326 protein-coding genes, 4 tRNA genes, 2 pseudogenes and 1 riboswitch (2 of these 333 only partly in view) are annotated in these 461373 nt (G+C 52.1%); of the genes and pseudogenes, 148 read left to right on the top strand and 184 right to left on the bottom strand.

Translation table 11 applies throughout. From position 1 onward, the window contains the following. Both K7P01_RS20810 and K7P01_RS20805 read right to left on the bottom strand, forming a co-directional pair. Nucleotides 1–115, bottom strand: partial view of a hypothetical protein gene (locus K7P01_RS20810; protein WP_267296508.1) — the 5' portion only. The gene continues 344 nt to the left of window position 1, outside the view; only the first 115 of its 459 coding nucleotides appear in the window; it begins with the start codon at nucleotides 113–115; its stop codon lies beyond the left edge, outside the window. Between the two features lie 210 nt (nucleotides 116–325). Beyond that, nucleotides 326–640: an energy transducer TonB gene (locus tag K7P01_RS20805; RefSeq protein ID WP_267296507.1), complete on the bottom strand. Its 315-nt coding sequence runs from the start codon at nucleotides 638–640 to the stop codon at nucleotides 326–328. 586 nt (nucleotides 641–1226) lie between these two features. Here K7P01_RS20805 and K7P01_RS20800 point away from each other — a divergent pair. The 3 genes from K7P01_RS20800 (at nucleotide 1227) to K7P01_RS20790 (ending at nucleotide 4086) form a co-directional block, all read left to right on the top strand. Beyond that, entirely contained in the window at nucleotides 1227–2162 is a 936-nt protein-coding gene (locus tag K7P01_RS20800) for a helix-turn-helix domain-containing protein (RefSeq protein WP_267296506.1), read from the top strand. Nucleotides 2163–2323: 161 nt separating this feature from the next. After that, nucleotides 2324–3244: an NADPH-dependent F420 reductase gene (locus K7P01_RS20795; protein WP_317987628.1), complete on the top strand. Its 921-nt coding sequence runs from the start codon at nucleotides 2324–2326 to the stop codon at nucleotides 3242–3244. An 80-nt stretch (nucleotides 3245–3324) separates the two neighbouring features. Beyond that, nucleotides 3325–4086 (top strand): SDR family NAD(P)-dependent oxidoreductase, encoded by a 762-nt coding sequence (locus tag K7P01_RS20790; protein WP_267296504.1) that lies wholly within the window; start codon nucleotides 3325–3327, stop codon nucleotides 4084–4086. Nucleotides 4087–4667: 581 nt separating this feature from the next. Here the strand turns inward: K7P01_RS20790 and K7P01_RS20785 are convergent. Next, nucleotides 4668–4991 carry a DUF7677 family protein gene (locus K7P01_RS20785; RefSeq protein WP_267296503.1) on the bottom strand — a complete coding sequence of 108 codons (324 nt, stop codon included), beginning with the start codon at nucleotides 4989–4991 and terminating at the stop codon, nucleotides 4668–4670. 447 nt (nucleotides 4992–5438) lie between these two features. On the opposite strand from K7P01_RS20785, the gene K7P01_RS20780 reads away from it, so the two are divergent. Continuing rightward, nucleotides 5439–6908 carry a hypothetical protein gene (locus tag K7P01_RS20780; RefSeq protein WP_267296502.1) on the top strand — a complete coding sequence of 490 codons (1470 nt, stop codon included), beginning with the start codon at nucleotides 5439–5441 and terminating at the stop codon, nucleotides 6906–6908. 168 nt (nucleotides 6909–7076) lie between these two features. On the opposite strand, the gene K7P01_RS20775 is transcribed toward K7P01_RS20780, so the two are convergent. From K7P01_RS20775 to K7P01_RS20765, 3 genes are all read right to left on the bottom strand, one after another. Beyond that, nucleotides 7077–7148 (bottom strand) — tRNA-Glu (locus tag K7P01_RS20775). A 99-nt stretch (nucleotides 7149–7247) separates the two neighbouring features. Beyond that, nucleotides 7248–7321: transfer RNA gene (locus tag K7P01_RS20770), tRNA-Met, on the bottom strand. A gap of 240 nt (nucleotides 7322–7561) precedes the next feature. Then, entirely contained in the window at nucleotides 7562–7993 is a 432-nt protein-coding gene (locus tag K7P01_RS20765) for a methylglyoxal synthase (protein WP_267296501.1), read from the bottom strand. Between the two features lie 82 nt (nucleotides 7994–8075). Here K7P01_RS20765 and K7P01_RS20760 point away from each other — a divergent pair, with 82 nt between their 5' ends. The 4 genes from K7P01_RS20760 (at nucleotide 8076) to K7P01_RS20745 (ending at nucleotide 14421) form a co-directional block, all read left to right on the top strand. Further along, nucleotides 8076–10397, top strand: coding sequence for a Tex family protein (locus K7P01_RS20760; protein ID WP_267296500.1), 2322 nt, complete (start codon nucleotides 8076–8078; stop codon nucleotides 10395–10397). A gap of 281 nt (nucleotides 10398–10678) precedes the next feature. Next, nucleotides 10679–12331: a glucose-6-phosphate isomerase gene (pgi, locus tag K7P01_RS20755; RefSeq protein WP_267296499.1), complete on the top strand. Its 1653-nt coding sequence runs from the start codon at nucleotides 10679–10681 to the stop codon at nucleotides 12329–12331. 59 nt (nucleotides 12332–12390) lie between these two features. Then, nucleotides 12391–13374 carry a 6-phosphofructokinase gene (gene pfkA, locus K7P01_RS20750; protein ID WP_267296498.1) on the top strand — a complete coding sequence of 328 codons (984 nt, stop codon included), beginning with the start codon at nucleotides 12391–12393 and terminating at the stop codon, nucleotides 13372–13374. Nucleotides 13375–13431: 57 nt separating this feature from the next. Then, nucleotides 13432–14421 carry an ROK family protein gene (locus tag K7P01_RS20745; RefSeq protein WP_267296497.1) on the top strand — a complete coding sequence of 330 codons (990 nt, stop codon included), beginning with the start codon at nucleotides 13432–13434 and terminating at the stop codon, nucleotides 14419–14421. 87 nt (nucleotides 14422–14508) lie between these two features. On the opposite strand, the gene K7P01_RS20740 is transcribed toward K7P01_RS20745, so the two are convergent. From K7P01_RS20740 to K7P01_RS20685, 12 genes are all read right to left on the bottom strand, one after another. Beyond that, on the bottom strand, nucleotides 14509–16938 hold the full coding sequence (locus K7P01_RS20740; RefSeq protein ID WP_267296496.1) for a DUF3536 domain-containing protein: 2430 nt from the start codon (nucleotides 16936–16938) through the stop codon (nucleotides 14509–14511). 21 nt (nucleotides 16939–16959) lie between these two features. Beyond that, nucleotides 16960–18921 (bottom strand): 1,4-alpha-glucan branching protein GlgB, encoded by a 1962-nt coding sequence (gene glgB / locus K7P01_RS20735; RefSeq protein ID WP_267296495.1) that lies wholly within the window; start codon nucleotides 18919–18921, stop codon nucleotides 16960–16962. Between the two features lie 59 nt (nucleotides 18922–18980). After that, complete coding sequence (treS, locus tag K7P01_RS20730; RefSeq protein ID WP_267296494.1) at nucleotides 18981–22316, bottom strand: maltose alpha-D-glucosyltransferase; 3336 nt, start codon at nucleotides 22314–22316, stop codon at nucleotides 18981–18983. Further along, nucleotides 22313–24310 (bottom strand): alpha-1,4-glucan--maltose-1-phosphate maltosyltransferase, encoded by a 1998-nt coding sequence (locus K7P01_RS20725; protein WP_267296493.1) that lies wholly within the window; start codon nucleotides 24308–24310, stop codon nucleotides 22313–22315. The genes treS and K7P01_RS20725 overlap by 4 nt, the downstream gene beginning before the upstream one ends. Nucleotides 24311–24312: 2 nt before the next feature. Continuing rightward, complete coding sequence (locus K7P01_RS20720; protein WP_267296492.1) at nucleotides 24313–26121, bottom strand: alpha-amylase family glycosyl hydrolase; 1809 nt, start codon at nucleotides 26119–26121, stop codon at nucleotides 24313–24315. A 41-nt stretch (nucleotides 26122–26162) separates the two neighbouring features. After that, nucleotides 26163–26531 carry a transmembrane 220 family protein gene (locus K7P01_RS20715; protein ID WP_267296491.1) on the bottom strand — a complete coding sequence of 123 codons (369 nt, stop codon included), beginning with the start codon at nucleotides 26529–26531 and terminating at the stop codon, nucleotides 26163–26165. 85 nt (nucleotides 26532–26616) lie between these two features. Continuing rightward, nucleotides 26617–27468, bottom strand: a complete 852-nt coding sequence (locus tag K7P01_RS20710; protein ID WP_267296490.1) for a sugar phosphate isomerase/epimerase family protein — start codon at nucleotides 27466–27468, stop codon at nucleotides 26617–26619. A gap of 36 nt (nucleotides 27469–27504) precedes the next feature. Beyond that, nucleotides 27505–30819 carry a ThuA domain-containing protein gene (locus K7P01_RS20705; protein ID WP_267296489.1) on the bottom strand — a complete coding sequence of 1105 codons (3315 nt, stop codon included), beginning with the start codon at nucleotides 30817–30819 and terminating at the stop codon, nucleotides 27505–27507. Between the two features lie 57 nt (nucleotides 30820–30876). Continuing rightward, on the bottom strand, nucleotides 30877–31584 hold the full coding sequence (locus K7P01_RS20700; protein ID WP_267296488.1) for a 3-keto-disaccharide hydrolase: 708 nt from the start codon (nucleotides 31582–31584) through the stop codon (nucleotides 30877–30879). Between the two features lie 34 nt (nucleotides 31585–31618). Beyond that, nucleotides 31619–32050, bottom strand: a complete 432-nt coding sequence (locus K7P01_RS20695) for a c-type cytochrome (protein WP_267296487.1) — start codon at nucleotides 32048–32050, stop codon at nucleotides 31619–31621. Between the two features lie 48 nt (nucleotides 32051–32098). Further along, nucleotides 32099–33151, bottom strand: a complete 1053-nt coding sequence (locus K7P01_RS20690; protein ID WP_267296486.1) for a sugar phosphate isomerase/epimerase family protein — start codon at nucleotides 33149–33151, stop codon at nucleotides 32099–32101. A 21-nt stretch (nucleotides 33152–33172) separates the two neighbouring features. Further along, a complete protein-coding gene (locus tag K7P01_RS20685) occupies nucleotides 33173–34333 on the bottom strand; it encodes a Gfo/Idh/MocA family protein (RefSeq protein ID WP_267296485.1) in 1161 nt (386 codons plus the stop codon). Between the two features lie 594 nt (nucleotides 34334–34927). Here K7P01_RS20685 and K7P01_RS20680 point away from each other — a divergent pair. Then, entirely contained in the window at nucleotides 34928–35968 is a 1041-nt protein-coding gene (locus K7P01_RS20680) for an aromatic ring-hydroxylating oxygenase subunit alpha (RefSeq protein ID WP_267296484.1), read from the top strand. Between the two features lie 178 nt (nucleotides 35969–36146). Here K7P01_RS20680 and K7P01_RS20675 read toward each other — a convergent pair whose 3' ends face one another. The 3 genes from K7P01_RS20675 to K7P01_RS20665 form a co-directional block, all read right to left on the bottom strand. Further along, on the bottom strand, nucleotides 36147–36707 hold the full coding sequence (locus K7P01_RS20675) for a hypothetical protein (RefSeq protein WP_267296483.1): 561 nt from the start codon (nucleotides 36705–36707) through the stop codon (nucleotides 36147–36149). 114 nt (nucleotides 36708–36821) lie between these two features. After that, complete coding sequence (gene xylA / locus K7P01_RS20670) at nucleotides 36822–38150, bottom strand: xylose isomerase (protein ID WP_267296482.1); 1329 nt, start codon at nucleotides 38148–38150, stop codon at nucleotides 36822–36824. Nucleotides 38151–38159: 9 nt separating this feature from the next. Then, on the bottom strand, nucleotides 38160–39659 hold the full coding sequence (locus K7P01_RS20665) for a xylulokinase (protein WP_267296481.1): 1500 nt from the start codon (nucleotides 39657–39659) through the stop codon (nucleotides 38160–38162). A 113-nt stretch (nucleotides 39660–39772) separates the two neighbouring features. Here K7P01_RS20665 and K7P01_RS20660 point away from each other — a divergent pair, with 113 nt between their 5' ends. From K7P01_RS20660 to K7P01_RS20600, 13 genes are all read left to right on the top strand, one after another. After that, complete coding sequence (locus K7P01_RS20660) at nucleotides 39773–40465, top strand: NUDIX hydrolase (protein ID WP_267296480.1); 693 nt, start codon at nucleotides 39773–39775, stop codon at nucleotides 40463–40465. A 145-nt stretch (nucleotides 40466–40610) separates the two neighbouring features. After that, a complete protein-coding gene (locus K7P01_RS20655; protein WP_267296479.1) occupies nucleotides 40611–41852 on the top strand; it encodes an MFS transporter in 1242 nt (413 codons plus the stop codon). A gap of 89 nt (nucleotides 41853–41941) precedes the next feature. Continuing rightward, on the top strand, nucleotides 41942–42910 hold the full coding sequence (locus K7P01_RS20650) for a GDSL-type esterase/lipase family protein (RefSeq protein ID WP_267296478.1): 969 nt from the start codon (nucleotides 41942–41944) through the stop codon (nucleotides 42908–42910). A 148-nt stretch (nucleotides 42911–43058) separates the two neighbouring features. Then, a complete protein-coding gene (locus K7P01_RS20645; protein WP_267296477.1) occupies nucleotides 43059–44504 on the top strand; it encodes an arginine deiminase family protein in 1446 nt (481 codons plus the stop codon). A gap of 12 nt (nucleotides 44505–44516) precedes the next feature. Then, nucleotides 44517–45434 (top strand): citrulline utilization hydrolase CtlX, encoded by a 918-nt coding sequence (gene ctlX / locus K7P01_RS20640; protein ID WP_267296476.1) that lies wholly within the window; start codon nucleotides 44517–44519, stop codon nucleotides 45432–45434. 26 nt (nucleotides 45435–45460) lie between these two features. Beyond that, nucleotides 45461–45856: an S-adenosylmethionine decarboxylase family protein gene (locus K7P01_RS20635; protein WP_267296475.1), complete on the top strand. Its 396-nt coding sequence runs from the start codon at nucleotides 45461–45463 to the stop codon at nucleotides 45854–45856. A 3-nt stretch (nucleotides 45857–45859) separates the two neighbouring features. Further along, a complete protein-coding gene (locus K7P01_RS20630; RefSeq protein ID WP_267296474.1) occupies nucleotides 45860–46510 on the top strand; it encodes a hypothetical protein in 651 nt (216 codons plus the stop codon). Then, nucleotides 46497–47762 (top strand): DUF4178 domain-containing protein, encoded by a 1266-nt coding sequence (locus K7P01_RS20625; protein ID WP_267296473.1) that lies wholly within the window; start codon nucleotides 46497–46499, stop codon nucleotides 47760–47762. The genes K7P01_RS20630 and K7P01_RS20625 overlap by 14 nt, the downstream gene beginning before the upstream one ends. 12 nt (nucleotides 47763–47774) lie before the next feature. Beyond that, nucleotides 47775–47954 carry a hypothetical protein gene (locus tag K7P01_RS20620; protein WP_267296472.1) on the top strand — a complete coding sequence of 60 codons (180 nt, stop codon included), beginning with the start codon at nucleotides 47775–47777 and terminating at the stop codon, nucleotides 47952–47954. Between the two features lie 33 nt (nucleotides 47955–47987). Beyond that, nucleotides 47988–48194 carry a DUF350 domain-containing protein gene (locus tag K7P01_RS20615; RefSeq protein ID WP_267296471.1) on the top strand — a complete coding sequence of 69 codons (207 nt, stop codon included), beginning with the start codon at nucleotides 47988–47990 and terminating at the stop codon, nucleotides 48192–48194. 3 nt (nucleotides 48195–48197) lie between these two features. Then, complete coding sequence (locus tag K7P01_RS20610) at nucleotides 48198–49724, top strand: polyamine aminopropyltransferase (RefSeq protein ID WP_267296470.1); 1527 nt, start codon at nucleotides 48198–48200, stop codon at nucleotides 49722–49724. Further along, complete coding sequence (locus K7P01_RS20605; protein ID WP_267296469.1) at nucleotides 49721–51325, top strand: FAD-dependent oxidoreductase; 1605 nt, start codon at nucleotides 49721–49723, stop codon at nucleotides 51323–51325. The genes K7P01_RS20610 and K7P01_RS20605 overlap by 4 nt, the downstream gene beginning before the upstream one ends. Beyond that, nucleotides 51310–52371: a hypothetical protein gene (locus tag K7P01_RS20600; protein ID WP_267296468.1), complete on the top strand. Its 1062-nt coding sequence runs from the start codon at nucleotides 51310–51312 to the stop codon at nucleotides 52369–52371. Before K7P01_RS20605 ends, K7P01_RS20600 begins: the two co-directional genes overlap by 16 nt. 34 nt (nucleotides 52372–52405) lie before the next feature. Here K7P01_RS20600 and K7P01_RS20595 read toward each other — a convergent pair whose 3' ends face one another. The 20 genes from K7P01_RS20595 to K7P01_RS20500 all read right to left on the bottom strand — a co-directional run bounded on the left by K7P01_RS20595 (nucleotide 52406) and on the right by K7P01_RS20500 (nucleotide 86206). Beyond that, nucleotides 52406–53074 carry a DUF2306 domain-containing protein gene (locus K7P01_RS20595; RefSeq protein ID WP_267296467.1) on the bottom strand — a complete coding sequence of 223 codons (669 nt, stop codon included), beginning with the start codon at nucleotides 53072–53074 and terminating at the stop codon, nucleotides 52406–52408. A 130-nt stretch (nucleotides 53075–53204) separates the two neighbouring features. Continuing rightward, nucleotides 53205–54749, bottom strand: coding sequence for a M48 family metallopeptidase (locus tag K7P01_RS20590; protein ID WP_267296466.1), 1545 nt, complete (start codon nucleotides 54747–54749; stop codon nucleotides 53205–53207). Between the two features lie 30 nt (nucleotides 54750–54779). After that, a complete protein-coding gene (locus K7P01_RS20585) occupies nucleotides 54780–57065 on the bottom strand; it encodes a glycoside hydrolase family 65 protein (protein WP_267296465.1) in 2286 nt (761 codons plus the stop codon). Between the two features lie 33 nt (nucleotides 57066–57098). Next, nucleotides 57099–57770 (bottom strand): beta-phosphoglucomutase, encoded by a 672-nt coding sequence (gene pgmB, locus K7P01_RS20580; protein ID WP_267296464.1) that lies wholly within the window; start codon nucleotides 57768–57770, stop codon nucleotides 57099–57101. Between the two features lie 14 nt (nucleotides 57771–57784). Further along, entirely contained in the window at nucleotides 57785–58771 is a 987-nt protein-coding gene (locus K7P01_RS20575) for a carbohydrate kinase family protein (protein WP_267296463.1), read from the bottom strand. A gap of 26 nt (nucleotides 58772–58797) precedes the next feature. Continuing rightward, the gene (locus tag K7P01_RS20570; RefSeq protein WP_267296462.1) at nucleotides 58798–59748 is read right to left on the bottom strand and encodes an ROK family protein; all 951 of its coding nucleotides are present in this window, start codon (nucleotides 59746–59748) and stop codon (nucleotides 58798–58800) included. A 93-nt stretch (nucleotides 59749–59841) separates the two neighbouring features. Continuing rightward, the gene (locus K7P01_RS20565; protein ID WP_267296461.1) at nucleotides 59842–60459 is read right to left on the bottom strand and encodes an RNA polymerase sigma-70 factor; all 618 of its coding nucleotides are present in this window, start codon (nucleotides 60457–60459) and stop codon (nucleotides 59842–59844) included. A gap of 193 nt (nucleotides 60460–60652) precedes the next feature. Then, the gene (locus K7P01_RS20560; RefSeq protein WP_267296460.1) at nucleotides 60653–61714 is read right to left on the bottom strand and encodes a hypothetical protein; all 1062 of its coding nucleotides are present in this window, start codon (nucleotides 61712–61714) and stop codon (nucleotides 60653–60655) included. Between the two features lie 45 nt (nucleotides 61715–61759). Beyond that, nucleotides 61760–64303, bottom strand: coding sequence for an MBG domain-containing protein (locus K7P01_RS20555; protein WP_267296459.1), 2544 nt, complete (start codon nucleotides 64301–64303; stop codon nucleotides 61760–61762). Between the two features lie 30 nt (nucleotides 64304–64333). Then, nucleotides 64334–64819, bottom strand: coding sequence for a hypothetical protein (locus tag K7P01_RS20550; RefSeq protein WP_267296458.1), 486 nt, complete (start codon nucleotides 64817–64819; stop codon nucleotides 64334–64336). Between the two features lie 41 nt (nucleotides 64820–64860). Further along, a complete protein-coding gene (locus tag K7P01_RS20545; protein WP_267296457.1) occupies nucleotides 64861–66213 on the bottom strand; it encodes a DUF4302 domain-containing protein in 1353 nt (450 codons plus the stop codon). A 21-nt stretch (nucleotides 66214–66234) separates the two neighbouring features. Continuing rightward, a complete protein-coding gene (locus K7P01_RS20540; protein ID WP_267296456.1) occupies nucleotides 66235–67548 on the bottom strand; it encodes a DUF4302 domain-containing protein in 1314 nt (437 codons plus the stop codon). A gap of 29 nt (nucleotides 67549–67577) precedes the next feature. Continuing rightward, nucleotides 67578–68462, bottom strand: a complete 885-nt coding sequence (locus K7P01_RS20535) for a zinc-binding metallopeptidase (RefSeq protein ID WP_267296455.1) — start codon at nucleotides 68460–68462, stop codon at nucleotides 67578–67580. Between the two features lie 5 nt (nucleotides 68463–68467). Then, nucleotides 68468–69943 (bottom strand): RagB/SusD family nutrient uptake outer membrane protein, encoded by a 1476-nt coding sequence (locus K7P01_RS20530; protein WP_267296454.1) that lies wholly within the window; start codon nucleotides 69941–69943, stop codon nucleotides 68468–68470. Nucleotides 69944–69955: 12 nt separating this feature from the next. Then, nucleotides 69956–73540: a SusC/RagA family TonB-linked outer membrane protein gene (locus tag K7P01_RS20525; RefSeq protein ID WP_267296453.1), complete on the bottom strand. Its 3585-nt coding sequence runs from the start codon at nucleotides 73538–73540 to the stop codon at nucleotides 69956–69958. Nucleotides 73541–73591: 51 nt separating this feature from the next. Then, the gene (locus tag K7P01_RS20520; RefSeq protein WP_267296452.1) at nucleotides 73592–74572 is read right to left on the bottom strand and encodes a FecR family protein; all 981 of its coding nucleotides are present in this window, start codon (nucleotides 74570–74572) and stop codon (nucleotides 73592–73594) included. A gap of 167 nt (nucleotides 74573–74739) precedes the next feature. Continuing rightward, on the bottom strand, nucleotides 74740–78090 hold the full coding sequence (locus K7P01_RS20515; protein ID WP_267296451.1) for a VCBS repeat-containing protein: 3351 nt from the start codon (nucleotides 78088–78090) through the stop codon (nucleotides 74740–74742). Nucleotides 78091–78096: 6 nt separating this feature from the next. Then, nucleotides 78097–81411: a VCBS repeat-containing protein gene (locus tag K7P01_RS20510; protein ID WP_267296450.1), complete on the bottom strand. Its 3315-nt coding sequence runs from the start codon at nucleotides 81409–81411 to the stop codon at nucleotides 78097–78099. Nucleotides 81412–81507: 96 nt separating this feature from the next. Further along, nucleotides 81508–83046, bottom strand: coding sequence for a RagB/SusD family nutrient uptake outer membrane protein (locus K7P01_RS20505; protein WP_267296449.1), 1539 nt, complete (start codon nucleotides 83044–83046; stop codon nucleotides 81508–81510). A 13-nt stretch (nucleotides 83047–83059) separates the two neighbouring features. Further along, complete coding sequence (locus K7P01_RS20500) at nucleotides 83060–86206, bottom strand: SusC/RagA family TonB-linked outer membrane protein (protein ID WP_267296448.1); 3147 nt, start codon at nucleotides 86204–86206, stop codon at nucleotides 83060–83062. A gap of 258 nt (nucleotides 86207–86464) precedes the next feature. Between K7P01_RS20500 and K7P01_RS20495 the strand changes: the two genes are divergently transcribed. Beyond that, complete coding sequence (locus tag K7P01_RS20495; protein ID WP_267296447.1) at nucleotides 86465–88315, top strand: glycoside hydrolase family 13 protein; 1851 nt, start codon at nucleotides 86465–86467, stop codon at nucleotides 88313–88315. Here K7P01_RS20495 and K7P01_RS20490 read toward each other — a convergent pair. Beyond that, nucleotides 88304–91564: a DUF7948 domain-containing protein gene (locus tag K7P01_RS20490; RefSeq protein ID WP_267296446.1), complete on the bottom strand. Its 3261-nt coding sequence runs from the start codon at nucleotides 91562–91564 to the stop codon at nucleotides 88304–88306. The genes K7P01_RS20495 and K7P01_RS20490 overlap by 12 nt on opposite strands. 320 nt (nucleotides 91565–91884) lie before the next feature. Here K7P01_RS20490 and K7P01_RS20485 point away from each other — a divergent pair, with 320 nt between their 5' ends. Both K7P01_RS20485 and K7P01_RS20480 read left to right on the top strand, forming a co-directional pair. Further along, nucleotides 91885–92667: a DUF1223 domain-containing protein gene (locus K7P01_RS20485; protein WP_267296445.1), complete on the top strand. Its 783-nt coding sequence runs from the start codon at nucleotides 91885–91887 to the stop codon at nucleotides 92665–92667. 21 nt (nucleotides 92668–92688) lie between these two features. Beyond that, nucleotides 92689–93549 (top strand): DUF2911 domain-containing protein, encoded by an 861-nt coding sequence (locus K7P01_RS20480; protein WP_267296444.1) that lies wholly within the window; start codon nucleotides 92689–92691, stop codon nucleotides 93547–93549. 173 nt (nucleotides 93550–93722) lie between these two features. Here K7P01_RS20480 and K7P01_RS20475 read toward each other — a convergent pair whose 3' ends face one another. Next, entirely contained in the window at nucleotides 93723–96290 is a 2568-nt protein-coding gene (locus K7P01_RS20475) for an ABC transporter permease (RefSeq protein WP_267296443.1), read from the bottom strand. Beyond that, nucleotides 96287–96958, bottom strand: coding sequence for an ABC transporter ATP-binding protein (locus tag K7P01_RS20470; protein WP_267296442.1), 672 nt, complete (start codon nucleotides 96956–96958; stop codon nucleotides 96287–96289). Before K7P01_RS20470 ends, K7P01_RS20475 begins: the two co-directional genes overlap by 4 nt. Nucleotides 96959–97041: 83 nt before the next feature. On the opposite strand from K7P01_RS20470, the gene K7P01_RS20465 reads away from it, so the two are divergent. Beyond that, nucleotides 97042–97656 (top strand): arylesterase, encoded by a 615-nt coding sequence (locus tag K7P01_RS20465; RefSeq protein ID WP_267296441.1) that lies wholly within the window; start codon nucleotides 97042–97044, stop codon nucleotides 97654–97656. A gap of 88 nt (nucleotides 97657–97744) precedes the next feature. Here the strand turns inward: K7P01_RS20465 and K7P01_RS20460 are convergent, their stop codons facing one another. The 3 genes from K7P01_RS20460 to K7P01_RS20450 form a co-directional block, all read right to left on the bottom strand. Beyond that, nucleotides 97745–98224: a hypothetical protein gene (locus tag K7P01_RS20460; protein ID WP_267296440.1), complete on the bottom strand. Its 480-nt coding sequence runs from the start codon at nucleotides 98222–98224 to the stop codon at nucleotides 97745–97747. Between the two features lie 169 nt (nucleotides 98225–98393). Further along, nucleotides 98394–98969, bottom strand: coding sequence for a hypothetical protein (locus K7P01_RS20455; RefSeq protein WP_267296439.1), 576 nt, complete (start codon nucleotides 98967–98969; stop codon nucleotides 98394–98396). A gap of 119 nt (nucleotides 98970–99088) precedes the next feature. Continuing rightward, nucleotides 99089–101599, bottom strand: a complete 2511-nt coding sequence (locus K7P01_RS20450; protein WP_267296438.1) for a DUF3857 domain-containing protein — start codon at nucleotides 101597–101599, stop codon at nucleotides 99089–99091. Nucleotides 101600–101733: 134 nt separating this feature from the next. On the opposite strand from K7P01_RS20450, the gene K7P01_RS20445 reads away from it, so the two are divergent. Both K7P01_RS20445 and K7P01_RS20440 read left to right on the top strand, forming a co-directional pair. Then, the gene (locus K7P01_RS20445; RefSeq protein WP_267296437.1) at nucleotides 101734–102339 is read left to right on the top strand and encodes a Crp/Fnr family transcriptional regulator; all 606 of its coding nucleotides are present in this window, start codon (nucleotides 101734–101736) and stop codon (nucleotides 102337–102339) included. A gap of 38 nt (nucleotides 102340–102377) precedes the next feature. After that, nucleotides 102378–103355, top strand: coding sequence for an NAD-dependent epimerase/dehydratase family protein (locus K7P01_RS20440; RefSeq protein WP_267296436.1), 978 nt, complete (start codon nucleotides 102378–102380; stop codon nucleotides 103353–103355). 62 nt (nucleotides 103356–103417) lie between these two features. On the opposite strand, the gene K7P01_RS20435 is transcribed toward K7P01_RS20440, so the two are convergent. The 12 genes from K7P01_RS20435 to K7P01_RS20380 all read right to left on the bottom strand — a co-directional run bounded on the left by K7P01_RS20435 (nucleotide 103418) and on the right by K7P01_RS20380 (nucleotide 124703). Next, nucleotides 103418–103711: a hypothetical protein gene (locus K7P01_RS20435; RefSeq protein ID WP_267296435.1), complete on the bottom strand. Its 294-nt coding sequence runs from the start codon at nucleotides 103709–103711 to the stop codon at nucleotides 103418–103420. A gap of 42 nt (nucleotides 103712–103753) precedes the next feature. Next, complete coding sequence (locus tag K7P01_RS20430; RefSeq protein WP_267296434.1) at nucleotides 103754–104266, bottom strand: hypothetical protein; 513 nt, start codon at nucleotides 104264–104266, stop codon at nucleotides 103754–103756. 170 nt (nucleotides 104267–104436) lie between these two features. Beyond that, nucleotides 104437–104838 (bottom strand): SMI1/KNR4 family protein, encoded by a 402-nt coding sequence (locus K7P01_RS20425; RefSeq protein WP_267296433.1) that lies wholly within the window; start codon nucleotides 104836–104838, stop codon nucleotides 104437–104439. Nucleotides 104839–104881: 43 nt separating this feature from the next. Next, entirely contained in the window at nucleotides 104882–105307 is a 426-nt protein-coding gene (locus K7P01_RS20420) for an imm11 family protein (protein WP_267296432.1), read from the bottom strand. 193 nt (nucleotides 105308–105500) lie between these two features. Further along, nucleotides 105501–105965 carry an SMI1/KNR4 family protein gene (locus tag K7P01_RS20415; RefSeq protein WP_267296431.1) on the bottom strand — a complete coding sequence of 155 codons (465 nt, stop codon included), beginning with the start codon at nucleotides 105963–105965 and terminating at the stop codon, nucleotides 105501–105503. Nucleotides 105966–105991: 26 nt separating this feature from the next. After that, a complete protein-coding gene (locus K7P01_RS20410; protein WP_267296430.1) occupies nucleotides 105992–110455 on the bottom strand; it encodes a LamG-like jellyroll fold domain-containing protein in 4464 nt (1487 codons plus the stop codon). Nucleotides 110456–110532: 77 nt separating this feature from the next. Beyond that, a complete protein-coding gene (locus K7P01_RS20405; protein ID WP_267296429.1) occupies nucleotides 110533–110934 on the bottom strand; it encodes a hypothetical protein in 402 nt (133 codons plus the stop codon). A 6-nt stretch (nucleotides 110935–110940) separates the two neighbouring features. Beyond that, a complete protein-coding gene (locus K7P01_RS20400) occupies nucleotides 110941–113118 on the bottom strand; it encodes an RHS repeat domain-containing protein (protein ID WP_267296428.1) in 2178 nt (725 codons plus the stop codon). A gap of 593 nt (nucleotides 113119–113711) precedes the next feature. Beyond that, the gene (locus K7P01_RS20395) at nucleotides 113712–119213 is read right to left on the bottom strand and encodes a hypothetical protein (RefSeq protein WP_267296427.1); all 5502 of its coding nucleotides are present in this window, start codon (nucleotides 119211–119213) and stop codon (nucleotides 113712–113714) included. Nucleotides 119214–119814: 601 nt separating this feature from the next. Next, nucleotides 119815–120627, bottom strand: a complete 813-nt coding sequence (lgt, locus tag K7P01_RS20390) for a prolipoprotein diacylglyceryl transferase (protein WP_267296426.1) — start codon at nucleotides 120625–120627, stop codon at nucleotides 119815–119817. A gap of 1468 nt (nucleotides 120628–122095) precedes the next feature. Further along, nucleotides 122096–123619, bottom strand: a complete 1524-nt coding sequence (locus K7P01_RS20385; protein ID WP_267296425.1) for a DUF2569 domain-containing protein — start codon at nucleotides 123617–123619, stop codon at nucleotides 122096–122098. Next, a complete protein-coding gene (locus K7P01_RS20380; protein WP_267296424.1) occupies nucleotides 123519–124703 on the bottom strand; it encodes a DUF3857 domain-containing transglutaminase family protein in 1185 nt (394 codons plus the stop codon). The genes K7P01_RS20385 and K7P01_RS20380 overlap by 101 nt, the downstream gene beginning before the upstream one ends. Before the next feature lie 601 nt (nucleotides 124704–125304). Between K7P01_RS20380 and K7P01_RS20375 the strand changes: the two genes are divergently transcribed. The 5 genes from K7P01_RS20375 (at nucleotide 125305) to K7P01_RS20355 (ending at nucleotide 132768) form a co-directional block, all read left to right on the top strand. Beyond that, nucleotides 125305–128271, top strand: a complete 2967-nt coding sequence (locus tag K7P01_RS20375) for a SusC/RagA family TonB-linked outer membrane protein (protein ID WP_267296423.1) — start codon at nucleotides 125305–125307, stop codon at nucleotides 128269–128271. Between the two features lie 5 nt (nucleotides 128272–128276). After that, nucleotides 128277–129599: a RagB/SusD family nutrient uptake outer membrane protein gene (locus K7P01_RS20370; protein WP_267296422.1), complete on the top strand. Its 1323-nt coding sequence runs from the start codon at nucleotides 128277–128279 to the stop codon at nucleotides 129597–129599. A 23-nt stretch (nucleotides 129600–129622) separates the two neighbouring features. Next, on the top strand, nucleotides 129623–130720 hold the full coding sequence (locus tag K7P01_RS20365) for a DUF5050 domain-containing protein (RefSeq protein WP_267296421.1): 1098 nt from the start codon (nucleotides 129623–129625) through the stop codon (nucleotides 130718–130720). Nucleotides 130721–130730: 10 nt separating this feature from the next. Beyond that, on the top strand, nucleotides 130731–131867 hold the full coding sequence (locus tag K7P01_RS20360) for a PKD domain-containing protein (RefSeq protein ID WP_267296420.1): 1137 nt from the start codon (nucleotides 130731–130733) through the stop codon (nucleotides 131865–131867). A 61-nt stretch (nucleotides 131868–131928) separates the two neighbouring features. Beyond that, entirely contained in the window at nucleotides 131929–132768 is an 840-nt protein-coding gene (locus K7P01_RS20355; protein ID WP_267296419.1) for a cyanophycinase, read from the top strand. 106 nt (nucleotides 132769–132874) lie between these two features. Here K7P01_RS20355 and K7P01_RS20350 read toward each other — a convergent pair whose 3' ends face one another. From K7P01_RS20350 to K7P01_RS20315, 8 genes are all read right to left on the bottom strand, one after another. Continuing rightward, nucleotides 132875–135262: a coiled-coil domain-containing protein gene (locus K7P01_RS20350; RefSeq protein WP_267296418.1), complete on the bottom strand. Its 2388-nt coding sequence runs from the start codon at nucleotides 135260–135262 to the stop codon at nucleotides 132875–132877. 129 nt (nucleotides 135263–135391) lie between these two features. Then, complete coding sequence (locus tag K7P01_RS20345; RefSeq protein ID WP_267296417.1) at nucleotides 135392–136690, bottom strand: M20/M25/M40 family metallo-hydrolase; 1299 nt, start codon at nucleotides 136688–136690, stop codon at nucleotides 135392–135394. A gap of 277 nt (nucleotides 136691–136967) precedes the next feature. After that, complete coding sequence (locus K7P01_RS20340) at nucleotides 136968–140063, bottom strand: efflux RND transporter permease subunit (protein ID WP_267296416.1); 3096 nt, start codon at nucleotides 140061–140063, stop codon at nucleotides 136968–136970. 9 nt (nucleotides 140064–140072) lie between these two features. Continuing rightward, complete coding sequence (locus K7P01_RS20335; RefSeq protein WP_267296415.1) at nucleotides 140073–141221, bottom strand: efflux RND transporter periplasmic adaptor subunit; 1149 nt, start codon at nucleotides 141219–141221, stop codon at nucleotides 140073–140075. Further along, nucleotides 141178–142431, bottom strand: a complete 1254-nt coding sequence (locus tag K7P01_RS20330) for a TolC family protein (RefSeq protein ID WP_267296414.1) — start codon at nucleotides 142429–142431, stop codon at nucleotides 141178–141180. The genes K7P01_RS20335 and K7P01_RS20330 overlap by 44 nt, the downstream gene beginning before the upstream one ends. Nucleotides 142432–142558: 127 nt before the next feature. Beyond that, complete coding sequence (locus tag K7P01_RS20325; RefSeq protein WP_267296413.1) at nucleotides 142559–144007, bottom strand: TolC family protein; 1449 nt, start codon at nucleotides 144005–144007, stop codon at nucleotides 142559–142561. A 10-nt stretch (nucleotides 144008–144017) separates the two neighbouring features. After that, nucleotides 144018–145313 carry an HlyD family secretion protein gene (locus K7P01_RS20320; protein ID WP_267296412.1) on the bottom strand — a complete coding sequence of 432 codons (1296 nt, stop codon included), beginning with the start codon at nucleotides 145311–145313 and terminating at the stop codon, nucleotides 144018–144020. Between the two features lie 7 nt (nucleotides 145314–145320). Next, nucleotides 145321–147501 carry a peptidase domain-containing ABC transporter gene (locus tag K7P01_RS20315; protein WP_267296411.1) on the bottom strand — a complete coding sequence of 727 codons (2181 nt, stop codon included), beginning with the start codon at nucleotides 147499–147501 and terminating at the stop codon, nucleotides 145321–145323. Here K7P01_RS20315 and K7P01_RS20310 point away from each other — a divergent pair. Beyond that, on the top strand, nucleotides 147479–147838 hold the full coding sequence (locus K7P01_RS20310) for a hypothetical protein (protein ID WP_267296410.1): 360 nt from the start codon (nucleotides 147479–147481) through the stop codon (nucleotides 147836–147838). The genes K7P01_RS20315 and K7P01_RS20310 overlap by 23 nt on opposite strands. A gap of 22 nt (nucleotides 147839–147860) precedes the next feature. Here K7P01_RS20310 and K7P01_RS20305 read toward each other — a convergent pair whose 3' ends face one another. Genes K7P01_RS20305 through K7P01_RS20295 form a run of 3 tightly spaced genes read right to left on the bottom strand, consistent with a single transcriptional unit; the run spans nucleotide 147861 to nucleotide 151527 of the window. After that, complete coding sequence (locus tag K7P01_RS20305) at nucleotides 147861–149072, bottom strand: DUF4374 domain-containing protein (protein ID WP_267296409.1); 1212 nt, start codon at nucleotides 149070–149072, stop codon at nucleotides 147861–147863. A 35-nt stretch (nucleotides 149073–149107) separates the two neighbouring features. Further along, complete coding sequence (locus K7P01_RS20300; protein WP_267296408.1) at nucleotides 149108–150859, bottom strand: hypothetical protein; 1752 nt, start codon at nucleotides 150857–150859, stop codon at nucleotides 149108–149110. Then, the gene (locus tag K7P01_RS20295; RefSeq protein WP_267296407.1) at nucleotides 150805–151527 is read right to left on the bottom strand and encodes a carboxypeptidase-like regulatory domain-containing protein; all 723 of its coding nucleotides are present in this window, start codon (nucleotides 151525–151527) and stop codon (nucleotides 150805–150807) included. Before K7P01_RS20295 ends, K7P01_RS20300 begins: the two co-directional genes overlap by 55 nt. 239 nt (nucleotides 151528–151766) lie before the next feature. Between K7P01_RS20295 and K7P01_RS20290 the strand changes: the two genes are divergently transcribed. Continuing rightward, complete coding sequence (locus tag K7P01_RS20290) at nucleotides 151767–152336, top strand: hypothetical protein (protein ID WP_267296406.1); 570 nt, start codon at nucleotides 151767–151769, stop codon at nucleotides 152334–152336. 148 nt (nucleotides 152337–152484) lie between these two features. Here the strand turns inward: K7P01_RS20290 and K7P01_RS20285 are convergent, their stop codons facing one another. Continuing rightward, nucleotides 152485–153843, bottom strand: a complete 1359-nt coding sequence (locus K7P01_RS20285; protein ID WP_267296405.1) for a HAMP domain-containing sensor histidine kinase — start codon at nucleotides 153841–153843, stop codon at nucleotides 152485–152487. Next, complete coding sequence (locus tag K7P01_RS20280) at nucleotides 153833–154525, bottom strand: response regulator transcription factor (RefSeq protein WP_267296404.1); 693 nt, start codon at nucleotides 154523–154525, stop codon at nucleotides 153833–153835. Before K7P01_RS20280 ends, K7P01_RS20285 begins: the two co-directional genes overlap by 11 nt. An 89-nt stretch (nucleotides 154526–154614) precedes the next feature. Between K7P01_RS20280 and K7P01_RS20275 the strand changes: the two genes are divergently transcribed. Both K7P01_RS20275 and K7P01_RS20270 read left to right on the top strand, forming a co-directional pair. Then, nucleotides 154615–155556: a hypothetical protein gene (locus tag K7P01_RS20275; protein WP_267296403.1), complete on the top strand. Its 942-nt coding sequence runs from the start codon at nucleotides 154615–154617 to the stop codon at nucleotides 155554–155556. Nucleotides 155557–155559: 3 nt separating this feature from the next. Next, the gene (locus tag K7P01_RS20270) at nucleotides 155560–158256 is read left to right on the top strand and encodes a CHAT domain-containing tetratricopeptide repeat protein (protein WP_267296402.1); all 2697 of its coding nucleotides are present in this window, start codon (nucleotides 155560–155562) and stop codon (nucleotides 158254–158256) included. Between the two features lie 69 nt (nucleotides 158257–158325). On the opposite strand, the gene mscL is transcribed toward K7P01_RS20270, so the two are convergent. Beyond that, complete coding sequence (gene mscL / locus K7P01_RS20265) at nucleotides 158326–158706, bottom strand: large-conductance mechanosensitive channel protein MscL (protein WP_267296401.1); 381 nt, start codon at nucleotides 158704–158706, stop codon at nucleotides 158326–158328. Between the two features lie 204 nt (nucleotides 158707–158910). Here mscL and K7P01_RS20260 point away from each other — a divergent pair, with 204 nt between their 5' ends. Both K7P01_RS20260 and K7P01_RS20255 read left to right on the top strand, forming a co-directional pair. Further along, nucleotides 158911–161949 (top strand): PAS domain S-box protein, encoded by a 3039-nt coding sequence (locus K7P01_RS20260; RefSeq protein WP_267296400.1) that lies wholly within the window; start codon nucleotides 158911–158913, stop codon nucleotides 161947–161949. Continuing rightward, on the top strand, nucleotides 161939–162343 hold the full coding sequence (locus tag K7P01_RS20255) for a response regulator (protein ID WP_267296399.1): 405 nt from the start codon (nucleotides 161939–161941) through the stop codon (nucleotides 162341–162343). Before K7P01_RS20260 ends, K7P01_RS20255 begins: the two co-directional genes overlap by 11 nt. A 29-nt stretch (nucleotides 162344–162372) precedes the next feature. Here K7P01_RS20255 and K7P01_RS20250 read toward each other — a convergent pair whose 3' ends face one another. Then, nucleotides 162373–163842, bottom strand: a complete 1470-nt coding sequence (locus K7P01_RS20250; protein WP_267296398.1) for a CCA tRNA nucleotidyltransferase — start codon at nucleotides 163840–163842, stop codon at nucleotides 162373–162375. Between the two features lie 119 nt (nucleotides 163843–163961). Here K7P01_RS20250 and K7P01_RS20245 point away from each other — a divergent pair, with 119 nt between their 5' ends. Then, on the top strand, nucleotides 163962–164105 hold the full coding sequence (locus tag K7P01_RS20245; protein ID WP_267296397.1) for a hypothetical protein: 144 nt from the start codon (nucleotides 163962–163964) through the stop codon (nucleotides 164103–164105). Nucleotides 164106–164108: 3 nt separating this feature from the next. Here K7P01_RS20245 and K7P01_RS20240 read toward each other — a convergent pair whose 3' ends face one another. Further along, entirely contained in the window at nucleotides 164109–164876 is a 768-nt protein-coding gene (locus tag K7P01_RS20240; RefSeq protein WP_267296396.1) for a DeoR/GlpR family DNA-binding transcription regulator, read from the bottom strand. 96 nt (nucleotides 164877–164972) lie between these two features. Here K7P01_RS20240 and K7P01_RS20235 point away from each other — a divergent pair, with 96 nt between their 5' ends. Beyond that, nucleotides 164973–166214: an MFS transporter gene (locus tag K7P01_RS20235; protein WP_267296395.1), complete on the top strand. Its 1242-nt coding sequence runs from the start codon at nucleotides 164973–164975 to the stop codon at nucleotides 166212–166214. A gap of 27 nt (nucleotides 166215–166241) precedes the next feature. After that, nucleotides 166242–166694 (top strand): DUF1569 domain-containing protein, encoded by a 453-nt coding sequence (locus K7P01_RS20230; RefSeq protein ID WP_267296394.1) that lies wholly within the window; start codon nucleotides 166242–166244, stop codon nucleotides 166692–166694. 63 nt (nucleotides 166695–166757) lie between these two features. Here K7P01_RS20230 and K7P01_RS20225 read toward each other — a convergent pair whose 3' ends face one another. Further along, nucleotides 166758–167771, bottom strand: a complete 1014-nt coding sequence (locus K7P01_RS20225; RefSeq protein ID WP_267296393.1) for a PorP/SprF family type IX secretion system membrane protein — start codon at nucleotides 167769–167771, stop codon at nucleotides 166758–166760. A 35-nt stretch (nucleotides 167772–167806) separates the two neighbouring features. Further along, nucleotides 167807–171457: a PKD domain-containing protein gene (locus tag K7P01_RS20220; RefSeq protein ID WP_267296392.1), complete on the bottom strand. Its 3651-nt coding sequence runs from the start codon at nucleotides 171455–171457 to the stop codon at nucleotides 167807–167809. A gap of 722 nt (nucleotides 171458–172179) precedes the next feature. Here K7P01_RS20220 and K7P01_RS20215 point away from each other — a divergent pair. The 5 genes from K7P01_RS20215 (at nucleotide 172180) to K7P01_RS20195 (ending at nucleotide 180690) form a co-directional block, all read left to right on the top strand. Continuing rightward, complete coding sequence (locus K7P01_RS20215; protein WP_267296391.1) at nucleotides 172180–175500, top strand: SusC/RagA family TonB-linked outer membrane protein; 3321 nt, start codon at nucleotides 172180–172182, stop codon at nucleotides 175498–175500. Nucleotides 175501–175518: 18 nt separating this feature from the next. Beyond that, a complete protein-coding gene (locus K7P01_RS20210) occupies nucleotides 175519–176979 on the top strand; it encodes a RagB/SusD family nutrient uptake outer membrane protein (protein WP_267296390.1) in 1461 nt (486 codons plus the stop codon). A 22-nt stretch (nucleotides 176980–177001) separates the two neighbouring features. Further along, nucleotides 177002–177880, top strand: a complete 879-nt coding sequence (locus K7P01_RS20205) for a substrate import-associated zinc metallohydrolase lipoprotein (protein ID WP_267296389.1) — start codon at nucleotides 177002–177004, stop codon at nucleotides 177878–177880. A 67-nt stretch (nucleotides 177881–177947) separates the two neighbouring features. Next, nucleotides 177948–179273, top strand: a complete 1326-nt coding sequence (locus K7P01_RS20200) for a DUF4302 domain-containing protein (RefSeq protein ID WP_267296388.1) — start codon at nucleotides 177948–177950, stop codon at nucleotides 179271–179273. A 55-nt stretch (nucleotides 179274–179328) separates the two neighbouring features. Beyond that, complete coding sequence (locus K7P01_RS20195; protein WP_267296387.1) at nucleotides 179329–180690, top strand: Calx-beta domain-containing protein; 1362 nt, start codon at nucleotides 179329–179331, stop codon at nucleotides 180688–180690. A gap of 55 nt (nucleotides 180691–180745) precedes the next feature. Here the strand turns inward: K7P01_RS20195 and K7P01_RS20190 are convergent, their stop codons facing one another. The 9 genes from K7P01_RS20190 to K7P01_RS20150 form a co-directional block, all read right to left on the bottom strand. Beyond that, on the bottom strand, nucleotides 180746–183379 hold the full coding sequence (locus K7P01_RS20190) for an ABC transporter permease (protein WP_267296386.1): 2634 nt from the start codon (nucleotides 183377–183379) through the stop codon (nucleotides 180746–180748). A 2-nt stretch (nucleotides 183380–183381) separates the two neighbouring features. Further along, complete coding sequence (locus K7P01_RS20185; RefSeq protein ID WP_267296385.1) at nucleotides 183382–183714, bottom strand: PadR family transcriptional regulator; 333 nt, start codon at nucleotides 183712–183714, stop codon at nucleotides 183382–183384. Nucleotides 183715–183972: 258 nt separating this feature from the next. Next, nucleotides 183973–185799, bottom strand: a complete 1827-nt coding sequence (locus tag K7P01_RS20180) for an ATP-dependent DNA helicase (protein ID WP_267296384.1) — start codon at nucleotides 185797–185799, stop codon at nucleotides 183973–183975. Between the two features lie 33 nt (nucleotides 185800–185832). Then, nucleotides 185833–188181: a penicillin-binding protein 1A gene (locus K7P01_RS20175; RefSeq protein ID WP_267296383.1), complete on the bottom strand. Its 2349-nt coding sequence runs from the start codon at nucleotides 188179–188181 to the stop codon at nucleotides 185833–185835. A 79-nt stretch (nucleotides 188182–188260) separates the two neighbouring features. Then, nucleotides 188261–188797, bottom strand: coding sequence for a Dps family protein (locus tag K7P01_RS20170; protein WP_267296382.1), 537 nt, complete (start codon nucleotides 188795–188797; stop codon nucleotides 188261–188263). A gap of 97 nt (nucleotides 188798–188894) precedes the next feature. Then, on the bottom strand, nucleotides 188895–189548 hold the full coding sequence (locus K7P01_RS20165) for an SGNH/GDSL hydrolase family protein (protein WP_267296381.1): 654 nt from the start codon (nucleotides 189546–189548) through the stop codon (nucleotides 188895–188897). A gap of 37 nt (nucleotides 189549–189585) precedes the next feature. Next, complete coding sequence (cysM, locus tag K7P01_RS20160; protein ID WP_267296380.1) at nucleotides 189586–190464, bottom strand: cysteine synthase CysM; 879 nt, start codon at nucleotides 190462–190464, stop codon at nucleotides 189586–189588. Nucleotides 190465–190481: 17 nt separating this feature from the next. Continuing rightward, nucleotides 190482–191309: a serine O-acetyltransferase EpsC gene (gene epsC, locus K7P01_RS20155; protein WP_267296379.1), complete on the bottom strand. Its 828-nt coding sequence runs from the start codon at nucleotides 191307–191309 to the stop codon at nucleotides 190482–190484. Between the two features lie 268 nt (nucleotides 191310–191577). Next, nucleotides 191578–192030, bottom strand: a complete 453-nt coding sequence (locus tag K7P01_RS20150; RefSeq protein WP_267296378.1) for a GreA/GreB family elongation factor — start codon at nucleotides 192028–192030, stop codon at nucleotides 191578–191580. Between the two features lie 70 nt (nucleotides 192031–192100). On the opposite strand from K7P01_RS20150, the gene K7P01_RS20145 reads away from it, so the two are divergent. Continuing rightward, complete coding sequence (locus tag K7P01_RS20145; RefSeq protein ID WP_267296377.1) at nucleotides 192101–193195, top strand: family 20 glycosylhydrolase; 1095 nt, start codon at nucleotides 192101–192103, stop codon at nucleotides 193193–193195. A 50-nt stretch (nucleotides 193196–193245) separates the two neighbouring features. Beyond that, complete coding sequence (locus tag K7P01_RS20140; RefSeq protein WP_267296376.1) at nucleotides 193246–193656, top strand: response regulator; 411 nt, start codon at nucleotides 193246–193248, stop codon at nucleotides 193654–193656. A gap of 2 nt (nucleotides 193657–193658) precedes the next feature. Here K7P01_RS20140 and K7P01_RS20135 read toward each other — a convergent pair whose 3' ends face one another. Continuing rightward, nucleotides 193659–194003, bottom strand: a complete 345-nt coding sequence (locus tag K7P01_RS20135; protein WP_267296375.1) for an HAD family hydrolase — start codon at nucleotides 194001–194003, stop codon at nucleotides 193659–193661. 4 nt (nucleotides 194004–194007) lie between these two features. Between K7P01_RS20135 and K7P01_RS20130 the strand changes: the two genes are divergently transcribed. The 3 genes from K7P01_RS20130 to K7P01_RS20120 are packed head-to-tail and all read left to right on the top strand — an operon-like array spanning nucleotide 194008 to nucleotide 196269. After that, nucleotides 194008–194886 carry an FAD-dependent oxidoreductase gene (locus tag K7P01_RS20130; RefSeq protein WP_267296374.1) on the top strand — a complete coding sequence of 293 codons (879 nt, stop codon included), beginning with the start codon at nucleotides 194008–194010 and terminating at the stop codon, nucleotides 194884–194886. A gap of 16 nt (nucleotides 194887–194902) precedes the next feature. Continuing rightward, nucleotides 194903–195637: a DNA-formamidopyrimidine glycosylase family protein gene (locus K7P01_RS20125; protein WP_267296373.1), complete on the top strand. Its 735-nt coding sequence runs from the start codon at nucleotides 194903–194905 to the stop codon at nucleotides 195635–195637. Between the two features lie 50 nt (nucleotides 195638–195687). Continuing rightward, nucleotides 195688–196269, top strand: coding sequence for a DUF4142 domain-containing protein (locus tag K7P01_RS20120; protein WP_267296372.1), 582 nt, complete (start codon nucleotides 195688–195690; stop codon nucleotides 196267–196269). A gap of 11 nt (nucleotides 196270–196280) precedes the next feature. On the opposite strand, the gene treY is transcribed toward K7P01_RS20120, so the two are convergent. From treY to metH, 9 genes and pseudogenes are all read right to left on the bottom strand, one after another. Further along, the gene (treY, locus tag K7P01_RS20115; RefSeq protein WP_267296371.1) at nucleotides 196281–200462 is read right to left on the bottom strand and encodes a malto-oligosyltrehalose synthase; all 4182 of its coding nucleotides are present in this window, start codon (nucleotides 200460–200462) and stop codon (nucleotides 196281–196283) included. Between the two features lie 5 nt (nucleotides 200463–200467). Beyond that, on the bottom strand, nucleotides 200468–202297 hold the full coding sequence (gene treZ / locus K7P01_RS20110) for a malto-oligosyltrehalose trehalohydrolase (RefSeq protein WP_267296370.1): 1830 nt from the start codon (nucleotides 202295–202297) through the stop codon (nucleotides 200468–200470). Beyond that, nucleotides 202272–204452, bottom strand: a complete 2181-nt coding sequence (gene glgX / locus K7P01_RS20105; RefSeq protein WP_267296369.1) for a glycogen debranching protein GlgX — start codon at nucleotides 204450–204452, stop codon at nucleotides 202272–202274. Before glgX ends, treZ begins: the two co-directional genes overlap by 26 nt. Beyond that, on the bottom strand, nucleotides 204442–205740 hold the full coding sequence (locus K7P01_RS20100) for a glycoside hydrolase family 57 protein (protein ID WP_267296368.1): 1299 nt from the start codon (nucleotides 205738–205740) through the stop codon (nucleotides 204442–204444). Before K7P01_RS20100 ends, glgX begins: the two co-directional genes overlap by 11 nt. A 385-nt stretch (nucleotides 205741–206125) precedes the next feature. Further along, nucleotides 206126–206494 (bottom strand): nuclear transport factor 2 family protein, encoded by a 369-nt coding sequence (locus tag K7P01_RS20095; RefSeq protein ID WP_267296367.1) that lies wholly within the window; start codon nucleotides 206492–206494, stop codon nucleotides 206126–206128. Nucleotides 206495–206607: 113 nt separating this feature from the next. Beyond that, on the bottom strand, nucleotides 206608–209010 hold the full coding sequence (locus tag K7P01_RS20090; RefSeq protein WP_267296366.1) for an ABC transporter permease: 2403 nt from the start codon (nucleotides 209008–209010) through the stop codon (nucleotides 206608–206610). Nucleotides 209011–209175: 165 nt separating this feature from the next. After that, complete coding sequence (locus K7P01_RS20085; RefSeq protein ID WP_267296365.1) at nucleotides 209176–210621, bottom strand: tetratricopeptide repeat protein; 1446 nt, start codon at nucleotides 210619–210621, stop codon at nucleotides 209176–209178. A 41-nt stretch (nucleotides 210622–210662) separates the two neighbouring features. After that, entirely contained in the window at nucleotides 210663–211619 is a 957-nt protein-coding gene (gene metF, locus K7P01_RS20080; RefSeq protein WP_254083126.1) for a methylenetetrahydrofolate reductase [NAD(P)H], read from the bottom strand. 47 nt (nucleotides 211620–211666) lie between these two features. Then, nucleotides 211667–215417: pseudogene (metH, locus tag K7P01_RS20075) on the bottom strand (methionine synthase). A gap of 57 nt (nucleotides 215418–215474) precedes the next feature. Further along, nucleotides 215475–215605, bottom strand: a riboswitch (SAM riboswitch). A 59-nt stretch (nucleotides 215606–215664) separates the two neighbouring features. On the opposite strand from metH, the gene K7P01_RS20070 reads away from it, so the two are divergent. Continuing rightward, nucleotides 215665–216555: a Ppx/GppA phosphatase family protein gene (locus K7P01_RS20070; protein ID WP_267296364.1), complete on the top strand. Its 891-nt coding sequence runs from the start codon at nucleotides 215665–215667 to the stop codon at nucleotides 216553–216555. Here K7P01_RS20070 and K7P01_RS20065 read toward each other — a convergent pair whose 3' ends face one another. Further along, nucleotides 216556–217362 (bottom strand): PorT family protein, encoded by an 807-nt coding sequence (locus tag K7P01_RS20065; RefSeq protein WP_267296363.1) that lies wholly within the window; start codon nucleotides 217360–217362, stop codon nucleotides 216556–216558. It abuts the gene before it with no gap. Between the two features lie 235 nt (nucleotides 217363–217597). Here K7P01_RS20065 and K7P01_RS20060 point away from each other — a divergent pair, with 235 nt between their 5' ends. The 4 genes from K7P01_RS20060 (at nucleotide 217598) to K7P01_RS20045 (ending at nucleotide 230068) form a co-directional block, all read left to right on the top strand. Further along, nucleotides 217598–218911, top strand: coding sequence for a PorP/SprF family type IX secretion system membrane protein (locus K7P01_RS20060; RefSeq protein ID WP_267296362.1), 1314 nt, complete (start codon nucleotides 217598–217600; stop codon nucleotides 218909–218911). Nucleotides 218912–218931: 20 nt separating this feature from the next. Then, nucleotides 218932–222243: an FG-GAP-like repeat-containing protein gene (locus K7P01_RS20055; protein WP_267296361.1), complete on the top strand. Its 3312-nt coding sequence runs from the start codon at nucleotides 218932–218934 to the stop codon at nucleotides 222241–222243. A 275-nt stretch (nucleotides 222244–222518) separates the two neighbouring features. Further along, entirely contained in the window at nucleotides 222519–229115 is a 6597-nt protein-coding gene (locus tag K7P01_RS20050) for a T9SS type B sorting domain-containing protein (protein ID WP_267296360.1), read from the top strand. Between the two features lie 11 nt (nucleotides 229116–229126). Then, entirely contained in the window at nucleotides 229127–230068 is a 942-nt protein-coding gene (locus K7P01_RS20045; protein WP_267296359.1) for a PorP/SprF family type IX secretion system membrane protein, read from the top strand. Nucleotides 230069–230138: 70 nt separating this feature from the next. Here K7P01_RS20045 and ppk1 read toward each other — a convergent pair whose 3' ends face one another. The 3 genes from ppk1 to K7P01_RS20030 form a co-directional block, all read right to left on the bottom strand. Then, nucleotides 230139–232274, bottom strand: coding sequence for a polyphosphate kinase 1 (gene ppk1 / locus K7P01_RS20040; RefSeq protein ID WP_267296358.1), 2136 nt, complete (start codon nucleotides 232272–232274; stop codon nucleotides 230139–230141). A gap of 88 nt (nucleotides 232275–232362) precedes the next feature. Continuing rightward, entirely contained in the window at nucleotides 232363–234321 is a 1959-nt protein-coding gene (gene gyrB / locus K7P01_RS20035; RefSeq protein WP_267296357.1) for a DNA topoisomerase (ATP-hydrolyzing) subunit B, read from the bottom strand. Nucleotides 234322–234494: 173 nt separating this feature from the next. Continuing rightward, complete coding sequence (locus K7P01_RS20030; protein ID WP_254083115.1) at nucleotides 234495–234884, bottom strand: CoA-binding protein; 390 nt, start codon at nucleotides 234882–234884, stop codon at nucleotides 234495–234497. A gap of 65 nt (nucleotides 234885–234949) precedes the next feature. Between K7P01_RS20030 and K7P01_RS20025 the strand changes: the two genes are divergently transcribed. Beyond that, entirely contained in the window at nucleotides 234950–236866 is a 1917-nt protein-coding gene (locus K7P01_RS20025; RefSeq protein ID WP_267296356.1) for a M61 family metallopeptidase, read from the top strand. Between the two features lie 104 nt (nucleotides 236867–236970). Here K7P01_RS20025 and K7P01_RS20020 read toward each other — a convergent pair whose 3' ends face one another. From K7P01_RS20020 to K7P01_RS20000, 5 genes are all read right to left on the bottom strand, one after another. Continuing rightward, on the bottom strand, nucleotides 236971–238539 hold the full coding sequence (locus K7P01_RS20020; protein ID WP_267296355.1) for an NAD(P)/FAD-dependent oxidoreductase: 1569 nt from the start codon (nucleotides 238537–238539) through the stop codon (nucleotides 236971–236973). Between the two features lie 239 nt (nucleotides 238540–238778). Continuing rightward, nucleotides 238779–240566 carry a toxin-antitoxin system YwqK family antitoxin gene (locus K7P01_RS20015; RefSeq protein WP_267296354.1) on the bottom strand — a complete coding sequence of 596 codons (1788 nt, stop codon included), beginning with the start codon at nucleotides 240564–240566 and terminating at the stop codon, nucleotides 238779–238781. Between the two features lie 268 nt (nucleotides 240567–240834). Beyond that, nucleotides 240835–242130 carry an STM3941 family protein gene (locus tag K7P01_RS20010; RefSeq protein ID WP_267296353.1) on the bottom strand — a complete coding sequence of 432 codons (1296 nt, stop codon included), beginning with the start codon at nucleotides 242128–242130 and terminating at the stop codon, nucleotides 240835–240837. Beyond that, nucleotides 242130–242627, bottom strand: coding sequence for a PsbP-related protein (locus tag K7P01_RS20005; RefSeq protein WP_267296352.1), 498 nt, complete (start codon nucleotides 242625–242627; stop codon nucleotides 242130–242132). The genes K7P01_RS20010 and K7P01_RS20005 overlap by 1 nt, the downstream gene beginning before the upstream one ends. A gap of 207 nt (nucleotides 242628–242834) precedes the next feature. Continuing rightward, nucleotides 242835–243797 carry a tryptophan 2,3-dioxygenase family protein gene (locus K7P01_RS20000; RefSeq protein WP_267296351.1) on the bottom strand — a complete coding sequence of 321 codons (963 nt, stop codon included), beginning with the start codon at nucleotides 243795–243797 and terminating at the stop codon, nucleotides 242835–242837. Nucleotides 243798–243871: 74 nt separating this feature from the next. Between K7P01_RS20000 and K7P01_RS19995 the strand changes: the two genes are divergently transcribed. The 4 genes from K7P01_RS19995 to K7P01_RS19980 are packed head-to-tail and all read left to right on the top strand — an operon-like array spanning nucleotide 243872 to nucleotide 247017. Then, nucleotides 243872–245092 (top strand): acyl-CoA dehydrogenase family protein, encoded by a 1221-nt coding sequence (locus K7P01_RS19995; RefSeq protein WP_267296350.1) that lies wholly within the window; start codon nucleotides 243872–243874, stop codon nucleotides 245090–245092. A gap of 53 nt (nucleotides 245093–245145) precedes the next feature. After that, entirely contained in the window at nucleotides 245146–246063 is a 918-nt protein-coding gene (locus tag K7P01_RS19990; protein ID WP_267296349.1) for a hypothetical protein, read from the top strand. 56 nt (nucleotides 246064–246119) lie between these two features. After that, complete coding sequence (locus K7P01_RS19985; RefSeq protein ID WP_267296348.1) at nucleotides 246120–246485, top strand: tellurite resistance TerB family protein; 366 nt, start codon at nucleotides 246120–246122, stop codon at nucleotides 246483–246485. A gap of 7 nt (nucleotides 246486–246492) precedes the next feature. Further along, complete coding sequence (locus tag K7P01_RS19980; protein ID WP_267296347.1) at nucleotides 246493–247017, top strand: hypothetical protein; 525 nt, start codon at nucleotides 246493–246495, stop codon at nucleotides 247015–247017. A gap of 7 nt (nucleotides 247018–247024) precedes the next feature. Here the strand turns inward: K7P01_RS19980 and K7P01_RS19975 are convergent, their stop codons facing one another. Beyond that, nucleotides 247025–247462: a CBS domain-containing protein gene (locus K7P01_RS19975; protein ID WP_267296345.1), complete on the bottom strand. Its 438-nt coding sequence runs from the start codon at nucleotides 247460–247462 to the stop codon at nucleotides 247025–247027. Between the two features lie 87 nt (nucleotides 247463–247549). Here K7P01_RS19975 and K7P01_RS19970 point away from each other — a divergent pair, with 87 nt between their 5' ends. From K7P01_RS19970 to K7P01_RS19890, 18 genes are all read left to right on the top strand, one after another. Continuing rightward, nucleotides 247550–248965 carry a vWA domain-containing protein gene (locus tag K7P01_RS19970; protein WP_267296343.1) on the top strand — a complete coding sequence of 472 codons (1416 nt, stop codon included), beginning with the start codon at nucleotides 247550–247552 and terminating at the stop codon, nucleotides 248963–248965. Between the two features lie 139 nt (nucleotides 248966–249104). Next, complete coding sequence (locus K7P01_RS19965) at nucleotides 249105–250061, top strand: transketolase family protein (protein ID WP_267296341.1); 957 nt, start codon at nucleotides 249105–249107, stop codon at nucleotides 250059–250061. Between the two features lie 377 nt (nucleotides 250062–250438). After that, entirely contained in the window at nucleotides 250439–250798 is a 360-nt protein-coding gene (locus tag K7P01_RS19960; RefSeq protein WP_267296339.1) for an ArsR/SmtB family transcription factor, read from the top strand. 17 nt (nucleotides 250799–250815) lie between these two features. Next, nucleotides 250816–251253, top strand: coding sequence for an arsenic resistance N-acetyltransferase ArsN2 (arsN2, locus tag K7P01_RS19955; RefSeq protein WP_267296337.1), 438 nt, complete (start codon nucleotides 250816–250818; stop codon nucleotides 251251–251253). Between the two features lie 99 nt (nucleotides 251254–251352). Next, nucleotides 251353–253245 (top strand): phosphoglycerate dehydrogenase, encoded by a 1893-nt coding sequence (serA, locus tag K7P01_RS19950; RefSeq protein ID WP_267296335.1) that lies wholly within the window; start codon nucleotides 251353–251355, stop codon nucleotides 253243–253245. 83 nt (nucleotides 253246–253328) lie between these two features. After that, a complete protein-coding gene (locus K7P01_RS19945; RefSeq protein WP_267296333.1) occupies nucleotides 253329–253553 on the top strand; it encodes a DUF433 domain-containing protein in 225 nt (74 codons plus the stop codon). Between the two features lie 123 nt (nucleotides 253554–253676). After that, entirely contained in the window at nucleotides 253677–253922 is a 246-nt protein-coding gene (locus tag K7P01_RS32170; RefSeq protein WP_397311128.1) for a DUF5615 family PIN-like protein, read from the top strand. A gap of 402 nt (nucleotides 253923–254324) precedes the next feature. Next, on the top strand, nucleotides 254325–255401 hold the full coding sequence (locus K7P01_RS19940) for an aminotransferase class V-fold PLP-dependent enzyme (protein ID WP_267296331.1): 1077 nt from the start codon (nucleotides 254325–254327) through the stop codon (nucleotides 255399–255401). A 200-nt stretch (nucleotides 255402–255601) separates the two neighbouring features. Further along, nucleotides 255602–257467 carry a M1 family metallopeptidase gene (locus tag K7P01_RS19935; RefSeq protein WP_267296329.1) on the top strand — a complete coding sequence of 622 codons (1866 nt, stop codon included), beginning with the start codon at nucleotides 255602–255604 and terminating at the stop codon, nucleotides 257465–257467. Between the two features lie 156 nt (nucleotides 257468–257623). Further along, a complete protein-coding gene (locus K7P01_RS19930) occupies nucleotides 257624–260002 on the top strand; it encodes a TonB-dependent receptor domain-containing protein (protein ID WP_267296327.1) in 2379 nt (792 codons plus the stop codon). Nucleotides 260003–260079: 77 nt separating this feature from the next. Next, the gene (gene ligA, locus K7P01_RS19925) at nucleotides 260080–262101 is read left to right on the top strand and encodes an NAD-dependent DNA ligase LigA (RefSeq protein ID WP_267296325.1); all 2022 of its coding nucleotides are present in this window, start codon (nucleotides 260080–260082) and stop codon (nucleotides 262099–262101) included. A gap of 8 nt (nucleotides 262102–262109) precedes the next feature. Next, nucleotides 262110–262616 carry a DUF6913 domain-containing protein gene (locus tag K7P01_RS19920; RefSeq protein ID WP_267296323.1) on the top strand — a complete coding sequence of 169 codons (507 nt, stop codon included), beginning with the start codon at nucleotides 262110–262112 and terminating at the stop codon, nucleotides 262614–262616. A 30-nt stretch (nucleotides 262617–262646) separates the two neighbouring features. After that, the gene (gene dapA, locus K7P01_RS19915; RefSeq protein ID WP_267296321.1) at nucleotides 262647–263522 is read left to right on the top strand and encodes a 4-hydroxy-tetrahydrodipicolinate synthase; all 876 of its coding nucleotides are present in this window, start codon (nucleotides 262647–262649) and stop codon (nucleotides 263520–263522) included. A gap of 12 nt (nucleotides 263523–263534) precedes the next feature. Next, nucleotides 263535–264035, top strand: coding sequence for a GNAT family N-acetyltransferase (locus K7P01_RS19910; RefSeq protein ID WP_267296319.1), 501 nt, complete (start codon nucleotides 263535–263537; stop codon nucleotides 264033–264035). A 79-nt stretch (nucleotides 264036–264114) separates the two neighbouring features. Continuing rightward, nucleotides 264115–265086 carry a vWA domain-containing protein gene (locus K7P01_RS19905; RefSeq protein ID WP_267296317.1) on the top strand — a complete coding sequence of 324 codons (972 nt, stop codon included), beginning with the start codon at nucleotides 264115–264117 and terminating at the stop codon, nucleotides 265084–265086. After that, entirely contained in the window at nucleotides 265083–265739 is a 657-nt protein-coding gene (locus tag K7P01_RS19900; protein WP_267296315.1) for a tetratricopeptide repeat protein, read from the top strand. Before K7P01_RS19905 ends, K7P01_RS19900 begins: the two co-directional genes overlap by 4 nt. 3 nt (nucleotides 265740–265742) lie before the next feature. Continuing rightward, nucleotides 265743–266378 carry a hypothetical protein gene (locus K7P01_RS19895; protein WP_267296313.1) on the top strand — a complete coding sequence of 212 codons (636 nt, stop codon included), beginning with the start codon at nucleotides 265743–265745 and terminating at the stop codon, nucleotides 266376–266378. 37 nt (nucleotides 266379–266415) lie between these two features. After that, the gene (locus tag K7P01_RS19890; RefSeq protein WP_267296311.1) at nucleotides 266416–267591 is read left to right on the top strand and encodes an acetyl-CoA C-acyltransferase; all 1176 of its coding nucleotides are present in this window, start codon (nucleotides 266416–266418) and stop codon (nucleotides 267589–267591) included. Between the two features lie 75 nt (nucleotides 267592–267666). On the opposite strand, the gene K7P01_RS19885 is transcribed toward K7P01_RS19890, so the two are convergent. Beyond that, complete coding sequence (locus K7P01_RS19885; protein ID WP_267296309.1) at nucleotides 267667–268182, bottom strand: hypothetical protein; 516 nt, start codon at nucleotides 268180–268182, stop codon at nucleotides 267667–267669. Nucleotides 268183–268482: 300 nt separating this feature from the next. Here K7P01_RS19885 and K7P01_RS19880 point away from each other — a divergent pair, with 300 nt between their 5' ends. From K7P01_RS19880 to K7P01_RS19860, 5 genes are all read left to right on the top strand, one after another. Next, nucleotides 268483–269193, top strand: coding sequence for a hypothetical protein (locus tag K7P01_RS19880; protein WP_267296307.1), 711 nt, complete (start codon nucleotides 268483–268485; stop codon nucleotides 269191–269193). A 220-nt stretch (nucleotides 269194–269413) separates the two neighbouring features. After that, on the top strand, nucleotides 269414–269692 hold the full coding sequence (locus K7P01_RS19875) for a co-chaperone GroES (protein ID WP_254083083.1): 279 nt from the start codon (nucleotides 269414–269416) through the stop codon (nucleotides 269690–269692). 23 nt (nucleotides 269693–269715) lie between these two features. Next, complete coding sequence (gene groL / locus K7P01_RS19870; RefSeq protein WP_267296304.1) at nucleotides 269716–271356, top strand: chaperonin GroEL; 1641 nt, start codon at nucleotides 269716–269718, stop codon at nucleotides 271354–271356. A gap of 98 nt (nucleotides 271357–271454) precedes the next feature. Then, nucleotides 271455–273281, top strand: a complete 1827-nt coding sequence (locus K7P01_RS19865) for an LTA synthase family protein (RefSeq protein WP_267296302.1) — start codon at nucleotides 271455–271457, stop codon at nucleotides 273279–273281. 4 nt (nucleotides 273282–273285) lie between these two features. Then, nucleotides 273286–274017 (top strand): hypothetical protein, encoded by a 732-nt coding sequence (locus K7P01_RS19860; protein ID WP_267296300.1) that lies wholly within the window; start codon nucleotides 273286–273288, stop codon nucleotides 274015–274017. Nucleotides 274018–274020: 3 nt separating this feature from the next. Here K7P01_RS19860 and K7P01_RS19855 read toward each other — a convergent pair whose 3' ends face one another. Both K7P01_RS19855 and pdeM read right to left on the bottom strand, forming a co-directional pair. Further along, a complete protein-coding gene (locus K7P01_RS19855; RefSeq protein ID WP_267296298.1) occupies nucleotides 274021–275181 on the bottom strand; it encodes a CapA family protein in 1161 nt (386 codons plus the stop codon). A 15-nt stretch (nucleotides 275182–275196) separates the two neighbouring features. Beyond that, nucleotides 275197–275832 (bottom strand): ligase-associated DNA damage response endonuclease PdeM, encoded by a 636-nt coding sequence (gene pdeM / locus K7P01_RS19850; protein ID WP_267296296.1) that lies wholly within the window; start codon nucleotides 275830–275832, stop codon nucleotides 275197–275199. A 231-nt stretch (nucleotides 275833–276063) separates the two neighbouring features. On the opposite strand from pdeM, the gene K7P01_RS19845 reads away from it, so the two are divergent. Further along, a complete protein-coding gene (locus tag K7P01_RS19845) occupies nucleotides 276064–277476 on the top strand; it encodes an inorganic phosphate transporter (RefSeq protein WP_267296294.1) in 1413 nt (470 codons plus the stop codon). A 107-nt stretch (nucleotides 277477–277583) separates the two neighbouring features. Here the strand turns inward: K7P01_RS19845 and K7P01_RS19840 are convergent, their stop codons facing one another. From K7P01_RS19840 to K7P01_RS19805, 8 genes are all read right to left on the bottom strand, one after another. Beyond that, entirely contained in the window at nucleotides 277584–278441 is an 858-nt protein-coding gene (locus K7P01_RS19840) for a CheR family methyltransferase (RefSeq protein ID WP_267296292.1), read from the bottom strand. 8 nt (nucleotides 278442–278449) lie between these two features. Beyond that, nucleotides 278450–279673, bottom strand: a complete 1224-nt coding sequence (locus tag K7P01_RS19835; RefSeq protein ID WP_267296290.1) for a TolC family protein — start codon at nucleotides 279671–279673, stop codon at nucleotides 278450–278452. Nucleotides 279674–280103: 430 nt separating this feature from the next. Continuing rightward, nucleotides 280104–280916: an Hpt domain-containing protein gene (locus tag K7P01_RS19830; RefSeq protein WP_267296288.1), complete on the bottom strand. Its 813-nt coding sequence runs from the start codon at nucleotides 280914–280916 to the stop codon at nucleotides 280104–280106. After that, nucleotides 280906–281283 (bottom strand): response regulator, encoded by a 378-nt coding sequence (locus tag K7P01_RS19825; protein WP_267296286.1) that lies wholly within the window; start codon nucleotides 281281–281283, stop codon nucleotides 280906–280908. The genes K7P01_RS19830 and K7P01_RS19825 overlap by 11 nt, the downstream gene beginning before the upstream one ends. Nucleotides 281284–281670: 387 nt before the next feature. After that, on the bottom strand, nucleotides 281671–284268 hold the full coding sequence (locus K7P01_RS19820; protein ID WP_267296284.1) for a PAS domain-containing protein: 2598 nt from the start codon (nucleotides 284266–284268) through the stop codon (nucleotides 281671–281673). Nucleotides 284269–284409: 141 nt separating this feature from the next. Then, the gene (locus K7P01_RS19815; RefSeq protein WP_267296282.1) at nucleotides 284410–285159 is read right to left on the bottom strand and encodes a LytR/AlgR family response regulator transcription factor; all 750 of its coding nucleotides are present in this window, start codon (nucleotides 285157–285159) and stop codon (nucleotides 284410–284412) included. A 55-nt stretch (nucleotides 285160–285214) separates the two neighbouring features. Further along, on the bottom strand, nucleotides 285215–288319 hold the full coding sequence (locus tag K7P01_RS19810; protein WP_267296279.1) for a PAS domain S-box protein: 3105 nt from the start codon (nucleotides 288317–288319) through the stop codon (nucleotides 285215–285217). 71 nt (nucleotides 288320–288390) lie between these two features. Continuing rightward, complete coding sequence (locus K7P01_RS19805; protein ID WP_267296277.1) at nucleotides 288391–289143, bottom strand: sensor histidine kinase; 753 nt, start codon at nucleotides 289141–289143, stop codon at nucleotides 288391–288393. A 372-nt stretch (nucleotides 289144–289515) separates the two neighbouring features. Between K7P01_RS19805 and K7P01_RS19800 the strand changes: the two genes are divergently transcribed. After that, on the top strand, nucleotides 289516–290880 hold the full coding sequence (locus tag K7P01_RS19800) for an alanine/glycine:cation symporter family protein (protein ID WP_267296275.1): 1365 nt from the start codon (nucleotides 289516–289518) through the stop codon (nucleotides 290878–290880). Here the strand turns inward: K7P01_RS19800 and K7P01_RS19795 are convergent. Then, the gene (locus K7P01_RS19795) at nucleotides 290877–292322 is read right to left on the bottom strand and encodes a TonB-dependent receptor (protein ID WP_267296273.1); all 1446 of its coding nucleotides are present in this window, start codon (nucleotides 292320–292322) and stop codon (nucleotides 290877–290879) included. The genes K7P01_RS19800 and K7P01_RS19795 overlap by 4 nt on opposite strands. A gap of 170 nt (nucleotides 292323–292492) precedes the next feature. On the opposite strand from K7P01_RS19795, the gene K7P01_RS19790 reads away from it, so the two are divergent. Then, nucleotides 292493–292885: a hypothetical protein gene (locus tag K7P01_RS19790; RefSeq protein WP_267296271.1), complete on the top strand. Its 393-nt coding sequence runs from the start codon at nucleotides 292493–292495 to the stop codon at nucleotides 292883–292885. Here the strand turns inward: K7P01_RS19790 and K7P01_RS19785 are convergent, their stop codons facing one another. Then, entirely contained in the window at nucleotides 292886–293326 is a 441-nt protein-coding gene (locus K7P01_RS19785; RefSeq protein WP_267296269.1) for a tellurite resistance TerB family protein, read from the bottom strand. 38 nt (nucleotides 293327–293364) lie between these two features. Beyond that, nucleotides 293365–295050 (bottom strand): AMP-binding protein, encoded by a 1686-nt coding sequence (locus tag K7P01_RS19780; RefSeq protein ID WP_267296267.1) that lies wholly within the window; start codon nucleotides 295048–295050, stop codon nucleotides 293365–293367. A 661-nt stretch (nucleotides 295051–295711) separates the two neighbouring features. Between K7P01_RS19780 and K7P01_RS19775 the strand changes: the two genes are divergently transcribed. The 10 genes from K7P01_RS19775 to lepB all read left to right on the top strand — a co-directional run bounded on the left by K7P01_RS19775 (nucleotide 295712) and on the right by lepB (nucleotide 304710). Beyond that, entirely contained in the window at nucleotides 295712–296197 is a 486-nt protein-coding gene (locus K7P01_RS19775; RefSeq protein ID WP_254089596.1) for an Lrp/AsnC ligand binding domain-containing protein, read from the top strand. A gap of 84 nt (nucleotides 296198–296281) precedes the next feature. Beyond that, nucleotides 296282–297727, top strand: a complete 1446-nt coding sequence (gene sufB / locus K7P01_RS19770; RefSeq protein ID WP_254083059.1) for a Fe-S cluster assembly protein SufB — start codon at nucleotides 296282–296284, stop codon at nucleotides 297725–297727. Nucleotides 297728–297787: 60 nt separating this feature from the next. Continuing rightward, on the top strand, nucleotides 297788–298543 hold the full coding sequence (gene sufC, locus K7P01_RS19765; protein ID WP_267296262.1) for a Fe-S cluster assembly ATPase SufC: 756 nt from the start codon (nucleotides 297788–297790) through the stop codon (nucleotides 298541–298543). A gap of 16 nt (nucleotides 298544–298559) precedes the next feature. Continuing rightward, a complete protein-coding gene (sufD, locus tag K7P01_RS19760; protein ID WP_267296260.1) occupies nucleotides 298560–299873 on the top strand; it encodes a Fe-S cluster assembly protein SufD in 1314 nt (437 codons plus the stop codon). A gap of 2 nt (nucleotides 299874–299875) precedes the next feature. Next, on the top strand, nucleotides 299876–301120 hold the full coding sequence (locus tag K7P01_RS19755; protein ID WP_317987625.1) for an aminotransferase class V-fold PLP-dependent enzyme: 1245 nt from the start codon (nucleotides 299876–299878) through the stop codon (nucleotides 301118–301120). Continuing rightward, complete coding sequence (locus K7P01_RS19750) at nucleotides 301117–301551, top strand: SufE family protein (RefSeq protein WP_267296258.1); 435 nt, start codon at nucleotides 301117–301119, stop codon at nucleotides 301549–301551. Before K7P01_RS19755 ends, K7P01_RS19750 begins: the two co-directional genes overlap by 4 nt. Beyond that, nucleotides 301548–301901 (top strand): SUF system Fe-S cluster assembly protein, encoded by a 354-nt coding sequence (locus K7P01_RS19745; RefSeq protein WP_254083055.1) that lies wholly within the window; start codon nucleotides 301548–301550, stop codon nucleotides 301899–301901. Before K7P01_RS19750 ends, K7P01_RS19745 begins: the two co-directional genes overlap by 4 nt. Nucleotides 301902–301948: 47 nt before the next feature. Then, complete coding sequence (locus K7P01_RS19740; RefSeq protein ID WP_254083054.1) at nucleotides 301949–302365, top strand: BrxA/BrxB family bacilliredoxin; 417 nt, start codon at nucleotides 301949–301951, stop codon at nucleotides 302363–302365. Between the two features lie 90 nt (nucleotides 302366–302455). Continuing rightward, entirely contained in the window at nucleotides 302456–303163 is a 708-nt protein-coding gene (gene dapB / locus K7P01_RS19735) for a 4-hydroxy-tetrahydrodipicolinate reductase (protein WP_267296253.1), read from the top strand. A 71-nt stretch (nucleotides 303164–303234) separates the two neighbouring features. Continuing rightward, on the top strand, nucleotides 303235–304710 hold the full coding sequence (gene lepB / locus K7P01_RS19725) for a signal peptidase I (protein ID WP_317987624.1): 1476 nt from the start codon (nucleotides 303235–303237) through the stop codon (nucleotides 304708–304710). Between the two features lie 77 nt (nucleotides 304711–304787). Here the strand turns inward: lepB and ung are convergent, their stop codons facing one another. Next, nucleotides 304788–305450, bottom strand: coding sequence for a uracil-DNA glycosylase (ung, locus tag K7P01_RS19720; RefSeq protein WP_267296251.1), 663 nt, complete (start codon nucleotides 305448–305450; stop codon nucleotides 304788–304790). Between the two features lie 150 nt (nucleotides 305451–305600). On the opposite strand from ung, the gene apaG reads away from it, so the two are divergent. The 9 genes from apaG to K7P01_RS19675 all read left to right on the top strand — a co-directional run bounded on the left by apaG (nucleotide 305601) and on the right by K7P01_RS19675 (nucleotide 312582). After that, complete coding sequence (apaG, locus tag K7P01_RS19715; RefSeq protein ID WP_254083051.1) at nucleotides 305601–305987, top strand: Co2+/Mg2+ efflux protein ApaG; 387 nt, start codon at nucleotides 305601–305603, stop codon at nucleotides 305985–305987. 39 nt (nucleotides 305988–306026) lie between these two features. Beyond that, nucleotides 306027–306806: an O-methyltransferase gene (locus tag K7P01_RS19710; protein WP_267296248.1), complete on the top strand. Its 780-nt coding sequence runs from the start codon at nucleotides 306027–306029 to the stop codon at nucleotides 306804–306806. Nucleotides 306807–306860: 54 nt separating this feature from the next. Next, nucleotides 306861–307790, top strand: coding sequence for a coiled-coil domain-containing protein (locus tag K7P01_RS19705; protein WP_267296246.1), 930 nt, complete (start codon nucleotides 306861–306863; stop codon nucleotides 307788–307790). 136 nt (nucleotides 307791–307926) lie between these two features. Continuing rightward, nucleotides 307927–308304 carry a 30S ribosomal protein S6 gene (gene rpsF, locus K7P01_RS19700; protein WP_267296244.1) on the top strand — a complete coding sequence of 126 codons (378 nt, stop codon included), beginning with the start codon at nucleotides 307927–307929 and terminating at the stop codon, nucleotides 308302–308304. Continuing rightward, the gene (gene rpsR, locus K7P01_RS19695; RefSeq protein ID WP_254083047.1) at nucleotides 308301–308552 is read left to right on the top strand and encodes a 30S ribosomal protein S18; all 252 of its coding nucleotides are present in this window, start codon (nucleotides 308301–308303) and stop codon (nucleotides 308550–308552) included. The genes rpsF and rpsR overlap by 4 nt, the downstream gene beginning before the upstream one ends. Before the next feature lie 30 nt (nucleotides 308553–308582). Continuing rightward, complete coding sequence (gene rplI, locus K7P01_RS19690) at nucleotides 308583–309026, top strand: 50S ribosomal protein L9 (protein WP_267296240.1); 444 nt, start codon at nucleotides 308583–308585, stop codon at nucleotides 309024–309026. Between the two features lie 158 nt (nucleotides 309027–309184). Continuing rightward, nucleotides 309185–310639 carry a circularly permuted type 2 ATP-grasp protein gene (locus K7P01_RS19685; RefSeq protein WP_267296238.1) on the top strand — a complete coding sequence of 485 codons (1455 nt, stop codon included), beginning with the start codon at nucleotides 309185–309187 and terminating at the stop codon, nucleotides 310637–310639. A 33-nt stretch (nucleotides 310640–310672) separates the two neighbouring features. After that, a complete protein-coding gene (locus K7P01_RS19680; RefSeq protein WP_267296236.1) occupies nucleotides 310673–311608 on the top strand; it encodes an alpha-E domain-containing protein in 936 nt (311 codons plus the stop codon). A gap of 11 nt (nucleotides 311609–311619) precedes the next feature. Continuing rightward, complete coding sequence (locus tag K7P01_RS19675) at nucleotides 311620–312582, top strand: transglutaminase family protein (protein ID WP_267296234.1); 963 nt, start codon at nucleotides 311620–311622, stop codon at nucleotides 312580–312582. Between the two features lie 58 nt (nucleotides 312583–312640). On the opposite strand, the gene nagB is transcribed toward K7P01_RS19675, so the two are convergent. Next, nucleotides 312641–314545, bottom strand: a complete 1905-nt coding sequence (gene nagB / locus K7P01_RS19670) for a glucosamine-6-phosphate deaminase (RefSeq protein ID WP_267296232.1) — start codon at nucleotides 314543–314545, stop codon at nucleotides 312641–312643. A 136-nt stretch (nucleotides 314546–314681) separates the two neighbouring features. Between nagB and K7P01_RS19665 the strand changes: the two genes are divergently transcribed. From K7P01_RS19665 to priA, 5 genes are all read left to right on the top strand, one after another. After that, complete coding sequence (locus tag K7P01_RS19665; RefSeq protein ID WP_267296230.1) at nucleotides 314682–315662, top strand: GSCFA domain-containing protein; 981 nt, start codon at nucleotides 314682–314684, stop codon at nucleotides 315660–315662. Beyond that, nucleotides 315659–317728: a thioredoxin domain-containing protein gene (locus K7P01_RS19660; protein WP_267296228.1), complete on the top strand. Its 2070-nt coding sequence runs from the start codon at nucleotides 315659–315661 to the stop codon at nucleotides 317726–317728. Before K7P01_RS19665 ends, K7P01_RS19660 begins: the two co-directional genes overlap by 4 nt. Nucleotides 317729–317752: 24 nt before the next feature. Beyond that, nucleotides 317753–318595, top strand: coding sequence for a hypothetical protein (locus K7P01_RS19655; protein WP_267296226.1), 843 nt, complete (start codon nucleotides 317753–317755; stop codon nucleotides 318593–318595). A gap of 159 nt (nucleotides 318596–318754) precedes the next feature. After that, nucleotides 318755–319270, top strand: coding sequence for a hypothetical protein (locus K7P01_RS19650; protein ID WP_267296224.1), 516 nt, complete (start codon nucleotides 318755–318757; stop codon nucleotides 319268–319270). A gap of 48 nt (nucleotides 319271–319318) precedes the next feature. Beyond that, nucleotides 319319–321826, top strand: coding sequence for a replication restart helicase PriA (gene priA / locus K7P01_RS19645; RefSeq protein ID WP_267296222.1), 2508 nt, complete (start codon nucleotides 319319–319321; stop codon nucleotides 321824–321826). 3 nt (nucleotides 321827–321829) lie between these two features. Here the strand turns inward: priA and K7P01_RS19640 are convergent, their stop codons facing one another. Continuing rightward, a complete protein-coding gene (locus K7P01_RS19640; RefSeq protein ID WP_267296220.1) occupies nucleotides 321830–322513 on the bottom strand; it encodes a head GIN domain-containing protein in 684 nt (227 codons plus the stop codon). Nucleotides 322514–322671: 158 nt separating this feature from the next. On the opposite strand from K7P01_RS19640, the gene K7P01_RS19635 reads away from it, so the two are divergent. After that, nucleotides 322672–323076: a TerB family tellurite resistance protein gene (locus tag K7P01_RS19635; protein ID WP_267296218.1), complete on the top strand. Its 405-nt coding sequence runs from the start codon at nucleotides 322672–322674 to the stop codon at nucleotides 323074–323076. A 90-nt stretch (nucleotides 323077–323166) separates the two neighbouring features. Here K7P01_RS19635 and K7P01_RS19630 read toward each other — a convergent pair whose 3' ends face one another. Beyond that, entirely contained in the window at nucleotides 323167–324237 is a 1071-nt protein-coding gene (locus tag K7P01_RS19630; protein ID WP_267296216.1) for a DUF1573 domain-containing protein, read from the bottom strand. A 73-nt stretch (nucleotides 324238–324310) separates the two neighbouring features. Here K7P01_RS19630 and trpS point away from each other — a divergent pair, with 73 nt between their 5' ends. Further along, nucleotides 324311–325282, top strand: a complete 972-nt coding sequence (trpS, locus tag K7P01_RS19625) for a tryptophan--tRNA ligase (RefSeq protein WP_267296214.1) — start codon at nucleotides 324311–324313, stop codon at nucleotides 325280–325282. Between the two features lie 42 nt (nucleotides 325283–325324). On the opposite strand, the gene K7P01_RS19620 is transcribed toward trpS, so the two are convergent. Next, on the bottom strand, nucleotides 325325–325684 hold the full coding sequence (locus K7P01_RS19620; protein ID WP_267296212.1) for a hypothetical protein: 360 nt from the start codon (nucleotides 325682–325684) through the stop codon (nucleotides 325325–325327). A 238-nt stretch (nucleotides 325685–325922) separates the two neighbouring features. Between K7P01_RS19620 and hppD the strand changes: the two genes are divergently transcribed. Then, nucleotides 325923–327017 carry a 4-hydroxyphenylpyruvate dioxygenase gene (gene hppD / locus K7P01_RS19615; protein WP_267296210.1) on the top strand — a complete coding sequence of 365 codons (1095 nt, stop codon included), beginning with the start codon at nucleotides 325923–325925 and terminating at the stop codon, nucleotides 327015–327017. 99 nt (nucleotides 327018–327116) lie between these two features. Here hppD and K7P01_RS19610 read toward each other — a convergent pair whose 3' ends face one another. From K7P01_RS19610 to K7P01_RS19595, 4 genes are all read right to left on the bottom strand, one after another. Continuing rightward, nucleotides 327117–334187, bottom strand: a complete 7071-nt coding sequence (locus K7P01_RS19610) for a PA14 domain-containing protein (RefSeq protein ID WP_267296208.1) — start codon at nucleotides 334185–334187, stop codon at nucleotides 327117–327119. 185 nt (nucleotides 334188–334372) lie between these two features. Further along, a complete protein-coding gene (locus tag K7P01_RS19605; protein ID WP_267296206.1) occupies nucleotides 334373–335857 on the bottom strand; it encodes a PorP/SprF family type IX secretion system membrane protein in 1485 nt (494 codons plus the stop codon). Nucleotides 335858–335868: 11 nt separating this feature from the next. Further along, nucleotides 335869–342174 (bottom strand): alpha/beta fold hydrolase, encoded by a 6306-nt coding sequence (locus K7P01_RS19600; protein WP_267296204.1) that lies wholly within the window; start codon nucleotides 342172–342174, stop codon nucleotides 335869–335871. A 282-nt stretch (nucleotides 342175–342456) separates the two neighbouring features. Beyond that, complete coding sequence (locus K7P01_RS19595) at nucleotides 342457–343467, bottom strand: acyltransferase family protein (RefSeq protein ID WP_267296202.1); 1011 nt, start codon at nucleotides 343465–343467, stop codon at nucleotides 342457–342459. A 92-nt stretch (nucleotides 343468–343559) separates the two neighbouring features. On the opposite strand from K7P01_RS19595, the gene K7P01_RS19590 reads away from it, so the two are divergent. Further along, nucleotides 343560–344606 (top strand): acyltransferase family protein, encoded by a 1047-nt coding sequence (locus tag K7P01_RS19590; RefSeq protein ID WP_267296200.1) that lies wholly within the window; start codon nucleotides 343560–343562, stop codon nucleotides 344604–344606. A gap of 8 nt (nucleotides 344607–344614) precedes the next feature. On the opposite strand, the gene K7P01_RS19585 is transcribed toward K7P01_RS19590, so the two are convergent. From K7P01_RS19585 to K7P01_RS19575, 3 genes are read right to left on the bottom strand one after another with little or no spacing between them, the layout of a single operon-like run. Next, nucleotides 344615–345226: an HAD-IB family hydrolase gene (locus K7P01_RS19585; RefSeq protein WP_267296197.1), complete on the bottom strand. Its 612-nt coding sequence runs from the start codon at nucleotides 345224–345226 to the stop codon at nucleotides 344615–344617. Nucleotides 345227–345230: 4 nt separating this feature from the next. Next, nucleotides 345231–345965 carry an SDR family oxidoreductase gene (locus K7P01_RS19580; RefSeq protein WP_267296195.1) on the bottom strand — a complete coding sequence of 245 codons (735 nt, stop codon included), beginning with the start codon at nucleotides 345963–345965 and terminating at the stop codon, nucleotides 345231–345233. Nucleotides 345966–345982: 17 nt separating this feature from the next. Next, nucleotides 345983–346879, bottom strand: a complete 897-nt coding sequence (locus tag K7P01_RS19575; RefSeq protein WP_267296193.1) for a UbiA prenyltransferase family protein — start codon at nucleotides 346877–346879, stop codon at nucleotides 345983–345985. 128 nt (nucleotides 346880–347007) lie between these two features. Here K7P01_RS19575 and K7P01_RS19570 point away from each other — a divergent pair, with 128 nt between their 5' ends. Further along, a complete protein-coding gene (locus K7P01_RS19570) occupies nucleotides 347008–348696 on the top strand; it encodes a hypothetical protein (RefSeq protein ID WP_267296191.1) in 1689 nt (562 codons plus the stop codon). An 80-nt stretch (nucleotides 348697–348776) separates the two neighbouring features. Here K7P01_RS19570 and K7P01_RS19565 read toward each other — a convergent pair whose 3' ends face one another. After that, nucleotides 348777–349886: an endonuclease/exonuclease/phosphatase family protein gene (locus K7P01_RS19565; RefSeq protein WP_267296189.1), complete on the bottom strand. Its 1110-nt coding sequence runs from the start codon at nucleotides 349884–349886 to the stop codon at nucleotides 348777–348779. 3 nt (nucleotides 349887–349889) lie between these two features. Continuing rightward, nucleotides 349890–351059 (bottom strand): acyltransferase family protein, encoded by a 1170-nt coding sequence (locus K7P01_RS19560; protein WP_267296187.1) that lies wholly within the window; start codon nucleotides 351057–351059, stop codon nucleotides 349890–349892. A gap of 111 nt (nucleotides 351060–351170) precedes the next feature. Between K7P01_RS19560 and K7P01_RS19555 the strand changes: the two genes are divergently transcribed. After that, nucleotides 351171–352709 carry an ArnT family glycosyltransferase gene (locus K7P01_RS19555; protein WP_267296185.1) on the top strand — a complete coding sequence of 513 codons (1539 nt, stop codon included), beginning with the start codon at nucleotides 351171–351173 and terminating at the stop codon, nucleotides 352707–352709. On the opposite strand, the gene K7P01_RS19550 is transcribed toward K7P01_RS19555, so the two are convergent. The 10 genes from K7P01_RS19550 to K7P01_RS19505 are packed head-to-tail and all read right to left on the bottom strand — an operon-like array spanning nucleotide 352706 to nucleotide 368123. Further along, entirely contained in the window at nucleotides 352706–353386 is a 681-nt protein-coding gene (locus tag K7P01_RS19550; protein WP_267296183.1) for a TolC family protein, read from the bottom strand. The two genes, K7P01_RS19555 and K7P01_RS19550, sit on opposite strands and share 4 nt — an antisense overlap. A 48-nt stretch (nucleotides 353387–353434) precedes the next feature. After that, nucleotides 353435–354913 (bottom strand): O-antigen ligase family protein, encoded by a 1479-nt coding sequence (locus K7P01_RS19545; RefSeq protein WP_267296181.1) that lies wholly within the window; start codon nucleotides 354911–354913, stop codon nucleotides 353435–353437. 4 nt (nucleotides 354914–354917) lie between these two features. Beyond that, the gene (locus K7P01_RS19540) at nucleotides 354918–355055 is read right to left on the bottom strand and encodes a hypothetical protein (protein WP_267296179.1); all 138 of its coding nucleotides are present in this window, start codon (nucleotides 355053–355055) and stop codon (nucleotides 354918–354920) included. Further along, the gene (locus K7P01_RS19535) at nucleotides 355045–356256 is read right to left on the bottom strand and encodes a glycosyltransferase (protein WP_267296177.1); all 1212 of its coding nucleotides are present in this window, start codon (nucleotides 356254–356256) and stop codon (nucleotides 355045–355047) included. The genes K7P01_RS19540 and K7P01_RS19535 overlap by 11 nt, the downstream gene beginning before the upstream one ends. Then, nucleotides 356257–357612, bottom strand: coding sequence for a flippase (locus tag K7P01_RS19530; protein ID WP_397311127.1), 1356 nt, complete (start codon nucleotides 357610–357612; stop codon nucleotides 356257–356259). A 21-nt stretch (nucleotides 357613–357633) separates the two neighbouring features. Further along, a complete protein-coding gene (locus tag K7P01_RS19525) occupies nucleotides 357634–358401 on the bottom strand; it encodes an FkbM family methyltransferase (protein ID WP_267296173.1) in 768 nt (255 codons plus the stop codon). A 14-nt stretch (nucleotides 358402–358415) separates the two neighbouring features. Further along, nucleotides 358416–360638, bottom strand: a complete 2223-nt coding sequence (locus K7P01_RS19520; protein WP_267296171.1) for a GumC family protein — start codon at nucleotides 360636–360638, stop codon at nucleotides 358416–358418. A 38-nt stretch (nucleotides 360639–360676) separates the two neighbouring features. Next, the gene (locus K7P01_RS19515) at nucleotides 360677–361987 is read right to left on the bottom strand and encodes an OmpA family protein (protein ID WP_267296169.1); all 1311 of its coding nucleotides are present in this window, start codon (nucleotides 361985–361987) and stop codon (nucleotides 360677–360679) included. After that, entirely contained in the window at nucleotides 361981–362988 is a 1008-nt protein-coding gene (locus K7P01_RS19510; RefSeq protein WP_267296167.1) for a PorP/SprF family type IX secretion system membrane protein, read from the bottom strand. Before K7P01_RS19510 ends, K7P01_RS19515 begins: the two co-directional genes overlap by 7 nt. An 8-nt stretch (nucleotides 362989–362996) precedes the next feature. After that, complete coding sequence (locus K7P01_RS19505; protein ID WP_267296165.1) at nucleotides 362997–368123, bottom strand: tandem-95 repeat protein; 5127 nt, start codon at nucleotides 368121–368123, stop codon at nucleotides 362997–362999. 112 nt (nucleotides 368124–368235) lie between these two features. Between K7P01_RS19505 and K7P01_RS19500 the strand changes: the two genes are divergently transcribed. Beyond that, nucleotides 368236–369414: a glycosyltransferase family 2 protein gene (locus K7P01_RS19500; RefSeq protein ID WP_267296163.1), complete on the top strand. Its 1179-nt coding sequence runs from the start codon at nucleotides 368236–368238 to the stop codon at nucleotides 369412–369414. 68 nt (nucleotides 369415–369482) lie between these two features. Continuing rightward, nucleotides 369483–370190, top strand: coding sequence for a YebC/PmpR family DNA-binding transcriptional regulator (locus tag K7P01_RS19495; RefSeq protein WP_267296161.1), 708 nt, complete (start codon nucleotides 369483–369485; stop codon nucleotides 370188–370190). A gap of 54 nt (nucleotides 370191–370244) precedes the next feature. On the opposite strand, the gene K7P01_RS19490 is transcribed toward K7P01_RS19495, so the two are convergent. Both K7P01_RS19490 and K7P01_RS19485 read right to left on the bottom strand, forming a co-directional pair. Next, a complete protein-coding gene (locus tag K7P01_RS19490) occupies nucleotides 370245–372212 on the bottom strand; it encodes an LTA synthase family protein (protein WP_267296159.1) in 1968 nt (655 codons plus the stop codon). Nucleotides 372213–372314: 102 nt separating this feature from the next. After that, complete coding sequence (locus tag K7P01_RS19485) at nucleotides 372315–374246, bottom strand: LTA synthase family protein (protein ID WP_267296157.1); 1932 nt, start codon at nucleotides 374244–374246, stop codon at nucleotides 372315–372317. Nucleotides 374247–374884: 638 nt separating this feature from the next. On the opposite strand from K7P01_RS19485, the gene K7P01_RS19480 reads away from it, so the two are divergent. Further along, nucleotides 374885–375802 carry a hypothetical protein gene (locus K7P01_RS19480; RefSeq protein WP_267296155.1) on the top strand — a complete coding sequence of 306 codons (918 nt, stop codon included), beginning with the start codon at nucleotides 374885–374887 and terminating at the stop codon, nucleotides 375800–375802. 227 nt (nucleotides 375803–376029) lie between these two features. On the opposite strand, the gene K7P01_RS19475 is transcribed toward K7P01_RS19480, so the two are convergent. Continuing rightward, on the bottom strand, nucleotides 376030–376638 hold the full coding sequence (locus K7P01_RS19475) for a hypothetical protein (RefSeq protein WP_267296153.1): 609 nt from the start codon (nucleotides 376636–376638) through the stop codon (nucleotides 376030–376032). Nucleotides 376639–377485: 847 nt separating this feature from the next. On the opposite strand from K7P01_RS19475, the gene K7P01_RS19470 reads away from it, so the two are divergent. Then, entirely contained in the window at nucleotides 377486–378190 is a 705-nt protein-coding gene (locus tag K7P01_RS19470; protein ID WP_267296151.1) for a hypothetical protein, read from the top strand. Between the two features lie 197 nt (nucleotides 378191–378387). Further along, the gene (locus K7P01_RS19465) at nucleotides 378388–379089 is read left to right on the top strand and encodes a hypothetical protein (RefSeq protein WP_267296149.1); all 702 of its coding nucleotides are present in this window, start codon (nucleotides 378388–378390) and stop codon (nucleotides 379087–379089) included. Nucleotides 379090–379246: 157 nt separating this feature from the next. Here K7P01_RS19465 and K7P01_RS19460 read toward each other — a convergent pair whose 3' ends face one another. After that, nucleotides 379247–380014, bottom strand: a complete 768-nt coding sequence (locus tag K7P01_RS19460; protein WP_267296147.1) for an SDR family oxidoreductase — start codon at nucleotides 380012–380014, stop codon at nucleotides 379247–379249. Nucleotides 380015–380123: 109 nt separating this feature from the next. Here K7P01_RS19460 and K7P01_RS19455 point away from each other — a divergent pair, with 109 nt between their 5' ends. The 8 genes from K7P01_RS19455 (at nucleotide 380124) to K7P01_RS19420 (ending at nucleotide 388396) form a co-directional block, all read left to right on the top strand. Beyond that, nucleotides 380124–380450, top strand: a complete 327-nt coding sequence (locus K7P01_RS19455) for a winged helix-turn-helix transcriptional regulator (RefSeq protein ID WP_267296145.1) — start codon at nucleotides 380124–380126, stop codon at nucleotides 380448–380450. A 769-nt stretch (nucleotides 380451–381219) separates the two neighbouring features. Continuing rightward, nucleotides 381220–382107, top strand: a complete 888-nt coding sequence (locus K7P01_RS19450; protein WP_267296143.1) for a PorT family protein — start codon at nucleotides 381220–381222, stop codon at nucleotides 382105–382107. 38 nt (nucleotides 382108–382145) lie between these two features. Next, nucleotides 382146–383153, top strand: a complete 1008-nt coding sequence (locus tag K7P01_RS19445) for an amidohydrolase family protein (protein WP_267296141.1) — start codon at nucleotides 382146–382148, stop codon at nucleotides 383151–383153. Next, on the top strand, nucleotides 383154–383807 hold the full coding sequence (locus K7P01_RS19440; protein ID WP_267296139.1) for a thioredoxin domain-containing protein: 654 nt from the start codon (nucleotides 383154–383156) through the stop codon (nucleotides 383805–383807). Between the two features lie 76 nt (nucleotides 383808–383883). Further along, nucleotides 383884–384900: an oxygen-dependent tRNA uridine(34) hydroxylase TrhO gene (gene trhO, locus K7P01_RS19435; RefSeq protein ID WP_267296137.1), complete on the top strand. Its 1017-nt coding sequence runs from the start codon at nucleotides 383884–383886 to the stop codon at nucleotides 384898–384900. 209 nt (nucleotides 384901–385109) lie between these two features. Further along, nucleotides 385110–385640, top strand: coding sequence for a molybdopterin adenylyltransferase (gene mog, locus K7P01_RS19430; protein ID WP_267296135.1), 531 nt, complete (start codon nucleotides 385110–385112; stop codon nucleotides 385638–385640). Between the two features lie 24 nt (nucleotides 385641–385664). Then, nucleotides 385665–386645 carry a M23 family metallopeptidase gene (locus K7P01_RS19425; protein ID WP_267296133.1) on the top strand — a complete coding sequence of 327 codons (981 nt, stop codon included), beginning with the start codon at nucleotides 385665–385667 and terminating at the stop codon, nucleotides 386643–386645. Between the two features lie 491 nt (nucleotides 386646–387136). Beyond that, nucleotides 387137–388396 carry a hypothetical protein gene (locus K7P01_RS19420; protein ID WP_267296131.1) on the top strand — a complete coding sequence of 420 codons (1260 nt, stop codon included), beginning with the start codon at nucleotides 387137–387139 and terminating at the stop codon, nucleotides 388394–388396. A gap of 11 nt (nucleotides 388397–388407) precedes the next feature. Here the strand turns inward: K7P01_RS19420 and K7P01_RS19415 are convergent, their stop codons facing one another. The 8 genes from K7P01_RS19415 to K7P01_RS19380 all read right to left on the bottom strand — a co-directional run bounded on the left by K7P01_RS19415 (nucleotide 388408) and on the right by K7P01_RS19380 (nucleotide 397771). Then, nucleotides 388408–389568, bottom strand: a complete 1161-nt coding sequence (locus K7P01_RS19415; protein WP_267296129.1) for a hypothetical protein — start codon at nucleotides 389566–389568, stop codon at nucleotides 388408–388410. 18 nt (nucleotides 389569–389586) lie between these two features. Further along, nucleotides 389587–392148 carry a TonB-dependent receptor gene (locus K7P01_RS19410; RefSeq protein ID WP_267296127.1) on the bottom strand — a complete coding sequence of 854 codons (2562 nt, stop codon included), beginning with the start codon at nucleotides 392146–392148 and terminating at the stop codon, nucleotides 389587–389589. Between the two features lie 403 nt (nucleotides 392149–392551). Next, nucleotides 392552–393313 (bottom strand): 3'(2'),5'-bisphosphate nucleotidase CysQ, encoded by a 762-nt coding sequence (cysQ, locus tag K7P01_RS19405; protein ID WP_267296125.1) that lies wholly within the window; start codon nucleotides 393311–393313, stop codon nucleotides 392552–392554. Continuing rightward, nucleotides 393313–394569 carry a sulfate adenylyltransferase subunit CysN gene (cysN, locus tag K7P01_RS19400; protein WP_267296123.1) on the bottom strand — a complete coding sequence of 419 codons (1257 nt, stop codon included), beginning with the start codon at nucleotides 394567–394569 and terminating at the stop codon, nucleotides 393313–393315. The genes cysQ and cysN overlap by 1 nt, the downstream gene beginning before the upstream one ends. A gap of 18 nt (nucleotides 394570–394587) precedes the next feature. Next, nucleotides 394588–395496: a sulfate adenylyltransferase subunit CysD gene (cysD, locus tag K7P01_RS19395; RefSeq protein ID WP_267296121.1), complete on the bottom strand. Its 909-nt coding sequence runs from the start codon at nucleotides 395494–395496 to the stop codon at nucleotides 394588–394590. Between the two features lie 34 nt (nucleotides 395497–395530). Further along, complete coding sequence (cysC, locus tag K7P01_RS19390; RefSeq protein WP_267296119.1) at nucleotides 395531–396133, bottom strand: adenylyl-sulfate kinase; 603 nt, start codon at nucleotides 396131–396133, stop codon at nucleotides 395531–395533. 244 nt (nucleotides 396134–396377) lie between these two features. Continuing rightward, on the bottom strand, nucleotides 396378–397211 hold the full coding sequence (gene kdsA, locus K7P01_RS19385; protein ID WP_267296117.1) for a 3-deoxy-8-phosphooctulonate synthase: 834 nt from the start codon (nucleotides 397209–397211) through the stop codon (nucleotides 396378–396380). A gap of 20 nt (nucleotides 397212–397231) precedes the next feature. After that, nucleotides 397232–397771, bottom strand: a complete 540-nt coding sequence (locus tag K7P01_RS19380; protein ID WP_267296115.1) for a KdsC family phosphatase — start codon at nucleotides 397769–397771, stop codon at nucleotides 397232–397234. Between the two features lie 134 nt (nucleotides 397772–397905). Between K7P01_RS19380 and K7P01_RS19375 the strand changes: the two genes are divergently transcribed. From K7P01_RS19375 to K7P01_RS19355, 5 genes are all read left to right on the top strand, one after another. Further along, nucleotides 397906–400350, top strand: a complete 2445-nt coding sequence (locus tag K7P01_RS19375) for a penicillin acylase family protein (RefSeq protein WP_267296113.1) — start codon at nucleotides 397906–397908, stop codon at nucleotides 400348–400350. Continuing rightward, nucleotides 400347–400703 carry a hypothetical protein gene (locus K7P01_RS19370; RefSeq protein ID WP_267296111.1) on the top strand — a complete coding sequence of 119 codons (357 nt, stop codon included), beginning with the start codon at nucleotides 400347–400349 and terminating at the stop codon, nucleotides 400701–400703. The genes K7P01_RS19375 and K7P01_RS19370 overlap by 4 nt, the downstream gene beginning before the upstream one ends. 138 nt (nucleotides 400704–400841) lie before the next feature. Further along, nucleotides 400842–400930 (top strand) — tRNA-Ser (locus tag K7P01_RS19365). Between the two features lie 35 nt (nucleotides 400931–400965). Next, on the top strand, nucleotides 400966–401316 hold the full coding sequence (locus tag K7P01_RS19360) for a four helix bundle protein (protein WP_267296109.1): 351 nt from the start codon (nucleotides 400966–400968) through the stop codon (nucleotides 401314–401316). Between the two features lie 18 nt (nucleotides 401317–401334). Then, nucleotides 401335–401408 (top strand) — tRNA-Arg (locus K7P01_RS19355). A gap of 336 nt (nucleotides 401409–401744) precedes the next feature. Here the strand turns inward: K7P01_RS19355 and K7P01_RS19350 are convergent. Together K7P01_RS19350 and K7P01_RS19345 are read right to left on the bottom strand one after the other, a co-directional pair. After that, on the bottom strand, nucleotides 401745–403043 hold the full coding sequence (locus K7P01_RS19350; protein ID WP_267296107.1) for a hypothetical protein: 1299 nt from the start codon (nucleotides 403041–403043) through the stop codon (nucleotides 401745–401747). Between the two features lie 60 nt (nucleotides 403044–403103). Next, nucleotides 403104–404267, bottom strand: a complete 1164-nt coding sequence (locus tag K7P01_RS19345; protein ID WP_267296104.1) for a hypothetical protein — start codon at nucleotides 404265–404267, stop codon at nucleotides 403104–403106. A gap of 776 nt (nucleotides 404268–405043) precedes the next feature. Between K7P01_RS19345 and K7P01_RS19340 the strand changes: the two genes are divergently transcribed. Both K7P01_RS19340 and K7P01_RS19335 read left to right on the top strand, forming a co-directional pair. Then, the gene (locus tag K7P01_RS19340) at nucleotides 405044–405712 is read left to right on the top strand and encodes a hydrolase (protein ID WP_267296102.1); all 669 of its coding nucleotides are present in this window, start codon (nucleotides 405044–405046) and stop codon (nucleotides 405710–405712) included. A gap of 260 nt (nucleotides 405713–405972) precedes the next feature. Further along, nucleotides 405973–408234, top strand: coding sequence for a tetratricopeptide repeat-containing sensor histidine kinase (locus K7P01_RS19335; protein ID WP_267296100.1), 2262 nt, complete (start codon nucleotides 405973–405975; stop codon nucleotides 408232–408234). On the opposite strand, the gene K7P01_RS19330 is transcribed toward K7P01_RS19335, so the two are convergent. From K7P01_RS19330 to K7P01_RS19300, 7 genes are all read right to left on the bottom strand, one after another. Then, entirely contained in the window at nucleotides 408231–409121 is an 891-nt protein-coding gene (locus K7P01_RS19330; RefSeq protein WP_267296098.1) for a helix-turn-helix domain-containing protein, read from the bottom strand. The two genes, K7P01_RS19335 and K7P01_RS19330, sit on opposite strands and share 4 nt — an antisense overlap. Before the next feature lie 177 nt (nucleotides 409122–409298). Further along, nucleotides 409299–411245, bottom strand: coding sequence for a sigma 54-interacting response regulator (locus K7P01_RS19325; RefSeq protein ID WP_267296096.1), 1947 nt, complete (start codon nucleotides 411243–411245; stop codon nucleotides 409299–409301). Between the two features lie 15 nt (nucleotides 411246–411260). Further along, complete coding sequence (locus tag K7P01_RS19320) at nucleotides 411261–413543, bottom strand: tetratricopeptide repeat-containing sensor histidine kinase (protein ID WP_267296094.1); 2283 nt, start codon at nucleotides 413541–413543, stop codon at nucleotides 411261–411263. Between the two features lie 156 nt (nucleotides 413544–413699). Then, a complete protein-coding gene (locus tag K7P01_RS19315; RefSeq protein ID WP_267296092.1) occupies nucleotides 413700–414566 on the bottom strand; it encodes a pirin family protein in 867 nt (288 codons plus the stop codon). A gap of 108 nt (nucleotides 414567–414674) precedes the next feature. Further along, nucleotides 414675–415445: an SDR family NAD(P)-dependent oxidoreductase gene (locus tag K7P01_RS19310; RefSeq protein WP_267296090.1), complete on the bottom strand. Its 771-nt coding sequence runs from the start codon at nucleotides 415443–415445 to the stop codon at nucleotides 414675–414677. A 48-nt stretch (nucleotides 415446–415493) separates the two neighbouring features. Continuing rightward, nucleotides 415494–416402 (bottom strand): helix-turn-helix domain-containing protein, encoded by a 909-nt coding sequence (locus K7P01_RS19305; RefSeq protein WP_267296088.1) that lies wholly within the window; start codon nucleotides 416400–416402, stop codon nucleotides 415494–415496. A 162-nt stretch (nucleotides 416403–416564) separates the two neighbouring features. After that, nucleotides 416565–417950, bottom strand: a complete 1386-nt coding sequence (locus K7P01_RS19300; protein WP_267296086.1) for a sigma-54-dependent transcriptional regulator — start codon at nucleotides 417948–417950, stop codon at nucleotides 416565–416567. Nucleotides 417951–418278: 328 nt separating this feature from the next. Between K7P01_RS19300 and K7P01_RS19295 the strand changes: the two genes are divergently transcribed. After that, nucleotides 418279–418872, top strand: coding sequence for an NADPH-dependent F420 reductase (locus K7P01_RS19295; RefSeq protein WP_267296084.1), 594 nt, complete (start codon nucleotides 418279–418281; stop codon nucleotides 418870–418872). A gap of 137 nt (nucleotides 418873–419009) precedes the next feature. Further along, nucleotides 419010–419978: a helix-turn-helix domain-containing protein gene (locus K7P01_RS19290; protein WP_267296082.1), complete on the top strand. Its 969-nt coding sequence runs from the start codon at nucleotides 419010–419012 to the stop codon at nucleotides 419976–419978. A gap of 78 nt (nucleotides 419979–420056) precedes the next feature. Here K7P01_RS19290 and K7P01_RS19285 read toward each other — a convergent pair whose 3' ends face one another. Continuing rightward, entirely contained in the window at nucleotides 420057–420575 is a 519-nt protein-coding gene (locus K7P01_RS19285) for a nuclear transport factor 2 family protein (protein ID WP_267296080.1), read from the bottom strand. Between the two features lie 392 nt (nucleotides 420576–420967). Between K7P01_RS19285 and K7P01_RS19280 the strand changes: the two genes are divergently transcribed. Further along, complete coding sequence (locus K7P01_RS19280; protein ID WP_267296078.1) at nucleotides 420968–421714, top strand: SDR family oxidoreductase; 747 nt, start codon at nucleotides 420968–420970, stop codon at nucleotides 421712–421714. 105 nt (nucleotides 421715–421819) lie between these two features. On the opposite strand, the gene K7P01_RS19275 is transcribed toward K7P01_RS19280, so the two are convergent. The 4 genes from K7P01_RS19275 to K7P01_RS19260 form a co-directional block, all read right to left on the bottom strand. Beyond that, nucleotides 421820–422029 carry a hypothetical protein gene (locus K7P01_RS19275; RefSeq protein WP_267296076.1) on the bottom strand — a complete coding sequence of 70 codons (210 nt, stop codon included), beginning with the start codon at nucleotides 422027–422029 and terminating at the stop codon, nucleotides 421820–421822. Nucleotides 422030–422087: 58 nt separating this feature from the next. Further along, nucleotides 422088–422354, bottom strand: a complete 267-nt coding sequence (locus K7P01_RS19270; protein ID WP_267296074.1) for a hypothetical protein — start codon at nucleotides 422352–422354, stop codon at nucleotides 422088–422090. 30 nt (nucleotides 422355–422384) lie between these two features. Beyond that, on the bottom strand, nucleotides 422385–422765 hold the full coding sequence (locus K7P01_RS19265; protein ID WP_267296072.1) for a response regulator: 381 nt from the start codon (nucleotides 422763–422765) through the stop codon (nucleotides 422385–422387). A 122-nt stretch (nucleotides 422766–422887) separates the two neighbouring features. Continuing rightward, nucleotides 422888–426289 (bottom strand): TM0106 family RecB-like putative nuclease, encoded by a 3402-nt coding sequence (locus K7P01_RS19260; RefSeq protein WP_267296070.1) that lies wholly within the window; start codon nucleotides 426287–426289, stop codon nucleotides 422888–422890. A 338-nt stretch (nucleotides 426290–426627) separates the two neighbouring features. Here K7P01_RS19260 and K7P01_RS19255 point away from each other — a divergent pair, with 338 nt between their 5' ends. After that, nucleotides 426628–428409, top strand: a complete 1782-nt coding sequence (locus K7P01_RS19255) for a c-type cytochrome (protein ID WP_267296068.1) — start codon at nucleotides 426628–426630, stop codon at nucleotides 428407–428409. A gap of 38 nt (nucleotides 428410–428447) precedes the next feature. Here K7P01_RS19255 and K7P01_RS19250 read toward each other — a convergent pair whose 3' ends face one another. Then, entirely contained in the window at nucleotides 428448–428879 is a 432-nt protein-coding gene (locus tag K7P01_RS19250) for a hypothetical protein (protein WP_267296066.1), read from the bottom strand. A gap of 187 nt (nucleotides 428880–429066) precedes the next feature. Here K7P01_RS19250 and K7P01_RS19245 point away from each other — a divergent pair, with 187 nt between their 5' ends. After that, nucleotides 429067–429837 (top strand): energy transducer TonB family protein, encoded by a 771-nt coding sequence (locus K7P01_RS19245; protein WP_267296064.1) that lies wholly within the window; start codon nucleotides 429067–429069, stop codon nucleotides 429835–429837. 107 nt (nucleotides 429838–429944) lie between these two features. Here the strand turns inward: K7P01_RS19245 and K7P01_RS19240 are convergent. The 3 genes and pseudogenes from K7P01_RS19240 to K7P01_RS19230 all read right to left on the bottom strand — a co-directional run bounded on the left by K7P01_RS19240 (nucleotide 429945) and on the right by K7P01_RS19230 (nucleotide 431471). Continuing rightward, a pseudogene (locus tag K7P01_RS19240) lies at nucleotides 429945–430807 on the bottom strand (sigma-70 family RNA polymerase sigma factor). 57 nt (nucleotides 430808–430864) lie between these two features. Continuing rightward, nucleotides 430865–431113, bottom strand: coding sequence for a hypothetical protein (locus K7P01_RS19235; protein ID WP_267296062.1), 249 nt, complete (start codon nucleotides 431111–431113; stop codon nucleotides 430865–430867). A 94-nt stretch (nucleotides 431114–431207) separates the two neighbouring features. Further along, nucleotides 431208–431471: a hypothetical protein gene (locus K7P01_RS19230; protein ID WP_267296060.1), complete on the bottom strand. Its 264-nt coding sequence runs from the start codon at nucleotides 431469–431471 to the stop codon at nucleotides 431208–431210. A gap of 153 nt (nucleotides 431472–431624) precedes the next feature. On the opposite strand from K7P01_RS19230, the gene K7P01_RS19225 reads away from it, so the two are divergent. Then, nucleotides 431625–432347, top strand: a complete 723-nt coding sequence (locus K7P01_RS19225) for a Crp/Fnr family transcriptional regulator (RefSeq protein WP_267296058.1) — start codon at nucleotides 431625–431627, stop codon at nucleotides 432345–432347. 122 nt (nucleotides 432348–432469) lie between these two features. Here the strand turns inward: K7P01_RS19225 and K7P01_RS19220 are convergent, their stop codons facing one another. After that, complete coding sequence (locus K7P01_RS19220) at nucleotides 432470–433642, bottom strand: vWA domain-containing protein (RefSeq protein WP_267296056.1); 1173 nt, start codon at nucleotides 433640–433642, stop codon at nucleotides 432470–432472. 178 nt (nucleotides 433643–433820) lie between these two features. Between K7P01_RS19220 and K7P01_RS19215 the strand changes: the two genes are divergently transcribed. Next, nucleotides 433821–435839 (top strand): tetratricopeptide repeat-containing sensor histidine kinase, encoded by a 2019-nt coding sequence (locus K7P01_RS19215; RefSeq protein WP_267296054.1) that lies wholly within the window; start codon nucleotides 433821–433823, stop codon nucleotides 435837–435839. Next, nucleotides 435836–436570, top strand: a complete 735-nt coding sequence (locus tag K7P01_RS19210) for a LytR/AlgR family response regulator transcription factor (RefSeq protein ID WP_267296052.1) — start codon at nucleotides 435836–435838, stop codon at nucleotides 436568–436570. Before K7P01_RS19215 ends, K7P01_RS19210 begins: the two co-directional genes overlap by 4 nt. Nucleotides 436571–436609: 39 nt before the next feature. Here the strand turns inward: K7P01_RS19210 and K7P01_RS19205 are convergent, their stop codons facing one another. The 3 genes from K7P01_RS19205 to K7P01_RS19195 form a co-directional block, all read right to left on the bottom strand. Beyond that, nucleotides 436610–437539 (bottom strand): PorP/SprF family type IX secretion system membrane protein, encoded by a 930-nt coding sequence (locus K7P01_RS19205; protein WP_267296050.1) that lies wholly within the window; start codon nucleotides 437537–437539, stop codon nucleotides 436610–436612. Next, on the bottom strand, nucleotides 437539–449079 hold the full coding sequence (locus tag K7P01_RS19200) for a gliding motility-associated C-terminal domain-containing protein (protein ID WP_267296048.1): 11541 nt from the start codon (nucleotides 449077–449079) through the stop codon (nucleotides 437539–437541). The genes K7P01_RS19205 and K7P01_RS19200 overlap by 1 nt, the downstream gene beginning before the upstream one ends. Nucleotides 449080–449501: 422 nt before the next feature. Then, entirely contained in the window at nucleotides 449502–452471 is a 2970-nt protein-coding gene (locus tag K7P01_RS19195; protein ID WP_267296046.1) for an FG-GAP-like repeat-containing protein, read from the bottom strand. 458 nt (nucleotides 452472–452929) lie between these two features. Here K7P01_RS19195 and K7P01_RS19190 point away from each other — a divergent pair, with 458 nt between their 5' ends. Both K7P01_RS19190 and K7P01_RS19185 read left to right on the top strand, forming a co-directional pair. Then, nucleotides 452930–453700: a PorT family protein gene (locus K7P01_RS19190; RefSeq protein WP_267296044.1), complete on the top strand. Its 771-nt coding sequence runs from the start codon at nucleotides 452930–452932 to the stop codon at nucleotides 453698–453700. 35 nt (nucleotides 453701–453735) lie between these two features. Then, on the top strand, nucleotides 453736–454179 hold the full coding sequence (locus K7P01_RS19185; RefSeq protein ID WP_267296042.1) for a DinB family protein: 444 nt from the start codon (nucleotides 453736–453738) through the stop codon (nucleotides 454177–454179). A 97-nt stretch (nucleotides 454180–454276) separates the two neighbouring features. On the opposite strand, the gene K7P01_RS19180 is transcribed toward K7P01_RS19185, so the two are convergent. The 6 genes in view from K7P01_RS19180 to K7P01_RS19155 are tightly spaced (at most 27 nt apart) and all read right to left on the bottom strand, a layout consistent with a single transcriptional unit that may run on beyond the window. Beyond that, nucleotides 454277–455458, bottom strand: coding sequence for a glycoside hydrolase family 172 protein (locus K7P01_RS19180; protein ID WP_267296040.1), 1182 nt, complete (start codon nucleotides 455456–455458; stop codon nucleotides 454277–454279). Between the two features lie 27 nt (nucleotides 455459–455485). Continuing rightward, entirely contained in the window at nucleotides 455486–457501 is a 2016-nt protein-coding gene (locus K7P01_RS19175; protein WP_267296038.1) for a sialate O-acetylesterase, read from the bottom strand. Nucleotides 457502–457507: 6 nt separating this feature from the next. Continuing rightward, complete coding sequence (locus K7P01_RS19170) at nucleotides 457508–458692, bottom strand: DUF4185 domain-containing protein (RefSeq protein WP_267296036.1); 1185 nt, start codon at nucleotides 458690–458692, stop codon at nucleotides 457508–457510. Between the two features lie 16 nt (nucleotides 458693–458708). Next, a complete protein-coding gene (locus K7P01_RS19165; RefSeq protein ID WP_267296034.1) occupies nucleotides 458709–459548 on the bottom strand; it encodes a hypothetical protein in 840 nt (279 codons plus the stop codon). A gap of 27 nt (nucleotides 459549–459575) precedes the next feature. Beyond that, entirely contained in the window at nucleotides 459576–461048 is a 1473-nt protein-coding gene (locus tag K7P01_RS19160) for a RagB/SusD family nutrient uptake outer membrane protein (protein WP_267296032.1), read from the bottom strand. Nucleotides 461049–461068: 20 nt separating this feature from the next. Then, a protein-coding gene (locus K7P01_RS19155) for a SusC/RagA family TonB-linked outer membrane protein (RefSeq protein ID WP_267296030.1) crosses the window boundary here: on the bottom strand, nucleotides 461069–461373 show its end. It continues 2830 nt past the right edge of the window; only the last 305 of its 3135 coding nucleotides appear in the window; the start codon falls outside the window, past its right edge — the gene reads right to left on this strand; the stop codon is at nucleotides 461069–461071.

Raw genomic sequence — 461373 nt, 5'->3', positions numbered from 1 at the left:
TTGGGATTAAAGCAATGTCAGATGTCAGCTGGATAACTTTAGAAGTTCGAAATCTTGTTTCAATAATTTTCAGTTCATCTGGTCGACCCAGAAACGCATTTAAATTGTATCCCATTGTATCTTAATAAGGTCACTGTTAGCGAGCTAATATAAGACATCCGCATTATTCAAACCAAGGTGTTTGCCTCACAGCCGTAAGCGAGACCCTATGCTTTTTTTTGTAGCCTAGGGTTCTGCATGCGTGCTAACTACGATTTTCAATAATTTTATGGCAGACGAAAACCCGGTGCGTTGACTGACCGGAATCAAAGACAAGCATATATCTTTATGGGGCGATGTCCACAATCATCGGTATGATCTGGATCGTTGGCACTACCTTCCCCCCACACGTTGCCGGATGCCAGGTCATGTCATCGATGATGTCCAATAGTTGTTTTCCCAAATCGGTTCCTTCGATATCTTTAAGAATCCTCTTTCCTTTCATGTGTCCGTCTTTATCTATAACAAAGGCAATGATCACTTTTGAGTCTATTGGATAATGGGGTAAATGCGGATATTTAATCCTTTTCGATACCTCCTTCCCCAACGCTTCCATTCCGCCCGCCACGGTGGGCATTTTGTCGGTCGTGAATACTTCCATTTGGGTTAGTGTGTCGACTATTGCAAGACACGACTCAATACTTCTGCTTTGCGCAAAAACACACTTGGAACCCTGCAACAACATCATGGCAAGTAGGAGAATAAACCTAAAGTGCTGATAGAAAAAATGAAACATAGGCATTGTGGAGTATAGCGAAAGATAAAAAAGAAGACGCTGCGGCCAAAGTAGCGGAATCAGATTTCTTACATCTGCATTAAAACAGTCGAGGTAAGCGGCAGAATGTCTACTAACAACATGAATTCGTCTCGACCGTCCAGCGAATAGAATTGAAAAATTCGAAAGGATCAAAAATATGAAAGCAAACTCCGAAAAGCTTGCTTCTAAATCGAAAATAAAATCCAAGCGGCATGCTGTTGAGTAATGCACCCGCGAACACGTCCGGGTAATAACACTTGATCCAGGACGAAACATAAACAAGCAATGCGAAGCTGGCAGCATGGCTTTCCACTACCCGGCAACGACAAGGAATTTGAAACAATGGTATGCGATATCTACAATAGAGAATTCACCCGACTTTTTAATATCAACGATTCTGCCGATACTTTGATTTGAATACCTTTGCAAAATGCAAGAAATAACTGGCTTAAAGGATTTAGTGGCTACCAACACCGCCTGCTTAGCAGAATATCGACTATTGGCGGAAGTGAACCATTTCAACGTTTTTAATCAGTCCGAAATCTGTGAACGGACGAGACCCATGCACAGGAGCGATTTTTACAAGATTTCACTGATCAGGGGCACCGGCATCCTGCAGATAAAGGATGAATATATTAAGATAGACGGAAATGTCTTGATCTTCTTTAACCCCACTATTCCTTATTACTGGCAGTCATTGTCCGAAGAAAGACCGTCTTATTATTGCTACTTCGACAGCTACTTTCAATCAAAACTACTGAACAAGGACTACTTCCAACAATCAGCTTTGTTCACCCCTGGATCTATCCCTGTTTTTTCACTCACGGACGAACTTACCGAGGAGATACGTGGGATTTTTGAAGACATGCACGAGGAGATCCAAGGGGACTATCACCATAAGTACGATATACTTGCGACTTACCTTCAATTGCTTCTCCAGAAAGCATTCAAGTTTCAGAACAGTTCTCGAAGGACGTCCGCTAATAAGTCCGCATCTATACGCATCCTGTCCAACTTTTTCAACCTACTTGAAAAGCAATTCCCCATTGACTCAGTGGAGCATCCCATCCGGCTGAAAACGCCGAATGATTTTGCACAAGAGTTGGCGATCCATGTTAATTATCTAAACGCCGCAGTAAAGGAGCTGACGGGAAAAAAGACCTCTGAAATTATTGCCTCAAGAGTGGTAACAGAAGCAAAAGCCCTTCTAAAACACAGTAACGCCGACGTTGCTGAGATCGCTTATATGCTTGGCTTTGACTACCCCAATAACTTCATTACATTTTTTAAACGGCATGCGAAAGAAACACCCAAGTCATTTCGAAACAACGAAAGCATCCCCGTCTTTAAACCTCAAAATAGTTGAATCGAATACTTTTTCATTTGATCTAAAAACCTCTCTTTGATAGGTAGGGCATAGCTTTGCCCTACGATGTTTTCAAAGACGACGGATAAATTTCATCTATTTCCCGCTCCAAATCAGGACGGGGGATATTCTGATCATCCTCTAAATATGGGAGAATATTGGTGCGCGAAATATTCGCAAAGGAAAATCCATGCCTTTCGGTTAAGCTCACCACATCGTTCTCAAGCCGACTTCAGCCTTTAAAGCGGGAGTACAACGTGATAACAACGCTAACGCAACGAAGTGATAAAAACAACTATATGAAAATAGGAATAATTGGCACCGGTGCTCTAGGAGGAACCATTGCAAAGAAGTCGGCTGCCGCTGGCCATAAAGTTAAAGTAGCAAACGCTATGCCGATGAATGAATTGAGGGGTACTGCTGCACAATTAGGAGTCGCTCCCGCAAGCATCAACGACGTGGTTCGAGATGTAGAAATCATCGTCATATCAATTCCAACAAACGCAATACCACACCTACCTGAAAAATTATTCGCAGGTGTCCCCGATCATGTGATCGTCATTGACACGACCAACTACTATCCGTATCGCGACGGCAATATGGAAAATGGTTTTGCAGAAAAGCTAGAAAGCGTTTGGGTTTCGCAGCAATTAGGAAGACCAGTCGTTAAGGCTTTCAATAACCTGTTATCCTATACGCTAGAGAATCGCGCGAAACAAAAGGGCGAATCTGGTCGGATCGCGATGGCGATTTCAGGGGATGATGAAAAGGCAAAAGCAATTATCTCCAGGTTAGTCAACAAAATTGGTTTTGATACTCTCGATGCAGGCAGCCTGTCGGAATCATGGAGACATCAACCCGGTATGCCCTCATACTGTACTGAGCTAAACGCCACCGAGCTGAAGCGAGCACTGGCGGATAACGAAAACATCAGGGAAAGAGCAGGTAAACTCAGAGATCTGACTACAGACAACCTCATGACTAGAACTACGCCACCCTCGCATCAGGAGATGCTGGATACTATCCGTTCACTCTTTCCGACAAATCCCAAGCATAAACCGAGCGCAACACACGCGCATTAACAATGTGTTGTAGCCTAAAAAGGCTAGACACTAATATCAGATGATCAACAATTGGTAAATAAATAAAAACAAAAAAAACTATGAGTAAAAAATTGGCTAACAAAGTGGCAATTGTAACGGGAGCGTCTAAAGGAATAGGTGCAGGTATTGCCAAACAACTCGGAGCTGCAGGTGCCAAAGTTGTCGTAAACTATGCATCAAGTAAAACTGACGCTGATAAGGTGGTTAAAGAAATTACAGGTAATGGAGGAACTGCGATAGCTGTCCAAGGTGATGTCTCTAAATCAAAGGATGTAACACGACTTTTCGAAGAAACAAAAAAAACATTCGGAGGCTTGGATATTTTGGTGAATAATGCTGGAGTTTACTGGACAACGCCTCTCGGCGATTTTACAAAGGACGCATATCGTAAGATGTTCGATGTCAATGTCCTGGGTACGTTATTAACCTCGCAAGCAGCACTTAATTTTTTTGATGAAAAAGGCGGCAGCATTATCAATATCAGTTCGGTTGCCGCTACCAAACCAGAAACTACACTATCTGTTTATGGTGCGACCAAAGCAGCGATGAGTTTATTGACCTGGTCACTCTCGCAGGAATTAGGGCCTAAAAAAATTCGTGTAAACTCTTTGATTCCTAGCATGATTTTGACCGAAGGCCTCGCAAGCCTGGGATTGCTTCCGAATACGGATAACCCGTACGTGAACGCAATGATAACCCGTACTGCTTTAGGTCAGCTAGCGACGGCAGAAGATATCGGTAGTGTAGCGGTATTCCTCTCAAGTGATGAAGCTCGTTTGGTAACAGGACAAGAAATCGACGTAACTGGTGGATTCAAATAATCAGATCGGGCAACGCGTCAATCTAATTCCCACATGCTTGTTAGTAAGTTTAAATAACCGGCCGGCAATTGCATATAAGGCTTATGTCTCTGCAAAGGCACACGGGGATACGTAACTGCCGAGATGGTTGAGTATGTTTTCGCTATCGCTCCTCACACTCACGCTGTTTTTTGTAGACCGGACGGCGCTGCATTTATGCTCGCTGAACCTCGATCAGCAAATACTTACCGGCGTTTCGATTCTCGTTCAGTCGGACACAAAAAAGCCTTCTAATTTCCACAATTAGAAGGCTTTTCAGTAGTAGACCGAAGGGTGCTGCATTCGTGCTTGCTGAATCCTCATCTTCAAATGCTTCAAAGACTGACTGATAAAAGCAGGGGAATCGGCCATTTTGACCGAAATCCACGGACCGGCTAAACTGGAACTCATACGATGATAATTGCTACATTCGAATGGAGGCACTAAGCGGAAGCATACGCGACTTTCCTGAGAGCGACGATCTAACGATCGACAGTCCGTGATTATCCGACCAACTATTTACTCCCAGAACTGCTTTATTTTATCACCTAATAGTGATGTTATCAGTACAAGTAGGTTTCCCAGTCGTCAAACGGCGGGACGACTTCATATTCTTCACCATGCTCTCTACAAACAAAGCGTATCCACTGCGCGGCTCTTTTCATTGCATAGCCGTTGTTAATCACTTTACCTGTATCGTCCATTTCAATGTTGTTACTATAAATTGCATAGGCCTGCTCAACCAAGGATGCTTCATCTTTTAAGAGCTCGCGGTAGTCGATGTCCTTTAGAATGCTATTGTCACCAATAACAAATGGCAACGTGCCGTTAGTGTAGTAGAATGCAAAATGTCTCAAACAGTGTCTGAAATCCCCAGAGAGTTTCATGATATAAACTTGGCGGTCCAAGTAAAGCTACTAAAAAACTAAATGCCGCTGGGGCTCATCGGCAACCTACTTTACGCATTAACACTAATACGCGCTTTACACGAATCGTGTGAGTAATCAGGCGGAACTGCTGCACAATATTCCCTGATGAAACGAATAAGCAGCGCCCTGACACTTTGTCTATTAATGTTAACTACGATGAGAGGGTGCGTAGGTACCGCCCGCGGGCTTCGATTCCTCTCCAGTCAGACATAAAAAAGCCTTTCAATTTTCGATATTAGAAGGCTTTGTAGTAGTAGACTGTGAGGTACGGTTATCGAACCAAATTCTTGAAAATTTCGCAAAATTTCAAGAATTGCCGGTTCGATGAAATTACTCCACTCGTTACTGGTGGATGAAAGGTTATGTTTGTGACTTATTCCGCCTTGTTCAATTATGAGGGTGCCTATGAAGAATTTTCCGCTGCTCGCTACCCTTGCCTTTCTCATTTGTTGTAACCCCGCCGTAGATTCCGTTAATCGAGAACGGTTCGGTGATTTTAAGCTCTGCGACAATGGCCTGGTCTATGACAGCGCGACGATGGTGAAATTGAAGAAGGTCATCGATTCCCTGCACCTGCGCTGTGAAACGTCCCCACCGAAGCAATTCCGATCGTTGGACCAAGGCTATGGCGACTATATAGATACATTTGCTGACTCCGCTGAAGCACACGAGGTCATGGCGCATCCCATGACGATTGAGAAGTTACAGAAGATGTTCCCTTCGGCGAAGGTGTTACGAAATGTCTGGATCGCCAAGGAGCGCATGAATCTCTTCGGCGAAAAGACCATACGCTACGCTTCCAATATAGCACCGGCCTGGCTCAGGGTTCCGGATGTGGCTATCCATGATAAGTCAACCGGCTGGGTATTCAGCTATCATTATCCCTTTCTGAGAGGGATATATCTTAAAAAGCTAACATCGATGCAAATTCCTGCTGAATACGCGACACTCATCCGGTACGTCGATTGCATAATCGACACCACTACCACCATTTTTTCGCCAGCAGACACTCCTAGGCTTGATGCAATCCCCGACAGTCTGTCTAAAATCAAGGAATACGTAGACTTGGTTTCGGATTTCGAACCTGCCCCCGAAGAAACGAAGGAATCTGCCGATGAGGAAGAGCGACGCCGGCGGTGGGACGAGTATGCCGCGGCTGTGGAAGGCTGGTACAACCGTCGTCTGGCAGCGCTCGACCGAAAAATGCAAAACCCAGTTAATATGAAATTACTGGACGATGCTGTAGCAGAAGCCATCACCCATCGTCACGATTTTTCTCTTGACGAGTATGCCGTGCGGTATCTTTCCCCTGAGCGGGCATTGTCCCTGGAGCGGAGTTCTCGCCCTCTCCGCACTTGTGGCGCGGACATGTGGCCCACGCGCTACACGCGAGAGATTTGCAAGCTTGCCGTACGAGCAAACCAGTGGGAGATTTTTTTACGTGCTCACCTGGATGTTATGAATGACCACTTCTATCAATACGAGCCTTCCGACACGTCAACGAGAAGAAAAACCTATGTCCGGGAGCTAGATCAAATGGGAGTGAACAGCATGAAATTGTCGATCGGCGCTTGCCTCTCCTCCCGCGACGTAAACATAGTTCACTACCAGGGGTCAACCGCCGTCATGGCACGGGGCTTGACGGAATCGGCAAACCAAACCAGCGCAGTAACCCTGCTGCTGGCAATGATTGAAGACAAGCGACTCGATCTCTATAACCGCACCGCCATGGCACAGCTTCTTATCTTCTATAACCGAGAATCAATGAAGACGCCTGCCTACCAGCGTAACCTCGAAGGTATTAATCGGGCCATTGCTACATTGCCGGAGATGGTGCAAAAATCGCTCACAGCGAAAATGACCGAACAACTGTGAATCCGCGACACCTGGTTAGCTCGTAAGCTTTCTCTGAGTAGCTACGTTCCAATATGATGTTGGATATGTACTAACCCCGACGCAGGGGTGTAAACGAAAACCGCAAAAAAAGAGAAGGATCCAAAATAAAAAAGCAAACTCCGAAAAGTTTGCTCTTAATCGAAAATGTAGTCCGTACGGGAATCGAACCCGTGTTACCAGAATGAAAATCTGGTGTCCTAACCCCTAGACGAACGGACCGTGTTCGTTTGACATTCTCTCAAGCTCCACGTGAGAGTGAGGGTGAAGAAAAACAGAGTGAGTATGCTCGCAGTCGCTCTCACACTCACTCTGTTTTTGTAGCGCGGGGGAGAGTTGAACCCCCGACCTTTGGGTTATGAATCCAACGCTCTAACCACCTGAGCTACCGCGCCATTTTTTCCCTTCTGATGGCTCAGGAGTGCCCTGTTCCATTTTTTGGGAGCGCAAACATACAAAGTAGTCTCCAAATTCCAATTATTTGAATGATTTTGTTTCAAGAAACCCAGCATCACCCCGTCGGAACGACAGCACTCCGATAGGAGTTAAGTAGGGCTTTAGTACGGCTTTAGTAGGGCTTTACCATGAAGCATTCCCGGATCGATTATCCTGGCCGGAACAGATCGCAACCAACCCTACAGCGGCCGGTTGTTGTACTCCGTGAAGTCCGGAACGCCCCGGGTGTAACCGTCCAAAAATATGGGTGATGAGAACAGCAGGTCGGCGGTGGCGCGGTTGCAAGCCATGGGGATGTTCCACACGACGGCCAGGCGTAGCAGCGCTTTGATGTCGGGGTCGTGGGGTAACGGGGCCAGAGGGTCCCAGAAGAAGATCAGGGCGTCGATGCGTCCTTCGGCGATTAAAGCACCGATCTGCTGGTCGCCACCGAGGGGGCCGCTCTGCAAACGGTGCACGGGCATACCGAGGGCTTCTGATACCAGGCGGCCGGTGGTGCCGGTGGCGTAGAGCTCGCAGGCCAGCATACTTTCGCGATGCGACTTCGACCATTCAATTAATTCTTTCTTCTTATTGTCGTGAGCCACAAGGGCTATGTGTTTTTTGCTCATGGAGAAAGTCAAATCCGTCTAAAAATACACATTGCAGGTTACAATCCTTCTTCTATTTTTGCCAGCCTGTTTTTGAAACGCTATGATGGAACAAGAGAATCTCAACCGCTGGGTAGATCTGATTGCAAAGGAGCTCGCGCAGCCCCTTAAATATGTTAAAGCCGTAGGCGAATTGTTGGCGGAGGGCGCGACGATTCCATTCATTGCACGCTACCGAAAGGAATTGACCGGCAGCATGGACGAAGTGGCAATCACCACCGTGCGCGACCGCATTGAACAACTGCGCGAGCTCGACAAGCGACGTGAAGCCGTGATCAGCTCCATCGAGAAGCAAGGCAAGCTTACGCCCGAGCTGATGTCTTCGATCGTAACCGCCGAGACCCTGGCCGAGCTGGAAGACATTTACCTGCCGTATAAACCCAAACGTAAGACCCGCGCCAGCGTGGCCAAAGAGAAAGGCCTCGAGCCCCTCGCCCAGCGTCTCTTCAACCAGGAGAAATTTAACCTCGATGAATTTGCCGCCACGTTTGTTGACAGTGAAAAAGGCGTAGCCGATCTGACCGAAGCGCTCGATGGCGCCCGCGATATCATCGCGGAGTGGGTCAGTGAAAACCCGGACACGCGTAAGAACGTCCGCGAGATCTTCTGGACCGAAGGCCAGGTGGAGTCGCACGTGCTGAAAGGCAAAGAAAACGACGGTCAGAAATACAAGGACTATTTTGAATGGAGCGAGCCCATTTCCAGGACGCCCTCACACCGCCTGCTGGCGATGCGCCGCGCAGAGAAAGAAGGTGTTCTCGCCCTTGATATCTACCCCCCTGAAGAGCTGGCGATCAGCTCGATGGAGCGTCAACACGTGAAAGAAGAAAACGCTGCTGCCGATCAAGTGCGGTTAGCGATCAAGGATAGCTACAAACGACTGCTGCGCCCCTCCCTGGAAACGGAAGTGCGCATGGAGTCCAAGATGAAGGCCGATGAAGAAGCCATCAAGGTGTTTGCGTCTAACCTCAAGGAGCTGTTGCTGCAGGCGCCGCTTGGCCAGCGCAACGTGTTGGCACTCGATCCAGGCTTCCGTACGGGCTGTAAAGTGACCTGTCTTGACCGCCAGGGCAAGCTGCTCTACGACGACGTAATCTACCCGCATGAGCCTCAGCGTCAGACTGCAAAGGCCGCAGCCCTCATCAAGGCATTGTGCGAGCAATACGAGATCGAAGCCGTCGCCATCGGCAATGGTACGGCCGGCCGTGAAACAGAAGCCTTTGTAAAAGCCATCGGCCTGCCGCATAAGATTTTGGTCGTGATGGTGAATGAGAGCGGTGCCTCGGTGTATTCAGCCTCGGAAGTTGCCCGCGAGGAATTTCCGGACAAAGATATTACCGTGCGTGGAGCCGTTTCCATCGGCCGTCGCCTGATGGACCCGCTGGCGGAACTGGTAAAGATCGACCCTAAATCGATCGGGGTAGGCCAATACCAGCACGATGTCGAGCAAACAAAGCTCAAGCAAGGACTGGATGACGTCGTGATGAGCTGCGTAAACCAGGTGGGTGTGGAAGTAAACACCGCCAGCAAGGAGCTCCTCTCCTATGTATCCGGTTTGACGCCTGCGCTTGCCCGCAACATTGTCGAGTATCGCAACCAGAACGGCCCGTTTAAAGACCGCGAGTCGCTCATGAAGGTATCGCGGCTGGGGGAAAAGGTTTTCGAACAGGCGGCGGGCTTCCTGCGCATCCATGCTGCCGAGAACCCACTGGATTCCAGCGCGGTGCACCCAGAGAGCTACTCTATCGTCAAACAGATGGCAGCCGACCTGGGTTGCTCGGTGCGCGAGCTGATGAGCAGCGCGGAGCTACGCCGTCAGTTGGATCTTAAGAAATATGTAACCGATAAGGTCGGTCTGCCGACACTCACCGATATCATGGCCGAGCTCGAGAAGCCGGGCCGCGACCCGCGCTCGACGTTTGAGATCTTTAGCTTTACAGAAGGCGTTAATACCATCGGCGATTTGAAGATCGGCATGGCCATGCCGGGAATCGTTACTAACGTGACGAACTTCGGTGCTTTCGTCGACATCGGCGTGCACCAGGATGGCCTCGTGCACATCAGCCACCTGGCCGATAAGTTTGTGAAGGACCCGAAAGAGGTTGTTACCGTCGCTCAGAAGGTAAAGGTAACGGTGGTGGAAGTGGACGCGCCTCGCAAGCGTATTGGTTTGTCGATGAAGAGCGATCCATTTGCTGATCAGGGTGTGCCGGCGCAAGACGGCAGTAACAAGGGCAAACGCGACGATAAAGGGCAAGGGCCACGCCGCGATAATAATCGTGGCGATTCCAAACCCAAGGAGAAAGAGAAAGAAGTGTCCATGGAAGAGAAGCTGGCAATGCTGGTGAGCAAGTTTAAGAAATAGTTGTCCCCTTTCGGGGAACGTTCAAGCGCAAGCTGGTAGGTTGACCTTCTGGCTTGCGCTTTTTTATTACGTTTTTAATCTCTTTCACGTACACTTTTAATCTTTCTCTAATCTTTTAGTTTCACTTCACTTAATTATCATAATTAAAAGATTATCAATATATTAATATCAATTTACTCAAGTCTTAATAAGCCTTGACTTTTGTCACCTACTCATTCCTAAAAGAGTAGCCGTTGCCAAATCCGCAAACCTTTTATATTCGCATCCTCAACCGTAAATCTATGCTGCCAAACCACAATCCGACCGAGACCGCTGCATGGCAAAAGCTTGAAACGCTTTTCCTCACCATGCAGGCCACGCACATGCGCGAGCTCTTTGAAGAGGACCCGGAACGCTTTACCAAGTTCCACCTGCAATTCGAAGACATCCTGGTCGACTACTCCAAGAACATCCTGAACAAGGAAGTCCTCCAAGAGCTTTTCAACCTGGCCAACGAGGTGGAGCTGAAGGATGCCATCGACGCCATGTTCCGTGGCGAGGCCATCAACCAAACCGAAGACCGCGCCGTACTGCACGTGGCATTGCGTAATCGCTCGGGCAGCCCCATGATGTCGGATGGCGAAGACGTCATGCCCAAGGTGAACCAGGTGCTGGCCCAGGTAAAGAAGTTCTCCGACAGCCTGCTCAGCGGTGCATGGAAAGGATACTCCGGCAAGCCGGTAACGGCCATTGTCAACATTGGCATTGGCGGTTCGGACCTCGGTCCTTATATGGTCACAGAGGCCCTTCGGCCCTACTGGACGACCGTCACGCCGCACTTCGTGTCCAATGTAGACGGTACCCACATTACGGAAGTGCTCAAGCGCGTAGATCCCGAAACAACGATCTTTATCATTGCCTCTAAAACCTTCACCACACAAGAGACAATGACCAACGCGACCACGGCCCGGGATTGGTTCCTTGAAAAGACCGGCGGCAAAGGCGATGTAGCCAAACACTTCGTCGCGGTCTCGACCAACGAGAAGGCTGTCACTGCCTTTGGCATTGCCCCGGAGAACATGTTTGTGTTTTGGGATTGGGTCGGTGGTCGTTATTCGTTATGGTCGTCCATCGGCCTGTCGATTGCTGCCACGATTGGCTACAACAACTTCGAGAAACTGCTTTCGGGCGCGCATGCGATCGATAACCACTTCCGCAGTGAGCCCTTTGAGAAGAACATTCCGGTAGTGCTGGCACTCATCGGCGTTTGGTATAACAACTTCTTTGGCGCTGCCTCGGAGGCGATCCTGCCGTACGACCAGTATATGCACCGCTTTGCTGCGTACTTCCAGCAGGGCAATATGGAAAGCAACGGCAAGCAGGTGGACCGCGATGGTCAACCGGTGATGTACCAGACCGGACCGGTCATCTGGGGCGAGCCCGGCACCAACGGTCAGCACGCATTCTACCAGCTCATCCACCAGGGCACCAAACTTATTCCCTGCGACTTTATCGCACCGGCTGTAAGCCACAACCCGGTAGGCGATCATCACGTGAAGCTTCTCTCTAATTACTTCGCGCAGACCGAAGCGCTCATGCAGGGCAGGACCCTGGACGAAGTAAAAGCCGAGCTGAAGCAAGCGGGTATGGATGCCGAAGGCATTGCCCACCATGCGCCCTTCCGCGTGTTCGAAGGCAACCGTCCAAGCAATAGTATACTTTTTCACAAGCTTACCCCGGAGACATTGGGTTCCCTGCTCGCGATCTACGAACACAAGATCTTTGTGCAGGGTGTGATCTGGAACATCTTCAGCTTCGATCAATGGGGTGTTGAATTGGGCAAGGTGTTAGCCAAAAAAATACTCCCCGAACTGACGTCGACGGAAGAAATCACCTCGCACGATGCTTCGACGAATGGGTTAATCAACTATTTCAAACGTTTGAAATCTCTTTGATTAAATAACTGATTGTAAAACTAAACTCGTCCATTATTTTTGATGGATTTTTTCGACAAATGAGCAATAAAATTCTGAAGGTTGGAGTGTTCACATCGGGCGGCGATGCCCCCGGTATGAATGCAGCCATCCGTGCCGTGGCGCGTTCGTGTGCATATTACAAACTGGAGTGCGTGGGGATTATGCGGGGTTATGAAGGTATGATCGAAGGTGATATTGCACCACTCGATGCACGCGCCGTGGGTAACATTTTACAACGGGGTGGTACTGTTCTGAAGTCTGCCCGCAGCAAAGAATTCCGTACGCCCGAGGGACGCAAGAAAGCATACGATCACTTACAGAAACACAACATCGATGCCCTTGTGGCCATTGGTGGCGACGGTACCTTTACCGGCCTGCACAAATTCTACGAAGAGTATAAGGTGCCCTCCATCCTTATCCCCGGCACGATCGACAACGATCTCACGGGCACAGATTATACCATTGGCTACGACACGGCTACCAATACGGCGGTGGAAGCCATTGACAAAATCCGTGACACAGCCATGTCGCACAACCGGCTTTTCTTTATCGAGGTGATGGGCCGCCATTCAGGCTACATTGCCATCCATGCGGGCATTGCCGGCGGTGCCGCCTCGGTGGTCATTCCGGAAGAAACCATGTCGTTCGAAGATCTGTATAAGATCCTGGGCGAAGGCGAAGACACCAGCAAGAAGTCAAATCTTGTTGTTGTAGCAGAAGGCTCGAAGATCGGCGATGCGCACGCGCTCGCCAGAAAGGTAGCCGAGCGTTCTTCTTACTTCGATATAAAAGTGACTGTACTGGGGCACCTGCAGCGCGGGGGCTCTCCTACTTACTTCGATCGCGTGCTCGCGAGTCGCATGGGCGTGGCTGCTATAGAAGGCCTGCTGAAAGGCGAGAACGGCGTGATGGTCGGGGTCAAGGATAACAACATGGTGTACAGCTCTTTTGAGACTGTTATCGGGAAACACCATGAGATCGACGCCGAGTCGATGCGTATCGCGAAGATCCTTTCTATCTGATAAAACCAACCACTCTACCAAACCAATCCAAACCAATCCGTAACCCAAATTTTATCTATGAAAGAATTAACCATTGGTATTGACATCGGGGGCACGAACACAAAGTATGGCATTGTCGACCGCGATGGTAATGTTGTTTTCCAGGGCAGCATTTCTACAGCTGAGTACGAAGAGTTTCGCGACTACTTCAACGGGCTGGCCATAGCCTTGCGCAAGGCAACCGAAAGCATACCGTTTGCGCACAAGATCATCGGTGTTGGTGTAGGCGCCGCGAACGGCAACTATTACAAAGGCACCATCGAGCGAGCGACCAACCTCAAGTGGAAAGGCATTATTCCCCTGGCCGACATGTTCCGGGAAGAATTCGGCATTCCGGCGATCATTACCAACGACGCCAACGCTGCGGCTGTGGGCGAAATGGTTTACGGGGCTGCAAAGGGCATGAAGGACTTTGTCGTGATTACCCTGGGCACAGGTTTGGGCAGCGGCTTTGTCTGCAACGGCATTCTCCTGAATGGCAAGCATGGTATCGCCGGTGAAGTAGGCCATACGTCGGTAAACCCGGCCGGCCGTTTCTGTAATTGCGGTAAACGCGGCTGCCTGGAGACATATGTGTCGGCCACCGGCATTAAACGCACCGTTTACAAGCTCCTGGCAGACCACCTTGAGCCCAGCGAATTGCGCGGCATCAGCTTCGACAATCTTACGACCAAGATGATCACCGAGTCGGCCGTACGCGGCGATGTAGTGGCCCTGGCGGCGTTCGAATATACCGGGCGCATCCTGGGTATGAAACTCGCGGAAACCGTGGTGCATACCGACCCGGAAGCGATCTTCCTGTTTGGCGGTTTGTCACTGGCCGGCGACCTGATCTTCAAGCCGACGATCAAACACATGGAGGCTAACCTCATGCCGCTGTTCCGTGGCAAAGTGAAGGTTCTCCCCTCCGGTCTCCAAAACCAGGCCGCGCCGATCATCGGCGCCAGCAGCCTGGTCTGGAACTACCTCGATAATAATAAGACACAGCTCCAGGAAGAAGTGTACTAACCAGACACACCTTACGCCAAGTGAACGACTTAAGCCTCATGATCATCATGAGGCTTTTTTATTACCGGCTCGCCATCACGCGGCAAACTACTCTACCTTCACGCCGAGGTTATCACCCAGCACATTAAACTGGCCAATCCAGCTGTCTGAACGTTGTTCGTTTGCCTGCTGCTGGGTGATCTCGAAATACAGGTTCTGGGTCTTATATAGGTTGGGGTTGATGCGGAAGTTTCGCAGCAGCGGGAACAACCGGTTCAAACGCTCGATGCGCCGCGCGCTACGCTCGCCTTCGCCACTGATCCGTTTCAACTCTTTGAAGATACTCTCCCCTGCCAGGCGCTCCACTTTCTCGCGGTCGTCGATGTTCAGCTTCCACTTCACCAGCTCGCTCAGAATGCGCTCCACTTCGCGGATATTAATCTTGTCCGTCAGGAAACAACGCACCAGGTCGGCATTGAGAATGTATTCGAAGGTGGTGCGATACGCGTTCGGAATGGGCGTGTCGTTCTGCGCCAGCGCGTTCACCAGTGGATAGTCACGGTTGTATATGCGCCGCAGGGATGCCTCCAGGTCGTTCATGCTCTGCTCGGTTATGAGGTTGAACACTTTGCGTTTCTCATCCTGGAAGAGCTGCCAGATGGTGTACTTCTCCGAGCCAAAGTACATCTGCATAAACCCGATAATATCGCCCAGGCGTCCTTCTTCAAACGCGTTTACAATCCGCCCCTGCAGGGCGGCAAACTTGTCTTCCTCCATGTCGAGCGAGATGTTGCCGATAATGTTGTGCTGCCCCATGTAAAGCACAGCAAAGGCAAATTTCTTTTCCGACCGTGTTACATTCGACCGTACTTGTGTGACCCCCAATACTAACCGATGATCGCCGGCTTCTTTGCGAATGAAGATCTCGTTGCGTGTGGTATAATTAAAGACCGGGAACGACTCAGGGTCTTCTTCAAAGATCGAGGCTACAGCATAATGTACACCCACCCGTTGCAGGTTGGTCTTGGCGGGAAGCACGTATTTGCGGTAGATAATGGCTCCGTTGTCCAGCACCGGCACATTGCTCGGCGCCAGCTCGAGGCGTTTCATAAACTCTTCTTCGAGCTTCACCTCACTGATCTGCGTGACCAGCTGCATGGCGCGGCAGGCGTACTGCATAATCTGCGTGGTTTCGATACCCGAGATCTCGTCAAAGAACCACCCGCAACTGGTATACATCAGCTGCGCATTCCGCTGAATCTCCATCAGCCGTAGCACAAGGTTCATCTCCACCGGCCGCGTGCAGTGTGTGGCCATGAACTTGCGAATGGTATCGTCCGTGCGATCGAGGATCACATTGATATATTCGTCGCGCGCCTTCCAGGGATCTTTCAGGATGGCCGATGCCTCGCGCTCATAGATCACGACCAATTCATCGCGCAGCCAGTCCAGCGCTTCGCGTAGCGGTTTGCGCCAACGCTGATGCCAGCCGGAGTTACCGCCGGAGTGGCAGCCACAGTTGTTGCGCCAGCGCTCTATACCATGCACACAGCTCCACGAGCTGTTCTCGTGAATCTCGGCTTCGTATACCGGCGGAAACTTTGCCAGGTATTCCGCGTAATTGGTGAGCTTACACGTCGAGTCCCGATCAATATTATCCAGACAGAATGCCAACGCCATATCACCATGTTTATGGTGGTGGCCATAGGTTTCGCCATCTGTAGCTATGTGTACCAGTTGCGGCTCGTCACTTGTGGCCTCAAACGATGCCTGCAGGTGCGTGCAGAACTTGGCACCGTCGTTCAACAATCCGCTGAAGGCTACGCCCTGTGCAATACGCCCGTCATAGAAAAACAATGTAATCGTCCGCCCCGACGGCAATCTACATAGATAGGGCCGGCGTGTGTCAATGCTCTCCGTCGTCACACCGGTCCACAACAGCTCGCCGATCTTGCGAATCGACTTGGCCTGACGCGGTGCCAGAATGGTGAAGGCAATGCCGTGGCTGGCCAGCAGCTCCAGCGATTCTGTATCCACAGCGGTCTCCGCCAGCCACATGCCCTCGGGCATGCGGTTGAAGCGGTGCACGAAATCACGGATGCCCCACACGATCTGCGTTTGTTTGTCGCGGCGATTGGCCAGTGGCAGGATGATGTGGTTATATACCTGGGCGATGGCAGAACCATGCCCGCTGAAATTCTTTACGCTCTCGCGGTCGGCTTCGAGAATGGCCGCATAGGTTATGCGGTCGTACACCTCCATCCAGGACAACAGCGTCGGGCCGAAGTTGAAACTGATGCGCGAATAGTTGTTGATGATATTTTTGATCACCCCTTTTTCATTCAGAATGCGCGAGGCTGTATTGGGCCCATAACATTCTGCCGAGATGCGCTCGTTCCAGTCGTGGTAGGGATGCGCCGAGTCTTGTACTTCAATCACTTCCAGCCATGCATTCTCGCGCGGCGGTTGATAGAAATGTCCGTGAATACAGATATAGCGCTCGGCAGGTGCCTTTACTTCTTCTACTTCTTCCTCCATGGTCTTTTCCTCCGATGATCATTAACTGCCCAGCCCGAACCCTTGTTCTTGTTTCACGAGCTTCCAGATCGTGATACCGAGCGGAGGTAAAGTTAACGAAATCGAATTATCATAGCCATGGTATTTTACCGGCGAAGTCGACGCAATACCTTCATTTCGTACACCGCTGCCGGCGTATTCGGTTGCATCCGACGTGAAGATTTCTTGCCACTGTCCGCGATAGGGCACGCCTAACCGATACTGATAGCGTACTTCGGGCGTAAAGTTGCAAGCCACCAGTAATAGCTCTTCCTTGTTATCACCTATGCGTAAGTACGCCATGACGCTATTGTCGCGGTCGCCGTAATCCAGCCAGCGAAATCCCTTGGCTTCGAATGCGTGACGGTATAACGCCGGCTCTGACTTGTAGAGCTTGTTGAGGTCGCGCACAAGTTGCTGTACGCCCGCGTGTAGCGGGTATTGCAGCAAGTGCCAGTCCAGGCTGCGCTCATGATTCCACTCTGCCGACTGTGCTATTTCAGCACCCATAAAGAGCAACTTGGTGCCCGGATGCGTAAACATGTAGCTATACAGCAGGCGCAGGTTTGCGAACTTCCTCCATTCATCGCCTGGCATCTTTCCCAGCAAAGATCCTTTGCCGTGTACCACCTCGTCGTGCGATAGCGGTAGCATAAAGTTCTCGGTAAAGGCGTACATGATGCTAAAGGTGATGGCGTTCTGATGATGCTTACGGTGCACGGGATCCAGTTGAAAGTAATTCAACGAGTCGTGCATCCAGCCCATCATCCACTTCTGCCCAAAGCCAAGGCCACCAATGAACGTGGGCCGCGACACACCCGTCCACGATGTCGACTCTTCCGCAATCGTGATCGTGTCCGGAAAGCTGCTGTAAACGACCTCATTCATTTCTTTGAGGAATGTGATCGCCTCCAGATTCTCATTGCTCCCATACTGGTTGGGAATCCACTCTCCCGCCTTGCGCGAGTAGTCCAGGTATAACATCGACGCAACGGCGTCGACGCGCAGGCCGTCAATGTGAAATTCATCGAGCCAGAAAAGTGCGTTACTGATTAGAAACGAACGCACTTCGTTACGGCCGTAGTTATAGATATAGCTCTGCCAGTCCGGATGAAATCCCTTCCGGGGATCGGCATGCTCATACAGGTGCGTACCATCGAATTCATACAGACCATGCGCGTCGCCGGGGAAGTGGGACGGCACCCAGTCGAGGATGACGCCAATACCCGCCTGGTGAAAACGATCGATCATGTATTTGAAGTCTTCGGGCGTGCCGTAGCGGCTTGTCGGAGCAAAATAGCCCGTCAGTTGGTAGCCCCACGAACCGTAAAAGGGGTGCTCCATCAACGGCAGAAATTCGACGTGTGTAAACCCCATATCCGTGACATACGCCACGAGCTGGTCGGCCGCTTCGACGTATGACAGCGACCGGTTCTCTTCTACCGTTCGGCGCCACGAGCCGAGGTGGACTTCGTAAACGGAATAAGGCTGCGGTTTGCCCTCCAGCTTTTTGCGGGCTTGCAACCACTCTGCGTCCTTCCATTCGTAAGATTCACTCCACACTACTGACGCCGTGCGAGGCGGCGTTTCAAAAAACCTCCCGAAGGGATCCGCCTTTTCCAGGCACTGGCCTGTAACGGATTGAATGGCATATTTGTACGCTTCGCCATGTTGAATTCCTGCGTGGAAGCCTTCCCAGATGCCCGAGCCATCCCATCGCGGCGACAACGGGTGTGATTTACCTTTCCAGTGATTAAAGTTGCCGATCACGGACACTTCTACGGCGTTGGGGGCCCATACCGCAAAGTAGGTGCCTTTCTGACCATCAAAGGCGGCAGGGTGCGCGCCCAGTTTTTCATACAGCTTGAAGTGTTTACCCGTGTTAAACAGGTGAATATCGAAATCTGTCAACAGGGTGAAAAACTCTTCCGTGCCCTGATTCTTCTGAATTGCTTGTTTGGCCATTGTGGGGTTCCTTAAAGGGTGCAATGACAGCCCGAAAAGAGCGTGCCAACACCCGGTAATCAACTTTTCTTGCGTTCGTCCTTTTCTTCCTGGAAACGCTTCATGATGTAATAGATACCGCGCAGGGGGATAATTGTCCAGTCGGGCCGTCCATTCAGCTCATATCCCAGCTCGTAAATAGCCTTCTCTAACAGGAAGGTGCGTAATAAAACGTCGTACTCGGGGGTCAGGACATTGCCCATTCCCATACGCTCCATGTACGCGCCCAGGTAGTAGCGCGCCACATAGTGCTGCCACTGCTCTGCCCACGACTCCAGGAAATCAAGGTCGCGATCGCGGTAGTTCTCATTCAACAGGATTTTACCAAACGCCGCGTAGTGGATCGAGCGCATCATACCGGCCACATCTTTCAACGGACTGCGCTTCAACCGTCGCTCACTAAACGCCAGTCCTGGCTCTCCTTCAAAGTCGATGATCACAAAATCTTTACCGGTAAAGAGCACTTGCCCCAGGTGATAGTCGCCGTGAATACGGGTACGCACCGCGCTGATCTTCACCTGGTATATTTCACTAAAGCACTCCAGCACCTGATCTTCCAGCGCCAACACCTTGCGGGCAATGTCTTGCGCTTCGGCCGGCAGCTTGGTCAGCGTACTTTCCAGCAGGCTAAACTGGTCACGCACCATTTTGCGCATAGACGAATAGATAGAGCGTTGGTAGTTGCTGGTGAAGCTCTCCGGCGTAAAGGCCGGGTTCGAGACATCGGATGCCAGGGCCAGGTGCATTTCCGCCGTACGCTGTCCCAGGCGCACCATACGCTCGTAGAAACCACGCCCGATAAACTCCTGGATGATCTCCGGCGACTCCTCAAATTTGATGGCCGACTTGCTCAACAGCTTCGGCAATTTCATACCCTTACCCTTCGCCATGACGCGCTCAAAAAAGCGCCCGACGGAGTCCATCGACATGGTCCAGGCCTCGCCCTGGTTCTCTACCTTTTCTTGTAAAAGGCCGAATACGATGGTCTTGCCCTCTGCATCGTGGTATTCAATGCTGCCCGCATATTTGGGACTGTTCTGAAACGACGTGTGCTCCGACAGAAAGCGAACAACCTCCAAATCGGGGTTGATCTCCTTCTCGAGCTTGCGGTAGAATTTAAAGAAGTACTTATCATTATAAATGATCGCCGTATTGCTTTGATCCGCCTTCAGGATCTTGGAGTCAACCTGGCGATTTTTATCCAACCGGGCAAATACACTGGAACAGAATTCCAGCTCACCACCACTGTCGTCGCGCAGATGCAGTTCTTTCTCCATGCCCGTAAACAAGAAGTCGCGGAATACTTTATCATAGCTGCTATCCATGATAAAGCCCGCTTTACCTTGTATCTCCGCGCGGCACACGACACTCTGCACGGTGTACTCTACGCGTTCCAGGATATTGTCCGACGGCACAAACGTCAGGGGGAGGAAGTATAGTTCCGGCAATCGCTGCACATAGTGCACTTCCAGAATGGTGAGGTAGTGTGTGTCGCCCTCTACTTTTAAGGGGATCGTTTTATGAATACCGATCTTATTCAACACCTTGGCCTTACCACCAAACCACCGGCACTTCTTCATGAACGGTGGCAGTATCTTGCGCTCCAGGTTGCGCACTTCGTTGTAGTTGTCAAAGAGGCGTTCCCACGATATGTCCGTACGCACCAGCGGCAGCTCACCGCTTGCGTCGGCTTTTTCTTTTTTCTCCGCCGCATCGACCTGGAACCAGAAATAACCGTACGGGCCGATTGTAATGGGGTAGTCACCCTCGCCTACGTTCATAAAACGGTTCTGGCTAAAAGCCTCGGTCATATCACAATCGCGGTACGCTGACAGGTTCAGCGTCGTGGCCTGCGAGAACTGCGACAGGTTGGCTACTACAATGACCCGCTGCTTATCATACGTCCGTGCAAAGGCCAATACTTTTGCATTGCTGCTATCAATAAACTTCATTTCACCCCGCCCGAAAATATTCAGGCGCTTGCGCATCGCCATGACGTGTTTTAGCCACCATAGCAACGACGACGGGCTTTCCTCTTGCGTCGAGACATTGACCGATTCATATCGATAGATCGGGTCGGTAATAATGGGCAAAAACAGCCGTTGCGGGTTCGCCGTTGAAAATCCCGCATTGAGGTTCATATTCCACTGCATGGGTGTACGCACCCCATAGCGGTCGCCCAGGTAAATATTGTCACCCATGCCGATCTCGTCACCATAATAGATCACGGGGGTACCGGGCAGGGAAAACATGATGGTATACAGCAGCTCAATCTTGCGGCGATCGTTGTTCAGCATCGGCGCCAGCCGGCGGCGGATGCCCGTATTGACCTTCGAGCTGACATCGCTCGCGTAGGCCTTTAATAAATAGTCTTTCTCCTCCTCTGTCACCATCTCCAACCCCAGCTCGTCGTGGTTGCGCAAGAAAATCACCCACTGACAGTTTGCCGGAGTATCGGGCGTCTGGTCAATAATGTCGACAATGGGATAGCTGTCTTCCGTACGCAACGCCAGGAACATACGTGGCATCAGCGGGAAGTTGAAGTTCATGTGACATTCGTCGCCATCGCCGAAATACGTGGCGGCATCTTCCGGCCAGAGGTTGGCTTCGGAAATGAGGACTTTGTCTTTATAGTTCTTGTCGATGTGCGCACGCAGCTTTTTCAAAAAGACGTGTGTCTGCGGCAGGTTCTCGCTGTTGGTTCCCTCCTCTTCATACAAGAAGGCGACCGAGCCCAACCTGAAGCCATCTACACCCAGTTTCATCCAGAAGTCGACGACCTTGATCATCTCCATCTGCACTTCGGCATTTTCGTAATTCAGCTCGGGTTGATGACGGTAGAAACGATGCCAATAGTAGCCACGTGCTTCCGTGTCCCAGGTCCAGTTTGAAACTTCGGCATCGGTAAAGATCACCCGTGCCTCCTTGTATTTATCCGGACTGTCGCTCCAGACATACAGGTCGCGATAGCGGGAGCCACTGCGCGCCTTGCGTGAGCGTTTGAACCAGGGATGCTGATCGGAAGTATGATTCAGAATGAGCTCAATGATTACCCGGATGCCGCGACGGTGTGCTTCCTTCAGGAAAAGCTTGAAGTCAGACAATGTGCCATAGTCGGGGTGCACATCGGTGTGGTCGGTCACATCAAAGCCGTCGTCCTTGAGCGGCGACGGGTAGAACGGCAGCAGCCACAACGTGTTAATACCCAGATCCTCCAGGTAGTCCAGGCGTTGGATCAGTCCTGGAAAGTCGCCAATACCGTCGCCATTGCTGTCGTAGAAGGCGCGTACAGAAACTTCGTAGAAGATGGCGTCTTTAAACCACAGCGGTTCTCCGGCTTTTACAGGCGTACTCATTGATAGGATTCGTGGATGGCTAGGTGAAATAAATGGAAGGGAATTTTATGCGGGTCTATGCCTACATAATTCCACTCCTGTGTCCAGGTATAATGCTCGCCCGTCATCAGGTCGTGCAGCTTGACGTTGATCTGCTCGCCAAGCCCCAGCAACGCCTTGGGCAATTGTACATATCCGGTCTGCGTGGCATGCGGGTCGAGGTTAACCACTACCAGCACGATGTCGCGCAGGTCTTCGGTGGCTTTGACGTACGCCAGCAGGTGTTGGTTCTCAACGGTGCAAAAATGCAGATTCCAGGTTGTCTGTAGTGCCGGATGCTCTTTGCGGGCTCTATTCAATACGGTAATGATATCGGTCATACGATTGATCTTGTTCCAGTCGTATTGTTTGATCTCGTATTTCTCCGAATTGTAATATTCTTCTTTGCCTTCCACCGGCTTGTTCTCGTAGAACTCGTATACCGGGCCGTATATACCGTAGTTAGACGACAGCGTCGCGGCCAGCGCTACCCGCAGGATAAAGATATTCTCGCCCTGATGTTGCAGGTGCCATGGCAGGATGTCGGGGGTGTTGGGCCAGAAGTTGGGGCGGAAATATTGCCGTGACGGTCCGTGCACCAGCTCATGCATGTAGTCGATGATCTCTTGCTTACCCACCCGCCAGGTGAAATAGGTATACGACTGCGTAAATCCGATCTTGGCCAGCGACGCCATCACTTTCGGTCTTGTAAACGCCTCCGACAAGAACGTAATGCCGGGATATTGTTTATTAACCTCACCAATCGCCCATTGCCAGAAGCGAATAGGCTTGGTGTGCGGGTTATCCACGCGAAAGATCTGCACACCCTGATCGATCCAGTAGGTGATGACTGATTTTAATTCTTCCCACAAGGCCATCCAGTCTTCTGTCTCGAAGTTGAAGGGGTATATATCCTGGTATTTCTTCGGCGGGTTCTCTGCATACTGGATCGACCCATCCGGACGCTGCTTAAACCATTGGGGGTTTTCTTTTACATACGGGTGATCCGGCGCGCATTGAAAAGCCAGGTCGAGCGCGATGTCGATACCAAGTTTATGCGCCTCTTTGATCAGCGTACGATAGTCTTCCAGCGTGCCCAGCGGCGAGTGTATGGCCTTGTGTCCGCCTTCATCGCTACCGATGGCCCACGGGGAACCCGGCTCGCCGGGCTGGGCGGTTGTCGCGTTGTTCTTTCCTTTTCGATTGACCTTGCCGATCGGGTGTATCGGCGGCAGATACAGTACGTCAAAGCCCATCGCCGCCACGCGCGGCAGCAAACGCACTACATCGTGGAATGTGCCATGGTGGATGCCATCACCCGCGGAACGCGGGAACAGCTCATACCAGGTGCTATAGCTTGCTTTCGGATGCTCCACCACCACCGGCAGCACCTGCTGGTAGAGTGTTTCAAAGGCCACCAGCGGATAGTGGTGTATGATCCGCGCAAAGGCATCGCCCATGGCGTATTCAATTGCTTGCTCATAGGGAAGCGCCAGCTGCGCGGCAGCCTGTTTCACTTCATACGGATTCTCGACGATCAGCGAGCCGAGCATCTGCGCGCCCTCCCGCAGCTCGAGCGTAACGTCTACACGCGCAGCCACTTTCTTGCGGAAACCATCGTACCAGGTCTCGAGGTGATCTACCCACGCCACCACGGTAAACAAGTGCAGACCTTGTTGACGCACCGTAAAAGCGGCATGCCAGCTGTCGTTGCCGGTGTGGACCATTTCGACAGTCTGCCAGGATTCTTCGGCGTCCATGCGGTGCCATACCTGTGCGCGGATGTGATCATGACCGTCGCCAAAGATGTCGGCGGTAACGTCTACACGCTCGCCGGGCGTGCGTTTGGCCGGGTAACGGCCACCGTCTACCTGGGGCTGAACATTTTCAATCATAACACGCGCCTGCCCGTTTTGCGCTGTTTCGGGCAAGCGTTGGGTTGTCGGAATATTGGCAGGGACTTTCTTGGTACGCATCGCTACTTGATTTTAAAAATATAGGCACTAAACGGCTTTAACGTGAGCGCAAATTTGCCGGTCTCGTCAATGCCCACTTCCGTCTCGTGCCACAGCATATCACGGGCTATATAGCCCTTCGCGGGGTCAAGCCCCATCTTCGTAAAGGCCTCGGCTGGTATCTGTATCGTGACGGGCATGGGCGCGGCCGCATTAAAGCTGGTAATGATCAATAAACGTTCCTCGCCGGCAAACCGCAGAAAGGCGTGTGCGTTGGTGCCAAAATTCCCCGCCGTGACATTGGCGCCCGTGATGTCGAGATATTCCCCCGCATACAACGCCGGGCTGTGTCCCGCCAGGTTTAGCAGTTCGGTATATACCTGGCGCAATTGCTTCTGCTCGGGCGAAAGCAGGCCACCATCAAACAGACCACCGTTCATCCATTTTTGATGCTCGGGCACGCCCCAATAATCAAAGATCGTCGTGCGACCATCCTCCCCCTGAAATCCTTCTGTCCCCAAGGCAGGCTCGCCACTCTCCTGGCCGAAGTAGATCATAACCGGTCCTTTGTCAATCGTTGCACTCACCACCATGGCGGGAATGGCGCGCCAGGGGTCGCCGGCAAAAAACCGGGAGGCCGCGCGTTGCTCGTCGTGGTTCTCGATAAAGTGCAGCATGTTGTGGTTGATGCCGTTCAGCCGCGCTTGCACGTTGGCAATCTCGGCGGTGCTGCGGTCAGATGCGGTTGTCAACGCTCGCAATGTATCGTATAACAATACCTTGTCGTAGAGGAAGTCGAACTTACCTGTCTCGATATAACTGTGGTATTGATCGGGATTGTAGATCTCGGCAATGAACATGATCCCGGGCCGTAGCGCTTTTACCTGCGGTATGACCCAGGCCCAGAACTCGACAGGCACCATCTCCGCCATGTCACAGCGGAAGCCGTCTACATTCTTGCCCGCCCAGTACACCAGGATGTCGCGCATTTTATTCCACGTATCGGGTACCGGCTCGAAGTGTTTGCTTCTGCCCTGCTGAATGTCTACGCCGTAGTTGAGCTTTACCGTTTCAAACCATTCGTTCACACCGGGGTGTGCCGTGAACTGATCGTTTCCCGTGGCCTTAGCCGGCGTCTCTTCGAATTTACCGTCGAGGGTCGGGAACGTATTTTTGCCCAATGGCGCATAGCCGTCGGGTACCTGGAACGACTGCCCCGGCAGATAATAAAAGTTATTGCTGGGGCTAAAAACCACGGTCTTGTCGTCGTCCGCTCCGAGGTCTTTTATTCCGGCAGGCTTCACGTCTGAATGATAGGCACGCGCGACGTGGTTGGGCACAAAGTCAATCACCACCTGCAGCCCATGCCGGTGCGTACGCGCCACAAGCTCTTCAAACTCCTGCATGCGTTTCGTCACGTCGGTTGCCAGGTCGGGGTTAACGTCGTAATAATCTTTGATGGCATAGGGTGAGCCGGCGCGGCCCTTTACGACGTCGGCGTCGTCGAGGGGAATGCCGAAGCGGGTATAGTCCGTGAGTACCGCGTGTTCAATGATACCGGTATACCACACGTGCGTAATGCCCAGTTGCTGAAAGGCTGTCAGCGCCGCGTCATTGATATCGGCAAACTTGCCGGTACCATTTTCTTCCATCGTGCCAAACGGGGTGTTGGCGGTTTGTTTGTTGCCAAACAGGCGGGGCAGTAACTGGTATAAAATAACCTTTCCGGAAGCTTCTTCCATGGGCATGACGGGTGGGATTTTCTCTTTCGGCGTTGTACAGCACACCAGCGCCAAACAAGCCGTTACAAGGTACAGTAAAACCATTCTCATACGACTGGAAGATAGAAAGAAAAATCGTATGAAAACTAATCTTACCCCGTCCTGCGGCGCGACACCATCAGGTGGAGGACAACTACGATCACGCAGATCATCAGTCCGAGGAACTCGCGCGCCTCCTCGATGTACAAGTGCTCCATCTTGGCGACATTGTCAAAGAGCGCCGAGCGGTCTGATATTCCCCACCACTCGCGCACGCCGGGAACATAGACGATGCTATACGCCAGCAAAGCCACCAATGCCCCCCAAAGCACCTTGCGCGGGTAGAAAGAAAACATGGCCATGACGCAAAACACCGCCATCACCCCGTAGATCAGGATCCAGAGAACCGGGTCAGGATCATTGACTTGCAGAAAAGCAAATATCAGAAACATCACCGCCAGCACGAAGTTGAGAATACGCATACGAAGAATACAGTTTACACCACATAAATAAACAAAAGATGCCGGACATAACATGCCCGGCATCTTGCTGTCAACAAAAACAAACTTATAAGATCGTCTTCAGGTATTTAGCACTCGCGGCAGCACTGTCGATCGGCGCACCGGGGTACGACTCCTGCTCCACGTAGTAGTATTGCAGACCCGACACTTTTGCCTTGGCAAAGATCGACTTCCAATCAATGGAACCGGTACCTACATCAGCATTTTTGTTACGGTCTGTCTTGTCCATGTCCTTCACGTGCCACTGCTCGAACCGGCCCGGGTACTTTTCGAAGTATTGAATCGGATCATAGCCGGCGTTCACTACCCAGAAGATGTCCATTTCCATGCTCACCTTCTTAGGGTCGAGCTCTTTCAACATCAGGTCGTAGGGCACCTGGCCGTCGATCTTGTCGAACTCAAACGCGTGGTTGTGGTAGCCAAAGCGTATACCGGACTGGTTGCAAACTTCGCCGGCGGCGTTGAGGTCGGCAATGATGCGTTTATAGTCGTCCAGCGTCTTGCGTTGCTCCGCAACGATATAGGGCACAACCATGTACTTCTGGCCGTTCTTTTTGGCATCCTCTACGGCTTTCTTCCACGTATCGCCTTTGATCAGGTCAAGGCCGTAGTGACCGCTGGTCACCTGCATGCCCAATCCTTTTACAAAGGTGTTGAATTCGGCATAGGCCATGCCAAAAATCTGGCCGTCTTTGTAGCTATAGGCTTCCAGCTCTTTGTAGCCAAAGCTGGCCACGCGGGTCAGTACACCTTTGGGATCTTTGCCAATCGTGTCGCGCAAGGTGTAGAGTTGTAGTCCCACGCCTTTCTGGCGTTTACCAGCTGCGGCAATCGCCGGCAGCGCCAGCAAGCTGGCAGCGGCGAACGTCGCAGTCTGTACAAATTCTCGTCTTTTCATGGTCGTTTAGGGTTGTTATGGTATATGCCGCCCGTCTTAGTTCACGAGTTGCACACTTCTAAAATAAAACAAAGATTGATCACCTGCACCTGAATTTTTAAATACCAGATACAAATCGTGATAACCGGTGGTTGCGGTCGCCGTAATGCCGATTGTCTGTGCCCCTTTGCCGGTAGTCCGGCCTTTTCCAAACAAGGCACCGTCGGGCTTGTCGAGATGCAATTCTACTTCGCCCCCCGCCTGATCGGCCGGTATGATCAACGTCACCTTGGCCTGGCGGACTCCGGTCAGGTCCAAATGCTTGAATGCCGCCCGTGCATTGTTCTTTACATCAGCCAGCACCGACTGATCGTTCTCTTTCCGGCGTTGCGCCCCATCTATCTCCGTGGCCTCGCGTGCGGTGAGCACAGCGCTGCGCAACACTACCACCTGGTTTGCCGACAGGGCCGGTACGTTGCCCGCGCCACCCTTATCCTGGTAGGACGCCGTCAGCATATAAACACCGTCGGTCTCTTTGCCGGGCGTAACCTTGCCTTGTAGTGGCAACTTCGCGGGCACCTTCGCATCGGCCAGTGACAAAATGTATTCCACCATCTTCTTGGCATCGTCCACGCTCAGCTGCGGGTGCGCCGCCATTTCGGTACCACCCCAAATGCCCGCGCCGCCTTTAATGACCTTCGCGGCCAGTTGTCCCGGAGCATCACCGTTGCCTTTGTAGCGCTCGGCCACCTGCTGGTAGCTGGGGCCGGCCGAGCGTTGGTCGATCGTGTGACACGACTTGCAATCGCTCTTCGCCAGCAGCGCCTTGCCGGGTAGCTCTGCCGTCGGCATCTGGTGCCCCTGGGCAACCTGCGCCATGTCAAAGCCTTTCACATAGTCGAATGTCACGGTTACTGCCGTCGGCTCGATCTTACCATCAACCGTGCTGCCGTCTTCCGCGTCTGTAGCCTCCACGACGTACGCCACGGGCGTGCCGGGGAAGAAGAAAGTTTTATTGCCACTTGCCAGTGATGCCTTCACCACGGGCGGTGCGTTGCCCGCGGCCACTTGCACGGTGGCGGTGGATTCCAGGCCTTTGTCGTCTACTACCTTGAGCTGCACCGGGTAGACGCCGGGCTTGTCGAACGTCACGGTAAAGACGCTGTCCTTTGCCTCATAGTCCTTCCCCGCTGCCTTTAGCGTGAGTGTAAGCTTGTCGCCTTTGTCGTGGTCGAACGTACCGGCCGCCGAGAACTGTACTTGCAGGGGTACGCCGCCGTTGATCTGGCTGGCCTTCAGCCTGGCCACCGGTGCGCGGTTGCCGGGGTTGTAGTCGATGCGTACCAGCCGCGCATCGAGGTTCTGCGCAAACCACTTGGTGCCATATTCCAGCATGTATAACCGTCCATCGGGACCAAAGGCCATGTCGATAATGTTATTGAAGTTGATGTTGGGCATGAAGGGCTCCATGTCCATGATCTTATCCTGGCCGTCCAGGCTTACGAGGAAAATCCAGTTGCGCATCCAGTCGTACGCAATAAGCTTATCGTCGAAGTAGTCCGGGAAAGCTGTCGACACGCCTTTATACAGGTCGCTATGATACACAGGCCCCGCCATGGCGTTTCGTCCACCCTCTTTCAGCATCGGAAACTCGTCTGAATGTGCATACGGGTAGTAGATCAGCGCCGGTGTCGCCGGCGGCAGGTCATGCTTACCCGTGTTATTGATCGACTCGTTTACCGGCAGCGCAGGGTCCCACCAGCCTTTGATCTCGCCGGTAGCATAGTCATAACGGGAGTATGCTTCGTTCTTGCCGACAAAGTACGGCCAGCCATAGTTGCCGGGGCGGCGCGCCAGGTTGATCTCATCGTACGAGCGTGGCCCGCGCAGCGAGTCACCTTCGCCGGCGTCGGGTCCTACTTCACCCCAATACAGCGCCCCCGTCTTGGCGTCGACCGAAATACGATAGGGGTTGCGACAGCCCATGACGTAGATTTCGGGACGCGTGTTTGGTTCCTGTTCGTCAAAGAGGTTGCCGGCGGGAATGGTATACGTACCATCCGGTTGGGGCTTGATGCGCAGCACCTTGCCGCGTAAGTCATTGGTGTTGGAGGACGACTTCTGGGCATCATACGGACCGCGGTCCGGCCGTTCATCCGACGGACTAAAGCCGCGCGACTCCCAGGGATTGGTGTTGTCACCCGTTGACAGGAACAAGTTGCCATCGGGGCCAAAGGCCAGCGAGCCCGCGGTGTGGCAGCAGCTCTCCCGTTGCGTAGGCACTTCCAACATGACCTTTTCCGAGGTACTGTCGATTTGGTCGTTCACAAAGGTAAAACGCGACAGGATGTTGGCCGACTTTTCGGCGTGTGAGTAGAAGATATACAGCCAGTGATTTTTATCAAAGCCCGGGTCGGCGGCAATACCGAGCATACCGTCTTCAAACTTGGTGCCGATGTGGAAAGTATTCACAACACGTACTTTGCCGCTCTTGGGATCGTACAGCTTTACATCGCCTTTACGTTCGAGGAAAATGATGCGGCTGTCGGGCAGGATCACCATTTCGGTGGGCTCGTTCAGGTTGAAGTCTAATACTGTTTTGGTGAAGCGGCTTTCATCCGGGGCAATCTTGGCCGTAGCCTTCGTGAAGTCCGGCTTGTCGCCTTCGCCCAGGGCATAGCGGATACCCTGCCACAAATGATTCCGGAAGAAGGGATCCGCATAGCTTTCGTCGGTGTGGCCCATGCCGGTATAAAATGCCCGACCGCCGTCAAACTCATGATACCAGGCGATGGGGTGGTCTTTGCCATTGATGCCGCCCTGATAGGACGCTTCGTCGAGGTTGTACAGCACCTCGAGGTCGCTGCCGATGCTGCGGTAATTATACCATTCGTCAGTACGCAACACCGACTGTTGCAGCGAGTCCCCTTCGAACGTCGGTTTCAGTGCCACGATGCGGGCCTCCTGGATCTTCGGGTGACTTTTAAAATACGCACCAGTCAGGCGGCCGAACCACGGCCATTCATACTCGGTATCGGAGGCAGCGTGCACACCTACAAAGCCGCCGCCCGCCTGGATATAGCGGCGGAAGGCGCCCTGCTGCTCCAGGTCGAGTACGTTACCCGTAGTGCTCAGGAATATCACCGTGTTGTAGCGGCGCAGGTTGTCTTCGTTGAACACCGATGCGTCTTCGGTTGTGTCGACATCAAAGCCGTGTTCCTGGCCAAGTTCCAGCAGCGCTTTTTTGCCCGCGCCGATGGAGGCATGCCGGTAACCGGCGGTTTTAGAGAATACCAGGATGCGTGGCCGCTCCTGGCACGAAAAGAGTAGGCACAGCAATAACACTGGCACTATAAAGCTCAGATTTTTCATAGGAGGTTAGGATGAGCATAAAAAAACCTGGAAGCCACAGCTCCCAGGTTTTTCATGTTATTTCAATTCCTTGATTTTGATGTTGCGGAACCAGACCTGGTCACCGTGATCTTGTAGCGCAAAGTGTCCTTTCTTGGCCTTGCCGAAATCAGGCATGCTCTTGAACTTGCTGGCCGCCACCATTTCGTCCCAGGCAGCATCGTGCATGGTGAAGGTCACGACCTTCTTGCCGTTCAGCCAGAACTCATACTTGCCTTTGTTCGAAATGATCCGGGCTTCGTTCCATTCGCCGGCGGGCTTTACGGTTTCTTCCGAGCAGGCGATCAGATCATACAGGTCGCCGGCGCGGTGCTTGTGAATTTTCGCATCGGGGTGACCGTTGTTGTCGAGCACTTGCATTTCCGGACCGGTAACATATACTGCGCTGTACTTGGGGTCTTCTACTACGTTGAACAGCAGACCGCTGTTGCCATTCGCGGCGATCTTCCAGTCATAGGAAAACTCGTAGTTTTCATATTCACCGGCGGTGATCAGATCACCACGACCTTCTTTGGTAGAGGCATCGAGGTACAGGGCACCGTCGGCTACTTTCCAGGCCGTGCCGTCAGACTTGCCGTTAAATATTTTCCAGCCTTTGGTGCTGGTTCCGTCGAAAAGCAGTTTCCAACCGGCCTTCGTCTCGGCGGCGGTCAGCTTATTTTGGGCTTGTGTCGGAGCGCTCATAACCAGGGCAATGGCCGTCAGCAATACAATGACTTTTTTCATGTTCAGGATTGTTTAGCGATGATGGATAAAACGATCAATCTTTCAGTTTCTCGCCGTCGAGCGACAGCACATACATGGCCATCTTCTCGGCATCGGCTTGCGACAGATCAGGATGTGCCGTCATCGGTATCTCACCCCAGTTGCCTGCACCACCCGCAATGATCTTGCCGGCCAGCATGCTTACGTTTGCTTTTGTGAACTCGTATTTCTTAGCCACTTCTGCGTGTGCAGGGCCAATGATCTTGTTCGTGGGATGGTGACAGGTTTTGCAATCGCTGTTGTCGACAAGCGCCTGACCTTCTTTGATCAGGTCGTCGGCCGATGCCGCTTTAGGCTCGGCCGTCTCGTAGTCGCTATACGCATCACCTTCCTCTTTCTTCTCTTCTTCCTTTTTCGATCCTCCGCACGATGTAAGCGCAAAACTGGCTACCCCTGCAAGGGCCACGATGACGAATAATTTTTTCATGTCTGTTAGTCGATTTTAATAGTTGTAGTGTCTGTGTAATGTGTAAAATTAGATACCCAGGATTCGCTTGTTGAGCTTCTGGTCTTTGCCGGCCGACGCAAAGTCGTCAAAGGCACGTTCCGTCACGCGAATGATGTGGTCCTGGATAAAGGGTGCTCCTTCCGCCGCGCCCTGCTCGGGGTGTTTAATGCAGCACTCCCACTCCAGCACGGCCCAACCGCTGTAATCGTATTGAGTCAGCTTGCTGAAGATCGCGCTGAAATCCACCTGCCCGTCGCCCAGGGAGCGGAAACGACCGGGACGGTTCACCCAGTCCTGATAGCCGCCATACACGCCCGATTTACCGGTGGGGTTAAATTCAGCGTCCTTGACGTGGAACATCTTAATGAAGGTGTGATAGAAGTCGATATACTGCAGGTAGTCCAGCTGTTGCAACAGCAAGTGGCTGGGATCATACAGCATGTTGCAGCGCGTATGCTGACCGGTAGCCTCCCAGAAACGCTCGAAGGTAATACCGTCGTGCAGGTCCTCCCCCGGGTGAATTTCATAGCACAGGTCGACACCTGCTTTATCAAAGGCATTCAGAATGGGCAGCCAGCGTTTCGCCAGGGCGGCAAAGGCGTCTTCCACCAGGCCTGCCGGGCGCTGTGGCCACGGGTACATGGTGTGCCACATCAGCGCGCCCGAAAAGGTAGCGTGCGCATTCAGGCCCAGGTTGCGGCTCGCTTTGGCAGCGAACTTCAACTGCTCCGTGGCCCATGCCTGGCGCTCTTTGGGATTGCCCCGCACAGCCTTCGGCGCAAAGCCGTCGAACAGCTCATCGTAGGCGGGATTTACCGCCACGAGCTGCCCTTGCAGGTGTGTCGAAAGCTCGGTGACCTGCAGGCCCGCCGACTCGACAATGCCCTTCCACTCGTCGCAGTAGTCTTTGCTTTCCGCTGCTTTTTGCAGGTCGATGCAGCGGCTGTCCCACGTGGGAATCTGCACGCCTTTATACCCCAATGAAGCGGCCCATTTGCAGAGCGTCTTCAGGTTATCGAACGGAGCCTGGTCGCCGAGAAACTGCGCCAGGAATATAGCCGGTCCTTGTATCTGTTTCATGTCTGTCGTGTTACGGAAGGGCTAGATGTCTTTCAGCGGCACCCACTTCTTGTTAGACGTTGCCGACTTCACGACGGTCTGTACGAAGTTCATGCCACGTACGCCATCCTCCACATCGGGAAAGTCATACTTCTCGTAGTTGACCTTCTTGCCCGGCTTGTAGTCGCGCAAGGCGCGGCTAAAGGCGCGATAGATGTTGGCAAACGCTTCCAGGTAGCCTTCCGGGTGACCGGCCGGTGTACGGGTAAACGACTTGGTGTGGTCGGACAGGTAGCCCTGACCGGCACGGATTATTTCCTGAGGCTTATTGAGCCATTTTATCTTGAGGGTGTTGGGCTCCATCTGGCGCCATTCCAGGCCGCCATGCTCGCCGTAGATACGAATGTTGAGGTCGTTCTCTTCACCGGCCGCTACTTGTGTGGCCATCAAAATACCCGAGGCGCCGTTATCGAAGCGCAGCAGCATAGAAGAATCGTCGTCGAGGTTACGCCCCTTTACGACCGTGTTCAGCATCGCGCAAACTTCCGTGATCTTGTTGCCGGTGATATACTCGGCCAGGTTGGCAGCATGTGTGCCGATGTCGCCGATCGCACCACCCATGCCTGATTGTTTGGGATCTGTACGCCAGGAGGCCTGCGCATTGCCACTCTTCTCAGCAGCGGTCGACAACCAGCCCTGGGGATATTCAACAAATACCTTGCGGATTTTGCCGAGCTTACCAGCGCGCACCATCTGGCGTGCTTCTTTCACCAGCGGATAGCCTGTATAGGTGTGCGTAAGGCCGAGAATAAGGCCAGTCTTGTCGACCAGCTTACGAAGTACTTTGGCTTCGTCTACAGAAAAGGCGATGGGCTTCTCCACGATCACGTGGAAGCCATACTCGAGGGCCATTTTGGCAGGGCCGAAGTGTACGTGGTTGGGAGTGACGACCGAAACAAAGTCCATCCGCTGGTCGGCGGGCAGCTGTGATTCCTTCTCGAACATCTCCTGGTAGGTTTCATACACCCGTTTCGGATCGAGGTATAACGCTTGCCCGGTCGCTTTGGACTCGCCGGGTACAACACTGAAAGCACCGCATACTAATTCAATCTCGCCATCAATTCCCACAGCTTTGCGGTGTACAGGGCCGATAAAAGAGGTGAGTCCCCCTCCTACCATCCCCATGCGTAATTTTCTTTTCATGAGTGTTAATGATTGGTTTTTAAGGTTTAAGAAGATCCTATCCCACCACCGGCCAGACGCCTACCCTGTCTTTACCGGTCGGATATTTCATACGTTTGTATTTTGTTGCAATAAAGTATTCTCAGCCTGAAAAGTAAACAAATAAAATTACCGGAAACGATTGCAAAGCCTTCCGCGACCGCAAATTTTTACACTAATTGCGGGAATCTTGCCTCAACGACGGGCGATTTCTTAGCTCCGCCCCGGCGCGGAGACGCGTGCCCATGCTGCGTCACCCCCGTAATCAACCACCGGGGATAAAGTATACATAAAGTATACTTAGAGTATACTTACAGCATACATAAAGTACCCTGGCCGTCTTCCAATTTGGCACAACTCCACCCCAGGTCTGCCGGCGACGGTGTTCGCTGTCGGTGGCAAGGCGGGCACCCCGATAAGATCGGGACTATCGCGAGTCGCCCTCCCTTCGGTCGGAAGAATCGCGCCAGGAACTCCATGCAGCGTTTTGTGAATTCTCGCCGATCTGATTTCTGTCACCAAAATCTTCGGGAAATTCCCGTTACCTTTGGCCATCGTAGTACGTAACCGATACTCATGACCGAATCGCTCTTTCTTCGAAATCTTTGGTATTTCGCCATGCACGGCGAGTTTTTGAAACCGGGTAAACTTATTTCCAAAGAGATTTTAGGCGAACGGATCGTCTTCGGACGCAACGAACAGGGTGAGCCTTTCGCGTTGAAAGACAACTGCCCCCACCGCGGCGTGCCCCTGTCCATGGGGTGGTACGACGGCAAGGAAATCCAGTGTTGCTACCATGGATGGAAGTTCAACCATGCCGGTACCTGTACAGAGATTCCGGCGCTGGCCGACGACAAGTTCGACCGCTCCAAGATCAAGGTCTTCAAATACCCGTGCCGCGAGCTGAACGGCACCATCTGGATTTACATTCCGCGCAACAAGACCCAACTCGAAGGCGCCGAAAGCCGGTTGCCCGACCTCCTCATAAAACCTGAGCTGACGTTCAGATTTGTAGAAAAGGTAACGATGCCTGCCGATGTCGATCATGCCGTAATCGGCCTCATTGATCCGGCCCATGTGACGTTTGTACACCAATCGTGGTACTGGCGGTCGGCTAAGAAACTGAAGCAAAAAGAGAAACACTTCGAGCCTGACGGTCTGGGCTTTAAGATGGTGCGGCATAAGCCATCGTCAAACTCCAAGGGCTATTCAATTTTGAAGGGCGAGACTTCCACGGAGATCAACTTCCAGTTGCCGGGCAATCGCTTTGAGCACATTCGTGTAGGGAAGCATGAAATTGTTTCGATTACATGCCTCACGCCGATCAACGAAAATGAGACTGAGCTGAATCATATCTTCTATGCTTCCTTCGGTTTTGTGAAATACCTGTGGTGGCCGCTGCGCTATCTGGGTAAGCAATTTATTCATCAGGACCTCGGCGTATTCCGCAAGTTGCGGAAGGGATTGGAAACGAAGCCTACGCTGATGCTGCTGGGTGAACCCGATGCGCAGGCCCGCTGGTATCATGAATTGAAACGCCAGTGGGATTTGTCGCAGCAGGAAGGGAAGCCGTTTGAAAATCCCATTCCGAAGAAAACCTTGCATTGGGTAACTTAAACGGGACAACACCTGAAGGTCAGCGGGAATAAACCGGGACTTATCCTGGTCCTTTCTATACTAGCTTATCTCTAGCTTAAGTCCAGGACAACACTAGCTTAAGTCTAGCTTATCCTGGCTTTATCCACCCAAAGCGCTGTATTTTCTTCACTCTCGCTCCCACACTCACACTGGTTCCTTACCAGTCGTCGCTATCTTTTTTCTTCTGAAGCTCGGTATATTGAAGCTTATCGGTGAAAGCTTTATCCAATAATCCTAATGTATTCGGCTTGCACCAATCCGGTGAGAGGATCGTCGCGCTGTTCTTTGTAGCGTAGTTCGTGAGGCGATCTTTTTCACTGATATTCTTGTAGCCAATGTTGCCTGTTACCATCAACGTGCGGAACGTGAGGCGGTACTTTCCATCCTTTACGGCGGCGGTTACTTTGCCGCTATACTTGCCGGTTTGGATGATGGGGGGCGTGGCTACCTGCGCGAATTGGAATTTCTTGTAGTCGACTGTGATGTCATTTACATCGAATGACACTTCGTCGCCACTGACGGTGACGTTGGCAACGTAGGGCAATGCTTTATAGAATGCCGCCATCTTTTCGGCGGTGACGGAATCTTGTACAAAGACCTTTTGATAAATAATCTCCTGATCGACGACTTTGAAGTTGCCGTAGGCCGTGGTAGGTGGTTGGGCTTGCGCAAAAAAAGAAACAGAAGCCAGGATCAAAAAGCAAAAAATACCTCTCATGGGGATGTTAAGTTTCCCCAAAGGTAACAAACAGGTGGCAATCACCTATTCGGCCGGACCAAAACAAAGGCCGTTCGACCGGGTAGGGTGTCGAACGACCTTCGCATGTAAGGGCTAGATGAACTTGCTAAGCAGGTTCTCGTAGTATTCTTGCTTGCCACTGATCTGTTGCGGCTCGCCCGTCTTGTGGGCCAGCGTACGCAGCTCTTCCAGGGTCACTTTGCCTTGTTCGAACTGTCTGCCTTTGCCACTATCGAACGAAGCATACCGGTCTTTACGCAGCTTCAGGTACGTGCCGTCGTCGAGGACGGCCTGGGCCGTCAGCAGGGCGCGGGCAAACGTGTCCATACCGCCAATGTGTGCGTGGAAGATGTCGACCAGGTCGGTTGAGTTGCGGCGCGTTTTGGCGTCGAAGTTTACACCGCCGTTCTTAAAGCCGCCGGATTGTAAGATTACCAGCATGGCTTCCGTCAGCTCAAACAGGTTGTTCGGGAACTGGTCTGTGTCCCAGCCGTTCTGGTAGTCACCGCGGTTGGCGTCGATGCTGCCGAGCACGCCGGCGCTGGCCGCTACTTGCAGCTCGTGGTCGAAGGTATGTTGGGCCAGGGTGGCGTGGTTTACTTCGATGTTTAGCTTGAAATCGTCCATCAGGTCGAACTCCCGCAGGAAGGCGATACAAGTTGCCGCATCAAAGTCGTACTGGTGTTTAGACGGCTCCATGGGCTTGGGCTCGAGCAGGAAGGTGCCTTTAAAGCCTTGCGCACGGGCGTAGTCTTTTGCTACATGCAGGAAGCGCGCCATGTGTTCTTGCTCACGCTTCATGTCGGTGTTCAGCAGCGACATATAACCTTCGCGGCCACCCCAGAATACGTAGTTTGTACCGCCCAGCTCGATGGTCGCGTCCAGGGCGTTCTTTACTTGTGCGCCGGCATAAGCCACGACGTTAAAGTCGGGGTTCGTCGCCGCACCGTTCATATAGCGCGGGTGCGAGAACAGGTTGGCTGTACCCCACAGCAGCTTTACGCCGGAGGCCTTTTGTTTTTTCTTGGCATACTCCACCACCTTCGCCAGGCGTGCTTCGGACTCTTTCAAGGTAGACCCTTCGTCTACCAGGTCGTAGTCGTGAAAGCAGTAGAAAGGGGAACCGATCTTGGTAATGAATTCAAAGGCTGCATCCATCTTGTCGAAGGCGCGCTCAACGGCATCTTCGCGTTGATTCCAGGGAAAGTTCTTGGTGCCCGGGCCGAACGGATCACCGCCGGTACCGCAGAAGGTATGCCAATAGGCAATGGCGAAGCGGAAGTGTTCTTCCATGGTCTTCTTACCGATCTTGCGTTTGGCGTCATAGAATTTAAACGCGAGCGGGTTGTCGGAATCCTTGCCTTCGTACTTGATCTGGCCTACGCCTTTGAAGTACTCTTTGTCTCCAAGTGAAAGTTTCATAGTATAGCCTTAATTGATTTGTTTCTGTAATTGTTTAAGCCAGCGGTCATACGCCGCGGCATACGCATCGGCCTTGCCGGCCACCGGATCTTCCGAGCGAATAAGCTTCAGCCCGCGGAAGGCATCCTCAAACGCGCCATAGATCCCCGCGCCTACACCCGCGCCCAACGCAGCACCTTTCGAGCCGTCAGTATCATACAGCTCCAGCCGGGCGCCAATCGTGTTCACAAACGCCTCGCGGAACAGCGGGCTCAGGAACATGTTGGCATTGCCGGCACGGATCACCTGTGTCTTGAGCCCCATTTCTTGTAATACATCAAAGCCATACTTCAGCGCAAACACAATACCCTCCTGCGCCGCGCGGAAGAGATGCGCCTGACTATGTTGATTAAAGTCCAGGCCAAAGAATGAGCTATTGATGTTTTTGTCTTCCAGCACGCGCTCAGCGCCATTGCCAAAAGGCAGCACCGTCAGGCCTTCCGCACCAATGGGTGCGCCCGCCGCGATACTGTTGATGCGGTCATAGCCGTACAAATCGCCCTCGCCCCGCGCCATCTTGCGCAGCCAGCTGTTGAGAATTCCCGTACCGTTGATGCAGAGTAGCACACCGTTCCGTTTCGCCGGGTGCTTATCATTGACGTGAATGAACGTATTGACCCGCGAGCGGGTGTCGTATGCATTCTTGTCGGTCACGCTATAGATCACACCCGAGGTGCCCGCCGTGGCAGCGGTCTCGCCGGGGTTGAGTACATTGAGGGAAAACGCATTGTTGGGTTGATCGCCCGCGCGATAGCTTACTGGAATGCCCGCTGTCAGGCCCAATTGCGCGGCTATCGCGGGACGTACTTTTCCCTGAATAGAGAAGGTGGGCTCCTGCCGGGCCAGCATGCTGGCAGGGACGCCGTACTGCTCCAGCAAGCGTTTAGAAGGTGCCTCGTCCTGGTAGTCCCAGAACATACCTTCAGAAAGGCCCGACGCAGTGGTCACGACTTCGCCGGTAAGCTTCATCGCCAGGTAATCGCCGGGCAACATGACCTTGTCTATCCGGTCAAAGACCGCGGGCTCGTTCAACTTCACCCAGCGCAGCTTGGAGGCTGTAAAGTTACCGGGAGAGTTCAGCAAGTGTTGCAGGGCATAGCCTTCGCCGAGCGCCTTCGACGCGTCCTTGCCGATCTCCACGGCGCGGCTGTCGCACCAGATGATCGACGGCCGCAGCACATCCTGGTTCTTATCGACACAGACCAGACCGTGCATTTGATAGGAAATACCAATGGCGGCAATGGCCCCCGGATCGACGCCAGATTGTTTCAGCGCGCCTTGCAGCGCTTTGACAGCGTGCTCCCACCACAGCGCGGGATCTTGCTCGGCCCAGCCCGGCTGCACGGCCAGCATACCCATTTCTTCGGCAGGCGAATGCGCTGCGCCAACGGTCAGACCCGTGTCGGCATCGACCAGCGAGGCTTTCACGGAAGAGCTTCCAACATCGTACCCCAGGAGGTATTTCTTCATATTCACAATGGTTCAATCGGTTGATGATGTCGGTAAAGATATAACTTATAGTACATTTGACTACAAGGTGTCCGGAATTATTTTCTATCTTGGGCTCCACAGCACCTATGCCTATGCCCCACGAAACGCCCGACGCGATTATTGACGCCCTGTCGATCGACTGTCTGATCTTTGGCTTCCAAAAGAACGAGCTCGACATCTTGCTCGTACAGCACGGCGAAGGCATCAGCAAGGGCAAGTGGGCGCTACCTGGCGGCTGGATCAAATACAACGAAAGTGCCGACGCCGCCGCAGCCCGCATTCTGCAAGACCTTACCGGCGTATCGAAGATCTACCTGGAGCAACTCCGGGCCTTTGGCGATGTGCACCGTTACCCTACCAAGCGTGTAATCACCATTGCGTACTACGCGCTGGTCAAGCCCGAAGCCTATACGCTGGGCGCGGGCTTTACAGCGTCGGACGTGAAGTGGTTTAAGCTGGGTGACGTGCCCTCCCTGCCCTACGATCACAGCGCCATTCTCCACGCCGGCCTGCGGCACCTCAAGCACAAGGTACGCCACGAGCCGATTGGTTTCAACCTGCTGCCTAAGAAGTTTACACTGCTGCAGCTACAAGAGCTGTATGAAGCGTTGTTGGGTCAAAAGCTCGACAAGCCCAACTTCCGGCGTAAGCTGATGAAAATGAACCTGCTCATCCCCTGTAAAGAAAAACAGACCGATGTGTCGCACCGCGCTGCCAGCCTGTATCGCTTTGACAAAAAGACCTATGATAAACTGACCGAGAAGGGCTTTACATTCGAGCTCTAACGGCGTGTGGCTATGCCGGTGATCTATTATAATAGTCTAAACGACCATAACCCCACTGGAATAATTGTAGCTTGCAATCGTTGGAAAGCAGCAAAAATACATCCATATTCCGGCCGCTAAACCTAAATCGAACATCTATTATCCTATGGAACAAACCATTGACCGCTCACGCCTGTTTTGGGCCAGCTGCCTGGCGCTGCTGGTTACATCCCTGTCATTCGGCATCCGCGCCGGTATCCTCAACGAGCTGGGTACTACTTTTCAACTTTCAGCCACCGAGCTGGGTGTCATCACCGCGACAGCCTTCTGGGGCTTTCCGCTGGCGGTAATCATCGGCGGCATGGTGGTCGATATCATCGGCATGAAGCGTCTGCTGCTGGCCGCCTTCCTGTTCCACCTGGTGGGCATCATCTTTACGATCTTTGCTTCCGGCTATTGGTCGCTCTTCCTGTCCACGTTGCTGATCGGCATTGCCAACGGTACAGTCGAAGCGGCGTGTAACCCGCTGGTGGCAACCATTTACCCCGACAACAAAACCACCAAGCTCAACCACTTTCACTTGTGGTTCCCCGGTGGCATTTTTATCGGCACGCTCATCGTATTCTTCTTTAGCAAACTCGGCCTCGGCTGGCAGGTGCAGGTAGCCACCATGCTGATCCCTACGCTGCTGTATGGCTACTTCTTCTCACGCCTCACTTTCCCGGTAACAGAACGTGTCGCCAAGGGTGTTTCTACCGGTGATATGTACAAGGCATTGCTTAGCCCGCTTTTCATTTTTATGATTATCTGCATGTTTGGCACCGCAATCACCGAGCTGTTTACCGGCCAATGGATCGACGTGCTGTTGCGCAGCGTAACCGATAATGCCCTGCTCGTGCTGACGCTGACCACCGGCATCATGGTGATAGGCCGTGGCCTGGCAGAGCCCGTCGTACACCGGTTTTCGCCGCAAGGTGTGCTGTTGATGTCGGCCGTGCTTTCGGTATTGGGTCTCTACCTGCTGGGGCATACCAGCGGCAACATGATCTTTATCGGCGCGCTTGCGTTCGGCATGGGTGTATGCTACTTCTGGCCCACCATGATCGGCTTTGTAGCTGAAAACCTTCCCCGCACGGGCGCTGTCGGCCTGAACTTCATGGGCGGCGCCGGCATGTTTGCCGTGTCGCTGTACCTCATCTTTATGGGCGGCTACTACGATAACCTGGTGAAAAGCAAGATCCCCGCAGGCGTCTCGGAAGCTGAAACCGTTAACCTGCTGGCCGAGGCGCGCAAAGCCGCCGGTCCTGAAATTATCAACGTGACACTTGTCATCCCGATCATTTTAACCGTCGCATTTACGGGCCTGGTGCTATACATGCGCAGCCGCAAAAATGCGGCCGTCGCCTAAGGCATACCGGCATACTGCACGAAAAGGATGGTCCAAAACCATCCTTTTTCTTTTTCTCGTATATCGGGTAAATACACCTTCTCTTGAGTATGAAGAAACTTATCCTGATATTACTGGTAGCATCCGTGAATGACAGTATGGCACAGAAACTGAACGTCGTCGATCCGGTTAAATTCCTCGCCCTGGGCGACTCGTATACCATTGGTGAAAGCGTCGCTCCCGCCGAGCGGTGGCCGGTGCAGCTGGCCGAGGCGTTCCGCCAGAAGGGCCTCGCGTGCCCCGACCCGACGATTATTGCCACCACCGGCTGGCGCACAGACAACCTGAAAGACGCCATCCAGCAGGCCCATCTCAAGCCGGAGTATACGCTGGTGTCACTCCTGATCGGCGTCAACAATTATTACCAGGGCAAGTCGGTGGAAGCCTATGGTCCCGAGTTTGAAGGATTGCTCAGCACAGCCATTGCCCTGGCGGGCGGCCAGCGTGCGCATGTATTTGTTGTCTCCATCCCCGACTACGGCTACACACCCTTTGGCAAAGACAAACAAACCACCATCACGCTGGGCATCGACCGGTTTAACGCGGCCAACAAAGCCATCGCCATTCGCATGGGCGTGCCATACATCGACATTACAGAAATCTCACGCCGCGGACTTGCTGACGCGGATTTAGTAGCCGGCGACGGCCTGCATCCCTCCGGCAAAATGTATACCGCGTGGACTGCGCTTATCCTGGAACATCTGAAAATCGCCAGGCCGGCAGACGAAGGCAACAACACATCCACAACACCTGAAAACGGCATTCGCGATGCACGCTATAGTTTGAAAGTATACCCCAATCCATTCCACGACATCCTCCAGGTCCAAAGCCACGCGGCACCGTCACCCAACCGGCGGTTAAGCTTGTTGACCAGCACCGGCGAGACCGTTAAAAATATTAAGCTTGACACACAGGGCACGATCCTGATTCCCACTGCCGACCTCGCCGTCGGCACATACTTTCTGTTATTGCGCGACCAGGACACCGAAGTGCTGCGCGAGCCGATTGTGAAGCAATAAGCATTGCCAGAAACCGTGGCCGCACACAGAAACAGCGTGCGTGTGAGCGTGAGAGCGAAGCAGCACCAGCGCGAGTCTGTTCGCTCCCGCGCTCACACGCACTCTTGCTTTTCCGGCGGGCTATTCGTTTCTTGACGGAAAGTAGTTTATGAACTCCGCAACCTTACGCGTCACCTCTGAGATCGGCACCTTGCGCAGACTTTTGGTGCACAGCCCCGACAGTAGCCTGGGCAAAGTCGTGCCGTCCAAAGCGCAGGACTGGCTCTTCGAAGACATTGTCCACCTCGACACTATACGCCGCAAAGAGTACGATTTTTATACCCGTATCCTGCTGTATTTCCTGGATCCTGCACGCATTCAGGGAAAGCTGGTCACCATCAACGATCCCAGCAACGACCGGGCCTTCTTTAAGCCTTGCCACGACAACTTTCACCGTTCCGAAAATGTCATCGAGCTGCAGTGGCTGCTGGCCGATATCCTGGCCGACACCAGCATACGCCTGCGACTGGTGGCCTCGGTCTGCGCCATCGAGTTCTGTTCGTATGAAACGCAGAACAACCTCTTCGCCCTGGAACCGCGCGAGCTTTCGAAAGTACTCATCAGCGGCATCCTGAACGATGGGCGCATGCTCTTTCCGCCCATTCCTAACTTTATCTTCACACGCGACATCGGCGTAGTCATTAACGACCATATACTCTTAAACCGGCCGGCAAAAAAAGCGCGTACGCGCGAAGCCCTGCTGACCAAGTATATATTCTTTAATCATCCCCTGTTCACAACGTTTCACGACAAGATCCTGGAAATCGAAGATACCTCCTATCACTTCCTCATGCCCAAGGACACCGATGAAAAGAAAGTGACGTTGGAGGGTGGCGATGTGATGATGATCACCCCGAAACATCTGTTACTGGGCATCAGCGAACGCACCACGGTGGAAGCCGCCCACCAGGTGATCAACTTGCTCTTTGCCCGACAGATCGTCGATACCATCACCGTCATTCGCATTCCGAAGAAACGGGACTACATGCACATCGACACAGTCTTCACGCAAGTGAAACGCAACGTGTGGGTCATGCTGGGCAACTTCTCGCGCACCAACATCCGCAAAGAAAACGCCGACCCGATCGAACGCATTCTCGAAAGCAAAAAGAAGGACGATCCTGTCAGGATCACACAGTTTCACCGGCACGACCCGGAGAGTCCCGTGTCGTTCGACAGCCTGGAAGACCTGCTCATCAACATCAGCGAGAGCGAATTGAAGAGTCCCGAAAAAACGGTATTTATATACTCGGGCAACAACGAGTTTCCATACGACGTGCGCGAGCAGTGGACAGATTCCTGTAACGTGCTCGCCCTGCGCGAAGGCGTGGTGCTGGGCTATGACCGCAACGACAAGACTACCGAAGCCTTTCGCGCGGCAGGTTTTTCCGTCATCACAGCGGAAGAGCTATTAGCGGGCCTCGAGGCCGGCATACTGCAAACGGAGACACTCCGCGACACGCTGATTGTCATGCCTTCCGCCGAGCTGTCGCGCGCCCGCGGCGGCTTTCACTGCATGAGCCTGCCCTTGTGGCGGGACGACATCACCCTCTGAAACTGAACCTCCATGGCTTTGCACTATCAGACAACTTCGCACATACTCATGATCCGCCCGGTACGCTTCGGCTACAATGCGCAGACGGCGGTGAACAATGCATTCCAGTCCACCGAAGACCAGGACGCCCAGGAAAAGGCCTTGCACGAGTTTGATACCTTCGTTGCGTTGCTACGCCAACACGGCATCGACGTAACCGTGGTGGAAGATACGCCGTCGCCGCATACCCCTGACGCGATCTTTCCCAACAACTGGGTTTCCTTCCATGATGACGGCAGCTGGGTATTATATCCTATGTATGCCACTAACCGCAGGCTGGAACGCAGGCCTGAGGTGGTGGAAGCGCTGCGCCCCCATTTCGAGCTTACTACCCCCATAGACCTTTCGTATTACGAACGCCAGGACAAATTTCTCGAGGGCACTGGCAGTATGGTACTGGACCGAACGAACAGAAAGGCATATGCCTGCATTTCTCCACGTACCGATCTGGAGGTACTCAGCGAATTTTGCCTTGCCATGAACTATGCGGAGTCCGTCTTCACGGCCACCGACGCCAATGGCTACCCGATCTATCACACCAATGTGATGATGTGCATAGCCGATACGTACGTTGTGATCTGTCTTGACGCAATCGCTCCCGCGGAGCGGCCGAGTATAGAAACGGAATTGACCAGCACAGGACGGGAAATTATTCCGATTACCCTTGAGCAGATGAATCACTTTGCCGGCAACATGCTCCAGGTCAACAACCCCGCTGGCGAATATTTCCTGGTGATGTCGTCACAGGCCTACCGCTCCCTCACTCCGGCACAAATTTCCCAAATTGAACAACACAACCCAATCCTGCACTCCCCGTTAGATACCATAGAACGCAACGGCGGCGGTAGCGCCCGGTGTATGATCGCTGAGATATTCCTGCCGGAAAATTAGTAGTTTTAGCACTCAATGCTTGTCATTTGAATCCTTTAAGGACCTCTACCACAACCTCCGAACAGCCCGTCCAACCTATCTCCGGCCTGCACATCGTCGCCAACTTCGCTGTACGGGACCTGGATAAGCTGGTTGAATTTCAACGCTTTCGTACTTTTATTGAAGCGCAGATAAACGCCCTTGGCCTATGTCGCGTGGGCGATGTCTACCACAATTTCCCCGGCGGTGGCTTTACGGGTGTCGTTTGCCTGACAGAGTCGCACCTGTCGGTGCACACGTGGCCCGAGCAGCGTTACTTAACCTTCGACGTGTTTTTATCCAACTACTTGAAAGACAACCGGGCCGTGACGCACCGCCTATACGACGCCGTGCGGATATTCTTCGATGCCACGGTGCTGTGGGAACAAAGCCTTGACCGTTAAGTTATGAGTCTACATACCCGTATCACCTGTCCGGGCTGTCAGGCCCAGCATACACTTCGCCTGCGCCTTACCGGCCGCTTTATATGCCCTTATTGCCGGGCGCAAGCCGTCGTAGACGGCATCGCGCAAGACGCCTCCAGGCCGCTGATTACGGCAGCGCCCATGCCCGATGACCTGAGTTTTGTACAGATCGGCACCACCGGGGTACTGGACGGTGCACCGTTCGAGGTGATCGGCCGCATACGCCTGCAGTTGCGAAACGACTATAAAAACTTCTGGTGCGCCGTGCGCAAGGAAGGCAGTGGTTTCTGGATGGTCGAGTCATTCGGGAGCTTTGCCGTCTACAACGGCGCCTGGCAACCTTATACCGACCTCGCTTCCAAATTACGGTCGAACCAAACCATCCCCCTCCCGGACGGCCCTGTCACGGGCCAGTATGTGGAGCGTTGTGAAGGCCTTGCCTTGTTGGGCGAGCTGTTGCCCTGGAGCATTGTCGAGCCGGGGTGGTTTGTCGTACAGGGGAGCAAGGGCGCGCGCACCGCTTTTTTTATGACCAAACCCAACGTCGGCGGTATACACTACCTGCTGGGCAAAAAGGTCCCGGTAGAAAATCTGAAATTGGCCAATACCCTTCCGTGGAATGAGTGGAACTAACAATATCATCAGCTGCCCGGCCTGCAACACTTCCCTCACGCTACGCGGCAAGGCCCTGACACGGGCCCTGACCTGTAAAAACTGTGGTGTTTATTTCCGTACCGGCAGTTGGAACAAGGAGCAGGAGAAATTCCAGATTCCCTATACCTTCGAGCCGGCGCTTCCCATCGGCGCCAAAGGCGAGATCGGGGGTTTTATTTATGAGGTGATGGGGGTCGTCATCAAGAAGGAGCGAAAGTATAAATATTCCTGGCGCGAGTACCTGATCTTTAACCGCCACCGTGGCTACGCATTTCTGTCGGAGTACGATGGCCACTGGAATATGGTTTGGCCGGTCGACAGCGATCCGCGGGCTTCGCTCTTCCCGGGCGGCTTCTATGAAGACGGACAACGCTTCCAGCTTTATCAGAAATACAGCGCCGACGTGGCCTATGCCCGTGGCGAATTCTTCTTTGATGTTGTTGACATGACGGCTTCGACACGCAATGAAGAGTATATCAATCCACCGCATTTCTTTGCATTGGAATCGAGCGACGACAGCATGCTGTGGTGCAAAGGCGAATATATTCAGCGCAACGCGATCGCCGACATCTTTTCCGTACCGCTCGAGAAGCTGCCCCGTTCCGTCGGATTGGGTTACACTCAACCCGCCTCAGGCTCCTTTAGTATCTCTTCGTTGGTCATTAGTTTGATCGTGCTGATCCTGGCGACATTTGTGATCCAGTACATAATCAGCGCCCGCTCCGCCGACGAAAACATTTTTCATCGGGATTTTACCTCCGCCGATTTTAAAGATCAAAAATTTGTGGCGACGACGCCGTTCCACTTAAACGGTGGGCCGCAGAGTATACAGATCAACATTCACGTGCCCGTCGACAACGATTGGTTCTTTTCTGAATTCGCGCTGGTGAACGAAACCACGGGCGAAGAGTATAACTTTACAAAAGAGGTCGAATACTACCATGGCTACGACTATGAAGACGGGGGCTCCTACTACTGGTCGGAAGGCGGCACCACCGCCGAGGCCTACATCTCGCGCCTGCCCGACGGCACCTACCACGTCAATATATACCCGGCGTTCGGCACCACGGTAACAGGCTTCGACATAGCCATCTGGCGCGACGTTCCTTCCCGGCTGAACGTCCTTTGGACGATCATCGGACTCGCCATTTTCCCCGTCATTTACATCATCTGGGCGAAGTCCCGGGAAAAAGGACGCTGGGCGGATAGCGACTATTCACCTTACGAATAAATACACAGCACTATGAACCTGAACGATCTCAAAGGATTAAAATATTACCTGATCTATGCGCTGGCTTTGCTGGCGTTCTTTACCTATTCGGGTATGGTCGGCTGGAAGTGGTTTAACCCCACCAAGACCGAACGCGAGCGCAGCGAACGAGCGAACGGCACCCACGGACGAAGCTATATTTATCACAAATAATCAATACCACGCATCACATTAACACATCATACTATGGAATTAAAATACGTTTGGGCATCGATTGTATTCTCCCTCATCGGCATCATCATCCTGGGACTCGCTTTCTGGGTGGTGGAAAGAATCACGCCGGAAAATCTATGGAAGGAAATCCTGGAAAAGAACAACATTGCACTCGCCATTATGGCCGGGGCCTTTATGATCGCCATGGGCATCATCATCGGTTCGGCTATCCACAGTTAACAAATGATTCGGGACGAACGTAATGCCGCCGGTTTCCAGTGGCTGCTGCTGTTTTCGGTCTTTGTCGTTGCCACGTGCGGGCTGATCTACGAGCTTGTGGCCGGCACGCTGGCCAGCTACCTGCTGGGCGATTCCGTTACGCAGTTTTCTACCATCATCGGCACATACCTCTTTGCCATGGGCATCGGGTCGTACCTGTCGCGGTTTCTGAAAGACAACCTGCTGGGCTGGTTTATCAGCATCGAGCTGATGGTCGGCATGGTCGGCGGCTTCAGCGCCGGCGTGCTGTTTATACTCTTCGAGCAGGTCGTTTACTTTCGCATCATCCTCTACGCGTTGGTCGTACTGACCGGGACGCTCGTGGGCCTTGAGCTGCCCCTGCTGATGCGTATCCTAAAAGACCGCGTTGAATTCAGCGACCTGGTGTCGCGCATTTTTACGTTCGACTATATCGGCGCCCTGTTCGCCTCGCTCCTCTTCCCCCTGATCTTTATACCGTATCTGGGACTACTCCGTACGTCGTTCTTCTTTGGGTTCCTCAACGTGGGCGTGGCCTGGATCGTCGCCTATCGTTTCCGACACGACCTGCGGGGCTATCGATCGCTGCGGTGGTCGGCCATCGTCTGCCTCGTGCTACTGGCCGCCGGCTTTGCCTTGTCGGAGCACCTGACGCGCCTATCCGAGTCACTTACGTATCCCGACAAGATTGTATACGCCAAGTCAAGCCCCTATCAACGTATTGTATTAACACGCGGCGGCAACGACTGGCGGTTGTTCCTCAACGGCAACCTGCAGTTCAGCTCCCTGGACGAATACCGCTACCACGAAGCCCTCATTCACCCGGGACTCTCCCGTGTGCACCATCCACAAAATATCCTCGTATTGGGTGGCGGCGACGGCATGGCTGTACGCGAAATACTCAAATACCCTTCCGTCAGAAAAATCACACTGGTAGACCTCGACAACAGCATCACCACGCTATTTAAGTCTAACGAGGCGCTGATGAAGCTCAACCAGCGCTCGCTCATGTCACCCGCCGTGACCGTCGTCAATCAGGATGCTTTTGTCTGGATCCGCGAGCAGAAAAACACCTACGACTTTATTACCATCGACTTTCCCGATCCCTCGAATTATTCACTGGGGAAACTTTATACCACTACCTTTTATCGCGAGCTACGACGCCTGCTGGCACCCGGTGGCTGTTTGGTCATTCAATCCACGTCACCGTTCGTCGCCCGCAAATCGTTCTGGATAGTAGACGAAACCCTGCGAAAGACCGGCTTTGCCACACTGCCGTATCATTGCTACGTGCCGTCGTTCGGCGAATGGGGCTTTGTGATGGGCTTTCAGGGCGAACTGCCGGAAGACTATACATTGCCGGCAGGCCTGCGGTTTATCAGCGCAGCAACCTTGCCGCCGCTCTATTCCTTTCCGCCCGATATGGACCGCGTGGCGAGCGAAGCCAACACCTTGAACAACCAGGTGCTGGTCAATACCTTTGAAAAAGAATGGGCTGACTATACACGATGATCTCACGCCGGAAATTTGTGACGCGCCTGGTACAGGGCGCCGGAGCCTCCCTCCTGCTACCGGCGCTGCAACATTGCCGTCCGGCAGAAACGATGCACGCGCAGCTGGGCGGCCCGGATGCCGCGCTGGGCCATCGCCTGCGTACCATGGATTTTGGTCCACCAGTCTCTGACACCACGACCGGCATCGTCATTATCGGCGGTGGCGTAGCCGGCCTCTCCGCCGCACGCTACTTAAAACGCTATACATCGGACTTTACCTTGCTTGAGCTGGCCGCCGAGCCGGGTGGCAACGCTATTGGAGGCCAGAACGCCGTATCACAATATCCCTGGGGCGCGCACTACCTGCCCCTGCCCAACGACCAGGACCCCGAGCTTGTGGCGTTCTTACAAGAGACCCGCGTCATTACCGGCTATACCGACGGCCTGCCGGTATACAACGAATACCACCTCTGCTTCGACCCACAGGAACGACTATACATCAACGGCTACTGGCAAGCCGGGGTGATACCTCGCGCAGGGATACCGGCCAGCGACCGTGACGAGATTGAGCGCTTCCTGGCACTGATGCACGAATACAAAGAGATGCGTGGCAGCGACGGCCGCGAAGCCTTTGCTATTCCCGTGGCCAACAGCTCGCAAGACCTCGTGCTGCGGCAACTGGATAGTATCTCTATGGAAACGTTCCTCACCCAGCACAACTTTACATCGCCCTTCCTGCGATGGTATGTACAGTACTGCTGTGCCGACGACTTCGGTTCTGCGCCGGCCGATACGTCCGCCTGGGCGGGCATTCACTACTTTGCATCCCGTAAAGGCAAGGCGGCCAATGCGCCATCGGATACCGTACTGACCTGGCCGGAAGGAAACGGCTGGCTGACCAACCAATTGCAGACACCGCTGCGGGAACACATTCACACACGCAGCATGGTCCACAACATTCAGTGGAGCCACGGGCAGGTAGCCGTTACATATTTCGATGCCACCGCCGGCGTCTCGCGCCGCATCCGGGCACGCGCCGCCATTGTCGCCACACCGCAGTTTATCGCGCGGCGGCTCCTACCCGACGCCCCGCGTGCATTCCGGCCCGAAGCTTTTCAATACGCCCCCTGGATGGTGGCCAACGTCACCACTACTGCCGGCCTGACCGAAAAACGTGGCGAGCCTGTTTGCTGGGATAATGTACTTTACGGTAGCGAGTCCCTGGGCTATGTCAACGCCGTACACCAAAAGGCCGGCCTGACGGGTGCGGAACGCGTCTTAACGTACTATCTGCCGTTGCTCGGTACGGATGCCCTCGCCCGCCGCCAGCTGGCACAACGTACCACGGCCGATGCCTGGACCGACATCATCCTGGCCGACCTGCGACGCCCGCACCCTACCATAGAACAATACATTTCATCCGTTGACCTTTGGATCTGGGGCCACGGCATGATCCGCCCCGAACCCGGCTTTATCTGGGGTACCGACCGACTGCAAGCTGCCAGGCCACTCCAGGACACCGTATACTTTGCGCATTCAGACCTCAGCGGTTTGTCCATCTTTGAAGAAGCATTTTACCAGGGCCACACCGCCGCCCGGCAAGCATGGCAGAAACTTTAAAACAATATCGTCAACCCTGGCTCGCAGACCCGCTGCGCGAAAGCCTGCTCATCCTCGCGCCGGCCTTCCTGCCCGTGGCGGTCATTGTTTTGTTTCACGATTATTTCCAGGCAAACCACGAGGTCTCTACTGTATGGTGGGTTGTGCTGGTGCTCGGCATCGACGTGAGCCACGTCTATAGCACCTTGTTCCGGCTGTATTGGGACCGGCCTACATTTCAGCAGTATAAACGTTTGCTGATTATCATTCCGGTGGCGGCATTCGTCGTCGGTTTTCTGTTGCACTTCTATAGTGCAGGACTATTCTGGCGTATCCTGGCATACATCGCCGTCTATCACTTCATCCGGCAGCAATATGGTTTTATGCGGCTCTACTCCCGCCAGGAACAATCTTCCCGCACCGGGCGCCTGATCGAAACGATCGCGATTTACAACGCCACCCTCTACCCGCTGGTATACTGGCACATTCACCTAACCGAATCGCTCAGCTGGTTTGTCGCCGGCGACTTTATACCACTGCCGCCGCTGGTCGCGGCAGGCCCCTATCTGTGGTACTTGTTCGTAGCGATCTTGCTGGCCTATACCGTGCGGGAGATCACCGTCTCCATCCGACACCGGTTCTTTAACATCCCCAAGAACCTGATCGTCTATGGCACCTATTGTTCGTGGTACGCAGGCATTGTATGGTTTGAAGGCGACCTGATCTTTACGCTGCTCAATGTTGTGGCGCATGGCATTCCATACATGGGACTGATCTGGATCCACGGCGAGAAGAAGGCCGCCGGCTCGTTCTCGTTCTCCTGGAAAGGCGTCGCTGTCTTCGCCGGTGTACTGTTGTTATTGGCCTACCTGGAGGAGACCGTCTGGGACGTGCTCGTTTGGAAAGACCACGCCGCCATCTTCCCGTTCCTGGTGGACGCTGCACCGTTAGAAGACCCGCTTATACTCTCGCTCCTCGTCCCCCTGCTAGTGCTGCCCCAGGTAACGCACTATGTGCTCGATGGTTTTATCTGGCGCTTCTCCAGGGATCGTCACGCGCGGGTGTAAAAGAAGAGTGAGGGTGAGTGTGGGCGCGAAGCGCTTACGCAGCCTTACTGTTAAACTTCGCCTGGTAGAACCGTACGGTACGGGTGATCAGCACGGTACCGACGATCGACGGCACGATCCACAACACCCACTGAAACTCCGCCAGCCGGATGTTCACCACAATAAAGGCTGTCACGGCCGATATATAGCTGCCACCCATGCTGCTGATGTGGCCGTACCACCAGTGCATCTTCTCTTGCGGGCGACGAAAGAACTGTACAATGTCTTTGCGTACAAAAGTTGCGCCGATACCACCAAACACCAGGGCAACAATCCCCATGCGCTCACCCACCGTCAGCAGCGTTACACCCCACCCCACCAGCGTCAGAATAAAGAGGCTCGCCACGCCGGTGATCAGCCAGTCCACCGTGGTAGGCTTTTGACCTGCCGGCAGGTTTTTCAGGTAGAGGATGCGATAACCGCGCACGGTCAGGTAGTAACTGAAGAAGCCGACCAGCAATAAGAAGATGTTATTCCCGGCAATGGAAAGGATCACCGCACTGACAAAGACAGCCGACATTCCGGCAAAATACACAATACCCGCACGACGGTGTGCCCGTCCGCCTTTCTGGGTAAGCATCGCTACCAGGCCGCTTACCAGGGCTGCCGTACCGCCTGCAATGTGAACGATCAGTGTCGCCCGGAGAAACAATTCGAAGTTCATAGTCGATGTTTGATGAATACATCCGAAAAGTAGCCGTTGACCCCTCCGGATTGTAATTTATGTGACTGAACTGTAAGCCCGGGTGGATAGACTGTCAAAGCGTTTAACCGGAGCGCCGGAGCGCAACGAATCAGTGCTGCGGCCGAGGTTTGCCCGAGGGAAGAAAAAGCGAAGGTTCGAGCGCAGCGATCTTCGCAGCCCCGCTTTTCATCTCGGCGTACCGCAAGTCGCGGCCAAACCGTTTCTCGTAGTTTTCCTTTACTTTGGCCGCCACCGGGTAGCGACACGTCTGGTCGCAGATGTGCCACAAAAGGATGTAGTGGTCACGGCATGCCGGATTGAAGTTTTCTTTGTTGTTGAGAAATTGAAACCCGAGCTCCCCGAGCTCTTGCAACGTCAGGTTATTGAGAAATGTATTGACCGACTTTAGCTCTTCCCCATAGAAGGCAACATAAAGTGGCACATGGGCGCGGAAGAGCTGTTCGCTATAGTCCTTCCAACGGTACAGTTTGATGAGTATCCGCGCGATCGAGCTCGTGACAAATACATTTCGGGGGTACCGGTGTTTTAGTTCCAGGGCGCGCAGCAACGCCTGGTCCATCCGTTTAAAATCATAGCCCGCTTCCAGCGATGCAAACGCTGCCAGGGCGATCGTATGTTTCACTTCCGGACTCGGGTATTCGTCCTGCGGCGCATTGGAAGGCAGGTATTCCAGTAATGTTTTTTGGCGGAGCAGCATGTCAGGGTGCGATTGCAGGGAGTCGACCGAAAAAAAGTAGGTATCTTGCGGCCGGCGGGTATACATGGTCAGCGGCGGACTGAGCCAATACTCCTGAAATGGATACGTGGCAAACTCGAACGGTTTAAACAGTCGCCGGCCCAATCGCTCCTTCGTATAATCGCCCGAGTCGATCGCCGACAGTGCGCCGAAGCTCGCCCACGTGTCATACCCTGCGCGGTGCATCAGGATCAATCCCAAGGAGTCCGCCTGCATCTCATGCTCGCGTGAATAGCGCTGCGCGGCATATGCGAGGCTTCGGAGCGTATCCATCGCCTCGGTGGTAACTTCGCCCAGCGCTGCCTGCCGGATCACCTTATTCGATTTTTGCTGACGGCGCTGCTCGACCTTATAAAAGAGGCGTTGGCTGGCATGCTCCAATTCTTCGTGCGCCATCTCGTGTGCAAGTGTAAACGCAAGCTCGCTGTCTGTACGCATGTTGGCGAGCAATGCCGTCGTGACGACGATGGTGCCCTCCCCTACCGAATACGCGTTGCACGTCGTACTCTTCATGACCAGCACCGTCTGTGGCTTGCGCTTTAACGCATTCGCGGCCACGATCGTGTTTACAATATCGTCCACCCACCGGTGCAGCGTGTCGTCAAGGATGACCATATGGTGCTCCACCAGCGAGACCAACATCCGGGTACCTTTTGACATTTCGGCCTTCGCGTCTTTGATGATCGCCGGCGGCTTGCCGCTTCCTTCCAATACCGTGTATTGCCGTCGCGCTTGATTGTTGATCCGAGTGATCAAATCCGTGGCAGTCCTGTCATACGTGCCTCGCGGCGCGTAATTATCGGCCAATTGCCCATAAGCAACGGGCATGACCGATCCCAGCAAAAGCACCAAAAAAATCCAACGCATCCACCGTACGGACGCAACACCAACTCGCATAAGTATATTCAGAAACTATTTCTCTAACCGTTATTTCAGCGACACCGCTGCATCGTTCACCAGTATCTCCAGCGGCGCACCACTTTCCAGCTTCGTCTCAACACCGTCCTTGCTGACCTTCACTTTTATCACGCGTCCGCGGAACTCAACCCGGAACGAATACGACGTCCACTGGTCGGGAATAAACGGCGTGAAGTATAGCGTATCGTTCTTCGCGCGCATGCCGCCAAAGCCTTTTACAACGCTCATCCACGTGCCGGCCATGGACGTGATGTGACAGCCGTCTTCGGTATCGTTGTTGTAATCATCCAGGTCGAGGCGGGCCGTACGCAGGTAGAGATCATAGGCCATGGATTTATAGCCCAGCTTCGACGCCAGGATCACGTGTACGCAAGGCGACAACGAAGACTCGTGCACCGTCATCGGCTCGTAGAAGTCAAAGTTGCGGCGGATGGCCTCTATTTCGAAGTCATCTTCAAACAAGAAAATGCCCTGCAGCACGTCAGCCTGCTTGATAAAACACGAACGCAGAATACGGTCCCATGACCACTTCTGATTCAACGGCCGGTCCTCCGGACGCAAATCGCTTACGCGCTTCAGCTCCTTGTCGAGGAAGCCGTCTTGTTGTAAAAATATACCGCGCCGGCTGTCTTCCGGATAATACATCTTCTCCACGATCTCGCGCCACTTCGTGGTTTCTTCGGTTTCCTTAAAGTGAATGTGGCTGGCGATCTCGCCGAACCGGATGGCGAACGCACTCTTGACGTAGTCGATGGCGTCCAGTGTAAACCGCAGGGTCCAGGCGCCAAGGTAGTTGGTATACCAGTTGTTGTTAACGTTGTTCTCGTATTCGTTCGGGCCGGTCACGCCCAGGATCACATACTTGTTCTTGTCCGACGACCAGTTCACCCGTTGTGCCCAGAATCGCGCGATGCCGATCAGCACCTCCAGGCCGTATTCCGCCAGGTAAGCCTTGTCTCCCGTATACGCAATATAATCCCGCATGGCATAGGCCATGGCACTGGTGCGGTGAATCTCCTCAAACGTGATCTCCCACTCGTTGTGACACTCCTCGCCGTTCATGGTCACAAACGGATAGAACGCTGCACCCTGGACAAAGCCGAGCTTGTGTGCATTCTCGATCGCCTTCGGCAAATGTTTATAGCGATACACCAGCAGGTTGCGCGCCACCTTGGGCTCGGCCGTGCTCAGGAAGAACGGCAAACAGTACGCTTCGGTATCCCAATAGGTCACGCCGCCATATTTTTCACCGGTAAATCCTTTCGGACCGATGTTGAGGCGCTCATCCTTGCCGGTATAGGTCTGCATCAGTTGAAAGATATTGAACCGTATGCCCTGCTGCGCGGCGATGTCGCCTTCAATCGTGATATCGCAGACGTCCCAGGTATGCTTCCATACCTTCTGGTGCTCTTCCAATAACGCATCATACCCTGTCCGCACGGCGTTATCCAATACTTCCTTGCCCGCCGTCACCAACGCGTTCTTCGCATGATTCTCCGACGAAAGCACGGCCGCATATTTATAGATAACAACTTCCTTTTCCTGTTCGACATTAAACACCACCGCGTTGCCGGCAAACTTCTCCCGCTCCACAATGTCGGTTCGGTCGATCTTCACAGGCTGCCCTCCCGACGTGATCACGTACCGCATACCGGTCGTGACATGAAAGAGCGTCTTTTTCGTTTGTGCCGTCACGATGGCCGATCCCGCCGCTGCTTCTTTGTATACTTCTTCCCAAAATTTCTCGTCGTAGTTAGAGTCTTTGTTGACCACATCGGCATCCACAAAAAGCGACACTGTCACCTGGTCGGAAAAGTTCAGTGGCGTGATTGCATATCGGATCGCTCCCACCTCGCCCCGGGCCATGCTGCAAAAACGCTGCGCCGATACGCGCAGTTTCTTGCCATCGGCCAACGTTGCTACAAAGCTGCGCGACAAGGTACCCGCCTGCATGTCGAGCACGCGGCGAAAGTCTTCCACCTTGCATGCCGCCAGGTCCAGCACATGCTTGCCCACGCGCAGGTCAAGCCCGATCCAGTTGGGGGCGTTCAGCACCTTGGCAAAATACTCGGGATAGCCATTCTTCCACCAGCCTACCCGTGTTTTGTCCGGATAATATACGCCGGCCACGTAGCTGCCGCGGAGCGTCTCGCCGGTATAGGTCTCCTCGAAATTGGCCCGTTGGCCCATTTGGCCATTGCCGATGCTAAAGACACTTTCGGAGATCGTATGATAATGCGGATCAAAACCTTCTTCGATGATCTGCCAGGGATGATGCTTCAAAAACTCTTTCATAAATACAGCTGAGGTTGTTTGGAAAGTATAGGATTAAGGGGTTGGACGCGGTTGCCGCACGTCCAGTGTCGCCAGGGTCGCCGGGTCGAACTCACCCGTGGTAGGTAACACCAGGTCCGCACGATGCAGTTGTTCCTCCGAGCCAATACCGACACACGCCATGCCTGCCGCCAGCGCTGCGTCAACGCCGGCTTCGGCATCTTCAAACACCACGCATTGGTGCGGCGCAACGTTCAGCTTACGCGCAGCGAGCAGAAAGATCTCGGGGTCGGGCTTCGTGTGTACAATCATGGTACCGTCTACCATCGCGTCAAACGCATCGGCCAGGCCCAGCAGCGCAAGCACGCGCGGTGCGTTCTTGCTGCTGGAAGCGAGGCCAACACGCTGACCCCGCTGACGCAGGTCTTTCAACAGCGCGGGCACGCCCGGGAAGATTTCGGCCGGTGTCATACGTTCGACATATTCCACAAACCAGCCATTCTTTTTGTTGGCCAGTCGCTCCTGCTCATCGCGGGCCATGGTAATATGCCCCAGCTCCAGCAAGATCTCCATGGAACGCAGACGGCTTACGCCTTTGAGGCGCTCGTTGTCAGCCTCGGTAAAGGGAATTCCCAGCTCGGCGGCAAGCCGCTTCCAGGCTAAAAAATGATAGCGTGCCGTGTCGACAATCACGCCGTCCAGGTCAAAAATACAAGCCTTGATCAACTATGTGTACTCGTTTAAATGGATGAAGCATAGGTACTCCGGATGAGCGCGTCAGTCTCTTCCAGGGACTTAAACACTGTAAAGGTTTTGCCTTGCGTACGCAACGCCCCCAGGGCATTGCCATACTGTGCGGCGCCGATGTAGTCGCGTGGTTTTTGCAGCAGGCCGAAGCCCACCCCGCCGGCAAACGAATCGCCGCAGCCCGTGGTGTCCACCACATTATTTACCGGCACGGCGGGCACCATTTCCTCGCGCACCTCGCCGCGTACCTTGTAGTATACCAGGCACCCGCGCGAATCGACCGTAATGTAAACACACTTCACGCCCTTGCTGATGCAATGGGTCGCAAACTCCCGTAACGCAACGCGGTCTACTTCTTCTTCCGGCGGGCAGGAGAAATCCTGCGTTTCGTATTCTTTCTTAAAGCACGACGCATGTGCTTCCTCCAAATTCATTTTTAAGACATCAATATAGGGCAACCATTGGTCGCGATCGATCCAGAACTTACGCTGGCGCTCGCCGTTGGTCAGGCAGGCCGTTGTGGGGCCATGCGCGTCGAAGATGACAATGCCCTTACTTTTCTTGTGCAGAAACTTCAGCGTGTCCAGCGAAATCTCGTAGTCGCTGATGGGAATAAAAACAAACACGTCGCAGTCCACCAGCTTCTTGACATCGTCAGGAACAATAGGATCCATAAATCCCGTCTGGCGTTCCAGGCGATTGTTCATGTCGAGAAATCGCAGGCTGATGATATCGCCCTGGTCGTTGCGTGTGCCGATGTGTTTCAGATTTATACCTTTATAGCCGTTGAAGACTTCGCGTACATTGTCGAGGTCAACCTGGCGCAGGTGGCTTACCGGCACAATCTCTATCTGATCACCGGCCATGATCGAAAGTGCAATGACCGGGTGGGTGACACAGCCCCACTTTTGAATAAGGTGTCCCTGATGCGTGACAATGTGGTCGCGGGGTATCGGACCGAGGATCGCTATTTTTTTCATACCGGTTGTATAGTCTGGGCACCTTGCTATACGGCATCATCCACCAGAAACGCCGCTCCGAAAACACCCGCGCTGTCGCCCAGCATAGGGCGTACGATCGGCGTATCGAGCCGGTCGTTGAACACGTTTTGTTTTACGGCATCCCGGCCCCGGTCGTACAGCAGGGCGATGTTTCCCACACCGCCGCCAATGACGATCACATCGGGGTCGAGAATGTTAATGATCACGCTCATGGCCTTTCCAAAGAAATGCACGAGCCTGATCATGGTTTTCTGGGCCGTCGGATCCACCTTGGATTCCGCCAGCGCTACGATGTCCTTTAAGGGCTTGTTGTTTCCTGTCTCCTTAAAATAATACTGCTGCAACATAGGACCTGAGATAACCCGTTCCACACAGCCTGACTTTCCGCAGTAGCAAGGGCCGCCTGACTCATCTAAAAAATTATGCCCCCACTCACCGCCTATACCTTGCAGGCCGGCAATCGAACGACCGTCAATGACGACGCCGCCACCAACGCCCGTGCCGATGATCACGCCAAACACAATCCGCGCATCGGGATACTCTTGCTTGACGATACCCCAGCGTGTCTCTGCCAGCGCAAAGCAGTTCGCGTCGTTGGCCAGTCGCACCGGCACACCGAGCACGCGTGCGATGTCGGCCTGCATGGGCTTACCGTTCATGACCACCGTGTTGCAGTTCTTCATCGTACCACGCCGCGGATCCACTGTACCCGGCGTGGCAAATCCTATCATGGTCGGCACCGTCCCCAGTGCCGCTTTCATCATTTCTACCAGCTTGTGTATTTGCTCCAGGATGTGCTCGTATCCCTGGTCCGCTTCTGTCGGAACGCGGTCGCGGAATAAAACTTCCGGATCTTGCGCCGATCGCAAAACAACGCCTTCGATCTTGGTCCCTCCCAGGTCTATTCCCCACAGATTTCCCGCGCCCGGATCCGGATGCTGCTTCTTTTTCGCCATACTCTATCGATACGACAATTTAGTCGAAATCCGGGCATCTGCAACGGTTGTTTGTCACCGATGGCAAAAAATAATAAAGGGAATGGAGGTGCGCTACACCAGTAAAGCAAATAGCCACAGCCGCGCTCCGGTTGGGCCATCAGTATAATCCGTGGCTTTGTGCAGCAAATTGGTACGCAGCAGCTTGAGGGCATACACGATGTGGTTCTCCACCGTTTTCTCCGCGACGCCGAGCTGCTCGGCAATCTCGCGGTATTTCAGATTCTCAAAACGGCTCATCTTAAAGACCTTCCGGCATTGCTCGGGCAGGCGCTCAATCTCCTGATACAATAGTTCTTTTAAGGCGTGGTCTTCCACGAGCGTTTCTATGTACGTTTCACTAATCTCCTCGGCCATCCGCAGATGGTGCTGAGCAATATTCTTTTGCCGGTTTATGTGGTTGATGGATTGATTGATCACGGCCCGGTACAGGTAGGCCTTCAGGGCCCGGGCCTCGGCAATGGCTGCCGGCGACTCCCAGAGCTTCAGGAAAACATCTTGCACAACTTCTTCCGCCACGGCCGCGTCTTTCACATACTTCAGGGACGCCAGCAGCAACCCTTGAAAATAATGCGAATAAAGCGTGGTGAAGACGTCGTGATCAGCGTTCTTGATGCCAGCCAGGAGCTGTTCCGCCGTATATTGATCGATCGACCTCTCCCGCCCCTTCATCCTGTTTGCTTCGGAAACATCCACTAATGTAAAGATTCATGCGGGCTTATGCAAACAGCGTGAGTGTGAGCGCGGGTGTCCCCAAAAGAAGAAAAGGTGTCGGTGGACACCTTTCCCTTGCATATTTAATCGGGCAACTGGTATTATTCTCGCGAGAGCGAAGACACCATTTTCCCCGCGCTCGCGCTCACACTCACTCTGCTTTCCGTCCTACCGCCTCCTGGTATACCGGTGTACCGGAATTGAACTTGCCTGTAATGGTCAGGTCGTGGCCTGTCGTGTTCCGGCCGTGTATCAGTACCGGGCCCATCGGGCTGCGGGCGCCCATAAAACCGCGGTATTTGCTGATCTGCAACGAATAGTCGAAGGTAACGATGCCGTTGGCGTCGCTGAAATTGGTAATTGTAAACGCATCGGCCGGCACCTCATCCACGTATTCGTATAGCGGTGTTCCATCGGCTTTCTCAAACACCATCATCTCAAACTCATCGTTGTATACAAACTTGATGTCATGATATTTAGTAAAGATAGCGCCGTCTGTAAAAACCTCTCCTTCAATATCCACGTATTGCAGCTCCCCGGTTTCAGCATCGTATACAAATGTGTGATACACATTAGACAGTTGCGTTTGAAAAGCATAGCTCACCAGGTTTTTACCGCTCTCATCGTAGTATTCCTGATACCCTACCCGGCCCAGGTTATTATGTTCAAAATTGTAAATACCGTTGTATTCGGGTGAGATCTCGATCACACGATCATAGAATGCATCCTCCAGGTAGGGCTTTGCGTCCAGCGTAAACACTTGAGTAGCGTTCAGCCCTTTCGTGAAATATACCTGAAAATCACCCGGTACCAAACCGCCCTCTTCGTTGTACAACCAGAGTTTCATAAAACCCTTGTCAAGCGGCACATCTGCGCCATTCGCTAACGCATCGATAATCGAGCCGGCCGCTGTTTCAAAACGCTGCACAAATAACTGAAACGGATCATATTTCTGCTCACCGTATACATATGCAAAGTTGAACGGCTCTTCAAACGCCGTACCATCGCGGCGTGCGCCTTTGATCGTGCCTTGTAAGTAACCGGTCTTCGCCGCCGCGTCTTCGCCGTCTTCACCAGCGGCGCCGTCCGCACCGGCATCACCTTTATCGCCTTTAGCACCGGCAGCGCCCGGATCGCCGTCTTCACCGGAGCAGGCCGTTAGAAAGGATGCCGCCAGAAAGGCGAACACAAAGAGTCTGAAAATTTTTACCATAGTAGAAAAGTATTTAGTAGGATTTAGGATGAATGATTCAAAGGATTACCGGATCACCTGGGCGCGTTTCACAATGCGTTTAGCCGTATCCGTGGTGATCTGGATCAGCACCATGCCCGGCGCATACCGCGTTGCGTCAAAACTGTGCTTCTCCACGGGTTTCGTAAACTCGCGCCGGTCGACTACACGTCCCATGGCATCGAGCAGCACGATCGTGCGCATGCGCCCCTGCATGCTCTCCACGGTCAGGGTATTGCGCGCCGGCACAGGATGTACCGACACCAGCTTATTGTGTGGATCTTCCACGCCAAGCACGGCATCGCGGATGATCATGTCGCCGGCAGCTTGTCCGTGGTAGGACGGGTGCTCGATCGTGGCGATCACGTAATATTCACCGATCTCTACCGGCACGTCCGATGTATTGTTGTAGGTAAAGACTACCGGCAGGCCCGCAGGCTCCGTGGTGGCCGTTACCGGCTGTTGTTCCCCCGTGTAGCTGTGTGTACCCAAGCCATTCAACGTAATCGTAGCAGGCGCCTTGCCGATCTTGATCCTGCCTGTTGCCGTACCCGCAAACACGCCGTCGTTCACCCGCGCCGTCACCAGGTACGTTCCGCCTGCCACCGGCACATCGGCCACACCGTTGTACAATATCTCCACGTCCAATCCCGCCGGTGTTGTTTGGGCCGTCGCCTTGCGCGCCTGACCACTATACTCGAACGAACCGGTGCCTGACAATGTAATAACGGCTTGCTGCGCGTACACATGTTTATATAAGCCTACGTTGGTAGCTACATATACCACATTGTCGGCTACCTGCAGTCCGTAATACTCATATCCTTCGATGCCACTCAGCTGCTCTTCCCATACAGCATCTTTATTTTCGGCATAGAACACCGCGCCGCGCGTGGCCGCATACAAATGCCCTTGCGCGTCAATCGCGACGTCGTTAAATGACGTAACCTTGCCATGGGGCACGTCGACCAGCAAAGGTTCGCTTTCCGGGCCGGCCAGGTAATAGATCCCTTCTTCTGTTGCCAGGTATGCTGTTCCTTCTACTGTAGTCGTCACGCTGTTGATCACGACATTATTTAGCAGGTGTATGCCGGCAGTCTTGCCGCCGTCCTGCGAAATGTAAAGACCATCGTCTGAGCCCATGTACAGATTGCCCTTGCCATCCTCGGCCAGCACACGTAATGCGAAGCTGGGACCGATCTTCAACCAGCGGCTGCTCTCATACGTCTTAGAATCAATCCGATACAAACCCTGGTCCGTCGCCACAAAGATCGAGTCGTTCGCCGTCACCAGGATATCCGATATACGTTTTACCGACTCGTCAAACCCAATCGACCACCAGCCCCAACCGTTGGTAAAGTCGATATACCGGTACGCCTGCACCCAGGGTGAGCCTGTCACACCACCAAACATGCCCACCAGCCGGTCGCCATTGTCTTTGGTCTCATAGCTGGTAATGATACCTTCACTGTTGCCAATCACCGGCGTCCACGAAGTACCCTGGTCGGGTGATGTAAACACGGTATTCGTCTCAGCAATCACCGACACAGTCGAATGACGCGCGGTAATGAACCCAATGCTCTGCGGAATACCGGTCTGCGTAAAACTGTATGGCTTTGTGTCTGACGACGTCCAGAGGCCGTTAAAGGAAGACACGACATACTCATGTTCGATCGGATCGTATTGCGTGCCGCCGTGACTGCTGCCCGACACAAGCTTTTCCCAGTCGGTATTATTTTCGGAGTAATACACACCGTCGCCGCTGATGCTCACAAAAACCTGGTTGCTGTTTAATATCGACACCTTGCGGGCCTGGGTGCCGCCCATAATCTCCTCTGCCAGCGGCTTCCAGGTATCGGGCTGCCCGTCGTCTGCATAGTTAATGTAAAGGCCATCATCCGAGGTACCCGCGTATACATCGCCATTCGCAGACGTTGCAATACTAAAAATGGAATTGGCTTCCTCTGCCAACGCCGAGACCTGCCAGGTCTCACCACCGTCGTCTGAGCGGTAGATGCCGCGGCCCGTGCCGGCGTACATCGTACCGAGCTTATCGGTGCACAGGGTAAAGATAAACGAACCGTACTGTGATGAATATGGTTTCTTTTGCCAGGAAAACACACCGGGCTTTGCCCCGGGTATCATCTTATAAATGCCGCTGCTGGTCGCCGCGAAGAGTTCGCCTTTGCTATTCTCTGCAAAGTCCCGTACCTGCGGTGCCTCCTCCAGACCGTTGTTCATAACCTCCCAGGTATCACCGTTATCGGTCGAGGACACAAGAATACCATCGGCATTGCCGACAAACATCACGTCGTCCTTCTCATAAATAGACAGAATGGTGCCATACTCCGACCAGACAATTTCCCACCGCGTGCTGTGCGGCAGCTTACGGTAAAGCTTCCCGTCAGAAGCACCGCCATAATACGTACCGTCTTCGGTAATGAAGAAGTTCCACAAGGAGATCCCGTAGGGACCATCACTTTGCGTCCAGAACGACTGCGCACCTGCGCCCAGGCAAAGCACCGTGAGCAACACCGCTGTCAGGAAACTCTTTAAGGGTAAATTTCTTTTCATACTACTGATTTATTACTTAGGTCGATAAACTCAATTACGTTCAAGGGTCACCGTATACTCACCCGCCAGGGATGACACGCGACCACCTTCCAGGTCGTCGGCTGCCAGCGTAAAGCGGAGTACCAGGGCTTCACTGTCGAGTGTTGTCACGAACACGGCAAAGTCACCATCCAGTGTCAACGCTGTCGTGCTGGTAGTTGCCCAGGCCCATGTGCCCGCGTTGTTCCACAGGGGTTCGCTGTTGGTACCGGTGTAGGTACTGTTAGCAGCAAAGGCGATCTGCAACCCGGCATAATCGTCCGTTACGTCACTGCCATCTTTTACTACCGAGCCGTTCGCACCCAGCGTCCAGGTACCGGGTAGCGTCTCGCGGGGGTCTATTGCTTTTTTGTCGTCATCGTCACTGCACCCCGACAACACCGATACAATGACCAGCAGCGAGAGGGTGATGATAATGAGCCCGATCCGGTAGGCATTCCGTTCGACGGTCTGTGTAATCCAATCCAGCTTCTTCATAAGACAATAAGGATATAGGTTATAGGTTTGTATATGGGTTTTTATCGTGTAAACCAGAGCCCTGTGAAATACAGCTCCGGATCGTCTACGCTGATAAACTGCGGAATCGCGCCGCCCAGTTCTACATATGCCGTCGCGTCAAAAAACTCGATGCGAAAGCGATTGTTCTCCAACACGCCCAGGATTGTCGGGATGTACGGCTGGATCGCACGCGCGGCATCACCATCCTCGTCATCGCGTATGCCTGTAAATGTGAAGTCGAATACGCCGTCAGTCGTTTTAGTATAGGCATATTGCATCTTACCATAGAGGTAGCCGCCCTCCGGGTTTACATAGTACACATACAATTCCATGGTGTTGTTTTCGATGTGAATGTCCGGCACGACATAGATCAAACTGTAATCATGTTCTAAAGCACCACTATCGTCCTTCATCCACAAAGCACGGAACTTAGACGACCAGCCCGGCAGCGATCGCACCTCCGGCGAGGGAAAGGCAGCACCGGGAGGATATTCCGTGCCCAACAGGTAATGCAACGGAATCACCGGAATATTGGCTTTTTGCAAGTTCTGTTCCACACCATTGTACACTACCGACAATTGCTTGGTGTCCACATGCCACGTAATTTCTTGCAGGGTGTTACCCGCCACGTGCAACGGACTCTTCAAGCGCATCCCTTCGGGCGCATACGCATAGTCGCTCCCAAAGAACTTCACGCCGTCGTTCAGATACGTGATATATAGGCCACGCGTCGCCGGATTCACGGCGAACTGAATCAGCAGGTCAGGCGAAGGCTGCAGGTACAAGTAATGCACCGTAGCCAAATACCCCGACACCGCCTTCATGGCATTACGCAGCGCCCGTCCTTCATACGCGGCACGCGTCTCGGTGCTGGCTTTCACCAGGCGCAGCTCATCACCATATTGATTGCCGCGCAGGTAGAGCGTATCCCCTCTCATAAATGTATAGCTGTAGGCCTTGTCTACCCCGGGGTTTGTTCCACCGCCGGGCACACGGGCCAGGTTTGAGCCGTCGGCAAATACCAACGTGGGATTTACGGTCTGCGTAAGCTCCACCACGTAGGGCGTACGGCTCGGCGTTTGCGCAGCCGTCGTATCCGTGTCAGCATACAGCGTCACTTCACCCCCGCGAAGGGTCATAAACAGCGTATATACTTTACCAGTCTGTGGTCGCAACGTGGCCTCCCAGCCCTGAGGTGCAGCCTCCAGCTGTTGTTTGAACGCCGTCAGGCTTTCATTCGGGTCGCTATACGACGGTGTCACCGGAATCGTCAGTTCCTCATCGTTGTGACACGACGCCAGTGAGGCGGCCACCAACAATCCAACAGCCAGGCGGCGCGCCGGCGTCCGGAGAATGGAGAAAATAAAATTCATATCCGTGTACATAGAGGTTCGTTAATTAAAGGCGCTTCCAAAGTTTCCAGAGAAATACATCGAAGGGTTCTCCAGGCATTTCAGCTGCCCTACGTAACCCTTTTCGGTCTTGAGATACTCCATGCGGAAGCGATAGTTCTCAAAATAAAACAGCAACGGTGTTGTCACGGGCCGGAGATATTCGGCATTGCCGTTGGCCTCGTCATACGGCGTGAACTTAAATACACCATCTGCGGACTTGGTGTAAGCATAGGGATATTGCGCCACGTAGTAGTCTCCCGTGGACATGTCCCTGAAGTATACATTAAAGGCCATAGTGTGATTCTCGGCATTAAAGGCAAGCTCCATATAGCTCAGTCCCAGCCCCGCATTCAACAACGCGTTGGCCATGGCATCGCCAATCGTTTTAAACGCCTGCGACCAGCCGTCGATCTGTTTCGGCGGTACCGAGATCACCGAGAAGTCCACTCCCAGGAAAAGATGCAGCGGCAACACGGGATCAGCCGATGCGCGCAGGTCCGTGCGCGTGCCGTTGACAAGGATGTAGTAACTACGCTGTACAGCGTCAAAAAACACTTCCTGAAAGACAATATTCCGGTACTGCAGCGGTCGCTGTAAATACAGGCCTCTGGGCGTATACCCAAACGGCGCCGTGCTGATGTTGAGCGTGTCACCTTGCTTAAACGACAGGGAGAACTTCTTCGCCTCGAGGTTAAAGCTCGTATTGATCCGTTTGCCATCGTTGGATTGGATATACACAAAGGGGTTGGCTTCGCTGTACTGGTTCACAGCGCTGGCCGTCGTCTCCAGCGCTCCGTTGTGAAACTCTTCCGACTCTGCTTGCGTGGCTTTGATCATTACCAGGGGCGTGCCATGCTGATTGCCTTTCAGGTAGAGCGTATCGCCGTGCGTCGATTCAAATGCAAACTCAAAATCCGACAGCAGCCCCTGCCCTAACACACCGCCCAACGTATCGGGATTCGGATCGGACAGGATGTGCAAATACGAATAGGTATCAAAAAACAGTGAAGGCCGTTGCACGGCTTCCAGGCGGAACGAGCTCTCGTATGGCTCCGTAGCGCAGTCGCGGTTAATGTCGGCCAGCATGGTCACCCGTCCTTCGTTCGTGAACTCGAACAGGAAGCTAAAGCCGCCGCCCATCCCTGGGAAAACATACCCCTTCCAGCCATACGGGCTGGCCAGTAACTGGGCACGGTACGCCGCCAGCATTTCCCGCGTCCGGTCCTCCGGGCGCCCCAGCAACGCGGTGTCGTCTTCGTCGCGGCAACCGGCCGTCAGCGACAAAACCAATAAGAAGTAAAATATCTTTTTCATATATAGTCTTATATCGTCTCTCCGTTTGATCATTTTGTCGCCTCGGCAATGGCCTGCTGCGTAGCCGTCTGCAGCGCATAGAAATCGATATTCCACGACTCCTTGAAATAGGCCACCACAAAGGCTTCCTTCCGACGCAGCAACGCTTGTGCACCCGGCGAGGCCTTGCCTACAATCGCCTCATACCCTTCTTTACCTTCCACCAGCATCGTCGAGATCATCTCCACAAAGTCCTCATCGGTGCTCGCCCGCGCATACGGCGTAATAAAGCCCAGCGACCAGGCCGTTGCATCCGGCGTGTTGTACCACGTAGCCGTATAGCCCGACGGTGTCACCTGCTTAAACTCGCGCGGGTACAAAATGGTCTGGTGCAGAATGTGAGCAAACTCATGGTGGATCGTATGCAGCATTTGTTTCACAGCCGGCACGTTGGTCTTCTGAAAATCGTTGATCACAAAGAGTGTCACCTTGCGGCCCGACTCGGCCTCTCCCAGCACCATCGTACCGTCGTTGTTGTATTCGGCGCTTCCCACCAGCACAAACTGCTTGGGGGCATGCGTCTTCATAAACACTTCCCCGGCCTTGACCACATACGGCTCGATCCACGTCTTGCGGATCACGTCCATCACCGGGATCACCTTGTCCTCCTTCACCGGCACCAGCACCTTGTTGTTCGGCAACTCAAACGGCGTCCATTTATAATCCACCGCAATGTTGTACGGTGTCGTATAATTATCTTGTAGCCACAGGTCTATCGCCGTGCGCTCGGTCTGCGCCGGATCCAGAAAAGAAACATCCAGGTCTTCATCTTCTTCCTGGCAACCCACTACCGTAAACACCAGCGCCAGGCATAGCACCCGGGCACCGCGTGTGAATGCGCATTGTATAGCAGTATAATTCATGATCGTATTCATAGGATTTAGCGGGGGTTTAATTCAAGACCGGCCATCTGCGCTTCCTGCGGGATCTGGATCACGCGACGCGGATCGTTCGGCCCCAGGGTGACAATATTCTCGCGGTTGTAGGGTGTATGCACCACCGGCAGCCTGTGCCGCAGAATATCAAACCAGCGCAATCCCTCGCAGAGGAATTCCACCCGTTTAAAATCAAGGATGGTATGGATCAGGGCCGCCTCCAAATCTTGTGTCGCGTAAAAGCTCATCACACGCGGCCGCGTAATGACGTGCCGCGCGGGATCGTAATACGGCGCATCATAATCGTTCACGATAATGCGGGTACTGGCAAAGTCGTTCAGGTCTTGCAGCACCGCATCGTATTGCCCCAGGCGTGCATTGGCTTCCGCCCGGTTGAAAAGTACTTCTTCCGCTGTCAACAGGGGCACCATGTTGTACGGGCTACCGAAGTCGGCATTCGGATCTTCCTTGACAAAGTGCTCGCGGAACTTCGGGGTAAACAGGGTCTCTTCGGTCCCATAAAACATATAGCCCCACAGACCCCCCGTGACGTTTCCATCCCAGACAAAAGTGCGCAGCATGTGTGAGCTAAACCCATACCGGTAGCCGCGCAGGCTTCGCCCCCAAAGCGATGGTGTCTCCACCAGCAACAGGTTTGCCGGTACATCCGCCTTGGTATACTCGGCCAGCTTCACCGCAGGCTCCAACGCACGGTACGCAGCCGAATTAATCGGACGCAGACTCGGCACGATCGCCCCGCCGGGGAACGCGAGGTTCGCATGCTCCACCACCTTCGCATAGTCCTGCTTAAACAGGTAGAACCGTGTGGCAAAAGCGTGTGCCGCCGACGTGGTGAAGTGATACTTGCCCGCACCTTCCTTGTAGGACATATTGTCCAGCAGCGGTATCCCGGCCAGCAGGTCTTGCTCGATCTGTTCATACACCGATGCCACGGTGCCACGCACATAAGGTTTGTTTACTTCCTTCTCCGGCGTTGTTACGTACGGTATGCCCGGGTCGGTAGTCGCCGTGGCCGGAGCATACGCACGCGAGAAGAATGTCACCAGCATAAAGTGTGTATAGGCCCGCGCCACCAGGGCCTCGCCTTTGGAGGCCTGATAATCTTCCGGATTCGAAGCTTGCGCAATCGCTTCCAGCGCGTGGTTCGCCGCGGCAATCGCCGTATAGGCTGCAAACCAATAGAAGTCGGGTGTATCCTCGTTCCGGTCGGGCACATCGTTAAAGAACCAGGGCTCGCGGTTAATAAGCTCGCCCCCGCTCAACGCTTTGTCTTCGGCATTGTCGGACATCGCTTCCAGGAAAGTAATATAATTGGCCCTTGGATAGGCCGTCGCTACCAGCTCCGCCACCTTCTCCGGTGTATTGAGCTCCGTGCGCTGGTCGGGCAAGTGTTCGAGGTAATCGCTGCAACCCGCCATCAGGGCGAGCACCGGCAGAATAAAAAAGAGCTTCGTCTTCATGATATCGTTGTGTTAAAAACCGGCTTTCAGAGATAAAGTATATTGTTGCGGGATCGGCAGCGCCACACCCCCCGAGGAAAAGAACTCGGGGTCCTGCCCTTTCAGGCGCTTATCGGAATACAGCAGCAAGGGATTGTTCGCGACCAGGCTGACCGACACGTTGGTCGCGCGCATCGCCGAGACCCACGGCGCCGGCACGGTATAGCTCAGCGACACCTGCTTGAGCCGCACAAAGCCACCATCGGCAATGCGTACATCCGAATAGTTATACACCGCGTACGGATTAAAGCCACCCAACGTACCCGCCGTACGGCTATCCAGGATGGACGGGATCTGCGTATACTGCTCATCACCGCTCGTCATCCACCGGTTCAGGAATTCCTTGGGAGTAGCATCCAGGTCGGTATAGCTGCTATTGAAGGCTGGATTAAGCCGGATCTTGTTCCCGGCGCTAAAGGTCACCAGCGCCGACAAAGTGAAGTTGCCATAGCGGAAGGCGTTGTAAAAACCACCGGTCGTCGTCGGATCAACGGGTCCCGCGTACACCAGGTGCCCGGTCTTATCACTTTGCAGAAACACCTGCCCACCCTGTTCGCCTGTTTCATTGATGAAGTACGGGCTACCGGTCTCTGCATCCAGCCCCCGGAAGTCCACCGAGAATAAGCCGCGGTATGGATAACCTTCCTTCGGACCACCGTCCGAAGACACCAGCTCCCAAATGCTCGGATTGCTCTTCAGGTTGGTCACGCGATTGGTATTGTGTGCATAGGTCACCTGCGTCTTCCAGCCCCAGCGATCATGATTCACGAGCGTAGCGCCTACGGTAAGCTCGATCCCGCGCGAACGCATGTCCGCATAGTTGGCCAGCTTGATAAACTCGCCGCCAATCCCCGCCGTGCGCATCGGGCTGATCAGGTCGAAGCCGTCGCGGTTATACCAGTCGACCGTAACAGTAAGCCGCTCGTTCAACAACCCGGCGTCGACGCCGATGTTCGTCTCGTATTGTTTCTCCCACGTCAGGTCTTTGTTTTCGAGGTATTGAATGTTCGTAACGGATTCCAGCTCCGGCAAATACGGCCGCGTGGCTTTATTGGTCAGCAACACGAGGCTCGAGTTTGTCGCCGCGCCCATACTGGCCGTCAGGCCATACGTCGCGCGCACCGTGAGCCGGTCGATCAGCCGCTGTTGCTGCATAAAGTTTTCCGTGTCGACGTTCCACGACCCGCTGATGTTCCAGGTAGGCAGCCAACGCGCATTGCGGGCCTTACCCAAACGGTTGGAACCGTCATAGCGCAATGTCGCGTTAGCATTATACTTACCCCGGTACGAATAGGCACCGTTGATCATGCCCGCCAGGAAGCGGTCGTAGTTCATGCTCATGCCGTAGAAGTCAAAATTCCCTTCCACCACCTGCTTGATGATATTCGGATCGACATACGGCACACCACCCTTGTCGAACTGGTAGCCGTACCCATAAAAGAACTTGTTCTGCCGGTCCGCATACCGCAATTCCTGTGAGGCAAACAAACGCACGATGTGTGTATCGTGAAGGGTCTTATTCCACTCGAGTGTGTTGCGCAGATTATAGCTCACCAGGAAGTCATCGACGGTATTGTAAAAACCACCGTAGGGCAACACCACAACCGGCTCCGCCTCCGGATCATCCGGGTTCGTATACAAGAAGCGATTGCTTGCACGGATCGTCGCATCGCCATCGGCCCGATAGGCTTCTGCCATGTTGGAATGCTCGTATACCTTGTGCTCCTGGTTCGTCTTTGCATACCGCAACGCTCCAAGGAAAGTATATTTCAGAGAAGGTGTGATCTTATACGCCACATCGCCTTGCAGCTTCAAATCGATCATCGATAAGTCGAGCGTATTGTTAGCCAGCTCGTGAATGATGTTGAAGGGCGCAAAATTGCGTTTAAAGAACTCCAGGTTGCCATTCTCATCCACCGGGGTCAGCGTACGGCTGGTATTCAGCGCATAGCTGAAGGGGTTGATATCAAAGTCGCGGTCGTATTTACCTTCTACGGGGTTGCTGCGACGCGTCACGGTACCGGGTGCCCGTTGGTCGCGGATGGAGCCCTGCGTGATCAGCCCGATGCTCAGGCGATCGGTAATATTAAAATTCGCACGCGCGTTTCCCGTAAAACGTTTTACGTTATCGCCAATCGTCCATCCTTCATCTTTCAGAAAGGATGACGAGAAGTACAGCTGCGACTTCTCCGTACCCGACGAGATACTCAGCGAATGCTCCTGCATAAACGAGTTGCGGAACAGCACATCAAACCAGTCGGTGTTCTCACGACCGTAACGTTTCAGAAACGCAGCTTTCGCCTCCGGTGTATTGGCCAGGCCAAACGCGCCCGCTTCGGCATTATACGAGTCGATCAGGTCATACATCTTCACGTATACCCCGCCGCTCGCCATGCGTTTGCTGTTACCAAACAGCTCCCAGCCTTTATCCTCCAGCTCGGCATACATCGCCATCTGGTCGGCCGAGTTCATAATGTTAAAGGTGTTATACGACGGCTTGAGGTAGGTCGAGAAGTTACCGGTATACGATACCAGCGGCTTGCCGATGCGACCTTTCTTGGTGGTGATCACGATCACACCGTTCATCGCCCGTGCGCCGTACATGGCCGTGGCCGAGGCGTCTTTGAGGATCTGAAAGCTTTCAATATCGTCCGGGTTCAACCCCGCCACCGAGGAGCCGATCAGCGTCTTGGTATCACCGGTCGAGAGCTGTTCGTTCGAGATGTTCACAACATCCTCCAGGATCACACCGTCCACCACCCACAGCGGCTTATTGTCGCCTGTAATGGACGTGGCGCCGCGGATCCGAATTTTGGGCGCCGTACCAAAAGTACCCGATACGTTCTGCACCGATACACCCGCCGCACGCCCCGCCAGCATCCGGCTCACGTCATTGATACCGTCCTGCTTCACATCAGCGCCCTTCAGGTTTACCGTGGAGCCCGTAAAGAGCTTCTTGTCGACATCCTGGTAGCCGGTCACCACTACTTCGCCCAGCACGTTCACATCCTCTTGCAGCGTGACATCCACCGTGGTGCGGCCCGCAACGGGTATCTCCTGCGTGGTATAACCAATCATGGAGATCACGAGCACGGCATCGTCTTTCACCAGCAGTTGAAACGCCCCGTTCACGTCTGTGATCGTACCGTTTGTAGTACCTTTTTCCACAACCGACACGCCCACCATTACCGAGCGTTTGCCGCCCATCACCTCGGTGATCGTGCCGCGCACGGACTGATCTTCCACCGCCTTCGAGCGTTGCAGAATTACCTGGTCGCCCACGATCTTATAGATAATGCCTTTGCTATACAGCGCACGCAACGATGTCTCCAACGACCCCGCGGGGTCGCTTTCAATTTGCAGCCCGCGATTGATCTCGCTGGCGTCGTATACAAAACTGACGTGGTGTTGCGCTTCCAGGCGTTTGAGAAACGCCTCCAGCGTTTCCACCCGGGGCTGGCCCAGGCTGGCCTGCAACGGAGCCGGCAGCCAAAGGACTGTCAGCAGCAGGAGTAAGTAGAATGGGTGTGACTTTCTCCGGTAGAGATTTTCATACATAGTGAAAGAGATTAAAGATTTGGATGGGCTCTGTAAAGTCGTAGGGCAGCATCAGGGAAGATTCCGAATGACGACGCGCGCCTCGGTATATTCGACGGCAATCGGGTAGGTTGCCTCCAACACATCGAGCACTTCGTCCAGCCGGTTGTTCCGGAAGCTCGCATTGAACTTGCGGAAATTGGCAATGGAATCTTTCAGGCTGATCTGCACGTGATAGTAGTCTTCGAGTGAGGTGAGCACCTCTTGCAGCGAGGCATCGACAAAGCGAAGCTCGTGGGTAATCCACGCGTCGGCATTGCGGTTGGTGGCATCCACGGCTTGCAGCGTTCGCGTCCCCCGGTGGTAGATCGCACCGTCGCCTGCTTGCAAAATAGACGCCGCGTTGCCGGCGGTAAATCGTACGGTACCGGTGCGCACGCTGACATATACCTGCTCGGCCGTCGCTTCAATGTTAAAGCTCGTGCCCAGAACAGTCACACTGGAGCCGTCCAGTTGCACCGTGAACGGCCGCTCGGGGTCATGTGACACGGAAAAGAAAGCATTGCCCCGGTCGAGGTATACCGTGCGGGCATCGCCTGTAATGCGGTCGGGATACCGCACCGTCGTATTCGCATCGAGAAAGATCCGCGAGGCGTCCGCCAGGCGTACCGAGTCTGTCATACCCACCGTTGTCACACGTGTGATGTACGACACGCGCGTAGACGCGTACCACCACCAGGCGCCAACACCGACCGCCAGCACCGCCGCAGCCCGCAGGGCCCAGCCCCACATCGACACTTGCCGCGCAGACGGCGTGTAACGCGGGTGCGCCTTCAACCGTGCCGATAGACGCGCCGTAGCCTCACGCACCGGCAACACGTCCAGTGCGCGCACCTCCGTTGACGAGGTCCATAAAAAGTATATTTCCTGATAAAAGGCTTCGTGCCCGGGCGATTGCCCACGCATAGACTCCATTGCTTCCCTGGCCACAACGTTCTCGGGATCGTTCAGATACTGCACGATCGCGCGGAGATACTCCTCGTCAACACGCATGGTTAGATATTTGCCCCCTAAGACAAATAAACCAACCCCACCCCACTAAAGAATTCTGAAGTTTTTTAAAATAAAATTCCAGCAACCCAATGATCACTGGAATTAAAATCAGGTTATTCAGCCCAAAACAGGAGATTCAATCGTTTCCTGAGACTCAACTCCCACGATCAGGGGTGGCCCTTTACGGTAAACGCTTCCGCTGTATCGTTGTTCCGCACCGCCAGATAATACACCGTGCGCCCTACCTGCAACGCCCGCAACTGCCGGGTCTCCCCTTTTACACAAAAGCCCGACTGGCACGAAGGCATGGCCGTAAAGTTGCCCTTACCATCGCCCTTCAGCAGCAAACCATAGCTCGCGTCGTACCGCCCCATCTGAATGTTGATGGGATAAAAATTACCCGCCAGCAAAATATCCAGCTTGCCATCCCCCGTATAGTCGCCCGGCAAGATCGCCTCAACAGGCGAGAGCTGTGCCGCCGTCGGCAAGGCCCGTACACGGAACTTACCTTGCCCGATGTTTTCAATATAGGAGCTGGTAAAGGTATAGGCGGTATAATGCTCCGCTTTGTCCAGCGCCTCCCGGCCAAACATCTCTTCGATCGAAGCGTCTGCGAAACGATGGTACGAGAGATACCGCTTCTTCAGATAAGGCATCTGCTTGGTCATCTCGTCGCGCGTGTGGAATGAATATTCTTTACCATGTATATAGTGCGTCAACACCTGGTCCGTGCTGTCGTTCTTGTCAAAGTCCGCCACGTATAGCTGAACCGGCTCCTGCACGGAAGCATGCAGCCGGGAGTTTAATCCCAAATTGCCGCCGACCAGGTCAAGATCGCCGTCGCCGTCAAAGTCCGCCGGTTGTAAAATATTCCACCATCCCGCGGTATGCTCTAACCCGGAGCCTTCCAGCGCCAACGGGGCCAGCTTTCCACCCCGGTTCAGGAGAATCGTCACCGGCGCCCACTCGGCGGCTACGACGAGGTCTTGTGTACCATCGCCATTCATATCCGCCCACGCGGCCTGCTTCACAAATCCGAACGCCTTCAACGACGGCGCGACGGCGTCTGTAACATCCGTAAAGTTACCTTTACCATCGTTGCGCAGCAGATAGCTGTCGGGGCGAATACCGTAGTGCCACACCGTTGTGCGGGCCCCGATAAAGAGATCCTGATCACCATCGCCGTCTATATCCGACGCACGCGCACACGCGCCGGTAAGAAACAGCGCGGGCAAACCTTTCGACCGCACCAGATTCCCTTTCCCATCGTTCAGATACAAGCGGGGGCACCGGTGAGGCGAGTTGTTGGCAAATTCATTACCACCGCTCACGACCAACAGGTCACGATCGCCATCGCCATCGGCATCAAACATAATCGCATCGACATCCTCACTCGTACTATCTACGGCCAGCGCGGGTTGCGCCAGCTCCCGGAATGTGCCGTTGGGCGTTTGTAGAAACGTCTGCCCGGCGACCCACTTGGCGCCACCCAGAAAAATGTCTTCGCGGCCGTCACCATCCAGATCACCTACCGCTACGGCCGGCCCCTCGGCCGACTGCATGTGCGGAATCAATGCTTCGCGGTTAAACTCGACAAACTTATTCTCCTTATGTCGGTACGACAGCGCCAGCGTATCCGTCGAACGCTGAAATACGGGCGCGGGACGATGGAAGGGTCCATAATCAAATGTGCCCGTTGCCTGCTGCTCCTCCACGATGATGCGTTGGTTGGCATGTACCTGCCGCAGCGTCTGAAAAGCGCCGCTGTTCCAAACCACCGTAACCGAGTCCACCCGTGCAGCGTCGCCCAACCCGAACGTAATCCGCGGATCTACAGCGCTCTGATAACCACGCGTAGGCATACACTCCTGCACTTGCAGCCCCCCGGGACGATACACAAATACCCGGGCGCCTACCCCGTGCGTGTTGCCCCCACGCCCCTTCAGTATAAATTGTAAATACCCCGGCAGCTTCACCGCGTTGTCCGAGGGCTTTGCGCTCAACGTCCGGTTCTCATACACCGAAGCTTCGTCTTCCAGATTATTCACGACGATGTCCAGGTCGCCATCGTTGTCCAGGTCGACATACGCGGCACCGTTGCCATAGGATGGCACTTCCAATCCCCACTCTGGCGCACGGTTGGTAAAGGTCGAGTCACCGTTGTTCTGAAAGAGGTAGTTCGCCAGCTTGATCTTGGGCATCTTGTCGATGTATACCATCTCTTTTTCGGTCATCGTCTCCGTCCCAATCTTCCGCTGCACCGTATCCGCCGAGATAAAATTGATATAGTCCAGGTCGTTGGAGCGTCGGTAAATGCCATTGGAGATAAAGATGTCCTTACGCCCGTCCAGGTCGAAGTCCGCAAACAGCGACGACCAGCTCCAATCCGTCGCTGCCACGCCGGCCAGCAACGCCATCTCGCTAAACGTGCCATCCTGGTTATTCAGCTGCAACGTGTTCCGCGAAAACTGATGATTATACCCAAAGTTGATCTTGAAATTATACACGTCATAGGTATCTTCCGCCTGCGAAGATTTTAATATCTTCGGATCTTCCGCTAACATATCCATGGCAATCAGATCCGGAAAGCCGTCGTCATTAAAGTCTGCAAAGTCAACGCCCATGGTATACCGGCTGGTATGCGCCATCGAAGCTTCCAATGTCTCCCGGAAGGTGCCGTCCCCCTGGTTAATATACAGGTAATCGTTCTCGTGAAAGTCATTGCCCACATAGATATCCGGCCAGCCGTCGAGGTTAACGTCACTCACCACCACCCCTAATCCATAGCCTAACACCGAACTATAGATGCCACTCGCTTGCGTTACGTCCACAAAATGTCCTTGCTCATTGCGCAGCAGCTTGTCGCCTGCCAGCGGATGGGGCACCTGTCGCAAGGCAGACTTACCAAACGTACCATTCTGGTGCAGCGAGTGGTTGAGCATAAACATATCCAGATCGCCGTCGCGATCATAATCAAAAAAGGATGCCTGTGTGGAAAAGCCCACCAGGTCAAGACCATACTCCATCGCGCGATCCTGAAAGACCGGCACGCCGTTTTCGTCGTTGCCTTCGTTGATAAACAGCTGGTTCTTGCCTTTGTAGATCAGGTAATCGCCCAGGTTGCTGACATAGATATCCAGCCGGCCGTCGCCGTTTACATCGGCCATGGTCACGCCCGTTGTCCATCCCTGGAAACCCGCCACACCGGCCACGTCGGTAATATCGTCAAACTTCAAATTACCTTTGTTGAGGTACAGCTTATTAGACTCCTGGTTCGACGTAAAGTATATATCCGGCAGCGAGTCTCCGTTCAGATCGCCCGTGGCCACCCCGCCGCCATTGTAAAAGTACATGTAGTTAAAGATGTTGAACTCCACGCTTTCGGTCAGCGTGTTCCGGAAGGTAATGCCCGATTCGCCCGACGGCACCTGGCGAAAGCGTTTGTTACCGTCCGACGAGCATCCCGCCAAAAGGCAGAGGCCAAACAAAAACAAATAAGGGATATAGAATCGTTTCATCGGAAATTAACGTAGCGTATAAAATTGAAGGGTATCGTTGTTGCGGGCAAAGACCAGAAGCTTTTTACCACGCGCGTTCAGCACACGCACATGCCGCACTTCGCCCGGCATGTTTAATCCCGACGCAACGGATGATAGTGCTGTAAAGCCGCCCTTGCCATCCCCCGTCAACACCAACCCGTGCAACGCATCGTATCGACCCGCCTCAGGCTTTACGGCAAACAGGTTCCCGCCCAGCACGATATCCCGTGTACCGTCACCGTTCACATCAGTCACCGCGATACCGTATACCGGCGACACCTGTGCCGCTACCGGCAGTGCCTGTAACCGGAAGCCTTTCGCTCCGTCGTTCAGCAACACGCTGGTGCGCGGTTCATAAAACTTCAGCACCGTGGACCGCTCCAGCAATTTGGCATCAAAGATGTCGGACACAGACTTGCCGGCATAGTCCTGGTAGTATAGGAATTTCTTTTTGAGCGAGCTCATTTGTTTGATCAGATCCTGGCGCATCGCCATCGGGAAGTCTTCGCCTTCACGCCGGAACGCAAACACAGGCTCCACCGAACCGTTCTGATCAAAGTCGTTTACGTAAAGGGTAATGGGCGACGTTGCCGTCGGTTTAAATTTGGAGTTCAGGCCCAGGTTGCCCAACACAAAATCGGTATCACCGTCGCCATCCAGGTCGGCGGCTTCCACCCGGTTCCACCATCCTTGTGTGTTGGCAAGGCCAGGCGCGTTCGTCACCCGCGTCAGTTGTTTGCCGTTATTCCGGAAGAGGGTGACCGGCATCCACTCGCCTGTTACGAGCAAGTCCGGAAAACCATCTTTGTCATCGTCAAACCATACCGCGTCCGTGACCATGCCCAGGTGCTTCAGTGCCGGCGCGTAGGCTGCCGTGGCATCGGTAAAGGTACCCTTGCCGTCGTTCATCAACAGGAACTGATCACAGGGCATGCCATAATACGTCGGCATCACCCGGGTGCCAACAAAGAGGTCAAGATCACCATCACCATCTACATCGGCCGGACGCACACAGCTGCCGCTCTGGTATGCCATCGGGATCCGGCCTGTCGTCCTTTCAAATACGGGCATACCGCCGCGTACGCCCTTGTTCTCATAAAGACGATCCGTACTTTCAGCCGATTGTGTAGTATGCTCTGCGCCGCCCGTCACCATGTACAGGTCCAGGTCGCGATCGCCGTCCGCATCGAAGAACACGGCGTCGACACACTCGGCCAGCGAATCCGCATCGAACAATCTCCCAGGCACCGATGTGAACGTCTGCCCCGGCCGTTGGATGTAGAGCGCCGAAGGGCTCCCCACCGAACCGCCTACAAAGATATCATCCAGTCCGTCGCCGGTAAGATCTGCCGCGGCAAAGGCCGGCCCTTGCGTGGAAAGCATGTGATACAGTAAACGGTCGCGATCAAAGTCGTTGTAGTCATTTTCCTGATGCGCGATCATCGTGCGCGTAACCGGCTGCAGCAGCGGCCTGAGCGGTGCAGCCGGTCTTACGGCCAAAGGCTTAGCCTGCGCATGATCGAATACCAGGTGTTGATCCACGGGGACATCCGTACGGATCTCCACCAACCCATCCGGCCACATCACCACCAGGCTATCCACCTGCTTCGCCTCTCCGACTCCCAACACCAGGCGATAATCCATACTCGACTGAAAGCCCCGAATGGGCATATGGTCCAATAATAGCACTTCGCCACCCTGAAAAGCTTTCACACACGCACCCAGCCCAAACGTATTCTTTTCCGTACCCTTAAAGGAGAGCGACAAAGAATGCGTCTTACCACGTTCATGGGTTTGGTTGCGATACACAAACACCGGCGCGTTGACGTTGTTGACGACCAGGTCCAGGTCACCGTCGTTGTCGAGGTCGCCATACGCCGCCCCGTTGGAAAACCCGGGGTCGTCCAGCCCCCACGCATGCGACACATTCTTGTATTGCCACGCCGTGTCGGTCAATGTAAACATATAGTTGGGCTGCGGCACCGAGGGCATTCGTTCGATAAAAGCATTGAAGTCCACCTTCTTGCCTTCGATCGCCGCCTGCATCTGTTCGCTGCTGCCCAGGAAGTCGATAAAGTCCAGGTTGGTCAGATCACGGTAAATCCCGTTGCTGACGTAAATCTCCTTGTGCCGGTCGTTGTCGAAGTCTACGATCAGCGCGCCCCAGCTCCAGTCGGTTGCCGCGACGCCGGCCAACTGGCCGATCTCGCTAAAAGTGCCATCCTGGTTGTTGAGATGCAACATGTTGCGCATATACTGGTGGTAGTAGCCGTTCTTCAGGCGCAGCTTGTATACGTCGTAGGTCTCGAACGACGAAATAGTCTTCACCCGGGCATCGTCTTCCGGTAGCATGTCCGTGGAAAAGATCTCGGGATAACCGTCGTTGTTCAGGTCGGCAAAGTCCGCGCCCATCGAAAACATACTGATGTGTCCCATGTACGATTCCAGCGACTCGGTAAACGTACCGTCGTGGTTGTTGATGTACAGGTAGTCCCGTTCGTAAAAGTCGTTGGAGATATACAGGTCGGGCCAGTTATCCTGATTGACGTCTCCTACCGTCACACCCAGCCCGAAGCCAATCACACTGCCGTAAATACCCGCGGCTTCACTCACGTCGGTATAGTGGCCATCGTCGTTCCGGTAGAGCTTGTGCCCACCAAACTCGTCGCGCTCGTGCCGCAGGTTGCGATAGCCTAGCGTCGATACAGGGCGATAAGAATTGTTCAACACATAACAGTCGAGATCTCCATCTTTGTCGTAGTCAAAAAACGCAGCGTGCGTGGAAAACCCGCGGTCCGCCAGGCCGTAGGCCGCCGCCCGCTCGGTAAAGGTCAGGTCGCCGTTGTTGATAAAAAGCTCGTTGTCGCGGTTGCCTCCTTTCACGTCGCCCGCATTGCAGACATAAATATCCAGCAGCCCATCGTTGTTGATGTCGACCATGCTGACGCCTGTGGACCACACCTTCATCCCCTTCACGCCGGCCTTTTCCGTAATGTCTTCAAACTTCCAGCTGCCTTTGTTGAGGAAGAGCTTGTTGTCGCCCATATTGGAGGTGAGGTATACATCGGGCAGCCCGTCGTTGTTGATGTCGCCAATGCCTACACCCCCACCGTTATAAAAATTGCGATAGCGAAAAACGTCGAAGTCGGGATCGATCTTCAGGTCATTCGTAAAATCGATACCCGTCTGTTCCGCGGTCAACCGGGTAAACAACGTATTCCGGTTGACGGCCGGAGCCGACACATCGTCTTTCTTACAGGCGCTGACAACAAATAAACACAGCAGGAAATATCTCCACATGAACATTATACGCATACGATCCTAAAAATAAAAAAAGAAGGCACGCTGTAAACTACGACGTGCCTTCTTTAATTTATCCGGTGTGACGACCGGTTATTAGTAGCCTTCGGTCGGTTTCAGATTCGGATTGGTCGTCAACGCATTGGCTGGGATCGGGTATACATTGCGGAACGCATCCGAATTATTCATATACGGGAACGGCGAGGTGAACGTACCAAAACGCACCTGGTCATTACGGCGCCAGCCCTCAATGTACAATTCGCGACCACGCTCTTTCAGTACATCGTTGAGTGTAACACTCGTCGCTTCAGAAGCCTCCCGAACGGAACGCAACTGGTTGTATAACGTCAGCGCAGCATCACCGGAGGTGCCCCCGCGCAGAATCGCTTCAACCTTCATCAGGTAAGCATCGGCATAACGCGCCAATACATAATAGCGGTTGTAGCTACCATGGCTCGGGTGATATTTGATGATACGAATGCCGTTTCGCTCGTTGTTACCTGTCAACGTTGTCTTGCTGGCAAACTCGGGCAAAAAGATCAGCGGGTTGCCCGGACGGTCTTTCAACGGAGCACCGAGTGAATCGTATTGCTGGCCTACCAGGAAGCCATAACCAATACCCTGGATAACAGGATTGCGTTCTTTCGGCACATAGCCGCGACGTTCTTCCTGCCCCAGCCCTTTCTCATTGCTGTCATCCGGACCTTCAAACAGTGCATAGAATTCCGCGGTAGTCGAGAAACCGTTCCAGCCACCACCTGTGTTTGTTTTAATACCCTGGTTGTAGTGCAGGCCGTTCCAAATACGGTTGCCCCACTCGGCATCCGTCCACAAAATTGTTTCCGGGTTGTTGGCGTCGGCGAAGGTATCAAAGTAATCTTCGTTCAGCGAAAAGCCGTCTTCCGTAATCGCATCAACATGCTGGATCACCTGATTCATATCGGCCGCAGCCGGTTCTGTATTCAGATAGATGTGTTTATTCAGATAAAGTTTAGCCAGCAGGAAGTGTGCAGCAGCCTTTGAAGCTTTGATCGTATTACCTCCCGGGCCGGTTGTCGGCAGGTTAGGCAATGCTTCGGTCAGATCCTTGATAATAAAGTCCATTGCTTCCTGTATCGAAAACACTTTCGGATCAGACGTTACAGCGTCATGCACGTCACGGAACGGCACCTGACGATATAAGTCAAGCACGTACCACATGTTAAACGCACGCAGGAATTTACCCTCTGCTGTTTGTTGCGCATCCGCTTCCGATTCGCTGGCCAGGAGCTGGTTCAGCTTGTATACGTTACGGTTCAGGTTGTTCCAGGTATTAAGAATGTACTGATGCGAATCATCCCACTCGTGCTGGCGCAAGCTCCGCCAGATACCGTTATCTCCCCAGTCGACACCGCGGGTAGGCACCAGCAATTCGTCCGAGGCTACTTCCGACAGCGCATACAGGTTCTCCTGGTTGCCCCAATCGCGCAGGTCGAGGTAGGCAGAGTTCAGCGTAGCATCCGGCGGAACACCGGCAAATACACCTTCTGCCTCGATCAGGTAAGAATCCTTCTCTTTTACTTCCAGATCAGTACATCCTGCAATCAAGATCGCTGCCAGGATGCCTGAGGTTATTTTTACTTTATGTACGTTCATACTCATGGGTCAATTAAAAAGTTGCGTTCAGGCCAAAAGTCAATGTTCTCGCACGCGGATACGACGTATAGTCGATACCCAACGAAGGAACGCCGTCACGTGCCTTATTCGTATTCACTTCCGGGTCCAGACCCGAGTAGCCGGTGATCAGGAACAGGTTCTGACCGCTGGCATACAACCGCAGTTTTTTAATCAGCGAGGTCTGCTCGAAGTTGAAGTTATATCCCAGGTTCAAATTCTGCATACGCAGGAAGTCGCCCTTCTCCAGGTAGCGGGTAGACGCGTCAGGTGCGTTGGCCGCCGCCTCGCCAGTATACAGCGAGCTGGAAATGATGTTCTTGCCTGTGGCGAGCGAGCCCAGTGAGAAGTAAGCATTAGCCGTGTTGTTGTACACCCAGTGACCGTACTGGCCCGTCAGGAAGGTAGATATGTCCCACTTCTTGTAACGGAAGTTTACGGAAAAGCCCAGGTTGTATTTCGGAATGGGGTTCTTATCCAGGTAACGCTGGAAGTCACCGTTGTAGATCGCGATGCCATCCTGGTCAAAGCCCTGGAACTCGCGGATATAGTAGGTAAATAGTGGCTGGTCGTTAGCAATCCGCTGTGCGAACGCGCCCGACAGGCCCTGACCGTTGATCTCACCCGTGTTCAACGGTGCGCCATCATAGTTAGTCACTTTGTTCTTGTTGAACGAAATGTTAAACCCAAAGGTCAACCCTACGTTTTCGCTTTCTACTGCAATGGCGTTCAGCGTTAATTCAACACCCTGGTTGATCACGTCGGCATCCAGGTTGCGCCAGGTAAAAGGCTGTGGCGCCGGCTGAGCCGACGTTACCTGGATCAGCAAGTCTGTGGTATTCTTGCGGTATACATCAACGCTACCGGTTATCTTATTTTGTACGAACCCGAAGTCGAGACCGATGTTAATCTGTGAGGTTTGCTCCCACTTGAGGTCGGGGTTCTCAAACGCTACGTTTGAAGTGCCCGGAGGCGGAGCCTGACCGTCGTTACCAATGGTCGGCGCTCCAAAGCGGTTGGACGTACCGTTGTTGTACTTGATACGCGCCTGGTGCAGGTTGTGCGGAATCTCCTGGTTACCCGTGACACCGTAGCCTACGCGGAACTTCAAATCACTAAAGGCTTCCGGAATAAATTCCTCTTCCGACAAGCGCCACGCCAGGGAACCCGACGGGAAGTAACCGTACTTGTTATTGCCGCCGAAACGGGTGGAACCGTCGGCACGAAATGTTACCGTGGCCAGGTATTTGTCAGACAACGAGTAGTTCACCCGACCGAAGAATGACTGTAACTCGTCGGTGGAATTGAAGATGTCACCCGTTACCGTACGCACTGGCATATTGGTTGGGAGATTATCCAAATCGACGGTAGTCGGCTCCGGCGACAGCGTGTTGATATACATACGCTCGTAGTTGCCGTCATTGCTGATTACGGTGTAATACCCAAACTGCTGATAAGGTTGGTCGATCATGCCTTGCACAACACCCACACCGGCATGCAGGTCGTTTACCATGCGATCCATGTCCTCGCCGGCAAAGCCCCAGCCCAGTGCCGTAAGGCCCTTGCGGTTAAACTCCTGATACGAATACCCTAACACGGCATTCAGGGTTCCTTTGCCGATTGTTTTGTTATAGTTAAAGTATGCTTCCAGCAGGTCACTGCTGGTCTCGATTTCAGCAAAACCACCGCGGCCATTGCCTTCCACACCGTTGCTCAAACGTAGTTTCGGTGAGAACACTTTGTCCCGCGTTGACTCTGAACGGTCAAAACCCGCACTCACTTTAAAGCTCAGCGAGGGAAGGATGTCGTAAGAACCCGATACGTTGATCAGGTGACGGTCCGTCTGTGTTTTATCCTGGTGGTACTTCAGGTACGCCAGCGGGTTGATGTTGGTATTGGAAAATTGCGAGTCGGCAAATCGTGGCCAGGTAGGGTTCGCCATAATGACGGAGCCGATCAGATCGCCTTCAAAGCCCGAATTTTCGGTAATCGCAGCCGCCTGGTCATCCACGCGTGAGAAGATCATTTGCGTGCCGAGTTTCAGCTTATCATTCAGGAACGACTTGTTCAGGTTCAAACGACCGGTGTAGCGCTTCAGCCCCGTACGCTCAACAATACCTTCCTGGTTGTCATAGCTGAAGGAGGCTCGGTAGTTCAATGTCTTGTAGTTGTCAGAAAACGACAGGTCGTGACGGTTCGAAATGGCTGTGCGAAACACCGCATCCTGCCAATCCGTATCGCCGCCGTAGTCAAGCTCCTCCAGGTTTGACCCCAGCCGCGCTGCGCCATTCAGAAACTGGTCCCGATTCAGAAGGTCATATTTACGTGCAATACGCGCAAAACTCAATGTTGCACCATATTCCAGCTGACGGCGTTTGCCTTTACCGCTCTTGGTTGTAATCAACACCACGCCGTTTGCACCGCGTGAACCATAGATAGCGGTTGCAGACGCATCCTTAAGGATATCGATGCTTTCGATGTCATTTGGGTTCAGGAAGTTCAGCGGATTTTTGGCAGAAGCATTGCCCCGACCAATGTCGAGACCACCACCCGAAATATCGTCCCCCGCAAGCGGCACACCGTCCACTACGTACAGCGGGTTGTTACCCCCGCGCACAGATGACGTACCGCGAATACGGATATTAGCGCCCGCCCCCGGCTCGCCACTCGCCGACGTGATCTGCACACCGGCTGACTTACCTTGAATGAGCTGCTCGGGCGATGCGATCACCCCCGTGTTAAAATCTTCGGATTTTACCGATGCTACGGCTCCGGTAGCATCGCGTTTCCTAATTTCACCATACCCGATCACGACCACCTCGTTCAGCGCGGTCACGTCGGCCTGAAGCACCACTTCGATGTTCGATTGTGTGCCCACCGCTATTTCTTGCGATTGGTAGCCCACAAAGCTAAATACCAGCGTTGCTCCCTCTTGTACGGTGATGGTGTACACCCCGTCGGTACCGGTAATGGTACCATTGCTTGTTCCTTTTTCCAGGATGTTGGCGCCCGGAATAATGCCGCCATCGTCAGATGAACTTACCTTTCCGGTAACGGTCCGCCCCTGCGACCAGGCCATCGTGGTGCCGAACAATAGCCCCACCATGAGATACCTGCTTAGATACAGATAAAACTTCGTCATACGTTGTTGAGTTTGGGTTAATTCTACGCACCTCAAACGCGGCGGCTCAGTGCACACGTTTGAAGTCTACTCTGAAAGTAGGTAATTCCCGTGATTAATAGTGTAAGAAATTCCAAAAAAATTAACAGGAATCGAATGCACAAACGTTTCCGAAAACGTAAACTGCAAAACCGGGGCGGCAAAATGGAGGTTTTTACTATTCTTGCAGCTCCACGGGAACATCCGAACTTAGACGTCAAGACCCTTAAATTCTATCGTATGCACCGACACCGCGCAGGCCTCACCGCCCTGTTTTTCCTGACCTTTCTGCTGTCCCTTCACGCCCAAAACATCACCGTGTATCCCCCGCATTGGTGGACCGGCATGAAGTCTCCAACCCTCCAGCTGTTGGTACGGTCCGACGACCCCGCCTTTAACAAACGTACTGTCACCGTCAACTACCCGGGCGTAACCCTCCGGCAGGTGCACCCGCTGGAGCATGGCAAATATGTCGCACTCGACCTTATCATCGCTCCTGACGCCAGGCCGGGCACGGTACCGCTGGTGTTCACCACCGGCAAAAAAAACACGCGCGTGGATTGGCCCCTGAAAGCCCGCACAACGGACGGGCCGTTTGCGCAGGGTGTCACCAATAAAGATCTGATCTACCTGGCCATGGCCGACCGCTTCAGCAACGGTGACCCTACCAACGATCGCATCAAAGGCCTGCGGGACCAGTCCCTCCACCGCGACTCGATCTTTCTCCGCCACGGCGGCGACCTGCAAGGCATCATCAACCACCTCGACTACTTACAGGACCTGGGCGTCACTGCCCTCTGGCTGATGCCTGTCCTGAAGAACGACATGCCCCATCGAACCGAGCATGGCTATGCCATTACCGACCACTATACGGTCGACCCGCGCCTGGGCAACAACGCCTTGTACACGCGCCTCAGCGACGAGCTGCACCGTCGTAACATGAAGCTCATCCAGGACGCCGTCTACAACCACGTCGGCCTGTACCACTTCTTCGTTCAGGAAAAACCAACACGCGACTGGCTGCACGAATGGCCTGCCTATACCAACACCACGTATAAAGACCAGCCCCTGCTCGACCCCCACGCTACCCGCAGCGACCGCGAGCGTATGAGCAACGGCTGGTTCACGCCCCAAATGCCGGACCTCAACCAGCAAAACCCCTACGTGGCCAACTTCCTGATCCAGCACGCCCTCTGGTCTGTAGAGGAATTTCGTCTCGACGGCTGGCGCATCGATACCTATATCTACAATGACCTGGACTTCATGAACCGCTGCAACCAGGCCCTGCTCGACCAGTATCCCCGCCTCTCCCTCTTTGGCGAGACCTGGGTACACGGCGTACCCAACCAGGCATACTTCGCCCGCAACAAATTTGATATACCCTTCAAGAGCAACCTGCCCGGCGTCACCGACTTCCAGGCCTACCTCTACGGTATTGTCTCCGCACTCAATGAGACCTTTGGCTGGACCAATGGCGTCAACCGATTGTACTACACGCTGGCCAACGACTTTGTCTACGAAGACCCAACGCGCAACGTCATCTTCCTCGACAACCACGACATGAGCCGCTTTTACTCCGTCGTGGGCGAAGACATCCGAAAACACAAAGCCGGCATTGCCTGGCTGCTGACCAGCCGCGGTGTACCGCAGCTATACTATGGTACCGAGATTCTGATGAAAGGATTTGCCAATCCCGACGGGTGGGTACGCCTCGACTTCCCGGGTGGCTGGCCCGGTGACACGGCAAACAAATTCACGACGGCCGGCCGCACGGAGAAAGAAAATGAAGTATTTGAATGGACCCGTAAGCTTGCCACCTTCCGCAAGAATTCCCCGGCGCTGACCACCGGTAAGCTCACCCAGTACGTGCCGGAAGACGGCATCTATGTATACTTCCGCCAGGAAGGACAACAAACGGTCATGTGCATCTTTAATACCAACGACAAGCCTGCGACCGTAAACACACAACGCTTTGCCGAAAGCATCGGACAGCATACCGGCGGCACAGAGATCACCACAGGCAAAAAATACACCCTGGACAATGTATCCCTGCCGGAATATTACTTACTGGTACTGGAATTAACGGAGTAGTTGCACCCACCCTTTGCAGGTGGCGTGACGTTGCACGGTCACTTCAAAGAAATAAGTACCGGAAGCCAGGCCACCGCCACTCCAATCGTTCTTATAGTCGGTCGATTCGTAGAGGAGATTACCCCATCGATTAAAAATCTTTACGGCCACCGGGTAGCCCAGATCATTCGGCGCTTGCCCCGGCGTATCGCCGTACTGGATTACAAACGTGTCGTTCTGCCCCGGCGTGGCATCGGGCGTGATGACGTTGGGCACCTTCAAGGTAAAAATATCCACCGGTGTGGACTGTTCGCTGACGCACGTTGTGCTGCCTGCTTGCCGGCTCGCCACGAGCTTCACGATGTACGTACCATCCTTTTTATACTGATGGACGATCTCGGATTCGTCGTACCGGGTGGTGTTATCCTCCCCTAAGTAGAAGAACATTTCGTCTGTCGCTACCAGGCTATCTGTCAGGTTGACGACGTGTAGCGTAGGGCGTGAAAAACAATCCGCGATCCGCTCCAGCGTAAATTCAGTACGAATTAACGGCACTACGTTTAACTGCACCGTGTCTTTGCCCATGCATCCGCTTACTTCAGTATACGTCAGGTAATATACCGTGGTATCGGCCGGCGTTACGACCGGCGACGGAAGTCCCGATGTAAAAGCACCGTCGGCACTGCGCCAGGAATAGATCGCTGCGCCACTGGCCTGAAGAGTATACTCGCTCCCGGCGCAAAGCGCGTCATCGTCCTGGATTTGGGCCAGTGCATCGAACACATCCACATAGACCGACATCGAGTCAACTCCTTTACAAGTCTCTGGCGCAATGGCCTTTAACCAAACTGTATAGCGTCGGTTGGACTCTTTATACTCATGGACGATCGGGTCGGTATTGGTCGTCGTTAAGGTTGTACCATCACCAAAGTCCCATTCATAGACCTTGCCACCATAGCTGAAGTTCTCGAACACGATCTTATCCGGCAGGCAAATCTTGTTCACGCCCGGATAGTCAAAGTCTGGCGTGTTGGTCCGCACGGCAGCCCGCAGCTGCGACAAATCAAATTTAAAGACGGCGTTGTTACAATTCTCGCTTTGATTGAACCGGTTCGCCTGGGGCACGTTCTCCGCCGGGAAGTCCGACCGACCGCCACAGCCCGCACACACCGCGTGGTATACCACCCCCTGTTTATCAAATCGGCTGGTGCCACCATCCACGTGCGTCTCCGACACGCTGGCACCCAGGAAGGTCGCGTATAACAATGTGCGTACATCGCCGCTCAATACCATCAGGTAGAAATCATGACCATTCCCAACGGGATCATACGCGTCCGGTGTTGTATGCAATCCCCGCGTAGTACTCCCGCTACGGTTGATCTCTCCCCCCCAACCACTGAGGTAGATAAAACCACAGTCGCTGACGAGAAAAGCCGTCGGCGAAATATCGGGTGTAAAGCTACCTTTCCCGATCACCGTAGACAGCAGCGTGTCGCGCAGGTTGTTGGAAAACTTCTGCACAAATTGCCCGCCGTCGGCGTTGTGATAGACTTGCTGTCGTTTGCTGACCGGGAAACGCCCCGCCGTCTGGCCAAAGAGGTATACATGACCGTCTTCATCCAGGTCTACGAAGTAACACTGGTCGGTAGCCGATGTGCCCACATACGTGCCGTTGGCCGCCGCTCCGGACGGCGTAAAGGACATCACCCAGCCATCAATGCCGCCCCACGGAGTCTTGCGAAAACCAGTCAATCCAGGTAAACTTCCGTTTGTACCGCCCGCCACGAAGACGTTACCCGCAAGATCCAGCTCGAGCGAATACGCCACGTCGGTGCCGGTACTCCCAATGAAGCGGCTCCAGGCAATGGCAGACAGGTCGGGCTGCAGCTTTACCAACACAGCATCCTGTATTCCACCACGATGCGTCGTCCCCGTATTCACTATCGGAAAATCGGTTGAATAGGTACTGGAAGCCAGATAGACAAAATCCTGGGCGTCCACAATAATGTCTCCCCGCAACGCATCACCGTAATTTTGGTTCAGCACGTTGTCGTTGATACCGTCGAGGTTCGTGCCGCCAATATAGGTCCCGCCCAACAGTCTGCGACCATCACTGCTTAGCTTGGCGACAAACAAATCAGCGCCGTCCGTAAACTCAATGCCGTTGATCGGCATTACTCCTGCTCCGGGATGGAAGGTCGACCCATTGGTAACCGGGAAATGGGGCGAGCTCGTCACACCGAGCACCAGCAGCTCTCCTGCATGGTTGACCACCAGGCTCTGGGGCGTCTCCGTACCGTCTCCCCCCAGGTAGGTAGCATACAACATTGTCGTGCCTGCCGAGTCAAACTTCATGATACCAACATCCCAGAGGCCGCCCTGGTGCGCCAGGGTATACGCACCCGGTGTTACCGGATAACGCAAGCCCGGAACGCCTTCCACAATGCCACCAGAATATGCATTACTCTGCGCATCGTACGTTGCTGTAAAACCCCAGTTGTCAGCTGTCGAGCCCGAATAGCCCGAGAAGACGAGCACCGGGTCGATCACCAGCGTGTAGGCCGGGTCGTACCCTTCTGGAAAATCATATCCCACCGTCTGGTCACGCAAAGTATACCGGCACGACACGGGTATACGCCGGCCGTTTATTTCCTGATATGCATAAGGCTTGAGCTCCCATACTTCATTGACGGAGGTGCGAATGTACAAGCTGTCGTGGACGATCGAGACTTCGTCGGCCCCGGTGTACCGCAACGCAATCGCGGAGGGGTCTTGCATGGGAGAAACAATCCATTCGTATTTCATACGCCCTTCCTGCGAACCATATACCAGGTCAATACCACAATACAAATCGTGATACCGCACACGGCTATACGCAGCAGCGCCGGAAGCCCATTGCGACGGATCGTTACCCAGGAAGAAATTATACTGCGTTGCCACCGGCGCTTCCCCCGCGATGTATACCAACGGGTTGGCTCCTACAAAGGCCACGTCGACGACATGTCCATCCGTGGAAGGTTGCAGGTGGTGCCCGTCGTCTGCGACAGCGACTGTCGGCACGCCCTGTTTGGCGGCGGTCCCCTTCACCGGCCGTGGGCGATGTCCCTGAAAAAGAAATTGTAGCTTATCGCGCTGAAAGGTGACATACCCCTGCTTCACGGGCGTACCAAAGAGAATGTCTGCTTGCCATTGGTGTTTGTTCTCGATAAAGTGTACGCTGGTGCCAGCCTTCGGATGCGGATCTGTAGCCCAGGCAGCTGCATGCGTCATTACGAATAACAAGACCACTATCCCCCACCGTTGTACCCTTCGGCACACACACATAATCGCCAACCCACGGAAAAATCTTCTCATACGCACGATTGACCTGCATACCCGGCCATTGGCCAAGGTAACAAATATCAGTCATATCCCCTGCCTACTGGCAGGCAGGCCTGCCGCCTGATAGACGTGTGACGGCAATCGGTCGACTACCTGCCGGCAGGCAGGAATGTCTAACTCACGCACGGTTTTGTCCACCTGACCCGTTTCCGCCAAACCCGCCATCGGCAAGCCCGTATTTTTGGATCAGAAAGCAATAAATAACGTATATGAAATCCACGAGCGTAATCACAATAGGTGTCGGAATTGCCCTCATCGCCTTCCTCGCCGCATTCACCGCACCACCGATCACCACCATAAAACATACCCTACCGGCGACCGGCGCCAGGGGGTTCGCCTTGCTGGAGCTTTTTACCTCCGAAGGATGCTCCAGCTGCCCCCGTGCGGATGACTTGCTGGCCAAAGTTCAAACCGACGCAAAAGACCAACCGATCTATGTGCTCGCCTATCACGTCGACTATTGGGATCGCCTGGGATGGAAAGATAAATACAGCAACGCCCTATTCTCGGAACGCCAGCGCACATATGCCGGCCACCTGCAGAGCGGCTCCATCTATACACCCCAGATCGTTATCAACGGCAATAAGGAATGCCTGAACTGGAATGCCTCGACGTTACAAGAAGACATTACACACGCACTGACAAACGCCACCGAGGCAACACTCGATCTTGACGTGACGCAAACCAATCGCTCGCTCACTGTAAAATACCAGGCAACGGGAAAGACAGACGCCGATCAGCTACTGATCGCATTGGTGCAAAAACATGCCATCCATAAAATAAGCCGGGGCGAGAACGAAGGAAGAACATTAACCCACGCCCAGATCGTACGGAAACTGGTCACCGTCAGCCTGAAAGCCGGCCAACAAGGTACCAACGTTATCGAGGCACCATCGGATTTCACCGGCAACGGGTGGGAGATTGTAGGCTTCTTACAAAATACAAACAACGGTGCCGTTACCGCGGCAACAAGGATCCTCTTGAATAACTAAACATACTCAAAAACAAGCTATATGAAAACGAACCACTTCATGGTCCTGACCATCCTCCTGCTCGCTGTCGCCAGCCACCACACACATGCCCAGGTGCCGGGACTACCCAACCCCAGCCCTACACAAACGATCGACCAGGAAATCGGCCTCGGCCATGTCCTTGTCACCTATTCCCGGCCGAACGTAAAAGACCGGAAGATCTTCGGCGGCCTTGTGCCCTTTGGCACCGTGTGGCGCACCGGCGCAAACACCGCCACCGAAATCACATTTTCAGAAGACGTAAAACTGGAAGGCCACACCGTACCGGCCGGAACATATTCCCTGTTCACCATACCCGACAAAAATCAGTGGACAATCATTTTGAACAAAGCCGTGAAAGAATGGGGCGCCTATAGTTACAAGCCCGAAAACGATCTGCTCCGGTTCACCGTAAAGCCGGCACATATCAACGACAAGCATGAAACCCTCGCCATCCAGTTTGCAAACTCGACCACCAGCTCAGCAGACCTGCAAATCGTGTGGGACTATACTGCCGTCTCCATCCGGGTAACCGTCGATGACGATGCAAAGATCACCGCCACCATCGAAGAACTGATGAAAGCCGACCACAACAGCAACCTGGTATATTTCAATGCAATCCAGTATTACTATAACAACAACAAAGACGCCGACAAAGCCCTGGCCTGGATAAAAAAAGCCAAAGCCGATGTCCCTACTAACCCGGCATATCACCTCTTTGAGTCGCGCTTCCTGCTGCGCAAAGGCGATAAGACCAGCGCTGTAGCAGCCGCCGAAGCAGGCATCCAGGTAGCGAAAGAGCGTAAGTTCGAGGAGTATATCAAGCTACTGTCCGAAGCGCTCGTTCAAGCCAGCGGAAAATAGCATGGCAATGCTGGCACAGGACGGGACCCACAACGCAGTCACCACTGGTATCACCGCAAGGCGCAGACTAAGGACTGCCTGCAATCAGGTCTCGACGCCACAATAAAATAAGTGTGTGAGCGAGAGCGAACACTCTTTCACTTCGCTCTCACACTCACACTCACGCTGATTCTCTATCCTTCTCCACGCAAAATCTGCAGCGGCGGCGCACTGATCACATCACGCGAGTTCCACCAACCAATCACCATAGTCAGCAGCACTACACCCCCACCGATCAACAACAGCTCCACCCAATCAAAAGCAAAGGTGATCTCAAAGAAAAACCGTGTCAGCAACCAGCCCCCACCCAACGACAGGATCATGCCCGTCAATGCCGAGAACAAGCCGAGCCACGCATACTCGATCAACGTGATCATCGTGATCTGACGTGTCCGCGCCCCGATCGTGCGCAGCAGCACGTTCTCTTTCTTCCGCACAAACTTGCTGTTGATCACAGCACCGGCCAATACAATCAACCCCGTCAGGATACTGAACAAGGCCAGGAACCGGATCACCAGTCCGAGATCGCTAAAGAGCTTATTGATGGTTCCCAGGATCAGTTGCAGGTCAATCAGCGACACGTTCGGATACTGCTGCACCAGCTGCTGCTGGAAACGACCGGCCTGTTGCCTGTCGGTGATGCGCGTCGACGTGACGTAAATCTGCGGCGCATTTTCCAGCACGCCCGTTGGAAACACAAAGATGAAGTTGGGCGGATCCTTGGGCCAGTCGATCTTACGTACACCTGCGAGGTATACCGTCATAGGAACGCCTTGCATGTCAAATACCAATGAATCGCCCATGGTGATGTCCAGCCGCTCGGCAACGTCTTCCGACACCGTTACCCATACAGAGTCCTTGCCGGCCTTCTTGTGCTGTACCTCTCCTTTCAATAATTCCTCGGACCGTGTCAGCGTGTCGCGATAGGTGATACGGTACTCGCGCGTCAGCGCCCAGTTCGACCGTTCTTTCGTGGTGTCGGCCGTCAGGCTTTCGATCGTCTTGCCCTTCACCTCCCGCAAGCGACAGGTTATGATCGGGACCACCTGGTTCACCTTCAACTGGTGATCTTCCATCAGCTTGATCACGCCGTCCCGCTGCTCGCGTTGAATATCAAAAAGAATGGTATTCGATTGATTCTCCTGGCCGGTAAACTCCACCTGCGACAGCATACTCTCCTGGATCACGTTCAACGTCGAGATAATAAAGGCGCCCAGCCCGATCGTGACCAGCAGCACACGCGTCTGGTTGTTCGGCCGAAACAAGCTCGACAGCGAATGCCGCAGCACAAAGCCCGCGTTGGTCGGGAAGAACCGACGCACCGCCCAAAGCAACCCCATCGCAACACCCGTCAGGGCGAGCAGCGCACCCAATAGCCCCAGGAAAAAGAACGTGCCTGTGAGCCAGCTGCGGGTCTGCCAGGCCGCGAACGCCAACGGAAAGAATCCGATCAGCGCCAGGGCCACGAGCTGCGTCTTGGAGCGCCGTTGCGCCGTACCTGACTGCGCGCGAAGCACTGTCAACGGCGGAACAAAGCGCACCGCCACCAGTGGCAACAATGAGAATAAGAACGACACGAGCGTTCCCAGTAAAAGTCCCAGGATCAACGGACTCCACGAAAAAGTAAAGCCCACCTCAAAAGGAATGAGATCTTTCAACAGCAGCGGCAGCACCTGGGTAATCCCAATCCCCAGCAACGAGCCGATCACGCTGCTAATCACTCCCAGCACAAAGATCTGAATGAAGTATATATTGAACGCCTGCCATCCCGACGAACCGATACACCGCAGCACCGCCACTTCCTCGCGCTTCTCGCCTGCATAGATATGTACCGAGCTGGCGACACCAATACAGCCGAGCACTAACGCCAAAAAGCCCAGCAACGAAAAGAACCGGTAGATAGACATAAAGCCCTCGCCCAATCCTTCCTTCCGCGATTGCACGGTATCGAATGAGTACCCCCGCTGCTTCACGACCGGCCCCAGCGACTCCTCCAACACCTTCGTGCCCGCATCGTCCGCCGTTTTAAAATAGCGTTTATAGGTCACCCGGCTACCATACTGTACCAGGCCTGTCGAGTCCAGCTCACGCAACGGAATGTATACCGACGGCGTAAACGTACTCATCACCCCGCCCCCGCCGGGAATCTTCTCCACGACACCGGCGACGGCAAATACACTATTTCCGAGGCGAATCGAATCCCCCGAGCTCACTTCAAATTGCGTGGCCAGCGAAGCATCCAACATCGCATAACGTCCTCCCTGCAGCTTGGCAGCCGCATCCACGGGTAGCGTCTCTATCTTTCCGTAAAACGGAAACCCCTCGGTCACCGCCACCAGGCGGATCAACCGCGATTCATTGGACCGCTTAAACAATACCATCGACGCCATGTCGGCCTCCGACGCCTGCGGCAGTTTCGTCGAGTCAAACAACGCCTGCAGCTCGCTCCCAAATTTCTTATCACCACTCACCGCAAAGTCGGCTCCCAACAACTCCTTCGCGTTGCGATCGATGTCGCCCTGCAACGTCTGGTTTAGCGAATCCAGCGCTACCACGGCCGTGATACCGGCAATAAGCGAAGCCGCGAACAGGAACAGACGCGAGAAATTATGCCGCGCATCGCGCCAGGCCATGGACCATACCCACCGGTCGCGGAACACCGGCCGCACCGTGCGTTTTAACTTGATATAGTATTCCATCATACCACCATGCGCCCTCCCCGCATCTTGATCACCCGTTGCGTCATAGCGGCGAGCTCCAGGTTATGCGTCACCAGCACCAGCGTGGTATTTTGTTCCTGGTTCATGCCGAAGATCAGCGATGTGACATGCTTCGCATTCTCCTCGTCCAGGTTGCCCGTGGGCTCGTCGGCAAAGAGGATCTTGGGGTCGGTCATAAACGCCCGCGCAATCGCGACCCGCTGCTGCTCCCCACCCGACAACTGCGACGGGTAGTGGTTGAGGCGCTTGGACAGGCCCACGCGGTCCAGTAAGGCTTTTGCCTTTGGGGCCACGTTGCGTTCGCCGCGCAGCTCCAGCGGCACCATGACATTTTCCAGCGCCGTCAGCGTCGACAGCAGCTGAAAGTTCTGGAACACAAAACCCACATACTGGTTACGCAGGTAGGCGCGGTCGTCTTCGCTCATGGCCTGTAACTTAAAGTCCATCAGCGAGATCGTACCCGATGTGGCGACGTCCAGACCGGCGCACAGCCCCAGCAACGTGGTCTTGCCGCTACCCGACGGCCCGATGATGGCCAGGGAATCGCCCTGCTCCACGGTAAAGGATACGTCGTCTAGTACGGTGAGGGAAGTTGAGGCGGTGCGGTAAGTCTTTGTAAGATTTTCGGCCCGGAGCACTACGTTCGGCATAGTTTTGAATATCGATTAGTAGCAATTAAGCGTTAAACGTTTAAAATTGTTTCAGAATCCTTAAAAACGTCAAGATTTACCATATGGTCGGAAGAATTGCCCTGTTTATTTCATGCCTCCTGTTATTTCAGGCCACCACGGCCCCGGTAACGATCCTTTTCTACGGCGACAGTCTCACCGCCGGCCACGGCCTTGACTCCCCCGACCAGGCCTTCCCCACCCTGGTGGAGAAAAAGCTCATCGCCCAGGGAAAGCAGGTCAAAGTCATCAACTCCGGTCTCAGCGGCGAAACATCCGCCGGTGGCCTCTCCCGCCTGGACTGGGTTCTCCGTCAACCCGTTGACATCTTTATATTAGAATTGGGTGCCAACGACGGCCTCCGGGGCCTTCCGCTCGACCAGACCCGCAAGAACCTGCAGGCTATCATTGACAAAGTAAAAATCAAGAACCCGAATGTAAAGCTGGTCATCGCCGGCATGATGGTACCGCCGAATCTTGGAGCAGACTATACCTCCAGCTTCCAGAAGATCTACCCGGAGCTGGCGAAGAAAAATAATGCGTCTCTGATACCTTTCTTGCTACAGGGTGTAGCGGGTGATGAGAAATTGAATATCCCGGATGGCATTCACCCGAATCCGGCGGGACATAAGATTGTCGCGGAGAATGTATTGAAGGTTGTGGGGCCGCTAGTGAAATAAAAGGTCACCTAAACGCAGCTGCCTCATATTGCACACCGACTAACCACAACCTAGATTTTTTCCGAATCATAGTCACCCGGAAGAAACATCAATTTCTCCACTGCTTTATCACAGTCTTTTGGATACGATCCGAAATGGGCCACATCCAGACATGATAAGAATCATCACCATCGAGTTTATCGCTACTGATGGTACCCAAGCTTTTGTAGCAAATATAGACGCCATACAAGCCCGACGGAAGATCGATATTCAGCGTCTCTCCTTCTAAATCAAAATCTCCTGACACAACTATTCCAGACCTGATCGCGATTGAACACGCATTGATATGATCCCAGTCCCTCATATCGATTTCAGGTTCATCGCTTTGGATTTTAACACAAATCTTCGCCTCATAGCTCCTCGCCGTACCAATGACAAAAAGACCTTCCGCGACACACAACATTGACGCTAGCTCTTCTTCATTCCACAATACTTCGGGATAGTAAAATCCGAATGCGCGATCTCCCACATAAATCTGCGAATATGCAACCGTTAGATTGCTCTCAAAGTATCCCTTTAATATTTCCATTGTTTCTTACGTTTATCGGAATTACTATAAATAGTTCTTCCGTCTTTCACTCCAATTATCGTAGGCAAGCAAGGTGCGACTCACAGCCTGTGCGATCGGCCAGGCGTTCGCTTCCAGATATTGAAATTTCTGTCACGGATAGCCATACTTTTGACCTTTGCTGTATTTTCTAGCCGGGTATAGGAGCTCCCTCCCACGTTGTCGCTACCACACGATGCTTTTGATGCCAACGCTTTACAAAATAATCAATATCCGCCAGATCACTCCCGATGATCTCCCGCAACCGTTCGCCATTCCTCGCCAGTCCACGTTTCGTGTAATATGACCCTATCTTGTGATTCCTAAACATGTAATGGTAATCCAGTATCGGAGGCCCGACAACGTCGTCCGATCTTAAACGCATGCTCGAAATGCTGTTGGGCGGAAGATGGAATTTAAGCCCATCCAAATTTGCGAGCTGCTCCAGCGACGCTATGTGCGGCTGTAACTTAAAAATATTCAAGTGAACCTGTATCCAACAGTCGCCCCTAATAATATCGACTGAAACACTCTCCAGTACACTCCCTTCGGTTAACCTGCATAGCTGATAGCTATAACCTGTATTTGGATACCAGCCAAACCAATCTGTCGAAAAGGGAGACCGAACAAAGCCCTGTTTCTCGAGCGCAGGCAAGCCAGCCTCTAAAAAAATCTTCTTCCGAATGTCGGTCATCTCCTTGGGAGAGGCCGTATAAAATAAGCCCATAGTACTATCGATTATGCTTCCACGCAGGCTGCCCGTTCAGGTCATTTATTTCACATACAAATGGCGGCTTTGTAAAATCCAAAGTGGTTCCATATTCCTAACATGAGCGTATTCTCATATCATTCCTCTCGTAAGCAATTCACAAACGTGCGCTTCACCTGTGTCGATTGGCGAAAGTACCCAATCCAGATGCCCGCTAAAAGCAACATAAAGATGAGCGATCCAGGAGACCAACCACCGCCATTGGGATCCTGATCAAAACTTATGACAGCAGTAAGCAACGGCATGCCCGCCAGTGCCGCATAAAAAACCGACGTTACGCGGGGTGTCGAGGACCGGTTTCGCTGAAACAATATCATCGACATTCCGGCAACGGGTATCAATATTGCGCCATATACCTGGTATAGCGCATACAGCGCGGCTTCACCATATTGTCCATCCTCTAACGCCGGCAACCAAAGGAGCCCCGAGAACAAATACGGATGCGTAAAGACCTGTACGACCAGCAAGATACACGTGACGAATAACGCATACCGTGCATACACCAAATTACCGTCAATCGGTCGCGTCCAGGCTGACGAATAGGCAGGTACCGGGTCGTACCGACGGTATATCCATACTGACAGCAATAGCGAAATCGCCACCGCCATCGCCAGCCAGGCCACCCCGGCTGCTGTAGGTGACGATACAGATTGACCTGTATAATTCGTATCGTATGTCAGGCTATACCACAGATTATCTCGAATTTCTTTATGGTCGTCTATATATTGCTGATATTGATCCGCCGGAACAGACGCTGCTTTTGTCTCATAGTGCGTCGTGATAACAACCTTCCGGTCCGCGTACCGACGTGAATATTGGTAAGCATACTGGTCGCGATCAATGCGCTCGCCTTTGTGTTCAATGGACCAATCCTCCGGCACATTGATTACGATCGTATGCGTATAGTTCAGCGGATAGGTCAACCGATACGGCGACGTCCGCTGGGCAAACTTCGACACACTGATCCGACTATCGATGGACTGTGCCGAGACATCACACTGCAGTACTGTTGGATTGTTTTCATCAGGCTTCCAAAACTTCGGAATCTTATAATACTCCTCGATTACCACAATATTGCTATCACGTTGGTCGGTGAATCCCAGCGCCTGACGTACCTCGATATCCGGATACGTATCGCCATAGAATTTCAGATATCGCTTCTGTATTTCATCCCGGCTGCTGCTGTAAAACTGTGACCGGGCGTCATCGGCCTCACCACCGGTATAGACCGTACGGATGGTAAAATTCGCAGATCCACCAATGCTGTCCAGGTCAATGGTCTGTGTTTCAGCGATGGCGTAAGGCTGCGGCTTATCCAGTGGCACAAAGTCACGGCTTTGGCCATCAATCACCAGGCCTTTGCCGTACTTCGGAAAGTAGTGTTGCCCAAAAGTACCCCCCTGACCGCGGATGGTCGCGTCGATGTAAAACGTGGAGTCCTTCAGCTTGATTTGCGCCACACAGTGGTCGAAGGCATACATGGAAGGTGCTGACGCCGACACTTGCCCCAGTTCGGATGTATGGACTAGCATGGGATAAGCCTCGATTCCGCGTGCGTTTAACAAGGTCGTTAGCAGCAGCGCCTTATCCTTACAATCACCAAAACGCTGGTTGTACACCTCTAGCGGCGAGTGCGGCATATGCGAGTTCAATCCTGTTTCGAAACCGAGGTAGCGTACCTCGTCCTGTACAAACCGGATCACTTCTTCTGCATAAGCCTCGGGAGTTGTTGCGCGGAATTGCGCTGACGCTATGGCGGCCAGCTTCTTTCGGTCGGCATCTTTTACCGTATATAAAGGTTTGGCCCAGTCCACAACCTCACCCCAGTTGGCAAAAGTTGTCATGGTTACCGACGAGAAAGCGGTGTACCATGTCGGAGTCCGATCTTCCGTCACCACCCCCGGCACCTTCGCAGCAGACCAGGTATAAGTTCGCTGGTCCGGTTGTGTGGTGATCGTCGGTTTTTGATCTGTGTTCGCATAGTGCAGGAATACCGGAAGCTTTTCCGGAATAACAATGCGCTGAAAAATGGACTCTGTGGGATCGCTGTAGGTTAGCGACACGTACCATACACCATGTCCGTGGTTGACGGGATTGTCGCCCTTTCGGGTGTATGCATATTCGATGACATCCCCCACCCGTACGTCGTTTAGGTTCACAACGGTTGTAAGCGTACCGTCGTATATAAACCGATCCATGCTCTGCTCGCGCTGTATGGTACGGAAGGTGTTCGGCATCTGCTCCAGCACCTGACCGTTGCGGTGAATGCGAAGCGTGTGTATCGTCAGTTGTTCGTACGTTGGATCAAACGAAAAGCTGACATCCGACATATCTTGTAACCCTTGGCTCGTGAGTATTTTGTAGGCATAGTGACGGTACCCTTCCTCCAAGTGAGCATGATCCTGTTGGTCTACCAACAGGTAATAATATCCGGCTCCCTGTCCCTCCGGCGGAACGGCAGCAGCATCGAAAGATTGTGGCTCCACCCAGCTACTGGGTGGCCGGACCATCACGTTGGAAGATTGCGCCAGCGAACTGGCCACGGGAATAAAAATCAGGCAAAACAGGCCAAAAAAGGACGTTTTCATGTCAGGCAGGTCGCAACGCAGGTTAGGAAATTGCGAATAACAAAGATAAACGCCGGGCATTTATCGCGCCTGGAAAAATGCGACTATTATTACATCGTCGTAAAAGTTACCAGGTATTCTTAAATTACACCTAAATGAAAGAGCAGAAACTACTTTCCTACATCGACCAGTTCTGCCACCTGGGCGCGCCATCTGTTTCGTTGCTTCGGGACTCACTTCAGTTCCAAACGTATGAAAGAGGGAGTACACTTTGGGATGAAGGCGGAAAACCTGAAGAGAAGTACTTTCTCCTGGACGGTCTTATCCGTTTATACTCCAGTAATGATCAAGGCGACGAGATCACCGTGCACTTCTCAGACACAGGAAACTTCCTGGCCGACGTTGACAGCTATAACAGTGGAATCCCGTCATTGGTCACCGCCGTGGCCGAGCGTGACACCGAAGTCATTGTTTTTTCCAGATCTATCCTGGAAAGATTTGAGAAAGAGATCGCGGAGTGGAGCGACCTTTTTAGAAGAATCACGGAAAAAGCGCTATTCGAAAAAGTAAAGATTCGATCTGACTTATTCCAACGCGAAGCAAAGGACCGCTATCTGGCGTTTCTCGAATACTTCCCTAACATTGCCAATCACGTCAAGGCTGCTGACATCGCCTCCTTTTTAGGAATATCCCAATACACCCTCAGCCACATCAAAAAGCAGCTTATGCAGGCCGACTTTTTGCGAAATAGCAAAAATTAGTTTCCGCCGACCTTGCTCCTTTGTAGAAACCAAAGGAAATGAAAAGCGTATTTGTAACAGGCGGATCGGGCTTTGTCGGGCGGAATCTCATCAAAAAACTAACGTCAGAAAACATCGAAGTATTCGGCCTGAGTCGCTCGCCTGAATCCGACCAACGGATCATCGAAGCCGGTGCCACACCCATACGGGGCGACATTCACAACGCCGACGTGCTGCGCACAGCCCTGGCGGGTATCGACACCGTATTCCACCTGGCCGCCGCCGTTGATTTCTGGAAGTCGCGCAAACAACTGTGGCACGACCACGTTGGCGGAACAAAGGTTTTGCTGGAAGCCGCCACGAAAAACAACGTACCCAATTTCGTTTACCTCGGTGCTGCCTCCGTGATCATGAACGGAAAGCCTATTCTGAACGGCGATGAACGAACGCAGTCCGATAATCTGATTGACGGCTATTCACGAACAAAGCTCGAAGCCGAGCAGATGATCCTAAAAGCAAACAGTCCCACACTCCGAACGATCGCCGTTCGCCCGCCACTCATCTGGGGCAAAGGCGACACCTCTGCCCTTCCGCAGATCAAGGCCGCCTCTGAAAAAGGAAACCTTTCCTTTATCAATGGAGGCACACATCTGATTGTTACCTGCCACGTACAAAATGTATGTCACGCGCTGACGCTGGCAGCAAAGTCAAAAATCGGAGGAGAAGCCTTCTTTGTAACCGACGGCGAGAAGCTCCAATTCCGTCAGTTCATCACCGATATCCTGAAAACCCAAAACATGGAGGCACCCAACAAAACGGTATCCCTGGGCATGGCACGGACTATGGCGAACATCTTCGCATTCATCTGGACTACCTTCGGGTTTAAAAGCACCCCGCCCCTCTATCCCGGTATGGTCAATACGCTGGGGCTACCCTTTATTGTTTCCGATGATAAAGCGAAAAAGCTATTGGGGTATCACCCGATCATTTCAGTGAAGGAAGGGCTTGTCGAGATGTTGCACAACGAACTCGTTTAGTCTCGAGAAAAGACACCGCCAATTCAAGCTTTCGTTTATCTCCCGAGTCTACAATTAAATAGTTAATCCACCGCAGTCAACATCTTTTCCAACGTTTTAAACAGATCGTCTTTTTCCGTTTCCTGCTGCGGCTCTAACATAACATTAAGAACGACATCCCTAACTTCATTACTCCAAACGAAGACGTCTAACCATCCCGAACTCCAAAAGTCAACATTACCCTCTAATACGTTAGAAATGAACTCAACTCTTGATAAGAATCCGAAATCTCCTTTTTCTTCAAAGGATTTATAAATCAATTCATACCCCTTCAGACCAGGCGATATGTTTTTCTTAAACCACTCCAGGTCTTTCATTTTTTTATAGCATCAATATCGCAGCTCCAATTTTCCTTTCTGCTATGCCTCAACTCTCAACGAATATGTACCACCACCATCAAACTCGAAACCCGATCGCAAACCCGGGGAAAAAATTAAACCAACATCACCTTCTTTAAGATGGCTGTTAATCTTCATCCAATATTCCGCATTAAAATTCTCAGTAAGTGTATACAATAACTGGTCGTAGTCAAAACTCTTAGTAAATTCAACAAAAGCAGTCATAGCTACCACAACCAGTAGGCCAGTATCGGACGAAAAATAACATACGCCCTTTGTTTTACCCATATTACTGTATGTCTCTTTTTTAATATTCTTAATCATAATTATCCGTCTGCGATCTTCACCTGTGTTCACAACTCCAAATGGAAAATCATTATAAGGAAAGACTTTTTGCTGAATATCCTGTAAACTATGTATATCCACCTCATTTAGTGATTTTCTGATATCATTTAAATACAAAGCATCTATGACAAGATACTCAGTATTTAGGCTCAAAAATAAATCCTCTCCTTTTAAAGAAACATTATTCATATCACAGCTTTCTAACCGATCCCATACATGGGAGTCAAGCTCAAGTTGACATCATCCATTTAAGTATTTAATGTAGTTAGTCAGCAGCCCTTTAATTTGCTCAGCGGCAACGGGGTTTGCGGAATGCACTTTGAATTCCAACTTAGTGAGATCAAGTCCAGACTCATAAACTAACCACTTGCCTTCCCATAATCGACTTCTTTTTCGTGATCCCAAAAATAAACTCGACCGAAATCATCCCCATCGCAAGATATACAAATCAAATTCCCAACCGGGTCATGGGCTATCGGCAACATATTTGATGGCATCCTCTTCTCTAGGACTTTATATACTTCAATATAGCTTCTGAGATTATCATATTCCCCTTCATATATCGCCAGAAACCAATCAATAGAAGATTCCGACATCTTTCCGTCCTCATCAAAAACGAATATATTCAGATCGCACTGTCCCCCATTAAACTCAAGCAAGTGCTCTTTATAGTCATCAGGAAATCGCAAACCAACAATTTTCTCAATCTCCTCTATCTGCAAAACATCCAATTTCGCCTCAGGTTGAAATATTGCTACCATATCAGACTCAGTTCGTTCCAGTTGGGAATTTTAAGAACCCGTGTTAACTAATATTCGCGATCTTCTCAAACTTCACACCGGTGAGCTTAGCTGCATGAAGAGCATTCTTCATATTTTCATTAACATAAATTGAAGCAGTAATTTCCCAAAACATTCCCGGCACACCAAACAAAGCCAACCCTTTCACTTTGGCAATCGAATAATGAGAAAGAATCATGATATCGCTACCTTCAACAAACATTGTTTTCACGCGATCCAAAACATCGTTTTCTTCTTTGAAACGTAAAACATAATACGTTCTTTTTTCATCGCCGCCATATACGTTTGCTGCTATCCAATCGATTTTTTCAGAACCTGTAAGATTATGTTCGATGACGTTGCGCATTTTAGGCGACATTAGTGGCCAACGCAAGCCATTCAACAAATAATCACGCCAAAGATCCAACCCGGTAAGATCATCACTTTTCACCAATCCCGATTTACTTGATTCAAGCTTTATAAGAGAAAAATCAAAAGGAAGTTCAGATTTCCCTGCTACTAATGCAATATTCTCATGTGCCGCAGAATACGCTTCAGGAGCAAATGCAGAAGCAACCGGATCTTTGGCTTTATACTTAAAATCTAATTCAAAAAAAATTCATAGCATGATACAAAAGTACAATCTATTTCAAACCTTCAATAAATCCTCTAAAATTATCGGCAACCAGATACAAATTCGAGTAATCTTGATCACTTGCCTTTCCATAATCGACTTCTTTTTCGTGATCCCAAAAATAAACTCGACCAAAATCATCCCCAGCGCAAGATATACAAATCAAGTTCCCACCCGGATCATGGGCTATCGGCAACATGTTTGATGGCATCCTCTTCTCTTGGATTTTATATACTTCAATATAGTTTCTAAGATTGTCATATTCCCCTTCATATATCGCCAGAAACCAATCAATAGAAGATTCCGACATCTTTCCGTCCTCATCAAAAACGAATATATTCGGATCGCACTGTCCCCCATTAAACTCAAGCAAGTGGTTTTTGTAGTCATTGGGGAAATTTAACTCTACAAATCTTTCAATTTCTTCTATTTGCAATAGACTTAACTTTCTTTCCGTCTGTGAGAATACTGTCATCGTATATTTTATTTAAGTTTTAATGTCTAAGGTCGCCACAATGCAAAACCTCCCGTGTGACCCGTTTGTGAATGGATACTTGTTTCAACCAATTGCATTCTACCCGTTGACTGATGGTGATGCCAGGTATAGCCCTTAGGAGTAGAAGAATATCCCGCTAAGCTATTGGCTGCAGCAAAATCACCACTTCGAGAGCCAGTTGGTCTTATAATAACATCATTTGGTCCCCCTCTGTACAGGTTTCTTGAGAAGTCTGGAAATCCGGTATCGTCAAATGGAACACCTGTTCTAGGGTGAGTTTGCCCTGCTAAATGACCATTTTTCAGCCTAATTGTCGGCTCTGGTTCAACAATACCCTTTGGCAGTTGTATACGTGACCAAAGTTTGCTGATACCTGCTCCAATCAACTTCCCCGCGATAGGAGCTGCAGCCCCCCAAACAGCACCCGTCAAAGTCTTTTGCGCACTAAACGCTGTTCCACCTTTTCCCTCAATAGTAGCGTCCCAAACCTGCTCGGTCAAAGCGCCCGCTGCTCCTGAAACTGCCCCCGCGCCAATGATAAAAGGGAGTGATGCACCTCCGGTGGCTATTGCAGAACCGACAATCAAATCAAATGTAGCTCCGGCAACAGCTCCTGATAGTGCTCCCCTCCAAACATTCTCACCATTCCAGGCAGCGATGCCCGCGCCAATCGCTGCTCCTATAATCGTACCGGCGATCTCGCCATTGGGGTCCACAGATACCACGGGGCTATTACTCATGGCCAGATAGGGGCTCCAATGTTGCCCCGCAGGATCAGGCACTAGCCACCGGCCGATAACGGCGTCATACTCCCGGGACTCAAAATGACTCCACCCCGTCTCCTTGTCCAACTCCGCGAACTGCCCCTGATAGGCATACCGGTACGACCGATCCACTGGCTTTAGCACCTGGTCGATGTCTTCGGTTGATGCCCCTGCCGCCAGCAGGCGGATCTCCGAATCGCTCAAGGCCTTGTCAAAGATATGAAGTTCGTCGATAGCGCCATGCATCGGCAGCACCACACCGGTCGCCGAATTCCTGGTCGCACCGATCACGACGTCGTTGGCCGAAGGCCCCGTACTCAGATTTGTAATGGTGGTACTATAACCGTTTGCAACACCGTCCAGGTAGAAACGGACCGACTTCCCGTCACCCACCACGGCCACGTGGTGCCAGTTCAGGTCATTGATGGCATAATCGTTGCCCGCACCGACGTTTACAATGCCCGCGTCGCCTGTCGTCGAGCTAAACCGCAGCGTATGGGTTCCATACTCATTGCCGTAGGTGTCGTAGGCAAAGGAAAATCCTTTTCGCGTGGCGGTTCCTGAGCTGCCGATGATCACACTCCGAGCGCTCAGGTCGCTCAGCTTAATAAACGCCGTGATCGTAAAAACGCCCGTGTTCTGAATGAACGAGAGGCCATCGGCCGAGCCCGGAAGCGTAATATAATCGTCCGTACCATCAAAATTATAGGCCTGGCTGGCGTTGCCGTCTCTGTCTGCTGTCAGTGTAGCGCCGGTAACTGTACCGTTCATGCCGCCGGCCTGATTCTGTGCGTCGCCGGCAAATGCATATTGCCCTTTCAGCCCCTTGCGGATGCTCTGCCTTTCAAGCCCCGCATCGGTGGACGTTGTCCGTAAGATATCGCCCCAGACGCCATAGTCGGTCGACTGCGAGACAAACGTTGTCGTGTGCGCTACACGGAAGTCGTCAAACCATACCTCCGTCTCCGGACTTTCATTGGATACCCAGACGTAGATGTATTTCCCAGCCGTTGGAACAACTACAGGATCTTTTAGAAATACACGTTCATGACTGTTGGGGATAGTCTCCTCGTTCATTCCGAAACCGGCCTCTACCGGTATGCGTACCCGCTTGGACGCCACGGCTGTCATTTCCGCGTCAAACACAATATAGCTGAGGTACGCGTACGGCAGTCCATTCACTGCTTCATCACTAAAGAAGGTGCTGCCCAGCAGGGCCTGACCGAATGACTGCGTCGCCTGTGACGTAGTCATTCCATCAAAGCCGCCGATAAAAGAAAAGTTATTGCCCAGCAGCATGGACAGCACCGTCAGGTCAAAGTTGCCGTGGTTATAGTCCTCCTTTTCTTTATAACGCACGTATGCTTCCGCCGTAACGGTGTCGCCGGGCGATACCTCCAACACAATGGCCGGCCCGGTAGCTTTGTCGGAAGCCTGTGTCCCCTGCGTGTCGTTCCAATACAAATAAGCCGACATCGAAGGATCGCTCACAGCCGTGGCGGTGGGCGACGTATGATTCATCCAATGATCGTCTTTTGCGGTCTCCTGCAGGTTAAGGAAATATTGTAGCTCTTCGACCCGCGGATTCTGAATGCTTTCCACCCCGCTATCTTCCATCGTTGCCGTATAGGTCGTAGCATTTTCACGTACCAATGCCCGGACGTTACCCAGATGATCGGTGACCTCGTACGCTACGCTACCTTCCTGCTGCGGATAGTATGTACCAAGCTTGCCCGATCCATACACCGGTGTTTCCGTTTCTACAACGTCATGCGTGTTACCCAGGGCTGGAATGCCCTCCTGTTCGTAAACGCTCAGCACATTTCCCGAAGCATCACGAATGTACCACGTTGTGCGGTTCTCCAGATAGTTGATCTTCGTCAGACGAAAACCGCGATCATCGTATTGATACTCGACTTTCTTATCCCCGGATCTTTTAAGGGAGTCGGAATACACAGCAACAACTTTACCGGAAACATCGTAGTCGACATATTGATCATCCCCTGCTGCCTTATCTTCACCGACCATCCGGCCTACTTTGTCATATTTGTAAGCGTTCGTGTAGCCGCTTACCGACGTGAGCTGGTTTTTGTTCGGTGCGTACGTGTATGTAAACCGATGTTGTTCCAAGCCTGCATCGTCATAGCGGTGCAGCGACTTGATATTGCCGTTGGCATCATACGACATGCCCGTGAGCCGGAACTTGTTGCCGCCCATCGAGTAAGTATTCAAGGTATTGTTTACTTCGGCCCAACTGGCGTCGCGGATCTGGTATCGATCGTCGTATTCATATAAATACATACCCGTCAGATCCGTACCTTCTGTGCCCTGCGCTTTGGCAGTACGCCAGCGTACCGATGTCGCCAATCCATTGTACATCGGTGTTGCCTGGTTGCCGGACCGCTCCACATCGGTAATGCGTACGTCGGTCTCATCGCTTTGCAACGTCATCCCCAGCCGCGTATTCTCATTTTTCCAGCGGTAGACAGCCGCCGCGTCACGTGTGACATTCGGTATGCGATACGTCTGTTGAGAAGCATCGGCATTGCTGGTCGTGATGTTTATCCATGTACCCGCCGGGCTTTTCTTTTCCCAGGTGATATTACCATTAACACCCTTGGATAATGCCATAAGTTGCAATGTGCCATTCTCGGGGGTATCGGCCCGGCGTACCAGGTCATATACCTTCTGTGGTTTATATTGCAACGTTTTTACGATCGGGACCAGGGTTGAAACATTATTGGGATCAAACAGTCGCTCGAGCTTATCAAACCCCAGGTAATTATTTTGCACCGACAATACCAGTTGCCCGTTATTGGAGTAGCCGGTAAAATCGGGAATCGTTGTCAGCGCGTTGTTTCGAAAATCCGCTGCCGCAAGCACCGGACTATTCAAGACTTCCTGTGGCAATGAAGTAAATGCGTTGTTATCCGCCTGCAGGTTTGCCAACGCCGTGCAGTTACCGATGGTCGAGGGAAATGCACCCCGGAAGTCATTGTCATGCAGGAGAAGCTGCGTTAGATTTACCCAGTTGCCCACGAAGGAAGGAAGCTCGCCCGACAAGTCGTTGTTGTATACGACAAGCTCTATCAGTGCTGTGAAGGCACTGTACGAAGCCGGTATACCGCCCTGGAAATAATTATAGTGCGCATGAATGTACCGCAGCTTGGTACATCCGACCAGGGCGGGAAGGGTTCCGCTGAATTGATTCTCATAGAGATACAACGACGTCAGCTGCGTCCAGGTCGAAAACGAGGCCGGAATCTCACCGGACAGTTTGTTGCGCCACACGATAAACTGGACGAGGTTCGTCAAATTCCCCAGCGAAGACGGCAGCGTGCCGCTCAACTGGTTGTTGGCAAGGTTCAACGATGTCAACGCCGACAAATCGCCCAACGAGACGGGTATACTCCCGGTAAGCTTGTTGCCATCCATCCGGAGCGTCCGCAACCGGGCCAGGTCGCCGACTTCAGCCGGCAACGTCCCCACCAGGTTGGCCGCCGGAAACGAAAGACCAATGATATCGCCGTTCTGGACCGTAACTCCCTGCCATGTTCCCATTACGGCGCTTGTAGCAGTGGCCGGCCAGGTACCCACTGTCGGCCAGTTTGTACGTTTGGTCCAACTGTCACCGCCCAGGTCTGTATATAACTTCTTTAATACCGCCAGCTCAACAGCATCGGGCACGACGTTGGTCTGTGCCATGGAAGGAATGTAAAAAAACAGGCCTATCAGAAAAACAAGCCGGGGAATAAGAGAAAGTAAGCGTGTCATTGTACCCATCATAACGCCTGATAATTACTTACAAGGATTTCAAAAGACTCCGGCGCCTCTTTGGCCACCGTCAACGTGATCCGGATACCGGCCGTCGTCCGCTCGAACACCGCCACGCCTCCAAATCCCTCCGCGGTGATTCTATACCGGGCCTTTCCCGGAAGGCTAACGTTGTCCCAGCCCTGCACGACCGATATTACCGTATATACTTTACGCACGGTGCCATCCGCATTACGCCATTCCAGGCGATCCGCATAGCTTATCAATGTCGTCGCTTCTTCAATGGCCTCTCCCTGCGAGGTATCAAAGGCACGATCCGAGCTCCACCGGATCGTATGCGTGGCGATGTCCTGGGCCGCGCAGGTTATCCCCAGGGTGGCCACCAATAAGAGGGTATATAAATAACGCATAGGTTTTCAGTTAGAGGGCGTCATGAGCGAATTAAGCATTTTCTTATACCGGGGATTGTTCGCGCTAAAATCCTTCATCGAAGACCCCGCAGGCTGCATCGATGGCTGAGGCTCCGGCGCAAATCGGATTAGCGGTGCATGATTATTGGCCGCCACAGACTGCTGTCCAAACGTGGTATGGCTTCGGTAAGGGTCCACCACGGCTACCGACGGGAACAGATTGTTCATATCGCTCTCATAGTAGTCGAGCACCATGCCGAACGCGTCATTACCATCATTACCCGGGTCTTGCATCGGATCGGGGTGGTTAATCTGTGTCAGCCAACCCTGGATATTGTATACAAAGTCGATCCCTTGCGTTTTACTTCCCAACACAATGCGCTTTAGCGGGCCATGGATATAATATTCGTAGGTTGCACGCAGTTTGCGCGTGCCACTCTCCTGCTCGCTTGTGTAGGCCTTGCTCAGACGCTTGTCTTTGTCGTATTCGTAGTGATGGTAGAATTCCTTCAGTATAGCGCCGGTTGTTGCCTTATAGGCAAAGCTTCCCGTATGCAGCACATTACCGAGGTAATCATAGCTATATGTCACCACAAACACCCGATCCAATGCTATTGGCTTTTGGGCCATCCAGGTAACCCGACCAAACTCATCGTAACTGTACCAAGTTCGGATATGCGCATTCTCTGTAGTCGACACCCCGCCGCGGACAAAACGTTGCGCATAATCATCGGCAGACAGATGTGTCACCGCAATAAACCCCGCAACCGTATCGTCGTCAGCATAGTCGTATCGAGTTTTCAGCCAGTCACGGGTGCTATCTGTCGGAAAGCTCACTTGTTTAGCAAACTCCAGCTGGTCAGACAGACCGGAACCAAATTTATACGTCGAGCCAATATACTCACCGGACTCCACGGGCCTTCCCAGCCGGTCATAGAGTGTATAGGAGAAATGTCCCTCCGCGGCCTGTTTGTCGTTTTGCGAAAACCGGATGGCGCCATCCTTGCGGTATAAATAATTCACAGACCCTGCATCCGGATCATGCGAAGATGTAACCTGTCCTTTAAAATCATAGACTTGCCATTTCTTATCGATCTGGCTATAGGGCGTGCCGGCTCGCCATTGTTTAAACCCATTCGGCGAAACAGACGAAATCAGCCGTCCCGCATCGTCATAAAAGAAATACGTAATATCCTTTAGATAGTGCGTATGCACAACAGAGACCTCGTAGCCCGACACAATAATCTTTACCCGGTAAAACCCGTCCTTCATTTGTATGGGTACTCCTGGCTGCGCATAATTATACTCAGCCGAGGTCGCACAGAGATCATTATAATAAATGCTGGCATACGATTGATCGGCATTAAAGGTCACAAGCGAGGTATTCAACAAATAAAAGTATGTAGAACGATTATAGTATGGCGAAGACGAGTTCGAGATGTTCGACGTAAGCGTATTGTCCACAGCAAGGTCATAATCCGTCGGTGAGCCCTGATTGGCGGTCATCAGCGTCCTTCCGGCTCCATCGACAATACTGATCGTGTAATGATGGTTGGCATCACGGCCCACCAGCACAGTTCCCTGAAGCCCCCGCACCGTCATCGTTCCTCCAGGCACAACGGAGGAGTTGCGTTTAGCAACATAATCATCCAGCTCGTGCACGACCGGGAAACGTCCCGTAAGTGTTTCATTACCTGATCCATTACGAAACCGGTGAGTTTCACCGGGACCGGCGGAAAATCGCACTTCGTTTGTCCCATCGTAGTAGTAATCGTTGCGTGCATACGGATACTGTGTTGCCGGCACATGCTTTTCCATCGTATTGCTGCTGCTGTAATACCATCCTACCGATCCCTGTTGGTTACCCGCCTTACCACTTATAAGATCATTGTGATTGAACGTATTGCCAGCGATATCTACAAAAAAGCGCCGCCTGTAGGAAAAGGAATTAATCCCCGTTGGCGCTGTCAATGTGCTTGCCACAGGTCGTCCAATACTGTCTTTTACAACTACGGATGTCAGCACCTGGTTGTATTCAAGCGACTTTGCCTGGCTTTGCAACGCCTCACCGGCCGGCCCGAAGTATGCTATGCCATGACTAACCAACGTACTATCGTCAAAGCCTCTCGTCTCAACCCAGTTCATATCCACCACGACCGGCGCTACGGTTACCGTTAGCGTCATGGACGGAATAGCTATAGGGCAATTATCGGGATTGACTACTCTCCCTTCAAATTCGTAAATACCGGCCGGCCTTGCAGGTAAGATATTATCAAAATATGGGGTTGCCAGCTGATCCCCTTCATACCACTTAAGATCTCCAGTATAACCCGGCACTCTCAAAACAATGCTATGGGATTCATCAATGGAAAGCGAGTCTGAAGATACAGGAAGAGAGGCTGGAAGTGGTTTCGCAGACCCCGGTGTCGGGTCACTATAACTCACGTTACCGTTCGGACATATTTTAAATAATCCCCTCAAAATGAACCCCGTCGGATTTAACCAACGAACGGTTTTTGAATTCGCTGTCGCGTTCAGTACCTCATAATGAAAGCCCTCCGAAGCAATAAGAAACTGTATCTCGACCGCTCCACATCCATGCGTACCGTCAGCTATGTACGTCTCCACGGTGCCGACACATGGATGTCTATTGCCGTTGATCTTAAATTCGGTTTGACCATAACAATGCGGCGTCACGAACGTCATGTATCCTATCACCAGCACGACATTGAAAACGATTCGAATAAACTTCATAAGCAATCTAACCATATCCGATATCATTTATCTGTATGTCCTTTGTAGTGATAGTCGACCTCCTGAAGTTTCACTGCTGCCCGGTCCTTTCCATGCCGAAAGGACTCACGCCAGGTAGAGGTCAATCTTCCCATGGCGTCGTACTCGTAGTGCATGTATAGATTATTATCATCCAGAATATGGGATACCATACCGCGGTTGTCATACACATAACTCACCATCGAAGCATCGGCCGGGTGAATCCGGAAGTCGTCGATATAGGCCGTCGTTTGTCCCACGTTAGCAAGTTGCAACTTCAACGTCGTGTTATTCAGCGCCGGGATAACCGTCCGGGCCATCGTGAATTCGCAAAGGTACCAATCACCCGCCCGCCGCCAAACATCGATAGTTATTGGGTGTTTGTCAATACTTCCCGGCAGAAGGTGCCACAATTCCAGGGAAGGCGTGTTTTTAGCGTATACCCAGAAGCTAACGATAGCCCCGCGATCTACGCCGCGCGCATCTTTGCCGGCATTGAAAATCTTAAGCTCGGTTAATGGTCCATTCCCCGCCGCAGCAATAGCCAGGCTTGCTTTTCCACTATGTGCACGGGAAGCATCCAAAGCACTTTGATCATAAGAAACACCACCATCGGTCGCTACCGTCGGAGCTTCGAATCCGGTATACACAAACTCATCATACCGGGCGTTCGCCACCATCGCCGTGGGGCGTTGCAAGTCTGATGTGAACCGTATGGCCTGATAATCGCCATTCATATCCTTGCTCTCCAACTCATGCGAATACACATCAAACAGTGAAGTCGAATCCCCGAGCTGCCAAACCGTCGGAATGATATTCGCCGTCCAGCTGGTAAACGCCGTAAAATTCGCCACCGGATAATTGCCTTGCTGATGCGCTACCGAGGGATCGCCAACAAATACATACCCGGCTTGCTTACGCCAGACGCCCGGCTGCTTCTGTCTGCTGAGCGTCGTGTTGATGGCGTCGATCTGATCTGTCCATGTTTGAGCCGTCGCAGAAAGAACTCCCAGATAGTTGTTGTTCGCATCAACCTTGTATGACGTGCTGCCCGCCAATTGCGTTAGCATGTTCTTGTTCCCGGAATTTTTTAGTTTGAGTCCCATCCCCACCGTGCCCGCTGCCAGCTGGGTTGCCGTCATTCCAGAATATTCACCCACCGTATAGGCAGGCTTAATAACAGTCATGATGCGATTGCCAGCGCCATCCCGTGTCACCGTCTTAATTGGCTGACCGCTGTAGTAGTCGAAATCGTGATTTTCCGTCGCTGATCCGATGTCGAGCTTATAGTTCCGGTGTGTCACTTTCGACACTGCGTTTGACCTATCAATGTGCCTTGTTATAGCATATTGCTGTGTATTGGAGAGCTCATGAGCGCCATCTTCTATGCTCTCGAAATCCCAGTCTTTTACTACCATATATTTATTAAATACCTGCTCGACTGTCCCTTGTCTTCTATTTCGCATCACCTCCTCAAATGGCTCGTTCACTTCATCGTACAGATAACCATACCGGGTCTCTTCCAGAAGTTTCCCATCTTTCGCAAATCGCTCGACCGCAAGCAAATTACCGACGTTAACCGCATCGTTTGTAATCGTATAAGCATAAACACCTGTCCCCTCACGTGTGATCATATCGTCTTGAAAAACTCTAAATTGATGACGGGTATAATTGTCGGCGGCCATCCCATCATACTCGTTCGTCACCGTCACGTACTCGTATATCGCTCCTGGGGCCGGCGCTTCACGGGAAAATAAGAGAACCGGGAAGTACAAAGCGTTTAACCGGTTCTGAAACTTCGCACGATCACTCATGGCTGCTACTTTCTCTGGCTGCCAGTCAAAACGTGAAGTCAGGTAATCAAAAAACTCGTTTCCTTCAGGAAAGTTAATCGATACAGCCTGAAACGGTTTATAGCTGGTAACACCCGACGAAGCTGAAGAGATACCGGCGTAGCCGTAGCGTGTGGTCCGGCGATGCCCATCAAATTCATCCGAATGGACAGCACTTACACGCACACCGCCGGCATACTTTGGGGTACTCTCGTCTTCGTCAACAACGACACACCCTGCGACAAAATGTGGCGTAACCGCCTGTAACAGATTCGTTCCGGGAATCAGCATGATCCTATTCGGAGCCAAAAACTGATTGAGGGTGCCTCCCTGTACAACAATATTATCCTGGTTGACCTCGCTTACACGGTCTGAGATACCCGAAGATTTGTAGAAATCTGAAAATGCACCGTCTTCATAAGAGGTCGTATTACTCATGATCAAGACATTCAGATTAATATTTTGATTAACCGAGAAAAAGTCTGCCAGGTTAATGCCTTTTTCTTTAAACGTAACCTTTATCCGATCCGTACTGATCCGTTCAATATTTTCAATGCTTAAAATTTCATCGTTATTATAAACCGACTTTCGGAATGTATTCGCCTCGTATTCCACGCTAACTTTTCCACCCGTGGGCAATGTTATTTCTGAAAGCGACCACGCATCGACATCCGCAGCGGACAATGCGGTAATTCGACGCATCCCGGTGCCGGATACGTAGTCGCTTTTATGGTACCCCCAGTCGTCGTACTTGCCCGCATCGGACTGGGGATTATTAGCATACGCAAAGGTCGTTGCAGGAAGTAAATTTTCACCTCCCAGCCCCAGTACGTGAAGTTCCTTCAGTGTAAGCCTTCCTGTACGCTCAAATTTTATCGCGTCACGTCCGGCAATATCGTAGCCTAATTCCTGACAGGTACCCGTACTTGCTTGATAGAATTTCGCATAAGGATCAATGGAATAAAAAGCCTGTTGATCATTAACATTACAACAGCTTGCCCAGCTTGTACAACCTTGTGGAACGTTGGAAGGCCATTCAAAGTCAAAACCTTCAGAAGAACATGTATTTCCGTCTGAGCACATGTATGGACTACTCATATCACTGACATATGCGATGTTATTGGCAACATGTGTAGATAATGAATAGTCCGTTTTAAATTCGATAACCTTCAGTGCCTTAGCCTTGAATTCAGAATGTTGACTTTCCAACAGGCTTATATCTTCATCATCCAGTACCAGATCCCCATTGTGATAGGTGACCGGAATATAATCCTGCGTTGAAATACTGACAGAGAGATCCAGACCGGGCTTTTTAGCGTTATCATACTTATATGATTGACCTGCATAGTGATATACATGTGGATCGTAGCTTGGCGCATTGTCGTATTTATCGCCGCCATCTTTCCTTATCGGAATACTCTCCAAATCTTTTTTATCATACAGATAGATAGCATCCAACTTAAGCGTACTGACGGGGCTTACCGAAAACGTCAGCGAACCGCGCTCTCTAAAATCATTGACCTCAGAACCATCGGATGTCTGCGGGTCGGTTTTCGTTCCGTTGAATTTATAGCGCATGTTATATTTCCGAGGGTTGCTCCCTCCCTCCAGTCGTGACGTAACACCACGGCCGTCGTTTCTTTTTGACTTAACAAAAAAAGCTTTATGTGATTTCGTTTCGATCGCATCCAGGTAATAGAGCTCTTTTATGCCATGGGAAAATGACTCAAACTCACTTTCAAAATCCGACATATAACCCGTATGAGGTGTACGCCATTGATACGCATTTGCCCATCTTCCATACTCAAACTTAACCCAATAGCCAAAGTCCTGATCGTCAAGTACGCCATTGGGGTTTCCGTTCGCTCCGCCCCGATCAACAAAATCCGGTCCGGTAATGGCAGTCAGCAACCAGGTATAAGCATACGGCTCATTATTTTTGATTTCGTTTATTGTTGCCGCACCCTTCAACGGCTTTTTTCGTCTGATGCGCGTGTATTCATTGTAACTATAGACCGGAAGACCGTAGTGATACGTCACACCACTTTCATTGGTAATCATAAAACCACCGATCTTCTCATCCAGATGGATGGTATATGGTTTTAATGAGGGATAACGGTCTGTGGCCTTATAACTATCAGCCGGTTTGACTGGATATGATCCATCCTTAAACAGCCCTCTCCCATTGCTTCGCGTGTTACTTTCGGGCACGGCAAGGCACGCCTCCGGCTGCAGGTAATCATTGTAAATATCCATCGTATTGCGCCGTTCTATTTTCGTCAGATAGCAGTCGATAAAGCCCTTTGCTTGCGCCGCGCCATTGCGAAGCTCCGCTGTCGTGAACCACTGAATATCCCGCGAGCCCGCTAACTTTTGACGGGTAGGCGTTTCGTCGTAACCTGTGTTGTCGGCATGGGCGCTTCCTACAGTCAAGGATATATCTGCGCTCCCGGTGCCGGAGGAGAAGCTTCCCATATCCATCTGCATCGAGTTACTGAAGTCGTTCTTAAACCGGAAGTCGAGCCGCTTACCTGGCGTAGGATTATGTAGTGATTTATAGTCTATTATTTTGTAATCAATGAGGGGGCCAGGAAGTGCCGGTACCGGGACTTTAAAATAGGAATTCTGACCATGCAGCGTAGCGTTTTCAAAACTTTGAGGCTCAATCACCCCACCAATACCTTGTCCGGTAACAACATATTGGTCTGTTGCTGGCAGGGTTCCCGCTGCCTGGCGAGTTGGGTCCGCCTGATCCCAAACCGTTACTTCTCTCGATGGCGTTAAAGTGACATTCGGTGTCGCAGGCAAATCGTAGATATCGCCAGTAAAGGAGCGAAACTCACCAAAACGAGAGTCGCCATTCGCAGGTTGCTCAACGCCTTCATACATGTATCGATCACTATGGGCCACGCTTCCTTCAGGATACAAGCTTCCATAGCTATAAAGGGCGTCGGACTGATCCGACCAATAGCGACAATAGAAATCCCGCAAGGTAAGACTGCCCGCGAACTTAGCGAATGGAATATACAGCGCCGTATTGGTTGAACTGTTTACAAACTGCGACATTCCACCCGCACTATTACTTCCGCCGCCTACCGGCAAGCCGGCAACTGTCATCGAAGTCTTCACGCCCGATGCTCCGATAGAAACGTCCATGCTGGCCGCGGAAGGCAAACTTCCACCACTAAATGCGTCGCGGATCATTGTTAGTTGTGGTCCCGGGGGAATGTTTGCTTGATCTGCTGCCGATACAGGATATGCCGCGGATGCAATACTGGCAGCGACGTTTGCGACATTAAAATTGTAGGATAAGCCTCCATAGTGGCTTGAACTAAAGCCCTTAAACGTATCCTGGGTTCGGTCAAACGTATAATATATACCTACCCCGGCCGCAGGGACGCTAAGTCCCAATGTCTTGCTCTTTACTGTCGTTTCTCCTCCATCCCAATAATCGTGCATCTCCCGCCGGGTATTGTAATTATCATCCGCGAAGCCGTTCACTGTACGATTGATCGCGCCGGGGTTCAACGTAAAGCCTAAGCCTACCCACGAAGCCTCCTGCCCAGGCTTGATTCCTGCGTGGTACGATAATGACATGGGATAACCACCGGCAGGACCCGGCACTTCCAAAAGCGGCATATTGTATACAAGCTCGCCCGTGGCGAGGTTGACCATGTCGGTCGTATCGACGGGCTCAAAGCTTGAGAACTCCGGTGCGCTTGGACCGGCCGTTAATGCCCACGACACCGCAGGTGCTACGATGCTCGTTAGCATCTCTAACAAAAAGAACACAACAAATGCCTTCAGCAAGATTCGGTTTCGGATCAGCTTCATACTCAGATGACGCCCACAGACGCCCGGTTAGGATAGAGAGATATAGTTATTCGGTGATGAGCTCTTTAATGGAGCACCGTGGCAAAAGCCACACGCTCTTGACTAATTAATTATACAAGCTTGGGCTACGCGCAGAACGATCGCATAGAAGATGGGCTCGAAAATTGGGCATGCAATAGCCCGAGAGTATATGCTGCAACATATTACAATGGTTTTTATTTTATTTAGGGAGGGGGAGAATCGCAATCGTTAACATACAACTGAAATGCGCCAAACCGTTAAATTAGGCAACCAACGCAGTTTATAATCGACGAATTGAAATCCTGGGCAAGATATTACACATTTTATTACAAAGCAATCTTTACTCACTTTAAGAATTGTGAATTACAAAGCTCATGGTCATGGAGAGTATACGACAGTATATCCGGATACTTCGGGGGCATCAATACGGCGTCGCAGCTTTGCTTTGTTTCATCTGCTTTGAGCTCCAGAACAACAAAAATATCCCCACCAGAATAAACGGAATGCTCAGCACCTGCCCCATGTTCAGCAGCTGGTGATCTTCAAATGCTACCTGGTTCACTTTAAAGAACTCATCTATGAAACGTAGTGTCCAGAGCACGATCAGGAAGAGGCCAAAGATAAAGCCATTGCCGAGGCGGGCAGCGCGAGTCTTCCAGAGATAGAACAACACAAAAAATAATGCGATGCAATACAACGCCTCGTATAGCTGCGCGGGATGGCGCGGAATGTTGTCAATACGGGTGAAAATAAAGGCCCACGGCAGGTCGGTGGGCAGGCCGATCATTTCGGAGTTGATCAGGTTACCCAGGCGGATGCCGGCGCCGGTGATACACACGACAATGACCAGGCGGTCGACCATCCAGAGGTAGTTATACTTCAGCTTCCGGCAAAAGAGCCACAGACCGATCAGGATGCCGATGGCGGCACCGTGGCTGGCAAGGCCGGAGTATGGCGGCATCAGGATGTCCAGCGGGTCGGTGAGGAAGCGGCTGGGCTCATAGAACAGGAAGTGCCCCAGGCGGGCGCCCAGGACCGTGCTGATCAGGATATACATCGTCAACGTGTCCACATCCTTGCGTGGGCGGTTCTCCCGCTGAAAGATGTAATACATGACTTGCTGGCTGATGACAAACCCCAGCACCCACATAAGTCCATACCAACGTAGTGGCCAGTGTGTTCCAGGAATAGTGAAGATGACGGGGTCTATGTTCCAGGTAATGTACGGAATCATGGTCGGGGGTCGCTAAGGGCCCGGGAAGATAGTCATTTTTTGCTTCGCGCGGTGGCGGCTCCTCCGTGATGGTTGCGACCGGCTTCGTATAGGCGTATGTATAGCTTTTAGCTGCCGGTGGGGACGTCGATGCTGGCTGTTCCTTCGCGATATATACATAGCTCGCCGCGGGCACTTTGTAAACGTCCGCGGCGCATGTGTTTTCCGCCGGCGGATCTTCCGACACGACGTCTTCGATAACAGCGTTTATCTTTGTTACTTCGCGCTCATCGTCGGGTGTCCCCCCTTCTGCCGGCAACGCTTTGCCGCGCAGTGCTAAAATTTTCGCCGCGCCAAAACGCTTTACCTCTTTCACGCTGCCGCCTGCGTGCAGCGCGCCGTATTGAATGCCGATCGACAATATCAGCGTCCAACCTTCCTCGGGCGGCATGTCGTCTACGGCCAGGGACAGCGTTGTCGCATCCACCCCTTCCAGCGATGGACACCACCCGGTGGAAGCGGTTACGGTATTAAATCCGACACCAAACCACTTGGGCGGCAAATATTCCTTAGAGGGTATATCATACCGCATGTCGGGTGCGATACCGAGCGTAAGCGTGATGCGGAACAACGCATGGTTGTTTTGCGGAAAGTAGTTGATGCCCCGGACCAACGCCGGAATATCAACCTGCGCGGTGCGCGTGGCGCGATCCAGCGTGTAGTATACCGGGTTGCGAATGACAGAGTCGAACGTCGGATGTTCTTTATTTAAGGGGTATCCTTCCAGGATGCGGGCGTGCTCGGAAAGAAGTATATCGCGTCGTCCTTTTTCGCTGGTGCCGTCTTGCAGCTGTACCTGGCGCATGACGCTGTTGATATCGCTGCCGAAGTTGTTATCCGACAGCATGCGAATGGAGTACATAGTCATGCGCACATGCTTGCCCATGCGCGAACAGCCGCCAAACTCCGACATGGTATGGCGTGTATTGGCGAAGTTAGCGCCTTTTTTAATGTGATCCGGATTTGGTCCGCCCTTACGGCGTACGACAATTTTCGAGCATCCGCGCATGCGGTAAGCGCTCAGCATATCGAGCTTACCGGTGAAGAGTACTCCTCCTTCCAAAAATGGCATACTACATCAGGTTTCGTTCAACGAATCATTTACAGACAACCAGTAGGGGTCGCACCGGCCGAAGACGAATATAGCAGACGCCAATCATCTGTCAATCGTTAGAACTATTTAAATTTTGGGGAAATAGATTATACTAGTAGATGTTCAATACTTTTATACTCTTGAATATCTCTTAAATATCTATTAATATAATATTTGTTAACTATTGCTAAAATAGGAAGATGCCATACTCTACTACAGCGTTCTGCTGACTTCTACAAGCCTTGCTTAGAGAACCGGCCTTTTGTACCGAAATCTCGCCGCAACACCCCCAAAGTATAAAATTTTTCAGCGACTAAAAGGTCTAAATCGACCAGGTCAGGCTTGCGTCGTGCCTGGTTCTTCGGCCCGGATTGCCGGGTCTTCCGAGGTACCATCGCTCAGCGCAGTTGTCTCAGACGGTGTCTCGATGTCGTGCTCGCGCAGCGTGAAAACGAATGTGCGCTTGACGTGGTCCGACATGTTAAAATACGGAATCCAAACGGCCGCCGCGATGATTGCGCGGATCAGGTCGTTATTGTCACCGGGTTCTGCGGCGGCACCCTCTATCAGGAAATTCGCCACGAACGCATCTAAAATCGTGGCGAAGCACGACACACCGTAAAAAATGGAAACAATGCGCGGCGCCGACGAGCGACGTTGAAAAAATAATACCAGGGCGAGTATTAAAAACACGATCTGAACGATGTTATAGACTTGTTCAAAAAGAATAAATGTCGCCAGCCCCGGCCTGCCCATGGCAAACAGCGACATCCACAGCTCACCACTCATCAGCTCGGGCTGCTCAACCATAGAATTCGCCAGCAGGAAGGGTGAGATCATCAACCCAATGGATACCAGCACCAACCAGCCGCTGATCTGCTCAGCATAGTCGGTGGTATAGGCGGGCTTGGGATCGTAGCGATAGTATAGCCACAATACGAGCGCTATGCTGCCGCCCACAGCCAGCAATCCAACCAGCATTCCCGGCCAGGTGCGTGAGGCTGCCGACACGATTTTCTTGTCATACGTCAGCGTGTACGACGTGTTTTCAGCCATCTTCTGATGATCCTGAACAAAGCGTTCGTATTCCGCCGCCTCGATGTACGGTGCCTGAACGGTGTAGTTTGTGGTCAGCGACAGCGTATTCTCGGAATATTTCGTGGCGTGAAAGAAGGTATACTCTTTGCGCTCCATGTCCACCCGGTCTTCTTCGACGTTCCACTCTTCGGGCAGCTGAATATGCATGACGTGCGAATAGTCCACCGGGTAGTTGAGCGCATAGGGCGCGGTGCGCTGCGCGAACTTGTTTACGCTCAGGTATTGCTCCAGCGATTGGGCGTAGACGGTACAGGTGAAAACATCGGCGTCGTCTTCTTTTGCCTTCCAGAATTCGGCTACGCGATATCGCTCTTCTACTGTGAACGTATTTTCTCCGCGGTCGTCGGTATATTTTAAGGGCTCGACCTTTTCGATCGACGGATACAGGTTGCCATAGAACTTCAGGTAGTTCTTTTGAATCTCATCCACGGCGTTGCCGGCAAATTGGGCGCGGGCAAGGTCCGCTTCGGCGCCCTGGTATACCGTTTTCACGTCAAAAGTCGCCTCGCCGCCGACGGCGGGTAGCGTATACGTATGAATCTCCGTAATGGACGCTTCGCCGGCAGCACCAAACAGTGCAAAAGCGCCACCCTGGCCATTGAGAACGAGGCCTTCGCCAAAGGCCGGAAAATACTGTGCTTTAAGCTTACCGCCCTGGCCGCTACGGGTAGGGTCGATGTAGAACCGCTTGCCCTCCAGGTTGATCTCTACAACACAATGGTCGAAGCCGTAGGCCGACGGCAACAATTTGTTCGCGCACATGGCCGCGCAGCCGGGTGTTGACCAGTACGGGATGTGCTTCGATGCCTTTGGCTGCGAGTAGGGTGACCAGCAACAGCGACTTATCCTTGCAATCGCCAAAGCGGCGGGTATATACTTTCAGCGGCGGGTATGGCTGGTGTGTGTTGAGGCCCGTCTCAAAACCGAGGTAGCGCACTTCGTCCTGTACAAAACGAATCACCTGCTGCGCGTATTCTTCGTTTGTGGCACCGGTAAATTGTTCCCGGGCGGCTTTGTATAGCGCTTTTTTGTCTGATTCTGCTACCGTAAACAAACGGGCGGCCCACTGGCCGACGGCAGTCCAATCGGCAAAGCCCGACATGAACACGACCTGGTATGGGTTATACCATTCCGGTACGTTGTCGTCGGTTACGACGGCCGGGATGTTCTCGACGGTCCAGGTATACGTGCGGGTGCCGTTGGCTTCGGTAATGACGGGCTTTTGCTCGGTGTTGATGTTCTTGAGCGCCACCGTACGGGAAGCGGGCAAGGTGATGCGTTGAAAGTTTTTAGCGACGCCCTGGCTATAGTTCAGGCTGAAACTGCGGTCGATGTTGTCGCGGTGCACGGGGTTGTAGCCTTTGCGCGTGAAGGCGTATTCGATCACATCGCCGACGCGCACGTCGCTCATGTTGACAACGGTCGTCAGCGCGCCGTCGTAGACATAGCGGTCCATGCTTTGCTCACGCTGGATAGTTTGAAAGGTCCTGGGCATTTGGTCGATGACCTGCCCGCTGCGATGGATGCGCAACGTGTGCATGATCAGCTGCTGGTATGTCGGATCAAACGAAATGCTCAGGTCCGACATCTCTTGTAACCCTTCGCTGCTGAGAATCTTGTAAGCGTAGTGCGTAAAAGATTCCTGGGACTGAAAGTTTTCTTGTTCGTCGAGCAACAGGTAATAAACGGACCGCTCCTGCCCTGCCGGTGGCACGGCGGCAGCATTGAATGTGATGGTTTCCACCCAGGCCCTGGGAGGCTGAACAACGACTTTGGAAGATTGTGAGAATACAGCGATCCAGCCCAGTAAAAGCGCCAGGATCAGTGGCAAACGGGGATTTTTCATGCAAGTAGGTTAATGTGCACTTTGCCTTGTAAAGATAATCGCTGGAAGTGACGACGAAAGGTTGATTTTGGAGTTAATCTTACATGAGCAGATGATGAGTGGATATCCGGGGATTTGGTGAAAAGGTCGTTTTTTGGTGCAATTTGATCACGGGGACGGCTTTCTTCATATTCTGTTGGCATTCGGCTTGTGAGTCTAATGATTCCCGCCAGGGCAGCGTACGCATCCCGATAAGATCGGGCCTTAACGCGAGTCTCCGCCCGCTCCGACAAGCCGGCAGCAAACAGATGGACCAGGACACGCACCCGGTGTGCTTTCCGATCGCTCCAATCCGATGTTAACGGTCGGCATATGCGCTACATACAACGAAAATGATCAACCCGCTTACGGTCTCCCTCTCTTCATTACTTCAACCGATGATAACGTTGGCAGCACCGGCTATCCATAATTTATAATTATACCAAGCCCTGCCTTTTAAATGTCTGTTAATATTCCGAATTTAGAATTCCCCCGTTACCCTTACGGTGAACACGCATGGCAAGTGGTCGTTTTCGACCACCGGAGCGTCGTGCTTTTATTACTACTCTAACCTATATTCTATATGAGGAAAACTTTACTGTTTTTAATCTTTGCCTTCCTGTCGCAGATCGCGTGGGCGCAGGAACGGACCATACGCGGAAAAATTACGAATGCTGAAGACGGTTCGCCCCTACCGGGCGTTAGCGTCGTGGTGCAGGGAACAAACAGGGGTACCGTTACGGATGTCGAAGGACAGTACCGGTTGCCCGTGGCCGACGGCGATGCGGTGCTGGTATTTTCATTTATCGGGATGTTGTCGCAAGAGCAAACCATCGGCAACCGCGAAACCATCGATGTGCAGCTCACGCCCGACTCCAAGCAGCTGTCGGAAGTCGTGGTGGTGGGATATGGTACGGAGCAGCAGAAGCTCATCACGGGGTCGATCGGCGTAGTGAAGTCCGATGCCATTAAGGACCTGCCTGTTTCTACCGTCGATGGTATGTTGCAAGGACAAGCCGCCGGGGTTCAAGTATTACAGAACTCGGGTACCCCGGGTGGTGGGATGTCGGTGCGCGTGCGCGGTACGACATCGATCAGCGGCTCCGGACAGCCTTTATACGTCATCGATGGTATTCCGCTTACGACAGGCGACTATGCGCAGGTTGGGTATGAAGGCCAGGGCATCAACGCCCTGTCGGACCTGAACCCGAACGATATCGAGTCGATGAGCGTGCTGAAAGATGCTGCCACGGCTGCTATATACGGTGCGCGCGCTTCCAACGGTGTGGTGCTGATCACCACCAAACGCGGTAAGAGCGGCAAGTCGGTGATCGGCTTCAATGCGTATTATGGTGTGCAACAGGCCTGGCGCACGCTTGATATGCTCGATACGGAGCAGTGGATGGAGTATCGGAACGACCTCGCGGGATCGGCGATTTTCAGCGAAGCCGATATTGCGAAAGCCCGCGCCGGCGACACGACGAATACAGACTGGCAGGATGTCATCTTCCGTTCGGCACCGATCGCCAGCTATGAGCTGTCGGCCACGGGCGGTAACGATAAGACTCGTTTCTTTATTTCGGGGAGCTACTTTGACCAGAAGGGTATTTTGATCGGCACGCGGTTTCAACGGATGAATACGCGTGTGAACGTGGACCATTCCATTAATGATAAGTTCCGAATCGGAACCAGCATCGGGTTGACCTACTCTACATCCAACCGCGTGGAAGGCGACCAGTCGCTAAACGGTCCGCTGCCCAACGGCATCTCTACGCCTGCGATCTTCCCGGTGTATGACGAAGACGGCAGTTACAACCAGAGTGGCCCCTACGCCAACCCGGTGTCGATAGCCAACGATGCTACCAATGAGAACTTTACCTACCGCGTCATCGCCAACATGTTTGGTGAGTATGAGCTCCTGCCGGGGCTGACGCTTACTTCCAAGTGGGGTATCGACTTTTACAACCTGCGCGAGCACGCATTTGAGTTTAAGACGCAGCAGGGGCAGAAGTACAATGGCCTTGGCTTTGAAACCTATACCAATGTGCGTAACCTGGTGAGCAACAATACGCTGAAGTATGAAAAGACCTTTGGTCGCCATGTGGTGGATGTGCTGGCCGGCTATAGCTTTGAAAAACGCGAGCGGACTTCTTCGTTTATCCGCGGCCAGGATTATGCGGACGAGAATATGCAGTACATCAACTCGGCGGCGACCATTACGCAGGCAAGCGCCGGCGCGGTTACGTCAGGCGTGCGCTCGTACTTTGCCAAAGCGAACTATAACTATGCCGATAAGTATTTGGTGTCGCTCACCGGTCGCGTGGATGCGTCGACGAGCTTTGGCCCCAACAACCGGAATGGTTTCTTCCCGGCCGCTTCGGCCGCCTGGCGCATCAGCCAGGAGGATTTCTTCCACGACAATGTTCCTGTTATTTCCGAGCTGAAGCTGCGCGGCAGTTATGGCTTGCTGGGCAACGATAACATATCCGCCTTTCAATATGCCGAGCTGTACCGCGCTACCTCTTACCTCAGCAAGCCTGCGATCTATCCCACCAACGTACCCAATCCCGACCTGAAATGGGAGACCACGGCTCAGCTGGACCTGGGTGTGGACATCGGTTTGTTCAGCGATCGCCTGATGCTGACCGTGGATTATTATAACAAGCAAACCAAAGACCTGCTGTTAGGTCGCCCGTTGCCGGGATCGTCGGGTTTCTCGACGGTGGTTGAGAACATCGGCAAGATGGAGAACAAAGGTGTAGAGATATCCTTGTCGGGTGAGCAGTCTTTTGGTCAGGTGCGGTGGAGACCGCAGCTGAACCTGTCGATCAACCGGAACAAGGTGTTGAAGCTGTATAACGGACAACCGATCGACGATCTCGGCCGTGGTGGCAACCGCGTGATGGAAGGTCAGCCGCTGGGCATTTTCTATAGCTTCAAGTCCCTCGGTGTCGACCCATCCACGGGCGACATTGTCTACGCCGATACAAACATCGACGGCGAGATCACGACCGAAGACCGCACGATCGTGGGCAATCCGAACCCGAAGTTTACCGGGGGCTTTACGAACAACTTTACGTACGGCCATTTCGACCTGAGCGTGTTCCTCCAGTTCTCGTATGGCAACGACGTCTTTCACGGTTCACGCCTGTTCCTGGAGTCTCTGCAGGGCGGCGATAACCAGCTGGAAGATGTTACGCGGCGGTGGCGGAAGCCGGGCGATATTACCGACATTCCGCGGGCCACCTCGGACCCGGTAAAGGCCGTGGAGAACAAACGAACGTCCTCCCGCTTTATCGAAGACGGTTCGTATATGCGAATCAAGAACGTAACACTGGGCTATACGTTGCCGGGCGACCTGACCAACAAAGTTCGGCTGTCGAGCCTGCGCGTATATGCCGGCGTGCAGAACCTGTTCACCTTCACCCGGTACACCGGCCTCGATCCGGAAGTAAACTATAGCGGCAACGACACGCAGGTGGTCGGTACCGATTTCTTTACGTTCCCGCAGGCCCGTACGGTTACGTTTGGTGTTAACCTCAAATTCTGACAATCATGAAGAAGATACTCTATTTCACGCTGCTCCTGGCCGTTGTCTCGGCCTGCGATGTGCTCGACGTGAAGCCGACCGACAGCATTTCAGTCGACGCAGCATTTAAAGACAAGAACGGTATCGAGAAAGGAATTCTCGGCGCGTATGCATCTTTTACTAACCTCGGCTACTACGGTCGCACGTACCTGCTCTTTTCCGACCTGGCGGCCGACAACCTGTATCACCCGAGTGATGCGACAGCGCAAGAATACGCCCAGGTCGATAACAATGCCATTCTCCCCGAGAACGGATCGATCGATGGCATCTGGACATCGGCGTATCAGGGCATCAATATTGCCAACAATGTGATCGCGAAGATCACTACGATTGCCGACATGACCGAAGAGGAGAAAACGCTGGCGCTGGCTGAGCTACAATTTATCCGCGCACTCAACCATTTTAACCTGCTGAACTTCTTCGGGGCCATTCCCATCAAGCTTACCGCGACGGTGGGATCGGATGGTGTCGACGTGCCCCGCTCCAGCGTCGACGCGGTGTACGAACAGGTCATTGCCGACCTGATATTTGCCGAAGCAAAACTACCGGTGTCGTCGCAGAAAGCGCGGGCATCCAAACATGCCGCCACGGCGTTGCTGGCACGTGTCTATCTTTACAAAGGTGATTATGCGCTGGCCCGCGCGAAAGCCAAGCAGGTGATCGACAGCAAGGCCTATGCCCTGCTGGCGTACGACAAGATCTTTGTCGACCAGTCAAACGAGTCCATTTTCGAAATAGACTTTACGACCATCAATCGAAACCGGATTGCCGAATATGCCTTGCCCGTCGCGTTAAACGGCCGCCGGGAAGTGGCCCCGCCGGCGGAGATGCTGGCGGCCTATGAGCCCGCCGACACGCTGCGGAAGCAGGCAAGCCTTCACGACACGTCCAACGTCTACTACCCTGCCAAGTATGACGACCTGGCTACCGGCGCAGAGAATGTCATTGTACTTCGCCTGGCAGAGATGTACCTGATCCGTGCCGAAGCCGACGCCCGTTCACAAGGCAATATCGACTCGATCCGGGCGGACATCAACGTTATTCGTCACCGCGCGGGATTGGAAGATACCGAAGCGGCAAGCTATACCACGCTGCTGACGGCCATCGAATACGAGCGGCGTATCGAGTTTGCGTTCGAAGGCCATCGTTGGTTCGACCTGGTGCGCACGAACCGGGCACTCGACGTATTGCCCCTGGTGAATGACGTTGACCAGACGCTCTTTCCGATACCGCTGGAGGAGATTCTGACCAACCGGCATCCTGACATGGAACAAAATCACGGCTATTAATCCTGACCTATATCCTTTGCATTATGAATACAAAACTTTATAGATCCCTGACCTTCCTCTTTCTGCTGATCGTTGTTGTTTCTTGTGGCGACGACGACTCTACTCCCCCACAGGCTACGTCGGGTTTTACGGCCGACAAGACCACGGTGAAGATCGGCGATGAAATTACCTTCACGAATACATCGGCGAATGCCACGGCGTTTAAATGGAGCTTTGGCGACGGCACGACTTCGAAAGATATTTCTCCTACGAAAAGCTACGCTGCGGGCGGTACGTATACCGTGAGTTTACTATCGACAGGTGCGGGCGGTTCGACGATCTCGAGCTCGGAAATTACGGTGTTGCCTGATCCGGAGTTATACTACGTAGATGTCGATGCTTCGCTCATTGCAAAATTTGGCATCACCACGCCTGGTGACGTGACCGACTTCCTTGATGTTTCCGGTATGGCGGGGCCTGGGCTCGCGTACGATCCGGAGCACCAAAAAGTATACTTCGGTGATTTCGAAGTGACAGGCGAGGGGAAAATCTGGAGCGTGAATCTTGACGGCACGGACTTAAAGGTTATTGTCGACGGTCTTTATGATCCGTATCAAATTTCCCTGGATGTAGAAAACGGAAAGATTTACTGGGCGCAAGACTGGGACGGCGATGAATTGGGCCATATCGGCCGGGCAAACCTGGACGGTACAGATCAGGAATACGTTGTTACTGGTGATGGTTGGTTCTATGCTTTGGCCGTGGACACCAAGCACGACAAAATATATTACATCGATGAAGATACCGAGGAACTGTACCGCGCGAACCTCGACGGAAGCGATGCGACTTCCATTCTTTCCGATGTGTCAGGTTACGGCATTCAGGTAGATACCGGGAACGACAAAATTTACTTCGAGAATGCGGAGACGCTGTACCGGGCCAATCTCGACGGGAGCAACGTCGAGCCTATAAACGACGGCGGCGGCCGCATTTATGGTATTGTCGTTGACAACGCCGAAGGCCGGTTATACTGGTCGAACCGTGACACGGGCGAAATCTTCCAGGCGAACCTGGACGGCACGCATAAATCCGTACTTAAAACGGGTCTGGGTAGCCCGCGGGGTATATTCTTAAAGAAATAACGGGTAATCTATGATACGAAAACTATATATTCTAATGACCGGCTTCGTGCTTGTCATGATCCATGGATGCGGAGAGGAAGATTACCCGGTACCGCCAGCGAGTACCGTACCGAAGTTCACGGTCGCAATTGACAATAACGAGTTTGCGCCTGCGCAGGCGACGTTCGCGAACGTTTCGATCATTCCGGATCGAGCCGGCGCAGTGGTGTATTCCTGGAGCTTTGGTGACGGCACGTCGTCCACGGAAAAAGATCCGGTACACCTCTATAAGCGGCCTGGTGCATATGACGTCAATTTGGTCATTGTCACAAGCAACTCAAACGAGATTATTGAATCTGAGATGAGGCTTGTTATTAAAGACCCAAATGCTACCGGCATACCAATATATTTCACTGACGGTAGCGAGGTACTCACGGCATTGATCAATGAACAAGCTCCCCTGCCTTCCAGCACTGGCATCAAATCACTCAGCGACGGCTACGGCATCGCGGTCGATACGGCGCACGACAAGCTTTATATCGCTGAGAATGGCACGAATAAAATACTGGTGGCGAACATCGATGGCACCGGCCTGGCTGAATTCCGGACGGGCATCGGCACCACCAATGCAGTGGCAATCGACTATGCAAACAACATGTTGTATTGGGATACTGACACCGGCATCCGTCGCACAAAGCTCGACAACGACAACGTTACTGCTTATGAAGACTTTGTGACGGGCCAAGCCATAGACCCAACCGGCATGTCAGTCGATCCTGTAAATAAACGCCTATACTGGAATACCTATGATGGTGGCGTTTGGCGCAAGAACGTGGACGGCACAAGCCAGGAGGAATTTATACCAGGCGCCGGCGGCGGCGGTGTGCTGGTAGTCGGAGACCGTTTATATTACGACACGTATAATCTTGTCAGCGAAACTGCGGACATGATGACAGTCGACTTAGGCCGCACAACAACTCCCCTTGCGATTGTGTCAGCCATGCCGAACATCGTGTATGGCATAGCCTACGACGGATCGGAAGACAAGGTCTATTGGAATGATCGAGGCAATGACCGCATCATGCGCGCGAATGCCGACGGAACATCTCCTGAGCCCTGGTATACCGGCGTTACTTCTCGTGGCCTTGCTATCGGAAAGATTAAATAATTCACTCTTAATATGTTCACGCCTGCTCTGCGGGCGTGAACATTCATTTTTATATCGCTCTATGAAACATTACAGTATAACACTGTTTATTTTATTATTCTCTGCGAGATGCGTATGGGCGCAACCGGGACACGCAGGGAAGCTTTTTATCATCGGTGGCGGTGCCCGGCCGGATGCTTTGGTGGAACGTTTGATTGCCGAGGCGGGACTTCGGCAAGGTGGTTACGCCCTGGTCTTGCCGATGTCCAGTGCTGAGCCGGATTCGGCTGTATATTATGTCAAAACTCAGTTAGTCAAGCTGGGGGTACCGCATGTGTATGGCATCAACTTTATAAAGGGCGAAGCGCCTACGCCTGCGCGGTTGGACTCGGTGCGTCGGGCGAACCTGATCTATATCTCCGGCGGCGATCAGAATCGTTTTATGGATGTCGTGCGGGGGACGGAAATTGAGAAAGCTATACTTGACGCGCGGAATCGTGGTGCTGTGGTGAGCGGTACGAGCGCGGGCGCGGCGGTGATGAGTAAGGTAATGATCACGGGAAATGAGCTGAAGCATCCTGACTATGCTTCGACCTTTCGGAATATTGAAGCGGAGAATATCGAGACTAAGCCGGGGTTGGGTCTTATGCAGCAGACGATTGTGGATCAGCATTTTGTGCGGCGCAGTCGGTATAATCGGTTGATTAGTGCTGTGATCGAGTTTCCGCAGTTGACGGGGATTGGTATTGATGAGGCTACTGCTATTTTAGTGGATGGGAATACGTTCGAGGTTGTTGGCGAGTCGCAGGTGGTTGTGTTAGAAAATCCGAAGAAGTCGAAGAGTCTGCGCAATGGGAAGTTGGGTGCGAAGGATTTGAGATTGACGATTTTGTTGCCCGGGGAGGTATATCGATTTAAGTAAAGAGCGTATGCGTGTGTCTACGCCAGTCACAGACGGCAACCTGATGGGCACAAGTGACCGCCCCGCGCCAGCGCCAGGTGTCAGACACTTGCGCCAGACGTGTTCATTAATCTTTGTACACGTCATGGCTCATTTTCGTTCTTTTCAATTGGGTTGAGGCTCGTGCAATATCCGTTTTGAGTTTTTCTATTTTCGATTCTATACTTCTGGCCGACCGGCCGGCCCTTTCTACTTCTTCCAACTTTTGTTTTACCTGGCCCATCTGTTCATCAAGCTGTTTCTTTTTCAGCCCGTGGGTATCAAGCTCTTTATTTTTATCATCGATCTGTCCATCGAGCCCCTCTTTCGATGGTTTTAGCTTACGTTTATCGCTTTCCCAGTCCTCTCTCGCTTTATGCTCATCGCTGCGTTTATCCTGAAGCGCATCGATTTTGTTTTGAACATCGGTAGAAGATTCTTTTCCCAGACTTTGCTGACCTATTTTTAAATTACTTTGTTGTTGCGCAAGATCTTGTGCCAGATCGGCAGTAATGGTGTCTTTTGTCGAGTTGCTGAACGTTTGCCCTTTTCGGCTTTGCATGGTCGCTAAGTGTCCGTACCACGCGCTATACATTGGAGCGTGCCCCCACCCACTTGTGGTGGATAAGGTTGTCTGGTCGGCCTGAAGTGTCTGGATTGTATTTTGCAGTCCCGCTATGATAGACTCGATTTCTTCTTTCTGCCGCTGTAGGTTCCGTAGCTCATTCTGCTTGGTGGTAAGCTTTTTGGTCTCTGCCAGCGAATCGGCAATTTTTCTATCCAAGTCATCCAGTTGCGTTACAATCGAACTACGCTCTCTTTCCAAGCTCTTGATTCCGGCCCGTATGACTTTACCTTGTTCATTCAGTTCGTGTTGGGTTACGTCCAACGTCTGAAGGGTTTTCTGTAGGCCTTCTCCTTGCGATTCTACACTTCTCTCCTTTTCAAGCTGCGTGTACAGGTCCTTGAGCTTCTTGTTCATGCCTTCGATGCCTTCGGATTGGTCCACCACAGCCTTTTGCAAACTTTGCGCGATGCCCGCCCGCTCGAGGGCAACAACCTGCCGGGCCACGGAGTTAAGTTGCATTTGGCAAACATGACAGGAAGGAACATCTGGCGCTTTCATTCCGAACCGCTCGCCGTCGCCAGTTTCTTTATTGTAGATCGTGACTTCAGAATTCTCGTTGGTAGAAATCAGGACTTCGGTAAGGCCCATTCTTCCTCCCGCGGCGAACGCAGTCGGGGCTACTGATTTTGCTACAGAAAGGGCTACAGCCGCCGCACAGGTTGCCGGATAGGAACCTAAATCTTGTTCCCGGTCCTTTACAGTTGTGCGTACGAGTTTATTCTTGTCGAAAGTAAAGTGCCCGGTTTTGTCGGTCTCTACAGCTTCCCTCGCGCTCGCTTTGTATGTGTCGTCATCCTCGCCCGAAATCGACTGTTTATCATATACCATATCTCCCCATAACGGGAATTTAGCTTCCAGTAACAATTTTGCCAGCGGCGCGATCACATCCGATCGATTGCCCGACAGCGCTACAATACGTTGTCCATTGGGCAAGACCAGTACACCGAGCATAAACAGCAACGATTGCTTCCGGAGATCGGATTCCAGAATTAACTTCCTGGCCCGGTTGGCGTACTCCACGCTCTCCGTGGTTTCACTGATCGTATAGGGAGCCTCCCGTTCCTTGGCAAATTCCACCGCGCGTACCTTATCCCTGATCCGGGTTTGCGGATTGGGATGGTGTGTCTCGTTTGTTTCGCTTGTGTTTACCCTTTCTATAATCTGATGGATTTTGTCAAGCGCAGATTCAGCGTCTCCTTTATCCAGGAGGGCCACCAACTGCTCGAACAACGTTTTGCTATTATTTTCGGCGGTGGCCGCTTGCTCAAAAGTTTGCCTTCTTTTATTCACCGGCGTACCGAATACATAGGTTTCCAGCAGCTCGATGCCAGGTTTTGATGGCGGGGGCTCGGTAATAAGTCGTTGAATAACACCGCCCTCGCTTCGATGACCGCAGGGTAAGAGCTGTAACGCGGGAGGGCCTGTTTCAATCGCAGGACCTGAAGACTGAATCTGCTGAATGCGTTGCGCCGCCTGCCGGGATTGCTGACTGTGGTTCGCAATTTCCTGAAACTTTCTTTGTGCGATCGCCTCGGGGCGGTTATCGATAAACTGATAAGAGCCTGCATCGTTACTGTACTCCTGGGACGCAGGGGTTGCTACAGGTTGTCGGGTGGCATCGTTCGATTTGGTTTCTGGTGCTCGCAATGTTTTGGTGCATAGGCTATAGTAAAATAAGAAGGATAACCGATAGTTGCAATGTGGGAAATTGATTTCCTTGAAACAGTGCGTGAGGCGGCTATTGCATTTAGTGCGAACCCGCTGCGTGGGATGTTGGTAACTCGGGGCACGATGGTAATTTGAGGGGCGGCCGGGATCAGGAAACCCCTCCATGGAAGCACTTAACATGCTGGGTCCGAGTCTCTGCCCCGAGGCGGTGCTAAGACACGAACCAGTTCGCGCATTTTTGTAGGGGCGATGCCCCTACATCCTTGAGGATATATGCGACGTCACGTATTGCATAGGCAGATTTACTGGCTATTTGCCGAGTCGGTACAACAACACCGCGGCGCGTTTTGTTTGCAGCGGCAGGGTGCGCGGGTCGGCAGTTTCGTGAATGGTGTGGCCGCCAGCGCTGCGCACTTTGATGCCATCCATGGCGGCGTCTACGTAGCCGGACGTAAAGGAGATGTCGGCGGCGCCCGCGTCGCGGGGGTTGACAGCACGGACGGGGCCGAGGTTCAGGTCGAGGCTTACTTTGTTGAAGGTTTCCAGAAGTTTATAGTTGCCGGGCGTGGGTGCCAGCGGCGGGTAGCCTTCGCCGAAGACGAGTGTGGCTTGTGTCTGTGGCAGGTGTTTGGCGACAATGGCTTGCATGGTTTCCTGCGCTTTCTTCAGTTGCTCGGGAGACATGGCGCGGATGTCGCCGGTGACGATGGCGTCTTGTGCTACCACGTTGCTTTTGCCAAAGGCAGTGCCGAGGTTTTGGTCGGGGGTATGTTTTACGTCAGTGCCACCGAGGATCATGCCGGCATTGAACGTGAGGTTGGGTTCTTTGGCCAGGGTCTCGTAGAAAGTATATAGTATGCGGCTGGCTTCGTAGATCGCGCCGGCGCCGATCTTTTCGGTGAAGATCTGTGAGGAGTGTGACGGGATACCTTTTACGTTTAGTTGCCAGTCCGTGGAGCTGCGGCGGGCAATGGTGGCGGTTTCGAAACGGCCGTCGCCGTCTTCAAAGCCCAGCGCGATGTCGGCCGTCTTGGCGGCTTCGATGAGGTCGTGTCGTGCCAGGGCGAGCGGCTCGCCGGAATTCTCCTCGTCGCCGCAGAGGTAGACGATGATGTTCATGTCTTTTAACACGCCGGCGTCTTTTAACGCTTGTAGTGCTTGTATGATGATGACGTCGCCGCCTTTCATGTCGGCTACGCCGGGGCCTCTTACGGTCGAATCGTTCAGTTGTTTAAATTCCTGGAATGGGCTGGACGGCTCGAACACGGTGTCCATGTGGCCGATGAGCAGGATTGTCTTTTTGCCGGCTTTGCCTTTGTGCTCGGCGACGAGATGGCCGGCGCGTTGGAAGGGTGCGCCGTCGATCCAGCGTGTGGTGAGGCCGAGTGCGTCTAGCTTGGCTTGAAAGACGTTGGCTACTTTCCTGACGCCTGCGAAGTTCATCGTGCCGCTGTTGATGTTTACTACTTCTTTCCAGAGGGCCAGGGCTTCCGACTGGTGTTTGTCGACGTTGGTGACGATCTTCTTCTCGACCGTGGAGAGTTGGGCATGGGCGTGTATATTTCCGAGGAAAAAAGTCAGGGTGAGTGCGGGGAGTAAGAGTTTCATGACGGGAAGATACGCGTGAGGAGGGCATTTTGCAATGTCGTTCTGTGCGACGTTTGCATTACGCCAGTCTGAAGACTGGCATCAGGGCCAGGCACTCCCGATAGCTATCGGGATCTCCGCCCGAAGCGGGCTAAGACTTGCGCCAGACGCATGCCTTTTCCTATAAAAAAAGTTGCCGCAAGTACCGAAGTACCCGCGGCAACCAACCCCTCTAAACAAAACCCCACTTAACCTAAACCAAATTCGCTCCCGCTCTCCACACCCGATGGCTATCGGGTCACACTGTTTCTGTGTGGCGGTATACGCGCTCGTAGATGATCGGGAATACTAAGAGAATCAGAACCGTGGCTGTAAATAACCCCCCGATTATCACAATGGCCAACGGTTTCTGACTCTCAGATCCTATACCGGTGGACAGGGCGGCGGGCATCAGACCGATGGACGCCATCATCGCGGTCATCACCACGGGACGGGTACGGTGCTTGACGCCAAGTGCGATGGCCTCCGATAAACGCATGTTGCGTTGCATATTTTCATTGAACTCGGTGATGAGGATCACGCCGTTCTGTACACAAATTCCAAAGAGTGCGATAAAGCCTACTCCGGCGGAGATGCCAAAGTTCATGCCCGTGATGTGCAGCGCGAGGATGCCGCCGATGACGGCGAAGGGCACGTTGATCAATACCAGGCCGGCATCGCGGGCGTTACCGAACATGATGAACAGCAGGATGAAGATACCGATGAGGCTGATGGGCACCACTTGCCCCAGGCGGGCCGTGGCACGTACCTGGTTTTCGAACTCACCCGTCCACTGGACCGAATAGCCCTGGGGTATTTTTACTTTGTCGATCACTTTCTTTTGTGCTTCGGCAATGGTGCTGCCCAGGTCACGTTCGCGCACGGTGAACTTCACGCCGATGAAGCGGCTGTTGTTGTCGCGGTAAATAAAGGCCGGACCGGTGATGGAGGTAATCGTGGCGATCTCGCTCAGCGCGACTTTGCTGCCGCTGAGTGTCGGCACGAGGATGTCCCGGATCTCGTCTTCGGAGCGACGGTATTCGTATGGGAAGCGCAGGCGGATGTCGAACTTGCGCTCACCTTCATACATGACAGATGCTGTCTTGCCGCCGATCGCCATCTCGATGACGGCCTGGGCATCGGCTGTGGTGACGCCGTAGAGCGCCATCTTGTGATCGTGCAGGCGGATCTGGATCTCGGGCTGGCCTACGTTTCGTAATATACCTGCGTCTTTTATACCCGGCACATCTTCGATCTGTTCCAGTACCTGACTGGCCAGCTCGTCGAGCTTGTCGAGGTCGGGACCGAAGATCTTGACCGCATTGTTGGCGTTCATACCGGCTACCGCCTCGGCCACGTTGTCGATGATGGGCTGTGAGTAATTGTAGTTGATGCCCTGGTGTTTCTTGAGCTTCTTGTCCATCTCTTCGACGAGATCGTCCATGGTGATCTTACGCTCCCATTCCTCTTTGGGTTTGAGGTTTACCTGCATCTGCACGTAATAGAATCCGCTGGGGTCGGTACCGTCGTTGGAGCGGCCGGTCTGTGACAATACGCCGTTTACTTCCGGAAAGGTGTTCAGCTCGTCGCGTAACGTGTGTACCATCTTGACGGTTTCGTTCAGCGACATGCTCATGGGCATTTTGGCTTCTACCCACAAGGCGCCTTCGTTGAGCTGGGGCAGGAACTCCGTTCCCATCCATTTGGTCGAGAAGAGTGTGAGGGCTACTATCAGGGCCGCTACGCTGAGGCTGATTTTTTTATGGGAGAACGTCCACCGGAATCCTCTTGACACGATGCGGTCGAAGAAGGTGACGATGAACGTATGTTTCTCTTTTACATTCTTTTTCAGCAGCACGGAGCTAAGCACAGGCACCAGCGTGAGCGTGAAGATCAACGCGCCCAGCAGGGCGAAGCCAAGCGTATAGGCCAGGGGCGAGAACATCTTGCCTTCTACTTTCTCGAAGGAGAAGATGGGTAGCAGGGCCGTGATGATGATCAGCTTGGAGAAGAATACGGCTTTACCCGTCTTGGCGGCGGTCCGCTTGATCAGGCCCAGTTTGCTGATCTTGTTAAAGCGTTCCATGCCGTAGTGTTGCGCGGTGTGATCCAGGGCCACAAAGAGTCCCTCGACCATTACCACGGCGCCGTCGATGATGATACCGAAGTCGATCGCCCCCAACGAAAGCAGGTTGGCGCTCATGCCTTTCATGCGCAAGCAGAAGAAGGCAAACAGCAGCGACAGCGGAATGATGATCGATACAATGATCGTCGTGCGCCAGTCGGCCATGAAGAGCAATACAATGGCGGTGACAAAGATGATACCCTCTACCAGGTTGTGCATGACGGTGTGCGTGGTATAGGTCATGAGCACATCGCGGTCGTAGAAGGTTTGCATGCGCACGTCGCCAGGCAGAATGTGGGTGTTGAGGTCTTCAATCTTGGCTTTGACGCGGCTCAATACATCGCTCGGATTTTCGCCTTTGCGCATCACCACGATGCCTTCTACTACGTCGTCGTTACCATTCAGGCCGACCTGGCCTACGCGCGGCAAGTCCGACTGCAGTACGGTGGCGACGTTCTTGACGAGCACGGGTACACCGGCACGGGCTTCGATGATGATGTTCTCAATGTCTTCGTCGGAGTTGAGCAGGCCCATGCCGCGCACGACGTATGCTTGTCCATTCTTTTCAATCACGTCGCCGCCGACGTTGATGTTGCTTTTATTGACGGCTTCGTATACATCCAGCGGGGTGATGTCGTAGCGCTGCAGTAACGCGGGGTTTACCTGGATCTCGTAGATCTTTTCGCGGCCACCAAAGGCTACGACGTCCGCTACGCCGGGTACGGCGCGCAGCTGGCGGTCGATGGTCCAGTTCTGAATGGTGAGCAGCTCGCGGGTGTCTTTTACTTTGGATGTCAGCACGTAGCGGAAGATTTCCCCGGTAGGGCCATACGGCGGTTGTACTTCGGGTTCGACACCCTCGGGCAGGCTGACGTTGACCAGCTGGTTGTTGACCTGCTGACGGGCGAAGAAGTCTTCCACGTCGTCGTCGAAGATGATCTTGATGACGGACAGGCCGAACATGGAGATAGACCGCACGTTGGTTTTACGCTGCACGGAGTTCATGGCTACTTCGATGGGGATGGACACGAAGCGTTCGATCTCTTGCGCGCTGCGCCCCTGCCACTCGGTCACGATGATGATCTGCGTGTTGGTGACGTCGGGAAAGGCCTCGATCGGCGTGTTGCGGTAGCTCACGATGCCGGCTACGATCATGATCCCCACCCAGAAGAAGGTGAAGAACCGGTTCTTGAGCGAAAACGCAACGATGTTCTTGATGAGCTTGTTCATGCTTCCCTCCTAGTCGTTTAGCGCATCGTAGATAAACAGCTGGTCGTGGCTGATGACGACTTCACCCGGCTTCACGCCAGCGCTGAGCCAGGCCGTGTCGTCGGTTGTTTTATATACTTCGACTTCGCGTGTCTCGATGTTATAGCGGTCTTTAAAGATCATGACGAACTGGCGGCTGTTGTCGAAGATAATCGCCGATGCCGGCACGGCGGGCAGTTCTTTGTTTTCATGGTACATGGCTTTTACCGAGGCGAGCATTTCGGGCTTCAGACGGAAGTCTTTGTTGGGTATGCGAACGCGGACGCGCATGGTCCGGGTCTCGGGATCGAGCACGCTGAAGATCTTGTCGATCTTGCCCCGAATCTGGTCGCCGGGATAGCTGATGGTTGTCACGATTACGTCCATGCCTTCGCGGATGCGGGCGATGTCGCTTTCGTACACATTGGCAATCGCCCATACTTCGTCCAGCTCGGCAACGGCGAATACGCTTTCACTGTGGCCCGACGGCAAGGTCATGTCGCGCGTAATATTTTTACTGGTGATAAAGCCATTGATCGGCGCTTTGAGACGGTATTCGGATTGTTTGTTAAAGTTGTAGATTGAGAATGTCTCGGTGATGCGCTTCAACCCCGCGTCGGCTTTCTCCAGTTCCTTTTGCGCGGAGATCAATTCACGGTCGGACGAGAGCTTGGAGTTATACAGATCTTGTTTTACGGCAAGGTTCTTTTGTGCTACCAGCACGTCGGACTGGGCGTCGATGAGCTGACGATCGTATTCGGCCACCTCACTACTTTTGATGGTGGCCAGCACCTGTCCCTTTTTCACCTGGTCGCCGAGCTCTGCATCGACCTCGATGACGTTCCCTCCTACGATCGGGAAGATCTCTACCAGGCGGTTTTCGTCGGCCACGATCTTACCGTTGAGGTTCAACGCACCGTTTACGGGTCGTTGTTGCACGGTGTCGAGGGTGATGGTCTTGAGCATGGTCTCGCTTAGCACGAAGGTCTTGCTTTCGGGACCTTGCACACTTTCTTTGTGGCAGCCTGCCACCAGTACCGCCATCAGCGTCAGCGACGCCAGGGCTGTGCTCCGCCTCCGGCCGGCAGGTGCGGATTTACCGTTGCAGGTCCTCACCGACAGCATAGTTAAGTTCTTCATACGATTTGGTTAAATCTGCTTTTAATTGATTCAGTTCGATGATGCTGGAGTTGTAGGACTCAAACATGTCGGTAAACTCCAACAGCGACAGGTTGTTTTTGCTATAGTTGCTGACCAGGCCCTTGCTTAATAAATCAAGCTGTCCTTCGAAGTCGGTGCCTACAGCTTTATACTGGGCGTCGAGCAGTTGAAAGATCTTCCACGCCGACTCTACTTCACGTGTGACTTCCTGCTGTTTGGATTGCAGCAATACTTTGGACTGGGCTATACCCAGCCTGGCTTCTTGTATGCGCCCCTGGTTGCGATTAAAGAGTGGTATCTGTAACCCGAGCTGCAAGGCGGTATAGTTATTTACATAACTGCCCGACTGATCGTATACACCACCGGCCGTCAGGTTGGGTATGCCGTTCTTACGTTCGAGTGAATATTGCAACGCCCGCTGGTTCTCCACACTCCTGGCCGCCTGGATCTCGGGGCGGTTTTCCAACGAACGGTTCACCAGCTCGGGCAATGTCACAGTGGGCAATACGCCCAGTATACTCTCCGTTACCGCCGGCACCGGCACCACGGGACGGTCATCTGCCAGCAGCAGCTGCAGTGTTTGTTCGAGGCGGACCAGCTCGGTACGGGTTTCGTTTACCTGGTTGTTGATCTCGAAGTATACCGACTTGAGGCGGGTCAATTCCTGCAGCGAGATGTTGCCTTTGGCGTATTGCTCTTCGTAGATCGAAATGAGGTTCTTGAGCAGTGTGAGGCGCGCGATAATATTGGTGACGGCGTTGTTCAGAAAGTAGTAGCGGTAGTAGCTGACGTGCAGCTCGTATTTGAGACTGCGGGCCAGCTCGTAGTACTGCCACTGTGTAAGCTTCTTTTCTTCTTCAGCCAGGCGAATAGATGCTTTGCGCTGGCCGGCGATGCGAAACACTTTTTCGAGCTGGATAATTTTCTGACCATTAGAACCTACGTCAAACCATTTTCCGAAGGACGGGTTGTAGAGGCTCCACTCGGTGGACAACTCGGGGTTGGTAAAGAGCTTTTCCTGCACTTTACGGGCGTCGGCCATATCCACTTCATATTTGGAGGCTATGAGCGACAGGTTACGGACCATCAGCAGGCTGTCGGCCTGCTGCAAGGAGATTCGCAGGGTGTCCTGCCCGTGAAGATTCGTAACGGTTAGCCAACAGATCAAGGACACCAGCAATACACGCATCTTTTTCTTTTGTTGTGTTTAATACAAAAGAACGGGCGTGAACTTTAGAGGGGCTTAAAGGAGCGCTTAAAAGAAGCTTAAATAAGTCTTTTTAATATGGTTTTTATTCATCCCTGACATTCGACACTCACTCTGCTCCCAACGGGCGTACGCCCGCCGACCAGTAAAGGACGGCTTTTTGTTTTTCGTATTCGGCCATGATCTTGATGAGTTTTGACTCGGCCTGAAAGAGCTTTTCCTGCTGGACGTTGATCTTGAACAGATCGCTTTCACCATTTTCGAGGTTCGTCAATTCGGCGCTCATCAGGCGGTGATAATGCTCGACCATCTGTTGCTGCTGTTGCAGCACGATGCCGTTATTGAGGAGCTGGTTATACGCGGCCTGCAGGTCGTTTATAATTTGTCGCGACGTGAGCTCGCGGTCATATTCGGTGTTGGCTACCTTGAGTTTCAACTGCGCTACCTTGGAGCGTTCCTTGCGTAGGAAAATGGGGAACGAGAAGTCGACGCCGAGCTTCATGTTATCATCCCATGTAAAGGCGCCCGAAGAACCCTCGGGAGAGAATGGTTGATTGAGCATATAGTACGATGCATTCAGCTTCGGCTTGAGAAACTCGGCGGCGAGACGCTGGTCGTATACGAGCTGCTGCAACTTGACGTTGAGCTTGCGCAGTTCGGGGTGATTGGCTTTTGCCTGATCGAGGAGCGCTTGTAATGCAGCCGGGGTCAGGGTGAAGACGGCAGTCTCCTGCACCGGTACATGGTGCGGCAGGAGCTCGACGGGGTTACCCAGACTATCCCAGAGAAAGGTCGACACCGCCAGCCCGTTGTTGCGGTAGTCGGTATACGCTTCCTGGCGGCTGACGGCGCGCTCGAGGTAGGTAATTTTCGCCTGCACGGTGTCGATCGGCGCGGCCTCGCCGCCTTCGAAGTTGCTCTTCGTGCGGCGGAAAATTTCCCCCGCAACGGAGAGGGTGTTCGTTGCCAGGCGGTAATTGTAATAGCTGTGGTACCAGCTCCAGTAAGCTTTGGCGGCTTCCAGCAGAAGTTTATTCATCATCTTTACTTGCTCGGCCTCCAACAGTGTGCGGTAAAGCTCCGCCTGGCGCAGCGCCGTGCGACGTTCGTCGGTGAGCAACCCCTGCCCTAACGGAACCGTGATGCCGGCGTAGAGTTGCTTATAGTCATATTCCCCGGAGATATAGTGCTCGGGGTTGAGATACTGACCGGTGTTGCGTTCGAGGCCGACGAAAGGTGTAACAGGCGATCGCGTGGACGCTTTCAGCGCAGCGTCGAAGAGGCGGTAATATTCGGTGCCTTTGTATTGCTTGAGTAAATATTGTGCTTCCAGCTTGGGGTCGAACTGGCCGCGGGCGAGGCGGATTTCCTGACGGGCGACCTCCGGGAGCAGGTTGGCCTGACGGGCCACGGGATGATAGCGCAGGATGACCTCGTAGAAATTCTCCAGCGTAAACGGCCGGGCGGTGTCGGGCAGGTGAAAGAGCGAGTCGCGTGGCACCTGGGCCGCGGCGGTGTGCAGGATGAGAGAAAGAAACAGACAAGCGATGCTTCGCATAGTATAGCCGTTATTTTTTTTCTTTCGTATCGGTGGTGCCCTGGCCGGGGAGCGCTTGTTCAAGAGGAGCTTTATACAGGCTCGGCGGAAAGCCGTTGAGCTGCCGCCAGATCTCGTACCATACGGGTACATCGTCGAGCATGACCCATCCCCGCACGCCGGAACCGACGCGCAGTTGTTGCGGCCAGGGCTCGCGACGGTTATTGTCGGGGGTCACCAGGATACGGAACGTACCGGGTTCGGCACTGAAGTAGTCAATCACCTGGACGGTGCCGCCAAAGGTACCTACGGAGACGCTCGGCCATCCGGAGAATTGCAAGGCGGGCCAGCCATCGAACTCGATGCGCACATGGCGGCCTTTGCTGATCAACGGCATGTCCATGGCTTTGACATACATCTCCACGGCCAGGTCGCGCGCCTCGGGCATAACCGTGCAGACGGCGTCGCCTTCTTTGATGGTTTCGCCAATGCCGGCTTTCATTGCCCGCACGACGTAGCCCGACTGCGCCGTGGTGATCTGGTACTGGTCGTTGCGGATGCGCGTGTTGGCATACTCGTTGGTCAGCTTGGCGATGTCGCCTTCGCTGTCGAAGACATCCGATTCGGTAGCGTTGAGATCGGAATGAGACTTGCTGATCTTCTCTTCGTACTCCGCGCGAAGGCGTTCGATCTCTACCTGTGCGTTCTGGTAATCGGCTACGCTGCCTTCGTATTTGTAGGTGATCTCCTGGAATTTCGTAAGCGGAATATTGCCGGCTTCGTAGAGCTTTTTATTCCGCTGATATTGGTTTTCGGCGTTCCGGAACTTTACCCGTTCGGCCTCGAGCTTTGCTTTCGATTGTTCGATCTTACGGTCGCGGCCCTGCTGCAACGCGACGATCTGTCGCCGCAGGGCGTCGGCTTTTTCGCGTTTCGCCACCAGGCTGCTCTTCTTGGCGGCCAGTTGCTCCTGCAGGCGCTCGAGCAGCTGCGGGTCGAAGTACTTTTCTTTTACCTCGCGGATGGTGACGATCGTATCGCCTGCACGCACGTACTGGCCTTCCTGTACGTGCCATTTTTGTATCTGGCCTGCAATGACGGCCTGCACGGTCTGCGGGCGGTGCGCAGGGTTGAGCGCGGTCACCTTGCCCGAGCCGCGAATATTCTGTTGCCAGGGCAGGAACATAAACAGCAACAGCACAATTGCCATCGCCAGCAGACAACGCGCCAGTATGACGCCGGCGCGTGGTGTTTCCAGCGCGCGCAGCGAGTATCGGTTTTCAGTCTGGATGAGTGGCCCTACATCCTGATCGGATAGTTTCATCATACTTCTGTTATTCGATGTATTGGTTGATCGTACCTTTTTTTTGCAGCTCGGTAAAGGATCCTTCTTCGGAAATGCGGCCGTCGTAGAGTAGAATGACGCGGTCGCAGGCTGCCATCACCAGCGGATCGTTGGACACTGCGATGAGCGTCCACGGTGCCCGTTCGTTGATGACGGACTGGAGCACTTCCAGTTTCTGCTGCCGTTTGAGGCCGGAGAAGAAGTCGTTCAGGATGATGAGCGACGGCTTCTTGGCCAGGCAGCGTGCCAGGATCAGCTTATGAATAAACGAGCTCGAGAAGCCCTTGCCTCCGCTCACGACGTGCGTGCTCAGGCCCTCGGGCAACCGGTTGATCTCATCTTCCAGGTGCACGGAACGGATGGCCGCGATGGCGTCTTCGACGGTACGGGTCTGGCTTCCCAGCGTTATATTTTCGAGGATGGTGCCGTCGAAGATATCTTCCGGCGAGATGTTCTTGGCGATGCTGTCGCGCAGGTGACGGATGTCGAGGTCGCGCAGTGAGTAATGGTTGATGGTGATGATCCCCTCGTAGTCGGTGTGAATCCCTGCCATCAGGTTGGTCAGCGTTGTTTTGCCTGCATTGCCGGGGCCGGCGATACAGATGCGTTCGCCTGGCTGTACCGTCAGATCCACGCCGTGCAGGGCATACGTGGACTTGTCCGGGTATTTATATTTCAGTCCTTTGATCTGTACAAGATACCCCTGGCTGGCCAGGCGTGGGAAATCAAGCCCGCCCACTTTCTCCAGCGGCAGGTCTGTGATCTGCGCGACCTTGTCTACGGCTGTGAGCAGGTCGTAGACTACGTCCATGTAGGTGATTACCTTCTCCACAGAGTTGAGGAGCATGATGATGATTACCTCCGAGGCGACAAACTGGCCGAGCGTGATCTGGCGGTCGACCACCAGCAAGGCGCCCATGATGAGCAGTGCGGCCGTGATTGCCGTCTTGAAGACCACAATGAACGAAAACTGCGTGATCAGCACCTGGAAGTGCGCCTTGCGGTATTTGAGGTACGCACTTACATTGGTGTCGGTCTTGCGCATAGGCAGATCGGTATTGCCCGCCAGCTTGAACGAATTTAACGCGCGCGCGAGCTCTTCGAGCCACTGCGCCACTTTATATTTATACTTGGATTCGTCGATCGACGATCGCAGGCCGCTCGGCCCCGTGAACCGGAAGATCAGGAACAGGATCAGCACGAGCATGAAGCTGAAGAACACGAAGAATGGGTGGTACAACGACAGCAGGATGAGCCCGAACACGATCTGTACAACGGCCGACGTCAGGTCGATGAGCAGCTTGGGCAGTCCCTTCTGCAGCGTGATGACATCGAAGAACCGGTTGACCAGCTCTGGGGCGTAGCTCTTCATGATCGACTCCAGGCGGATGCGCGGAATGCGAAACGCAAATTCCAGCGCCGCTTTGGTAAATACCCGCCGTTGCAGGTATTCCACGAGTGTGATCTGGATGATCTGGAGGACACCGGTAAATAAAATGCCGAGGATCACAGCGGCGATCAGCACATAGATCGAGCTGAAGAACACGCCGCCGGACACGAGTTGGACCGTGTTCTGAATTCCGACCGGCAGGATCAGGCTGGTCAGCCCGATGACGACCGAATAGAACAATATATACAGGATATTCTTTCGTTCGGTTGACAACAGCCGCACAAACCGTCGCACGGGATGCATGGGTGTGGGAATGGCATCGCTGTCGTAGGCATATTCGCTCACCAGGCTGCGATACGAGTAGAGCACAAAGGCCACGGCGCATCCTTGTTCGTCCTGGAACAGATGCTGCAGGTCGGGAGACTCACCTGTTACGGCCCGTTTTTCGTCGGCGGGCAGTAACGCAAACCGCAGGCGCTTTTGTTCATAGTACAATAACATAGGCACCAGGCCCTGCGGCTGCTCGACAAACACCAATGTCGGCAACCGGTTTTCCTTCACAAATGCGGGCAATGCCTCGGCCGGCTGTGTTTGTTCGAGGAATAACATCCGGACCTTGCTGCCGGCCTCGATCAGGTCGTTGCGAAATTCTGCAAACTGATCGCGGGTATACGGCCGGTTATTGATCTCCACAAACCGAAGAACGGCGGGATCGAAGTCATGCTTCAGTAACAGTCCTCCCTCGCGGAGGATCCGTATGATTGAATTGTTCGTCATCATGTTCTGGAAATTCCGATCGTCAGCTCCAGGTGATTATCCACCTGACCTGCCGATAGTTATCGGGCTTTTCGGCGTCCATCCCGGCATAAAATTTTATGCCCGGATTACCGTGTATTTTACGCACAAAAATTGGCCCCGGATCTTAAAAATCGATAAGAAAATCCTTAGAAATGTATTAGAAACGCTGCAGCATTTGATGGCGATTAACGGAGCACGCCGCCCGGTGAGGCCGATCGACTTTTTTCTAACGTTGGCGGGTGCCACACGAACGTGGCTGCCGCCGATGCTGCGGCCCCGGAACAAAAAAAGCAGGCTTTTTTGTGAAAGCCTGCTTTAGTGTGTTTTCCGGTCGACTGCGATTAGCGTATATAGAACGCTTGAATTTCGGAGCCCTCGATGCGTGCACCTTTGGTAGCGGTCGCCGTTTGGGGGTCGATCTGGTATACAAATGCGTTATTTGTATCGACGGTGACAGAAGCCCATACTTTACCGTCTTCGACGAGGAACGGCGTGAGGTATTGACCTCCGTGCAACGGAATTTCCGCTACTACTTTCAGGGTTTTAGCATTCAGGTCCAGTACGACGATGTTATGGATTGGTGCCGCGGCCACGGAAAATGCAGCCCACGGGGGCAACGTAGCGTCAAGTGCTGCCGAAACAACACGCGCCACGACGATGCCATTTCCGACATAGGCGCCGCCCATCAGGCGATACCCCAGGGCTTCCACGTTGAAGAAGTAATCGTCATCGAAAGCCTGTTCGCCCTTGTTGATTTTCAGGATACCCGACGGTTTCGTTGATTGAGTGAACCCTGCTGCAATGGAAGCGCTTGAGAACGTATAGCGGTCGCCGTTCTCGTCTTTTAATACGCACGGCTGACTGCTATAGTAGCCGATAGGGCCTGTACGAGTATCTTTAAAGGTTGACTCGTATTGCAGTGCCGGATATGAGTACACGCTTACGTAGGCAGTGTCGGTTGTCGGTGTTAGCCAGTCTTCGCCGCCCAGTACCGGGTAGAACGATACATATAACTTATTTCCGTCAACCCACGTAGCGGTGGGCCATGCATTAAGCTGTACGCCCGCATCGAAGGCTTTGTCGTAAATGGGTGTGGTTACGCTTTTGGTAATGGAAACGCTTTCACCGTCGACGATCTGGATCTTACAATCGTATGAGCCACCTCCCCAAGGAGCGCCAATGGCGATGGCAGTGCCGTCTGTGCCTTCACCGAAACAATCCATACGTTCGAACGCGAACTGTCCTACCTCTGTCAATCCACTCTCGCTAACTTTATATCCTTTCGCAATGCTGTTAGTATAGTTCAGCGCCAGATAGGTGTCGCCTGCTTTTATATAGTAGCTCCATCCGTCTTGCTCTTTGCCGTTGCCGGTAGCAGAGATCGAGCCAGAACCGAGGTTATTGGTATACACGATGTAATCGGCTGTGGGGTCAGTCGACGTGCGGAAACCGAGTACATATTTACCTACTCCATTAGAGTCCGAGTCATCGCTACAAGCGCTCATACCCAACGTCAGGAGCGCCATGAGACCTGCGACTTTAAGTGTTTGCATTTTCATTGTTTATAGAATTGATAGATGATAGTTGACTAATCTTTAAATCGGGCGATGTAATAGCGAAGCTTTACGTTAAAACTTCTACCCGGCTTCTGCACTTTGTAATTGTCGTACAGTTTACTGTCGGCCACGTTCCAGCAAGAGAAACTGAGATTATACTTGCCCCCGTGGGCGCTAGCCGTTACCGACGCATCGTGCGAAATCTGGTTGGGAATGACCGACTTGGAATCCTTGCTTCCCTGCGACGGCCAGTTCAAATAAAACTCCCGCACGTACATTGTGGCCCAGTTGAAGCCAACCTGCCATTCCGATTCCCCCATCCGGTTGGAGGTTACACCCACCATGGCATTGCCAAACAAATACGGGATGTTTGGAATCCGGTCTAACCGCAGCGGATCGGGATAGCTATCGATCGTCTTATTGTTGTTGCGGATATCCTGATAGGTTGCATTCAACTCTACATTCACGCGACGTTTATAGCCATAGCGGATGGTCCCCTCAGCACCCATTACACGGGCGGTGGTCTGGTTCTGTGCCTGGGCCGTGACACCGATCGCTACAATGCGTATCATGTTTTTAGGAAGGCGATAGATCAATCCGCCGTCTACCCGCAAGGAGTGATCGCCGCGAAGATGTTTGGTATACAATACGTCGACGTTGAAGTTATGGCTTCGCTCCGGTTTCAGCGTCAGGTTCGGCTGCAAGAGGAGGCCATCGCCAAACATCTCATCATCTTCGGGCAAGCGTGCCGTATGTTCGTACGAAGCTTTCAGCTGCACCTGCTTTGAGACAAACCATGATGAGGCTATACCAAAGCCATGTTGTACGGTCTTGTCGATTATATACCGGTATTCACCGGTGTCACCCACTTCCTGCTGCGTTTGGGTATTCATATTAAATAGCTTGGCAAAGACCATAGTCTTCAACTGGTTATCTAGCAGACCGAGCTCGTAAGAGACGCCCGTAATGTTTTTACGCATCGTGTTGGGTTGCGCAAACGCGATGTTTTCGGTGTATTGTTCCGCAATGGGGTCGCTGCCCTGGCGACGCATGTAGGAATTGGTATTGTTTAGGGTAAAGGTGTGACGATCCTTCAGGACATACTGAAGCGTGGCGGTGTTGAATATGAACCGATCATTGAACCGGAAGTTGGTTTTAAACCAGCTGATTTCGCCTGACGTGGTACCGAAGGCGCGCGTGACGTATGTGCCGTCCCAGTCATAAATGCGGGAGCTGGTGTCGGCACGCATTGACTCGGTAGCCGTGTAGATCGCGGAGAGATTAAGCGACAGGTTTTTGACGCCGAGGTTTGCCTTGCGGTATTTCAGCGTGGGGGTGATCGTTTCATCGGTGGTATACACACGACCGGCAGGGTTCAGCACCATCGCGCGCCCTCGCTGAAGGTGTTTGTTGCTTTCGGAAGCAATCAGCCCAACCAGCAAGCGGTCTGCCCATTTTGTATTGATCACGCCGCCTTCCACCAACACCGAGCCGCCTTTGTACTGCTCGTTGAACAGCTTGAACGGCTGATCGGGCCCGATCCTGCCCGTGCTCTTGTCTACCAACGGGGCATCTACTGTAAAGTCGTTATCGCTATAGTTGAAAAATCCACTGAGATTCAGGATGAACTTGTTTTTAAAAGTAGCCCGGCTGGCAATGGCCGCCTGGTGCGTATTAAACGAGCCATGGCTGTAGCTTGCGTCCAGAAAGTCTTTTGCATTGTCGTTGGTCACGATATTAACGGCACCGCCCAGCGCATCGGCACCGAGGTGAACAGGCACCACACCTTTATATACTTCATACGATCGATGATATTGACCGGGATGTTGTTGAAGCGCATGCCCGCGCCCAGGTAGTCGGCCGAAATGCCGTCGACGAAAAAGCGTACCTGATTTCCCGAAAAGCCATTCAACGAAAAGTTGAAGTCCGAGCCGAGTCCCCCACCCTGCCGGATGCGAATGCCTGTGCTCCGGTTCAATACGCTGTTTACGTCCAGGTTCAGGTTTTGCAGGGGTGTTACATCAATAGAGGAAACGGAGAAACTTTGTTCCCGCACTTGCTGTACGTCCGTTTTTTGACCCGTGACGGTTATCTCCTCCAGTCCCTGTACATTTTCTTCCAGGGAGAAGTTGAGCGTTACGCTCTGGCCGGCGCGCAGGGTAACTTCCTTTGTTTGCTTTTTATAGCCCACGACGACAGCCGATACCTTATATGTCCCCGCCGGGACGTTTGTAATTCGGTAGCGGCCGTTCACGTCGGCAACTTCGCCCTTGCCCCCTTCAACTGTTATCGAAGCCATCGACAAACCTGCTCCGTCATGACCGGAAACTGTGCCGGATATGGCGGCAGGCGCTTGTGCGTACGCCCAGGTTGTGCCGAGGAGCAGTATCACCAGGGCTAGCAACTTTCTCGTGTCGAGCGGTTTAGATAAAGACTTCGCAGATTGAGGCATGGCGGTTGAATCGGCGCGCAAGGTATACAGTATAATACTTAATTAGAATAATTATAAATAAATTACCCTGTGTAGGGTAGCTACCCTGCACAGGGTATTAATCATATCCCATCGATTAGGGAGAATGGTTTTCTAAAGCCTGTTGGTGACGTGAGCAATTGTGGACTCGTTAGCGGGATCGGGCAAACTTTTTGCGTAGTTTCCACATCTATATTGTAGTAATTATTTAGCTAAACTATATGTATAAACTGTTGGTGTTATTCGTCGGCCTTTCGGCAGGATTGGCCGGCTGCATGTCTTCCCAATGTTGGAACTGCCCGGCTGGCACGGCCACGATCACCGGGCTGAATTATGATACTAAAAAGGATCAAACGGTACTGACACTGCTACCGTATGGCGGTATTACTTTTCCGCACAAGTGGGAGCAGGTTGGATATGACGAGGGGGCTAAAGCACGTATTCTTTACAGCGACTCTACGCGGCTGCATGCCAGTTTAATCCCATTTCAAGAGTATAAAGAAGTTTACCAGAAAGGGAGAACCGATCAGGAACACCTGGCTGCGTTTACGACGTGGGAGACGGAGTTCTGGCGGAACAAGCAGCACGTGACCGTCGACATTCTACAGGATAGTAGTGCTACGAAGGGGTATATTCTTGGGCGAGCGTATGATGCCACGGACAAAAGCGTGGACGCGATCTTTTTGTTTGGTACCCGGCGTGGGTTGTTGTATAATTTTAGAGGTACTTCGTCGAAGTGGACGCAGGAGGAGCTGGAGGTGTTTTTGAAGGGGTTGTTTGTGAGGAATTAGATTTAAGCACAACCCGTTAGTAGCTCCACACTTTTCCTGGCCCTACGCCAGTCTGAAGACTGGCAGCAGTTGTAGTCACAAGTCCCCGCCCCGAGACCGTGCTCAGACTTGCGCCAGCAACCATTTATAGTCACTTCCTCTTCTTTTACTATATATGTGTGAATATTAGCGTGAAGATGTGTTTGCCTTCTGCGTACGTGTAGGTTATGCTGCCGTGGGTGAGGTCGGTGATTTGGCGGACGATGGAGAGGCCGAGGCCGTGGCCGGGTTTTTCTTGTTCGCGGGGTTGGCGGTAGAAGGGCTCGAAGATGAGGCCTTGCGGGATCGGCTCTTCGCCGGGGTTGGAGAAGCGCAGGCGCAGGCCCTCGGGGATTTTGGCGAGGTCGATGGTAAGTGGGTGGGTTGGCGCGTAGAGGGCGGCGTTGGCAATGAGGTTTCGGAAGCAGATTTTCAGCAGCAGCGCGTTGCCGATGACGGTGAGCTGCTCTTCAGCTTCGACGGAAGCATCGATGTCGATCTTCACGACTTGCTGGGGGTATACTACCTGGAGCTCGCGGGCGCTTTCGTCGAGGAGCTCGTCCACACGAACGGGCCCGGTGTTGATGGGGACTTGTGATTGCAGGCGCTGCATGAGGAGCAACGATTCGACCAGGGCTGCCTGGCCATCGACGTCGTCGGATAGACCGGTCAATATAGTACCGACTTCGGGGTGGCCGGCGGTGAGGTCTTCGAGGCGCTCGAGCTTTGTACGGATGATGGCCAGCGGTGTCTTGAGCTCGTGCGCCGCGTGCCGCACGAAGGAGCGCTGCGACTCGAAGGCTTTGAACAGGCGCGCGAGCATCTGGTTGTAGTTGACGGCAAGTTTGTCGAGCTCGTCACGGTTTTTGTGGACCCGAATGAACTCGTGGAGGTTGTTTTCGGTGATGGTCTGGATGGACTTGTTCAAGTCGTCGATGGGACGGAATACCTGGCGGATGTAAAAGTACGCCGCCACGGCAATGAGCGCTGCGCCCAACACCAGCGCGACGATCACCAGGGTCTTGAGGTTCTCTACTTTGCTGATGCCATACGTGTCATAGGCCGAGGCCAGGATGACGTAGTCGTGGCCTTGTTCTTTATAGTGCACCCCCACCACTTCGTCGCCGTCATCGTCGACGTAATACTTGTCGGCGCGCGTCCGGATCTGCTCGATGAGCGATGGTGAGTAGGGTATCTTTTCGTCGTCGAGGCTGCTATAGATGAGGCGGTTGGTCGAGTCGAAGATGAGGATCTTTTCGTCATATAGTTTGTTGATGGAATTCTGGTCGATGATCTTGAGCACTTCCAGGTCCATGTCTTTTACCTCGGTGAGCAGCTTGGCCGTGGTGAAGCTTTTTTCGCGCAGGCGCTCGAAGAATTCTTCGCGGCGGAACTCGGCGTACAGGATATAGATGAAGCTGAGGATGGCGGTGAGCACGACGACAAACAGGCCTACGAAAAGCAGCGTGAGACGCGTCTTAAAGTTCATCGCGTTGATCGTTTAGGTAGTACCCGAACCCCGGCTTGGTGAGGATGAGCTTCTTCTCGAAGTCCTTATCGATCTTGTTGCGCAGAAAGTTGATATATACCTCGATGGTATTGTGGGTGACACCATAGTTGGCATCCCAGAGGTTCATGGCCAGCTCATCTTTGGAGATGATGCGTTTTTTGTGCCGCAGCATGTATTCCAACAGGCTGTATTCTTTGGGAGTCAGGTGTATTTCTTTGCCCTCGCGGATGGCCACCTTTTTATTGGGATCAAGGCGGATGTCCGCCAGTTGCAAGACGGCCTCGGCGGCGGCGGGCTGCTCGGCACGTTTGAGAAACACTTTTACTTTGGCCTGCAGCTCTTTGAGGTGGAAGGGCTTGACCAGGTAGTCGTCGGCGCCGGTCTCGAAGGCTTCCATTTTACTGTCGATATCGCCAAAGGCGGTGATTACCAGAATGGGGATCCCGGGATTCATGTTCCGGAAGCGATCGCAGAGGTCGATACCGTTCATTTTGGGCAGGTTGAGGTCTAACAGCACCAGGTGATAGGTATCCTGCTGGAAAGCTTTCAGTGCCATCTGTCCGTCATAGGCAGGCACGCAGGTATAGCCGTCTTTTTCGAGGGCGGCGGCGACTGACTGCGAAAGCCGATGGTCGTCTTCAACAAGGAGTATTTTTTTCAAAGCGTCGTCTGGCAATGTTTAAAAGAAGTAATTTTAGCCCCGAAATCCAAAACTGTTCCCCTGCGCGGTATTTTCCGGGGAAGCCGATTATGTTCAAAACGTTCTTACCCCTGGCACTGGGTGTGGTGCTGGCCGCTTCTCCCCTCGCCCTTCGGGCCCAGGGTTGCAGTGACGCTGGTTTCTGTACGATGGGTGCCCTTAAGCCCGACCAGCCCTTTAACAAAAAAATTGAGTTTCGTCTCCGCTCCATGGAACTGACCTTTTACCGTGGCGAGACAACTCTGACGCCGATCGTGTATGTGGCCACGGCGGACATGAACTTTAGTATCAATCAAAAGACTTCTTTCCAGGTGAAGCTACCGTATCAGGCGGTGTCGGGGCGCCTGGGCAATACGTCCAGCCTGGGCGATGTCTCGCTTTGTGTGACACGTAATGTATTTTCCAACAGCGTGTACGATGTTAACGTATCGGTGGGCGGCAAGATTCCCACGAACCATTCAGACCTGGACGAGAACGGCCGACCGCTGCCCATGTATTACCAGACCAGCCTGGGTACCTACGACGGTGTGGCGGGTATTTCGGTCATCAGCAAAAAGTGGTTGTTCGCCACGGGTATTCAACATGCCTTTAACCGGAACGAGAACCAGTTTTTGTGGAGCCGGTGGGAAGGCAGCGGCGAAGACATGAACTACATACACCGGTATTCGGTGGCCAACGAACTGCGCCGCGGTACGGATGTGATGTTCCGTGTGGAACGTAACATACGATTCTCTCGACTCAATTTTACGCTGGGTCTCCTGCCCATCTACCGCATTACGCACGACTATATCACGTTGGGCACGGGCGAACGTGTGGCGCAGGAAGGTAGTACCGGGCTCGCGCTGACAGGATTGCTGACAACAGGCTATAGTTTTAATGTGCAGTCGGGTATCAAGATGCTGTTGGGGCACAAGATCGTGAACCGGGATCCGAACACGGACGGCCTGAAGCGTGAGTTTGTATCAACGTTAAGTTATTATTACCGGTTCTGATCCATGAAATTCTCCTGCCTGTTGTTAACGCTGCTGCTGGCTGTTGCCAGTGAGCTTACTGCACAAACCCTGCCCGCGTCGATCGACCAGTATCTCCAGGACGCGGATTATACCGGCGCGCTGACGCTCGCAGATGCGACGCTGGCGGGCACGACCGACGCGGCTACACGCGTATTGCTACAGGCACGGAAAGCGGAAGCGCTGATTCGTCTGGGGAGGTTTGACGAAGCCTCTACCCTGCTGGCCGCCATTATACCTATGGCAACCACACCCGCCCTGGCCGGCGTGGTGCAAACGCAATCCGGATTACTATACCTGAACCAGGGCCGCAACGACCAGGCATTGGAGGCCTTGCAGCTCGCCATCACGCGTTTGGAAGAAGCCGGGCGCGCCAATAGCCTGGAGGCTGCGCAGGCGCTGTCACATCTCGGCAATCTATACCGCGCTACCGGTAAGTATACCCAAGCCGAAGAGCAGCTGACGGTGGCGCTCGCGTATCGTCAGAAATTGTTACCGGCCAATCACGAGCTGATCGCCGCCTCGTACAACGACCTCGGCCTGGTGTTTAGTAACACCGATGCCGACAAAGCGTTGGACTATTATGAGAAGGCCCTGGCTATTTACCAGAACCTGCACGGCTCCGGGCACCCCAAGATCGCTATTGCCCGCACCAACACGGGCTTTTTATACCGCCGTTTAGAATTGTATGGCGATGCCGTGAACAACTTCGAGGCGGCGCTCAAGATCAACGAAAAAGTATATCCAGGTCCTCATCCTGCCAAGGCCTTTGTACTTTTTAACCTGGGGGAAACATACCGGAAGATTGGCGACACCCAAGCGGCCCTGGCGTTTTACCAACGCGCACGTGCGATGTACACCGAAAGCTATGGCCCGCGTCATCCCGAGCTGGCGCGTGTGTTGAATGCGCTTGGAAACCTGTCGCTTGCCGCGCGCGACTATCACGGTGCATTGGAATATTGCCAGCAGGCCCTGCAAGCGAACACCGCGACCTTTCGCTACACGGATGTCTATCGTGATCCGCCCCTGCGTGACTTCTACGACGGTAACGTTTTGCTGTATTCGCTGCTTTCTAAAGCCCAGGCCCTGGAAGCCCGGTATTACGGCCGCACGCTGAAATTCTCCGACCTGACGGCAGCCTTGCAAACATTACAGCGGTGCGATACCCTCATCGACAAGCTGCGGCAACAAACGACCAGCGAGACCGACAAGATCAGCCTGGGCGCTACGGCTAACGAAGTATACGCCGACGGCGTGCGTATCGCGTTTGAAGCGACCGAGGTCGCGCTTCACAAATATACCTATCGCGAACTGGCATTTTATTTTGCCGAGAAGAGCAAGTCGGCCGTGTTACAGGAGGCGATTACGGAAGCAAATGCCAAAGCCTTTGCCGGCATACCGGCGACGCTCCTGGACGAAGAGAAAGACCTGAAAGCTGCGATTGCCCAGTGTGCGCAGAAGCTGGCCCAAAAACCCGAAGCCGCCGAGGAGAAACGCCTGCGGGAGAAGCTCTTTACCCTGAACCGTAGTTATGCGGCCTATACGCGCCGGCTGGAGCAACAATTTCCCGACTACTTCAACCTGCGTTTTAACAGCACAGCGCCCGCCACACGGCAGCTGCAGGCACGACTGGATGCGCATACGGCATTGTTAAGTTATTTCATTGACGAAAAGAACAGTCACCTATACGTCTTTACACTGACGCAGAAGAAGTTTCGCATTACCGACCATACGCTCACGAAAGATTTTGACCGGTATATCACGGGTCTGCGCAACAGTTTGCTATTTAACAACGAGGAAACGTACCGGCTGACGGCCAGTAACCTATCGGGGTTGCTGATACCCTATCATCAGCTAGAGGGTATCAAACACCTGGTCATTCTACCTACCGGGCGACTGAGTAGCGTGCCGTTTGAAACGTTATTAACGCCCAGTAAGATGACGGTGACGGGGCAAGGGGCCTATGCGGCTTATCCTTACCTGCTCAAGCGGTATAGCATCCGTTACGAGTTTTCGGCCGGTGTTATACTCCAGCGGCCGGCACCGCAGCCGCCGTCGGCCTCGCCGTCGATCTTTTTGTGTGCGCCGGTAACTTTCCCGGTTTCCGACAACCTGAACGACCTGCCGGGCACGGAAACGGAAGTGAACGCCATTGCCCAACGCTTTACTGCGCGCAACCTTGGAAACCAGGTTTACCTGGGCCAACAAGCGGACGAGCGGCGCGTAAAGGGTGGAAGCCTCAATACGTACACATACCTGCATTTTGCAACCCACGGGATAGTCGACGAAGCCAGCCCGGAGCTGTCGCGGATCTTTTTGCAGCCGGGCGCGGGGGAAGACGGGCATCTCTTTGCGGGGGAAGTGTATACGCTAAACCTACGGGCCACCCTGGTGACGTTGTCGGCGTGCCAGACGGGATTGGGTAAGCTTTCGAAAGGTGAAGGCGTGATTGGTTTGTCACGTGCATTGGTGTATGCGGGCGCGAAGAATATATTGGTGTCGTATTGGAGTGTGGCGGATGTGTCGACGGCGGTGCTAATGGAACAGTTTTATGGACGACTGCTGGAGGCGCCGACCGGGGTGTTTGCTGAAACGCTGCGGGAGGCGAAGTTGGGGATGATCCAGGATGGGAAGTATGCGGCGCCGTATTACTGGGCTCCGTTTGTCTTGATTGGGTTCTAAATACAGTGTGAGTGTGAGCGCGAATACGGGTACTCCGTTTCCCCGCGCTCACGCTCACACTCATACTGTTTATTGTTGCCGCTTTAGCAGGTCGCGAATCTCGGTGAGGAGCTGGATGTCGGCGGGCGGGGGTGCAGGGGCGGCGGCGGGTTTGTTTTGTTCTTTGCGTCTGAGGGCGTTGATGCCTTTTACGAAGAGGAAGAGGGCGAAGGCGGTGATGATAAAGATGAAAACAGCCTGGATGAATTTGCCATAGGCGATGACGGATTCGCCGAATTTATAGCCGAGCTTTGAAAAGTCAGCCCCTCCTGTGAGGATCCCGATGATAGGCATGAAGACGTCCGCTACGAGTGAGGTTACGATGGCATTAAAGGCGGCGCCAATGACCACACCAATGGCCAGGTCGATGACATTACCCCGGAGGGCAAATTCCTTGAATTCTTTTAACATATGCGTAGGGTCTTTGGTTTAGACTGAAAAATACCATGCTCCGCCGGAAACAACAAACGGAACGGTGAAAGGTTCTCTGTATTTGGTGACTATTTGCGACAACGTCTTTTTATAGATGTGGTAAAAGATGTATCTTTTATACAAATTACGTTACACGCCCTTCCCCCAGAAACCGCTAGCTGCTAAACGGCAAAGAGTATTATCATGAAAAAAATGAACACCGATGGCCAGGCAACGCCAGGGCACACCGAAGATTTGCGCGGCAATAACCTTCTGCTGCTACAGGCTCTGGAGGCGGCACAGATCGGTATCTGGCAATGGAATATTCCCCACGACACGATTACCTGGTCGGAAAAGGTGTATACCATCTTTGGGCTTTCGCCTTCGACGCCGCCGGGTACATTTGCCGGCTATAGCAACCTGATCCACCCCGACGACCGGAACAAGGTCATCCAGGCCATCCATAGCAGCCTGGAACACAAGACGAGCTACTTTATACAGCATCGTACCAACCCGGCACTGGGCAATATCCGCTGGATGGAGGCCTGGGGTACGGTGGTTTGCAACGACCAGGGCGTGCCCGTGACGCTGGTGGGGTCGGTACACGACATTACGGCCAACAAGCAGGCTGACCTGGACCGTGATGCCTGGCAGGCACGCTATGAGCTGATCGCCGCTGCCACGGGCCAGGTGGTCTACGACTATGAGCTGAAGTCGGGCAGTATTCGCTGGAACGGTGTGATCCGCGAGGTGCTTGGCTATACGGCAGAGGAGATGGGCAACATCGACACGTGGGCGTCACTGATCCACCCTGACGACCGCGCCGCGGTCGCCCGCGAGATCGATACCGCTACACGTACCTTGCAGCCTTACGATCAGGTGTACCGCTTTCGTAAAAAGGATGGCGACTATATTTCGATCCACGACAAAGGTTTTTTTATGACCATGGGCAGCGACCGCGCGGTGCATATGCTCGGGTCGATGCAGGATTACTCGTGGCAGACACGCTATGAAGAGGCCTTTCGCGAGAACGAGCTTTTTCGCAAGAGCCTGGAAAGCTCGATGCCGGCCATGCTTTATGTATTGGACGTACAACGGTATAGATACATCTATACGAACGGCGTATCGCTGACCGGTTACAACCCTCAGGAAGTCGAGGACATGGGTGACCTGTTTATTCCCTCGGTCATTCACCCGGAGGATCTGAACCGGATACCGCGCTGGACCAACGAGGCCCTGGGTTTCACCCAGGAAGCGCAGCTGCGCATTCGCACCCGCGACGGAGAATGGCGCTGGATGCTGACCCGCAACACGGTCTTCAAGAAAGACGAGCAAGGCACAGTCACACAGATCATCGGCATTGCCCAGGATATTACCGAGCAGAAAACGGCCGAAGAGGCATTGCGTCGAAGCGAGCAGAGCTATCGTGAGCTGTTTGACACGGTGGGCGAAGCGATCTATATTCAACATCCCGACGGCACCTTCGCCGATGTAAACCGCGGTGCCAGTATCATGTATGGCTATCCGAAGGAGGCTTTTATCGGGCGCACGCCAGCATTTCTTTCCGCCGAAGGGCGCAATGATTTTGAGGGGCTCGCGCAAATGACAATGGGCGCGCTGAAGGGGATTCCGCAGATCTTTGAATGGTGGGGCAGAAAGGCTAATGGTGAGATCTTCCTGAAAGAGGTTCGTTTGAAAAAAGGCACTTACTTTGGTCAGGATATGCTGATCGCCACGGCTTGGGACATTACCCAACAAAACGCCATGGTCAATGCGTTACGCGAAAGCGAGGCCAGCTTTCGAGACCTGTTTAACACGGTCGAACCAATCTACATCCAGAACCGGCAGGGGTTGTTTCTGGACATCAACCAGCGCGGTTATGAAATGTATGGCTATACCAAGGAAGAGCTGATCGGTAAACATCCAATCGACCTGGCTGTACCCGGTAAGAACGACCTGGAAGCGTTGGCGCACTCCACCGAGCGTGCCTGGCAAGGTATACCGAGTATGTTTATCTGGTATGGCTTAACAAAGGATCAGCGGGTGCGTGTGGTGGAAGTCATACAACAGAAAGGCACTTATTTTGGGCAGGAGGTGGTGATTGCCTCGGCGCACGACATTACGGAAAGTCGCAAGGCGGAGATCGCCCTCCGCGAAAGCGAGCAGCGCTTTCGGACGTTGCAGCAGGCGTCGTTTGGCGGCATCGGTTTGCACGACCACGGCCGGATTCTGGACTGCAACCAGGGGTTGTCGGATATGACGGGTTATAACGAAGAGGAATTAAAAAGCATGAACGGCCTCGATTTAATAGCGCCCGAGTCGCGCGACGAGGTGCTGGAAAAGATCCGTGCAGGAGACGAAAAGACTTACGACGTGACGGGTGTACGCAAGGATGGCTCCCGGTATGCGCTGGAAATTCGGGCGAAGATGATTCCGTACCAGGGCAAGGCAATCCGCGTAACGGAGTTTCGCGACATTTCCGATAGAAAGCGTGCGGAAGAGCAAATCATTGAGCAAAACAGTAAGCTAGTAGCGCTGACGGAAGACCTGAAACGCAAGAACGAGCAGCTGGAGGAATTTACACAGATCGTGTCGCACAACCTGCGCTCGCCGGTCGGTAACATCCTGACGTTGCTAAGCTTCTTCGAAACGGCCGAAACGGATGAGGAGCGTGCAGAATACCTGAAGCTGCTGAAAGAATCGGGCGACATTACGCTGACCACGTTGCACGAGCTGAACGAGGTGCTTAAGATCAAGCAGAACAAAAACATCGAAAAACAGCTTTTACGTTTTGAAGACTGTTTTCATCTAACCCGGTCGATGCTGACCGCGCGTATTGCCGAGACGGAGGCGCAATTGATCTGTGATTTTTCAGAGGCGCCGCACCTGCATTATCCGAAGATATACCTGGAGAGCATTCTGCTGAACCTGCTTAGCAATGCCTTAAAATATAATTCACCGGAAAGGACACCCATCATCCATTTTAAAACGTATTATTACCACAAGGACCTTGTCCTGGAAGTGAGCGACAACGGACTGGGCATTAATCTGGAGCGGCATGGTCACCATGTGTTCAAGCTGCGGAAGACTTTTCACCGCCATCCTGAAAGCAGGGGTATTGGATTATTCATGATAAAAAATCAAATTGAGGCCATGGGAGGTGAAATTACCCTCTCCAGTAAACAGCACGAGGGCACTACCTTCTATATCAATTTCACTAAGAACCTGACGGATGGAAACTAAAGCTCCCATCATTGCCCTTGTAGACGACGACAAGATATTTCAAATCACGGCGTCACGCACCCTCAAGGCGGCCCAGCTATCAGACAAAATCCTGCAATTCGACAACGGCGAAGAGGCCCTGGACTTTCTTCGCGACCATGCGCGCGAATCCGAGACGCTGCCCGATTACATCTTTCTGGATATCAACATGCCCTTTGTAGACGGCTGGATGTTTCTCGATGACTATGCGCATCTGAAGACGAATCTCTCGAAGCCGATCGAGATCTATATGGTCAGCTCATCCATCGATCCGCGCGACATGGATCGCGCCCGGCAGCATGCCGACGTACGCGAGTATATCATTAAGCCCGTAACCCGCGAAAAGTTTATCGAGCTTCTGAGCGCCGCAGCCTAGCGACTGCCTTGCACCACGCGCGCCTGAAATTACTCTGCTGTCTGGGAGCCGGAGACCGGCGTTTGGGGGGTAAGGAGGTCCTGTGGCGCCTTGACCAGGGTCAGTCCTTTTTCGGCGGCGATCTTCATTAACAGCGTCAGCGCTTCCTGGCGGTCATTGCGTATCTCCCCTTCCAGTATCGCCTCTTTGATCTGCTCCTTGATGTCGCCGATGATGCGGCTGGGCGGGATCTGGAACATGTCCATGATTTCATCGCCGGTAACGGGTGGCTGAAAATTCCGGATCTGATCCTTCTGCTCTACTTCCGCCATCTTCTGTTCGACGACGTCGAAGTTCTTGAGAAAGCGGTTCACCTTCTCGTTGTTCTTGGACGTGATGTCGGCACGGCAAAGCATCATCAACGCGTCGATCTCATCGCCGGCGTCAAAGAGCAAACGGCGCAGCGCCGAGTCGGTTACTTCTTTTACCAGGGGTATGGGCCGCAGGTGCAAGCGTACCAACTTTTGCACGAAGAGCATCTTTTCATTGAGGGGCAGTTTGAGGCGTCGGAAGATGTTGGGCACCATGCGTGCGCCTTTGTCTTCGTGACCATGAAAGGTCCAGCCATGTGTTTTGTCGAAGCGCTTGGTCGCAGGCTTGGCGATGTCGTGCAAAATGGCGGCCCACCGCAGCCACAGGTCGTACGATACAACGGACACGTTGTCGAGTACCTGCAGGGTATGGTAGAAGTTGTCTTTGTGCGATTTATTGCCCACGGATTCGACACCGTACAGCGCAACCAGCTCGGGGAAAAAGATCTTGAGCAGGCCCGTATTGTACAACAGCTTAAAGCCGTACGAAGGCACCGGACTGAGGATGATCTTGTTGAGCTCGTCGGTGATACGCTCTTGCGATACGATCTTGATACGGTTGGCCTGGCTGACGATGGCGGCATAGGTATCGGGTTCGATATCATAGCTGAGCTGCGAGGCAAACCGTATGGCGCGCATCATGCGCAGCGGATCGTCCGAGAAGGTAGTGATCGGATCTTGTGGCGTACGGATGGTCTTTCGCTTCATATCGGCAATGCCATCGAAGGGATCAACCAGGTTGCCGAAGGTGCTTTTATTCAGGCTGATGGCCAGGGCGTTCATGGTGAAGTCGCGACGCTGCTGATCGTCTTGCAAGGTGCCGTCTTCGACGATGGGTTTACGCGAGTCGCTGCGGTAGGACTCCCGGCGGGCGCCAACAAACTCCAGCTCGAGGTCGTTGTATACGATCTGCGCGGTGCCAAAGTTCTTAAATACGTTTACGTGCACGTCGGGGCCGAGCTGACGGGCGACGGCCTGGGCCAACGCAATGCCGCTACCAACGCACACAAAGTCGATGTCTTTGGATGGCCTTTGAAGGATCAGGTCCCGGACGTATCCCCCGACTACATAGGTGTCGACGCCGAGCTGGTCGCCGGCAGCGCCGATGGCTTGAAATACGGGGTGTTCGAGAGACGAGGCCAGGTTCATGAAAAACTTAATTCAGCCGCCAAAGGTAAGGCAATCCGACAGGATGTAGGGCATGCACGAACAAAGTTTCTGAGGGGATTGTTAGCTTTGCGGGCACGATATTGTACGTATTTCGCCGTATGAAAGCTTTTTTCAAAGTTCTCGCCAAAGTCAACAAACTGATCCTGCCCCGCTACAGCAAGCGGGATATCAATCACTTATCCAAAATCGACAAGGCCGTGGTAGCCTGGCGGTATTGGGTTACCGTGCATGCATTGGATTGATGCCTATAGGATCGAAATACCCGAGTCTTTAAAGGTCTGCTCGGCCAGGGATATTCCTTCTTCATCCGTAATGACAACATTGACGGATGACGCCGGACAAATAAAGAACGCCTCGGCGGTGTTGATACGTTCATGCGTGCTTAACGCGATCACTTGCTTGGAGACATCGACGATCGCTTTCTTCACTTCGCTTTCTTCGTAGTTGATGGTGGTGACACCGATCGTGGGGTGAATGCTACAGATGCCCATGAAATATATATCGGCGCGAATGTTCCGGAAGAACCGAAGGGTATCGTGGCCCACCGTCGTGTAGGCGCTTTTGTACAATCTGCCCCCGGCAAACAATACTTCGATTTTAGGATGCGACTCGAGGACATTTACCACGGGGAAGCTATTGGTGACAACGGTTATTTCCATGTCTTGTGGTAAAATACTGGCGATGGCCATGGCGGTTGTGCCGCTGTCGAAGGCTACTACCTGCCCGGGCTGCACCAGGCTTACGGCTTTCTCGGCAATGATCTTTTTTACTTCGCTCTTATACTGCAGCCGGTCTGAAAAATGATGCGGCGTGGGCGAGTGGGGCACGGCGCCACCGCGTACTGCTTTTAATAAACCCTGATCTGTCAACTCTTTGAGATCCCGGCGCACGGTGTATTCGGAAACTTCTAATCGCTCGCTCAGGGCTTTCAGGGTGACTTTCTGGTCTTCTGAAAGCTGCTTTAAGATCAACTGAAACCGCTCTTCTTTTAGCATAATTGCAATATTATGCATTTTACAGCATGTATTGAGCAAAATATTGAATTATCTAGCCGCCATATATTGCAACATTGAGCAATATCAGTACATTTATTGCAAAATATTGCAATTATGAGCACAATCGCAGAAATCAAGAGAGAGGAGCTATTTATTGCCCCGGAACGGGTTGTCTCCCACACGGAAGCCCCGACGACAGGGAACGCACATTCGTCGTTACGTCGGAACCGGGCAGCTGTCGGGCTGGTGTTTTTCCTGCACGGGTTATGTTTTGCCAGCTGGGCTTCGCGGATCCCGACGATCCAGGCGAACCTTCATCTTACCTCGTCAGCCTTAGGTGCAGTGCTGTTTGCCTTGCCTGCGGGATTTTTTGTGTCGCTGCCGTTTGCCGGATGGCTGGTCGGGCGACTCGGAAGCAAGCGGGTGGTGATTGTGGCTGCTGTATTGTATAGCCTGGCATTAGTCTGTGTAGGGGCCTCTTCGACAGTGCCAGCACTGGTGTGCTGTCTGTTCTGCTTTGGGTTCTTTGCCAATCTGCTCAACATCTCCATCAATACGCAAGCTGTCGTCGTAGAGCGCTTATACCAGCAAAAGCTGATGGCGACATTCCATGGTTTGTGGAGTCTGGCGGGTTTTACCGGCGCAGCGATGGGTACCTGGATGATGGCGCACGCGGTGCCCCCGGCTCACCACTATATTTTGATCTGTGTCATTTTCCTGCTCGTGATCGGCACCTGTGCGTTTTACCTGGTATCGCAGGACGATGTGACGGGCGAGAAGCTGCCGCTCTTTGCCTTGCCAGACCGGGCGCTGATCAGCCTGGGCCTGATCGCGTTCTGCTCGATGATTGCGGAAGGTGCGATGTTTGACTGGAGCGGTATATACTTTAGTCATGTCGTGCGTGTAGACGCGGCCTATACGGGCTTAGGCTATACGACGTTTATGATCGCGATGGCAAGCATGCGGTTTGTGGCCGACAGGCTTTCGGCCCGGTTTGGATTGAAGCGTATTTTACAGGTTAGCGGTCTGCTGACAACGGTAGGGTTATTGATTGCTGTGTTGTTTCCTTCGCTCCTACCCTCCCTGGCGGGCTTCTTTTTGATTGGTATGGGAGTATCGTCGGTTGTGCCGCTGGTCTTTAGTGCGGCGGGCAAGTCAAAGACGCTTTCGCCCGGGGTTGCAATTGCAGCGGTGTCGTCGCTTGGGTTTATGGGCATGTTGATCGGTCCGCCGATCATTGGCTTCATTGCAGAGGCTACCAGTCTGCGAATGTCTTTTCTGGCGTTGCTGGTGTTGTCGGTTTCTGTTGTGGTTCTTTCTTCGGTGAGAGCCCGGTCTGCTTCCGACACTGAATAATTAACCCCGACCTCAACTCTATACCCTATGAAAACTGTTTTTGATGAAGCTACCCGGAGCGAGCTGATCCGAAGGATTAATTCCTTACACGAGAATAAAGAAGCACAATGGGGAAAGATGAATGTATACCAAATGGCAAAGCATTGCAGTCTGTGGGACGAATGGGTGCACGGCCGGAATAACCCGATCTATACCCGCTCCTTTCCTGGTCTGATCTTTGGAAAATGGGCGTTGAAGAGCTCGGTGAAAGATGAGACGCCTATGCAGCGGAATATTCCTACGTCGCGTGATTTGGTTATACAAGAGAAGACCGGCGATCTGGAACTGCAGAAGAAGAAGTGGATGGAGCTCGTTGCCGCGTATGCACAGTATTCAAACCCGAACTTTGTGCATGACTTCTTTGGCAAGATGACGCAGGAGGAGATTGGGATTTTTGCCTATAAACACTCCGATCATCACTTAAGGCAGTTTAGTTGTTAGGTCTACGACTGCGGTGCTGGATTTGTTCGGCGGCGTGGCCGGACACTTGTGCTAATTCCAATCTCAATCCTTGTTAAATGTCGGGCAGGGAATGAAGCGTTCTTTTTTACGGGTTTTGACGCGGGTGCCGAGGTCGACTTTGAACTTCAGGGCGATCTCGTGGGCGCCGCCCGAGATGGGGCCCAGGTCGGAGACGGTGACGTCATAGCTATAGGTAAGCTCCACCTTCTGTAGCTGGAAGCCGAGGATGACCACGACGGCATCCTGGCTGATGTTGTCGCGGACGTTTTGTTTGATGGGAATGCCGCGGTACCAGAGGCCCAATACGAGGGGCTCATAGAGGAAATAAGTGCCGATGTCGAGCTGGTCGAAGGTGCCTTGTGTTTTATATACGAAGGATGGCGCAAGGGCTGCGACCCGATCTTTCTTGAACAAGCCGTGATACAACGGGATGCGCACGCCGCCGTGTATGGTGGTCTTGATGGGGATCTGCGCTTCACTGTTAAGCATGGAGCGGTTGGGGCGATTAATGTGAGAAGTGGACATGCCGATCCAGAACTTTCGGTTGTAGGCCAGTATACCGCCGCCAAAGTCGAAGTAGGTGGTATTTTTAAGGCCCAGATCTGTGGGCGGCGGCAGATTGATCCCATCCTGGTCGAACTCGAGCTGCTCATAAAACACCAGGCGGTTATAGTCTATTGTACGGAAGCCCACGCCAAAGTTCAACCCCGCGGATAGTACCCACTTGTCTGAGAGGTGGACCTTGTAGGCATACTGGAGGTTGAACTGCGTGGACTTTAAATTGGCTGACCCTGCTTTGTCGGCCAGAATCATCACACCCAGACCACTGTTGAGGCTGGATAAGTTGTAGTCGTATGAAAAGGCGTAGGTCTCGAAGGCCGTAGTGATATTGGGCCACTGATTGCGGTAGTTGGCCATGAAGCGATGGTCTTCGGACGTACCGGCAAAGGCGGGGTTCAGGTAGAGTGGCGCAGCGTAATATTGCGAGAACTCGGGGTCTTGCGCCCGGGCCGCGAGTGTATATACTATCGCCAGTATGGTAAAAAATCTTTTCATGCGGTGCCTGTTATCGTTCCTCTTCTACCCTATCCCTACCGTAATAAATTGATGTCGCCTGTGCGCGTAAACTGCTTACCATCGTCGTATTCGACGGTGATCTTATAGATGTATACATCTTGCTGGCATAGCTGGCCTTTATAGTAGCCATCCCACCCCGACTCGGGGTTAGCACTTTCAAATAATAATTGTCCCCACCGGTTGAAGATGAACATCTGGAACTTGGTGACGTTGCGCATGAGCGGCAGGAACACTTCGTTGTTCGACACGTTGGTGCTGCCGGGGCCGGTTCCATTGGGTCTGAACGCATTGGGCACGAGCAATTGTCCGCGTTTGATGGTCTGCACAGCGGACTGAATCGTTACCGTGTCGGAACATCCACTGGGGTTGTACGCGATGAGGGTGATGGTGAAGATGCCCTCTTCCGTGTATTTATGCTGCGGCTCGATTTCCGTCGACGTTTGTCCGTCCCCAAAATTCCATAGGAAGCTGGTCGCGCCAAAGCTGCGGTTGTTGGTATACAGCAACTCGTTGGGCACGTTGAGGACTTTGGGGAAAGTGGCAAACTGGGCCGTGGGTGCGTCGTATACTTCGATGATCTGAGGCTTGGTGATCTGTATTGTATCGCCCAGCACGTTCGTACCCTTGAGCGTAACGGAGTATATGCCCGGCGCAAAGTATGTATGAACTGGATGAACGGCGCGCGAGGTACCCTGGTCGCCAAAGTCCCAGACGTAGCTGCCGGGGTCGGCGTATTGGGAGGTGTTGGTGAACTGTACTGTCAGCGGTGCGCAGCCAAAGGCGGGGTCGTATGTAAAGTCAAGTATCGGGGGAATGGGGCGAATGGTGACCGTCTCAACATGCTCGTCGATACAATCATTATCGCGCACTGTCAACGTAATGGTATAGGTACCAAAAGTCGCATATGTATGCGGGGGGGCGTCGCGGTCAGTCGAAGTAGTACTGTCGCCAAAGTTCCACAGATAATCCCACGGACCGGGCGTACTGGTGTTGGTTATCGTGACGGTGGAATTGGGCAGCGTTTGATCCGTTGGCAACGCTGTAAAGGAGGCACTGATGCCCGGGTTTCGCGGAATGAGAACGTTGTGCGTTGTCGGTGTGCTGGGACAATTTGCAAAGTTGGTGGTGATGAGTCGGATGACGACGTTCTGGTCTACTGTAGTCGATCGCGGAATGGTATAATCGAGGTTATCACCGGTGGGTGTGGCCATGACCACACCATTGATGGTGATGCGCCAGTTGTAGGCTTGCAAGCCCTTTTGTGTGGCATCGAGGTGCAGCACGACGTTGTCACAGGTATAGGATACCGTGTCGTAGGTAAAGGCTGATGACGGCACGGGATTGATACGAATCGAGACCGTCGAGTCGCCATAGCACGTGCTGGGCAGTACGGCGCGAAGCGTGACGGTGAAGTCACGGATGGCCTGGGTCGTGTTTTGAAACTCGTAATTAAATGCCGGCGTGGTGCCGGTACTAATTTGATCCAGCTGACCGGAAACGTCGGCGATGGTCCAGATATATTCCGACGGGTTCATGGACTGCGTTTCCGTGTCAACGGCAAAGTCTACTTCTACCGGGGAGCAGTTGTCGTTGAAGGGCGAATAGTTGAGCGACACGAATCCGGCAGCAGGCCCCGGAAATACGGTGATTGTAATTGGGGCCGAAACGGAATCGCAGCCGCGGTTGGTGACGGCACGCAGCCGCACCTGGTAGTCGATGTTGACGAGTGTTGTATTGACGAAATCGCGTGTATACTGACCGTTAAAGCCCGGATCGGTGGGCCGTTGTACGGAGTCTACCTGGAAGCCTGCTCCGCTGCCGTCGTCAATCTCCCAACGATATTCCTGGATCGTGGCCGCCTGACCGGTGGCCGTATTCGTAAAATTGACCGTTAACACGCTACAGCCCGAGAGCCGATCGGCTGTGAAGGTGGAAAGCGGTTTGGGGTCTACAATAACATTGGGTTTTACGATGATGACTTCACAACCGCCACCAGTTACGACACGGAGGGCCACCCGACGCGTGCCGGCGGTGGCGTAGGTATAGTCAAACTCTATTTCATCGTCGAGCGCCGGATCGTTGTCGAAGGTGCCGTCGTACTCCATATCCCACTCACGCAGGGTGATGCCTTCGGCAAAAATGGGATCGAGCGTAGTGGCATCTATGAAATGCGTGGCCGTGCCGAGGCAGACCCGGTTGAAGGTAAAGTTGGGCTCCGGCTTTTCGAATACGCGTATTGTGTCTGTGTCTGTAGTCGTACAAAGGGTTAGGTTGTCGCGTACTGTGAGTCGTATGCGGTAAAGACCCGGTGTGATAAAGGTGCGATCGAACGGTCCCAGCAGCGTCGTTGAAAACCCGCCGCCCGTGGGTGCCTCCAGGATCAAGTTGTTCGACGCATCAAAGAATTCCCATCGTCGGCCCGTCGTAGGCGTGACGGTGCCTGTGGAGATGTCGGTGAAGCGCACGTTGAAGTTGGTGAATGGCGCTGCGGTTTCCTGGCAGAAGTCCCGACTGGTCAGCGGCAAGTTCGTGAGAGGATCAGTTAGGCCGATGGCGGCTACAAGCGACGGTGTGATGTTTACCGTGTGTGTGATCTCGGCGTCACAGGGGCCCTGGGCCGATGCGTTGCGGACACGCAAGCGGATGAGCTTAACGCCACCCGTCGGATACGAATAGACCGGGTTCGCATCGTTACTGGTTTCCAACAGTACAGTACCGGCGGCATCATTGTAAAACTCCCACGTATAACCGATGTTTCCGGCGCCGGTGGTTTGATTGCGGAAGAAGATATCTTCATCGATACAAAAATTGGTGGTGGTCGTGCCTGCGCCGTTGCGTGTGAAGAAGGCCGGTATGGGCGCGGCCACAATCTGAACATACCCGCGCGTGACAATGGCATCTTCGTAGTTCGGGTTGGCGTTGCTGCCATTCCAGGGATTACACACGTTCCAATTAAACATGGTGACTTCGAAGCGATTGCCCACAGCGTTGGCTGCGTCGGCGGGTGCATTCATGGGGAATGACACGGAGATGGGCGCATCTGCCGGTACGGGTACCGTCTCGACGGGGCCAAAGTATGCCGCTGTTACGGGCAGCACCGCCCCCCGGGTCTGCGGGCTAACCAGGTTGCCGGTGGCATTTGTCAAAGGCTGCGGGCCACCGTCGGTTAATGTCAGGTTGCGAATGGTCGCCGCAGCGTTGTGATTCGTACCGTATACAAATTGCACATAACGCGCTGCGCGGTTGGGCACGTCGGGCTCAACGTTGATATTACAATTAAACTCTGAGGCATCGCGGAAGGTGGCGTTTGTGATAGGATTGTTATAGCATACATCCCAGGTCTCTGGCGCCATTTCGACTTCGCCGTTACCTTCATCGTCGGTGCTCCAAAAGAAAGCGCTCTGACGCTGGATGGATGTTGGGCAGACTGCACCATTGATGACGATATAGGCTGTGGGTATAATGCTGCAATCGTTGTTGGTGTTATAGGTGAAGCTCGCGTCGGCGGTAAATTCGGTATTACCAACGCCGACAATTAAACCTGTGGCCAGTGTAACGAGTGTCGTGGAGTTCGCGGGGTCGTTCCATTCATAAAGGATGGCGATGGATCCGGGGGTTTGCGGCGCGGAGAACGAATAGGTCACCTGGAATTGTGTGACTGACACGGGCGCGCAGTCTTGATCCGTATCGAAATCAACGGAAATTGTCGGGCGTAGCATATCACACTGCGCATGCGCGTAGTAGACTGCCCCACAAAACAAAAAAATAGAGAGTAAAGCTTTTTTTAGACCCATCCCATTATACCGGTTGCACACTTATCTACCGATCAAAGGCCAGCCTATAGAACATGAAAGACGCCGTTAATCGAGCTGCCGGCGCAAAAGAAACCTTTACAAAAGGTACGAAATATTACCTGATCGGCGAACCCGACTAATCCGGTGTTAAAGTGCAAGAATGTAAGTCGGATGGTTTAAAAAATCGAGCCGAAATCGATCCCAAAACAGACACTTAATCCGGGAACTCAGAAAATCTCGTCTCCAAAAGAAGGGGCCTTGTCCAGATTTTATTGGGAAATGTCTTTATACGGGCGTATAAAGTTGTGAGACTGACACAAATTCACTTGAATTTGTGAGGTAATTGGCTAATTTTAGAAACTAGCGGATGGGCCTATGGGTAGATTTTTACAGCATCAAGCACGACCTCTCACGACTTTCTATAAAAACAGCGTTTCCAGGGGTTTACCGATGGATAGACCTCCGATGCCAGCGGATACTTGCGTGGTATTGTCGGATAAACGCCCACCCGTTCCCATCCCTTCTTACGGACAATACTCTGTAATTAGTACCTACGTTTTTTTACCATTTTACTCATTACCATACCTAACAGCATGAAGAAATCTCTACTCCTTGGGGTACTCCTCCTATGGACTATGCTGCAGGCACATGCCCAGGAATTTAAAGTTTCAGGAAAGGTGACGGCTGCAAAAGATGGTTCCTCCCTGCCGGGAGTAAACATCCGTATTAAAAATACCAATCGTGGTACTATTACCGACGGAGACGGTGTCTATGAATTGATGGCGCGCTCTTCGCGTGACACCCTTGTCTTTTCGTTTATCGGCTTTCGGCCACGCGAAGTTGTCATCGGTCAACAGACTACTGTAGATATACCGCTGGATGCTGAGACCACCGAACTGGATGAAGTCGTGATCACGGGGTTCCAGGAAGTAGACCGAAAGTTGTTTACCGGTTCGACGGCCACAGTGAAAATGGCCAATATTAAGAGTACGGGTATGAATGACGCGAGCCGCATGCTGGAAGGTCAGGTGGCGGGGGTGACCGTCGACAATGTGTCGGGTACTTTTGGCACGAGCCCCAAGATTCGCATTCGCGGCAATACCTCCATCAACGGCGACACGCAGCCGCTGTGGGTGGTGGACGGCGTTATTCTGGAAGACCTCAACAACGTCGCGGCCGACGATATTATCACCGGTAATGCCAACACGCTGACGGCTTCTTCTATTGCGGGCATCAATCCCGACGACATCGAGTCGTTCCAGGTGCTGAAAGATGCGTCGGCAACGGCGTTGTATGGTACACGTGCCAAGAACGGTGTGATCGTTATTACTACGAAAAAAGGTAAGAGCGGCCAGACGCGTGTGAGCTATTCGGGAAACTTTTCGATGAACCTGCGGCCTACCTATAAGCAATTCGACATTCTGAACTCGGGCGACGAGATGTCGGTGTACCGCGAGATGTATGACAAAGGGCTGATCGACATTACGACGTCTGTAAAGGCGCAGAACTTTGGCGCGCTGGGCAAGATGTTCAATGAGATCAACGCCAAGAATATCAATTGGGGGCCCGGCGGCGAGGGCAGTCTGAATGAAGATTTTCTGCACCAATATGAGACCGCTAATACTGACTGGTTTGACGTGTTATTTCGTGATTTCTCGCTGCAGCAGCAACATTCGTTAAGCCTTACAACCGGTACCGATAAACATAGCAGCTATTATTCCCTGAGCTACCTGCACGACAACGGTCAGACGATTGCCGACAATGTAAAGCGTTATTCGGGTACGGCCAAAAACACTTTTGTATTCTCACCGAAGCTGATGGTGGATCTGAAACTCACAGGCAACTACCGTGAGCAAAGAGTACCCGGTACGCAGAACCGCGACTTCGACCCAATCTCCGGGCGATTCCGTCGCGACTTCGACATCAACCCCCTGAGCTATGCACTGAATACCAGCCGGTCGATCCGGCCCTACACCAACGACGGTGTGCTGGAATACTTCCGCCGCAATTATGCGCCTTTCAACATCCTGGAAGAGCTTCAACTGAACTTCATCAATATTTCAGTAGCAGATATTTCCACACAGGCCGACATTACCTATCACATCCTGGAGAACCTCACCTTTCGCAGTACGCTGATGGGACGGCACGCCACGACCAAGCGTGAGCACGTCATTCATGAGCGTTCGAATCAGGCGCAAGCCTACCGCGCGGATGGCACACAATACATTGCGGATGCCAACCAACTGCTGTACAAAGACCCGGATGATCCCAACGGGGAGCCGCTGGTGGTGTTGCCGGAAGGTGGTTTCAACAACGTAACGGAAGATGAGCTTCGGAATTTCTATGTACGGAACAGCTTAAATTGGTTGCATATGATCAATGAAGTTCATCAGGTCAATGTACTGGCCGGGCAGGAGATCAAGTATACTAACCGCACGAGCCTTCGCGCCGACGGCATTGGGGTGATGTATGACAACGGGGGCATCGCTAACCTGGATCCGAAGATGATCGAGTTCCTCAGCCGCCAGGGTATTCGTACCTATGCGTTGGGTGTGGACCGCGAGCGGTTTGCCGGTTTGTTTGTAAACGGCGCTTACTCCTACAAGGGAAAGTATATTTTTAATGGCACGGTGCGGTATGACGGTTCCAACAGACTTGGCAAAGCGAAGAGCGCCCGGTACCTACCCACCTGGAACGTGAGCGGTGCGTGGAACGTCACCGAAGAGGACTTTGTGAATATTGACTGGCTCAACAGCCTGAAGCTACGGGCCACGTATGGCTTGTCGGCTAACCTGGGTCCGAACACCAGTGCGCTGTTAAACCTCCAGTCGGGTGTAACCCTTCGCCCGAGCGATGTCGAGACCTATCTGTATATCGACGCGCTGGAAAACCGCGATCTGACATGGGAGAAGCTGAAAGAATTCAACGTAGGGTTCGACTATGCGATTGTAAACAACCGCGTGTCGGGTACGGTGGATTTCTTTGAGCGCAAGGCCTACGATCTGATCGGTTTGATCCAGACCAGTGGTGTGGGCGGCAACCCGTACAAGTATGGCAATTATGCGGACATGCAATCGCGCGGTGTTGAATTTACGATCAATACACAGAACCTGCGCGTCGGCGACTTCTCGTGGGCCACGAGCTTCAACGTGGGCTACACCAAAGACAAGATCACGCGGTTGAACTTCAACCCACGGTTGGGCGATGCGATTGTGCAGGGCGGCGCCGCCGTGCAAGGCGGCCCGCGTCGTGGGTTATACTCTACACGTTTTGCGGGCCTCGATCAGCGCGGCATTCCCACGTTCTATGATGGCAGTGGCGAGGTTGTTTACAACTACGATCTGCAGGATCGTGAGAACATCTGGGACATCCTACACTATGATGGCCCTGCCGAGCCACGCGGCGCAGGTGGCTTCACCAACATCTTTAGCTACAAAGGTTTTACGTTAAACGCGTTGGTGTCGTTCAAGTTCGACTACAAGATCCGCCTGGACGATGCCTATAGCCCGCGTTACACCGACTTCAACTCGTTGTCGCGAAACTTTGTGAATCGCTGGGTGGTACAGGGAGATGAATTGATCACGGACGTACCGGTCATTCTGGACCAAAACACCATTGTAACGGGTAATCCGGACTACCAGAGCGCGTACGATCTGTACAACAAGAGCACAGCGCGTGTAGCGGACGGTACGTATGTTCGCCTGAAGACGGTGCGGTTAAGCTATAGCTTACCGGGACAATGGGTGCGGCGCATTGGCGCCAACACGGCATCGATCTCGGTGGAAGGTCAGAACCTGGCCCTCCTCTACTCGGACAAAAAGCTCAATGGTCAGGATCCCGAGTTCTTTTCCTCGGGGGGTGTGGCATTGCCACAACCAAAGCTGTTCACTACAGCGATCAACATCGGTTTTTAATTTAACGAAGGCACTTACATGAAACGATATATCACTCATTACAGCTCTTCCCTGTTACTGGGCCTCATGCTGCTGACGGCGTGCGACAAGTATTTGGAAGAAAATCCAGACAACCGAGTAGATCTGAATACGACAGAGAAGGCGGCACAGCTGCTGACCAATGCGTACAGCTCGGGCGGCTACCAATTTACGGAGTGGATGACCGATAACGTGACGTACACCAACGGCACAACGAAGCTGCCAGAGCACGTGCAGGCGTATGAATGGAACGATATCTTTCCGGTGAACCAGGACACACCTACGAACTTCTGGGAGACTACGTATGACGCGATTGCCCATGCCAACGAGGTATTGGCTGTGATCAACGATCTACCGGGTGAAAAAGCTCAGCGAGACGCTGTTAAAGGCGAGGCGCTACTGACCCGCGCGTATGGGCACTTTATGCTGGTCAACCTGTTTGCCAAACATTACACTGCAAACACGGCCGCCACCGATCCTGGCATTCCTTACCCGACGGCACCGGAGAAAGACTTTTTGGTACAGTACGAGCGCCTTTCGGTAGAAGAAGTATACAACAACATAGAAGATGATATTCTGGCCGGACTCAGGCTGGTCGACGCCAGCTTTTATGCCAATTCTGGCAAGTATCACTTTACGCGCGAAGCGGCGCTGGCATTTGCTTCCCGCTTTTACCTTTTCAAAGGCGAGTGGCAGAAGTGCATCGACTACAGCACGCAGATGCTGGGCGCCGATCCAACGATCTTTGTAAAGGACATTTATGGTATGCTGGCGCAAAGCAGCAACGACGACGATTTCATTCGTCGGTATACCGCGCCGACGGAGCGAAGCAATCTGTTGATGATCCGGCAGGTGACCAACTTCCCGGTGAATGTCGGTTTCTGGCCCGACTTTAACATTTTCCAATACTTGTTTTATTTCAACCCTTTTAATAGCGATGATGACGCTCGTATCAGCACCGAGGGTTATCCTGTCTACCAGCGCGGTGACAATGGCATTTGCTTGAATAAGTATGAATTTTTGTTTGAGCGTACAAGCATTACTTCAAATGTAGGAACGTACTACACCATTGCGACCGCGTTTCATGGAGAAGAGGTGCTATTGAACCGGGCGGAAGCATACGTTCAGTTAAACCAGGTGAGTCTGGCATTGGCCGACCTGCAGGTCCTGGCCCGCAAGCGCTACGCCCCGAACGTGACACTTAACACCAACGCTTTGCGTACCTACTACAACAGCTCCAACAATCAGCTTAACGCGCTGACATATATCCTGGAAGAGCGACAGAAAGAGTTTATTCATGAGGGTCTTCGCTGGTTCGACATCAAGCGCTATGGCTATCCCGTGCAACACCGGTTACAGGACGGAAGCATTATCACCCTCGAAGCTACTGACAAGCGTAAGATAATACAGATACCGCAGGCGGCCATCGACATCGGCGGACTTACTCCCAATGAACGTTAATCACCCCATCGACTTTTTCCGTATGAAACATATCATCACCAAAATTTCCTCGTTATTGCTAGCCGGCCCGTTGCTCCTGATGGTTGCCTGCTACCAAAGCGACGACGTTACTATTCCGCAGCGAGAAACAACTCCGTCAACAGACGAGTTGGACGTTTATATTCAACAGAATTTCGTCAAGCCCTATAGCATCGCCGTACGATATGCTTATGTGGATCGATACGTAGATCCAAGCAAGCGGGTGACACCGCCCGATCGCGATAATGTTATTCCAATGCTGAAATTCTTAGAAAGCTATTGGATTGAGCCATTCGTTAGCGTGCCGAATGGTAGCAAGTTCTTTAAACGGTACGTGCCTTCCGAAGTCGTGTTCATTGGTTCTACCATTTACAACGCCGATGGCACGGAAATCCTGGGTACGGCGGATGCGGGCGCACGGATAACACTGTCGCGTGTGAACTACATTGACACGCTCGACCAACAATGGCTGTTCCTGCAACTTGGCACCATCTACCACGAGTTTGCGCACGTGATGCACCAAAACTTTAAGTTGCCACCCAACTTTCAGAGCATCTCTCCGCAAGGCTATTCTTCTTCGGGATCGTGGTTTGTGCTGAGTGATGAAGAGGCGCTGCAGCGCGGCTTTGTATCGCCTTATGCCACCAGCGCATTCAATGAAGATTTTGCCGAGACGGTTGCGTTTATGCTGTACTACCCGAATTTCTATGAGCGTTATTACGATGACGAGGCAAACTGTGCCACGGCAGATTGTTTCGCCCGAAACGAGGGACGTGCGTTGATCCGCCAGAAGTACAATGCAATTCTGGCGCATTACAAGCAGTATACCGGCGTAGACTTGCTGGAGATCCGAGCCCTTGTTCAAGAGAAACTATCTGAATAACCTTCTACCCATGGTCATTATGTATTTACCGATAAAAAAATCAATTCCTTTAACGTTGTTCTGCTTCGTGCTTTTACTGTCGGGCTGTAAGGATGACGATTTCAATAAATTCGACAAGTCGGCGGACGAACGTATTGCCGAAGCCAAGGCCAATTTGAAAAGCAGCCTGGTGGACCCGGCGCACGGCTGGAAATTGCTCTATACACCGCAGGAAGGTTATGGATCGTTTCTGGTATTGCTCGATTTCCAGGATGATAACAAAGTAACGATCAAGACCGATCTGGGCGCCGACGACGGCAAATTTTACGAGCAAACCGTCGGTTATCGTATCGACAGCTCCCTGGGCCTGGAACTCATCATGGAGAACTACTCGTTCTTTGCGTATCTCTTCGAATTCGACCGCGCTACGTTTGGCGCCGAGTTTGAGTTTAACTATGTGCGTAAAAACGAAAACGGGTCATTGCTGTTTAGCAGTAAATCAGATGCTTCCAACCCCACTCAGCTATTATTCGAAGAGGCGACCGAAAATGACCTAAACGCCCTCGGCCTGCAAGTGGCTCAGAAGCTCACTACCATGACGGCCGATCTGCACAAGATTACGACATCGCTACAGATGACCTATACCAACAAGGATTTGATTTTTTATATGTCGCTGCAGGAATCTTATCGGGTGCTGACGATCTCCTCCGCCTCCAGGAAAAGTAACACAGCCAATACGCAACAGCTAAACTTCACCACGGGTTATTATCTGAAGAACGATTCCATTGTTTTTGACACGCCGCTGGCGGGAACGTTTGTCGGCATTGCCACTTCGCTGAAAGGCGTCCAGGTAAAGGGCCTGGAGAATACCGAACTAAACCTGTGCGCCGACCCCATCCCGTTGCACGCCTACAGAGGTGTGACCTCGGCAGGCGACAATGTCTTGTTGGAAACATCGGTAGCAGACGCCAGTGGTGCGACCTTTACAGACTACGATTTCTTCTCGGCTCCTCCTGCCAACGTGGCGTACCTGGGGGAGTCGGCCTATGAGCAAGTAACGGCTGACATCAATACACCCACGCATATTCAGTTATATTACAATTACTCCCTGGGCGACGGCTCGGTGTTGAATGCCATTGGATTTCGGATACAGAATCCAGACGGCACCATCACCTTTGCGTTGTGGGAGTTTGTGCCGATCCTGGAAGACAACAACCTGAAGTTCAATTTTGCGCCGGAGATCAGTCAGTTCGGTGATGCCCAGACCTCAGCGGCAAACCTGGCGGCGGTCCAAACCTATATTGAGCACCTGACGGACGGTGGTACCACCTACGTTTTCCGATACAGCGACGGGGTCTATGAATTCAGTAACCCGTGCACGGGCTGGAGTACGCTTTTAATTTCATCACAATAATAAACCTATACTTTACTACATCCATAATCCGTTACAAAACCTAAATCTTAATATCATGCGAAACCCTTATCCAATTACCAAATCTTTGCTTGCGCTGGCTGTTGTTGGTGTAAGTCTATCGGCGTGTAAGGACGACGATAATGAGCCAACGCCCCGCGCCACTGTTTCTTTTGAAAAAAGTACGGTATCCGCCGGCGAAGGCAGTGGTGTCCTTACTGTAAATATTGTGCTGGATCGCGCGGCAACGGAAGATCTGACAGTGTCGTATACACTGGCCGGAACAGCCATCGATAAATTGACCGCGGCATCGTCGGGCGCGGCTGCCGACTATGAAATCATTGGCGATCATGGCGAGGTTGACATCAAGAAAGGAGAAACCAGCGGCGGGATCGAGATCCAAATTGTTTCCGACGGGACCTATGAGGGTAACGAAACCATCGACATCACCCTGGACGATGTCGATGTCGACAATGTAGATATTGCGGAGGACAATACGACCAAAGTAACGATCCTGGACGATGAGGACGAAGGCGACGTCGTACAGATCTCGTTCGATGAACCGAGCATTGTTACGAGCGAAGATGCACGCGACCTTTCGGTGCTGCTAACGCTAAGCAAGGCTGCTCCTGAAAAGCTGACCTTGAGCTATACCCTGGCGGGCAACGCGCTCGATTCTATGAAAGCGTTTGATAATGACGCGTCAAGATTTACCGACTACTATGTTGTGAACGGTGAGGATGGTAAGATTGTAATTGAAAAAGGTGCTACTACTGCTAAAATCGATCTTCACATTTACTCCGATTTCTTCCTGGAGAATGACGAAACCATTGAAATTTCGCTGACATCAAATTCCGTTGCTGCACAAGTAGCGCCGGCACCGGCGAAGATTCAACTTAACCAGGAGGATGGAAGAGCGATTCTACTCTTTTGGAATGCGGAAGCCGGCGTTGACATGGACCTTCTCTTGTGGGCCGCTGATCCCGGCGAGGACCTCGGTCCTTTCGTTGCGTCTGCTTTTCCGGACACGGAGGGTGCTGAAAGCATTATTATTCCTGATGCGCTCGACATTTCGGATGCCGATTTCGGACTCAGCTTTATCTACTATAGTGGTACAGTCGACGACCTCGGCTTCAGCGTCGTGCATGTGACGTTTGCCGATGGCGACTTCCTGGAAGATGACGTAGCTTTTGACGCCACCTATACGCTGGACAATATTAACAACACCTGGGATCAACAATCCGGTCAGATACCTTTCATTGCCCAGACGTTCTACAAAACAGACGGCGCCTATGTCGATATTTCCAATATCACAGTGGCCGAGGATGGCAGCCGCCGCCCTTCGTTGAAAGCATTGCCGGCGAAGATCCGAGATCGCTCCGATCGTCTGAAGACGACGCTGCGGAGTTACAAACGCTAGTAAATACATACTGTTAGAGGTCCCTGCAACATGCTGTTCGCAGGACCTCTTTTTTTTATTCATACCGCAGGGCACGTGTGGGATTGGCCGATGCCGTGCGCAGGGATCTGGCGGCCACTAACAGCAGGGTTAACGTCAGGATGGCCACGACGGGCAACACAAAGCACCACCATGCCGGCGGCAGCCGGTAGGTAAATGCCTGTAGCCACTGTATACTGAAGTAATAGGCCAACGGCGTGGCCACGGCGCAGGCCAGGCCAATCAGGATGAGATACGGTTTCGACATAAGTAGAATGATACTGTCGACGGATGCGCCCAATACTTTGCGAATGCCCATTTCTTTGGTGCGCTTCGATACCGCGAGCGATACCATCCCAAACACGCCGGTGAAGACAATAACAAGCATCAGCCCTGTCGCCAGATTGGAGGCTTTTTTCAATCGAATTTCATTCTTATACAGTTTGGCCAGTTCCTGGTCCATGAAGGCATATACGAAAGGGTCGTCGGGAAATACCTGGCGCCATTTCGCTTCTACGGCGGCCACAGCGCCGGCCATATCGCCCGCCTCCAGCTTGATCGAGAAATGCCGGAAGGCCTTCGTGCCACGGGTGTGTAAGAAGGCCATGGGCTTCACATTTTCGTGGAGGGAAAAGAAGTGAAAGTCTTTGATGATACCGGCGACAGTGAACACGACCGTGTCGCCTTTTATTCGCACCTTATCGCCTACGCCCACGCCGAGTGTTTTGCCGGCGGACTCATTGACGACGAGGTCCCCCAGGTGCCAGGTATGTTGTTCGTCTGCCAGGAATGTACCTTCCTTCATGGGAATACCGTAGGTATCGGCAAAATGTTCGTCGGTCATCAGCATGGGCATGTCGACAGCTTTGTCTTCTTCCACACCCTGGCGATAGAACTGTAGCTGATTGCCATAGTTGCCGGCGGGGATTTCCCAGGACAGGCTTATATTTTTCACCATCGGTAAGGCCAGGAATTCCAGTCGCGCGGCTTCCATCGTACGCACACCTTCTTCGGACCAGCGACGCGGAACGGATGAGATTGTCAACACATAGTCTTTGTTATACCCGAGGTCTTTTTGTAAGAAGAATGCTACCTGGCGTGTGATGACGATGGAGAATGCAAAGACACCGATGGCCAGTATAAATTGCATGGCTACGAGGGACCGCGAAAGGCCACCGCCCGCCTTGAGCGATGAGGCCTTGTTACGAAGTGATTCGACGGCATTGTAGGATGAAAGCAGGAAAGCCGGATAGGCACCGGCGAGCAGTCCGACGGTGAGCGTAAGCAACAGCATCACGCCGGTGAACTTAATACTCAGCTCACCGAGCGCAGGCAGGGCGATACCCAACACATCACTCGCATAGGGACGCGCCAGCATGTATACTACCAATGCCAGCAGGAACGCTCCGATGCTAAGGGCCATCGACTCCGACAAGAACTGGGTGATGAGCTGCCCCCGCCGACTGCCAATGGCCTTGCGCACGCCAATCTCGCGGAGGCGCCCTAAGGCGCTGCCAATCGTGATGTTAATAAAATTAATCACAGCAAGCACCAGGATAAAAACGGCTATGGCCGATACGGTATAGATAAGTTTCCTGACGCGGCCGTCGTTTGCCTCCAGGTAGTAGGTACGCAACGGATTGAGCGATACGATAAGCTTGCGTAGGGACTCGGGCGTTTGCGTCTGCATGATTTTAGCAATAGCCCGTTCGGCATCTGAACGCATGGCGCCTGTGCGGAGCTTGAGGTAGCTAACCATAACGCCACTCTCCCATTTCCCGGGGTCGTTCAACTTATATACATCGTTTTTTTGCAGGCACAGGAAAATCTGTGCATTCATGTCCAACAAATCGGTGATGGAGTTTCGAGGCAGGTCGTCGAGGACGGCGGTTATTGTATAGTCGTAGCGCTTGTTATCGCCCGACTCACCCGACAGTGTGAGGATCTCTCCTATTACGTCTGTGCGATTAAAGAACCGGAGCGCGGTAGTCCGCGTGACTACCATGGAGCGTGTATCGCGAAAGGGCTTTACGACGTCACCATGCAGTACCGGCAGCCCCAGGAACGAGATCAGCGTCGAGTCGCCGATCAGGCTCTGAATACGGAAGTGCTGGTCTTCCCTGGACACGGTGATCATCTTGTCCCAGTAGCGATAGTATCCTTCAAACAACGAGGGATACTGTTCAGTGACTACCGCTGCCAGCGGGGCGGGTGATAGGAAGGGATGCCAGAAAGCACCGTCGGTCGTGGTAGTTTCTGCCATGTACAGGCGATCGACGTCGCGCAACGAGTTGTTTACGCGAAGCTCCTGGTCGACAAAGATGCCGGTCATCAAGGCGAAGGCCAACCCCATGGTGAGGCCAAAGATGTGAATGGCTGACTGGGTCTTTTGCTTCCACAGGACGCGCAGCATGACCTTGCCGTAGTTTTGTATCATCGATGCGGGGGTTAGGGTGTATGAGATTTTGTTTCGCAGCAGTATGCCGGGGCGGAAAAAGCGCAGCACCTGCCAGGTAAACCGGCGACGGGCGATGCGATGGCCGACAGCAGCACGATCTATTTCAAATTGTTCGAGCAAATCGCCTTCGATACCTTCGTATAGTGCCGGTGGGCAGAACCATCGCAGAAAGCGCAGGGCCGTAACAGGTGGTTGTCCGGATTGCTGGCGCATGGCTATGCCGCGGTTATGTCAAGCTGTGGGATCAGTTTCCAAAGGTCCATGCGGGCTTCTTTCATCGTGCGCAACATGGACAGGCCGGCATTGGTGATATTGAATATTCGCTTCCGCCGGCCTCCGCGGGCGTTTGTAACACCACCCATGGCCGACTTGACCAGGCCTTTATCTTCGAGACGGTACAACGTAACGTGTACGGCGCTAAGGTTGGATTCGCGGTCCAGGCGGTCTTTGATGGCTGTTACGATGGCATTACCATAGGCTTCTTCGCCTAATACCCCTACCATGGTTAATACCAATTCTTCAAATTCGCCGAGGTATTCCTTGCTCATTTGTATATGTTTTGTAAAACAAATAACGGGATTTGTCTATGTTTTGTTAAACAAATGGCAATATTTTTAATATCGCACTGTATATCAGTAATTTAATAGTTGATTCAATGAAGAAGAGTGGCTGTCAGCCGGAGCGATAAAGGGAGGATGTCTCCGTGTTGAGTCCGAGTATAGCCCGAGTATAGCCCGAGTTTAGTCCGCGCTAAAGGACAGGCTCATGACACCGTCATTTATGTTTTGGCTCGCTGGGCGCTGGGATTAAAAGGTTACGTCGGCGGAGCGTTGGACGTCGGTGTATGTCTGTTCGATGGCTTCACGGAGGGCCTGCAAATCGCCCAGGTATTTTTTTACGCGGGGGCGGTCTTTCATGACCTCGTAATGTTCTTCGAGCAGGCCTTGAAAGTCATCTCGCAGACGGTTGGAGAAATATTCGCGCGCGTTTTCGAGACGAGCGTAAACTGGCTGGAAATCGTTTTGGACGGATGCCTCTTGTACGATACGCCGGAGCTGTTCCTGGAACCGCTGTGCTACATTTTGCAGTACGTTCATTTTCATGACCATGTCGTCGGTCATGGCTTCGGCGTCGGCCTTGTCGCGGAACATGCGTTGGGACAATTCGTCACGAAAACGGATGAGCTCGTCTTGCACGCCGGCCAGGTCGAATAAAGCAGCTACCGCCTCTAGCGCCACCTGTCGCCGCTCTTGTTGCAACAGCGGACCTAGCGATTCGAGCGATGCTTCTTCCTGGGCAAACCGAATGATACGTTCATCGGTCATGATGCTGCTGGCCAGGATGCGGGAGTGCAACACGATGCCTTGCAGCGAGGTGCACCGGCTTAACGCCACATATACTTGTCCTGCCGCGAAGGAGCTGCCTGCATCGACAATGGCGCGTTCGAAGGTCAGTCCCTGGCTTTTGTGGATGGTCACGGCCCAGGCCAACCGAATGGCGTACTGGGTAAACTCTCCGAGTATCTCTTCCTCGACCTGGCGCGTGCGGGAATTGAATGTATAGCGGATATTTTTCCAGGTGTCTTTTTGTACCTCCAGCTCGGGTCCTTCGCCGGGGAAAATAACGACTATGCGATCGGACGTGATGTGGGTGATGCGTCCGATCTTGCCGTTGTAGTACCGGCGTACGCGCTCCATGTCGTTCTTGATAAACATTACCTGTGCGCCGACGCGCAGGTGCAGTACCCGGTCGGTTGGAAAGTTGCGTTCCGGAAAGTCGCCGCGCACCTCCCCTTCGAAGCGCCAGGTAGGACCCGGCAACTTTTCGAGCTCGCCGGCGTTGATCGCGTCGGCTTTGTGGTTGTGCGTGGTCAGCGTGATGTATTGTTCCTGCGCGGATGGGCGGAAGCCCGGTTGATACCGCTCGTGCAACCGGAGGTAGTCTTCCTCTTCCATGGTATTGTTGCGCACATTGTTCAGGACGCGAATGAAGTCGGGGTCGCGCTGGCGGTAGATTTTCTTTAGCTCGAGGTACAGAGGCTTTACCTGTTGCAGGACGCGCGCCTGGAAAAAGAACGGTCCGTCGTAATACTCGCGCAGAATGCGCCATTGGTCATCGGGGATAACAGGGGGCAGCTGAAACAGGTCACCGATGAATAACACTTGCACGCCCCCAAAGGGGCGGTATGGTTTCCGCCGAATGTATCGCAGCACGGTGTCGATGGCATCGAGGGTGTCGCTACGCACCATCGAGACTTCGTCGATGATGAGCAGCTCCAGCGCGCGAATGACAGCCCGTTTTTCGGAATCGAGCTTAAGATCCTGCAGCAACGAATACTTGTCGCTCATGTCGTCGGCATGTTCGAAGCCAGGCTTTGCGTCGGGCACAAAGGGCGTGAACGGCAGCTGAAAAAAAGAATGTATGGTGGTGCCGCCACAGTGAATCGCGGCCACGCCGGTAGGCGCCACGATAACCGTGTTTTTTTTTGTGGTCGTCTTGATATGACGCAGAAAGGTGGTCTTACCGGTGCCGGCCTTGCCTGTGAGGAACACGGGCCGGGAGGTTTGATGGATGAACTCTTCCGCCATGTCAAAGAGTATATTTCGTTCGATATCAACGGGGGCGGAAAGCATGGCCCCAAGATAACGAAAAAGATGCGACGGCCATCAGCGTCCGAACAAGCGCTTGAGAAAGCCCTTTTTCTTTTTTTCGGGTTCGCCGAAGGCTCGTTTTTCCTCTTTGTTCTTTTTACCGAACAGGCGCTGGAACATGTTGCTGTCCGATCGGTATAGATCGCAGGCAAGCTTGTTGGCCAGGGATGGATAGAGCGCGGGGAAGCGGGCCTGACTGATGTTGGCAAAGCGGTTATCGGCGTTGACCTGATGCAGGAAATCGCCGACGATGGGCAGGGCCGTGCGGGCTCCCTGACCGAGCGAGGTTTTGCGGAACCGAATGCGCGGGTCGTCGGCACCAACCCAGGAACCGATGACCAGACGCGGGGTCATGGCAATGAACCAGCCATCGGCGTTGGACTGCGTCGTACCGGTTTTGCCGGCGATGTCGTTGTGTATGCCATAGCGCGACCGGAGGCCGGTCGCAGTGCCTTCGTTGACGGTGTGTTTGAGCATTTCAACCATCATCTGCGCTGTCTCGGGCGACATGGCCTGTACAGACTCGTCGGATGCTGTGAAAACCTGCAATGACTTGCCGGTATGGTCCTGGATGGCTGTAAGATAGTAGGGTGTAGTCGTCTTGCCGTTGTTAACAAAGCACGCATAGGCACGTACCATTTCGATCATCGAGATGTTGGCTGCGCCCAGGGCGATGGCGGGCACTGCCGGCAGGTCACTTTCGATGCCCATACGGCGGGCAAGCGCGATAGTGTTGTCGATGCCGGCTTTTTCCAGCACGCGTACCGACACCGTGTTAACTGAGTACGCCAGGCCCCCGGTGAGTGAGTACTTACGGTCGTAGTTCTCTTCGGTATTTTCCGGCTTCCAGCCTTCGACATTGGTATATTCTGTTTTTGCAGCGGAGACAAAATCGCAGGGATCAACACCTTGTTCCAGCGCCGCGGCATATACGATCGGCTTAAACGTCGAGCCGATCTGCCGGCGAGTATTCTCCCGCACATGGTCGTATTGAAAGAACTGGTGGTTGATTCCCCCTACCCACACACGGACGGCGCCCTGGCGCGGGTCAAGGGCCAACATGCCTGCCTGCAGAAACCGGAGGTAATGCCGAACAGAATCGTATGGGCTCATGACACGTTCCTTCTCCCCTTCTTCTGCCAGCACATTCATGAGGACTGGCTCCTGCATGGCGTGGATGATCTCTTCATGGCCCAGCCCCTGGCGAGCCAGTGACCGGTACCGCTCGGATTTACGCAAGGCATTGTCCAGGACGGCCGGTTTGTTATACCAGGGATCTTTACTGCCCCAATGTTCCAGGAACCGTTTCTGAAGTCCCGCCATTTGGTTGCTCACAGCGATTTCGGCATATTGTTGCAATCGCGAGTCGATCGTGGTATAGATCTTTAAGCCATCGGTATACAGGTTATAGTGCTTACCGTTGGCTTTTGTATGTTGTTCACACCACTCCTGCAGCTCTTCCCGGATATATTCGCGAAAGTACGGCGCTAAACCGGAGTGATGGCTGATCTGATTATACGAGAGCTTGATCGGCAGCGCCTGTGCAGCGGCGACGTCTTCCTGCGATAGCTTATTATATTTTTTCATTTGCGCCAGCACGACATTGCGTCGCTGTGCGGCTCGCTCGGGGTGCAGACGAGGATTATAATACGATGTGGCTTTGAGCATACCGACTAACACAGCGGCCTGGTCGACGGTGAGTGCGGCCGCGTGTACCGAATAAAACCGTTGCGCGGCAGCCTCAATGCCATAGGTATTGTCGCCGAATGGAACTGTATTGAGGTACAATGCCAGCAGGGACTCTTTGTTATATACCGCTTCGAGCCGTGAGGCCAGGATCATTTCGCGAATTTTGTTGATAGGCATCGAGAAAAGCCAGTACTCCCGTCGGGGATATAAATTTTTGGCAAGCTGTTGTGTTAAGGTACTGCCGCCGCCGGAAGACTCCTGCTGCAGCAGGATGCTTTTTACCATTACGCGCAAGAGGCTCTTGCCGTCTATACCACCATGTTCAAAGAAACGGATGTCTTCCGTGGCTACGACGGCGTCGACCACGTGACGCGGCAATGTGGCATAGTTAACATTGGAGCGTTCCTGTATGAAGTAGCGCCCCAGCAGCACACTGTCAGCACTATATACTTCTGTCGCCAGGGGATTTTCAACGGCCTTCAGCTCTTCTTTATCGGGAAGATGTCCGAGGGCCCCCGTCCATGTAAGTACAAACAGGATCAACACGCAGGAAACGGACGCTCCGATGAACGCGCCGGCGACATACATTACTTTTCGCAACGTCGTGCGGCTCTGAAACGAAACCCACACTTGACGCCAGGTTTCGCGGAAGCGCGGTAAAAAATAAAACTTCATTTTACGGTCTTTGGATAAAAAAACGCAGGATTGAATACAATGTTATTCAATCCTGTCTGATTGTAAGCCTAACCGACTTTTACTTCGCCAAAAAAGCAGTCAACATCCAGTGATGCTTTTCAAGCTTGTTAATAAACTTCTTGATCATCTCTTCAGTACCGGAGTCACCTTGTTCGGCGGCAGCGTGAACGGCGTCGGCCATAAAATGCAGCAAGATGGTAAAATCACTCAGTACTTCGCGGACCATGGTGCTGGATTCGAGATCTGTTCCCGTTTCCTTTATGGTAGAAACTGTCAGGTAATCTTTCAGCGTGCTGAAGGGCGTCTGGCCGAACACGCGGATGCGTTCCGCAAGCTCATCGATGTTCATGAGTGTCTCTGTATAAAGCTGTTCGAATTGTTCGTGCAAGTCGAAAAAATCGGAGCCTTTAACGTTCCAGTGGTAATTACGCAGTTTTTGATAGTGAACGCTATAATTGGCCAGCACTTCGTTCAGCGCATGTGAAATACGCTCAACTTCTTCGGGCGACCAGCCCAGTTTCGTGGGTTTTGCTTTTGCCAGACGATTGTCCATTTGGGTCTTGGCCACGTTCTCAACATCTGTTTTTGACTCCATACATGCTCATTGTTGGTTCGTAAACCTAGACGCAATTTTCATTCCCGCCAGCCTAAGACAAGCACGTTCATCTGTGAGGATATTTTTCCTCACTCCCCTACTTCACATAGGGGGCCAGCACGCGCGCCCAGATCTCATAGCCGTTAGCTTTCATGTGCAGACCGTCTTCGATGAACAGATCGCCTTTTACCTTACCGTTGGGATCGAGCATGGGTGTCCATACATCGGCATAGGTAACATGTTTATTCTTTTCTGCCCATGCTTTCAGCATGCCATTGAAGGTGGTATAGGTCTCTCGAAGATTCCAACGTGCGAGGCTCGGCTTGGCGGCGATGAAAACTACGTTTACCCGACGAGAGACTTTTTTGCGAATGAGGCGTAACAAACTATCGGCCTGGCGCATGACCTCTTCGGGCGTTTTGCCGGAAGCCAGGTCGTTGTCGCCTTCATAGATAAAGATCTGTTTGGGATGATAGGGTAAAATGAGCTTGTCGAAATAAAAGATCAGGTCACTCATGTGTGAGCCTCCGAAGCCCCGGTTTAGCACATTCTTGCCGGGAAATGACGAGGCGATGTCGGGCCGCCACAGGCGGACACTGGAGCTACCCGTAAACAATATGAGATTTTTCTTCTTTACCGTGGTGTCGCCCGCGACCAGATTTGTTACTTCTGTTTCAAAACGCCGTGGATCTTGTGCAACTGCTGTAAATTCCAGTAACAGCAGGCTGGCGATGAGGAGTAGGTTTCGCATTAAAAGGAATGGGATTATGTTGAAGAACGACTTGTAGTTATTCGAACAGGTCGGAGCTGAGGTAGCGGTCGCCCCGATCGCAGACAATGAATACAATCACTCCTTCGGTGATCTCGGAGGCGATCTGCAGGGCGGCGCTCAACGCTCCACCACTGCTCATGCCGGCCAGTACACCTTCTTCGCGCGCCAGCCGTTTGGTATAGGTCCGTGCGTCTTGTTCACGCACGTCCACGACGCGGTCCACGCGGTGCGGTTCAAAGATCTTGGGTAAGAATTCGGGAGACCACCGGCGAATGCCCGGAATACAAGAGCCTTCGGTTGGCTGCGTGCCTACGATCTGTATGGCGGGGTTTTGTTCTTTCAAGAAGCGCGACACGCCCATGATGGTGCCGGTGGTGCCCATGGCCGAGACAAAGTGCGTAACCTTGCCGGCGGTGTCACGCCAGATCTCGGGGCCGGTGGTGCGGTAATGCATACCGTAGTTGTCGGCGTTACCAAATTGATTGAGAATGTGATATCCTTCTTCGGCGGCCATTTTCTCCGCCAGCTCGCGCGAGTATTCGATGGTTCTGGCGGCCGGCGTCAGAATGACCCTGGCGCCGTAGGCTTCCATGGCCAGAACACGCTCGCGTGTGGAGTTGTCGGGCATGACGAGGGTCATTTCCAATCCCATGATACGTGCGATCATGGCCAACGCTATGCCGGTGTTGCCACTGGTGGCTTCCACCAGTTTATCGCCGGGCTTGATCTGTCCGCGTTGGAGCGCCGCGGTAATCATACCATAGGCGGCGCGGTCTTTTACGCTTCCGCCGGGGTTATTTCCTTCAAGCTTTCCGTAAATTGTTACCCGCTTGTTGACCGGGATGGTCTGCAGGGTTACGAGGGGCGTATTACCGATGAGGTCTGCGAGGTTCATATAAAGTCTGAAATTCCTTATTTGAATATGACCATGTCGGTCTGATTAGTATCGTCGTTGAACATTTTTGCCTGGTAGTAGATCTTCGAATGCGGGGGTACGCTGCGTGTAAGCCAGACATTGCCACCGATCACGCTGTCGTGACCAATGGTTGTTTCGCCGCCGAGTATCGTCGCGCCGGCATAGACGACGACGTTGTCTTGCAGGGTGGGGTGGCGCTTGCGCCGGGCGTCTTCTTTGTTAACACTAAGCGCGCCCAGTGTAACACCCTGGTATATCTTTACATGATCGCCAATGATAGTGGTCTCGCCGATTACCACGCCCGTCCCGTGGTCGATGCAGAAATAGTCGCCGATGGTTGCTGCCGGGTGAATATCAATACCCGTACGGCTATGCGCATGCTCGGTAACGATCCGCGGGATGTCTACCACATTCTGGCGGTATAATTGGTGTGCCATGCGATAGGCGGCGATCGCATAGAAACCGGGATAGGTACGTACCACTTCACCCGCGCTTTTCGCCGCCGGGTCACCGGCATACATGGCGGCTACATCTTGTTGTATCTTTTCAAAGACGTTGGGAAGGGCGTCAAAGAAATCGGCTGCTATCTGCACCGCGCTCAGCGTGCCGGTGGCGGCGTTGTTCTGCAGTAGCCGGGCAAGGTCGCGTTGAAGCCGCTCCATAAGCTCGGTAAATTGTTCCTCCGAGAGGTGTGCCAGCTGCGTGAAGTCAGCAAAGAGTGCTCCGAGCAATTCCACAAAGAAATGCTGTACTTCTGCCGGCGACGGGCAAGTGGGGCACACCAGGTGTGATTGATAGAGCTTTCGTACGAACGTTTTATCCATGCACGGGTCAGTCAGCTATGCTTGTTGAAACAAAAAACGAGAATTCTTTCCAATAACACACGTTTTTTAACAATCAGTTCCGGCGATTGACATCTTAATTCCGGGATTCCGGAAATCTTTATCCCGTATTCATAACCCTGCAGACGGGATTTTATCTATTAACCCAGCCAATTCAGGCACTTTTCATTTCCAACCGCCTCGCGGAATGATCGAGATATGGGGCATAGGTCGTTACCGTCAGGGTGTACAAGATCTGGGGTCGAGCCGGTTATTCAACAGAATCGATGCGGTATGTTTTTTTGTTAAACTGAAATTCATCGCCCACTTTCCGCCCGATGAGCAGGGTCCCGATCGGTGATGCCGGGGAGATCGCGAAGTATGCTTCTTTGCCCTCACCGAGTGCACCGGCGCTTACCGCTATATAGAAGTTTCCCTGCGTGGTTCTTACGGCGCTGCCGAGCTGTATGATCGGGGCGCTTCGCAGCGGGTCGATCTGTTCCAGTACTTGCTGAAGCTTTCGGTTTTCCTGTAGCTGCGCATTGAGCTTCTCCATTTCGTTTTGCGCCATGGCACGGGCGGTCTCATATTTATCGCCTGCGGTGCTTTTAGTCTCTTCATTGGCCGACTCTTTTACTTCTTCCAGGGCCTGGCTGATGTCCTGGATGCGACGCTGTACGTGGTCCCTGCAGAGCGCGTAAAGTTTTTGCTTGTGTGTGCTCATGTGTGTTTAAAAACGCTTCGTGAAATTCTACAATATTGATATTTTGGATACCATATTTCCTAGTATTATCATGATGAATCCTCCGAAATCATTCTTCCGGCTTCTGGCCATGGCGCTGTTCTTGCTACCCGGTATTTTACCTGCTCAGCAGAAAGAAATTGTCACTTTTCCGCTCCGCGGGTTTTGTATTGCTGCGCCGCGCCCGGCGGACGTCGATCAGTTCGTGAAGTTTATTTCGGAGGAACTGGTTCCACGAAAGGTAAATACCCTGATTTTACGGATTGACTGGAACTACCAGTTTGTTCACCATCCCGAGCTACGCGACAGCGTGGCCCTCAGCAAGGACGACGTTAAGAAGATGGTCTGGGCGTGTAAGCGCGGAGGCATTCGCGTGATTCCGCAGATCAACCTGTTGGGCCACCAGTCCTGGGCAGGAACCGTTCACAACCTGCTGCGGGTTTATCCGCAGTTGGATGAGACGCCCCACGTCAAGATGCCCGAAAAATATAGCTGGCCCAACGCCGACGGACTGTATTGCAAGAGCTATTGCCCCCTGCACCCGGAAGTGCACCCAATCGTGTTTTCACTGATGGATGAGATCTGCGACGCTTTTGAATCGGACGCGTTTCACGCCGGCATGGACGAGGTCTTCTATATCGGCGACGATAAGTGTCCGCGGTGTGGCGGCCGCGACAAGGCGGAGCTTTTTGCTGGTGAGGTGCGGGTGTTACGCGACTACCTGGCGCAGCGCAACCGGCAACTGTGGATCTGGGGCGACCGCCTGATCGATGGTAAGACTACCGGACTGGGGATGTGGGAGGCCAGTCTGAACAATACACACCGGGCCATCGATATGATCCCCAAAGATGTGATGATCTGCGACTGGCATTATGAGCGCCCTGATAAGACACCGGTATACTTTGCCATGAAAGGGTTTAAAGTGGCGACGTGTCCGTGGCGTAATCCATCGGTGGCCTTAAACCAGGTGGAAGACATGCGTACCTTCCGGCGGGATGCCACGCCGGAAATAAAGGAGAACTTTCAGGGTATTATTCAAACAGTGTGGTCGGACACGCGCAGTTTTCTGGATGGATATTATGGTAAGAAAAAGGACCCTGCGGACAAGGGCAACACGCCCTGGAATTGTTTCCGAACCATCTATTAAGTCGTTTTCGCGATGCGATTATCGTGTGTGAAATTGTATCTTTAGCACCCATGAACACCTATTCTATTCTGTTGGTTGAAGACGATCCAGACGACGTTGAGTTGATGATACAGGCGCTGCACGACAACGACGTGCCGTACCATATGGAGACGATCAGCCAGGGTGACAAGGTGGTGCCGCACCTGGAGCAATGTGAGACGCTGCCGGACATCGTTGTGCTGGATTTGAATTTGCCCAAACTTCACGGGCGGGAAATCTTAACCCGCCTCAAAGCGCAGCCACGCCTGCAAAGTCTGCCGGTGGTTATTCTTACGACGGCTTCTTCGCAGCCGGAGCGCGACCAATGCCTGCAGCTGGGCGCCGACCTGTTTATTACCAAGCCGTCTACTGTGAAAGGATTTAATGAAATGATTGCGGCTATTGTCGAATGCGTACGCCAACAGCCGGACTTGCGGCGCTAGCGCTACAGCAGATATCTTTCGATGGCCTGCGCCACGCCGTCGTCAATGTTGGCCTGCGTTATCTCTTTTGCCAGTACCTTTACTTCTTCCCGACCATTGGCCACGGCAATCCCCCACCCGGCCGCTGCGAGCATATCCATATCGTTATAGTTGTCGCCAAACGCCATAGCATTTGAGGCATTCAGGCCGTAGCAGGTTTTGAGCACCAGTGCCATGCCCGATGCTTTGGAAATGGCACGCGGTGCTATTTCGAGGTAGGTGGATTTTGATCGATAGGCGTGCACTTCTGTTGAAAAGCCACGTTCGAGGGCTTCTTGCAGCGAGGATATCTCTTCTTCTGGCCCCATACACATGACCTTATGGGCTAACCTGGTGTATGCCACCCACACGCCGCCGGGTATAAACCTGTTGCACCTGCGCCTGGCCCCCTGGAGAAGCTATGCTATGGCCGTCACCCTGACCGACGGCCAATACCCGGAAGGGCTTTGCTATGATATGTATGATCCATACCACTATTACCGCACACAGGTTGTCGACGGTAAGTCGTATTTAATTGCCGGTGGTGAAGATCACAAAACGGGGCATGAGGAAAACACGGAAAAGTGTTTCCGTACGTTGGAGGCACATGTTCGAAAATACTTTGCCGTTGAGTCGATCGCGTATCAGTGGTCGTCTCAATACTTTGAACCGGTCGACGGACTACCGTATATCGGCAACCTGCCCATGCATGGAAATAATATCTATGTGGCCACGGGGTATGGTGGCAACGGCATGACCTATAGCACTGTGGCCGCAGGCATCCTGCGCGACCTGATCACGAAGCAAGAAAATGTATACCAGGAGCTGTTCAGTCCTTCGCGCATTAAACCGGTGGCAGGCTTTACAAGCTTTATGCAGAACAACCTGGATGTGGCGAAAAACCTTATCGGCGGTTGGTTTGCCACGGAGGCCTTACAAGATCTGGCAAATCTTGCGCCCGGCGAAGGCCAGGTTGTAGAATACGAAGGCAAGTCGATTGCTTTGTCCCGCGACAGTGAAGGTGCGTTGCATGCCGTATCGCCGACATGCACCCACATGGGGTGCCATGTCGCCTGGAACCTTGCGGAGCAAAGCTGGGATTGTCCTTGCCACGGCGCGCGGTATTCGCCAGACGGAAAGGTGCTGACCGGCCCTGCCAGTGCAGACCTGGAGGTTGTGTCGCTACGCAGCGCGGTGGAGTCCAAATCGTAACGTTACCCTTGCCACTATGCCTGAAGGTCCGTCGATCATCATTCTGAAAGAAGCTGTCAGTGTGTATGCCCGAAAAAAAATACTGCATGCTTCTGGCAACACCCAGCAGTTTGATCCGGCGATGCTGGAAGGTAAGTCTATACGCAGCTTTAAAAGTTGGGGAAAGCATTTTCTAATTTGCTTCCCCACCTTTACGCTTCGAATTCATTTTTTATTGTTCGGATCGTATCTCATCAACGAACGCAAGGATAAAACCCCTCGTCTTAGCCTTCAATTCAAGAACGGCGAGATAAATTTTTATGCTTGCGGATTGCGCCTACTGGAAGAGCCGCTGGACGACCTCTACGATTGGGCGGCGGACGTGATGAGCGACCAGTGGGACCCGGCGCAGGCGCTGCAAAAGCTCAAGGACAATCCCGACATGCTGGTGTGTGACGCATTGCTGGATCAGTCTATCTTTTCGGGTTCGGGGAACATTATCAAAAACGAAGTGCTTTTCCGGACACACATCCATCCCCAAAGCCTCGTGGGAAAATTACCGGCGGCCAAGCGCCGACAGCTGATCGACGAAGTAGTCCGCTATAGCTTCGACTTTTTAGCCTGGAAACGGGAGTTCACCTTACGAAAACATTGGCAGGCGCACACTAAAAAGACCTGCCCGCGCGATGGGGCGCCGCTTCAAAAAGAGTATCTAGGCAAGACGAACCGTCGCACGTTTTACTGCGACGTATGCCAGAAGTTATATGTTTAGCCATTGTGAGTGGCATACTTTTTTAATTTTTCAAGGAAATATTATTCATTATGAATACGCGCATCTATCTATCCCTTGTCGCTTTCGCGGCCCTGTTGTCCTTCACCTCGTGCGGTAACAAGTCGCCAGACAGCACCGAGGCGGCCGAGGCTGAGAATGACAAAAAACTTGACACCCTCGATCTTGAAGCGGACGGCGAGTTTGCCGTTGCTGCGGCCGATGGCGGTCTGCTGGAAGTTACGCTCGGTAAGCTTGCGCAGACAAAAAGCGTCACGCCGGCAATTCAGGAACTGGGAAAGACTATGGAGCTGGACCACAGTAAAGCCAACGAAGAACTTAAGGCGCTGGCAGGGCAAAAGAATATAACATTGCCCGACTCTTTAAGCGAAAAGAGCCGGCGTATGGTAGACGATCTGTCTCAAAAGGCGGGAAAAGATTTTGACAAGGCCTATGCCGACATGATGGTGGACGATCACCAGAAGGATATCGATACCTTTCGAAAAGAATCTGAGAAAGGGAATGATGGCGATCTGAAGGCCTGGGCTACCGCTAAGTTGCCAATCCTGGCACACCATCTGGAGATGGCGAAGCTGGCCCGTGAAAGCATCAAAGAAGAGAAGAAAGCCAACTAACTTTACCGGGGCTAACCCCGGTTATAATATTGTGTTAGCGTACGCAGCGACTCTTCTGTCGCCGCGGTTATGGCGTGGGGCTCCATGCGCCAGCGCCAGTTCGCTCCCACCGACCCCGGTGTGTTCATGCGGGCATCGCTGGCCAACCCGAGAATGTCCTGCATGGGAACGATGGCCATTCGCGCAATGGAAGCATGGGCAAGTCTTACCAGGGCGGAAGGCACTGTGTTTATCTCTGCCGTGGTGCCGGTATACTCCACCACTGTTTTGCGGACCGCCGCATCCAAATCTGTAAACCACCCGCGTGTTGTATCATTATCATGTGTGCCCGTGTACACGATGAAGTTTGTGTTTTCGAAATTATGCGGTGCATAGGGCGATGATCGCAATTCGTCGCCGAATGCAAATTGAAGTACTTTCATTCCCGGAAAACCAAACGCATCGCGTAAAGCATATACATCCTCGGTTATTTCGCCCAGGTCTTCTGCTACGAACGGCAATTTCCCTAACGCTTGCCCTATCGTATGGAAAAAATCGGCCCCCGGGCCTTTTTGCCACTTTCCTCCTACCGCTGTTTCCGCATCGGCGGGCACTTCCCAATAGGATTCAAACGCACGAAAATGATCCAGGCGGACCTGGTCGTAAAGTTCAATATTTTTACGCAAGCGATCGATCCACCACGCGTATCCCGACTCTTTCAACTTATCCCAGCAATATACCGGCATTCCCCACAGTTGCCCCTGATCATTGAAATAATCGGGGGGCACGCCGGCGATATATTGCGGACGGAGCTTATCATCCAAACCAAACAGTGTTGGATTGGCCCAAACGTCGGCGGAGTCGTAGCTCATATAGAATGGTATGTCACCCAGGAAGCTGATGTCCAAACTACGGCAATAGGATTTTAGCCGCTTCCACTGACGATCGACTATAAACTGCAACCACCGCGTTTTGTCCAGGCGATCGCTATGCGCCTGACAGAATTGTTGCAACGCCTGAGGGTCGCGCATTCTGAATTCCTTCGGCCAGGATGCCCAGCTCTTTTCATGATGATGCTCGCGAAGTGCTTCGTAGGCTGAGAAGTCGCTTAGCCACGTTGCCTCCGTCTTCACAAATGCGTCGAGCTCCTGCTGCAGTGCCGGGTAGTTTCCTGTTTTAAAGCGCGTCCAGGCACGGTCATACAGCGGCTGTTTTATCTTCTTTACTGCAGCGAAGTCGATGGCTGCGGTGGCGGGCACTCTCGATGCAGCCAGTTCATCCGTTGTGAGCAGACCATCTTCTGCCAACAGTTCGGGACTAATGAGCCAGGGATTTCCGGCCATGGCGGAGTACGCACTGTAGGGTGACTCGTCACTACTTTGCGAGGTAGGGTTTAAGGGAAGAAGCTGCCACACTGTTTGGTGGGCGCGATACAAGAAGTCGGCAAAGGAATAGGCCTGCGGTCCCAGGTCACCGATGCCAAACACTGATGGCAGCGACGTAATATGCAGTATAATACCTGCACTCCGGCTGCTTTGCGGGGCAGAGGCACTTAATAAGCCTACGGGGCATATTGCGAGCACATCCTTTACGGCGATGTGTTTCGATTGCTTTGTTTTCTCGCGCGTGAATACATTCTGCCATGTCTCCGGCGCGTCCGGCGGCAGTTGCACACGGGTGTCCTGCCAATCCACAGGTTGGTCGGTGGCGTATAGTGGCGCGATCACTATATATTGTGTCTTTTTATATTTCCGTGAAAAGGCAATTATGCGATTACGGTGCGTACCTTCCACTGCCAGCGGTATATATTCACCTTGCGAAAAGACTTCTGCTGACGTGGCCCGCTCGCGAAACAGGCAGGCTGTTAGCCAAAGTTTTATTCCCGCGTCGTGGCGATCTTGCCAAAGCTGGCTCCAGATGCCGGCGGGGTCTTTGGCGGCAGTTTGTTCCAGCGCTTCCAACCGCGCCAGGCGGTGACGATAGTCCACCGGACGGCGGTTGTCCGGGTCGACCAGGCTCAGGTCCCACAGCTCACACCCCTGGTATACATCCGGAATGCCCGGACACGTGAATTTCAGCAATACCTGGGAGAGTGTATTTTGTAGGCCCGCTTCCGCCACGCGCGCGGAGAGCGCGCGGAATGATTTCTGCCACGTGCCTTGTTCTGCCAGTAGCCCCGTAGTGAATTTTTTGACGGCTTCTTCGTAGGCCTCATCGGGCGCGGCCCAATCGGTACGGCGTTTGGCTTCCCGGAAGGCTTTTGTGAAATAGGCTTCGAGCCGCTCGGGAAACTGTGCGTCGGACGATTGTGCCCCGATAAGGGTTTGGTATATAAAATACTCATCGTTTGCATCCGGGCAGTCTTTTTCGCGAAGGACTGCGTTTTGTTTCTGCCAGGTGCGCACTGCCTCTACCCAATCGCCGGCCAGGGCCGCCAATCCATTGAGACGTGCCCGCACGTCTTCCCCCCGTTTGGTATCATGCGTGGAAGTAGCATTTAAGGCCAGCGGCCAGGCTTCCTGCCGGTGTCTCATGATGTCGTGAAACTGTTCTACGGCCAGGCCAAAATATTCAGGCGAGTCGCCTACATCGTTGTGCCCCAGAAAGCGATTATAGGTATACATGAGCGTATCTTCTACGCCTTTGGCCATGAGCGGACCCGCAAACTGCATGCAGCGAAGAAAGAAACGGATGGCACGTGTATTGTATTCTTCGTCGCCTTCTTTCGTCGATTCCAGTAGTGCCTGTTCCAACAAACCAACGGCCGTGGCAAGTTGGGGCAAGTCCTGCTTTATATCCCGAAATAATGCGCGGAGCTGATGTTCGTCCGCCGGTTCCAGCGGAAGCTTGTTGCTATACGCACGATACGTTGGGAAACGGATCAACAGTTCTGCCAGACACGACTTAAGATCTTCTGTCGAGACTTGTTCGCGTTGTTCTTTCGGAATCAAGTTCAACTCCTGTAAGAAGCCGGAGAGATTGTTGAGCTCGCCCACCATATGGCGAAACAGGATATTAGCTTTTTTGGCGCGGATCTGGCCACGGATGGCCGGGTCGTCGGGCACGAGCGTGCTATAGAATGCCGAGAGTGTTTTTTCTGATTCGGGGGGTGTCAGCAGGTTGTTAACCCAAGCCAGAAATTCATACCCTGTGGTCCCTTGAATGGGCCACGCCGGCATATCCTCGTTCAGTTGCAGAATTTTTTCGGCTACGATGTACGTATCCTCTCCTACCAATGCTCGGAGGCGTTCGAGGTATTGCGTAGGATCGTACAAACCATCGATGTGGTCCAGGCGCAACCCCTGAAATATACCCTCGTCGACATATGTTTTTATCAGCATATGGTAGTGCTCAAACACTTTCTCATATTGCATATTCAGGCCGATCAGCTCGTTTACCGTAAAGAAGCGTCGGAAGGTTATGCGCTCATCGGTCTGATGCCAGGCACTGAATGTGTAATTTTGTTCGGCGGCAATGGCTCGTAAGAGTTCTTTATTGTCATTGACCGCCAGGATGCGTTGCTCGATATATTCCAGCATGTCTTCCTGCCGGGTGAGCGCTTCGAGCTGCAAGATCAGCTCATGCCACCGCAGCGTATAGGCCACGGGCTCTTCGACTGTGTGCAGTTCATCGATCTGATTGATGAACACATTTATCGCGTCAGGCATATCCGTGCCTTGCAAGATCGATGTATATGAGCGCGGATGTAGCGGATAGGCGTTGTCGTAGTACTTAAATACCAGTCGTTGTTCCGCACGCATCACCTGAAGCTCCTGGTTGAACAATACATCTTCCAGCGATGCACCGAGGATCGGCACGGTGAGGCGTCCATGAAAAAGCTCGCTTGACCAGGCCTGATCGAAGAAAGAAGCATAGACCGAGTTCCGACCTTTCTCGAGTACATCCATCAGCCAGATGTTTTCGGGATGGTAGGCCATGTGGTTGGGAACGATGTCTTGCAACCAGGAGATGCCGGCTTCACGCAACGTTTTGCTGATGCTGCGAAGCTGGCCGTCCGTACCGATCTCGGGATTGATGCGATGCGGATTGATCACATCGTATCCATGCATACTTCCGGGCACCGCCTCGAAGATAGGCGATGCGTAAACCGTTTTTACACCCAGCTTTTGCAGGTACGGTATAATCTTTTCAAAATCAGTGAAATTGAAATTCTTATGAAACTGTATGCGGTATGTGGCAACCGGATTAAACATAAGTCTTAGCGCAAGTATAAAATAAACGATTCAGGTTGTAGCGTGACATTACTGCCCACGGACGGCAAGGTGCCGGGCCCACCCCAACGGGTATCGGCGGAGTTGAGCACGCAATTCCAGGGGACGTCCGACTCCAGGGAGATGGATTGCGGGGACGTTGAGAAATTGAACAGGCACAGTGCATGTTCCTGTTCACACCAGCGGTCAAGCCGCAGTGTTTTCGTCTCCTCTTGTGCGGCGACGGCAAGTTGGTTCCTATTCGTGGACCGCAACGCCGCCGAACGTTTACGGATGGCAATCAAGGTCTGGTAGAACGCGAACATTGTCTTGTGTCGCGGTTCTTGCAAGCGTGACCACGCCAGCTTCGATTGCTGGAATGTCTCGATCGCTTGGGGATCCGGCGCCTCGCCTTCGTTGTGAAAAGCGGCGAACTCAGCTTTGCGCCCTTCCCGCACGGCGTCGATCAGCTTCTTTTCGCCATGGCTCACGAAGTATAAAAATGGATTGGTTTCTGCATATTCCTCGCCCATAAACAGCAGCGGCACGAAGGGGCTAAGCAATGTACTGGCGGCAAGCACCTTCAGCATCCCGAAACTTACCAGGCTGCTGGTGCGCTCACCGAGCATGCGATTGCCCACCTGATCGTGATTTTGCGAGAAGACGACAAATCGATCGCTGGGATGTCCATCTGTCTTTACGCCGAACGATCGCTGCCGATGCTCGGAATACATGCCGTCGTATACGTACGCATCGCGATAAGATTTTGCCAGGTGGGTAATGCCTTTAAAATCGGAATAATATCCTGTGGCAGGCTGGCCTGTCGTTACGCGAAGGGCATGATGAAATTCGTCTACCCACTGAGCATGCATGCCGTATCCCTGGCGATCCAGCGGATCGATGAACCGCGTGTCGTTCAGGTCGAGCTCCACGATGAGGTAATGTTTGCGGCCTGTTTGCGCCATTAGCTCATCCACATGCTCGCGTATCTCCCGCAGGATATGTTTAGGGCTGAAGTCACGGATGGCGTGTACAGCATCCATCCGCAGGGCATCTATGTGGAAGTCGCGAAACCACATGAGAACATTCTCTATAAAATAACTTCGTACGACGTCGGATCCGGCGTCGTCAAAATTGACGGCGTCGCCCCACGGAGTCTTGTACTTGTCGGTAAAATATTGTCCGATAGATGGCAGGTAGTTGCCCTCGGGGCCAAAGTGGTTGTACACCACGTCGAGGACTACGGCGATACCTTGTGCGTGGCATGCGTCCACGAGCTTTTGCAAGCCTTCCGCGCCGCCGTACGACGATTGCACGGCGAAGGGGAATACACCGTCGTACCCCCAGTTCCGGTCGCCAGGAAACTGTGCCACGGGCATAATCTCTATCGCCGTGATCCCGAGCTCACGCAGGTAGGGTAATTTTTCTTCGATGCCCTGAAAGGTACCGGTGGCTGAGAAGGTGCCGGTATGGATCTCATATAAAATATATTCTGCCAGCGCAGGATTCACCCACGTCGTGTCGGTCCACGGGAACGTCTCTATCTGACGGACACGTGATGGCCCATGCACTCCCTCCGGTTGATCAAGCGAGGCAGGATCGGGTACGGTTGTCTTTTGGTCGAGTTGAAACTGATAGGTATCGCCTTCGCGGAGCGCATTCGTCGACAGCTCCCAAAAGCCGTACGGCTGTTGCTGTAAGGGCTCATTGGCCTTGCCGGTGCCCCGCAGGAGCATTACTGCTTTTGCCTGCGGGGCCCATAGGCGTATCGATGCTGTGTCGGATGAATCAAACGTGACACCAATCGAGCGTTTATGAATTTTTACCGGTGCTATCATACACAATCTTATGCTCGAGCAACATGATGGATCGGCTCTCTACCTGAATGCTCTCGTCAGGAGCGTGCTTGCTGCGCGCCCCAATCTTGCTATCCACGGTGTTCAATACCTGCACCCAGTCTTTTCCATATTTTGCTGGCGGAAGTTTAAACTCCACCGGCTCGTGGTGAGCATTGAAGATGACATAAAAACTGTCATCCACGATCTGCTCGCCTTTGGGTCCGGGAGTATGTATACCCCTGCCGTTCAGAAATATCGCGAGTGTTTTGGCATAGCCATTATTCCAGTGCTCTTCGCTCATCTCTGTTCCATCTGGAAGAAACCAGACGATGTCCTCAAGGCCCGTACCTTTTATGGGCTGTCCCTGGAACCAGCGGCGACGGCAGAACATGGGGTGCTCTTTCCGGAGCTGTATGACGCCCTGGGTGAATTGCAGCAGATCATTGTCGGCACCCTCCCAGTTTGTCCACGATATTTCGTTGTCCTGACAGTAGGCATTGTTGTTACCCTGTTGGGTGCGGCTGATCTCATCTCCCGCCACCAACATCGGCACGCCCTGTGACAAGAACAGCGTCGTTAAGAAATTTCGCTTCTGCCGTTGGCGTAGTGCGTTCACGACCTGATCGTCGGTCTTCCCTTCGGCGCCGCAGTTCCAGGAGCGATTGTGGCTTTCGCCATCGTTGTTATCCTCACCGTTGGCCTCGTTGTGTTTTTCGTTGTACGACACAAGGTCATTTAGCGTAAAACCGTCGTGCGCCGTAATGAAGTTGATGCTGGCGGTGGGGTTTCTGTAGCCTCCTCCATAAAGGTCGGAGCTGCCCGTAAACCGCTGTGCAAACTCTCCGAGTATACTATCCTCTCCACGCCAGTAGTCACGTATACAATCGCGGTATTTGCCGTTCCATTCGGCCCAGCCGGGCGGAAAATTTCCGACCTGGTAACCACCTTCACCAATATCCCAGGGCTCGGCGATGAGCTTTACCTGTGATATGACGGGGTCCTGGTGAATTATATCAAAGAAGGCGCTCAGCTTATTTACTTCGTGGAGCTCGCGTGCCAGTGTCGAAGCGAGGTCGAACCGGAAGCCGTCTACGTGCATGTCGAGTATCCAATACCGCAGGCTGTCCATCATGAGGCGCAGTACGTTCGGCAGATTCGCGTTTAGTGTATTGCCCGTGCCCGTATAATCGAAATAGAACCTTTTGTCTTCTGCTAAGCGATAGTAACTGGCATTGTCAATTCCTTTAAATGACAGGGTTGGGCCCATCTGGTTCCCCTCAGCAGTATGGTTGTAAACAACATCGAGAATAACCTCGATGCCTGCTTTATGCAGATCTTTTACCATTTGCTTAAACTCATTAACTTGCTCGCCCAGTACGCCGCTGCCGGAATATCTAACCTCGGGTGCAAAGAAGCCAATGGTATTATAACCCCAGTAGTTTGTCAATCCCTTTTCTACCAGGTGCCGATCGGCAATGAAGTGATGTACAGGCATGAGCTCCACGGCCGTTATGCCCAGCTTTTGCAAATACCCGATTGTCGCCGGGTGGCCGATGGCCGCGTAGGTACCCCGTAGTTCCTCTGGAATCTCGGGGCACAGTTTTGTAAACCCGCGGACATGCGTCTCATAAATGATAGTGTTGTGATAGGCTATCTTCGGCGGACGATCTCCCTCCCAGTCAAATTCCGGGTTAATGACCACGCATTTCGGAAGAAATGGTGCACTGTCCGTTTCGGACATGCTCAGGTCTTCCGCCTCGTTGCCGGTCTCATATCCGAATAAAGCGTCGCTCCATTCGATCTTCCCTGCAATGGCTTTTGCGTACGGGTCGATTAATAACTTGGCCGGATTAAACCGATGGCCGGCAGCAGGATCATACGGTCCGTGTACACGGTAGCCATATAACTGGCCAGGCTTCGCATCCGGAATATATACGTGCCAGATCTGCGTCGAGCGTTCGGTGATGGGGATTCTGACAGCCTCCGTTTCGTCTTTTGGATCGTTAAATAAACAGAGCTCTACGCCGGTGGCATTTTCGGCATACAGGGCGAAGTTAACGCCCTTACCGTCCCAGGTGGCTCCCAGGGGATATGGACTTCCGGGATATACTTTCGCTTTAACTTTTTTTGCTACTTCGGGTTCTTTAATGTTCATACGTGTTCTGCAGGGTCATCGCCCAGGTGGGCATGTGAATCTCTCTTCTATCGGCTTCTGAGCGAAGGGCACCTTCTTGCTGTTCGGTTACGGGTGTGCGTTCGTATTTGCTGAGCTGATACGAAAAATCGTTCAGAATATTCATGTAGTTCATGAAGGCTTCATAGGGGGACGCAAACGGACTGAAGTATGCGTGCACTTCGCCATCATTACTTTTTTTAGTCGACATGTAATAAAAGTGGTCGCTCGCCTGCAACCAACGCCAACGCTCGAGTATCTCAGGGTTGTCTGTACTTTTAACATCCTGCTCCATGCGCAGCATGGTTTCGAAGGCGTCGCGCTGCATATCATTTCCCAGCCATGCGGAAAGGTCTCGCTCTTCGTCTGCCCAGGATATATAGGAAGGTACCGAAAGGCTACCGATAGCCGGTGTCCGTGCGATAACCTCCGACGGTGTAGACAATGTAAAGTGATGTTGTTTTATTACCGTCTGTAAAAACTTCTCGAGGAATTTCAGGATGCTTTCGTGTCGTTGATGCTCGCCGAAGGTTTCGTAGTCCATGCCAAGCACGACCAGCTGTTCGTGTGCCGGGATGCCATTCAGCCAGGACATGTATTTTTCAACCGACAGCGGCTGGTTGTTCTGGAAAAAACGGAATGCAATGTCATCGCTGAGTCGGTAATTACGCAGCAAAATCTTCAGGCCGGTCTGATCAGGGTGTTGATATAGGTAATGCGGGTTACGCCCATGCAATATTTTCTCTACACCGTCAGTAAAGATGCCGGTGAAGCCGAGGGCTTCTACACGGCGACCGATGTCGTCGCTATAGATCAGCTCCGTATTGCGAAATACGGTGGGCCGTATCCCGAAGTATTCGTGGATCTTCGCGACGTGATCGAGCACTTGCACCTCGAACTCATCGCCCGGCATCATGCAGGCCAAAGAATGCTGGTCGGTCTCCGCCAGAAATTCCACGCTACCGGTAGCGGCCAGGGCCCTAAAGCTATCCAACACTTCGGGCGCGTATTCCTTAAACTGATCCAGCGCCATTCCGGAGATCGAAAATGTGATCTTGATTCCAGGATGTTTTTGGATAAGCTTTAGCAGTAAGGCATTGGTGGGCAAATAGCTTTGACGTGCTACGCGCTGGACGATGCTGCGGTTGAGATCGTCATTAAAGTACTCGCCTTGTGAACCGATGTCGAAAAACCGGAACGGCCGGAGGCGGCGTGGTTGGTGTACTTGAAAGTACAATACTAGTTCTTGAGTTGGTTGTGCGTTAGGCATAGCATTCATGGTATCGCAATTATTTATTTCTTTGGTGCGGCCGCTGAGGAAAAAACTCCCCAGCGTTCGATATAGCGGTTTCCAATGTATCTACCGGACTTTACCGGTAAAAGTGTACGCTCAGCGCTCTCGGCCGCGCTGGGTTGCTGGCGTTTGGTCAATGAAATACCTGAGGCGGAAAGATTCCGGCCGGAAATCGTTGCTTTCATAAAGAGATTATTAAGAGCTAGTAATTGATGCCAACAACAGATAAAAACCTATGCCTGTGGAATGCACGGGACAGGTGCTTTTTGCGCGCTGAGATATAGTACTAGAAATGTAGCTGGAAAACGTATAAAATCCTACGGGTATCCCCGGAAGAATATCACGTCAAAAGGTGTGGATTTTACGCTGAAGTAGGGTTAACACGCATGGCGCGGATGCGGCCGTCTTCAAACCAGAATACGTGTTGAACATTTTTTATGGATATTATATTTCCCAAAAGATCACGGATGATCTGGTGCACTTCCACAACGACCTGGCCAGGCTCCGAGGCATCGCATTGGATCGGTTGCAGATGCGGATCAATGTACTCCCATTGTCTCTGCCAGTATTGACGAATCTCTTCGTGACCCAAAGCAAACCCGCCCTCCATGCCGTTTGCCCAGCTCACGTCCGGGTGCATGTGCTCCAGGGCCGCGTCAATGTCGCGGGCATTAATGTAATCGTATATTTTGTACAAAAGGGTCTTCCGGTCGGTTAGCAGCGTAGTCATAGGAAGATGCATTTACCGAAGATGCCTCTTCTCTCTTCTTCCGCCAACGGAATTGCCATGAATGAACCATTCGGGCGATAACCGTTGCCTATACACGGTCCACAGCCCGGGACTTATTCATACCGAAGTGATTTGGCGGGGTTTACACGCGCCGCTTTCAGTGTGTGTATGCCTACGGTCAGCAACGCTACGATCACGACCGCCACACTGGGCAATGCAAAAATCCACCAGGTCAGGGGAATGCGGTAGGCAAAGTCTTCCAGCCATGCATTCATCACACTCCAGGACAACGGTATCGCGAGGGCAATGGCGATGATCATGAGTATGAGATAGTCCTTGCTCATCAGGCGCAAGATGCCGGGTACGGAGGCGCCCAGTACTTTCCGTACGCCAATCTCCTTGGTTCGTTGAATGGCTGTGAGCGAGGAGAGACCGAACAGCCCCAGGCAGGCGATAAAGATGGCCAGCCCCGAGAATATGCTAAAGACACTCCGGAACTGTTTGTCGGACTGGTATTGCTGTTCGTAATGCTCGTCGAGGAAGAAATGGATGAACGGATTGCCGGGGAACACCGACTTCCACTCTGCTTCAAACCGCACAAGCGATTCTTTGACGTTGTCGGTGTTGAACTTGATGGAATACAATCCCCCGGGGGCGTTGTTGTATCGGAAGACGAGCGGGTCGTAGGCCTTCTTGAGCGACTCCTGGTGGTAGTCTTTTACAACGCCTGCTATGCGGAAGGTATCGCCCCAGAAAAAGATCTGGTCGTTGAGCGCGTCTTCGATCTTCTTAAATCCCATGAGGCGTGCAGCCGATTCGTTCAACAGCACGTTTTTGTATTCCTCTTGATTGGCGTCGGCGAATTCTCGTCCGGCCACGACCTCCAGTCCATAAGCTTTAATAAAGCCGCCGTCCATCATGATGACACGGTATTGTTTGGCATCTTCATCGGTCTGGCTAAGGGTACGGATGCCTCCGGCATTCCAGCCGGGTTGCCGGCCGGGCACTTCCGTCGATGCACAGACGCTTACCACTTCCGGATATTGGCTAATGCGCTCCTTAAACACCTGAAACTTGTCTTTATACGTCGAGTCGACGATGTTGGGTGAGTGAATGACTACGGTTTGTTGTATATCAACTCCGAGTTGCTGGTCTTGCATAAAGCTGATTTGCCGGTACACGGTAAAAGTCCCCACGATTAACGTGACGGATGCCATGAATTGTACCACGACCATGCCCTTTCTAAAGAACACACCTTTCGCTGTATTCTTAAATCGCCCCTTTAATACCTCCACCGGGCGGTAGGCCGACAGTACAAAGGCCGGGTACAAGCCGGAGATAATGGCTCCTATGATGATCGACGCAGCCGTCCAGCCCCAGAAGGATGGTTGCTGAAAGAGTGTATAGCCAATTTCGCGGCCCGTCAATGTGCTGAATGATGGCATCAGTGCGACGGCCAATAAAATGGCCAGTACTACAGCCACTACATTGAGAAGCAATGATTCAAACAAAAATTGCTGCACCAGTTGCCAACGGAATCCGCCCATTACTTTTCGTACGCCCACTTCGCGCGCACGCTCGACTGATTTTGCTGTGGACAGATTTATATAGTTGATCCAGGCGATGATCAGGATCAGCACGGCGACGATGGAAAGAAAATAAGTAGCCTGGCGATCGCCGTTGGTCTTAAACTCGCCGATGAAGTTGGAATCCAGGTGAATGTCGGTTATGGGCTGAAGATGGAACTTCATGTCGGCATTATATCGTTTCAGCTCCTCGCCTACCTTCTTTTGCGTATACGCCGGCAACTTGGCCTCCAATGCGTTTGCATTAGCGTGCTCATCTAACAGAATGTAGGTCATAAATCCATCCCACATCCACGAACGCATCGGATCGTTTTGCAATTTTTCCAAACTGGCAAAAGAAAAAAGTGCCTGGATCTGCATATGTGAGTTGACGGGGAGATCGTCAAACACGCCTGTGACCTCATACTCCGTCCGTCCGTTGTTCTTCATGACCTTTCCTACCGGGCTTTCGTCACCAAAGTATTTCTTCGCCAGGCTTTTTGAGATCACCATTTGAAATGGCTTTTTTAATACGGATGAGTCCTGGCCTTCCAGTAGCTGGATGGAAAATATGCGGAAGAAGTCTTCGGATGCAAAGAATACATTCTCTTCTTTGAAGTATACATCGCCGTGGGACAGCAGCGCGTTGGTGCCGGACAGCCGTACATAGCGCTCTACTTCGGGGAAGTCAGCTTTTACATCAGGTCCGATGCCTGCGCACCCGGAAGCCCACCGCGTAGCGAGCTCACCTTTATCGTACCGGTCCAGCTGTACCCGAAAAATGCGATCCTTTTTGTCATGGAAATCATCGTAGCTGAATTCGTGAAGCACATATTGTGTGATGAGCATACACGCCATCATGCCGATGGCCAGGCCGAGGATATTGATGGCGGTAAATCCCTTGTTGCGCGATATGTAGCGCAACACCGCTGTGAAGTAATTTTTGATCATAGGCAAGCAGACGTTAACAGGTATACCGGCCCTGGGCCGAAAGGTTACACCCTGTTGCGGCAAGTACGATGCCATATCCCAGGCATCTAAAATCGATCTATTGCGCGGATTTGTGTTACGACGCGGGCCACAAGCGAACACTATCTGTCCGTTCGCGGACGGTGATTAGATTCGTTTGGTGCTTTCCAGCTTGCGGTTGATGATGCGGATTACCTCGTCTAACTCGTTGGCGGCCTCTTGCAAACGGACGATAATCTCTTCATGTTCGTGGCGCAGCTCCTGAATCTTCGCCAGCTCTACCAGGCCTAATATTCGGGCCAGTGGGCCCCGCACTTCGTGCGCTGTAAAAAAAGCATATTCCAGCAGGCGTTGATTTTTAGCGGCGATCTCTTCGGTCCGCTCGCGTACCATGGATTCCAGGTTTTCGTTCATCTGGTTTATCTCGCGGTTGAGCTTCAGGAGCGCTTCTTTGGCTTCTGCGTTGCTTTTGTTCAATCCATAGAATTTGTACCCCAGCATGATCGCCAGGATCAATATCAGGCTTACGCCGGCAATAGCGATGTATTGCCTGCGCACGATGCGTTTTTGGAATCCCAGCTCCTGTTCTTTCTTTTCAAATTCGTAAATCACCTGTATGGTGGCAATCTGTTCTTTGCTTTGACGGCCAAAAATCTCTTGCTCGACGGCGGCCAACGCGCGGGTGTAGTACAAGGCCGAGTCAAGGCTTCCTGTCTTTTCAAAACATGTCGCCAGGAACCGCATGGCCTCTACTTCCTCCCGCCGGATATCGTGCCGATGGGCTACGGCAATAGTGGCTCGCAGGTAATGGCAGGCTGAGTCATATTGTTCGCTCGCGAGGAACAGCTCACCAAACTTTTTGTACGATGCGGCAATCTGCAGGTAGTCTTCTATGCGCTGTGCCTGCTGCAGGCCTTGATTATAGAACACGGTTGCCGTCGGAAAGTCTTTTTGCCGCGCATATACCTCCCCGATCTGCAGCAAGGCATGGCTGATGCCGATCTCATCGTGTAGTCCCCGATATCGTTCCAGGGCGGTTTGCCCGGCTTCCAGTGCCTGTGGATACTTGCCTGTATGGGTATAGTAGTCCGTCACCGACAACAGGGAGTTCGCAACGCCCAGGCTATCGCCCATTTTTCGCTTCAGCTCGATAGACCGTCGCGCGAATTTATAAGCTTGTTCGTATTCTTTGTTGATGTTAAAGATGAGCGCCAGGTTGTGCAATATCTTCGCCTCGCCGGCGGAATCCTTCAGGTCTTCGTAGAGCTTGAGGGATTGGTAATAATATTCGATGGCAACGGTGTATTCACTTCGGATATAATAGATTACGCCGGCAATCTTGAGTGCATCGGCAAGGCCTTTTTTATAGTGTGCCTCCCGTGCCCGCAGAATAGACTCACGTACGGTCTTCTCTGCTTCCTGTACGGAGGTGCGGGTGTAATACGTGGCGATATTGTTGAGCTGGTCGATTCGCTTAACCGGATCGCCTACCGCAGGCAATGATTTCAGGAGAGAATCTATCTTACTCTGCTGGGCGAAGCCGGCAACCGACAGGCCCAAAACACTTAACACAAGTACAGCAAAAATCTTCATCAGAACACAATACCAGCAGGCAAACCAACCGCTAATATAGGTTAAAATAATTCTTTTGCTATGCGATAGATCGGATCGGATTTTCCCATCGAGTAAAAGTGGAGGGTTGGAACACCCTTTTTAATCAATTCTTTCGATTGCTCGATACACCAGGCAATCCCGAGTTCTTTTACGGCAGCGTTATCTTTACACTTCTCCGCTTCATCGACAAGCGCCTCTGGTATATCGATGTTAAATGTTTTCGGCAGAATGGTCAACTGTCCCTTGCCCGTGAGCGGTTTGATCCCTGGAATGATCGGCACATGGATGCCAGCTTCCCGGCAACGGTCTACAAACTCAAAGTATTTCTGGTTGTCAAAAAACATCTGTGTGACCACATACTGTGCGCCCATGTCTACCTTAAGTTTCAGGTATTTGAGGTCTGTCTTCAGGTTCGGAGCATTGAAGTGCTTCTCGGGATAGCCGGCGACACCGATGCAGAAGCCTGTCGGCGCAGCCGTCTCAAGCTCTTCGTCGAGGTATATGCCGCGGTTCATTTTTACCACCTGTTCGAGCAGTTCAGACGCATAGCGGTGGCCGTCGGGCTCGGGGACAAATTTCGCTTCGCTTTTGATGGCATCGCCCTGCAGCAGGAGGACGTTGTCGACGCCCAGGAAGTGCAGATCGATCAGCGCGTTTTCGGTCTCTTCACGGCTAAAGCCGCCACAAATGATGTGGGGTACCGTATCGATCTTGTAGTGGTTCTGTATGGCCGCACAAATTCCGACGGTGCCGGGGCGTTTGCGGGTCGTGCTCTTTTCGAGCAGTCCCCCATCCTTTTTCTTGTATACGTACTCTTCGCGGTGATAGGTAACATCTATGAACGGTGGCTTGAACTCCATGAGCGGGTCGATGTTACTAAACAGGTTCTTAATGTTCTCGCCCTTCAGTGGCGGCAGAATCTCTAGCGTAAATAACGTCTTTCCGTTAGCGTTTCGCAGGTGGTCAATGACCTTCATAGCTCAGATTATTTTTCGTTTTGCAGTTATAGCCGTGGCCAGGAGTCTTACAGGTCGTAGCTCAGGTTGGGTGACAGCCACTTTTCGATTTCCTCCAGGGGCATGTCTTTGCGGCGGGCATAGTCTATTACCTGGTCTTTTTCGATTTTTCCAAGGCCAAAATATTTCGAGTCGGGATGTCCGAAATAAAAACCGCTGACGGCCGCCGCCGGATACATGGCATAGGACTCCGTGAGTTGAATACCCACTGGCTCGCAATCCAGTATCGTAAACAGCAGTTTCTTCTCGGTGTGGTCGGGACACGCCGGGTAGCCCGGTGCAGGCCGTATACCTTTATACTTTTCCTCTATCAGCTCTTCGCTGGTAAGCGTTTCGTCATGCGCATAGCCCCAGTACTCTTTGCGCACCTTTTCGTGCAGCAGCTCTGCGAAGGCCTCGGCTAACCGGTCGGCCAGGGCCTTTGCCATGATCTCGGAATAGTCGTCTTGCTCGGCCTTGTGGCGCTCGACGAGTTTCTCTAATCCAATGCCGGTGGTGACCGCAAACATGCCCAGGTAGTCTTTGCCGCGCTCGGGGGAAATGAAGTCTGACAGGCAGAAGTTGGGCAAACCCTGGGCTTTCTTGTTTTGTTGCCGCAAGAAGTGGAAGGTGGCAACTGGTGATGTATCACCTTGCTTCTGGAACAGATCGACATCGTCGCCTGTATTGACCGCCGGATAGAATGCCAGCACACCGTTGGCCTGCAAGCTTTTATCGCGGATGATCTCGTCGAGCATCTTGTTGGCGTCGACGTACAGCTTCCTGGCTTCTACCCCCACGACGGAGTCTTCGAAAATGCCAGGGTAGCGGCCCGCCAGCATCCACGTCTGAAAGAATGGTGTCCAGTCGATATACGGACGGATCTCTTCCAGCGGGTAGGCTATCAGTTCTTTTCTGCCCGTGAACGTAGGCGTGGCGTATTGCGTCGCGTTCCAGTCAATCTTTACCGGATTTTTCCGGGCCTCCACCAGGGAGATATAGTTCTTTGTTTGCTTCCTGTTTTCGTGATCGACCCGCAGTTTAGCATATTCATCCTTCATCTTTTTCTGAAAGGATGCGCGTGTCGTTGTGCTGATCAACTCGCTGGCTACCGGTACGGAGCGGGAAGCGTCGAGTACGTGTACGACGGGACCGTCGTAGACCGGATCGATCTTTACGGCTGTGTGGATGCGGGAGGTGGTCGCGCCACCAATCAACAACGGCAGGGTCATTTTCTCCCGTTGCATCTCGCGGGCCACATGCACCATTTCGTCCAGGGAGGGTGTGATCAGGCCGCTCAGGCCGATAACGTCTACCTTTTCCCGGCGGGCCGCTTCGAGGATTTTCTCGGGGGGCACCATGACGCCAAGGTCTACTACATCGTAGTTGTTACAGGCCAACACCACACCGACAATGTTCTTGCCGATGTCATGTACGTCGCCTTTTACCGTCGCCATTAATACTTTGGCTGCCGCCTGGTGGGAGGTGCCATTGAGTCGCTTTTCTTCTTCCAGGTACGGCGTGAGGTAGGCTACGGATTTTTTCATGACGCGCGCACTCTTCACTACCTGTGGCAAGAACATTTTGCCCGCACCAAAGAGGTCGCCCACGACGTTCATGCCGGCCATGAGGGGGCCTTCGATGACAAACAAGGGCCGGCCATATTTTTGCCGGGCCTCTTCGGTATCGTGGTCGATGAAGTCGATAATACCTTTTACCAGGGCATGTGTGAGTCGTTCTTCTACAGTACCTTTTCGCCACTCGTCATCCTGCTCTTTCTTTTTGGCCGAGCCCTTTACGGTCTCTGCCAGTTCCAACAGACGTTCCGTTGCGTCGTCGCGGCGATTCAGTAATACATCTTCGACGCGCTCCAGCAGCTCTTTATCGATCTGGTCATATACCTCCAGCATGGTAGGGTTTACAATGCCCATGTCCATGCCGTTGCGGATGGCGTGGTAGAGGAAGACAGAGTGCATGGCTTCGCGTACCTTCTGGTTACCGCGGAAGCTGAACGAAACGTTACTCACGCCACCGCTCACGTGCGCCCCGGGCAGGTTTTCGCGGATCCACTTAGTGGCGCGAAAAAAGTCTATGGCATAGTTCCGGTGCTCGTCGATACCGGTTGCTACCGGGAATATGTTGGGGTCGAAGATGATGTCCTGCGGCGGAAACTTCACCACGTTGACCATGATGTCGTAGGCTCGCTTGCAAATGGATATGCGGCGGTCGTAGGTATCGGCCTGGCCTTGCTCGTCGAACGCCATCACCACTACCGCATGCCCGTACCGTTTTACCAGTTTGGCCTGGCGTATAAAATCTTCTTCGCCTGATTTGAGACTGATGGAGTTTACAATGCCCTTGCCTTGCAGGCATTTTAACCCGGCTTCGATCACCTCCCATTTGGACGAGTCGACCATAACGGGTATGCGGGCAATCTCAGGTTCGGAGGCCATGAGGTTGAGGTATCGCACCATGGCCGATTTGGCATCGAGCATGCCTTCGTCCATGTTTACGTCGATTACCTGGGCACCGCCCCGCACCTGATCGAGCGCTACTTCGAGTGCTTCTTCGAACTTATCTTCCTTGATCAGTTTCAGGAATTTAGCAGATCCGGTAACGTTGGTCCGCTCGCCGATATTGACAAAGTTGGATTCAGGTGTAATTTCAACGGCTTCGAGACCGCTGAGTTTCAGTCGATAGTTCATAGTCAATTATCCAAAGCCCGTTTCCGTTGCGGGAAACCGGGAGGGGTCTGTTGTGTAATCTGTTTACTAATTATACCAGCTCGGGTTCTGTTACCTGCCGGGGCTTGTACTTTTTGGCGATCTCGGCAATGCGCCGGATATGTTCGGGCGTTGTGCCACAGCACCCACCGAGTATATTGACCAGCCCTTCCTGGAGAAACTCTTCGACCTGCGCGCCCATCTCATCGGCGGTCTGATCGTATTGACCGAACTCGTTGGGCAGGCCGGCGTTGGGGTATGCGCTAACAAAGAATGGTGCCTGTTCTTTCAGCACGCGCAGGTACGGGCGCAGCGCGCTCGCGCCCAGGGCGCAATTCAGGCCAATGCTTAGCAAGGGCACGTGCGATACCGAGATGAGAAATGCTTCTGTTGTTTGCCCGGATAGCGTGCGTCCGCTGGCGTCGGTGATGGTACCCGAAACCATGATGGGCAGCTCGCGGCCCATCTCGTCGAACAATTCCTGGACGCCAAACAAGGCAGCCTTTACGTTGAGCGTATCAATGACTGTTTCGAGGAGTAACATGTCTACCCCGCCTTCGATCAACCCCCTGGCTTGCTCTTTAAAGGCTATTACGAGCTCGTCGAAGGTAATGGCGCGGAAGCCTGGATTATTTACATCGGGCGATAAAGAAGCCGTCTTGTTGGTCGGGCCGATCGCACCGGCAACGAACCGCGGCTTGTGCGGCTCGCGGGCGGTGAACTCGTCGGCTACTTCGCGGGCAATGCGTGCAGACTCGTAGTTGATGTCGTACACAGCGTCTTCCAGGTGGTAGTCTGCCTGGGCAATCGTGGTCCCGCTGAAGGTATTGGTTTCAATGATGTCGGCGCCTGCTTCAAAATACAGACGGTGTATGTCGCGGATGATGTCCGGCCGGGTGATCGACAGGATATCGTTGTTGCCTTTTAGTGGATGCGTATGGTTCTTAAACCGTTCGCCGCGAAAATCTTCTTCTGTCAGCGTATGCCGCTGGATCATCGTGCCCATCGCGCCATCGATGATCATGATACGTTCTTTTAGGATGTCCTGGATTTTCATAAAGCCCTCTATAGTTTTCAGATTCGCGCTATCCAGAGAGCCGTGGTTGAGACGGGGTGCCTATCTTTTCCAGGCAAGGATGACCGGAGCCGGGAGTGGGATTTAGCACAACACCCTCTCTGCAAACGTTGGAGGATAGGATGCTAAGACTTCACAGGGCCCAATCCCTCCGTCTTTCTGAATAAGCCCTGCAAAGAAAGACAATAAGCGCTTAAAATAAAAAGGCAATAGCTTAATTTTGACACACATGAAGCTCGCCGCGATCGACATTGGTTCCAACGCCATTCGTTTTCAAGTCTCCACTGCGTTGGATAACACCGCGCAGGTTGTTTTTAAGAAGCTCGAGTATGTACGCTTCCCGTTACGCTTAGGGCATGACGTTTTTGCGACAGGCCGGGTCAGTAGCAAAAGCATGGAGAAATTCCGTAAGCTTATGGCCGCCTACAAGCTGTTGCTGGAGCTTTACGAAGTGGATGATTATATGTTCTGCGCCACGTCAGCCATGCGTGAAGCCGAAAACGGCGCCGACCTTGCGCAACGGGTATTGGATGAGCTTGGCATTGTCATTCATATCATTGATGGCAACCGCGAAGCCGAGCTGATCAATCGCGCCATCCACTCCTACCTGACGGACAAGACCTACCTGCACATCGATGTCGGCGGCGGTAGCACAGAGCTCAACCTCTATGCGGCGGGGCAGAAGATCCAGACGCGATCGTTCAAAATTGGCTCAGTGCGGGTGCTCGAGAAAAACGACTCGCCCCAGGCCTGGGAGGACATGGAGCGTTGGATCAAGGACCATGTCAAAAAAAGCTATGGCAAAGTAACCGCTGTTGGTACCGGTGGTAACATCAGCAAGCTTTTCGAGCTGGCGCAATCCAAGCCCGGCAAGACGGTCTCGCTGCGGAAGATCCGGGAGACACGTGAAATGGTGAATGCCTATTCGATCGAGGATCGTATTTACAAATTGCAGATGAATCCCGACCGGGCGGATGTGATCATCCCCGCCAGCAATATCTACATCAAAGTGATGGAGTGGGCGCATGCCACCAGCATTCTGGTGCCCGAGGTCGGTTTAAAAGATGGCATCATGCTGTATCTCTACGAGAAGAACAAACTACAGCCGAAGCTGTTCTGATCAATACCTCCGTTTTCTCGGGTCGTTGGTGCTCTTTCCCTTTTTACGATTTTCGACCTTGAGGTCGATGAGATAGGCCAATGATACCCGAAAGCCCTGGTTGCGTACCTTTAGCGGCTCCTGGAATGCTGTCAATGTGGGATCAAAGGCGCCATAGCTTTCGCGACTGAGGTAGCTGTGGCCGAGCTCGTAGCGAAAGGTCAGGACGATCTCACGGTCCGGCACAGGCTCAAACAGAAAGCCCGCGGTGAAGTTCAGACCGAGCTGCAGGCGCGTTGGGTCCTGCACTACCACTTCGTGCTGCTGCGCCGATTCCGGATCTTTATTGAAGACGACGCTTACCGGCACAATTGCCGTGCTGTTATGAAACTCGTGTGTGTCTGTACTTTCAAGCGTACCTTTACCTCCCAGCCAATAACTGATGTTGGGACCAATGCCGAGTGAATATTTAAATTCTTTTGTACCCGCGTGGCCTTTGAAATACGCTGTGTAGACGATGGGTAGCTCGATGTAACGATAGGTCATATCATATTTCAGAAACTCATTTTTGCCTTCCATTTCCCGGCCTTTCGTGGAATAAATCAGTGAAGAATGAAGAAAAAACCGCTTCCGCACGCGAAATGCGCAATGGGCGCCAAAGTGGTAACCATACTTTCCCTTGATCTTGTACTCGGCTTTTTCATCTTTCTCGCCGAACGAGATCCAGGAATAATTCGCGCCGGCCACGGGTCCTACAAGAATTTGTGCGTCAGCCACTTCGGCAACAGTCAAAAGCAGCAGAAAAAATACAGGTAAACCTATTTTCACTATAAGTGTAATTTGAAATCTATTTAATTCGACACAAAAATACTTCATTTCATCCAAGTTAACGCGGCGTGTCTGCCAATAAACCGGAAAACCGCCGTATATTCGTGAGTTTACTGCAAACGTACTTTAAAACCTGATGCATCACTCGAAGGCGATGGCATCGGGGTGGCTAACCTGGCGACAGGACCTGATTTTTTGGTGACCTTCGGACTATTGCCCATATGAATGGACGTAGATGATTTATTTTTTTAACTTCTGTGTTGCCCTCTCTCTGCTTTTTTGCATGACGTCTGTCCATGCCCAGAATTTCCCTGTTTATAATAATTTCTTCATCAACCCGTACCTCTATAATCCTGCTGAGGCTGTCACGGACTACACGTATGTGTACGCGTTGCATCGTCAGCAGTGGACGGGTATTGAAGGTGCGCCCACGGTTTCGACACTGACGTTTAACACGATGTTGAACGAAAGCCGGGCGGGTTTTGGCGGCAAGATCTCCCAATACAAAAGAGGGTTGCTCACGACAAATGATATTACTTTATCCTACGCGTATGCCATGCCCGTGGGACAAAAAAACTGGTTGATGTTTGGGCTCTCAGGAGGTGCTATCTCCAATACGATTGACATGGCCAAGGTAAGCGATCCAAACGACCCGGTGCTACTGGAGTATACTGCTAACAACATGCAGCCGGTATCCAGCTTTGGTATGCTATACCGATCGGGTTCCGGTTTTAACCTGGGCTTCTCGTTGCCGCAACTGTTTCCGCCGAAATTCAACAATCCTGGTAGCTTTACCAATACCACGGTATCGCCAGCCGACAATGTTTTTGTGACCGTTTATTACAAGCGCAAGGTTGAAAGTAAAATCGTCAGCAAACGCAGTGGCAATGTCAAGCGCAAGGTGAAGACAAAAGAGACGATCGCGCCGTTGGAGTTTTACTTCAATTACAAATATTCGAAGTTTGGTACAAGCCAATTTGAGTTGCTCGGAAAACTCAACCTGTCAGAACATTTCTGGCTGGGTGGCTCCTACCGTTTGCCCTATGGGTTAACCGGCAACACCGGATTTAAGATAAACCGGTTGATACTCGCGTATTCCTATGAGCCGGTGAATCAGCCGGAAGAGGGCTTTTCACAGGGCACACACGAGTTTATGCTGGGGCTGCGCCTGGGGCAGAAGAAGAAGTTTAAACGGGTTGCGCCCGTGCTGCGCTCTACGCTGACGAAAAATCCGGCGGAAAAACATACGGCACGCTTCCAGGAAGGAACAACAGATCCGAACGAGATCAACCAGACCGAGTCCGCTAATAAGCGTTACTTTGTGGTAGTCAAGGTCTTTGTTGATTTTAACCAGGCGGACGCCTATAAGCGCCGGCTGCAGAATGAGCAGTTCAACGGCGACATTTTCTACAACCCGCAGGACCGGAAGTACTACGTGCACGTACTGGAAACGACAAAGGCGTCGGAAGCACACGAGGAGATCAAGAACCTGAAAACCTATACCAAAATCAAGAACGCTCGTCTTCTGGTGGTTACCGGGGAGAAATAGAATGCATCTATAGTCCGAACATGAAACAGGCATTGGCACCGACGGTAAAGACCTCTCTCCTGGCCGGATTTTTCCTGCTACTGGCTACCACTGCATGGGCTCAGCGCCCTGTGATCCAAGGCGTTGAGCAAGTCTCCGGCAGCACCGGTCAGCTCGTGCTGATCAAGGGCACCTCCTTTGGAGGTGATAAGACCAAACTACAGGCCCGTTTCGGTGCTACGCCAGGAATTATAGAGTCCGCCACCGACCAAACAATAAAAGTGCGCATTCCGGCGGGAACTACGTATCAGCACTTGTCGGTAACCAATACAACGTCTCATCTAACGGCATATTCCCCTAATCCTTTCTTACTGAGCTTTAGCGGCGAGCATCCCTTTACGGCCGCTTCCCTCGACGACCAGCAAGACTTCTCTGCTGACAAGGGTGTCGAAGATATCTGTCTGTGTGATCTCAACAACGACGGCCGCTCGGAAGTTATTACAACCCACAACAGCATAAATACACTTTCTATTCATCGTAACACCAGCACACCCGGCACACTTGCCATGAACCGAATTGTCTTGCCGGGACCCGGCTTCAGCACGCTTTCACTTCGTGTGAAATGCGGCGACCTGAATGGTGATGGCTGGCCCGACCTGGTTGTTACCGGTACCGGGAGCGCCAGCGCGGCTGAAAAGATTTTTGTACTCCAAAATTCGGGTGGCTCTTCTTTTACCGTGATTCCCATCACCATCCCGGGCTGGGCCATGTCGGATGTTGAAATAAATGATATCGACCTGGACGGACGTCCCGATCTTGTCATTTCAAACCGGACGGAAAACAACACGTTAGGCGTTCTGCGCAACACGAGCGTGGGAACTACGATCTCGTTTACCGAGGCGCCCGTTGTACTTGTTGCTTCACCGGACGTCGTTGGATCAACCTCGGTTTTCAAAGGAACAAATGCTCTTGCCCTTCAGGATTTGAACGGCGACGGCCTTCCCGAGATCATGATAAGCCTGCTTCAGGAACCCAACCACAACAACCTGTGGATTTTTCCTAATCAGAGTCACGCGGGGGTTGTCAGTTTTGGCACGGTTGCCAAGCATTCGCTAGACGGTTTTACCGTGCAAAGCATGCGCGTGGGTGACCTCGATGGCGATGGAAAGCCCGATGTTGCTTTCAACAGTTTGATTGGCGGAACGTACGTTTTGAGAAACACCGGCAGCGGCTCGTCGTTCAGCTTTACATCCCTTCGGATTAATTCGGACGGACAAATGAACGGCATGGACTTTGGCGACATCGACGGCGACGGCAAGACCGATATCGTCCTTGCTAATCAATTTAGCAAAGTACTCACCGTTCTGAACAATAACAGCACCCCCGGCGCGCTATCCTTTACTCCTACCGGTATTACTATCCCGTTGGTCAGTAAATATGTGCGTATAGGCGATATGGATGGCGATGGTAAGCCTGATATTGTTTTTCCCGGTGCCGATGCCACGGCACCCCTCGTCTCGATTCTGCGGAACAAACATTGTGTGCTTCCCAAAATCGAACCGAAAGAGGATATCATCCTATGTACCGGAGTGGGCACGCATATACTTACCGCGACACGGACTCCCGGCGCGTACTACGACTGGAAGAAAGATGGTGTGACCGTGGCGTGCGGCAAGGAGCTATACAGCCACACGATCAACACCGTTGTGGCGAACTCCGGTGACTACACCGTAACGATTCGCACAGAAGGGGGCGCCTCTTGTACTGCGGGCAGCTGCGCGTTGACGTCCGAAAGCGTTACCGTTACCATTCAATCTGAAAGTGCCGTAACGCTTAGCCCTTCGAACAACGGCCCGGTTTGTAAGGGTACGAATATTACACTTTCTGCCAACGCATCCGGCAGTGTTGATTCTTACAAGTGGACGGGGCCTAACTACACACAAACTACTACCAGCAACTCGCCTCCTGCATTCGCTGCTACAGGCGTTGCGCAGGCGGGTGAATATACGGTTGAAGCTACTAAAAACGGCTGCGTCGCGGGCCGGGGCATCACCGTTGTCGAGGTGATTGAAGTGCCCGCCACAAGCTTTAAGATCAGCGGCAAGGCGGAGATCGTTGCGTGTGTCGATGACACTGATTTTACGTTGCAGCTTGACGAGGCACCTCTGGCCTTTACCTATAAATGGTATAAGCAAGGCAACGCCACCGAGATTGGAACAGGCGCCGTGTCTCCGCTTATTCTGACAGAATCAAGCTCTAACGGCAGCTACTTTGTAATAGCCAGCAGTACGGGATGTGGTGATCCCATTCCAACGGACCCTGTGAAAGTGACTATCACCACGAAGCCGCTGGTGAGCTTTACGACCTCTTCTCCTGACGGCACCGTCTGTAAAGATCAGCGCATTACGTTTACCAGCACGGCTACTACAACTGCCCCGCCTGTCTATCAGTGGAATTTCGACGTTGGCGGTACGAATGCCCAAGGCCCAAATGCTCCCACTGCCGAAACCAGCTATTCCACAACCGGGTCAAAGACCGTACGGTTGTCAATCCATTACGGCAACAATGTCTGTCTGGCTATATCCGAGCAGCCTATTTCCGTGACCCTACCCCCTGGGGAGGTATTGATCGAAAACCCCGAAGGCCTTGACGAGTTCTGCGAGGGAGAAACACTCTTGCTGGAAGCGTCCAGCACGGCGGATGTTAAAAGTTATCTTTGGTCGACGGGGGAAAATACAGCCTCCATTGCGGTTCCGGACGGAGGTACTTATACGGTAGACGTCGCCTTTTTAACAGGGTCATGTGTCGTAACCAAAAGTAAACAGGTTACACAGCGCCCGGCTCCGGAGGTAATTGTAACGGGTACACCCGAACGGATCAATGAGGGCGAGACGGCGCAGCTGACAGCTTCCGGTCTTGACACGTATCAATGGACGCCAGCCGAGTCGCTTTCAAACGCAACGGTCCCTAATCCTGTTGCTCAGCCGGTTACGACGACTGAATATACAGTAACGGGGGTTGGCGCCAATGAATGTCCGGGGTCAGGTATCTTTATATTGCAAGTAGTCGGCGAAGCCATTGTCAACAAGTTGAATCCCCATAACTTCTTCTCGCCCAACAACGATGGCCCTAATGAACAGTGGCAGGTCGATGAGATCCTTACCTATGCGCAGTGCGGAGTCACTGTTTATGACGACAAAGGTGTGAAGGTATTTGAGGCCAAACCTTACCACAACGACTGGAACGGCACCTTTAACGGTAAGCAATTGCCCGACGGCGTTTACTTCTATATTATCCGCTGCGACGGCGAAGAAAGCACTCCACGCGCGGGCAGCATTACATTGCTGCGCTAGGGTATAGCCACCGTCTGGCGGTGGTTTTTTACAGGCCGTCGATTAGCCCCCTGGCGGAATAGTCAAATCGAGTCCAAAACTTACATAGCATGGTTACAATCCTCCTTATCACACCATAAAAGTGTAGAGGTAATACTTGTACTGACTACATTATATCTACATAAAGTGTCACTACGGGTAGGATACCTTACATGACCGGTTACCAAAATATGAATTTCAGAGCAGCCATATTTAGGGGCATGTGTTTTAGATTTGTACATAATTTCTTTTCGCCTATGAAGAAGCTTTTCTTCCTGATCACCCTGTTCTGCCTTAGTGCTGGTTATTCCTATGCACAGGAGATTTGCAACGACAACATGGACAACGACGGCAACGGTCTTATCGACTGCCTTGATCCATTGGAGTGTCCCACCAAGACATGTGAAATCTGTGACAACGGTATCGACGATGACGGTGACCGATTTATTGATTGCTACGACAAGGAGTGTGTCCTGAGCCAGGTCTGTAAAGACTTCTTTATCGGTAAACCTGTTACGTGTAACGTTAAGCCTGAGACCTTCCCTCCTTTTGAGATGAAGCTTAAATTCAAGTCTCAGCCGGGTACAGCTAACCACGTGAACCGACTTATTGTTGGCGACGTGGATAGCGATGGCGTTCCGGAGTTGGTCACCACTTTCCGTAACGGCGACGGTAGCCCTACCGAAGCGGTTCTGAACGTGCTGCAAGCACCCACCACGGGTACGACGCTTAACATAGATAAACAGATAAACTTATTGGCCGACGGGTTCAAACCGACGTTTGAAGACATTGCCATGGGCGATATTAATAAGGATGGCTGCGTGGAGTATTTCGTCTTGCACACCGACTCGGATGGCGTTGGCTACAAGCTCATTGCGTATGACTGTACCGGTAAAAAAGTTTGGAATAACGCGATATCTTTTACGTATTATCCCGGCACGCTTGGTCTGACTGACTTCGACGGTGACGGTGCAGTTGAGCTGTATGTTCGCACACAAATTTACGATGCGCACACAGGAACCAAGATGGCCGAAAACCTTTTTAATAATGACATCAAGCAAAATAGCAACGCGCCGATCGCAGCCAACATTCTGACAGCCTCCCCCGCCCAAGAGCTAATTGCGGGTTGTCGCATATACACGGTCAATATCAATCGTCCGGCAGCACCCGGAGTTACGCTTCCAACTGCAGTCACGCCACCGGTCAATGGCTCGACGATGACACTTACAAAGAGCGACCCAAGCTATTTCTTACGAACCGGCCGTACCTCTGGCAGTGGCACAAGCATAGCCGACTTTAACCTTGACGGTTTTCTGGATGTAGTGGCGGTGGGATCGACGAGTGGGAACGATCAGAATACAACAATATTCTTTTGGGATGTTGAACACAATGTCGTCAAAACATATCAGGATGGCAGCATCTATGCAAACGGTTGGAAAAATGGTACGGGCCGTATCAACATCGCCGACATTGACGGTGACGGTAAGATGAATGCGGTGTATGTATCGGGTGGGCAGCTGTATGCGCTCAAAGAAGGAGCCAGTAACCTCGAGCTTCTTTGGAGAGAGAATGTAACTGAACAGACGTCGGGATATACCGGCTGCACCATGTTTGACTTCAATGCCGATGGCAAGTCAGAAATCGTCTACCGCGATGAGGACTATCTTTATATTTATACAACCACCCTGGTAGCCGGTGTCGCCAAAGTAACGCGCAGTACGCCGATCCGCTGTGCGTCGCGTACGTCGAATGAATACCCAATCGTAGCGGATATGAACGGCGATGGCTCGACCGAGATCTGCGTTGTCTGTGCTTCTGACGATAGCCAGCCTGGCGCCGGCATGGGTCTTTTTACTAACGCCGAGGTGCGCGTGTACGAGTCAGCCAACGTACCGTGGGTACCTGCCCGTAAGGTTTGGAACCAACACGGTTATTTCGTGGTGAACGTCAATGACGACCTGACCATTCCTAAACAAATCCAGCAACATCACCTGGTATATTCTGACAATGCTATTTGTGCTGTCGATAAAAAGAGCCGGCCGCTGAACAACTTCCTGAACCAGGCTCCTTTCCTCAACTCGTACGGATGTCCGTCGTATGCAGCGCCGAACCTTTCGGTTGTGCCTTTTGATCCGAGCGATCCAACGGCGCCTCAGATGCTGATTGACGCGCCTACCTGTCCGGACAAGAACATCGGTGTTACATTCAAATTCAGGAACAAGGGCGACATTTCTATCTCGGGTGGGCTGAACATCACCTTCTATAATGGAGATCCTCGTACCGCATCTGCGGTCAAAATCTCTACCACGAAGATCACATTGTCGGACATGAATCCGGGTGATACGATCACTCAAAAGCTTACGATTGCGGGGAATGGATCACCCTTCACGCTGTATGTTTCGCTGAACGACAATGGCACTACCATTCCGCTGGATATTACCAAGCAACCCGGCCGGATCATGGAGTGCGACTACGGCGACAACTTGCTGTTTGCTCCGGTTGATCCCGGCCTGGCGGCTCTTACCACGACAGCCATAGACAACTTAAAATGTCCTTCGCCTCCCGGGGGGGTGATCATCCCGGATAAAGGGATTGCCAAGGCTTATGGTCCCAGCAAAGACTCCGTGAATTATACCTTCTACTGGTTTGACGGCCACGACGCAGGCGCGCCTGGCACAGCTGACCATGTGGGCTTTGCCTATAGCGGGCTTGCTGCCGGAGAATATACGGTATATGCTGTGCACAAAGCTGCAAAGTGTGGTTCTGATACGGCGCATGTTATTATCAACGACAAGCCTGCTCCCACCATTACCGTATCCATTGACATCATCACCGATCTTACGAATTGTAAAAATCCGAACGGCCACTTGCGTGCCGTGTTGACCGATCCTACCAAATATGACATCACATGGTTCCCTGTATCCCTGAGCGATACCCTGGGCTTTAGCCCGGACCTGGATGGGCTGAGCGAAGGCAGTTATACGGTATGGGTTCAAGACAAAAAAACCGGCTGCCCCAGTTTGTCGACGGCAGAGGTTAAGAAAGTTATCAACCTACCGGTTATTACCACTAAAATTGATACCATCAAATGCTCGAATGTTAATTCAGGCAGGATCGAAGCCCTGGCCGACGGCCAAACAACAGGCTATACCTTCAACTGGTACAATGGTTCGACAGTGAAACCAACGCCGGACAAGGCCAACTCGCCGTTCTATGATAACCTGAAGGCGCAGAAGTATACGGTGACGGCCATTAACAATACCACCTTGTGCGAGTCGAAAAAGACCGTATGGATGACCCAAACCACCCCGCCTAAGATTACCAGTCTGGTGAAGGACGATCAGCTGTCGTGCGACAAAGATAATCCGACCGGTGAGGCTACGGTTACGGCTACGGCTGCGACCACGCCTGTTGTCTACCAGTGGTATACAGGGAATAGCACGGCCGATGTCAACAAAATCCCGGGCGCGACCAATGCCACAGTTACAGGTTTGAAGGCCGGACTTTATACAATCAATGTGGTAGAGTCAACTACGGGTTGTTCCAAGTCTGACACGATCCGTGTGCTCGACAGTCGTAAAACTGTAGTGGTAGTGCCTACTCCTACTGCGAAGAGCAGTTGTGCGCCCGCCAATGGTAAAATTGAAATTACCTCGGTGAATGTCGGTACCAGCGTGAGCGATTACACCTTTATCTGGACGAATATCAGTGATGATCCTGAGACCACTCTGCCCGACACCGATGGTACGGTAGAGGGGCTCGAGCCCGGCACTTACCAGGTTGTTGCTGTCCATACACAGTATACCTGCCGGTCGCTGCCTGTTACTGTGAAGGTGGCGAACAATGTACCGAAAATGGTATTGACCAACCCCAATTTGAAAGCTGCATCGGACTGTCAGAATAGCAAGGACGGTATCTTTACTGTGGAAGTAACCGCGCCTACGACGCCCAGCAAGTTTAATTTTGCCTGGTACGATATTGATGGTAGCAGTTTGCACGAACAACTTGGCGTGCTGCGTGATTCTATCATCAATGGCACGGGTCTTTATTCCGTCAAGATTACGAATCCGGACAATGGCTGCGACACGACAGCCTATGGCACCATTCCGTTCCTGAACGGTCACTCCATCACGCTTACCCACGAAGACATTATCAAGTGTAAGCCGAATCCGGGTGGTTCCATCGACGTGACGCTGAGCCCCTCTCCCAATCCTCCCGGTACCTATACCGAGGCTGACTACGAGATACTCTTATACAGGGCTACGAAAGATCCGGATGCAAAAAATCCCTATAACGTACATACGCCACCGTTTTTTGAGGGTATCATACCCGGCGCTGTTCCTGCCACCCCAAATAAATATAAGACCGACATTGGCCTCGACAAAACCACTTACACCGTTGTAGCCGTGAACACGAAGCTTGGCGATCCCTTGCTAGGTTGTCGCTATGCGCAAGCCGTCTTTATTGACCGCAAGGAGTTCAAGCCTGAGATTGACGCAACGTTAACCGGCATTACGGCCAATATGAACTGCGATGCCTCCATCATTAATGGCACTGGCGTTATAACAATCGCCTTGAAGCAGGAAGAGGTTGCCGCCGACCCAGCCAACTTTACATTTGTCTGGACAAATAAGGATGACAACTCTCCGGTACCCGCCAGCAAGAAATTCGGGATCAATAATAAGGACCTGCGTAATATGGTAGACAATGAGCTTGGCTATGAGGTGGTCTTTACTACCACAACAGCGCGGAATGAAGGTTGCTCCGGACGTGCCACATTCCTGATCCCGGCGATCGAGCAAGATCTTCGTCTCATGGACGGCGACTTCAAAACAAAGGCTATTACCCAGTGTATTCCGGGGAGCCCGACATCAGCTATCATGACCAACGGATCGGCTGAGTTTATTGAGCTTCAGAAAGACGGCGTGCCTGTAGCCGCTCCGTTCGCAGGCTTTACGTTCTCGTGGCTGAACCGTGCCACCAACACCCTGTTGCCTTCTGTCACCAACCCTATTGTCAACCTGGATTCCGGAAAGTATACAGCTATCGCGAAATATAACGCTACAGGTTGCGATGTGAACTTTGACTTTGTGATTCAGGACAGCACCCTCGGTACGGTGGATGTCGTACTGGAGAGCTTCCGCACTGAAATCATGTGCGTCGATCCTGTCACGGGCTTCCTGGATGTCAAGGCCCTCCCGGAAACGGGCCAGAACTACGAGTTCACCTGGTTTGGGTATAATAACAGTGGCGTGCGGAACCCCGTCCCGGTACAGGGGCCGGTTCTTGGCACCAGCAATACCCTGGCAAACCAACTTTCTGTGAATGACTTCACAGTGCGGGTACTGAACCCGAATAACAACTGCTGGATAGAAGACACCTATACGGTGCCCATGGATACGATCAAGTTCTTCGTAAGCGCATCTTCGTTGCCGCTCACCAACTGTGTGAACGTATTCCTGACGCCGAATATCAACGAGAATGGTTCTGTCTTTGCACGCATCTCCTCGGCCGGCGTATTGCCGCCGTCTGATCCGCTGGCAGGCCAGCCCCGTCCGATCATTGAAGCCAACTACCGGTATGAATGGTACGACGAGCGCGGCAACCCGATTACCCCGGTTAACACGGGCCGCTCATTGGAGAACCTGACGTCCGAATATGCCAACCGTGACCTGAAAGTCGTGGCCTTCGATCTAAATGATACGCGCCCTGCGTGTAAGAGCGATACGGCGATTGTGCGTCTCGAAAAAGTATTGCCTACACTTCCTATTACCACGCAAGTGCTGGCTGCTGTCTCGAATTGCGATGAGACGATTCCGAACGGTATGGCTTCTGCCAGTGTCAACGGCGACATTGTGAACTACCAGTTCAGCTGGTTTGATGATCCGGCCACACATCCGCTAAATCCCGTAGCAGCTTTCCGCACGGACTTCATGGCTGAGAACCTGAAACGTGCTGACTTTACCTATACCGTATTGGCGATCGACCTCATCTCCGGCTGTATGGATAGCACAACGCTGACAATACCGTACCAGCCTCTGCCCGTCCCCGTTCCTACGATCGAGATCCTCTCGCAGGTTACAAGCTGTATTGAGAACAACGGCGCTCTGGCAGCCTCCGTGGGTGGCAACATCCAGGACTATATCTTCCGCTGGTATGACAACACGGTGACCAAGCCGAATACTGAGCTCGTTTCGCCCGATGCTTACGGAGACATCCGAGACACACTCGCAGCACAGATTCCGTATGGCGTGATTGCGGTAGATCGCGCGACGAAGTGTGAGTCCGACCTTGTATATGAAACACTTCAGTTTACGCCTACATACCCGCAATTCGACCTTGAAGTAACACCTGCCTCGTGCGGCCATCCCGACGGAACGGTCAGCCTGGTCCTGACGAATCAGGTGGATATTGGCGAGATCATCTGGGATGTTAATCCTGGCACGATCTCCGGCGATCCGAAACTGGGTGGCCTTGTTTCCAGCAAGCCTGGCGAAATTTATACCGTAACGGTCATCACGCTTATGGGTTGTTCGGCGGATACAACGTTCGTGATCGGCTCGGAGATCCATCCGTTCAATGGCATCTCGCGCAACGGCGACGACCGAAACAGCTACTTTCACATCGACTGCATTGAAGAATTCCAAAGTAACGTCGTCCGGATCTTTAACCGCGCCGGTACACTGGTGTACCAGGCAGAAGGGTACGATAACAATTCGGTAGTGTTTGATGGCTTGTCCAACCGCGGGATCAGCCCGATGGGCAACAACCTGCCGGATGGTACTTATTTCTATGTGATTGATAAGCGCAACGGGTCGAAGCCTCTTGCCGGTTATCTGGAGATTGTGAATTAAACTACAACGACATGATGCGACTTTTTTACCTCAGTTGTCTGCTGCTTTTCGTTACGGGAATCTGCCGCGCCCAGCAGTACCCGGTGTTTACGCAGTACTTTTTTAACGAAATGGCGATCAACCCGGCCTATGCCGGCGCACATGTGCAGTTCAGCGCTACGGCGCTGTACCGCAATCAGTGGGTGAACTTTCCCGGGGCACCGCGCACATTCTCTTTCTCCGCCCACACGGCGTTGATGAAGAACAAGATCGGCGTGGGCCTGATGGTGAACCACGACGAGATCGGCAGCTATGGCAACGATCATGTGTACGGCAGCTATGCCTATAAGATCCACATGGGCCAGGCCACCCTGTCGATGGGCTTGCAGGCAGGGTTTACCTTCCTGGGTGCCGATTACAGCAAGCTCAGCTTGCAGCATGACGACCCGGGGTCATTCCTTTCGATGAACACGTTTAAACCGAACTTCGGTGCCGGGTTGTTTTTCAACAAGAAGAATTTCTTTGTAGGCCTGTCGGTGCCGTTTATCATCAACAGCAAGTCGAATGAGGGCGGTGGCTTCGAAGGGGCCATCACCGAGGTTATCGAAAAGCGCTACTACATGCTGCGCTCGGGAGTATATGTCCCCCTGGACCGTGCTGGAAAAGTGAAGATGAACCCGTCCTTCCTGCTGCGTTCACAGGAGGGTCAGCCGTTGAGCATCGACATCAACAACTCTTTCATTTTCTATGACATCTTTAGCATTGGCGCGGCGTGGCGAAGCGGCGACTCGTTTATCGGCTTCCTCGATCTGAAGCTGACCGACAAAATCCACTTTGCCTACTCGTACGACTGGACCACTTCGGCACTGAACAAGTTCTCGAACGGCTCACATGAGTTTATCCTGAACTTCCGCTCCATCATCCGGGGCGTGCACAAGAACCCCGAGTGTCCGCAGTATTACAGCTATCGTTAATCGCAGATACCATCATAAATAAAAAAGGCTCACCAAATTGGTGAGCCTTTTTTATTCAGACCGCTCCTACTCAGAAAAGCCGGGCCTCCATGACGATCTCGCGCGTCACCTTGTAAAACTCTTTGTGAATATTGAAGGGCGGCTCGCCATTCAGCTCTTTGATGATATAACTGCCATCTTCCTGCATGATGTAGGAATTGACGTTATCTTTCAGATTATAGCGCAGGTTGTTGATGGCTTGTTTCTTCAGGAAATCGTCGTCGAGCAGGAAAAGCGACTCGATACGACGGTCGAAGCTGCGCACCATGGCATCGGCGCTGCCGATGTAGACCTTCGGGTTGTCGTCGTTGCGGAAGTAGTAAATGCGCGAGTGCTCGAGGTATTCGCCTACCACCGAGATCACTTCGATGTTCTCGCTGAGCCCTTTGCGCTGCGGGCGCAGGCTGCACATGCCGCGGACAATCAGCTTGATGGTCACGCCGGCTTGCGAGGCAGCGTATAACTCGTCGATCAGCTCTTTGTCCTGCAAGGAGTTGAGCTTGATGACGATGCCTGCGGGAACGCCGTTGCGGGCATTCTCAGCCTCGCGTTTTACGAGGTTACACAGTTGTATGCGCATGTCGCGTGGCGACGTGATCAGGTTGCGATAGGTGGACGGTTGTGAGTGACCGGTGATGACGTTGAAGAACTCGGATACGTCGTTGCCATAAACCTCTTTTGTTGTTAACAAACCAATGTCAACATATAACCGGGAGGTGGATTCATTGTAGTTTCCGCTGGACAGGTGTACATAACGATACACCTTGTCATCACCTTCCTTCCGGACGATGAGCAGCAATTTGGTGTGAGTCTTTAAGCTGCTGACGCCATAGATCACATAACATCCTGCCTTTTGCAGGCGTTGCGCCTCGCGCAGGTTGTTCTCCTCGTCAAACCGGGCCTTTACCTCAAACAACACCGACACGTGCTTACCGTTTTCGGCAGCCCGCAGCAGCGCGTTGGTCACCCGCGACTCTTTGGCAACACGATAGATTGTGATCTTAATGGACAACACATAGGGATCGTCAGCGGCTTTTTCCAACAGCTCCAATACAGGCTCCATGGAGTTGTAGGGGTGGTGCAGCAAGATATCCCGCTCTTTGAGCACTTCGAACAGGTCGCGACTGCCCTGCTCCGGGAAGTTCAGCGGTTTGATCGGTGCCGGCGTCTGGGCGCGCTTACTTTTGAATTCTTTGTGACCCACGATCTGGTTTAAGCCGGACAGCTCGGGCAAGCCCCCCTCGGGTATGAAGAAGATGTTGAAATCGTCCAGATCCCATTGGATCTTGAGCACACGCATCAACCAGGGGTCGGGGTTTTCTTCAATCTCCAGGCGTACAACACGGCCCGAGCGGCGGGTCTTCAGCTTGCGTTTGAGATCTTCGAGGAAATTGGACTCAATGTCTTCGCTTTCCTCCAGGGTGAAGTCACCGTTCCGGTTGATGCGGAACAAGTTGACAGCCTCGATCTCGACATTGCGGAAGAGGTTGTGAATTTTGTGCCGGATGATCTCTTCAATGGGCACAAACAGAATCTTATCGTCGTCGTGATCGATCTCGTAAAAGCGAGGCAGGTTTTGCGGCACTTGAATGAACGACACCCGCTGGTTGGTCGGTCCTTCGTTCGTGCCTTTGGTCACCACTCCGAACAAGAGGCGGTTGTTCATCAGCACCGGGAAGGTGTGGTAGTTATCAAAGACCATCGGCGTCAGCATGGGGAAGATGGTCCGGTTGAAATAGTCGGCCACGCGCTGCGTATCTTCCACCGACAAGTCGTTGTACGATGTGATGGTAAATCCGTTCTCCTCAAAATGTGGCTTGAGGCTACGGATATAATACTCGTTCTGATCGTGGTAGAACTTCTTGGTTTCATTCAACAGCAGCTTGCGGAACGGTTCTTCGCGCAGGCCGTTGTAGTCGAAGCGTTCCTTGCCGTAGTCGAGGTAATTGTATAAGCTCCCCAGTCGAATGGTGCAAAACTCGTCGAGGTTGGAGGCGGTGATGGCCAGGAACTTGAGCCGGTCGAAGACGCTGCGCTCGACGTGGCGTGCCTGGTCGAGGACGCGGTAATTAAACTTCAGCCAGCTCAGGTCGCGGCTGATATAGTTACTTTCGTCTATCTTCTGTTGTGCTAATTTACTATCCAGGGTTACTTGCAATTCGTCCATGGCAACAAGGGGTAAAATGTCACGGTTCACAGCGCACGTTATCGACCGTGTGCTGTGAACCGCAAGCCTGTTTAAAGTGCTTTACTTATTAAATATCGATGCGCGCGTATTTCGCGTTCTTCTCAATAAACTCCCGACGCGGCGCTACCTCATCTCCCATCAACATGGAGAATAAGTGATCGGCTTCGGCAGCCGATTCAATGCTTACTTGTTTGAGCGAGCGCTTAGAAGGATCCATGGTGGTCGTCCACAACTGCTCGGGGTTCATTTCACCCAGACCTTTGTAACGCTGCACACCTACGGAATCTTCTTTGCCTCCACCCAGTTCGGCTACCAGGGCGATGCGTTCTTCTTCTGTCCAGCAGTAGCGTTCGTCTTTTCCTTTTTTGACCAGGTAGAGCGGCGGCAAGGCAATGTATACATAACCGCTCTCGATCAGGTCGCGCATGTAGCGGAAGAAGAAGGTCAGAATAAGTGTACGAATGTGGCTACCATCTACGTCAGCATCGGTCATGATGATGACCTTGTGGTAACGCAGCTTGGTCATATTCAGACCCTTCTCATCCTCCGGCGTACCAAATGTTACGCCGAGGGCGGTGATCATATTCTTGATTTCTTCGTTTTCATAGATCTTGTGCTCCTGGGCTTTCTCCACATTCAGGATCTTACCGCGCAGCGGCAGGATAGCCTGGAAGTTGCGGTCACGGCCTTGTTTTGCCGAACCACCCGCAGAGTCACCTTCGACGAGGTAGAGCTCGCAAATGGTGGCGTCGGAGCTGGAGCAGTCGGCCAGTTTACCGGGCAGGCCGGTGCCGCTTAGTACGTTTTTACGTTGCACCATCTCCCGAGCTTTACGGGCAGCATAACGCGCCTGTGCGGCCAGGATCACTTTATTGACAATGAGCCTCGCTTCGCGCGGGTGCTCCTCCAGGTAATGCTGCAGCACTTCGCCTACGGCGCCGTCGACTATCCCCATGGCGTCGGAGTTACCGAGCTTGGTTTTTGTCTGTCCTTCAAATTGAGGCTCAGCCACTTTTACAGAAATCACGGCTGTCAGCCCCTCGCGGAAGTCGTCGCCGTTGATGTCTATCTTTACTTTGTCCAGCATGCCTGACTTGTCGGCGTAGCTTTTCAGCGTACGGGTCAGGGCCCGGCGGAAGCCGGCCACGTGGGTTCCCCCCTCGTGGGTGTTGATGTTGTTTACATACGACACCAGGTTTTCGCTAAACGAGGTGTTATAGCTCATTGCCACCTGAATGGGAATGGTGCCTTTGTCGTTTTCAATATAGATCGGCGCCGAAATAAGCTTCTCGCGGGTAGAGTCGATGTATTCTACAAACTCGCGCAGGCCACCAACGGACAGGAATACGTCGCTGCGTACGTTGTCGCCATTTTCGTCCTTCTCCCGCAGGTCCGTGAGATTGATGCGGATGCCCGGGTTCAGGAACGACAGCTCGCGTAAGCGGGTGGCAATAGTTTCGTAATTGTATTCCCAGTTGGCAAAAATCTCTTTGTCCGGCAGGAAGTGTACTTTGGTGCCGTGCTTATCCGTTTCGCCAATGACCCGCACCGGATATTGGGGGGTGCCGCGCGCATACTCCTGCTCGAAGATTTTTCCATCTTTCTGCACGGTAACGTGCAGCATTTGTGACAGGGCGTTCACGCAAGATACACCCACGCCGTGCAAACCGCCCGAAACCTTGTAGGTGTCTTTATCAAATTTACCCCCGGCGTGCAGCACCGTGAGCACGACTTCCAGGGCGGAGCGTTTTTCCTTCTCGTGCATGTCCGTGGGAATTCCCCGGCCGTTGTCGTCCACCGAGATGGAATTGTCTTCGTGCACGGTGACAAAGATTTCGTCGCAATAACCGGCAAGCGCCTCATCGATAGAGTTATCCACTACTTCCCACACCAGGTGGTGCAGGCCCTTGACACCTACGTCGCCGATGTACATGGCGGGGCGTTTTCGCACCGCTTCCAACCCCTCTAAAACCTGTATGTTACTCGCTGAATACTGGGCAGGCACTTTTCCTTTGTCTTCGCTCATTTGTGATTTTTAGAACCGTCAAAAATAATCTTTTTGGCCTTACAAACGCAGGTCGGATCAACATTTTTAGCGTTAAAGTTTCCTGGTTTTGGGGCCGCAAAGTAGCGCACCGTCGTCCGCTTTGTCAAGCTTTTTTTCACGACATAAAGGCCGCGAAAGGGCCTCGCGAAAGATCAGTATTGACGGCTGCGCAGCAGCACCAGCGTGCATGCTTCCGTGGCTTCGACCGCCTGCGCTTCGGCCATCTTTTCAAACTCCTCGTTTTCCGTGCCGGGGTTGAAGATGATGCGCTTTGGCTTGAGGCTCAAAATGTAGTCGTACCACTCAGGCTGGCGTTGCGGGCCAATGTACAACGTAACGGTGTCCACCCCCTCTACCGCGGGCCGCTGGCGGAGGTCGAGTATCTCCACGCCCGACACCGTCCCCGTCTTAATGCTAAGGGGTACGATCTCATGCCCGTAGCTCGTCAGCATTTGCGCGGCGAGATAGGCGTAACGCGAGGGGTCGGGCGTGGCCCCGATGATCACCGTCTTTTTGGTATTATTTGTTGTATTTGTTGCCACCTGTCCTGGATTATCTAATTATAAAAACAAAATAAAATTATCTTCGTTCAAAATTCCATTTCAATATGTTTATAAAAAGATCATTCCTGGGCTTGTTGCTGTTAGCGTGTGTGTTGACCGCATACCCCCAGGGTAAAAAGGGTAAAGGCTATCAGTATACGATAGACCTTACCAACGTCGTTAACGACAAGCTATATGTAGAACTTCTACCCCCTCCTACCAGCCAGAACGAAATAACTTTCTACCTGCCCAAGATGGTGCCGGGTACATATTCCATCGAAGACTACGGACGTTTTGTGTCCGACTTTACGGCCGCCGATAAGAAAGGCAACAAGCTCGTAACGGAGAAGCTGAACGACAACGCCTGGAAGATCAAGGGCGCCAAGAAACTGGCCAAGATCAGCTACTGGGTGGAAGACAGCTACGATACACAACTGCCCGGCCCGGAAATTTTTCAGCCCGCCGGTACAAACATTGAAGACGGCAAAAACTTCGTACTCAACACCAGCGGATTCTTTGGATACCTGGACGGCGTAAAAGATACTCCTTTCCAGTTCTCCGTCATCCGCCCCGAGGCCTTTTACGGATCGTCCGGCCTCATCCCCCTGCAAACGGGAAAGCCCCTGAGCACTGTGCGCAAAGAAGCCGGCACCGGAGATAAAGCCAAGCGTGTAGACACCTTCCAGGCGACCAACTATGATGAGCTGATCGATTCGCCCCTGATGTATGCCAAGCCCGACACGGCGGTGATCAAAGTGGCCAACACGGAAGTATTGATCGGCGCCTACTCTCCTAACAACCGCGTGACGGCGAAACAAATTGCCGCCAGCATTCGCGAAGTGCTGATGGCCCAGAAGGAGTTCCTGGGCGGCAAGCTGCCGGTGAATAAATACGCGTTCATTTTCTATTTTACCGACCAGCCGGTCACGAGCTACGGCGCATTGGAGCACTCGTACTCGTCGTTCTATTACATGCCTGAGCAGACCATTGACGAGATGAACCAACAGCTGCGCGACTTTGCCGCGCACGAGTTCTTCCACATTGTTACGCCGCTCACCATCCACTCCGAGGAGATCGGCCACTTTGATTTCAACGACCCCAAGATGTCGCAGCACCTGTGGATGTATGAAGGCGTAACCGAATACTTTGCCGGTAGCGTGCAGGTACGCTATGGATTGATTACGCCCGAAGAATACCTGGACGTGCTGCGCGAGAAAATGGTCACGGCCGACCAGTTCGTCAACGACGTGCCCTTTACCGACATCAGCCGCTTCACGCTGGATAAATACCACGATCAATACGGCAACGTATATATGAAAGGCGCGCTGATCGGTTTGTGCCTGGACCTGAAACTTCGGAAGCTGTCGGGCGGTAAGACGGGTCTTCCCGATCTGTTGATGGAACTCTCCAAGAAATATGGCAAGGAGAAATCGTTCCGCGACGACGTGCTGTTCGATGAGATCACGGCGATGACCTATCCGCAGATCGGTGAGTTCTTTGCCAAGCATGTAAAAGGCACGGAGCCGCTGCCGCTGGCAGAGGTGCTGGGCACGGCGGGCGTGCTCTACAAAGATGAAGTGCAGGTAGAGGACTATTCCATGGGCCTGAGCCAAAACAACATCGGCATTACGCAGGTAAACGGCAAACCGATGCTGGAGATTTCCACGACGGCCAACATGAACGAGATGGGCGTGGCGCTGGGCTTTCAGAACGGCGACGTACTGCAGAAGATCAACGGAGAGACGTTGCCGGACCTCGGTCCCGAGCTGGGCGCGTTCTTGCAACGCCAGCGCGACGCGCTCCCTACGTTGAAGACCATGGCGTTTACGGTATTGCGGAAAGATGCCTCGGGTGCGCAACAACCTGTTGAGCTCTCGGCGCCCATGCGCAAGGTGAAGGTTTCCCAGAAACACCTCCTGGCGTTTGATCCGGACGCTACCCCCGAACAAATTGCGTTACGGAATTCCTGGTTAAAGAAATAGTTTTCTGATTGCTGGCGCAAGTCTTAGCCCGTCCCGGGCGGAGACTTGTGCCTGTCTAATGTCAGTCTTCAGACTGGCATAAAATAGGCGGCCCCGTAAGCCGCCTATTTTTTAATGCGCCGCACCGCCGCCTCCGCACAACGCTCACCATCCATAGCAGCCGAAACAATCCCCCCTGCATAACCAGCACCTTCGCCACACGGAAACAGATTCTGAATCTGCGGATGCTCCAGCGTTTCTTTGTCACGGGGAATCTTAACAGGCGACGAGGTACGGCTCTCCACGCCCACAATCTGGGCCTCGTTCGTGAAGTAGCCTTTCATCTTACTACCGAAGTTTTTAAACCCTTGCTGCAACGCTTGTGTTATACGCGACGGCAGCACTTCCTGCATGGCCACAGAAGCCAGACCGGGTTGATACGAGGACTCCAGAAGGGACGTGGATACGCGTTTGTCAACAAAGTCAACGAGGCGTTGCGCAGGCGCCGTCTGCGTGTTGCCCGCCATGCGGCAAGCCTGCTGCTCGATGGCCGCCTGGAAGTACATACCCGCGAGCGGGCCGTACTGGCGATACGCCTTGAAGTCTTCGCTGTCGACAGCGACGACGATACCTGAATTAGCATACTTAGAATCACGGCGCGAAGGACTCATGCCGTTCACCACGATTTCTCCCGGCGCAGTGGCCGCCGGTACAATAAATCCGCCGGGGCACATGCAGAATGAAAAGACACCTGTCTCCTTTCCACCCACACGGGCCTGATGCACCAGCGCATACGACGATGCCGGCAGGTATGGTCCGCGGTCTGTCGGGCAATGATATTGGATACGGTCGATCAGCTCTTGTGAATGTTCTACCCGCACACCCAATGCGAACGGCTTTTCTTCAATCAGTACTTGCTTTTCGTGCAGTAGCCGGAAGATGTCGCGCGCGGAATGGCCGGTGGCCAGAATGACGGCCTCACCTTCGATGGCATCGCCGCGGTGTGTCTTTACACCGTGGATGCTGCTGTTTTTTATCAGCAGATCGGTAACGGTGGTATTGAAGTGTACTTCACCTCCCGCCTGCAGAATGCTTTCGCGCAGCTCCGCCACCAGCCGCGGCAACTTGTTGGTGCCGATGTGCGGGTGCGCATCGAACAGAATATCTTCTTTGGCACCATGGGCTACCATAATCTCCAGGATGCGGTTTACGTCTCCGCGCTTTTTAGAACGGGTATATAGTTTACCATCCGAGTAGGTGCCGGCGCCACCTTCACCAAAGCAATAGTTGGACTCGGGGTTGACGATGTGATCTTTGTTGATCGCGGCAAGGTCGCGACGGCGGGCCTGTACGTCGGCGCCGCGTTCCAGTACAATGGGCTTGATGCCCAGCTCAATCAATCGCAGCGCGGCAAACAACCCGGCCGGGCCGCTGCCCACGATCACTACGCGCGGTGCATTCGTGACGTTGGGATATTCCGCGCGGGGCGCTTCCGGCGTGGCTTCCGCAGGAGAAAGTATCTCGCACTGAATGCGCACCACTACCTGGCGGGAACGGGCATCGATAGAGCGTTTGGTGGGACGGACATAGACGCTGCCGTCGTTTTGTAAGCCCAGCTTTTGGTACAGGTGGGCGGTAAATTGTTCTTCCTCAAACGCCTCTTCGGGCGTCAGGACTACTTCTGCTGTCTTCATGTTGTCGGAAGGTTTTTATCCTTCAATCCGGACGCAAAGATACTATTTTTCACTGACATCATGACAGGAGAGCCTCTGCGCGCTACATTCAAAACACGCGAAAAACGAGGTTTTGTAGTTTGGAGCCGACACGGCTTTGGGTGCACTTAAGTAGGGCTTTAGTACGGCTTTAGTAGGGCTTATCCCGCTGTATCCATCGCCGCATCTGAAGTTGTGACCTTTTGACAGACTTCGGGCTGTTAGCGATAGGAAAACACGTTACCGAAGTTGAGGCCGATGTGGAAGGTCCTGGAAAACTTGTCACGCTCCAGGGGCTCAAAATACGAAGCAAACAGGGGGTCGATGTCGAAGCCACGATAGCCGATGTTGAAGGAGGCAAATGTATCAACCGTAAAGCCGCTGGCATTGTTGCGGCGCATGATACGGTAGCCCAATATAGGCCCCCACTCGATGCGTTGTTCGACGGCGTTGAACGTGAATTTGTATAGGGGTTCGTTTACAAAATGACCCAGGTTGGTGAAGCGGATCTCGTGGCCGAAGTACCACATGCCAACTTTCATACCATTGTAAAACTTCTGTTTGATGCTGATGCTATAGCCGCGCTCGAAGAGCTTGCCGGGCGTGATCTCCGCGTCGGCCGTGAAAAAAGGATCGCGGATGCCGAGGAACTCAAACTCATGGCCGAGGCGCTCCTCTATGTAAAACTCGACACCAAGGGGAATGCGGCCCACGGCTGTCCACACGGGATTTGTGCTCATAATCACGCCGTGAAATTCGTTGCCTTTTTCGCGGAAGTACCGAAAGCCTTGCGACTTACTGCGCCCCTTGCGTGCGCTGCTGGTGGTTGCCAACGCGACGATTTCCTTGCCTAGCTTGCGGTCGTCGTAGAAGGGTTTATAATAGCCGGAGAGCTTGCCGCCTTTTTCATAGATCTCCCACGTGCCGGTCTTGAGCTCGCCCTCCAGGGTACCCTTGGTTTGCAGCTCGCCCGTGGGATAGTAGCCGTAGAATGTTCCTTTGTCGTAGTTGTAATCACACTCGCCTTCACGGGTGCCGTCCGGCAAGAAGAACTCCCATTTGCCCTGGCGCTTGCCGTCGCGGATGGGGCCTTTTACTTTTAGCGAGCCATTGGGGTGATATTCGCGGTACTCGCCCGAGCCTTTGGTGAAGGCCACTTCGCTTTTCAGGGTTCCGTTGCTGTTAAGCGTCTTCCAGTACCCCTCCTTTTTGCCCGCCACGTATTCACCGGACGACTGCAAACCGCCACTTTCGTAAAAGTATTCCCACGGCCCTACTGGCTCATCGTTGGCATAGTTGCCTTTTGCCGCTACCGTGCTGTTGGAGTAGTAACGCTTCCAGGGACCGTGTTTCTTGCCATTGACGTAGTCGCCTTCGCTTTCCAGTGAACCGTCTTCACGGTAAAACTTCCAGTGGCCGGTGTTACGCGTGCCGGCACGCGTGCCTTCACTCTGCGGCTTGCCTGAGTGGTAATATTCCGTGTAGTAGCCGGTGTCGTCCTTATAGACGATTTCTCCTTTTAAGGCACCGTCTTCGAAGTAGCTTTTCCAAAGGCCTACGTGGCGATTTTCTTTATACCCGCCCACCTCCTTTACGTGCCCGTTCTCGTAGTAGGACTTCCACTCGCCCTCGCGGTTCTTGCCGTTGATGATGCCCTCCATGCTCTTTTGGCCGCTGCCTTCGTAGAAGTACTCCCACATGCCGTAGTTGGCGCTCTTGAAGAGGATGCCACGCATTTTGAGCTTGCCGGTCTCGTAGAAGAACTCCCAGACGCCGGTGGTTTCGTTGTTTTCGAATTGGCCTTTGGACTCGACTCCGCCGTTTACAAAATAGGACGTATAGCGGCCGTGGGCTACGTTGCGGATTGTATCCTTAACCTGATAGACTTCCTTGATCTTCTTCTTTTCCGGATCGTGGTAGGTTTTGCGGGTGAAGCCCTGGCCGTACGCGACGCCATAGGCACCGGTTAAGGCAATGATTATCAGCCAAAAAGAGGATTTTGAGGGCATTCTGGAATAAACCAGTTCCAAAGATAAGGTTTATTGGGAAATGGCATAAACAGGGCCGTTGATACAAATGCTAGGATGGGGAAACAAACATATACACCATCGTGGTGTTCCCATTGGAGGCCAATCCTCGACACCTCATAGCAGGCCGACCTAGCGGGGAAAGCCATTGGTCGCTACGAACGTAACTAGATCTACGGTGTTGCTACGTCAATGCCCGGATAAGTATTTCTTATGCACCCTCTGCAACACTAAGTTCTGACTATTTAATTTAATCCACCCTTTGCATAATGCTATCCTGCATTACCAGATAATCCGTTTCTATCTCCCTAATCTCACCCAAGAATTTAATTGAATATCCAATATTGCCACCTCGAGGAACGCAATATTTTGCCAATGAATTCACAACCCTTATCGCAGATTCCTTTATGACGTTGTCTTCATGTAACTCTCTTACTCGAATTATCGATTTATAACCTGGAGGTTGAGAAACGGCTATCAACAAACATACGGAATCTCCATTAGCGCTATTTTGCTTGTGAATAGTCGGACCAAAAACAAGTCCCTCTTCATTTATCTTTTTCCCATCTTCATTCCAATTAATGATATAGATAATTTTTTCATCAAAATCACAACTTACAAATTTCCGAATCAAGCCATTTTCTCCATAAAAATAAGTAGGCCCGAATTTCTTACCATTGTACCAAAAGCCCTTTGTCATCAACGCTCCTCGCTCATTGTAGTAATATGAATATCCTTTAACCTTATCATTACTATATTCGGCCTCGCCTTTTATGCTACCATTTTTATGATAGTTTATGTATTTCCCTTCACGCTTTCCATTGATAAATTTTATTTCTTCTTTAATCACGCCTTCATAGTAGTAAGTCTTTGCAAGCCCGTGCTTAACACTATCCCTCAGGTAAAAAAATTCAGACTTTAAATTCCCATTTGAATATCTTTCAATTCTAACCTCACCTTCATTTTTACATGAGAAAAGTGCTAAAAAAATTATACTACAGACAACCATTCTTACTAACGACTTCGCCGTCAGCAACCCCATCTGTACACGTTCCTTCCGCGCTTCCGGCGCCAGGCGCGCCATCTCCAGAATAAACTGTCCCAGCTTCACCTCGTCTACCGACACAGCGCCCAAATGGATATTCAGTTCCTGTGCTCCAACGCTCTTATTTAGTCCGGCGGCGGCCCGTCTGAAACGGCCCTTCTTCCGCGACGGCTCGTATTGCTTATCCACGATAAGGCAAATAAACTTTTGCTGATTGATGTTCAACAGGTAGGCGTCCTGAATAACTTCCCAGTTAATAAAGTCCGTATACGCCGTGCGATCAAAGACACCGATCTCATTGAGAATAATCTGCGGCCGACGGTCGAACATATTAAACAACGAGATGGGTATACCCAATGCAAAGAAACAAATACACCCCCATGCACCAAAACGCGAGGCTTCAGGATCCTGCAGCATCCATATACCAATGGCAACAAATATCAGGCACGGGACGAGCAGTATGAGTGCCTTCCAGGGAGATTTATACAGCTTGATTTCCATCAGAAGAAAGAGAAGCTTTTCATCACGTCAGTCGCTACATTTTCGTAGCTGGCATACTGCGTCGTCTCTGCGGTATAGGTAAACAGGTAGGCTGTTTGGCCTTTAATGAACCAGTATTGTTTCAGTTTCAGATCGCGGCCGTTGTAGGCCATGGTAAAGATAAATTCCTTGCAGGGCTGTCCGCCAATGGTGGCGTCCTTGAGGGATACGATCGCATCATTGCCCGCAAACTGGATGACTTGCTGGCGGGTGAGCTCGGTGTATTGATCGAGGTTCATCGGCTGCTGCGCCAGGTCTTGTAACATGAGGTTTACGTTCTCCTGGAAAGCGTCCTGCTCGTTCTCCTTTGGACTAAGGAAGGCTACGGCGTTCAAGCCAGCCTGGTTCTGCCAACGCTCCGGGTAACGCACGTTGAATTTGTTCAGCGAATTGGTATAGGTGAGGAATTTGGTTTGTGGCGTGAAGGCTAATAAGAGACTTACAAACAAAGTTATCATAACAGAATAAAGTTGAAGCTTGTCAAATGTACCGGGTTGCCAGGGCAGGAAAAAATCATTGTAAGGGTTAATCTTACATGGAATGCGACACTGTTGTGGTTCCTCGCCAGTCTGAAGACTGACATTGGGGTAGGTCCATTCCGATAGCTATCGGAACGCCCTCCCTTCGGTCGGAAGACTTGAACCAGGTACGCCGTGCGTGCAACGTTATTTTGCAGCGGCATCCATAAACGCTGCCTTGCCCCACTCCTGCAACTCTTGTTCGGACCAGAGAGTCGGGAAGAATGAGATTTTCTGGAAGCGCGGGGGCAGATATTTCTGCCAGTTAGTGCCGCCGGTAGCCTTGATGTCCTCGGGAGATTTGTGCAGGTAATGACCCGCTGAACGCATGTGCGCTAACGGCCAGAGCACGTTGGCCAGTGTATCGAATTCGCGGAGGCGCGCGACAATGGCATCGCGCTGCGGCGATGAGGAAAAATGTCGTTGATATAGCTGCCAGAGGTTGGTCGCTTTTAAACGCTCGCCCATCTCTTGAAACTCAGTGGTGTATTTCTGTTCGAATTGCCGGAGTGTGAGTGTTTTTGTGCCTGACGCAAGCTCCGTCGCACCGCTGCGCCAATACAGCTTTTCCAATAGCGCCGGGATAGCGGCGCCTTGCATGGTGGGCCGGTCGTTCAGGCTCACCAGGTTGATCATGTCGGTGGAATACAGCTCGATCATGCGGTATTGCGCGGATTGGAAGCCGCTGGCCGGTAACAATGCCATGCGGAATTTAAGGAATTGCTCTTTTTCCATACCCTGCACCATGACGTCGAAGGAATTCTCGAGGTGACGAAAATAGCGGATGATGCGATCCAGGCGATCAATAAAGAACGCTTCGCCGGGTTGCGGGTTTGCGGTGATCTGCTCCAGCTCGTGCAAGATCAACTTGAAATACAGCTCCGTGATCTGGTGGTACAGAATGAAGATCTTTTCATCCGGGAACTGCGTTTTGGGGTTTTGCAGGCTTAGCAGCGTATCCAGGTGGATGTAGTCCCAGTATGTGAGGTAGTCGGCGTACAACAGGCCATCGAGGTACGACGACAGGTCCTGGCCCATGGCATTGTACTTGGCTTGCAGTTTTTTGAGCTGTTCTAACAGCACGGGGTCTACGGGTGTATTATCCGTCATAGGGGCGTATCGGAATGTAAATTAGTTGCGTAAATTGGTGCGCAAGTTATTATGTCCTAATCCCATTTCAAATTATGTCTGCACAAACCGCGACCCCTGGCCTTGGCAAGAAATCCCTGAAACAGGATACTTTCGAGCACCCTGACTTTTATCAGCTGGACGATCTCTTTACCGAAGAGCATAAGCTCATTCGCAGCTCGATCCGCGACTTTGTGAAACGTGAGATCTCGCCCTATATCGAAGACTGGGCGCAACGCGCACACTTCCCGTACGAGATCGTCAAAAAGTTTGGTGATATCGGTGCCTTTGGCCCGACTATTCTACAAGAATATGGTGGCGGTGGATTAGACTATATTTCCTATGGACTTATCATGCAGGAGATCGAGCGCGGCGACTCGGGCATGCGCTCGACGGCGTCGGTGCAGGGCTCGCTGGTCATGTACCCCATTTATAAATTCGGCAGCGAAGCACAACGCAAAAAATACCTTCCCAAGCTGGCCTCCGGCGAGTGGCTGGGATGCTTTGGTTTAACAGAACCCGACCACGGTTCCAACCCTTCGGGTATGGTCACCAACTTCAAAGATATGGGCGACCATTACCTGCTGAACGGCGCCAAAATGTGGATCTCCAATTCACCCCGCGCGGATGTGGCGGTGGTCTGGGCCAAGAACGAAACCGGCCGCATCCATGGGCTCGTTGTAGAACGTGGCATGGAAGGCTTTACCACACCCGAGACCCATGGCAAGTGGTCGCTGCGCGCGAGCGCTACGGGCGAGCTGGTGTTTGACAATGTGAAAGTGCCGAAAGAAAACCTGCTGCCGGGGAAGAGCGGTCTGGGTGCGCCCATGATGTGCCTGGACTCGGCCCGCTATGGCATTGCCTGGGGCGCGATCGGCGCAGCGATGGATTGTTATGAATCTGCCCGGCGGTATGCCGTGGAGCGCATTCAGTTCGGCAAGCCTATTGCGTCATTCCAGCTGGTACAGAAAAAGCTGTCGGAGATGCTCACCGAGATCACCAAAGCCCAACTGCTCAACTGGCGCCTGGGGACCTTGATGAACGAAGGGAAAGCCACGACGCCGCAGATCTCCCTGGCGAAGCGTAACAATGTACACGTGGCGCTGGAAATCGCCCGGGAAGCCCGGCAAATTCACGGCGGCATGGGTATAACCGGCGAATATCCGCTGATGCGTCATATGATGAACCTGGAGTCGGTCGTGACCTATGAAGGTACGCACGATATACACCTGCTGATTTTAGGTAACGAGATCACTGGCATTCCCGCGTTTGTATAACCTTAGCAACAGCTGCCTGTAAAAAATATAGTAGATCCTTTTGCTCTTCGAACGTGAGACGTATTATTTATGTGGGAATGCTGGCGATGATCGCCGGCTGTGGTAGTGATGACGGTAACGAACAACAGTATACCATCGAGCCGCAACTTGATTTTGTGTCGGTAAATTTTAGTCGCGGCGCCGGCACGTCAACACCGATCGATACCATCGCGTTAACCTTTCGATACCGGGATGGGGATAGCGACATCGGACTGTCGGAACAAGATCAGGATGCCCCCTATCAGGCCTTTAACTTCTTTTTGGAAAACGGCAGCACGCTAACGCCGGTACCCGGCGGCCGGGTCGATGCCGTCTATAACGGAGGTATTTCGTCGTTTGTGCTGGTCTCCCCCGGTACGGCTACCGGAAAGTTAGTCACGCTCGAGACCCGTGAAAAACCAGCTTTCAGCGAACTTCCGCCGCTACTCTATCCGTACTCGTGCCTGAACTACCGGGCCGGAAACGTGCTGGTAGCCGCCGACAACAAGAACATCCTGGACGACTCACACGTCATCGGCGATTCCCTCACCATGTCGGGCAAGAAATTTTATATACTCTCAACGGTGGACAATATACTCTACTCCGAGCGCAATGAAAATGCGCTTAACCTATACGTTGATTTCCTGGTAGAAGGGAACAATGGAACGTATACGGAGTTCGACTTCACGCGCGACTTGCCAACCAAGGTTTGCGCACAGGGGTTTGACACCCGCTTGCCGCGTCTCGCCTCTCTCACGCCTGGCCGCCACACAGATTTTGTCTTTGACCTTAACATCATCTCACCGAAAGAAGGCGAAATTACCTATGCGATGGCAAGCTCCGGCTTCCGGGATCTTTTCACGGGCAAAAACATGAAACTACGTGTAGTACTGAAAGACCGCGCATTACATGCAAGTAATGTTATTGAAACCCCCATTTTTCGTGTACAATAAAATCGTATTCACAAAAGCAACATCATCGAACTGAACCTTTTCTACATATCCTGATCATGGCAAACCTCTCTTCTTTCCCCGACTTTATTGTTTTCCTCTACGTGCACTTGTCGCAAGCCGACAACCAATACGACCCGGCCGAGATAGCTGCCATCAAAAGCAAGATGGCGTCCCTCTACCCCGCCGGCACGGACCTCGAGAAGAAACTTTATACCACCATTCGCGAATACAACGCCATCGATAAAGCCCGGTTGCCCGAGCTATTGGAGACTTCGGTCCGCCAACTCGGTCCAGGTCATGGCGCCGACCACGAAGCGATCCTGACGACCATGCAGGAGATCATTCGCGCCGACGGCCAGGTAGCGCCGTCGGAGACCAAAGCCTTAGAGGCGCTTACACAGCTGATTGCACTATCGAAATAACATTCGCATGACACGCCGGGGACTTCTTGCTGCTATACCACTGCTGTTGCTCTTCTTATTGGCAGCGTGTGACAAGCGCCAACAGGCGCCCAACGCCGCAACTTCCATAGACGAGGCGGTTGGCCCGGCTGTGCTACACGCATCGTTGCAAGACACGCTGTCGCCAGCGTTTTTACACGCGCTGCGATTGGAGAAGGTAGAAGGATTGAACGTGAAGTATCTCTCGGGGCACGAGACACATTACTTTGCCTATATCGCTGACCCCGACGCTGTGTTGCGCGCGGTGGTACGCACTGCCTTTTCAAAAAATGTGGCCAGAGCAGATACTGTCTGCCGCCGCATTGACTATCGTGCGTTGGCCATGCTCGCGCAGCCACTGCATGCCACCGAGCTGGCAGCGGGCGCTTTCTTTTGGGAAGCCGACGCAACAGACTTTGAAGTATACGAGTGCGTGCGTGGACCAATACGGCATACGTTGCTGATCAGCCGCGCGACGCGGAACGTATTGCACCGGGTGGAGTTTAGCGCCTGATTTTTCTTTACCGGTGGCCGGTGATGTAAACTTCCAGCTCTTCAATAATACCGCGTTGCTCGTCGATGATGCTCCGCACCACGTCGCCGATGGAGATCATGCCGCAGAGACAGTCGTTATCGAGCACCGGCAAGTGGCGGATAAAGTTGGCTGTCATAAGCTTCATACAATCCTCGATGCTGTTGTCTGACGATACCGTTACCGGATCCGTCGTCATAATGTCGCTGATGAGGGTATCTTTTGACGAACGTCCTTGTAAGATCACACGCCGGGCGTAGTCGCGTTCGGTAAAAATACCCAGCATCTTTCCATCCGCGTCGGTGATGACTAACCCGCCGATGTTCTTCTCCGACATAAGCTCGATGGCCCTGTAGACCGTCGTTGTAGGATCGACCGAGAAAACCTGGTTCCCTTTCGCCTGCAGAATGTTTCTGACTTTTCCCATACCAGTTTGCGTTGTCTTGAGGAGAAGTTAATCATTTTCGTGCCTGGAAACAATGTGATTTCGGGAAATCCACACGACCTTGCGTCCATGACCAATTTCAGGGAGATCATGGGCAGAGCGTTACGAGTCAAATGGCTGGTGTGTTTGGTAGTGGGCATGATGGGATGGTCGTTTTCCGTGGCGCAAACCAAGCTGCAACAGAAGTTACCTGAAAAGACGCGCATCCTGTTTCTGTTTGATGGTTCGGGCAGCATGCTGGAGCCGTGGGGGCGCAACCAGACCAAGATGAGCATTGCGCGCAACATTCTCACCAAGGTAGTCGACTCGCTGAAACAAAACGACAAACTGGAATTGGCGCTGCGTGTGTACGGGCACCAGTTCATGAAAGAGGTCAACAACTGCAAGGACACCAAGCTGGAGGTGCCGTTTAAGGCCAGGAACCATGCGCAGATCATGTCCAAGATCGATGAGATCAAGCCCAAAGGCGTTACCCCCATTACCTATTCGCTGGAACAAGCGGCCAAAGACTTTCCCGGCAACAGCGTGGGTTATCGCAACATTGTGATCCTCATTACCGACGGCATTGAGTCCTGCGGGGGCGATGTGTGCGCCACCTCGCGCGCATTGCAGAAATCGGGGATATTTCTAAAACCCTATATCATCGGGTTAGGCCTGCGGGCCGAAAAGACGCTGGATTGCGCCGGCAAATATATCAGCGCCGAAACACCCCAGGAGTTTTACCGCGAACTGAACAAAGCCATCGAGTCGACATTTGCCCATACTACGGTAAGCGTAGAGCTGCTCGACGCCAAGCGGCAGCCGACGGAAACCAATGTAAACGTAAGCTTTGTCAACACGCTTACGGGATTGGGTCTATACGACTTTGTGCACTATCGCGATGCCCAGGGGCGTCCGGACTCGGTGCAGGTAGATCCCGTGGTGGATTACGACCTGGTAGTCTATACGTTGCCGCCTACCATCAAGCGCAACGTAACGCTCGAGAACGGGAAACACAACACCATACGCATCGATGTGCCGCAGGGCAACCTGGTCATTCAGCAGGAAGGACGCACGGACAGCAACCTGGAGGCCATTGTGCGACAGAAAGGAAAAACAGAGGTGCTGAACGTCCAACGCAGTACCGAGAGCATCCGCTACCTGGCGGGTGCCTATGAAGTGGAAACGCTGACCCTCCCCCGCCGCAAGTTTAGCATCGATATACAGGGCGGCAAAATCCAAAACGTCTACCTGCCGGCGCCGGGCATTCTCAACCTCAACACCATTGCCACCGGCTTTGGCAGCTTGTATGAAATCCTGGCCGACGGCACCCAGGAATGGGTCTGCGACCTGGATAACCGCCGGCCACGCTTCCCGCTGACGCTGCTGCCGGGCAAATACAAGATCGTATTTCGCGTAAAGAACGCCGCCGGCAGCAAATTTACAGGCTCGCGAACCCTCACCCTGAAAGCGGGCGAGACGGCCACGGTGAACGTCTTTAACTGACCGGGGCGATGGCAAATAGTGCAGCCGGGGCACTGGCAGATACGAAATTTATTTACGACTTTCGCAACGCTTTGCCGGTGCCAACCGTGCGGGCCTGCCTGTCGGTAGACGGGACAGACGAAACAACGCTACTATCTCCATGACCAAATTCACCTTCACTGAAAAGAAAGACACACGCTCGGGCTTTGGCGTCGGGCTGCACGAACTGGGCAAACAGAATCCGAACGTGGTAGCGCTTTGCGCCGACCTGACCGGATCGCTAAAGATGGATGCCTTCAAGAAGGAATTCCCTGAACGCTTTTTCCAGATCGGTATTGCCGAAGCAAACATGATCGGCATGGCGGCGGGTATGGCGATTGGCGACAAGATTCCGTTCACCGGTACTTTTGCCAACTTCTCGACCGGCCGTGTGTATGACCAAATCCGCCAGTCCGTTGCTTACTCAGATAAAAACGTAAAGATCTGCGCGTCACACGCCGGCCTCACCCTGGGTGAAGACGGTGCCACGCACCAGATTCTGGAAGATATCGGCATGATGAAGATGCTGCCGGGCATGACGGTAATCGTACCGTGTGATTATGCCCAGACCAAAGCCGCTACGATCGCGTTGGGCTCACACCACGGCCCCGCTTACCTGCGCTTTGGCCGTCCCAACTGGCCGATCTTTACCGCTGACCGCCCCTTCACCATCGGCAAAGCCGACAAGATGCTGGACGGCAAAGACGTAACGATCTTTGCCTGCGGCCACATGGTATGGCAAGCTGTTGAGGCCGAAGCGATCCTAGCCGAGAAAGGCATCAGCGTGGAGCTGATCAACATCCACACCATCAAACCACTGGATGTAGAAGCCATTCTGACCTCTGCGAGCAAGACCGGCTGTGTGGTAACGGCCGAAGAGCACCAGATCAATGGTGGTCTGGGTGACGCCGTTGCCCAGGTATTGGCACGTCACAACCCGCTGCCGATCGAAATGGTTGCCGTAAACGACTCTTTTGGTGAGAGCGGCACGCCCACGCAGCTGCTGGAGAAATACGGGTTGACTCCTAAAAACATCGTAGCTGCAGCAGAAAAGGCGATTCAACGTAAGAAGAAATAATCGGTTTAGGCCGTACATTTTACAGGGAGGCTGTCCAATCAGGACAGCCTTCTGCTTTTCAGAGGTGGTTAAAGGCGGGATACGGTAGACTCAAGCTAGTGTTGCGCTAGTATTAAGCTAGCGATAAGCTAGTCCTAAAGGACCAGGACAAGACCCTGAGATGTCTCAGTATTGAGTCAGTGTATAGTCAGACTATAGCCAGATATAAGTCAGTGCTAAAGGACTGAGAAAAGACCCAGACATCCTTGGTTCAAGTGGCACTTTAACACCCTCTATCCAGAAAATTATCAATCAGACCCTGGCACCCCACAACCTTAAAAAATGGGGGTTGACAACGCCCCAGATAAATCGTATTATTACGATCTAACCAACTACCTATGGGGGCAAGTAAAATCGACGGTTTTACGCCGGCGCAGCTACATTTGGCCGAATATGCTCATGCGCTCGGGCATCCGGCGCGCATTGCCATCTTGCAGTTCCTGGCGCAACGCCGACGTTGCCTGTGCGGCGATATCGTCGACGGCCTGCCCCTGTCCCAGGCAACGATTTCGCAGCACCTGAAGGCCCTTCGGCAGGCGGGGTTGATCAAAGGCCACAACGATGGCCCCAGCGTACATTATTCGATTAACGAAAAGATCTGGAACCGCGCGCGTATGGCGCTGGGCAATCTCTTCCTGCATTGTACGCCTTCGGAAACGCAGGAAACTTCCGCGGTCGTTATGCATTCGCCGAATTGATCCCTTACATTAGCCGCATGGAACTGACCTATCGACTCATCGACACTGCAGAACGTTTTGAATCTTTTCGCACGTTGCTGCGTGCCTCGGGTTTGCCCGCGGACGATCTCGACTATACACGCGATCTACTCGTGGGCTACTATGAAGGCGACCAACTCGTGGGCACGGGCGCACTCGAAGTATATGACACGTACGCATTGCTTCGCTCCCTGTCTGTGAAGCTCGGTATACGTGGCCAGGCCGTTGGCACAAACATTACCGAATATTTGTTAGCCGAAGCGCGTGGTCGCGGACTGAAAGGTATATATTTACTCACCGAGCGTGCACGCGGCTTCTTTCTGAAGAAAGGGTTCACCGACGTAGCGCGCGAAGCAGTGCCTGACGCTATCAAGGCGTCGTCTGAATTCTCGTATGTGTGTAGTACGTCGGCCGTAGTCATGCATTTACCGCTGTGAGCACCGGCACCAACGGACAACCGTTAGGGCAATTAAAATAGGGCCTATCACATCGTACATCGTACAGGATAAATTACATTTGCGCTTCATTTCCTACCCATGAAGCTGAACAAGTATTTTGTCATCGACTTTGATAGCACCTTTACAAAAGTAGAAGCATTCGATGTGTTGGCCGACATCTCCTTACAGGATCACCCTGAACAAGAGGAGCGCAAAAACAAAATTGTCGCCATCACCAACCAGGGTATGGACGGCTCGATATCATTTCGCGAGTCATTGGAGCAACGGCTACAGCTGCTGGCCCCCAGCCAACACCACCTGCCGGCGTTAATCGCGCGCCTGAAAGGCAGCGTGTCCGAATCGTTTAAGCGCAACAAAGAGTTCTTTCAGAAATACGCCGACAACATTTACATCGTTTCAAACGGTTTCCGGGAATTCATCGAGCCGATTGTTACGGAGTTTGGCATCAAGCCAGAGAACATCCTGGCCAACGAGTTTCGCTTTGACAGCGACGGGAAGGTGATCGGCTTCGACACGGAGAACCCGCTATCCGCCAATGGCGGCAAGGTTACCCAACTGCAGAAACTGAACCTCGAAGGCGACATTTACGTTATCGGTGATGGTTATACGGACTACGAAATCAAGCAAGCCGGACTTGCCAACAAGTTCTTCGCGTTTACTGAAAACGTGGCCCGTGAAAACGTAAAAAGCAAGGCCGACCATGTTACGCCGAGCCTGGACGAATTCCTTTATCTGAACAAATTGAATACCGCGATATCCTACCCGAAGAACCGCATCAACATCTTGTTGCTGGAGAATGTCCACCCGGTCGCTGTCGAGCTGCTGCGTGCCGAAGGCTTTAACGTGGAAACCTACCACGCCGCCATGACGGAAGACGAGCTGATCGAAAAGATCAAAGATGTATCGGTACTCGGTATCCGTTCCAAGACCATGGTGACGGCGAAGGTACTTGAACACGCCAACCGCCTGATGACGATCGGCGCATTCTGTATCGGCACCAACCAGATCGACCTCAAAGAGGCTACACGCCGCGGCATAGCCGTCTTCAACGCGCCCTTCAGCAACACCCGCTCGGTGGTAGAGCTGGCCGTGGCCGAAATGATCATGCTGATGCGTGGCATCGTGGACAAGTCGACAAAGATGCACCAGGGCGTATGGGACAAATCTGCTAAAGGTAGCTTTGAAGTGCGTGGCAAAAAGCTTGGCATGATCGGTTACGGCAACATCGGCACACAGCTGTCGGTCATTGCCGAATCGCTGGGCATGAAAGTACTGTACTACGACACGGAAGAGCGCCTGTCACTGGGCAATGCCGTGAAGTGCAAGTCGATGGAAGAAGTGCTGGAGCAAGCCGATGTGATCTCGATGCACGTAGACGGCCGTAAGTCAAACGCGAACCTGATCGGCGCGAAAGAATTCGCGCTGATGAAGAAGGGCGTGATCTTTATCAACCTCAGCCGTGGACATGTAGTCGACATACAGGCGCTACGTGATAACGTCCTGAGCGGAAAAGTAGCGGGTACAGCCATCGACGTATTCCCCTACGAGCCGGTGAGTAACGACGAAGAGTTTATCAACGAGCTGCGGGGCCTGCCCAATACCATTCTCACGCCGCACATCGGTGGCAGCACCGCCGAGGCGCAAGAGAACATCGGTCGCTTTGTGCCGGGCAAGATCATGGACTATATCAATACCGGCAGCACGTCAAACAGCGTTAACTTCCCGAACCTGACGTTGCCGATTCTGACGGATGCACACCGCCTGATCCACATACACAACAACGTACCGGGTATCCTGGCAAAGATCAACCAGACGCTGGCCGATCACGGCATCAACATCGCCGGCCAATACCTGAAGACCAACGAGCTGGTAGGTTATGTGATCACCGACATCAACAAAGAGTACAACAAGGATGTGATCGCGAAGCTGCGGGCCATCGAGCATACCATAAAATTCCGGGTGTTGTATTAATGGGGAAATGTGGAGTATTATATTCTGCCGGCACGGATAAACTTTCATAACAAAATTCCGTATATTGAGGTATGGAAAACCTAATGGACAGAATATCGATCAATCCCGACATTTGCAATGGTAAACCTATTGTCAGAGGGCTGCGGATTACAGTAAAAACCGTTATGGAGTATTTGGCTGCGGGCGAATCGCAGGAAAATATACTAAAGGCTTACCCCTTCCTCGACTCAAAAGACATTCTTGCTTGTATACAGTTTGCCTCCAGGTTCCTGGACAAGGATGTTAAAATCATCTCGTTGCAAGCCTGACCATGTCAGAAAATAATGAGGAGCTTGCATTTCTCGTTGACGTAAACTTACCTCGGTTTTTCCGGTTCTTTCATTCTCCTCAGTTTACGTTTGTTGTTGACCTCGACGGTTCCATGAAGGATCGTGAGATCTGGTCTTACGCCCTCGAGCACAATCAAAATCATTTTGACGAAAGATGCCGATTTCTTCCATCGGTGTCTGGTTTCGAAAGAACAGCCTAAGATTGTTCATTTTGAAATTGGCAATACGACGCTCCAGGAATTACATCGATATTTTGACCTGCACTGGCATCTGATTCTGCAACTACTGGGAAAAATGAACTATACCCTTGTCGTTGCGCGAGACAAGACAATCGAAGCTATTTTATAAGAAGCGGGAATGTATAGGCAAAAAAAATACCCAATGGATTTGGTGGGTGTTTCTGAACCCCATAGAAGACAAGTTTTGAGCTGCCGTCGTTCGCAATCTTCTTCTGTTAACCTGCTTTTTGGGCGAGGTCCCGACGAATCGGGATGAGGCCTGATTTTGACCGAAAGCTTCACTCGGTATTGTTTATAATTGTTAGGTTCAGCAAACGTGTCCCAAATCCAAGGGTGATGCAAACTTAGGCAAAAGCATGAGACCTGGCAACTATTTTTCGGGAACCTATCGAGCGGCAATTCGGTCAGGGGTCGAACGGCTATTTGTTTGGCTGTTCTGTGGATTTCTTCGTACAACTTTTTGCCACCGGTGCCGAATGATGCTGTAGAACGTTTATTTTTACGTTCTATTATGCGCCCCAAAATCAATTTTACGCCAGGCCCTTCCCAGCTTTACTTCACTGTCGAAGACCATGTACGCACAGCGTTCCGCGAAGGCATCCCTACCTTGTCGCACCGCAGCAAACAATTCGAAGCGATCTACCGCAAGTCGGTAGACGGCCTTCGCACGCTGCTCGACATTCCCGAAAATTACACACTTGTCTTTACCGGTTCTGCCAACGAGATCTGGGAGCGCATCATCCAAAACCTGGTAGAAGAAAAATCTTTTCACCTGGTGAATGGCTCTTTTTCCAAACGCTTTTTTGAGATCGCGCAACAGCTCAATAAAAAGCCTGAAAAGATCGAGGTTGCCATGGGCAAAGGCTTTGATGCTTCGATGGCTATACCTGCCGGCACGGAGCTGATCGCGGTGACTCACAACGAAACCTCCTCGGGCGTATCCCTGCCGATGGAAGTCATCGCAGGACTGCGCGCCAAAAATCCGGGCGCGCTGCTGACGATTGATGCTGTATCTTCCCTGCCCTACCCTTCGTTTGACTATACACAATTCGACTCCGTGTTTTTCTCGGTGCAAAAGGGCTTTGGACTACCGGCTGGTTTGGGTGTGTGGTTAATCAATGATGCGTGTGTGGCCAAGGCTGAGCAGTTGTTGACGAAGGGGATTTCGATCGGATCGTATCATTCCATCCCTTCGTTGTATAGCCATGCGCTGAAGTATCAGAACCCGGAGACGCCCAACGTACTGGGTATCTATCTGCTCGCGCAGGTGGTGGAAGATATGGTGCGGCGCGGTATTCAGAATATTCGCAAGGAGACAGAATATAAAGCGGCGATCCTCTATAAGGCTTTACACGATAACGGGCTGACTAATCCGTTCGTACAGGAGAAAGCCTTCCAATCCAATACCGTGATTGTGGCGGAGTGTGGGGAGCATACGGAGAAGATCACCAAGCTCCTGGTAGAGAATGGCATGCAGCCGGGTGATGGGTATGGCGCGTTTAAGAAGACACAATTGCGGTTTGCTAATTTCCCGACGCATTCGAAGGAGCAGTATGAGCTGCTCGTGGATACTTTGGCGAAGGTTTAGTGCCCAACTAATACCCCTCGCCAGTCTGAAGACTGGCATTCAACAGGCACATTCCGATAGCTATCGGAACGCCCTCCCTTCGGTCGGAAGACTTGCGCCAGATGGGGCCGGAAAACCTAATGTTACCGTAGCATTACCAATGGCTTTGTAAAATTCGCGGGTTTGGATATTTTGCCAGAATATTCATTAACCCATGCGTCATGTTTCGTAACAAATTCTTCTTTTTCACACTTCTGCTGACCTTTGCCGGGCACTGGCTGCCAGCCCAGGACTACCGGTGGCAGCAACGCGTCGAATACGTCATGGACGTTACGTTGGATGTGAAAACCCATAAGATGACCGGTACGCAAAAGCTTACCTATTACAACAATTCCAAGGACACCCTCCGCAAGGTGTATTATCATTTATACTTTAATGCTTTCCAACCCGGGAGCATGATGGATGTGCGCTCGCGCAACATTTCCGACCCGGACGGACGCGTAAAAGACCGCATCTTCAAATTGAAAGACGACGAAATCGGCTATCAACATATTCAAAGCCTTAAGCAGGACGGCAAGGACACGCAGTACAAGGTGAATGGTACGGTCCTGGAAGTAACCCTGCCGAAGGCCTTGTTACCCGGCGCCAAGACGGTGTTCGATATGAAGTTCGAGTCGCAGGTGCCGTTGCAGGTGCGCCGCTCGGGCCGCAACAACCGCGAGGGCGTAGCCTACTCCATGACACAGTGGTACCCTAAACTGGCGGAGTATGACTTTCAGGGATGGCATGCCTACCAGTATGTAGCCCGTGAGTTTCACGGCGTATGGGGCGACTTCGATGTGAAGATCACGCTCGATCCGACGTTCGTCATCGCCGGCACAGGCAAGCTCAAAAATGCCGATAAGGTTGGTTATGGTTATGAGGAACCGGGCACCACGGTAAAACGCCCCGCGGGCGACCTGACCTGGAACTTTGTGGCTAAGAATGTCATTGACTTTGCCTGGGCGGCCGACCCGGACTACCTGCACGACCGCGCACAGGTGCCCAACGGCCCCGAGCTGCACTTCTTCTACCAGAAGAACGACAAGATCCTTGACAATTGGAAAAAGATGGAAGGCTTTGCCATACGCCACTTCGAGCACATGAACAAAACCTTTGGCAAATATCCGTATGACTCCTATTCGATCATCCAGGGGGGCGACGGCGGCATGGAGTATCCCATGTGCACGCTGATTCTCGGTGAAGGAAGCCTGGGTGGCCTGGTGGGCGTGATGCTGCACGAAGCGGCCCACAGCTGGTACCAGGGTGTGCTGGCCTCGAACGAGTCACTCTACCCGTGGATGGACGAAGGCTTTACCGACTTCTCCAGTCAGGAGTCGGAAGCGGTCCTGCTCAACACGTCGTTGGCCGAAGCGCACGCCGGCAGCTACAATGCTTATTTCTCGCTGATCAAGAAAGGACTGCAAGAGCCCATCAGCCAACACTCGGATCACTATAACACCAACACGGCTTACAGCACGGCTTCGTACGCCATGGGTACGGTGTTCCTGCACCAGCTGAAATACATTATTGGTGAGGAGAACTTCTACAAAGGCATGCGTCTATACTTCAACACCTGGAAGTTCCGTCACCCCGAGCCCAACGATTTCATCCGCGTCATGGAGAAAGTCTCCGGTTTACAACTGAAATGGTATATGAGCTATTGGGTGAACACCACGAAGAAGATCGACTACAGCATCAAAACCGTATTGGAAAATGGCGGCACGTTCGTGACGCTGGAACGCATGGGCGAGTTCCCGATGCCTGTAGACCTGGTCGTTACCTTCAAGGACGGCAGCAAGCAATTATATTATATACCGTTGAATGAAACGATGGGTGGCAAGCCCGACGAGAAGGTTATACCCCGCAAAGACCTGGAGGTGTGGCCATGGGTAAATCCAACGTATACGCTGAAGATCGATCGCCCCGCGGCCGAGATTGCGTCGCTGGAAATCGATCCTTCGCAGCGTCTGGCCGATGTAGACCGCAAGAACAACACCGCTGATCTGTCCAATGGGCTCAAGGCCTATAGCAATATTATCCGTTAGAAACGGGGATCCGAACCGAGCATAAAAAATGTGCCGCTGAACATCCGTTCGGCGGCACATTTTTTTGTTTGTAACCCTACCGGCAGGCCATCAGGAGTAATAACCATTGCTCCCAGAACGCTTGGAAGTTGCGAAGGGGACGTTCAATTTTGACGCATGAAGTACGTACTTGCCATTCTCTTGCCCATTCTTTATCAGATCGCTGTGCTAGCGCAGGACCGCCCTGCAAGCACGGTGGCGGGCGCAGTCGCCGATGAGCATGGAGAGCCGGTTCCGTTTGCCACCGTGGCCTTATACCACGTGGTTGACTCGACCCTGGCGGTGGGTGGTGTCTCCGACGTATCGGGGGCCTTTTCGTTGGCTGTAAAACCCGGACGGTACTACCTCAAGGTTACGTTTGTTTCCTATCGCGATAAGATTGTGCCCCGTGTACATGTTGCCAATACGCCCCTGGCCCTGGGGACGATTGTCCTCCAAAGCAGCGCCGATGTATTACAGGAGGTGGTGATTGAAGGCGAGCGACCGGCCATGGAGCTGCAATTGGACAAACGCGTATTTAATGTCAGCCAGGATCTGAGCAATGTCGGCGCCAACGCGTCAGACATCCTGGGTAATCTGCCCTCGGTAACGGTAGATGTAGACGGCGCCGTAAGCCTGCGCGGCAGCGGTAACGTGCGCATCTTAATCGACGGCCGCCCTTCGGGCCTTACCAGCCGCGACCCCGACGCGTTGCGCAAGCTGCAGGGCAATCTGATCGAACGGATCGAGGTCATCACGAACCCCTCCTCGCGGTACGACGCCGCGGGCGAAGTAGGCATCATCAACATCATTATGAAGAAAGACAAGCGCGGCGGCCTCAACGGCACGTTCGTGGCCACGGCGGGAAACCCGTACCAGCTCGGCGCGTCGTATAGCATCAACTACCGTAAGAATAACATCAACCTCTTTTCGAGCTACGGCATCGACGACCGCAATGCGCCGGGCTTCGGCTCGTCGTATCAACGGTATACCAGCGAAGACACCAGCTTTGTATATTCACAATATAACGAGCGCGAGCGCGGCGGCCTGGCCCACAACGTCATGCTGGGCCTCGATTACTTTCTGACCGAAAAGACCACGCTGACAGGATCTTTTCTGTACAACCCCTCCTTTGGCGTGAACCACTCCACCAATACGTATCACGACTACGACGAGGCAGGCACGCTTACCCGCAACGTTGTCCGCACCGAGCGCGAGGAAGAAGACGAATCAACGCTGGAAGGGACGCTGAGCTTTAAGAAAGATTTTGAACGCAAGGACCAAAGCCTGACGGCCGACGTCAAGTGGATTCGCGGCGTAGACGACGAAGCCACCCGGTATAGCGAAGGCACTCCCGGTGGCGACCTGACGTTGCAGCGCGGGTTAAACAATGCCGACGAGACCAACTGGCAGGTACAGCTGGACTATGTGCATCCGGTTGGCAAAGAGGGTAAGCTCGAGGCTGGCCTCAAAACGGCTGCGCGCATGATCCACAACCTGTACTCGCTGGAAACGCAGGAAGACGATGACACCTGGACGCCGCTGCCCGCGTTCACCAACAACCTGGAATACAACGAACACATACATGCTGTCTACGTCATGGGGGGCAATGCGTTTGGTAAGCTGTCCGCACAGGGCGGCTTGCGCGGCGAATATTCTGACATTACCACGACGTTGACCGAGACAAACGAATCCAATCCGCGCACATACTTCAACCTCTTTCCCAGTGCCGGGTTGTCGTACAAGCTAAAGGACAGCAACACCCTGCAGCTGAGCTATAGCTATCGCATCAGCCGTCCTGATTTTCGCGACCTGCTACCCTTCTCCGACTTTCGCGACTCGCGCCAGTTTTTCATGGGCAACCCGAATCTGAAGCCGGAGTATACACATTCCTACGAGCTGGGCTATCTTATCGAATGGGGAGAAGGTTCGATACTTTCCAGCGTCTACCACCGCCATCGCACGGACGTGGTCCAGCGGATTGTGAGCGACGTAGACGAACAAGGCCGCACACAGATCATTCCCATCAACCTGGCGGAACAAAATGCTTATGGCGCCGAGCTGAACCTGTCGCACGCGATCGATACTTGGTGGAAGATCAATACGAGCGCCAATTTCTACCGGGCCATTACCGAGGGCACCTATCAGGACGAGGTGTTGTCGGCCGACACCTATACCTGGACCAGCCGCACGACATCGAAGTGGACGTTCTTCCGCAAGCTCGATGTACAAGGCTCTTTCAACTATCGCGCGCCGCGTGTTACCACGCAGGGGCGCGATCGGTCTACCTACTCGGTGGACCTGGGTACATCGTACGATATCTTTAAAGGCAAAGGCACTGTCAACGCGTCGGTGCGCGACCTGTTCAATTCACGCATTCGCCGGTCGATCGTCGACAACGAGGAATATTATTCCAGCTCGAAATTCCAGTGGCAGTCACGCCAGTTGCTCGTGACGTTTACCTACCGGCTGAACCGGCTGAAAGAGAAAGACTCCGAGCCTGCAGAGGAGATGTAAAAGATCGCGACCCGGGGCTGACGGCACTACGCCAATCGTTTGTACGATCCACATTTTGCGGTTAGCTTTATGCCCTTATGACAGCGGATCAGGCCCAAAAAGAAATCGCCAAACTAACCGACGAGATCAACCACCACAACGATCTCTACTACCAGCAGAGCGCACCGGTGCTCAGTGACTTTGAGTTTGACAAGCTCCTGGAAAAACTGGTGGCGCTGGAGGCCCAATTTCCCGCGCTCCGGCAACCTGATTCCCCCACGCAACGGGTCGGTGGCACGATCACTAAAAACTTTGAGAACGTAGCGCACAAGTACCCCATGCTGTCCCTGGGTAACACCTACAGCGCCGACGACCTTCGGGAGTTTGACAAGCGTGTGGCAAAGGGCCTGGACGGCAATCCTTATGAATACTTTTGCGAGCTGAAGTTCGACGGCGTGTCGATCAGCCTGACCTACGAGAACGGCATTCTTGTGCGGGGCGTGACCCGCGGCGATGGCGTACGCGGGGACGACATTACGCACAACGCGCGCACCATCCGGTGCATTCCACTCCGGATCAAAGGCAAGAATATACCCGAGTCGTTTGAAGTACGCGGCGAGGTGTTTATGCCCAAGCAGGTATTTCAGCAGCTCAACAAAGAGCGCGAGGACATTGGCGAAGAGAAGTATGCCAACGCCCGCAATACCACGTCGGGCACCCTCAAGCTGCAAGACAGCAGCGAGGTGGCTAAGCGCCGATTGGATTGCTATGTATATTACCTGCTGGGCGAGAAAAGCAAGACCCATGCGGAAGGCATCCACCATTTAGAAGACTGGGGCTTTAACATATCGCCCACGTATCGAAAATGTAAGTCGATTGATGACGTGCTGGCCTACATCGATGAATGGGAAACGAAACGCGCAGACCTTCCGCTGGAAACAGACGGTGTAGTGATCAAGGTGAATGACATCGACCAGCAGCGGCAGCTTGGCTTTACCGCCAAAAGCCCGCGGTGGGCGATTGCCTATAAATACAAAGCCGAAAGCATGAGCACGCGTCTCAACGGCGTCGCCTACCAGGTGGGTCGTACAGGCGCCGTGACGCCGGTGGCGGAATTGGAGCCGGTGCTCCTGGCAGGCACCACGGTGAAGCGGGCCTCGCTGCACAACGCCAATGAGATTGCGCGACTGGACCTGCGTATCGGCGATTATGTATTTGTGGAGAAGGGTGGCGAGATCATTCCCAAAGTGACGGCTGTCGACCTGGCCCGACGCAGGCCTGAACTGGTGCCGCTGCAATACACGCAGACGTGCCCGGTGTGTGGCACGCCGCTGATCCGCGAAGAAGGCGAGGCCGCCTTTTATTGCCCGAACGTAAATGGCTGTGCCCCGCAGATTCGAGGGCGCATCGAACACTTTATACAACGCAAGGCGATGGACATCAACTCGCTGGGTGAGCAGACCATTCGTCAACTCTACGAGTTGGGGCTTGTAAAAAGTCCAGCCGACCTCTATGACCTGAAGCAGGAAGACTTGCTGCGCCTGGACGGTTTTAAAGAAAAGTCCGCCAAGAATCTGCTGAGCGGCATCGAGCAGTCAAAAGCCACACCGTTTGAAAGTGTACTTTTCGCCATTGGCATCCGGTATGTCGGCAAGACGGTGGCCGAAAAACTGGCGCGTTACTTTAAGACGATTGACGCACTGGCGATTGCCAGCGAAGACCAGGAAAAATTACTGGCGGCGCCCGAAGTGGGTGAAAAAATTGCCGAGAGTGTGCAGCGCTTCTTTCGAGACCCCGAGAACCGCCGGGAGGTCGAGCGCCTGCGGGCAGCCGGCTTACAATTGGAGAGCACGGCCCGCGAGCCCGAGAAGGAGAGCGAGATATTGGCAAACAAATCCTTCCTGGTATCGGGCGTTTTCCAGAACTACGAACGTGAACAGTTACACGATATCGTCGTCAAAAACGGCGGACGCATCGTGTCGTCTGTATCCAAAAAATTGGATTATTTGCTGGCAGGTGATAATATGGGGCCTTCAAAGCGCGAGAAGGCTGAAAGTTTGGGCGTGCGGATCATCTCCGAAGCCGATTTTGAAGCTCTGATGCGCGGCGAATCCATCTAACTTTGACGATGAAGCTCAACTTCCTTAAACTCAAGACCAACGCCGTGCTTAAAAAGAGTAAGGCGTTCCGCAGCAACCTGCCTTATAAGCAGGCACGGACGGTGGGCGTACTTTTTTCAGTCGAAGACAAGCAGAAACACTTTGTCATTAAAGAGTTTATCAAGAAGCTGGAGCAAGACGAGAAAGTTGTTCAAGTATTGGAATACATGCCGGCGAAGCACGAAAATTATGAGTTTAAGTTCGACTTCTTTACTGAAAAAGAATTGTCGTTCTGGGGTAACATAACGTCTTCGAGCGCCAACCAATTTGCGGATGCGCCGTTTGATTTTTTATTCTACATAGACCTGGAACCGAACGTATTCGTGCTGAACGTGCTGGCCCGCAGCAAGGCCAAGTGCCGCGTGGGCAAGCATTTTGACGGCGGCGAGCAGTACCTGGAGCTCATGATCGAGTCGGCAGGCGGCATCCAGGCCCTGATCGACAGCATGTATAAGTATGCCTCCCAACTGAAGTAATCATAATCTTTATCCCATATTTCTGTAAACATGAAAAAGCTCTACGGAACAGGCGTTGCCCTGATCACACCGTTCACCGAATCACTCGAGGTTGACTACAAAGCCCTGAAAAAGCTTTTGCAGCATACGGCCAAGGGTGCCGACTATTACGTTGTGCTGGGCACGACGGGAGAATCTCCCACGCTCACGTCCGAAGAGAAAGCTAAGATCCTCGCCTTTATCAAAGCCAACAACCCGGCCCGGTTGCCGATTGTATACGGCATCGGCGGTAACAATACCCACGAGGTGCTGGAAGCCATTGCCGATACCGATTTTAAAGGCATTGATGCCATCCTGTCGGTAAGCCCGTATTACAACAAGCCCTCACAGGAAGGCATTTATCAACACTATGTAAAAATCGCCGACGCCTGCCCGGTGCCGGTTATTTTGTATAACATTCCGGGTCGTACCGGCTCGAACATCACCGCCGAAACCACGCTGCGTCTGGCGAACCATCCGAACATCATCGGCATGAAAGAGTCTTCTGGCAACCTGGAGCAGTGTTTGAAGATCGCCAAGCATATGCCGAAGGACTTCCTGCTGGTGTCGGGTGACGACATGCTGGCGCTGCCGCTGTACGCGCTGGGAGGCAAGGGCCTGATCTCGGTATTGGCTAACCCCTACCCCACTATCTTCAAGAAGATGAAAGAGTATTTCCTCGCCGGCAATCACACGAAGGCTGCTCAAGAGCTGTATAAGCTTTCGGACTTAAACGGCCCGATGTACGAGGAAGGCAATCCTATTGGTGTCAAGTATGTACTTTCCAAATTGGGCATTTGCGGCGAGGCCGTACGGTTGCCCCATGCGCCGGCTTCTGCAGGGTTGCGCAAACGCATCGATGCGCTGCTGGCCGATTTTAAGAAATAACCCTTTGCTGTCATGAGTGTATCCATCCGCAACGCCGACACGGCCGACATTCCGGTGATCCGCGTGCTGGCAGAGGACACGTGGTGGCCAACCTACACGCCGCTCCTCAAAGACGAGCAAGTCCGCTACATGCTGGACCTGATCTATAGCGTTGAGGCGTTGACAACGGTCATGACACAGGGTACCCAGCAATTTATTTTGTTGTCAGACGATCAGGGTCCTCAGGGGTTTGCTGCCTATGGCGCACGCACGGACGAGCCCGTGTACAAGCTTCACAAACTGTACGTGCGTCCCGGCAACCAGGGCAAGGGCTATGGCCGCATGCTGCTGCATGAAGTTGTGCAACGCGTTAAAGACCAGGGCATTACTACGCTGGACCTGAATGTAAACCGCTACAATCCGGCCAAATCTTTTTACGAAAAGGCGGGGTTCTCCATTCTGCGCGAAGAAGACATTGCCATCGGGCCCTACTGGATGAACGACTACGTCATGCGGCGTATTGTAACCCCGTAGGCATTCACCGAGATCGTTGCCCGCCGGCTTGCATAAACAGCGTACACATTGTTACTTGCTACCTGTTAACTGCAATAATGTGCTTTGGTATCGTGACTTTGGAATAACAGAAATTGTCTTTATCACCTTGTTTGTGGTATTGTATGCGCTGTATGTGGTGCGGACCGTTCGCATTGCCCGGCGCATGAACAGCCCTTTCTCGATCATTTTCGCCAAGCTGTTCGTTCGTACACTATACTTTGCGCTGTTCATCATTGTCATTCTCGGTCCTTCGTTTGGCGGCTCGAAAAAAGAGGTCAAGTCGGTGGGCAAGGACATCATGATTTGCGTGGACCTCTCCAAGTCCATGGATGCGTTTGACATCGCCCCTACCCGGTTAGAGAAAGTGAAGTTTGAAATGAAGAAGGTGGTTGAAGCTTTTAGCTCTGACCGCATCGGCGTCATCATCTTCTCGTCGGAGGCTTTTATGCAATGCCCCCTGACCTATGACCAGAATGCCCTCAATCTCTTTATCGAAACCATGAGCTCAACCCTGGTGCCTGCGTCAGGCACGGATTTTGGACCTCCGTTGCGGTTGGCCCTGAAGAAACTGGAAGAGGAGACGGACGGCCCGACGACCCAGTCGAAGTCAAAGGTCATTATTCTGATCAGTGATGGCGAGGACTTCGGTGAAGATTCGCGCGAGGTAGCGTCGGAAATTGAAAGCAAAGATATTAAGCTGTTCACGCTGGGCGTAGGGACAGAGGCCGGTGGTAACATTTATGCCGGCCGCTCGCTGAAGACCGACCGCCAGGGCAACACGGTTACGACCCGGCTGAACTCTTCCGCCTTGCGCGGGCTTGCCGACAAAACCGACGGCCAGTATTTTGAGATAAACGCCGCGCGCAACGATGTATCGCGGTTGATCAACACCATCGGCAACATTGAGGGCGAGCTGCGCGATGCACGCTTTGTAGACGTTACCGCCAACAAGTACTTCTACTTTCTGGTGGCTGCCGTGGTATTGCTAATCCTGGATGTACTCATAAATGTACCTGCGCTGAAATTATGAAATGGCTCCTGGTATCCCTCTTTTTGTTTGCTGCGGCAATCGATCCGATCAAGATCGGGAAGATCAACCGTACCAAAACAGAAGCCCGCAAGGCCTATACTTCCGGCGATTACAAAACGGCGGTGGCCAAGTACCGATACCTGGTCGATACGCTGGACGTCGTGGAAGATGAGGCCTTGCTGAACCTTGCTAACGCCTATTACCTCCTGAAGGATACCGCCCACGCGTTTACAGAATACCAGGCACTGGCGAGCAGCGAGAAAACCGCCGTGCGGTCGAAAGCGCAGCAGCAGCTCGGCGTGATGCACCACCAGAAGGGCCAATACGAAGAGGCCATGGCCAGCTTCAAAGCGGCACTGAAGGCCGATCCGGCCAATGCCGACGCGCGCTACAACTACGAGATGATCAAAAAGAAGCTGGACGAAAAGAAGAAAGAGGAAGAAAAGAAAAAGAATCAGGATCAGAACAAGCCTCAGGAACCTTCTGCCTACGCCAAACGGTTAAAAGCACAGGCGGACGCGCTGGCCGCACGGTTCCAGTTTAAAGATGCGCAAGCGCTTATGAACGAAGGAGCCAAGAAAGACCCGTCGGTGATGTATTATAAGGATTTCATCGATCGTTTAGGAGATGTTGTTACCATCGATAAAAAGTAAGCTATGAAGAACCTCATTGTATTTGCCGTTTTCATGACCGTCGGCCCTTTGGCATCCGCACAAGGTGCGCAAGCGTACTTTAACCAATCGGCCAATTACTACGTCGGTGGCAAGAATGCAGAGGCCCTGCGCGCAATAGGCGAAGGCTTACAAAAATATCCGGGTGATCCCAAGCTTAGTGAGCTACAAAAAAAGCTGAAAGAGGAACAGAAGCAAAAGGATCAACAGAAACAGGATCAGCAGAAAGATCAACAAAAGAAAGAGCAGGAGAAAAAGGATCAACAGCAAAAGCAGGATCAGCAGAAGAAGGAGCAGGAACAGAAAGATCAACAACAGAAGGATAGCCAGGATAAAAAAGACGAGCAGGAGAAGCAGGAAAAGGATCAGCAGAAAGGTCAGGAGGAGAAAGAGAAGAAGCAGAAGGACCAGCAGAACCAGCAACCGAGCGACGAAGAGAAACGCGAGCAGGACAAAAAGCAGCGTGAACAGCAGCTTTCCGACAAGCTTCAGCAAATGAAGATCAGCAAAGATAAGGCGGAGATGATTTTGCAGGCCATGAAGAACCAGGAAGTGCAATACCTGCAACAGAACAAGCGCAAAGCCAGCAAACCCAAGGATCGCAACAAACCTGATTGGTAGCCGGCAGCACAGCCACACGTAAAACCAACCAACCCAAATGAAAGAAGTATATATTGTCTCTGCCGTACGGACACCCATCGGCAGTTTTGGCGGTAGCCTGTCTTCGCTTACCGCTGTGCAGCTCGGGGCCATTGCCGTGAAAGGTGCGCTGCAAAAAGCAGGTATCGACGCCTCGCAGGTTCAGGAAGTTTTTATCGGAAATGTCATCGCCGCCGGGCTGGGCCAGGCGCCTGCCACGCAGATTGCCGCCGCGGCCGGCCTGGGCTTTACCATACCTTGCACCCTGGTCAATAAAGTCTGCGCTTCTGGCATGAAGGCTGTTATGCTCGGTGCACAATCGATCATGCTGGGGCACAACGACGTTGTTGTAGCCGGTGGCACGGAAAGCATGAGCAACATCCCCTACTACCTGCCCAAGGCTCGTACGGGATACAAATTTGGCAACGGTGAATTGCTGGACGGCCTTACCTATGACGGCCTGACAGATATCTACAATCAGTGCGCCATGGGCGTTTGCGCGGACAACACGGCGCGCGAGATGAAGATCTCCCGCCAGGACCAGGACGCGTATGCCATCGATTCATACAAGCGCTCGGCCGCAGCCTGGGCCGCCGGTAAATTCCAGGACGAGATCGTGCCGGTAGAAGTGACGGACCGCAAGGGCAACGTTACCCGTTTTGCCGAAGACGAAGAGTATAAAAGTGTAAACTTCGATAAGATCCCTGGACTGAAGCCGGCTTTTTCCAAAGACGGCACCGTAACGGCGGCCAACGCCTCCACCCTGAACGACGGTGCGGCGGCACTGGTACTGATGAGCCGTGAGAAAGCGGAAGCCCTGGGCATCAAGCCGCTGGCCACCATTCATGGGTTTGCCGACGCGGCGCAGGATCCGATGTGGTTTACTACAACCCCTTCTCTGGCAATTCCCAAAGCGCTGAAGGTGGCGGGCGTGGCGCCGGAGGCTATCGACTTCTACGAGATCAACGAAGCATTTTCTGCCGTGGCACTGGCCAACAATGCGCTACTGAAATTGGATGCCAGCAAGGTGAATGTTAACGGTGGCGCGGTAGCCCTGGGACACCCGCTGGGCGCCTCGGGCGCGCGCATCGTGACAACGCTTATCAACGTGCTCCGTCAAAACAAAGGAAAATATGGAGTGGCCGGTATTTGTAACGGCGGCGGTGGCGCTTCGGCCATTGTTATCTCGGCCTGACCGGCTTACACCACGACATAAACAAAAAGGCTGCCCCTTGCGAGGCAGCCTTTTTTATATTAACCCAATCATCTATTACTTACACAGTGCTACGGTAAAGTTTCCGTTTACGTACGTCCCCTCTTCTGCACGGGCATCGATGCGTCCGGTAATTTCCGTATCGGTGATCGAAAGAATTTCGATGGCACCCTTGGTAGCGATGTAATTCATTTTATCATCTCCGTCATAAAGCGTTACCGTCAGGCTTTCCTCGGTGCTGTTCGCCAGGTCGGCATCCCAGTTGATGCTCAGCTCGTAGAGCCCAACCTTGTTGGGAACATCGAAAAAGATGTAGTCGCCGTCCGGCATGAACATGTCACATCCTTCGCCACTGGACACCGTTTCTACCAGGTCTATGCCCAGGATTTCCTCGCCGTCGTAGCTCTCCTCTTGGGCAAAACCGCTTCGTTGCGTCCAGAGGACACCCCCGACCATGCCGCCCAGATCCTGATCTTTAAAGCTGTAGCCGCCGTTCTTTTCGTCGGCGTCGTCGTCTTTACAGGAAATCGCCAGGCCGATGAGCAGGGCTAGCAGGATGGTACTTCTTTTCATGAGGGGGTTGTTATTAATAACACAAAGTAGCTTCAACGATTACTATTTATTCTGCCAAAAAGAAGACCGATCTATAGCGTGTATGATTCCCGCCGACAATGCACAAAATACTATGCAGGCGCTTCAGAATCGTCGCCAAAACACCTATACCGCGGGCGGATGTAAAGTACTTTCGGGTGTGGAACCACTTTCCGGTATCAGTCCCCGCATTTCTGACATTGGTCCTGCGTGCTCCCACCGGGGGTGCTTGACGTTCCGAAAAAGATTGGGTACATTATACCAACGAAAATGAGTGGGGACATGGAGAAATTGTCGAAGGATTGGCTAACGCAGGGATTGATTGATTTTGAATATAAGAAGTACATGTTGCTGGCCTACCTGCAGGCAGTAAAGAGTTCCTTTGATCGCGTCGAGCTTTACCCGTTTATGGCGGACCTGGTCTTTCACTACCGCAACCTGATGGCGGTGAAAGAAAACAAAACCCTGATACGTGAATCGTTCCCGAAGGAAATTTCCGTGGAAGAGTTCAAAAAGCTGGAGCTGACCTATCGCGAGATGATTGACGACGACGCCGTCATGCAGGAGCTGGAATCTATCATCGACTTTGCATTGCCACAGATCAAGAGCTCGCTGCAAGAGGGCTCTATGATTTACGAATACGTGGAGTCGCAGTGTGAGATCTCGCCCATCGGCGTCACGCCGCTGTATGCACGGGAAGGATACCTGTTCGTGACATTGCCCCCGGAAAAAGAAACGGTCATTTACCGCTACCAGGTGAGCTTCTTCGAAGGCAGCCAGGAGCCACTGCGGGGTCTTAACACCGAGCTGATCGACCGCGTCGAGAAGAAGCTCCTGCATACTTATGAACGCATGAAACTGGACCTGATCCGACAGTATTCAGACCTGCCAAATCCTGCCACCTACCTGATCCTGTCAAAGGCCCGGTTCCCGTTTTACGAGACCTTTATGCCTGTTGCTAAACGACTGTTCGTCAAACACATATCTAAATAGCAATTTCTACACGCGGTAAGAGGCTCTTAATTCCTGCCCGCTCCCTACGTGGCAGACTCTGCCACTTTGCCAGCATGGCCAGCATGGATGGTTGGAATCCACCCCTCAAAAGCTATCAGGAGTAGAAAATTTGTCCGTAATTCGCCTCTCCGTACACGGTGGCACAAAAGGTGCAGATCGGTGCATGTTGAATTGTTAAACCTTAAAAATCGATTCGTATATGTCAAAAATCAACTTCAAACCAAACGAGGACAGGGTGTTAGTTGAAGCCGCTGAAGCTGAGACCAAAACAGCATCAGGTATCATCATTCCTGATACAGCAAAAGAAAAACCCCAAAAGGGTATCGTTGTAGCCATTGGCGAAGGTCTGAAAGACAAGCCTGTAACGGTAAAAGTTGGCGACAATATCCTGTATGGCAAGTATGCTGGCACAGAGATCACCATTGACGGTAAGGAATACCTTATCATGCGTAACTCTGATATTTTCGGAACTATTTAATTCACTTCAATCGAACTAAGACTATGGCTAAAGAAATAACATTTGATACCGCTGCCCGTGACCGCATCAAGAGAGGCGTAGACAAACTGGCTGACGCAGTAAAAGTGACCCTGGGCCCCAAAGGCCGTAACGTGATCCTGGACAAAAAATTCGGCGCTCCTACCGTAACCAAGGACGGTGTATCGGTAGCGAAAGAAATAGAGCTGAAAGATCCCATCGAAAACATGGGTGCACAGCTGGTGAAAGAAGTGGCTTCTAAAACCGCTGACGCAGCCGGTGATGGTACTACTACTGCCACGGTATTGGCGCAAGCTATTTATGCACACGGTATTAAGAACGTGGCCGCTGGCGCTAACCCGATGGATTTGAAACGCGGTATCGACAAAGCTGTTGATGCTGTTGTGGAGAACCTGAAGAGCCAATCTAAAAAAATCAAAGATTCGAACGAGATCGCTCAAGTGGCTATGATCTCTGCCAACAGCGACGTGACCATCGGTAAGATGATCGCCGACGCTATGGACAAAGTAGGCAAAGACGGTGTTATCACTGTTGAAGAAGCAAAAGGTACCGAGACCGAAGTGAAGACCGTAGAAGGTATGCAATTCGACCGCGGTTATCTGTCGGCTTACTTCGTGACCAACACAGAGAAGATGGAAGCTGAGCTGGAAAGCCCCTTCATCCTGATCTACGACAAGAAGATCAGCAGCATGAAAGAGCTTCTGCCGATCCTGGAGCAATCTGCACAAACTGGCAAGCCGCTGGTGATCATCGCTGAAGAAGTAGAAGGCGAAGCCCTTGCTACCCTGGTGGTGAACAAGATCCGTGGTGCCCTGCGCATTGCAGCCGTAAAAGCTCCTGGCTTTGGCGACAGAAGAAAGGCTATCCTGGAAGATATCGCTATCCTGACCGGTGGCAAAGTGATCTCGGAAGAGCAAGGCTTCAAACTGGAGAACGCAACGCTGGATATGCTGGGTCGCGCTGAGAAAATTCACATCGACAAAGACAACACGACGATTGTGAATGGCAGTGGCAAGAAAGAAGACATCCAAGGCCGTATAAACCAGATCAAGGCTCAAATCGAAAGCACTACATCTGACTACGACAAGGAAAAACTGCAAGAGCGCCTGGCGAAACTGTCGGGTGGTGTGGCAATCCTGTACGTAGGTGCTGCTACTGAAGTAGAAATGAAAGAGAAAAAAGACCGCGTGGACGACGCCCTGCATGCAACACGTGCGGCGGTTCAGGAAGGCATAGTTCCCGGTGGTGGCGTAGCTTTCATCCGTGCTATCGAGGCGCTGGTTGATCCCAAAGCTATCGGCGTGGACAACGAAGATCAGGCTACTGGCGTAAACATCGTTCGCCTGTCACTGGAAGCACCGCTGCGTACCATCGCTGAGAACGCAGGTCAGGAAGGTTCTGTGATTGTGAACAAAGTTCGCGACGGCAAAAAAGACTTCGGTTACAATGCCCGTGAGAACAAATACGAGAACTTCTTCGCAGCGGGTATTATCGACCCGACGAAAGTAACTCGTCTGGCACTGGAAAACGCTGCCTCTATCGCCGGCTTGCTGCTGACGACTGAAGCGGTGGTATCGGACATTCCGGAAGACAAAGAAGCTCCTGCTATGCCCCACCACGGCGGCGGCATGGGCGGTATGATGTAAGTAAAACATCATTTATACATGGTTGAAAAAGGCTTCTCTCCCAAGAGAAGCCTTTTTCTTTTACCCCTACCCACTATCTTTGCGGGCAATTACCGGCTATGCGCGAACGTCTTCGAATTTTCCTGCTGCTCATGCTTTTCTGGCTGAGCTATATGATTTTTATCCGCGGCCTTTTCCTGGTGTACAACCACGACCTTTCGGCGCAACTGACTGCTGTGGAAATGTTACAGACCGTGACCCATGGCATCCGCATGGATGCCAGCATGGTAGGGTACGTTCTCGCCCTGGCGGGGCTGCTGCTAATGGTCTCTTCGTTTGCCGCCGGCATCTGGCTGCACCGTACGCTGCGGGCTGTCACCTTTACCCTACTGGCGCTTTTCGGGCTGGTAGTGATGGTCGACCTGGAATTATACCGCCACTGGGGCTTTCGTCTCAATACGACCCCGTTCTTTTACATTGGTTCCGGTGCACTGGGCAGTGTGTCGCCTGGAGTAGTCGTTGAGCTGATCGCGATCTTTTTTACCCTTACGGTATTGTATGCCTGGCTCTATAATCGACTCATATCACCCTACACCTCTACGCTGCTCACCAAAGGCTCACGCGCCACAGCGTTTGTGATGCTGGCCGTGTCTGGTCTGCTGTTCTTTCCGATACGCGGCAGCATATCCGTTGCACCGATGAATACTGGTTTTGTATTTTTTCATAAATCAAAACCCTATGCCAATCATACCGCCATCAATGTCGTCTGGAATTTTTTGAACAGTGCCCGTAAGGGCTCCAATGTTCGTTATCCCGAGAACTTTGTCAATTCCGCCGATGCCGAAGCGCGGTTCGCCGCCCTCTACCCCGCCAGCGACTCTACCCGGCACCTGTTTAAGACGCCTCGTCCGAACATCATCTTCATTATCATTGAAAGCTTTACGGCCGATGTGATCGAACCTCTGGGCGGTCTGCCGGATATCGCGCCTAATCTCAACAAACTATGTAAAGAAGGTATTCTGTTTGACAATTTCTACGCGAGTGGCGATCGTACAGACAAAGGGTTGGTCAGCATCCTCAGCGCTTATCCTGCCCAACCGCAGACCTCCATTATTAAGTTTCCGGCCAAGACACAACGCATGCCTCAGCTGAACCTGGAGCTGAAGAAGCTGGGGTATAGAAGCTCATTTGTCTATGGAGGCGACGTGGACTTTGCCAATTTCCGTTCATTCCTCACGACCGGAGGTTTTGAGCACATCACCAGCGCGAATGACTTCCCGGCAGAGCTGGACGCCTCCAAGTGGGGCGTGCACGATCACTTTATGTTTGCCCAGGCCCTGCACGAGCTGGATACTACCCGCAGCCCGTTCTTTAAAGTCATCCTTACCCTGAGCAGCCACGAGCCCTTTGACGTGCCCATGGAGCCCTTCATTAAGGGACAAGACGAGGAGTCGCTTTTCCTGAACTCCTGCCACTATACCGACAAGAGCATCGGCAACTTTATAGAACTTTGCAAGAAGCAACCGTGGTGGGATAATACCATCGTGATCATGACCGCCGACCATGGCCACCGAAGCCCGGGTAACAAAGAGCTCAAAGACAAACGACGTTTTAAAACGCCGCTGCTAATCGTGGGTGGTGCGGTACGACAAGACACGGTCATCCATACGCTCGCGGGACAAACTGACATTGCCAATACCTTGCTGGCACAGCTCGACAAACCGTCACCGGAATTCCGTTTTAGTAAAAACATTCTCGGTAACAAGGTCGTACCGTTTGCTGCGTATTTCTTCAATGACGGTTTTGGCTTTCTGCTGCCCGACAAGCACATGGTGTATGACAACACCGGCAAGCAGTTCCTGGAGCAAACCAATATTACGGAGGAAGACATTATGCTGGGCAAGGCGTATCAGCAGGTGCTTTATAGTGATTATAATAAACGTTAAGCCTATGAAAAGATATATTACCCTGGCGCTGATGATGCTGGCAGTTGTGACCACACAGGCGCAGGAGTTTGGTCTGTCGTTTTCCTACTTCATACCCAAGAATGGTTACTTCTCAACGCCCATCAGTCCGTTTTCCATTCGCGGCTTAGGCTTTGATTTTAACCGGTACCTGGCGCTGGAAGCGGGCGCTTCGCTCTATCGCATGTCGGGGTTGAATATGAAGGATCTGCCGTTTGAAAGTAAAGACCCACTCGTGGGACCGAACTTTACGATCTTCGTCCCGGTAGAGCTGGTGTTACAATTTCACGGTCAGAAGGCTGACGTTGACATTAAAGGCGGCGCCTTTGGATTCCATGGTTTTAGCCAGCACATCAATTATGGAAATTTTGATCGCGCGCTACGCAAAGCCGAAGGATGGGAAGTGGTCAACAGCGACTTCTCGTTCAAGAACAAACCGGGCTGGGGTTATCACGGTGGCGCCGAGCTGACACTCTATATCTTCAAGGATGTCGGCGTTTCGCTGGAAGCCAATTACCTGGTTGGCGAGTCCAAGTTCCCATTGAAAGGAAGCTATACCGGTGGGAGCACCACCCTGGAAACCCGCGAGGTGGAATATGCCGATGCCAAGATCGATTTTACCGGATGGGAATTCTCCGTCGGTCTGATCTTCAACTCGGGCAACAGTGGCCCTTCGGCTCCCAAGAAAGCCATGAAGCGTAAGCGTCGTCGTCGCTAGGCGCTATGGTTCTTTCTTTTGGTCGTCCAGCATGGGGACGTCTTCCGGTCTGCGGGCCGGGGTTTGTGGGCGCTGCCGGATTTCAGGTACATCTTTATTGTATTTCTTGTATAGCGCGCGCGAATCGTCTACGAATGTCTTGAAAGCAGCGCGGGAGTTAATGTCTTTGGGTATGTCGATCGAGTCAAGCTCTACTTCCGGCGCAGGCAATATATAGTAATCTTTGGCGGCATCGCGGTGTACCCACTCCAGGTAATATGCGGCACTGTCAATCGTCGTTACTGCACTGTCGGGTTTGTATGCAATCTTTTCAAGCTCGATGTACGCCATGGCGCCGCCGTCGGTGTAGCGCTTACGTTGTCCTGAAATAAAATTTCCCAAAGAGTAGGCTACAAACCGATTATCGGCTTTGCGCCATTCCATCGGCTGTATCACGTGCGGGTGTGCGCCGATGACGAGCTGGGCGCCATGTTTAAAACAAAACTCCGTGAGCCGCTTTTGCAACGCCGATGGCAGGTTCTGATATTCTTCGCCCCAGTGTGTGAAGACAATGATGGCATCGGGCTTCTGCGCACGGGCATTTGCGAGATCCTTTCGCATGATGGCGGTATCGAGCCGGTTTACGATGTTGGGTTTATATACGGGCAGTCCATTGGTTCCGTAGGTATAATTCAAAACAGCCAGCTTAAATCCCTTTCGTTCCAATATCATCGGGTGATCGTTCATCCGGCTAACGGTATCGACAAAGGTGCCGGTATGGGGAATTTGTAAGCTGTCGAGCATCATGACCGTGCGCTCCAGTCCTTTCTTGCCACGATCAACACAATGGTTGTTGGCGGTCACCAGTGCATCAAAGCCGATGTCTTGCAGCGTCCTGGCCAATGCGTCGGGCGAGCTAAACTGCGGGTAACCCTTGTAGGGCGGACCGGCCAGCGTGACTTCCAGGTTGCCAATCGCCAGGTCTGCCGACTCGATGTAGGGCCTGACATACTGAAAGCAGGTGCTGTAATCATACTTCTTCCTTACAGGGTCGTACGCTGCGGCAATTTGGGAGTCGTGTCCCATAACATCGCCTACAAATACTAGCGACAGGCGGGTGGTATCCTGGGCGAAGACATGCAGCGTGCATGTCATGAGGCAACCTAGCAGTAATTTTTTTATCATATTTGTGGTAAGGGGTCAGAGCTCGAGCACTTTGTCTTCAAGTATAGCAAAAACTTTTTCTTCTTTCCGGGGCGTGATCCGCGCCAACCCGGTAAACATACCAAATGCGGGGAGCAACCCTTGATTTTTTCCGAAGTAAAAACACGGTAACATCAGGGACTGTCTCCCTTTTCCTCGCAGACATACGCCGGGGTGTATGTGCCCCGCCAGGTTGTAACAGCCCACCTCGATCTGCTCCTGCGGATGATGGGTGAGCACCATGCGGTCGATCTGCAGTTGTTCGTGGATCTGAATGCCTTTACGCTCGTACTGGCGTTCGCTCATGATGTCGTGGTTGCCTAACACCAGCTCGAAGGAGATGGCCCTGAAGTGGCTCACCAATTCGCCAAATACCTCCCATTCGGTGTTATAATGGCTGTGAAAAAGATCGCCCAGGCAAATCACCCGGCGTGGGCGCGTGGCGCGTAGCAGGTCGACAATGATCTCCAGGTTGTGGTCGTTGGCTTTGCTGGGCACGGCAATGCCGTACCGGCGGAAGTGGTTGACCTTGCCCAGGTGCAGGTCTGCCAGCAACAACGTTTCCAACCGCGGCCAGATCATGGCCTTTTGTGGCAACAGACTAAATTCCTCACCTGCAATAACCGCCTTCATTGGGCCCCAAGATAGCACTTTGCCGCCGCCTCCAGAAAACCCGCACAGACCTTCCGTACGTGCTTAAAAAGAGTCCCTTTCACACTCAATTTTTGCTCCCGCAATAAGTTATAACTCGCTGTTATTCAGTGTATTTATATAAAAAAAAGAGATTATTGATTAAAAAAGTTAACATAGTAGTAACATTGGGTGTTCGAAATCACCTTAGATTGCGCCCGAATTTCAATCTGTATGTTTGAATTAGACCTGTCTTATTCTATCCTCCTGGTCCTTTGCCTTGTTGCTGCCTGCGCTTTTGAATTTGTAAACGGATTCCATGATACAGCCAATGCTGTGGCGACAGTTATTTACACCAATTCACTCAAGCCGTGGGTTGCGGTGATCTGGTCAGGTAGCTGGAATTTCCTGGGCGTGTTGTTCGGTGGTGTCGGTGTCGCGATGGGCATTGTGAACTTGCTGCCGGTAGAATCGCTCATCGATCAAAACATTGCGCATAGTATTTCCATGGTCATGGCGCTCCTGATCAGTGCCATCTTCTGGAACCTGTTGACCTGGTACCTGGGGATTCCCTGCTCCAGCTCGCATACGCTCATTGGCTCCATCCTTGGCGTAGGCATTGCGTTCTCGTTACTGCCCGATTCGCAATCCGCTGCCGTCAATTGGGACAAGGCTTCCGATATCGGTGTATCGTTGCTCATCTCGCCCCTGTTCGGCTTTTCGATCACAATCATATTGATGTATTTGCTACGGACGCTTACCAAGAAGACTTCGTACGGTGATAGTTTGTTTAAAGAACCTAAGAAGAACGCTCCGCCGCCGTTGTGGATCCGAATCATTCTGATCCTGACGTGTACCAGCGTGAGCTACTATCACGGCTCAAATGATGGTCAGAAAGGCGTAGGCTTAATCATGTTGATCCTGATCGGTATCGTGCCGGTATACTTCGCGTTGGATGTTCGTGTATCGCCTACAGAATTGAACGCGCCACTGCACCGTATCGAGCGTGTTATCGCTACCCTCGATCCCACGCCCCTTTCGGCTCCGGATCAAGCTGTCTTTACAGAAGTTAGCACGACAAGCCGTCATCTGTTAAGCTCCATCAGCCAGGTGCATTCGGTAGACGAGATTTCTAAAAAGGAACGGTTTAGCGTACGAAAAGACATTCTTATGCTGGATCGTCACCTGAAGTATCTGCTAGAAAAAGACGAACTAAGCGTAAGCACTGCCAGCCGCCAGATTATTAAAGATGACCTGAAGGCCGTTCGTAAGATCACGGATTACTCGCCACGCTGGGCCATCCTGATGATCTCCCTCTCCCTGGGGCTGGGTACCATGATTGGCTGGAAACGTATTGTAAAAACCGTTGGTGAGAAGATTGGTAAAGAACATCTCACCTACGCACAAGGCGCTTCGGCTGAGCTCGTGGCTGCCAGCACCATTGGCCTCTCGACCAACCTGGGGCTACCCGTCAGTACAACACACGTGTTGTCTTCGGGCATTGCGGGGGCCATGGTAGCCAGCAAAGGTGTGAAAAACCTGCAAGGTGATACTGTTCGGAACATTCTGATGGCGTGGCTGCTGACATTGCCGGTGGTGATGATCTTGTCTGGATCATTGTTCCTGCTGTTCCGCGCGATCTTTTAACAGAAGTTAATAGCCAAATCCAAGTTTTATCTTTTCGTTGACCTCGGCGGCCGTTTCCGAGGTGATCAGAAACTGTCCGGCAAATACGGTGTAGCGGCGATGGGGTATCATGCCACAACCTGGTAAACCGTGGGGCGAAGCTGGCGGAAAGGCACGTTCATGCCCATGATCGACTCGCTATGCCCCAAAAATAATAGCCCGCCAGGACGCAGGTGTTCAGCAAACTTCCGGATGACGAGCTCTTGCGTGGCCTTGTCGAAATAGATCAATACGTTGCGGCAGAAGATGATGTCATAGTCGTGCTTAATCAGTCCGAAGCCGTCGTCCATGAAGTTGATACGCCGGTAATTGATCTTTTTCCGGTATTCGGGCTTTACGCGCACGAGATCGGGCTGTACCTTGCTGCGCAAAAAGTACGCACGCCGCATCTCGTTGGAGATGGCCGCAATCTTGTCAAGCGTATAGACTCCCTTGAAGGCCGCCTGGATCATGCGGATCGAGACGTCGCTTGCCAGCAGCGAATAGTGAAAGACGGGGTTACGCTTGCGAAATTCTTCGAGCACCATCAACAGGGTATAGGGCTCTTCACCACTGGAACAACCTGCTGACCACACGTTCATGGTCTGCCGGTTTGCTTGTTCGGTCCACGCTGGCAAAAAGCTGCCCGACAGAAATTTGAAGTGCTCCGGTTCGCGAAAGAAGTCCGTCTTGTTTGTTGTAATCAGGTCGATGACGTGCAGCAGATCGCCCTGCTTCTCTTCTTCGCTGAAGATGTGATCCAGGAATTGTTTATAGTTATCTAACCCCAGGCTTTTTACCTTTTTGTTCAGGCGGCTCTCCAGCATGGACCGCTTGTTGACGGGTAGCTTGATGCCATACTCGCGCGTTACGTACGAACTGAGGCGAGCAAAGCTCTCATCGTCCATGCGGACAAAAAGGGGTTGATCCGTGGGCTGGGTCATCATTTAAAAAGTTAGTTTTTGGTGCCCGCCAGGACCGAAGGGTCGCGCGGCAGCGCGCCAGTCAACACGAAGAGATCGGCTTTGCGCTTCGAGATGTTGTTGAATATATCCCACCGCTGGTGCCGGTAGCCGTGCAGCTGGGTCAGCTCTTCTAATTTCTCCCGCGACTGAGTCGGCGGAAGTTGCGAAATGAACCGTTCTTGCAAAGCGATCAGCTTGTTGAGCTGGGCAAAAGTAGTGGAAAGGTCGGCGATATCATCTTGTGTCTCGTCTAATTGGTCTTCTACAACGCCTACGGCTTGCAATTCCTGCTGACGTGCCGACTCTTTCCTCAGCTCTTCCCGTTTACGTTCCGCGCCATGCCAGTTTGAAAACTTTAAGGGCACGGACACCGTTGCCGTAATAGCATTATAGCGGGGTGATGCCGCATCAGGATTTGTTGCGCGTCCCACGAAGTTGTTACCCAACGAGATGGAGATGTCTGGTACGCGGTTGGCCGCCATTAATAATACCTCCTGGTGTACGACGTCTGCCGAAGCTTTACTTACCTGGACACGGTCGTAGCGGATGGCCTGTGCGGAGGTATACTTTTCAAAGGACCATACCCACATGGCCGGCAGTACAGGCTGCGCGCCGTATGCGTGCTTTACCATGTCGTTTAGCTCATCGAGCGACTCTTTCAGGTCTTCCTGTGCCACGTCTAACAACAGTTGGTTTTCCAGCAGCAGCAACTGTTGCTTCAGGCGCGCGGCGCTGTCGGGCACGTTCAGCGAAAGTATCTCTTGTTTGTATTTGAGGTCCTCCTGGATCTGTTGTTCGAGCATCCAGCAGTGCTGGAACAGCAGCAGTGCATCCCGTTTAAATTCATTGACAAACATCGTATGCTCGGCTTCGGCCAGGCGCACCTGGGCGCTCGCTAATTGAACGCGATGCTGGCGCTTCCGACCGGTCTCCACGGTATAGTCTATGCCGAGGTATAATTGCTGGGGCATGTTCATGCCACTGATGTCGCCCGACACATTGCCAAATGTCAAGCTCGGGTCGGGTGATATGCGAGCAATATCAATCTCACTTTTAATGGATTCGATACCTTCCGCATGGGCGGAAATATCAGGATGCTGTTCAATGGCTTGAAGAAAATCCGCTACTGTAATGCGAACGCCGGGCTGGGCTTGTGCTACTGCTAATGAAGCTACCCATAGAAATCCGCCTAATACCAATGATAGAGGTCTCATAGTCGCAGGTCTTATGGTTAAAATGAAAGTGCCGGCAGGCTTCTTTTCTCCCCCTCTTCCTCCTCCTGCCAGACACTTCTCCCCCTTCTCTTTAGCAATGTCTTTTCAAATAATTGTTACTCGCTTGTTGCCGGTGTAACTAAAGTGCCGGCAGACCTTCCCTTCGTTCAACGTCACTGCCTGCACGACACTTCCCCCTCATGCTTCACATTAATCTCCGTAACACGATCGATCTAAAAATCAATTTTATATTAAAGTGCCCGCAAGCCGTCCCTTCTCTCAACTTCACTGCCTGCGTGGCACTTCCCCCTCATATCCAATCATTCATGCAATGTCTGGTGTTCTTATATATAAAGTGCCCGCAAGCTTATCCCTTCGCTCCACTTCACTGCTTGCGCGGCACTTCCCCCTTATATGTTAGGTATCTCCTCTACAATGTCTTTGACCCCGCGCCTGTGCGCTGATATCGGTCGATGATCGGCTGCAGGGCAGCCAGTTCCACAGATTCTTCCTGACGTGTGTCCAGATACTTGTGAAAACCGACATCTTCCAACAGGTCGCCGGAAACCAGCCGGGTGTGGTATACCGTGCATGCGCTCTCGGTGAACATGAAATGGTTCTCGAGCTCGACCTCCGGTATGGTGGTGGCCAGTATAACTTCCCAGTGCGCTACCGCGCCCGAGGGGTGCTTGTGCAACAGCACGCGGGAGTTTCCCAGCAGGGCAATGTCTTGTACCATAAAGATGAGCGGATGGTTGCCATCTTCGGTCAGTGTGATAGACGGAGACACGCGTAAAAAGAAGGTAGCCAGTTCGTCCGAGGTCACCTTGGTGCCCGAGAGGTCGGCAAGATCACCTGTTGATTCTATAGCTTTCCGGAACTCCCCGGCTACCCGTATGTACTCTCTAAACGTGTCGTTATTGTTAATGTATGCTACATCTTCTTCTTTTAGCACCTTCCGCACCTCGTTAAAGGCGTGCCGGGTGATCCTGATCAATCCGTCAGGTACTGGGATGTTGCGTTGTCGTACCCAGTTGTATGTGGTCTCGAACTGCTGGGCCAGCGTCCCGAGGCTTTCAAATCCAAACATGCCTGCACCGCCTTTGAGTGTGTGCATGGTGCGAAACACCTGTTCCAGGGCGGCAATTGCATGTGGGGTGGCTTCGAGCTGCAGGAGTCCTTCGTCGAGCTCGTTCAGCAAATCCAGCGCGTCTTCTATGAAACGCTTCTGGTTAAAGTCCATTGGACAGTGCGTTTTCTATCTGTGCAAAGAACGTTTCTGAGCGATACGGTTTTTTAATCCATGCCGTCAGTCCTGCCTCTTTGGCACTGCGCATCTTATCCGGGTTCGATTCGGTCGTTAAGAAAATGACGGGTACCTTTGACACCGTCGGGTTGTCCTTGATCTTTTTCAGCAATTCAAAGCCCGTGCAGTCGGGCATGTTGTAGTCGGTGAGGACCAGCTTCACGTCCTCTGTTTCGGTCAGGACCTTGTATGCTTCGTTGCCGTTTGCAGCGCCCACTGTCTGGTACCCCTTGCGCTGAAGTGTTTCACATACAAAATCGCGGATGCTGGCAAAGTCGTCTACTACTAGAATGGTGTGTTTCATACGGGGGAGTATTGAAATATGTTCGAATTAACGGCGAAACTTCGGATGGGGATAGCGCTGTCGATTAGGTGGGCGGCCTAAGTTATTAAGTGGCTGGTTCTGCCGAACAACGCACCGTTTCCGGAGACGAGTGGTCGGAAACGGGGAGTAAGTGTCATAGACGGAAATTGAGCTGCCTGACCAAACAGGCATGGCCTAAAAGCAAAAAAGCCCCGTGGCCGTCTGCCAGCGGGACTTTCTAATTCCTGTAACCCTTAAACCCAAAACCTATGATACAGGAGAATTTTACTGTGTATGTGTTACAAATATACGGCGCCCTGGAGGCCACCGATACAGCTAATGAGTAGGTGGGAGAACCAAATGAGTAGGCGGAAGAAGTCGCCAGGTTTACGGCTGCTTCGCCGGGTGGAAGGGCAGCTTTAGTGCTTCCGCTTGTTTGTTGTATAATGTGAGTGCCAGAGCATCCTCCGTGATGTGATACCGTGCGCCGATGTATTGTACGACCTTGCCGGCATCGTCTTTCACGGGTACGATCGTAGCATCCACCCAATAGTGGGTACCATCCTTCGCCCGGTTCTTGATAATACCTTTAAAAACCTCACCTGCTTTGATCGTCTGCCAGAAGATTTTAAAGAGCTCCTTCGGCATATCGGGGTGCCGGAAGATGCTATGCGGCTTGCCTATCAATTCTTCCCGTGTGTATTTCGACACCTCACACAGTTTGTCGTTTACCAACGTGATGACGCCACGTTCGTCTGCTTCGGATAAAATCGTGGTAAGGCCCAGTACACTCTCCCGCAGCGCAGCCTGCTTTTGCAGATTTATACGTTCGGTAATGTCCTTGGCAAAACCCGCAATAGCAAATACCTCGCCCGCCTGGTTACGCAAGGGTGCAAAGCTGTTTGCGTAATACGAGGTTACGCCATTGGAAGTATAGGTTGACACTTCTTCAAACGCCTCCCCCTTCAGCGCCCGCGCGTACAACGCCTGTTGCTTGTCCTGTTCCGCCTTATCCGGAAACAGGGACAGTATCTCAAACCCTTTCTTCAACGGTATGCCCATGCTTTCCAGCGCGCCACCGAATACGCGGTTGTAGCTGATCAGGCGGAAGTTTTTATCAAGCGTGTAGATGGAATCAGTGGCCGCATTTAACAGCTCATTTAAATACCGCTCGTTGTCCTGCACCTCGATGAGCATGCGGTGCAGCTCTTCTTCCTGAGCCTTCATCTCTTCCGCCCGGATCTGCGTCTCCTCCAACAAGGCGTCGGTCTTGCGTTGCAGCTCCACTTGCTGCGTCACCTCATGCGAATATGACGCCAACGCGAAGATCTCCCCGGCATCATTGTACAGCGGGGCGTTGATGCTGGTATGATACGATGTAACACCGTTCGTGGTGTAGTCTGTTGTAATTTCAAAAGTCTCCCCCTTTAACGGCCTTTCATACAGCTGGCGTTGTTTTTCACGTTCCGCCCCCTCGGGGAAAAGGGACAGCATGTCAAAACCCTTCTGTAACGGCACCCCCATGGCTTCGAGCGCGGCACCAAAGGCCTTGTTGTAGCTGATCAGCTTCAGATTTTTATCGAGCGTGTAGATGGAGTCCGTAGAGGCATTGAGCAATTCGTTCAGGTACCGCTGCTGCGATTGTACCTCGTTCAGGATGCGCTGCATCTCCTCCTGTGTGGCCGAAAGCTCTTCCATGTTCTGCCGCAGCTCTTCCTCCTGAGCCTTCAGCTCTTCCGCCTGGTGCTGAGCGTCGTTCCTGGCTTTCGTCAGCTGCGTAACATCCTTGGCAAAGACCGCGGCGGCAATGACATCGCCGGCATCGTTGCGGATGGGGCTGTAGGACAACATATAATACATATCCATACCGTTGACACGGACGTGGTCCGTCATATCAAAGGACTCGCCTTCAAATACTCGGCGGTATATAGCGCGATAGCGTTCCTTTTCTTCGGGTGTGGAGAAAATGCGCGTCAGGTCAAAGCCCTTATCGATCTCCATGCCGGCATAGGTAGAGCGGAACTGCGTATTGCTGTTGATGATCAGCATATTTTTATCCACCGTCAGAATCGAATCCGTCGAGGCGTCGATGAGGTCGATCATGTAGCGCTCTTTTCCCTGCACTTCTGTCAGCACGCGGTGCATCTCTTCCTGGGTAGCCGCCAGTTCTTCCATGTTCTGGCGCATCTCTTCTTCCTGTGAGCGCATCTGCTCCGCCTGCTGTTGAGTCTCTTCGAGCAATTTGCGGGTGCGGTCGTTGGTCTTCACCGCCAGGATGGTCGCTGCAATACTCTCTGCCAGTTTTTCTACAAAGTCGATCTTGTAGCGCTTGATTTCCGTGAACGAGGCAATCTCGATTACCCCCAATACCTGCTCTTCAATCTTTAACGGCACGATCAGCAACGCCGACGGCGACGCTTCGCCCAGGCCAGAGGTTATACGAATAAAGTCCTTCGGAATAACCGTCATATAGGTCGTGCGCTTTTCCAATATGACCTGACCGGTAACACCTTCACCAATCTCAATCCGTTGGGTAAGGTACTTCTTGCGGTCATAGGCGTAACAAGCCAGCATCTCTAAATACTCGTCGTCCTTGCGGTCGTCGTTAACGACGTACAGCGCGCCCTGGTTAGCGCCCATGTATTTGATCAGGTTGCTGATGATGTCTTCGGCCAACACCTTGATGTCGTCGTTCTTCGAACGCAGAATATCCACAAACTTGGCCAGGCCTTCCGTCATCCAGTTGCGCTGACGCTCCTCCTGCGAGAAGCGTTTCATTTGATCGCGCATGCTGATGAGTGACGACGCCAGCAGATTCTCGTGATCAACTTTATCGTCACCGTTGTATTGTACGTCGAGGTTGCCCTGTTCAATCTCTTTGACAAAGCGCGTAGCCCCCGCCACCTCCTGCTGCCCGGAGGCGATACGTTGGTTGAGGATATTGAGATAGTTTTTCTTGATCAGGGCATAGGAGAGGATTTTCATGCGGCTTGATATTAAGAGGTAAATGAGTCAAGCAGTTGTGGTTAGGAGCCAGACAATTGCCAACGCAATGTTACCCGGGAAACGGGTATTCGGAAATGGGCATTGAGCAAGTGGCCGGCGTGAGTGAGCGGATGGTTCCGATCAGAGTTTTGAGCCGATGCGGGACAAAAAGCCCTCTTTTTTTCGCTTGGAGACGTCCAGGGATTTGTCATTGTTCATGATGACATAGCCCCCCTCTCCCCGTACATATTTCTTTATGGCATTCAGGTTGATCAAGTAGGAATTGTGAATGCGATAAAAGTTATGATCTGCCAATAAGTCTTCGTATTCTTTCAACGTCCGGCTCACAATGCACTTCTTTCCGTCGGCAAAGGTGATCTCGGTGTAGTTACTGGACGCCTCGCAATATAAAATGTCCTGGATCTTTACAAAGAGCAATCCATCCGACGTCGGCAAGGTAAGTTTGTAATTGTCAGTAGAACCCGTGCGCAAGTTCTGCATCAGCTGCTGCAATCGGGTGGCAATGGTATCGCCCTTACGCTTCTCGACTTTCGCCAGTGCGCGCTTAAGCTCTTCAATATCGATGGGCTTGAGCAGGTAATCGATGGCCGAGAAACGGAAGGCCTTAATGGCGTATTCCGAGTAGGCCGTGGTGAAGATCACTTCAAAGTCGATTTCCGGTAGCCGCGTCAATAAGTCAAACCCTGTCTCCCGTTGTAGTTGAATGTCAAGAAACACCACATCGGGTTTGTTCTCTTTGATCGCGTCGATGGCTTCGGCAATATTCTGGCAAAGGGCCTTGACGGTCACATCTTCGCAGAAGTCTTCCAGCAGGATTTTGAGGCTCTCCCTGCTTTTGAGCTCGTCGTCGACAATTATACTTGTGATCATAGAGAAGGTCAGACCTAATTTACCAAAAGTATCCTGAAATCCAGTACCGACAAATTTAAAATCTTACCCAGATACGTATTCTTGTACCAGCGGCACTTCCATCGGGATGAACCAGGTCATCTATCCCTAAAGAAATGTTATTAAGCTCGTTGATAAGCCGCAAACGCTCCTCGGTCAGTACCGTGCCCATAGATGTATGTTTGGGGAAATTCTTTTCGCGCAACTGGCGGGCTGCTTCCCGCCCAATGCCGTTGTCCTCCACAATGAATAAAACGCGGTCACTATCATATCGCACGCAGATCTTCAACAGCCCTTTGTCCGGTTTGTTATAAAGACCGTGCAGAATGGCATTTTCTACGTAAGGTTGTATTAAAAGTGACGGGATCTCGATGTTTTCACTATCCAGTTCAGGATCGACTTCTAAGACAAGCTCGAATTTGTTTTCAAAGCGCACCATCTCCAGGTTGATGTAGTGTTTTAACAGGTCCAACTCGTCAGCAATGCTGATCTTGTCCTTCACGGAGTGGTTCAACACGCCACGAATCAGCTTAGAGAATGTAGACAGGTAGTTGATGGCATTTTGCCGATCGTTCTTCGCAATAAAGAACTGTATGGAATTTAGTGCGTTGAAAATAAAATGCGGGTTCATCACCGACCGCAACGCCATGAGCTTGAGACCACCAATTTTTTTGTTGGCTTCGGCAAGCTCCAGGTTTTTACGGTTCAGCTCTTCTTCTTTCTGTTTGCGTTCGGTAATGTCCTGCGCATAGACCGACGCTCCAATGATGCGATTGTTTTCAATGATCGGGTGAAGCGAAGCCAGAATGGCCCGACCGTTAAGTTCAGATTCCTCCAGTACAGACTCGCCGGCGAAGGCGCGGTTGTACAGCACTTTCCAATACTGCACATACTCTTCGGGCAAGAACTGACGGGAAACATCCAGTACATTCTGACCGACGCCGAAGTTTACATCCTCGGTATTGAGACGTACCATTTCGTGGAACGAGCGGTTCAGCGCTGTAATTCTATAGTGCAGGTCCAATGACCAGATGCTCATGTCTGTATTGTTGATAATGGCATCCAGTTTGGCTTCGTTCTCGATAATCTTTTCTTCGGCTTTTTTTCGCTCGGTCATGTCGCGAACCACCACCAGCATGTGGTTTTCACCGGAGAGCTGAATCCGTTTCGTTGTGACCGAAGCAAAAAACTGAATACCCTCCTTGCCATAAAACTGTGTCTCCAGGGTTACCCCGCCCAGTTGAAAATAGGATTCGAAGTATTTGTTCTTCATATCCTTGTCCACCCAGATCTCAAAGTCGGAGGACGATTGGCCGAGCACTTCTTCACGGGTATAGCCCGAAATCATTTCGATCTTACTGTTGACATCGATCAACACCAGATCGTGCTCACGGAAGATCATCATCAGGTCGGGGCTCAGGTCGAAGGCCTTGCGGAAACGCTCTTCGGCTGCCTTTGATTCGGAGATATCCTTGACGACGCTCAGCAAATGCCCTTCGCCTTCAATCTCGATGCGGTTGCTGGTGATCAATACATCGATTTGGCTACCGTCTTTCCTACGCCATTTTGTTTCTATCTGTGCATGCCCGTGTTTAAAATACGTGTCGTAAAACTTCTCGCGGTCGGCCGGATCGATGAACAGCGCGAGCTCTTGCACCGACTTGCCGGCAATTTCTTCTTTGCGAAATCCGAGCACCGTATAGGCGTTGTCGTTTACCGCTACGATCACGCCGTCACGCTCGCGGTGAATCGACATGAGGTCGGGACTAAAGCGGAACGCTTTTGAAAATTTCTCTTCGCTCGATCGCAGCCGTTCCTCCGCTTCTTTAAAATATGTGATGTCGTATGTCAGCCCCAGGATGCGGCGCACCCCGTAATCTTCGAGCAACGGATGTGCCGTAATGCGCACCCACTTGCGATAACCCAGGGGTGTTTTGATCTGTACGGTGATGTCGGAAGGCCGGTGCTCCTTCAACAGCGTGGTGAACGATTGGCTCACAACGGCCTCGCTGCCGGCTTCGTACAAACGGCTTACTTCCTCGAAGTCGCTGCAATTAAAAGAAGGATCGACACCATAGATGTTATACATCTCCGCTGACCAGAACATGGTCTTGTGCTCAGCGTCGTACTCCCAGCTGCCGATCTTCGCCAACTTTTGCGATTGATTGAGAATAAACTCGCGTTCGGAAAGTTGCCGTATGTTGATGTATAGTTGGTCATTGATCTGACGAAGCTCTTCTTCCGTCGATGCCAGTTCCTCTTCGCGCACCTGCAACGAATAGTTCAAGCTGCGTTGATGCTGCAGTGTGTCCTCCAGTAAAAGCTCGCGCAAGCGCTCGCGTGTTATATCGACCCAGCTACCGACGGCTTTGTAGGCCTTGCCCGAGGCATCGCGTAGAAAAGTGCCCTGATCGATGACATAAGCGATCTTTCCGTCGGCCTTTTTAAACCGGTATGTATCGAAGAAGCTTTCTTCCGTTGCCAGGGCGCGGTCGAAGTTTTGCTCGACACGCTCGCGGTCTTCTTCATGGATACCATCAATCCAGTCTTGCAGTGTATAGTGCGGTTTGTTAAAACCAAACTCCTCCAACGTCGAGCTGCCTGACATCCACGACAACTTGTTTTCCGGTACATCGTATTCCCACATGGCGGCGCTCGATAGCTCGGCAATCAGCTTGAAGCGATTGCGTTCGTCTTCCAGGGTGTTGAGTGCCTGCTCAAGCTTATGCTCACGCATACGTTCCTCCGTCACATCGCGCCAGCTGCCAATCACACGTTGCGCCATGCCGTGTTCGTTACGCAGGAAGCGCATCGTGTCGTGTATAATGTAGTAGATATTATTCGCGCCGCAAAAGCGATACTCATGTACGAAATTCATGACAGCAGGATCTTGCAGCGCCTGCTCAAATCCTTTTACCGCCCGGTCAACATCTTCAGGGTGTAAATTGTCGCGCCAGAAATTAGGTGAAATAGGGTCTTGTGGAACGGAGTATTTGAGCTTATTCGCGATCGAAGCAAACCAATATGGATGCGACTTATTAAAATCGATCACCCAGATCGCCTCGTTGATGCTATCCAGAATGCTCGAGAACAATGTTGCATCCAGCAACGAGCTAAATTCCTTATCACTGATAGTACTCAATGGCCCACACTTTGTAACGAAGTTACGGGCTAATTGCAATTTTCCAATAGGGCAGGCCGACGACCCAGTCCCTACGCCTGAAGACGCGCCCGGCCAAGCTGGTTGGGGATTTCCACCGTAAACGTCGTGCCCTTTCCGGGCGCAGATTGTACGTTTACTGTCCCGTGCAACCTGGTCACGGCATCCTTTACGATGTACAAGCCGAGGCCGGACCCTTGCCCTTCGCTGCTGACGCGAAAGAACATATCAAAGATAGCTTCCTGGTGCTCGGCCGGAATACCGATGCCGTTGTCTGTAAAACTGATGCGCGCGCGCGCACTATCTACATGGATGTTGACGTCCAGGAATGAATCCTGGCGTGTGCTGTTGCGATAGCGTACGGCGTTCGAGATGATGTTGTTGAAGACCATGAGCAGTCGGCTGGGATCGGAGTAAAACGGCGCGCGGATGTCGATATAGTGCGTGCTCTGTACATGTTCGGCGCCCTCCATAAACCGCAGGGCTTCCAGCGAATCTTGCAGCAGCGTCGCCACGTCTACTTCTTTCTCTTCGACATCGGTGCGCGCGTTGCGGGAGTATTGAATGATATCGGTGATAAAATTATCTAACCGGCCCACGCTCTTTTCAATCAAGGCCAGGTACAAATCGGTATTCTTTTTTTCAGGATCGAGCTTGATCATGTTCAGCAGCCCTTTGACGCTCATGAGGGGCGCACGCAGATCGTGTGAGGCGCTGTATACAAAGCGATCAAGCTCCGCATTGATTCGTCGCAACTCCTCGTTCTGACGTTCCATTACATTTCCATTCTCCACGGTCCGATACATTATTTAGTGGTTTCTAAGACTTGAGGGGTCTTTTGTGCTCCGGACATTCCTCTCATCGGTGTATCAAAATACCTGCCAGGTCCTGATGCATTTTGCGGACGCGGCGCCGTTTCCCACCGATTGTTGTTATAACGTCGTCGCCGGGCGGGATATTGCCTCTGCTTGCTGGCCCGAGTTTGAGCGCCAAGCCTGGAGCCCAGGGTTGTAGTCACAAGGGATAAGTAGCGCGCCAACTCTTGCCAGCGATACTGTAGAATGTTAATAATCTACTTATTCAGTAGGAGATACCATCTTTTTATTACTTTTGAGCCTCTAAAATAGAATCAGTTGCGTTTTTGCTCTCTTTTCGTCGTTTTTTCCATCCAAGCCGTTTTGGAAGACTTGTCTGGCTATATCTGGTGGCCGGTACTGTTCCTCATCATCGGGGGCGGTTTGTTTTTCATGTTCTATTCCCGGTTCATTCACTTCCGGCATTTCAAACACGCCATCGACGTGTTACGGGGGAAATACGACGACCCGAACGCGCCCGGCCAGATCAGTGCCTATAAGGCATTGTCTACGGCATTGGCGTCTACCGTCGGCATTGGAAATCTTTCGGGGGTCGCGACGGCCATTGCGCTTGGTGGGCCCGGTGCGCTCTTTTGGATGTGGGTCACCTCGATCATTGGGATGTCTACGAACTTCTTTACGAGCACACTGGCGAGTCTCTATCGTGGCAAGGATAGTAATGGCGAAGTACAAGGTGGTCCGATGTATGTCATTCGCGAGGCACTGGGCAAGCGCTGGCAGCCCTGGGCAGTCATGTTCTGCCTCTGCTGTATGGTAGGCGCGTTGCCGATCTACCAGGCGAATCAGCTAACACAGGCCATCTACGATATTGGATTGGGGGCAACCCCTATCGCGGGGTTATCACCCGGTACCTGGAAGATACTGATTGGCATGGTGCTCTGTGCCATTGCTTCGGCCGTTATTGTCGGGGGCATCCAACGCATAGGCAACTGGGCGGGACGTCTGGTGCCAATTATGATCGTCCTGCACTTTGCCTCGGTCATGATCATTCTGGTAGCCTATGCCGATCAGGTGCCGCGGTACCTGGCCATGATTTTCGAGGATGCCTTTGCGGCCCACCACTACCATGGGCAGCCATTTCTCGGTGGCATGCTGGGCGGCATTATTATGTTGGGTGTGCGACGCGCCACGTTCTCCAACGAGGCCGGCATCGGCACAGCCCCCATGGCGATGGGCGCTGCAAAAAGCTCGGCCCCTATTCAGGAAGGGATGGCGTCCATGCTCAGCCCGGTAATCGATACGATCGTATCCTGTACACTGACGGCACTCGCCATACTGGTGACGGACGTATGGCAGACCAGCAAATCGTCGGGCATTACCCTGACAGCCGAGGCATACGCGAAAGCCATGCCGCTGGGCGGCCATTATATATTACTGCTCTGCACGTTGGTATTTGGTATCAGCGCATTGTTTTCATACAGCTACTACGGACGCAAAGCACTGGCCTTTCTGATCGGCGAGCGCTATAGCGCCAGCTATGATTACTTCTATCTCGCCATGATTGTTGTGGGCGCTGTGGCGTCTATGGAGATCGTGTTATACCTCATCGACATTGCGTTTGCGCTCATGGCAGTGCCAACCATGATCACGGGCATGGTGCTCGCACCAAAAGTGATGGCCGAAGCGCGGCGTTACTTTGAGAAGGGTATGTACAAACAAAAGCACTAAGGCTGCGCTTCCGGCACGATGGTAACATCGGCGGTATCGGCGGCGGGCAGATCGAACAGGTGTTGTTCCCGGATTGCCTCCTCTACTTTGTGCGGCACAAACTTCTCCCAACCCGGCTCGCCCTTGCGAATCATGGCCAGCACGTTGTCAGAGATGATGTGCAGCTTGCGGGTATCTGCATCGCTCACGTCCTCCATCTTGTTGTTATCGATCAGATAGCGGAACAGATTCTTGAGATTGGGCGGAAGCTCGTTCTCAAAATCTTTCAGTGTAAAGAGCGTTGCATCCGGACGCAACGCCGGATAAACATATATTTTAACGTTGGTACCAAACAGCGACGCAAAGCATTCGAGAATTCCCCCGCGAATGTTCTCATAGGTTTTTTCATCAAATACCTTTTGCAAGGCATAGATGCCCATGATGATGCCGATCTTTTTACCGCGGGTGATCTTCGACAGATACTCCACCAGGCGGTAATACTCGAAGTAATTCGAGATCAATACATTCTGTCCCAGCGAGCAGAGAATATCGCAGCGGTGCAGAAAGTCTTTTTCATCCACCTTACCATCTGCGCTCAAGTCGTTCAATGTAAGCTCGGAAAGTAAAACAATGTTTGAGCGCGTAACGTCAGGCTCTTGTTTGAAGTGACGCCGCGACGTGAGCAGCATGTCTACATTAACGTGAGTCGGCGGACGGAATCGACCGCGTAGTACCAACACGTTCTTTTTATAGAGTTCATCCGACGGCTGCATCACATTGCCATCGGGCCCAAACATGGCGGCCTTGGTCAGGCCATTCTTTACCATCTTCAGCGCCATGAGGCGATTGTCGACGTGCTTAAAGTCGGGGCCTGAAATGCGGAACATGTCGATCTCGATGCGGCGGGCCGTGAGCCCGTCCAGCAATGACATTAACATCTCTTCCGGGTCGCTCAGGAACATACACGAGTAGAGCATATTCACACCGACAATGCCCAGGGAGTACTGTTGTTGTAACGGATCGTTGTCGTGCATCTTGACGTGTATGATGCAGTCGTTGGGCTCGCTTTGGGGCTTTAACTGAAATCGCAGCCCGATCCAGCCGTGACCCTGGTTTGTGCGCTCGTAGTTGAGCACCTCCACGGTGTCGGCAAATGCAAAAAAGCGAGTAGTTTCAATGCGGTGTGGTAAACGTTCGGGCAGTAAAACATACTCGTGGTCAAGCATGCGCATCAACCGGTCCTCACAGACATACCGATCCCCTACCCCGTAAATCGCATCACTGAATTTCATGTCGTACGCCGACATGGTTTTGGCTACAGTTCCGGAAGCGCCTCCTACCTTGAAAAAGTTGGCTGCTACTTCCTGCCCTGCGCCAATCTCTGCAAACGAACCGTAGATCGCTCTGCTGAGATTGATACGCAATGCCTTCTCTTGCGTCGTTAGTTTTCTAAATTCGTCCATACGCTGGTCCCACGCGGGCCTTAAGTTACTTTTAATCGGCTACGGTTGAAAAGAAATTTGCAAAAAATAGGGTGCATTTGCACCGCATGTATAGTAACACGAATCGTGCCTCAAACGTTTCCAACTATTTCTCCGGCAATCGTGTCTATTGCAGCATAACCTACTTATATATGGTAAAAATACAATTCATTCTTCGGTCGCTGGCAGTCCTCTTGTTTTCTGCGGCAGTATTTGCCTGCGGCAGCGACGACGACTCTAAATCCAGTTGTGACGACGGAAGTGACCCCGTCTGTGGCGTTTGTAATCCGGTGGAAAATCTGGGTTGGCTTCGCGACAAAATTGCAGAAGCAAAAAATGGCCCGATGGGGAACATGATCACCCTTTACACCGGTACATACGAAAATCAAACGGTTTTTGTGCAAGGCCTGTGCTGTGCCTCATGCCTGTGGATACCCATAGTTTGGACATGCGACGGCCATAAACTCGACGATTCCGTGACGTTACAAAGCATCACCGACCAAAAGTTGATCTGGCACGGCGGAGACTGCCAGCCATATGACTAATTACACTGGCTGCGCAAGAAATCGCTCCTTTGCTTGTTGTTTGATATGATCCCAGTCGTCGGGTGGCGGCGGTGTGCCGCGATCGAATTCTTTTAATAACCATTGAACCAGTTCTTCTTTCATACCAAACTGGCGCACGGCGTCCTGGCAGAATTGTATCTCATGCTCATCTACGACCTCGTCTGCATATACCATCAGCACGAGGTCGTATAGCAGATTCATCTTGTCGTTGTGGTTGTCGGGAACGTTGAGCTCGTACTGCTCACTGCTATCCACCAGCTCCTGCACCTGGCGATCTTTCAGACCATAGCGGCGGCCGATCTTATACAACAACGCTTCTTCCTTCTCGTGCATGTGCCCGTCTACTTTCGCAAGGGCCAGCAGGTTCTTGATGTGATTCTTCTTGTACGAGAGGTACTGGTGTTCAAAAAAACCCATCATAGGCCGTGTCTTTTTTTAGTTAAGTTCGTAAAGCAATACTAGGCCGCCGCTGCCTTTTCTTCCTTCAGCGCGCGACGCAAAATCTTACCGACGTTGGTCTTCGGAAGCTCCGTGCGGAACTCCACCAACTTCGGCACTTTATAGTTTGTCAGATTTTCGTGGCAATAATCTTTTACTTCCTTCTCAGTCAGGCTCTGGTCTTTCTTTACAATAAAGACTTTGATAACCTCGCCCGACTTTTCGTCGGGAACGCCGATGGCGGCCACTTCCAATACTTTCGGATGGCCCGCCAGTACGTTTTCGATCTCATTCGGATATACGTTGAATCCAGACACCTTGATCATGTCTTTTTTACGATCGACAATCTTGAAGTATCCTTCTTTGTCCATGATACCAATGTCGCCCGTACGGAACCATTCCTTGTTGAAGAATACGCCTTCGTTGTCCTTTTCCCAATAGCCCGACATAACTTGCGGCCCGCGGGCACACAGCTCACCCGTCTCGCCTTCGGCCAGGCGGTTGCCGTCATCGTCGAATACGGCCACCTCGGTGTTGGGCATCGGCAGACCGATGGTGCCCAGCCGGTGCTTACCATCGAGTGGATTACAGCACAATACTGGCGAGGTCTCGCTCAGGCCGTAGCCTTCGATAAGGCCCGAACCGGTTACTTGCTCCCACTTCCTGGCCACCGCATCTTGCAACGCCATACCACCCGCTACGGAGCCTTTCAAGTGTGAGAAGTCGAGGTTCTTAAAATCGGGGTTGTTCAGCAGTCCATTAAACAGTGTATTAACACCGGTAATAATCGTGAACTTATGTTTGCTTAGCTCTTTTACAAAGCCTTTCATATCGCGCGGGTTTGTGATCAGCACATTCTTCACGCCAGTGCTGAACATCAGGAAGCCGTTTACCGTCAGGGCAAAGATGTGATACATCGGAATGGCGGTGATGATCAGGTCGTCGCCATCACGTTTGTCTTGCAGGTAGGGCTGGAACCATTGGGTGATCATAGAATTATGCGCTATAATATTGCCGTGCGAAAGTTTGGCACCTTTGGCAATACCCGTAGTCCCCCCGGTGTATTGCAATATCGCCAGGTCGTCGACGGTTACTTTCGGCGCATCGAGCTTTAATGACGCGCCTTTCTTCATGACATCCTTAAATGAAAACGCTGTCGGTAAGTGATAGGGCGGTACCATCTTCTTGATGTGTTTCACCACCAGGTTCACGATCGTGCCTTTCAGGCCGCCCAGCATGTCGCCCAGTTGAGTCACGATGATATGTTTTAGAGACGGTACGTTGTCCTTGATCTTTTCCAGGTGGCTCGCAAAGTTGGCAACAATGACGATGGCCGAAATACCGGCATCTTTGAATTGGTGCTCCATCTCGCGCGGTGTATAGAGTGGATTGGTATTGACCACTGTGAGGCCGGCACGCAGGGCGCCGAAGAATACAATGGGAAACTGCAACAGGTTGGGCATCTGAATGGCGATTCTGTCACCTTTTTTCAGACCGAGATCTTTCTGCAGATAGGCCGCAAAGTGTCCTGAGAGCTCGTGCACCCTTCCATAGGTTAGCGTTACACCCATGTTTTCAAAAGCAACCCGGTCGCGGAAGCGCCCTACACTCTTCTCAAAAAGCTCGATCAACGACTCGTACTCATAGAGCTTTATTTCATGTGCAACCTGAGGGGGGTAATGCTTAAACCACGGAAAATCTTTCATAGTAATCGGACGCGTGACGTATCAGTATATTTAATAGTCCAAAGCAAACGATTGTTCGCAGCAAATCAAACAGGAATATAAGAATTTGGTCATGAACCCGGTTTGGACGGTGGGCAAAGTGCATAAAAAAACCCGTTCCGGAAAACCGAAACGGGTAGCTCTAGAATAACTCATTAACCTAAACTGAGCTGCTGTAGGAGAAGGATTCGAACCTCCACGGAGCGGTTAGGCTTTGTACTGACCCTGTATTCCAGAAAATGACGGGGTCAGCGCATTGCTTTGTTCCTATCCTCCACCCTCGAGACCGGAGGGCATGTCTGCCAATTTCAACACCCTACAATAATGTGTTACTTTGTGTGTGCGTGTGCGCGGCTGTAGGAGAAGGACTCGAACCTCCACGGAGCGGTTAGGTCGCCAAAGGCTGGACTTTATTCCGTTACCTCCACCCTCGAGACCGGAGGGCTTGTCTGCCAATTTCAACACCCTACAAGATGTGTTATTTTTGTGTGCGAGAATGCTGTGTGTTTCTTTTGTCTCGTTGTAAATTATGCAACAAAGTAAGTCATTTACTAGCATCGAAATCAACAAAACATTCCAATAATTGTATACTTTTCAATATTATTTCATATTTTTGAATTAACACTAACAACCAATTTCACCTATGGCAGAAAATTATAAAGTTGACAATGTAGACCTGAAGATCCTGGAGATTTTAATGCAGGATGCCAAGAAGCCTTATACCGAAGTAGCCAAAAAAGCCTTTGTTTCCGGCGGTACTGTGCACGTACGGATGAATAAGATGGAAGAAGCGGGCATTGTCGAGAAAACGACGTTGAAAGTCAATTACGCCAAGCTAGGCTATGATATCACCGCCTTTATAGGAATCTTCCTGCAGAAAAGTGCGTTGTACGACCAGGTAATAGCTAAAATCAAGGCCATTCCGGAGATCACGAGCATTCATTATACAACCGGTAACTACAGCATGTTCTGCAAGATCCACTGTAAGGATACCAATCACCTCAAGCTCGTGCTGCACGACAAGATTCAGCAGGTAGAAGGCATTGAACGTACTGAGACGATGATCTCCCTGGAGGAAAGCCTGGACCGTAGTCTCAACTTAGTAGATCAAACAATTTCAAATAAATAAACCGGCCCCGGAACCTTAAAATGCCTTTTTTGTTATAATTTTGTAGGTTGTTTAAAATTAGTCTAAATAGACTACTTGATCACTATGAGTAAAGACAATCAGGTACTGGAAGAGCTCACGTCAAAGGAATATGAGCATGGGTGGACGACGGACATTGAGACTGATTCCGCCCCGAAGGGACTAAATGAAGATATCATCCGGTTCATTTCTGCCAAGAAAAACGAGCCGGCATGGTTGCTGGAATGGCGTATGAAGGCCTATCAGCAGTGGACAAAGATGAAAGAGCCCACATGGGCCAACGTAAAATTCCCGGAGATCAATTACCAGGACGTGATCTACTACTCTGCTCCCAAGCAGAAGGTGACGCCTAAAAACCTGGAGGATGTAGACCCTGAACTGATCAAGACCTTTGAGAAGCTCGGCATCTCGCTGACCGAGCAAAAGCGCCTGACCGGTATTGCCGTCGATGCCGTCATTGACAGCGTCTCTGTCGCCACCACCTTCAAAGAAACACTCGGTGAGCTTGGCATTATTTTCTGCTCGTTTAGCGAAGCGGTACAGAAGCACCCCGACCTGGTGAAGAAATACATGGGCTCGGTCGTACCGGTAAACGACAACTATTTCTCTGCATTGAACTCAGCCGTCTTTACTGACGGCTCATTCTGTTATATTCCCAAGGGCGTACGTTGCCCAATGGAGCTCTCCACCTACTTCCGTATTAACGCAGCCAACACCGGTCAGTTTGAGCGCACGCTCATTGTGGCTGACGAAGGCTCTTATGTAAGCTACCTGGAAGGGTGTACGGCCCCGCAGCGCGATGAGAATCAGCTGCACGCAGCGGTGGTAGAAATCTACGCCATGAAAGATGCAACGGTAAAATACTCTACCGTGCAGAACTGGTACCCGGGCAACAAAGAAGGTAAAGGTGGTATTTACAACTTTGTCACCAAACGTGGTCTGTGCTACGGCGATAGCTCGAAGATCTCCTGGACCCAGGTTGAGACAGGATCGGCCATCACCTGGAAATATCCGTCGTGCATCCTGCGCGGCGACAACTCCATGGGTGAGTTTTACTCGGTGGCTGTTACCAATAACTACCAGCAAGCCGACACCGGCACGAAGATGATCCACATTGGCAAAAACACCAAGTCGCGGATCGTATCAAAAGGAATCTCTGCTGGCCACTCGCAAAACAGCTACCGCGGCCAGGTACATATCATGAAGCGCGCAGAAGGTGCGCGCAACTTCTCGCAGTGTGACTCCCTGCTCATGGGGGACCAATGCGGTGCACATACCTTCCCGTACATTGACGTGGAAAACAATACCGCGCGCATCGAACACGAAGCCACTACTTCCAAGATCGGCGAAGATCAGATCTTTTACTGTCTGCAACGCGGTATAGATGAAGAGTCTGCTGTGGCGCTCATTGTCAATGGCTATGCCAAGGAAGTATTGAACCAGCTTCCAATGGAATTTGCCGTAGAGGCACAAAAGCTGCTGGCCCTGACGCTTGAAGGAAGCGTCGGCTAAATATCTACCAGCAACAACAACGAAAGAACCAGAACGTAACGAAAGATTTGAGGTATAGCGATGTTAACGATTAAGAATTTACAGGCGAAGATTGGTGAGAAGCAGATCCTGAACGGCATCAACCTGGAGGTGAAGCCCGGCGAAGTACATGCCATCATGGGACCTAACGGTTCGGGCAAAAGCACCCTGGCGTCGGTACTGGCCGGACGTGAAGAATACGAGGTCACCGGTGGTGAGGTCTCGTTTGAAGGGAAAGATCTATTGGAAATGGCTCCGGAAGACCGCGCCCGCGAAGGTGTGTTCCTGGCCTTCCAGTATCCGGTAGAAATACCCGGTGTGAGCACCATCAATTTCATGAAGACCGCCGTGAATCAAATCCGCGGATACCGTGGCCAGCCCACGCTGGACGCTGTGTCGTTCCTGGGCCTCATGAAAGAGAAAATGAAGTTGGTAGAGATCGATCAGGCCCTGCTCAATCGTGCCCTGAACGAAGGCTTCTCCGGTGGCGAAAAGAAACGCAACGAAATCTTCCAAATGGCCATGTTGGAGCCCAAGCTGGCCATCCTCGACGAAACAGACTCAGGTCTGGACATCGACGCTTTGAAGATCGTATCCAACGGTGTAAACAAGCTACGCAATAAGTCGAATGCGGTGATCGTAGTGACCCACTACCAGCGTCTGCTCGACTATATCGTGCCTGATTTTGTGCACGTATTGTATAAAGGAAAGATCGTTAAATCTGGTACCAAAGAACTGGCGCTGGAGCTCGAAGCCAAAGGCTACGACTGGATCAAAGAAGAAGTGTCTGTACTCTAAACCAACGATCCTCGTCATGAGCGTTACTGTAACCGACAACAATACAACCTCGGAGCTAGCCGCATTGCTCGATAAGCAACGGGTAGCTACTGCCTCCGACGCCGCCCTGCGCAAAGATGCCACCGACGCCTTCCGTGCCGTGGGCCTTCCTGCTGCAAAGGCTGAAGAATACCGGTTTACGCCGGTTACCCGCATCCTGGAAAAACAGTTCACCCTGTCACAGCCGACACCGGCGGGGCAGGTAAGCCGGGTGAAAGACTTTACCATTGCCGGCCTGGAAGCCGACACCCTAGTCTTTATCAACGGCGTATTTTCCCCTGCAGATTCCAGCATACAAGATACAACAGCGTTGACCATCCTGCCCCTGCAGGAGGCCCTGGCTACTCACACCGCCCTGGTATTAAAACACCTTGGCCAATATGCCGACACCGCCGCCGATGCGTTTACCGCCTGGAACACCGCCGCGTGGACGAATGGCCTGTTTGTACACGTTCCTGACAACAAAGTTGTCGAGCGCCCTATTATTTTGTATCACTTGCACGACGCCAGCGAAGGCCAGGTCATTACCGCGACCCGCAACCTGATCGTAGTGGGCAAGAATGCCGAGGTCACCATCCTGGAGAAATATGACTCCACCGGTGCATCGCCGTCGTTTTCCAACCAGGTGACGGAAGCCGTCGTAGCTGAAAATGCGGGCTTGAATCTCTACAGCATTCAACACGACGCCGGCCAACGTTACCAGGTCGGAACGATCCGCATACAACAAGCAAACTACAGCCGCGTGAATACCTTCACATTCACGCTCAATGGTAAGCTTGTACGCAACAACCTGCAATTGGTACTGGACGGCGAAGGCATCGAATCGCACATGTACGGTTTATATTTGTTAACTGGCGACACCTTGGCGGACAACCACACCGTGGTGGACCACCGCAAGCCCAACTCCTTTAGCAACGAGCTGTACAAGGGCGTTATGGACGGTACCTCGCGCGGTGTATTTAACGGCAAGATTTACGTACGCCCACAAGCACAGAAGACGAACGCCTTCCAGGCGAACCGTAATATTCTGCTGAGTCCTACAGCCATCGTCAACACGAAGCCACAGCTCGAAATCTGGGCTGACGACGTGAAATGCTCGCACGGCTGTACCTCGGGTCAGCTGGACGAAGAAGCAGTCTTCTACCTGCGTTCCCGCGGCATCGACAAGCTGTCGGCACAGGCCATGATGCTGTACGCCTTTACCGGCGAAGTCCTGACCAACGTGAAAAACCCGGTGGTGAAGGAATACCTCGACAACCTGATTAGCCAACGGCTACACAAAAACTTTTGAGTATGACCTCCTCTCCTGCTGTCGCCCGTGTACTGGATGTTGAAGCGATTCGGAAACAGTTTCCGATTCTGCACCAACAAGTAAACGGTCGTGACCTGGTATATTTTGACAACGCAGCCACCTCGCAGAAGCCGCTTGTCGTGATCGATGCCCTGATTGGTTATTACAAGGGCTATAATGCCAACATCCACCGGGGCATCCATACGCTGGCGGAGAAGGCGACGAAGGCATATGAAGAAACCCGTCACACGGCGCGCACCTTTATCAACGCCCGTTCCGAACAGGAGATCATCTTCACCCGCGGTGTAACCGAGAGCCTCAACCTGGTGGCTTCCTCGTACGGTCGTGCGTTTCTAAAGACCAACGACGAGATCATCATCAGTGGGTTGGAGCATCACTCCAACATCGTTCCCTGGCAGATCGTCTGCGAAGCTACTGGTGCCGTACTGCGTGTCATTCCCGTTCTGGAGAATGGCGCGTTGGATATGGAAGCCTATAAGAAGCTGCTATCGCCGCGCACCAGAGTGGTGTCGGTAAACCATGCTTCCAATAGCCTGGGCACGATCAATCCCGTAAAAGAGATTATCGCCCTGGCGCATGCCGCCGGTGCAGTAGCCGTAATCGACGGCGCGCAAACAGGTGCTCACGTCGTCATCGACGTACAAGACCTGGACTGCGACTTCTACTGTCTCTCTTCGCACAAGATGTACGGCCCGACCGGCACCGGTTTGCTTTACGGCAAACGTGAACTACTGGAGAAAATGCCACCTTACCAGGCTGGTGGCGAGATGATCAAAGATGTAACCTTCGCCAAGACGACATACAACGATCTGCCCTATAAGTTCGAAGCCGGTACACCCAACATTGCCGATGTAGTAGCCTATAAATACGCCATGGACTTTATTCTCGACCTGGGCCGTGAGAACATCGCCACCCACGAACATGCATTGTTGACTTATGCTACTGAGCGCGTTTCGGCACTGAAGGGCGTGCGACTGATCGGCACGGCACCGCAAAAGGTGGGTGTCCTTTCGTTCGGTGTGGAAGGCATCCATCACTTTGACATTGGGCAGATGCTCGACTCCCGTGGCATTGCCGTACGTACAGGACACCACTGCACACAGCCGCTCATGGAGTGTTTCCAGGTAGAAGGAACCGTACGTGCCTCATTCGCTGTTTACAACACGAAAAAAGAGATCGACCAACTGGTGGAGGGTCTCGAGCGGATCATCAACTTCATGAAATGAGCATCGAGGAAACTCAGGACGCAATCACCGAAGAATTCTCTCTCCTGGACGGCGACCGCGAAATGGCGGTGTTCTACCTGATGGAACTGGGTCAGAAGCTTCCCGAAATGCCGGAAGCCGACAAAACCGAAGACAACGTCGTAAAAGGTTGCCAATCAAAGGTATGGCTCTCCGGCCAGATCCAAGACGGCAAGGTCCAGTTCGTGGCGGACAGCAACACCGCGATTACCAAGGGCCTTGTAAGCTTGCTGGTGCGAATCTTTAACGGACAGACGCCCGACGCTATTTTAAATGCCAACCTTACGTTCATGAACCGCATCGGTATGGAACGCTTTATTGGCACGCAACGTTCTAATGGTTTCGGAGCCATGATCAAACAGATGAAACTGTATGCCCTGGCGTTTAAGACAAAAATGCAAGTAAACTCATGAGCGAACCGGCCAGTTCTACCGAACAACACACCTCCACTACAGCCATTCCGGATCTGCAGGAGAAAGTTCTTCAAGCCATTAAGACCGTTTACGATCCCGAAATTCCGGTGGATGTTTATGAGCTTGGCTTGATCTATGAGATTAACGTCTACCCCGTCAATAACGTTTATATACAAATGACGCTCACGTCGCCCTCATGCCCTTCCGCAGAATCTATTCCTGGCGAAGTACAGCAGAAATTAAAGGCGATTGAAGGCGTGAACGATGTGAAGGTAGAGTTGACGTTTGACCCACCCTATTCGCAAGACATGATGAGTGAGGCGGCCAAGCTTGAACTAGGATTTTTATAATTTGTTATAATAACAGTACAATCCGATTTAACTTTGCAAAAAACAATATGTATCCCGAACAATTAGTGGCGCCCATGCGCAGCGATCTGACCAGCGCTGGGTTCTCTGAACTGAAGACTTCTGAGGAAGTCGATAATTGTCTGAAGAATCAGCAAGGTACTACCCTGCTGGTCATCAACTCTGTATGTGGATGTGCTGCCGGTGCAGCGCGTCCGGGTGTGAAATGGGCTGTCGAGCATGCCGGCAAAAAGCCGCAGCAGCTGACAACGGTTTTCGCCGGTGTTGATAAGGAAGCCGTTTCTAAAGCACGGGAATATACCCTGCCTTACCCGCCATCTTCACCTGCCATCGCCCTGTTTAAAGATGGCGAGCTCGTCCATTTTGTTGAACGCCACCACATTGAAGGCCGCAACGCCCAAATGATCGGCCAACACCTGGTCGAAGTGTTTGAAGAGTTTTGCTAGTCGTATAGACGAATCCGAACTAAAAACTTTCCGGGAGCACTAAACTTTCGGAAAGTTTTTAGTTTTACGGCGAACTCGACAAACCCTTACATGAACATCATCCTTCTCGGCTACGGAAAAATGGGAAAAATCATTGAGCGCGTAGCCCTCGAGCGCGGCCATACCATCTCCGCGCGCATCGACCTTCACAACCAACACGAATTTGAAACCGCCTCGGGCGACGTTGCTATTGAATTCTCTCACCCCGACGCTGCCTTCGAAAATGTGCGCAGAACCCTGCTGAATGATATTCCGGTAGTCTGCGGAACAACCGGCTGGCTGACACGTAAGCCCGAGATTGAAGCCCTTTGCCAGGAGCGCAACGGTGCATTTTTCTACGCCTCCAATTACAGCGTCGGCGTGAACATCTTTTTTAAGTTGAACGAGTACCTGGCCAAAATGGTCCGGAATATGCCAGAATACGACGTGGAGATGAACGAGATCCACCATGCGGAAAAACGAGATGCCCCCAGTGGCACTGCCATTACCCTGGCAGAAGGAACCATGAAACACCTGCCCCGCAAAAAGGGCTGGGTGAACCAGGACACCGGCAACCCCGACGACCTTGTTATCAGTTCCTTCCGAATCGACCAGGTACCCGGCACCCATGTCGTGAAATACGCCTCCCCCATTGACGATATCGAGATCAAACACATCGCACATTCCCGCGAAGGCTTTGCAAAAGGTGCGGTGATGGTGGCCGAATGGATCAAGGACAAAAAAGGTGTTCTTTCCATGGACGATTACTTGAAATTTTAAGGCCGTTCCAGCGACTAACCGTCTAAATCGATTATTTTATCTTTATTTACAGGTTTTCAAGAACATAATTTATGGCAGGTTACGAATATCTTATCATGTTGGGCTTTGTGCTCGTCTTCGTCCCCTCGTATGTCGGGATGTGGAAGTTGTTTGAAAAAGCAGGCGAACCCGGCTGGAAATCGCTTATCCCTATTTACGGCCAGATTGTGCTTCTGAAAATCGTGGGACGCCCCTGGTCCTGGATCTTTTATTTATTGATTCCTGTCATTGGTCAGATTATCGCCATTGGCGTAGTCGCCGACCTGCTGAAATCGTTTGGCAAAGAAAAGGTTCATCAGATCGCCGCCGCGGTCGTTTTCCCATTCATCTATTTTCCCTACATGGGCTTTGCCAAAGATGTAAAGTATAAAGGGCCCGCGACACAGATCCACGGCGAGAAATCTACCCGTCAGGAATGGACAGAAGCCATTGGCTTTGCCGTAATCGCTGCGACCCTGATCCGCTGGCTGATCATGGAAGCCTATACCATTCCTACGCCCTCCATGGAAAACTCGCTGCTCGTAGGCGACTTCCTGTTTGTCAGCAAATTCCACTACGGTACCCGCACCACGACAACGCCACTACAAATACCACTGACCCACCAGAAAATCTGGTTTACGAATGTTCCTTCTTACCTGGAATGGGTCAAGCTACCCCAATATCGTCTGCCCGGCATCAGCAAAGTGAAGCGCGAAGATGTAGTCGTCTTCAACGTGCCGCCCAAAGGGTTGAACGATGGCATCGACTACCCGGTGGATCTCAAGACGAACTATATTAAACGCTGTGTAGCCGTAGCCGGCGACACGCTGTCGATCAAGGACCAGCAGGTATATATCAACGGGGTGGCATCCCCCGTACCGCCGGAGATACAGTTCAGCTACCTGATCTTATCCGACGGTCCCATTAGCGAACGAAACCTGTCCGCCCTCGGCCTGAGCGTTGAAGACTACCAGGAACACGGCCGTCAGGGTGACGGAAAGTTTGCCTACCAGATGTGGCTGACCAAGAGCCGTGCGGAAGAGATCAAGACCCTGCCGTACATCCGCGCCATCGAAGCACAGAAACGCATACACGACGAAGGCACCATTCCCTACTCGAGCTACTACGATTGGTATGGCGGGCCCGACTCCACCCGGTTATTCCGCTGGTCGACCGATAACTTCGGTCCGCTATGGATCCCGAAAGAAGGTGCGACCATCAACATCGACAAATCAACCCTGGCACTGTATGGCACAACCATCAAGCTATACGACCATAACAAAAATGTAAAGATCGACGGCGACAAGCTCTTCATCGACGGTCAACCCGTGACCAGCTATACCTTTAAGCAAAATTATTACTTCATGATGGGCGACAACCGTCACAACTCCCTCGACTCACGCTTCTGGGGTTTTGTGCCGGAAGATCACATTGTCGGAAAAGCATTCTTTATCTGGCTGTCCGTCGACAAAGGCTCCGGCCTCGCCAACCGTATCCGCTGGAATCGCTTCTTTAAGCTGATTAAATAGCTTTATAGCATAAAAGCAAAAGCCCTCTTGTTCATAACAAGGGGGCTTTTTTATGATGTCTCTTACACCGTGGCTGATCACCATTCAATAGGTGTCAGCCCCTGCTTCACGAGGTACTCGTTCGTCTTACTAAAATGTTTGTTTCCAAAAAAGCCGCGGTCGGCCGAGAAAGGCGACGGGTGTGGCGACATCAGCACCAGGTGCTTGCTGCGGTCGATGACTTCACCCTTTTTCTGTGCATACGATCCCCACAACAGGAATACCACATGCTGGCGTTCGTCCGATATATGCCTGATGACGGCGTCGGTAAAGGTCTCCCATCCTTTGTTCTGGTGTGAGCCCGGGGACGATGCCCGCACGGTGAGCGTCGCATTTAGCAGGAGTACTCCTTGCCGGGCCCAGCGCTCCAGGTTACCGGTCGCGGGTATAGGTTTACCCAAGTCGGCATGTATCTCTTTGAAAATATTTACCAGGGACGGGGGAATCCGTATCCCGTCGTGCACCGAGAAGCACAGGCCATTGGCCTGACCTGCGCCATGATACGGGTCCTGGCCCAGGATAACCACTTTTACATCGCTAAAATCACAGGCATCGAACGCATTAAAGATCTCCTTGCCCGGCGGGTATACCGTTTGGGTTTGATACTCTTGTTTGACAAAATCAATGAGGGTTGTGAAGTACGGCTTGGTGAATTCACTGGCCAGACGGGCCTTCCAGGAAGGCGCAATTTTAACATCCATCCCTAAAACTAATGGGTGGCGTTAAACGATACAAGAAAAAGCATTGTCTGGAATCAGAAAGCAAATAATACCACTGATTTTCAGCCACTTAAACAAGTATTAACGCCCTCCACTTGGGAATTCTAAAATTTTGATATTTTTGATGCTAACATGGTAACGGAAATCACCAAAGGGATTAAAGTAACAGTGGAGACGGAGTATCAGCCGGCATATTCCAGCCCGAGCCAATACCATTATGTCTTCACGTACCGCATCACAATCGAAAACCAGAGTGATTACACCATCCAGTTGTTGCGCCGTCACTGGCACATTCACGATGCCGGCTTTAGCCCGCGCGAAGTAGAAGGTGAAGGCGTCGTAGGGCAACAACCTGTGTTGGAGCCCGGCCAAACCCACCAGTATGTTTCCGGGTGCAACCTGAAGTCGGGCATCGGTAAGATGGTTGGCACCTACCTAATGGAACGCGTCGTAGACGGTGTGAAGGTAGAGGTTAATATCCCATCGTTTACCATGGTCGCCCCGATTCGTCTGAACTAGCGCCGCTGCACAACCGGCACTCGTTACCCGCTCCGCTGCATGCCCACGCGCTTTCAATTTCAAACATACTTTACTTACTGGCTCGACGCAGTCAATAAGCACTCGCTGCATTCACCTTTTTTCTTTGACTTTTATACCCGCGTAGTGGCCCCGGCGCCGCGTCCATCCCGACTTCAAATGCTGGAATCCATACGCGCGTCGCTACTACAAAACACCACCCGCATGACCATCCAGGACCTGGGTGCCGGTCCACAGCAGGGTCAGACTACAGCGCGCACGGTACAGTCTATCGCCCGCACGAGCATCAGCCCCGAGCGGTTTTCACATCTATATCATCGCATTATCCGCCACTTCGGCCATACCCACGTACTCGAGCTGGGCACTTCGCTGGGTCTCAACACACTTTACCTGGCCACGGCCGGCGCCCAGGTCACCACCTTTGAAGGCGCTCCCGAAATAGCCGACATAGCGCGTGGTGTCTTTGCACAACAACCCGCGGCACGCATACGCCTGATGGAAGGCGACATTATAAACACACTGCCGGCCTACCTGGCGTCGTCAGGCAAGGTGGACCTGGCTTTTGTCGATGCCAACCATCGCTATGAGCCTACCACACGTTACTTTCAGTTGCTGCTGCAGAAAGTGCACGCCCAAAGCATGCTCATCTTCGACGATATACACTACACGCCAGGCATGGAACAAGCCTGGGAAGAGATACGGAGACATCCATTGGTCTATGGCAGTGCCGACCTGTACCGCTGTGGAATTTTGTTTTTTGACCCGTCATTGAACAAACAGCACGTTGTATTGCAGTATTAATCATTGAATTACAGCGGAAGAAATTTTACTTTTGCGGTTGAACAAAAGCCCACTATGAGCGAACCGACAAACATTTCTCCTGTAGAGCAGACTCCAAAGAAGTCGAACAAGAATGCCATCATCATTGCACTAATGGCGGTCATCATCGTTGTACAGGGGGTAAAGATATTTCTCGACAGCCGCGAGCACCAGACACTCGTAGCGGAAAAGACCTCTACCGAGCAAGAGCTGGCCTCTACCATGCAGCGCATGACCGAAATCCGCGAGGAGCTCGACGCCAAGATCGCCGAAGTAAAAAAGCTGGGTGGCGACATCTCTGACCTCGAAAAAGCCAAGGCTGAAGTCGACGCCGAACTGAAACGCTCCAAGCGCGCCACCGGCAAGGAGATCAAAGCCCTCAAGGATAAAGTGGAAGGCTACGAGTTGCTGTTGAAGACCAAGGATGAAGAGATCGATAAACTGAAGCACGTCAACAAGGCCCTGCTGACCGAAAACACCTCGCTTAAAACACAAAAGAACCAACTTGGCGACTCCATTAATCGCCTGAGCCAAACCAAGGAAGAGCTGGCCACCAAGGTAGCCATTGCCTCCGAGCTCAAAGCTGAGAACGTCCGTATCGTGGCACTGAGCGACCGCGGCAAAGAGCGTGATTCACCTTTCAAGAGCCGCCAAATCAGCAAGCTGAAAGCCGAATTTAACATTGCTGAAAACAATGTCGCTCCGATTGAGGGCAAAAAGATCATGATCCGTATCGTAGACGAAAACGGCCAGGTCATCTTCGATGTAGCCCGGGGCTCCGGCACCTTCATTTACAACGGCAAAGAAGAGTTCTATACCGCCTCCCAGGAGATCCTGTTTGACAACACCAAGCAGAAACTGGTCTACACCTACGAAAAAGGCTCAGACTATGCTTCCGGCACGTATACTCTGGAAATCTATTGCAACGACTACAAAATGGGCTCCGGCCAGTTTGTAGTGAAATAATGGTGACTGACGAAGATAAAGGCTTGCCAAAGCCGCTGAAAAGGTCCAAAAACGCATAAATCCCCGATTTTTTGGCTCATTCGTTTCTCCATTCCACGATTTTCTCTACCTTTGCAGCCTCAAATAAAAAACTATCATGAGAAACTACGAGACGGTATTCATTTTAAATCCCGTTTTGTCTGAAGATCAGGCAAAGGATACTGTCGATAAGTTCGTGAAAGTGTTGAAGAAGGCCAATGCCGATGTATTGAACATCGAGAATTGGGGCTTGAAGAAGATGGCTTACCCCATCAACAAAAAGTCTACAGGCTTCTACAACCTGATCGAATTCAAGGCCGACGCGCCCGTTATCGACACCCTGGAGACTGAGTACAGACGGGACGAATCCATTATGCGCTTCCTGACGACCGTGCTGGATAAGCATGCTATCGTTTACAACGAACGCAGACGCAAAGGCGAATTCAAAAACAAAAAACAAGCTGTTAAAAAAGCCGAGGAGGAGCGCGTAAAATGACATTAATGAACGAACCCATCAAGCGCGCAGAGGTTAAGCCGAAGTACTGCCGCTTCAAGAAGAACGGTATCAAGTACATCGACTACAAAGATCCCGACTTCCTGCTGAAGTTCATCAACGAGCAAGGCAAAATCCTGCCCCGCCGTTTGACTGGCACCAGCCTGAAATTTCAGAAGAAAGTAGCACAAGCTGTGAAGCGTGCCCGCCACCTGGCCATTCTTCCGTACACAGGCGATTCTTTGAAATAACAATTCCAGGACCCTTAACGATATACGAACATGGAAGTAATTTTGAAACAGGACGTATTGGGCCTTGGCTATAAGAACGACATCGTGAAGGTGAAAGCCGGATATGGTAACAACTACCTGATTCCCAATGGCTACGCCCTCATCGCCAACGACTCGAACAAAAGACTGGTAAACGAAAACGTACGCCAGGCTGCTCACAAAGCGGCAAAGATCAAGCAAGACGCAGAAGCACTGGCTGGCCGCCTGGGCGATCTGACCATCGAGATCCGGACGAAAGCCGGTGAAACTGGTAAGATCTTCGGTGCCGTTACTGCCCTGCAGATTGCTGATGCGCTGAAAGCAAAAGGCTTTGACATCGACCGTAAAAAAGTGCACCTGAAGGAAGCCCCCAAGCAACTCGGTACTTATACCGTAGGCCTGGACCTCCACAAGGAAGTGAAGCACGAGATTAAGGTTAGCGTCGTAGCTGACTAACAACGACTTCGTCATTGTGAACATACAAAGAGCCCCATCGGGGCTCTTTGCTTTTATATCCCTGGGAGCCGCTCATTCGATTGCGGAAATATTGTTTTAACATACAGTTAAAATGACCTACCTCGTTGGTACTTTAGGTTAAACCGAACCTAAACACCATGACCCAGGCTGCCGAAATATTCCAGCACTATGGCATCAGCCATTCCCCCCTATGGGACGAAATGTTCGGCAGCGACGGCATCCGCCAGCACTACCGCGGCATAGCCGACTTTCTCACCAACATTTCACCCGCTGAGCTTTCCAAAAAGGAAGAGCTTGCCCGACGGCTCTTCATGAGTCAGGGCATTACTTTTACCGTATACTCCAGCGGTGAAGGCATCGAAAAGATCTTTCCCTTCGACATTATTCCGCGCATCATCACCTCCACCGAATGGACGTTTATCGAGCAAGGGATTAAACAACGACTGCGCGCGTTGAATCTGTTCTTGCGCGATGTATACCACGAACAATTTATTCTCAAAGACGGGGTTGTACCTGTCGAGCTCGTCTACTCTTGTCCGCACTACCTGCGCGAAATGCAGGGCATCAATGTACCGCACGATATCTATGTACACATTGCTGGCATCGACCTGATCCGCGACTATGACGGAACGTTTTACGTGCTGGAAGACAACTTGCGTACGCCCTCGGGAGTGTCTTACATGATCGAGAACCGCGAAATCACCAAACGTATTTTCCCCGATCTCATACCTCAGAACCATGTACGCCCGGTAACACACTACCCTACCATTCTCTATAAAAACCTAATGGCCCTATCGCCGCGCAAAGTGGCGTCGCCCAACATCGTCTTACTGACCCCGGGCATCTATAACTCCGCGTACTTTGAGCATACGACCCTGGCCCGCCTCATGGGGGTGGAACTGGTGGAAGGACGCGACCTGGTGGTGGAAAATCACAAGGTATATATGAAGACTACCGCAGGACTGCAGCAAGTCGACGTGATCTACCGCCGCGTGGACGACCATTACCTTGACCCGCTGGTGTTCGACCCGAGCAGCGTACTGGGTGTATCCGGCATTCTTTCCGCCTATCGCAAAGGTAACGTAGCCATCGTCAACTCCATCGGCAACGGCGTAGCCGACGACAAAGCTATTTATGCGTATGTTCCGGATATGATTCGCTATTACCTGAACGAAGAGCCCATTCTTCGAAATGTACCGACCTACCAACTCGGCAAACCCGACGAGCGTGAGTATGTATTGTCAAGTATCAACACTATGGTAGTGAAGAAAACAAACGAATCCGGCGGATATGGCATGCTGATGGGACATGCCGCCAGCGAGCAGGAAATTGACGAGTATAAAAAACAGATTCTGCGCGACCCCCGACAGTTTATTGCGCAGCCTACCATCAGTCTGTCGGCATCGCCCTGTTACATCGATGGTAAAGTGCAGCCCCGACGCGTAGATCTCCGGCCGTTCGCGTTGTATGGCCCCGACGGTATCGAAATTGTACCGGGCGGGCTTACCCGCGTAGCGCTGCGGGAGGGATCGCTGGTCGTTAACTCGTCGCAGGGTGGCGGGAGTAAAGACACCTGGGTATTGTCTGTCTAAGGGAATGATAAAAGAACGTAAACCACCAACCGTATGCTAAGCCGTGTGGCCGATTCGTTGTACTGGATGTCGCGTTATATGGAGCGAACCGACAGTTTGTTAAGAATTCTCATGATCAACCACCTGTCGTCGCAGGACGACGTCCAGGCTTTTACGTGGCAGCCGGTGTTGCGGGCTTTCACCGAGCTCCAGGAAGAAGACGTCGCCCGCATGGAACGCAGCGGCCGGCAAGTACTACAATATATGGTGCTCGGCCGCGACAATCCCAACTCGGTGCTCAACATGGTAGTCCAGTCGCGCGAGAACGCACGCTCCGTACAGGACAATCTTACCAAAGAGCTTTGGCAATGCCTGAATGAATTTTACCATGTCGTGCGCGAACCCCGACTGCAGCATGCATTGCAACACGAAGATCCCGTGACAGTACTCGACTCATTGATAAAACAATGTATGTTATACTATGGAGTGGCCGACATCACCATGTTCCGGGGTGAGGGGTTGTGCTTCATGAACCTGGGCAAGTATCTTGAACGCACCATTCAATCAGCTGATATTCTCGACCTGAAGTTCCACGATTTGTCGTACGATCTTGACAAACCTACGGATACAACCTACTGGAAATACTTGCTGATGTCGGTATCAGGGTATGCGTTGTACCTCAAGCGGTACCGGTCGGGTTTCGAAGCGCGCAACGTGGTGGACCAGGTTCTGTTTAATATCGATTTTCCGCGGTCGATCCTTTACTCGGTCAATCAGCTGCACCGTTACTTCGGGCGCCTGCGAGGCGACCAGAACCAGGAAGGTTATGCCAAAGTGGACTTCCTCATCGGCAAGCTCAAAAGCCGGTTACAGTATTCCGATGTGCAAGGTGTCTCACGCATCGGCCTGCATCACTACCTGACCGAGATCACGTCTGACATTCATGCGATCGGTCATACATTGAACCAATACTACTTTGCTTACAGTTAATTTTCATCTCCATGTCGACCTTTAAGATCCGGCACATCACGCGTTACCAATACGAAAACAGCGTGCGCGACAGCGCCAACCAGATCATGCTATATCCTGTTCAAGATCCATTCCAGTCGGTCTTGCAACATACTATACATGTTACCGGCAACCCGATGATCGAGCTGCACATAGACATTTTTGGTAATGACGTGGGAACTTTTACACAAGTGCACCCCCACCGGGAACTGGTGATAGACTCCTACCTGCTCGTCAACACCAAACCGCGTGCTATACCGACCGACGATCAGCCCGCTGTCGTACAATGGCAAGCGCTCGAGAGCCTGCGACATCACATCGACTTTATTGATTTTTTGAAAAAGGATCGCTTCGAGGGCGCAGACGAAATTCTGGCGCTGGTGGCACAAGAGCTGCAAACCGGCCACACACCGCTTCAATCTGCGCAGTATTTCAGTCGGTATATCTACCAAAACTTTGAGTATCGCAAAGGCATTACCACGATCGAAACTACACCCGACGAAATCTGGAAATTGAAGTCAGGAGTATGCCAGGACTTTGCTCACCTGCTGTCGATCATCCTGCGTTTTCTAAATATTCCCGCGCGCTATATCAGTGGCTATATCTGTCCGAAAGAAAATGGCATGCGGGGTGAAGGTGCAACCCACGCCTGGGTAGAAGCTTATATTCCTTTTTACGGGTGGTTGGGACTTGACCCTACCAACGACTGTCTCGTAAACGAAACGCACGTAAAGTTGGCGGCAGGCAAAAACTTTTCAGACTGCTCGCCGGTAAAGGGTACATACCGCGGCACCTCCGGCCATTCGTTGGATGTTACAGTGAATGTTTCCTATGAAGACGGTCAGGCTATCTCTCCCGACGTAGTAGCGTATGTGCAACCTAGCGGCACACAGCCCGCCAGTCGCAACTCGTTTCGCCACCACCAGGAAATGCAAATGCAGCAGCAACAGCAATAAACTAAAAGGCCTGGCATTGCTGCCAGGCCTTTGCTATCTGAACTAAAGAGTTTCGTTTCTAGAACTTGTAGCGCACGAAGGCTTCCATCGCTTCGTATTCTGCCAGACCCAACGCATTGTAAGCTTGCGCGGTTGCATGGTTACGATCTTCGGCACGCATCCAGAACTCGCGCTTGTCGCTGCCCGGGAACATGGCGCTGTCTTTCTGCGACTGGTGTTTGAAGACTGCACGACGCTTGCGCATCAGCTCGTCAGGGCTCAGCGGCACAGCCATTTCAATTTGGTCGATGTCCCACTCCTGCCATGCACCGCGGTACAGCCATACCCAGCAATCTTTCATCCAGTCTTTATCTTTCAAACGTCTTACAGCCTCCATGACGGCGGCGAGGCAGACACGGTGTGTGCCGTGCGGGTCGGAAAGGTCACCTGCGGCATAGATTTGATGAGGCTTGATCTTTTCGATCAGATCCATCGTAATCTTGATGTCTTCTTCACCCAGAGGCTTCTTCTTCACGGCACCGGTTTCGTAGAACGGCATGTCGAGGAAGTGCATTTGCTCGTCGGGGATACCAACGTAGCGGCCACCCGCTTTTGCTTCGCCACGGCGAATGAGGCCTTTGATGGACAATACTTCAGGGCTGTCGTTCTCGCCGGGTCCTTTCCCGTGGATGGATTTTACGATTTGCTTATAGAATTTCTCGCCGTCGCCTTTGCTCAGACCGAACTGTTCGTTGAAATCGCGCACGAAGTCCGCAAAGCGTACAGCGTCGTCGTCGAATACAGCGATGTTACCCGAAGTCTGATAGCCTACGTGTACTTCGTGGCCCTGGTCGACCAGGCGGATGAAGGTACCACCCATGGAGATCACGTCGTCGTCAGGGTGTGGCGAGAAGATCAGCGCACGTTTCGGGAACGGCGTGGCACGCTCCGGACGATGGGTATCGTCAGCGTTAGGTTTACCCCCCGGCCAGCCGGTAATAGTATGTTGCAGGTAGTTGAATACTTTGATGTTTACCTGGTAGGCAGAGCCGTACTCGGTAATGATATCGCCCATACCGTGCTCCATATAGTCGTGGTTAGTGAGCTTCAGCACGGACTTCTGTACCGTCTGGCACAGCCACACCACCGCTTTGCGAATCTTTACTTCGTCCCACTCGATGCTTTCCAGCAACCAGGGTGTTTTGATTCGTACAAGCTCAGAGGAAGCCGCATCGTCGAGCACGATGTGGCAGTTGGTATGCTTCTGTAAGAAGGATGAAGGAATCTGGTCCGTGATCGGGCCTTCTACAGCCTTTTTAATCACCCTGGCCTTGCCTTCACCCCAAGCCATCATGATGACCTGCTTGGCTTTGAGGATGGAGCCTACGCCCATGGTAATGGCCTTACGCGGTACGTTCTCCTCGCCAAAGAAGTCGCTTGCCGCGTCGATACGCGTCATCTGGTCGAGTGTCACCAGGCGGGTAAACGATTTTTCGCTCGAGCCGGGCTCGTTGAAGCCGATGTGGCCCGTACGGCCGATACCCAACAGCTGAATGTCGATGCCGCCCAGGCTGTCGATCTTCTGCTCATACTCACGGCAAAAATCGGCAACCTTGTCTTTCGGCAAAGTGCCATCAGGAATATGCACCTGGTTCCTTGGTATATCGATGTGGTTGAACAAGTGCTCGTTCATAAAACGAACGTAGCTTTGCAGCGAGTCAGGCTGCATGGGGTAATACTCGTCCAGGTTGAACGTGTACACATTTTTAAAGCTCAACCCCTCTTTCTGGTGCATCTTTACCAGCTCCGCGTATACACGCGTCGGCGTAGAGCCGGTGGCTAGTCCCAGGACGGCGTGCTTGCCTTCCGCCTGGCGTTTTTTGATCAGGGCGGCAATCTCGCGGGCCGAAGAAAGAGAAGCCTCCTCCGAGCTCTTAAAGATGCTCACCGGAATCTTTTCAAATGCTGTGAGGTCGTTATTCATCGATATAAAATGGTTTATGATACGGTTCTTATCGAAGATGGACATTTCCTATTTTTATTCAGAATTATTGTCCGTCTATGATTCAAAAATACTTCAAAGTATGCGAAATTTTCAAGTGTTTGCGGTAACATAATTTATGAACAGCTTCAGAACCATCCTAAATGCCGGTGTGTCGACACACACACTTGCCATTACCTCGCAGATCCTCTCGCTGGGTTCCTGCTTTGCGGATTCCATCGGCTCGCGGCTGGCCGCCCTCAAGCTCCCCTCCCTGCCCAATCCCTTCGGCACCTTGTACAATCCCCTGTCGATGCACAAAGCCCTGGACTACGCCGCGCGGGCTACGCCTATTCCCGCGCACACCTACCTGCAGCACGACGACATCCATTTAAACTACGACTTCCATTCCGAACTATCTGCGTTGACGCACGACACCCTGGCTCACCGCCTTCAGCACCAGATGGAGACGGTCCATGCCTTTCTACAGCAAACAGATTACCTCCTACTGACGTATGGCAGCGCCTGGGCCTATACCCGCCGGGACACGGGCGAAGTAGTGGCCAACTGCCATAAGCAACCCGCTGCGCTGTTCGACAAGACGTTGCTCACGGCCGAGGCAATTGTCGCTTCGTTTGAATCAACCCTTACTACGCTGCGAGCGCAACATCCCAACCTGCGTGTCATCTTAACAGTCAGTCCCGTACGGCACATCAAGGACACGCTGGTATTGAACAGTGTAAGCAAAAGCGTGCTTCGCGTCGCATGCCATACGTTGCAGGAGCGCCTTGACTATGTGGAGTATTTTCCGGCATTTGAGATCATGCTCGACGACCTGCGCGACTATCGTTTCTACAAAGCCGATCTGCTTCATCCTACCGCAGAAGCAGAGGCCTATATCTGGCAACAGTTCAAGGCACGTTATTTTGATAACGCCCTGCAGGCCTTTGCCGAAAAGTGGGCCAGTATTCAACAAGCATTGACCCATCGTCCGTTTCACCCGGCGTCACAGGCACACCAGAAATTCCTGCGTGACACCTTGCGCCGACTGGAAGAACTAAAATCGTTCGTCGATGTTGAAAAGGAAATCAATACACTAAAATTGCAGCTCATTTCATGAACCCCGCCACCATAAAACACACGAACCGTCTCATACACGCTACCTCTCCATACTTGCTGCAACATGCACACAATCCGGTCGACTGGTATGAATGGGGGACCGAGGCGTTGTCCAAAGCCGTACAAGAGGATAAACCTATCCTTGTCAGCATAGGCTATTCCTCGTGCCATTGGTGCCATGTGATGGAACGCGAGTCATTCGAGAATGAAGACATTGCGCGGGTGATGAACGACCACTTTGTCTGCATCAAAGTAGACCGCGAAGAGCGACCCGATATTGATCAGATATACATGGACGCCGTGCAGGCGCTCGGTGTCAATGGCGGCTGGCCGTTGAATGTATTTCTGACGCCACAGCAAAAACCTTTCTTTGGCGGCACCTATTTCGCCCCGCCGTCGTGGACGCAAATACTTACCAACCTGTACGCTGCCTTCCAGGCTAACCGGGCGCAAGTAGAAGCTACCGCCGAAGAATTACGGCTCCACTTGCTGCGCTCAGAAGTAGAACGCTTCCGGCAAGCCCCGGTAGAAGCAGCGCTGGTCGCCGTCGCGCAAGGACTTTTCCAGAAGCTGTCGTCCAAATTTGATCCGGTATGGGGCGGCATGAGTCGCGCGCCGAAGTTTATCATGCCGGCAGTGTGGCAATGGCTGCTACGCTATCATGTACTGACAGGTCAACCGGATGCCCTACACCATACGCTCCTGACTTTAAAGAAGATCGCCATGGGCGGAATTTATGACCAGGTTGGCGGCGGCTTTGCACGCTACTCCGTAGACGGCGAATGGTTCGCACCGCATTTTGAAAAAATGCTATACGACAATGCCCAGCTGCTAAGCCTATATGCCGAAGCGTATGCCCTGACCCACGACCCCGAATTCCGAACCGTCATTACAGAAACGGTCGGCTGGCTAACCCGCGAAATGACAAGCCCGGCCGGAGGCTTTTATTCCGCCCTCGATGCCGACAGCGAAGGCGAAGAAGGCAAGTATTACGTGTGGACCTACCGTGATTTGGAAGAGGCCCTGGGCGAGCATGCGCCCCTCGTAGCCGAATATTATGCCGCACAACCGGCCGGAAACTGGGAACACGGCCAGAACATCCTGACGCGTCTCGTACCCGATGAAGACTTTCTCAAACAGCAGGAACTGGGCGCAGCCGAATGGCAAACCATCTTACAACAAAGCAAAGACACCCTGCTTCAAAAACGCGAAGGGCGCATCCGCCCCGGATTGGACGACAAGATTATTACCGCCTGGAACGCCCTGACAATCGTCGGCCTGACCGACGCCTACCGGGCGCTGGGCGCCCCTGAGCTACTCACCCTGGCCGAGCAGAACATGCGCTTCCTGGAAAATGAGCTACTGGACGGGCAACAAATATACCGGTCCTACAAAGACCGCCGTTCGCATACCCGCGGCTTCCTCGACGACTATGCCTACCTCATTCAGGCCTATCGCAAGCTTTATGAAGTGACCTTCGACGAATACTGGCTGCGCCGGGCTGCATTCTTCCTGGAAACAACCCTCACGCTATTCTTCGATCCGGCCGATCATTGCTTTTACTATACCGCACACGATGGAGAAGCCTTAATTGCCAGAAAAAAGGAAATCTTCGACAACGTGATTCCTTCGTCCAATGCGCTGATGGCGCAGAATCTATGGCATCTTGGCGTGCTATTGGATCGCGACGACTGGAAGGAAAGCGCCCGGACGCTTGTCTCCGGATTTAGCCGTCTGATCGCGGATGAACCGAATTATATGGCCTATTGGGCCACTGTTTACCTGGAAATGGAAAAAGGATTGGCTGAGATCGTGTTACTTGGCGCCGGATTGGAGGATGTACGCAAGGAAATGCAACGGGAATATTTGCCGTTTGCCGTGTTTATGGGGGCCATCAGCGACAGCAATTTGCCGCTGATAGCCGACAAAACAGTAGCCGATGGAAAAACAACGGTATACGTCTGTTACAACAAGGCTTGTCGACTGCCAGTATACACGGTACCGGAAGCCTTACAACAACTGAAACATGATACACCTACCCTGTCGCCTACTCAACCAAAATATTAGTATTTTCGCCGCGGAATAAAGCACATGAGCCAGAAAAAGTTTCCCCTGTTACCGTTTTCTACCAAAGCACCCGGTACACCCGTACAAGACCCTGCCGGACGGTTTAAAAAACTCCGGAAGTTTCTACGGCTGCTCAAGTACTTTATGATCAGTTCGGTTATTCTTACGCTCATGGAGATCGGTGTGGCATACTGGCTCATCAGCTCCCGTTGGTACCTGCTGGTGCCGAAGGAACAGATGACGGAGTTTGCCCAGGAGATCGATGCCGCCCCGCCAATGCCCGCAAACTTCATGCGTGTATACGAAGCCAGGTTCCCCAACCACTATCATACAACCCTTGCCCAACAGGTCTTCATAAACTACGGCGAGCGCTACGTCCTTCGCATACACGACATCGACACCAAGGCCCATTGCTTCTGCGACCTGGTATATGATTTCCAACGCATGGAAAACCCCGCCCTGGATTCCATCACGTGGGATGGCCGCTTACAAGACCTGGAGTATGGTTTCGGTATGGAAAAATACGCCTCGCCCGAGAAGTGCTTTGATTATGTCATGAACCATAAGATTGCCCGCCTGCGTACGTGGGCCGACCGCGGTCTGTTTAGCTTTATCTATAAACCCATTGAGCAGTTTTCAGACGACGAGCTGGTGGAGATCATCATTATGCTGAAATCCAAGTCGAATATCAACCGCTACGATACGCCCGAGATCTTCGCCAAAGAATTCCGCGAGTATCAGAAGAAGCTTGGCCGGCCCGAGACACCCATTCCAGTATTGACCGATAGTCTTCGTGGCTTCTCGGTGGACAGCCTCGGCAACGCCCGGGTGGAAGCGCCAACCGACTCGTCGTCACTGGGACTCTAGCCCCTCAATCCTCTCTTACGCCTACGCTTACACTGTTTCCCTGCCCCGACTAGGGGGATTCAATACGGCATTAGCCGTCTTTTATGCTAATTGCGCTGGCTTTACTGGTACATGCGCATAGAATACAGTATATTCCCTATGCCGCACAGCGGATGTACTGTGAAAAGCCTATTCCCCCATACGGTTTACCTTGTACGAAAGACAGGTCTTTTAAAAACGGCCGGGCTTCTGCTGACACTCTTGTTCCTCGGGTTTGCACCGGTTGAACAGGAATATCCGGATGGCCTTTATTTTATTCTCCCCTGCTCCCGTTATTCCGACCAGCCGATGCCGGTGGCCATTTCGCTCATCACGCAGTCAGTCTGCCTGGCAGACCAGCCATTTCTGGGAGCTTCGGCCGTGGAGTCTGTCAGTACACTGTACGAAGCCCACGACGAGAATCTCATCTTTTTCGATATCACCTTGAGCAGCAAAGCCTTCGAAACACTGCAAAAGATCACCTCGGCAAGCGATGTTCAGACCTTTGCCCTGGTAAGCGGTGGTGGCGTGTTGTGCCTGTTTTTTTGGAATGAAGAAAAACCCAACCGAATCCTGCGCATCGAAAGCAGGTCTGGCAGTCGCAAGGTACAGCAAGCTCATAAACAGCTGTCTGCCCGTTTTAGTATGCCCGGCTAGCAAATGGCGCCCGGGCGTTGCCTATCGGCTAAAAAATGTGCTTTTTTGATGGTGGAAATCTTTGAACAGCACGACGACATCCGGACTTTTTTTGCCGAGCTACTCCTCCCCGTTCCAATTCCCCGACTGTTCACCTACCGCGTGCCGCGTGTCTCCCAGGAAAACATTCGCGTTGGGCAGCGTGCCATCGTGCCGTTCGGCGAGCGCAAAGTAGTAACCGGTGTTATTACCTCCATACACGAGAAAGCACCGCAGGAATATGAAGCCAAGTACATCCTCGAGCTGCTCGACACGTTCCCGGTCGTAAGCGACGTGCAATTACGCCTATTCCATTGGATTGCCTCGTATTACCTCTGCACGGCAGGCGAGGTACTAAATGCAGCCTTACCGAGCGGGTTGAAGCTGTCCAGCGAAAGCATGGTGCAACTACACCCCGCCTTCTCATTTGAAGAAACGCCATATTCCTTTACCGAAAAAGAGGCCCTGTTGCTGCGCACCCTCGCCGGCGAATCGATGGACTATACTGCCATTGCGACATTACTCGGCGTAAAAAATCCCTACAACATTCTCAAATTGCTGGCTGCGAAGGAAGCCATCATCCTCTTCGAAGAACTACGGGAGAAATATCGTCCCAAGACCGATCGCCGCATCCGGCTGACGGCCGCGTATACAACAGCCAAGCCACTGGAAGATCTATTCCAGACGCTTGCCACGAAGCCATTACAGGAAGCCGTACTATTACGATACCTGCAGCTTGTACACGTCATGCAAGATCCGATCTCCAATACCGCCGGTCTTTCCCGTAAAGTATTGACCGACGACCCCGAGCTTTCCGATTCATCGATCAAGACCCTGGTTAAACACAGCGTTTTCGAAGAGTTCGATGTCATCGTGTCACGGTTTCCCGATGAAGACGTGGGCAGCACGCCCATTGTACCCCTGAGCCCGCTGCAGCAACAAGCGCATCAGGACATACTTAAGTCTTTTACCACGCATGACTATACGCTGCTGCACGGTGTTACCGGCAGCGGTAAAACCGAGATCTATATCAACCTGATCCGTCAAGCGATCGAAGGCGGATCACAAGCATTATATCTGTTGCCCGAAATTGCGCTCACCACACAAATCGTACACCGGTTGAAAAAAGTCTTTGGTACGACGATGGGCGTATATCACTCCCGTTTCTCCGACGCCGAGCGGGTGGAAGTATGGAACGGCGTATTATCCGGACGCTTTAAGTTTGTCGTGGGCGTGCGGTCATCGGTATTGCTTCCGTTCGATAACCTTGGGCTGGTAATCGTGGATGAAGAGCACGACTCGTCGTATAAACAACAAGAGCCCGCCCCGCGTTATCACGCCCGCGACGTGGCCATGATGATGGCGCACATGCACCACGCCAAAGTATTGCTGGGTTCGGCAACGCCATCGGTTGAATCGTACTACCAGGCACAGCAAGGCAAATATGGCCTTGTAACGCTCGACAAACGCTTTGGCGACGCGCAGCTGCCGCAGGTAGTCCTGGCCGACATCGGCCGCGAACGCCGTCAGAAGACGCTAAAAGGTGACTTCACGGGCCTGCTTCTCCGCAAGATCGACGAGACCCTGCAACAAAAGGAACAAGTCATTATTTTCCAGAACCGCCGCGGTTATTCACCCATGGTAAACTGTGAAGACTGCGGCTGGGTGCCCAAGTGCGTAAACTGCGCCGTGAGCCTGACATACCACCAATATCGTCATGCACTCGTGTGTCATTATTGCGGGTATAAAGAAAACCTGCCACAGCAATGCCCTATTTGCACATCGGCCCGGCTAAAGACGGTGGGCTATGGAACCGAAAAACTCGAAGAAGAGCTCAATTTACATTTCCCCAACGCCCAGGTGCAGCGCATGGACCTGGACACGACGCGTTCCAAAAACAGTTACGAAACGATCATTGATCAATTTGAACGGGGTGAGACCAACATTCTGGTCGGCACTCAGATGGTCACCAAGGGGCTTGACTTCGACCATGTAAGCCTTGTAGGCATCTTTCACGCCGACCGCATGATCCACTTTCCCGACTTCCGGTCGTATGAACGGGCCTTCCAACTGATCACGCAAGTGAGTGGCCGCGCCGGAAGAAGAGACAAGCCCGGCACGGTAATCGTTCAAACCTCCGATCCCGAACATCCGCTGTTGCAACTTATCCTGCGGCACGACTACCGCGGGTTTTACGAGGTACAATTGGCCGACCGGCTACAACATCATTATCCGCCATTCTCGCGTCTGATCGAGATCACCCTCAAGCATGCCGACAAACGTGTATGTCGACAAGCGGCGGAGACACTGGCAGAGGCCTGTCGTACCAATCTGTCATCGGTCTATATTCTGGGCCCCGGTGAGCCGGCCATTTCGAAAATACGAAACCAATTCCTGATGAATATTCTGATCAAGGTACCGCGGGCCAATGCCAACCTCGGTCAGATCAAGAGCACCTTGCTGTCGCTCGCTGAATCGTTGACGCAGCAGAAGGAATTTCGTAGCACCCGGATTATCCTGGATGCCGACCCGATGTAATGATTAGTTCGACTTCTTAACGGACCCGCCGCTGCTCGAATCGGTAATCGACTTGCTCGGATTTCCGCGGAAGCGAATACTGCCTCCGCTGCTGGCGTGTGCGATCAATTCGGTCACCACCGTGATCTTTACCGAACCCGCACTGCTTGTTTCCGCTGTCACTTTTTGCGCTTCCAGCCCATAGGCATCGATTTCGCCGGCGCTGCTGGCCTCGACCGCGAGCGACCGAGTCTTACCGCTCAGCTCAATATCGGCCGCGCTGGAGGCGTTTACCTCTACTGCCTCGGCATCGAGGGCCACCTCAATTGTACCGGCGCTGGAGGCGCTGATTTCCAGCTCTTTTGCAGCCACCGCCCCTTCCGAGAAAATGCTACCCGCCGAGCTGGCCGAAAGTTTATCGAGGTTAACAAACGTAACATATACCTTTACATCCACGTTATTGCGAAAATTGCCGTCGCGCATGTGTACCTTCAGGTATGATCCTGATACTTCGGTCACTACATTTTCGGGCTTAGTACCTGTCACTTCTACACGCACGCTCTCCTTATCACCCTTACGCAGGTACACATCAACGCCTTCGGCTACTTTTACACCTGAAAATGCCCCCACGTTCCTTGTTTGGGATTCCTGCCCAAACACTTCTGCAACGCCAACCACCAGTATCAGTATGCTGAGTATGTTCTTCATAGCTGTTTGAATATTTGTCGTAAAGACCGGCGGCAAATATAAGGGTTGCATGACCGGCCGCCATCGTTAATTATTTTGAGGATGTACGAAATCCTCGTATTTTACACTAAATTTCATAGCCGATTTTCTAACATTTGCATTTCAAACCAAGAGCATCTATGATCTTTGACAAAAAAGCTGAACTTAATGTGTTGATCAATTTGGCTGCCAGCGACCGGAAAGTGGCAGACCGGGAGTCAAAACTCATCCAGATCATTGCCAAAGCAAACGGCATTAGTAAGGAAGAGGTTGACACCATGTTGAACAACCCTCAACCCATCGGCAATATCTCCAGCCTGACCAACGACGAAAAATTCGAACACCTGTACCACCTCATCCAACTGATGAAAATGGACGGCCAGGTGTTCCGTAGTGAAATCGTATTTTGCGAGCAAATCGCGGACAAGCTCGGCTTTAAAAAGACGGTCGTAGGCGAAATCTCTCAGCACGTATACAGCGATCCCTCTATCACCGCTGACCGTGATATGGTAAAACAAAAAGCCATTAAATACCTGAAAGCATAAGACTCTTTACAGCCATGTACTAAAAAGCCCCTGGGTAATTCCCAGGGGCTTTTTTAGTTTAATATCGCCTGCATCGTCAGGCCTACCGGCTTAGTCGGCATACGCCGAGAACGTAATGCGTTGTACCGGATTCTGTGGGTCGTTGGAATACACCGTCACCGCTTTCTGCAGCGTGCCTGTACGATCCTGAGGTTGGAAGGTAATGCGAATCGAGCTGCTTTCGCCGGGCTTTACGGTCGTTTTATTGGCCTGCGCCGTAATACAGGTGCAATTCCCTTGCACGGCTTTAACCTGCAGGTCTTTTTTACCCGTGTTGGTAAACAGTAGCTCCCGGGTGGCACCAGCTTGTGTGACGCGTCCATATTCAAATGATGTGGTGTTGAGCTTCATCTGCGGCGCCTTGCTCAGCTCTTGAGGTCCCAGGGGCTCGAAATAATCTTCCAACGTAGCGTATACTGAAAAAGATTTTACCGGCTGCAGCTCATCGTCAGTCGTGATCTCAATATTGTCGGACTGAAATCCGTAAGAATCTTTCAGCTTACCGTTGTAGCTGACCTTGATATTACCTTTAGCACCGGGAGCCAGCACTTTCGGCGTTACATCTACCTTGATATACGCCGGCCCGACATATTTGCCGGCGAAGGTGATGGCCTTCGTGCTCGCATTGATCACCTGAAAGTCCCGGCTTGTAAATTCATCTTTCCGGTACACCTTACCCAGATTAAACGAACCGGTCTTTAATTTCCAGTTACCAACAGCGATCGGAAACTCCGCGGCAGACTGCGCCTGCGAGCTCACCTGGCCCTTGATCTGCAACACCACCGGCGTGGCATCAAGGTCGGTAGTGACCGTTAAAGTCTTATTAAAATAGCCTGGTCTGCCCTTGGGGTTATAACTGGCCTTGATAAACCCGGTCTTGCCGGACGGCACAGGGTCTTTTGACCAACCCGGCGTCGTGCATCCGCAGGATGCCTGCACATTCAATATCTTGACAGGACGCCCGCTGGCGTTGGTGAACACAAATTCATGGTCTACGGGGCCTCCTTCTTCCGCTACCACGCCGAAGTCGAAGATCTCCTCGCGAAACTGCATCGGCTTGAGCTGCTGCGCCTCCAACCGGCCTCCCACCACCAAAAATATCAGAAAGAACAACTTTTTCATTTACCTTCATTTTTAAGCACTGCAAAGTTAAAACTAATTCAATTCTGCTTTATTTTATTTTCTTTGCACAATTATGGCCAGAATTTTAACCGGTATACAAAGCAGCGGCCGACCGCACCTGGGCAACTTGCTCGGCGCGATCATGCCTGCCATCGAGCTATCGCAAAAGCCTGGCAATGAGTCATTCTTCTTCATTGCCGACTTACACTCCATGACCACCATCAAAGACGCCGAGACGCGTGTCAACAACGTCCGTGCGGTGGCAGCGGCATGGCTCGCCTTTGGATTCGACGTAGAGAAGAACTATCTGTATCGCCAGTCGCGCATACCCGAAGTGTGCGAGCTCACGTGGTATCTAAGTTGCATGACACCCTTTCCGATGCTGCAGAACGCTGTGTCCTTTAAAGACAAGGCCGAGCGGCTGTCGGATGTGAACGTGGGTTTGTTTACATACCCTGTGCTCATGGCCGCCGACATCATCTTATACGATGCAAACTATATACCGGTAGGTAAAGATCAGCTACAGCACGTCGAGATCGCCCGCGACATCGCGGCAAGCTTTAACCGCACCTATGGTGAGACGTTTGTTCTCCCGGAAGCGCGTATCGAGGAGCAGGTCAAAACCATTCCGGGTACGGATGGACTGAAGATGAGCAAGTCGTATGGTAACACCATCGACATCTTCCTGCCCGAAAAAGACCTGCTGAAAAGAATCAAATCTATTATCTCTGACAGCACGCCCATGGAGGCGCCAAAGAATCCGGACAAAGACACTACGTTTACGTTATATAGCCTGCTGGCGACACCCGATCAGAAGCAAGCCTTGCGTGCAAAATATGAAGCCGGAAATTTCGGTTATGGTCACGCCAAACAAGAACTATACGAGCTTATCCTCGAGAAGTTTGCCAAAGAGCGTGAGGCCTTTAGTCACTATATGAGCAACCTCGACGAACTGGACCGCAAATTGGAGAAAGGTGAAGAAAAAGCGCGTGTAATCGCGCGGGAGGTTCTGGGCCGCGTCCGACAAAAACTAGGCTATTTGTAAAGCCATTAAAAGAGCCTCCGTTCGGAGGCTCTTTGCTTTATATTATTTTGCTGTCCAAACAATTTCCTGCTTGTCTTTGCCCACGGTCAACAGAACACGCGGCGGGTTAGCTTCCAATACAAGCTTTGTGTCTTTACCAGCATACTTGTCCACTTCAACAAATACCCCTTTGCCCAAGTAGGCAATCGGCATCAGCACATCGTTATCAGGGCAGAGCGTATCATGCACTTCTTGTAGCACCTCTTCGAGGTACTCGCCATACTCGTCCTGAAACTCGTCCTCCAGGTCGTGCAGTGCTTCTTCCAGGTCATCGTACGTCGGATCGTTATAATCGATTTTTTCCAGTTCCTTACGCTTTGCGACGATCTCTTGCAGGGCCTTGTCAAGTGCCTTAATATCCATGGCTATAATTTTCCCCAAAGATTAAAGAATTCATTGGATTTGAAAAGCACCAAAAAAAAATCATCGGCAAGCCACTATAAAATTCTGCCTCCAGGCCCGTTTGCCAAAGCCTTTGCCAATAAAAGCAGCCCAAAAGCCATTTGACGGAATCTCCTTTGTATCGCTTTACTCCCGGCCGGTGAACCTGTATTTTTACCTAAACAACGATTGTTAGAGACCAACCCTAATTGTTAAAAGAATGAAAGAGGATTTTCTTCCCATTAATGGCACCGACCATATCGAATTTTACGTCGGCAATGCCAAACAAACCGCGCTATATTACCAGCACTGCCTTGGCTTCGAGCTGGTGGCGTATGCAGGTCCGGAAACCGGCGTACGCGAAAAGGCCTCCTACGTGTTACAACAAAACAAAATACGTTTTGTCCTGACCACCGCCCTGCAGCCCTCCTCGCCTGTTGCAGATCACGTAAGCAAGCATGGCGACGGCGTGAAGGTGCTGGCCCTCTGGGTTGACGACGCCCGCAGGTCCTTTATGGAAACCGTCACGCGCGGAGCCGAGCCGGCCGCCGAACCCACCGTGCTCAAAGACGAGTTTGGCGAAGTCGTCGTAGCATCGATCAAAACCTATGGAGAAACTATCCACACCTTTGTCGAGCGAAAGAATTACAATGGCCCTTTCTTGCCAGGCTATAAGCCTCGCAAGAGCACATTCAAGACGACACCCATCGGCTTGAAATACATCGATCACTGCGTAGGCAACGTCGAACTGGGCAAAATGAACGAGTGGGTAGGATTCTACGAGAAGGTCATGGGTTTCAAACTACTGGTAACGTTCGACGACAGCGACATCTCTACCGAGTACAGCGCGCTGATGTCAAAGGTTGTATCCAACGGAAACGGCTATATCAAATTCCCCATCAACGAGCCGGCCGATGGCAAAAAGAAATCCCAGATCGAAGAGTACCTCGACTTCTACAAAGGCCCCGGCGTACAACACATCGCCATCGCTACGGACGACATCATTCACACCGTTAGCGCCCTGCGCGAACGCGGTGTCGAGTTTCTGTACGTTCCCGACAATTATTATGAGGACGTGCTGGACCGCGTAGGAACGATCAACGAAGACCTCCAGGAGCTAAAGAAACAGAACATCCTCATCGACCGGGACGAGGAAGGTTACTTGCTTCAAATCTTCACCAAACCGATCCAGGACCGCCCTACCCTGTTCTTCGAGATCATCGAGCGCAACGGAGCCAAGTCGTTTGGCAAGGGCAACTTCAAGGCCCTGTTCGAATCCATAGAACGCGAGCAGGAGCTACGCGGCAACTTATAATTTGTACGATACACGAAAGACAGCCAATCACTGCCTTTCCTAAAAACAAAAAGCCATCCGGAATTACCGGATGGCTTTTTTAGTATTCGCTTGTGGCGATTATCGTTTTACCACGCGGATCACTTTCCGTACGTTGGTGTTCGTCGTAATGTTCACGAAGTAGATGCCAGCCGGAACATCCAGGTTACTCAGCGTGAAGCGCAGGTCTTCGCTGTTAGAATCCAGTCGGTCCAGACCAAACGTTTCTTCGTGCATGCTCATACCCAGTTGGTTGAGCAGCGATACATGAAAGCTGGTGGCCTCGCCGATGGCATTGATCGAGATGCTCAGGTCAGACTGGAAGGGGTTCGGAGAGGCGCTGAAAGCAACAGACTCTTCAGCTACTACCTCCGTGCTCGCCGTTCTGGCATTCGCACTGCCACCTACGATCGGTACTTCGGTGTAAACTTCCAATACCAGGGCGTTAAGGTAGCCGTATACAGAACCCGGAGCCGACACCATGTCGAACGTTACTGTACCGTCAGTTGCCGGTTGGATCGCATTGATCTGAACCGTGTTGCTCGTGTTGAATGCGGCATTCAGCGTTACGGTCGTGCCATTGATGGTGTAGTTCGTGGCACGGTTGCCGTCGCCATCGCGGCTAGCGAAGAATACAAAGTTGTATTTGTAGTTCTGCGACAGACCACCGATGACCACCCGTGCGGTCTCGGTTGCCTCTGTGAAGAAGAACGTACGCAATACGTCGTCCGGATAGATACCCGAGTTATTACCGGTCATCTTACCGAAGGGGTTCGCGCCACCGAAGGTTGTTCCACTTGGATGTTCTATTACCTTAAACGATACAGTGGTTTGAACACCAGCGTCGTCCTTCAGGTTTGACCTGGTCGAGCCGGGGATTGGAGGGCCAAAGCTTAGGTTATTCCAGGGGGCACCTACGTTGTAGCCGTTATTGCAGTTCATGTACACATAGTACAGTACAGTCGTTGCACTGGCTACGTTGCTATAAGCCGAGGCCGAGCTGCCATTGACGGCGCGAAGCTTATACTGATACGTCGTGTTGCTCTGCAGCGAACCGTCCGTGTAAGTCGTTGCGTCAGCACCGGCAGTACCTACCAGTACGAATGTAGGGTTCGCCAGGGTCGCGCGGTAAATCTCGAAGCCCGTTTCATTGTACGAGCGGTCTACCCACTTCAGCTCGATCGCGTCCTTCGTCTTGTGCTTCGCCTTGGCAACAACGTTGGTCGGTGCTTCCGGTACGGCCGACTGACCATACGAACGGATCACCAGGGCGTTCAGGTAGGCAAAGCTTGACGCAGCGGTCTTTTGCACCTGGAAGGTAATCATACCGCTCGGCGCAATGATACCGTTGATATCTGCCGTTTGTGTGGTGTTGTTCGACGCGTTCAGAGATACAGACTTCGTACCAATCGTGTATACAGTGGTTCTGTCACCAGTACCCTCGCGGCTACCAAAGAACGAGAAGTCGTATACTTTCTGAGGATCCAGTCCCGTTACCTGCACGTTCTTCACGTTGTTGGTCGACTCCCAGTATTGCGTCTTCATAACAACATCCGGATAGATACCCGAGTTGTTACCGGTCACCGCACCGACGTTGTTCACGCCACCCCACGATTCGATAAACTTAATTGTAATACCGCTGACAGCGCCTTGTGCATCTTTCAGGTTGCTGAAGGTTGCATTGGCAAGCGGCGCCAGGTTTGTATTGTTCCACGGTGTGCTGGCCGGGTCGCTGGAGTTGAAGTTTACATACACAATCTTCACCTGCTTCGGCGTCACGTTGATCTTCACCGTTCGTGAGCTGGAAGCACCACCTGTGTTTTGTGTCGTGATCGTAGCGGTATAGTCGCCCAGATCGTTTACACCCGGCAGCAATGTCAGCGTCGCAGTACCAGCACCGGTGGTGGCAAACTGTGCGAACGAAGGCAGGCCTGTAGCCGAGAGCGTCACCGCCTGGTTGCCGGCGTCTGTTGATGTAATGTCGATGACCACCGATTGTGTGGCTTCCATGGACACAGAGTCTGTGCTCAAGGTCAGCGAAGGCGCCAATACCGGTGTTGTAACAGTAGCCACGTTGCTGTGGGCCGATGTACCGTAGGTGTTCGAAGTCGATACCTTATAGTAATAGGTCGTGTTCGAAGCAATCGCTACATCTTCATATGCCTGGCTGTTTACCGGCAGGGAAGCCACCTCTACGTAATCCGCTTCGGTTGTTGTCAATGAGCGGAAGACTTTGAAGCCGGTTTCGCTTGGCGAGTTGTCTTTCCAGGTCAGGTCCACCGAGTTTTGCTGGGCCGAGATCGCCGCTACCGCATTGGTCGGCGCGGCCGGAGGCAGACCGTCGTCAAACGATGCAATGATCTGCATCCCGTTTACATAGCTATAGATCGCGCCAGGGCCGGTTTGTACTTTCAGCCACACGTTGCCATTCACGTCAGGTGTTATGTCGCTGATCGTCGCTACGTTTGCCGTATTGTTCAACGGGTTCAGCAAGGCTGTCTTCGTACCGATCGTGTAGAGGGTAGAACCACCTACCGACGCGTTCGTAGTACCCGCGTGCATTTTGAAAGCATATTTCAGGCTCGGGTTCAGACCGCCGATCTTGATCGACTCTACACGGTTATCCCAGATGTAGTAGAAGGTCTTCATGACGTTGTCCGGATAGATGCCGGTGTTGGCGCCGGTTACCGGGCCGTTGTAGTTTACGCCCCATGCCGTTTCCAGTGTCAACGAGATCTCGGAGTTAGCGCCGTCGTGGTCAAGCAGATTGCTGATCACTTCGCCGGCGTTCGGGTAGCGTTGTGTACCGTTCCAGGGAGCCGGAGGCGCCGCGTCAAAGCGGTCGTTGAAGTCAATCGACACGGTGTAACCGGTCTTGGCTTCTTTTACCACAAGGTTAAAGCGCACGCTGGTCGCCCCACCCTGACCGTCATCCACCATCAGCTGGATGTCGTTGTAGGTGCCGCGTTCAGCCAGTGGCGGCGCAATGGTCAGGTTAACCCTGCCATTCGACACCGGCGCCATCGTAACAAACGAGGGCAAGTTCTGTGATGTGATCGTCAGGACGTCAGCCGGGTTTCCGTCGGTTGCCACGATCGGCAGCACTACGGTCTTACCCGCCGTGATCGACTGATTCGCTACCGTTTGGAATACCGGCAGGTGGTTGCCATTAACCACGATCTTAAACGTATCGCGGGCGATGCCACCGAAACCGTCTGTTACAGTCAGAATAATGTTGTCAAACGTACCGGCGTTGGTTTCACCTGGTGCCAGAGTCAGGTTGGCCTGGCCCCCACCAAAGTTTTCAAACGTGCCGAAAGAAGGCAGGTTTGTGAACGCATACTGCATTTCATCACCATCGGCGTCCTGTGCGTTGACTTCGATCACCACATTGGTCAGGATCAACATGTTCAGGTCGGGAATCGCTTCTACGGTCGGCGCAGTATTCGGCGTAGCCGCATTCACCGCTGCCGTCTGAGCCGATTCTCCCCCATCGTTAAAGGCGCTGAGCTTGTAATAGTATGTTTTGCGCGACAACACTGTCGTGTCAGCATATGCTGTCACGTTCTTCACCGAAGCGATCTGGGTGAACGTACCACCCGAAGTTTCCGAACGGAAGATCTTCACACCTTCTGTTGTTGCGGCCGGAGTCCACGACAGGTCGATCTTCTTGCTGCCACTAGCTGTCGCCGCCAGTGCAATGGGCAGTGCCGGGGCTGACGGGATGGCCTGTGTCATCGCTACGATGTAGCCGAATTGCGTCAGGACCGCATTCGGTATCAGTTGTTTCGTCATGCCGGGGCCTGCATATCGTATTTCCAGCGCGGAAGAACCTGAATTCTGGCGGAACGTAACCCGGATCGGATAAACGCCCGGGTTCAGCGTAATCGTGCCTGAGCGCTCGGTAGTACCGTCGGTGATATCGTCATTCACGACTGCCGTACCGTCGATATACAACATACTGCCGTCATCCGACTTGTTGTAGAATGTATAAACACCTGCTGTCGGGATCGTGATGTCGCCTTCGAATGCAAAACCAAAGTTGGTAGTCTGTGTTTTCGGGGTCAGCGCATAGTTCGGCAATGTACCGGTAGAAGTCGGCGCAACGCCGCCAAACAGTGGCTCTGCCAGTGTCGTGTAATTACCGATATAATACTTGTAGGCCAGACCGGCGCTCAGGTTATTACCTTGAATCAGATCTGATTCGCCCGAGCCACCAATCGCCTTGATCTTATAGAAATATTGCGTCAGTGGCGTGAGATTATTGGCATCCGTATACGTGCGGGCAGCACCTGTGGCTGTGCCGACAAGTGAATACGTACCGTTGCGAGTTGTGCCGCGATAGATTTCAAAACCCGTTGTCGCCGCACCACTGTATTGCCAATCCAACTGGATAGACTTGTGCGATGCCGCCACCGCAGTGATACTGGTCGGTCCTGCAGGCTTCGCCGGCGGTGTGTACGTGCTGTTCATGGCAGCATCGGGAATCAGCACCTTGGTAATGCCAGGGCCCTCGTACCGAACTTCCAACTGGAGCGTACCCGAACCTCTCTTGAAATAATCTACACGGATAGGATATGTACCCGGTGCCAGTATGATCTGGCCCGAACGCTCTTGAGAAGCATGCACCAGGTCGTTGTTCACGATCAGGTAATCAGAGATGTACAGGTTGCTACCATCTACCGATGTGGTATAGAAGGTATACAGGCCTTGTGTCGGCACCGTAATGTAACCTTTATAGATAAAGGCGAAGTCAGCCGTTCTGCCGGCAGTTCTGGGGGCGAGCGAGAAATTCGGCACCGTGCCACTCTTGACCGGCGATACGTTGGCCAGGGCAGAAAGTGTCGTGATGGACGTCTCGTAATAGTCGTACGTCAGACCCGTGTTAATGGTCGAAGCAGATAGCTGTGAAGTATAGCCAGACGCATTACCAGAAGCATCGCGAGCCGACAGGCTGAAGGTATAAACCGACAGCGGGTTGAGGTTCTTCAACACCGCGCCGATGTAAGCCTGGTCACCACCGGCAACCTTATTACCGTATACGTTCAGTTCAGCCAGGCGTACGCGGTTATTATTACCACGGCGGAGCGTTGCCAGCACACGTACATAACGTCCCGTGCCCGTCAGGCCAACAAAGTTGTTGACAACCGCGGCGTTACCAGAAACTGTTTGCACGTCGGTCCATGTAGCTGCATCGCTGGAGATTTGAATCTTATAGCCTACCGCATAGTCCGAAGTCCAGCGCAGGTTCACGGAGTTCACGTTATAGGGCTCGCCCAGGTCGACATACATCCAGTCCTGTTGTTCCAGCGTACCGGCGGCACTTGACCAGTAGGAGTTCAGATTGCCATCCAAAGCAGCGGTAGCCAAACGGTTGGAGGCTTCGCTGGTAGACTGGTTGCCCGGCTTACCTTGTGCTACGTTGTTGGGGAAATAGATGGTGTTTGCACTGTTCAACGTCATCGACTGACCGTTCACTTTGAGGTCGTAGGTCAGTGAGCCCAGGCCGTCGATGTTGTCTACCGATGATTTCCATTTCAGCGTAACGCTCTTTTCCGATGTGCTGGTAACAGCGAACTCTGTCGGAACTGTCGGCGCTTCTACGTCCTTAAATGTAAAGGCATCGATACCGGCATAGGCGGAACCGCCGTTGTCGTTGACCGCGCGTACTTTATAGAAATAAGCCGTATTGGGCTCGAGCTCATCGTCGAAGTATTCGCGCTCGTCTTTTTCAGGGATAGCCAGCAACGTATACGGACCCGCGTCGGTGCCCTTTGCACGGTATACTTCAAATTTCTTGTGATCCGTACCACTGTAGAGCCAGCTCACATGGATCTGTGTTTCAGAAGCAGAGCTTGCCACCAGGCCCGTAGGCGCTGCAGGCGAACCGGCAGCATTGGCGGTTGTTATCACGACCGGCGCCGAAACAGCACTCTCGCAACCATTGAAATCAGTCGCTTTTACTGTATAGCTGCCTGCTGCACTTACCGTGATGCTTTGTGTCGTAGCACCGGTAGACCACAGGTATACTTCTTTTCCTTCAGGGGCGTTTAAGGTAACAGACGTACGGCCGTCGAGGGCCGGGAAAGTCGTTCCACCGGAAGCCTGGATCACAGGCGTCGGCGACGGAGCTCCATATTGTAACACCACAGGCTCTGACCATACGGTCCACACGTTGCCGCGCTTAAACCGTACCTGGTAAGACCCTGCGCCGTTGTTTTGAATTTCGTTGGAAGTAGCGCCAGCCATCAATACACCGTTCTTTCTCCACTCATAGCCGTCAAAGCCGGCTGTGATACCCATGTTGACATTGATCGTCTGACCGGCACAGAAGTTTGTCCTGTCGCCAAACACACGAATCGTCAATTTGGATTTCGAAAGCATCCAGGAGAAGAAGTCGGGCATGGCGTACATCGATGTCCATGTGCCGTGGCCCAAATACGGAAAGAACTGGTAACGCACGTTACCGCCTACAGCACGAAACTGAGCAACCATGTACTCAGCGGCTGACGGCGGTGGGGCTTTGTCCAGGCCACCTTGCGCATACCACAGGGGAACGTGTTTAAACTTCGGCATGTCGGGCGTTGTTGTTGTCAACGCATTGGACATGGGCAGTGCGGCCGCGAAGACCTTGGGATACTTCGCCAGCATCATCCATGTTCCCGCGCCACCGCCCGAAAGACCGTGCACATAGACCCGGTTAGGGTCTACGTTCTTGTCCCGGATGTAGATGTTGATGATCTCTACGATATAATCGTTGAGCGAACCGCCCCACGAGTTATAGTAGCTTTGCGGGTAGATCAGGAAGCCTTCGAACTTACCCGACAGTACTGCATCGCGGTGTTCTTTACCGCTATGTTTCAGTTGCAGGTTGTTGTCGTTTCCACCCTCCCCGGCACCATGCAGGAAGAGAATAAGGGGATACTTTTCAGCGCGGGCTGCGTTGAAAGCCACGGGCTCCATCGCCCGGAAAGGGATACCCTTGTAAATAAAGGGTTTAAAGGGAGACGTGTCCCAATTCGTACCATTGGTTGTGTTCCCCCAAGGGCCAATTTGCCCCCAATTGGGTTGGGATCCTGGAAACGGCGTTGATTGCGCGGCCGCCCATAATACCCATACTAAGAACAGCGGGATTAAAGCCAGTCTTTTCATATAAGGTTTAAGGAAATTAACTATAGACACTAGACAGTAGACAAACCGTAAAAATATTACATCAGCAATAAATACTACGGCTGAACAAAAGTAACCAAAAAACATCTAAAAAATTGTTGGGCCTATAAAAAATTAAAGCACTGTAGATCAGTGCTTTAATTTACAAAATATCACATAGTCAATTTTTAATCGACTTCCATCACCCATGCTTTCCTGAAATCCAGTACCCTTAATTGTCGTATATGATCCCTCATTTTTCTTGAACTTTCAAGATAATTTGACGTGTAAACGTACACATAATACAGCCCTTTCTTTCCAACTCCTAACTGTGTCGGGAAGCCCGCTGCCAGGGCTTTACGCTGGTAATCCAGCGCATGTTCATGAACTTTGAAGGCTCCCACTACCACATAGATCCCCGGTGCCAGGTGGTCCGGCGGCGTCAATTTGATGGGCTCATTCGATTTTTTCTTTGTTTCCTTACCGGAATTATCGGGTGTAACAGGCTCCGTCGGTGGCACAGGCTCCGTCACCGGGGCAGCTACCTGGTTGTCTTTCTCGTGTGCCTGCCGTTCTTTTTCCAGCCGCTCACGTTCCTTCCGCTCCTTCGCCAGGGCAGCCTCCGCTTCCTCGCGTTCCAGCCGCTCATTGCGGGCTTTAATATCGGCCTCCTGTTTTGCCGTCTTGATCGAATCGAGCTGGGCCCTCACCGAATCGAGCTCGGCAGGCGTCAACGCCGTGGCAGCCGTCTTAGACTTGGGCCCCTTTGATTTGCCCAGGCGTATCTGTAGCTGCACCTCATGCGAGCCATACGTCGAAATAGCCTTCTGTGATGCCGGAATCTCGTACGAATAGCCAACCCGTACAATGTCGCGCAAGGCCAGTCCAATCGTTAGCGTCGGGCCGTAATTCAGGCGATACCCCCCTCCTACCCAGATCTGGTTACGATAGTATAACAGTACCGAGGCTTCTTTTTGGTCTTGTACAGCATTCATACGGCGATACAGAACATACGGTTCCACCGTAAACTTGTCGCTCAGCAACGCTTTATAGCTCAGCGTAAACAATTGGTCGCTCAGTCTGGATACCTTTACGTCGTTCACCTGCATCGTATCGTTCTCGTGCGATTCAAAGATGTTCGGCAAAGCAAAGCCAACAGTAAAATTCCGGAAGCGATAATGCACGCCAAAGTTGCCCCGCAGGGCATACGTCGTGCCGGCAGCATTTGCCAGCGCGGGGTCAAGCCCGGTATTGGTGCCGGCTTCGTTTATAGCATCCATGTCGAGCGACGACACGCCCAGACCTCCGGACAAACCAAACTTTAAATAGCTATCGCTGGTCAGCGGTACTTTATAGGCAAAAGTCAGCATCCCGGAAGAAGACTTATACACGACCGACTTCTCCGTGTAAAAATTAAAGCCCAGCGAAATGTTGTTGTGTGTGGCATACTGCAAAGCAAATCCATTCACTTCCGGGGCATCGTCAATTCCCGACCACTGTTTTCGGTAAAGTAGGTTCAGCTCGCTATAGCCGTTATTAGCAGCAAACGACGGATTATAAAAATACGGGTTTGCTAAGAACTGATTATACAGCGGATAGTTCTGTGCCTGCACGCGCGCGCAGCACAAAAGAAGTAGACCGCTCAGGCAAATGGTTAGGTAGAATTTTATCAAAGCAAGGGTCTTTATCGGATTAATCGGACACCACCTGTGAAGACATTCGCACCATCACACTTAAACACGTAATAATAAGGGCCAGGCTCCAGCTTACGTCCTTTATATTGGCCATCCCATTCGTTGCCGTAGCTGATGGACTCATATACCTTGTTACCAAGCTTATCATAAATGGTAAGCGGACACCCATTCACAAGAGCCACGTTCTTGACCGCCCAGACATCATTCTGTCCGTCACCGTTAGGCGTAAAGACCTTCGGCGCGCCAAGCGACTCCGTCACGACCACAAAGACATCGTCGGATGCGGAAGCACCCTGGTCATCTGTCACCGTAAAGGTGAACGTATATTCGCCCGGATGTACACCCGTAAGATCAAGCTCGGGAGTATTGTAGTTCTCCAACACCACGTCCGGGCCGGATGTTTTTACCCACATGTATTCCGTGATCGCGCCTTCCGCTACACTGCCAAAACCTACAAGCTTCACAACATCCACAGGCATGCTCACCACGGTATCAGCACCGGCAAAGGCCTCGGGACCTGTGCGCTCCGGCCCTACAATCAGTTCCATTTGAGCCGTTGCTGTTTCGCCGTCGTCGTCCGTTACCGTCAGCATAAACGTATATTCACCGGCAAGCAGGTTTGTTACCGTCAGCGTGGGAGTATCGGCATTGTTCAGCACAATCCCTTCACCCTCAGTCACTGTCCATTGATAGGAAACGATCTGTCCGTCGGGATCGGTGCCACTACCCTCTATCACCACCTGCGCAATCGGCAGGCGCACGCTGATGTCTTCGCCGACAGTGGCCTGCGGCGCCTGGTTTACCGTTTCAGGCAGGATGATGACCGTCACGTTGTCTGTAGCCTTGGCGTTTTTGTCGTCCTCTACAGTGAGCCGGAACTCATAGGTGCCCGCTGTCAGGTCCTCGAGGACAAAGTCAATTGGCGTAGGAGACGGCGCCGGCGGCGGATCCAGCGGCGACGGCGTTGAAATTATCTCCCAGGCATATTCTTTTACCGTACCGTCAGCGTCTGTACCAGCGCTATGCAGCGTTACAGTGTTATCGGGCAAATATTGGGTAACATCATCACCCGCATCAGCAATCGGTGGCAGATTGGCCGTCACGGTTCCTACAGTAACCGTTACATCATCGGTGTCCGTGGCACCATCGTTGTCCGTTACTGTCAAACGGAATGTATAGGTGCCCGCATCGAGGCCTTCTACGACGACAACATCGCCTTTACTCGGCACCTTCTCGGTAATGCTCACCGGCAGGCCTGTCAACTGAGACCAGAGAAAATTCACCACGTTGCCATCCGCATCGCTACCCGTACCGCTCAGCGTCACCGAAGTGGTCGGAAGCTTGATGGCCTGGTTTCCACCCGCATCGGCAACCGGCGACATATTGATTGCCTCTGGCAATACTGTCACCGTCACATCGTCAAATGCCGACAGTGAATTTTCATCCCGCACCGTCAAGCGGAATACATACGTGCCTTGCGCCAGCTCCGTTAGTTGCAGCGTAGGGGTTGTTGCATTCGCCAACGTCGCATTCGGCCCGCTGCGTTTGGTCCATAAATACGTCAGTGTCGTCTCGCCACTGGCGGTACCGGTTAACGTTACCGTATTCGTAGGTAAAGAGAGCTCCTGGTCGTTCCCCGCCGACACCACCGGCGGCTTCGGCGCATCCGCCATATGCACTGTCACCAGCACATCCGCAAAAGCACTGGCATTGGCATTGTCTGTCACCGTCAGGCGGAAGGTATAAACACCTGCCACGAGGCCTGTCATTGTCAGGTTCGGTTGATCCGTCGTCGTAAGCGTTATCGTAGAGGGCCCGCCCTGTTGGCTCCAGGCGTATTTTGTAATCGTACCGTCCGCATCGCTACCACTACCGTTCAAGGTAAGACCGTTGATCGGCAGCGTAATCTCACGGTTGCCGCCGGCATTGGCCACCGGCGCTTTGTTCACCACGGCAGACTGTACCGTCAGGCTCGCTTCGGCAAATGCCGTCGCACCATCGTCATCCGTTACCGTCAGCCTAAACTTATAAATGCCCGCTACCAATCCGCTGAACGTTGCGCTGGCTTTGTCCAGGTTCGAACCGATGGCGACCGGGCCGCTCACTTTCGTCCAGGCATATTTCACAATGGTGCCGTCCTCGTCGGAAGCAATACCTTTCAATACGATCGTATTGGTCGGCAGCGTAATAGCCGGATAGGTACCCGCATTGACGGTGGGCGGCTTATTGGCCGCCAGTGCCTTCACGATCACCTTAACGTCCGCAAAGGCCGAAGCATCCTCATTGTCTTTCACCGTGAGACGAAAGACATATTCACCCTCCGCCAGGGAACTGGCGGTTAATGTTTTGGTCGTAACGTTGGCCAGCTGCGCATCGGTTGGCCCGGACACCTGTATCCAGGAATACCCTGCGATCGTGCCGTCCTGGTCGACCGCCGACGCCGTCAAGGTCGTCGAGTTCGTCGGCAAGGTTAATGTCTGATTGGCCGGCATTGTAATGATCGGGATCTTGTTCGTCGATCCGTTGCTTTGATATTCCGTTGCCCCGATGTCGTATTTAAGACCGGACGGACGCGTCAGCATGAAATGATCAAAATTGACATTGTACGCCGACACATCGCGACCAGCATCGATCACCGGCGAATTGGACAACAAGTGGAAATCATAGTTCGTCGGATTGACAAACTTCACCGAAGCAATGTTGCGTACAAAGAAGAAGTTGGCAGAATCGTAGTCCATCCCAATCGAACAATTCGAGTAGAAGAACGAGTCTTTGCCTTTCGCACAGAAGTCCGCCTTTTCATAAATGTCGTATGTACCCGGATTGATGATGAGGTTATTATAGAACTTGCTGCCTTTGGCCACCTGGTTTTCATAGCGAATACCATCCAGCTTGGTGTTCATGACGGTATTGTTAATGAAGTTAAAGCCACGTCCTGGAATGGTCGATCCGATCCCGAAGTATACACCGTACGAGCCCGTCTCGGTAATGATATTATTAAAAATGATGTTGCCGCCCAAACCGAAGACTGCCATCCCCACACCAGTACCCTTGCGGATATAATTGTTGTAGCAAAGTCCGGAGGTACCGCCGCCAATAATGATACCGTTGTTCTGGTCGACCGAGAACGGATTGAGACCATAATTTTCGATCGAGTTATTATAAATCTCACATCCCTCTACCGCGCACGTTACCTGCAAGCCGTCGGCCGCGGTATTGCGGATAATGTTATTGTAGATCTTGATATTCTTGATGTCGTGCGGATATACTTTGCCGCAGGGCGACTTGTCAATGCCGCCATAGGCATAATACCCTACGTAATAGGCTTCGCCGTTCGTATCGTGAATGTAGTTGTCGTGCAGCTTGATGTTTTCCATCACGAAGTTGCCACGATGATACTGTGGGTTGTCGCACGTCGGGTCGATCTTGCACATGATCCCGGCATAACCCGAGTTGGCAATCTCGATGTGGTCTACTTCGAAATCACTGTCCGACATAAACATCGCCGTGTTCTTCGTCGAAACGGCAATTTTGAATCCATAGAAGAAATTCGGATCCCCCGTACCGGTCACGCGGAAATATTTACAGCGTGTAAAGCTCAACGAACCATCAACAAGCGGGTTGTTGATCACCACCTGCCCGCCGCAGTTAATGAACGTGATCGGTTTATCCGCCGTTCCCACGAAGTCCATAAACCGTATGTAACCGCGGTTACCCGCGCGAACGCACACCACGTCGCCCGGTTTCACCGGCTTGGGCATATCCATCGCCTTAATGTATTCGGTCTTCGCCTCAATCACGTGGTCGCAGTTACACGTCTGCGTTCCCGAAGGACGTACCTCTACCGTTACTTCGTCGGAGGCTGTAGCACCGCCATCATCCGTCACAGTGATGCGGAAAATATAGGTGCCTTGCACCAGGTCCGAAAGCGTAAGCGCCGAAGTCTCTGCACCCTCCAGCGTACCCGCAGTCGGGCCACTGACCTTCATCCACTCATAGCCTGCGATGGTACCATCGGGATCGTTCGCCGCCGCCGTCAGTACAGTACTGTTTACAGGCAGCGTAAGCGTCACGTTCGCACTGGCAGTTACCACCGGGGCGTTGTTGATGGTCGGTGGCGACACGATCAGGTCAACGTCGTCAAAGGCCGTCGCACCATCGTCGTCGGTCACCGTCACGCGGAAGCGGAACGTACCGGCCACCAGGTCGGTCACGCCAATCTGATTCGTCGTGGCACCGGTAAACGTAATGGCACCACCACTCACTTTTATCCATTGATAACTTTGAATCGTACCGTCGGGGTCGTTCGCTGTTGCCGTCAAAGCTACCGCGGCCTGTGGCAATATAACGTTCACGTTGTCGCCGGCACTTACAGTCGGCGGTTGGTTCACACCGTCGGCCTGTACCGTTAATGTCATCTCGTCTATAGCCGAGGCCCCCTTGTCGTCGGTCACTGTCAGACTGAAGACATACACACCCTCGACAAGGTTGTTGACTGTTGCATGTGCATTCGTAGCGTTGACCAGGTCAGCATCCGGGCCACTCACTTTCGTCCATTGATACGTCACAATGCCACCGTCAGGATCATTGCCACTCCCTATCAGGCTGCTGGTATTCGTCGGCAACACCACGGTTTTATCAGCCCCCGCCGATGCTATTGGCGTCTGGTTGACGGCGTCGAGTACCGTCACTTTTATTTCATCATATCCCTCTTCGCCTATATTATCGCGTGCTGTCAGTCGGAAAACATAGATACCGGCCACCAGGTCTTTTGCGGTGAGCTCAGGCGTAGTCTCATTTACGGGCGTCCAGGAGGGGCCACTGATCTTTGTCCACAGATAACCTTCGATCGTGCCATCGGTGTCCGTGGCAGCGCTGGGTATAACAACGGTGTTCTGTGGTAGCGTAATCGAAATATCAGCGCCCAATGTCACAACCGGTTTCTGGTTGACTTGCGCAGCATTCACGGTAATCTGCATCTCGTCTAAGCCGGTAGCACCTTTATCGTCCGTTGCCACCAGGCGATATACATAGACACCAGGCTGTGAGAGACCGCTCACCGTAATCTGCGGCAGCTGCGTATCAGAGATGGTAGATGATGGTCCAGATACCTGGCTCCAGAGATATTGACTGATCGTACCGTCGTCCGAGGCCGTACCGGTAACGATGGTGCTGCTCTGCGGCAGTGTAATGATCTGATCAGCGCCGGCGTTGACAACCGGAGGCGCGTTTACCGCCGCCGGGTTTACGACCAGCGACATCTGATCGGTGGCTATATTGCCCAGATTGTCCGTCGCCGTCAATGTAAATACATACGTACCGGCTACCAGCGCGCTCGCCGTGAGGCTTGCCGTGGTTGCATTCGCCAGGGTCGCCGCAGGGCCGGTGGTCTTGGTCCACGCATAGGTTATCGCCCCACCTTCCGGATCACTGGCTGTACCGGTAATAATGATCTGGTTCGTCGGCAACTGCAAAGTCTTGTCCACCCCTGCATTTACAATGGGTGGTGCGTTGGCCGCTCCTGTCTTCGAGAAGCCTAACATCCAGGTATAAATATCATGACCCGCGCTGCCATCATAAGTCCTGGTCCAGGAATCATGTCCCACACCGGGATACATTGTCAGCTTGGCTTGAGGATTCGCCACGGGGCTCGTACACTTGTTTACGGCCGCTACTATATTTATAGAACCGTATTTGTCTACCGTCTTATCGGCATCGCCGTGAAAAGCCCAGATAGGTACTTTCGCCAGCTGGCAGGGATCCTGCGCGTTTCCGTTACCGGCAATGGCCACCAGCGCGGCAATCTTGTCGGGATATTTAGCAGTATATTCCCAGGCAACGATACCGCCCATGCTTAATCCTGTCAGGTAAAAGCGATCTGTATCGATGCGGTACGTTTTCTTGACATACTCAACAAACTGATCGATGGTTGGCGCACCCCACCAATACAACGACTGAGGTGAGAGCACAACCATCGGAAAATGGCGTCCTTTTTTGATTTCCTTTCCCGGACCATTAACAACGGCTTTGTATAGCTCGGTCGTACCGTTACCGAGCTCGCCCTGACCGTGCAGAACAAGGAGTACAGGCCATTTCTTGGTGGCATCCGTGTCATAGCCCACGGGCAAATACTCGTAATAGCCGTATGGCGCCGTGGTGGTGCCTTTGCGCTTTTCAACTTGTACGCCCTGCCCCCATACACATGTAGTCAGGGTGGCTAAAAGGAAGAGGATAGTAATACCAGACAAAAGGGTATACCACCGGGTAGGGACAGAATTCGTAGAGGGGCGAATCATGTTAATTTGGTTGTGAAATGAATCTCCTGAAAGACAGCGCTCCGAGAGATTTCAGCATACCTACGCTTAAGACAAGCCGATGCCGGTCTTAAAGGTATAACTTTAATCTCCGTTGCACAATAAAATTCCTAATATAATCTTACGAAAGCCTTGGGCGACTGGCTTTATTGGGGTTGTTCGAAGCGTATGCAAATAGAAGTATATTCCGGCGTCTAAGGAACACTACATCGGTGAATGGCGCATATCAATCGCCAAAAGCGCACTTATTGGACACAGGTATAGTTAACAACCAATCAGCATCCGGCTTCGTTTTCCGAAGATTTTCTGCATTACCCAAATAAATACGGATGTTGTTACCATGACACCTATAAACTGGATCGACCAGTATAAGACGATCTCCCGGATTTCAATATGCAGCACGCGCTCTGTCAAGTAACGCAGGCCTATAACGAAGTAGAAGTGCACAAAGAATATCCCAAAGCTGATTTCCGCCAGGAAGCCGGTGATCTTAGGCACATGCGCATCCCAGCGCCACAACCAATAGATGAAGAACCAGCACAGCAGCATTTTCTGTACGTACATCATCTGATCATAGAGTGGAATTTTAAACAAACTTACGATCACGACCACCACTGTCAGCGCCGTCAGCAGCTGCCACCAGCGCTTCGAGAATTCCAGCAGCTCATTTTTGTAGTGGCTGCAGAACATGCCAAACACATATACCGACAGGAAATGAATAAACATACGCGGAATATTCTCCAGCTCTTTCCGCGGCACCAGTAATGAAACAATGACCAGCAAAATCAGTACCCAGTAGTAGCGGGGCCGGCGGTCGATCGCCAGTAACAACGGTGCGCACAGGTAAAACAGCGTGATCATAGGCACAAACCACAGCGGCAGCAAATGTGCCCCTGTGATGAGCAGCCAGAAGCATCGATGGACCACCGACCAGTGGGCGTAGTCCGGTTCGAGTTCTACCAGGTAGTCAGGCGCACCACTGTAAAGCCGCACCAGCAAGATTGGCAACGAGACGATCAAATAAGGCAGCAACACATTGGTGACTTTCTTTTCCAGATACGACTTGTATTCAAACCCCCTGGAAAGGTGCTGAAAAAGATAGCCTGCTATAAAAATGAAGAGAACAGTACCGTTTTGAAATACAGAATTGATAATTTGGTACCCGATCGATGACTTATCATGCCAACCATACAGGATATGCCCGCCAACCACGAAGATGATGGCAACACCACGGAAATTGTGAATGTAATTGAGATACGTTTTAGATTGAGCCATACTACATACTCCAGTAAAAGACAATAGACTAATAGACTTAGCAAAGTAAAAAATAATCTGATCTCACAACGACTTTACCCATAAAAAACAAAATGTTTTCTCTCGACGCGCTCTTTAACGTATCTGCTATCCGGAAAAGCCGGCTTACCTGGATTGACTTTGCCAAAGGGGCCGCCATCATCATGGTCGTTTTCCGGCACATCGTCATCGGCATCGAACGCAGTGAAATTCCGATTCACGAAGCGTATCGAACGATTGCAGATATCACCTACAGCTTCCGGATGCCGCTGTTCTTTATTCTCTCCGGCTTCTTCCTTCGGTCCAGCCTGTTAAAGCGCACCGCGGGCGAGTTCGTCCAAAGCAAGCTACGCACGTTGTTATACCCGTATCTCATCTGGACATTCATCCAGATCTCCGTACAGATCGTATTCTCCAACTACATCAATGCCGACCGTACCTGGCGCGACTATATCGCGGTCTTCATTAACCCGCGATCGATCGACCAGTTCTGGTTTATCTATGCCCTCTTTAACCTGGCCCTCGTCTATCTCTTGCTCTTCCACCTGACAAAAGGCAACAAGATCGCCCTCTTCGTTATTGGCATAGTTTTTTATTACATCAACCGCTTTATCGACATACATGTTATCGATGATATACTCGAAAACTTTATTTATATCGTCATCGGCGATCTCACATCGTCCTTTGTCTTAAATAAAGAAAACCGCAACAAAATCCTCTCCTACGCCTGGCTGCTGATATTCACTGCGTTGTTTATCGCCACACAGTATCTTTACCTGAACTTCGAAAATCTCGAGCCCTTTGTATATGCCATCATCGCCCTGGTCGGCAGCGTGCTCACGATTATGATCTCCTTTCACCTGGCCAATGTCGATTGGCTACTGTTCGTACGAGTAGCAGGCTTCCACTCGCTCTATATATACCTCATGCACGTGCTGGTCAGCGCGCCCATCCGCATCGTACTCTTTAAAGTATTCCACGTGACTAACGGCGGACTCATTGCCATCATCAGCACAACGCTGGGCTGCCTGGTGCCGATGATATTCTACAACCTCTGCCGGCGCTACAACATCACATTCCTGTTCTACCCGCCGGGTGGAAAGTTAAAAGAAGAGGGCTGATCAGACGATCAGCCCCGGAAAGGCTTGTAAAAGGAATGATGCGCCAGCGCCAGCATAGGCTTGTCGCCGCTGCTGTCGCCATAGGCGTAAATCGTATCGTATGCCGTCAGATCCAACGTCTCCCGTATACGACAAACTTTCTCCTCGCCATAACAATTTTTGGTAGCCAGTATGCCCGTGATCTTTTGGGCATCACGCTGCAACTGAGTGCCGATGATCTGCAGGTTCCGGGCTTTGCACCACGGCCCCACCCAATCTTCGGCAGACGCCGTGACGACGACAACATGATGGTTGTCATCCTGGTGCTTACGCAACGTCGTCGCGCCCTCCGGGCGCAGCAGCGTGGGAATCACCTGATCGGCAAATGCTTCGGCTTTGCTTCGGAAGGTGGCTTCATCCTCGCCCCCAAAGAAGTACCGTAACACACGCTCCTTGGCTTTCCAATTCGGAATAAGTCCCAGCTTCATGGCCACCAGCCATGGCGAGAGCAGTAAAAACCCAACATAGAATTTGGATGCTCCGTGGTAGAATTTGATAAACTCGAGAAATGTATCCTTTGTTGTCAGCGTGCCGTCCAGGTCGAACAGCACCAGTACCTTTTCGCCACTTGCAGACGCCATATCCTTATAGCTTAAGTTTTTTAAAGATGCTTTCGGGAATAAGCACGATAATGGTCATGATGTAACGCCATAAAGGCAGGTAATACACCACGTTGCGCTTCTTGCCGATCGCCTTGTATACATACGCCGCCAGCTTGTCGGGCAGGGCTGTAAGCGCCGGCGGTGTGTGCAGCCCCGCCACCATCTTGGTCTTAATAAACCCGGGCTTGAGCGTCATGACATGAACATTACGTTTAACAAGCCGGTTTCGCAACCCGGAAAGATACGCTGTAAAGCCGGCCTTGGCGCTGCCATACACGTAATTGCTTTGACGCCCGCGATCACCCGCCACCGAGCTTACGCCGACGATCACGCCATTGCCTTTGCGTTGGTAATCTTCGGCCACGACGTTCAGGATCGACACCGCGCCCACGTAGTTGGATTCGATAATCTTTCGGCTCTCGGCAAAGTCTTGCTGCGCTTTCTCCTGGTCACCCAGATAGCCAAACACACAGACCGTGACATCGGCTGCCTGCGGCAGCCCGGCGTAAAACGCCGCGTGGGTATCATATGCGACAGCGTCAAACGACTGCACATAGACCGACACACCGGTATAACGAATGCGCAAGTCGGCGGCAATAGTTTCCAGGTAAGGAATATCGCGGCCTGCCAGGGTGACGGTAGCGTTCTGCTTCGCAAATACTTTGGCCAGCGCCACTCCTACGTCGGAGCCGGCGCCTAAGATCAATACACTTTTCATAGTGGTTTCCGATCGTCCTATAGAGACAAACCGAATAGCGACATTAAATTATGACGATAGATGATACTAAAGAAGGATACGATCCAGCCCAGCAGTGTGATTTGCAAGAACCGGTCGGTGTACAGAATCCTGGTCGGCGAGCCGCTCTTATTCTCCACCACGGTGATCTGCATATACCGCATCAGCCCCGCAATCACAAAGATGGCAGTAGCATACAGATAATGCGTTTTTAACCGGTCTGTGACTTCATCTGAGATCGTGTACATAATGTAACACACCAGGATAACCGACATCAGCATCGTAAGCCCCCCGTTGACAAAATCCATATTGTACTTGGCACTCGCCTTCCGCATCACCTTGCCCGACTCCTGCGCCAGCAAAATATCGTCGCGCCGTTTGGCCAGCGCCAGGAAGACCGCCAGCAGGAATACCATCAACATCAACCATTCGGAAATCCGCACCTGGGCGATCACGCCACCCGCCACCGTGCGCAACAGAAAGCCACTGGCGACGATCAGGATGTCGAGGATGGAGATGTGCTTCAACCCTAGGGAATACCCCAGGTTCAGCACGTAATAGATAAGTGTCACATACAAAAACCGGATGTCGATGGAGTAGGCCAGGAACAAGCCCGACGCGAGCGTGATCACCATGATGACCAACCCCGTAGTCTTACTGATTTCCCCCGAGGCCAGCGGACGTTTCGATTTCGTCGGGTGTTGCCGGTCGGCCTCGATGTCGTTGTAGTCGTTCAGGATATAAATGGACGACGCTACCAGGCTGAAGGCCAGAAAGCCATACGCAACCGATAAGAGCTGGGGAATGTTTAACAAGTCCCCCGCAAAGAAAAGTGGAAAGAACAAAAATGAATTTTTAATCCATTGATGCGCTCGCACAAGACGCAGATATTTCATGATTAAAAGCCTCTACAGTTTTTTTCAACCCACAATATAAAATCAAAGATTAACACTTACCCGCTCCTTGCCAGTTATTTTTTAGTTACTAATTTTAACCCTTACGCAAAAGCAGATCACTCCGCCAAATGAACAACCTCCTGAACCCTTCGGATCGAAAAATTTCGATTGCAGAGATCATTGTAATTGTGGGTTTTTCCCTGTTTCCCCTCTTCTTCCAGTACCCGTACCGCGTGAACATCTTCCTCTCCTGGGAAGGGGCTTATCGCTTGTACCTCGGGCAAGTGCCGTACAAAGATTTTGGTCTGCCCATGGGGTTCGCCTATTGGGTTATTCCCGCTGTCTTCTTTAAAATATTGGGCCCATACATGTTCTCACTTGTAAAAGCGCAAGTGTTCATCAACCTGGTGGCGGGCTTTTCGTTCCGGTCCTTGCTTAAACAGTTCGATCTGCTCAGCGGCCAGCGTTTCCTCAGCGTACTGCTGTTCTGCCTCTCCTACTCGTTCTTTAACTTCTGGCCGTGGTACAACCATTCCGTCTTTGTCTATGAGCTGGTAGGGCTGCTTTTCGTCACCAGGAGTATCTTTTCTGAGAACCGTCGGTGGAGCTTTGCTTTTGCATTCCTCGGCGGCTTCTTTGTATTCGTGTCATTCTTTACCAAGCAAGACGGCGGCGCACTGGCCTTGTTGCTCGCGTTGGCCATCCTCGGCTACCAGGCCATTGCCCAGCGCAAGTTTGCTCCTATCATCCTCTTTATCGCAGGCTTTGCCGTGACCGCCATGGCGCTTATTCTGCCCTTCCTGTCACACGGTATCGGCTACTGGTTTAATTACGGTCAACCCCCGCACTACTCCCGCGTCAGCATGCACGACATGATCGACGAGATCTTCGGTGCGTCCCAATGGGCAAAGTTCTACCTCGTACTGATCCTGCTCGTAGGCTTCGTGAAGACCGATAGCTTCCGCAACATAAAGGGCTTCTTCCAGGACTCCAAAGCATTTACATTCTTTCTGCTTACCTGCGGCATCCTCGTCCAGGCACTGATCATACAGGTAACTAGCTATACGCCGCCCGACAACAACATCTATTTCCACAGCTTTGCCTTTGCGTATCTCATTACACTTGTTCCCGCATCGTTCAACCTAAACCGGCTGGTGCCGCTGGGGCTGACCGTGGTGATGATCTTCTTCTGGTGGTCCGGTACGTATTACAAATACGTACAACGCATCGTAGACCGTGTATTCCCGCGCACAGCAGAAGCAACCGATCGTAACATCGTGTCGCGCCATAACTTTATGGTGAACACCGACAGCACCACCATCGACGTAGATATGTCAGAATGGAAATCATCAGGACTGAAAGCATTCTCAGGTGTATACATGCCGGTCTCTACGATCGATGGCATTAACCGCCTGCTGGAACGCCCCGAGATCAAAGACAAAGAAAAACCGCTGGTCCTCAACATGACCGAGCTGACGCCACTGGCGCACGAAATCGGCTATGAATTGGAAACGCCGCGGCCCCTCTGGTACCATCGGAATGTCGCCATGTTTGACAGAGAAGTAAACCTGTTTTGCGACCTCATTGGCAAGCAATATTATGACGTCGTTCTCTTCGAAGACGTAGCGATGCTTAACAACTTCTACCCCTATGCGGTACAAGATTGCCTGAAAGAGCACTACGATCGTGTGGACACATTCCTGGCGCCCAGAAGACCGACAAATGCTACCATTGAGGTGTACGTCCGGAAAAAAACTTCCACAGAAGCAACAACAGTAGTTACTCCGGGCACTACAGAAAACCAAAGCGAACAATAAATCCACACTTAATAAGTGTACAAAAGTCCACAATAAAAAAACCACCGGGATATCCGGTGGTTTTTTATTGACTTGCCTTCTCACTCCTCCTGTTCCCGGCAAAGAGCGTATTTGCCAGCGAGCGGAAAGTGATCCGAGTAAGGCACGTCCTGGCGCGTCTCAAAGTCGACCACGTCCAGGCCGGGAGAAAAGAATTGGTTATCGATGCGCAGAAATTGCAGTGTATTGCCATTATACGAGAACCCAAACCCCTTACCCTTCTCTTCAAACGAGTTCTTCAGTTTCTTACGGAGCGAGTGGTAGGTATACGAATACGGCAGCTCATTGAAGTCACCCGCACAAACAACCGGGTAAGACGACGTATCGATCACGGCCAGTACTTCTTCCACTTGTTTGCTGCGCTCGAACACACCATCTTTTAATTTATGCAGGATCACCTTCACGCGGTGTTTTTGCGCATCGCGATTGTTCGTATAGAGCGGGTTGTCTTTTTTCATCCGCATGGACTCCAGGTGTACATTGATCACCCGTACCGTATCAGGGCCTATTTTAATATCCGTGTAGATAACACGATTAAACCCATTGTCACTTACCAGAATATTCCCCTTGTTTACAATAGGAAAACGTGATACTGTGAGCAACCCCACGGCATCGCCGTTGGCACCGGCATTCTTGGAAAAGAAGTAGTAATACCCTTTTTTCTGAATGGCCTCGATCGTCTTGAAATAGGAATTGTGGGTGTGGTCAAAAAACTCCTGGTAGCACTGCACATCGTAGTCGTTTTCCAGGATCCATTTGCGCAGTTTGTAGGTGGCACTGTCCTTGTCTTCCTTGATCGTGAAGGTATGCATGTTGGCATGCTCGGGCTTTTTCAGACCACTCACATTATAGCTAAGCAACGAAAAGGCTGCTGTGGTATCTTGCGAGCACGTGGTCTCGGACCGGTACAGGCGCTTGACACCATATGTTTCGGTGACGAACTGCAGGTTGAACAGCAACGGCAGTAAATAGAAGATCGCAGAGGCCCGCCGCAGGATGGCGTACAGCAGAAACAACGCGATGTTAACCGCGAACACCACCGGTATGGCAAACGTACAAAGCCACAGGTTGAACTTCTCCGTGGGTGGGATCTTTACGCTGTAGTAAATAAACGCAAAAATGATCGCGACAACGAAATTGATATACTTCACAACCTATGATTTTAAAAGGCGGTAGCGCTGCATGATTTTTTCTTTAAGCTGCTTCGGCCAGTCCTTGTTCATGCAGGGCTTCTCAATGGCCAGGAAAAACACCACACTTACCGCAAACAGCAACACCAGGAATACGGGAAGCTGTACCAAAAGGTTTACGATATAGTGATTTGTCACGGGGAATTTTCCGGCCAATTTCCCAAAGCCTTCTGCCATCGGCAGGTGAATGAGGTAAATTGTATAACACATGCCACCGATGGCTACAATCCAACGGTTGCGGAAGGCTTGAATAACGTACACGGACCGGAACGCCCCGTAAAACAGGAAGAATAAAATGACGGGGTACGCCAGGCGACTAGCGATATCGTGGTCGGTAAATACAAAGAGACCCAGGATACACAGCACGGAGATGACGTCCAGTAACAGCGTGGGGCTTCTTCCTACTTTCCAGTCGAGCAGGTAGATGTCGGCCAGTACAAAGCCTATGATGAAATAATGCAGGTGTCCCAAAATAAAAAACGACCAGGGATAATCCCACCATCCGAAATATTGCTGTATACACACCAGGGCAATGATGAATGCGATGAGCGTACAACGGCGGATCCACCGGTCGCGTATGCTGAAAAACGCCATGGCCAGGAAGGGGGCCATGAGGTAAAACTGTACTTCTACTTCGAGCGTCCAGGCTACCGGGTTGATTTTGGACCAGCGCAGATACGCGATGTTGTGCGTGTAGGTCAGGCTGTGAAGGTAGCGTGGGAACAGGTCCGCCCACGGCACGTGCTGGAGGAGCAGCACGATGAAAAAGATGGTCATGGCGATGATGTACGGCGGCTCGAGGCGTGTCAGGCGGCGTACGAAATAGTCGCCCAGGCGCACCTTCTTTGTGCCAAGCAGATTATGCGAAGCAAATGGCAAACACAGGATGAACCCGCTAATGACAAAGAACACGTAGATGCCTACATAGCCGCGCGACATCCAGAAGAAAAACGGGTCCTGGTCGAGCGCCGGCTCGAACGCAACGGTGGCATGCCTTTCCACACGCTGACTTACATGGTTTATCACTACGGGCAAAATGGCCAGAAACCGAAAACCGTCGATTTCGGAAATGAACTTACCACCGGAAGTGACACGTGACAAACGGTCAGGGAGGGTACGCCAGAAAGAAAACATTTACAAGATTAAAGTGAAGCCAAACTAAAAAACCACGACAGAATCAATTACGCAAGATAGTAGTATAATTTTAACGAGTAAAACCAATAGATTTACCTTTTAATCATTTGAATGAAAAAAAACGTACTCGTCTGGCTGTCGTTCCTGCTGGTCACCCTGTTGCTTCGCGCGTATTCGTTCTTTTATTCCGTAATCGATTGGGATGAAACCCTCTATTTGCTTATTGCTGACGCCTGGAGCCATGGCTCCATTCCATACGTGGAAATCTGGGATCAGAAGCCTCCCGGCGTGTACCTGTGTTTCCTCCTGGGCAAAATCTTCGGCGCAGGCGACTTGCTGCTCGGCATTCGCATACTGTGCGTGCTGGCCGTCACCTTTGTCGCCTATTTCCTCTACCGCATCTGTCAACGGCTGGCCCCCGCCAGTGGCACATTTGCGTACGCACCCGGCCTGCTGTACATTGTCTTTACGCTTGTCAATCAAGGACTGGCCGCCAACACCGAAATCTTTTTCATCCCCTTTGTTACCGCCGGCGTGTGGTGTATTGTCGCCTGTGTCGATGTCACCACGGGCACCTGGCGCTCGCGTCCATGGCTGCTAATTACCGGCGGCGTGTTACTGGGCTTTGCTTTTCAGATCAAATACCTGGTGGCCTTTGACCTCCTGGCCATCGCATTCGGCATCGCGGTCTTTCAATTTCTAATAGCACCGCTCGCTACAGCACTGCGCAATACACTCCGCGTCGGCGCCCTCCTCCTGCTGGGCTTTGTGTTACCAAACGCCGCAATACTCTACTACTTCCACGCACAAGGGCACTTACAAGACTTGATTACGGCCACCCTCAGCGCAAACGTTCAACACCGCACCCACGGCGACGTCTCGATCGTAAAGACTGCCGGCAAGTTCTACCTGCAATTCCGTGACCAATTCATACTGTGGGGCTCCGCTGTGGCCGCGCTCTTTTGGATCGCGCGCGGTACACGTTCAAACGCACAAAAGTGGACAGTGCTCGTGCTTTGGGCATGGCTGCTACTGGACGTTATCAGCATCTCCCTTACCAAAAAATTCTATGCACACTATTTTTTACAAGCGCTGCCGCCCCTTTGTATCATCTTTTTTGTAGTCTGGGCGCCGCTTTACAGCAACCTGCAAAAAGCATCACGGGTCATTGCCGTGGCCTGCCTGACGCTATTTGTCATGCTGACAACGGTACTGCCAGTGGTCGAAGAAACCGTCATGACACTCTATTTTCGCAAGGTAGAGGGAAATGCCTATTGGAATGACGCTTCGGCTGAAATTGCCGCACTGGTAAAGCAAGACCTGCAAGCGGGAGATTATATCTTTGTAGCGGGAGCGCAGCCGGTGATCTATTATTTAACCGGCGCTCGTATTCCGACGCGGTTCCCATACCCGCCGTTCTTTCTGGATGATCACTTCCGGCATGTGTCCGGTATCGATCCTGTCAACGAGATCCGCAGTATACTCGATAAAAAGCCGCGGTATATAATCAGTCGTAAACTACCCAACAACGCGTTCTACAATCTGCTGGAACCGCACCTGGTGCGGGAGTATGATGAGGTGAGAACTGTCGATGGCAGAACCGTCTTTCGCAGGAAAGACAGTTCTGCCGTCCCAGGTAATAAGCCTTAATTCAGGGCTTCTTCCAGACGCATACCGATCAGCTCTTCCAGTTGAAACTTGATTTGCTTCATGTCGTTCTCCGCCATGATCTCCTTCAACTTCTTGGCATTGCGGTAGTCTTGCGCATTGTTATATTTTTCCAGCGAGATCTCGCCATTCTTGAACTTCTGTTCGTCGATGCGAAAAACGCCGTCTGCATCGTCGCTGGCAGACTTCTCGATCTTATAGATTTCCAACAGCGAATTGTATTGGGTATACAAGCCCAGCACGGTCCGGCGGATATATAGTTTCTGTTTGTTGATATCGAGCTCGCGTATGCGGTACGCTTCTTTCGCTTTTCTGGTCTCGTTGGGAATGCTGATGAACTTGCCCAGGGGTACGTTCACACCCACGTTGTAACGGGGCCAGAAGTTGGCCGTACCACCCGCCTTGTCAGGATTGATCGTGAACTCGTTCAAGTTACCCTGAGCGTAGATCTGGTTCAGCCAGGACCAGCGCTGAATACGAACTTCCGCTTCCGCTGCCTGAAGCTCATGCCACAGCGCTTCGTTCTCCGGATAATTGCGCCATGCAATTTGTACCAGGCGCTCTTCTGCATTCAAATTCGCTCCCGAGCCCGGAACAATGATCTTATTATAATCCACCGTACTTTGTGCGTGGCACAAAGCACCGGCCTGTGCTATCATTATCCCCGCGATTAATAACCGTTTTACCATACTATGAACATTTTGAATTTAACTGCTAAAATAGGAAGAAGATTGATCGGACCGATCAAATTCAATAAGTTTAATCAGGATCACATACGTACAATTGTAGATCATCCCGTTGGGGAGCTGCCCCGTCGCCACCTGTGCAAAGTGCGCCACCGTGATCGAAAAGAAACTACAAATATAGGCGGCATACAGAATCTTCACTTCCGGGTCTTTACAACGATAGAAGAAGTGCACCCCCGTAAACAGGATGACAAACTTCACGGCCATGTTCAGCAATAAGCCTATCCAGCCCATCTCTACCGCTACTTCCAGGTAGCCACTGTCCGGCGGGAAGCCTGCCAGCTCGTGGTTCGGCGCGTGCTCACGCCCATGCTCGCCACTGGTACCAATACCACCACCAATGGGGTGTGTCCAGATATAAGGCTGTATACGGCTGCGGTTCTTGTCACGCACCTGCATAGACGAATCTTCACTTGGGAAGAATGCCGACCGGATGCGGATGATCTGCGGCGTATAGATCGGGCCAAACAGAATAAAGATAAACACCGCCATCGCGCCCATGGCCAGCATCAGCGTGCGCCGGTTGTTGATCGTCATTAACACGTATAACGCAATGCCCGCGGGCACCTGCGCGTAGGCGGTACGGGTTCCCGAAAAGGCCATGGCCAGTAACATCAGCACGGCGGAGATCGCCATGTATATCCGGATCTTGGCCTTGAACGGCCCCATCATCATGATCAGGCAGAAAATCGCGGCATAGGCCATAAAGATACCCTGCGCGCTCACGTTTCCCAGAATCGAGAACTTCCGGAACTTGCCTTGAATAAAGTTCAATGCAAACAGCGTCGGCGAGCTTGTCACCCACTTTAAGTCCCACGGCGGCAGGCCGGCCACTTCCTGGTATATACCATAGGCGGCCGCAAAGGCCGCAAGCCCCACCCACAACCAGGTAAAGTCACGCACAAACTTCAGCGAGCTGAAAGCGTAAAAACTGATGTAATACGTGGCAATAAAGCTGATGATGCCCCGAAACGCCAGCTGCCAGCCACTCATGGAGGTCATGTTCGGATTGACGGCCTGCAACAACAGGTACGCAATCCACAACACCACCATGACCGTAATTCTGTTTTTATACCAGTCGGGGCGCATCTCGTCGTGCAAAAACGAGCGCACCAGCACACCCACCGCCGACGTAATCAGCAACACCTCCACCACCAATCCCACCGGCAGCTCATAATTGTAAACCAGGCGCTTGATGAAGAATATAAAGTACGACAAGCCCAGTGCCGTCATCAAACCAAAACGCGGAAATGTAAAGGCAAAGAACACGAACGGCAGCCCCACAAACACGGCGGCAAAAGCCCAGCTGAGCTTATAATCCAGGTGCCCCATGAGCCAGGCAACGGCACAGGAAAGCAAGGCCGCACCGATCAGCGGTCTCAGGTGACTGCTTCCTGCGTCTTTCCTCTTAGGAACGGTGGCTGATTTCTTAAACAACATACGCCTACAGGAACAACATCTTTACAAACATGGCCAAATAGACAGTGGCGATAAAAGCGATCACCAGCGACGCGTGCAGCTTGGTGTTGTTTGACAGCTCCGTCTTCTTATCGTTTGGGGTATTCGGTATACTATTTCGCATAAACAGCTTCAGGTATAGCCAGATTGATGGCGCGATATAATTCTGCTACATTGTTCTCCCAGGTGTGCCCCAGCGCAAACGCCCGGCGGGCACGCTGGCGGTCAGCATCGTCTTCTGCAAGCGCACGCTCGACCTGGCCAACATACGCTTCCTTGTCAGCACACAGATACGAATGCCCCGCAAAAAGCTCCATGGCTTCCGTGGCCGTGGCCACCACCGGCTTCCCCAGCGCCAGGTACTCATCTACCTTGCGTGGATAGTTGCCGACCGTGTTCAGGTTGAGCGCCTGCGGATTGATGCAGACGTCAAAGCTGTTGATATACGCCGGCACCTGGTCAAAAGGTTTGGCGCCCAGAAAATGTACATTGGGCAAACCATGTAAATCACTGCGGCGGAAAGCATCGTCTTCGGGACCGACAAGCACCACTTGCCAGTCGGGCCGGCTAACGGCCAGGTGACGTATCGTGGCAATGTCCAGACGGAATTCCAACAACGCGCCGGCATAGCCAATGATCGGCCGCCGGAGCGGTTTTATGTCGTCGGGAATGGCGTACCCGGCCTCCGGCGAAAACGCCGAGAGGTCGCAGCCCTGCCCGATAAAGTATGAATGTCTGTTGTATTTACGCGCATAGTTGGCCAGGTAGGTCGAGTTGGCCACCACGACGTCGGCTTGTTTCATCAGCGCGGGTTCTGTACGCTCGCCATGCCGCTTAAAGTAGTCTTGTGCCAGCAAGAAGTCGCGGATGTAGTAGATCGTCACCGCCGGCTTCAACACGTCCTGAATATGGGGACCGCGCAGAAAATCGTTGTCATTGAAGAGGTAAAAATCCCGGAAGCCAACTTGCTGAATGGCCTTCTGAATCGAACGCCCCAGGCGTTGATTGTTAATCTTCGTCCAGGCATCAAACAACGCTTGCGGGCGCACCCAGTTGACCGAGTCGAGTACAACAGGCGGTGTATACACCCAGAAATTCGGCGAAAGCTGTTCCATGACAGGCAGCTCTCCGCGCATCACACGGCGACGATTGACTACCTCGGGGGATTTGTCACCCCGCCACAACGAATAACGGTCCGCCGCGCGATTGATATATAGCACCCGGTTGTGACGGGCCACCTCCATGGCAATATTTTTACAGTTGCTGCCAATGGGGGTATCCCACGACTGCATGCCAAAAAAAACAAAGTCTTTACCGGTAATCATTTAGAGGGTCTTGCTAATGCGTTTTGAGTTGATCCGTTCCGAAACCAGGGTTATGCTATACCGGAAGTAATATCCCACATACCGCAGGATCTCCGACAGCTGTACGCCAAGCATCCGGCGCATCACCACCAGCGTCCCCACAAAGCCTATAAAGTAGCTGGCAAACGTGCCGTAGGCGGCACCGATCACACCGAACTGCAAAATGAAAAAGTAGTTCAGGGCAATATTCAGCAGGGCAATGGCCAAGGTAAAATAAAAACTAAACCGGGGCAGCCCCATCGAATCCCAGATGGTGCCCGACTGCCGCGTAAACGGCACCAACACCGAATACAAGATCGTCACCCGCAGGATATCAATCGTTTCATAATACGCGCCACCAGCAATGATGTACACGATCAACTTGGGAAACAAAAATATACCGATCACAAACGGGATCAGAAAAAGCAGAATAACGGCCACCGACTTTTCATACAGCAAGCGCAAGGCATGCTTGTCATTCTGATTGGCGATGCGCGCACTCTGTGGAAACACCACCTGCGCGGCCGAGCTGGTCGGCACATCGACCAACATCGTAATGCGCACGGCAGCATTATAGTCCGCAACCGAACTGGTCGAGATCATGCTGCCGAGCAGGATCTGGTCCATGCTGCTGAAGATCTTTCCGCTGATATTCGTACCAAATACATATTTTCCATAATGGAACAGCTTCCAGATCCACTCCGCACGATAGCGATAGTCCAACGCCAGATAGTCGCGCGTAAAGAAATACGATACGATGGTCGCTACAGCCAGCGCAGCGGTCTGTCCCAGTATCAGGTATGTTAAGGTGATTTCCCAGCCTGCCAGAAATGCCACCACCACACCGACAAAGAACAACCCCTGGCGAACGAAGGTGGAAACAAAGATACCCTGAAAGCGGAAGTTAGCCTGTTGTAAAAATTCAAACTGCGAGTACGGCGCCAGTATCACCGAAATCAGCATATAGCCGTAGAATAAAGGCTTGATCTTATCCGTCTCGAACAACATGGCCGAAAGGTCTGCCAGGAAGTAGATCGCCACCAGGCTGATAAGTGTCAGAATGATATTCAGGTATACCGATGCAGTTGTAATGGATGGATGATCGGGGCGATCATTTGAATTCAGGTATTTGATCAGCGCGTTTTGAATCAGCCCGTTGCGGGCTACTTCAAAGAGCGTTGTAATCGAAAGGAAGAGCGACCAGATACCAAACTCATCTTTAGGCAGCATCCGCGTCAGGATCATAAAACTGCCCACGCCAAAGAGAAGCATGGACGAACGTTGCATGATCGTGTATGCTCCTGACCTGAGCCAATATCCTTTACCCTGTGTGGACATGCCGTGTGTGTGAATTCATGATTAGCGTACCTTCGACAAGATCAGGTTCTCCCCTTTTTCCTGGATCGAGAAATTCTGACCCTCAATGGCCTTGTAAAAAACGTCTGAGGTACCGGCCTTGATCCGGTCATGCAGCTCGACGATCATCACGCTCACGTTCGGCAACCACTGTTGGTAGTTTGTGGTGAAAACTTCCTTCTCCGCCCCCTCGATATCCATCTTTAGAATATCGATGCTGCTCTCGCCGGTGTCGCTCAGCAATGTGCCTATAGACGTAGCTTTGAATGCGCCCGGATCGCTCGGACCGCAAGACTCTACGGTAAAGCCCCATGAGCCCAAGCCTTGATCTACTACGCGCAAATGCGTGTCTTCATTCCACACCGCTGACTTAACCGCTTTGATATTGGGATAACCCGCCGTGTTTTTGCAAAGCAGTTGATAATTCTGCGACTCCGGCTCCACCGCTACGATTGTCGCCCCCGGATATCTGTTGGCAAAGTAAAGCGACGCATAGCCCACATTGGCACCCGCGTCGACAATTAGTCGCGGCGACACATTCGCCACCTTAATATCATAGTCGTCGAGCAAAAAGATCTGCTCGAACGCCTGCACGTCCGACGTGCCTTTGCGTATGTACAACACGTTCTTACCATATTTGAAAGTGGCCTGGCCCTTTCCCATTTTCAGAGAGAGCACCAGCCGCATAGCGGTAAAGAAGCCAAACTTTTCAATATACTGTAATACTCGCTGAAATTTTGACTGCCGGATAATCGATTCGCGCGAATCCATGGAATGATAGGGGGTTACAGGTCGAGGTCTTTTACTTCTACACGGTTCAGTACAGCGCCAACGATCTTGCCGTTGAACTGATTCAGATAGCTGATGGAATCTTTGTCCAGCTGTTTTACCACAGATTCTGCCGAGAATACGGCAACTACTTTGTCGGCATAGCCGATCAGCTCTTTTGTATCAGGAAAGTCATTCATCGCGGCACCTTCCAGGAAGATGTAGTCATATACCATCTTCAATTCGGCAAGCATCCCCAGGAAGTCGCGGCCCGACAGGATCTCCGACGGAGAATCATTGTCTACCCGGCTGCCGATCACGTGAATGTTTTTGTATTTCGTGTGCGAGATAAAGTCACGCTCTTTGCTAAAGTCATCTTCCGGCTCGTGGCTGAGCAGCTGGTTCGCTTCCCCTTCTGCGGTCACGCCATTCGCACCTTTCAACTTTTTAAATTTCGACTTCACCAACAATTTGGTCAGCGCGGTATTCTTGAAGTTTGTATCGATGATCAATACTTTCTTTTGAATCAGGCTCAGCGAAAACGCCAGGCCCAGGATGGTAAAGGTCTTCCCCTCGCCCTGCTTCATGCTGGTCACCAGGATCACCTTCGCGTTCTGCCGCTCGATCTCAAAGCGCAGCTTACGGATCAGCTGCTTAAACGTAAGCAGATTGTTGTCGGTAATGTTTTTGTCGAACAGGAAGGCAAAGTCTGTGTTGCCCTTGATCACGTTCAGGGTACCCGACAAATTCATGTTCACGGACTTCTGGAAGTAGAACGGCGACTTCACGCGCGTGTCAACAAACTCCAGGAAAATGATCGTGAAAGCACACAGGAAGAAACTGGCTACACCCGCCAGCAATGTTACGACGATTGTCTTAGACGGTTCATGCTCCGCCGGCGGCAGGCCGCGCAAAATGATACGTAGCGGGTTACTGGCATTCGCCGTGTTCTGCGCCAGGTTATACTTCTCCTGCGCTTCGCGGTACTCCTGCGTCGCAACATCGATCTCGCGTTGAATATCGGCGAGGATTGCCTCTTTGCTGGTTAAACCCGACACATTGTAGCGCAGGGCATTTAGCTTCGAACTAATGGAAGCCAGGCTGGCTTCCGACACTTCCAGGGAAGTTTCATATTCCGCTTTCTTTTCAATCAGATCGCGCACCTTGGCGGCAGGGCTTACGCCGCCGTCACCACTGGTCGTGGCGGACGCGCTGCTCATCTCACTATACTGGTCGCGCAAGGTCTTGATCGAATCCAGCAGCCTCCGGTCGGAAGAGCCGCCTGCGATATAGCGCGAATTCATTTCGTTTATGGCATTCCTGAGGCGGACGATCTTCTGATTGTCACCACCCCGGCTTTCCGTTGAGCCGACGCCGCTCAGCTGCCCGATCTGTTTGTCCAGGCGGCGGATCGAAAGACGGTACTGGTTGATATCCGACTCTACTTCTGTACGACGTTTTTCCAGATCACTGATCTGATCGATGTTGGTCGCGCTTTGCAGCTCGATGTTCAATACGTTGTTCGCCTCTTTATACTGCCGCATCTTCTCGCCCAAAATGTCGAGTGTTTCTCTTTTCTGCGTCACCAGGTCCTTGAAGAAGTCCACCGACTCGGTCGAACGTTCATTTTTGGCAACGCGGTTGTAGCGCAGGAATTCGTCCGCCAGCGTATTGACCATAAAGGCCGACAACCGGGGGTTTTCCGACAAATACTCCAGGGAGACAAAGTCGGTAAAATTCACGCGCTTCACCGACAGGCTTTTCCGCAGCGACTTGGCATCATAACCATACTCTTTCAACAAGCCGGACACGCGGCGTTCATCCGCGTTGCTGGCGTTAAGCATGGTCATGGAATCGGCCTTGGCCAGCAATATCTTTTCGGCAATTTCCAGGAACGCCTTGTTGCGAAGTGTTTCCGGGTTCTTGGGACTACGGAAGGGGGCCTTGTCTTGCAAGTCGTGCAGCATGAGGCGGTACGACAACAGGCCGATAGCCTGCGGCGAGTTGATCGACTCGATCAGGTTGTTAAACTTCACATCCGCTTCGTATAAGCTGAAGCGTTCGTCGCTGACACGAACCTGCTCGTTGACGGTAAACCCTGTTGCTAATTGCAAGGTAGACCGAAACTCCCGGGCTGCCGTAAACTTGTAATAAAAGGCGATGGAGGCAGCTACCGTCGGCACCAGTATCAAAATCCATTTTCTCCGCAGCAAAAGCCTCCAAATGACCAGAACATCCATAGTAAAATCCTTATAAAAGTACCAATTTAAGCAATGAGCTATCTTTTGTAAAATAAAATTTCGACCAACCCGGTTTGACTGGCATTTCTGTCTGCGTTTCCTTGCGAAACAATGGTGTGATACTCCAATCCGTTACTGATAAAAAAGTCACGTATCGACGCTGCACGCATGCGCGCAAGCTCCAGGCCGTATCCTTCTGATCCAGTCCCGTCCGAATATCCCACCAGCCGCATCGCAACATCCTTTCGGGACGCCACCTTGTTGGCTATAAAAAAAAGTAATTCGCGCGAATTGTCTTCCACTTGAAACGATCCCGGACTAAACTTGATCCGCGTATCAAGTTTCAGGCCCAACAATGCTTGAATTTCAGCGCTCGTTAGATAAACCTCGTTGGGCTTCGATGAATCCGTTTTCGGTACGGATTGGTAAGCGTTGTCAGGGGCCGTTTGTTGCACCGGCACCACACTTTTTTGTTTGTTAACGGAGGACCGGTAAATATCGCTGAATTTCCCATCGCGATTGCTGGCAAAAAATGCCACACTATCGCCACATAGGGAAAAATAAGCATCAAATCCTTTCGTGTTGATCGGCGCACCCAGGTTCTTCGGAGTCGACCATGTCTCCCAGTTGTCGTACATCCGGTCGCTGTAGAACACGTCGGCATCACCCTTGCCGGTATGCCCATCGCTGGAAAAGTACAGTCGCTTTTTGTCTGCGGATAAGAACGGCGAAATCTCAAAACCGCTTGTATTGATCGTAGGCCCCATATTCTTTGGTTTGCCCCATTGTCCGTTTGCATTCTTGATGCTTACGTACAAATCCTCCTGCCCGCGACTGTCAGCTCCCTTCATGGAAAAGATGATGACGTCGAAATCAGGCGATACATACGGACTGAAAAAACCCTGCGAATCGATCCCCTCCACAGGCACCAATTCAGGAGCGGTCCAACCCGACGACAATAGCTTAGAAAAATAGATGCCATTAACCTTCTTGGTCGACGACGTATTGAGCAAATACAACACGTCTCCCTTTGCCGAGATGCCCACTACCGCCTGGCTGCCACGGTTGTTAAAACTCACCTTGCGGTTGTCGCTTTTCTGCCAGCCGCGACGGGCAGCGTCAAACGTGCTCACCCATACATCCGTGCCGGAATACTTGCCGCCAATATTGGATGGGTGCATAAACCGCGTGAAGTACAATGTCGTACCGTCGGGTGAAAGCAGCGGCATCGATTCCTCGAACTCCGAATTTACCGTACCCGGCAGTTTTTGAACAGTCTGGAAGCTTATGTCCTGGCCGAATGCGCGCATAGACAGGCATGCGATCAGGAAAAACGTGGATCTTACCATGTATACTGACGCTGGCTTTTGAAATTGTTAAGACGCAGGGACAGCACCAGGTCGTGGCTGCCGTCATTAAATTGTTTGAATTCGCCTACAGACATTTCGTATGAATAACCGGCTCCTATCACCGGGGTAAAATCAAATCCCACTTGCAACACCGCCGCCTTGATATCGCGGTATGTCAATCCCACCCACGCGCGTTCGCGGATGTCCGCCTTCACGCTGTAGTCAATCAAAAACGAGTTATCCATTTGCATAATGGCCAGCACGCTCGGTTTCAATACAAAATCCGCACCCGCTGGCAACGCAAGTCCAAACTGGCCGGTGGCGCGATAATATGACGATGAAAAATTCACCTCCGATGCTTTCAGTACGTTTGTCACAATCGGCAAATACGAAACACCCACATAAAAGTTTTGACCATATAACAACATGCCACCGCGTACACTCAGGTTGGTCTGTTTAGACGACCCATTCATCAAATACTCATAGAACGGATCGGCGTCGGGTTCCCTGCCCAAATAGATGCCATCCGTGTCCAGGTTGATCTGTTCGATCAAACCCGTCACACCGGCCGACAGCCGGACCTTCTTTGAAAGCGGATAATGCATGGAGTATGTCAGGCCGCCACCCAGGCGCTCCACAAGGCCGACCTTTTCATTGAACACATTCACGCCCCCGCCAATGATCATGCGTTTGCCCGCCGGAGCGAATCCGGGGCGCGATACCGCCTTGGCGTTGCTGGGCCGCAGCGTATTCGTCGCTATATCCAACGGCTGCTTGAGCCGGAAATTGGCCAGCAGGTTTACAAACTTCGGGGAGTTCTTGCCATAGCTCGTCATTTGCTGACGATACCCCAGCTTCACATCTGTAAAATCTTCCACCCCGCTGAACGCAGGATTGTACACCGGCGCGAACTGGAACATCTGCCCGCTGTTGGGAATATATTGTCCCCGGACAGCCCATACCAATACAAAAATAAATATACCTGTAAACGTTAATCTCATGCGAATTATTATTTCAGGATGGTGACAATGCCTTTGTACCGTTTATTGCCATACTGAAGATCGATCGTATAGTAATACGTATCGGGTGGCAATGCTTCACCTTTGATGGTGCCGTCCCACGACGCCGAAAAACCGTTAGACTCGAACACCAGCCGGCCGCGTTTGTCGTACACGCGGGTCTTGGACTGTTCGTATTGCGCCGGGTTGCTGTTGTCTGCGTCAACGATCTTCCATACGTCGTTGCTGCCGTCGCCATTGGGTGTAAAGGCGTTCGGAATGTCGATGTCCTGGAAGGTGTAGACCAATTTGATCGGGCGCTCCTTCGTCTCACTGGAAAGGCTGCCGTCAAAGACGTTGATGTATACACTCTTCGTCGCGTCTTCAATTTCTTCAAAGTTGACGTAAACGTACTGAATGCTGCGAATCGCGTCAATATACTCTTGTATCGTGGCTTCCCCCGCCAGTAACAACGTGCCGGCCTGCTGGTTGTAGTTCCCCGTGATCTTGCCCGTATTCGTAAACACCAGCCGGTCCTTTTCCAAATCGAAGCTTTGCAAACGGAAGCCAATCTCCGCGCTGGCCAACGTGGTGTTATCCGGGTCGGTAATAGTAAAAGTCTTGGTGATCTGTTGCGGCGTTTCTTCCGCTATCTCGTGCTCCAACGGTTCTGTTTCCAGGTCAGAGATGACGGGAGCATCGTTCACCGGCGTAACCGTCAGCTCCACCCGAGCGCTGTCAAGGCTATAGCTCATGCCGTCGCTGGCCTTCCAATACAGCGTATCCTGGCCGACAAAGTCTTGCGCCGGGCGGTATACCACATTCGGAAGTAATGAAGCCTCGATACGCGTAGCCGGCGTAATCGCCGTTCCGTTCAACAACAAATTCCCATGCCGCGGCATAACCGGGAACTGCACTTCGGCCAGCACATCGCCTTGATCCGGATCAGTGAATGCACCCGTAAAGGCAGCTGCTTCAAAAGCTTTAGACTGGTCCTCCTCTAACGTCACAACCACGGGCTGTACAACCGGCCGGCGGTTTACCTTCAGCGTAAACTCCTGCGTAGCCAGCACCTTGCTGCCTTGTTTAATCTGCAGCGTCACGACACTGCTGGCGGGAACGTCGGCCCCTGGCGTACCACTCAAACGAGCCTTGTTTTTACCGGTAGAGGTCAGCGTCGCCCAGGCCGGTTTTTGCGCCGCCGCGATCGTCAACGTCGGGTCTACGTCGGTGATGGTAATGTCGTATACATACGGCGTCTGGCGAACCGCCACCGTGACAGGCGTCGACGTAAAGTTTACTTCGACAACATTGACCGTAAAGGTCTGGGTATACGAATTCTGGTTCGGCGACACATTCGAGCCATTGTCAACCACGTTTACCGTGACAACCACTGTGCCCGTAGCATCTGGCTCGACGTTGTATTTAAGCGTCGCTTGTTTGCCCGTACCATTATAGGTAATGGTGGGCGATGAGACGATGTTGGTATTACCCGAAGAGACAAACCACGTCAGCTGCTGCGCATCTTCACCGGTACCTTTGGTTACCCCGGTAATGGTGATAGTTTGTGCTGCCGAATTTTCCAACACAAACTGATCGGGAATTTGGTCAAAGCCCGGCGGGTCGTTGATGCCGTCAACGGAAATCGTGATGGTAGCCGTGTTCGAGATCGCGCCCGAATTGTCGTTCACACGGTAGTTGGCCGTGGTCGACCCACTGAAGTTGGGCGCTGGCGTAAAGACCACAGATCCATTGGCATTGGCCGTAAAGGTACCCCCTGTGTTCGTAAAGCTCCCCTGTATACCCGCCTGTGAGGTGTTCAGGTCGACCGTGGCCGGATCGATTGTACCGTCCACGTCCGTATCGTTGGCGATGATGCTCACCGTAACAGCAGTGTTTTCGCTGGTAGTAGCGGCATCGTCTTTGGCCACGGGGGCATCGTTCTGAGGCTCGATCGTTACTGTGATCGTGGCGACATTCGACACCACACTCTGATTATCGCTCACCGTGTAGCTTGCAACAGCCGTACCGGTATAATTCTCGGAAGGCTTAAAGCTCACCACCCCACTGCCGTTGACCGAAAACGTACCGCCGGGTCCGGCAGTAGTAAATGTATTTTGAATGCCGGCAGTCGACGGATTCAGATCGACCGAACCGGTATTCAAACCATCATCGTCTTCATCATTGTCAAGCACCCGGATCGTAACCGTAACATCCTCTTTGGTGGTCGCCGCATCGTTGTTGGCCAACGGGGCATCGTTCACGGAATTAACGGTAACGGTAATCGCCACCGCGTTAGATTCCGCCCCTTCATTGTCACTCACGCGATAATTGGTAGTGGCCTTGCCGCTATAACCATTCGTCGGCGTAAAGGTTACCACACCCGCGCTATTCGCCGCAAAGGTACCGCCGGTAACGGTCACTGTATTTTGAATGCCCGTCGCGGCCGTATTCAAGTCTATCTTCGTAGGATCGAGCGTACCTTCAACGTCTTTGTCATTCGCCAGGATCGTGATTGTAACCGCTGTATTCTCAGGCGTAGAGGCCGCATCGGCCACCGCCACAGGCTTGTCGTTTACAGACGTTACCGTAACCGTGATCTTGGCAGCATTGGAAGTCGCGCCGACATTGTCGTCGACGGCATAGGTAATCGTCGTTACCCCAAAGACATCCTGCGCGGGGGTGAACCGGACCGTGCCCGATGCAGGAATGGTAAACGTACCGTTGTCAGTCGTAAGGGAGTTCTGAATGCCGGGAGTACCGGTGTCCAGATCGACAGTAGCCGCGTTGATCGTACCGTCGGGATCACGATCGTTCTGCACGACATTGAGCTGCACCGGTGTATCCTCCGGTGTAGTAACCGCATCGTCGGCGGCGATGGGCACACTGTTCACGGAATTAACGTTGATGCTGATCGTCGCGGCGTTCGAAGTAGCCCCCGCGTTGTCGCGCACCGTATAGGTGGTCGTGGCAATGCCATTGTAGTTTTCATTCGGGTCGAACGTAACCACACCGCTGCTGTTAACCGTAAAGATCCCCGCGCTTGTCGTGATCGACGTTTGGATACCGGTCTGTGATGTGTTCAGGTCGACCGAGCCAATGTTCAGCGAACCGTCAATATCGATATCGTTCTCCAGCACATTAACCGTTACAGTTTCGTTCTCTTCGGCAGCCGCCAGATCGTTGTTTGCCACGGGCGGGTCGTTCACTGCGCTGACGGTAATGGTGATCGTGGCCGCATTGGAGACACCACCTTCATTGTCCGCTACCGTATACTGTGCGGTGACCGTACCGAAAAAGTTTTTAGCGGGTACATACCGGATCGTGCCTGTCGAGTTCACGGTGTTGATCGTACCCCCGGCGACATCCACCGTATTTTGGATACCCGCCGATGATGGGTCGAGGTCCACCGTAGAAGGTTGCAGGGAACCGTCGACATCGCGGTCGTTCGTCAGAATGTTAAACGTTGCCTCCTGATCCTCGTCCGTAGAGAAAGCATCGTTGGTCGCCAACGGCAGATCGTTCACATTGGATACCGTAACGGAGATGGTCGCCACATTAGAGGTCTCCCCGTCGTTATCGTTTACCGTATACGTGATGGAAGCAGTACCGGTAAAATCTTTCGCCGGGGTGAACGTCACTATTCCGACATTGTCGACACTCCAATTACCCTGGTCTGTGTTGTTGGATTTTTGAATGCCCGGCGAGCCGGTATTCAGATCGACGGAATTGGCGTTGAGGGTGCCATCGTCTGTATCATTCTCGAGAACGTTGATCGTGACGGCCGTCTCTTCCTGCGTAGTGCCATTGTCGCCACGAGCCTGCGGTGCATCGTTCACGCCGATCACCGTAAAAGTAATCGTGGCAATGTTTGACGCCGCGCCGCTGTTATCGCTCACGCGGTAAGTAAGAGATGCCTGTCCTGTAAAACCCGCTACGGGCGTAAAAGAAACAACGCCGTTGCCGTTCACCGACCAGCTCCCCTGGTCAGTCGTATGGGAGTTCTCGATCGCGACGGTGCCCGTATTTAGGTCGACCGAGCCTTTATTAATGGTACCATTACCATCAAGATCCGTATCATTGGCTGTAACGTCCACCGTACCCGTGGTCTCCTCATTGGTGCTCGCCGCATCGTCCCTTGCCTCCGGCGCATCGTTGACGTTGTTTACCGTAATCGTAATAGTAGCCTGATTAGAAGTAGCGCCGCTCGCATCGCGCACCGTATACGCCAGCGTGGTCGGGCCGACAAAGTTTGTGACCGGCGTAAAGGATACTACCCCATTATTATCGACGCTCCATGCACCGGCATCCGTCGTCGTACTCTGATCGATGGCATCTGTGGATACAATCAGGTCGACCGTGCCCGCATCTACCGGTCCTTCGTTATCGGTATCATTTTGTACAACGTTGATCGTCACGTTGCTCTCCTCTGCCGTTTGGCCGGCATCGTCATTCGCAACCGGTGGGCTGTTGACCGCGTTTACCGTAATCGTAACCGTTGCGATATTCGAGAGCTCGTTTTCGGTGTCGCGTACGGTATAGGTCAGCGTCGCCGTACCTGAATAATCATTGTCGCCTTCGAACGTCAATTCGCCCTGACTGTTGACACTCCACTCGCCAGCCTCCGTGCTGTTATCATTCTGGCGGCCTGAGCGACCCGGATCGAGGTCAACCGTGCCGGGGTCAATGCCGATTGCATCGTCGGTATCGTTTTCAAGAATGAGGATCGTTACTTGCCCGCCTTCGGCAACCACCCCCGTGTCATCGTTTGCCACGGGTGCGCTGTTGATCACCGTAATAGTGATTTGACCCGGTAGCAGAAAGCCGCTGATGCTATACGAAAGGGATGCTGTGCCTGAGAAACCAGCCGCCGGTGTAAAGGTCAGGTCACCGGTGTCTGTTACGGAATAGTCACCATCACTATTAGAGACCGTTTTTTGGGCACCCGGAGAAAATATACTTGGATCAAGATCGATCGTGGCAGGATCTGCACTATTATTGGCTTCGATATCGTTCGTGGCGATATTGAATGTCACTGCCACGCCCACGGGCGTAGAAGCATTGTCTCCCGGCGCGACCAGCTGGCCGAATACGGCAGAGGTGACGAGGGTGAGCAGTAAAGGTAATGTTTTTGGCAAAAAACGCATATTCCAACTAAAGACCGACAAAAATAACAAATATATCGGTACTGTATTCCGGCAAAATTCTATTTGTAACTCTTAGTTTCGTGGTTTAATCGCTTTAAAAACAATGATTCGTACGCTTCTCGTGATTTTTTGGCTTGGCATGTTGACCGTTGGCTATACATATGTAGGATACGGCATGATTATTTACATTTTGAGCAAGCTCAAGCGCCGCTCCTCTCCCGTAACTATACAGACTGATAGCGAGTTACCCGTAGTCACGCTGCTGGTGGCTGCCTATAACGAAGAGGGTTATATCCTCGATAAAATCCACAATACCCTCGCCCTGGACTATCCCAAAAATAAACTGAAGCTCTTTTTTGTCACCGATGGCTCGAACGACAGAACCCCCGAAATAATCCGGAATTTTCCGGAGATTGAAGTGTTCCACTCACCAGAGCGCCGCGGAAAGATTCACGCTGTAAACCGTGTCATGAAGCATGTTTCAACACCTATCGTCGTGTTTTGCGATGCTAACACCGCCCTGAACCCCGAAGCGCTCAAGCTGATTGTACGCCACTACCAGGATCCGACCGTTGGCGGCGTGGCCGGTGAGAAACGTATTCTCTCCAAAGACAAAGACAATGCCTCCGGATCAGGCGAAGGCCTTTACTGGAAATATGAATCTTTCCTGAAAAAGAAAGATGCCGAAGTCTACTCCATCGTGGGAGCCGCGGGCGAGCTGTTCTCCATTCGCACCGAGTTGTTTGAAGAGCCCGCGGAGAACATGCTGATCGAAGACTTTTACCTGTCGCTGCGCATTGCCGCAAACGGCTACCGCTTCGCGTACGAGCCCGACGCCTTCGCCAGCGAGACAGCGTCCGCCTCCGTAGGCGAAGAATGGAAACGCAAAGTGCGAATCTCCGCCGGCGGCTTCCAGGCCATGTATAAGCTCTCCTATCTCCTGAACCCCTTCCGGTACGGCATCCTCACCTTTCAATACGTATCACACCGTGTCTTGCGCTGGACTTTGGCGCCGCTCTTCCTGCCACTGATCCTGGTCAGCAGCTTGTACCTGGCCATACTAGGGATTGGCTTCTACCAGATGATGTTTGTCGCCCAGGTGGCATTCTACCTGCTGGCCGCCTTGGGTTATGCCCTGCGCGACCGGAAGATTGGCATCAAGGGCTTTTTTGTACCCTATTATTTTGTCGTGATGAACCTCTCGGTTTATGCGGGCCTGGTACGCCTGTTGCGCGGACGGCAATCCGTGGTATGGGAAAAAGCGAAACGTGCGGAAGCATAAGCAGCATCTTTCCATTTTGATCCATCCGCAAACTCATTATTTTTGTACCCCTTAAATCGTTAGAACCTATGGGACGTATATTCGAAAAACGAAAACATAAAATGTTCGCCCGCTTTGACAAGATGGCCAAAGCGTTTACCCGTATCGGCAAAGACATTGCCATTGCCGTAAAGCATGGTGGTCCGCTTCCGGAGAACAATCCGAAGCTCCGCATGGCGATGCAAAACGCCAAGGGTGTGAACATGCCCAAAGAAAAAGTCGATGCAGCCATCAAACGTGCCTCTTCGAAAGAAGAAAAAGATTTCCAGGAAGTAACCTACGAAGGATACGCACCACACGGTGTGCCGATCATGGTGGAATGCGCCACCGACAACCCCACCCGCACCGTCGCCAACGTGCGCCTGCACTTTTCCAAAGGCCATGGCAGCATGGGTAACTCCGGCTCGGTAGGCTTTATGTTCGAGCGCAAAGGCGTCTTCAAATTCGATCCCGCCAAGATCAACGTAGATGAGCTTGAGCTCGACCTGATCGACGCCGGCGCCGACGACATCGACCAGCAGGAAGACGAAGTCACCATCTACACCAAGTTCACCGAGTTCGGCCACATGGCCAAGTTCCTCGAAGCAAAACACCTTGAAGCAAAAAGCTCCGAGCTACACTACATTCCGACAACAACCAAAGAGCTCAGTGAAGAAGAAACGGACGAAGTACTCAAACTGGTAGAAATGCTCGAAGCCGACGACGATGTACAAAACGTATATCATAACCTGGCGTAGCTGACTTTTTATCCCCAAACAATATTAAAAGCGTTGCCCACCGGCGACGCTTTTTTATTGCTTGGCGGTAGCTGTAGCGGCTGACAGCGTCAATTTATTGTCCACCATGCGATTGTTATACTGCTGAATAATCGCGCATATCTTCTTTTCCATCGCCTGCACGATATCCGGATGCTGTTTGAGGATATTATCGCGCAGTAGGCGATCGATCTTGAAATTATACAACGATATGGGCCGGTGTCCGTCAAATTGCATCAGGTAATCGCCCTGGTAAAGCTGATATACATTGTCTTTATAGTTCCAGGCAACTTCATCCGTTGAATGGAATACGTCCCGGCCAAAAGCTATATAATCATGCGGATACCCGAGATAGTTCAGCACCGTAGGCATGACGTCTGATTGTTGCACCAGCCCCGGTTCCATCCCCACCAGGCTGTCGTCGGGGCGGTAAAAGAAGATGGGAATCGTAAACGCCCCACGCGGCGTACGGCCGTCATCAAACAGGACATCGGACGACGTATGATCCGCTGAAATCACAAACAGCGTGTTCTTGAACCAGGGATATTTAGACACCGTGCGGAAATAGCGACGCAGCGATTCATCGGTATACTGAATACATTTCAGGATTGGCTCCGGCCCGCCCTTGAAGCGCTCCTTGTATTCTTCCGGTATATTGCAAGGGTGGTGCGAGGATACCGAAAAGAACGCACTGAAGAACGGCTCGTGAAAATCGCGCTGCGTATGCGCCATGAACTGCATGAATTTCTCATCCCAGATCCCCCACCAGCCGTCGAAATCGGCATCATTACCATATTCAGTCATGCCGTAGTAATTCGGAATGCCCGCAATGTTCATAAACGCTTCAAAGCCCATGGAGCCATTGGGTGCGCCGTGAAAAAACGAGCAGTGATAACCCTCCGCGCCGAGCGTGGAGCCGAGGCTGTTGATCTTGTTACCCGAGAAAGGGGATAAAACGTAGGGAATCCCCATCGAAGGCACGCTCGCAATAAGCGATGGCAACGCATCGATGGACTTGCGTCCGCTGGCCAGCGAATACCGATACGAACGACTGTGTTCCAGCAACGAATCCAGAAACGGTGTATACCCTTTATAGGTGCCGTTATTCCGATCGCGGTTGTAGAACCCGACAAATTCCCGCGAGAAACTTTCCAACACCAGCACCACCACATTCAGCTTACGCATAGCGCCCGAGTCAACCCCGTGGCGCACGGGCGTGAACACAGCGTTGAGCTCCGCCTCGTCGGCGAAGTAATGTACCTTTTTGATTTTGGTCTTGCCCACGCTACGGTATAACGCAAACGGCGTATTAAGCACCAACGATACATTCTTCGGATCGTGCACATATTTTCCCGCATCGCTCAGCGTAATGGGCCGGTCGCTGTACTCGAAGCCGCCACGGATGCCGCACACCGTTAGATAGGCTATCGGTAATAGCGCCGCGAGGCCGGAGGTATAAAACACCAACTTGTTCCGAATCAACGGTCCCTGCACACGTGTTTTGTTGTAGAGCCAGACCATCAGCACCACCAGCCCGATCCACCACAACGTGGCATGCCAGTAGTCACCCATAAACCGGATCACCAGCCTTCCCATGGTTTGCTCATGCTCGAACTGCTGAAAGACATCGGCTGTCGTACGCCGACCGGTAAAGCGGAAGTAAATAAAGTCTGATGCATTAGCCGCCAATGCGACACCGTTGCAGATAAAAAAAATCCATTTCACCACAGCCTGGTAGCCCGCCCGGAAACGAATTTCCAGGGGCACGACCATGAGCAACAGCACCAACATGTTGGTGTACAGAACGGCGGTCACGTCGAACGGAAGGCCGCCGCCCATAATATCGATAAAGACTCCCGGCGTGATGTCATCAAAATAATCCTGGTTGTACAGGTAAAACCCGATGCGACAGAGCGAAAACAGTAACATGGCCAACAAGAGCCGTAAAATCAGCACCCACAGGATATTGGTGCGCACCAAAAGGTGTCTAACCTTAAAATTCATACGTTAACAGGCAAATGACGCTGCGATTTAGTCATTTTCCGGAAAAATACAGGTAACATAGGAAATCTTTACGTAACACAAGACTCCCAGGATAGTACGCTTTTAGTTAATTATCAGCTTGTTATCCACCATGCGATTGTTGTACTGCTGAATAATCGCGCGCATCTTCTTCTCCATCGCCTGCACCACGTCCGGATATTGTTTGACGATATTCTCCTGCAGCATCCGATCGGTCTTGTAGTTATATAACGAAAGCGCCCGGCGGCCATCGAACTGCATGAGATAATCACCCTGGTAAAGCTGGTACACATCGTCTTTATAATTCCAGGCAACCTCATCCGTCGAATGAAATACATCCCGGCCAAAGGCAATATAATCGTGCGGATAGCCCAGATAGCCCAACACCGTCGGCATAATGTCCGACTGTTGCACCAGCCCCGGTTCCAGCCCCACCAGACTATTGTCAGGCCGGTAAAAGAAGATCGGAATCGAAAACAACCCGCGGGCTGTACGGCTATCATCGAACATAATGTTGGATGAGGTATGATCGGCCGTAATCACAAACAAAGTATTCTTAAACCAGGGATACTTCGATACCGTATGGAAGTATTGGCGCAGCGACTCATCGGTATATTGAATACACTTCAGGATCGGCTCGGGTCCGCCCGCAAACCGTCCTTTATAATCGTCCGGCACATTAAAGGGGTGGTGCGACGATACAGAGAAGAACGCCGAGAAAAAGGGCTCGTGAAAGTCACGCTGGGTATGCGCCATAAATTGTAAAAACTTGTCGTCCCAGATTCCCCACCAACCGTCAAAGTCGGCATCGTTGCCATACTCGGTCATGCCGTAGTAATGCTCGATGCCCGCAATGTTCATAAAAGCCTGAAAGCCCATGGAGCCGTTCGGCGCCCCATGGAAAAAGGAGTTGTGATACCCCTCCCCGCGCAGAATCGTACCAAGGCTATTGATCTTATTACCCGAAAAAGGCGACAACACATACGGCACACCCATCGAAGGGACACTGGCGATGACCGAAGGCAACGCATCGATGGATTTGCGCCCGCTGGCAAGCGAATATGTATACGACCGGCTATGTTGCAGCAAAGAATCCAGAAAAGGCGTATAGCCTTTATAGGTGCCGTTCTCACGGTCGTGGTTAAAGAAACCAACAAATTCCTTTGAGAAGCTTTCCAATACCAGCACCACCACATTCAGCTTACGCATGGCACCGGAGTCCGCCCCATGGCGCACCGGCGAGAAGACTGAATCCAGCGCAGCCTCGTCGGCAAAGTAGTGCACCTTCTTGATCTTTGTCTTACCCAACGTGCGGTACAACGCAAAGGGGGTATTCAGCACCAGCGGCACGTCCTTGGGGTCGCGCACATACTTGCCGGCGTCGTTCAGGGTAATGGGCCGCGTGCTGTGCTGAAAGCCGCCACGAATGCCGCCGATCGTTAAATACGCCACGCCCAGCATCGCCGCCAGGCCGGAGATATAAAACAGCCACTTATTTCGCATCAACGGCCCTTGTACGCGCGTCTTGTTATACAGCCACACCATCAATACAATCAGTCCGATCCACCAAAGGGTAGCGTGCCAGTAGTCAATCAGGAAGCGGCCCAGGAGTCCGCCCATATTTTGCTCATGCTCAAACTGCTGGAAAATGTCGGCTGTCGTACGCCGCCCCGTAAACTTGAAATAAATGAAGTCCGATACGTTGGCAGCCAATGCAATGCCATTGAAAACGAAGAATAACCATCTCACTACGGCCTGATACCCCGCCCGGAAACGGATCTCCAACGGCACGATCATCAGCACCAGCACCAGCAGGTTGGTATACAGTACCGCCGTCAGGTCAAACCGAACACCTCCGACCATGATCTCGAAGAACGTGCCGGCCGTCAGGTCCGCAAAGTAGTCGCGGTTGTACAGGTAAAAACCCACCCGGCAAAGTGAAAACAGAAACATGGCCAACAAAAGCCGTAAAAAAAGCACCCACCAGATATTGGTGCGTACCAGGAGTTCTCTCACCTTCAAGTTCATGCGTTACCGGGGCAAATGACCCTGCGATTTAGGCATTTTTCGGGAGATCTGGATAAAAGGAGGCGATTCGAGTCCCGGAGATTTTTTGGATCGTGTCTCTGTTCGTCTGGAGGTTAGGACACCAGATTTTCATCTGGTAACGCGGGTTCGATTCCCGTACGGTCTACTACTAAAAAGCCTTCTAATTGTGAAAATTAGAAGGCTTTTTTGTGTCCGACTGGAGGGGAATCGAACTTCGCTCATAGTGTCACTATCTTTCTGTTCGATAAGAATTTCAACTTCCTCGACGCCGCCTGGGATCAGATCGCCGTGGATTACGAATAGATCCTCTATATCGCAAGATTGACGCGTTTGTTTTTTGGCCCCTGAAAGTTACTGTACCCGAAGAAGGCTACGCCTACATTTACCTGAGCAACGAAAGCCCGACGCAAGTCAATCTATATGACCTTTTCCCTCATTGTTTTTGAAATTGATGATGGCGATTACTTCTGATAGTCAGTGCTTTTTGGTGTCACTGCACCATCTTCTGTAGTTCCGTTTCGTCGTTGCTTTGGTGGTACCGGGTTTGATGAATATTCCCGATTGCCTATATTCGAACGTTAACAGCAGGCACAACACAAGATACCATGAAGCAAGAAGTAACTAAAAATATATCGACAGAAAACGGAGCAAATGAATTTCAAGTTCGTTTGCTTAAAGACGATGGAGTTGGACTTTTGACAACTAAAAACGATGAAAACTATCTTGTTCTTGATAGTATAGATTATTGGTATGACCTGATACAAAACGAGTATCCGAAAAAGAAAAAATGTAGTTGCAAAAATGAATGGTTTTATGTGACATTTAATTACATACCAAGACAAGGAACGGACGACATCAGGGAAGTGAAAATATTAACAACTTGCACAGTTTGTAATAAGGTTTCAAAACCAATTTCAATTGACATAGATTATTCGCCAACAAAAGAACTAATTGAAAATCCAATCACTTTTTGCGAGAAGCCGAACATTAAATATAAGTTCCAAGAATTGACAAGTTATTGGTCAGGTGACAACTTGAAAGACTTTTTGAAATTCATTTTCCATGATTTAAAGCTAAATGTTTACTGTTGGTTTTCACAACACCCTGAACATAAGAGGAGATTTGAAAGGGTTTCTTTTGATAAAGCAATGCAAATTATAACAGTTAATCATAGATACTTAAATTTCTTTTTTTCTGCCAATGAACTTGAAACGTCAAATTATATAGAATTTACGGATAGCAATGGAGTATATTTAAAAGAGGGAATTTGGAGAAGGGACGAAATAATAGAACTGACAGCTCCTTTTGTAATTTTGGGTTATGGTCTTCTTTATTACATTAAATTTTGTAATCAATATCTTGATAAAGGAAACGTGAAGGACAAGTCTGAGCAATTCGAAATAATAACAACTAAACTTAAAAAATGGCTTGAAGAAAAATTTGTAACTAAACGTGGGATGAATTGCTTTGACGGACAAGAAGCATATGACAAATACATAGCCAAAAGAAATGCAGAAAGATAGAATGCCAGCGGCTAACATCGGTTTTGGCAATATGGCTGGATTTCCTACTTTTATCAACCCAGTCAGTCTCTGAATAATTTGAAGATCAGGGCTCAGCAAGCACGAATGCAGCACCCACCGGTCTACTACTAAAAAAGCCTTCTAAGTGTGAAAATTAGAAGGCTTTTTTATGTTCGACCGGAGGCGAATCGAACCGCCATTGATCATGTATTTGTTGGCGGTAGGTTTTATTCTCCAAACAATTTCGTCCAAAAGGATTTAGGTTTTTCATTTGTCGGCTGGTGATGCTTACTCTGTTCCATGTTGGTCGTTGGAAGATCAAAAAAAATTCCTTTGTCATCCATTCCAATCGGAAATTGAGTTCTTTCTTTCCATTCGTCAGTCGATAGCGTCATTATAGGTTCTGCATTAATTTCCTCGTCAAAACTCCGTCGTCCTTTTTCTATCACTTGTTGCTCTACGTTTGTCGTTGTGGACGAAAATAATTCTATCCCTGTCTCTGGAATATTGAGTAATAGTATCTGCGTTTTTCCATCCTTCTCATAAACGTCAAGCACTTTAAAATACGCTCCCGAAGAAATGATTATCATTCCGAACTTTGCTGCATTTGGATCAAACATAGACAAGTCTCGTCCATAAGCCGAAGCAATTAAATATCTAAGTCTCGCGGTCGGTCCACCTCCAAATCTTGATGCATCTGTGAAGCCCCTTTCGTGGATAATTTGCCCAACTTTATATTTAGAAATTAAATCGTTCGATAACTCAACGTCCCTGTATAACAATGCGAGTCCTGGAAATGTCTGGTTGAAAATCTCCTCAATCTTTTTATTGTCCATTAGCCATAGGTTTCAGTATCACCTTACTCGTCCGAAAAATTACCGCTAACGCTTCAGGAATCCAAGATAAAATCCTCACAAATAACTTCGATAGCCGAATTATCACTAAGGAAAATTATCTTAAAATGCCGAAGCTTAAACAGGTTATTGAAATGCTTCTCCCATCTATCTTTGAAATCTGAATATTGAAACTCGACAAGAGACGAAATAGCCTCATATCCCTCATATTCAATTACAGTATCCGATGCTCCCGGCATACTAGTGATTCTTTGAAAGCAACTGTGTTTGAAAACAAGAGAAATTTGGGATTCGCTATCATCTGAATCATAAAAAACAGTGACAATTAGGTCGCCCTTGTCAAAAGATACCGAAATTCGATTTTCGCCATATCCAGGAAGAAATTCAAAGGGATCGAAGATAACTTTTGCATTCCTACATTTCATATTTGAAAGATATATTCACGAATATTTCATTTCCATACATTTCTTCCTTCGCAATTCGCGATTTTTATCGAAATTAACCCAAAAGAAATTGCGCACAACGATTACGTTACACTAGGTAAAAATAGAAGATTTTTCCCTTCTTCAAGCCGTGTTTTAAAGAGATAACCTCGATTGTGACGGAATGACAGATCGTCACTTTTTCAATTCAGCAATCTTTAAGAAATCTTGCCTCAGCAAGCACGAATGCAGCATCCACCGGTCTACTTAGAACAAAAGGCCTGGAATCTTAATTGATCTCAGGCTTTTTTGTGTTCGATAATTTCTGTTTAGTTAGTGATACTGAATATTGGGTGCACGTTATACTGTCGCGGCAGATTATATTTAGGGCACAAAAACAGAAACTTATGTCGGCTGCATACGCCTTCGTGGATTTGTCCCGTCCCTGGATCGGTAGTTGCTTGGTTTTCTTCTTATTCAGCTGTTCTTACTCGCCGAAAGAGAAACGATTAGCCAACTTCCATGACAATAACGGTACAACAATTCTTTCTTCGTCTTATAAGATGAACGGAGATACCGTCGAATTCACAAGGGTATTGAGAGACTCGTCGAAACTTCTTATTCAACATGGCCAGTTATTCAGAGGCCAATACGCCCTGGAATACCAGCATCTGGACAACACTACCGAATTGAAGTACGACAAAATGATACTTGACTCGTTGTCGGATGCTTATCAAATCAGGGGATTTGCACCGCGCCTTGTAGAGGCGCCAGCGATTCTGTTTATTCAAGTCGTACCTGATTCGGCTATGAATGACCTGCAATCATTGGGTTTCCTGAATCTACGGCAGAGCTTGGAGGATAAAATTGACGCATCGCTACAGGCTGAATACCTCGGTGAGTGGATGGCTGGAGATATGGGTGCTGGTGCCAATATGCTTTTTTCTGTAAATAACTGGGACGCCGCACAGGCAAAAGCACTGACAATTTTAAGGGAAGAGCAGTTGCAGGATCACGTGCTCATTGCGAAACGAATCATGACTTCGGAAGATGATTGGCTGTATGAAGTTACCTATCCGGTAATGTACCAGGGAGTCTTTAACAGCCTGTAAAACATGTAAACGACAAACCGAATGCTCTTTTATACACCGTACTTGGTAGTGGTAATTACGAAGCCAGTGAACCACAATAATGCGTATTTCTCAGAGTACAAAAAAAGGAAGGTGCTAAAAATGAAAAGCTAAGTCCTGTACACCAAACGTTACCAGCCATCTGGTACGGGGGCTATAAACATAAATCGACAATAAAAATGAAAGTGCCAATCCTGATTTTGCTTGTATCTCTTGTACAAATTGACTGTACATTAAAAGCTGAAAAACAAAAGGATATGCTTGGACTATTTAAAAAGGGAGACTCAATTGAAATATTTTGGAAGTGGTTTGCTGACAACGAAAATAAATATCGCAATTTCCAAGACGACCCTGATAAATGCCTAACCGAGCTATTGACAAAAATCAGGAAAATTGCTGGGGGGCTTGCTGTTGAGTTGGAGCCGCCACAGAATGGCATTATCAATATGACAATTTCTGCTGACGGAGACGCCAATCTTTTTTCGACAGTACAAAAAATAGTCGATAACGCGCCTAAATTAGATGGTTGGAAAATTTTAGCGTTCCGTCAACGCATGCCAATTGAAAAAGTAAGGGGTATGATCTTAAAATCGCAAGACCACACTCTTGATCCAAGTAAAATGAAATTCTATCCAATTGTCTCAGGCAACACGCTTGACGTCATTGTTTATGCTGATCATGTAACTGAAGAGAATAAAAGTAATGTTGCTTATGGTTGCTTACTGCTACTTGATAACTTACTCGGGGAATATGATTGCGTAATGAAAGTCAGGGCCTATGACTTTCAGTCAATGCCTACAGATCAACGTGAGCTAGCGGAACTGAAACCGCTGATTGAGCTTGCTGATTACGTTGATATTTTCAGTCAACAAAAAAAGTAAAGGTCTACGAATGTATGCATTTGCAGATTGGAGCACGCCTGCAGCACCCTCCGATCTACTTAAAAAAAGCCTTCCAATTACGAAAATCAGAAGGCTTTTTTGTGACCGGCCGGAGGAGGGTCGGATATACACTATAGGCAAACGTGTTCATTGTTTTTCAGACCGTAGGGCTCGCACCACCGTCGACCGAGTAATTAATGCCTGTAATATATTTTGCTTCCGTAGAAACAAGAAATGCTACCAGGTTGGCAATTTCTTCGGGCTCAGCCATTCTGCCCATGGGCACACCCACCTTATCCATCACAGCGTTGAAAGCTTCCTCTGCAGTACTGGCTGACGACTTCGCCAAGTTCTCAATAAACTCAAGCATTAACGGTGTTTTAACGACACCTGGTGAAACCACATTTACGCGTATTCCTACCGGCCCCAGCTCATTCGCCAACGCCTTGCTGTATGCATTCAATGCTGCTTTGGCAGAAGAATAAGACATGGTCATTTGCCAGATAGGTTGTTTGGCGGCCCCTGTTGAAATGTTAATGATCACACCGCTTTTTTGCTTGATCATGGCAGGCAATAAGGCTTTATTGATGCGCACGACCGACATGAAATTCAATTGCCAATCATTAAACCAATGCTCGTCGGCAAGTGTATTGAAACCACCGCCAGGACTTAAATTAGCACCTGCATTATTGACGATAATATCTACACTACCGTACTTCTCTAAAATCTCTTTAGCAATCGCATCTGCACTTTCCGGTTGGAAAAGGTCCGCTGCAATGAAATGATATTTGCCTTCTTTTGGCGCAGTCCGAGCCGTTACTACAACCTGAGCACCTGCACTACCCAATTTATCGGCAATCGCTTTGCCAATTCCTTTCGTTCCTCCTGTTACCAAGGCAACTTGTCCCTTCAATGAATTTTTCATGGTGTTTCTATTTGAGTTGCAAAGCAAAACCCAATACTTTACTTTTGAAAGTGGTTACACCAATGTAAAGTAGTAACACAAAGTAAAGTATTGGCAAAATGAACCATATATGAAGGATAACGGCATAAAAAAATGTGAAGAAAAATGCGCGCTCCAGGAAATTCTGGGTGTGATCGGTGGCAAATGGTCCATGTCAATTATCTATGCTCTATTTAACGGCAAAAAGCGTTTCAGCGAATTAGAGCGACTTATCCCTAACATCAATACCCGAATGTTGGTCAAAGAATTAAAAAACATGGAAGCCAATGGAATTGTCAGTAGAAAAATTTTTGCAACCGTGCCGCCTACGGTAGAATATACGCTTACTACAAAAGGGGAAAAGTTAGAGCCAAGTATTAATGAATTGTATAAGTGGGGGCTTGAATATGTTGGCTGATTATACGCATTAAAATCCCACGATGGCGGCGACTGCCAGGTTGCTGCAACAATCGATTCAATTTGGAAGGAGGCCCGGAGAAAGAGGCTTAAAAACGTGGGTAGAAATTTAACAGTTGCCTTGAAATCCGTAGACTTTCAGAAAGATGCAGGGATAAGTGGGAGAATACTCATGAATACCTCTGAATAACAACTGATGACTAGCGTAATGCTCTTTGTATAGATGCCGAAATATATCGACAGAAAACGAAGCGAATGAATTTCAAGTTCGTTTGCTTAAAGACGGTCGTTAATTTAGATGCTTACGCACAAAGGTCTTATTCTGTACGATTTAGATTCCGGGAGGGAGTTATCAGCGTTAAAAGGTAAGCATCAAAATCCTCTCTCGATTTACCGATCTTTTGTCGCAGCGTGGTTATCATGCAGTCCTTCTTACCATAGTCATAATGAAAATCGTCATCGTGCAGGTAATTAAACTGTATCATCATTTTAGCTTTCTGTAAACGCCAGGTTTCGTCGATTTTTTCGGTATTCATGATATGACGAATTTCCAGGTGTGAAGTGGCAACTCTCCTGGAACCTCGATTTAAAGATGCCAATACTCCCGCAGAACATACGTACACCCATCACTAAAAGTATTACATCTATCACTGGTCTCGGGATGGAGCCCGATACAGCATCCTGCCTACTACGTCGCCCGGGGGTATGGCACTTCAGCCATAAATTTATAACTTTACGACCTCTATTGCACCGTCTCGAAGACAGCGCCAATGACCCGACTTTACCTCTTTATTTTTTGCCTGTCTTCCCCCGTCAGTGCACTTTTCGCACAGGATCAGACCGTTTCCCTGGGCCTGTTCACCGGCATTACCGCCACCCATTCCTGGGACACCGGCATGGACCGCGACGCCCGCTACAGCGCGATGCACAATTTGCGCTTCGCCCCCATTTCCATTAACTACTCCCTTGACTACGAAGGCTTTGGATTTTTCATCAACCCCGGCCTGGTCAACATCGGGCAGAACTTTCAGGTGGTGAATACCTCCGGCGGCTACGTAGGCAAGCGCAAAGTGCACCAGCAGTATCTCAACATTCCGCTTGCCGTACGCCTGCATTTGATAGATCTCGACTTTTTCCGGTTAAGTCTCGTAGGCGGCGGCAGCTGGGCCTTCCTGCTGGACGGCAGCGAAAAGATCGAGCACGATGCGACGCGGTTACGCTTCCCCGCGCAAGTATATCCCCTCCTCCCCTCCGACTATTCGATTGAATATGACGGTGTTGCCACGCCCCCGGTAGACGACTACACGCTGCTGCAAAAACGCGACTTCCGCTCCTACCAGGTCTTTGCCTTACTCGGCTTTCGCGCAGACTGGGATGTATCCGACGCCTGGCGCATTTCGGCAGACGTTCGCGTCCACTACGGCATCCTGGATCCGCGCTCGCCGGCGTATCTGGACAAGCTGGATCGTTACGAGGCCCTCTATGACCTGCCCGGGCGACGCCACGACACCTATGCGCTGGTCGGTATTGGCGTCTCCCGTTATTTTTCCCTTTCGCAACACGCCGACAACGGCCGCAAACAAACCAAGGGCACACCCAAGCGAAAAAACGGCAAAAATCCCTGGCCAGGGCCTCGCAGGAAGAAGCCGCGCAGTTAGCGCCGGTTCTTTATCTTTACCGGAAGGCCGCCCCTGCTATGCTAAAAATTGACTCGCACACGCACATCCTGCCCGAGACACTGCCCCGCTGGACAAACAAGTTCGGCTACGGTGATTTTATTCACCTGGAGCATCACCGCCCCGGTTTTGCGCGCATGATGCGCGGCAACCGGTTCTTCCGCGAGATCGGCGAAAACTGCTGGAACCCACAACTGCGCATCGAAGAATACGCCCGGTTCGGCACCCAGGTACAAGTGGTCTGCACCATACCCGTCATGTTTGCCTATTGGGCCAGGCCACAGGATGGCCTCGACATCGCGCGGTTCCTGAACGACCATATTGCCGGATTAATACAGGCCTATCCCAAAAACTATCTGGGCCTGGGCACCATCCCTATGCAGGATACCGAGCTGGCCATCGGCGAGCTGGAACGCTGCCGACAGCTGGGGCTGTGCGGCATCCAGATCGGCTCGAACGTCAACGACCTGAACCTCAACGAGGAGCGCTTCTTCCCGATCTTCGAGGCCTGCCAGCGACTCAACCTGGCCGTGCTGATTCATCCGTGGGAGATGATGGGGGAAAAGAGCATGCAGCGCTATTGGCTGCCGTGGCTGGTAGGCATGCCGGCGGAGACGTCACGGGCCGCATGCTCGCTGATCTTTGGCGGGGTATTTGAAAGACTTCCGCAGCTGCGCGTTAATTTCGCCCACGCCGGCGGATCGTTCCTGACCTCGATCGGCCGCATTCAGCATGGGTTTGATTGCCGACCCGACCTGGTGGCGATTGACAACGCGGTGCCTCCGCGCGACTACCTGGGCCGCTTCTGGGTAGACAGCGTTACGCACGACCCGCTGCTGCTGGAATACGTGCTCAAAGTGCAGGGCTCACAGCGCATCACCCTCGGATCGGACTATCCTTTTCCGCTGGGCGACCTGGAGATTGGCGCTTTTATTGAAAAAATGGATTTGGATACAAACGTGAAAGAAGACATCTTTCACCGGGCCACGCTCGGGTGGCTGGACATACGAAAAGAACGGTTTGATTAAATGACGGCATACTTCGACAAGCACCCGGTCACAACGCTGGCCACCCTCCTGCTACTGCTCCTGGCAACCACCAGCACCACGCGCGCCCAAAGCACCGACAAAATGCGGCAGCAGGAATACATCCAGCAACAGGAACAAGCAAAAAAAGCCATGCTCATGCGCGAGCTGGACTCAGGGGTATATTTTATGGACAACGGCCAGTACGCTGCCGCGGATAAAAAATTCCGGTATGTGCTGGAGAATATCAAGAGCGTCCCTTCCGACCTGACCTACTATTTTGGTAAGAACTCCTTCTACCAGGCCCAATACAAACAAAGCATTGACTGGTTAAATAAATACATCCAGTTGAAAGGCACCAATGGACAATATTCCTCGGATGCCATCCAGTGGAAAAAGCAAGCCGAAGCAGAGTACCTCAAAGAGAAATCAAAGGCTTCCCAAAACGTGGCCGAAGTACTCTCTGCCGACTACGACATCGACTGCGGCCCTACCGGCAAGGTAATCTGTCCCGTGTGCAAAGGCGACCACGTCACCATCAAAAAAGGAGCCTTTGGCGATGAGTACAAAACCTGCGTGTATTGCAACGAGCAGGGCATTCTGACCTGCGAGGAGTACAACCTGCTGATCCGTGGGCAACTAAAACCTAAGAACTAACCGGGCTGACAATTGTCAGCGCCGCGACTCGGACTTTTCACGTATCTTTGCCGCCGATTAACCTGCAATTAATCGCATGGCATTGTACAACCGCATTGACGGCCGCGTTCTCAAGGAGAAGATGCTGGCCACCCCGGAAAAACGGGTCACGATTTCTTTCTACAAATATCACCACCTGTCCGACCCGGTCGCCTTCCGCGACCAACTGTACAGCGACTTCGAAGCCCTGGGCGTATTTGGCCGGATCTATGTAGCCTCCGAAGGCATCAATGCGCAGGTCAGCGTTCCCGAGCACCAATTCGAAACCTTCCGCAACTACCTGTACGCCATCGACTGGATGAACGGCCTGCGCCTGAATATTGCAGTCGAAGACAACGGCAAGTCTTTCTTCAAGCTCAAGATCCTGGTCCGCAAAAAGATCGTGGCCGACGGCCTCGACGATAACACCTTCGATGTAACAAATACCGGCACGCACGTAGACGCCGAAGCATTCCATACGCTCGCGGATGACCCGAACACCATCATCATCGACATGCGCAATCACTACGAAAGCGAGGTTGGTCACTTCAAAGGTGCCATCCTTCCCAACGTAGACACGTTCCGCGAAGAGCTGCAGATAGCCGAAGACCTGATGCGCGACCAAAAAGACAAAAACCTCCTGATGTACTGCACCGGAGGCATCCGCTGCGAAAAGGCCAGCGCCTGGATGAAGCACATCGGATTTAAAAATGTATTTCAGCTCAACGGCGGCATCATCAAGTACGCACAAGAGATCAAGGACAAAGGAATCGAGAGCAAGTTCATCGGAAAGAACTTCGTCTTCGACGAGCGCTTGGGCGAGCGCATCACCGAAGACATCATCGCCGTATGTCACCAATGCGGCAAACCTTGCGACGACCATACAAACTGTATAAATGACGGTTGCCATTTGCTCTTCATTCAATGCAGCGACTGTAAGAAGGAATTCAATAACTGCTGCTCACCGGCATGTAAGGATATTGTAGCCTTGCCGGAAGAAGTTCAAAAGGAGCTGCGACGCGGGATCACCAAAGAGCGACAAGTGTTCAAAAAGGGACGCAAGAAAACAGTGTGAGAGCGAGTGTGGGAGTGAAGAAAAGTCAGATTTTGCTGATGCGTCGTAACCAGTGCTCATTAGATTGACATTGGTCGAGCTTCCTCGGCAGTCTGAAGACTGCCGTTGGAATAGGTCCATTCCGATAGCTATCGGAACGCCCTCCCTTCGGTCGGAAGACTTGAACCAGAACGCTGCAATCATTATGTTGCTGCGTCAAACCGCCCGACATGACCATCCGCATCGGCATTATTAATGTTTCAGATCGCGCCAGCCAGGGGATCTACGAAGATATACCCGGCAAGGCGATCGTCCAGACTTTACAAGAATATCTGACCAGCCCCTGGGAACAGGAGTATGCCGTAATCCCGGATGAACAGCACCTGATCGAACAGACCATGATCGATATGGCCGACAACCGCGGCTGCTGCCTGATCATTACGTCGGGTGGTACCGGTCCTGCCCGGCGCGATGTTACGCCGGAAGCCACCGAAGCGGTTTGCCAAAAGATGCTGCCGGGCTTCGGAGAGTTGATGCGGGCAAAAAGTCTTACATACGTACCCACGGCCATCCTTTCGCGCCAGACCGCCGGTATCAGAAACCAGACATTAATCGTAAATTTACCTGGGAAACCAAAGGCCATCCGGCAATGCCTGGATGCCGTCTTCCCGGCGATACCATATTGCATTGACCTGCTGGAAGGACCGTTTATCGAGTGTAACAGCGCTATTATGCCGGTTTTCCGGCCTCAATCTAGTTAATTTGCAGACCTACTTGTAGTTACCATGGCCAGAATCAAGTATTACTACGATACAGAAACCTGTAAGTACGAACGTGTAAAAACAAAGACCAGTGATGTTGTGATGAACGCGCTGGGCATCCTGTCCCTCACCATGATCATGGCCGTCGGCCTCATGATCCTGTTCACCAATTACTTCGAATCGCCCAAAGAGCTCATTCTCAAAAACGAGATCAAAGAGCTGGAATATTATTACGACAATCTCAGCCAGGACGTTCAGAATATGAACGAAATCCTGGGCGGCATCGAGCACCGCGACGACAACATTTACCGCGTGGTATTGGGCGCCGAGCCCATCGACAAAACCATCCGCGATGCCGGCGTGGGTGGCGTAGACCGATATAAAGACATTCGCGAAAAAAACATTGACCACGAAGAAATTGTCCTGAACCTCAACGAGAAGGTCGACCTGCTCCGCCGTAAGATCTACATCGAATCCAAGTCGCAGGACGAAGTGGTGAAGATGGCCGAAAAGAAAGAGAAGCTCTACGCGGCCATCCCCGCCATACAGCCCATCTCCAACAAACAGCTGGTGGCCCTGGCCTCTGGCTTTGGCTGGCGTACACACCCCATTTACAAAGTGAAAAAGCTCCACACGGGTATTGACTTCGCCGCGTCCATTGGCACGCCGATCTACGCCACCGCCGACGGCACCGTGGCCGAGGTTAGCGTAAAGTTCAGCGGCTATGGCAAGATGGTGGAAGTTAACCACGGCTTTGGCTACCGCACGCGCTATGCGCACATGCACGAGTTTGCCGTGCGCGCCGGCCAGACCATAAAACGCGGCGACCTCATTGGTTACGTCGGCAACACCGGCCTTTCCACCGCCCCCCACCTGCACTACGAAGTGCTGATCAATGGCGACCATGTAGACCCGGTACACTATTTTTACAACGACCTCACAGCGGCTGAGTACGAGAAGGTCCTGGAACTCGCCTCGATCGAGAACCAGTCTCTGGGGCTGTAAGCTGCTGGGTACCCGATATCACGATCAATCATCTGAGGACGCTCCACACGGGCGTCCTCTTTTTATTCCATGTGAGCATGGGACTCATCCTTCGATTCTGTCCCGTGATGCCGAAAGATGACCTTGGAGTCGGGATTATTTTGTGATATTTTTTACTATACGTGAATAATTTTTATAGCCCCGAGCATCTCTTGCCAGGGCATTTTTTAAGATCTCCTTTATTTATTGCGTAAGAAACCCTGAAAAATCCGGTATAGTGCGCGTCAATAGTCCAGATATAGAATAGATATCCAATATATTATTAAGTATTATTCAATAGATATTTAAGTATTATATAGGTATTTAATATCTCCCTTTAAAATACTTTTCCTTAAAATTTAATTTATACAATATATTGACAGTTGCGTACCATTCCGTACATTCGATTCAGACACCGTTGAAACTTTGAATGTTGTCGAAAACCCCTCTCGTTACCTTAAAACCAATCGATTATGCCCTTTCTCGAAGGACCATTCGCCTTTACCGGTAAGTTAGACATGTTCAGCGCCTACCGCATGCGCGGCGTCGACAAGATTGTTGTTCGTCGCAAGGGCGGGCCCAGTGCTGAAAAAGTAAAAACGAGCCCCAGCTTCAAAAATACACGTCATACCATGTCGGAGTTTGGCGGGTGCTCGCGCCACGGCAGCTATGTGCGGATGGCGATGCTGCAGATCCGGCACCTGTCGGACTATAATTTTGGAAGTGATATCAACAGCATCCTGCGCCGGGTACAATTGCGCGACAGCACCGGCGAATGGGGCCGCCGTAGTATCACGCTCTCCGAACACACACGCCTGCTCGAAGGATTTTCAACGATGCGGAAGGCACCCAGCTTCGATTCCATTGTACGTACACCGGTATATTATACAATAGATCGCGCCAATCGTTCCGCCCGCATTGAAATTCCCGAGCTGATGCGTGACATCAACTATTTTCCACAGAACAACCATGCGATGTTTCGCCTGACGGTTACGCTCGGTATTGTGCCGGATGTGGCGTTTGATATACCTGCTAAAGAGTATCTGCCGCCTACCTGGTACGACAGAGCCTATTATTCTAAGAGCATTTCCACGATGTGGAGCCCGTCGTTGGAGGGAATGGAAAGTACAATACTGGAACTGGCGACGGATGCGCTCCCGCCGGATGATCGGTGGACGTTGATGTTGTCAATTGGTATCGAATATGGTGCATTTCGGGAGTATGGGGAGATAAAAGCAGTCGCAAGAGTCGGTGCGGCGAAGATTCTGGCATTGCGCGGGAAAGAGGACGCGCCTGGAGGTGATGTCGGAGATGACGGGATTGGGAAGGAAGAGATGCAGCGGGTGAATGAGGTGGTGACAAAGGATGTGCCTGTAAAAGAGGTTGAGGAGGAATCAGAAGGATATCGGGAACCGGAAATTCGGTATGTGTATACCATGAAAGAACCTGTGTCGGAAAAGCCGGAGGTCAGAGTGTATAGCTATGTTATACCACAGGAAGATGTAGCCAGTACGACGGCCGCGAGTATAGAGACCTCTGTGGCAGATCAACCGGTGTTGAGGATGTCACCATTGGTCAAAGGCAGCCGGGCGACTGTCACACGTGCTGCACTTGCCCCAGCAATTCCCGGTAGCAGGCGCACGTCTAATACCGACTTGTCGGGAGGAACCTGGGACTACTCGTGTATAAAGCAAAAGAGGGCACCCGACAGGCACCCTCTTTATTATCCGTAGAACGTCGGTACTTACTTCACAAAGCGCACGTACTTACCTTCCTTCTTGATCATCACAAACGTCTCCGTCCCCGCGGTGCCGGTATACACTGCGAAGGTCACAGCATACTTCTGTCCTTCGGCGGCATCCGGGAAGAGGCTGTTTAGCAAGAAATCCAACCCGGCCTCTATTTCGGCGTCAGTCCACTCGTTGGCAGCACCCTTACGGCGGTCGAAGTTACCATATTGGTTGGCGTTAGCAGCATCGGAGTTTTCGAGGCCTTTGTTGGCGGCAATTACCTTGTAGTCCGCAACGGCCAGCGTATAGGTCTTGGTGTTGTCCGGCGCCCAGACGGTACCGTCGTGACCGAACTGCAGTGTCACCGGGATCACGTCTGTTTGGCCTACCCACTTCGTACCATCGTAAATGGTAAGCGCGATAGCATCCTCCGTTACCCGTGTGCCGCCTTCCGGCACATAGGTATACTTGTACAAGGCAAAACGGGCATCTCCGGCGGCTGCAAAAGGGAACTTCTGGTTAAACATCACGGCGATGCGTGTGATTGCCGTGGTGCGGTTGTCGAAGTTCGCGAATGACTGGCCCATGAATGTATAGTCGGCTGCTGTAACAACGTATGGGAGGGCCCAGGCTTTGTTGTAGCGGATCACCTTGCTGGAATCCACGGTTGTTGCGCCGCTGGCGAAGTAGTTGTACCACAGCGTCAGCATATCAAAATCCACCGCGTCAGGCCAAACGTGCGCCGCGGCTTTTGTAATGTCTGCCTGGCTGTTCAACCTTGAGTTTGTCTCATTGATGTCGATATAATCTTGCGTGTCGAGGGTATCCTTGTCTTTCGTCTGGATGCGAATTGGCGCATACAGCTTGTACGTCACCAGCGCCTGCGAGCCATCACCCAACAGCGGAAACCGTGTCGTCAGGATCTGCGGAATGAATTTACCGGCTTCATCAGTCGAGCTAAAGTCTTTATTCTTCGCGATGTCGGCGCCGCCGTCCACTTTTGCCAACAAGTCGTAATCAGCATCCGTGAGCGTGTAGTCAAACTCTTTTACATCGAACGGAACCTCCCCTGCTTTTTCAGCATCCAGCTCATCATAATAGTCTTCGTAAGGATCGCACGCGAAGACAACCAGCAGCGAAGCAATGCCCGCCATATATTTGAAATAATTCTTCATGTCAACAGTGTTTTCAGATTAGAAGTTAATTTTCAGCCCCAGGCTCCAGGTACGGCCAAAGCCGTAGTACACCAGTGCCGTATCCCAGTCGCTGTTAGAACCGTCGTTGGCGTTCTTGATGTTGTCGGTATCGAACAGGTTATACACGTTGCCGGACAGCGTGCCGTTAACGCCCTCCGAGATCGCAAACTTGTACGTAGCGTTCAGATCTACCAGGCCGAAGTCCGGCATCTTCCAGGGGTCTTTGCCGCTGTAGCTTTCGTTGCTGCGCGTCAGGGCGTCGTAGTACGCGTAGTTATTTGCAAAATAGGTATAGTCAACGGCCAGGTTGAAGTCGTTGAAAAGCTCATACCGCGCGCCCAGCGCAGCGGTGGTCTGCGCCGATCCGCCCACGTGGGTATCTTTAATGTAGAGGTTTACGGTGGCAACCTGTACCTGCTGGTCGTTGAATACCGGCACGTCCGTCAGGTTGTTCTGCCATCTCCAATCACCTACCGACAGCATACCGTTCAGGGTCAGATTGCTGGTAGGTGTTGCCTTCAGGTCGATTTCCAACCCTTTGTGAATGGCGTTTACCCCCAGGATGTTTGCCGTCAGGGCAGGAGTTCCCGGCACGGCCGGTGCAACGTTCTGCGCAAAGAACTTGTCCGCCCAGCGGGTGTAGTATACGTTGGCATTTGCCGTCAGGATGCCGCTGCGATAGCCGTAGCCGAGCTCGAAGCTGGTGATCTTTTCAGGTTCTGCATTTTTATTCACGTCGTTTCTGAAGTTACGGAATACAGCATCCACAAAAGGAGCACGCTCAAAGTAGCCGATGTTGGCAAATACGTTGTGGTTGTCGGTCAGGTTATAGTTCGCACCACCTTTTGCACCCCAGCCGAAGAAGTTGTAGTACGGAGTTTCCTGGTTCGCATCGGATTCGAGGTAGTTGAAGTAATCGATGCGCTTGTAGCTGGTGTTCGAACCTTGCAAGGTAATGAAGGTAGTCAGCTTGTCCATGGTATATTCACCTTGTACGAAGGCACCTTCCCACAGTACAACGTTATCGTTGTTGTACAGAATCTTGTCGCCTTCTTTGGCGTAGTGCATCGGATTATTCTTGTTCGTTTTATCCAGGTAATGCTCGCCGTCCAGCAGGTCGGTCAACTCCGTAAAGTGCTCGCCGTAGTAGTAGCGAAAATCAAGCCCACCGAGGATGTTGAGATTAGCGCTTACCTGCTTGTTCAGCGTCGAGAGTGCACCATACCATTTGTGGTCGTTACGCGAAGCACGCAGAATGGCGCGTGAGCCGGCCGCACCGGCGGCTTTGTTCAGTTCCATGATCGCGTCGAAGTCTATCGCGCCGTCCGTGCGGTTCGCGTTGAACAGGGCGGTCTCACCTGTCGTACCGCCACCGCCGCCTGTGCCGAACGATGCATACGCTACCGTGGACAACTCTGTCGTTTCGTTGATTGTCCAGTAATGGTTCAGCGAGAACAACGGCTTGGTATAGAAGTTATCTTCTGCCCATACCACTTTGCCATTCTTATAGCCCCAGTCCGGGTTGTAGCGGATACCACGCTTGTTATCTTGAATTGTCGAGATCAACGAGCGGTTCTGACGCTGACCGTGACGCTGCTGCGCACCCAGTGCCGTGAACGTGATCTCGTGCCGGGTATTGAATTTCTTCGCGATGTTCACATAGTATTCGTAACCGTTGAACTGTGTACCGTCCGCATAGCCATCACCTTTTGTCTGGCCCAGGGACAGCGACAACGCAAAGCCTTTTTCCGACAAGCCGGTGTTGAGTGCCAGCGTTTGTTTCTGATAGTTGTTGTTTCCTACGCCATAGAAAACACTGCCGCCGCGCTGGGCGGCAGAGGCCTTCGAGATTACGTTGATGGTACCCCCTACAGACGGGATCGCTACTTTCGAAGCACCCAGACCGCGTTGTACCTGTACCGTACCCGCCGCATTGGCCAGGCCGACCCAGTTCGACCAGTATACTGTACCGTTTTCCATATCGTTCACCGGTATACCGTTGATCAGTACACCGACGTTTGTGCTTTCAAAGCCGCGAATGGTGATTTGCGAGTCGCCGTAACCGCCACCGGCTTTGTTTACATATACACCGGGTGTGGTTTGCAGAATCTCCGGAAACTCCTGGTTGCCCAGTTTGGTTTCGATCACCTCCGCACGTACGGTCGACAGCGCCACCGGAGTTTTTCGGTCGATACCGATCGACGCTACGATGCTGATCTCGTCCAGGCCGATCGCTTCGCTCGCCAGTCGGATCGTTCCGGCATTGGCTGCCTTGTCCGCTGTAACCGTTACGGTTACTTCTTTCGAGCTATAGCCAATAAATGAAATTGTAATAGTTGCCGATCCGACAGGAACGCCTTCCAGTGTGAATTTGCCATCGGCGCCAGTGGTGACACCCGTGGATGTGCCTTTCAATAAAACGCTGGCGCCGACAACGGTTTCATCCGTTTCATTGTCGACAACAGTTCCGCGAACGGAACCGCTTTGCGCGCGCGATACAGTCGCTGTAAGCAGCATCAGGCCGATGCTCATACAGGCGAAACGTAGAATTTTCCCCATAACTTTAATTTAGGTTGAGTTTAAGTTGCAGGCGTAAAAATACCCGACCCGTCAGAGAATAACTTTACTCGACGTTTAAATCTTTCCATGATTTATTGACATTGCGATAACATTCGCATACAAACGATTACTGTATAAATCATTGATTGGCGGGCATTAACGAAGATAAATAGTTTAGGATACACTTAAACAAAAGATTCTATCGAACGCCAGTATATATCCGTTTATATCGTTTGTACAACATAGATTCAGGCATCTTGAACTCAACTAAATATTTTAATAACATACAAAACGTTGTAGCCGAATTTCCACACCACCACCCTATTCTCTAACAAGAAAAAACGCACAGGGACTGCCTGTGCGTTTTTCCGCATTAAAAGCGAATATCCTGATGCGTATTGAGCTATATCACTAAAAACGAAGGATTTAATAAAGAGGGCTTGTTATACATCAGCTCCTGCTCCTGCCCTGCCTGCAGGATGCGCAGCCCGGTCTCGTGCAAAATCACATGCGGAGCAGCGGTGTCCCACTCCATCGTGGGCGCATAACGAGGGTACACATCCGCGGCACCCTCCGCCAACAACAAAAATTTCAAACTACTGCCTTTGGACAATAACGAAGGCGCCTCCAGTGCGTCCACAAAGTCTTTCGTTTCGGCATTCATATACGAACGCGAGGCCACTACGCGCAAGCGCGGTTGATCCAATGTAACCGATGTACGACGCGTCAGGGGCTCCACCTTCCCGGCACGCTCGCGAAATGCGCCGTGCCCCTCCACGGCGTAATATATATCACCGGAAACGGGCACCGCCACCACGCCCAGCACCGGGCGTTGCTGGTGGATAATGGCAATGTTTACCGTAAACTCGCCATTGCGTTTTAAAAATTCTTTTGTGCCATCCAGGGGGTCGACCATCCAGAAGTATGGCAGGTCTTTGCGCGTATCATAGGGCATCTCCTTCCCTTCTTCGCTCAACACAAAAAGCCCGGTGGGCGCCAGGTGCTCCGCAATGACTGCGTGCGCTAACTTGTCGGCACGGGTCACGGGCGACTGGTCGCCTTTGGCTTCTGCCTGAAAATCTCCGGAAGTATATACGTCCAGAATTACCTGGCAGGCCTCGCGGGCGGCGCGAAGGGCATGGGGTAATAATGCCTGTAAATCCATTAAACGATCATACCCGCCGCAACGGTCTCATTGGTACTTTCGTCTACCAGGATCACACTGCCCGTAATGCGGTTTTTGCGATAGCTGTCGATCAGCAGCGGCTGCGCCGTGCGGATCTTCACGCGGGCAATATCGTTCATTCCCAATTGCTCCACGTTCTCCACGCGGTGCAGGGAATTGATGTCCAGCTTGTATTGAATCTCTTTCAGCACACCGCGTACTTCCCGCGAGGTGTGGCGTATATAAAGCTTGGTATTCAGGTTGACAGGGCGCTGGTTCATCCAGCATAACATCAGGTCGATGTCTTGTTCCGCTTGTGGCTGGTTGTTGGGCTTGGCAATGATATCGCCACGGCTGATGTCGATCTCGTCTTCCAGCGTCAGCGTAACCGACATCGGCGCAAAAGCCTCCTCAAGCAACGCGTTGCCCAAATGGATCGCCTTTACCTTGGATTGAAAGCCCGACGGCAATACCGTTACGTCATCGCCGGGACGGAAGATACCACCCGCTACGCGGCCGGCATAGCCACGAAAATCATGATGCTCTTTCGACTGCGGACGCACCACGTATTGCACGGGGAAGCGGCTGTCGATATGGTTATGATCGCTCTCGATATGTACAGATTCCAACATGTGCAGCAGCGTCGCACCCTGGTACCAGTGCATGGCCTCCGAGCGGTTTACGACGTTGTCGCCTGCCAGCGCGCTGATGGGCACAAATTGTATGTCGGACACCTCGAGCTTGGCCGAAAAGGCTTTGTATTCGGCTACGATACGGTCATATACAGACTGGTCGTATTCCACCAGGTCCATTTTATTCACGCATACAATGATGTGTGGGATCTTCAGCAGCGAAGCGATAAACGAGTGACGATAGGTCTGCTCAACCAGCCCTTTACGCGCATCGATCAGGATCAATGCGAGGTTTGCCGTAGAGGCCCCCGTGACCATGTTGCGGGTATATTGAATATGACCCGGTGTGTCGGCAATGATGAATTTACGTCTGGGGGTGGCAAAGTAGCGATAGGCCACGTCGATGGTGATGCCTTGCTCACGCTCGGACTTCAAACCATCGGTCAACAGCGACAAGTCTACATAGTCGAATCCTTTCTTGGCGCTGGAGGCTTCCACGGCGGCAAGCTGGTCTTCAAAAATAGACTTGCTGTCGTATAACAAGCGACCGATGAGGGTACTCTTGCCATCGTCTACACTGCCGGCGGTTGTAAACCGCAGAAGCTGATTATTGATATTGCTCATGGTGGTGGTTCGTGTGGTTTAGAAGTAGCCTGATTTTTTCCGGTCTTCCATGGCGGTCTCCGAGCGTTTGTCGTCCGCGCGTGTGCCCCGCTCCGTCTTCCGCGAAGCGGCTACCTCTTCAATAATTTTTTCGACGGTGTCGGCAAATGATTCTACCGCGCCGGTGATCGGCATGTCGCCGCAGGTACGGAAACGTACGATGCGCTTCATTGGAATCTCCCCCGGCTTCAGCTTCAGCCACGGCGACGTAGACAGCAAGGCGCCGTCGCGCTCAATCACCTCGCGCTCATGCGACAGGTAAAGCGTCGGGATCGGAATGTTCTCGCTATAGATGTATTGCCATACATCCATCTCCGTCCAGTTCGAGATCGGGAACACGCGGAAGTGCTCGCCGATATGTTTGCGGCCATTAAACAGGTTCCATAGCTCGGGGCGCTGGTTTTTCGGGTCCCACTGACCGAATTCGTCGCGGTGTGAAAAGAAACGCTCCTTGGCGCGGGCCTTCTCCTCGTCCCGGCGCGCGCCGCCCATCGCCGCATCGAATTTATGTTGCTCGATGGTATCGAGCAGTGTGACGGTTTGCAGTGCATTGCGACTGGCATTGATACCGGTCTCTTCGCGTGCGCGGCCTTTGTCAATGCTTTCTTGTACGGAGCCTACGATAAGCTTTACACCGAGCTCATTCACCAGCCAGTCGCGGTACTCCATGGTCTCCGGAAAGTTATGCCCGGTATCGATGTGCACCAGTGGAAACGGAATACGCGCCGGCGCAAACGCTTTGCGTGATAAATAGGCTAAGACAATAGAATCCTTTCCGCCGGAAAACAGCAGCGCAGGTTTTTCAAACTGGGCGACAACTTCACGGATCACAAAGATCGCTTCGGCTTCCAGCTCTTTTAAGTGACTCAGGTAATATGGATTACTCATGTTCTAAAATTCAGGTCATTCACATTTATAACATCTACACAATCGCCTTCAGGCTGATCCGGCTGCGGATAAACGAAAGCAACATTTCCATTGATTCTTCCACATTCTGCAAATGCGTGGGAATATGTACATCAGGCTGCACGGGCGGCTCATACGGTGAGTCGATACCGGTAAAGTTTTTGACTTCGCCGGCACGTGCCTTTTTATACAGCCCCTTCACGTCGCGCTGCTCGCATACTTCCAGCGGCGCGTCGACAAACACTTCTATAAAATTCTCTGCTCCCACGATCGACCGTACCTGCTCGCGGTCTGCGGCAAACGGCGATATAAAAGCCGACAGTACGATAATGCCTGCGTCCACAAACAACCGCGACACTTCGCCAATGCGGCGGATGTTTTCCACACGGCCTTCGTCTGTAAACGACAGGTCTTTGTTCAGCCCGTTCCGGATGTTGTCACCGTCCAGCAAATACGTCTTGAAGCCCTGCTGGTGCAGGTGCGCTTCGAGCTGCACGGCCAGCGTGGACTTGCCCGACCCGGAGAGGCCGGTAAACCAAAGGACGACCGGACGCTGCTGCAGCAATGCTTCGCGCTGAACAGGGCTGACCTTCGTTTGTATGGGGTAAATATGATTCACGATGATGCAGAAAGTTGGTGGTGGACAAATAATGCAGTGAAAAAGTGAGCAGGACGCTCAACACAAATAACAACAACAATAATGGAGGTGCACCTTTTTCATAAAACCACTGAACTGGTAGATATTACAAAGGTAAAACGAATGAGGAAGGCTACAAGGAAAAAGTTGGAAAGGTTAGGGGAAATTCAATCGTACAAACACTCGGTAGTACTGAATTTCCCCTTTTTATCGATTGCAGCGAGCGCTAGTGGTGCAGTGTGTGCAGCTCCCAATAACGTTTCAGCATGACCAGGAAGTCCTCCATCTGGTGCAGCGGAATCATGTTGGGACCATCGCTCAAAGCCTTTTCAGGATTCGGATGTGTCTCGATGAAGAAACCGTCCACGCCGGTAGCGGCTGCGGCGCGGGCCAGGAACGGCGCAAACTCGCGCTGACCGCCCGACGAGCCTCCTTTGCCTCCCGGCTGTTGTACCGAGTGCGTCACGTCAAAGATCACGGGGGTATACTGGCGCATGATCGGCAGCGAGCGCATATCCACCACCAGTGTGTGGTAGCCAAAGCTGGCACCACGCTCGGTCAGGAATACGTTGTTGTTACCTTCGCCGCGCACTTTGTCCACGGCGTATTTCATGTCTTCGGGCGCCATGAACTGGCCCTTCTTAATTTTCACTGCCTTGCCGGTACGGGCGGCAGCTTTCAGCAGGTCGGTCTGGCGGCACAAAAACGCCGGGATCTGCAGCACGTCGGCTACCTCGGCCGCTTCCGCGCACTGGTACGACTCGTGTACGTCTGTGACGATCGGCACTTGCAGGTCTTTCTTCACGCGACGCAGAATATCCAACCCACCCTCTACACTCGGTCCGCGATAGGAACCCGACGAGGTGCGGTTGGCTTTGTCAAACGACGACTTGAATACATACGAAATATCGAGTTTCTCGCACAAGGCTTTTACCTGTGTGCCGGTCTCCATACAAATGTCGTAACTCTCGGCCGCGCACGGGCCGCCGAACAGCACCATGCGTTCGCCTCCCAGGGTGATCCGGTCGGCAATCTGTACGGTATCTTTAAACTTATCCATAGATTATTTTCTTCGTTGGTCTAAACTTCCAATATCTTATCAAACTCCCCGCGTGCCGACAGCACCAGGTCGCCTACTTCGCGTAGCACGCCACGACCGCCTTTGGCGAACGTCACCAGGTGTACACGTTCTTTGATATAGTCGAACGTATCTGCCGGACATACACTCAGGCCCGCGCGGCTGAGCGTGGTCAGGTCGTTGATGTCGTCACCGATAAACGCTATTTCCTTTAACTTCAACTTATAGTGCTTGGCGAGCTTCTCAAACGTCGAGGCCTTATCCATAATGCCCTGGTGACAGAAATCTATCTTGAGCTCGGCGCAACGCTTGGCCGTAGCGCCCGAATCGCGGCCCGAGATTGCCCCGGTCAGGATACCCGCGCGCTTCAGGTGCGAAATGATCTGTCCGTCCTTGACATTGAAGTTTTTGATCTCCCGGCCGTTCTCGTCGTAAATGATCTTACTGTCGGTCAATACGCCGTCCACATCAAAGAAGATCGCCTTGATCAGGCCCGCCCGGTGGACCTGTTCCTTGGTGTATTTGGATAAAATCTGTTTCAAACGATTTAGCTAAATTTTTTCGTGGAAAATTCATCCGAAAATTAGGAAAAGCTTTCTATTTTGAACGGAAAAGTTTGAGCCGGCCCCGCTCACGGCTTTAAACACGACATTATTATTTCCGGAACCGCCCCCACATGCGCCTAATTAAGTTCTCCGTCTCCTTTGCTATTACCCTGGCACTCGTGTATTTCCTGGACAACCGCTGGGTAATTGGCAAAGCTCCTCTCCCACCGTTGGGGAAACTGCTCGACCCGTTCCACGGCTTCTGGCAAAACATCGAACCCCGGGGCGCCCAGCCGCCCACCGAGTTGCATATACCCGGCTTACAGGACAAAGTCACCCTCGTCTTCGACAGCCTGGCCATCCCCCACATCTTCGCATCGAACGAGGCCGACCTATACCTGGCGCAGGGCTACGTCACCGCCATGCACCGCCTCTGGCAAATGGAAATTCAGACCCATGCCGCAGCGGGCCGCGTGTCTGAGATCGCCGGCCCCGCAGCCCTTGAAAATGATCGCTACATGCGCCGCCTCGGCATGACCTTTGGCGCGCAGCATGCCTTTGAAACGATGATGAAGAATGACACGACCCGGAGGATGATCGAAAAATATGCCGAGGGTGTCAACGCCTATATCCAATCGCTGCACTACAGCGACCTGGCCTTCGAATACAAACTCCTGGACTACCGGCCGGAACCGTGGACGCCCCTCAAGTCGGCGCTGCTGCTCAAGAACATGGCCTATAGCCTCTGCATGCGTGACAAGGATATCGAGATGACCAACGCCCTGCAGCTCTTCGGCCCCGAGGTGGTGGACCTGCTATATCCCGACCAGGAAGGTGTGGGCGAACCCATTGTCGACCAGCCCGGCAGTTGGAAATTTGCCAACGTCCTGTCGGACTCGATTCCGCTGGCCCTGCCGAAGGAACTGATCCAGGTTAAAAAGAAACCCGGTGCCGACCCGACGACGGGCAGCAACAACTGGGCCGTGCACGGCAGCAAGACCGCCACCGGCTCGCCCATGCTTTGCAACGACCCGCACCTGAACCTGTCATTGCCGTCGCTGTGGTATGTTGTACAGCTTCATGGCCCGGGCACCAACTGCATGGGCGCATCGCTGCCCGGCACACCGGGCATCATCATCGGCTTTACCGACTCCGTGGCATGGGGCGTGACCAACGCACAACGCGACCTCATCGATTGGTTCCGCATTACCTATAAAGACAGCACCCGCCAGAAGTACCGCCTCGACGAGCGTTGGGCCAATACGCGTGCCGTTGTGGAGACCATCCACGTCCGCGGCGAAGACGCGGTATCCGACACCGTCTATTATACCCACTGGGGGCCCATCACCTACGACAACACCTTCAAGGCCAACAACGACCACGCCGACTATGCCTTCCGTTGGATTGCCCACGATCCGTCGCTGGAGCTGTTGACTTTTTACAAGCTGAACCGCGCGCGCAGCTTCGACGATTATAAAAAAGCACTCAACACCTACCAGGCGCCGGCCCAGAATTTTGTCTTCGCCTCTGTGCAGGGCGATGTGGCCATGCGCGTACAAGGTAAATTCCCGGCCCGTCGTCAGAACGAAGGCCGCTTCGTACTCGACGGTAGCCTCCGCACCAACGGCTGGCAAGCTTTTATACCCGTGGAGCAAAACATAGCCTATCGCAATCCACCGCGTGGCTTCGTAAGCTCGGCCAATCAATACCCGGTAGACAACACCTATCCGTATTACATCACGGCAACTTCTTTTGAAGCCTATCGCAACCGACGCATCAACAGCGTATTGACCCAGGACACCAGCATTACCGTGGCCGACATGATGGCCTTGCAAACCGACAACTACAACCTCAAAGCCGCCGAAAGCCTGCCGACCTGGCTCAAGCAGCTGGACTCCACGCGCCTCTCCCCCGCCGAGATGACGGCCTTCGACATTCTAAAAGCCTGGAACTATACCAACACCGCTGACGCCGAAGGAGCCGCGTATTACGAAGCCTGGTGGGACAGCATGTATCCTAACCTGATCTGGGACGAGCTCAGCCAAGGCGATACGTTGCTGGACTATCCGACTACTTATACCACCCTCAAGCTGATGCGGGACAAGCCGGACCTGGCGTTCTTTGATATCCAAAAGACACCACAGAAAGAAACTGTCGTCGACATTGTCCGCCTGGCGTTTACCAAAAGCGTGCAAAGTATCGAGCAATGGAAGAAAGAACATGCCGGCAGCACCAAGGTGCCGTGGGGCGCGTACAAGGACAGCCGCATCAACCACTTGCTGCGCCTGGAGCCGCTGAGTGTTGCGGTCAACGCCGGCGGTAATCACGACATTGTGAATGCCTTTTCAAAGACGCATGGTCCTTCGTGGAGAATGATCGTAAGCCTGGAGAAAACCGGCGTCAAGGCCTGGGGTGTATACCCGGGTGGCCAGTCGGGCAACCCGGGCAGTCCGCACTACGCCGACATGATCGACACGTGGACGAACGGGAAATACCCCGCACTGCATTTTTTACAAAACGCCGGCCAGTCGGCCGACAAGTTTTCCTCTATTGTGCTAACACCTTCTGAACGATGAAATTCCTGCTGCAACTGATTGTCATTTTTGTATTGGCCTACGTACTCGAGTTATTCTTTCCCTGGTACGTCATTGTCGTGGCCGCTTTCTTTGCCGGGTATGTCGTGCGTTCGCGGGCAAATTTTCTCGCGGGGTTCGTGGCCATTGCCGGGCTGTGGGCGTGGAAGGCCTGGATGATCGACGGTGAAGCGTCGACGGACCTGAGCGCACGCGTGGCCCGCATCTTTACCTTGCAAGACAACACATTGCTGTTTGTCATCACGGCATTGGTCGGTGGACTGGTGGGTGGATTTGCCGCCTTGTCGGGAGCATTGTTACGACCGGCGAAGAAGAAATGGTATGAGAAAAGGTAAACTATTTCGCATCCGCTTGCGATAGTTTACGGGCAACTTCTATATTTGCACTTCCTTTTTGAAAAAGCCCGTTTTTGAGGCCAAAAGGCAAGCTTGAAAGCTTGTCGGCCCAGCAAGCGCAAAGAGGACACATAACACGGAGAGGTGGGTGAGTGGCTGAAACCAACAGTTTGCTAAACTGTCGTACTGGGCAACCGGTACCGGGGGTTCGAATCCCCCCCTCTCCGCTCGTGGTTGGGATAATGATTAAGCCAGCGCCGCCATGTTTGATTTTGAGAAATTAGAGGTCTACCAAATCGCCAAAACACTGGTGACGGATTCACTAAAGATCGTTTTCTCAAGTGAGAAGATGGACCCCTACATCAAGGATCAGTGGAGAAAAGCCTGCATGGACATTCTCCTCAACCTGGCCGAAGGTACCGGCCGGATGACGGCGGCCGACAAAAAGCATTATATTACCATTTCCCGCAGTGCGGTTTTTGAATGCGTGGCCATTCTGCAAGTACTGGGCGAATTGGGCATGATTCCCCTGGCACAAGCGCAAGACCTGTACGAGCGCTACGAGAAAGTCTCCAAAATGCTGCTCGGCATGTACAGAAGCCACACCGAGTAAGACAACAAGGTATATCCAGGTCCGATAGCTCAACTGGATAGAGCATCAGCCTTCTAAGCTGACGGTTCGGGGTTCGAGTCCCTGTCGGATCACAAGTCACTTTCTAACACAGCGATTAATTTCCCTATAATCACTGTGTTAGGTTGTCCAATTCTGGACCAACGATCCTCAGACAGTAAGGCACGAAAATCACGGATCAATGGTGCGCCAGCACCGTCCTGGTCTTTTCTGTATATCATTCTGCTGAACATTTCCGTAACTATCATTAGTCGCTAAATGATTCTGTCTATATATACACCAAGCTGCTATTTAAAAAGCGCGACGACTACGTCGAGGTCTGCGTGTATTACTCTCGCCATGGACGCAAGCTCCAGGAATCGACAGGAGTAAAAATATTGCATAAGACGTTGATCAGAAACGTCCGAATGCTATTTTCTCTCAGGGATACGAAAATAAAAGTACTCTTCGGTTTCTGGTTTCGGTTCACCGAAGAGTCTTTGCTTTAAATAGATCTCATAAGCATTATCTTGAAAGAAAAAGATTGACTGAAAGTGGTTGAATTGGTCAATATTCAAAACCGGGTATTGGTCGGTGATATCTTTTGGTAGTTCAACGATCCTTTTGTCTCCCCTCGGGGAATAGAATGTCCACATGATTTCTGCTCTTTTCGAGCCGGTATTATCCTCATAATAGAATGAGTTTTGTCTCAGTGCATAGCTCGACGCCCGCGAGACTTCGAAGGTTTTAAACGTTCTGTCGTCTAGTCGAACTTCTAAATTTTCTGGAAACGTGATGGGAGCGATCGGTGCCGTGCCGCGTTTGAAATATATCAGTTCTGAATAGTTTTGATAGACAACAGAAAGTTTTGTTGTATACCGGTTGAAATGTTCGAGGTAGGGCAACCTTCGCGATTTTGAAAAGGCAGGGAATGCTAAGCGAGTCAGTGGGTATCCGGCCACATCGTCCATCACCTGGTTATCCTCAAATGCCACCACGTTCAGTGATGAGGCAATGGCGTCCATTGGAAGGGAAACGTCGATATATTTTTCTGCCATTGTAAGATCGCCTACCTGTATTGTGTCCTGACCGCCGTCCTTGATGTCGCGTAGGAATTGGTAACGAACATTTCCGTCCATGTCTTCCATGGAAAGGAGATATTCGCTGCCGGGGTGCTCGATCGGGCAATTAAAAATCAGCGTAAATCCGTCTTTACCTTGCTCGTAAATTGATGCGCTGGTATAATTATTGTATCCATTCTTGGTTGAGACTATACCCCACATTGGTTGTAGGATGTTTGGTATCGTAATTTGGAATGTCCCATAGGATGGTGGCAATACGCGTTTCCTTAGCCCAGGCGTCAGGATCACCATAGCGCCCGTCTTTAGCTCCACGAACGATTCGATCCAATATGTGTCGGCTCGTTTTTCACTCGTGTCCACCGTCAGAATTGTGAACTGGAGATTTTCCGGGATCGTATCGGATTTCGATTGGAAGTCGAGCGTTTCGCCAGGCCTGATGGAAGCGACCTGTAAGAGATTGCCACGTGCATCATGGATCATGGCCCAATGTTGATCGCTGTTAACGGAGTAATCTGGAGGCATAATCACCTGCAAAAGATGCTGATTCGTTTTATTTCCGACATCATCGTCTTCGCAAGATAGCGTGATGCTGAGTAGGCCTATGCAATAGACGATGATGCTGCACGATCGGATGCTATGAAATGACACGTATTTTGGTGGTTCAGTGAGATGATTGTCCTTCGTATATATAGGAGAAACTAGCCTATATTAGTTTATAATTTCCGTGAAATAGAATTCATATGGTCGCGTTTGCCTTGGTTCTCCTTTTAGGGTTTCATTGATCAGGTCATCGTAGTTCCTGCCTTTTTTGAAAAATAAAGAGCGTCCATGCTGAAATTTTCCGATGTCCAGTGCAGGGTATCTGTCTGTCACTGCTTTCGGAAATTCTGATATTCTATTTTTCCCTTGAGGTGAATTAATTTGCCACGCTACGCTGGGCATACGTGGAGCATCTTCGTCGAAGTAATAGAATCCAGTTTGTCGCATTAAGTAAGTTGATTCCGGAGATGTCGAATAGTTCACTACCGATCTGTTCGTCAGAGTGACCTTCATGTCATCGGAAAGCACAATCGTCTCGGTGGGAATGCTCCCAAATTTTTGGTAGAGATAACGTATGTGGTTTTCGTAGTTTTCTTCGTTAAAATGGGCTTCAACCATCGTTGAGTAGAAAGGAAAGCGCGTTAAGAAGGGAATCTGACGAGATCGTTGGGCGTAATAACCACTAAAAGTTCCTGCGATCATGTAACTGTTATATTCCTCGGTGGGAAAATCCTCGTATGCATAGACCTGCATGCTGGAGTAGGCGCTTTGGGGCAATGAAACATCCACATAGCGGTCCACCTCAGTCAAGTCGGTTGACGCTATCGTGATGTCGCTCCCATCTTTAATCCCGTCGAAGAATTTATAAAAGAAATGTCCGCCGTCATCTTCTATCGTTAGTAAATGTGGGATATCAGGATATCCCAGATCGCTGTTTACACGTAGCTGGTACTTTTCCCACGTGCTTCCCCCGCTCATCCCACCATATTTTGAGGTGAGGTGATGGGAACGAGGTGGATTAATGTCATTTACGACAATGCGGAAGGTACCCTGACGGGAGTATTTGCGCTCATTTATTTCAAATGGCGTCAGTATGAACTCCGAGCCGGGCGTGATTTGCTGGTAGGTTTCAAGGTGATAAAAATCCTGATAAACGTCACTGGTGTCGACCGACAGGAATGTAAACTGGATGCCGGTTGGTACTTTCTTCTCTTCCGTTATGAACTCAACGGTGTCACCACTCGAAATTGGCTTTGCGTCGATCGCTTTGCCATCGGGTCCATTCACCATTGTCCAGTATTTGGCGCTGTCATCCGGATAGTCAGTGGGCATGACGACGCGTAATAAAATAGTCGGTTCACGAGGTGGGTCGTTTGTAATTGTCTCTTCGTCGTCGCAGGCAGTAGTTACCAGTATCAGGCACAAGAGAAAACAGATAACGCTGAGGGCATGTTTTGGATAAGATGACACTTGTTGGGGTGGTAGGTTTGTCGGCTTTGAGATTCCTATACGCAAGAGTTCAGGAAGACCATCTGGTATAAGAGTTTTCCAGACAAATCTATGCGATGTTTGGAAAGAGGCTTTTTCGCGGGCGTTTTGGGTTCTGAGCTTCGAGATTCAATGTTATGACAAAATAGGGTTCGAAAATGGTACTGCCAGGTTGTTCAGCAATTTGTGAGAAACTCCGAATTCCGGGCTTAAGAAAATCGCCGGCATTGAGTATTACAATTGATTCGACGCTAAATAACATCGAGGTACGCAAATTATCACTAGAAAAGATTGGGTGACCTTATAGTGTTTCTTGATTATTGTCCACCCATTGTTGTCTGCTGTCGCTACCCCCTGTCATCAAATCGTATTTCCCTTTTTCCTTCACCAGCCCTCACTGACCTATAGGCATCCATACGTTATGCAAAACGTTTCAAAAGCTTCTATGCGGCAATCCGGTCTCATTGAAGTCAGCGGAGGGTCGTACTTCTGCGGCGCGCGGCGCCGCTCAATTTTCCATCCAACGGAAGCGTTGAACGATCCATTGAGCCGCGCGACGATGTCTCGCATTTTTGTGTCCATTCAGCAATGAATCGATTCATCATCAAAAACAAAAAGCAATGGAAACGAAAACAAATCCGAAAGCAGGTCTCGACGCCCTGCTGACACCCGACAACTGTGTACTGATCTTAATCGACCACCAGGCCTTCCAGTTTGCCGGTCTGCGCAGCCACGACTCACAGACGGTCATCAATAATGTGGTTGGCCTTGCCAAAACCGCGAAGGCGTTCAATATCCCAACATTGTTTACGACTGTACTGGAAGCACGGGGCGGAAAACTCCTCAAACAACTCCAGGAAGTATTCCCCGAGCAAAAACCGATCGACAGAACCTTTATCAATACATGGGAAGATGCGCGCGTGGTGGAATGGGTGAAGAAAACCGGAAGAAAGAAGATTGTCATCGCGGCGCTATGGTCGGAGATCTGCCTGGCGATGCCGGCGATCCAGGCCGCGGGCGAGGGCTACGACGTATACGCCGTGACGGATGCATCGGGTGGTGTCAGCCTGGAAGCACACGAGATGGCGATCCAACGCATGGTCATGGCCGGCGTGATCCCGATTACCTGGAACGTATTTGCTGGCGACCTGCAGCGGGATTGGGCGCGTACTGAAACAGCTCCGGCGGTAGCACAAATTCTGGTCGACCACGGTGGAAACGTCGGCACCAGCTTCTTGTGGGAGCTGCAATTACTGGCGACACCCGTACCCGAAGAGTTGAAAAAGTAACGCTACTGTTCTTACCCCTACGAAGCAGCCCGGCAAGCGGCTTCGCAGGGGTAAATATACAGCCGGTCGAAGCGTGCCGATGATGCCGGCCAGTAGGTTTAATTGTTGTACCCTATCTTTTATCACCGGCTGATTCAATCGATTGAACGAATCGTCGCCGCGTATCCATTTTTAATGCACATGAAATAAAAAAGCCCGATCGGGAAGGTCGTTATCTATCCGTTTAATTTGCGATTTTTATGATCCTAATTCGTCGTTAGATGCGTCTACTCATACTCGTATCGCTGTTCACTTTTTTTGCCGGCACATCCGCATTCGGACAGTTGTCGAAGACAAAACTAAAAGAACTCCTGACGGAGCTTGACGACCGGGACATGTCACCGAAAAACAGGGCTACGACTCTGTTGCGTATTGCCGGCCATTTTCTGAATGTTTATAAACCCGATAGCGCGCAATTATTTCTTGACAAAACCGAGGCCATGTTGAACGAAATCCCGGCAGTTCTTACCTGGTTGACCGTTGAGCAGCAGCGAATGTACTTTGAACGCGGCAATAAGGACAGTGCGAAAAGAGTCACATTTTCGTATATCGCGGAAGTAAGAGCCCATGGAAAAGAGACCGATGCAGCCAGTATGTTCTTTCACCTGGGATATAACATGAGGAGATGGCTGCCAAAAAAAATGATTGTTCGAAGTGAAGTGTTGGCATGTTTCGATTCGGCACGCGTGTATCAACGCAAACTGGGAGCCCGTACAGCGGAGGTACAGACAATTACGGAGATTGCCGATTATTTGTATACCGAAGGGGCGTTCGCAGAGTCGGAAAAACAAATCAAAGAAGCCATTGCCATTCAAACGGCCATTGGTGATTCATCGGTTTTTATGGGCTATGAGCAGTTGCATCGTATTTACATGGCGAGAGGGCAATACACACAAGCATCTGCCCACATGTATACGTGCATCGACCTGATGCGGAAATCGGGAGACCTTAGCCTGACCGGCTTGTTTTACGCCAACCTGGCGTACATGTACAAGGAGATGGGGGATATTCGCAAGAGCATATCGTGGTACAGAACGGCGATCGGCGAGCTGAAGTCGGGCGTCGATACATACGGACAGTTCTATACAAACCTCCAGGCAGTTTTATACAGCACGGTTAATGCCCTCGCAGAGTTGCTGATGAAACAGGGGAAATCGCAGGAGGCACTCGACATGATCCACAGCCTGAAAAAAGACTTTCCACCGGACTCGCCGATACTGCAAAGTAAAATGGCCCATGGCCTCGCCTACTGCTACCAGGGACTCGGGGATTATACACGTGCGGAGCAGCACTACCGGCAGATGATCGGCCTGCTGGAGCAAAACATCCGTACGGAGACACCGGAGGTAATTGCGAAAGCGTACTACGACGTCGGGCACTTTTATACCATTGCCGGCCGGTATGAAGCGGCACGGCCCTACCTGGAAAAGGCACTGCCCGAGAGTAACCACTTCTCTACAGCCGCCATTATACGGGATACGTACCTGTCGCTTTTTAAAGTAGATTCGGCGGCCGGTCACTATCACAAGGCTATCGCGAACTTTCAAAAACATGTCCACCTGCGGGACTCGTTGTTCAATGGCCGGAAAGCGATCGAAATGGAAGAGCTCGCCCTACGGTATGAAACAAGCGAAAAAGAGAAAAGTATCCTTGACCTCAAAAGCACCGAAAAGCTCCACCTCGCCGAGCTGGATCGGATGAGCTTTACCAGGAAAGTGATCGTTGGCGGCACTGGCATACTGCTTGTGTTATTTGGTCTTCTGTTTCATCAATACAGCCAAAAGAAGCGAAGTAATGTCATACTGGAGGCCAAGCAGGATGAGATCGGTGCACAGAACCTATCCCTGCAACGGTTGGTGCGCGAAAAGGAGTGGTTGTTAAAAGAATTGCATCATCGTGTTAAAAACAATCTGCATCTGATCGCGAGCCTGCTCAACTCCCAATCGGTATACCTGAAAGACGCCAATGCGTTGCACGCCGTGCGCGACAGCCAGAACCGGGTACAGGCGATGTCACTCATCCACCAAAAACTATACATCGCCGACGACGTAGCGAGCATTGACATGCCCGTATACATCCATGAACTTGTACGTTACCTGGAAGACAGCTTCGACACGAAACATGTATTATTCAAACTGGAATTGGAGCCGGTGCATCTGAATATTTTTCATGCCATCCCGCTGGGGTTGATCATCAATGAAGCGGTTACGAACGCGATCAAATATGCATTTGCCGGGGAAGCAGAAGGAGTCATTTTGGTTGCTTTAAAAAATGTTTCCAACGAGGCGTGTATGCTCACGATTTCCGATAACGGCGTGGGGTTGCCGGCCACGGTCAGCCCGGAAAGGCCATCGTCACTCGGAATAACGCTGATGCATGGGTTAAGCCAGGACATCTCGGCGGACTTCCAGATGAACGGCCAAAATGGTGTGACCATAACCGTTTGCTTCAACAAGAACAACGTACCAACGGTAAGAATTTAAGCGCAGCGCAGTTCCTGCCGGTAGCCCGCATGTCGAAGGCCCCTTCTGTAGTGGCTAAAGTTTTCGCCTACTATCTTTTTAAAGAACTTGCTGAAATGAGACATGTCCTCGAATCCCAGGTTTACGGCGATCTCCTTCATGGAGACCAGCGGCGACCGCCCCTGGCGCTTAGCCTCCTGAATAATCCGCTGGTGAATATGGTGACTGGCGGAGAAGCCGGTCACTTTCTTGACCAGGATATTTAATCTGTTCGGGCTGATGCGCAACACATCGGCATACTGTGATACAAACCGTTTTGACAGATAGTGCTCGTCGATCAGAGACAGGAAATGTTCCACCAGCCGGGTATTGGGCGTAGCGGCGTAAAGGGTGTGTTGGGTTCCGGTTTCGCGCAGCAGTGAAACAGCCAGAATATTCAACAGCCCTTTGAGCGCGTGTGTGTGGAACTCATCTCCAAACGCCAGCTCGTGTTCTATAATTTTAAACGTAGCATCAATCACTGCGGCGGTCGACGTTGACACACGGGTAGACAACGACTTTCCATGATATAAAAACACGCGCGCGTTAAAAAGAAGATCATACGCATCGTCGCTACTGGAAACGAAACGTGCATCAAATGAAAGCACGTAGCCCTTTGCGCCTTCGGATATTTTTAATTCAAAAGGCGCGTCGGCGGGCAGGCAGTAAACCTCCGCCGCAAAAGCCGGACGCGGTTCATCATAGACGGATATTGTTCCATTGCCGGCGGCGAACCATATGATGGTCGACATGCACCGGTTATCTACCCGGTATACTTTTTCGGTCATGTGCTCGAAGGCGCATACAGACATAACGTCGTCGGAGATCACTCCCGACGTGCAGATTTCATAGGATGTTTGGCTGGCCATGGGTCGATATTTTCTACAGGGCATCCAAAAAAAGTGCCGCGTTGGCAGACTACTATCGCTCAGCGCGTTACCAGAAATGGTGGCGAGCCTTATGACGATATGCCGTGAGTGTTTGACGCAGGATGACGAAATATCGTCACGACAGCATCTGCTGCGGCAGCGTGTGCCCCGGCTGAATCAGGTAGTGAACTCGCGCCGGATGCCGAGCTTTTTGATCCGCGAGTTCAGGGTCGTCGGCGGGACATTCATCACGGCAGCGGCACCGGATGGTCCCCAGATCCTGCCTTTGCATTGCCTGAGAACCGACAGTATATACTCTCGTTCGTTCCCGGCCCAGGTCTGATGTGTTTCAGCCGGACGCGCAGACCTCGGTCCCGCGTCGTTTAAATCCTTATCGCGTGGTAACGGAATCTCTTTTATCTCTGATCCCTTTGCCTGCAAGACACTCCGTTCGATGAGATTTTCAAGCTGCCGGACATTGCCCGGCCAGTCATACTCCTGCAATTTTTGCAGCACCGGGGCGGTAATCTTTTTAACACCTACGGCCATCGCTGCCGAGAACTTATTGACAAAATGCTCGGCGAGCGGTACGATGTCTTCGCGCCTGTTTCTGAGGGCGGGAAGCTCGATGGGAAAAACATTGAGTCTATAGTAGAGATCCAGTCGGAATTTTTTTTGTGTTACCAGGTCTTCCAGGTTCTGGTTGGTCGCCGCAACGATCCGCACATTCACCTTTAACGGAGTTCGTCCGCCGACGCGACGGATTTCCTTTTCCTGCAAAGCACGGAGCAGTTTGGCCTGCAGGTCGACCGGCATCTCTCCTATTTCATCTAAAAAGACGGTTCCGTTTTGCGCCTGCTCGAAGTACCCCTGATGGCTTTCCGCCGCCCCCGTAAAGGCGCCTTTCTCGTGCCCGAACAATTCGGACTCGATGAGCGACGGCGGCATGACAGCACAATTGACCTTGATAAAGGGCTTGCCCTTACGGCTGGACAGCGCGTGGATGTAGTCGGCCACCCGCTCTTTTCCCGTCCCGCTTTCGCCGAGGATGAGTACGGACGTATCGAATGGTGCGACCTGCAGGATGGCATCAAATACATTCAAAAGCGCCTGACTGGATCCAATCATGTCTGGAAACACGGCGGCATGGTTGTTCCGTTTTTTTACAGGAGTATAGGTCTTGTCGGACCGGACAGGAGACTGGTCGTCGGTCACCACTTTTTGCGCGATCTCACGGAGGACGTTGTTGAGGTGATATACCAGCGCCAGATGGTCGACACCATAGGCGTTCGGCTTTTGATGGTATAAGCATAGTTGGACCAGATGCCCCTTGTAATAATTGATGGGGATATACAAGCATGAACAGACTTGCAGCGTCTCCGTGATTTGTTGAACCAATCCCGACTGCGCGGCGTGGACTTCAAACTGCTCTTCGTTGTAAATCGTAGCTTGCTTAAAAAACGGAACCGAGTTTGATAATGCCGTAAATCCCGACGCACTGCTTCCGACGATACCGGCGTAGCGCTCCGGATCTACCTTGCGGTATTCCTGGTAACCGATGCGTTGGTATCCTGTCTGTATACCTGCGTAGGCGTTTGAAAAGGTGTTGACCAGCATCAGGTCGAACGGAATGTGTTGCTGTAATATCTGGCAAACCTCCAGGAGATACTCGTCGCTGTCGCCGCCGTCGCCGCCTAAAAGCTCCACGAACTGATTTTCAATCAGCGAAACTTTCTTCTGCCGAGACTCGACGTTAAATGTATGTCGGTAATTGGCGATCTCGAGCGTAACAAGCATATCGCGCTCCCGAAACGGCTTGATCAGAAACCCGTACGGTTGTGTCTCTTTGGCCGTACTTAAGATTTCGTTATCAAAATTGGCGGAGATGTAGACAAAGGCGATATTCTTCTCGTGCAGTTTTTTTGCCAGGTCGATGCCCGTAGCGGGGCCTTTCAGAAAGATGTCGACCAGCACCAGCTGTGGGGCGAGACGCTCGATGGCCGCCAGCGCTCCCTCGGCCGTGCGCTCGACACCACATACTTCATATCCGGCTTTCTCCAGCATGATCTGCAGGTTATGCGCCTCGGCAAATTGATCTTCTACGATAAAAACCTTTGTCTTCATAAGCAATAAAATGTCTTAACGCGTGGACTTTATAGGAGGATTGAATACATACACAAAATCGATCCTGACCTCTACCCCACCCGGGCCGGTCGTGATCTTCAGCTTGCCGCTGATGTCGTCGGTAAAACCGCGCACGAGGGTAAGGCCCAGCGACGCGTGGGTGGCCAGGTCAAAATGCTCCGGCAGGCCCACACCATTGTCTTTAATGGCGAGGGTGTACGTATTATTCGGTTGCGAGGACAGCGAGACGCGAACGCCACCCGGGCATTCGTCCGGGAACGCATACTTCAAGGCGTTGGTAATTAACTCATTCAGGATGAGCGCCAGCGTAACCGCATGGCCGACCTCGAACGACACGCGATCGACATCCACGTGAAATACAACCCGTTCTTCCAGATCGAAGCTGTCGACGAGGTACGCGATCAGTTCCGTCACAAAATCGAACATGTCGATCGTATCCAGGTCTCCATTGATATAAAGCTTCTGATGGAGGAGCGTCATCGCCTGGACGCGGTGACGCGATTCGCGGATCACATTCTTCTCACGCGAGTTACCCAGGTAAGCCGCCTGGGACTCGAGCAGGCTCATGACGGTATGTAGATTGTTTTTTACCCGGTGATGCATTTCTTTTATAAGCCATTCTTTTTCCTGGATGAGCTTTTTCAGATAGACATTTGCGTCGTTAATCTCCTCCTGCTTCGACTGCATTTCGCGAATGGACCGCTGCTTCGAATGATAGGCCCGTAACAGCAGCACGGTAATGGCAGCAAGCAACGCGGCACCGGCCAGCGTAATTCGTTTTGAGACCTCAGCCGCCCGGACGGTTGCTTCCTGAAGTTTCTTTTCTTTTTGAAGCAATGCTATTTGCTGCCGGTCCCGTGCGGTTTCATGGCGCATTTCTAGCTCGCGGATGTACTTTGTATTCCTTTCCGAAAAGATCGAGTCCGAGACCTGATGACTCATCGACAAATAGCGGATGGCAGATGGATAGTGACCGGAGGCAGAATCTATTCTGAAACGCATCCGGTAGATATCGCGGAGCTTCAAAGCATCTTTTTCGGGTCCGATGGTCAGGTATTGCTGGACATTCATTTCCGCTTTTTTGAACTGCTTTTTTTGAATGTATAGTTTGGCAATAGTAAAATACTCATTGCGAAGGTCCACCAACCGGCCGTTGCTGGATGCCTGGTGGATGGCTTTCAAATAAAAGGTTTCGGCCAGCCCATAGTCTCCGAGGGCGGTATAACAATCCGCGAGGGCGCCGAAGAAAAGGTGTTTTCCAAGCTTGGATGCGGGGCTGAGCTGCCGGTCGGTTGCCAAGACAAAATCAAGCGCCTGCTGCGGCATATGTTGCGAGATAAGTCCCCGCGCCACCTGCCGCAGTACCGCATAGGAAAAGAACCGTTGATGGTTGTCGGGGTATTCTATCTTTCTGAACAGCGCCAGTGCCAGTTTACTATGCTTCACGGCCTGGGGATGCAGGTTGAGTTCACTGTACCACACACTGAGTGTATAATTGACTTCACTTTTATAGAACAGACCGTCTTCGCCGGTCGAATCCTGAAGCGCACGGTGCGCATATTCTATCGCTTTACTATAATTGCCCCTGCTTGCCTCGAGCTTTCCGTATTGAAAATAGGTTCGGTAGGCGTTCTTAAAATGGTACTGCTCGTGAAGAATGACCAGTTCTTTTAAAGGCGCTTCAGCCTCCTGAAACATACCCTGCTCGAGGTAATCACCGACAAGACGCTGCGTGACGTACAGTTGCATTTTTTTGTTGCCGACGCTCTTAAACAGTTCGATGCTGCGTTTATAGCGCTGAAGCTTTTTGGACCGCAGGCTGTCGATAAGCGGCGTTCTTCCCGCGAACGTGAGCCAGGCCCGCGCTTCGAGATTTTTGTCGGCAGCTTCCCGCGCCAGGGAGACGGCCAGCATGAACGTCTGATAGGCAGCTGCGAAATTGTCGGCGCGATAATAATACTTGCCCAGTGTTATGAATACTGTGTTTGTCAGGGAATCGTAGGGTCGTTTTTGCGTCAACACCCGTGCCTCCCGAAGGTATATGAGCGCGCTGTCGACTTTGGCGTTGTTAGAGTAGTCCCACTCGGTGTCGATATAATAGTCTGCCAGGTCTACCAGTATCTCGATGCGGGCGGCGACACCGGTTGTTTTTCCCAATTTGTTCAACAGGACAGCAGGCGGTAGTTCATCGCCAGCATGGCACGGAACGATACCGCATAACACCAAAAACAGCGTGAATAGATTGGCGGCCAGCTGGCCATAGAATTTTCCCGTCATATAGTGTAAAGCGCACAGCACCGGATCATGGGATGACCAGACAGTGCAGGCAACGCAGCAGCGGCAGCAGACTATCCGGTTCGCAAAGTAACAGCATGGAGCCTGCCCCCCTGTTGACACATTTATTCGATCGGTTTCCTTTTTTACACGGGGAAGCTATTGGAGCTTGCCGAATTTGCCGGCTTGGAAGTCAACGATAGCCTGCCGGATTTCCTCGTCAGAATTCATTACGAACGGCCCGTAACTAACAATAGGCTCGGGAATCGGCGCCCCCGACAGCAGCAGCAGGACGGCCGGGACGCTAACGGCAATGTCAACATGGGTCCCATCGTTCTTAAAGAGCAGAAGGCTGTGCTCGGCCACAGGTACGTCGTTGACAACAGCGGTACCAGAAATGACAAAAAGGACGCAGTTGTGATTTGCGGGTATAGGAACCGACGCAAATCCGCCCGCATCCAATTTGATATCAAATATGTTTAAGGGCGTAAATGTACGGGCAGGACCAACCGTTCCGGCGAAATCACCGGCAATGACGTTTATGACGCCCCCATTGTCGAGCTTTACACTTCCAAAGTCCTTGTTTGCAAAAATCTTGTACGCCGGCGGCACATACTTGAACCGGCGGGGCAGGTTCACCCACAGTTGTACGATCTCCAATGCACCGCCCCGCTGGGAGAAATGAGCTTCATGGTATTCCTTATGGAGCACACCGCTTCCGGCGGTCATCCATTGAACATCGCCGGCGCGGATGATACCTTCGTTGCCCGCGCTGTCGCTATGCGCCAGGCTACCTTTATAGGCGATCGTAACGGCCTCGAAACCCTTGTGCGGATGGGGTGCAACGCCGCGCGCCACGTCGGAGGGACCGAAGTCATGAGCAGGATTATAATCCATCATCAGGAACGGACTCACCCGCTCCTGCGTCACGCCGTATCCAGGTATCACGTTGTATACCCGGAACCCATCGCCGATCATTCCGGGAAATGCTGGTTTTGATAAAATTTGATCAACGGATCTTCGCATAGTGATTATCTGGTAGCGTGCAAAGCTAATATTCACAACCGGCTCCGTATTGACGATATTTACCGGAATGATGTATATATCATTGCGCTAAAATCTCTGACAGGGCCATTAAAATGCTGTAAAGCCGCCGTCGACAATAAGCTCGGCACCGGTGATAAAGGAGGCATCGTCGCTGGCAATGAACAAGATACTTGTTGCTATTTCCATCGGATCTGCCGCCCGGCCCATGGGTGTATGCGAAAGGGCCATTTTCCGGAATTCTGCTGCGCCGGGCATATCATTTGTCATCGGGGTGGAGACAAAGCCGGGGTGTACCGAATTTACGCGAATGCCTTTCGCTGCCATCTCGATGGCGGCACCTTTGGAGAATAGGCGGGTACCGCCTTTTGAGGCCGTATAGGCGTTGGCGCCTGCGTTGCCTGTGATGCCTGCAATAGATGATACATTTACAACGGAAGCGCCTGATTTCAGAAATGGCGCTACTTCTTTCAGTCCCAGGAATTGGCTTACCAAGTTTACGTTTATTACCTGCTGAAATTCCGCTTCTGTGCGATCAGCCAGACCCAGGGCGAGGTTTCCGGAGATCCCCGCGTTGTTCACCAGGATATCGATCTTCCCGAAGGCTGACACGGTCGACTGTACCAGGTCCCGCCACTGACTGGCGGACGACACATCGAGCACGAAGTGCATAGCCAAACCGTTAGAGGACTCAATCTCGGCTACGACGTCCAGCAATTTATCCGGGTGAGGGCCCGCCACGACAACCGACGCACCTTCGTGTGCAAACAGTAAGGCTGTCGCTTTTCCAATGCCCGTTCCGCCCCCGGTAATGATGGCGACTTTTCCGGCCAATCTCCCGTTCGTGCTTTTTTTTCTCATGATTATTCTTGATGTTAATAGTCTACTTAATAATTCCCATAATCGGCACTATGCAGCCGCGGACGTATGACCGGAGTAGATCAAATGCCCCTTCCCTATCAGCGAGCTCCTTTGCCAGCTGCTGTAATTGATGCCACAATAGTTTTTAAAAAATCTGCTGAAATGAGCCGTGTCATAAAAGCCCAGCAGCGAGGCGACCTGTTTCATCGAAAGGCCCGAGTATAGGGCATGGCGTTTGGCTTCTTTAATCAAATACTGCCGGATGTGGTAGCCGGCGGGAAACCTCGTTACGCGCTTTACCACAGCGTTCAGATGGTTGGGACTGACACACAGTTCGTCAGCATACTGCGACACCATCTTTTGGGTTGTATGCTGTTGTTTGATCAGCGTCATAAATCTGCGAACGAGTTCTTGCTCGCGGTCGAAGGATATGACGATCTCGTCCTTGTTGACATAACGGGACAGGTACACTAAAAATACCTTGAATAGTCCGTTGAGAATTTCTCCGCGCAACATATAGGCATGCCGGGCCTCTTCGATGATCTTCCGTAAATTTTCTTCCAGATCCGCCTCTGGACGAATGGAACATATATTGCCGCCCTGGCCAAACTGATCGAGCAGGAACGGAAATTTCACCGAACTTTCGAGGTCGCACAAAAAATCATGGTTGAAGGACAGATAATACCCCCGCGATGTGTTGTCGAGCGTTATTTGTCGCGGTTGCCCGGGTGTGATAAAGTAGAGGACTTCGCCGGCGAGTGAAATCGTTTGGGTCGTCGTGCGGATTTGCCCGCGCCCTTCCTTGAGCCAAAGGACTTCAAATTGTCCGTTCCCGTCTGTTGTGGAAGCGGCCAATAATTCTAAATGCTCCTGCAAAATTCCGACGCGGAATTTGCAGTCGATGTTGCTGTAATACGTGGGTTTGTCAGCGTTGACGGAGTTGAGTCGATGATTCATAAGCAGGGTAAATTGACATTCGCTATCGGCCAGGTGCCAACATTGATGCCACGTTACATTTGCCTGATGTTCAGATTATTGCCGGAAAGGTCATCGTAAAAAACCACGAAATGTCGTTGCTTTTCGGTTCGTGGTATTTTCAAAGGTGTATGAATAGTCTGGTTAGCTAAACTCCCGTTTACCGCCCCGTGTGATACGCTTGATACCCAGTTTTTTTATTCGGGAATGCAGCGTAGTAGCAGGTATGTCAAGGATCTCGGCAGCGCCACCCGGGCCGCTGACGCGGTGTTTACATTTAATGAGTGTAGCCAGGATGTGATCACGTTCATTTTCTTCGATCGTTTTACCCGATCGGGTAGTCGTGGCGGCAGCAGGCAGGTCGAAAGTCCAGGGCAACGGAACGTTTTCGATAACATCGCCACGCGATAACAGCGACGCCCGCTGAACGTAATGCTCGAGTTGCCTGACATTACCCGGCCATTCGTAGTCCATCAACTGGTTCATGAGTTGCGGACTGAAACGGATGTTTTCGCGGTTTGGCGAGTATTGTTTTACAAAGTATTCTGCCAGCAACGGAATGTCTTCACGTCGTTCACGTAACGGCGGCATATGCAGCGGGAATACGTTCAGGCGATAGAATAAGTCCATACGAAAACGACCGGCGGCCACTTCCTTTCCGAGATCTTTGTTCGACGCCGCGATTACGCGTATATCGACCTTGATAGTCGAGCGACTGCCGATCCGTTCGATTTCACGTTCCTGGAGAACCCGCAGAAGCTTGACCTGTAACTCGAAAGGCATTTCACCAACCTCATCCAGAAAGATCGTTCCACCAGACGCCTGCTCGAACTTTCCGATATGCCGTTCTGAAGCGCCTGTAAACGATCCCTTTTCGTGACCGAAGAGTGTTGATTCGATCAACGTAGACGGCAGCGCGCCACAATTGACCTTTACCAAAGGCTTGCCATGCCGGGGAGACATGGCGTGGATAGCATCTACGATCAGTTCTTTTCCGGTACCGCTTTCGCCGTAAATCAGCACAGAAGTTTCTGTCGGGGCCACGATGCCCAGGTATTCGAGGGTTTCTTTTAGCCTGGGACTGTTCCCGACTATTTTTGATGTGAAGGGAGCGGTGGCAGCACGTTTGCCCGCCTCCTTCCTGACGACCTGGCGCACGCCATGTTTGTGCATATACTGCGCTATTTCGAGCGCTACCAGAACATCCTTCTCCCGGAAAGGTTTGACCAGAAAGCCGTACGGATGCGTAGACTTTGCCTTTTCCAGCACGTCGGCATTGGAGTTGGCGGAAAGAAAAATAAAGGCAACACCTTTTTGTTGCAGCACAGCCGCAAGATCCAGCCCTGTTAACGCACCGGAAAGAAGGATATCGACAAGAACCAGGTCCGGCTTTTCATGATCAAGAATTTTCAACGCCTCATCCACCGAACGCGCCAGAGAGCAAACCTGGTATGCAGCCTTCTCCAAGATCAGTCGAAGGCTGTTCGCCTCGACAAATTGATCTTCCACGATAAGTATTCGCCCCTTCATGATGTCTTAACGCATCAAAGAGCGAATCTAAATGATTCTCTTAACAAAAGTATAGCGCACTTCTTAAAATTGTTCCGGCGACGATTGCACAACGAACGCATTGCCTCCATTTTAAATAATCAAATTCGTCCCGGTAAGCGGGCAATGGTCTTGCTCCATGCCCGCAAGTATAGCAAGTAAGCAGCTCGCTCGAATGGTGTTATACAAAACCATCATGATAATATCCAGTGATAACCGGCCTGTGGCAGTATACATTTGTGTTTCACGACACCCTACATGAAAGTCACATCGAACAACAGAAGTATCAGACACTAAATTTAAAAATGATATGGTAATAGGAACAATTGGAGCTGGAAGAATTGCAAAAGCATTTGTCGGGCACGTCGCGAAGGCGGGCTATCAGGTAATCATGAGTAACAAGTCGGGTGCAGATTCCCTGCGTGAAATTGCCGCAGGTTTCGGCACGAACGTTTCTACCGGGACGGTAGAAGAAGCAGCGAAGGCGGATGTTGTGTTATTGTCGATCCCCTGGGAGGAGATTCCCCGCGTATTGGGCCCGTTACGATTTACAGACAATCAGATTATTCTCGATACGAATAACGCCATCCAGTTCCCGGAATTTAAACCGATGGACCTCGGGGGACAGGTCTCTACTAAAATAGTCCAGTCATATGCAAACCACGCAAAAGTGGTAAAGGTATTTAATACACTCGAGGCATCAACCCTCGCACAGAATCCGAAGGAAGCGGGCGGCAATCGTGTGGTGTTTTTGTCCGGCGACGAACCTGCATCAAAGGAAAAAGTAAAAGCACTGCTAAAAACTCTCGGCTTCGCCCCCGTCGATCTGGGTGATCTCGACACCGGCGGAAAGATCCAGACCTTCGGCGGACCTTTGTCGGGGTTGAATCTGATCCGGTTATAGGTTCAAAGACCTCCATCGCTGGCGGTTTGACATCTTTTTTGAGTTCGGAAAGAGTTAATCATTTTTTTAAGAATGGGAACACTTCTAAATCAAAGTATGGCGTGCAATGTAACACAGTCAAAAAGCCTGGTTCTACCATGAAAATAGTTTCGCTGGATCGGATCTTTGGAATGGATAGCGGGGAACAGGGCGAAATGGTATATACCGTGGCCCTTATAGTGAATGAACAAGCGCCGCGAGGTAACACAACCATTTACTCAGACGCCGCATCCGGCGATTCGATTATTTTCCTTCATTCCAAAATTGACACACCTCACGAGATACCGTTGGAAGGGGCTACAGGTTTTGCGTACGAAATTACAGATGAGTATCTCGCATCTTCCCCTGTGACGCGTTTGATGCTACTGCGATTATTAAATGGAAATTCACACTGGTCTTATCAACTCGACGCCGCTGAAAAGGCAAATGTTCGCAAAATATTGGAGCGAATCTCTTCTGATCTGTCATCAGACTACCGGTTCAAAAAAGACCTGGTACGAACGTACATCCTGGAACTGATCCACTACGTTGCAAAAATTGCTTCGACTTCCTGCGACCCGCGTGCGCAGTCGTCGAAGCTCAGAATAACGCAACGTTTCCTCAGTATGCTGGAAGCGCAATTTTCGCTGACGGCCACATCCCGGCCGTCGATGCAATACTCTGCGAGCGACTTTGCTGAACATCTTTGCGTGCACGTCAATCATCTCAACCGATCCGTGAAGGCCGTTACGGGCAAGACGACATCGAGGCTGATTTCAGAACGCCTGCTGAAGGAGGCATGCCGGTTACTCGCCGAAGGGGACCGAACCATTGCTGATGTCGGCTATTCACTTGGTTTCGATCAGCCCGCGCATTTTACGAACTTTTTTAAAAGGCTCACGGGCCAGCCACCATCGCGACTGCAACTGGCTGATCGGAGTTTGATATCCGCCTATGGTCAGGAAGAACATCTACTTTTTCCACCTGCAACTTGGGCAGAGCGTTGTACCGCGTTACCAGGTCATCATCCAAAACTGCGTGTGGCGGAAACGTCACGGGTACTAACGTTGTCGACTAGCGATTCGTAAGTAGCACTCCTTTTCATGATGGAATTTAAACGAGCAAGCCCGCCATTGAGGCGGGCTTGCTCATAATTATAGGAAAGATTATTTAACCTTCTCCGGCGCCAACTGGGAAAGCACCAGGTAGAAATCGAAATAAGAATCCGCGCGGATAATTTTGCCGTTTTTCAATCGGTAAACGTCGCAGAAATCTGTTTCGAGTGAAGCACCACGGGGCTCCAGTACGCCAGCAGGCGAATGGAAGACTCCCTTATGAGTGCCGCGTCCTTTTCCCCTGGCAATGACATAGTCACCCATGCCCACAAGGCTCTGGACTTCACAGGTAGCATCTGGAAAAATATCGAACCAGCTCTTCCAGGGATCGTGAATCGCATTGACTCCCTTTGTAGTGACGTTAAAAGGAACATCCAGCCATTCGCTGGCCGGATCACCCAAACTGCGAATATAATCCATGTCTTTGGCGTTAACGGCCTCGTAAAGTTTTTTGATGATTTTTTCGTTTTCCGTGAGTTTTTTCTCTTGTGCGTTAGTCTGAATTATCGCGATAAAACCGATCAGAAAAAGAAATACAGACATCCTGGTGAAATGGGAATTTTTGTTCATATAGATATTAAGTTAAAGAATGATATAATGAAATCGAAGTTCGTACGACAGTATGAATTGCAATCATCGATACAAAACTATCCAATCGATAGATCGCGAACCTATCGACAATCAAACAGATGCTTGCAAAAAACAAACATTATCAAAAACCATCATGCGGCAGGCGAGACTATAAATAAAGAGGACCTTCTGGCCGAAAGCGAAAGCCCCATAGCTGAACGCGGGTAGACCGATTTAACTTCCCCGTTATCGAAAGCTGTTTGATGGATGTAAGTATTTGTCTGAACAACGCAAGTACGGTGTTTACAGAACGCAATATTTTTGTTCCATAAACGAAGGGGTATAGGTGTATCTAAACACCTCTTCTATTATCAACCAAAAATATATACGATATGAAACTCGAAAAGAAAGTTGCATTGATCACCGGCGCATCCAGTGGCATCGGTGAAGGAGTCGCCCGGTTACTTGCCGCGAACGGCGTTCGGGTGGGGCTTGCTGCGCGCAGAACGCAGAAGTTAAAAGCGCTACTGGCGGATATTGAAAAAGAGGGCGGTGAAGGTATCGTTCTGGAAATGGATGTAACGAATCCCGAAACGATCCATGCCGGCGTAAGCAGTTTATTAAAAAAGTACGGTCAGATCGATATTCTTGTGAATAATGCAGGTATAATGCCTTTGTCGGATATCGAAACGTTAAAGGTGGAAGAATGGCACAAAATGGTGGACGTAAACATTAAAGGGCTCTTGAATACAACGGCGGCCGTGTTGCCACAACTCATAAAACAAAACTCAGGGCATATTTTCAACTTGTCTTCGATTGCCGGCAGAAAGCTGTTTACCGGCCTGAGCGTGTACTGCGCTACGAAGCATGCTGTGGCGGCATTCTCCGATATTATGCGAATGGAATTGTCAGCCAAATATAAAATCCGTGTAACTTCGTTACAGCCTGGCGCCGTCACCACGGAACTATATGACCAGATCACAGACGCAAAGTATCGCAAGAATATGGATGATCTGGCCAGACAAATGACATTCCTCACACCCGAGGACATCGCCAATAGTGTGCTCTATGCGGTGCAGGCACCCGATCATGTAAATGTTTCCGAGATTTTTATTCTCCCCACCGAGCAACCCTGGTAATCTGTTAATGGCGCACGATGAAGCGCAGTCCACGTCGCTCGAGTCACGTGTACGCAAGGGCCGTCTTAAAAAAAGACGGCCCTTTACTTGCTCTTGCCTAAAGTCCTAATGCTTTCCTCCTGCCTTCGGCAGCGCCAAAAATACCGGCGCATAGTCTTTCGTAAACTCCTCAAAGCTCCTCGCCTTTTTTCCAGTGATTTCTTCTACGCAACCATTAACAAGACTTGCCTCCTGGCGACTATAATGCGCGTAGTCCTCCAATAATCCATCAGCCTGCCATTCCGGAAATCCAAACTGAAGCAAAGCCGCTCTCATCTGCTGGGGAGGAACGTCAATAAATTCGATCCTGCGACCAAGTGCCGTCGAAAAACATTCAGCGACGAAGTATATACTCCAACGGTTGCTTTATAGGGCCTAAAACAATAGCACCGTCAATGTCAATGGCGCTGCCCACCGTGGATTTCAAACCTATCGGACTACCAAGGCTAAATACCATCATCGTTTGAAAAGTTGGCACGAGGGTCTTGCGGATTGCCTGATCCGTCCCGTTTCTGGCGACATAAAAATGAGTAAACAAATCCTTAAAGGCATCCGGCGCCTCAAGTCGCTCGCTGACATAGTGTGTATTTAAGTCCAGCATACTTTTAACATGACCTTTAGGATTTCTGAATTAATCAAGCTGAGCAAAAACCTTCCCTAACGACGTTCTGGCCTCGTCCAGGGATAGCGGCTTCGTAATGACTGCCGCGGCGCCGAGCTGCATACATTGCTCAATATCGCGGGGGCTTACACCGGTTGAGTAAACATATACAGGAATCGCTTTCAATGTCTCGTCCCCTTTCAATGCTTTAAGGCAGGCCTTACCATCCATGGTTGGCATATTAACATCCAAAAAGACCGCGTTCGGGAGGACTGTCAGCTCCTGCAAGATTTCGATGGCCTGGAGGCCATTAACCGCATTCAACGCCGTCGCCTTGGGATTGAATTCCTGGAGTATCTCGGAGAAAAAGTCGAAGTCCTCGATGTCATCCTCGGCATAAAGAATCAGCATTTCTTTTTTTTGTCAAAGGTAGTAAATTCCGTCCTGGTGATCATTAAACCTATTCCCCGAAATCACTGGCTGCAACGCGAGGCACTGAGCGTCATAGGCCGAGTGACCATGGAAGTATATACCTATTTTAACAATTCGGTAGCGGAAACCTCCCGAGCCATTTCTACATACCTGCACAAGGCATTTGCCCATCGCATCTGATCAATTGTCCGACAATCCGGCTGAAGCAACCCGGGATTGGCTACGAGGATACAAATACACCTCGCCCGACTGGTGGCAACATTCAGTCGGTTCGGATTAAAAAGAAAACTCATTCCCCGGGGTGCATCTTCAACCGTAGAGGACGTCATGGAGTAAATAACCACGGCTCCCTCCTGTCCCTGAAACTTGTCCACCGTACCGATTTCAATTTCTGGTAAACGTTCGCGAAGTGCACTTACCTGTGCATTAAAGGGCGCGACGATGAGAATATCTTTTCGCGTGATCTGCTGCTCCGCCCCTTCTTCATTTGTCCAACGTCCGCCGGCTAAAAGCTTTCCTACAATGGCAGTGATGGCATCCACCTCTTCTTTTGACTTACTTTGGCTTCCTTTGTGTTGCACGGGGACATAATATAGTCCGGCTCCATCAAAGGGCGTGCGCCCGGAGATCGTCTGCTTCTCCAGTCCGGGCAAGGATTGCAGTTTGTTCTCATAAAATATTTCAGATGTAAACCGGCAGATGTCGGGGTGAAGCCGCCGGGTGATACCGAGGAATAAACCCCTTCCCTCAGGTATCGTGAAGTGCCCTTCCAGCAAATATGCAAGCGCTGCAACATCACTCCCTTCGGGGTGGGTCCCTTTCTGCGGCTGCTCCAGTTGTTGCGGGTCTCCAAGCAAAATGAGGTTCCTGGCAGCGCGTGATGCCGCCAGCACATGGGAAAGAGACATCTGGCCAGCTTCATCAACAAACAAATAGTCTAATGTCTCTATTGAAGTCTTTTCTGCCCAAAGCCACGCTGTTCCACATCCGACACTGCCTTCGTTTAACGCCGCGATCACTTTCTCGGCTTTTGTCACTTCAACAATTCCGTCCGGGCAGACATCCGCTTTCGCGCTAACTTTATGGACAAAGCTGATACCACGACCAGCTTTTGATGCTTCTTTAAGCGTTGCAAGTGAAAGATTGCGAATAACCTTGTGGCTAACGGCTGTGATTCCGACTTTCTTACCCGACCTTACCAATTCAACAATCATCCTGGCTCCCGTATAGGTTTTACCCGACCCCGGCGGACCCTGAATCGCCAGGTAGCTTTTGTCGAGATTGAGCGCTATGCGGATCGCGGCATCCACGACATTTTCACCCGTCCGTACAAAGGCCCCCGTGGTCCCATCGGATAGCTTAGGATCCCGCTTCATGAGCAAATCCTTCGCCGCGTGATCCGGCCAGGTATGTCCTAATCCATGTTCAATAACATCATTAGCAAGGTTTAGCAGCGATACTTCGAGTGTGCCGGAAGCGATAATGTCTCTTACATGTACAGAGACCGGATGAACTTCACCGGTTTTTCCTGTTTTCTTTATATCAATGGTATAGTTCTCGAGCGAAATAGCTTTGACAGATCCCACATCATCGCCCTGCACTTCTACCAGCATGTCGCCCTCGCCGATACTCAGTTCTTGTGGCGGGAAAGAATAGCGATGTGTTACGTTCTTTTCCCCCTTCGCCCGGGGAAGCTCAGCAACAAGTTTCAAACCTGATATCGCGTGCCGCTCCTCCAAAAGATCTTCGTGCTCCAATTCATGAATACGAAAGAACTCCCAGTATGCGCTTTTCAGTTCCCGTCTGAAATATTCAACCTGGTGTGCCAAAAGCCATTTAGCACGATGCTCGCTGGTCCACGTTGTCCTGTCGTCCGGCAACTTTTCCACCAATGCTTTATAAATTGCTTGCGAACGAATATCCAACTGTTGTATTTCCTCACCGGCCTCGCCTGTTCTCAATTCAGGCCGTTCAAACTTTGTTCCGGTCAGCGCACTATCAGAACGTAAATTCTCTAACCATCGATGCAGTGCTTCGGTAGCAAAGCAGTCATCTTCGTTATATACCTCGACGGTTTGGGCAGTTTCATGCGGTAGTGATTTAAAATCATGAAGCTCCAACGCGATCTCGACCGACTTTCTTGCCACACTGGCATCGTGCAGCGCCACCTTCCGGGTATACGGGGTAAACCTCTCGAGCTCTTTCAGCGAATATACCTCCACACTGGCAAGTAACGACTCTTTAAAGACGGCGTGCAAGTCAATAAATCGTTCGGCGCGAAGTAGCCTATCTACCTCCTGTTCAAACCGCGCATGTACCCGCGCCAATCGCTTGATCGCGGAAGGTTCATACGGCGCAAAGTGATAAATATACATCTTTGGATACTGCTTCCATCTGGCCGTTATGAACTTCATAAATTGCTCAAAGGCAAGTCCCTCTTCCTTCCGATTCGTCGACCATAGTCGTCGATATACCAGCTCCCCATTTTCCTTATAAACATATCCCAGGATGTATTCAAGTCCTCCGTCCTCGTAAAAAGAATCGCCTTCGATATCGAAGTAAACATCTCCTTCATCAGGATCCGGCAACCGATTTAACCCGCGTCCAGGCTCTATCGGCTGAATATTATAGAGCAACTTTGCCTGGTTTCTACCATCTAACTGTATACTGGCCTGACGTTGCTTTTTATCGAGTGTTTCTTTATTGCCACGTTCCGGACGTGCAAGCTTGTCTGTCGTTGCGAACTGTTCCAATGTAGTGATCTTCTGTCTTTCGAGCTCGACGATCTGAAGCGATCGTATGCCGGCTACGAGTGAAAGATGATCGTCATCATGGCGCTTCTGGTCGCATAGGCGCCACCAGCTGCAGATCGAACAGTGCTCCGAAATGTCGGGGTATGTTGGCAACGCCGGTCGGGTTATCGTGTACTCCAGATTCTTCCGAATCAAATTATAGTAGGCCCGGAATTCAGCAAAGCGATAGGATTCGGCGGGAAATTGCACACCTGGTTTTACAATGTGCATCTTCTCCGGGGCGTTATCCTGAAGCAGCGATAACAACTCGGAGTACAAACACAACTGCAAAATTGCGGAGGCCCTTGTATTTTGTGACAATTTAGTATCCTGCACTTCGTACGACCAGTCTCCGAATTTACTTCTCCCCGGCACTTTCAGAAGTACGTCCGAATACCCCGACCACTTTCCCGCCTCCAGAAAAGCCTGGACAATCACATCCTTTCCCTCCTTCATTGCCTGGAGCGTAGCCTCCAACGGTTGTCCCTTTAAGTATATCCACGAAAGACCTTTCGTTTTCAAATATTCGACATAGGCCGCTTCATGTTCCTCACCGCGTTTTATGAGTACTTCTAGTGAAGGGTCATGCCAGGAAGGCCTCGGTATTTCCCTGGCAGCCACTCGTCTGTTCAGCTGGGTCAAATGCTCGCAACTTAGGTGATTGGACAAATCTGTTGCAACCAGATGGATATCGTCAGAAATATATCGCATAAGCATGTTATTTGTCATCCGAATGCTCCGGTACGAGAGAGAAATATTCTTCTAATACATGCTCCACCATAGGGCAGGGCCGGTAAGACAAGATAATAATAAAATCCTTCCGCACGGATGTTAACAGATCTGATGCTCCGGTTAGAGCCCAGACCACGTTGAGCCGATTGCATGCGGACGAAATCCCCACTGATGGCCTCCTGCTACCGCCTGTACTTCCCCCACATGTTTGGAAAACATTATATTACTTTTTTTATTAACCGAAGGTACAACCGGACCAACGAGAATTTGTGCGTGCATAGGTCGCGGTCAACACATGGAATATTTTACTTGATGATATGAAGGTACTACGACTGTCCCCAAGAACCCGAGAGAAGCTGATCTTTCGGGGTTTAGCTGTCGCGCATTTAGGCTTATTGATATTACTGTGGAGCCGGTGTTCACCGGGCGATACGAAAGCCTCGCTTCCCAAGGGTGACCCTGACAATGGAAAGCTTGCGTTGGCTGACGGCTTCGAGGCTTTGGTGGTGGTGGACAGCGTGGGCCGGGCAAGACACCTGGCCGTGAACGACAACGGCGATATCTATGTGAAGCTCCGCAACGTGCCCCCCCAGGGTGGGACGGTGGCCCTGCGCGATACGACAGGCGACGGCAAAGCCGATATTGTGAAATACTTCGGTACGTACAAAGACCCGAGCGCATACGGGACCGGTATGCGCATATACAATGGCTATATCTATTATGCGTCCACCGGTGTGGTATACCGGAGCAAGCTCATTCCCGGTCAGCTCCTGCCCGATACGATGGCCGAGCCCATGGTAATCGATGACGCTTACCGGGCCAATCCCCGTGGAACGGAGCACATTACAAAGCCGATCACCTTTGATGACAAGGGGCACATCTATGTTCCCTTTGGCGCTCCCGGCGACGTGTGCCAGGAAGAGAACAGAAGGCCCGGAGCTCCCGGTATGTTTCCTTGCCCGCAGCTTGACATTCACGGCGGTGTCTGGCAATTCGATGCCAACAAGCCCGGACAGATTCAGGGTGATGGAAAAAAATATGCTACCGGCATGCGAAGCCTGGTGGCGATGGCCTGGAATTTCGAAGATGGCAATTTGTTCGCCGTTCAGCACGGACGCGATGATTTTGCCAGGACGTGGCCGGGTCTTTACTCACCCTGGCAAAGCGCGCTGCTCCCTTCGGAAGAGTTCTTCCGGATTACCGAGGGTACTAACGGCGGCTGGCCCTACTATTATTTCGACAACATGCAGGACAAGAAAGTACTGAACCCGGAATATGGCGGCGATGGCAAGAAGGCCGACGGCGCTGACACGGTAGCCCTACCCCTCATCGGTTTCCCCGGACACTTTTCACCCAATGACCTACTTTTCTACCGCGGCGATCAATTTCCTGCACGCTATAAGAACGGCGCGTTCATCGCCTTTCACGGCTCCACCATACGGGCGCCCTATCCGCAAGGGGGATATTTCGTAGCATTTGTACCGATGAGTGGCGGAAAGCCGTCCGGCCCCTGGGAGGTGTTTGCCGACGGGTTTGCGCAACTGGATACGATTGTCAATACGTCCGATGCGAAGGCGCGGCCCATGGGGCTTTCCGAAGGGCCTGACGGCTCCCTTTATGTAACTGAAAGCGTGAAGGGCAAGATCTGGAGGATCATGTTCAAGGGCGACAAGGCAGCGTTTGGCGAGCAGCAGCTGGCCGGAATGGCAACCCGGAAACAAACAGCCACGAACATTAAGCAACCCGACGAGAAGAAAGACAACCTGTTCAAGGATACGCCGGGCTCTATCGCTTACACCCAATACTGTGCTTCCTGTCACCTGCCCGGCGGCCAGGGCGATGGCAACCGGTATCCGCCACTGTTCGGTTCGAAATGGGTAAGCGGCCCGAACAAGACGCTAATCGAAGTTGTACTGAAAGGACTTACAGGGCCGATAGAGGTAAGGGGCAAGACATATGATGGTGTGATGCCTGCACATGCTTTCCTTTCCGATGCGCAGGTGGCCGATATTCTCAGCTACGTGCGTGCCCGGATGACCCATGGCGGATCGGCCATCAAGGCAGAAGAGGTGCAAGCGGTGCGAGCGGGATTGAAATAGATTCACATCTCCGAATGTTGACGAAGGGTTTCTCGCTACTAGAGCGTTTTTCCTTCTCCGTCCGTGTAGTCGATGACCTCTACCCCCAGCTGCGCGGCCAGACTTTTTACTTGCTTCACAAGCCGGTGTTTGCTCTCCCGTGTAACAAGATGTATTTTTTTGGTTTCCGAGAAACGTAAATAAGCGTCGTACACATCTTTCCTCAGGGTTGTTGTGTAAACCCGCGCATACATATTCTGAACCGTGTGGCTCTTTTTTATGAACAGGTAATCGATTTTCTCGAACGAGGCCGGCTTACCGTGCTTCATTCCCATTATCCAAACATAGTCGTGGTAAACCCGTTGATCGAGGTCGATCATCAGTCGGTAGTGTGTGGTGAAAATCAGTGCACTACCGATCAACAAGGCGAGGCCAATCAGAAAATGAAAAAAAATCACTATCCCAGCTAAAAACACCAGCGCGATGCCCATAATATTTATTGTCCACGGGAAAAAGGGAGATGTCTTAACGTCGATTTTCATTTGAGCCAATTATATACTGCGCCGACTGGGATAATATGGATGCCATCAATATACTATAAAGTAATCAAAGGTAACGCAAATTTTGCCTCGACTGTGACCTTTTGAGCATTCTGCGTTATGGGATAAACTTAATTCTATGTCAGCCATCACTAACGTTACCCTGGCGTTTCCGTGTTCGGAAAAGCTGGAGACTCCCGCCGAGGGAGGATTCTACTGTGCCAGGTGTGCCCATGCCATTACAGATTTTCGCTGCCAGTCGGCAGAGGCCTTACAGCTTGCCCTGCGGCAAGCCAGGGGGAAACGGGTGTGCGGCATTTTTAATCGCGACCAGCTGAGTGCCCGTTTTCTGCGCCGGGTGGCGGCTGCGTCGGTGGCGACTACTTTGGCGGCGACAGCGTGTACGTCGCGACAGGATGTGCAGGAAGTTACCGGAGAAATAGCCATGCCACCAGCCCTCACCGTCGAGGAACAACCGACGGTGGATACGTTGCCTGTGCCAACGCTTTCGCTTATTAATATACCCAGTGTGGATGTCGAACCAATAACGATGGTCGAGTCGACAACGGGTATGCCCGTCATGGAAGAGACGCCCGAGTTGGCTATCTGTGAGCTGAACGGCGCCAGGTTTCAGGAGATATTAGCGCGGGAAGTCAACCAGCATCCGGAGCAGGAAGATGTCGAAGGAGTGGTTCGGATTTCGGTTACCATTGATGCCGAGGGCGTGCTGGGGGATATGGGGGTTGTACAGGGGCTGACGCCAGCCGCCGACCGCGAGGCGGTGCGTGCACTGACAGCCGTGGCGAGTTATCTCTATTTCGAGCAGACTCGTGGGGAAGACGGCGCGCCGGGTGGGCATAAAGCCGTGGTGACGGTGACATTCGGAGGCGGTACGCCGCACGAGGAGTAAGAGTGAGAGGTATAACTCGGCTCATTGTTTGCTGGGGTGTGGAAGCCAGTACTATAGCGTTGAGGGAGAAACTGGAGCAAGCCGGCGGGAAGCGCGTGTGTGGTATTTTATCCGAGATAATCTCTTAGTACGTGACTTCTGGACGATTGCTTGAGCCTGCGGATACCCTTTTCCTTTATTTGCCTGACGCGTTCGCGGGTGAGATTGAACCTAAACCCTATGTCTTCCAGGGTCATGGCAGGCAGACCATTAAGTCCGTAGTAGAGGGATATGATATCGGATTCCCTTGCCGTCAGCGTAGAGAGAGAACGCTGGACATCCTGGCATAAAGACGTAGCGATCAACGTTGAATCCGGTGCTGTTCCGGATTCGTCCTCCAATACATCGAGTAGTCCGTTCTCTTCTCCCTGTATGAAGGGGGCGTTGATGGAAACGTGGCGCGTTCCTATTTGAGCTGTTCTCTGACTTCTTCCGGGGCGACCTCCATGACCTCAGCCAGTTCTTCGGCAGACGGGTCGCGTTGAAACTTCTGTTCCAGCGTGGCAAATGTCTTGTTGAGCTTATTCAGTGAAGCTCCCCGGTTTAATGGAATCCGAATGACACGGGATTGTTCGGAAAGTGCCTGCAGAATAGACTGGCGGATCCACCATACCGCATAGGAAATGAATTTGAACCCGCGCTTCTCATCGAAACGGATGGCGGCTTTCATTAGCCCGACGTTTCCTTCATTGATCAAGTCTCCCAACGAAAAACTGCTGCTCTGGTATTGCTTGGCCACCGAGACCACAAACCGGAGATTGGCTTTCACCATCTTATCGAGCGCAGCCTGGTCGCCCTCCCGGATGCGCTGCGTCAGTATCACCTCCTCGTCTGCTGAAATAAGACCTACTTTTCCGATCTCCTGTAAATATTTATCCAGCGATTGGCTTTCGCGGTTGGTAATCTGTTTGGCGATCTTAAGTGATCTCATGGATGCTTTCCGGGTTTAAATGAATACTATCCTGATGGAATGAAATACTGCAGTCCGTCATGGTCTTTGAAGTTTCCGGAACAGGCCGATGGCGATGTTCATGTTCTGTCCTTTTTTTTCAGCGGAATCTTGCAACTTTGCGTCGCGGAGAACTTTATCCATGGACAGAATGAACCGTTGGATGATATGGCCATTCACATTTTGGGATCTTAGTTTCTGGATCGAAAGATCAACTACGTGTTCGACCTCTTGTTCATCCGAAGCAGACTGGATCTGCCACAGTACTGTCTGTTTGAAATGTGTCATTGATTGAGTTCCAGGTGGTGGACGGATTTGTAGAACAGTCGTCTGTGCGCTTTACCAGGCCTTGAAAGTGACTTAAAGTCAACCTGTGCGTTGATCAGCAAATGCGTTCGCGGCTTTCTTTCTGGAATTGCCTGAAAATGGCAATGGCCAGTTTAACATTGTCAAGCGTTTCAGTAGTAACCTCCCCAGGTTTCGTAGACCGGAGAGAGACGATCATGTTCATGATGTAGCCCGATTCGTTATAGGATTTTCGGTCCTTTCGAAGCTGCGATATGGAGTGGCCAATCACTTTGATTAATTCTGCCTCACTTTGGGCCTCTCTGATCTCCGCTACTATCTCACTACAAAAGGCTTCCATTGAAAAGATATTTCATACTGTTTTGAATCTCCCGGGGCAAAGTTAGACGCCAATTTTTTAATTTATATTGAAAATGATCAACGTATCCATTGACTTTAGTCAATCAAAGTGTTGATGTATTGAATGAAATTTGCCAGTATTTAACACATCGCCATGCTCAAGAACTTTTTATCGGGGAACTTTCGCCTTAAAACCGATCAGCTTTTTGAGGGCCTGACCGCCGAAGAGCATGAATCCCTCATGGGATCCGGGGTTACGCACTTGTATAGTAAAGGGGAGATCATTTTCCGGGAGGGGGGTATTCCCACGGGAATATTTTACGTGCTTTCGGGGCGGGTAAAGAAATATAAGGCGACAGCCAAGGGAGGGGAACAAATATTCTATTTGTGCAGTGAAGGAGAGTTGCTGGGTTATCATGCCTTACTGGGAGAAGAGTTCTACCCGGACTCAGCTGCCACCATCGAGAACTCCCAGATCACCTTTATCCCGAAAGATAATTTTCTGAAAGTGCTGCGCAACTCGACGGAGCTATCCAATACGCTGTTAAAGGCGCTCGGTCACGAGTTCAGTTTATTCATTAATAGTATTACCAACCTGGCCACCAAGTCGGTCCGGGAGCGGCTCGCGTTTAACCTGCTGATATTGGATGAAAAATTTAAATCCTCGGTCCAGCCCGGCATACCCAGTGACATCAATCTTTCCCGTACGGATCTTGCCAACATGGTAGGCACCGCAAAAGAAACGCTGGTGCGTTTACTGCAGGAATTCAAACGGGCCGGACTCATTGAAAAAACAGACAAGATGATCCGCATCATCGACCGTAAGGGAGTAATAAAAGAAGCGAACCTGATGGGACTGAACCCAAGAAAAATGTAATCATTATTTTAAATAGCCTGGAGTACACTCAGAATAAAGGACATGGTGCGAATTATAGATAGCGACAGTCTCAAATCAAAAGAGGGCGCCTCCTCTGACGCCCTCTTCATCCGAAGATACACTTACTGCCAACGCAATTTCTTTGCAGTCGCTTGTTTTTTGATTGCCTCGATCATGGACGCGTCGAGCATGCCCGCTTCGCCGCTTTGTTTTGCTTGTTTGGCGATATACTCCTGACGTTTTTTGCTCAATTCCTGGATCTCCGTTTGGATCTGCTGACGCTCGGTGGATTTCTGTTTGATGTAGCTCTTGCGTTGCTCTACGTTCATGCTCTTCATCTCGTCGGGGAGCTCCTCGGTCTTCGCTTTTTCGATCGCTTTTGAATCGTCTTTGGCCGCATCCACCAGATCCCAGGTCGAGTTTTTGTAGACGTGCGTGCTTTTTGAGATCGCCCGCTCAGCCTTGTTGGACTGTCCGTAGCTTTCGGCGTTATTATCTTGTGCGATCTGTGCAGCCTTCTTGGATTTGCCTGACGAACCGTAATAAATATAGGTATCATTCAGTTGGTCGTTCAGGGCATCGATCTTTTCATCATATGGTGAAGGAATATATACTGTTTTCTCGTTTTGCGCGATGCTCATGTACGTGCCACCGGTGATCGTCGCGCCACTTTGCCAGCTGGTGTTCGCGCCTTCGTCGAAGCTGCCGCAAAAGATCGTGTTGATCACTACGCCTTTCTCTTTGGCCAGCGCACAAGACTGCCGGAACGATACAGGCCCCTGCGTGAAGGGTTCATTCCCGGCGATGAAGATTAGCTTTAAGTCAGCCGCCGACTCCGACCACACCAGCTGGTGCAACGAGGTCAGGATCACCTTGCCGCAATATTCTTCGCCACCATTGGTCGTCAGCGCAAAGAGCTTTTCAGAGATCAGGTCCAGGTCGTCCGTTAACCCGCTTACCTGGCGCACGTAGCCCTCGTTGGGAGAAAGATTGTCATTGCCATATTCATAGAGCGCAATCTTGATGCTCGGCCTCGCGCCATCGGCGCACTTCGCGGCAGCCAGCTCGTTTACCACTTTCCAAAGTTGCGATTTGGCCTGCTCGATCAGGCCGTCCATGCTGTTGCTGGTGTCGAGCAAAAGTGCCAGCATGATCTCCTGATCTTTTTCGACGGCCGGGGTGTCTCCGCGGCGGTTTTCTGAATGTACCGGCTGGCAATGCACCGTCACCAGCAGCAAAAGGAGCACAGTGGCCAGACGCGGCAGAAATTGGATGGAAGTGTATATCGTCTTCATGATCTTGGATGTTTTTGGTAAATTTTACGCTAAAAGCGTGGCAGGGGTACCTACACTTCGTGACCGCGCCGTGCCACTGGGTGAAATGCCCCACCGACTGAGTGAACCCAGGCTTACGGACAGGCGGGGCCGGAAACGGGTAAGAATTAAAGTGCTAACTTTCCTGCGATTGATAACCATGATGCGCTATACCCTCACATTGAGCCTGATTGCATTCTTTTGCATCGGTCAAGCCGCCGCACAGGACGGCAAGAAGGCGCCGTCGCCTAAACAAAAGGCGGCTGAAAAAAATGAGCAGGTGGTCGAGGACAAAGGGGCGTACAAAACCTTCAAGAAATTATCCCGCCGTACAAACCCCGCGGATCTGCTGGAGGAAGCGGCTTCGTTGAAAGACAACAACCCGGGGGAAGCGCTCAACAAGGTACGCGAAGCGCTGGGCTTGAGCCTGGCCTCGGGCGACGTGCTCAACGAAGCGCGCAGTCACATGTTGATCGGCGAGATCAACGAAGGTATCCAGGAATGGAAACCCGCCCACGAAAACTACCTGCAAGCCCATCAGATACTAAACACCTATAAAGATTCCAAAGATGTTGCCACCACTACTGAGGACTATCAGCGTACGCTGCGTGGTCTGGGCAACACCAGCCTCAAGCTTGGCGACTTCAACGCGGCGCTCCAATATTTTCAGCAGGCGCTCGACCTCAGACTCGATCGCAACCAGCGCATAGACCGTACCATCGATCTCTCTGAGACCTATTACCAGATGAGCAACTATACCGAAGCGCTCAGGGTATTAGACAATCTTCCCCCACAGGGTGGTAAGGCAATCAGTAGCAATACCCTGGACATGCGCGTCCAAAATCAAAAGGCCAAGATATACGCGCGGCTGAACGACATCCCACAAACCAAGAACCTCTACGACAACTCCCTCGCCCAACTGCGCGCCAACAAGAACGACGCCGAAGGCGTGAAGTCGCTGCAAGAAACCAAGGAAGAGATAGCCGATGTGCTCCGCGGGCAGAACCGCTACGACGACGAGATCGAGCTGCGCAACAAGTCCATCGAATTCAACCTGGAGAGCAGGAACCTTGACGAGGCTACCAACGATAAAGTGGAGATCAGCAAAACCCTCGTAGCGAAAGGAGAAGACGCCGCAGCCCTCCGCGAGATCGAAGAAGCCGCACGCATCGCCGACACGCTCGCAAACCCCCAGGCACAAGCCAATGCATACCTCACCCTGGCCGACATCTATGAGAAGAACGGCAGGACCACCCAGGCGCTAGGTGCCTACCGCAAGTACAGCGACGCCATGACCCGGTCGCAACGCATCCAGGAAGAACGACAGAACACCAACTCCTCGCTCCTGGGCCAACAACGCGACATTGAAGAGCTCAGTAAAGAAGTATCCGTCGGTAGACGCGAAGAAACGATTGAACAGGCTACCGTAACGCGCCAGAAACTCGTCATTTATGGCCTGCTGATGATCCTGCTCATCACGACCATCACGTCATACTATATATACAAGAACGCCCAGGCCAGCAAAGTGGCCAACCAGCTCCTGGCGCTCAAGTCGCTGCGCAGCCAGATGAACCCCCACTTCATCTTCAACGCCCTCAATTCCGTAAACCATTTCATCGCTGAGCAAGATGAGCGAACCGCCAATAAATTCCTTTCCGAATTTTCTCAGCTCATGCGCCTCGTGCTGGAGAACTCGCAGGAAGACTTCAGCCCGCTCTTCAAAGAACAGGAGATCCTGGCACTCTACCTCAAACTTGAACACTACCGCTTCCGCGATAAATTCGATTATCGCATCGATATCGACGAGGGCATCAACGCCGAAGCGATCGAAGTTCCCCCCATGCTCATCCAACCCTATATCGAAAACGCTGTGTGGCACGGATTGCGTTACAAAGAAGAGAGGGGCATGCTCACCCTGCGCTTCTATCAGCAAGACGCAACGCTGATGGTCGAGATCAGCGACAACGGCATTGGACGCAAACGCTCCGCGGCGTTGAAGACTGCCAATCAGAAGAAACACAACTCCACCGGGCTGAAGAACATTCAGGAGCGCCTCGACATTATCAACAAAGTATATAAAGCCGACTATCGGGTTACCATCGAAGACCTGCAGCCCGGCCCGGGCACGCGTGTACACATAGCGCTGCCTCTTCATAAAACAGAAAGGATACTGCCATGAAAGCTGTGATCATAGATGATGAAAAAGACAGCCGCCAAATCCTGGCCAGCTATCTCAAAAAATATTGCCCTGACGTGACCGTATGCGGTTTCGGAGAATCCGTCGCCACGGGCCTCGAAGCTATCCGCCAGCATATCCCCGACATCGTCTTCCTTGACATCGAGATGCCCTATGGCAACGGCTTCGACCTGCTCGACAAAGCCGGCGACATCTCCTTCGAAACAGTCTTCGTCACCGCCTTTGATAATTATGCCATCCAGGCCCTCAATCAAAGCGCCGCCTACTATCTGCTAAAACCCATCGATATCGACGAGCTTATCAAAGCCGTGGAAAAGATCAAAGCCGAGCATGCCGATAACCGGGTTCGTCACGCGAAAGTACTCGTCGACAACATCCGCGCCACCGGCCCTCAAAAGATCATGTTACCGACCCTCGAGGGGTTCGAGATCGTCGCCGTACAGGACATCCTCTACTGCGAAGCCGTCGATAACTTTACGCGCTTCCATTTCGAGCACACTGCCCCGCTGCTGATCTGCCGCACCTTAAAATACTTCGAAGAGGTTCTTACTCCGCACCGCTTCCTCCGCATTCACCGCTCTTACATGATCAATCCGGATTATGTGATCCGATATTCCAAAGGAAAAGGCGGCTACGTCACGATGAAGAACAATCAGGAGTTGGAGGTTTCTTCGACCAAAAAAAAGGAGTTTCTCGACCTTTTCGAGAAATGACCTCAAGTTTTGAATAGTCGAAAAATATTCAGTCCCCTTTCAATAGTAGGAAGGACACTCTATTCCCCGGTGCCACTTATCGATCCTGATGCGATAGTTTATCATGATCTCGTGTGAGCTATTGGAATAGCGCCTCAGATCAGACATCGTAAAATCGTTGGCATACCCTACGTGAAAGTTCTCATTGAGCTGTAATTCAAATAAGCCCACAACGGAATCATCCAGACGATACGATACACCCAATCCGACAACATTGTAAAACACCGTAATCAGGTTGAGATCAAAGCTCAAAGGCGCCTTTTCCTGGAAGCGGATCAGCGTCGAGGGTATTACTTTGACATTAGTTGAGAGTTTTCGCGTGATCCCGGCGGTGAGATAATAGTAACGATACTGGCGCGCGGAGCTTGAGAACACCTCGGCATTGATCACTTTATTGTTCATGATGTACGGAACTGATAATCCTGCATAGAACGAATTGTGCTTTAAAAACAAACCGCCACCAAAATTCCAGGTCATGTTCCGATCTACAACTCCGTAGTATGGATCTGCCTCATCTCTCGGATTGAGCTTCCCAAAATCCGATTTGAGCTCGTTGAATCCACCCTGCAACCCAAAAGACAAATACGACTTTGAATTGAATTTCGAAAATGGCAACTTATAGGAGTATAGAAGATACAAGGTATTTTCCGTGTGTATTCCAATCTGGTCACTACCGGCCAGAATACCTACCCCCACCCGGTTTTGTTTAAAGCCGGAGCTGGCGCTGAATGTAAATGTCTTCGGCGCCCCGGGAAAGTTCACCCATTGGTTTCGATAAATGGCCGTTGCACTCAGCTGCACCTGCGTACCGGTGTACGCAGGATTGACCACCAATGGATCAAACATGTAAAGTGAATTAATAGGACGTTGCTGTGCCGACGCCATCAGCGACATCAAACCACCTATGATTATGGCTGTGATCTTTTTCATCAGTGTACTAATTCAAGGTACCCATATACCGGCTTCGAACCATCGCGTTTGTCTATAATGTAGAAGTACGTGCCATCCGGCAACTCGTTTCCAAGTGTATAAAGTCCTCTTTCACCGACGCCTCTAAACACTATGTCGGCATTATTATAACCATCCGCTTCGTAAACTTTTACTCCGGAACGGTTGAATACTTTTACATTGTTCGACGGAAAATTCTGAATACAATCAATCGTCCAGAAGTCGTTTCGACTGTCCGCGTTAACGGATACAAGGTTGTAGGAAAGGATTTCGGTGCCCACCTCCACGCGTGACTCCCCTTCACATCCTTCCGAGCTCACAAATTGAGCGATGTAAAGGCCTGTGAACAGTTCATACGTAGCAGGACCGCTCCCGACTTGTAAACCGTTCTCCTCGTTGAACCACGTAACGTCAGCCAGGGTCACTTCGTCGCCGTTCACGAGTCCGAGCAACACGCTTCCCGTCGGTGTCAGGCAGTATGACGGTGTGCTGGTCAGGTTCACGATCGGCGTCTTTCGCCAATCCGGAACAGTAATAAATGCCGGTTGCGAAACACATCCCGTCACATCATCGGTGGCGGTTACTGAATACTCGCGAATATCAAGACCGATGTAGTCGACACCCTTAAAGTCATGCACATCATCGACATACCAATCGAACGAATAGCCGAGGGTTACACCATCAACATCCGCCGTTACCCAGCCGTTCGGCGTAATACAGTTTGAACGCCCCTGAACCAACGACGGATCCGGTGCGGGTGGCTTCACTGTACCATCGGTTATCATACCGGTAGAATCTGCAGAGCAGAAAGTGGTATTGTTGGTGACGCGTACTGTATACGCCCCGATGGTCTCTCCAATAAGTGTATTGAAATTTGTCAGCACCGGTCCCATGGCCTCATCACCCTGATGCCAGGCAAAAGAGTATCCCCCCACCCGACTACCATCGGCAGTAGCCGTGAGCTGTCCGTTAGCACGGAGCGGATCACAATTCGTGAGTGGGTTGTCCTGAACAATGGCGATGGTCGGCGGTGTTCTGTCATCCTGAATATCGGTGGAATCGACCGTCACACAGCCGGTATTGAGATCCGTCAGGCGCACCGTATACTCACCTTCTGCTAATCCTGAACGCAAGAAGTTGGACGTGAACGTCGGGAACTGCGGATCGTTCGCCATGGCTCCAAGATCCGGATTGTCAATGTCCGCAGGAGGAGCTCCTGCATACAGATCCGCCTGGTAACTGTATGGGAACGGGTAATTATTGAGCGGGTTCAAAAGATCAACAGGGAATGGCACACCGCTGACGAATAGCGACCCATCGGTAATATCGCACCGGGTCCGCGCGTTGGTTGAGAGCGAAAGCTGCGGCAGGAACCGCGGCGATGCATCGGGAACGATGAACATCGCTGTACTGCTACAGTTCGTTGCGAGATTTAATACTGTCACCGAATAGTTATCCGCTTTCAGATTTGAGATGGTAGAATTAGCCGGCGGCGCAAAAAGAACCGGAGGCATCCCATCCAATGACCGGTACCATTCAAACCTATAATTCGCGTTTGCACTGGTTTGTCCGTTGTCTACCGTAGCCACCAATCGGGCCGAGCCATCCAAAGAAGGCTCGCACTTGACCTGAGGTAACGTCTGCGTAATATCGACGTCTGGATACACGATGTCTGCGGAGTCGATCACCGCTTCAACCGGCGACGATTCACAATTGGTCGTCAAATCCCGGACCGTCACAAAATATCTATCGGGTAGTTGGTCTGGCAACAGCGCTTGCTGATAAGGAACATTTCCAGCATCGGCAAGCGGCGTACCGGGATACGTTCCTTTAAACCAGCTGTAGTCGAAATCTGCATCCAGTTGTATGACATCGGTTATGGTTGTGGTGCCGCCGATAGTAATTTTAACCACCTGCGCAGTTCCGCTAGGGAAACAATTCACCGGATCGACGACATCGATATCCACAATATTGGGAAGGCTCATCGACAGGTCAAGCTTTAATTCCATTCCTCTTTCAAAGAGGCACCCTGTAGCGGCATTGTCGACGCGCACCGAATATATTCCTTGCCGTGCACGATCGAGCGTGCTTGTGGGATTTATATAGTTTTCCGTGGTTGCCGGGTCAAGGCCTCCGCCGTTCAATGTCCAGGTGAAGGCGTAAACATCGGTCACACCATCCTTATCCCCGTCAAGGCTTCCATCTCTTTCGATAGCCGTGGCAATCAGCTGACCATTGGGTAACGCGCCAGCACAGTTGGATGCCGGTGTGAAAGCGAAGGACACGTCCGGCGCTACGCTTTTATCCAGGATTTCCCTGCGCAATGGCGCCGATTCACAACCAAAACCAGGGCTGCCCAAAATGCGTTTGGCTTTTACATAGTAGGTGCCGGCTTTAATGGCTGGCATCGTCGTCGTATTCAGATCGAAACGATTAACACCGCTCGCCGAGGCAATTCTGTTTCCAGCTGTCGGCGAATCTTTGTACCAGCTGAAATCAAACTCAGTAAAGGGGCGCGTGTTGTCCGTTCCGACGGCCACTTCCGTTACGACAATCCTTCCGTCATTCAAGCACACAAGCTGGTCGGTAACCAGTGCCTCCACCGTGGTTACGGGGATCAGTGATCGCGTAATAATCGTGGATACATCCGTAAAGCAGCCGCTGACCTCATTGGTTACACGAACGACATAGGTATCGTCGCGGAGTCCGGCAAAATTATCCGCGGCACCATCTTGTCCGGCATTGACCACCGGCACCGGGTTGAGGCCCGAAACACGACGATAGGTGTAGGTCGCCACAGGTGAAGGCGTTGGCATAGCCCCCGGATCATCCACGTCAACGGTAATGGCACCTTCAAAGAACACCGGATCACACGACGTGTTTGTCAGGGGAGTCAGTCGGGCAACCGGATCAAAGCTCAGGTCAATGATATCTTTCCGTAAGGGCGCAGAGATACAACCCGATCCAGGGCCCCCGGCCGCACGTTTCGCCGTAACGTAATAACTATTCGCCAGCAGCTGGGAGTATTCGCCGGCGTTGGTTCCGGGGAGCAAAGCACCACCGGTAATCGGATCTCCCATATCGTCTTCCAATGCTGCGCTATTGGCATTCGCTTTTGTCCATGAGAACACAAAATCTCCGAAGGCCGCATCTGCCGGTACATAGCTATCCGATGAACCGACATCGATACGCGTTACCCGCACGCTTCCGTCGGGATTGCAGATAATTTGATTCGTAACATCGGCAGAGGCGATGATGATCGGAACCGATGAGCGCTGGATCTGGGTCGCGAAATTGGAAAAACAACCGCTGGTATTGTTGGTCATGCGGACGGAGTAGTCACCATCCTTTAACCCCGTGAAAGACTCCGTATCGGAATATACCGCGCCATCTGCAGGCACAGACGGTTCCGTGGTCGTCCAGTCAAAGGTATAGTTGAGCGGCAACGGGCCTGAACCCGCATCGATCACAGTAACCTGAATGGCGCCTTCAAAGCCGCCAACGGTCTCACAAGACGTGTCGTTTGACGGTGACAGGACTGCATTCGGATTTCTGCGCTGATCGCCTACATCTACACGCAGCGGCGCAGACTCACATCCGGATCCCGGCGCGCCGGCAATTCGTTTTGCCTGCACATAGTATATACCGGCGCCCATGGTTGAATACTCGCCTGCATTCGTCCCGGCAACTAATTGCGGCACCTGGATCCTGGCCGACGCATCGTCGGTTAAGAAAGCCGTCGCCGGCAGCGGACTGTCCTTATACCAGGAGTACGAGAAGTTGGTGAAGAATTCCGCATCCACCCCTCTGACAAAGTTCGCGGCGCCTACATCGACCTGTGTCACCGTTACGCTGCCGTCGGCAATACACAAGACCTGGGGCGCGGCGGTAGCCTTCGCGATGATGATCGGAACGAACAGCGGTGTAACGGTGGTCGAACCGGTCGTGGTACATCCACTGGCATTGTTCCTCAATTCGAGCGTATACCCGCCATCATTCAACCCTGTGAAATTGTCATCCACGCCCACACCGTCGCCATCCGACGTCGCCGGTGGCGTTATGGCCGTGGCCGCAACCACCCAGTCGTACGTATACGCCACACCCGGAAGCGGATTTACAGAGCCGGGCGAGGTTACGGTTACTTTCACCGCACCTTCAAAATTGGTATCACATGCTGTATTTGAAGTGGGCGTTATTGTAAGAGCCGGCCTGACAGTTTTGTCGAGAATATCCACGCGGAACGGAGCGCTAAAACACCCTACACCACCCGTTGTACCGGCATTGACTTTGCTGGCCACCACATAATAAGAGCCTGCGGTTATCTTTGCAGCAGGCAATGGCGCTCCGACGTTCGAGAGTATCTCTCCTCCTTTCGCGGCTGTATTGTCTCCATTTGCACTCAATACGCGCGAAGCGACTGTAAGCGCCGGATCGGTATACCAGTCAAACCGGTAGTCCCCCAGATCATCCGCCGGGCCATCGATGATCGCAAGCGATCGTACCTCTATCTGCGCGTTGGTTTCAAGCGATGTCTCACAGAACAGGGCATTCTGGCTGACTACATCGCCGTCGACCAGTTCAGCCACGGCCGGTTGATTCGGAATAGATATCGATCGCTCTGCCTCACAGCCGTTGGATGACGTTACACGGACGGTGTATTCCGGCACTTCATTATCCGGTCGCAAGCCGTTGACGGTTACTATTTCAGGAGCACCGGCGGCCGGATCCGGGACAGCATAAGGCCCCGTTACCACAGCGCCACCCCACCCTACAGGTGCAGGCAGTACATCCAGCGAATAGGTAAAGCCCGTGGTCACATCCGCGGGATTCCGGTTGATGGCAATCTGCGCAGAACCGTCAGCAACATTGGTATCGCAAGAAGTATTAGCGGACAAAGCGCCGTTCAGATTAATGACAGGCGCAAGTGCCTGCGATTTAACTTCGACCACTTCGTACACCGGGCAGTTCGGCGCAAAGCCTTGTCTTACTTCGACGGTGTACATGCCGGGCGCGAGCGAGGCATAGGTAATGGGATTCGGATTGCCCGGCGCAGGGCCGACACTGGGTCCGATCTGATTTGCCGCCAGCGGGTTTTCTCCTTTGTAGAATCGGTAGATATAATTATCGATCGTTTTACCAACATCCAGGTTAGTAACTGTTGCTTCAACGGCACCATTGCCGATATCGTACGGGCAGATCGTAGACGGGGTCACGACCGGCGTAACGACATGGGCATTCGAGAATGGCAGGAAGATCGTTTTTAAGTTACTGCATCCGTTGCCTTTATCCGAAATCACCAACGTGTAAAGATCTGAATTAAGTCCTGTGATCTGATCAGACACACCGCCCCCCAACGTTTGATCAAAGGCTGTGGCCGGATTAAAGATGGGAGGATTGTTGAAAAAGTTGATGCTGTCGTTCAATGGACCACCCCTGAACCACGCGTAGTCAAAAGCAGGCCCGTCGCCGCCGGTCAGTGTGGCTGTCATCTCTCCCCCCCCGATGGCGCAATGTGCCGGCCTCACATCGATCGAAATGGCGATCGATGTTTTATTGGTATTATCAGCCACCACTCTGCTTACAGGCTGGGAAATACAGGTTGTCGAATTGTCTTTCGCAACAACGGTGTAGGTACCTGGGATCAGGTCGACATATTGACCATCATCCACCTGGGTGGCATCCGCCTGGTCGATCACGTCCGCCGCCACGGTGGTTTGGCTCAACCCTTTCTCATTCAACCAGTAGAATGTGTAGCCGCTTTGCATACCACCGACGTCAGCGATCGCTTCGCCGTTAGGAAAATCACATCGTGTCACGTCGGCGCTTACAGCCGCAGCGACAACAGGGTAAGTAATGATCTCCGGCAGAAAAACCGTCTCCGTGTTGATACATCCGGTTAACAACCGAACCACCTCCACCGTGTAGAACAGGTTACCCTCCAGACGGTTGATCTGCCCGTTGATCGCGGTAGTCGTTGTGACGGCAGTTCCCGGCGTCACGATGGGATTGTCCCGATTAAACCAGTTGATGTCGTACAACGATGACGAGTTCTCCGTTGCCGATCCGCCGATGGTAGTCTCATCGACCGTTGCCGTAAGCATTCCGTTAGGATTCAGATCATCACACGAGGTTTGGTTGACCGGAGTGATATTGACCGGTGGCGTAAAGAAATTATCTTTTACCTCGATCGAAACGATGTCAGAAGTACAGCCGATCTCATCGATTGTTACAGTAGCGGAATAGAATCCAAAGGACAAAGCGCCAATGTTATCGACGGCTGTCTGCGCCGGCGTATGCGGCGGAAGCGACGCCCCGGTGTATTCACCGTTAAACCATTTATAAACCAGGGTTTGCGCCCCCGCATACGTTCCGCTATACGAGAGAGAAAGTTGTTGTACGCTGCCATTCTCCGATACGCCGGCAATTCCGGGGTCGCAAATGGTATTCGGATTTGCCGACAACGTAAGTACGGGTTTGACCGGGGCGTCCGGCAATTCTACTGCAAAAGTATTTTTGCACCCGTCGTTGGTGTTGGTCACCAGGACGTTGTAAAATTTACCCATGGCGCCCTGTAGCGTATCAGGACTAACAGCGCTATTCGCAATGAGCTGACCTGTTTGCGTCAGACCACCGCGCCATGCGAAAGTATACCCTGCGAACGGCGATGAGTTTCCATCGACATCGTCGACCTGCACCAAACCATTGGCTTTTGCAGGATCGCAGTTCGTAGAAGCCACGGCACTTGCGCCGATCACTGGTAGTATCTGTGCAGGCGTAACCTGCGCTATCACCGCCGGCGATTTACAGCCGGTGGGAACGTGCGTAACAACCGCGGTATAAAAACTGCTGTCACGTTCGATCAGGTTGGATCCCGTCGCACCTGCGATAATTGTACCGGTCTCCTGGTCCGTCCATACATAGGTGAATGTCTGCGGGACGCCAATATCCGCCAGGTTGGTGATAGTAGCCGCTACCGCGCCGTTGAATGGCTTACCGGCAAGCGCCGGGTCACAAATGGAGTTTGGCGTCGCCAACAGCTGCAGTACGGGCAACACGCGGGCATCTCCGATCTCTTTCGTATCCGTCATCTGGCAACCGTCCAATTGATTGGTGACCAATACCGTGCGGAATACGCCAACACCACCCTGTTGATTGAGAATAGAAGACCCCACTGCACCCGCAATAGGGCTACTGAGATTCGATCCATCGTGCCATTGGTATTTGAATGGCGCTCCAATGCCCGATATAGCACCCGCCGTCACGCTGTTGATCACCACGTTACCGTTACCGGCTACCGGCGGGCAGTTGGTTGATGGATTGGCAACGGCATCGATCACAAGGGGTACCTTCTGGGGGATCACGTCGATGTTTGCCGGCGCAGAAACACAACCGGTAGGCTGGTGTGTGACAACGCCCGTATAGCTGCCATTGTTGAGGAGTGAAATCGTGGCGTCGGTGTCGGCTATGGCTGATCCGGCCGTGGTGTTGGTCCAGGCGAAGACAAAGGTAGGATCGACAAACTGAGGTTGGCCCGCATTGGTAATCGTTGCTCTTACCTCTCCATTGAATTCACGGCGAGGAGATGTGAGATCCGGATCACAGATCGTATTTGGATCGGCCTCTAATGCTAAAATTGGTAAAAGCCTGTTGTCGGAAATGAGTTGTGTGTTGGTACTTCTGCAGCCGTCGTTCGTATTGGTGACGCGAACGGTGCGGAGCACCGAAACACCGCCTTGTATGCTGCCTAAACTCGTGCCCGTTTCTCCCGGTATCAGCGTTGTAGCGTCGACACCATCAAACCAGGCATATACAAAAGGAGAACCCGTGCCCGAGGTGGTGCCCGAAGTTACGTTCGTCACAACCATCGATCCATTCGGTGCTGTGGTACAGTTTGTGGACGGCACCGGATTTGCCGTGATCGTCGGAAGGATACGTTCGTCTTCCACGAGACCCGTCTCCGGCGCGGCGGTACATTTCAGATCTGTCCGACTCACCACCACGGTATAGAACCCGCTGTCCAGCGCGGCTAAAGAATTTCCGGTCTCGGGTCTCGGCGCGCCGATGGCCGACGAACCGGTATACCATGTAAAGCTATATTGCGTGAAATCGTTCACGAGGTTACCGCCAAATGTGACAGACGCAGAAACCGCTCCTGAGAACGCCTTGCCTGCCAGCACCTCATCGCATATACCATTGGGCGTAGGGGTCAGCGTGACGACGGGTATGTTAATGACCTCCTGAATTACGGAATCTGCCATGGCGGTACATTGAAAAGCCGAGGTGATCCTGACCGTGTACGATTGACCTCCGCCTTTGACACTATCCGCGATACTTCCGTTCGTTCCTGAAACGTCCGTGTGCAGGTTCTGAGGGAGTGTATTTTGGCCCACAAACCATTGGAACGTGAAGTCGGAAGCGCTTTGGGGAACGCCACCGATGAGCGCTACCGCTTGTAATCTTCCATTGGGTGCTGTTGGATCGCACGAAGTTTGAGGCGCCAGCTGTGTAATCTCAACCGACGGCAGAACAGTTTCGTTTTTAACCTCGATTACAAAAGGAGCCGATTTACATTGTGTCGCATTCGTAATAGCCTCAACCTCATAGAATCCGGCGGCCAAACCGGTTCGCGTGGGTCCCGTTCCGTTCGCTGCCGGAAGGATACTTCCCCGGGAGCCATCGGCTATAGTATGAAAATACCAATTGAACGTAAAACCAGCAGCATTTTGAGGAACGCCTGTCAAGAGTGCCTGTGCAGTGACCGACCCGCTTGCGAGGTTTGCGCAATTCACGACAGGCGTAGACGTCGCGGTCACATCGGGTTCGAAGGCCAGGTCGTCCACTACTTCGGATGCTGTTGTTGTACAACCATTTCGCGTCACTACCACCGTGTAATTGTTACCGGCCAGGTTTGTGGCAGTAGCAGTCGAGACACCTAGTGGCGCCGCGTTGCTGTACCATTCAAAACTAAAGCCTGTGTTTCCACCGGCAACGACAGCTTCCAGCACACCATTGGGAGGTGCACAGGTGGTTTGATCCGACAACACGTTAATGGTTACAGCCGGCAGCGTGATACCCAGATCAACACGTGCGCTCACTAAAGTAGTTGTACAACCCTTCGACACATTGGTGGCCACAAAGGAATAATCGCCTTCGGGCAAGCCCGATATCGTATAGTTGTTGCCGCCCAGCGCGACCGGCACGGCATTCGAAGTATTTAACCCGTAGTACCACTGGAAGGTGTAGTCGCTATAGTCGACAATTTCATTGGTGCCCGCAGTGGCTGACTTGTAGAGCCGCGCGCGTAGCTCACCAACATTCGGATCGGCGGCCACGCACTTGAGGTTGTCGCGGATCTTTTGTATCCCGGCAGAAAACGGACTCGGTGTCACCGTCACTTTGTACATGTTGTTTTCGATCCTGCATTCTTTCGCAGAACCACCGGTCAGGACAACCGGTAACACGGCGCCGTTATTATACATGACGATGTACAGATCGAACACTGTACCCGGACCGTTGAACGTGACGGTCGGTGTGCGGAATGTCTGATTGACCTGTAAATTCGAAATGGTGACCGTGGTGCTACTCAGGAGCTGCGCGGCGGGATTGGTTGTCGGATCGCCGTTGAAGAAGCTGATCGGAACAACATCCGAGATCGGCAGGTCTCCCGAATTGATGATATTGCAATAAACCTGAATGGCCAGGTTACCGCAGATGGGGGGAATTACGACCACGGCCGGATCGTATACGCCATCTCCATCGGAATCACAACCCGGCAGCGTCGGATTAACACTGCACAGGGGGTTGGGCACGTCGCCGGTAAAGGCCAGGTCGGGCGCGGGAAACACGGGGCAGCCCTCGGCGCTTAGAAACGGTATCTGATTCAAAAAGACGTTCAGGGGTGTTTGAGGTCCCGGAAGCCCGTTGGCACAGGGAGCATTGCCAAACACCATACCCGGATCGAGCTGCGGAAACGGCAGCGTTAAGTCGTCGTTGATATTGACGACATGATACCCGGGCTGATTCCAGACTTTTCTTGTAGGCAACCATTCGTTGCCTTTGGAAAAGTAAAGACGCACTTCTCCCAAGGCCTGCTGCTGAATGTCGTCGCAGATATCAAAGGAATTACTCCGATTACACGCAACGCATATATCCGTTGCACCGTCTCCATTCACATCAGCAATGATAGGGCCTTCTGTATAGGTATGCGACTGGCAGATCGATGACCAGTATTTTGTAGCGCCGGTCGCGCCATCGATCACAACCACTTCCTGCGAATCGCGGTATATCATTTCAGGTTTACCGTTGTTGTCGAAATCGTAAAGAGTCACCGTCAGGACGCCGGAGCGTGAGTCGTTAATCGTGCGCGGATTTGACCACAAAGGAACGATATTCGTTCCGGGCGCATCTGTGGTAACACAGTATAGATGACTTCCGGCGATGAATGAAAAATCCAACTTGCCATCGCCATTGGCGTCGCCGATGTTTACGCGACCTGTTCCCCAGATCCAGCCGCTTTGATAGTTCGTATAGCTAAGGCCCGATGGACATTTACCGGCAGGCTCCGTTCCGGGCGCAATGCCCATGTCTGCAGCGCTCAGTGTTATAAACCCGCTCACCGTATTTTTCTGCACGTTCCAATAAAAGACGGTTGTTCTACCCAGCGACGAATTCAAAGCACCCGTTACCACCACATCCATATATCCATCCTTATCGATATCGGCTATACTCGTACTACTGTGGCTATCTATCCCATACTCTACGGGATCGTTCATCAACTTGACATAATACTTGTCAGGCGCGCCGTCTTTGTTGATGTCGAAGCTGAGTGAATTCATGTCGCGCCACAATGTCAGCGCGGCGGGGCTGACGGGATTGCGGCTCGTAAGTGACGGGACTTTGTATATTCTGGGGCCAACGATCAGCTCCATTACATTGCCATCAGCCCCTGCCGACTTAATATCTACGGCTACGGGCGCAGCCGTTACATCAACATCCCACAGCGATGTGTTGGTCATGTCCTTACCACCTTCACTGGCAAGCAATTTTCCGTTTTCAGCCGCGAAGATCCGGTCACGCAGATAGATCTCGGCCTTATCATCTCCATCCATGTCGGCAATGCCGAAGATACCCGGACGATTCGTACCTAAATACACAGGATAGCCCGGGATAAGAGTCATGCCTTGCGCTCCGTAGCCCTGCAGCTTTAGTCCCACGAGGAAAAAACATGTCGGTGGACTTTTGGGACTTCCCGCGCGATTGCTGACAACGGCAAAAACTTCCGAACGACCATCGCCATCAATGTCCGCCGTCAATACTTCATACTCAAATACCAGGTTGGCGGTTTTACCACAACCGATGTTATCAAACCGACTGGAAATACCAGCGCCGGAAAGTCGAAAGTCGGCGATGATATCTCCCGGTGCAAAGCTACCGCCACCCAGCGCGGCCACACCAGTTTGCGCAGTCGACGCAACAAGGCGTACTTCTGCATTCCATTTGGAGGTGATCAAAATATCAGGCATTCCGTTTCCATCCACGTCGGCTGCCGCTACTTTTGATTGCGTGTCGGCAGTATTCTGACCGGACACAATGGGAGGTCCAACCAGGTCAAAGGGAGTACTTGCACCAGGAGGTGTTATACTGCAATCCGAGCCCTCGCCTACGAAAGTTAACCCGTAATAGGTCGCGCAGTTCGGATCGCCCTGATCCGTTTTACCATCGCCGTCATTATCGACGGTGTCGAAACATTCGCACCCGAGTTCCTTTCCATCATTGGCAACAGGTGCGCAGTAAGGATCCCCGCAATTCGCGTTCTTGCTACAGTCAATTTGAGCGAACGCAGATCCTCCCACAAGGATTAATAACACGCAAAAAGCAAATCTGAGCGATTGTACCTTTTCTTCTAAAAATATTTTGTGTGGTATGGCGTGCTTCATGCTAAATCTTACTTGATGATTAAAACTGACCCGGTGATCGGCTTTCGATCAGGGCAGGTCAGGATATAGAAGTATACACCATCGGGAAGAGCCCTTCCATTGTAAGTACCATCCCAACCGTTGATGTCGTATCCATCTTTGTCTAATAGTTTCACGCCCCGGTCATCGAAAACTTTCATGGTGCAACCCGGGACGCTTTCAATACCACGGATTTCCCAGCGGTCATTTCTTGCGTCCCCATTCGGAGAAAACATATTCGGCACGACAATATCCACTACGGAACAATCGGCAGAACGATCTATCACAACTTCGTTTGTTCCTGTACATTCATTAGTGTGTTGCACAACAACAGCATACAACCCGGGTTCGGTAATGTCAATAGTCGGCGATGTACCGATGCTCGTACTTCCCGAAAACCACTCGACCGAAGTAAAGATTCCGGTCAGCGACAACGTCACCGTATTGCCCGGGCAGAGGTCAGGGGCGCTTGCCGCAATTTCCGGTTTCTCCGAAGCCAGAACAGTCATGGTATTCGAAATCGCAGCGGTGCAGGCTGGTAGTCCGGTATACTGTATCGTAAGGGAAGGATCTTGTGCCGGTGAATCGGAATAGGTATGTGTCGGCGAGACGTCTGTGCTTGCTTCACCGTCACCAAAAGCCCAGGTGTAGGTCACGTCCGCCAGGTCGTCAACGGTAGAGGTATTGGTAAATAGAGTCGCTTCATGCAGGCACGGGGTGCTGAAGGTAAACCTGGCAACAGGCTTTTTCCGGATGACGACGGCGACCGGTGATGTTTCCTCCGAACACCCGCTAAAGGATATCCGCGCTTTATAGCTCCCGGCCGATGCCGGCGAGACATTTGTCAGCGTGAGTGTATTGGATATTTGCCCGCCAATGTCTGCGCCATCCTTCACCCACTGATAGGATCTGCTCGAAGCTGACGCAACCGACAGCGTGATATTCCCGCCTTCACACAACGGTTCCGAAGCATTGCTGCTGCTAATAACAAAGCTCCCGACGTCCGCCACGGTGGCCTCTTCCGTGTCCTCATCGCCGGTGCATCCGCCCATCTTCAATTGGACCGAATACATCCCAGCCTGTGCTGGTGTGATGGCCGGAATGACCAGTTGATTGTCGGTCTCCTCCACGGTAAAGCCGTTCGGGCCTTGCCAACGGTAAGTCGCACCCACTACCGCAGTGGCGGTAATGGTCAGGTCGCTGCCCGCACAGGCAAGCGGTATGGGGCCAATGATAGCATCGGGCGGGACGGCTCCTGTTCCGGAACCGACAACCAGTGGGCCAGACGTAATAGCGCAAGCGCCACTCTCTCCGACTGCCTTGACGGTATATGATCCCGCACTGGTAATGTATGCAAAAGGATCACCGCTGACTGGTTTTACGGTTACACCATCTTTCATCCATTCGAATGTGACGTTGGGTATGGGGATGGATTCGAGGCGAATGTTTTGCCCGGGGCAAATGGTAAGCGGGGGATCGTTCAAAATTACCGGGTAATGGCAGTTGCTGTTGCGCAGCATCGTGATGGTGTTGGAAGCGCCAATCCCCACGGCACTTGTAAACACAATGTCGGGCTTGGCATCACCGTCGAAGTCCGCTACTCTGCTAAACCACCCCTGTTTCAAAGGGATTGCAATAGTCGATGATGTAAACGTGGGTGTAGCAAAATTTCCGTTGTGCAGAAAAACCGAGATGTACGATGTTTGCCTGTTCTGAACAATGATATCGGTAAAACCGTCGCCGTTGATGTCTGCGCATTCCACACCAAAAGGTCCGGTGCCCGTCGCCGCTGGAATTTGGGAGGAAAATGCAACCGTTCCACCACTGGTCTGATTGAGAAGCAAGAATACCTGTCCACCAAAAACACTCGTAACGACAAGATCCAACTTACCGTCATCATTGAAGTCGGCGGAGTTTATGTCATTGATTGTACCGGCCACGCTAATGGATTGAGCCGCCGCAAAATTTACAGACGCCGTGCTCGTGTTCTTCAGGAAGAATAAATTAGCGCCCTGGTTTTGCGAAGCGATGATATCCGTCTTCCCGTCATTATCAAAGTCTTGCACCTCTAAGGCCAGTGTATTGGGGGCACCTGCAACGGCAAACTTCAGGGGCGTTGGATTGATGCTCAGAGCACCTCCAGCGCTTTGGTTTACGAATACATAAAGGTTACTGGAATTGGCGGAGTTGGCAACGATGATCTCAGGCTTACCATCGCCGTTCAGGTCATGGATGGAAACCTGGCGTGCCAGGTTTCCGATGTCCAGAAAGAGCTCGATCGCACTGGCAAAATCTGGTGTTGCTGCGCTGGTGTTCCGAAATATAAATATACTGTTAGCCGTCGCCCCGGCGCGTGACACGACCACGTCTGGCTTGCCATCCAGGTTTAGATCTCCGCACGCGATATGTTGCGTAGGTTGCGTGAGATTGAGCACCGGAAGATTGCTCTTGTCATATTTAGTATAGCTCACCGACCCGATGGCGCTCTTGTTGTGAAGCACAACCAGGTCGGTCCCGCCATCGTTGCGGGTTCCGATCAAATCAGGCTTGCCATCACTGTCGAGATCAGCAGAACAGAGATCAAATACCGAGGGTGTATTGGCAGAAAGATCAATAGACTGAAATTTCGCAGGATCGAAAGTGGTACCGCTAAAGGAAGATAAGAATTTCAGCGGCGACTTCGCCGAAAGGCGCGTCGTTAAATTAATAACCTCTACGTTGTGATACCGGGCTTGCGCTGGCACAGCGACCAGTACGGAAAACTCCGAAGCGCGCACGATCCGTCCTTTGACATGATCGAACCACACTTGCGACGCCGTTGCACTGAAGCCCGAACCCGTTATCAACACGGTATCCAGAGGATACGTGCGCATAGGTTCAATCTTCACAATTACCGGCTGCTGAGCCTTTACGGCAAAGAAGCCCGTAATGCACATACAGGCAAGGTAAAGGTGTTTCATTCTGGAAGGGTCTTTTAAAAACCGTGCATCACCATCGTTCTACTTCTTCATACCGACCGGTCTCAAATAGTAATTGACGATGTACTTTTTAGTATAAACAATGATTCCAAAAAATCGCAACAGTAAATCGCCATGAGTATCCGGCAACCTGAACAATGTAAGTGTCGACACTTTTGAGCGACTGGCCAGTTGCGGTGGCAAAGAAACATCTATGTGAATGTGAGTTATTTTAAAAGAAGTCACAAATTCCAGCTCACAAAAAATATTGCGCAACGCTTCTTTGCAAAGCAACCAATGATTTAGAGAAAGAAAAATTTTCGAATGGCATTTGATCCGCGTGCAAGGTAGAGGTTACCAATCGCTGTTCGAAGTAACTAATAAAGAGTTATGTTTGTCGATCAGATAGTCAGATGACATTTTTCAAATATACACTTATCAGCGTCGCATTCGTCTGCGCAATGAATGTTAACTATACACTCAAAGCACAGAATTTTTCGCTCGGATTGAAGGTTGGCCCACTGCTGTCCAGATCTGTAATCGCTGACAAATTCGATCGCAAAGATTTCTCACAACGGAACAAGCCCGGTTTCATGGGAGCCGGCCTGATCATATTTCCATTAAAGAATAACTATTCCTTTGAAACAGAGATCGGACTTTCCCAACGCGGGCGTAAGATCCTTTCGAATGCAGACACGTGGACTAATTCTGCTACGTACTATTATGCTGACGCGTCCATGCTGTTGAGAAAGTCTTTTCCATTACGAATAAGAAAAAATATCCCCACACAATGGTTCGTCAACCTGGGGCCTAACATCAGCTATTGGATCGGCGGCCACGGAAAGATCGGATCCGGTGGCCTTCAGTCCTATGATCTTGTTTTTGGCCCTATGCCACTGGAGCCACCTCAGCCCGACTTTGATAAGATGTATTTAACCAATGTAAATCGATGGCTGTTTGGCGTGAATATCGGAACTGGTTTTATCGCACCGCTAAGGCGATCGCACCGCCTGCTGACCGAGCTTCGCTTCACCTCGGGACATACCTTTTACGGTAAGCCCACCAGTGCAAGCTGGCGTACGCTCGGTTTCACAGACAATCTACGCGCAAACGAAAAGGTGGTCAGCCTCACCATTGCATACTTGTTCGATATCGATCTGAAAGAATCCAGGAAAGGAAAGAGTACGCAGGACAAAGACGTTCACCGAAAGCCAATCAAGAAAAAACATTAGCTTAGGGCAAAGATTTTGCCGTATAAGCAATGGATATGAAGGATTTTTTCAAGGATCTATTTAACTACAATTACTCCACCAATCAAAAATTGTGGGATGCCTTTCAGGCCAACGCCGGAAAGACGTCTGAAAGGGTATTGGCCCTGTATAGCCATATTGTAAATGCACACCAGATCTGGAACAATAGGATTGACAAGCGGCTTACCGCCTTCGGCGTTTGGGACTTGCACACCATCGAGGCATGCCGGGATATTGATCAGGCGAACTATGAACACACCCTCCAGATCCTGAACACGCTTGATCTGAATGCCACTGTCAATTTCACGATGAGGGGAAAGGCCTGCCACAAAAAGGCGTCGGACCTCCTATTTCATATCATTAATCATTCTACGTACCACCGGGCGCAAATTGCCACCGACTTCCGGCAAAGCGGAATCGATCCGTTGAATACGGATTTCATTCTGTATGAAAAGGGGTAACGAAACTATGATCGGGCAACGAACCAGGAAAGCAAAAAGAAGCGGTATTTTTAAAAAAAAACTGACACTGCGCGGAGTGCTAACGCGGCACCAAATCCTACCGCACAATTTCCAATCCGTCCCTGGAATGGATCTTCGGAAATGGCGCATGTGGCTCCGTCTGATACCAGAAGGCTACGGAGGAAATATCGTCTTGCAACGGCAGATAGCGCATGCCGCTGCGCCAGCCGAGCGCCTGAATCGTGATTTTCAAATTCTGATTGAAACGAACCGGATCGGTGATGTGCCACCGGTACATTCCGAACATCGTCTGAGATTTGAACGCGCCGTCCGGTTTGAACACATGGAAGCCCGCATACGGAGTTGAATAATCCTCATACTGCTGCCGGCCGTTAGCGTCCTTCACGGCAAACGCATACGAACCGCAAAAGTAGTCTTCCGTGCCTGTGCCGCAGATCGTGGGGTACTGCGTGTCACCATCCATATAGAACTTGATCTCCCCTTCTCCCCACCAGCCATTGCTGTTGCTCTGCCAGAGCATATACGTACCGACATAGTGTCCTTTACCTTTGATACCATCGACGATGGTATATACTTCCTTATAGGGCAACGGGTTCACCCGGCGGAACTGCGCGTGAAAATAGGCGGCGTCCTCGGGCACCGTTGTGCGCGTGTAGTCAATCTGATAGTACAGGATCATTTCTTCATCCGCTACGTTCTCCATTGTGATGCGGCATTTCTTCCGGAAGGGCATCACCCAGTAGCTGTTGAAGGCGCTACCGGGATTGACACACACCGCGAGCGATGTGACTGGCTTATATTCATACGCTGCGGCAAAGAAATCACCTACGGGCACCTCCACCGACGGTTCCTTCTCGTCGTCCCAGTACATGCGCAGAATGCTGTAGCGCCAGTTGCCGGTCGGTGTCATCCAGATATGCTGCAGAGCACCACCGCCGTCGATCTCGGCGATGGTATAGGTGGTATGCGCGGCGATGCGGATGAACGGGTTGATCTTCCATCCCGGACCGAGGTCTTTCGCGGGGCCCGAGGCAGTGCCTTCCTTCGCCATGCCGCCCTTGCCTTTTTCGCCGGTTGGATTCTCCGGGCTTATCGACCGCGTCTGCGCATCCGACAATCTGTAGAGGTTATCCATGTTTGTGCCGATGCCGTCAAAGCCTGCCTTTTGCGCGGAAGCCCTCACGGCCAGGAAGGCTGATATCAGTATGAGAAGTATCCGGAGTTTCATGCTATCCTGTGTGATTGATGGTTGACGCATACTTTACATTTTATATTTATACTTAACTTAAAATCTCGGTTGTCCCGTCTGAAATTTGTTATGGACGGTGATGCCCTCCCAGTCATCCGTGCGGAACGGTACTGCTGGAAGTCCCTCGGCGTTGCAAAGGTCCAGTTGGCCGGGGTTGTTGTCCCACGCGTAACGCACCGCGACGGGGTTTGTGACGTTGCTGCTGGTAACCTCCACCTTTCCGTTGACGATAATGCCCTGCGCCCAGTAAAACTTTCTGTCCTCGCCTGCCATCTGAAAACCACGCACGAAGCCGTACTTATCTTTTGTCATCAGGCCGCCGCCTGTATGGTCGTATTCCATAACCGCTTTGCTACCCGATACCTTCATGGAACGGAAGGTCGGCCCAGCACTTACAATGTCCTTGCTGTATACATTGCTCAGCGCACCGAGGGCTAACCGCTTGCCCACATCTTCCTTGTTCTTCGGGTGGATGTCGTTACCTTCGCCGATATCGATGGCCACGGCCATGGCGGTATTGGCCATGGTCAACACGGAGGCTTGCGCTTCCCTCAACTCGGCCCAGGCACTCGGCACCGGTAGCGGAGACTCGCCCATATAATTGGCAAGCTGTACAAAGAGAAAAGGAAGATTAGGCTGCTTCCACTTCGAGCGCCAGTCGTTGATCATCGTCGGAAAAAGCGTGCGGTATTCATACGCGCGGTCAGCATTGGCTTCTCCCTGGTACCAGATCACGCCTTTGATGGCCAGGTTGGTCAGCGGTGCGATGCTGCCGTTATACAATACGGCGGGAGAAGAAAAGGGGGTGGCGTTGGGCACGAGCACCTTGGGGAATTTAGCGGCGTCGATCGCCTGCCCTTTTCTGTACAACCAGTCTCCCTGTAAAATATTGTGCGCCCACATGGCGGCCGTGGTAAACCCGCCGATGCCGCCGACGTCGAACACGCGTACCACCAGTACGTTGCCTGTCGGCTTCAAGATGTCCACCGGCACATCGTACCCATGATGGTTGTAGTTGCCATAGTTCTCTCCCACTTTCATGCCATTCACCCAGGCGATGTCGTAATCGTCTACCTGCAGCAGCCCCACGTGAAAGGTTTTACCGGTATAGTTCGCGGGCAGGTCGAACGTTGTCCTGAACCACACGGCACCGTCGTGGTCGCGCAGGTCGGGCACGGCCTCCCACGTATTGCCGATGGCGTCGATAGGCTTCCATTCCGAAAGATCAGTATCTACTCTGAACCATTCTTCGGCGAGACCCGGCCCCTTGTAATAATACTTTTTATACCACGCGGGCTTCATCTTCTCGAAGTCGGCACGCATCGCAGCGAAGTTCTTGTTGCGTTTCAGTACCGGCGCGAGGTCGGCCCGGAACTGCTCGAACGAAAGAAGTGCTTCGTTGCTCATCCAGCTTTCAATACTGGTAGCCCCCAGGTTGTCACTGATCAGGCCGATGGGTACGTTCAGCTCCTGGTACAGTTTCTTTCCGAAGTGATAGGCTACGGCCGAAAAATATTTTATATTCTCCTGGGTTAACTTGTTCCAGCCGGTCCCGCCTTTAATATCTTCGGCAGGCAGGTAGTCGATGTCCACGTGCACCGTGAACAGGCGAACCTGCCCGTGTTTCAGGAAGGTGCTATCTTGCTCCTGGAAGCCCGTCTGGTCTATATTCCACTGCATATTAGATTGCCCGCCACAGATCCAAACATCGCCGATCAGAACGTCTGACAATAGGATAGCGTTTTTTCCTTCCACTCTCAGCTCGAAGGGTCCGCCTGCTTCCATGGCGGGTAGTGCGAGACTCCACTTGCCCAACTTATCTGCGACTGCAGTAGCCGATTGCATCGCCAAGGTAGCGCGAACCTTTTCTCCCGGCGAGGCCCACCCCCACACTTTAAGGGGCGCGTTCCGCTGAAGTACCATATGATCGCGAAAGATCGCCGGCAGCTTTACGCCGGCCTTGACCGTTAGATCAACGGCAAGAAGTGCAATCATACTACAAAGAACGACCAGGATCCTGAACGGCATAACGATGCTGCGCGTACGTTTCATTCGCTGTTATTTTTTGTCAAAGACTACTTTTATAAACCGGGGGTGATAGAAGTTCGGAGTCTTCTTCAATTGCTCCAGGAAGTTGAAGCTGTTGATGTTGTAACTGATGAGCAGCTCGCCCGGCTTCGAAAGCGCGGGATGTGCTTTGGCATTATAGGTATAGATATCTTTCTCCGTAAGCTCGGACGATGTATCCCAAATCACTTTTCGCCGTTCGAAAGGTCCGGCCGGCGAAGACCCGATCTGCATGCAAATCTGCGAAAAGATGCCGCCGAGCTGATAGATTAGCGCGTACTGGCCGTTGCCGATGGCCGAGACGCTCATCTCGTTTGAAACGCTGTCGGCCAGCCGAGCGGCCTCCTTCAGGTCCTTCGTCCATCCGTCGGAAGTCCTGAACTCCCAGGACGAGAACCTTGCCAGCGTCCCGGCTTTCGTCCGCGCCGCGACCAGGTCCTTCCCCGGTCCGCGAACGCCATAAATGTATAGATAGCCATCCGGATCGGGAGAACCTGCCGCCTCGGTATTGGCATAGATGCCCGCCCCGAACGCCGTGGCCGCCGGGTCATCGCTGGGCGAGACGAGCGGCAGGTCTATCTGCTTCGACTTCGAGAAATCTGTAGTATGCGGAGGACAGATCAGCAACGTTGTTCCTACCTGACGGAACGGGAACTTTGAACCGTCATTCGTATTCTGAATGAGGTATCCGAAGATATACAGGCTGTCTCCCGCTTCATGATCCACCACGCCGTCACCCAACCAGTAATAGTCGCCGGGCTGTGCCTTTGGTGTTGACGGCAGGAATACCGAGGTCGTGTCTTTCCCTACGATGAACTTCGCGTTGCCTTCCCGCGGCTCGTTCCCCGTCAGCAGCATCACCGAATTATTGATCATGGCCAGGCCGGGCGCCCCGGATTGGCTGGGATCGCCTGCCTCACCGAACATGGTGTCGCTGAAAACAAAGAGCACGGTATCGTCAGACGCAAGGCCATCATTCCCTTTCAGGGGAATGGAGAAGATGCCGTCAGCGCCGAACCACCCCTGCGAGCGCGTGAACAATGCTGTCCATTCCGGCGCGGCATGTACCGAATAGGTGGTTTCTTTCTGCTCTTCTTTCTTTTGCTGACAGGACGTCCCTACTCCGGCTACGGCCAGCGCAATCAACACACGATAAAAAGCGATCTGTTTCATCATACTCAATTTAACATTACTATTTAGGAGCTGCCACATATTTGTAAATAAACACTTCGTCGTTGCTCTCGCCGGCCCACGAAAGGTCAATATGGATCTCCAGCTCGAGCTTGTCGACGGTAAGTGTTTTCACCCGATAGGTATCGGTGACAAACACATCGGGGGTAAATATGCCGTGATATTTCATCTTGAACGTAGTCTCGTCCTCCGAAAGCTCCCAGGCGTCGTAGTCGTTGAATTCCTCCAGCTCGCATCCGCCAGCGTGGTTGGAGCCGTAGAATGAATCCATGAGCCCATCGGCATGGAACAGATAATAATTATCTTTTTCACACTCCAGGATGTCTTCTTTGTTCGCTTTGTTTACCCAGATCTTCGATGTGAACATCCACTTCCGGCGGGAAAGGTTTATGCGCGGCGCGGCGGCCACCGCCAGGGTGAGATCGCTTTTCACCACATCGCCGGATGCCGTCTCCGCGCGGAAGGCAAACCCGATCAACTGGTCAATGTCTTCTTCCCGGCCCTGGTACAGAAAGGTATATTCACCGCCCGATGAAAGCGCTGACGCGTCTACTGTAAGAACACCGTTGGTGCCATAGTCAGTGTCCTCGGCCAGGTTCACAGACTTCGTAATAGTCAGCGAGCGTACGTCCGAAGGGAGCTTTACCGTTACCACCGCTTCGTCACCTTCCTGCACCTGCGAGCGGTACTGGCCATACCCGGCGATCTTGATATTCTGTCCCGGAATGGTAAGCTCCAGGCCCAGCTTGTCTGCATTGGACTCATAATCGTCTTCGCACGAAAGGGCGCACGCGCACGCAGCCAGCATAAGATTCAGTAGATATTGACGATACTTTTTCATCGCTTTAGCATATAAGGTTGATACGGTCTAGTAATCGTTCTGAGGAAGGTTCGTATTCAGGTCGCGCTCCCGCTGAGGGATGGGAAACAGGTAATGCTTTGCCTGTGGCGTCACGCCCGGTTTGGCCAGGGGCACCAGTGCCTCCAGCTTTCCGGTGCGCACCAGGTCGAACCATCGGTGACCTTCTGCCGCCAGTTCCAGCCTGCGCTGCTCCAGTACTTCGTCACGGAACTGGTCTTTGGTAAGGCCCGAGACGTCGCCCAGATTCGCGCGGTGGCGCACCATGTTCAGGTGGGTATAGGCGTCGGTGGTAGGGCCGTTGTCCTCGTTCAGCGCCTCAGCATACATCAGCAGCACATCGGAATAGCGGATCACGGGAAAATCCTGCGCTGTTTTCGCGTTGGTGAACTCATCGGGATTCGTCACGTCCCAATACTTTCTGAAGTAATATTTATCGAACGGCACAGTGTAGCGCGTGCCGGCCACGGTCTCGTCGAACGCATTGAAAACGGTCACGGAGTCGCGCTTATCACCTGTAGGGTATGCGTCGGCCAGCGCCTGTGTCGGCACCTGCCATCCCAGGGTGTTATTGGTGATGCCCGCTTTCACCAGCGCATTGGGAAGCAGACGCGTGTGAAATTGTCCGCTTTCCCAAAAGATGATCTTGCCGCCCGCATCGCCGAAGCCCACGCTGAAGATCGCTTCCTTGCCGCCGCGGTGCTCGATCTTGAATACATCCACGTAGTCGTCCCACAGCGCATAGTTCTCAGAGGAGATCACTTCCAACGCCTTGGCGGCTGCCGCGCCATACTCCTGGCGGGTGAGGTATACTTTGGCCAGCAGCGCCTTGGCCGCGCCCTGAGTAGCCCTTCCCCTTCCCTCCGCCTGGTCTACCGGAAGCTCCTCCGCGTCGGTCAGATCGGCGATAATCTGAGTGTAGATGTCGTTCACTTCCGCCGCAGTGGGTTTGAGAGGTTCTTCTACCTTCAGCAGCAGGGGAATTTTTCCGAACATCCGTACAAGGTTAAAATACAGCAGGCCCCGAAGGAATTTCGCTTCGTTCACCAACCTCGTTCTCAGCGCGGTGTTCATGTCGATCGCCGGAATCTTCTCGATGGCAATGTTGGCCAGCGAGATGGCTTTGTAATGTTGCTTCCAGACATCGGTCACGATTCCATTCTGCGGTGAATAGGTGAAGTTCGAAAGCTGATCGGCATCGGTCATTCCCACCTGGTTGTTGAGCATCTCATCCGACGCCAACCCTACCGCGATCCAGAAGTTGCTGTGGTATACCCCGCCGAACGTATCACCGCTCTGTGAGTTCAGGTGCCCGTAAATGGCGTTCACGGCCGATACGGCGTCCTCCTCCGTTTTATAGAAGTTCGATACCGCCACGAAGTTTTGGGGATCTTCTTCCAGAAAATCCTTGCACGATGGGACCAGGAACGCCAGCAGCAGAAATATACTGGCGAGCTTTATGTTTCGTTTGATGAATTTCATATCAGAAAAGGGTTACTGTCTTATAAACCAATGTTTACTCCCACCACGTAGGTCTTCGTCATGGGGTAGCGTCCCTGGTCTACGCCGGGCATGGCTGTAGCGATGCCGTAGGAGCTTCCTTCGGGATCATAGCCGGTATACTTCGTGAACGTAGCCAGGTTGGTGGCGCTTACATAGACGCGTAAGGTCCGTACGTTGGCCCGGTCCAGTAGCGCCTGGGGAATGTTGTACCCCAGCGTAATGTTCTTGATGCGCACGTACGAGGCATCTTCCACATACGCCGACGAGAACGTGCCCACATCGACTGTGCGGTTAGCCAGTGCGC

The sequence above is a fragment of the Parachryseolinea silvisoli genome (genome assembly GCF_021190955.1).
GTDB lineage: Bacteria > Bacteroidota > Bacteroidia > Cytophagales > Cyclobacteriaceae > Ohtaekwangia > Ohtaekwangia silvisoli.
Note: the sequence above shows the minus strand (reverse complement) of the source record. Positions and strands in the feature narration are given on the sequence as shown.

Excerpts from the sequence above, each read along its gene's own strand:
- K7P01_RS20675 (WP_267296483.1), bottom strand. The coding sequence starts at position 36,707 with ATGAGAGGTATTTTTTGCTTTTTGATCCTGGCTTCTGTTTCTTTTTTT.
- K7P01_RS19425 (WP_267296133.1), top strand. The coding sequence starts at position 385,665 with ATGGCCAGAATCAAGTATTACTACGATACAGAAACCTGTAAGTACGAA.
- K7P01_RS19175 (WP_267296038.1), bottom strand. The coding sequence starts at position 457,501 with ATGAAACGTACGCGCAGCATCGTTATGCCGTTCAGGATCCTGGTCGTT.
- K7P01_RS20255 (WP_267296399.1), top strand. The coding sequence starts at position 161,939 with ATGGAAACTAAAGCTCCCATCATTGCCCTTGTAGACGACGACAAGATA.
- rpsF (WP_267296244.1), top strand. The coding sequence starts at position 307,927 with ATGAGAAACTACGAGACGGTATTCATTTTAAATCCCGTTTTGTCTGAA.
- K7P01_RS19590 (WP_267296200.1), top strand. The coding sequence starts at position 343,560 with ATGTTTTCTCTCGACGCGCTCTTTAACGTATCTGCTATCCGGAAAAGC.
- K7P01_RS20765 (WP_267296501.1), bottom strand. The coding sequence starts at position 7,993 with ATGAGCAAAAAACACATAGCCCTTGTGGCTCACGACAATAAGAAGAAA.
- priA (WP_267296222.1), top strand. The coding sequence starts at position 319,319 with ATGGTGGAAATCTTTGAACAGCACGACGACATCCGGACTTTTTTTGCC.
- K7P01_RS20250 (WP_267296398.1), bottom strand. The coding sequence starts at position 163,842 with ATGAACCTGGCCTCGTCTCTCGAACACCCCGTATTTCAAGCCATCGGC.
- K7P01_RS19170 (WP_267296036.1), bottom strand. The coding sequence starts at position 458,692 with ATGATGAAACAGATCGCTTTTTATCGTGTGTTGATTGCGCTGGCCGTA.
- K7P01_RS19880 (WP_267296307.1), top strand. The coding sequence starts at position 268,483 with ATGGAGAAATTGTCGAAGGATTGGCTAACGCAGGGATTGATTGATTTT.
- K7P01_RS19580 (WP_267296195.1), bottom strand. The coding sequence starts at position 345,965 with ATGAAAAGTGTATTGATCTTAGGCGCCGGCTCCGACGTAGGAGTGGCG.
- K7P01_RS19680 (WP_267296236.1), top strand. The coding sequence starts at position 310,673 with ATGCTAAGCCGTGTGGCCGATTCGTTGTACTGGATGTCGCGTTATATG.
- K7P01_RS20625 (WP_267296473.1), top strand. The coding sequence starts at position 46,497 with ATGAGTGGAACTAACAATATCATCAGCTGCCCGGCCTGCAACACTTCC.
- K7P01_RS19640 (WP_267296220.1), bottom strand. The coding sequence starts at position 322,513 with ATGAAGAACATACTCAGCATACTGATACTGGTGGTTGGCGTTGCAGAA.
- dapB (WP_267296253.1), top strand. The coding sequence starts at position 302,456 with ATGAACATCATCCTTCTCGGCTACGGAAAAATGGGAAAAATCATTGAG.
- ppk1 (WP_267296358.1), bottom strand. The coding sequence starts at position 232,274 with ATGGACGAATTGCAAGTAACCCTGGATAGTAAATTAGCACAACAGAAG.
- K7P01_RS20005 (WP_267296352.1), bottom strand. The coding sequence starts at position 242,627 with ATGATAACTTTGTTTGTAAGTCTCTTATTAGCCTTCACGCCACAAACC.
- K7P01_RS19920 (WP_267296323.1), top strand. The coding sequence starts at position 262,110 with ATGAAGCTCAACTTCCTTAAACTCAAGACCAACGCCGTGCTTAAAAAG.
- K7P01_RS20715 (WP_267296491.1), bottom strand. The coding sequence starts at position 26,531 with ATGCGTATTCTCAACTTCGTGCTGGCGGTGATGTTTCTGATATTTGCT.
- K7P01_RS19665 (WP_267296230.1), top strand. The coding sequence starts at position 314,682 with ATGAACAGCTTCAGAACCATCCTAAATGCCGGTGTGTCGACACACACA.
- K7P01_RS19165 (WP_267296034.1), bottom strand. The coding sequence starts at position 459,548 with ATGAAAAAGTATCGTCAATATCTACTGAATCTTATGCTGGCTGCGTGC.
- K7P01_RS20165 (WP_267296381.1), bottom strand. The coding sequence starts at position 189,548 with ATGCGAAACCTACTCCTCATCGCCAGCCTGCTGTTACTGGAATTTACA.
- K7P01_RS20435 (WP_267296435.1), bottom strand. The coding sequence starts at position 103,711 with ATGAAAGACCTGGAGTGGTTTAAGAAAAACATATCGCCTGGTCTGAAG.
- K7P01_RS19200 (WP_267296048.1), bottom strand. The coding sequence starts at position 449,079 with ATGCCTGATATTTTGATCACCTCCAAATGGAATGCAGAAGTACGCCTT.
- K7P01_RS19245 (WP_267296064.1), top strand. The coding sequence starts at position 429,067 with ATGTCAGCCATCACTAACGTTACCCTGGCGTTTCCGTGTTCGGAAAAG.
- K7P01_RS19440 (WP_267296139.1), top strand. The coding sequence starts at position 383,154 with ATGACGGCATACTTCGACAAGCACCCGGTCACAACGCTGGCCACCCTC.
- K7P01_RS20175 (WP_267296383.1), bottom strand. The coding sequence starts at position 188,181 with ATGAAGTTTTATTTTTTACCGCGCTTCCGCGAAACCTGGCGTCAAGTG.
- K7P01_RS20365 (WP_267296421.1), top strand. The coding sequence starts at position 129,623 with ATGAATACAAAACTTTATAGATCCCTGACCTTCCTCTTTCTGCTGATC.
- treY (WP_267296371.1), bottom strand. The coding sequence starts at position 200,462 with ATGTTTAATCCGGTTGCCACATACCGCATACAGTTTCATAAGAATTTC.
- K7P01_RS20395 (WP_267296427.1), bottom strand. The coding sequence starts at position 119,213 with ATGGTCAACCTCGCCACGGGCGAGCTTGTATACAATATGCCGCTTTTG.
- apaG (WP_254083051.1), top strand. The coding sequence starts at position 305,601 with ATGGTAACGGAAATCACCAAAGGGATTAAAGTAACAGTGGAGACGGAG.
- K7P01_RS19890 (WP_267296311.1), top strand. The coding sequence starts at position 266,416 with ATGAAAGAAGTATATATTGTCTCTGCCGTACGGACACCCATCGGCAGT.
- K7P01_RS19620 (WP_267296212.1), bottom strand. The coding sequence starts at position 325,684 with ATGGATATTAAGGCACTTGACAAGGCCCTGCAAGAGATCGTCGCAAAG.
- groL (WP_267296304.1), top strand. The coding sequence starts at position 269,716 with ATGGCTAAAGAAATAACATTTGATACCGCTGCCCGTGACCGCATCAAG.
- K7P01_RS20440 (WP_267296436.1), top strand. The coding sequence starts at position 102,378 with ATGAAAAGCGTATTTGTAACAGGCGGATCGGGCTTTGTCGGGCGGAAT.
- K7P01_RS20460 (WP_267296440.1), bottom strand. The coding sequence starts at position 98,224 with ATGGAAATATTAAAGGGATACTTTGAGAGCAATCTAACGGTTGCATAT.
- K7P01_RS19195 (WP_267296046.1), bottom strand. The coding sequence starts at position 452,471 with ATGAAACACCTTTACCTTGCCTGTATGTGCATTACGGGCTTCTTTGCC.
- K7P01_RS19600 (WP_267296204.1), bottom strand. The coding sequence starts at position 342,174 with ATGATTCGCCCCTCTACGAATTCTGTCCCTACCCGGTGGTATACCCTT.
- treS (WP_267296494.1), bottom strand. The coding sequence starts at position 22,316 with ATGAGTACGCCTGTAAAAGCCGGAGAACCGCTGTGGTTTAAAGACGCC.
- K7P01_RS19855 (WP_267296298.1), bottom strand. The coding sequence starts at position 275,181 with ATGATAAAAAAATTACTGCTAGGTTGCCTCATGACATGCACGCTGCAT.
- K7P01_RS19490 (WP_267296159.1), bottom strand. The coding sequence starts at position 372,212 with ATGAATTTTAAGGTTAGACACCTTTTGGTGCGCACCAATATCCTGTGG.
- K7P01_RS20600 (WP_267296468.1), top strand. The coding sequence starts at position 51,310 with ATGGCAGAAACTTTAAAACAATATCGTCAACCCTGGCTCGCAGACCCG.
- K7P01_RS19710 (WP_267296248.1), top strand. The coding sequence starts at position 306,027 with ATGCCCACGCGCTTTCAATTTCAAACATACTTTACTTACTGGCTCGAC.
- K7P01_RS20085 (WP_267296365.1), bottom strand. The coding sequence starts at position 210,621 with ATGAAGATTTTTGCTGTACTTGTGTTAAGTGTTTTGGGCCTGTCGGTT.
- K7P01_RS19740 (WP_254083054.1), top strand. The coding sequence starts at position 301,949 with ATGTATCCCGAACAATTAGTGGCGCCCATGCGCAGCGATCTGACCAGC.
- K7P01_RS19875 (WP_254083083.1), top strand. The coding sequence starts at position 269,414 with ATGTCAAAAATCAACTTCAAACCAAACGAGGACAGGGTGTTAGTTGAA.
- K7P01_RS20720 (WP_267296492.1), bottom strand. The coding sequence starts at position 26,121 with ATGAGAATGGTTTTACTGTACCTTGTAACGGCTTGTTTGGCGCTGGTG.
- K7P01_RS19775 (WP_254089596.1), top strand. The coding sequence starts at position 295,712 with ATGGCAGAAAATTATAAAGTTGACAATGTAGACCTGAAGATCCTGGAG.
- K7P01_RS20140 (WP_267296376.1), top strand. The coding sequence starts at position 193,246 with ATGAACACCTATTCTATTCTGTTGGTTGAAGACGATCCAGACGACGTT.
- K7P01_RS20645 (WP_267296477.1), top strand. The coding sequence starts at position 43,059 with ATGAACTCCGCAACCTTACGCGTCACCTCTGAGATCGGCACCTTGCGC.
- K7P01_RS20100 (WP_267296368.1), bottom strand. The coding sequence starts at position 205,740 with ATGCCTAACGCACAACCAACTCAAGAACTAGTATTGTACTTTCAAGTA.
- gyrB (WP_267296357.1), bottom strand. The coding sequence starts at position 234,321 with ATGAGCGAAGACAAAGGAAAAGTGCCTGCCCAGTATTCAGCGAGTAAC.
- K7P01_RS19560 (WP_267296187.1), bottom strand. The coding sequence starts at position 351,059 with ATGTTTTCTTTCTGGCGTACCCTCCCTGACCGTTTGTCACGTGTCACT.
- K7P01_RS20595 (WP_267296467.1), bottom strand. The coding sequence starts at position 53,074 with ATGAACTTCGAATTGTTTCTCCGGGCGACACTGATCGTTCACATTGCA.
- hppD (WP_267296210.1), top strand. The coding sequence starts at position 325,923 with ATGAAAGAGGATTTTCTTCCCATTAATGGCACCGACCATATCGAATTT.
- cysD (WP_267296121.1), bottom strand. The coding sequence starts at position 395,496 with ATGAGTAATCCATATTACCTGAGTCACTTAAAAGAGCTGGAAGCCGAA.
- K7P01_RS20320 (WP_267296412.1), bottom strand. The coding sequence starts at position 145,313 with ATGATGAAACTATCCGATCAGGATGTAGGGCCACTCATCCAGACTGAA.
- K7P01_RS19160 (WP_267296032.1), bottom strand. The coding sequence starts at position 461,048 with ATGAAATTCATCAAACGAAACATAAAGCTCGCCAGTATATTTCTGCTG.
- K7P01_RS20490 (WP_267296446.1), bottom strand. The coding sequence starts at position 91,564 with ATGACGCATGCAGCTGCCTGGGCTACAGATCCGCATCCGAAGGCTGGC.
- K7P01_RS19895 (WP_267296313.1), top strand. The coding sequence starts at position 265,743 with ATGAAGAACCTCATTGTATTTGCCGTTTTCATGACCGTCGGCCCTTTG.
- K7P01_RS19235 (WP_267296062.1), bottom strand. The coding sequence starts at position 431,113 with ATGACACATTTCAAACAGACAGTACTGTGGCAGATCCAGTCTGCTTCG.
- trpS (WP_267296214.1), top strand. The coding sequence starts at position 324,311 with ATGGCCAGAATTTTAACCGGTATACAAAGCAGCGGCCGACCGCACCTG.
- K7P01_RS19980 (WP_267296347.1), top strand. The coding sequence starts at position 246,493 with ATGACACGCCGGGGACTTCTTGCTGCTATACCACTGCTGTTGCTCTTC.
- K7P01_RS19500 (WP_267296163.1), top strand. The coding sequence starts at position 368,236 with ATGATTCGTACGCTTCTCGTGATTTTTTGGCTTGGCATGTTGACCGTT.
- K7P01_RS20520 (WP_267296452.1), bottom strand. The coding sequence starts at position 74,572 with ATGCGTGTTGACGAGGAGTATCTCCGCGCGATCGTGCAGTATCTGAAC.
- K7P01_RS19180 (WP_267296040.1), bottom strand. The coding sequence starts at position 455,458 with ATGCGTCAACCATCAATCACACAGGATAGCATGAAACTCCGGATACTT.
- K7P01_RS20760 (WP_267296500.1), top strand. The coding sequence starts at position 8,076 with ATGATGGAACAAGAGAATCTCAACCGCTGGGTAGATCTGATTGCAAAG.
- pgi (WP_267296499.1), top strand. The coding sequence starts at position 10,679 with ATGCTGCCAAACCACAATCCGACCGAGACCGCTGCATGGCAAAAGCTT.
- K7P01_RS20565 (WP_267296461.1), bottom strand. The coding sequence starts at position 60,459 with ATGAAGGGGCGGGAGAGGTCGATCGATCAATATACGGCGGAACAGCTC.
- K7P01_RS20180 (WP_267296384.1), bottom strand. The coding sequence starts at position 185,799 with ATGCTTTCCGCCCCCGTTGATATCGAACGAAATATACTCTTTGACATG.
- K7P01_RS20615 (WP_267296471.1), top strand. The coding sequence starts at position 47,988 with ATGGAATTAAAATACGTTTGGGCATCGATTGTATTCTCCCTCATCGGC.
- K7P01_RS19290 (WP_267296082.1), top strand. The coding sequence starts at position 419,010 with ATGAAAATAGTTTCGCTGGATCGGATCTTTGGAATGGATAGCGGGGAA.
- K7P01_RS19785 (WP_267296269.1), bottom strand. The coding sequence starts at position 293,326 with ATGATGGGTTTTTTTGAACACCAGTACCTCTCGTACAAGAAGAATCAC.
- K7P01_RS20430 (WP_267296434.1), bottom strand. The coding sequence starts at position 104,266 with ATGAATAATGTTTCTTTAAAAGGAGAGGATTTATTTTTGAGCCTAAAT.
- K7P01_RS20400 (WP_267296428.1), bottom strand. The coding sequence starts at position 113,118 with ATGACGCTAACGGTAACCGTAGCGCCGGTCGTGGTGGATATGAACTGG.
- K7P01_RS20740 (WP_267296496.1), bottom strand. The coding sequence starts at position 16,938 with ATGGAGGAAGAAGTAGAAGAAGTAAAGGCACCTGCCGAGCGCTATATC.
- K7P01_RS20690 (WP_267296486.1), bottom strand. The coding sequence starts at position 33,151 with ATGAAACAGATACAAGGACCGGCTATATTCCTGGCGCAGTTTCTCGGC.
- K7P01_RS20120 (WP_267296372.1), top strand. The coding sequence starts at position 195,688 with ATGAATACGCGCATCTATCTATCCCTTGTCGCTTTCGCGGCCCTGTTG.
- K7P01_RS20125 (WP_267296373.1), top strand. The coding sequence starts at position 194,903 with ATGCCTGAAGGTCCGTCGATCATCATTCTGAAAGAAGCTGTCAGTGTG.
- K7P01_RS20525 (WP_267296453.1), bottom strand. The coding sequence starts at position 73,540 with ATGTATGAAAATCTCTACCGGAGAAAGTCACACCCATTCTACTTACTC.
- K7P01_RS19220 (WP_267296056.1), bottom strand. The coding sequence starts at position 433,642 with ATGAAGACGATATACACTTCCATCCAATTTCTGCCGCGTCTGGCCACT.
- K7P01_RS19210 (WP_267296052.1), top strand. The coding sequence starts at position 435,836 with ATGAAAGCTGTGATCATAGATGATGAAAAAGACAGCCGCCAAATCCTG.
- nagB (WP_267296232.1), bottom strand. The coding sequence starts at position 314,545 with ATGAATAACGACCTCACAGCATTTGAAAAGATTCCGGTGAGCATCTTT.
- K7P01_RS19860 (WP_267296300.1), top strand. The coding sequence starts at position 273,286 with ATGAAAAGATATATTACCCTGGCGCTGATGATGCTGGCAGTTGTGACC.
- K7P01_RS19655 (WP_267296226.1), top strand. The coding sequence starts at position 317,753 with ATGAGCCAGAAAAAGTTTCCCCTGTTACCGTTTTCTACCAAAGCACCC.
- K7P01_RS20070 (WP_267296364.1), top strand. The coding sequence starts at position 215,665 with ATGAAGCTCGCCGCGATCGACATTGGTTCCAACGCCATTCGTTTTCAA.
- K7P01_RS19375 (WP_267296113.1), top strand. The coding sequence starts at position 397,906 with ATGCGCCTAATTAAGTTCTCCGTCTCCTTTGCTATTACCCTGGCACTC.
- K7P01_RS20790 (WP_267296504.1), top strand. The coding sequence starts at position 3,325 with ATGAGTAAAAAATTGGCTAACAAAGTGGCAATTGTAACGGGAGCGTCT.
- K7P01_RS19470 (WP_267296151.1), top strand. The coding sequence starts at position 377,486 with ATGTCGGCTGCATACGCCTTCGTGGATTTGTCCCGTCCCTGGATCGGT.
- K7P01_RS19260 (WP_267296070.1), bottom strand. The coding sequence starts at position 426,289 with ATGCGATATATTTCTGACGATATCCATCTGGTTGCAACAGATTTGTCC.
- serA (WP_267296335.1), top strand. The coding sequence starts at position 251,353 with ATGAAGCTGAACAAGTATTTTGTCATCGACTTTGATAGCACCTTTACA.
- K7P01_RS19940 (WP_267296331.1), top strand. The coding sequence starts at position 254,325 with ATGCGCCCCAAAATCAATTTTACGCCAGGCCCTTCCCAGCTTTACTTC.
- mog (WP_267296135.1), top strand. The coding sequence starts at position 385,110 with ATGACCATCCGCATCGGCATTATTAATGTTTCAGATCGCGCCAGCCAG.
- K7P01_RS19970 (WP_267296343.1), top strand. The coding sequence starts at position 247,550 with ATGACCAATTTCAGGGAGATCATGGGCAGAGCGTTACGAGTCAAATGG.
- K7P01_RS20540 (WP_267296456.1), bottom strand. The coding sequence starts at position 67,548 with ATGAAAAAGATATTTTACTTCTTATTGGTTTTGTCGCTGACGGCCGGT.
- K7P01_RS19205 (WP_267296050.1), bottom strand. The coding sequence starts at position 437,539 with ATGAAAAAGATCACAGCCATAATCATAGGTGGTTTGATGTCGCTGATG.
- K7P01_RS20285 (WP_267296405.1), bottom strand. The coding sequence starts at position 153,843 with ATGAACTTTAAGACGCGTCTCACGCTGCTTTTCGTAGGCCTGTTTGTC.
- K7P01_RS19825 (WP_267296286.1), bottom strand. The coding sequence starts at position 281,283 with ATGAAACACACCATTCTAGTAGTAGACGACTTTGCCAGCATCCGCGAT.
- K7P01_RS20060 (WP_267296362.1), top strand. The coding sequence starts at position 217,598 with ATGATTTATTTTTTTAACTTCTGTGTTGCCCTCTCTCTGCTTTTTTGC.
- K7P01_RS19465 (WP_267296149.1), top strand. The coding sequence starts at position 378,388 with ATGAAAGTGCCAATCCTGATTTTGCTTGTATCTCTTGTACAAATTGAC.
- K7P01_RS19795 (WP_267296273.1), bottom strand. The coding sequence starts at position 292,322 with ATGGACGAATTTAGAAAACTAACGACGCAAGAGAAGGCATTGCGTATC.
- mscL (WP_267296401.1), bottom strand. The coding sequence starts at position 158,706 with ATGTTAAAAGAATTCAAGGAATTTGCCCTCCGGGGTAATGTCATCGAC.
- K7P01_RS20290 (WP_267296406.1), top strand. The coding sequence starts at position 151,767 with ATGTATAAACTGTTGGTGTTATTCGTCGGCCTTTCGGCAGGATTGGCC.
- K7P01_RS20710 (WP_267296490.1), bottom strand. The coding sequence starts at position 27,468 with ATGAAAAGACGAGAATTTGTACAGACTGCGACGTTCGCCGCTGCCAGC.
- glgB (WP_267296495.1), bottom strand. The coding sequence starts at position 18,921 with ATGGCCAAACAAGCAATTCAGAAGAATCAGGGCACGGAAGAGTTTTTC.
- metF (WP_254083126.1), bottom strand. The coding sequence starts at position 211,619 with ATGAAGGTCATTGACCACCTGCGAAACGCTAACGGAAAGACGTTATTT.
- K7P01_RS19330 (WP_267296098.1), bottom strand. The coding sequence starts at position 409,121 with ATGGCCAGCCAAACATCCTATGAAATCTGCACGTCGGGAGTGATCTCC.
- K7P01_RS20270 (WP_267296402.1), top strand. The coding sequence starts at position 155,560 with ATGAAATTCTCCTGCCTGTTGTTAACGCTGCTGCTGGCTGTTGCCAGT.
- K7P01_RS20335 (WP_267296415.1), bottom strand. The coding sequence starts at position 141,221 with ATGAAGAACTTAACTATGCTGTCGGTGAGGACCTGCAACGGTAAATCC.
- K7P01_RS19445 (WP_267296141.1), top strand. The coding sequence starts at position 382,146 with ATGCTAAAAATTGACTCGCACACGCACATCCTGCCCGAGACACTGCCC.
- K7P01_RS19480 (WP_267296155.1), top strand. The coding sequence starts at position 374,885 with ATGAAGCAAGAAGTAACTAAAAATATATCGACAGAAAACGGAGCAAAT.
- K7P01_RS20590 (WP_267296466.1), bottom strand. The coding sequence starts at position 54,749 with ATGCGAGTTGGTGTTGCGTCCGTACGGTGGATGCGTTGGATTTTTTTG.
- K7P01_RS19415 (WP_267296129.1), bottom strand. The coding sequence starts at position 389,568 with ATGAAGAATTATTTCAAATATATGGCGGGCATTGCTTCGCTGCTGGTT.
- K7P01_RS19935 (WP_267296329.1), top strand. The coding sequence starts at position 255,602 with ATGTTTCGTAACAAATTCTTCTTTTTCACACTTCTGCTGACCTTTGCC.
- K7P01_RS20445 (WP_267296437.1), top strand. The coding sequence starts at position 101,734 with ATGAAAGAGCAGAAACTACTTTCCTACATCGACCAGTTCTGCCACCTG.
- K7P01_RS19345 (WP_267296104.1), bottom strand. The coding sequence starts at position 404,267 with ATGCCCACTGACTATCCGGATGACAGCGCCAAATACTGGACAATGGTG.
- K7P01_RS20050 (WP_267296360.1), top strand. The coding sequence starts at position 222,519 with ATGAAGAAGCTTTTCTTCCTGATCACCCTGTTCTGCCTTAGTGCTGGT.
- K7P01_RS19805 (WP_267296277.1), bottom strand. The coding sequence starts at position 289,143 with ATGTATCGGACCGTGGAGAATGGAAATGTAATGGAACGTCAGAACGAG.
- K7P01_RS20570 (WP_267296462.1), bottom strand. The coding sequence starts at position 59,748 with ATGGCGAAAAAGAAGCAGCATCCGGATCCGGGCGCGGGAAATCTGTGG.
- K7P01_RS20020 (WP_267296355.1), bottom strand. The coding sequence starts at position 238,539 with ATGAAGACAGCAGAAGTAGTCCTGACGCCCGAAGAGGCGTTTGAGGAA.
- sufC (WP_267296262.1), top strand. The coding sequence starts at position 297,788 with ATGTTAACGATTAAGAATTTACAGGCGAAGATTGGTGAGAAGCAGATC.
- lgt (WP_267296426.1), bottom strand. The coding sequence starts at position 120,627 with ATGATTCCGTACATTACCTGGAACATAGACCCCGTCATCTTCACTATT.
- K7P01_RS19515 (WP_267296169.1), bottom strand. The coding sequence starts at position 361,987 with ATGGTAAGATCCACGTTTTTCCTGATCGCATGCCTGTCTATGCGCGCA.
- K7P01_RS20575 (WP_267296463.1), bottom strand. The coding sequence starts at position 58,771 with ATGAAAAAAATAGCGATCCTCGGTCCGATACCCCGCGACCACATTGTC.
- K7P01_RS19510 (WP_267296167.1), bottom strand. The coding sequence starts at position 362,988 with ATGAGATTAACGTTTACAGGTATATTTATTTTTGTATTGGTATGGGCT.
- K7P01_RS19975 (WP_267296345.1), bottom strand. The coding sequence starts at position 247,462 with ATGGGAAAAGTCAGAAACATTCTGCAGGCGAAAGGGAACCAGGTTTTC.
- K7P01_RS20315 (WP_267296411.1), bottom strand. The coding sequence starts at position 147,501 with ATGATGACGAACAATTCAATCATACGGATCCTCCGCGAGGGAGGACTG.
- K7P01_RS19555 (WP_267296185.1), top strand. The coding sequence starts at position 351,171 with ATGAAAAAAAACGTACTCGTCTGGCTGTCGTTCCTGCTGGTCACCCTG.
- K7P01_RS20705 (WP_267296489.1), bottom strand. The coding sequence starts at position 30,819 with ATGAAAAATCTGAGCTTTATAGTGCCAGTGTTATTGCTGTGCCTACTC.
- K7P01_RS19535 (WP_267296177.1), bottom strand. The coding sequence starts at position 356,256 with ATGATTACCGGTAAAGACTTTGTTTTTTTTGGCATGCAGTCGTGGGAT.
- K7P01_RS19460 (WP_267296147.1), bottom strand. The coding sequence starts at position 380,014 with ATGAAAAATTCATTGAAGGGACAAGTTGCCTTGGTAACAGGAGGAACG.
- K7P01_RS20215 (WP_267296391.1), top strand. The coding sequence starts at position 172,180 with ATGAAGAAATCTCTACTCCTTGGGGTACTCCTCCTATGGACTATGCTG.
- K7P01_RS20350 (WP_267296418.1), bottom strand. The coding sequence starts at position 135,262 with ATGTTAAGTGCTTCCATGGAGGGGTTTCCTGATCCCGGCCGCCCCTCA.
- K7P01_RS20555 (WP_267296459.1), bottom strand. The coding sequence starts at position 64,303 with ATGAAAAGAAATTTACCCTTAAAGAGTTTCCTGACAGCGGTGTTGCTC.
- K7P01_RS20665 (WP_267296481.1), bottom strand. The coding sequence starts at position 39,659 with ATGAAGAAATACCTCCTGGGGTACGATGTTGGAAGCTCTTCCGTGAAA.
- K7P01_RS20620 (WP_267296472.1), top strand. The coding sequence starts at position 47,775 with ATGAACCTGAACGATCTCAAAGGATTAAAATATTACCTGATCTATGCG.
- K7P01_RS19815 (WP_267296282.1), bottom strand. The coding sequence starts at position 285,159 with ATGATCACAAGTATAATTGTCGACGACGAGCTCAAAAGCAGGGAGAGC.
- K7P01_RS19845 (WP_267296294.1), top strand. The coding sequence starts at position 276,064 with ATGTTTGAATTAGACCTGTCTTATTCTATCCTCCTGGTCCTTTGCCTT.
- K7P01_RS20245 (WP_267296397.1), top strand. The coding sequence starts at position 163,962 with ATGAAAGCTTTTTTCAAAGTTCTCGCCAAAGTCAACAAACTGATCCTG.
- arsN2 (WP_267296337.1), top strand. The coding sequence starts at position 250,816 with ATGGAACTGACCTATCGACTCATCGACACTGCAGAACGTTTTGAATCT.
- K7P01_RS19275 (WP_267296076.1), bottom strand. The coding sequence starts at position 422,029 with ATGAGAGCGGCTTTGCTTCAGTTTGGATTTCCGGAATGGCAGGCTGAT.
- K7P01_RS20535 (WP_267296455.1), bottom strand. The coding sequence starts at position 68,462 with ATGAATACGATCATGAATTATACTGCTATACAATGCGCATTCACACGC.
- K7P01_RS19865 (WP_267296302.1), top strand. The coding sequence starts at position 271,455 with ATGCGCGAACGTCTTCGAATTTTCCTGCTGCTCATGCTTTTCTGGCTG.
- K7P01_RS19335 (WP_267296100.1), top strand. The coding sequence starts at position 405,973 with ATGCGTCTACTCATACTCGTATCGCTGTTCACTTTTTTTGCCGGCACA.
- K7P01_RS20695 (WP_267296487.1), bottom strand. The coding sequence starts at position 32,050 with ATGAAAAAATTATTCGTCATCGTGGCCCTTGCAGGGGTAGCCAGTTTT.
- K7P01_RS19675 (WP_267296234.1), top strand. The coding sequence starts at position 311,620 with ATGTCGACCTTTAAGATCCGGCACATCACGCGTTACCAATACGAAAAC.
- K7P01_RS19310 (WP_267296090.1), bottom strand. The coding sequence starts at position 415,445 with ATGAGAAAAAAAAGCACGAACGGGAGATTGGCCGGAAAAGTCGCCATC.
- K7P01_RS19230 (WP_267296060.1), bottom strand. The coding sequence starts at position 431,471 with ATGGAAGCCTTTTGTAGTGAGATAGTAGCGGAGATCAGAGAGGCCCAA.
- K7P01_RS20000 (WP_267296351.1), bottom strand. The coding sequence starts at position 243,797 with ATGACGGATAATACACCCGTAGACCCCGTGCTGTTAGAACAGCTCAAA.
- K7P01_RS20375 (WP_267296423.1), top strand. The coding sequence starts at position 125,305 with ATGAGGAAAACTTTACTGTTTTTAATCTTTGCCTTCCTGTCGCAGATC.
- ung (WP_267296251.1), bottom strand. The coding sequence starts at position 305,450 with ATGGATGTTAAAATTGCGCCTTCCTGGAAGGCCCGTCTGGCCAGTGAA.
- K7P01_RS20230 (WP_267296394.1), top strand. The coding sequence starts at position 166,242 with ATGAAAACTGTTTTTGATGAAGCTACCCGGAGCGAGCTGATCCGAAGG.
- K7P01_RS19790 (WP_267296271.1), top strand. The coding sequence starts at position 292,493 with ATGGTAAAAATACAATTCATTCTTCGGTCGCTGGCAGTCCTCTTGTTT.
- K7P01_RS19300 (WP_267296086.1), bottom strand. The coding sequence starts at position 417,950 with ATGAAGGGGCGAATACTTATCGTGGAAGATCAATTTGTCGAGGCGAAC.
- cysN (WP_267296123.1), bottom strand. The coding sequence starts at position 394,569 with ATGAGCAATATCAATAATCAGCTTCTGCGGTTTACAACCGCCGGCAGT.
- K7P01_RS20225 (WP_267296393.1), bottom strand. The coding sequence starts at position 167,771 with ATGAAAAGATTTTTTACCATACTGGCGATAGTATATACACTCGCGGCC.
- K7P01_RS20385 (WP_267296425.1), bottom strand. The coding sequence starts at position 123,619 with ATGTGCGCGAACAAATTGTTGCCGTCGGCCTACGGCTTCGACCATTGT.
- K7P01_RS20025 (WP_267296356.1), top strand. The coding sequence starts at position 234,950 with ATGTTTATAAAAAGATCATTCCTGGGCTTGTTGCTGTTAGCGTGTGTG.
- K7P01_RS19265 (WP_267296072.1), bottom strand. The coding sequence starts at position 422,765 with ATGCTGATTCTTTATGCCGAGGATGACATCGAGGACTTCGACTTTTTC.
- K7P01_RS20415 (WP_267296431.1), bottom strand. The coding sequence starts at position 105,965 with ATGACAGTATTCTCACAGACGGAAAGAAAGTTAAGTCTATTGCAAATA.
- K7P01_RS19185 (WP_267296042.1), top strand. The coding sequence starts at position 453,736 with ATGAAGGATTTTTTCAAGGATCTATTTAACTACAATTACTCCACCAAT.
- K7P01_RS20680 (WP_267296484.1), top strand. The coding sequence starts at position 34,928 with ATGACCGAATCGCTCTTTCTTCGAAATCTTTGGTATTTCGCCATGCAC.
- K7P01_RS20145 (WP_267296377.1), top strand. The coding sequence starts at position 192,101 with ATGATGAATCCTCCGAAATCATTCTTCCGGCTTCTGGCCATGGCGCTG.
- K7P01_RS19585 (WP_267296197.1), bottom strand. The coding sequence starts at position 345,226 with ATGGCGTCTGCAAGTGGCGAAAAGGTACTGGTGCTGTTCGACCTGGAC.
- K7P01_RS20630 (WP_267296474.1), top strand. The coding sequence starts at position 45,860 with ATGAGTCTACATACCCGTATCACCTGTCCGGGCTGTCAGGCCCAGCAT.
- xylA (WP_267296482.1), bottom strand. The coding sequence starts at position 38,150 with ATGAAACTTTCACTTGGAGACAAAGAGTACTTCAAAGGCGTAGGCCAG.
- K7P01_RS20015 (WP_267296354.1), bottom strand. The coding sequence starts at position 240,566 with ATGCCCTCAAAATCCTCTTTTTGGCTGATAATCATTGCCTTAACCGGT.
- K7P01_RS20510 (WP_267296450.1), bottom strand. The coding sequence starts at position 81,411 with ATGTGGAGATATTTCCTGCTGTGTTTATTTGTTGTCAGCGCCTGTAAG.
- K7P01_RS20170 (WP_267296382.1), bottom strand. The coding sequence starts at position 188,797 with ATGGAGTCAAAAACAGATGTTGAGAACGTGGCCAAGACCCAAATGGAC.
- ctlX (WP_267296476.1), top strand. The coding sequence starts at position 44,517 with ATGGCTTTGCACTATCAGACAACTTCGCACATACTCATGATCCGCCCG.
- K7P01_RS19900 (WP_267296315.1), top strand. The coding sequence starts at position 265,083 with ATGAAATGGCTCCTGGTATCCCTCTTTTTGTTTGCTGCGGCAATCGAT.
- K7P01_RS20295 (WP_267296407.1), bottom strand. The coding sequence starts at position 151,527 with ATGCCTCAATCTGCGAAGTCTTTATCTAAACCGCTCGACACGAGAAAG.
- K7P01_RS20480 (WP_267296444.1), top strand. The coding sequence starts at position 92,689 with ATGAAAACGAACCACTTCATGGTCCTGACCATCCTCCTGCTCGCTGTC.
- epsC (WP_267296379.1), bottom strand. The coding sequence starts at position 191,309 with ATGGATAAAACGTTCGTACGAAAGCTCTATCAATCACACCTGGTGTGC.
- K7P01_RS20550 (WP_267296458.1), bottom strand. The coding sequence starts at position 64,819 with ATGAAGAAGCTGGATTGGATTACACAGACCGTCGAACGGAATGCCTAC.
- K7P01_RS19520 (WP_267296171.1), bottom strand. The coding sequence starts at position 360,638 with ATGGATGTTCTGGTCATTTGGAGGCTTTTGCTGCGGAGAAAATGGATT.
- K7P01_RS19885 (WP_267296309.1), bottom strand. The coding sequence starts at position 268,182 with ATGAAAAGAAGTACCATCCTGCTAGCCCTGCTCATCGGCCTGGCGATT.
- K7P01_RS20785 (WP_267296503.1), bottom strand. The coding sequence starts at position 4,991 with ATGAAACTCTCTGGGGATTTCAGACACTGTTTGAGACATTTTGCATTC.
- K7P01_RS19495 (WP_267296161.1), top strand. The coding sequence starts at position 369,483 with ATGGGACGTATATTCGAAAAACGAAAACATAAAATGTTCGCCCGCTTT.
- K7P01_RS20355 (WP_267296419.1), top strand. The coding sequence starts at position 131,929 with ATGAAACATTACAGTATAACACTGTTTATTTTATTATTCTCTGCGAGA.
- K7P01_RS20310 (WP_267296410.1), top strand. The coding sequence starts at position 147,479 with ATGATTGAATTGTTCGTCATCATGTTCTGGAAATTCCGATCGTCAGCT.
- K7P01_RS20660 (WP_267296480.1), top strand. The coding sequence starts at position 39,773 with ATGCCCCACGAAACGCCCGACGCGATTATTGACGCCCTGTCGATCGAC.
- K7P01_RS20410 (WP_267296430.1), bottom strand. The coding sequence starts at position 110,455 with ATGGCACAGACCAACGTCGTGCCCGATGCTGTTGAGCTGGCGGTATTA.
- K7P01_RS19315 (WP_267296092.1), bottom strand. The coding sequence starts at position 414,566 with ATGCGAAGATCCGTTGATCAAATTTTATCAAAACCAGCATTTCCCGGA.
- K7P01_RS19540 (WP_267296179.1), bottom strand. The coding sequence starts at position 355,055 with ATGCGAAATAGTATACCGAATACCCCAAACGATAAGAAGACGGAGCTG.
- K7P01_RS19340 (WP_267296102.1), top strand. The coding sequence starts at position 405,044 with ATGGAAACGAAAACAAATCCGAAAGCAGGTCTCGACGCCCTGCTGACA.
- K7P01_RS19320 (WP_267296094.1), bottom strand. The coding sequence starts at position 413,543 with ATGACGGGAAAATTCTATGGCCAGCTGGCCGCCAATCTATTCACGCTG.
- K7P01_RS19985 (WP_267296348.1), top strand. The coding sequence starts at position 246,120 with ATGGCAAACCTCTCTTCTTTCCCCGACTTTATTGTTTTCCTCTACGTG.
- K7P01_RS20345 (WP_267296417.1), bottom strand. The coding sequence starts at position 136,690 with ATGAAACTCTTACTCCCCGCACTCACCCTGACTTTTTTCCTCGGAAAT.
- K7P01_RS19995 (WP_267296350.1), top strand. The coding sequence starts at position 243,872 with ATGTCTGCACAAACCGCGACCCCTGGCCTTGGCAAGAAATCCCTGAAA.
- K7P01_RS20135 (WP_267296375.1), bottom strand. The coding sequence starts at position 194,003 with ATGGGGCCAGAAGAAGAGATATCCTCGCTGCAAGAAGCCCTCGAACGT.
- ligA (WP_267296325.1), top strand. The coding sequence starts at position 260,080 with ATGACAGCGGATCAGGCCCAAAAAGAAATCGCCAAACTAACCGACGAG.
- K7P01_RS19550 (WP_267296183.1), bottom strand. The coding sequence starts at position 353,386 with ATGATAGCACAGGCCGGTGCTTTGTGCCACGCACAAAGTACGGTGGAT.
- glgX (WP_267296369.1), bottom strand. The coding sequence starts at position 204,452 with ATGAACATTAAAGAACCCGAAGTAGCAAAAAAAGTTAAAGCGAAAGTA.
- K7P01_RS20605 (WP_267296469.1), top strand. The coding sequence starts at position 49,721 with ATGATCTCACGCCGGAAATTTGTGACGCGCCTGGTACAGGGCGCCGGA.
- K7P01_RS19190 (WP_267296044.1), top strand. The coding sequence starts at position 452,930 with ATGAATGTTAACTATACACTCAAAGCACAGAATTTTTCGCTCGGATTG.
- K7P01_RS19215 (WP_267296054.1), top strand. The coding sequence starts at position 433,821 with ATGATGCGCTATACCCTCACATTGAGCCTGATTGCATTCTTTTGCATC.
- K7P01_RS19575 (WP_267296193.1), bottom strand. The coding sequence starts at position 346,879 with ATGAAATATCTGCGTCTTGTGCGAGCGCATCAATGGATTAAAAATTCA.
- K7P01_RS20055 (WP_267296361.1), top strand. The coding sequence starts at position 218,932 with ATGAAACAGGCATTGGCACCGACGGTAAAGACCTCTCTCCTGGCCGGA.
- K7P01_RS20130 (WP_267296374.1), top strand. The coding sequence starts at position 194,008 with ATGACCTTATGGGCTAACCTGGTGTATGCCACCCACACGCCGCCGGGT.
- K7P01_RS19410 (WP_267296127.1), bottom strand. The coding sequence starts at position 392,148 with ATGGGGAAAATTCTACGTTTCGCCTGTATGAGCATCGGCCTGATGCTG.
- K7P01_RS19595 (WP_267296202.1), bottom strand. The coding sequence starts at position 343,467 with ATGGCTCAATCTAAAACGTATCTCAATTACATTCACAATTTCCGTGGT.
- K7P01_RS19820 (WP_267296284.1), bottom strand. The coding sequence starts at position 284,268 with ATGAAAATCCTCTCCTATGCCCTGATCAAGAAAAACTATCTCAATATC.
- K7P01_RS20700 (WP_267296488.1), bottom strand. The coding sequence starts at position 31,584 with ATGAAAAAAGTCATTGTATTGCTGACGGCCATTGCCCTGGTTATGAGC.
- K7P01_RS19250 (WP_267296066.1), bottom strand. The coding sequence starts at position 428,879 with ATGGGCATCGCGCTGGTGTTTTTAGCTGGGATAGTGATTTTTTTTCAT.
- K7P01_RS19525 (WP_267296173.1), bottom strand. The coding sequence starts at position 358,401 with ATGGATTCGCGCGAATCGATTATCCGGCAGTCAAAATTTCAGCGAGTA.
- K7P01_RS20370 (WP_267296422.1), top strand. The coding sequence starts at position 128,277 with ATGAAGAAGATACTCTATTTCACGCTGCTCCTGGCCGTTGTCTCGGCC.
- K7P01_RS20745 (WP_267296497.1), top strand. The coding sequence starts at position 13,432 with ATGAAAGAATTAACCATTGGTATTGACATCGGGGGCACGAACACAAAG.
- K7P01_RS19910 (WP_267296319.1), top strand. The coding sequence starts at position 263,535 with ATGAGTGTATCCATCCGCAACGCCGACACGGCCGACATTCCGGTGATC.
- K7P01_RS19965 (WP_267296341.1), top strand. The coding sequence starts at position 249,105 with ATGACCAAATTCACCTTCACTGAAAAGAAAGACACACGCTCGGGCTTT.
- K7P01_RS19635 (WP_267296218.1), top strand. The coding sequence starts at position 322,672 with ATGATCTTTGACAAAAAAGCTGAACTTAATGTGTTGATCAATTTGGCT.
- K7P01_RS20685 (WP_267296485.1), bottom strand. The coding sequence starts at position 34,333 with ATGAAAAGAAAATTACGCATGGGGATGGTAGGAGGGGGACTCACCTCT.
- K7P01_RS20495 (WP_267296447.1), top strand. The coding sequence starts at position 86,465 with ATGCACCGACACCGCGCAGGCCTCACCGCCCTGTTTTTCCTGACCTTT.
- K7P01_RS20045 (WP_267296359.1), top strand. The coding sequence starts at position 229,127 with ATGATGCGACTTTTTTACCTCAGTTGTCTGCTGCTTTTCGTTACGGGA.
- K7P01_RS20485 (WP_267296445.1), top strand. The coding sequence starts at position 91,885 with ATGAAATCCACGAGCGTAATCACAATAGGTGTCGGAATTGCCCTCATC.
- K7P01_RS19660 (WP_267296228.1), top strand. The coding sequence starts at position 315,659 with ATGAACCCCGCCACCATAAAACACACGAACCGTCTCATACACGCTACC.
- K7P01_RS19630 (WP_267296216.1), bottom strand. The coding sequence starts at position 324,237 with ATGAAAAAGTTGTTCTTTCTGATATTTTTGGTGGTGGGAGGCCGGTTG.
- K7P01_RS20275 (WP_267296403.1), top strand. The coding sequence starts at position 154,615 with ATGTTCAAAACGTTCTTACCCCTGGCACTGGGTGTGGTGCTGGCCGCT.
- K7P01_RS20500 (WP_267296448.1), bottom strand. The coding sequence starts at position 86,206 with ATGACGAAGTTTTATCTGTATCTAAGCAGGTATCTCATGGTGGGGCTA.
- rpsR (WP_254083047.1), top strand. The coding sequence starts at position 308,301 with ATGACATTAATGAACGAACCCATCAAGCGCGCAGAGGTTAAGCCGAAG.
- K7P01_RS20360 (WP_267296420.1), top strand. The coding sequence starts at position 130,731 with ATGATACGAAAACTATATATTCTAATGACCGGCTTCGTGCTTGTCATG.
- K7P01_RS19255 (WP_267296068.1), top strand. The coding sequence starts at position 426,628 with ATGAAGGTACTACGACTGTCCCCAAGAACCCGAGAGAAGCTGATCTTT.
- K7P01_RS20800 (WP_267296506.1), top strand. The coding sequence starts at position 1,227 with ATGCAAGAAATAACTGGCTTAAAGGATTTAGTGGCTACCAACACCGCC.
- K7P01_RS19835 (WP_267296290.1), bottom strand. The coding sequence starts at position 279,673 with ATGAGACCTCTATCATTGGTATTAGGCGGATTTCTATGGGTAGCTTCA.
- K7P01_RS20610 (WP_267296470.1), top strand. The coding sequence starts at position 48,198 with ATGATTCGGGACGAACGTAATGCCGCCGGTTTCCAGTGGCTGCTGCTG.
- K7P01_RS19295 (WP_267296084.1), top strand. The coding sequence starts at position 418,279 with ATGGTAATAGGAACAATTGGAGCTGGAAGAATTGCAAAAGCATTTGTC.
- K7P01_RS20655 (WP_267296479.1), top strand. The coding sequence starts at position 40,611 with ATGGAACAAACCATTGACCGCTCACGCCTGTTTTGGGCCAGCTGCCTG.
- K7P01_RS19450 (WP_267296143.1), top strand. The coding sequence starts at position 381,220 with ATGACCCGACTTTACCTCTTTATTTTTTGCCTGTCTTCCCCCGTCAGT.
- K7P01_RS20805 (WP_267296507.1), bottom strand. The coding sequence starts at position 640 with ATGGAAGTATTCACGACCGACAAAATGCCCACCGTGGCGGGCGGAATG.
- K7P01_RS20465 (WP_267296441.1), top strand. The coding sequence starts at position 97,042 with ATGGTCGGAAGAATTGCCCTGTTTATTTCATGCCTCCTGTTATTTCAG.
- K7P01_RS19325 (WP_267296096.1), bottom strand. The coding sequence starts at position 411,245 with ATGAAGACAAAGGTTTTTATCGTAGAAGATCAATTTGCCGAGGCGCAT.
- K7P01_RS20475 (WP_267296443.1), bottom strand. The coding sequence starts at position 96,290 with ATGATGGAATACTATATCAAGTTAAAACGCACGGTGCGGCCGGTGTTC.
- K7P01_RS19305 (WP_267296088.1), bottom strand. The coding sequence starts at position 416,402 with ATGAATCATCGACTCAACTCCGTCAACGCTGACAAACCCACGTATTAC.
- cysQ (WP_267296125.1), bottom strand. The coding sequence starts at position 393,313 with ATGGATTTACAGGCATTATTACCCCATGCCCTTCGCGCCGCCCGCGAG.
- K7P01_RS20305 (WP_267296409.1), bottom strand. The coding sequence starts at position 149,072 with ATGCAAACACTTAAAGTCGCAGGTCTCATGGCGCTCCTGACGTTGGGT.
- rplI (WP_267296240.1), top strand. The coding sequence starts at position 308,583 with ATGGAAGTAATTTTGAAACAGGACGTATTGGGCCTTGGCTATAAGAAC.
- K7P01_RS19745 (WP_254083055.1), top strand. The coding sequence starts at position 301,548 with ATGAGCGAACCGGCCAGTTCTACCGAACAACACACCTCCACTACAGCC.
- K7P01_RS19530 (WP_397311127.1), bottom strand. The coding sequence starts at position 357,612 with ATGTCCACACAGGGTAAAGGATATTGGCTCAGGTCAGGAGCATACACG.
- K7P01_RS19285 (WP_267296080.1), bottom strand. The coding sequence starts at position 420,575 with ATGAACAAAAATTCCCATTTCACCAGGATGTCTGTATTTCTTTTTCTG.
- K7P01_RS20405 (WP_267296429.1), bottom strand. The coding sequence starts at position 110,934 with ATGCGTTATTTATATACCCTCTTATTGGTGGCCACCCTGGGGATAACC.
- K7P01_RS19780 (WP_267296267.1), bottom strand. The coding sequence starts at position 295,050 with ATGAAAGATTTTCCGTGGTTTAAGCATTACCCCCCTCAGGTTGCACAT.
- K7P01_RS19455 (WP_267296145.1), top strand. The coding sequence starts at position 380,124 with ATGAAGGATAACGGCATAAAAAAATGTGAAGAAAAATGCGCGCTCCAG.
- K7P01_RS20340 (WP_267296416.1), bottom strand. The coding sequence starts at position 140,063 with ATGAACAAGCTCATCAAGAACATCGTTGCGTTTTCGCTCAAGAACCGG.
- K7P01_RS20010 (WP_267296353.1), bottom strand. The coding sequence starts at position 242,130 with ATGGAAATCAAGCTGTATAAATCTCCCTGGAAGGCACTCATACTGCTC.
- K7P01_RS20585 (WP_267296465.1), bottom strand. The coding sequence starts at position 57,065 with ATGAAAGAGTTTTTGAAGCATCATCCCTGGCAGATCATCGAAGAAGGT.
- K7P01_RS19570 (WP_267296191.1), top strand. The coding sequence starts at position 347,008 with ATGAACAACCTCCTGAACCCTTCGGATCGAAAAATTTCGATTGCAGAG.
- K7P01_RS20090 (WP_267296366.1), bottom strand. The coding sequence starts at position 209,010 with ATGATCAAAAATTACTTCACAGCGGTGTTGCGCTACATATCGCGCAAC.
- K7P01_RS20530 (WP_267296454.1), bottom strand. The coding sequence starts at position 69,943 with ATGAAGACGAAGCTCTTTTTTATTCTGCCGGTGCTCGCCCTGATGGCG.
- K7P01_RS19420 (WP_267296131.1), top strand. The coding sequence starts at position 387,137 with ATGCCCTTTCTCGAAGGACCATTCGCCTTTACCGGTAAGTTAGACATG.
- K7P01_RS19755 (WP_317987625.1), top strand. The coding sequence starts at position 299,876 with ATGACCTCCTCTCCTGCTGTCGCCCGTGTACTGGATGTTGAAGCGATT.
- K7P01_RS19930 (WP_267296327.1), top strand. The coding sequence starts at position 257,624 with ATGAAGTACGTACTTGCCATTCTCTTGCCCATTCTTTATCAGATCGCT.
- K7P01_RS20150 (WP_267296378.1), bottom strand. The coding sequence starts at position 192,030 with ATGAGCACACACAAGCAAAAACTTTACGCGCTCTGCAGGGACCACGTA.
- K7P01_RS20190 (WP_267296386.1), bottom strand. The coding sequence starts at position 183,379 with ATGCGCCAGCAATCCGGACAACCACCTGTTACGGCCCTGCGCTTTCTG.
- K7P01_RS19370 (WP_267296111.1), top strand. The coding sequence starts at position 400,347 with ATGAAATTCCTGCTGCAACTGATTGTCATTTTTGTATTGGCCTACGTA.
- K7P01_RS19545 (WP_267296181.1), bottom strand. The coding sequence starts at position 354,913 with ATGTTGTTTAAGAAATCAGCCACCGTTCCTAAGAGGAAAGACGCAGGA.
- treZ (WP_267296370.1), bottom strand. The coding sequence starts at position 202,297 with ATGATAGCACCGGTAAAAATTCATAAACGCTCGATTGGTGTCACGTTT.
- K7P01_RS19270 (WP_267296074.1), bottom strand. The coding sequence starts at position 422,354 with ATGCTGGACTTAAATACACACTATGTCAGCGAGCGACTTGAGGCGCCG.
- lepB (WP_317987624.1), top strand. The coding sequence starts at position 303,235 with ATGGCAGGTTACGAATATCTTATCATGTTGGGCTTTGTGCTCGTCTTC.
- K7P01_RS19840 (WP_267296292.1), bottom strand. The coding sequence starts at position 278,441 with ATGATGACCCAGCCCACGGATCAACCCCTTTTTGTCCGCATGGACGAT.
- K7P01_RS19475 (WP_267296153.1), bottom strand. The coding sequence starts at position 376,638 with ATGGACAATAAAAAGATTGAGGAGATTTTCAACCAGACATTTCCAGGA.
- cysM (WP_267296380.1), bottom strand. The coding sequence starts at position 190,464 with ATGAACCTCGCAGACCTCATCGGTAATACGCCCCTCGTAACCCTGCAG.
- K7P01_RS20330 (WP_267296414.1), bottom strand. The coding sequence starts at position 142,431 with ATGCGTGTATTGCTGGTGTCCTTGATCTGTTGGCTAACCGTTACGAAT.
- dapA (WP_267296321.1), top strand. The coding sequence starts at position 262,647 with ATGAAAAAGCTCTACGGAACAGGCGTTGCCCTGATCACACCGTTCACC.
- K7P01_RS20205 (WP_267296389.1), top strand. The coding sequence starts at position 177,002 with ATGAAACATATCATCACCAAAATTTCCTCGTTATTGCTAGCCGGCCCG.
- kdsA (WP_267296117.1), bottom strand. The coding sequence starts at position 397,211 with ATGGATAAGTTTAAAGATACCGTACAGATTGCCGACCGGATCACCCTG.
- K7P01_RS19280 (WP_267296078.1), top strand. The coding sequence starts at position 420,968 with ATGAAACTCGAAAAGAAAGTTGCATTGATCACCGGCGCATCCAGTGGC.
- K7P01_RS20095 (WP_267296367.1), bottom strand. The coding sequence starts at position 206,494 with ATGACTACGCTGCTAACCGACCGGAAGACCCTTTTGTACAAAATATAC.
- K7P01_RS19225 (WP_267296058.1), top strand. The coding sequence starts at position 431,625 with ATGCTCAAGAACTTTTTATCGGGGAACTTTCGCCTTAAAACCGATCAG.
- K7P01_RS20780 (WP_267296502.1), top strand. The coding sequence starts at position 5,439 with ATGAAGAATTTTCCGCTGCTCGCTACCCTTGCCTTTCTCATTTGTTGT.
- K7P01_RS20260 (WP_267296400.1), top strand. The coding sequence starts at position 158,911 with ATGAAAAAAATGAACACCGATGGCCAGGCAACGCCAGGGCACACCGAA.
- K7P01_RS19360 (WP_267296109.1), top strand. The coding sequence starts at position 400,966 with ATGTTTGATTTTGAGAAATTAGAGGTCTACCAAATCGCCAAAACACTG.
- K7P01_RS20240 (WP_267296396.1), bottom strand. The coding sequence starts at position 164,876 with ATGCATAATATTGCAATTATGCTAAAAGAAGAGCGGTTTCAGTTGATC.
- pdeM (WP_267296296.1), bottom strand. The coding sequence starts at position 275,832 with ATGAAGGCGGTTATTGCAGGTGAGGAATTTAGTCTGTTGCCACAAAAG.
- K7P01_RS20235 (WP_267296395.1), top strand. The coding sequence starts at position 164,973 with ATGAGCACAATCGCAGAAATCAAGAGAGAGGAGCTATTTATTGCCCCG.
- sufB (WP_254083059.1), top strand. The coding sequence starts at position 296,282 with ATGAGTAAAGACAATCAGGTACTGGAAGAGCTCACGTCAAAGGAATAT.
- K7P01_RS20725 (WP_267296493.1), bottom strand. The coding sequence starts at position 24,310 with ATGCGTACCAAGAAAGTCCCTGCCAATATTCCGACAACCCAACGCTTG.
- K7P01_RS19610 (WP_267296208.1), bottom strand. The coding sequence starts at position 334,187 with ATGAAAAGACTGGCTTTAATCCCGCTGTTCTTAGTATGGGTATTATGG.
- pfkA (WP_267296498.1), top strand. The coding sequence starts at position 12,391 with ATGAGCAATAAAATTCTGAAGGTTGGAGTGTTCACATCGGGCGGCGAT.
- K7P01_RS20425 (WP_267296433.1), bottom strand. The coding sequence starts at position 104,838 with ATGGTAGCAATATTTCAACCTGAGGCGAAATTGGATGTTTTGCAGATA.
- K7P01_RS19960 (WP_267296339.1), top strand. The coding sequence starts at position 250,439 with ATGGGGGCAAGTAAAATCGACGGTTTTACGCCGGCGCAGCTACATTTG.
- K7P01_RS20195 (WP_267296387.1), top strand. The coding sequence starts at position 179,329 with ATGCGAAACCCTTATCCAATTACCAAATCTTTGCTTGCGCTGGCTGTT.
- K7P01_RS19705 (WP_267296246.1), top strand. The coding sequence starts at position 306,861 with ATGAGCGAACCGACAAACATTTCTCCTGTAGAGCAGACTCCAAAGAAG.
- K7P01_RS19750 (WP_267296258.1), top strand. The coding sequence starts at position 301,117 with ATGAGCATCGAGGAAACTCAGGACGCAATCACCGAAGAATTCTCTCTC.
- K7P01_RS20505 (WP_267296449.1), bottom strand. The coding sequence starts at position 83,046 with ATGAACGTACATAAAGTAAAAATAACCTCAGGCATCCTGGCAGCGATC.
- K7P01_RS20325 (WP_267296413.1), bottom strand. The coding sequence starts at position 144,007 with ATGCGAAGCATCGCTTGTCTGTTTCTTTCTCTCATCCTGCACACCGCC.
- K7P01_RS20210 (WP_267296390.1), top strand. The coding sequence starts at position 175,519 with ATGAAACGATATATCACTCATTACAGCTCTTCCCTGTTACTGGGCCTC.
- K7P01_RS19945 (WP_267296333.1), top strand. The coding sequence starts at position 253,329 with ATGGACAGAATATCGATCAATCCCGACATTTGCAATGGTAAACCTATT.
- K7P01_RS20545 (WP_267296457.1), bottom strand. The coding sequence starts at position 66,213 with ATGAATTTTATTTTCTCCATTCTCCGGACGCCGGCGCGCCGCCTGGCT.
- trhO (WP_267296137.1), top strand. The coding sequence starts at position 383,884 with ATGGCATTGTACAACCGCATTGACGGCCGCGTTCTCAAGGAGAAGATG.
- K7P01_RS19830 (WP_267296288.1), bottom strand. The coding sequence starts at position 280,916 with ATGGACTTTAACCAGAAGCGTTTCATAGAAGACGCGCTGGATTTGCTG.
- K7P01_RS19685 (WP_267296238.1), top strand. The coding sequence starts at position 309,185 with ATGACCCAGGCTGCCGAAATATTCCAGCACTATGGCATCAGCCATTCC.
- K7P01_RS20515 (WP_267296451.1), bottom strand. The coding sequence starts at position 78,090 with ATGAAACGATTCTATATCCCTTATTTGTTTTTGTTTGGCCTCTGCCTT.
- sufD (WP_267296260.1), top strand. The coding sequence starts at position 298,560 with ATGAGCGTTACTGTAACCGACAACAATACAACCTCGGAGCTAGCCGCA.
- K7P01_RS20650 (WP_267296478.1), top strand. The coding sequence starts at position 41,942 with ATGAAGAAACTTATCCTGATATTACTGGTAGCATCCGTGAATGACAGT.
- K7P01_RS20185 (WP_267296385.1), bottom strand. The coding sequence starts at position 183,714 with ATGAGCAAGGAATACCTCGGCGAATTTGAAGAATTGGTATTAACCATG.
- K7P01_RS20450 (WP_267296438.1), bottom strand. The coding sequence starts at position 101,599 with ATGAAAACGTCCTTTTTTGGCCTGTTTTGCCTGATTTTTATTCCCGTG.
- K7P01_RS20455 (WP_267296439.1), bottom strand. The coding sequence starts at position 98,969 with ATGGGCTTATTTTATACGGCCTCTCCCAAGGAGATGACCGACATTCGG.
- K7P01_RS20470 (WP_267296442.1), bottom strand. The coding sequence starts at position 96,958 with ATGCCGAACGTAGTGCTCCGGGCCGAAAATCTTACAAAGACTTACCGC.
- K7P01_RS20560 (WP_267296460.1), bottom strand. The coding sequence starts at position 61,714 with ATGGTAAAAATTTTCAGACTCTTTGTGTTCGCCTTTCTGGCGGCATCC.
- K7P01_RS20380 (WP_267296424.1), bottom strand. The coding sequence starts at position 124,703 with ATGAAAAATCCCCGTTTGCCACTGATCCTGGCGCTTTTACTGGGCTGG.